Origin of the sequence: Commensalibacter sp. M0133 (assembly GCF_016101485.1) — a bacterium.
GTDB lineage: Bacteria > Pseudomonadota > Alphaproteobacteria > Acetobacterales > Acetobacteraceae > Commensalibacter > Commensalibacter melissae.
Genome location: NZ_JACFQI010000001.1, coordinates 530499 through 991871, shown reverse-complemented (window position 1 = coordinate 991871; position 461373 = coordinate 530499). Strand labels below are relative to the sequence as shown.

Here is a 461373-nt window from a genome sequence, read left to right as displayed (position 1 = left end):
CTTCTCCCTGATCAAAATTGTTGAATCCTGATCGTTTCAGAAGAATTTTGATAAAGCGCTGGCGCTCCCCGTTATCAAGTGCCTGCCATAAGGCAATAGTGCGGGTCGCTAAATATCGGGGGGAAAAAGAAAAGATTATTCTGCCTCGGGGTTTTAATATCCGATAGCATTCCTCAAGAATAGCGAAAGGATTTCGCAAATATTCAATGACTGAGCACAGACAAATATAATCGACACTGTTATCTTGTAAAGGAAGGGATAAATTTTGGTTAATGTCCTGAAGAATTTTTTTTGTTAATTGATGATTTTGTTGTAAGGCATTGTTATCGATATCAATACCGATTAAATTTTGGTATGGAACATTCGCGGGAATATGACTGTTTGATCCACACATTAGGTCGAGGATGGTATCGCCTTTTTGTATGAGAGTATGATATAAGGCTTCAATAGTTTTATATCCCCCTTGGTCGATAAGAGGTACAGGTTTATGGTGCGTATAATATTCAAGATCATTTTTTGTACCAGCAATATCAAAAGAATGGGGATGGAAATCGTTTAATTCGGTCATGGGCATAAAAAATTGGCGTTTTTTGTGTTACATTGATAAATTAAGTCAAGTTAAGTACCAATAGTTACGTTAGAATAATAATGGATATTTCTTTTAGTAAAATGCATGGTATCGGTAATGATTTTGTCATTATCGATAATTCTGTCAACAGAATTCAGCTAAATAATAATCGTATTGCCGAACTATGTGATCGTCGTTATGGGATTGGCTGTGACCAGTTGATTATATTATCTGCTCCAAGAGATAAAAAAGCCGATGTTTATGTTCGTTTTTTCAATCCTGGCGGAGATGAGGCAGGTGCCTGTGGAAACGGTTCACGCTGTGTCACGGCATGGTTGCATGATAAATTTCAACGTAAGAATTTTACCTTACAAACCAGCGCTGGGTTACTGCCAACCGAGGTCATTGATGCTTTTACAGTAAAAGTAAATATGGGACAGCCAAAAATGAATTGGCGTGATATTCCACTACAACGTGATGTTGATAGTTTATATTTGCCATTATCCGGGGAACCGGCAGCGGTTTCTATGGGAAATCCCCATGTAACATTTTTCGTTGAGGATTTATCTACGGTCGATCCTGTATTTTGCGGTCAGGTTCTGGAAAAAGACCCCTTGTTTCCGGAAGGGGCAAATATAGGGTTTGTACAGATGCTGGATCGTCAAAACATGCGGGTTCGTGTTTGGGAACGCGGGGCAGGGTTAACACTGGCTTGTGGTTCCGGTGCATGTGCATCTGTTGTGAATGCGGTTCGGCGAGGTTTGGCTGATCGTTATTGCGAGGTAAGAATGGATGGTGGGAATTTGATTGTTGAATGGGATGAAGCCTCTAATGATGTATTGATGACAGGTCCTGTTCATTTTTCTTTTACCGGTCAATTTAATTTGGATCATTACCCTTTATGACATCAAAGACCCAAAGGGAAAAACCGCAGATCATTACCTTTGGATGCAGGCTTAACCGTTATGAAAGTGAGGTAATGAGCCAGCATGCCGAGCAACTTGACAATGTCGTTATTGTCAATACCTGTGCCGTGACAGCTGAGGCAGAACGGCAGGCAAAACAGGCAATTCGTCGGCTACACCGAAAAGATGGCGAAAAACGTATTATCGTCACGGGTTGTGCCGCACAAATCAATCCTGAACAATGGTCGTCATTACCGGGTGTGAAGCAAATATTGGGAAATGAAGACAAGTTAAAGGGAGAAAATTGGACAGAGGCAGCTTTATCTCAAGGAAATCAGGTTTCCGATATCATGACGGTGAAAAATACCGTGGGACGGATTGTAACTGATTTTACCGGTCGGACTAGGGCTTTTGTTCAAATTCAGCAGGGATGCGATCACCGTTGTACTTTTTGTGTTATTCCTTTTGGGCGGGGACCTTCCCGGTCTGTTTCTGTTAAGGGAGTGGTTGATCAGGTAAAAGCTTTGACCCAACAGCAATATAATGAGATTGTTCTTACAGGAGTTGATATCGCTTCATGGGGAAGGGATCTGAAACATAAAGGAAGGTTGGGGGATCTGTGTAAGGCTATTCTAAAAGATGTTCCGGAATTAAAAAGGTTAAGATTATCATCAATTGATCCAATTGGTATGGATCCGGTTTTGTGGGATTTAATGGCCAGCGAATCTCGTTTTATGCCCCATCTTCATTTGTCGCTTCAGGCAGGTTCCGACATGATATTAAAACGGATGAAGAGACGTCATCAAACCAAAGATGTTGGATCATTGGTTGAACAACTTCGTTCAATACGCCCTGATATCGGACTAAGTGCCGATATTATTGCAGGTTTTCCGACGGAGGATGAATTGTATTTTCAGGAGACATACAATTTTCTAAAGACAGTTGCCATTCCCTATCTTCATGTTTTTCCCTATAGTGAAAGAAAGGGCACGCCTGCGGCCCAGATGCCAGCCGTTGCAGTTTCCGTAAGGAAAGAGCGTGCGGCCCGGTTGCGAAATTTGGGTGCGGAAATAGCCAGTTCATATCATGAATATTTTGTTAATAAAACGGTTTCCATCTTGATGGAAACGGTTGATCGTGGTCACAGTGAACAATTTTCCCCAGCAACCTTAACAGGTAAGGAGGCAACTCCCGGTGAAATTATTTCAGCCCGTGTAATTTCGGGTAATTCTGATGGTATTATAGTAGAAAGAATATAAATGGCGCTTGGTTTTTTTTCTCGTCTTAAACAGGGGCTTTCCCGTTCAACGCAAAAATTGGGAAACAACTTAACATCTGTTTTTACAAAACGACGATTGGATGATGAATCACTTGAACAATTGGAGGATATTCTAATTTCTGCTGATTTCGGGCCAGAAGTAGCGGAAAATGTTATTGAATCCTTTCGTAAGACCCGGTTCGGTTCGGAAGTTACGGATCAGGAAATAAAACAGGCCCTTGCAGAAGAAATTTCCAAGATTTTAAAACCAGTTGCCGTACCATTTCAGCCTAATCCTGATTTGAAACCCCATGTTGTTTTGATGGTTGGCGTAAACGGGACAGGAAAAACGACAACGATTGGAAAAATGGGACAGTTTTTTACTGATCAGGGGCTTAAGGTGATGATGGTTGCCGGGGATACTTTTCGTGCGGCAGCAGTGGAACAATTGCAAGTGTGGGGTGATCGGGTTGGTGTATCGGTTATTTCAGGAAAACCGCAGGCAGATGCAGCGGGTCTAGCTTTTGAAGCCCTGAAACGAGCAAAAAATGAGAAAACAGATTTGCTGTTGATTGATACGGCAGGTCGTTTGCATAATAAAAGTGCCCTGATGGAGGAGCTTGCCAAAATCATTCGTGTCATGCGTAAATTTGATGAAACTGCGCCGCATTCTGTTTTATTGGTTTTGGATGCCACAACAGGTCAAAATGCAATTGAACAGGTTCGTATCTTTAAGGAGATGGTTGATGTTAGTGGATTAATCATTACCAAATTGGATGGTACGGCACGAGGAGGTATTGTCATTGCCTTGGCTGAAAAATTTAAGTTGCCAATCCATGCAGTAGGAGTTGGTGAAAAGACGGAAGATCTTCGCGATTTTTCTGCAGAAGAATTCGCCAAGGGATTGGTGGGAGATACAGTTCAACTTTCCACTACAGAAGTTAATATTGATAGCTGAGCTATTATTTTGATTATTGCTATAATAAATGGTTTTATAGGGATATCGTTGATGGCTCTATAATGTTTGAAAACAAAATTGTGAATTTATAGTTTATATTTGTAAAAGCCACTTAAATATATCTAGAGAAATTGATACAAACAGTCAAACATTATTGAATTTTCTGTCAGATTTTGAGATTATTTTAGTAAGTTAGTATTAGTATAGTTTGATGAAGCGATCTTGATAGTAGGTCGTTTTTTTTGTTTTTTATCAATAGAATTTTTTCAATAGATGCCAAGACAATAGCATCAATATTCCAATTAATTTCCAAAACAAAAAATTTAAGAAAGCATTAATTCTATGAGTAAAAAGGATAATAAACATGTCAAAGTCATGGTTGTTGCTCCCAAAGATGGAGAATTTCCAGAGTTATACACTTTAAGTTATAAAGAAATGTATAATTTGGTAGGAAAATTCATAAAAAAAGCTATCCCTATTAAAGGAACTGAATTAACGATTATACAAGGTCGCGGTAATCGAGTTTCAACCCCCAAAGCACCCTATATACTCATGAATATCGTTGATGAGAACCGTCTTTCAAGTAATGAAAGCTATTATCGGGGGCGTCATAAGATTTTCAGGTCAAGATCGCAGATTACAATGACCCTGATGTTCGTCGGAAACGAATATGTTCCAGCACTGCAAATGGCCAAGTCTTTTATAGTCAGATTTAATGATTCCTGGGCAAGTGATCAGTTTGAGCAATATAAAGTGCCATTTTTTCCTCTTTATAGCGATGAAGTAACCATAGAAAGTTCATTTGTCAATGCGGAAGATCAATATGAGGATGTTTGCTCGGTTGATGTTTATTTTGAATATCATCCAGAATTTGGAGTTTGTGAAGGCAGCGCCAAAGAAGTCATTATGAATGTCAATGGATTCAATGAGTAATTAAAATGCGTAACATTCGTCATTCGGTTGGGCGTAATGCTGTAAATAACCGTCAAGATGTTATAATTGTACAGTCGTTACTCAAACGGCATGGGGCATCATATGTCGATGTTGATGGAATATGTGGTCCGCTTACAAAAAAGGCAATCATTGAGTTTCAGAGTAAATTTTATACACATCCTGATGATGTTATAACACCCGGTAAAAAACTTCAATATACTTGAATAATTTTACGGGTTTGCTGCCCCAAGATTCTTCAACCTCGCTTGCAATAAATCATGTTGAAAGGAAACCGTCATCTATTCAACCCTGGCAAAAAGAAGGAGAAAAGCAAAAGGGCTCCGCAAGTGAGGCAACAAAAAATGCCGTTTATCCTCAAATTATAACGATTGGTATGCTGGATGCTGTAAATCCATCAGGTAAAGGAAAGAATGGAGTTAACGCTACAGCATTGCCTTACCTTAATAGAAATGCCAATCATTTTAATATGACAGATAAGCGGGAAATTGCTTATTTCCTATCTCAGATATCTGCTGAAAGTGGACTTCAACCAATAGCGGAAAATTTAAATTACCGTTGATATTAAAAAATTCATCGGGAATATGATTGTCATATTTCAAGTAGAAAAACAAAAAAGACTGAAAAATCAGCCTTTTTTGTTTCAAAAGTTTTTTTAAAAAACCTATAAAGGCATTGTTTCTTGAGCTAATGTTGTTAGGGCAACAATACCTGGAAGAGCTTTACCTTCCAGCCATTCAAGAAATGCGCCACCAGCGGTTGAAACATAAGACATTTCATTGATAACGCCAGCATGTTTTAAGGCAGAAACCGTATCACCGCCGCCAGCAATACTTTTAAGCTTGCCAGCCTTGGTTAATTTGGCAGCTTCTTGAGCCACTTCATTGGTTGCCTTATCAAAAGGTGTGAATTCAAAAGCACCCAAAGGCCCGTTCCATACCAAGGTCTTGAGCTCAGCTAGATACTTGTTCAGTAATTTCACCGTTTTTGGCCCAACATCCAAAATCATTTGGTTATCGGGAACGGCATGGACATCAACAGTTTGTGTCGCTGGATTATTTTTTAATTCAGCGGCCACAACAACATCTACAGGTAATAGAATTTTACAATTTTGTTCTTTTGCCTTTTCCATGATGTCACGAGCTGTTTCATGCATGTCGGCTTCCTGCAGGGATTTACCAGTCTTGACGCCTTGAGCGGCAAGAAAGGTATTGGCCATAGCCCCACCAATAATCAATACATCAACCTTATTGATCATATTGGAAAGCAAATCAAGCTTTGTGGAAATCTTTGACCCGCCGATAATGGCACCAACTGGACGGTCAGGATGTTCCAGGGCGGCATTCAATGCATTTAATTCAGCCTCCATTAGACGACCTGCAAATGAAGGCAGGAATTTGGTAACACCCTCGGTTGATGCATGGGCACGATGGGAGGCTGAAAAAGCATCATCAACATAAACGTCTGCCAAAGAAGCAAGCTCTCTAGAAAGCGTTGGATCATTCTTTTCTTCACCAGCATGAAAGCGGGTGTTTTCAAGTAAGAGAATATCACCGTCTTTCATTGACGTGACAGCTTTCTGGGCATCAGGGCCAACACAATTATCAGCAAAAGCCACAGACTGTTTTAAGATATTGGATAAAGCTTCACCGACTGGTTTTAAAGACATTTCTGGAACCACCTTGCCTTTTGGACGGGCAAAATGGCTGCACAGAATAACCTTTGCACCTTTTTTAACCAGTTCCTTGATGGTGGGGACCAAACGATCCAGACGCGTTGTATCGGTAATTCTGCCATCATGCATGGGGACATTCAGATCCCCGCGCAAGAGAACTTTCTTACCTTTGCAATCAAGATCATCAAGGGTTTTGAAAGTTTTCTGTTCAACCATTATTTTGCATTCCCAAGGGCAACAGCTGTATCAGTCATACGGGTTGAGAAACCCCATTCATTATCATACCAGCCAGCAACACGGATCAATTTACCATTGTCAATAAATCCGGTTTGTGTTGCATCAAAGGTTGAGGAGTTAAAGCAATGGTTGAAATCGGAACTTACGAGTGGTTCATCATTATAGCCAAGAATACCCTTTAGCTCACCCTCGGCCGCTTTTTTGAAATAGGCATTTAACTCTTCAACAGAAGCGGGTGTTTTGGTGGGAACAAAGTCCAAAGCAACATAAGAAACATTAGGGGTTGGAACGCGAATGGCAATTCCATCCAGTTTTCCTTTTAATTCGGGAATAACCAATGCAACGGCTTTTGCGGCACCAGTTGTTGTCGGAATGATGTTTTGTGCAGCGGCACGGGCACGATGGAGATCTTTATGTAATGTGTCAACCGTGCGTTGATCACCTGTGTAAGAGTGGATGGTCAACATGCTGCCCCGTTCAATTCCGACTGTATCCTGAAGAACCTTTGCGATAGGAGCAAGACAGTTTGTGGTACATGATGCATTGGAAATGACAGTCATGTTGCCATTGATAATTTTGTGGTTAACACCGTAAACAATGGTTGCATCAACATTTTTTGCGGGGGCGGAAACAAGAACCTTACGGGCACCAGCCTGAAGCAATGCACTTGCGGCCTCCTTGCTTGTGAAACGTCCTGTGCATTCCATTGCAACATCAACACCTTGTAATGGAAGTTTTGTTGGATCTGCTTCGGCTGTAATTTTGATTGGGCCAATTTTACGTCCATTATGTGTTGTAATGGTCATTGTATTATTTTCGACTTTAACATCTGCAGGAAGACGACCGTGAACCGTATCATAACGGAGAAGGTGAGCATTGGCCTCTGGGCTGCCAAGGTCGTTAATCAATACGACTTCCGCATCAGTACGTTCGGTTTCAATGATGCTGCGTAGTACCAAGCGACCAATACGTCCAAAACCGTTAATTGCAAGTTTAATAGCCATGATAGTTAAATCTCCCTTTAAGGTTAAAAAGATTTTCCAAGGCGAATCGTCTTGTGAAAATTAATATAAAAACTTTTCTTCGTCTTTAACTCTATTTAATCACGTTTTTTTGATAACGTGAATATTAATCTTAATAATTTACCACAAATTTGATCTTTTGTTAGCTTTTTTAACAATATGCTAAATGAGGTTGTGATTGCACAGGATTATCAATTTTTTATATGAATCAAGTGTAGGATCAAATTTTTTAATGAAACTTTCATGTCAATAGCAGTCTTAGTTTACGGTTTATTTCGGGTAATTGAATAAATTCGATTATTGAATAATAGAAATATAAGGGTAAAGGATTTCTTTATATTGTAAAATCAATTATTAAGGTTTAATTGAGATTGTTAGCGTTCTTTTCCAACTTTGCACTTTAAGTCAATTTTATGATCAGTCATTTGCGTTATGTTTCCTTGTTATTAAGTGGTTTTTTTTTATTAAGTTCTTGTAAGCTGGTTGATCAAAGGACTTTTAACCCGAGTGCAGGACGTAGGCCCGCTCCTTATATTCCCCCGCCTCCTCCACCTCCTCCGCCTCCGCCCGCACCACCGATCGAGATTGTAGAGGGAACGCCCCAGGATCAATGGGAAAAACCTTTGACAAATTTGGTAAAGGATGCGTTGTCAAGAAAAGCGGATGCCTTGTTTGTTATTACTTCTGTCACCCCAATTTCATCTGATCCTGTAATGCAGCAGGAACAAATGACTAATATTGCAGCGCAAGAAGGCAGGGCAATTGCAAATGAAATAATCCGAGCGGGTGCAAAGGCGGAGCAAATTCAAATGAATGCCAAGGCAGATGGTGGGGTCAAGAAAAATGTTGTCCAAGTCACTATACAATAAGGTTATTGGATGATTTCTTATTTGTTCTATATGAGGACGTAATGGATTGGTTATTCAGACAATGTTTTGTCATGTTGAATCATTTAAATCCCGAGGGATTTAAAATAGGAGAATAGATTGTGTCAGAACCCATAATATTTTCACATCCTTTTTATGCCTATTGCAAAGAGGCGCTTGAAGATATCGAGAAACAGGGACGGTATCGACGTTTTACCCCATTAAGTCGTCAGTCAATGCATTATCCTGTTTATGATAGAAAGATTAATGCAAAAGAGGAAACCCCGATTATAGCCTGGTCAGCCAATGATTATCTGGGTATGGGAATTGAACCTGAAGTCATGAATGCCGCCATTATGGCTATTCAAAAATATGGTGCAGGTGCAGGTGGGACAAGAAATATTGCCGGAACCCATCCCTTGCATGAAGCGCTTGAGGCTGAGCTTGCAGACTTGCATGGTAAAGAGGCTGGCTTGTTATTTGTATCAGGTTATGTATCAAACCAGGCGAGTTTGCAAACTATCCTAACGAGTATGTCCGGGAACTGGATGACCTTTTCCGATCAGCAAAATCATAATTCTATGATTGCTGGTATAAAAGGAGCTAAAAATGCTGATTGTGTGGTTTTCAAACATAATGATTTGCAGGATCTTGAACATAAACTTGCAAATGCTCCAAAAAATGTTGCCAAACTGATTGCTTTCGAAAGTGTCTATTCTATGGATGGCGATATTGCGGATATCGGGGCCATCTGTGCATTGGCACACAAATATAATGCCTTGACTTATTTAGATGAGGTACATGCTGTCGGTTTGTATGGAAAAGAGGGTGGAGGTGTTTCTCAAAGGGATGGCGTAGCGAATCAGGTTGATATCATTGAAGGAACCCTTGCAAAGGGCTTTGGTGTACATGGGGGATATGTAACGGCGAAACGTGAAATTATTGAATATTTACGATTGGCTGCGGCTGGATTTATTTTTACGACTTCCCTACCCCCATCTGTTGTGGCAGCGGCATTAAAAAGTGTTCGTTTGGTTCGTCAGCAGAATTGGCGTCGTGAAAAATTGTTTGAACGTATTCATACGTTTCAGGAAAAATTGAGACAGGCCAATATTCCTTTTATCGAGACAAAAAGCCAGATTGTACCCGTAATTATTGGAGAGGCTGAGTTATGCAAAAAAATAAGTCAACGTTTACTGGATGAATACAAAATTTATGCACCACCAATAAATTATCCAACCGTGCCCAAAGGAACGGAACGATTGCGATTGACCCCCAATCCTTATCATACGGATAAAATGATGGATGATATGGTAGATGCCTTGAAAGCTTTATTACCTAAAAAATGAATTTTAAAGGCGATTTGCGGGTCGCCTTTAGTTTGGCTATGATATTATTTATTAAATTTATCAATAACTTGTTCAAGATTGTCATAGCTTATTGCACCTTGAATGATATGTTCACCATTAATGATCAAGGCTGGAGTACCTTCAATACCAAGATCATGAGTTAATTGAAGGTTGTCGTTTAAAGCGTTGGTGACGGAATCCGCTTTCATATCGATTACCAATTGATCGGCGTTCAGTTTAAGTTTCTGTGCAATAGATTTGATTGTATTAAGGTTGATATCTTCCTGACTGGTCATCAAGGAGCGCATCATTGCAACATAATTGTTTTGTCTAGTTGCCGCAATTATGGCCTGAGACTGCAATTTGCTGTTTTCAGAAAGGATGGGAATGACTTTTAGGATTATCTTGACATCCTTATGTTTTTTGACCAGATCGATTAAAATAGGCAGCATTTTTTTACAGTATCCACAATTTGGATCGTAAAATTCAGTAATGGTTGTAGCTGCGTTTGGATCGCCCATCAGTCCGTCAGTGGGTAGCTGACGTAACAGTAATCCTTTTTTCTCTTTTATTGTCTGGGTAGAAAGTGAAGCGCGTTGTTGCTCTTTCTTTTTCATCAGGGTTTGAATTCCAGTTTCTAATAGGGTTGGATCATCTTTTAGAGCCTGTCTGACAATGGAAATGATTTCTTGACGTTGTTGGGATGAGAAAGTTGCTGCTGGATCTTCACTATGACCAATGACAGGGAAAGAGATAAGACAGGAGAGTAATGAACCTGTCATCAAAGGACGAAAGGATAATTTTTTCATAAAGCGTTTTCCGATTGGTAAAATTGGGATTTTATCATATGGATGGATAATATTATACAGAATTGTAATTGTTGTGATATAAAATGAATCTCGATAGAGTATGGCTTGATAATTTGAGTTAAATATAACTTTCGAACCCTATTATGGTATTATTGATTTTTTAAGTGGAGCGCTGCCACGTGTCAAAACGTTATCAAATTTCAAAAGGTCGTGTTGAGGCAAAGACAACAAAATTTACTCAAAAATTCAGGGACGGATCAAGGCAAAAGATAGTTTTGTTTAAGAAGGCTGTTTGTGGTTTCGCCTTGGCATTTTCAATAACGGCATGTGGTGGGGATCATCACGAGAAAAAACTATCAAAATCTGCAAATTTGAATCATCGTGTAACAGGATATGTGGGGAGCGTTGCTGCAGATGAACCACAAGCCGCCATGTTGGCGCGGGATATCCTGATTCGTGGGGGAAATGCGGCTGATGCAGCTACGGCCCTAGGTATGGCATTGACAGTAACTTTGCCTTCCCGTGCCTCGCTGGGAGGAGGTGGAGCATGTCTGGCGTATCATCCCGGACAACCGGCACAGTCAATTATTTTCCTTCCTCAGGCAGGAAGAAAACCTTCCAGTAATAGTGATCGTCCAGCTGCGATTCCAATGATGGCAAGAGGATTATATTTATTACAGGCAAGTTACGGCAAGTCAGATATTAATGATATTTTACGGTTGGTTGGTAATTTGGCAGGAAATGGTGCTCCCGTTTCTGACACGTTGGCGAGTGATCTGGCAGCTGTTCAGCAGCCCTTATTTGAGGATTCTGCCATGCAGAGAGCATTTACAAACGCAAATGGACTTCCTCTTAAGGCTGGGGATATTCTATATCAGCCTCGTTTAAAGATTATTTATGACCGATTGATTAGTGCAGGTATTGCAGATCTTTATATTGGTTCTCTTGCAAGAAGTTATGCATTGGGATCCCAGATTGCGGGGGGTGGTCTGTATAACGAGGACTTTAGAAATGCCCTGCCTGTTCAAACCTCAGCTTTGTCTTTGACACAAGGGCAAAATATTACATATTTTTTATCTCCTCCTGCAGATGGAGGTCTGGGTATGGCAATGGCGTTGCATAATGGTCAAAATAGGGATGATGTTGCCCAGGGTACAGTAGCAAAATGGCGTGCAGAAAACAGTTCTACTTATTTGAAGTCATCCATTGAGGGAATGACAAAAAAAGCTCAAGACTGGCTTGATAATGGGAAGGCGGGCAGCGGCAGTTTGCCAGCATTGCCAGCATCTACATCTTTTGTAGTTGTTGATCGTGATGGGGGAGCCGTTTCTTGTGCCTTAACCATGAATAATTTATTTGGTACAGGACGTATTTCTGGAACAACCGGTATCGTCATGGCTGCGTCTCCTCGCCAGTTGCCGCCACCTTTGTTAACAGGATCGATTTCAACGTATAAACAGCGTTTTATTGCAGGAGTTTCTGCCTCTGGACAGAATGATGCGGCGCAAGAGGCTGCCGTGACCATGAATTCTTTTTTGAACAAACAAGGAAATAAACGGGAAAAGGGTGTTTCATTACCGAATTCGAGCGGCTCAAAAGGACGGGTAAATGCCGTTTATTGTTCTGATGGGTTGCCAGGAAATGACAGGCAATGTCATGCTTATACAGATCCAAACGGTATGGGATTGGCAATTAGCCGTTAAGAATAATTATTGCTGTTATGGATCATTGATATTTTGATAAAAACACCAATATTGTAAATGTAAATATTGTATTTTTATCTTTTAAAATCTTCAAAAGCAGCAATAAATGTTTAACTGGGGTTAATCTGAGAATTTACGGTCCCCACGTTATTTATTTATAAGGAAATTCTAAAAATAATGGACAAGAATAAAGCATTAGAAGGAGCTTTGTCTCAGATTGAACGTGCCTTTGGTAAAGGTTCAATCATGAAGATGGGAGAGCAGTCTGTCGTTCAAGTGGAAGCAATTTCAACAGGCTCGATTGGTCTGGATATTGCTTTAGGAATTGGTGGTGTCCCTCGTGGACGTATAGTTGAAATCTATGGTCCAGAAAGTTCCGGGAAAACAACAATGGCGTTGCATATTATAGCCGAGGCTCAAAAAAAGGGTGGTACATGTGCATTTTTGGATGCCGAACATGCCCTTGATCCCATTTATGCGCGTAAGCTCGGCGTTGATATTGATAATTTGCTCATCTCTCAACCTGATGCCGGGGAACAGGCATTGGAAATTGCGGATACTTTGGTTCGTTCTGGCGCTATTGATGTCTTGGTAGTGGACAGTGTGGCGGCATTGGTTCCCCGTGCAGAGTTGGAAGGGGATATGGGGGACAATCATGTTGGATTACATGCCCGTTTGATGAGCCAGGCCTTAAGAAAATTGACCGGATCTGTTTCTCGTTCCAATACCTGTCTGATTTTCCTCAATCAAATTCGTCAAAAGATTGGTGTTATGTTTGGATCGCCAGAAACAACTACAGGCGGAAATGCATTGAAGTTCTATTCTTCTGTACGTATGGATATTCGTCGTATCGGTCAGGTGAAGGAAAAGGACGAAATCACAGGAAACCAGACGCGGATTAAGGTGGTTAAAAATAAAATGGCTCCTCCTTTCAAGCAGGTTGAATTCGACATTATGTATGGAGAAGGAATTAGTAAGATGGGAGAATTGATAGATCTGGGTGTAAAAGCAGGGATTATTGAAAAAGCGGGTTCATGGTTTTCTTATGACAGTCAGCGTATTGGTCAGGGACGGGAAAATGTAAAGCAGTTCTTGCGAGAGCATCCGGAGATAAGTCAGGTTATTGAGCAACGTATTCGTGAGCATTCTGGTATTATTGGTGAAGGCTCGATGGATGATATGGCTATCGGCACTGATGATTTGTGAGATAGCTAGTTATAGTTGTTAATTTTCTTCATTTATCAATTTGTTGTATAGAAATTGATAAATTTAATAGTTTATGATTATTAAATGTTGCATTCAAATGATCTAAATGGAGAAAATTAAAAATGGAATGTGAATAAAATTAAGTGGCGGGGTTTATTAACGCAGACAGAAGAACTCGCTAAAAACTTTTTTATCCTTCCCTTTGCCCAGATGATTCTGGAGCATGACGTATTCAGTCATCTTGGGGTTATGCAGGAATATAATTGCAGATACGGTGTTAAAATGGACGAAAAGATGGATTTTGCGATCTTAAAAGATAAAAAAATCAAATTTTAATTGTATGTAAAACATTGGCGATGATCTTAATATAAATACAGGCCTCACAAATTCACGGTATTTTTCAGTAACGGAAGCTCGTATAGTCAATTCTTGCAAATGGCAGGGTATATAGATTTTTTACAAATTTAGATGCACCTGATAAAATGAATAATTAATTGTTTCGATATTAAAAAGGTAGTCTCTCAGCAAGTTGTAGATCTAAAACAGTTGTATGTCGAGATATAAAAAGTTATTTTGACATTGTTATTAGATAATAATCATAAATCGGTATGCTGATTGCATTTTAAATGCATACCAGATATATATACAGAGTATCATTAACTATTATACTCGTGTAGATCAACTGGCAGAATAGATTTATTTCAATTCAAACCAAGCTTCAACCTCAACACAGGCATCCATTGGTAAACATGCTACACCAAAGGCAGAACGTGCATGTCGTCCTTTGTCTCCAAAAATTTCTACAGCTAGATCTGATGCTCCATTCATGACAACAGCCTGCTGGGTAAATTCCGGTATACTGGCAATGAACCCCCCCAGGCGGATTAATTTGCTGATTTCATTTAACTGTCCAATAGCGGCCTTGGCCTGTGCCAAAATATTGATCATGCAATAGCGGGCTGCTTGTTGCCCAGTTTTAAGGTCAATGGTCGCGCCCAATTTCCCGGTTGCAAAAAGTTTCCCGTCTATAAAAGGAAGTTGACCAGAAATAATCAGGGAATTATTGGTTTTGATTGCAGGAAGATAATTTGCAACAGGGGCTGTCGGGGTAGGAAGTTGAATTCCAAGTTTGGCAATGCGTTCCTCAATAGATGACATGTCTTGATCCTTTCTCAGCTTACAAGTTTGAATTTTGAATGTTTCCGTGGGGAAGAGTGAGATTGATTCATTTCTTCCTCTGGTAGATCCAAAGGCAGCATGGGGAGTTTTTCCTCATCAGACTGTAAATTATTAGGTGCGTCAGGTAAAGGCTGGTTTAAATAAACATCTGATAATAGCCGGAAGCTATAATCCAGAAACGAGGTCGCGTAAATCGCTCCCGGATCCCCTTCAACGGTTCCGGCAATGCCGAAGCGGCTATAGGCAAATGCGGAAACGAATTCCTTTAAAGGAACCCCATATTGCAGACCAATACTGACAGCCTGGCCAAGGCTGTCTAATAAACCTTTAACCATGGCATTTTCTTTTAAAGGCGTAATCGATATCTCACCAAGCTTGCCATCTTCGTATTCACCTGTACGCAAAAACAATCCACGTCCAGCAATGCTCGCTTTTTGTGTAATTCCTTTGTGACGTGGTGGAAGAGGTTCTCGAATTCCCCGGGGTAATATGGTTTTTGAAGCGAGGGGATATTCCATTGGATGGGGACGGGGGGGCATTGAAGTTGTAAAACCGATCAATGCCTGATGCATTGCGCAATGCGCCTGATGAGAAGGGGGTTGAAGTATCAAATTTCCCGATAGGGTTGCAGCCAGTGCACTTTCAGGAGTTAGTTTTTGTTTTGCCATTCGCGCAATAGTACTTATTGCCAGATGTCCGTCTTCGGTAACAGGGGAAAATATGGGGGCAAGTCCACATGCTTCTGATCCTAGAAATAGATCTTCAGGTCCGGGAATTGAGAAACTGGTTTCTATCCTGGGCAGAGGCAAAGTTTTTTCCTCAGAGGCAAGACTCCATATTTCTTTGGCAAGGGTAGTTAATTCTGGTAATGCATTCCAGTCTGGTGACAAGGGAAGATAATCAGATCCACAACCCGCAGTTGAGAGTAAGGTTGCAAAACAGGTAAGGCAACAAGCCACATCCCGTCCTTGGATACTGTCATATTCCAGACCGAGTTGTGCAAGACAGGCATCTAAATTGGTAAGATAAACTGTCCCGGCAATATTGTGATATGATTCTGCATTTTCAGAATCTACAGGCTTTTGCTTTGGGGAAATCTGCAAATCTGGAAAGGGGAGCTCACTGTTAATGAAATTGAACTGTTGCTTATAGAGAATACGGATACTATCGATAACAATTTGCAGAACTTTCCGATAAGAATGCGCGTCAAACCCTGTTTCAGTTGACGCAAAGGCAGCCAAATTTATGGTAAAGGCGGGTTTTTGACTGTTGTCATTTTGCCAAATACGTTGATTGGGACAGGCCTGTTGGTTTAGCAGAATTGTTTCCCAGTCATAAACTGTCCAATTTTTGATCCCTGCATTTGCCGCATGATCACAAAGAGGCAATAACCAGTTGGCAGTGATCTGATCTGTTTTAACAGAGGAGGATTCCAGTTGATAGGATGAGCATAACTGTAGGATCGCTGTTGCAGTTTGATCCTCCCATCGAGCGGGCATGGTTACTGAATAAAGAGATGCGTCGGGATCAATCGCGGCTTGCAGATTACGCATCCTGACGCCATTCCAAATATGTCTTGTGTTCATAATAATCAAGTTTACATTTTTTTTGGAATGTCGATAAGCTGAATAAATAGGTAAAAAGTTATACAGGTATCTGTATTCAGTGGATATTGTGGATAAAATTCCGGTTTAGTTTGTTTTCAATTTTTTATTTATCTTAGGATGTAATCTTTTGATTATTCGCTTTAATTAGAATCCAATTTAATTTTTTTTGTGATTTTTATGGAAAAAAGGTATATGGTTGTTAGAAGTTATTTGATAAAGATACTACATAATTATTTTGTTTGAATTATATTATGACAACACTTGGAACGCGTTTACACACACTTTTAAAAGGACGTTTGGTCGGGAAAGATTCTGATGGACGTTCCTATTATGAATCTCGCAAACTAAACCGTCTTGGCGGAGGTGAACGTCGTCGTGAGCGGTGGGTTATTTATAAAAAAGGTGATGATCCCTCCGCGGTTCCCCCAGAGTGGTGGGTCTGGCTACATTATGAGGCGGATGCACCAGTTCCGGTATCAAAGCGTCATCCCTGGCAAATTCCCTATCATTCCAATTTAACCGGAACAGCCAAGGCTTATCATCCACAAGGGAGCGATTATGTCGGTGGTCAACGAGCCAAGGCTACGGGTGATTATGAAAGCTGGGTTCCTGAGGCTTAGTTGAAAAGATAGTTCATGGTATTAATGCCCTCTCAAAAAACACAGCAAATAATTGAACTTGTCACAGGTTTGATAGTGTTGGTTGTTTTTGTTGTTGCTGTTATCATGGCCATTATTGGACATGGGCAGAAAAATGTTGGGGGGTATCCGTTATGCGCATCGTTTAGCCAGATTGACGGACTGGAAGTCGGTTCAGACGTAAAATTGGCAGGGGTGAGCGTAGGTCAGGTTATTCAGGAAAAGGTTGACCCAAAGAGATTTAATGCGGTTGTAACTTTTACGGTTCGGCCAGATGTAAAATTACCAGTTGATACGGCGGCAATTATTACAAGTGATAGTCTGCTAGGTGGAAAATATATTGATCTTTCTCCAGGTGGTGATGAAACGGTTCTTAAACCTGGTCAGTTTCTGACCCATACCCAAGGGGCTATCAGTTTGCAGCAGCTTTTAAGCAAATTTATTTTCTCTGTTACAGATAATATGAGTAAAAATGAAAAGAAAAAGGCGGACAATTCTGCTGATCAATTCCATAATAATGAATTACATTGACTAGTTTAAGAATTTAAGGGTTGGTTAAGATGAAAACAGAAGTTCAAACATCTTCATTAAACTGGCCTCAATCTGATGGAAAATCTGTAACCTGCAAAGAAAAATTAAAAATTCTGGAAGAAAACAAAACCGAGTTAAAACAATTTATGCAGGATGTATTTGAGGACGCATTGCTGATTGGAGTGGATGAGGAATTCATGCGGGATTTTCTAAAAGATATGGTTGATCAATTACGGAGTCCGGTAAAATGAAAAAATATTTTTGCTGTTTAGCTGTTGTCATACTGGGAATAGGTAATATTTCAAGCAGTTTGGCTGAAACCAGTAAATCAGCAAAACAAAATCCCAATGTTGCTGAACAGTGGATAAGACAATCCGAAGCTGTTGTTCGAATTTTGAATAAACTTGAAGCCCATACTGAAATTTTAAATATACCGGTTGGACAATCAGTGCGATACCAGACCCTGACAATCGAGGCTCTTAATTGTGTAATACGTCCTCCCTCAACACCTTTTGATAGTGCCGCCTTTCTTCAAGTAACAGACACAAAATTAACATCTATTCATTTTGCCTCATGGATGTTTTTAACTGAACCTGGAATAGCTGTTTTTGAGCATCCTCTATATAATATAAGTGTTGTTGGCTGTGCGGGTAATTCAATGAATGATCCCAAAAAGGTTGAAAAAAAAGAGGAAAAAAATATACAGCACCCTGTTGAGCAATCTTCAGAATCAATTGAAAATTCGTTAGAGAAGTCTTTGCAATCGCAACATTAAAAAAAATATGGTAAACTCGCTTTTTTATAAAGTCTATTTCATATTTAACCGTTCATCATTCATGTGTAAACCAGTCTAGGTATCAGTCGTGACCAATTATAATAAATATTATATGAAAACGATTACCGCAATTTTCTTTATATTGGCAGGCGCATTTGCTATTGGTGCAGCGTGGTTTTTACAGCATGTTTTGCATATGGTTCCCTGTGGTTTGTGTTTATTGGAAAGATGGCCATATCGTTTTCTGATTATTTTGGGTATTTTGGGTATTTTTATTCCAACACGATATTTGACCTTGATTTTATGGGTTGGATTTATGGTTTTGTTGATGAGTATTGGCATTTCCTGTTTACATATTGGGGTGGAACAGGGATGGTGGGTCAGTCCGTTACCTGAGTGTAACGCCAATCTTGTCGCAACGGACAATCTTGCCGATCGGCTTGGTGCTATGCCGGATCGTCCAGGCAAACCCTGTGATGTCGCTTCTTATCCTTTTTCTTGGCTGCCAGTTTCATTGACAATGCTAAATGGATTATATTCTCTCTTCTTATTTGCTATATTGATTTGGCGGTTGGTTGAAGAAAGACATAATCGTAGAATATATTTCTAGATCATTAAATTAAATTTAGTATGTGAGATTCTTCTTGAAAAATTTTTACTCGTTGTATGAACATAACCTTGCCCGGGTGGGATTATGCAATTTTACAGTCTGTTTGGCAGATCCTTATTCGAACAGCGAGAAAATAATTCAACTGGCTTTAAAGGCCCATCAGGAATGCGTTGCACTTTGTGTTTTTCCTGAATTGTCTCTGACGGGATATTCAATTGAGGATCTCAGGTTACAGGACAGCCTGTCAAGTACTGTTAAGGAAACTATTGAACTGATATGTGATGCAAGCCAATCCCTTATGCCTGTTCTCATATTTGGAGCTCCTGTTGTTTTTAAGGGTGCTTTGTATAATTGTGCGGTTGTTATTCATAAAGGTAAGATTCTGGGAGTTGTTCCCAAATCCTATTTACCTAGTTACCGGGAATTTTATGAGGCCAGACAATTTGCTGATGGGCAATTGATTGTCAATGAGTCCATAGTTTTTAACAAACAGAACGTTCCTTTTGGTGTTGATCTGCTTTTTAAAGCAGAGGATTATCCCGATTTGCTTATAGGGACGGAGATTTGCGAAGATTTGTGGGTACCAATTCCTCCAAGTAGTTATGCCTGTATGGCTGGTGCCACCGTGATTGCCAATCTTTCGGCAAGTAACATAACTGTAGGTAAAGCGGATCAGCGTTCTTTGTTGTGTCAAACGCAATCTTCACGTGGAATTTGCGCTTATCTATATACTGCTGCAGGAAATGGTGAATCTACAACGGATCTTGCCTGGGACGGACAATTGTCAATTTTTGAAAATGGTGAACTTCTGGCGCAAACAGAACGTTTTCCAAAAGGCGATAATTTTCTATATGCAGATATTGATCTTGATTTGATACGTCAGGAACGGTTGCAACGCGGAACATTTCATCAGTACTATGCAAAACACCCACCTTATCGTTTGATTGCATTCAAATTGCAACCTTCAAATGACACCATAGGGCTTCAACGTCCCTTGGAACGTTTTCCCTTTGTCCCTTCGGAAGTCCATCGGTTGGAACAGGACTGTTATGAAGCCTACATGATTCAGGTTTCAGCATTGAAACAACGTATTCAAGCCAGCAAAGCCCAGCGAATGATCATTGGTGTTTCTGGAGGACTTGATTCGACACAGGCTTTGCTGGTTGCTGTACAGGCTGCTGACGATCTCGAAATGGATCGACAGTCTATTTATGGGTATACAATGCCGGCATTCGGAACAGGCAAAGAGACGAAAAATAATGCCGAATCATTGATGAAAAGCCTTGGTATTCATTGGGAATGCTTGGATATTTCTGATACAGCCAGACAAATGTTAAAAGATATAGGACATCCTTATGCAGAAAATAAGCCTGTATACGATATCACCTTTGAAAATGTCCAGGCGGGATTAAGAACAGATTATCTGTTTCGTTTGGCCAATCTGCATAATGGTATTGTTGTTGGGACCGGGGATCTATCAGAACTGGCTCTGGGATGGTGTACTTATGGCGTAGGGGATCAAATGTCCCATTATCATGTCAATGCTGGGTTACCCAAAACATTAATTCAACATTTGATACGATGGGTTGTTCAATCCAGATTTTTTTCAGAGGAAACTGGCAGGGTTTTGCAGGAAATCTTGAATACTGAAATCTCGCCAGAACTCATTCCTGCAAAAGATGCAAAATCCATTCAAAGTACTGAATCGATAATTGGACCATACGCATTGCAAGATTTTAATTTATATTATTTTCTAAGATATGGTCTAAAACCTTCAAAAATTGCTTTTTTGGCCTATCATATATGGTCAAATTCATGTAAGGGGAGCTGGCCTGCAGGTTATCCTGATACAAAAAAAACCGATTATAATTTATGTGAAATTAGGCATTGGCTGGAAATATTCATTAAACGGTTTTTTGCTTTTAGCCAATTCAAACGATCAGCCATGCCAAATGGTCCCAAGATTCTTGCGGGAGGAAGTCTTTCTCCACGGGGAGATTGGCGTGCCCCTTCAGATGGAAATGCGAATATATGGTTAAGAGAACTTGAAAATGTTCCTTTCGATTGATTTTGTTCAAAAGGTTTAAAAAGTAAAAAAACTAGTATTTTTGGAAATACTAGTTTTTTGGTTATTTTTTAAAGATAAGCGATATTGTTATTTAGTGATTATAATTATGATGCTCATTATCAGTAGTTTGATTTTCTAGTTTTCTGCAAACGGTTCTTTGCCCCAATAATCCACAAGCGGTACTAACCAGTGCACCAACTAGCAAGGCGATAAAAGACCAGAATGAAAGACGTGCGATGGCTTTGACAGTCATATCCGCTTTTTCTTTAGCCTGTTCTTTCCATGTGTTTAATTGTTCTTTTGCTTCCTGAAGATTGTTTTGCAAATCATTCAATTTATTGTTTGCTTCTTGTACTGCCTGGTTATGCATGGCAATAATATTGTCAACCGAACGTTCTGCCTCTTTAGGGGTTAAATTAGTATTATTGGCAATAGCTTTTTCTACATCATTACGATCAATGGACTGATAGATGTTTTCGGTACGGGTTTTGAGGTGGCTTATTAAATCAGAAAGAATCTTGTCGGAATTATTTGGGTTGATGCTAATTTCCTTGATAGCATTTTTGGCTTCTTTTTTTACTTCCTTAAATTGTGAGGATAGATAGTCTGGATGTAAAGCTGGAATATCACTTTTTTTCAAAGCCTCTATCACATTTTGATTAAGTTGTTGATTATTCGCATTTGATTTGAAATCAAAATTTTTCAGAGTGTTTTTGCTAAGATCAAAAATTCCTGAAATACCATTTTGGGATGCAGAACCAATGCCGCTTAATAGGGAACCTGTAGATGAGGTCACTGTTCCGATTGTTCCCCCGATCATGGTAAGGATGGAACTTAAAATCATGCATCCAATAATAATGGATAAAATAAGCGAAGTGGCCCAAACAAGGAATCCATGAATGAGGCCATTTACGCCAGCCAAGCGTCCAGTCACAAAAGCGCCACATGCAAGGCTGAGGATAATTGAAACTACAGTCCAGATTAAAACTGTTGTTCCTGCACCATTAATAATATCATCGGATTTAGGAGACAGCATTGAAACACCCAGGCTGCTTCCCAAAATAAAAAGAAGAAAAAATACTGCCATAACTGTAAAAATACCAGCAATAATACTTCCCCAGCATATTCTTTTTTTATTTATATTATTATTTTGATAATCCATTATTACGCTCCTTAATAGTTATTTATTAAAAACAATATTAGCGTAAATAAAAATCTTATCTATTCAATAATTTTATTTTTTTTATTTGTTGTTTTAAAATCACTAAAATGTAATATTTTATTTTAGTGATTTTATATTAAAATATTATAAAGTAATTTAATGTAGTTACTAACTATTTATTAATAATATTAAATGAGTTTAAGAAATTATTGTTTTTTATTCCAGGGTGAAATTTCGGGATAAACCAGGTCAAGCCAAGGATGTCTATTTTCAAGATGAGAAACAACCTTGGGTTTGTGGGTATTTTGTTCAGTGAGTACATTGGTCATTGATGCAAAATGTGCCCTATATTCAGCAATAGTATTGGTTACCTGTTTTCCGCTGATACCCATTTCAGCAAGGGAGCACCACATATCAAAATCCTCCCACCCCATTGCATCCCGTTTTACATAAAATCCACCAGCTGCAGCCCAGGCCCATTTGGCAATAAGAACCATTGCGTCAATATAGTTTCCAACGGTGAGGCGTAGGGGATTAAAGGGAACGTGCCCTCCAATGGCCTCTCCTGCGCCAAAATGCTGTATTTCTGGATAGGCATAACCAATATTCGTATTCTGTATGGCCTGTAATAATTTTTCACATGTGTCAGGCATTAAACGGTTATCTGCATCCAATTGCATGGAATACAGTGTTTCACTGGCTGCAATACCAATATTTCGTGCGCCTCCCAAACCGACATTATTTACTGATTGATGGATTTGCAATCGATTGAATCGATGCTTGTGATTTATTGACCATTCAAGAATTAGGGTGATTGATTCGTCAGACGAACCATCATCAACAATAATCAAATCAATATCCTTTAATGTCTGAATAAAAACGGACTCGAGTGCCTCCAGTATATATTGCTGATAGTTATAGGAAGTAATGACAACCGTTACCTCAGATTCCCGCAAGTTATCATGTTCAAAAAGAATGTTGCTGTGTGGAATGACGGGCAAATTGCGAAGGTTATAGTTTTTGCGTGAAATAATAGTTTCCGCTGCCTGTGCTGCGCCTTTTTCATTAACCAAACTTAAAAGCATTGTATCGCAAAGTTTGGATTGACGTTGCAAACTGAAATTCCATAAAACGGCATGATATGCATTTTGCGCCATTTCTTTTCTAAGTGTTTTATTGTCAATAAGCGATAGTAAATATTCTTCCCATTCTTTCGCGGTAGATGCCAGATATCCAGTAACACCGTGTTGAATGCATCGTTTCAAGGGTTGGGTTGGTGAAACGATTGAACAGACATTTGCCAATGCAGCTTCAAAATATTTAAGCTCACTTTTTGCATTGCAGAAAACATTGTCAATTTCCAATGGGGCAATTGAGATATCAAATCTTGCCAACTCTTGGGGAAGTTTTTCTAAAGGTACGGTATCGCGCCACTCGATGAAATTTTCATAATTTTTCAGTTCCGGAAATTCATTCATATGCAAAATGGGACGGTGGTTTACGGGTTCCCTGAATAAAACAAGGCGTACATTGGAACGTTGTTGAAAAATTGAAATGAGTGCAGGTATGACAAGGGCAAAATCACGCTGATGTGTTCGGGTGCCGCTTGCATAGCCAATCCGGATGTAATCATCATTTTTTGTTGCTTGAACAATACGGGCGGCAAATCGTGATAATTTTACGCATTCATCATCAAAAATATTGGGTAGGGTATATACTAATGGGCCGGCATGTCTAGGAATAAGTTCCTGCGCCATATGTTCACGCATTTCCTTTGTAGTTGCAATCGCAAAGTCTGAACGCATGAGGGTTTGACGCATGTTGTGAAATGTATGGGCCGTTTTTGCCTCGGTTGTACCAATGGTACGTATACCATCTATGATCTCAATATGGGCAAAATGGGGTTTAAAGACAATATCGTCGACATCAAAGGCGGTTAATTTATTATATTCCTTGCTTAGTTTCAGAATTCCATCAATGTGACCGCTAAACTCAACACGCCATAAAATGATGATATCAGCCCATTGTATATCGTTAACGCTAACATCAGCTGCGTTTGAAACCTTAGCTTCATGACCGGCCATAATGCAAGCTTTGGCATTACGATAACAACGATAAATTACACCCGGTGTATCGGGTTCTCCAGCAACAAAAAGAATTTTTCTTATGGGATTATAGGAATTGTAATCAGGCCTGGCAAAGTAATTCAGGCTATCCATTGAATGTAAAGAATTAGAACTTTGAGGGGAATTTCCGATAATGTTATCTTCTTTATAAAATTTTCTTTTAATTACATTTATAAAATTAGGAGTATCTATATACATTTTTATTTTGTTTTTGATATATTTTTTGACGAATACAGGAGTTTTTCTTTTTAATTGTCTATAGATTATTTCCGATATACTTTTTGGATATAAATTTTTAATAGATATTAATTTTTTATTACATCCATTTTTGGCAACCTGATTGGTTAAATCTTTTAATATCTTGTTTTTTTCCCTGATTTTTTGGGTTTGATTTGCAATTTCCTTTTCAGAATATTGAAGTTTTCTGCCCAATAAATTTTGTTCAATTTTTGATTCCAGAAATAGAGATGGCGTTGATGCTTCGTTTTTTTTATCCAGTGAGTTATACATCGACCAATATTGGTCAAAAAAAGCACATTTTTTTTGGAATCGTTGTGCCAGAACAGGTGAGTAACTGAGGTCAAAGAGATTTTTTAACGAAAAAGGAACCGCTGTACCAGTGTAGAGAATGGTCAGTCCAGAATAATGATAAAAATCAAAATGGGGATATTGTGTCTGCCATGCTGTTATGATCGAGGAGTTTTCCTTGGCAATTGAATGATCGCTAAAGATATTATCAATAACAATCGTGGTATTCTCAGGAAGTTTTTCATATAGCGAATTTATAATGGGTGCTTTTTTAAGGGATTGGTTCAGACTGTTGATGAAAATACAATCGTAATCGGAAATATCAGGTTTGATGGGTAGCAAGGTATTCGGATATGAATAGGGGCTTTCTTTCTTTTGTTTTTCACTGAAACATTGACTGGATAGTTCAAAACTATCAATAATTTCGCATATATTCTTATGAATGATTCTTTCAATATCATTATCAAATATTGCAATTTTTTTTGGTTTTAGGTTTGTTATCAACCATACGAGAATAGAATAATGGTGATGAATTTCATTTTTTAGAAAGGGAATATGAAAAAACAGATTCTCATTATCGTTTTTTAAGAGATCTTTTAATGAACTCGTCTCTTTTTCTTGTAAAGGTTGATTTTTTATCATGATATATAAGCCTGGAATTGATTAACTATATGAATTATGTTATAATAATATTGTATATTTGAAGTATACAAAGTATGATTTTAAGGTCATAATCCTATCATAAAATTGAATAAACGATTTGTTTTTAAGTTTGATTTAACATTAGTGTTTTGTTACAACATACAATGTTGCAAGTAAAAAATAAATTTGACAATTTTTAAGTAATATTTTACTTTTTTAACAAAGTAGAATTAATTTTGATAAATTATAATAATTTGGATATTTTAGAGTAAAGTAGAGATGGCAATTATAACGGTTCCAGGTGGTTCAGATTCTTCTATAGCTGTGACTGTAGATGGTTCTCAGGCCTTAGCACTGGCTAATCAAATCAGAGATGATATTGTAAGTCATTATTATAAAACTGACAGAGATATTGATGTTACTAATTTTTATAACGGGGATGATATTTCTCCATTAGCATCACGATCAAATCTTTTATTTGACGGCGTTATCAGGAATGGAGGTGTTTATAACGTTAAGGATGGCGTTAATTTCATTACCGTTGGAACGCTAATCAAGGACGGACAGAAACTTGATGCCAATGATAAATTTGATGCAAATAACTTTAGATTCCTAAATGAACCCGTAACGGTAAATTCAGCAATGAGCGCCAATCAGTACGTTCGTGTATTGGCGGGGATTGATGGTCAAGTCACTTATAAGGCGGGCAAGGAAAGTGGGCAATTTGCTGGCGGATCCAAGGATCATCCAATCAATTTTATCGGTAACGATCAAGAGGGTGGTAGATGGCAAATAGCAACTGGTGACGGAGATGATACCATTGCCTCCGGTTCAGGAAATAATGTCATAAATGCGGGTGCCGGCAAGAATAAGATAACCTTGGGAACAGGTAATAACCAGGTTACTTCGGATGGACAGGATACAATCACCGCGCCTAATGGTGGTTTTAATTCTATTACCATTCGTGGCGGTCATTCATTGATCAATATTGGTGACAATAGTCTTATCAATGATGTAAGTAGCAATAACGTTATCACTGTTGGGGGTGGCAGTACTGTTATTGGTGGTAACGCAGGTAATGTTACATTCAATGCCGCTTCTAATGATGGTCATAATAACAATCATAACCGTAACGAATTTTTGGGTGGTCAAAACAACACGATTACAGCTTCTACGGATAATTTTGATGTAATTCATGGTGTTAACAACACATTCAATATCAATGGTAGTTTCAAGTTCTTCAATGGTACAGGCAATACGAATGTTACCCTAACTGGTGGGCAGAATATAACTACACAAACTCAAATATTTGGTGCGGATGGGTTAAACTTCCACCTGACAGCAAAAGATGTTAATGATCCAAATAATCCAGTTCTACTTGTCGCTGGTGGTGGTGGAAACCAGACATTGGATGGTTCGACATCTTCTTCGAATCTCTTGATTTACTCTGATTCAACCAAGGGTGCTACAACGCAACTACTTGGTGTTGGTGGTGCTGGTAATGATACTCTGGTTGGTGGTGTTGGCTCAAATACATTGACCGGTGGTGAAGGTAACAACTTGTTTATCTTTACTAAAGATACAGATCAGGGTGGTAAGACATTAATTACCGACTTCTCCAAATCCAAAAATAATATGGTTGAATTCCTCAACTACGGATTTAATAGAAGTGATGTTGATCGTATTCTTCAGAATGCACATCAGGATGATAAAGGAAATGCTGTTCTTGATCTTGGTAACCATCAATTGATTCTGCAAGGTGTTTCAGTTAAGGATCTTAAAGGAACACAGTTTACTTATATCAATGATCCAGTAAAAAAATAAAAGATTAAATCTATATTTGGTCTTTTCGAAAAGCTTGCTATTTTATAAATAGTAAGCTTTTCTGTTATTATGATCATTATTTTCACTAGCCAGTTGTAATTTATGTATAAAAAAGAAAATGATATTGAATATCTAAAGGCTGAAATTAAAAAAAAAAACCGGCTTATTGATGAATATCATTTAACCTTCAGAATATTGAATTTACAAATTGCTCAATTACAGCATTATAAAAATCGTATTTCAAATTTACATGCTCGTATAGAATATTATAGGAAAGTCATAGATCGGCTGGAAAATATTATTCCTGTAAAAAAGTTTATAAAGATCGTCTATTTTGGAATAGATCGTTGTGTAAATATACTTGAAAAAATTTTTAAAAAAATTAATTGTAGACAATTTATAATAAATGAAAAAAATAATTTTATTATTCATTACAAATTTTTTGAAAACCAACAGTTTAATCAATCACATCTAATTTTAATTGTTGCGGAAGTTACGTTATCACAATGTTATAAATATCGTGTACAGCAAAAAAAAGAATATTTTGAAAAATTGGGATGGCAATGCAGAATTGTTGACTGGAGAAATCAAAGTGAGGTTTTGTCAGTCTTACAAATTTGTAAAGAAGTGATTTTTTACAGGGTTCCTGCTTTTCAAAATGTTTTGGATCAGATTTCTGAGGCTAAACGATTGGGTTTAAAAACCTGGTGGGAAGTTGATGATTTAATATTTGATAAAAAATTATATTTACAATGCGGGTTTATGAAGTATTTACCCAAAGAGGAGTTGGATTTATTACTTTTTGGATCAGGATTATTCCGTAAAGCGTTATTGGCTTGTGATCATGCAATTGCCTCTACATCCTCTTTGGCACAAAATATACGACAGGTTGGAGTTCATGAAGTTAAGGTTATAGAAAATGCCCTGGATCAAAATACTTTACGAATTGCTTCAGACCTTTATCCACGTAAATTGGAAATAGATGGTGATCTTAAGAAAAAAGATGAAATAATTGTTCTTTATGGATCCGGGACTAAAACTCATAATGCTGATTTTCTGATTGCGGCCGATGGAATTATTTCGGCACTTATTCATGAAAAAAAATTAAGATTATGGATAATAGGGGAACTTGAATTACCAAATCAATTTGAGGATTTCAAAAACCAGATCTGTTATTTTTCTTTTCGGTCCTATGATCAATACATGAAATTATTGGCACATGCTGATATAGCCATAGCACCGTTGGAAGATATTGCCTTTAATGATGCTAAAAGCAATATTAAATTTTTAGAGGCATCCATTTTAGGTATTGTCTCTGTTTGTTCTCCCCGAAAGAATTTCAAAGAAATAATTCGGGATGGTGAAAATGGCTTTATTGCTAATTCGACATCTGAATGGAAGGAAAAAATATGTTTACTGGCTGGGAACTCCCAGTTACGTCAACGTTTAGGACGACAGGCTTATTATGATGTCTTAAAGGATTATTCTCCCGATACAATTTTAAAAAAACAGGTTGAACCTATTTTTGGAATACCGAATAAACAAGTCAGGGATAAATTAAAGATTTTGGTGGTTAATCTTTATTATGCACCATATTCTTACGGTGGTGCCACCATGGTTGCAGAGGAAATGTCCCGTCGGATACAAAAAAAAGAGAATACTGAAATAGCAATTTTTACCTCCCGACCTTTTTCACAACATAAAGGATTAAGGCGTTATTGTGATAATGGATCCTTGGTCTATTCAGTAGAGATTTCACCGCAATCATATCCATCTGAAGAATTCAATAATACAGAAATTGTGGATCCATTTGAAATGGTTTTACAGGCTGTTCAACCAGATATTGTACATTTTCATGCAATTCAAAATCTTGGACTGCATTTGATTGCTTCATGTCAACTGAAAGATATTCCTTATATTATTACTCTTCATGACACGTGGTGGCTTTGTGACCGTACATTTATGGTTAAAAATAATTATAAATATTGTTTTCAGGAAAAAATAGACCTGAATATTTGTCAGGCATGTGAACCCCAGGTTTTCTATTTAAGAGAACGAATGAAAATGATGAAAAAATCACTTGAAGGAGCCTCGTTGTTATTAAGTCCAAGTGAAACACATCGTCAGCTTTATATAGTGAATGATGTTGATCCCGATAAAATTATAGTAAATCGTAACGGAGTTTCCCGTCCAAGAAAATTGCGTAAAAAGCGTATGGCGGGTTCTGTCTTGAGGTTTGGTTTTGTTGCCGGAAATGAGATAATAAAAGGCTATAATCTCATTTTTGACGTATTTACATCATTAAAACATGAAAACTGGAAATTGACGATTGTAGATAGCAAAAACAATCTTGGATATTCATCATTTGATATAGATTCCTGGAAGGGGCAGGATAAGGTTATCATTATTCCACCCTATGATGAAAATTCAAAAGATGATTTCTTTAATGAAATAGATATATTGCTTTTTCCTTCCCAATGGAAAGAAAGCTATGGGCTGACAGTCAGGGAAGCTTTGCTACGAGATGTTTGGGTTGTGTGTACCCATCCTGGTGGCCAGTCAGAGGATGTTATGGACGGTATAAATGGTACCTATATTTCATTATATGATGGTTCGGAAGAATTAAAAAAGGTTATTGAAGGATTTCTGGAACAACCATCCTTTTTGGATGCCTATCTTAATCCATATAAGGATCATATTATGACTTATGAACAACAGGCTGATGAATTATTTGAAATCTATAACAGTGTTAAAGTGGCGGAGAACAAGAAACACCCTGTTTTATGAAATATGTCCAGGCAAGTTTTGTATCATAAGTTATGGCAAGATATTTCAGCCGTTTCCACCATACGGTATGGGGGATCATCGGTCGGTTAGTATGGTTGTTTAAATAGGTGTCAATATAGTTTAATTTGAAAAATTGATTGTTTTTCAGAAGTGTACGGTAATAGTTTAGCCAGAAAATTCCAAAGTGATTATCACGGATGAGTTCTTTTTTAATAAAAGGGACGTTATCAGAATGCAGGATAGTATACCAATCCAGGTGCATGGGATTGACGTTTTTTTTATTTCTAAAAAGTCTTGTTTTTGTTGGTGACCAGGCTGCCTTGCATTTAATTTCCGGAATTGATTGCAGAATGCGTCCCAGCTTTAATTCAGCTTGCTGGATAATGGCCTGTCTGTCCATTTGTTTGAATGGTTGCATAAACAAGTCTTGAATTGCTGGATTAAAAAATGTGGTATGGTTAAAACACAGAAACCATGATTGGAAATGCCAGTTCATTTCAAAACTATCAACCATCCCCCATATATCCAAGTTTTTGGTAAACATTTTTTTAAAAACAGGCTGCAGGGGATATATGGGGCCAAAAATGCTGTCATTAGTTAGTAGGATATAATCAGCATGATCGGTGACTTTTTTTATTATTAAATCTTGCCATGCTCCAAAATCCAGTCCTTGATTAGGACGAGAATGGGGTGTTATTGAATGTTTTTGGCAAAAATCGTGTATATCCTCTGAAATTTTTTCTTTCCCGGAAAGGGCTAAATGTGTTTTCCATCCGCATAAGTAGAGTTGTCTTAAAAAATGTTTTGTGTCGGGAAGAAGTTCATCCGTTGAATTATAAGAGGCAAAAAGACATATTCTGTTTGACATATTTAGTGATGATATTTGACTTATAGTGAAAATTTATCGTTAGAATTCATAAATTTAAAATATTTATTATTAAATTCTAAATATAAAATGTGAAAAAAACAAGAATTAATATTAAACTAGCTGTAAATAAAATACATTGATTTAAAATTAAAATACATATCAAGTATTTTATATTGAAAAATAATATTTATTTATTGTTAAATGTAATAAAAAAATAAATAAATTATGGGAAAACATGAAAGAAATATGTAATAAAGATATTTTATTATCAAAAATATTTAAATTATTATGTTTTTCTTTAATTGTTATTGTTATACAATTAGAAAATAATAATTTAATTGTTCATGCTCAAAATTCACAAACAGATTCTTTGGAAAAAAATCGAAAATATGATGATGAGTTAACGGATTGGCACATGATTCCGGCTGGTAGTAGTGGTGGATGGAGAACAGCTGTCAGTCGTGCAGAAAGTAACCGTATTGATATCCAAAGAATGCAGAAAGAGAGAACAAATCCCTATTTGCCCCAACCGGAACATTTGCTTGGAAATTGGTGGGGATTGCATTCATGGTTGTATAACCGGGGCATTAATATCAATTTTGACAACCAAAATGAATTTGCAGGAAATATTTCAGGATATCATCAAAAGAAATCAACCAATACAGGTGCAGTGGATGCAAATATAGATATTGATTGGGAAGTATTGATTGGGGATAACTGGATCACGAATGGTCTGGTTGGACATATGACAGTTATTGGTCGTTATGGAAGCAATCTGAGTGCAGGGCTTGGGGAAAATATAACACAGGTGCAGGAATTATATGGTGCTGGTGGGAATGTTGTTGCAAAACTAGTAAATCTGTATCTGGATAAACATCTTTTGGAAGATCGCATGATCATGTCCTTTGGAAGGATGGATGTCGGGGCAAGCTTTGCAACCAGCCCCATTCAGTGTTATTTCATGAATAATGGAATTTGCGGTAATCCAAAACCCTTAAGTGGACAGGCGGCAGGTTTTTCAGCATGGCCGGATTCAGAATGGGGAATTAATATTCTGTTTCAGGCCACTCCTCAATATTTTATACGTGTAGGTATGTATCAGGTAAGTCGGGCGGCTTATAGCAATAGGGCCGGCCATCGGGCAGGCTGGGCCGCTGTGGTTAGAACAGGTGAAGATGCCGGTGGGGAATTTCCTATAGAAATGATCTATCAACCAAAATGGGGAAAGCATGAATTAACGGGACATTATAAAATTGGATTTGCCTATGATACGTCACCTTATCCTGTTTGGGGCCGTTCCATTTACGGGGGGCATATCACTTCGGCTAATGGAATAGAACAGAAATGGAAACGGGGACGGGATGAGGAATGGGTTTTACTGGATCAGATGATTCAGCGAAATGGACCGGGTGATTTGGACGGGTTGATAGGATATCTTGGTTTTGTTCACAGTAATCCAAAAACATTTCAAAGACAAAATCAATTTCTGGCGGCCATTATCAATACCGGATTTTGGAAATCACGGCCTATGGATGGAATAGGTGTTCTATTTGTTCATCAAATTATGAGTCGGGAAGCACGCAAGGCACAACGATATAACATAATGTCAGGTTTTCCCATCGGGGATATTGTTTCAGGAGCATCTGGAATACAATCAGCAGAAACAACGGTAGAGCTTACTTATTTAATTCATATTTATGATGGAGTTATGTTTCAACCTGATTTTCAATACGAGATTCATCCAAATGCACAAAAAAATATTCCTAACGCAGCCTTTCTCGGATTCAAAAGTCGTGTAGACTTTTAAATATCTTTCAGTAATTTACATTAGATAGATGATAAAAAAAGGATATGGTTATCCATATCCTTTTTTTTAAGTTATGAATTTATTAATTACATTGCTGATTTAAAGATTGCCGCAACTTCTTCAGCATTTCCCTGACGGGGATTGGTCAGGGCGCAAGCATCCTTAAGCGCATTGGCGGTCAAGGTGGGAATATCTTTTTCCTGAACCTTGAGTTCTGTCAGATTGGCAGGAATGTTAATATCTTTTGAGAGGCTGCGGATAGCCGCGATACAGGCTTTGGCACCTTCCTCATCATTCATGCTACTGACACCAATATTCATTGCCTTTGCAATATCTTTTAAACGAGCGGCACATTTGGGGAGGTTGTATTCCTGAACGTGAGGCAACAGTACTGCATTACAAACCCCATGTGGCAAACCATAAAAACCGCCAAGCTGATGTGCCATTGCGTGGACATATCCCAAGGATGCGTTATTGAATGCCATTCCTGCGAGCAGTTCTGCATAGGCCATATTCTCACGAGCTTGCATGTCCTGGCCATTTTTAACTGCATTGCGCAGATTTTCTTCGATTAGGGTTACGGCCTTCAAGGCACACGCATCTGTGATGGGTGTGGCGGCAGTGGAAACATAGGCTTCAACTGCATGAGTCAGAGCATCCATACCTGTCGCAGCAGTCAGTCCGGGAGGCATACCCGCCATTAAAGCGGGATCATTGACAGACAAAATAGGTGTTACATGAGGTGTAATGATAGCCATTTTAACATGGCGTGTTTCATCCGTGATAATGCAAAAACGGGTTATTTCACTGGCTGTTCCAGCAGTTGTGTTGATTGCGATTAATGGAAGTTGAGGTTTATCGGATTTGTCAATTCCCTCATAATTTTTTATTTCACCACCATTGGTGGCAAGCAGGGCAATCCCTTTGGCACAATCATGCGGAGAACCACCCCCAAGGGAAATAACGAAATCACAATTATTTTCTTTGAGTATTTTTAATCCGTCATTAACATTTGTTACGGTAGGATTGGGATGGGTGCCATCAAAAACATTTGTTTTAATTCCTTGCTGATCAAGCATATCAGCAATTTTTTTGACTACTCCGTTTTTGCTTAGAAATGAATCTGTAACGATAAGGCCATGCTTAAGACCATGTCCCTGAATGTGGGAAATAGCGTCTTGTAAGGCGTTTTTACCAATAATATTTACAGGTGGAAGAAAGAATGTAGTACTCATAATATTGTATATCCTTTATCACCATTATAGTTTCTTAGAGATATATAAGAGTAATTTAATAAAATTAAAGTCTTTACTCTAAGTAAATAAGGGGAAGAGTCGCGCTCTTTTTATTAAGTATGTTTGTAAATTTTACAAAATTATAATCCCCCGATTATGGGTTTTAATCAAGGGATTACTTTAAAAAACCAAATATTAATTTCTATATTTGAAAAATCGGATGATTACTTTGTCATTTTAGACCCGTCGCTACTTTTTGTTCCAGTTCCGGGTCAATTTTCTGGAAGTGTTCCAACACGCGTTTTTGAATATCCTTTCGAACCATTTGCAGGGATTCAACAAAATTATTGATCAACAGACTCTTTTGTTCTGGTTTCATCAAATGAAACAAGGCCCTTGGATAACTGTAATAGTCGTGGTCAACGCGGTTGTCGTACCTTCCCCCTTCACCGGATGTATAATCCGGGAAATAGTTTTCAGGAGTGTTCGTTTGTTTTGGTGCATCTGGATCGCTGTTTGGCTCATAGTTTGTCATTCCGCCTCCATTATCATCAAAACGCATATATCCATCTCTTTGGTAATTGTTTACAGGGCTTTTTGCGGCATTGATGGGCAGCAGCTGATGATTTGTTCCAACCCGGTACCGTGCGGCATCAGCATAGGCAAATATACGTCCTTGCAACATTTTGTCCGGGGAAACGCCTATGCCGGGAACAACGTTGCCAGGGGAAAAGGCCGCCTGTTCTACCTCGGCAAAATAATTCCCTGGATTACGATTCAATTCAAAATATCCAACTTCATGCAATGGGAATTCTTTTTGTGACCAAACTTTGGTAACGTCGAAAGGATTATCCTTGTGATTCTTTGCCTGTTCAATTGACATAACCTGTATATAGGCTTTCCATCTTGGGAAATGGCCCTCCTTGATTGCATTGAATAAATCCTCGGTAAGGTAATCCGGATTGGAACCAGCTAATTCTCCAGCTTTTTTAGGATCAAGATTTTTAACACCCTGTTCTGTTCTGAAATGCCATTTTACCCAAGTGCGGACATTATTCTTATTGATTAGACTGAAAGTGTGGCTTCCATAACCATGCATGCATCGATAGCTGGCGGGAATACCCCGGTCAGAGAAAAGGATCATGACCTGATGCAGGGCCTCGGGAGATAAAGACCAAAAGTCCCATTGAAAATTGGGATCTTTTAGATTGGATTGAGGATCCCTTTTCTGGGTACGAATGAAATCGGGGAATTTCAGGGGGTCACGAATAAAAAACACGGGAGTGTTGTTTCCGACAAGATCCCAGTTTCCATCTTCAGTGTAGAATTTCAAGGCAAAACCGCGTGGATCCCTTACCGTATCGGCTGATCCCCTTTCGCCTGCAACTTGTGAGAAGCGTGCAAACATCGGGGTTTCTTTACCTATTTCGCTAAATATTTTGGCACAGCTATATCTGGTTATATCTTGGGTAACTATAAATTTTCCGTGAGCGGCCGCCCCTTTGGCATGAACACGTCGTTCGGGTATAACTTCACGGTTAAAATGAGCAAGTTTCTCAACCAGATGGAAATCATCCAATAGAATTGGACCACGAGGTCCAGAGGTTCTGGAATTCTGGTTATCGGGAACAGGAATACCTTCAGCTGTAGTAAAAACCTTTTTACTCATTTGTAGCTCCTTATTTTGATTCATAACCCAATTGTTATTTTCTTGACCTAACAATTGTATCATACAATCAATAATTCAAAAGTAACTATTTAAGTTTTAAATATATTATTGGATTATTACTTTCCTTTTTTATGTTTTTATTGAGGATAATTAATAATTATTTATTTATTTGTTAATATTTTATATTGATATTGGCAAATAACGTAATCTTCTGTAAAAGGTTGGTAAGATCAGTATGTTTTGTAATTATTGTCTCGGTTATTTATATGAAGATATATTATATTGTAAGCAGTTTTGATGGAGGTGGTGCTGAGTTCGTAATTCCTGATCTGATAAATTTATTCAAGAAACTGGGGCATTCCGTTGAATTGTTTGGCTGTATACCGAGAAATATGGAAACAGTTGATTTATTAAAAAAAAGTAATATTTCTTATCGTTTATTATCAGGAAATAATGAATATAGATATAAATCCACTTTTCATTTCAACCAAATTGTAAAACGTTCCCCTCCCGATGTTATATGGACGTCATTGACACGTGCGACGGTGGATGGTCAATTGGTGGGATTATGGAACCGGATTCCGGTTGTAAGTTGGAAACATAGTGCAAACAGCTATTCTTTGAGATTAATCAAAACAATTTTGATGCAGCGATTAAGTCGACTTTGGATTGCTGACTCAACAGGAGTTGCCAATTTTTTGAAATCGAAAATGAAAGTTCCTGAAAATCGTATAAAAATCTGGTCTTTATTTAAAATTCCCCACAATCTACCTATAGGTTCAGTATGGAATGGCAAAGGGGTATTTCATATTGGTTCAGTTGGGCGTTTACATACCGTAAAAAATTTTCCCTTAATGATCAGGGCTATGGCTTACATTAACCATCATTATCCCGAGGTTGGAAAACGGATAAAATTATCCATTGCTGGATCGGGAAAGGAGGAACGGCATTTGAAAAACCTTATTCATTTATTAAAAGTGGATAATGTCGAATTGATCGGTTTTTCAGATGATGTCATGAATTTTTTATCAAAACTTCATTTATATTTGCAAACTTCTGTTTATGAAGGCTTATGTATTGCCGTTCATGAAGCTTTGGCAGTCGGTATTCCGGTTATTTCAACAAATGTTGGGGAGATGCGGAGTGCTTTCAGGAATAATCCAATTGGAACATTAATTGATAAAAATTCTCCAGAACTTTTAGCTAAACAAATTCTGGAATATTATCATAATCCAAGCAAAACACAGTATTATGCTGCTAATGCACGTCAATATATGCAACAGCATTACAGTGAGGAAAGTTTCGAAGCTTCCGGCAGGTTTATTTTAAATCATATTGAAGAGAATATTTTACCAAGATATTTGAAATAAATCTTGTTTGATTATTATGTTTTTTCAGATCCAATCAATTCATTCCATTCTTGTTCATCGAGACATTGCAAACCAAGTTCTTTTGCTTTTCGTGCTTTACTGCCACCATCTGTGCCCTCGATCACGAAATCGGTTTTTTGTGAAACGGAACTTGTTACTTTTGCCCCAAGCCGTTCAGCAATATTTTTAGCTTCGGAACGTGTCATGGAAGATAGGGTTCCTGTAAAAACAATTGTTTTACCAGCAAGTTTTCCCATTTGCTGATACTGCACATCTTGAATGGTCAGTTCCTTTTCAAGATCCTGCAGGGTTGTCAAATTATGCGTTTCGGTAAAGAACGCAACAATTTCATCCGCGATTGCAGGACCAATTCCCTCAATGGAACCCAATACCAATCTTTCTTCAGAGCCAGTTTGCCGGGCGGCCAGCATTTGTTCTTTCCAGTTGGTATATGAAGTATAGTATCTGGCCAGAATTTTGGCTGTTGTAAGCCCTATCCTTCGAATTCCAAGGGAATAAATAAAATGGTCCAGTGAAATCCTTCTATGCTGGTCAATGGCGGTTAAAAGGTTTTTTAAAGAAAGCTCTCCCCAGCCTTCAAGTTTTAGTATAGTTTGTTGATGTTGATATAAACGAAAGATGTCTGCAGGTTGTTCGATTAAATCCATACGGAAAAAATCGAGAACGGTTTTTTCCCCCATACCTTCGATATTGAAAGCATCCTTAGAGCAAAAATGAATTAATCGTTCCTCAATCTGGGCTTTACAGGACAATCCACCTGTGCAACGACTTACAGCTTCGTTTTTTGGTTTTTCAGCAATAGCTCCACAAACAGGGCAATGTGTGGGGAATATAAAAGGCGCTGCACGATTTTGAGAATTGCAGGATATATCAACTCGCAAAATTTGGGGAATTACATCACCGGCACGTTGTATAATGACCTGGTCATGTTCCCTGATATCCTTACGGATTATTTCATCTTCATTATGAAGGGTGGCTCTTGTTACGATAACGCCACCAACATTTACGGGTTCAAGGAGGGCCACAGGCGTTAAAGCGCCTGTACGTCCAACCTGAATCTCGATTTTTTTTATGCGGGTTATTGCCTGTTCCGCCGGGAATTTCCATGCAGTTGCCCAGCGTGGGGATCGTCCGATAAATCCCAATCGGTTTTGTAAGGTGACAGAATTGATTTTATAAACCACTCCATCAATATCGTAGGGCAATCCGGAACGCTGATGGATAATGGACTGTTGAAATTCTTCCGCTTCCCGGGCATTTTTAACAACCTTAAATAAGGGATTAACGGTGAAGCCCCATTGCTGTAAGAGTTCTAAAAAATGTTCATGTGTATCCGCGATTGATTTATCTGTATAACCCTGTGCATACACAAATAGGGAAAGGGGTCTTGAGCGTGTAATTTCAGGGTCAAGTTGTCTGAGAGAGCCGGCTGCGGCATTTCTTGGATTGGCAAAAAGACGTTTGTTATTTTTTTCCTGTTCTTCATTTAAATTGAAAAAATCTTGCTTGGAGATGTAAACCTCCCCCCGAATTTCAATTGTGTCTGGATAATTTTCTGGAAGTGTCAAGGGTAGGTTCCGCAATGTTTTGACATTTTCGGTAACATCCTCTCCCGTTGTTCCATCACCACGTGTGCTGGCTTGGATTAGTTTGCCATGTTTATAGGTAAGGTTAATGGATAATCCATCAATTTTTGGTTCTGCAACAAAATGAAGATCATCAAGTTCCTTGGGTTTGAGATCAAGATAACGCTGGATTCGTTTTATGAAATCTTCGAATTCTCTAATATCAAATACATTATCAAGGGAAAGCATGGGTATTAGATGTTTACATTTCTGTAATCCTCCCGTCGGTTTGATTCCAACCTTTTGGCTAATACTGTCTTTTTGTCTGAATTGTGGGAAAAGGAGTTCGATCTTGTTATATCTTTGGCGTAATTTATCATAGGTAGCATCTTCCACCAAAGGTTCGTCTTGATTGTAATATGCGTGATCCAATGATTTTAATAAATTGGCAAGTTGTGACAGTTCTTTTTGAGCCTGTTCGGAAGATAGTTCAGATATGGGAATCTGGTGAAAATCAGTTTGAAATTTTTGCATAATTTTGAGTACTTAATTTTTTATTATTATTTATTTAGTAAGCTATCTGCGGCGGAACGGGCAGCGTCAGTAATCTGGTTCCCAGCAAGCATACGGGCGATTTCCTCTTTACGCTCGTTTGAATTTAGATATTTTGTTGTGGTATAGGTTACGCCATTTTTAATTAATTTGCTAATTTGAAATTGCGTATCTCCACTGGCAGCAACCTGAGGGCTGTGTGTGACTGCAAATACCTGCATAGTTTGAGCGACATGATGTAATTTTTCACCGATTGCCGAAGCGGTCGCCCCGCCAACACCGGAATCAATTTCATCAAAAATCAGCGCTGATAAGGTAGACTTTTGGCTTAAAACAACTTTTAAAGCCAATAAAAGTCTGGATAGTTCCCCGCCGGAAGCGGCCTTGTTCAAAGGGGCAGGAGGGACACCGGGATTGGCTGCAATCAAAAACTCGATTTGTTCCTTACCGTTTTGATTCCATGCGTCTCTGTTAAGTGGCTTTAAAGATACGAGGAATTTTGCGCGTTCCAGTTTTAAGGGTTTTAATTCGGCAGTAACAGCTTGTTCCAACTTTTTGGCAATTTTCTGTCTATGTTGTGATAGTGCTTCGGCGGCTTTCTCAAATTTTTGGCGGTGTTGATTAACTTCTATTTCGAGGGTCTTGATTTGTGTTGTTCCAATATCTAGTTGATTGAGTTTTATTTCAAATTCTTGAAGCAGATGGGACAATTCATCAATAGTCACGCCATATTTTCGGCTTGCGCCGCGTAGGGAGAATAATCGTTCCTCTATTTCATCAATTTGTTGAGGATCAATTTCAATCGTGTTTACAAGTTGTGAAAGTGTTGTTTCTGCTTCCGCTAAAGATTCTTCTGCTTGAGTGATCGCTTCCAATACTGCTTGAATGGATTTATTAGATTCGGAAAATGAAGTGTTTTCAGAATTGGATAAGAGACGTTGAAGAGTTTTGCTTGCATTTAGCAAGACTTGGGAAGGCTGGTTATTTTTACGGTCCTGGGGAGCAAGCTGATTAAGAGCAGAAACCAGTAATTCCAGATGTCTTTCATTTTGTTGTAATGATCGTCTTTTATGAACAAGCTCTTGTTCCTCTTCAGCTTGTGGAGAAAGATTTTTTAATTCCTCAACTGATTCTCGTAACCATTTTTCTTCATGTAATGTTTTTTCAAGATTTTTTTTAAGAGCGGCAAGTTTTGCTGTTGTTTCAGTCCATTGATAATAGGTTTTGCGAGTTTCATTCAATAAGTTTAGTGGAGTGCCAAAATTATCGAGAAGAGAAAGATGATTTCGCATATCCATTAGACCAATCTGCGAGTGCTGTCCCTGTATTTCGATAAGTAGTTGACCAATTTCTCGTAAAAAATTAAGACTGATAAGCTGATCATTAACATAGGCGCGTGAACGTCCATCCTGTGAAATAGTACGACGAATGACCAATGGTTGATCGGTTATTTCCGGAATTTCATAACCTTGTAATTGTAGTTGCTGATAGACAGGATGTGTTTTCTCGATTTCAAAACAAGCTGTGACCGAAGCCTGATTTGATCCAGTCCTGATCAAGGAAGAGCTTGCTCTTTCACCTAATGTTAAGGCAAGGCTATCTAGTAAAATAGATTTGCCTGCCCCTGTTTCTCCAGTAAAAACCGTAAGTCCCTGATCGAAGGTTAAATCCAGCTTTTCAATTAAAACAACATTACGTATAGAGAGTTGTATTAACATTGGGGCTTCAGTATATAAAACAGGGATGTTTTATTAAAAAATAGAAGTGAGCGAATACCACATTCGTTTGAAGAATCCAGGTTTTTTACTGGTTGGTTTGGCTGTTTGTTCTGAAACAAGGTGATATTTTCTTAAATCATTATATGTATAGCGATACCAGTGACTGTTGGGATAGTTATATCCCAATACAGATGCTGTCTTACGGGCTTGATCTGTAAGTCCCAATTTTAAGGAGACTTCAACGAGACGATGTAATGCTTCTGCTACATGGTTGGTCGTTTGATAGTCTAAAATAACCCGTTGATAACGGGTAACAGCGGCCTCATAGTTTTTTTGCTGTTCATAAAAGCGTCCGATGAGCATTTCTTTACCGGCGAGATGGTCACGGCATAAGTCAATCTTGAGCTGTGCATCACGGGCATAGGAGGTTCCGGGGAAACGGCTTACTACATCATTCAAGGCACTAAGCGCTTCCATTGTGCCTTGCTGATCTCTTGTGACATCTGAAATGCGTTCGTAATAACATAAGGCGCGAAGATAAAAGGCATAGGGTGCATCTGGGCTATTTGGATGAAGCTGTAAATAGGTTTCCAATTGTTTTACCGCTTCTGGATACTTATTTTGCAGATAATAAGCATATCCTTCCATTAGTTGGGCATTAGGGGTATAGCCTGAATAAGGGAAATTCTCCTGTAATAGCTCGAATTGTTTAGTGGCTAATTTGTATTTCCTAATCTTGATGCCATCTATACCGTTGTTGTACAGTTGTTCAGGTGTATTTTCCTGATATGTTGCTGCTGAATTATCATTCAACTTTTTTTGATCTTTATGACCGCCACCACATGCAACGAGACTCGTCGCAAGTAATAATGGGAAAAAATGTCGTATTGGATAAAAATAACGTTTTTGATTCACTGTATCCACAGTTTTAACGACTTTCTATTCTATAAAATGGCACAAAATAAAAATAATGTTTCTTTTATAACATGGAAGAAAGAAAGAGGAAGATTTTAATTTAGTAAAATTAAATTTTGTTTTGCAGGTGAGGTTTTTATGTTTCTTGTCTGAGAGGATATCTGTCTAGAGAAATGACCTGGGAATCATGGTAAATCCTGCCTGATAATTGATGGGAAAATTGAAAGCGCCATGTATCTGTTTGTTTCATCAAGGCGTGAAGTAACATATTGTTTAGTTTATGTCCTGATTTAAATCCAATAAATTTTCCATACAGTCGGTGGCCTGCTAAAGATAAATCGCCTATGGCATCAAGCATTTTATGTTTGACAAACTCATTTGGACAATATAATCCTTCCGGATTTAGAATTTTTTTGTCATCAACAACAATGGCATTTTGTAGGCTACCCCCTTTTGCCAAACCCATTTTATGAAGTGTATCTATTTCTTTTTTAAAGGTGAATGTTCTGCAGAAGGCTATTTCTCTTTGAAAATTCTGGGGGGTTAGGTCCATGTCAAAGGTTTGTTTCCCAATTAGAGAATTTGGAAAATCAATCGTTAATGACAATGATAGTTGATTTTTGGATGATGGATGAAATTCAGCAAAAGCGTCGTTATACTCTACCCGAACAGGTTTCATAATTTGTATGGCGGGTTTGTCTGCATAAAGAGATTGTCGGCCAGCCTTATGTAGAAGCGTGGTGAATTTGGCGGCAGATCCATCCAAAACGGGTATTTCAGGCCCATTGCATTCGATAAAAAGATTGTTAATTTGATAGCCTGCCAGCGCAGACATAATATGTTCAACCGTTCCTATTCTGATATTTGGGTTATTCGGAGAAGCAATAACCGTGCTAAGACTTGTATCAATAACGTTATTATAATGGGCTGGAATTGGTGTGTCATCAAGATCTGTTCTAAAAAATACAATTCCTGTTCCTACTGGGGCTGGAATCAATTTTACATGAACCAACTTGCCTGTGTGCAATCCCATTCCTGAGAAATTAACAGGAGAGGCAAGGGTATATTGCAAGGATAAGTTTATATCATTTGTAAATTTGGAGGATAGCAATGAATTATATGCGATGTTTACCTTTTTTGAAGCGGGTAGAACCTGCGGATAATTCATAGTTTTCTCCTCTAAATAATTACCAAGATTTAATAACTCACATGAATTTCATTATAATTTTTAGTAAGGGAATACTAGTCAAAGATTATTGCATAGTGTTACGCATTTAATATTTTATTAGAGGCTTCAAAACTTTTGAAGCCTCTAATAAATAATATTATCTTGATTTTCTACGAAGAAAAGCTGGTATATCCAAACTTGCTTCTTCAGCTGAAGATTGACTTTTCTGGTCATTTTTGTTGGAATTCTCACTATTGGAGACAGAGGGTTCATTCTTTTTTTGATGATAGGAAGGTGAACCATTATTGCTTCTTCCTCGTAAGGCACCGGTAACAATACCAAAAAGACTGCGTGAGGGAGCAGTGTTAGTTTCGGGTTCCTGATGACGTGAATCTGAAAATAAACCTGAACGTGGTGATGTTTTTGACACACGTTCTGGGACAGAATCAGGGGAGGGAGGGGTTGGATCATCAGAAAAATTTGTTTGATTCTTTTCTTTCGATTGATCAAATGATGCTTTGGCCTCAGATGATACATTTAGAGAAGATTCATCCGATTTTTTTTCTGTATCAAACTGTGTCTGATTATTTTCAGAAGGTGTATCTGTTTGTGCGTTATCTGAATCTTTTGATTGTGCGGTATCGTTTGAAGATATCTGCTGCTCTTGTTGTACAGTTTGAGATTGCTTTTCATATTGCACTGGGCTGTCTATGCCGGTTGCTACCACTGATACACGAATTTTTCCTGTCAGGTTCTCATCAATGGCGGACCCAAAAATAATATTGGCATCTTCGGCAACTTCTTCACGAATACGGTTGGCTGCCTGATCGACTTCAAACAGAGTCAGATCATCACCGCCCGTAATGTTAATCAACAATCCTTTTGCCCCAGCCATAGACGTATCTTCAAGCAATGGATTGGAAATGGCTTCCTCTGCTGCACGGATAGCCCGATTTTCACCTTCCACCTCTCCTGTTCCCATCATAGCCTTACCCATTTCAGCCATGACTGTTCTGATATCGGCAAAATCAAGATTGACAAGTCCAGGCGACATCATAAGATCTGTCACCCCTTTAACCCCCATATACAACACTTCATCCGCCATTTTGAAAGCATCTTTCCATGTTGTATTTTCAGTTGCTGTACGGAAGAGGTTTTGGTTTGGGATTACGATCAGCGTATCAACAAATTGTTGAAGTTCGGCAATGCCAGCTTCCGCCAATCGAGCCCTGCGAATTCCTTCAAAGGTAAAGGGTTTAGTGACAACTCCGACGGTCAGAATTCCACGTTCACGTGCCATTCTTGCAATGACTGGTGCGGCACCGGTTCCTGTTCCACCACCCATCCCAGCAGTGATAAAAACCATGTGAATATTGTCAAGATGCCGGGCTATTTCATCAGCGGCTTCCTCTGCAGCTGCGCGACCAATATCCGGTTTCGCACCAGCTCCCAGCCCTTGGGTTAGATGGGGACCTAATTGAATACGATTATCAGCATGACTGTTCATCAATTGTTGCGCATCGGTATTGGCAACAACAAATTCTACGCCTTTCAAATGCAATAAAATCATGTTATCCACAGCGTTGGTTCCCCCTCCACCAACACCAATAACAGTAATACGAGGGGTGAAATCTTCATAAGCGGGCTGTGGAATCGTTAAATTGAGTGTCATGAATGTCCTCGAACCGATATTTCGTAAACTATGTGTAAGGTTACAATGGAAAGTTACTATTATACAAAGAAAATATTTATATGTGTATCCTTATAAACTCAATTATTTTTTTAAGGAAACCATTGTTTTTTTTATTCGAGAAATCGAGATCCGCAAGGGTTCTTCCCTCGCCAGCCGCCCAGCAGAGTAAACCGGCAGCAGTAGAAAAGGCAGCCGAGGTTGTACTATCATTGGGTAATCCTATAATATTGTTGGGTTTTCCCAAGCGGATTTGACGGTTCAGGATACGGGCTGCTAAGGGACCGAGTCCTTCAAGTAATGAACCTCCTCCCGTTAATACAACCCTGCCATTTGCTGCTTTGCCAATATTTGAATTATCCAGGCGGTCTCGAATCAATTCAAGTGTTTCTTCTATCCGTGGCCTGATAATAGAAATAACTCTTGATAGCGGAACTTTTGTCATGATTTCGTAATCATCGTCACCGATCATTTGAATGGGCAATTGCTGATATTCGTCGTTATAGGAATATTCAGCACTGCCATATTTAGTTTTAAGCCATTCTGCTGTATCAATTGAGGTTGAAAGAATACCTGCTATATCCCTGGTAATATGTGATCCACCAATCGGAATTTGTGAAGTGTAGAGAAGTTGATTGTCGCCGAAAATGCCAATAGAGGTTGTTCCGCCACCCATGTCCACAATAGTGGCGCCTAAATCCCTTTCGTCTGGTGCCATTACTGCCAGTCCAGCAGCTAGAGGGGTGGATATGATGCTTTCAATTTCCAATTCAGAACGCATTAAGACAGTTGCCAGATTTTTAAGGGATGTGGCGGAAGTGCTGATGATATGTAATGTTGTACTCAGTATTTCACATTGATGTCCTCTGGGATCTTCAACCCCAGCGGTCTCATCAACATTAAAACTTAGAGGCAAGGCATGAATAATTTCACGACCTTCAACTTGGGCTCTCAAAATTCCTTCGTTAACCAGTCGGTATATGTCATGATTGGTGATTTCTCTTCCGCCAATTGGCCATTCGATATTGTAAAGCTGGCTGTCAGGTTTACCGCCAGAAAGATTTACATAAATTTTATTTAACCGACGCTCGGCTGCCTCTTCTGCCTGTCCAACGGCTGAACGGATTGCACGTTCAGCACTTTTAAGATTAATGATACCACCTTGTTTTACGCCATGAGAGCGTCTCCATCCATATCCAAGAACTTTAAGTTTTCCGTTGGATTTACCCTGTCCAATTAGACAGGTGATTTTTGTACTGCCAATATCCAATACACCGAAAACACCGGGTAAAAATTGTTTTTGCGCGGGTAAGTCATCAGGGGGAAATATATTACTTTTTACTAATTGCCTGGATCGGGCAATAGCTATGGTTTGCTTTGCATGATTGGGGGAATTTCCTTGACTTGTTTTATAATTCAGTTGTTTCATGCACTTAACCATTTCCTCAAGAATTACATTATACCAGAAAAGATTTGATCAAGGTGTTTTTTCGTCATTGTCATTAGAGGGTTCCGGATTATCATTTTCAGGATTGGATGGTGTCGGTTCTTTATCTTTTAGTATGATTAAGCGGTCGGGAAGACGCAAATCAATATGTTTCAGGGGACGATCCAGTAACTGGAACTGTTTTTCATATTGAATCAGTCGTTGAATGGCAGCAATTTCCTGATTTTCAGGAAGTAAAATGATTGTACCATTCTTCAAATTCAGGTTCCAGCGTCTATTCCCGATTCTTACGGCTGCCACCATACGATTTTTGATATCTGGATAAACGGATAAAATGTCGATCAAATCGGAAGCTGCTGTATTTGCACCAATACCGACAACCAAGGGAAGTTTTAAAAAAGCCTGTCCATCTTTTCCATTCATTCCCTGATCGTTGACAATGTTTCCTTTTTTATCAATAAGTTTGAATTTTCCTTGGTTTTGCCAAACGGCAAAGGGACTGCGTTCAATAATGTGGACAATTAAAGTATCCGGTAATTGACGTTTGATAACGGCATAATTGACAAAAGTTAGGCCATTTAGGCGTTTTTGCGCATCTTTGATGGAAAAATTAAGGATCGGATCACCAATGTTGATACCAAGGGCCTGTTTTATTTCATATTCAGTGGTCAGTTTACAGCCATCAATAATGATATGAGCCAGTTTCATCGGAACAAGTTTGGCTGTTTTTGTTCTGAAAAGTGAAAATTCCTGTTCCGATGCGAACTTATAAATGGCCCATCCACCCCCGATAAAAAGCCCAAGGATGATAAGAAGAAAGAAAAAGGGTCGAAGCATCCGTTTCAAACGGCGATAGGCTATTTTTTGTTTTGAGGGACGATCATCCTGATGATTCGGTCGCCTTTTCAAGTACGACATTTTGCTTTTTCCACAAGATGTGAACATAGTTCGGGATAGGTTATCCCACAAAAAGCGGCTTGTTCTGGCAGCAGAGAAGTTTTGGTCATGCCGGGTTGTGTATTTACTTCCAGAATATACAAATCACCAGGTTGGTCTTGTGTTTCATTGTGATTATCGTAACGAAAATCAGTACGGGAAACAGAATCACATCCTAGAATCTTATGAGCTTTTTGCGCATAGTCTAACGCTGTCTGAAAAGCTTGCGGATGTATAACCGCGGGGACAGTATGGGTTGATTGTCCAGCTTGATATTTTGCGTTATAATCGTAAAAAATATGTGTTCCAGATGATATATCGGTTACGGTAAGGGCTTTGTCATCAAGCACGCAGACTGTTAGTTCTTTTCCTGGAATAAATTGTTCAATCAGGGCTTCTTGACCAAAGATCCATTCCTTTACGATTTTTTCACGTTGTTTCTGTCGGATACTGGCATCGTTTGATTGGATGATATGAACACCTACAGATGATCCTTCTTGAATGGGTTTTACCACATATGGAACAGGTAAGGGATCCCCTGAATCCAACAGCGTGATAGGAACAGATTTACCTTTAGCCACCGGAAGACCGGCTTCAAGAAGTAAAATACGGGTAATCTTTTTATTCATCGCGATTGCTGAGGAACATATATTTCCATGGGTGTAGGGTATATTCAACCATTCCAAAACACCCTGAATGGCTCCATCTTCGCCAAAGTTTCCATGCAGAGCATTAAAAACAACATCGGGACGGTTTTTGGTCAGTGAATTGACAATTTCATTTAAATTATCGTTGGCGATTAAATCCGTTACTTCATAGCCTGCCGTATTCAATGCCTCGATTATATTCTCACCACTGGCCAGACTGACTTCTCGTTCAGATGATAATCCTCCCCGCAGAACGGTTACTCGTTTAGCTGACATACTTATTTTCCCTTTGAGCATAAGGTATTCCGATACGTTTTATTTCCCATTCAAGTTCAATACCAAAATCGTTGAAAACCCGTTTTCTTAATTCCTCGCCTAAATTTTCAAGATCGCCAGCTGTCGCTTCCCCTGTATTGATTAAGAAATTACAATGTTTTTCACTGACTTTTGCCCCTCCCATGGTAAGCCCTCTGCCTTTAACCATATCGATAAGTTCCCAGGCCTTGTAAGAGGAAATATTCGGTAAGGGGTTGCGAAAAGTGGAACCACCTGTTCTTGAATGAATTGGCTGTGAATTTTCGCGTTGAGCTTTTATTTCGTCCATTGTTTTGTGTATGGTATCTTTGTTGCCGGGTTTACCCCGCAATCTTACACGAGTGACAATACCATCGGGTGGTAAAACAGAATGACGATAGCTTAATTTTAGGTCAGATGAGGAAAGACGGAATAAATCTCCGTTTCGAGTAAGTATTTCTGCCCAGTCCATAATTGTTGCAATATCGGAACCATGGGCTCCTGCATTCATTTTGACTGCCCCTCCAATACTACCGGGAATACCACTCAAGAATTCCATACCTGTTAAACCAAGCTGGGCGGCATATTCCGCGATTGTCATATCCAAACAAGCTGCACCTGCAACAAGTCCTTCACGGTCGGGAATAATTTCATGAAATCCCTTGCGCAATTGAAAACTTATTCCTTGAAGCCCACCGTCACGAATAAGAAGATTGGAGGTGGCCCCTATGGTAAAATAAGGCCACTCCAAGGGCATTGTTTTAAGAATATAGGCAAGATCTTCCGTGTCTGCGGGGTTGATAAGGATTTCGGCATTACCTCCTACACGAAACCAGCTTCTGTTTTTCAACGGGGCATTGTAGGTTACGCGTCCCCTCAGTTCGGGTAATAAATCGGAAATTGCTTCTTTGGTGAAAAGCCCCGTAGACATTAATTTTATCCTTTATTTCATTTTTTTTGTAAGGCTTTTAATTGTTCGGGCAAAGCATGGGCCCAATTTGTAATGGAACCTGCTCCCAAACAGATAACGAAATCTCCAGGTTCGGCAATTGCATTAATCATTTCTGCCAATTGATCGTGTTGGGGCAATGCAACGACAGATTGATGTCCATGCGCTCGCAACCCTTCAACAAGCGCTTCTTTATTGATACCTGGAATAGGAGTTTCTCCTGCTGGATAGACATCAGAAACAATGACAGTGCTGGCATCATTCATGCAGGAGCAGAATTCGGGAAATAAATTTTGTAATCTTGAATAACGGTGTGGTTGAATGACTGCAATGACATTATGAGTGGTTGCCTGTCTGGCAGCTTTCAAAACCGCTGCAATTTCGACGGGATGATGTCCGTAATCGTCAATAATGGTAATTTTGTTGACTTCCCCGACACGAGTAAAACGACGTTGCACTCCCTTGAAACCGGCAAAGGCAGAACGAATGTTGTCTTCACTGATATCCATTTCCAAGGCTACGGCAATAGCGGCAAGGGCATTTTGTACATTATGCTGCCCGAGCATTGGAATACGGAATGGACCCAGATGTCGATTGATCTGTTTTTGCCGATCTGTAAAGACAACGTTAAATGTTGTTCCTAACTTATCCATAATAACCTTTTCCGCCCGCACATCAGCTTGTGGGGAAAAACCATAAGTAATGAGACGACGGTCTGAAAGTCGGGGTAACATTTTTTGGACGCTGGGATGATCAATACATAAGACAGCAAAACCGTAAAAGGGGATATGGGAAACAAATTGCTGATAGGCATCTTCCATGGCCTCGACTGTTCCCCAATGATCCATATGTTCTGGATCCATGTTGGTAACAACTGCTATAACAACGGGGAGGCGAAGAAAGGAGCCATCACTTTCATCTGCCTCAACAACCATCCAGTCTCCAGATCCCATTCTTGTATTGGTACCGTATGCTTCAATTATTCCGCCATTGATAACTGTTGGATCAAGTTTGGCATATTCGAGCAATGTTGCGATAAGGCTTGTAGTTGTTGTTTTTCCATGAGTTCCGCCCACAGCAATTGACCAGCGTAACCGCATAAGTTCCGCAAGCATTTCCGCTCTTTGTACAACAGGTATAAAATGAGCCCTGGCTTCTATAACCTCTGGATTGTCTTTATTAATGGCAGAAGAGACAACGACAACTTGAGCTTTTCCAAGGTTTTCCGCCCTATGACCAATTTTGATCGGAATGCCTAATTTACGCAGTCTTTCCACATTAGCGTTTTCCGCAATATCAGAACCCTGAATATGATAGCCTAGATAATGTAGAGTTTCAGCAATACCGGACATGCCAATACCACCAATACCGACAAAATGAATGATACCAATTGAAAGAGGAAGGGATCTCATGAAAATGCTCTTGTTAAATGAAGTTAGGATGATAGATCTGCAACAGATCGCTCTATTAAATCAGCCAGATTTTTTGCCGCATTGGGATAGGCAGTTTTATGGGATAAGGCAGCTTTTTGCAATTTTTCTGGATGGCTGAACAAATCATTAATTAATTGCGTTAGGTTTGCAACAGTAAAATCAGGTTGATTAATCAACCATGCCGCTCCTTCTTTCTCAAGAATTTGGGCATTATAATACTGTTCTTTGTTGGCGGCATGGGGATAGGGAACTAAAATAGCCGGACGGTTAGTCAGGGCAAGTTCTGCCGTGGATGATCCTCCTGATCGGCCAATTACCAGGTGGGCTTTTTGCAAAAGATCTCCAATGTTCGTTAAAAAAGGTGATAGCTCTGCTTTTATTTCGTTTTTCTGATAATATCGGGTTATTGTTTCAATATCTTCTTGACGTACCTGTTGCGTGATGCGCAGTTTTTTACGTAAGGATAGAGAAAGATTTCCCAAAGCGCAAGGAACAATTTCACCAAAAATTCTTGCTCCTAAAGATCCTCCCCAGATTAATAGATGAATTGTTTCTTTAGGAGGTTCATAAACGGATGGATAAAGGGAGGTGATATCAGGTCGCACGGGAAGACCGGTTACTACTATTTTATCAGAATTGGAAAGCCCTTTCGTGACAGGAAAAGATGTCGCTATTTTGGTGGCGAAAGGTGCAAGAAAGGCATTGGCCTTGCCAATAATTGCGTTACCTTCATGAAGAATGATGATGGGTCTATTTTTTTTGGACAATAATCGTGTGGCAAAAAGAGGCGGAATGGAAGGATATCCACCAAATCCGACAATTGCAGAAACGTGATTCTGAACCAGGATCTTTCTTGCCTCGATAATCCCCTTCATCAAGGAAAAGGTATTACCTATTTTTTTCATTATTGTTTTTTTGTTGATGCCAGCACTATCAATAACGAATTGACGAATGTCATGCCATGAAGCCAATTCTCGATCTTCAATCCTTTTATCCGTCATAAAAAACACAGGATAATCTCGTCTGGTGAGCTGTAGGGCAAGGGATTTGGCTGGGAAGAAATGACCACCTGTTCCCCCTGCGGCAATGGCTATAGCAGGTTTGTTCATTGAACTAAATTTCTCTTACTGAATGGCTGGAAACCATTTTTTGAAAATTTGGGGGGCTCTATCCTGTGTCTTGTCAAAGCAAGCACCATACCAATGGCCAATGCAACAGACATGGCGGATGAACCACCGTATGAGATGAAAGGTAAGGTCATGCCTTTTGTTGGAATAAGGTGAAGGGTAGAGGCCATGTTGATAAAAGCTTGTAATCCAAAACCGGTAATGATGCCTGTTGTTGCCAAAATGATGAAAGGATTGTCTTCCTTGATCATTTTTAACAAAGAACGTACAACAATGAAACAGAATATTAAAATAATAATCATGCAAACAATCATTCCGTATTCTTCACCCGCAACAGCAAACACAAAATCAGCATGTGCATCGGGCAAGAGATCTTTCACGCGTCCTTCACCCGGTCCACGTCCCATCATTCCACCATTTCCAAACGCACGCATAGCGGTGTCAATCTGATAATGATCACCAACATTGGGATGAAGAAAGCGTTCAACACGAGAACGTACATGTGGAAAAACGGTATAGGCACCGATAAAAGCGGCAATCATGGCCCCAAAAGCAGAAAATACCCAAAACAGGTTGAGACCATTTACGAAAAGCTGGGTTAGCAAAACAGCGGTAATTACGACAAGCATGCCGATATCGGGTTGAGATTTTAAAAGGAAAAGGATAATACCATAAAAAATAAAAGTTATGAGAAGATTAGGAATATAAAATCGCTTGTTCCATCGAGTTAAAAACCAAGCCGTTAAAACCGCAAAGCAGGGTTTTAAAAATTCAGAAGGCTGGACAGACATCATTGGTAAGGCAATCCATCTACGGGCCCCCTTGATTTCCATACCATGAACAAGGGTATAGGCGGTTGCCAGTATGGCGATAAAACTTCCAATAATTCCAAGTCTTTTTATCCCCTCCACAGACAGCATTGAGGTAACCATGATAATCAGGGCTGCAATGCTCAGGAACATGATCTGTTTAAAGATAAACATGTCTCGTGATGCTCCAATTCTCTGTGCAACGGCAGGGCTGGCGGCCAGCATTAAAATATAGCCAAACCCGATCAACAAACCGACACTTCCCAACATCCAATGATCGATATTTCGCCACCATCGTGCCAGTAATGAATTATCGAGACGGGAAACATTGGACATGATAAATTTCCTAATCGTTCAGGGTTTGACGGAATGATGTTTCTAGTTGATTGACAAGTTGAATAAACACATTCCCTCTTTCCTCAAAGCTATCAAACTGGTCAAAGCTGGCACAGGCAGGAGAGAGCATTACAGTATGAATATGATGTTGTTTGGCAAATGAAAAAGCGAGAGGGACTGCTTGATCAAGTGTGTGAACAATCTGGTAATGGACGTGATATCTATCCAGGGTTTTTGCTAGCAGTGGTGCATCTTTACCAATTAATAAAGCGAATTTTATTTTAGAAAAATAGGGTGCAAGATCGTCTATTCCTTTAGCCTTGGCCAATCCACCAGCAATCCATACGATTTTATTATAGCAGGTAAGTGCCTTCGAGGTCGCATCTGCATTGGTGGCTTTACTATCATTGATAAAAGTCACTGAATCAATGGTTGCGACAGGTCGCTGTCGATGGGCAAGTCCATTAAAAGAATTAAGACTTTCCGCTATCTGTTGCCGTGCAACGCCCAAAGCGAGGGCCATTGCCGTTGCAGCCGCAGCATTCTGTGCATTGTGTTGCCCTGGAAGAAGCCTTGCTTGATTTAAATCAGCAATAATGCCTTTCTTGTCTTGCAGAAGATGCTGATCAATCCAAAAATCGGCATTGATAACTTTTTTCCCAGATATTTTTTTAACGGGAATATCATTTTGGACAAGCCGTTTTGCAATAGATTTACAGTAATCATCCTCAATTCCAATAACTGCCATATCCTGTTGATTTTGATGATCAAAAATATGATATTTGGCTTGAACATATCCTTTCATGTCTCCATGCCGTTCAATATGATCTGGCGTAATATTTAACAAGCATGCGATATCTGCTTTGAAACTGGATAAGCGCTCAAGCATATAGGAGGACATTTCAAGAATGTAAACACCATCGTCCTCCAAATATGGAAGGGATAGGGATGCCGGTCCCAGATTACCTCCTGCTACAGATGGTATTTTAGCTTCTGTTAGAATATGGTTTAGTAAAACTGTGGTCGTTGATTTACCATTTGTTCCAGTTATAGCCACGAAACGTGCTCGGGACCCCGATTTTTTGATAGCTTGATATAAAATCTCTGCATCTGAAAGAATTGGAATTGCATTCATCCGGGCAAGTTCTGCAACAGGGTGGGGTTTTGGTAAAAAATGCGGAATACCAGGAGATAAAATTAAGGCATTGAAATTTTCCAGGTTTTTAAAAGGTGCAAGATGGGGCTTTAACTTTTCAGGGATTTGCTGACGAGCTTTGGGTTGATCATCCCAGACCTGTATTGTTGCTCCCATTTGCAAGAGACGTTGGGAAGCGGCAATGCCATTTTTACCTAACCCTAAAATGGCGTAATGATTATTTTTGAATAAATCTTTTGGGAAATCCATTTTAACGCAGTTTCAATGTTGCTAAACCAATAATGCCTAAAATAATGGAAATAATCCAGAAACGAATAACAATTTTTGATTCGGCCCATCCTTTTTTTTCAAAATGGTGATGTAAAGGTGCCATGAGAAAGATTCTTGTTTTAGTTTTTTTATACCATGCGACTTGAATAATGACGGATAGCGTTTCAATTACAAATAAACCGCCGACGATACACAAGACCAGCTCATGTTTTACGGCAACGGCAACAGATCCAATGGCGCCACCCAATGAAAGAGAGCCTGTGTCCCCCATAAAAACAGAAGCCGGAGGGGCGTTAAACCATAAAAATCCTAGTCCTGCCCCTATGACAGCAGCACAGAATATGGCCAACTCCCCAGTTTTAGGAATAAAATGCAATTGTAGATAATCGGCAAAAACACTATTTCCGACAATATAGGCAATCAGTGCAAAAACAAAAAAGGAGATAACAACTGGAACAATGGCAAGCCCGTCAAGTCCATCCGTGAAATTAACCGCATTACCAAAACCACTTATGACAATCATCCCAAAAAGAGGGAAAAAATAGCCCAATGGAATAAGGACATTTTTAAGAAAAGGAAGCGCTAGATCATTGGCCATTCCTGAAGGGGTCAGTTGTTGTAAAAAATAAGTTGCAACCAGTGAGATTAAAAATTCCCCGCCCAAACGTGTGCGTTTACTTAATCCATCACTGTTATGTTTTGCCAGTTTTTTATAATCATCAAAAAAACCTATCAGGCCAAATCCAAAGGTGACAAATAGTACGATCCAGATAAATCCGTTGGTCAGGTCAGCCCATAAAAGCGTTGAAATTAATAAAGTGGATAAAATTAAAATTCCTCCCATAGTAGGAGTTCCTGCTTTTTCTTTCAAATGCCGTTCCGGGCCAAGGGCACGAATGGGCTGACCTTCACGCTGAATCTGGTGAAGTTTGGCTATTATATAGGGACCCAACCAAATGCTAAGGAAAAAAGCCGTGAAACAGGCGGCAACAGCACGAAATGTTATATAACGAAAAAGATTAAGTAAAAAGGCATAGGCCAGCCTATGATGCATAATCAGATCATATAGCATTAATTTTTCCTTTGATTCATTTTTTGAGTTAACGCCCTAACAATTTTTTCCATATGCATTCCATGACTTCCTTTCACCAGAACAGTGTCTCGATCTTGCAATTGCTGATGAATGAAAGGGATTAGCTGTTCTGCATTTTTACACCATTTCCCTTGTATAGGTCGGGGAAGTTGATCAAATACAATTTTCATTGAGGAGCCGCAAGTAAAAACAAGATCAGAATTCTGTATAATACTGGGAATCAAGGAGAGATGCTCCTTTTCGCTATATTCACCCAGTTCGAATATATCCCCTAAAACTGCGATACGTCGTTTGGGACTCAATAATGTCAGGGTTTTTAATGCGGCCTGAATTGAAAGGGTTGATGCATTATAGCTTTCATCTAGAAGAATTCCTGTTTTATCTATCAAAGGTAAGATTTCTCCTCGTCCTGACCCAGCTGTAAATTGATGCAGGGCGGTAATTGCCTGTTGCAAATCGAGTTTCAAGGAGAATACTGCACCGAGTACAAGGGAGGCATCATGAATGAGATGTTGTCCGGGAGACGCAAGAGAGACGGAAAAGGTTTCATTAACTGTTTTAAATTTGAAGATTGAATAATCTGCATCAAGATTTATGGATCGGATTTGAAAATCAGCCTTTTCTGATAAACCTGTTCTGTAAAGATAAACATGATATTGTATTGCTCGTTTTTCAAATAAAGTGAAATCATAAACTGTTTCAGGCAGAATAAGGATGCCGTTTTTTGACAGAGCGGTGATAATCTGGCTTTTTTCCTCGGCAATTGCATCCAGGGTTTTCATCAATCCAAGATGGGAGGATGATACCGTAGTAATAATTGCTATGTCAGGTTTCACCATGGCAGCAAGGGGCGCTATTTCGCCACTGTGGTTCATGCCAATTTCACTGATACAATAGTCGGCATCAGAGGGAAGCCTTGCCAAAGTGAGGGGAACGCCCAGATGGTTATTATATGAACCTTCGGCAGCATGAATTTTTCCAAAAGGCTGCAAAGCGTTTTTAAGCATTTCCTTTGTTGTGGTTTTACCGACACTTCCAGTGATCGCTATGGTTTTTCCATGAAAACGCTGTCTGGCATAAATCCCCATTTTTGTAAGGGCATGTAACGTATCCGAGACAATTAAAAAGGGTAATTGACTGTTAAATTGGGAAGGAATATGCGTGACAATGACACAAGATGCTCCATTGGCAAGAGCCTGTTGAATATAGTCGTGACCATCGCTATTTTCACCTTGAATGGCAATAAAGATATCCCCGGGTCGTAAGGTTCTGGTATCAATGGAGACACCCGTTCCATGTATGGCCTGATGAATGGATAAGGCACCTCCAGTGGCCTGGATAAGATCAGTTTCGTTCCAAAGGAATGTCATAAATATCTCATATATTTCTGTACTATTTTTACATCATCAAAACGATGGATAGTATTCCCGATAATCTGGCCTTGTTCATGCCCCTTACCAGCAATAACTAAAATATCGCCAGGTTGAAGTTTTTTTACTGTTTGTGCAATGGCCTCTTCTCTGCCAGCGATTTCAACGGCCCGTGGAAAACCTTTTTTAATTTCATTACGGATCAGTGCGGGATTTTCATGCCGGGGATTATCATCCGTAATAATGACATGGTCTGCATATTTCCCCGCCTCAAGAGCCATCAGAGGGCGTTTGCCTTTGTCACGGTTTCCACCTGCCCCAAATATAATATATAACTCATGATGAACATGTGGACGCAAAGATTGTAAAAGATGGGTCAATGCATCAGGTGTATGGGCATAGTCAACATAAACAGTTGCCCCATTTGGTAAGATGGCAGCCTGTTCCATGCGTCCTTTCACGCCTTTTAGTTTGGGAAGTAGAGGAACAAGGGATTCAAGATGTTCAGAATCTTTTGCGATAAGTGCCATAGAAAGTAGAATATTATCTATCTGGTAACGGCCAAGTAAAGAAAGGGTTGTTGTAACACGGTTTCCTGAAGCTGTTTTATAGGTTATTTCCTGACCATGGGGTAAGGGTTTAACATGATTTAGACGCAAAAAATTTCCTTTGATGCCAACTAGTCTCAATTGTTGTTTTCTTTTTTTTATTATATTTAATAATGTTTCAAGAACGGATGCATTCATATCACTGTTCAATGCGGCAATGGCATTTGATGGTAATATATCTGTAAATAATCTTTGTTTTGCCTGAAAATATGCTTCAAAACTGTGATGGTAATCCAGATGATCCCGGGTTAGATTTGTAAAAGCTGCCGCTTCTAATTCAATATTGTCAAGCCGATATTGAGCCAATCCATGTGAAGATGCTTCCATGGCAACATGTGTTACATGTTTTTTGGAAAGATTTTGCATAATTTCATGTAAAATAATAGTGTCAGGTGTGGTTAATACCGGTCCTGTATAATGATAGCCAGCATTATTGAGAACGCCCAAAGTGCCAATTGAAGCGGATTTCAGATTTTCCAGTTCCCATAACTGTCTGGCAAAATTGACGGTGCTTGTTTTACCATTTGTACCTGTAACCGCTATTTTATGATGGGGTAACTTCGGATAAAATAAGGAAGTTATTTTTGCTATCACTTGACGGGGATTATCACAGTAAATGGGAACGCACTGGCTCGGCAAATCCATGTTTGACCCATTGGTCAAGAGAATCGTATTGGCTCCATTTTCAATGGCCTGTTGAATGAATGCTTGTCCATCAAGCTGATTTCCAGGCAAAGCGGCAAAAAGAAAATCTTTTTGCACTTTCCGGCTGTCCAGTGCAATTCCCCTTATTTCATGATTGGGGAAATAATCGGGAATATTGATATAGGATCGTAATGTATCAAGTGAAATCATGGTAAAATGAAACTGATTATTCTGAAGGGGAAGAGGATGATATATTTTTGTGTCTAGATTTTGTTTTTAATGCGGATTTTGTTTGTCGATTAAGGCGAGGATCGCCCGGATCATTTCCTGGACCGAGAGCTTTTACTCCTCTAGGAACCGCAGGACGTAGAGGAATGGATAACTCATTATCTATCCTTCCGGCGTTCTTTATATCTGGAAATAATCCAAGCATGGGTCCAATACGTGCAATGATTTTGGATACAGTTGGTGCCGCATTCCATCCGGCTGTTGTCCAGCCATGGGTAAATTTGGTTGGCTTTGGACTATCCAGCATGACATAGACAGCATATCGGGGATTGTTCATCGGAAAAACAGCAGTGAAGGCTGATACATTGACATGTTTTAAATAACCCCCACCTTTTCCCACTTTTTCACTGGTACCAGTTTTCCCTCCTACAAAATAACCTGGAACCTCTGCGTTTTTGCCCGTTCCCTGTGTAACATCTAAACGAAGTATTTTCCTTAGAATAAGGGAATTTTTATCGGAAATAACTTTTTCTCCATCAGGTATGTCAGTTCTAGATGAGGTTGGATCAATAATTACCGGAGGCATTGTCTCATCCTGTCTTGATAATAGAGTGGGCCTGATCAGGTAACCGTCATTCACTGTTGCCGCGGTTCCTCGAACAATGGCTAAAGGGGATTGTGCGATACCGTGACCAAAGGCGACAGTCATGATGGTGGATATTCCCCAATTTCTGGCAGAAGGCACCAAAGGACGACCTGCTTCGGGTAGTTCAATTGGAACGCGTGCTAAAAAACCCATTCTTTGTAACCAGGCACGCTGTTTTTCTCCCCCAACATCAAGGGCGATGTGTGCAGATGCAGGGTTTGAGGAATAGGCCAATACTTCAGGTAAGGAAAGATAGGGAGCAAAATGATCTGTTTTCAAGTCGTGAATGGTAAAGCGACCCACTCTGACTGGTGCTGTTGCAAAACGGTCCCAAATATGTATACCGCCAACTTCCAAAGCCATAGCTGCGTTTTGAAGCTTAAAGGTTGATCCAGGTTCGTACATCCCGTTTGTGGCGCGATTGAATCTTTGATTTGGGGGGGCTTTATTGAAAAAATTTGCATCATAATCGGGTAAACTCACCATTGCCAGAATTTCCCCGGTATGAACATCCATGATAATACCGCATGCAGCTTCTGCCTGAAAAGTTTGCATCGCTGCCTCCACTTCTTCCTGTACCGCGGTTTGAACATGCGTATCAATGGATAATCTTAAAGAGGAATGATCATTCATCAAGCGCTGGTCAAGATATTTTTCAATACCTGCAATACCGTGATCATCAATATCCACGCTGCCGAGAATATGGGCTGCCAATCGTCCTAGTGGATAATGTCTGCGTTCGCCACTTTCAAAATAAATTCCTGGAATGCCAAGGTTATTGATATCAATTTCCTGTTTTGGAGAGATATCGCGAGCTATATAAACAAACTGTTTTTTAGACGAGAGTCTTTGAGTGGTTTTTTCAAGATTTAGATTGGGGAGAATGGATTTCAGTTTTTGAGCAACATTGTCAGGGTCAATAATTTCGACAGGATTTGCATATAACTGTGCCACGGGGAGAGAGATGGCCAAAATCTGTCCATTTCTGTCAATAATAGAGGCTCTGTGGATTTGAGGTAACGAAAAATCTCCAGCAATGGTTCCTTTTGGATCGCTAATTGGAATTGGGGGAACCTGGGGAGCGATTTGCTGTTTTTGAGGGGGCAAAGGTGCTATGATGGTTGCGAAAATTAATTTTAGCATAACCGCGCCATAAATGACGCAGAAGCCGCATGCTGTGATAAATAAGCGAAGTCTGGTTTTATCTATTTGATAGGTATTAATTTTTTTTTTTTGATTTTTTTTTCTTTTTTCAAAGGATTGTCTATAAGGTTGACCCTTTTGTGAACCTTTTCCATAATTTATCATTTATTTTAACTTTATAGAATTCATTGAGAAAAAGGAACAGGTGCGGGTAGGGAATCATCAGCGTCGTCCCCAAAGGCTGATTCAGAATGATAATGCTGTTTTTGTTTGCTGTTTTGGGCGATTTTTACCGGCGTCGCATGTTTTGGTTTTGCTTTGGTTGATACGATGGTGTGTATTTCTTTTTTACCGATGGTGCTATTGTTATTCTTTTCTTTTACAATTGACATCGGCTCGGAACTGTCAGCAATTGAAAATGCTGGTCGAACTGCAGGTTTATGAGCGGATTTTTTGATTAAGGCTGTTGTTTTGATATTTTTTTTATCAATTCGTGGGATATCAGGGAAATCATTGGTTGCTAGATTTTCGTCATCATCCCTAACATTTTGAACAGGTTTGGTTCTGATAGGAGATTTTTTAATGTTTTTGTTTGAAATATCATCAGAGGAATCAATTGTATTGTTCGTTTTTTTAGCAGTGTAGATTTCGGGTTTTCTGGAAGGGGAATTGAAGGATGAAGATTGGTTTTCTTCATCCGAAGTGCTCGGTTTTGTTGGGGAGCCATTATGTTGCCTGGTCGTATTACTTGAATGTTGCCTGGTCGTATTACTTGAAACAATAGCAGGTTTGGGCTTGTCATCAGGGTTGTTCAAGGTTTGTCCATGATTATTAGCGACTGCAAGGAGCAGCTGTTTGCGTGTTTTATCTTCAATCTGTTCCTCTTGGATGGGAGGAAGCACATTGAGCAAGGATGACATTTGTACAAATTGAGTGGGAGCCAGAGGGTGCAATTTTGGCAGAAAGTTGTTGGCCAGAGTTTTTAAACGGTCAGGCTGATTAAGTAAAGTCCATTCTGTCCGTAACATTGCCGTCCGGGCTTTTAGCCGTTTCGTATCATGCACAATTTTGGCGATTTGATGATCCAGTACGGTGGTTTTATGTTTTTGAGTGTACAGGATCATTCCAGATAGGCCGGCAAGTACTGAGCAAAATAACGTTAATGGACGGATTATCATCAGGATATACTCCTTGTTTTCTGCCCTGCAAGACGTTTAATGGCTCGTAATTTCGCACTTCGTGAACGGGGATTTAAAAGGGCTTCATGTTTTGAAGGGCGAAGAGGCTTATGGGTTAGGGCTTCAAACTTAATCAGTTCGGATTTTTGATGTAGGGATTGAGGATGATGTCTTGAAGGACTTGCAATATTGCCAGTTGCCTGATTCATGATTTCTTTGACAATACGGTCTTCCAGGGAATGAAATGAGACAACAATCAGTTTTCCATCTGGTTTAAGAAGGGAAAGTGCACTTGTTAAGACTTGCCTGATTTGTGTCAATTCATCATTGACGGCAATTCTTAGCGCCTGAAAAGATCGAGTTGCGGGATTAATTTCATTTTTTTTGGACGGAACAATCCTTTTAATCAGGTTTGCCAGTTGTTGTGTTGTTTCAAAAGGTTTTTCAAGTCTATCCTGAATGATGGCTCGAGCGATACGACGTGAGAAACGTTCCTCACCATAATACCATAGAATATCTGCCAATTCGGTTTCGGACAACTGGTTAACAAGATCAGCCGCAGTTTTTCCAGATTTACTCATTCTCATATCCAGCGGTCCATCAAACCGGAATGAAAAACCTCTTTCTGCCTCGTCCAACTGAAAAGAGGAAACTCCCAGATCAAGAACAATACCATCCAGAGATTGGATGTTATTTTCATGAGCAAGCGTTTCAAGTTGAGCAAAATCCCCCTGTAAAAGACGAAGCGTGGGATAGTCGTCAACAATTTTTTGTCCTCGCCTGATGGCATCGGGATCACGATCAATTCCCCATATATTGCAATTGGCTGCGGAAAGAATGGCCTTGCTGTACCCACCTCCACCAAATGTTGCGTCAATATAAACCGCTTCGGATTTTGGTTGTAAAAGGTCAATTACTTCGTTAAGCATGACGGGGAAATGACCATTGATATCAATTGCTGAATAATTGTCGGCCATGATTATTGGTCCGCTTGCTCAGTTTTAGCCTTGGCGGCGTGTGGTAGAATGACCATTTTTGTTCGTTTAAGCACGGATTCATAATGTTTTTGTGCGGCTACAGGTTCCCAAATTTGGAAAATTGTCCCAAGTCCCATAAAAGTGACCTTATTGGTCAAGTTGGCATGTTGTTTTAGAATGTCAGGAAGGATAATCCTTCCCTCACGATCAACTTCAATAGGCCAGGCCTGAGCGTAAATAAGGGTTGCGAGGTCATTATGTTCTGTTGAAAGAATGTTGACATCATCCAATACGGCGGTCAGTTTGTTGAAAATTGCAAATGGCCATCCTTCGATACAGGGTAAAGTATGAGAGGGGCGAAGAATAAAGGAAAGTTCTTCCTTGGTGGTTTTTTCTTTGCGTAAATTTAAGCGGAAATTTGCTGGAATAGATACTCTTCCTTTGGCATCCAGTCGATTTTGATGTGATCCAAGGAACAAATTCATTACAGGCTATCCCAGATTTAATTTGAATTGATATTGATCTTTGCTTTTGTTTTACATTATAGCCTTTGGGATATCATGGGTAAATATGGGAGGTCAAATAATTACGTTGGAAATCACTTTTATTTCATGAAATCATGATTGAGATGTATATGAAGTATCGTTAAAATGCCGTAAAAATTATAGTTTTGCATCTTGATGGAAATTTATGGATAAAATTAAAATCAGATAGCGTGTAAGCCGGGTTCTGTTTTTATGAAACATAAATGATGATCATTCATCTTGAATACGATTCGCACCGTATTTCATGCAACCAACCCAGGTAACAGGGCGGAAAAACCCTGATTTAACTGTAAATCTGTTACCTCTATTAGGTTTTGCTCCCGGTGGGGTTTACCATGCCATTCCTGTTGCCAGTCATGCGGTGTGCTTTTACCACGCCTTTTCACCCTTACTTGCATTTATAAATAAATTGGCAAGCGGTTTGTTTTCTGCGGCACTTTCCCTAAGGTCACCCTCGCCAGTCGTTAACTGGCACCGTTTTTCCGTGGAGCCCGGACTTTCCTCTATTTACGATGCAGATCATGTAAATAGCGATCATCTGGCTATCTGATGGTGTTAAGATGTCGCTATTTCGTGCAAAAAGCAAGATGATTTTATAAAATATCCAACAGGTGAATGATTTTAAAGCTGCATTATGGATGTGAAATTAAAATTTTCCCCTTCTGGGTTTTCACCAATACGAAGAATTCCGGGTTTTAAAATTTTATAGGGGGGAACGGGAAGGTTATAAGGTGCTGGCACATTGTTATATACTCTTCCCGCCAAATCAAATTTAGATCCATGACACGCACAATTGTAATATCCGCCCAGTGAATTTCCCAAATTAAGGCTCGGAATACATCCGAGATGCGTGCATACACCAATCAAAACCGCAATTTCTGGCTGAATTGATCGGTGCCAGTTTCTTGTATAGGGAGGTTGTTGCAACTCTTTACTGCTTGGATCACGTAAACGGATCAAAAGTTCTTTGTCTTGTAAAAGTGCAAGTGTTTTGGCTGGACGATGAAGAATAAATACAGCATGTCCCTGCCACATAACGGTAATTTGCTGACCCTCTTTAAGCGAGGAAATATCAACATCCGTGTAATTATGAGTGATGGTGGTATTTTGAGTGTTTAAACTGTTTATAAAAGGCCATGTGCAAACCACACCTCCTACCGTTACTGAACTTGCGGTAAGCAGGGTTAGGAAACTACGACGTGGTACAGTAGGGGGAGAGGAAGATTGATTCATTATGAAAGTTGATATAATGATTATTTAATGAAGCGGATAAAAATGATTGGGTGTATTTTTATCAATTTGTATACTACCATTTTGCCTATTAACACGAAAGGTAAAAATTGTCGGGAAATTCTTTCTTGTATTCAGACATTCCTGATTGTGTTTTTCATGAATTTCAACATTTAAAATTGTTGATCCATCATCATTGTTGATCACGGGAATTAAGCATCTAAGAGGGATTTCTGTTAGATTTTTATCTGTGATGGTCTGTTTTAGATATTTTATTACAGATTGATTATTAGACCAGTCGATTTTCTGTCTTACAAACTGATCGGTCAATTGATCCAACCAACCCATTTCTTGGCAAAAAATAATACCGCCAGATAAGAGTAGCGCAACAATCACGCGTTGTATTATTCTTTTCTTTAAAGAGTTTCTTGATGGAGGAAATGCAGGTCTATCGGATTTTGTCATCAGTTTTTCAGATTGATCAAATAATGGGATTATATAATTAAGTTAAAAAATGAAACTGGATAATCAATATTGAGACTTTATTTAATTCAAAATGAAGTCGTTGCAAAGATCATTAAATAGAATGGAAAAGATAAAAACAAAAACCATGAATTCATTCTATAAATAATTTTTAGGTAGTTATTAATAAGTAAAAATTCATTAACATCTATCCATCTTATGGATTAAGTTTTTTATCTTTAAATGCAGTTTTTTAACCACCATGACTTGAATTGATAAAATCATGGTGATCAACAATCACTATTCTGTCATATTTTCGTGCCAAACATGATTTGCCCGATCTAATAGGTCAAGAGCTTCTTGTGGTCCCCAGCTACCAGCCTTATAATATGTTAATGGGGTTAGATTTTTTGCCCAACCATCAAGAATGGGTTCTATCCAGCGCCATGAAGCTTCGACTTCATCACGACGGATGAAAAGAATGGGGTCCCCTTTGACGACATCCATCAAAAGCCCTTCATAGGAATCGGGGTAGCGGATATGAAAGGCTGTAGGAAATTCGATATTGATTGAGGTGCTGCGTAAATTCGTATAGGTTTTTTGTGGATCCTTGATTTGCAGGGATAATGAAACACCTTCGTCTGGTTGAATACGAATCACAAGGCGGTTCGCTTTTGGTGGCGTGGCAAAAAGATTCCAGGCAGAGGGTTTGAACTGAATAATGATTTCACTGACCTTTTTTGCAAGCCTCTTTCCTGTTCTCAGGTAAAATGGTACACCTCCCCAACGGGCTGTATTGATTTCGGCTTTTAAAGTAATGAAAGTTTCTGTATTGCTTTGATCCTTACCAAGATCCTCAAGATATCCGGGTATTTTTTCATTTTTGTAAATGCATGATGTATATTGGCCGCGAACAGTATTATTCTTGATATCCTGTTCCGTCATGGGTTTTAAAGAACGAAGGACTTTTAACTTTTCATTTCTCAGGTCATCGGCATTTAATGAAATGGGAGGATCCATGGCCACCATACATAAAACCTGTAAAAGATGGTTTTGAACCATATCTCTTAATGCGCCAGCTCCATCATAATATCCACCCCGTTTACCCACCCCTACGGTTTCAGCAGCGGTGATCTGGACGTAGTCAATGGCATCCGAATTCCAAAGCCGTTCAAAAACTGGATTGGCGAAACGAAGAGCAATAACATTCTGAACAGTTTCCTTGCCAAGATAATGATCAATACGGTAGATATTATTTTCAGGGAAATGCTTGCCAACACGCTGGTTGATCTCTTCGGCAGTTTTTAACGAGGTTCCAATGGGTTTTTCAAGGATTATACGGGTTGTCGGAGTGATCAGTTTTTTCAATGCAAGATTGTCACAAATATCACCATACAATCTTGGTGCAGTCGCGAAATAAAAAATGCGAATATCATTAGCCTTGTTATGTTCGAATTTCGCTTGCAGTTCTGGCCAGTTGCTATCAGCTTCTGCACCATTTAAGCTGACGTAGGAAATAAGATTTAAAAAATTTCTAATATTTTCTGGGTCTTGATAGGATTCTTGAACAAATTCAACCAATCCGTCACGAATACGTTTTTTAAAATCATCGTCTGTCAAAGGTGATCTTGCTGTACCGATAATACGAGTTTGGGGTGGAATTTGTTTGTCCAGATAACGATAATACAATGCGGGTAATAATTTCCTTGCAGTTAGGTCGCCTGTTGCCCCAAAAATGATAATATCAAAAGGCGCATAGGCTTGTGTCTGTTCCATAAATTTGGTCTCTCTACATTCTATAAAGTTTAATTTTTGAATATTATTTTGAATCGTATATATTTTGTGAATCTACTCTGTAATATTTTTTTTGATAGTAACATGGTTTTCAAAACAGGAAAAAATATTCTTTAAATTTTCAAAGGATTAAAATTTTCATATTCTGAGGCTATTGGCGATTGACCTGGCATGCAGGGTTACGTAATGAATAGAAACAGCTTTAAATATATTTTAAAAAAATCAAAATAGGAAAAGTGGATGAATGAATTTGATAATAAACCCGAAGTCGGAGGGATCGCCGTTGATCGTCTTCGGACAATTGTTGAACGTATTGAGCGTTTGGAAGAGGAGCGAAAAGGGTTGGCAAATGATATCAAAGATATTTATGCTGAGGCAAAATCGGCGGGATTTGACGTTCCTGTAATCAGAAGGATAATTCGGGCACGTAAACAGGAGCCTGCTGAAGTGGAAGAACAGGAAACCCTTTTTGATGTTTATCGTCGTGCATTGGGTATGTAGTAGAATATAGATTTAATAAAATTGTTGAAATAATATCATGAATTTAACTTTTCCAGAGTGGATCCCTTCTTGGGCGCAGTTTGTTATCCTAATATTGACTGTTACTTTTGGAATTTGTTTTTTGTTTATGCCTTTTGCTGTTTTTGGGCTAAAAGGACGTTTAAATTATTTAAGTCAACAAATGGAGGATATTCAGGCCCAATTACGTATCTTGTTAAAGCGCACGGCTGATTTGCGGCCTCGTTCGGAAACTAAAATACAAGTGGTTGCCAATCATCGAGATGATACAGAAAAAGCAGGTAAAATAGAAAATTCAGAAAAAAAATTGTATGAGCCTGAAAATTATGTTTATCCCTTACCTGCCTTGAAAAAGCGTTTTGCAGCTTCTGATATTTCAAATCAGAATTCATGTGATGTATCGTGGTCATCCCTGAATAAATCCGGTGAGAATATTGGTAAGGTAGAGGTTAAGAAACCGGAAAATAACTTTGATAAGCAGGCTCAGAAAATTTATGTAGAAAATGGGGAGGGGGGATTATATGACCCTCCCTCTTCTCATGATGAAAAAAAGGAGATTATTAATTTAAAAAAACGTAAAGAACCTATTTTACGCTGGCCGCCGCTGTAAGTGGGGGAATAATCACCATATCATCATGATGGATAACCTCATTGGGGCCGTCCCAGCCCAGTTGGGAATTAATTTTATCAGTTTGAAGACCTATAATTTGAGTGATTTCTGAAGAATCATAAGCAGAAATACCATTTCCGACAATTTTTCCATTCTTGTTGGCAATTTTAATGATATCTCCCCGTTGGAAATGGCCTTCAACTTTGATAATACCGGCAGGCAATAAAGATTTTCCGTTTTTCAATGCTTTTTCCGCGCCATTATCAATAAAAATAGTGCCTTTGGTCGAGATGCTTCCAGCAATCCAGCGTTTACGGGCAGGATAGGGTTTGCGATTGGGAAGAAACCATGAACATCTTGCTCCTTCTTGAAGAGCCTTGAGAGGATGAAGCAGTTTTCCATAAGCGATTGCCATGGCACATCCTGCAGTTGTGGCTATTTTTGCGGCTGCCAGTTTTGTTGCCATGCCACCTGATGAATATCCAATTGGCGCCTTGCCTCCCATGGCGTAAATTTGTGGAGTAAGTTCAGGAATTGAGGCAAGATGTTTGGCTGATGGATTGGTTTTGGGATCTGCGGTATATAACCCGTCAATATCCGAGAAAAGGATAAGCCGGTCAGCTTTGACCATTTCTGCAACTCTTGCTGCCAACCGGTCATTATCTCCAAAACGAATTTCGGAAGTGGCAACGGTATCATTTTCGTTAATGATGGGAATGCAGTTTAATTTCAAAAGTGTTTCAATGGCTGAACGGGCATTGCTATATTGTAACCGCGTTTCCGTATCATCCAGAGTCAATAAAATTTGTGCAGTTGTGATTTTATGGGCAGCGAAAGCCTCATGCCAGGTCTGAGCCAGTTTGATTTGACCTATTGCGGCTGCTGCCTGTTTTTCATCGAGGCGAAGCTTATATCGATTTAATTTTAACTTGTAACGTGCCAAAGCGATCGCACCTGAAGATACAATTAAAATCTGGCAATTTTGCTGACGTAAATGGATTATATCTTCTATCAGGCTTTCTAGCCATGATTGACGAACGCAAGCATTTTTTCCGTCAATTAATAAGGCGCTGCCAATTTTTATGACAATTCTGCGGGCTTGGTTAAGATGTAGATTTTTCATTATATAGGACTGAAATGTTTTGATTTTAAAATTATATCCTGTTTATATTTTGTTATGTAGTTCTGTAAATAAAATAAAATTTCTTTCACCCCATTATGGGTAGCCCCTGAAAGAAGGAAAACCTTATGTCCACTTGCTTGTTCCAGCTCTTTTTGTTTTTGCAGAATTTCTTCAGGGGTAAGCAGATCAGTTTTATTAAGTCCAATCACTTCCCGTTTATTGGCAAGTTCCGTTTGATAGGATTCCAATTCATTGCGAATAATTTTCCAGTTGTTGACAACATCATCAGCTGTTGCATCGATAAGGTGCAATAGCATACTGCATCGTTCAACATGCCCTAGGAAACGATCACCTAATCCATTGCCTTCATGGGCTCCCTCAATGAGACCGGGTATATCTGTTAGGACAAATTCCTCAGTTGGTGACAATCTTACCATTCCCAGTTGTGGATGCAGGGTTGTAAACGGATAATCGGCAATTTTTGGCCGGGCAGCAGATGCAACAGAAAGAAAGGTTGATTTTCCTGCGTTGGGTAAGCCGACTAATCCTACATCGGCAATAAGCTTTAATCGCAACCAGACCCAACGTTCTTCTCCAGGCCAACCTTTATCAGCATGACGGGGTGCCCGGTTTGTGCTGGATTTGAAACGTGTATTGCCAAATCCTCCATCTCCTCCCCGACAAAGAACTATCTTTTTCCCTTTTTTATTTAGGTCTGCAAGCAAGGTTTCCTTATCTTCGGCAAATATTTGTGTGCCTATGGGAACTTTAATACAGATATTTTCTGCATTTGCACCAGTTTTATTGGCACCGGATCCATTTTGACCCTTTTTGGCACGGAAATGTTGGGTATAGCGAAAATCAATCAAAGTATTTAAATTGTCAACTGCCTCAAAAATGATATCGCCACCACGTCCGCCATCGCCTCCGTCCGGACCACCAAATTCAATATATTTCTCTCTTCTAAAGGCGACCGCACCATCGCCTCCATTTCCTGATTTAACATAGATCTTAGCTTGATCCAGAAATTTCATGTTTTAAAACCTTTAAAATAAAAGGGCCGATTCTTATTGAATCGACCCTTCGTATAATAGTCAATACTTAAAATTGTTTAAGTATATTTTGATCTATTCTGCAGCGTTGCTGATTGCATCCACAGAAACATGTACGTTACCTTTTGAACGGCTTTCAAATCGTACATTTCCATCAATAAGGGCAAAAATGGTATGATCACGACCTAAACCGACATTTTGACCTGGTTTGATTTTTGTACCGCGTTGTCTAACGATAATGTTTCCAGCAACAACATGCTGTCCACCAAATTTCTTAACGCCAAGACGACGTCCAATGGTATCGCGTCCGTTTCTGGATGAACCTCCGGCTTTTTTATGGGCCATTTTTTTCTCCTATTCTAAAAATATCAATATGGTCTGTTTAGGCTAGAACTAAGCAGCGTTGATTTCAGTGATTCGTAAAACTGTTACAGGTTGACGGTGTCCGTTTTTACGACGGCTGTTTTGACGGCGACGTTTTTTGAAAATAATGACTTTTTTAAGACGATCTTGCGCAACAACTGTTGCCTTAACGCTGGCACCTTCAACAAGAGGTGTTCCGATTGTGCAGTTTCCTTCATTACCGACACTTAAAACTTCGGTGAATGTGACTGTATTACCTGCCTCGGTATCCAGTTTTTCAACTTTTAGAACCATATTAGGTGTAACGCGATATTGTTTTCCACCTGTGCGGATGATTGCGAACATAATAAACCCTTTAATTTTTCAAACTCTTGTTAGAAAATCTAACTTAGTTTCTTTTTATCAATATCCCACAAAACAGGAATATATTTATTGTGAAGTCTTGTTTATATTGATTTTTAAAGTAAAAAGTCAATAAGCTATTTAAATAAATACAAATTGTTTAATAAATTTCTTTTCATAATTTCGTTAAGTTTGAATATTTTGTCTGGTTTTCTTTGAAGGAATAGATTATATATTCGTTGGTTTTATAAAAAATCATGGTTGTTTCTGTTTGTGGAGAGATGCCAGAGCGGTCGAATGGGGCGGTCTCGAAAACCGTTGTGCAATTCTGTTGTACCGTGGGTTCGAATCCCACTTTCTCCGCCATGTTTGAATAAATAAATGAATATCAAAAATGATATTTTCCTGTTATCGTGGTTAAATATTTATAATTCGTAATATTATAGATTTTATTATTATGGTTGAACCCCATTATTGATCCCTATATAGGGACCAGTAGAATTGTGAGGTGTATTATTTTTACAATTTGTTGTGCATAACAATATTGTTATCAAAGATAAAATTAAAATTCTTTTAATTCCGAAGTTACTCATTGTTTTTGCAAATAGTGTTATTCAATATATTGTACAGCAATATCATAATTATTGATCATAAGTAAGTTACTATTAACATTTGTGCATATTTTATTAATTATCTTCTTTAATTTTCAAAAAATAATGCTAAGTATTATTCGATATTAAATTATTTTAACATGAAGTATTTGATATACTTTATTTATTTTAGAATTTAAAAAATTATTTGGTGAATAAAATGGAATTAGAAGACAAGAAAATATCATTATTACAATTGACGTCCAAGATTGTGTCATCACACATATCCAATAATTCAGTGGAGGCCGAACAATTGCCTGAACTTATTCGTCAGGTATATCAAACGCTTTCCTCAATTGAAAAAAATGGTCATGAGGCAGAAAAATTACAGCCTGTTGTTCCTGTAAAACGGTCTGTATTTCCGGATTACATCATTTGTCTCGAAGATGGTAAAAAATTGAAAATGTTGAAACGGCATATTCAGAGTGCCTATGGTTTAACCCCTGAACAATACCGTGAACGTTGGAATTTGCCTCCTGATTATCCAATGGTTGCCCCCAACTATGCTGAACGTCGTTCCAGTCTGGCTCGAGAAATTGGTCTTGGTCGTAAAAATACCATCAGTGATATTCGCAGTGTAAGGAGAGGGAGAAGAGAGGCCTCTTAAGACAAAATAGAACCCTATTAAGTAATCTTTATATAATGTTTTGACTGTTTGCTTCGTGATCGTTATAAATTTTAGATTGATAGATTTGATGCTTTTATTAAAAAGTGGAGAATGAATTTACGTGGATAGTGATTTATTAATGGAACGGCAAAAGATGAAACGCAAATTGGTTTTATGGCGTTTATTTGCTGTCTGTCTGTTTGTTTTATCGATAATGGCAGGTTCTGCCAAATTAATAACGAAGAGGCTTGGTAATCATGACGCGCATTTGGTGAAATTGAAAATTGAGGGTGTTATTGGAAATGATGTTTCCAAACAGGTAACCCTGATCAATACTGCTTTAAAGGATAAATCTGTTAAGGGAATGATCCTTTATGTAAACAGTCCTGGTGGGGCGGTTACCGGTGGGGAACAGTTACATGATGCGCTGGTAAAATTCTCAAAAACCAAACCTGTTGTTGTTTCAATGGGAGGTGTGGCAGCTTCAGCAGGCTATATGATTTCAGTACCTGCAAAACGTATTTTTGCATTTAATTCTACCTTAACCGGATCAATTGGCGTCATTATGGAATCTCCTGATTTTTCTGGGTTGTTAGAGAAGGTCGGTATTTCATTTGATCAGCTTGTTTCAGGTCCTTTAAAGGGTCAGCCGTCAATGGTCAAACCCTTGTCTCCAGCCGGTCAAAAAATGCTGCAGGGATTGATTGGCAATTTTTATGATCAGTTTACGAATATGGTTGCTGAAGGGCGACATATGGATATTGCCCGTGTCAAGGAATTGGGGGATGGGCGACCTTATAGTGGTCAGCAAGCCGTTAGATTGGGATTGGTCGATCAGATCGGTAATGAAGAGGATGCGAAACAATGGATGATCAAAACATATCATCTTCCAACAGACATTGAAGTTGTTACATTAAAAAAAGATAAAAGTGAAAATTGGTTTGGGCTTGGCGGCAAATCAATCATGAATTTTTCGTTAAAAACAATTGCCAATCAAATTTTTTATAAGGAAAATGAAAATTTTGGTGGTATTTTAGCGATTTGGCACCCATAAAAGAATCATTATAAGCTATAATAACATTTGAGTGAGTTAATGACTAAATCTGAACTAATATTAGAAATTGCATCCGAACATCCTAATTTAATGTTGAAATATATTGAGGAAATTGTTTCAATAGTTTTTGATGAAATAGAGACAACGCTGGCGAGGGGTAATCGGGTTGAGCTTCGTGGTTTTGGTGCCTTTTTTGTAAAAAATCGTAAAGCCCGTACGGGAAGAAATCCTCGGACAGGGGAAACTGTAACTGTGGAGGAAAAATATGTTCCCTTTTTTAAAACGGGGAAGGAATTAAGGGAAAGGATAAATCAGCAATAATTTTTAAAACATTATAAAGGGAAACAGCAATGCAGGATATATCCATAATGAAAATTGTTCCTGTTATTTTGTCAGGTGGCACGGGTAGTCGGTTATGGCCCCTGTCTCGTGCCAGTTTCCCTAAACAGTTATGGCCCCTTATTACTGAAAAATCCATGTTTCAAGACACGGTTTTACGCGGTAAAGGGGATATTTTTTTAGAGCCAATCGTTATTTGCAATCAGGATCATCGTTTCTTGATTGCAGAGCAATTGAGAGAAATTGGCGTTGAAAATGCCCGTATTGTTTTGGAACCAGTTGGACGAAATTCAGCACCAGCCATAGCAACTGCAAGTTTGTTGGCGAATGAACTGGATGCTCAGACAATTTTATGGGTAATGGCGGCAGACGCATATATTCAAGATGTTCCAAAACTGGTGAAATTGGTAGAAGAGGCAGCCGCTTTTGCACAAAACGGGAAAATTGTAACTTTCGGCATTCAACCTACACGTTTAGAAACAGGATATGGATATATTGAGAAAGGTTCAGTTATTGATAAGATCAAGAATATTTATGCCGTAAAGGCTTTTACTGAAAAACCTGATATTCGACAGGCTCAGCTAATGGTTGAGACGGGAGGATATTTATGGAATTCGGGCATGTTCATGTTTTCTACACAAACGATGTTGCAGGAAATGAAACGTTATACCCCAACATTATTATCTTTGGTTAAAAAGGCTGTTGACAATAGACAGTCAGATTTATATTTCGAGCGTATATTATATGATGATTTCATAAAGGTCCCTGATCTTTCAATTGATTATGCCATTGCCGAAAAAACAAAAGCCATGGTCGTAGTATCTGCCGATCTTGTCTGGTCAGACATCGGAAGCTGGAATGGATTATGGAATGTAAGCCAGAAGGATCGGTCAGGGAATGTGGTTATAGGAAATGTATTCTTAGAAAACACGCATAATAGCTATATTCGTTCTGAAGAAATGGTGGCGGCTGTTAATGATATAGATAATGTTGTTGTGATTGTGACAAAAGATGCCGTTTTGGTTTCTGATCGAAACAAATCGCAAAATGTTAAGAAAATTGTTCAAAAATTGAATGCTGTAAAACAACAGGAGGCTGTTTGGCATAACCAATGTTATCGACCCTGGGGGCATTATGAAACGTTGGCACATGGAGAACGGTTTCTTGTCAAACAGCTTATTGTAAAAACTGGAGCGCAACTTTCTCTGCAAAAACATCATCATCGTTCAGAACATTGGGTTATTGTTTCCGGTATTGCTGAGGTAACCCGTGGAGATGAAGTTATATTTCTGCATGAAAACGAAAGTGTTTACATTCCTCTGGGAATGGTGCACCGATTGAAAAATGCGGGTGACATACCTCTAATTGTCATTGAAGTACAATCTGGTTCTTATCTTGATGAAAGTGATATTGTAAGACTGGATGATCAGTATCATCGTATTGTATGAATACACTACGACTATTCAGAAAATCCAGATATTTGAACCCTATTTTTCGATATTCATCCTTCCGAGGCGGAAAGGAAACGTTCAGCTTCAAGTGCAGCCATGCATCCTGAACCCGCTGCGGTGATCGCTTGACGGTAGATTTTGTCTTGAACATCTCCAGCGGCAAATATGCCAGGAACAGATGTTTTTGTCGTTCCCGGTGTTGTTTGTATATAGCCTTCCTCATCAAGATCAATTTGATTTTTGAAAAGTTCTGTATTTGGTGTGTGACCGATTGCTATAAAAACACCATCAACAGGTAATTGGCTTATTTCTTTTGTAAGTGTATTTTTTAATTTAAGTCCTGTAACAGAAGGAGGATTACTTTCCGCCAAAATATCCTCTACAACGCTATTCCAGATAATCGTAACTTTTGGATTTTTCATGAGGCGTGTTTGTTGGATTTTTTCCGCCCGTAAACTGTTGCGACGATGAATGAGGAAAACATGAGCTGCATGATGGGTTAAATATAGTGCTTCTTCAACAGCGGTATTTCCTCCACCTATTACCGCAACTTGTTTACCACGATAAAAAAATCCATCACAGGTTGCACAGGCGGAAACACCAAATCCCTGCAGTTTTTCTTCAGCCTCAAGACCTAGCCAACGGGCTTGGGCACCTGTAGCAATGATGACGGTTTTTGCTTTGTAGGTATTTCCCATATCTGTTTGCAATATGAAATAATTATTTTCTTTTTGTTTCTGTTGAAGGGAGCACCTTGTTACGCTGTCATTGATAATATTGGCGCCAACATTTATGGCTTGTTGAGCCATCTGTTCCATCAACCAGGGGCCTTGTATGGGATCAGCAAAACCAGGGAAATTCTCGATTTCATTGGTAATGGTCAACTGACCACCGGGCTGTAATCCAGTTAGGAGAGTTGGACTTAGATTTGCTCTGGCTCCATAGATTGCCGCTGTGTATCCTGCCGGGCCTGCCCCGATAATTAATAAATCCGTAAGAAATGTCTCACCCATATTATTCGTCCTATTATTACAAAGATTTTTTATATATAAGTCATCTATAGTATAATAAGAAACTATTGTTTAAAGAATAAATTGTTAAATTATACAAAGTGAAAGTTTTGGTAGGATAATCGATTTATGAATCAGGCAGCGGATCTTGATAAAATTGACTGGCTCATTTTAGATGAGCTTCAAAAAGATGGGCGAATAACAAATATTGAATTGGCACAAAGAGTTGGCATTTCTGCTCCTCCTTGTTTAAGGCGGGTAAGACGTCTGGAAACGATGGGGGTTATTCAAAGTTATCATGCGGATATCGATATGAAATCTGTAGGATGGTGCCTATCAGTATTTGTGCTGGTTGGTCTTGATAGCCAGAAAGAGGCCATATTAAAAGAATTTGAAAAGGAAATGGCGGATATTCCCGAGGTAAGGGAATGTCATATGGTGCGTGGTGGCGTTGATTTCTTAATTCGTTTTATTGCGCGAAATACCGAAGATGAAAATAGAATAACGCATGAATTGATAACGCATCCTCACATTGCCAGGGTTCAGACATTACAAGTTATTCATACCAGCTTTAATCGACATGGCGTTCCATTGGAATACGATCATCCAGATATATCCAAATAAATACTGGATGATCAAATGTAAACTTTTATTGAAAAATGAAATATTTATCCGCTTCAGAAAAAGCGATAGGCGCGGAAGTTAGTATTATTGTTCCGTGTTATAATGAAAAAAATAATGTCCTTCCTCTTTTTAGAGCTTTAGAAACGGCTTTGGTAGGGTGGCGATGGGAGGCTATTTATGTCGATGATAATTCTCCGGATGGTACAATTGAAGAGATTAGAAAACTTGCCAGACAAGATATAAGGGCACGTGGAATACTTAGAGTTAACAAAAGAGGCTTGTCGTCTGCAGTGATTGATGGTGTCTTATCCTCTTCTGCTGATTATATAGCGGTAATTGATGGAGATATGCAGCATGATGAGACACGACTGCCAGATATGCTTGAGGCTGTAATTCATAGAAATTTTGATTTTGCAGTTGGCAGCCGTCATGTATCGGGTGGCAGTAATCAGGGATTGGCAAATTACTGGAGGAGATTTTTATCGGATCGTGGCATTGCATTATCACAAAAAATTTTACCTGTTCCATTAAAGGATCCAATGAGCGGTTTTTTTGTATTGAAAAGAAAGCTGTTTTTAAATCTTATGCCGACATTAACAGGAACCGGTTTTAAAATATTACTTGATTTGATATTATCCTGTCCCTCTACAATACGTGTTATCGAAATTCCTTTTCAGTTTCGAAAACGTTTTTCAGGACAAAGTAAACTTGGTTTAAAAATAATGATGCAATTTATTGTAATGCTGCTTCAAAAAAAATTAAAAAGATATCCTAGATAATTCAAATTTAATGATGACAATCTGATAAATCCATTTTGCTGCTTTGAGGAATTTATCAAAAAAACTGACGAAAATTAAAATATTTATATACTGGGCCATCCAATCATTCTTGATAACGAATTATAATTTAAAATATGTAAAACAGATGATTTCATGAATTTTGGTTATTGATATGTGTTCTGTAAAAGCTGATTTTGAATGGGTAAAAAAGTTAACGGTAAAACCTTGTTTATTATGGTTTTGGTTTGGTTTATCTATCGTGACACTCATTCGTTTATGGGTTGCTGCCGCCAGCCCGCTTTCGCCAGATGAAGCATATTATTGGTTATGGTCAAATCATTTAGATTACAGTTTTTATGATCATCCACCAATGGTGGCGTTGTGGATAAAATTGGGATGCTGGATTGGTAATAAAACCGCTCTGGGTGTCCGTTTTCTTGCCCCTTTTGCCGGTTTGATAGGAAGTGTTTTTATATATTTTAGTGTTATGGATTTTTGTCATACCAGTCATGATAAAGAAAAAAATGCGATTACTGCGGTTTTGATATTAAATACAACCCTCGCTATTAGCGTCGGTAGTGTAACAATAACTCCCGATACTCCATTACTTTTCTTTATTTGTATTTTTATATGGGGATGTGGACGTTTACTTGCCACTCAAAAATTGGGATGGTGGCTGGTTATTGGTATAGCTGCAGGATGCGCATTGCTCAGCAAGTATACTGCGTTGTTAATGATTGCGGGATTAGGAGTTTGGTGCATTCTGACAGTTTTGGGTCGATTTTCTTTAAAATCCTGGAAATTATGGGGAGGGCTGTTTTTAACGATACTTATTTTCCTACCCGTGATTATTTGGAATTCAAAACATCAATGGATCAGTTTTTTAAAACAGGGTGGAAGAACAGCGGATTGGCATCCCAGTCGTGCGGTTCAGTTTTTGTCTGAATTAATGATCGGCCAGATCGGATTGGCCACTCCCATCCTTTTTATTTGTTTTTGTTGGGCCATGATTAAACTGACAAAAATTGTTTGGCAGAGTAAAGCGGAGAATGATTTTTTATTGTGGTTATGGGTTATTATTCCAGTTTGTGTATTTGTTCAGCATGCCTTTGGGGATCGTGTACAGGCCAACTGGGTGGGAATATTATATCCAGTCCTGTCTGTCATAACGGCAATTTATTTTCATCGTTTTATCAAGTCAGCCTGTATCCTCGGGAATATAATGGTTGGTTTGATTTACATTCAATCGGTTTTTGCATATTTTCCAATTCCGGCCAAATATGATCTCATATTAAAACGATTGGGGGGGTGGGCTGAATTAGCTAAAGTGGTTTCATGTCAAATTCCTGATTCAGTTCCAATCATTGTCGATGAATATGGCATAGCTGCAGAATTGGCATTTTATGAGGTGCATCATCCAATTATTCTGGTTGATAGACGCTGGAAATATTTTGCTTTAGCTGATTACCATGGGAAAAATGGCTATTTAATTCGTACACAGCGTCGCAAAGATATGCCACCTTCTGTTTATTTTTTAAATTCAGAAAAACAGGGGATTGTCGTAAGAAAAATCAAACAGAGAATTGCGGAAACCTATAATATCTATAAAGTAGAGTTAAATTATTCAAATGCTAACGAGCATGAAATCGTTTATCTGCCCTAATGAAAATTTCAATTAGGAAGCGAGTTCTATCAATTCATCTGATAAAGGATTGGAAACGGTTTCTTCCACTTTTTTAATTAAATTCTTTATCCTGAATGGTTTTTCAATACGTGGAAATGGTAAATCATTAATACGCTGGTTGATTTGAAAATTTCCACTCATCAAAAGTACCCTGCATTTTTTTTGCAACATTTTAAGAATCAGCGGATATGGATCTCCGTCAGGTAAATAAACATCGACAATCATGAGGGTAAATGAAGTTTCTTTGATTAGTTCAGCAGCTTCAGCAAGAGAATGTGCCAGTTGAATTGTTGGAATTCGATTGGCAAAGCTTAACTTAATAAGATCGCATATCTCAGGCTGATCTTCTATAATAAGAAGAGACGTATTAGAAAGCATTTAGAAATCTATCAAAAAAATTACTTTTTTATCTTTATACCAAAAAAAAACGTAGAAATAAAGTATAATTTAATATGTATAAAGGAATAGTTAAATAATATTAATAAAGCTTATTTTAACTTTTTAATCAGGTTTTCAATCTAGGTATGAAATTGACCTCTAATTTAAGTGGCGCACCCGACAGGAATCGAACCCATAACCCCCAGATTCGTAGTCTGGTGCTCTATCCAGTTGAGCTACGGGTGCGTCTTGCCCTAGGCTTTTAACCGATCTTTTTCCGCTCTGCAAGTATTTTTTTAACTTTTTGTGATTTTAATGCGCAATAGCGTTTGATAATCCGTAATGATGTGGACGATAAAAGGTAATTGTCGCCCGACAGTCAGGAGTTCCATAGGTTCCAATTATATTTTTATCCTTGGCTTTCCCTTCAAAAATGAGATCGTATGGTTTATGATTCATATCCGTACGGTGGAGGACAGCGACAAGATGCCTTGGATGTTCCTTTTTATGATAGATACCTGTCAAGACCAATGCCCCATTATCAGGTGAAAACAATATTTTCTTTTTATCGATTCTCAGGGCGGCCATACGATCATGTGGACAAATTCCCTGTTGTGTTTCCATTTTGCCTAACCATATTCCTGTGGGGTGGTCTTCGGCTAAATGACTGCAGGCAGCAGTCAACACTAATATAAAAACAGGGATAATCCGTATTTTTCGATGGATTAATTTCAGGCGATACTTGTTCACGGAATGCTCCAGAGTGAAAAAATATGAAAAGGAATTTATTTCTATATAAAGGAGAAATAGTTTTTTTTCAGATAAATTGTTTAATTTACATTTTTTTTATCTATTTGTGATATGAAAACGTATTTTACTGAAAGAGGAAGTGATTGATAAAAATGACCCAGGTAAGCGAATTGGAACAATCTTTACATCAAGAAAAGATTCTTATTCTTGATTTTGGCAGTCAGGTAACCCAGTTGATTGCACGCAGAATAAGAGAAAGTGGCGTTTATTGCGAAATATGGCCTTATACGAGTGATGATGAAAAGATTCGTTCATTTGCACCAAAAGGGATTATTTTATCTGGCGGCCCTTCCAGTGTCACTCAAATGGATGCCCCAAGGATTCCGAATGAAGTTTTTACATTAAAGGTTCCCGTATTGGGAATTTGTTATGGTGAACAGGCAATGTGTCATCAATTGGGTGGACAGGTGGAATCCGGTGACCACCGTGAATTTGGCCGTGCGTATGTTAAAATTCTTGAGGATAGTGCCTTATGTCAGGGTGTATGGTCAAAGGGGAACCGTGAACAAGTATGGATGAGTCATGGTGATCGAGTTACAAAAATCCCACCCGGATTCAAGGTGGTAGGGGTTAGTGAGGGTGCACCCTATGCCATGATTGCTGATGAGGATCGTCACTATTATGGTGTTCAGTTTCATCCCGAAGTTGTTCATACACCTCATGGTGCCGCATTATTAAAGAATTTCACGCATAATATTGCCGGGTGTCAGGGTAATTGGACCATGGCCGGTTTTCGTAATTTGGAAATTGAACGTATTCGTCAAAAGGTTGGTGACAAAAAAGTCATCTGCGGTTTATCAGGTGGGGTTGATTCCGCAGTGGCAGCTGTATTGATTCAAGAAGCTATTGGAGATCAGCTAACCTGTATTTTTGTCGATCACGGCATGCTGCGTCAAAATGAAGCGGATGAGGTTGTTAAAACATTCAAAGAGAAATTTAATATTCATTTGATTGCTAAAAACGCGTCTGACTTGTTTCTGAAAGAATTGACTGGAGTAACCGATCCAGAGGTTAAACGTAAAACCATTGGCCATTTGTTTATCGAGGTATTTGAACAGGAAGCGCAAAAACTGGGTGGGGCTGATTTTCTGGCTCAGGGTACCCTTTATCCGGATGTTATTGAAAGCGTCAGTGTCACGGGAAAATCAGCAACTATTAAGTCTCATCATAATGTGGGTGGATTGCCTGAACGGATGAATATGAAGCTTGTCGAACCTTTACGTGAACTTTTCAAGGATGAAGTCAGGGATTTGGGTCGGGAATTGGGTATTCCAGAAAATATTGTTGGTCGTCATCCATTCCCAGGACCAGGCCTTGCCATACGAATTTTAGGGGACATTACGCGTGAACGGCTTGATTTGTTGCGTCGTGTTGATGCCGTGTATTTGGATGAAATTCGCAAGGCTGGGTTATATGACAAAATTTGGCAAGCGTTTGCTGTTTTGTTGCCTATTCGTACGGTTGGCGTTATGGGGGATGGCCGAACATATGATCAGGCTTGTGCATTGCGGGCTGTTACAAGTGTGGATGGCATGACTGCCGATGTTTATTCTTTTGATATGGAATTCCTTACCAGAGTGGCGGGGCGGATTGTTAATGAAGTCAAAGGCATTAATCGTGTAACTTATGATATTACATCAAAACCACCCGGAACCATTGAATGGGAATAAGATTGCAAGATAATCAATATCTTGAGAAAGTGTCACCCCAATTATTTCATAGGTTTGATTGGGGTGCTATCTATTGTTTAGGTTACGCATTGACAAGTTACAGACTTGTTTTTTTATATAAGGAATTTATGACAATATAATTGTATAGTCATTCTATTTTTTAAACCGGATAAATATACAGAGGTTTCTGGCTAATATATTTAAAAAAAAATTTAAAATTAAATATATTGTTAAATCAATAAAGTCTGACCTATACTATCTTGTTATCATTTCTGATCTTTTTCGATTGTAAAATTAAAGTTTTTGTTTTTATCAAAATCTTGCATGTCAAGCCTAATGTTATGTTGATTTTATATCATCATATAGGTATGTATGTTTTTTTAATATACTATATATAGAAATTTATCATTACATTTAAAATTTTATAATGGTATAGTAAGGATGTAAAATCCTTAAAGGTTTGTTGTTTTGCGAGGATATGGTTGTGACCCCAGTTGATCTGCTTGAAAAAAAGCCTGTTGCCAATGCTGGAAAAGGTAAAACAGATAATGGTTTTCTTTTTACAGATGCCTTGGCAGGAAAAATACAGTTGTATGGGCGTTATCAGGTTAAGTTAGATCATTCTCGTGATGCTTTATTGACAGATTTTGGTAAAGCGACGCTTGATGACCGTTATCTTATTGAGGGTGAAAGCTACCAAGAGCTGTTTGCAAGGGTGGCCTCTTACTATGGGGATGATGCGGAACATGCCCAGCGTTTATATGACTATATGTCTCAGCATTGGTTTATGCCGGCCACTCCAGTACTGTCAAATGGTGGGACGGCCAGAGGGTTGCCTATTTCCTGTTTTTTGAATGAAGCGGAAGACAGCCTGAAGGGAATTGTTGAACTGTGGAATGAAAATGTCTGGCTTGCCTCTCGTGGCGGGGGAATTGGATCCTATTGGGGAAATTTGCGTTCTATTGGTGAAAATGTTAGTCGGAATGGCAAAACTTCAGGTGTCATTCCATTCATAAGGGTGATGGACAGCCTGACCCTGGCAATTAGTCAGGGATCTTTGAGACGGGGTTCAGCAGCTGTTTATTTGCCTATCTGGCATCCTGAAATTGAGGAATTTATTGAATTACGCAGACCAACGGGTGGAGATCCCAATCGTAAAGCCTTGAATCTACATCATGGTGTTCTAATTTCTGACGCTTTTATGCGTGCAGTTGAAAATAATGAGGAATGGGCGCTTGTCTCCCCAAAAGATCAGTCAGTCATTAGGAAAATTTCTGCCCGTTCTTTGTGGATCAGACTGCTGACGACACGAATTGAACAGGGTGAGCCTTATATTGTCTTTTCCGATACGGTGAATAATGCCCGTCCTGAACATCATAAACTGGCTGGACTGGAAGTAAAAACCTCTAATCTTTGTGCTGAAATTACGTTACCTACAGGAATAGATCATAAAGGAAAGGAACGGACGGCTGTTTGTTGCCTTTCCTCTTTAAATCTTGAATATTGGGATCAATGGTCAAGAAACCCACAATTTATCCAGGATGTCATGTTGTTTCTTGATAATGTTTTGCAGGATTTCATTGATCATGCTCCTGACGAAATGGAACGTGCAAGATATGCCGCTGCACGTGAACGTTCCGTTGGTATGGGTGTAATGGGTTTTCATTCTTTTCTTCAAGCTCATAAAATTCCGTTTGAAAGCGTTATGGCAAAAGTATGGAACAAGAAAATGTTTCAGCATATACGTCAGGAAGCAGACAAGGCATCCATTACCCTGGCGAATTTACGTGGACCTTGTCCGGATGCCGCCGATTATGGCATTAATGAGCGCTTTTCAAACAAGATTGCGATTGCGCCAACGGCTTCCATTTCGATTATTGCGGGAAATGCAAGTCCCGGTATTGAACCAATTACGGCCAATGTATTTTTGCAGAAAACCTTATCAGGCTCCTTTACCGTAAGAAATAGGCATTTACGTAAGGTATTGCAGGAAAAAGGCCAGGATACTGATGCAGTCTGGTCTTCTATCACTTTAAACAAAGGGAGTGTTCAACATCTTGATTTTCTGACTCAGGATGAAAAGGATATTTACAAAACAGCATTTGAATTGGATCAACGTTGGATCATTGAACATGCTGCTGACCGTTCACCTTTTATCTGTCAGTCTCAATCAGTTAATTTATTTGTTCCAGCCAATGTTCACAAGCGTGATTTACATATGATGCATTATCAGGCATGGAAAAAAGGAATGAAATCCCTGTATTATTGCCGTTCTCTTTCTATCCAGCGTGCAGACACTGTTAGTAATTTGGCAGTTAAAGAGGATATTCTAAATAAAGGTGATCAGATACAGGCTGATACCTCGACAAGTTATGAAGAATGTCTATCTTGTCAATAATATTGGTTTGAAGGCCTTTTTAGAAGAAAAGGTCTTTTTTGTTAACTGGGCAAAAGTCTGATCTAAACGGATTTTATTCTTTCTATATCCTTAATATTTTAAGATTTAGGAAGATTTTTGGCCGATATAGGTGATATTCATTTATAAACAAGATGATATTGCTTTTTAAACAGACATCTATTTATGATATCAATCGAAATATTGATTTTGTCTTTAATATTTTTTGTAAAAAGGACACATATTGAATGTCATCTATTCCTCAAATTAAATTAAATGATGGGACGAATATTCCTGCTGTTGGATTTGGCACTTACAAACTTAACGGTAGGGAAGGGGTAAAATCTATCATCAGTGCCATTCATAATGGTTACCGTTTGTTGGATTCAGCTTTTAATTATGAAAATGAAGGTGCTGTTGGTGAAGCGGTCCGACAATGTGGAATTTCCCGTGATCAGTTGCGAATCACTTCCAAATTACCAGGACGTCGTCATCAATATGATCAGGCATTGTTAACGATTGAGGAATCTTTATATCGTGCACAGCTTGATTATTATGATATATATTTGATTCATTGGCCCAACCCGATAACAGGAAAATATCTTGAAGCCTGGGAAGCTCTGGTCGAGGCGAAAAAAAGAGGGATGATTAAATCCATAGGCGTTTCAAATTTCCTGCCTGAGCATCTTGATCGTATTATTAAGGAAACAGGGGTGACACCAAGTATTAATCAAGTGGAATTGCATCCATATTTCTCCCAGGCAAAACAGCGTGCCTATGATAAAAAATTGGGAATTGTTACAGAGGCCTGGAGTCCACTGGGCCGTGCCAATGATCTGTTGACACACCCGATCCTGAAAGAAATTGCCAAAAATTATCATAAGTCGGTAGGACAACTAATTTTGCGCTGGCACATCCAGCTTGGTGTTGTTCCCATTCCAAAAGCAACATCAGATCAAAGGCAAAAGGAAAATCTTGACATATTTGATTTTGATATTACGACAGAAGATATGCAAAAAATTGATGCGTTATCAAAACCAGATGGTCGTTTAAAAGGACAGGATCCCTCAAAATATGAAGAATTTTAATTCTTAATATTATTCCCTCAGGATTAATATCTATTTGACCCTGAGGAATAACAGGGAATTCCTAAACTGTCATGCTTTCAAAAGCTTCTTCCCAGGTTCCTTCTGTGGCGGCTCGGCTATATTCAGTGGCACGATTTTCAAAGAAATTGGTATGTTCAACAGCATTGAGCATTTCATCCATCCAGGGTAACGGATTTTTATCAATATCGTAAATTGTATCCAGACCTAACTGTGTTAAGCGGCGATTGGCAATGAAACAAATATAATTTTTGACATCCTGTGCGGTTAGTCCTTCGACAGAACCCATTTCGAAAGCTAGGTCAATAAAGGCAAATTCATGTTCAACGATAGTTTTACATATATGGATCAGCTCTTGTTGAAAGTTTTCCGTCCACAAATGGGGATTTTCTTGAATGAACGTACGGAAAAGCTTGATAATGGATAGGCAATGTAATGTTTCATCTCTTACTGACCACGAGATAATCTGCCCCATTCCTTTTAATTTATTAAAACGTGGAAAGTTCATAAGGATGGCAAAGGATGAGAATAATTGTAATCCTTCAGTGAATGCTCCGAAAACCGCCATTGTTTTGGCAATTTCGAGTGGATTATCAATTGAAAAATTCTGCATGTAGTCATATTTGTCTTTCATTTCCTTATATTTGAGGAAAGCAGAATATTCGACTTCCGGCATACCAATAGTATCAAGAAGATAACTATATGCCGCGATATGAATCGTCTCGATATTGGAGAATGCTGATAGCATCATAAGAACCTCAATAGGTTTGAATACCTGGCTGTAATATTTCATATAGGCATTATTTACCTCGACATCTGATTGCGTAAAGAATCGAAAGATTTGGGTGATCAAATTCCGTTCGGGTTCGGTCAATTTTTTATGCCAGTCCTTGACATCTTCCGCCAATGGAACCTCTTCAGGTAACCAATGTAGTCTCTGTTGGGTCAGCCATACATCATAGGCCCAAGGATAATGAAAGGGTTTGTAAACTGGGTTATACGTCATCAGATTATGTGTTTGTGCTGGTTTTGAATCTTGCTTTTCCACAGTTTTAACTCCTTGGGTGATTTATGATTTAATTATGCTCTTTTATCAATATATAGTCATATAAATAAATTTAATATCGATATATAGTGTTTTATAAAAATAAACTTCTTGACTTAGATTCATCCCATATAAACGCTTATATCAAGATAACAAGGTTAGTTTTTTTCCCTGACGCAAGATTCGATTTGTTTCATTGGTAAATTCTCCATTGTCATTATGTAGTATCAGGCCTGGTGCAATCTGACTCCCTCCGGTCGATCCCATTCGTCCTTGTAAAAGTATAATTCGGGGTGGTCGGTTTAGTTTTGGCCATAAAGGAAATAGAATAACCGATCCCAGTTTATATTGATACATAAGGGCACTTGCTTCACTATACAGGCTGGCTGAAAGGGCCAGAGTTAATGTTCCTCCTTGTCGTAATGGACGGCTTAAAGCATAAATCCATTCAGCAAGCAAGCCTCGGGGAAGTTTTTTTGCCAGATTTTTTTCTGGGTCTGGTGAAGGACAGCTATTATGTTGATGCCAGGGAGGGTTGGCGAAGACATGATCAACATGTTCCTGACCATTAGGTAAAAATGTAAAAGGACGTTTTGGAAGTTTCGGTAATGTAACCTGCATTGCCTTTAGATTGGACATCGCATTAAGTTGAAAATTTTCATTTGCCAGTTCAACCATCTCTGGATGTTGTTCAAAACCTATTCCAGTAATCAAAGGAATACGATAGGCAAGACACATCAATCCTGCACCGGCTCCACATCCACCCTCAATAATTATCTGTTTTTTTTTGGCTGGAATACTGGCTGCCATCAATATGGGCTCGAGGGCTGTCCTGTATCCTTTTTGGAATTGTTTATAAAATATCTTTCCTTCTAATAACGTTCCATTGGATGTATTTTTTGATTTATGGTGTATATAAGGTGACGTAAAAGAAAGCGACTGCATAAATCATTAACCAAATAAATATGTTAGACAAATAAAATGTATTCTAGCGTAACCGATAATGAAATGTTAATGATAATGATCAATTCTGTTTTTATTTTTACAACTTGAATAAATTTTTATAAGTTTTATATAGGGTCGGTTGGATCAACATATGCCAATGAGACAGAAGGTAGAAAGTAAAATGCCTGTTCTGATGGGGAAAGAAGAACCTTTACAAGCATTAGTGGATTATTTAGCTGTTGACATGCAAGCTTGTAATCATGTCATTATGGATCGGATGCAAAGCTCCGTACCGTTAGTTTCACAACTGGCAGCACATCTAATTGTGGCAGGAGGAAAGCGTTTAAGACCTTTACTAACCTTGGCCTCAGCACGATTATGTGGATACGAAAAAGATTCTGCAGATCACATTACACGTCATGTCCGGTTGGCTGCCTGTATTGAATTCCTTCATACCGCGACCCTGTTGCATGATGATGTGGTTGATGAAAGTATGTTGCGACGGGGGACGGAAAGTGCAAATGCTGTTTTTGGTAATTCAGCGTCTGTATTGGTGGGAGATTTTCTTTTTTCCCGTGCATTTCAGATCATGACAGAAGATGGTTCCTTAGAAGTTATGCGAATCATTTCAAAGGCTTCGGCAACCATTGCTGAAGGTGAAATTTTGCAAATGACCGTACAGAATGATTTGTCAACTTCAATATCACGCTATTTTGAAGTTATTCATGGAAAGACTGCGGCATTATTTGCAGCTTCTTGTCGAGTTGGGGCTATTGTAGCCAATCAATCAAGACAGCATGAATTGGCGCTGGAATCTTTTGGTACAAATTTGGGAATGGCTTTTCAGCTAGTTGATGATGCATTGGATTATTCAGCGAAACAGGAAGAATTGGGTAAAACGATTGGCGATGATTTTCGTGAGGGTAAAATAACCTATCCAATTTTGATTGCCTATGAAAAGTCCACTCCAGTGGAAAAGGAATTTTGGCAACGGGTAATACAGGATGGCAAGCAGGAAAAAGGCGATTTAAAACAGGCCCTAATCCTTATTCGAAAGTACAATGTAATTGAAGAAACCCTTAAAGAAGCTATGGTTTTTGCAAATAAAGCCAGTTCAGCGCTCAATGTTTTTCCAGAGAGTGAATTACATACCATCTTAAAAAATATTGCTAATTACACCGTGCATAGACATTTTTAAAATTGGTTTATTGCAATATAAATGTTTTGATTTGTGTAAATTTCATCAGGGCAAGCCGACTTAAAAGAGGTTTGTCCTTAGTTAATGGTGCAGTAGAATAAAAACAGTTATTTACGTTATTATCAGTATGTGAAAATTTCTCTTGCCGTAAAATGTCAATAGTGTGCTTGGCTACAGCAGCTGCTGGATCCAGCCATTGAATGGATGGGGATGTGTTCTGACGTAAAAGATCAAGAATAAAGCTGTAATGGGTACATCCTATACATATTGCATCCATTTGATCAGAATATGGATGATTAAACATATTATCAAGTTCTTGCTGGATTAGATGTATATCGCAAGACTTTGTCCGGAAATAATTCTCTGCCAGTTTTGCAAGTACAGGAGAACCATAAGCGATAAGTTTGCAATCCGAGGCAAATTGTTCTTTTAAATGACATAAATAGGGTCGTGCAATGGTCGCACGTGTTGCCAATAATCCAATTATTTTGCTTTGACTCACACGGGCGGCCCATCGAACAGGTGGAACACAGCCAACAAATGGAATGAAAGGATATATTTTCCTCAGCCTGTCGAGTGCAATAGTACTGGCGGTATTACAGGCAATGATAACAAGGTTTGGTTTAATTGACTGAATCGCCTGTCCGATAAGATTGATAATTCGTTCAACCAGAAAATTATCTTCTTGCTCACCATAAGGGAAAACAAGGTTGTCGGCAAAATAGTCAATTGAAACCTGTAAATCAGTTGTTTTCAATTGTGTTTGGAGGTTTTGAACGATGCCTAAACCTCCAATACCAGAATCGAATGCTAAAACACGATAAGGCATAGGGTATAAAAGATTATAAACGGGATTGTTTATAAGCTAGAGCCTCCTGTTCATTGCTGACTCCGCCATGCTTGGCAGACCATGCGCAAGGATCTTCAAGGAAACGTCTGATTTCTGAGGTATCTCCATTTGAAAAGGCTGGGTATTCTGAACTGACTTCTAAAATATCCCACCAAGTGCAAAGGGAATGCAGACTGATACCAATATCATTTAGTGTCTGATAAGCGCTTGAAAAAACTCCATAAAAGAAAACAACAAAAGCATGATCAACAATTGCACCAGCCTTGCGTAAAGCTTTGGCAAACCCAACCTTGGAAATACCATCTGTAGTTAAGTCTTCCACCAAAAGAGTACGCATATTTTCAGGTACATCCCCTTCGATCTGTGCATTTTTACCAAATCCTTTAGGTTTTTTGCGGACATAGGCCATTGGAGTCATCATTCGGTCTGCGAACCATGCAGCAAATGGAATTCCAGCTGTTTCACCACCCACGACGGCATCAAAAGATTCATATCCAACGTGACGATAAATTTTTTCAACCCCTAATTCAATAATCTTTGCCCGGGCACGAGGATAAAAAATAATTTTACGACAATCAATATAAACAGGGGATTTCCAACCGGCGGTAAGTAGATACGGATCATCAGGACGAAAATTTACAGCCTGGATTTCCAAAAGAAGCCGAGCGGTAATAAGAGCGGCGTCACGATCCCATTCAGTTACACGAGGTGAACGTGGTTGTTTTTTATTAAAAAGTGAAGTATGAGTTTGTGACATAGAGTGATTGCCTTATTCGTAAAGTAGAGAAAGCAGGTAAATAAGGTTTTCTTATATACTTTTTAGAAAAAAAGTGCAGTAATTAAATTTTTTTATAAAAAAATTGATAAAAACTAAATTAATAATATATTTCTATCAATAGATACTGATTTTGGGATATACTATCAAAGTCAAAGTAAATCGTTGGTATTAAGTAGAAAAAGTATGGCTATTCAATTAGACCACATTCATCGTCGGTGTGAAAAATCGGTTATTACTGCCTATCAAGAGTTAAAAGCTGTTGGTATAGGGGAAATGCAAATTTTTCAAAGCTGCGTTCTTTTATATCAAATTTATCATCCGGAATCTTCAGTAAATGAGGCTCGTCTTCTCGTGTCTGAATGGATTGACTATCATATTTATGATAAAAAACAGAATGGCAAAACCACTGGATGCGATTGCAATTAGAGGAAAAACCAGGTAAGGAAATTGTTATTTGAATTTCCTTACCTGAAAAGTTTTCTTATCTAAAATTAGTTTATTTATTTAAATCTCTACGCTGATGGCCTGTATATAGCTGACGAGGACGATAAATTCTTCGTAATGGGTCATTAAAGGCCTCTTTCCATTGACTTACCCATCCTACGGTGCGTGCAACAGCAAAAAACGCGGTAAACATTGATTTAGGTATTCCCATTGCCTTGAAAATGATTCCAGAGTAGAAATCTACATTTGGATAAAGTTTACGTTGAACGAAATAATCGTCATTCAGTGCATATTTTTCTAGTTCAATAGCGAGTTCCAGTAATGGATCGTGTTTAATACCCAATTCCTCAAGGACTTCATAACAGGTCTGTTGCATGATTTTTGCCCGTGGATCGAAATTTTTGTAAACGCGATGTCCAAATCCCATTAACCTGACATTACTGTTTTTATCTTTCACCTTTGCAATAAAATCAGGGATATTTTCTTTTGAGCCTATTTTTCCGAGCATTTGTAAAACCGCTTCATTTGCACCACCATGTGCGGGTCCCCAAAGAGCGGCAATACCTGCGGCAACACAGGCAAACGGATGTGATCCTGTTGATCCTGTCAATCGTACTGTGGATGTTGAGGCATTTTGTTCATGATCAGCATGTAAAATCAAAATACGGTCCAATGCATTGCTGAGGATTGGATTGACCTTATAGGGTCTATCCGCACGGGCAAACAGCATGTTAATAAAATTTTCTGAATATGAATAATCTGCTCTTGGATAGACAAAAGGTTCCCCTCGGGAATATTTGTAGGCCCATGCCGCAAGAGTGGGCATTTTTGCAATCAGACGAACAGCGGAAAGATCACGACTTTCTTCGTTAGATATGTCAATGCCTTCGGGATAGAAAGCTGATAATCCACCAACTGTTCCACATAACATGGCCATTGGATGTGCATCGCGACGATAGCCGTTAAAGAAATTTCGAATTTGCTCATGAAGAAGAGAATGATTAAGTAACCGTTCTTTAAAATCCTCGTGCTCTTTTTTGGATGGAAGTTCTCCGTACAAAAGAAGATATGCCACCTCTGCGAAACTTGATTTTGCAGCAAGCTGTTCGATTGGATACCCGCGATATAAAAGGATACCTTTTTCACCATCAATGAATGTGATCTTGCTTTCACAAGCGGCAGTACTGCCCAATCCAGGATCAAAGGTAAATAAGCCCAATTCTTTGGTCAAACTGCGAATATCAACGACACTATTTCCACTTGCCCCTGATAGAACTGGTAATGTAGCTGTTTTCCCCTGAAAAGTAATGGTAACGGTTCCGTCATCTTGAGGAGGTGAGAAAGACATAGCTTCCGTGTCTGACTGTTTCATACTATATTCAACCTTATTGTGATTTAACAATGTCTTTAAATTTAATGCATAAAAATGCTCAATCTTCACCATACCAGAATACACAGAGAAGTTTTTTCACGTCTCTGAGAGCTTGGCATTTAAATAAATTATATTTAAAATTGTTTTGCTGAGTCTTAATATAAAGAATTGCATGCACAACCAAAAATAAAAAATAAGAGATGATTTAATTTTTCTTATCAATTTTTTGTTTGGCAATTGCTTTATGATGTTGAATAACTTCCGTAATGATGAAATGAAGAAATTTTTCAGCGAAATTGGGATCCAGATGGGCGGATTTGGCCATTTCTCTCAATCGTGTAATTTGTTCAGATTCTCTTTGAGGATCAGAAGGGGGTAACTGATAAGTTGCTTTCAATTCACCCACTTTTTGGGTCAAACAAAATCGTTCAGCCAGAATATGAATTAACGCATTATCAATATTATCAATGCTTTGGCGTAACTTTAATAATTCTTGTTTAGCTTTTTCTGTGGAAAGTGGTGGTTGTTTAATCATACAATCTACCTTTTTACATAAATTTTGGATAATAATTTTTAATTTGAATTAAATTGGAATATCGATCCACGATAAATGACCGCCTTTACCCGCTCCAGTATCCATAAAAACGGCTGTCCCTCCGGCATATCCTTTGCGGATCCAGGGACGTCCGTCCGTGGATCTGCAATCATGTCCGCAATATAGGGTATAACCTGATGGAATATGATTAACCCAGTTTAGTCTGCGGACCGGATAACCATTTGCAAGGGTTTTATTGGTTGTTTCCCCATACAATGTGCGGGATAACAAGGCATTTATCGGTGTCAATGGATTGGCTGGCGGGGGTTCAACCAGCATTCTGGTATGAAATCCGCCATGAACAAAAATAAAATTCTTAAAAATTAACCAGGCAGGAGCTTTTTCCAAAGCTTGCAAGATTTTATCGGTTAGTTTTTTATCAGGATGTTGGTTGATTTGATCAAGGGTTCTGGTCAGGATATTATCTTTTCTTACCCTGAATCCCTTGAGAAACAATCCCAGTTTTCGGTCATGATTGCCAATCAAGAAAATTCCTCTTTTTTCATCCTGAACCTGTAACATTAACGCCATTACAGCACCACTATCCGGTCCGTAATCGACCAAGTCCCCCAGTTGAATGATGAAGTGATCTGTTTCAACAGCATGTCGAAAACCGTTAATATCACCATGGACATCCCCGATAATTCTGAAATTTTTGAAACGAGTGGATAATGTGGCAAACATTGCTATAGTATAAACCATAAAGTTTTTTATTTTGCATCTATATATTGCAAAAATGTTTTTTTTATTGAATATCTCACTTTTTTTTGTTGGGAGAATTGAACTTTATGATCTTAATTAAAAGAAAAAAAAATATATAGTTTTATTTAAGTTAAGATTTTTAAAGGATTAGTCATGTCTCAAAATAATCGTATTCAACATCAGGGATTAAAACGAAAAGTCTGCTCGGCTGAAGAGGCCGCGCAATTTATTCATGCGGGTGATTTGATAGGTACAAGTGGATTTACGGGGTCAGGATATCCGAAGGCAGTTCCTCAGGCTTTGGCTAATAGAATTAAGGAAGCTCATGCGTTAGGTAAGGAATTTAAAGTCAAACTGATAACTGGAGCGTCAACAGGGCCAGAACTTGATGGTGCATTGGCGGAGGTTAACGGAGTTTCTTACCGTTCCGCGTTTAATACTGATCCAATTATGCGTAAACGGATCAATAGTGGGGATACTGATTATCTTGATATGCATTTGGGACAGGTTGCCCCCTTATATCGTACAGGTGTTTTGGGTGAAATGGATGTCGCCATTATCGAGGTCGTACGTATTTGCGAAAATGGTCGGTTGGTTGCCTCTTCGGCTCTGGCCAACAATCAGCTTTGGTTGAATAGTGCAAAAAAAATTATCCTTGAAGTCAATCAATGGCAAAGTGCAGGTCTGGAAGGTATGCATGATGCATGGGAAGTTTCAACTTCCTTTCCTCATCAAATTATTCCATTGTCCTCTCCTTGTGATCGTATAGGTCAACCATATATGACTGTTGATCTGAATAAAGTGGTGGCTGTTGTGGAAACGAACGCTCCAGATCGAAATGCCCCTTTTAGTCCCAGTGATGAAAATGCAAAATTGATTGCTGGACATTTAATGGAATTTTTCAGGTATGAAGTGAAAAGAGGTAAAGTGCCGCCTCAACTTTTTCCGTTACAATCCGGGGTTGGCAATGTTGCCAATGCGGTTATGGAGGCTTTGGGCGAAGGGGATTTTGACAATCTGACCGCATTTACGGAGGTGATTCAGGACGGTATGTTGAATATGCTTGAAACTGGGAAAATGAAGGTTGCTTCGGCGACATCCTTTTCTCTAAGTCCTGAAAAAGCGGAGTACTTTAACGATAACACTGATTTTTTCCGTGACAAAATCATTTTAAGGCCTTCTGAAATCAGTAATCATGTTGGTGTTATTCGCCGGTTAGGATGCATTTCCATGAACGGCGCCATCGAAGCGGATATTTTCGGCAATGTCAATTCCACCCATATTATGGGTTCAAGAATGATGAATGGAATTGGTGGTTCTGGGGATTATGCAAGAAACGCCTATGTATCGATTTTCATGACTCCATCCTTGGCTAAAGGAGGAAAGATTTCCTCAATTGTTCCGATGGTGTCTCATGTGGATCATATTTATCAGGATGTTCAGGTTATTGTAACCGAGCAGGGATTGGCAGATTTACGGGGACTGTCACCGCGTCAAAGAGCAAAACTTGTTATTGAAAATTGTACGCATCCCACTTTTAGACCTCTATTGAGGGAATATTATCAAATGGCCCTAAAAAATAATATGGCTCATACTCCTATTTTGCTTAAGGAAGCCCTGTCATGGCATGAACGGTACATCGATACAGGTACAATGATCCCCTGATTTTTCATGCAATTGTTAATTTGCTTAAATTAGATTTTTTAAGCAAATTATAATGGATAGTTTAATAGGAATTATATTGAACAGATCCAAAATGGTGACGATTATATTCAAGCTGGTTTGGAGATAGTTGAAAGCCAACAGTAAGTTCATATCCATCAGGGGTACGGGCAGTTGTGGCGGGAACTTTGAACATCAATTTTTTGGATTCAAGCTTCACTTGATCAATATTATTGGGGAAACTAATTTTCGCAATCATTTCCTGTTTATCAACGACTTTTCCATTATGAATGGTTGCAATGAAATATGGGATTTTGAAAGAATGAGTCTGGGCTGCTGGTCCTCGCTGAATCTGAAGGGTCACACTCAGTTGTGTATCAATGTAGTCTTGATAGCTTAAATTTCTCTTTCTTCGTTCTTTATTTTTTTCGTTCTTTGGATCATCAGTACAATTGCCTGATATTTCTATGATGCTGGCTTTAGTTATAAGATGAGGGAGACTATCCTGATTATTTTCAAAAACAAAATAATCTGATGCTGCAGGAAGAATACTAACTTTGGGACAGGCAGGAGGAAAATCATATGTTACTTTTTCTGCACATCCCCACAGAAAAAATGTGAAGGGTAAAAAGGCGAGGGGTGTTTTTATCGTCTTTTTTGTCAAAACACTTGAAAGGATCATCGCTTTCCTGCCATTTATAGAGAAGAGGTTGTTAATAAATAATAAAATATATACCATAAAACAAATTGTTTTAATGTGAAATATATTCTTTATAATTAATTTTAAGTTCTGATGTTTAATAACAGCTTGTTTACCTGATAAAATCCAAATATAAAGTTTATAGATTTTTAATAACTTGGAAAAATTATGTCTGACCAACATTTAAAGAATTCAGAAAATCAAACTCGTGCGTTAAAAGTATTATTGGCTGGCCCTCGTGGGTTTTGTGCCGGGGTTGATCGAGCTATTCGTGTTGTAGAAGAAGCTTTGCGACGGTACGGGGCACCGGTATACGTTCGTCACGAAATCGTTCATAATCGGACAGTTGTTGAAAATTTAGAAAAAAAGGGGGCTATTTTTGTGGAGGAACTGGATGAGGTTCCAGCAGATGCACATGTGGTTTTTTCAGCGCATGGTGTTCCCAAAACTGTGCCCCTAGAAGCCCAAAGACGTAACCTGTTATATCTTGATGCTACATGTCCCTTGGTTTCCAAGGTTCACAGAGAGGCGGAACGGCATTTTGCCAATGGCGGTGAAGAAAGCCGTCATATCTTGATGATTGGTCATGCAGGTCATCCCGAAGTTGTTGGAACGATGGGGCAATTGCCACCAGGTGCGGTAACCCTTATTAAGGATGCAGAGGAAGCCCGTACTGTACAACCTGAAAATCCAGACCGTTTGGCATTTATAACACAAACTACGCTTTCTGTGGATGATACCGCAGAAATTGTTGCCATTTTAAGGCAACGATTTCCCAAGATCGAGGGGCCAAAGCGTGAGGATATATGTTATGCAACTACAAATAGACAGGAAGCCGTAAAAAGAATTGCGGCAGAGTGTGATTTGATGTTCGTGATCGGTTCCCCAAACTCTTCCAATTCACAACGGTTGCGTGAGGTTGCTGAACGTTCGGGAGCGCCACGGGCAATTTTGATACCGAAACTGGAAAACATGGATTGGAAAGATCTGGAAGGCGTGAATGTATTGGGGATCACGGCAGGAGCCTCTGCACCTGAATCCCTTGTGCAAGAAATACTTGAAGCCTTGTCCAAACATTTTACGCTCGATATCGAAGAACGTATTGTCAAAGAGGAACATGTTACATTCAGTCTGCCAGCTCCCCTAGGATAAAATAGAGAAACATAGAGTTAATACATGGCTGTTTATACAAATGTTACTGAACAACAAGTATCATCTTGTCTTCAAAATTATCCTGTCGGTCAACTTGTTCGGTTAAAGGGTATTGCCCAGGGGGTCGAGAATAGCAATTTTCTTCTTGATACCACCCAGGGGAAATATATTCTTACCCTTTATGAAAAACGTATAAAAAGAGAAGAACTTCCATGGTATATGGATTTGATGCAGTTTTTTGCGCAACATCATATCCGTTGCCCCTTACCTGTCAGAACAAAAGAGGGTGAATGCCTGATTGAGCTGAATGAACGTCCGGCAGCAATTTTTACTTTTTTGGATGGAAAAGAAGTTTCGGAAATTTTTCCGGAACACTGTTTTTCCTTGGGAGTCTCGATGGCTCGGATGCATCAGGTTGGTCTGGAATTCAAGCGGAATAAAAAAAATCATGTGGGGCCGGACAGCTGGAATGCGTTACTTGAAAAATCGGTTAATCACGGGCATGATGATTTAATAAGGGAAATCGATCCTGTCCTAAGAAAAATCATTCAATCCTGGCCCACCCGACAAGAGGGTTTGCCAGTGGGTCAGATACATGCAGATTTATTTCCTGATAATGTTTTTTTTCAAGATAATCATTTAAGTGGATTTATAGATTTTTATTTTGCCTGTACTGATTTTCTTGCTTATGATCTTGCAATTGCTTTAAATGCATGGTGTTTTAATGAAACGGGTGAGTATCTTGTCAAACGGGCAAGGGCTTTGGTCGCAGGTTATCAGTCTGTTCGTATTCTGACTGAAAAAGAAAGATTGTTGTTACCCATTTTTAAAATGGGGGCGGCATTGCGCTTTTTACTGACGCGCCTACATGATCTGGTTTATACCCCTTCAACAGCTTTGGTTACTCCTAAAGATCCGCAACCTTATTTATACAGGCTCAGATATTATCAACTTAACAAAGTTGAAACATATGAATTTTGATCGAAGCAATTTTCAAAAAGGTTTTGTTGAAATCTGGACAGATGGAGGGTGCAGTCCCAATCCGGGTCCTGGCGGATGGGGAGTGTTATTACGCTTCAAGGGAATTGAACGTGAGTTAAGTGGCGGGGAAATGGAAACAACGAATAATCGTATGGAACTGACTGCCGCTGCTGTGGCTTTGGAGACATTGACCCGTTCTTGTCATGTGGATTTGTATACGGATAGTCAATATGTTCGCCGTGGAATTACTGAATGGTTTGAAGGCTGGAAAAAAAATGGCTGGAAAACAGCGGGGAAAAAACCGGTTGCGAATATTGATTTATGGCAGCGATTGGAAAGTGCCGCTGCCAGGCATCAAATTCAATGGCATTGGGTAAAAGGACATAATGGATGTCCTGAAAATGAACGGGTTGATCAGTTGGCCACGTCAGCCAGAAAAAAAATAACAGAAACAGGTTAACTAGCTAGCGCACTTTGTTTTGTTGTAAAATTGCACTGCGATTGCCTCCTGGTTGCCCGGCAAATGTATCATAGGATGCACTTGCATTATAGGGAGGTTGTACAGGTGCGTTAAAATACGCCCGAATTCCTGTCCCGGGAATATTGACTGAAGGACCGTTATAGGGTCTGACAGGCGATTGGCTTGGTGTGGACCCTGGCAATCCCTCACCTTTTTGAGAAGTTATGGAATCCGACTGTGTGGTTGTCATTGAATTATCATAGCTGACAGGTTTATATTCTGACATGCCAGGTCTTGAAGGGGGTGGAGGTAATGGATTTGGAGCCTGGTTTTTCGTATTATTTGAAACCGCACCAGAAATTTGAGCCTGAACAACCATAGGAATGATGCCTGTCAATAAACCAATGGTTAAAATCAGACCGGTTCGAAAATGAGAAACAGATTTCATTTTGTTATATGCCATTATTTTTAATCTTACTTACATATATAAAAATAATCTATTTTTAAAAGTAATCAATTGGCAACTTTTTCTTTTCTAAAAAAGATGACTTTTTTGTCATATTATTTCCCTTAAAAGGGATTATGGTTAATGATATCAAATTATAACCAATTTATCATCATTGGAATAGGTATTGACAAATGAATACAGAAAATAATCAGACGATTGTTCCTTATTCTTTAAATGACCAAGAGGTTCAGGATCTTACAGTTGCGCTGGAACAGCTGGAAGCAGGACGCGGCGTGTTATTGCGATTGGCCGATATTATGGGAGGAGCTGTTGGACAAGCCATAAAATTAGGTGAAAGAGGACTGAGTCTTTCACCAAGGATACAGAAAAAAATAGAGAAATTCACCAATGTTTCCATTCAGCGCGCTTTTGAAATTGCCATTTTAGGATTGAACAGAAAAACAGAGAAAACGGATTCAAATTTATCAAAAGCTGTCTGGCGTGATCGAATGATGAAAGCCATGGTTGTTACGTCAGGTGCAGTTGGAGGGTTCACTGGATTGGGTGGTATGTTGCCTGATATCAGTCTGACTACCCTTGCCCTTATGCGTGAAATTGCTCATGTTGCGCAAGAGGAAGGGGAAAACCTTCAAAATGAAGATACTAAACGCGCCTGTCTAGAAGTATTTGCATTACGGTCTTTTGCTAATTTGGGTATAGATAAAGATAATCAGCTGGGTTTTTTTTCAGCCAGATTAATGTTGCGTGGCCGTCCGATGATTTTGCTCATGGCTGACGTTTCTTACCAATATGGATTGAGCCTTTCCCAAAAACTGAGTATGCAGATGATGCCTGTTGTTAGCGCATTATGTGGTGCCTCATTAAATATGGCCTTTTTAAATCATTATCGTTCTTTGGCAAGACTACATTTTGTTATACGTCGATTGGAACGTGAACATGGAATGTTAGCTCGGGAAACAATTGAGTATATTTGTAAAAATCATATAAATTCCGATAATTTTTTTTAATGACATGATCAGATCATGTTCATGTTATCATGATTTAATCATTACAATAGAATTGGACGTGCAAAGTTTATTCAAGATTAAGGCATTATAGATTTTTAGTTAACGAGATATCAATTAAGTTTAGTTTAAGGGGGGATTGAAACGGAATTGATTCCGTCTATAATTCGGTATTTGTAAAGTCAATATATTAAGGATAAAGTGATGTTGTATAATTTTAGGGCGCTATGCTCTTCTTTTTATAAAAAAAAGGGTTATACGGGATCAATTCTTATTGGTACCACTTTTTTTGCCGCCCTATCGGCCTATGCCCAAGAAAAGCATCCTTTATTTATGCCGAAACGAGATGTAACGGTTGTTTATGCCGTGCAGCCGGAAAATTCATTATTGGCCCAAAAACGCAAGATATATTTTTCTGGAAATGGAACTCTATTTCGAATTGATGGTCCCAACAATATTGGGTTCACCCTTATTGATTCAGCTAAGCAAACGGCAACGGTTGTTTCCAATAAGTCGCGAGTTTATACGGTGATACCAAGTAAATCGGGCAAGGGTGGTCTTTTTTTGGATGAAAGTCTACATTTCAGAAAAAAGGGAACAGATCGTATATTGGGTATTTTGTGTCATCATTGGTCAGTTCAAGGAACAAAAGGACATTCGGATGTTTGTGTAACTGATGAAGGCATATTATTACGGCAGGAAGGAATGGATATTGATGGTATTGATGGTAAAACAGAAGCCCTTTCAGTGCAATTTGATGCTTTGTCTCCCTCCATATTTCAAGTTCCGGTAGGATATCAGCAGGTTAGACTTCCCCAGCAAAAGGGGGAAAGTCCCACTTTGGTTTCACCCAATGCCAACGCTCAGCCTCTTTCACCTATCCAGGCTAAAAAATCGGAAAATGGGAATAAGGTGGATGCCAGACAAAATCCTTTTATTACTCCTCAAAGGGATGTTGATGTGGTTTATGCAATCGCTGGTCCCATGCCTGGTTTACCTCCATTTCATCAGAGAATGCGCTGGTCCGTGGAACAATGGAAACAAAGAATTGATTCCCAGGGGATTGATACATACATGATAACTGATTATCGCACGCAGCGATTAACCGTTTTAAACCCCCAGTTAAAGAAAAAAACCGAACTTGTCGCGCCGGGTGCATCTATTCAGGGCGCGGGAAAAAGGGCAGGGGGAGATTATGTCAAGGTTGGTGAGGCCACGGTTGCTGGACAATTTTGTAATGAATGGGAGGTAGCAGATACAGAGGGCAATATTAATGATGTATGTTATACAAATGATGGAGTTATGTTACGCGTTGTACGTAATAATATTCCATTAGTTGTGGCCTTAAAAGTTGTTTACGCACATCAAGATGCCAGTTTGTATCGAATACCTACGGATCTGAAGATGTTGGCACCGGCACATCCGTAAGGTTCACAGAAGATTATCGATCAGGTGCATCGAGAGTTTTCAAAATTTCGTTTACATGGTTGGTAACTTTGACTTTATGCCAGATTTTAAGGATTTTACCCTTTTCATCTATTAAAAAGGTCGATCGTTCAATACCCATGTATTTTCGGCCATACATTGATTTTTCTACCCAAACGCCATAGGCTTCTGTCATTTCACCTTTTTCGTCGGATGCCAATGGAAAGGTGAGGTTGTGTTTTTGGGCAAAATCCTTCAGTTTTTTAACTGGATCACGGGATACACCAATAACAGGGATATCGAGCTTTTTGAAAGCGGTCAGGTTTTCTTCAAAAGCACAGGCCTCTTTCGTGCATCCAGATGTATTGGCTTTTGGATAAAAATAAAGAACAAATTTTTTTCCTTTTAATGCCGTCAGTGAAATTGAACTTTCAAGTTGGGTGGGGAGATCAAAATTGGGTGCCTGGGAACCTTCGTTTAGTTGGGTCATGTAACTTACTTTTCTAGATGGATATAATGAAAATTGAATATTTTTTCCAAGTTAATAATATAGTTATTAGGTGACAGGACCAAGAAGTTTTATAAAGAGACCACGAACCTGTTCACTGGTTTGATGTATTTTCTCCATAATCAGAGAAAAGGAATCTTTGGTGTGAAAAATCTTTCCCAGAAGTTTTTCGGTCATGATTTCAATAATGATTGGAGTTGCATCCATTTCCAAATGTTCGGGAGGATATTTACCGAAGAATAATCTTAAAAGACTTTGCAAATTTCGCCAGAAATAATCAGCTTGAATCAAATATCTTGCCTCTTCAATAGAAAGATAGCCATTTTGAGCCAATTTTCTGAATGCTATTCTTGTGCAAGGATGTCTTACTTTATTATTATGCGAGATTAATTGCAGAGTTTGAGCAATAAATTCCACTTCTATAAGTCCACCTTTAAGATATTTGACATCCCATTGTGTGGTGGGGGGCATATCATTTTCAAGCCTTTTACGCATGTGAATGGCGTCTTGTAAAATGATTTTATTGGTCACGCCAGAGGGGGAAAAATCCAAGGCCTTGCTAATGGCATTATTGATCCGGTCCTGCAAGATTTTAGGTCCACCTATAACCCTGGCCCGCGTTAAAGCCATCCGTTCCCATGTCCAGGCTCCTTTTTCATGATATCGCTGGAATGAGTTCAGGGATACGGCAACGGGCCCTTTGCTGCCAGATGGACGCAAACGCATGTCAATTTCATATAATGGACCTGTATAGCTTGTATTGGTCAAGGCAGTGATAAAACTTTGTGTTAATCGTATATAATAAGGATTGATGGCTAACGAACGGAATGCTTTATTGGCCAATCCTGTTTCTGCGACACTGGCAGTAATTCCAGGTGGATGGTCATAGACCAGCATCATATCAAGATCGGAACCCACCGTCATTTCCCATGATCCGGCTTTCCCCAAGATAATGATGCATATGCCTCCATCCGGAATAATCCCATATTTTTGTTCATGATCTTTGATTACTCTTGCCAGAAGTTCGTTTAAAATGATATCTGCCATTCGTGTACGCTGGATTTGACTTTTATTTAGAGAAAGGCGGTTTTCCATATAGGAAACGGAAAGCCTGAATTCCTCGCTTTGAATAATGTTATGAAGAATGGGCAGAATTTCTTCCAGAGACTGGGTGCTGTTTAGATGCTCATGGATCGTTTTTTGCAGTAGATTTGTTTTTGTTTTTAATATATCGACATGAATTAACGCATCAAGTGCTGCAGGATTATTGGTAATATAATCAGCCATGAATTGTGAGGAACCCAATATTGACGCCAATTTTTCGATTAAAATGGGATTACGTTCGAAAAGGGACAAAAGCTGTATCCCCGCATGATGTCGTGCCAGCAAACTGTCAAAACGCTGTAGGATCAAAAGAGGGTTTTTCTGTTCTGCAAAAGCCTGTAAAATATTAGGTAAAATATTTTTTAGAATCATTCTGGCCCGTGCGGTTCTTAAAGTACGGGGGCCGCTATTGCTCCATGATTGTAAAATAGATGCGGCTTCATCGGGGAAACCTTTTTCATTCAGATAATTGATTAATTCATTTTTAGGTAAATCAAGAATAAAATTTTCTTCATTATCCGGAGACGTAAAAAATCCCTCGAATATATGTCGGACCTTTTGCATAAGCGGGAATAAATCTTCAACAAATTTGTCTGTTGATTCATATCCCATGAAAATGCAAAATGCATCAAAAGCCTGTTGTGTGTTGGGAAGGGAATGGGTCTGATAATCGGATTGCATTTGCAGGCGGTGTTCTATTTTACGAAGGAAATAGTAGGTTTTAATTAGGATTGTTGCGGATTCATCGGAAATTAACTCTTTTCTGGTCAATTGCTGTATGGCTTTGATTGTTTGGGGTGTACGCAGTTTTGGAAAACGTCCTCCCCAGATCAATTGCAAGGTTTGGGGTAAAAATTCGATTTCACGAATACCACCATAACCTAACTTCACATTTTGACCGATTAACCAGTGCAGGGCATCTTGTTCAATTTTTTTTTCAGAGAGTCTTGGCGGGTTGGGTTTGCCTGAATTTTTATGACAATCAATCCTGTTTTTCATGGCATAAATGTCCTCGACAATAGCAAAATCCAGATGCCTGCGCCATATAAAAGGTTGAATAGCCTCCAGGAAAGAATATCCTCCTGCAAGATCTCCCGCGACAGGTCGCGCCTTACTCATGGCACTTCGTTCCCAGGTTTGTCCCAAGCTTTCATAATATGAAATGGCGGCAGGTAACGAAACGGCGAGTGGGGAAGAAGAGGGATCAGGCCGTAATCTCAGATCAACACGAAAAACATATCCATTTTCATCTCGATCCTCCATGAGGGATACGAGTTGTCGTGTGATCCGGATAAAAAGTGTGGCAAGATCGGGATGATTCGGATATTTGTCTGGATCATAAAGAATAATAAGATCAATGTCAGAAGAGTAATTAAGCTCCCTACCACCAAGTTTGCCCATTCCCAAAACAATAAATCCTGAGTTTTCCTGAGGATTTTCTGGGTGGGAAAGTGTAATTTTTTTATTTTGATGTGCTTGTAATAAAAGATAATTGATTGCAAAATGAAGGGTGATTTCTGCAAGATAACTGAGCGTGTGGGTTATTTTTTTTAAAGTCCATACATTTCCAATATCTGCAATTGCACAGGCAATGGCAATTTTTTGTTTGGTAATCCGTAATATTTTGGCGATACTGGACCTGGATTCTTGTATTGATGAATTTTGCAGGCAAGTAAAGGCTTTATTGCAGGCCTTATCAGGTCCATTTAATATAAGGTATTCAAAGAAATGAATGTTTTTTATAATCAAATCAGCAAGAAAGGGGCTGTTCCCACCAATGGCATGGATAAGGCGGACAATACCGGGTTGCTGAATTAATACTGGATCCTTGTTATTTTTAACCCATGCTTCTTTAACTGCATTTGAAAAAAGGTCTGCTGAACGTTGATCCGCCGCTTTTGGCCAATTCTGATCAAACCAAGGGATAGAAGACAGGTTTTTGTGAGACATGATACATGATTTCTGTTATTTGGTTTTTTTCAGTTTACAAATATTAAGATGAAAATGCCCATAAAGAAAGAGCAAGAATTTCATAAAGATTCAAAAATAAAACACAGACGAAACTGGTTGCGTAAATTTTTACTGGCAGGCTGTTCGGTAATTGTATTGCTGGTCGTGATGGTGTCAGCTTTTATATTATTCATATTAAGCGCACCTGCCAACCTTACCTTTATCGCCCGATATTGGCTTCCTTTAACGGTTATAGAAGGTATGGAGAAGGATAAACCTGCTGGAAGACTGACGTTTGACAAGTTGGTCATGAAATGGCCTGTTCTAAAGAAAGGCTTTAATACACCAGTCACTTTCGAACTGGAAGGATTAAAGTTACTGGATGTCTATAACCAGGTAAGGGATCATTTGGACTTTGCAAAATTAACGCTGGATACATCATCATTACGACATAAAAAAATTGTTCCTTTGTATATCAAGTTGTCAGGTGCACAATTACATTTAAGAAGATATAAAGACAATCATGTTAATCTGGATTTGTCAGGATTGGGTTTGTCGAGACAATCCAGGCTGGATATCGACTTTCATCGTTTGTATCATGTCAAAATTGAGAAAACCGTTTTATCTTTTAAAGATGACATTGATCATAATTTGATTCAATCAAGACAGATTGATGTTGATGTGCATCCTTTTTATGCTGACAAAACATTGACCATTATTGGAAAAGTCTATTTCAATTTTGATATTAATGGTCATAAGGTTCAAATTAAAGGTCAAAGCTCTGTTCAGTCCATAACTTCATCAGATATTGTTAATTTGCAAAAAACGGGAAAGCTCCAATGGCATATGGAGATCGATCAGGTCAATCCCGCCAATATTGCAGAAATGATACCGGAATTGCGTTATTTGCAATCTGTTAATATGCCTATTTCAGCTGAGGCGAATATAGGTTTTTCTATCCAGAATAAAGCTTTCATGCAACCTTATATGGCAGATATTAAAATAAATTCTGCTCAGGGGAATGTAAGGATTGGAAATATGGAATATTTCCCATCTTTTTTCAATGCTCGTATAAGCGCTTTTTTTGGTGAAGATGCCAAATATCCTGCAAAGATTGATTTTTCCGACATTTGTCTGCAATTGAGATCACCGTCGGATTTGGAAAATGCAAAAAGCGGGCCTTTTTTTCATTTCAAGGGTTGGTTGAAATTATCCTCACTGTTAAATCCAAAAGTGGTTGATGCAGATTTTTCCGCAGATAGTCCGTTGCTAGACTTTTCAACATTAAAAGAATATTGGCCTCGTCATATAGCCAAAGGGGCCAATGAATGGGTTACAGGCAATATTACAAGAGGGCAAGCGCGAGATTTTTCAATTCATGCAAGACTTACGGGGCATGAGGGCTGGCATCATTTGAGACTGGTTAACTTGGAGGGTGGAATTGGTCAGGCAACGGGTTTGGAGGTTCACTGGTTAAGGCCCATCCCACCTTTACAGAAAATGAATGCACAAATGATATTTGTAGATCCTGATCGGATATTGATTAAATATCGAGGAGGTTATCAAATTGTCAGGTCAGGAAATGGAACCACCTCGAAATTACGCAAGTTGAATATACCTTCTGGTAATATGTGGATTACAGGATTAAGCAATCATCGGGATTTGGGTATTATAACGCTTTTGATAAAAGGTAAGTTGCAAGATTTATTAACTTTATTATCTGAACAACGATTACATTTGCTATCTCGTCATCCTGTCCCTTTTAAAAATCCTTCCGGGGATTTGTCTACGCATTTACATTTGGAAATCCCCCTCAAGAAAAAGGTGAAAATCGAACAGATTGATATTCAGGGACATAATGAGATTAAAAATGTCTATCTAAAAGATATAGCGTTAGGACAGGATTTGAGACAGGGGAATTTAGTGGTGGACGTGAATGCCCGTCAACTTGATTTACATGGGTATGGTCTTTTATCTTATTTTCCTGCACGTATTGAGTATAGACAAAATTTTACACATCAACATCTTGGGTCGCTTGTTGAAAAAGCAAAAGTTGGCTTGACCATTACGTCAGAGACCTTGAAACAAACAGGTTTTGATATGGCTAAGGATATAGGGGGCCAAGCCTATCTAGATTTAAACTATTCAAAATTTTACGACAAAAAAGCGATAATCAATTTAAATTTGGACCTATCAAGAACTGAATTGAAACTCCCGATTTGGCACAAGCTAATTGCAAAACCCGCGAAGGCTTCGGGAACGATAATATTGAATGACAACAAACTGGTCGGTATTCAAGACTTGCATGCTCAGGGAAGTGACTTGTTGGTGCATGCCAATATGAATATCGAAAATAGAATTCCAACCCAATTAAATATTCAATATTTTAAAACTGGACGGTCAGAAGGAAAAGCGACCATTAATTTTCCAATGACGGATGAAGCGTTTCATAACCCTTTAAAAGGTGATGTACGTATTTCTGTCAAGGCAGATACATTGGATCTTTCCCCATTTATTCAGGATTATCTCGGATCATCCAGGAAAAAACATGCCGTTTCCAAGAAATCACAGAATTATAATATTCCTGTTGCAGCTACAGGAAAGTACAAAGGACTTAAGGGAAGACGTTGGATCTTTAACCTTCAGGCCAAGAAAATCTTTTATGATAAGAATAAGAATCTGGGCGAAGTGACAGCCTATATTGAATATAATGGATTACGGTTGATGCGTCTTTCTTATGGAATGCGCCAACCAACTTTGGTAACTGCGTCATTATTTCCCAAGGATTCAAATCGACAATTTTATCTGGATGCTCAGAATCTTGGCAATTTATTGGATATTGTTGGAATATCAAATAGAATTTCAGGAGGGCATTGTGTTCTGAGTGGTAATTTTGATGACAATGATCCTGAGGCCCCGTTTACCGGCAAGATACAAATCGAGCCTTTTGTTGTTGATCATGTTCCCACCGCCTTAAAACGGATCAGTAATCTTTCTGTTTATGGTTGGTTCAAAAGGCAAAAGGCGGATGCGTTGAATATTGATGCTCTCAAAGGAAATATCTTTTTGAATAAGGGGATTCTGAAAATAAAAAATGGTCGTGTTTTCAATGATGAACTTGGAGCGACTTTGAAGGGCGATATCAATCTTGATAAAGCGGTTTTGGATTTGCAGGGAACAATAGTGCCGATTTATGCGGTGAATAAACTATTCAGTCATGTCCCGGGGGTGGGAAAATTATTTGTTCCAGAAAAAGGGGGGGGGTTTATTGCCGTTCCCTTTGTCATTAACGGAAAATTCAAAGACCCTCATATGGAGGCATATCCTTCAATGTTGCTAACTCCGGGCTTTTTACGAAATCTATTTTAATAATTGTATAGACAATTGAAGTTGAGACGATAGATCAATGATAAGTAATTATACGGAATATTTTTTTATTTTCATTATTGTATTGATTGGCTTTGGTTTGGCTGCTGTTTTTATATTGAAACAATCAATAAAAAAAAATGATCGGCAGGAGGATATTTTAAAAAGAATAACATTTTTAATCGAGAAGGAATCTTCCGCACGAATACAGGATCAAGACCGTCAGCAGCAGCATCTTGATAAAATCGAGAAGGAATTGTTCGACCGTTTACAGAATGGTCAAAACCAACTGGCTGAGCGATTGCATGTCATGAACGAAAGTTTGATGAAGGAACAATCCACGTTACGGTTGGATCAGGCAAGGGCGATGCAGCTTTTAACAGAGCAAAGTTCACAGAATTTAACAGAGTTGCGCCAATCTGTAACGGAAAGACTGAACAAGGCTGTTGAAACTCAAATGCAGTCATCTTTTCAGCGTGTGGTTGAACAGTTTTCCGAGATTCAAAAATTGATGGGTGAGGTTAACTCTGTAACAGCGCAGATGAGCGATTTAAAGCGATTGTTTACAAATGTTAAGACGCGTGGCGGCTGGGGTGAGGCGCAGCTACAATCAATATTAGATGATATTTTACCAACTGGAACTTATGAACGGAATGTGCGTTTAAAGGATAACAGCATGGAAATTGTCGAATTCGCCGTTCATATGCCTGCACAAGGTTCCCATAAACCTTTAATGGCCATTGATTCCAAATTCCCAACGGAGGCTTATGAACGATTAATACAAGCTATTGAAGAAGGAAATAGTGGCGCGGAACAGGCTGCCCGTAAAGCTCTGGAAAGTTGTGTCAAGCAGGAGGCGAAAAAGATCGCTTCAAAATATATTGTACCGCCAAAAACGGTTGAATTCGCTGTTTTATATGTTCCAACTGATGGACTTTATACGGAAATCGCTCGAATTCCCGGTCTTATCGACGAAATCGGCAGAGTTTATCATATTTTAATTATGTCCCCCGCCTTAATGCCGCCTTTATTACGGACTATTCATCTCGGTTATGTTTCATTGGCATTGAGTGAGAAAACGGAATTTGTTTCAAGTTTATTGGGCAAGACCAGACAAGAAATGATAAAAATTGACATGATTTTTGAAAAATTGACCCGTTATATAGAAAATACGGCCACTTCCGTCACTGATGCCCGTCGTAAAACCCAAAAACTTATTCAATCGCTGGAAAAAATTGGGGAAAAGGAAACTGAATAACCAGAATGGATAAGATTATTTTAACGAGAGATGGGTATGTTTTAAAATAGTTTAACAGCATTTTATCAAGGAACGAGCAAATCATATGGTTAATTAAAGAAAGACGGATGGGATCTTAATAAGGTGAATGCAATTGTAATTACGGCATTAAAGCGTCCATATACATTTGTTGTTCTGGCTATTTTAATTCTTGTTTTTGGGGTGTTGGCTATATTCCGGACACCAACGGATATATTTCCTGATATTAAAATTCCAGTGGTAGCTGTTGTCTGGAATTATACAGGTTTGATGCCAGAGGATATGTCGGGGCGGATTGTTTACTATTATGAACGAGCCTTGACATCCACGGTTGATAATATTGAGCATATTGAAAGCAATTCTTACTATGGGCGTGGAATTGTGAAGATTTTTTTTCAACCTGGTACTGATATTGCAGAAGCTCAGACACAAATTACCTCGGTTTCCCAAACTGTTTTAAAACAGATGCCCAAAGGTACGACGCCCCCCCTGGTCATTAAATACAGTGCTTCATCCATCCCTGTCATGATGTTAAAGGTCTCATCCAAAACTATTACCGGGTCCCAGCTTTATGATATGGCATCTAATCTAATACGACCGGCCTTGATTTCTGTTGCGGGGGCGGCATTACCCTCACCTTATGGAGGTGTTTCCAATTATGTTCAAGTTGATTTGAATCAGGCTCGCTTACTGGCTTACGGGTTAACGGCAACGGATGTAGGTAATGCCCTTGGCAGGCAAAATATTGTCTTGCCAGCTGGAGACCAGAAAGTCGGTTCCATTGATTTTATGGTTCAAACCAATGCCAGTCCCAGAGCTGTTGACGAATTTAACAATATTCCAATTAAAAAAGTCGGCAATGCAACGGTTTTTTTAAGGGACGTTGCCTGGGTACATCGAGGTGGCCCGCCGCAAACCAATCTTGTCTTGGTGAAGGGGCACAAGGCAATTTTGATGGTCGTTATGAAAACAGGGGATATTTCCACCCTTCAGGTAGTGGCTGGTATCAAAAGGTTATTGCCACAAGTGCAAAAGACACTGCCACCAGGGGTTGATGTTAGCATTCTATCAGATGCCTCAGTTTTTGTTAAGGATTCCGTTCATGATGTTGTAAGGGAAATGGTCACGGCTGCATTTCTGACCAGTATTGTGGTAATTCTATTTCTGGGTTCATGGCGATCAACCCTGATTATAGCAACCTCCATCCCCTTGGCGATTTTATCCGCCCTGATTGGTTTAGAGGCAATGCATCAGACAATCAATGTCATGACATTGGGAGGTCTGGCTCTGGCTGTCGGGATTTTGGTGGATGACGCCACCGTCATGATTGAGAATATTGACACGCATCTTGAAATGGGTAAACCCTTGTATGATGCAATTGTGGATGCGGCCAATCAAATTGTGATTCCAACTTTTGTTTCAACGCTCTGTATTTGTGTAGTCTGGTTTCCGTTGTTCCAACTGACCGGGGTGGGAGGATGGTTATTCATGCCCATGGCTGAAGCGATCATTTTTGCAATGATAGCATCCTTTATTTTATCCAGAACTTTTGTTCCCACCATGGCTTATTATCTGTTGCGTGGACAAGTAGAAAATCATGGCGTCAATAAAAAAAAAGAAACTTTTTTCGCACGATTCCAACATAATTTTGATCAGGGATTTGAGAAATTCAGAAGATACTATCGGATGTTTTTGCAAAAAATTCTTTTTGTTAAGAAAAAATTTATCCTAATTTTTTTAAGTTTTTCTTTTTTGTCTGTAGGTTTATTATTTTTTGTCGGACAGGATTTCTTTCCAGAAATTAAATCTGGTGAACTAGATTTACACATGCGTGCTCCTCTGGGTTCAAGAATTGAGGAAACAGGTAAAATTTCTTATCTAGTCAATTCAGAAATCAGTGATTTGTTACCTGGGCAAGTTTATGAAATTGTCAATAATTGTGGTTTGCCCTTTAGCAGTATCAACCAAGCTTATGTTGCAACTCCGACAATAGGGTCACAAGATTGTGACATGACAATCTCATTAAGGAATTCTGAATCTCCTGTTGCAGTATATCGCCAGATTCTCAGACATGGATTAAGAAAAAAATTTCCAGGAACAGACTTTGCCTTCACGCCGGGTGATATCACCGCCAAAATTTTAAATTTTGGTTTACCTGCTCCGATCAATGTGCAGATCATAGGTCGAAACTTGGCAGGTAACTATGAGTATGCAAAACATATTGCCGCAAAATTAAAGCGTATTCCTGGTATTGCGGATGTAAGGATTCAACAAACGGTTTCTACACCAACCCTGATGATTAATACCCGTCGTGATTTTGCTCTTAGTACAGGATTAACTGAGGCGGATATTGCAAATAATGCTCTTGCAACCTTATCGGGAAGCGGACAGGTCGCACCCACTTATTGGCTGGATATCAAGACAGGGGTGTCTCATTTGGTGAATATTCAAACCCCACAATCTGATTTACAGAATATGAATGATCTGGAAACCATTCCTGTCAATGGTTCCGAAAGAGGGGAAAAGAAAAACAAGTCGCAGATTTTGGGATCCTTGAGCCGTATTGATCATACAGGATCAGGTGGTGAAATATCCCATTACAATATCATGCCCGTATTTGAGATTTATGCCAGTAATGAAGGACGAGATCTGGGGGCTGTCAGCAGGGATATCAAAAAAGTTATCAAAAGGGAAAAGGCGACAATACCCCGTGGCTCTACAATAGCCATTCGGGGGCAGGCTACAACGATGTATAATGCTTATATGCAATTACTGGGGGGATTGGCATTATCTATATTGTTTGTCTATCTGATTATCGTTGTCAATTTTCAATCCTGGCTAGATCCATTTATTATCATCACTGCATTGCCGGGTGCCCTGGCAGGGATTTCTTGGAGTTTGTTTATCAGTCATAATGCATTGTCTGTTCCCGCGTTGACAGGGGCAATTATGTGCATGGGAACGGCCACTGCTAATTCCATTCTTGTTGTTTCTTTCGCTCGGGAACGGCTTGCTGAGCATGGAGATGCGGTAAAAGCCGCAGTTGAGGCCGGATATGGTCGTATCAGACCTGTTTTAATGACGGCTTCGGCAATGATAATTGGCATGATACCGATGTCATTCAGTAACACACAAAATGCCCCTTTAGGTAAAGCCGTTATGGGGGGGCTAACTCTGGCTACATTTGCAACCTTGTTGTTTGTTCCATGTGTGTTTGCATTGGTTTATAACCGTCATGGCCGGATAAAGGAATAGTGGATGTCCAACTTTTCAAAAAAAACCAAGGCTATTTTTTTAATGATTGGAATTTGCGCTTGTATTTACGCAATTTTTGGAATTGTTGAGCGACAGCACGATGTTATTAAACTGACAGAACAGGCCAGGAAAGATTCATTTCCCATTGTTCAATGTATCCAGCCACAAAAAGGTCCAGCGATAAGAAGTCTTACTTTGCCTGGAGATGTATCGGCATGGTATCAGGCGCCAATCTATGCACAGGTATCAGGATATGTCCAACATTGGTATAAGGATTATGGTGCGACTGTAAAAGCGGGTGAATTACTGGCAACAATTGACACTCCTAGTCTGGACGCGCAATATGAGGCTGCAAAAGCAAATTTGAAAGTTGCCCAGACACGCTACCAATTGGCGGCAGTTACGGCAAAACGTTGGCGGGCCTTGTCAGGAACCAGAGCGGTATCTCAGCAGGAAGTTGATGTTCAGGTCGCCAATGCTAAAGTTCAAAAGGCTGAAGTGGATGCAGCGGGCCATGAAGTGGCCCGGTATGAGGCTTTACAGGCATTCAAAAAAATCAGGTCTCCCTTTAGTGGCGTTGTTACATCGCGATTAACGGATGTAGGGGATTTTGTGAATAATAATGGAGATTTAAGCCGTCAAGGTAAGGCAACCGAGTTGTTTACGGTTTCTGATATTCATAAACTCCGTATTTTTGTAGATGTGCCGCAGGATTATGCATCAATCCTGAAAAAAGGGTTAAAGGCTGAATTGACAACAATTCAATATCCAGGAAAAACCTTTCAGGCGGATTTTTTGACATCTGCAAGGGCGTTTAATATGGCCAGCCGTACAGTGACAACTGAATTGACCGTTGAAAACGCCTCTCATATATTATGGCCCGGAACTTTTGTACAGGTTCATTTTATAACCCCAGCAGATCCAGATATTTTGATCATTCCAGAACAGGCTTTGATTTTTCGTAGTGAGGGTATGCAAGTTGCCGTTGTCGGGAATGATCATCGGGTTCGGATGCAGAAGGTAAAATTAGGAAATAATCTTGGTAAATCAATTCAGGTATTGGCAGGGATAAAAAAAACGGATTGGATTGTGAATAATCCATCAGCTGGGTTATTAAATGGGCAACAGGTTAAAATTGTAGATAGCACATCAGGATATAACGATAATTTTCAAAATAGCGAATCTGTAACAAAAAAATATGATAATGATTCGTTCAAGAAAAATGCGGCTGAATCCAATGTGGAATAAGAAGGCAGATAAAGCCAATATACCATATGGTTATTTGTTAATGGCATGTCTTGTTTTTCTGAATGGATGTGATTTAGCCCCGCATTACAAACCTGTTCATTATGTTCTGCCTGAAAATTGGCATGGAACAGCCCCTTTTCATATTGCTCAACCTGAGGATCAGATTCCTAAAGGTGCATGGTGGGAGATATTCCATGATCCTGTGTTAAATCAACTGGAAAGCAATCTGGAAAAAAATAATCCTGATTTGCAAGCGGCAGCAGAAACCTATATGCAAAGTCGCGCTGTTCTTGGAGAGGTTAGATCGAATTTGTACCCACAATTAAATCTTGAAGCTGGTGGTGGAAGATATAAACAATCCCATCACCGGTTATTCCGAAGTAAAACCAGTCATGCTCCAATTGAAGAAACAAATATTCAATATCAGGCTTCTGTTTTATGGGAAGCAGACTTATGGGGTAAAATTAGAAATGAAATAAGGATGCAAAGAAACCTGGTTCAAGCGAAAGCTGCTGATTATGAATCTGCAAAACTATCTCTGGAAGGGGATCTGGCAGGCAGTTATATGCTTTTACGTGGGTATGATGCTCAGAATGAGGTTTTAAGCCAATCCATACAATATTATGAAGCTGCGGTTGATATCACGCGTATGCGTCAGGCAGGTGCCATTTCGGCTGGGATAGACGTTTCACGTGCCGAAAATCAATTGGCAATTACAAAGGCACAACAAACAGAGATACAGGCCAGACGGGATTTGACTGAACATGCGATCGCTGTTTTGGTTAATCAATTCCCCGCAGATTTTCATATAAAATCGGTAAAAACAAATCTAAATGATTATATACCGAATATACCGGTGGAATTTCCATCATCTCTATTACAACGTCGATCTGATATAGCCAGTGCTGAGCGACAGATGGCTGCTGCCAATCGCCATATAGGCATATCAAAAGCTGCATTTTATCCTGATATCACGATTAACGCGGCAAGTGGTTTTCAGGACAAGGGATTTGGCTTGGCAAATATGGCCAACAGCATGTGGTCTGCGGCAATTCAGGGGGCTTTACCCTTGTTTCAGGGTGGATTACGTCGGGCAAGTTTACAAAAGGGCTGGTCAGTCTACCGACAAACACGGGATCAATATCGCTCCACTGTTTTGAATGCGTTTCGCGAGGTTGAGGATAATCTTACCTTAACGCAAAAGATGCGGCTGGAATTAGAACAAAATAAGGAGGCCTCTGAAGCGGCCTTACGGACACAGGGAATGGCAATGTCATTATATACAGGAGGATTAACCACTTATCTAGACGTTGTTACAGCCCAGAATGCCGCATTAGCCGCCCAATTGGATGAAGTTCGAAGCAAGACAAAATTGATGCAGGCATCTGTAAAACTAATTATTGCATTGGGAGGAGGATGGGATATGAAGTGGCTTCCCGAAAAAAATTTAACATCATTCGGTGTTTTTCAATATGAACATTTGAATTTAAAATAAAACAAAAAATTAATTGTTATTAATAATTTTCATATTTATATAATGTTTATTACAATTTTTTAATTAAAGGTACATAATGAATTTTGAGAAAAAAATATTTTACTTTTGTAGAGCTGATGGGGTTATTATTGCAAATAATGTAATATTACAAAATGATCATACAATAAAAGGTATTAATTGTATTAATGAAAGTCGGTGGGAGATAAGAGAAAATAATTTAGTTTTTTTAAATTTGAATGGTCAGGTAACAACAAAATTTCATATTAAAATCAATTTAGAAGGAAAATTAATTTTTTTAGGCAGTTATTGTGATAAGCCGACACGCGAAGTCCATCATTTATTACTAGAAAAAAATATTACAGAAACAATTGGTTTACATTCTGCATTAAGAAAAATAGAACAAAAAATAAATCTAAAATCTACAGACCTTGATAATAATATATTTTCTTTATCAAGGCAAGTTGCCCGTTTGGAAAGAACCAATCGTAAAATTAAGGTTGTTTTTTTAGTTCATAATATTGCGACCTGGGATAGTTTGGCAAGTGTTTATGAAATGATGTGTGAGGAAAGCAGAATTGAAGTTATTATTATTACCATTCCAAGACGTTTTCCTGGCGAGAATTCATTTGCACATGAAGATGAAAACCATAATTTTTTTGAATTTAAAAAAATTCCTCATATACGGTTTTCAAAGTCAAATATTAATAATTTGCAACTTTTAAAATACATTAATCCAGATGCAGTATTCAGACAGGCTCCATGGGATAATGATATACCTGAAGAATATTCTACAAAATCTTTAAGTTTTACTAATTTATTTTATGTTCCTTATTATGGATTTAATATTTTAAAAAAATTTAATATTCAAAATAATTATACTAATTTTTATTCTAATTTGGATTTTCATAAAGTATGTGCTCAGATTTTTTGTGAATCCGATATGACAAAAAAAGAGATGTCTACGAATAATGATAGAGGTGGTGATAATTTAATAGTAACCGGTCATCCAAAATTAGAAAAGTTATTGGAAGCTCAAAATAACCCACAATGGCCATTGTCAAATAGTCAACGAAATAAAGTTTTTAAAATTATTTGGGCTCCACATCATAGTTTTACTGGATCCCAGTGGTTATCTTTTGGTTTGTTTACGGAAGTATATAAGGATATGATAAGATGGGTGAGGTTAAATGAAGAAATAGAAATGGTTTTAAAACCTCATCCAGCTTTATTTTCTACCTTGATAGATAATAAGCTTGTGTTAAAAGAAGAATTAGATTCTTTTATCAAAGAATGGATGTTGTTGCCTAATGCTACAATTATTGAAGGTGGGGACTATGGAGCACTTATGGCAGCTTCAGATATGATGATTACGGATGGAGTTAGTTTTTTAGCAGAGTATTCAATCTTTTGGCAAAAACCCTTGGTTTTTCTTGAAAATAAGAAGCATGCTCCTTTTAATGAAATGGGAGAATTAATTAAAAATGCTTCCTATGTAGTTCATTCAGTTGAAGAAATTCAAGACCTTGTCAGAAAAATCTGTTGTAATAAGAAAAACGATGTACGTCTCAAAAAACGAGAAAAGCTTTTTCATAAATTAATGCCGTTTAAAAAAGGAGCTGCTAAAAATATTGTTGATAGTGTAAAACTTTATTTTAATTTAATAGATGTTAAAAATTGAAAAAAGAATTTTAAGAATATTTTTTAAATTTTTGTTTGATTAAAGTCGTAGAAATATTTTTTGTTCTTGGTAGGTATTTTACTTGACAATATTTATTATATTGGTCAAACCTACCAACCCAATCATCACCCATGACAAGTAAAGAAGCTTTTAGTCGAAGGATATCTTCTTTTTTTTGATCCCATGATTGTTCTGCAAAGACATCGTCCACATATTTAATAGCTTTGACAATTTCAGCTCTTTGTGTGTAAGGAAAAATACTCTGTTTTTTTTTAAGGGTATTAAATTCATCTGAAGATATGCCTACGTAAAGTTTGTTGCCTAATTGTTTTGCTCTTTGAAGTATACGTAAATGACCTATGTGGAAAAGATCAAATGTTCCATAGGTGATAACAATAGTCATAAATATTCCTTAAATATTGGTTTTTTTAAAAAAATAAAATAATTAACAAATCATTAAAAAAAATACAATTAAATTTAATTTTATTTGAATATAATTCTTGACAATTTTTTAAAAAAGACTATGAAATAAGCTTCATATCGGAACGCGGGAGATTACTTTAGCAACAAGGAGAAAATAATTTTTCTTTAAGTTTTCGTGTGAACCGCGGTCTGGGTAGGTTAATGTTAAGGAGACCCGGATATGGCCAAAAAGATTGTTGGCTACATTAAATTGCAAATTCCAGCTGGAAAGGCGAATCCATCCCCACCTGTTGGACCTGCCTTAGGTCAGCGTGGCTTAAATATTATGCAATTTTGTAAAGAATTTAATGCTGCAACACAAAGCCTGGAACCAGGAATGCCTATTCCTGTCGTGATTACAGCTTATGCAGATCGTACATTTAGCTTCATCACTAAAACACCCCCTAATACTTATTTTTTATTGAAAGCTGCAAAAATTTCCAAAGGTGCCTCTGTTATTGGTAAGGGTGCAACTGTTGGTACAGTAAAAATCAGTCAATTGCGTGAAATTGCTGAGCAAAAGATGAAAGATATGAATGCGAATGACGTTGATGGTGCCGTTCGTATGTTGATAGGATCTGCACGTTCCATGGGCTTGAAGGTTGAGGAGGCTTAAGAGATGGCAAAAAATAAACGTATTGCTGCAGCTTATGCTTCTATTGAAAGAAATAAGCTTTACGCATTAAAAGATGCTGTTGCATTGATTCGTGATAATGCGAAGGCTAAATTTGACGAAACAGTTGAAATTGCCATTAATCTAGGTGTTGATCCTCGTTATGCGGATCAGATGGTTCGAGGTTTAATGTCACTGCCACATGGAACGGGAAAAACTTTGCGTGTTGCTGTTTTTGCACGGGGTGAAAGAGCCGAAGAGGCTAAAGCGGCTGGCGCAGATATTGTTGGTGATGAAGATCTTGCGGAAAAAGTGCAGGCGGGTCAGGTTGATTTTGACCGTTGTATTGCAACCCCTGACATGATGGCGCTGGTTGGGCGTCTTGGTAAGATTCTTGGTCCACGTGGTTTGATGCCTAATCCCAAATTGGGAACGGTTACAATGGACGTTAAGTCTGCTGTAACAGCTGCAAAATCAGGTCAGGTTGAATACCGTGCCGAAAAGGGTGGTGTCATTCATGCTGGTGTGGGTAAGGCATCATTTAGTGCTGAAAATCTTCTTGAAAATATCCGAGCTTTTGTTGATACTGTGCAAAAAGCACGCCCAACAGGGGTTAAAGGTACCTATATGAAAAAGATTTATCTTTCTTCAACAATGGGTCCTGGCATTGAAGTGGATATTGCTAGCGTTAACGCTGGTTAATAAAAAGTTTTATTATCCCTTTTTGGTAAGGGGATAGTATTGTCGAGACATTTTAAAATGTCTCAAACCTGTCCAAGACCGTACGTAATTTAAGATTTTAAAGGTTTAGAACCGCGCATGGAAGACGGGGCTGGTATTATAGATTGAAAAATTATTTATATGCTAGTGATTCCGTTAAGGACAGGCGAACCGGATCAATAAAATTCATTTTATTGATCTAAATGGTAACCTGAACAGTTATAAATTTAACTGATCAAAATGGAGACGGGATTTGGACCGCACGGAAAAACAAGCTTTTGTTGCTTCCATGGCATCTGTTTTCGCAAACACTTCAATGGTCGTTGTTACGCGCAATGCGGGATTAACGGTTGCTGATGTTACGGATTTGCGTCGTCGTATGCGTGCTGCTGGGGCAAATTATAAAGTTGGGAAAAACCGCTTGGTCACCCTCGCCGCAAAAGGTACCCCATTCGAAGGCATTACGCCAATGCTAACTGGGCCTACAGCTCTTGCTTGGGCAGAGGATCCAGTTGCTGTTGCGAAAGTAGCCGTCGAGTTCGCCAAAACCAATGAGAAACTTGTTGTGCTTGGTGGAGCGTTAAGTGGCCAATTGCTTGATTTGAATCAGGTTAAGGCCCTTGCAGAGCTTCCATCCTTGGATGCGCTTCGTGCACAACTGGTTGGGCTTATTTCTACACCTGCCACACGTATTGCTGGTGTATTACAAGCTCCTGCTGGTCAATTGGCACGGGTTTTTGGTGCTTATGCGGACAAAGGTGATGTACAAGCGGCTTAATAAAATAATTAAGTCTTTAAAAAGTTACTGAATAATCAGTAGACTTATCTCAAATCACTTATTAGTATATGAATAGGAAGAATATAAATGGCTGATCTAGCTAAACTTGTTGATGAATTATCTGCTTTAACCGTACTAGAAGCTGCTGAGCTTTCTAAAATGTTGGAAGAAAAATGGGGCGTTTCTGCTGCTGCTCCTGTTGCTGTTGCCGCTGTTCCAGCTGCTGGTGGTGCTGCTCCAGCTGAAGAAAAAACTGAATTCGATGTAATTCTTGCTAAATCTGGTGATAAGAAGATCAATGTTATTAAAGAAGTGCGCACCATCACAGGTCTTGGTTTGAAAGAAGCTAAAGATTTGGTTGAGGGGGCTCCTAAAACGCTTAAAGAAGGCGTAAGTAAGGATGAAGCTGAAAAAATTAAAAAGACCCTTGAAGAACAAGGCGCTTCAGTCGAAATTAAATAAGGCTATGAAGCAAACGGTAGAAAATTTTCTTTCTGCTGTTAGACTTTAAAATAAGGTAAGGCGGAACTCGTGAGTAGGGGTTTCCGCCTGCTTGGTCGTTAAAAGGAAAAATATTTAACGATTGTAAAATAGTATTCCCTTTATATATTAGGGATTAGTGAGAGTGTGATCCCTTATTGGGATCATGAGTTTATAATTATCCAGATGGTTTGTGTGACAAATTTATCCGGAAGCAGGCGATAGGGCACAATACACGATGAACGCGGTAAGCAAATCGTTCACTGGGCGCAAGCGCATTCGTAAAAATTTTGGGCGGATTCCTGAAATTGCTCCGATGCCAAATTTAATTGATGTGCAACGGGCAAGTTATGAGGCTTTTCTACAACGAGATGTAAAGCCGGAAAACCGTTCATTAACTGGTTTGGAAGAGGTTTTTCGATCTATTTTTCCAATCAGCGATTTTGCAGGTAATGGTCGTCTTGAATTTATAAATTATGAATTTGAAGAACCTAAATATGATGTTGAGGAATGTCTTCAGCGGGGATTGACTTATGCGGCACCATTAAAGGTCGTTCTTCGTTTGATCGTTTGGGATATTGACGAAGATACGGGGTCTCGTTCTATTCGTGATATTAAAGAACAACCTGTCTATATGGGTGATATGCCTTTGATGACAGAAAATGGCACCTTTATTATTAATGGTACCGAACGTGTTATCGTATCTCAAATGCATCGCAGTCCAGGGGTGTTTTTTGATCATGATGGCGGGAAAACCCATTCATCAGGCAAATTTTTGTTTACGGCAAGAATAATTCCCTATCGTGGTTCCTGGCTAGATTTTGAATTTGATAGTAAAGATTTAATTTACGTCCGAATAGATCGAAAGAGAAAAATTCCTGTCACAACCTTTTTGTATGCTCTTGAGGGTGAAAATTCGATTGCTTTGCGAGAGGCGAAAATTAAAGAGGGTGGGGATGTGGATTCCGTTCTTGTTCATGGAATGGATGATGATGAAATCCTTTCATATTTTTATAATACAGTAGTTTTCAAAAAAGTTGCTGATGGTTGGTCTCGCACCTTTGAGCAGGATGCTTTTCGCAATTTAAAATTACTGTCCCCTTTGGTTGATGCGGATACTGGTGAGATTGTAGCTGAAGCAAATGTCAAGTTGACTGCAAGGCTTATTCGCAAGATTGCTGAAAAAACGAAAAACGTGCTTGTTAAACGGGAAGATTTGCTTGGACGTTATTTTGCTCATGATCTGGTCAATGAAGAAACCGGTGAAATTTATGCCGAGGCTGGTGTAGAGATTACCGAAGCTATACTGGATACGCTGGAAGAGCTTGGTTTAAAAGAAATACCGACGCTGGCGATTGACAATAATGTCGGTCCCTGGATCAGAAATACATTGATTGTTGATAAAAATACGTCCAGAGATGATGCGCTGGTTGATATTTATCGTGTCATGCGTCCTGGTGAACCTCCAACGGCTGAAACGGCAGAGGCGTTGTTCCACGGGTTATTCTTTGATGCTGATCGTTATGATCTTTCTGCTGTTGGACGTGTAAAAATGAATATGCGTCTTGGTGTGGAAGGGGATGACACTATTCGTACACTTCGTAAAATTGATATTTTGCGGACGATCAAAATCATGTGCGAATTAAAAGATGGACAAGGAAGTGTCGATGATATCGATAATCTTGGAAATCGTCGTGTACGTTCTGTGGGTGAATTGATGGAAAATCAATATCGTCTTGGTTTGTTAAGAATGGAACGTGCCATTCGTGAAAGAATGAGTTCTGTTGATATTGATACAGTCATGCCGCATGACCTTATTAATGCAAAACCGGCTGTTGCCGCCGTTCGTGAATTTTTTGGTTCATCACAGTTATCGCAATTTATGGATCAAACGAACCCATTGTCAGAAGTTACACATAAACGTCGTTTATCCGCTTTGGGACCGGGCGGGCTGACCCGTGAACGTGCCGGATTTGAAGTTCGGGACGTTCATCCGACACATTATGGACGTATTTGTCCGATTGAAACGCCCGAAGGTCCAAATATTGGTTTGATCAATTCTTTGGCAACGTATGCAAAAGTAAACAAATACGGGTTTATTGAAACACCTTATCGTTTGGTCAAGGATGGTCAATTGCAAGATGGGTGGAAATATCTTACCGCCATGGAAGAGGAAAAGCTTATCGTCGCACAGGCAGATGCCAAACAGGATAGTCATGGACATTTGACAGGAGATCTTGTTTCTGTAAGACAAAATGGCGATTTTCAACTGGTAAAACCAGAAGAGGTTACTGCTTGTGATGTTTCGCCAAAGCAATTGGTTTCTGTTGCTGCTGCCTTGATTCCGTTCCTTGAAAACGATGATGCAAACCGTGCCTTGATGGGATCAAACATGCAGCGTCAAGCCGTTCCATTAATTCGGTCAGATGCGCCATTAGTTGGAACAGGAATGGAAGCCGCAGTTGCAAGAGATTCTGGAGCAACGATTGTGGCTCGTCGCGGTGGTATTGTTGATCAGATTGATGGAGCTCGTATTGTTGTCCGTGCAACGGATGAAAATGGTGCAACGCAAGGTGTTGATATTTACCGTTTACGGAAATACACGCGTTCTAATCAGTCAACTTGTATCAATCAGCGACCATTGGTTTATGTTGGTGATTATATTAAGGCTGGCGATATTATCGCTGATGGCCCTTCAACAGAGCTTGGTGAATTGGCACTTGGCCGTAACGTTCTTGTTGCCTTCATGCCGTGGAACGGTTACAATTTCGAAGATTCAATACTGATTTCAGAACGTATTGCGCGGGATGATGTGTTTACTTCTATTCATATTGAAGAATTTGAGGTGATGGCACGTGACACAAAATTGGGCCAAGAGGAAATAACTCGGGATATCCCCAATGTCGGGGAGGAAGCGCTGCGTAACTTGGATGAAGCTGGTATCGTATATATTGGTGCTGAAGTAAATCCTGGTGATATCTTGGTGGGTAAAATCACTCCCAAGGGTGAAAGCCCGATGACGCCTGAAGAAAAGCTTTTACGTTCTATTTTTGGTGAAAAGGCTTCTGATGTTCGTGATACATCATTGAAATTACCGCCTGGAACAAGTGGGACCGTTGTTGACGTTCGTGTTTTCTCTCGTCGTGGTATTGATAAAGATGAACGTGCAATGGCTATTGAACGTGCTGAAATTGAACGGTTAAGCAAGGATCGTGATGATGAGTTGGCCATTCAAGAACGTGCGTTCTATAACAGGTTGAAAGAGAATCTTCTCAATCAGAAAGCTGGGGCAGGATTCAAGGGAATTAGATCAGGAACGGATTTAACGGAAGAAGTGTTGGCCGAACATCCCCGTGGAACATGGCGTCATATCATTGTTGCCGATGATGATGTAATGGCTAATATTGAACAGATTAAACGTGACTTTGATCGTGAGGTTTCCAATATTCAGGCGCGTTTCAACAACAAGGTTGATAAGATCCAGCGTGGTGACGAGCTTCCTCCTGGTGTTATGAAAATGGTTAAGGTTTTCATTGCCGTTAAAAGAAAATTACAGCCTGGGGATAAAATGGCCGGTCGTCATGGAAATAAGGGTGTTGTTTCCCGTGTTGTGCCAGTTGAGGACATGCCATTTCTTGAGGATGGAACCTCTGTTGATATCGTGTTGAATCCGTTGGGTGTGCCTTCCCGTATGAATGTCGGTCAGATCCTTGAAACCCATTTGGGATGGGCCTGTGCAAATCTGGGTAGACAAGTCAGCCAAGTTGTTGATCAGTATATGAAGACTGGTGAAAAGAAACAGGAACTTTTGGATCGCCTTAGATTGATTTATGGCGAAAAAACGTTTAATGAAAAAATAGCCAATCTTTCAGAGGCTGAACTGCTTAATTTCTGTAATGATCTTCATAAGGGTGTCTCGATTATGACTCCGGTGTTTGATGGAGCAAGCATTCCTGATATCGAAAACATGTTGAAAGAGGCGGGGCTTAATCCTTCGGCGCAAAGTACATTGATTGATGGACGTACGGGAGATCCTTTTGAGCGCCAAGTGACGGTTGGTTATATTTACATGCTTAAGTTGCATCACCTGGTTGATGACAAAATCCATGCGCGTTCTATTGGTCCTTACTCATTGGTGACGCAACAACCATTGGGTGGTAAAGCCCAATTTGGTGGCCAGCGTTTCGGAGAAATGGAGGTATGGGCCTTGGAGGCTTATGGGGCTGCCTATACCTTGCAGGAAATGCTTACGGTTAAATCAGATGACGTTTCAGGCCGTACTAAGGTTTATGAAGCGATCGTTAAAGATCAGGACGATTTTGAGGCTGGTATACCTGAAAGCTTTAATGTGCTAGTGAAGGAATTAAAATCCCTTGGCTTAAATGTTGAACTTGAACAAAGTGCTGAATAAAGTAGATTGTTAGGTTTTTTAAATATTATCAATGAGGTATTCAGTTTATGAATACCTCAACCCCCCAAAAGGTTTTTGGCGAATGAATGAACTTATGAAAATTCTTGGTCAGACTGGCCAAGCAATGACGTTTGATCAGATTAAAATTCAATTGGCCTCGTCTGAACAGATACGGTCTTGGTCTTATGGTGAAGTGAAAAAGCCAGAGACAATCAATTATCGTACTTTTAAACCAGAACGGGATGGATTGTTTTGTGCGCGCATTTTCGGTCCGATCAAGGATTATGAATGTCTTTGTGGTAAATATAAACGGATGAAATTCCGTGGCATAGTATGTGAAAAATGCGGTGTTGAAGTTACGCTTGCCAAAGTGCGTCGTGAACGTATGGGGCATATTGAGCTTGCAAGCCCGGTTGCACATATTTGGTTTTTGAAATCTCTTCCAAGTCGTATCGGATTAATGATCGATATGACTTTGAAAGATCTCGAGAGGGTTTTGTATTTTGAAAATTATGTTGTTTTAGAACCCGGGACATCGCCATTAAAACAATATAGCCTGCTGACTGAGGATCAATATCTTGATGCCATGGAAGAATATGGGCATGAAGGTATTGAAATAGGGATTGGTGCGGAAGCGATTAAGAAAATTCTGGTCAATATCGATTGTGATGTTGAAAAAGTCGAATTACGCGCCGAATTAAAAGAAACGACTTCTGAAGTCAAACGTAAGAAACTTGTAAAACGTTTAAAACTGGTGGAAGCTTTTGCAGAAAGTGGTTGTCGTCCTGAATGGATGATCATGAGTGTTGTACCAGTCATTCCACCTGAATTAAGACCGCTTGTCCCATTGGACGGGGGGCGTTTTGCTACATCAGATCTCAATGATTTGTACCGTCGTGTCATCAACCGTAATAACCGGTTGAAACGGTTAATGGAATTGCGTGCACCAGATATTATCATTCGTAATGAAAAACGTATGTTGCAGGAATCTGTTGATGCGTTGTTTGATAATGGACGTAGAGGACGGGCAATTACAGGGGCGAATAAACGACCATTAAAATCCTTGGCAGATATGCTTAAAGGAAAACAGGGACGTTTCCGTCAGAACCTGCTTGGGAAACGTGTGGATTATTCTGGACGTTCAGTGATTGTGGTTGGTCCTGAACTGAAATTGCATCAATGCGGTTTGCCTAAAAAAATGGCATTGGAATTGTTCAAGCCATTTATATATTCCAAGCTTGAAAAATATGGGCATGCAACGACCATTAAGGCAGCTAAGCGTATGGTTGAGAAAGAACGCCCAGAAGTTTGGGATATTATTGAAGAGGTTATTCGTGAACATCCTGTCATGCTTAACCGTGCACCAACTTTACACCGTTTGGGTATTCAAGCTTTCGAACCTGTTTTGATTGAGGGTAAAGCGATTCAGTTGCATCCATTGGTATGTACTGCCTTCAATGCAGATTTTGACGGTGATCAGATGGCGGTTCATGTGCCATTGAGTTTGGAAGCGCAGCTCGAAGCACGTGTTTTGATGATGTCCACAAATAATATTCTTAGTCCTGCTAGTGGTAAGCCTATTATTGTTCCATCTCAGGATATTGTATTGGGGCTGTATTATCTAAGTCTGGAAATTCCTGAATTTAAATTAACTCCAGATCAATCCGAATATGATTCTGAAGGTCATCTTATTAAAAAGGGTGCACCTCTTTTTGCGAATATTGGTGAGATTGAACATGCATTGTCATCCAGAACCTTGAAGCTTCACGATAAAATTCGTTGTCGTTTTCAAACAAAGAATGCAGATGGTGAGCTAGTTTATCAAAAGGTAGTGACAACCGCAGGTAGAATGCTGATTTCACAGATTCTTCCAAAACACCCAGCAATCAATTTTTCATTGATCAATCAACAATTAACGAAAAAGACAATTTCAGATATTATCGATATTGTCTATCGTCATTGTGGTCAGAAGGAATGTGTGATTTTTGCGGATCGTATGATGGGACTAGGATTCTCTTACGCTGCTAAAGCTGGTATTTCCTTTGGTAAGGATGATATGATCATTCCTGATGCGAAAAAGGAACTGGTTGCCAAGACAACCGAAGAAGTTAAGGAGTTTGAACAGCAATATCAGGACGGTTTGATTACTGCAGGAGAGCGTTATAACAAGGTTGTTGATGCCTGGTCACGTTGTACGGATGAGGTTCAGGCAGCGATGATGAAAAAGATTTCACATGTAGAGCCTGGCCAACCCATCAATTCTGTCTGGATGATGAGTCATTCTGGAGCTCGTGGGTCCCCAGCCCAGATGAAGCAGTTGGCCGGTATGCGTGGTCTGATGGCGAAACCGTCAGGTGAAATTATTGAACAACCTATTATTGCCAACTTCAAGGAAGGTCTTTCTGTTCTTGATTATTTTACGTCGACTCATGGTGCACGTAAAGGATTGGCTGATACGGCTCTGAAAACTGCAAACTCTGGATATCTTACTCGTCGTCTGGTTGACGTTGCTCAGGATTGCATTATAGTTGAGCCAGATTGTGGAACAGAACGCGGATTGGTTGTTCGTGCGGTAATGGATGGTGGTGAGGTTATTTCTTCACTTGCAGAACGTATTCTTGGACGTACATTGGCGGCAGATGTAACTGATCCAGCAACTGGTAAAATCCTTTATCCTCGTAACACGCTTCTGGAGGAGGCCGAAGTTGAGGCGATCGAAAAGGCCAATGTTGAAAGTGTGATGATTCGTTCTGTTTTAACCTGTGACAGTCAGGTTGGCGTATGCGCTCATTGTTATGGTCGTGATCTTGCTCGCGGAACTCCCGTTAATATAGGAGAGGCTGTCGGTGTTATTGCTGCTCAGTCAATTGGTGAGCCCGGGACTCAGCTGACAATGCGTACATTCCATATTGGCGGTGCAGCACAAAAAGGTGCAGAACAATCTATGGTTGAATCCTCCCGCGATGGCAAGATCAAGATTGTAAATCTGAATGTTGTTCAAAACAGTCAGGGATTTGACATTGTCATGTCCAGAAACTGTGAAATTATCCTGTTGGATGATAATGGAATTGAACGCGCTCATTACCGTATTCCCTATGGTGCACGTTTGCTTGTTAAAAATGGATCGAATGTCAAGCGCCATCAGAAAATGGCAGAATGGGATCCATATACTTTACCTATTATTACTGAAAAATCAGGTACAATTGAGTATCAGGATCTGATTGAAGGTATTACACTGGTTGAACGGATGGATGAAGTCACGGGGCTTTCTTCAAAAGTTGTTGTTGACTATAAGCAAACAAGTAAATCTCGTGATTTGAGACCACGCTTGCAGTTAAAGGATTCAAATGGGGAAGTTATGAAGTTGGGGAACGGTAATGACGCACGTTACTTCTTGTCTCCAGATTCCCTGCTTTCTGTGGAAAATGGGGCGCAGGTTAATGCCGGTGATGTCTTGGCACGTATTCCAAGAGAAGGTTCCAAGACACGTGACATTACCGGGGGACTTCCTCGAGTAGCTGAACTTTTCGAGGCTCGTCGTCCGAAAGATCATGCGATTATTGCCGAAAATGATGGTGTGGTTGAATTCGGAAAAGATTATAAGGCAAAACGTCGGATCGTTGTACGTAATGAGGATGCTGGTGAAGAAACAGAATATTTGATTCCTAAAGGAAAACATATTTCTGTACAGGAAGGTGACTTTGTCCGTAAGGGCGATCCTCTTGTTGATGGACCACGTGTTCCTCATGATATTTTAAAGGTTCTTGGAATTGAAGCCTTGTCGGATTATCTGATTGATGAAATTCAAAGTGTTTATCGTCTTCAGGGTGTGAAGATCAATGATAAACATATTGAAGTGATTGTTCGTCAAATGCTGCAGAAAATTGAAGTGACGGATCCAGGTGATACGACTTATTTAATTGGTGAAACTGTAGATCGCTTGGAATTTGAACAAGAAAATATCAAACGGATGAACGCCAACGAGCGTCCAGCAACTGGTTCACCAGTTTTACAGGGTATCACCAAAGCTGCGTTACAAACCAAATCCTTTATTTCAGCGGCTTCCTTCCAGGAAACAACTCGTGTATTGACAGAGGCCGCATCTGCGGGGAAGGTTGATACCTTGATGGGATTAAAGGAGAATGTAATCGTCGGACGTCTTGTTCCTGCAGGAACGGGTAGTGTTATGAACAGATTCCGTGCCATGGCCTATTCAAGAGATAGACAACGAATTCTGGATGCAAATAAGATGAATGATGAAGCGGAAATTGAATTTTCTTCTGTTACATCAGAAAATAATGAAATAAAGGACGTGACTCAGGTCACTGAATAAGGTATAGGTATATAACTTTATTCGTTTTCAGTTTTATTAAATGGGTATTACTACCCATTTAATAAGTTAAAATACGGGTCATTTTTGTCTTTTGGCAAAAATAAAATGTTTTTTTACAAGGATACCTAGTTCAATTTTAAGCTGTTTTAAAAATAGCTTGCAATTTAACAAGGGTCTTGTTAAAAGCATCGTTATCTGTTGAATAAATTTATGGCACATTAGATAAAACATTGTTTATAAGGTATATGGTTTTATTTTTATGCCAACTTTAGTGGCATTTATTTAATTAAATGTTAATTGTTGTAATGACCGTCGAGTAACGATATTGCGTTGCTTGACCTAGAAATAGTAAGGATCGGGAAAGGCGAATGCCGACCATTAACCAATTAATCGCTAAAGGCCGCGAACCTGCTGCCAAGCGCAATAAGGTTCCTGCTTTGCAGGGATGCCCGCAAAAACGAGGGGTATGTACTCGTGTTTATACAACAACACCTAAAAAGCCAAACTCAGCATTGCGTAAAGTTGCAAAGGTACGTCTGACGAACGGTTATGAAGTGGTGAGTTATATTCCTGGTGAAGGTCATAACTTGCAAGAACATAGTGTGGTCTTAATACGTGGTGGACGTGTTAAGGATTTGCCAGGCGTGCGTTATCATATTTTACGTGGTGTTCTGGATACACAAGGAATTGCAAAGCGACGTCAACGTCGTTCTTTGTATGGTGCTAAACGTCCAAAATAAGAGGAATTAAAAGGCATGAGTCGCCGACACCGCGCAGTAAAGCGTGAGATACTTCCCGATCCTAAGTTTGGTGATGTGGTCATCACGCGTTTCATGAATGCGTTGATGTATGATGGTAAAAAATCTATTGCTGAAAAAATCGTTTATGGTGCATTGGAATCTCTACGTGCCCGTGGCGGTGAATCAGCGGACCCTGTAAACCTGTTTCACGAAGCTTTGGATAATGTTAAGCCAGCCGTTGAAGTTCGTTCACGCCGTGTAGGCGGTGCAACGTATCAGGTGCCTGTAGAAGTTCGTGCTGACCGTCGTCAGGCATTAGCAATTCGCTGGTTAATTGACGCTTCCCGCAAACGTGGCGAAAATACTATGCAGGAAAGATTGTCAAACGAATTGCATGACGCTATCAATAATCGTGGAGCGGCTGTTAAAAAGCGCGAGGATACTCACCGTATGGCTGAAGCAAATAAAGCATTCAGTCATTATCGCTGGTAAGTATAAGTTTGAACTTAATTTATTTTAACCGAATTTCTTGGTAAAAACCGAGTTAACGGAGAGAGACAATGGCAAAGGCTAAATTTGAGCGGAATAAACCGCACTGTAACATTGGAACTATTGGTCACGTTGATCATGGTAAAACAACATTAACAGCTGCTATAACAAAAGTTTTGGCAGAAAAAGGTGGTGCGGATTTTACTGCCTATGACATGATCGATAAGGCACCTGAAGAACGTGCTCGTGGTATTACCATTTCAACAGCACACGTTGAGTATGAAACAGACAAACGTCACTATGCTCATGTTGACTGTCCTGGTCACGCTGACTATGTTAAAAACATGATCACAGGTGCAGCACAGATGGATGGTGCTATCCTGGTTGTTTCAGCTGCTGACGGTCCTATGCCACAGACTCGTGAACATATTCTTTTGGCTCGTCAGGTTGGCGTTCCAGCACTGGTCGTATTCATGAATAAATGTGACCAAGTTGATGATCCTGAACTTCTTGAGCTTGTTGAAATGGAAATTCGTGAATTACTTTCTTCGTATGAATTTCCTGGAGATGATATTCCCATTATCAAAGGATCAGCTTTGGTTGCCCTTGAAGACGGTGATCCAGAATTGGGTAAAAACCGTATTCTTGACCTGATGAATGCTGTTGATGAATATATCCCGCAGCCAGAACGTCCAATTGATCGTCCATTCTTGATGCCAATTGAGGATGTTTTCTCTATTTCTGGACGTGGTACGGTTGTCACCGGACGTGTGGAACGTGGTGAAATCACTGTTGGTGAAGAAGTTGAAATTGTTGGTATTCATCCAACAACAAAAACAACGGTTACCGGTGTTGAAATGTTCCGCAAGTTGCTTGACCGTGGTGAAGCGGGTGACAATATCGGTGCGCTTCTTCGTGGAACAAAACGTGAAGATGTTGAACGTGGTCAAGTTCTGGCTAAACCAGGAACCATCAAGCCACATAACAAATTCAAGGCGGAAGCTTATATTCTTACAAAAGAAGAAGGTGGGCGTCATACTCCATTCTTTACCAATTACCGTCCACAATTCTATTTCCGTACAACTGACGTAACTGGTGTTGTACATCTTCCAGAAGGTGTGGAAATGGTGATGCCTGGTGATAATGCGGCAATGGATGTTGAATTGATTGCTCCTATTGCCATGGATGAAGGTCTGCGATTCGCTATTCGCGAAGGTGGACGTACTGTTGGGGCTGGTGTAGTTTCCAAAATTACCGAATAGTCTCGGCTAATTAGTTTGGATTCCCAGCTGTTTTTGCGGCTGGGAATCTTGTTGTTCTTGGATCCGAAAAGGATTCGTTTTTGTAGGCAGAAATAAATGGAAAGCCAAAACATCCGTATTCGCCTTAAAGCTTACGATTATCGTGTGTTGGATAATAGCACTCGTGAAATCGTAAATACAGCGAAGCGTACGGGGGCACAGGTAAGGGGACCAATCCCGTTGCCAACGCACATTGAGCGGTTTACAGTTAACCGCTCACCCCATATTGATAAGAAGAGTCGTGAGCAGTTCGAAATCAGAACGCACCGGCGTTTGTTAGATATTGTTGAGCCCAACCCGCAGACCGTGGACGCTCTCATGAAACTTGACCTCGCCGCTGGCGTTGATGTCGAGATTAAGCTATAAGGTCCAGACGATGCGTACAGGATTGATCGCAAAAAAGTTGGGAATGACCCGACTATTTAAAGAGGACGGCACTCATGTGCCAGTCACTGTATTGTACTTGGATGAAGTACAAGTAGTTGATGCTCGTACAAATGAACGTGATGGATACACAGCCCTTCAATTGGGGTATGGTAAAGCTAAGGTAAAAAATGTTAGCAAGCCTAATCGTGGTCATTTTGCACGGGTAAAAGTTGAACCAAAACAGAAACTTGTAGAATTTCGTGTTACGGAAGACGCTGTTGTTGAGGCGGGGGCAAGATTGACTGCCGCTCATTTTGTTGTAGGACAAAAGGTGGACGTAACTGGGACCAGTAAAGGTAAGGGATTTGCAGGTGGAATGAAACGTTGGAACTTCAAGGGGTTGGAAGCAACTCATGGTGTTTCAATTAGTCATCGTTCGCATGGTTCCACAGGGAATAGACAAGACCCTGGCAAAACATTTAAAAATAAGAAGATGGCAGGCCATTTAGGTAGTGAGCGTGTAACGACGCAGAATCTTGAGGTTGCTGCTGTAGATGTAGAGAAAAATTTGATCATGATTAAAGGTGCAGTGCCTGGTGCGAAAAACGGGTTTGTTCTCTTGCGTGATGCGATCAAAAAGCCTCGTCATGCTGATGCACCATTTCCGGCAGCATTAGCAGCGGTTGCTGAGGAAGGTTGAACACTATGGATGTAGAAATCAAAACCTTCGATAATGGAAGTGCTGGCAATATTACGCTTCCAGATGAAATTTTCGGTATTGAACCCCGTCAAGATATTATGGCAAGAGTTGTGCATTGGCAGCTTGCCAAACGTCGTTCTGGCAATCATAAGATTAAGGGGCGTGGTGAAGTTTCTGGAACAACAAAAAAACCTTATCGGCAAAAAGGTACAGGTAATGCGCGTCAAGGTTCGTTACGTGGACCGCAGTTTCGTACCGGTGGCATTGTTCATGGTCCAGTAGTGCGTGATCATGGGTATGATTTGCCAAAGAAAGTAAGGCGTCTTGGTCTTATTTCTGCTTTATCACAGAAATTGGCAGAAGGTAAGTTGGTCGTTATTGACGAAGCCAATAATACTGCAAAAACATCTGAATTAGCTGCAAAATTAAAAGTGTTGGGCTGGAATTCAACTTTAATTATTGATGCAAATATTGATGAGAATTTTGGACGTGCAGTAAGAAATATCGCTTCAGTAGATATTCTTCCAACAATTGGTGCAAATGTTTATGACATTTTGAATCATGACATTTTGGCTATTACGCGCGCAGCAGTTGATGGGTTAAAGGAGCGCCTGGTATGACGAATATTCTTTCAATTCGCCAAAAGGCGGAAAAAATGTCTCGTGAAGCGATGTTTAACATTATTCGCGCGCCCTTGATTACTGAAAAGGCAACCTTTTTGTCTGAAAAAAATCAAATTGCGTTTAAAGTTGCATCAAACGCTACTAAGCTTCAAATCAAAGTTGCGATTGAAACTTTGTTCGGTGTGAAAGTGTTGGGTGTTAATACGCTGATTTTAAAAGGTAAGACAAAAAGATTTCGAGGTCGGTTAGGGCGTCGTTCTGATGTTAAAAAAGCTTTTGTTCAACTTGCTGAAGGTCAGTCAATTGATTTGACAACCAAGTTGTCATAAGTGTGAGGTAGGAATTAATGGCACTTAAGCACTTTAAACCAGTTACTCCAAGTCTTCGTGGCACGGTTCTAATTGACCGTAAGGAGCTTTGGAAAGGTAAACCTGTCAAGACGCTTACCGAAGGTAAGAACAAGACGGGTGGACGTAATAATAATGGTCGAATTACCTCTCGTTTTATTGGGGGTGGGCATAAACAGTCATATCGTTATGTTGATTTTAAAAGACGTAAATATGATATGCCTGCAACTGTTGAACGGTTAGAATATGATCCCAATCGAACCGCTTTTATCGCGTTGATCAAATATGAAGACGGTGAGTTATCTTATATTCTGGCACCTCAAAGATTAAAAGTTGGAGATGTTGTAATCGCAGGTCAGCGTGTTGATGTTAAGCCTGGAAATGCAATGCCTTTAGCAGCTATCCCTGTAGGAACCATTATTCACAATATTGAATTAAAAGAAGGAGCCGGTGGAAAACTGGTTCGTTCAGCTGGAACTTACGCTCAGTTGGTTGGTAAGGATGCTGGATATGCACAAATCAAACTGCAGTCGAATGAATTGCGTTTGGTACGTGGTGAATGTATGGCAACAGTTGGTGCCGTATCCAATCCAGATAACATGAACCAGCATTTTGGTAAGGCGGGACGTAGCCGTTGGTTAGGCCGTCGTCCACACAACCGTGGTGTTGTCATGAACCCGGTTGACCATCCTCATGGTGGTGGTGAAGGTCGTACTTCTGGTGGTCGTCATCCTGTGACACCATGGGGTAAACCAACTAAAGGTTATAAAACAAGAGTCAATAAGCGTACGGACAGCTTGATTATCCGTCGCCGTAAGACAGGCAAATAAAAGGGGCAAATAGAGATGGCAAGATCCGTCTGGAAAGGCCCGTTTGTAGACGGGTATTTACTTAAGAAAGCTGAAACCGCACGCGCTTCAGGTCGTAACGATGTGATTAAAATTTGGTCACGCCGTTCCACCATTTTGCCGCAGTTTGTTGGTTTGGTTTTTGGTGTTTACAACGGCCATAAATTTTTACCAGTGCAGGTCAGTGAAAATATGGTGGGTCATAAATTCGGTGAATTTTCTCCAACCCGTACATTCAATGGTCATGCAGCAGACAAAAAAGTAAAGCGGGGCTAGGATATGAGTAAACCAAAACATGATCGTGCACTCGCTGAAACCGAAGCTCAGGCAATTGGACGTAATATTCGTGTAAGTCCACGAAAACTAAATCTTGTTGCTGGATTGATTCGTAATCAACCTGCATCCACTGCTTTGGCAAAATTAACCTTTTCTAAAAGAAGAATTGCTAAAGAAGTTAAAACAGTTCTGGAAAGCGCGATTGCAAATGCGGAAAACAATCATCAACTTGATGTAGACCGTTTGGTTGTATCCAAGGCAGAGGTAGGTAAAGCGATGGTTATGCGTCGTTTTCATGCCAGGGGTCGTGGACGTTCAGCGCAAATTCAGAAATTCTTTAGTCATTTGAAGATTGTCGTTGCTGAGCGTGACGAAAACGATTCTTCTGAAGGAAAGGCAGCATAATATGGGTCAAAAAGTTAATCCAATTGGGTTGCGTTTGGGTATCAATCGTACTTGGGATAGTCGTTGGTATGCAGATAATGATTATACCAAATTATTATTTGAAGATTTCAAACTTCGTGACCATTTACGCAAGAAACTTGCAGGTGCGGGTGTTTCTAGGGTTGTTATTGAACGACCAGCTAAAAAGCCTCGTGTAACAATTTATGCAGCGCGCCCCGGAATCGTTATTGGTAAAAAAGGTCAGGATATTGATAGCTTACGTAAAGAATTAACATCAATGGCCGGTGCAGAGGTTGCATTGAATATTGTTGAAATACGTAAACCAGAAATTGATGCGACACTTGTTGCTGAAAATATTGCCCAGCAGCTGGAAAGACGTGTGGCGTTTCGTCGTGCTATGAAAAGAGCAGTGCAGTCAGCAATGCGTTTAGGTGCGCAAGGAATTCGTATCAATTGCAGTGGTCGTCTTGGCGGTGCTGAAATTGCACGCATCGAATGGTATCGTGAAGGACGCGTTCCCTTGCATACTTTAAGAGCAGATATTGATTATGGTGTTGCCGCAGCTCATACAACCTATGGGAAATGTGGTGTAAAGGTTTGGATTTTTAAGGGCGAAATCATGGCCCATGATCCATTGGCCCAGGATCGCCGTGCTGCTGATCAGGCACCACAAAGGTAATTGATTAATTGGAGCATAATAGTTATTAATAAAGCTATTACAACGCATGAGGATTTTAAATAATGCTATCTCCGCGGCGGACTAAATTCCGCAAAGCTCATAAAGGCCGTATTCACGGAATGGCTAAAGGTGGGACAGAGCTTAATTTTGGAACCTATGGTTTGAAAGCACTGCAGCCAGAACGTATTACAGCCCGTCAAATTGAAGCGTCTCGTCGTGCGATTACACGTGCGATGAAACGTATGGGACGTGTGTGGATTAGAGTTTTTCCAGACCTTCCTGTCTCTAGTAAACCAGCAGAAGTTCGTATGGGATCTGGAAAAGGGTCTCCTGAATATTGGGTTGCTCGTATCAAACCAGGTCGTATCCTATTTGAGATTGAAGGTGTAAGTCCCGAAATTGCAAAAGAGGCATTAACGCTCGGTGCTGCGAAGCTTCCAATTAAAACGAAATTTGTAACCCGTATAGGAGAGGCCTAGAATGGCAAAGGCAAAAAAGCCAGCTGATCTGCGCGCTAAAACGGTGGACGAATTAAAGACGTTGTTAATTGATTTGCGACGTGAACAGTTTAATTTACGTTTCCAACGTGCGACTGGTCAAAATGAGGGTGTAGGTCGAATTGGGGTAATCCGTCGAGATATTGCACGGATTAAGACTATTATGACTGAAGTTAACAAAAACGCCGCAGGTGCTGCTGCATCTGCCGGCAAGTCCTGAGGAGTTAATGGGCGATGCCAAGGCGCGTTCTAACCGGTCGGGTGACAAGCGATAAAATGGACAAAACAGTTTCTGTTTTGGTTGTTCGTCGCGTTATGCACCCGCTTTATAAAAAATTCATTCGTCGTTCGAAAAAATATGCGGCGCATGATGAATTAAATGAGTGTCAAATTGGAGATATGGTTCGTATCATTGAATCTCCTCCGATTTCAAAAAGGAAAACATGGACTGTGATTTCTCGCAACGGTGCACCTCTTGGTGCGGCTGAGCAAGTATCCAGCATAGAAGCTTAAGGGAGGCTTAACTATGATCCATCCCGAGACCAACCTAACTGTGGCTGATAATTCAGGTGCAAGAGAGGTGCAGTGCATTAAGGTGCTGGGCGGTTCAAAGCGGAAAACCGCTTCGGTCGGCGACGTGATCGTCGTTTCTGTCAAAGAGGCTATTCCTCGTGGCAAAGTAAAAAAAGGTGATGTTCATCAAGCTGTGATTGTCAGAACAAGCTATCCTGTTCGTCGTCCTGATGGAACCTCAATACGTTTTGATAAAAATGCTGCTGTATTGATAAATAAACAAAACGAACCAATTGGCACACGTATTTTCGGCCCAGTAGTAAGGGAATTGCGTGCACGTCAATTCATGAAAATTATCTCCTTAGCTCCGGAGGTTTTATAATGGCCGCACGTATTAAAAAAGGCGATCAAGTAATCGTTATTACAGGGCCTCAGAAAGGTGTGCAAGGTGAAGTCTTGTCAATTTGCACTGTTGAAAATAAGGCAGTGGTTCGTGGTGTGGCGGTTGCCAAACATCATAAGAAACCAACCCGTATGGGTGATGCTGGTGGTATTATTGAGCGTGAAAAGGCTATTCACTTGTCAAATCTTAAATTGGTAGATCCAAAATCAGGGAAACCTACTCGTGTTGGATTTAGAGTTTTGGAAGACGGTCGTAAGGTTCGTGTTGCCAAAACCACCGGTGAAGTGATCGAAGGTTAAGAGAGGTGGATATGTCAGAAAATAGTCAAGTTCGCTCTGAAGCACGCCTTTACACGCTTTACAAAAATGAATTGCGTCAAAAGTTACGTGAACAATTCAATTACAAAAACGAGATGCAGATCCCGCGTCTTGAAAAAATTGTTTTAAACATGGGTGTTGGAGAAGCAGCGGGCGATCAAAAGAAACTGGATGCTGCCACGGAAGAAATGACCTTGATTGCCGGTCAAAAAGCCGTTAAAACACTTACTAAGAAAGCGATTGCTGGATTTAAAATTCGTGCTGGTTTACCCATTGGATGTAAAGTTACATTACGTAAAAACCGTATGTATGAATTTCTGGATCGTTTGGTTACAATCGCTTTACCGCGTGTTCGAGATTTTAGAGGATTGCCAGCAAACAAAGGATTTGATGGTCGTGGAAATTTTGCAATGGGTTTGAAAGAACAGATTGTATTTCCTGAAATCGTTTACGATAAAGTAGACGAAGTACGTGGTATGGATATTGTGTTTGTAACAACAGCCAAGACCAATGACGAAGCCAAGGCTTTGTTAAAAGCATTTTCTCTTCCATTTATTGGATAGGAAATTGTTCTTTCGCTGCAAGGTGATACACTACCTTGCAAATTTGTTTTTTTTGGAAAACGGTCGATATAGTCGACAGGTTCCGGAGGGTAAAATTAAACATGGCAAAAACTTCAGCCATTTATCGTAATGCGAAGCGTGCACGTATGTCCGCACGTGATAAAGCAAAACGCATTGCGTTAAAGAATATTGTAATGGATAGAAGTTTACCAGTTGAAGATCGTTTTGATGCATCTTTAAAGCTGGCTAAACTTCCTCGTAATGGTTCACGAGTAAGAGTGCGTTTGCGTTGTAAACTAACTGGTCGCTCTCGTGGGAATTACCGTAAATTTGAACTTTGCCGTATCGCATTGCGTGAATTGGCATCTACCGGGCAAATCCCTGGTATGGTTAAATCAAGCTGGTAAGGGATATATAGATGTCATTATCTGATCCATTGGGTGATATGCTCACCCGTATACGTAATGCACAATCAGCTCGTCATTCATTTTGTGTGGTTCCCGCTTCTAATTTGAGAGTTAATGTTTTGGAAGCATTAAAGCGTGAAGGTTATATTCGCGGATATAAAAAAGAAGAGCTTCGCAAGGGAATAAGTCAGCTTCGCATTGAATTGAAGTATTCTGAAGGTGCTCCTGTTATTAAAGAAATTCAGAGAGTATCTAAACCAGGTCGTCGCGTTTATTCTAAAATTAAAGAATTGCCCCGTGTTTATGGCGGCCTTGGAGTATCCATTTTGTCAACACCTCAGGGTGTTTTATCTGATATTGAAGCACGTGCCGCCAATGTTGGTGGTGAAGTGCTCTGTCGTGTATTCTAAGAGGAGGGATCAATGTCACGTGTAGGCAAAAATCCCGTGCAGATTCCGCAAGGGGTACAAGTTTCTCTGAAAGACGGTAAAATTGTTGTCAAAGGTAAAAGAGGCGAATTGTCTCTGCCTGTATCTGAACATATAGAAACTGTTATTGAAGATAATCAGGTTACTGTTAAGCCAAAAGATGATGGTGTTGCCGCAAGAACAATGTGGGGCACTACCAGAGCATTAATTGCGAATATGGTCAAAGGTGTTTCCGAAGGTTATACCAAGGCCTTGGAAATCACGGGAACTGGGTTTCGTGCCGCTGTTCAAGGTTCAAATCTTGTTATGAATCTTGGTTATTCACACGATGTTGTTTATCCAATTCCATCTGATATTAAAATTACAACGCCACGTCCAACGGCAATTGTTGTTGAAGGTAATGATAAACAACGTGTTGGTCAAATCGCACTGGATATACGTAATTTTAGAAAACCTGAACCTTATAAAGGTAAAGGTGTTCGTTATGAAGATGAGATTATACGTCGCAAAGAAGGCAAGAAAAAATAATGGGTATGCAACGTGAATTACAAACGCGCCGTCGCAGACGGTTGCGTTATCAGCTTCGTCAGAAAGGAAACGGGCGTCCACGTCTTTCGGTTTTCCGTTCAAGCAAAAATATTTATGCTCAAGTTATTGACGATATGGCTGGTAAGACTTTAGTTGCTGCTTCAACTTTGGATGCAGCGGCTAAAGAACAAATTAAAACTGGAGCTGATATTAATGCTGCTCGTGTCGTAGGCAAGTTGATTGCTGAGCGTGCAAAGGCAGCAGGATTGGAACAGGTCGTATTTGATCGTGGCTCCTATATTTATCATGGGCGTGTAAAAGCGCTTGCTGAGGCTGCCCGTGAGGGCGGGCTCTCGTTCTAAAAGGAGTCGCGAATGGCACGTGAAGTGAAAGAAGGCGGTCGCGGTGGACGTGAACGTGAAAATGAAGATTTGATCGACAAATTGGTATCGATTAATCGTGTTGCTAAAGTTGTAAAAGGTGGTCGACGCTTTGCCTTTGCTGCATTGGTCGTCGTTGGTGATCAGCGTGGACGTGTAGGATATGGTGCCGGTAAAGCCAGAGAGGTGCCTGAAGCAATCCGCAAGGCAACTGAGCAGGCTAAAAAATCAATGATACGTGTTCCCATGAAAGAAGGCAGAACATTGCATCATGATGTGCAAGGTTTTTATGGCGCCGGTAAGGTCGTGTTAAGATCTGCCGATTCGGGAACTGGTATTATTGCTGGCGGTCCAATGCGTGCGGTTTTTGAAAGCCTTGGAATTAATGATGTTGTTGCGAAATCAACAGGTTCACGTAATCCACATAATATGGTAAAGGCAACTTTTGATGCATTGCGTAGATGTGCAAGTCCAAGAGTTGTTGCAGCGAGACGTGGAAAGAAGGTGTCTGAAATTCTTGGTCGCCGTGATTCTGGTCATGCGTCTCAAAATGCGGAGGCTGTAAATGGCTAGTAATACGGTAAAAGTAACTCAGATAGCATCTGCAATTGGTCGTAAGAAAGATCAAAAGCAAACATTGACTGGTCTTGGCTTGAATCGTGTTGGTGCAACCCGTGAGTTGGTAAACACACCAGCTGTCCAGGGAATGATCAATAAGATTCGCCACCTCGTTAAGGTGGAGGGATAAATGAATCTAAATGAACTTCGTGATAATGCCGGAGCGAGATACCGTAAAAAACGTCTTGGACGAGGTATTGGTTCTGGTAAAGGCAAAACATCAGGTAAAGGCGTGAAAGGTCAGTTGGCACGTTCAGGTGTGGCAATCAATGGCTTTGAAGGTGGACAGCTTCCACTTTACCGTCGTATGCCCAAAAGAGGATTCAAGAATATTTTTCGCAAAAATTATGTGGAAATTAATCTTCGGACCCTTTCATCCGCTATTGAGCAGGGCAAATTGAATGCATCATCTTTAATCGACGAAAAAGCTTTGCGTGAAGCCGGTTTATTTAAGGGAAAAAAATACTCTGGCGTTTGTTTGCTTGCTAATGGAAATCTAAATCAGGCCATCAACTTGGAAGTGTCAAGAGCATCAGCGGCAGCTGTTGAAGCGGTTAAAAAAGCTGGTGGTTCTCTAAAGCTTTTATCGTCATCTGGGGATGTTTCTGCAGATGCCTAGGAAATGAAGAGGTAATATAATTTAAGTTTGATCAATTTTTAGATCAAAACATTATGTTACATTCTAATTTTAAGGTAAAATTACAGCGTCCCGTTTTGTTACGGTGACGCTGTTTTTTTTGAAAGGATAAAATTATGGCCTCTATGGCCGAACAACTAGCGGCGAATATTAATGTCAGTGCGTTTTCTAAAGCAACTGAATTAAAAAAGCGTATTTGGTTTACATTGGGTGCGTTAATTATTTACCGTCTAGGTACCTATATCCCAGTTCCGGGAGTGGATGCTACGGTAATGGCACAATTGCTGGCTAAACACCAGGGTGGTATTCTTGGTATGTTTGACATGTTCAGTGGTGGCGCCTTGGGTCGTATGACCATTTTTGCCCTGAACATCATGCCCTATATTAGTGCATCTATTATCATTCAGTTGATGTCCTCTGCGATGCCATCTCTTGAAGCCTTGAAAAAGGAAGGGGAGCAAGGACGTAAAAAGCTTAATCAATATACACGTTACCTGACGGTTTTCATTGCTTTATTCCAGGCTTATGGAATTGCCATTGGGTTGGAAAGTATGAAAAGTCCCGCAGGTTCTGCCGTTACCAATCCGGGAATGCTTTTCTTGTTAACCTGCGTCATCACGCTGGTTGGGGGAACGATGTTTTTGATGTGGTTGGGGGAACAAATCACGGCACGCGGGGTCGGTAATGGAATATCATTGATTATTTTTGCCGGTATTGTCGCCAATTTACCAACGGCTTTGGCAAGTTTATTTCAACTGGGTTACACTGGCGCTTTGTCTCCATTTTTTGTCGTTGCATTTCTTGTATTGGCAGCGGTTACAATCGCCTTTATCGTGTTTATGGAACAGGCGCAAAGAAGAGTTGTCATACAATATCCCAAACGGCAGGTTGGGCAACGCATGTATGGTGGTGATTCAACACATATGCCATTAAAAGTTAATACCGCTGGGGTTATACCGCCTATTTTTGCGTCTTCAGTTTTATTGATACCTGTAACAATAGCTGGATTTCTATCAAATGAATCGACACCTGGATGGTTGGCATATCTAGGACAGGAATTCGGTCAGGGTCATATTTTATATATGGTCTTTTATGCTGCCATGATTATTTTCTTCTCATATTTTTATGCAGCTGTATCCTTTAACCCCAAAGAAACGGCAGATAATTTACGAAAACAGGGTGGATTTATTCCCGGTATTCGTCCAGGTGTAAATACAGCAACCTATTTTGATAATATCCTGACACGGTTAACAACGATTGGAGCGCTATATCTTGTTGTTGTCTGTTTATTGCCACAATTTTTAATCAATCATTACAATGTTCCCTTCTATTTTGGTGGAACCAGTTTGATAATCATAGTTTCCGTGACAATAGATACGGTAACGCAGGTTCAATCCCATTTGGTTGCGCACCAATATCAGGGTCTATTACGCAAATCCAGGTTTGGAAAAGGAAAAAAACGGTGAAGCTAATATTTTTGGGCCCACCAGGGGCAGGTAAAGGGACGCAGGCTCAACGTTTGTCAGAAAAATATCATATCGCGCAAATCTCCACAGGAGATATGCTGAGGGCTGAGGTGAGGTCAGGGTCAGAAATCGGGAAAAAAGCCAAGGATATTATGGATAAGGGGTTATTGTTTCCTGATGATCTGATGGTTGAAATGATTGCAAAAAGAATTAAAAAGGATGATTGTAAAAACGGTTTCATTCTTGATGGTTTCCCTCGCAATGTGGATCAAGCAAAAGCGTTGGATAAAATGTTTGTCTCTGAACATCTGAAACTTGATGCTGTATTATTATTAAAAGTGGATGAAGAAATACTTGCGGAGCGAATTTCTAACCGGTTTAGTTGTGCAAAATGTGGTGCCAGTTATAATAAACTTTCTAAAAAACCAAAAAAAGACGGAGTCTGTGATGCATGCGGTTCAACGGAATTTGTTTCAAGAGCTGATGATAATAAAGATACCGTTCTGGAACGTTTAAAAGTCTATCGCGAACAGACCGCTCCCTTATTGCCATATTATAAAGAAAAAAAATGTTTGTATCCCATTGATGGTATGAAAAATGTGGATGAGGTGACAAAAGATATTGATTTAATTTTAAAAAAAAATAAAATGTAAGTTTATATTTTTGTGAAAAATTTATCATACTATATTGACTCTGTTAGTATGAAAGTTATATTGATGCTTTTAAAAGTATTTCAAACACGTTAGTTATTAATGAAACAGTTATTGATCTCGTAACTGTTGCTTTTTTAGTGGCTAGCTGTTAAGAATAGACCTAAATTATTAAGGCTAATTAAGGAGTATTGGGCGTGGCGCGTATTGCCGGCGTAAACATCCCGACGAATAAGCGGGTAACCATTGGTCTGCGTTATATATACGGCATTGGGCCGACAAAAGCGCAGGAAATTTGTAATAAATTGTCAATTCCTGACGAACGTAGGGTGAACGAACTTTCAGATGATGAGGTTCTGAAAATCCGTGAGTTAATTGATAGCGAGTATCAGGTTGAGGGTGATCTTCGTCGTGAAGTTTCGATGAATATCAAGCGTTTGATGGACTTGGGATGTTACCGTGGATTGCGTCATCGTCGTGGTTTGCCTGTAAGAGGCCAGAGAACTCACACAAATGCTCGTACACGTAAGGGTAAGGCGATTGCTATTGCTGGTAAGAAAAAAGTAACACGTTAACCCTTGGTTTGTTTTAATTTTTTATAACTAAACGGACAGGATAATAAAAGCCATGGCGAAACCCGCCACACCGCGTCTCAGAAAAAAAGAACGCAAAAACATTACTTCTGGCGTAGCGCATGTTTTGTCTACGTTTAATAATACGATGATCACTATCTCTGATGTTCAAGGAAACGCAATTTCATGGTCTTCAGCGGGTGCTCAGGGATTTAAAGGTTCACGCAAATCTACACCTTATGCAGCACAGGTTGCTGCTGAGGATGCAGGACGTAAAGCTCGTGAACATGGTATGGAAACTCTTGAAATTGAAGTGTCTGGCCCGGGATCTGGACGTGAAAGCGCACTGCGTGCTTTACAGGCGGTAGGTTTTACGGTTACTTCAATCCGGGATACCACACCAGTGCCACATAACGGATGTCGTCCACGTAAACGTCGTCGCGTTTAATCGTTCGTATATTATTTTCAATCAATAATGAATGGAAATAATATTCAAGTAACAAAAGCTGACTTCGAGGTTAAGATTTTGTTACTTTTTTGGTAATAATTTGAATTGAAAGGCCACCACCTTGGTCCTCCAGAAAAACTGGCAATCTCTTATTAAGCCGGAGAAGCTGGAAGTCGAACCGGGCTCGGCGTCACAAAATGTGGCGACCGTGGTGGCGGAGCCGCTTGAACGTGGCTTCGGCATGACGCTCGGTAATGCGCTTCGGCGAGTACTTTTATCTTCTCTTCAAGGGGCTGCTGTTACAGCTGTTCGTATTGATGGCGTTCTTCACGAATTTTCATCAGTCAATGGTGTGCGGGAAGATGTCACGGATATTGTCCTGAATGTTAAGCAACTGGCCATACGTATGCATAGTGATGGTCCAAAACGGATGATTTTGTCCGCGGTAGGTCCAGGCCAAGTTACGGCTGGACAGATTCAGACAGATCATGATATTGAAATCATGAACCCTGATCTTGTGATTTGTACACTTGATGATGGAATAAAGTTGGGTATGGAATTTACCGTAGAAATGGGTAAAGGTTATGTACCTGCCTCTACTAACCGTCAAGAGGATGCTCCAATTGGGATGATTCCAATTGACGCGATATATTCCCCTGTTCGTCGTGTTTCCTATAGAGTTGAACCAACCCGTGTTGGTCAGGTAACAGATTATGACAAGCTGTTATTGACTTTGGAAACAGATGGTTCTGTAACGCCTGAAAATGCCGTAGCTTTGGCTGCGCGTATTCTGCAAGATCAGTTCCAGCTTTTTATCAATTTCGATGAGCCTAAACCAGTCGTAACGGAAGAGCCTAAGGAAGAGCTTCCATTCAATCGTAATTTATTGCGCAAAGTTGATGAGCTTGAATTGTCAGTTCGTAGCGCCAACTGTCTCAAGAATGATAACATTGTGTATATTGGCGATTTGGTGCAGCGGACAGAGCAAGAAATGTTACGCACTCCTAATTTTGGTCGCAAGTCATTGAATGAAATCAAGGAAGTTCTTTCTTCAATGGGATTGTCATTGGGAATGAATGTGCCTGCTTGGCCACCAGAAAATATTGAAGAGTTAGCTAAACGGCTGGATGAGCTGTTTTAAGCATAGTATGATAGAAGAGGATTGAAATTATGCGTCACGGTATATCCGGCCGTAAATTGGGTGTGACTTCATCGCATCGCCTTGCAATGTTCAGAAATATGGCCGTTGCATTAATTAAGCATGAACAGATTACAACGACTTTGCCAAAAGCTAAGGAATTACGTCCAATTGTCGAGAAACTTGTGACATTGGGAAAACGTGGTGATTTGCATGCACGTAGACAGGCTTATGCCATGTTGCGTGACGAGACTATTGTTGCCAAGTTATTTTCTGTTATTGCTGATCGTTACAAATCGCGTCAAGGTGGATATTTGCGTGTGTTGAAAGCGGGTGTCCGTTATGGTGATGCTGCTGATATGGCAGTTATCGAATTTATTGAACGTGATGTAAATGCAAAAGGACTTGACAGTGGACCAAAGCCCAATGATGAAGATTCAGAAGAGTTAGCTGCATAATATTAAAATACCCTTTTGATTTTTAAAAAGAGATAGGTTTCTATCTCTTTTTTTTGTTTGTAATGAACAAAATTGGGATTATAATTAAGTTGTAAAAAAAATATATGTTAACGCGTTAGGCTTTTGGAAGAATCTTGGGATAGATTGAAAAGGAGAGCCGGGATATGCTTAAAATTGCATTTACTTGTCTTTTAATTGCTTTATTGGCTTGGCTTCTTGGTTTTACAAGCGTGGCAATTATAGCAGCAGGAATTGCTAAGATTATATTTTTTATTGCACTGTTATTTGCTTTTTTATTTTTTATCCTTGCGTTTTTGGTTGGAAGAAAATTACTTAATAATTAATTTCTTGAAATGTTGGGTTATAAATTATTTTTAGTGATATGTTAAAATAATTTATTTGTTTGTCATTTTTTAGGGACTTGAAACAAAGACAGGGAATAAGTTCGCAGTATTAAGCTTAAAATATCATCGATTTAAAAATTTCTTAAATATTGGCTTTTTTTAAGAAACCAATTTTATTATGTAAATTTTTTTATGATAGTTTAATATAATTTACATGTTTGATTTTAAATTAAATATTTTAGGATTTTGGATATTGTTCAAAATTAAAAAACCTTCTTCCTGAAAAAATGAAATCACTAACAAATTATTATTTATTAAAATGATTTCATTTTTTGTATAATAGAACTAGTTTTTGTTTTGCTGTAATACAGGAGGTATAAAAGGTATATTGGAGGTTAAAGAAGATTTGCTTGGCAATCGATCATCTTTCCAGCCACCTCCAAGGTTTTCGATCAACAAGACACTATCCACCATTTGCTGTTGCCGTATTCCAAGAGCTGTCTGCTGATTATTTAACAAAGCGACTTGTTGAGTTACAACAGTGGTATAATCGTGAGTGCCGCTCATATATTGCGCCAGGGCTACTTTAAGGGCTTTGTCAGCGTATTCAACGGCTGCTTGTTGCTGGATTTTTTGATCGGTCAGGATATTAAGGTTAGATAGTTGATCCTCGACGGATTGCAAGGCCGCAAGAATGGTTTGCCTATATTGAGCCACAGAAGCGTCATATTGTGCCTCTGCCTGTTTGACCATTGAACTTCTTACCCCGCCATCAAACAAGTTTTCTGAAGCGGATGCCCCCAAAGACCAGATGCGGTTGGCAACTTGAACAAGGCTGCCCACCGGATTGCCACTATAGGATAAATTGGCTGATAAGGTTACATCGGGGAAAAACGCTGCAATAGCAGCTCCTATCTGGGCATTTTTTTCTTGCATATGGCGTTCGGCTGAAGCTATATCAGGCCTTCTTTGTAATAAAATGGATGGAACACCTACTGGAATTTGAGGTATGTTGTCATTTAAAATACCGTGAGGAATTGATAAATTTGCCGGGGGCTTTCCAATTAGAGTGGCAATAGCATGTTCGTATTGGGCTCGTGAAATACCTGCAGCAGTCAATTGTGCCCTGGTTTGCTCAAGCTGTGTCTGTGCCTGTAATAACGCCGTGGGCTCAATAACACCGGCATTATGTTGATCCTGGGTTACTTTTAAGGATTGCTTATAGGCTTTAACGGTTTTTTGCAATAAATCGATTAATGAATCTTGATATCGCAAGTTAAAATAGGTCTGGGCCAACTGGCTTTGATAAGATAGTCTTGCATTGGCAAGATCTGCGGCACTGGCTTGTGCAGCAGCAACCTGACTTTCCGTGTTACGTCGTATTTTTCCCCACAGATCGAGATCCCAGCTCGCAGAGGTTTGTAATGCATAAGTATTTCTGGTCATCCCGGTCGAATAATTAATATTTCCGCCCCCATTACCAATACTTCTTGCACCACCGCCGTTACCTTGACGATCAAAATTCGTGCCAAGATTTAATGTTGGGTATAGAGCTGCCTTAGTTTGGTCAATCAAGGCACGCGCATAACGATAATTTGCTTCTGCCTGTTTTAAATTCTGGTTAGAAATATCAACCTGTTCTTCCAGCTGATTAAGAACAGGATCATTATAGATAGTCCACCATTCACCTTTAGGAAAGGCGGCGGCACTGGGATTGGCTGTCTGCCATCCGTTAACTGGTTTTAATTCCTTGAACCGTTGTGAAATGATTGGAGCGGGGCGATGATAATTTGGTCCAACCATACAGCCGCTTAGCAAAAAAAAGAAAGTGGTTCCCACATATCGTAAGGAGAGCAGGTTGATGCCCCTATTATGCACGTTGTTGTCCCCCATGAAAAAATAGTCTCTTTAACAGACGGTTATGTCGTAATCGATCCATATAGATATAAATTACTGGGGTTGTATACAAGGTCAGAGCCTGACTGACCACTAAACCCCCTACAATCGCGATTCCAAGTGGACGTCTGATCTCGCAACCATATCCATTGGAAAGAATAAGGGGAACTGCACCAAATGCAGCTGCAACGGTAGTCATGAGAATGGGACGAAAGCGTAATTTACATGCTAGTAAAATTGCTGATTTTGTATCCATGTTTTCTGACTCTTCTGCCTTGATAGCGAAATCAACCAAAAGAATGGCATTTTTTTTGACAATCCCAATAAGTAGGATAATGCCAATCATGGTTATAATAGTAAATTCTTCCCCGAACAGATCAAGCGCCAGTAATGCGCCAACACCTGCCGAGGGAAGGGTGGATAGAATTGTTAAAGGATGGATGTAGCTTTCATATAATATACCCAGTGTAATGTAAACGGCGGCAATTGCGGCAAATATGATAATGATATTATTTTTGATGCTGCTCTGGAACTGGGCTGCATTGCCAGAAAAACTTCCTGCTATATTTTTTGGTAAATGAATTTTGACGGTTTCCGTTTTGATGAGCTGAATGGCATCGCTCAGTGATTTTCCTTTTGCCAAGTTAAATGATAAAGTCGCGGCAACGAACATACCCTGATGATTGACTGATAATGAGGTCAATGCTTTGTTCTGGTTAGTGACAAAAGATAATGGGATCATGGTTTCATGATTGGTGGAGACAGCTGAACCATTGGATGCACCATTACCCCCGGCAAGTCTATTCGCGATCTGGTTTCTAAAGTTTTCCTGCTCGATTTTATCCTCTTGACTTAAAAATGCATTCGATTTGACACGGATTGTATTTGATACGGTTCCGCCACCGGGTGATCCTCCTGCAACACTGACCCATACCTGATTCAAGGCACCGGTATGAGGGGCGTAACGCGGATCCGTTTCCATAATGACCCGATATTGGTTTAACGGATTATAAATAATTGAAGCGGCACGCTGTCCAAAAGAATCAAACAACGTATTTGAAATAAGTTGTGGTGTTAAGTTAACTCGTGCGGCTGTATCCCGAAGAATATCAATATTGATTGCCTCACCTCCCTGTTGGACATCGGAAGAGACATCTGTGATGATACCGGGATGCTTTTTTAGTGCTTCAACAAGTTTGGGCATCCATTTATATAATTCGCTAGAGGAATCTGATTGTAAAGTATATTGATAGTTTGCGTTACTTGAACGCCCGCCTACATGTAATATATTGGGAGGGAAAATATAGAATTTCGCGCCAACCATATTTTGTAATTTTTTAGAAAGTCGCGCTTGAGTTTCAAAAATATTATTTTTTCGTAACTTTTTATCTTTTAAGGAAATAAAGATATTTCCCTGATTGACCGCTTTGCCTCCGGTAAAGGAGGAAATGGATGCAATATCCGGATCATTTATAAGTATTTTCTGAACAAACTGGATTTTTTCTTTCATGTTTTGAAAGGAAATGGATTGATCGCCCTGAAGATGGCATAATAAAACCCCGATATCCTCATTAGGCATGAAACCTTTAGGCATGGTTATAAAAAGAAAAATCATCAGGATAATCGTTGCAGGAATTGATAGGACAACAAGAAAGGGATATTTAAGGATGTGCGAAAGAGTGCTTTGATAGAGTTGATCACAATAATCAAATAATTTTATAAAATAATGATTAATTTTATATCCCCGTTTATTATTGTTTCCTTGGTGTCGCATAAGAATAAAGGCACACATCATGGGAGTTAGGGTCAGGGAAAGGATCATCGAAATAATCAGGGTTATGGAAAGGGTCATGGCAAATTCATGAAACAATTTTCCTATCAAACCACCCATCAGCAATATCGGCAGGAACACGGCAATCAAAGATATAGTGATCGAGATTACCGTAAACGAGACTTCCTTTGCGCCATATAAAGCGGCAGCTTTGGGAGATATACCATTTTCCAAATGCCGGTTTATATTTTCCAGCACAACAATGGCATCATCCACGACAAAGCCGGTTGCGATGGTTAGCGCCATTAAGGAAAACGTATCAAGTGAATAACCCAATAATTTAAGAATGGCAAATGTGGAGATAATGGAGGCTGGCAAAACAACGGCAGGAATAATAATGGCTCGAATGTTTCTTAGAAAAACCAGAACAACCGTTATGACTAGAACAATGGATATGACCAATGTCATTTGGGTATCAAACAGGGTTGCCCTGATTGTGGTTGAACGATCAATGGCAATGTGCAGATTCACATCGGTAGGTAAGGCTGCCTTTATCAATGATAACTTTTTATGAATCAAACTGGTTGTCTTGATGACATTACTACCGGCTTGAGGGAAAATAACCAGAATGATGGAGCGTTTATCGTTATAATATCCCGCATGATGTAAGTCTTCAACGTCGTCTTTTACTGTTGAAATGTTCTCTAACATGACAGGGGCATGATTTCTGTATGCAATTACGAGGTTTCGATAGGCTTCAGCCTTTGTTGCCTGGTCATTGGTTGCTAATTGATAGCGTTTGTCACCTTCCTCAATAAAACCTTTGGGTGTATGAGCGTTGGTTGATGCCAGTGCCGCCCTGACATCTTCAAATCCAATACCGTATTTGTAAAGGGCATGCGGGTTTAGTTCAATTCTGACTGCCGGTAGTGAACTTCCCCCCAGTTCAACTTGCCCGACCCCTTTGATACTTGAGAGCTGGTGTTGCAAAACAGTTGTCGCATAATCATAAAGCTGTGGCAAGGTTTTGGTCTTGGATGTCATGGCCAAGATCATGATGGGAGAGGTGGAGGGATTCATCTTGAAATAGGATGGATTGGAACGCATCGAAGAGGGAAGGTCGGCACGTGCGGCTTGTAAGGCGGCTTCTACATCCCTTGCCGCATTATTGATATCTTTGGAAAGATCGAATTGTAAAATGATCCTGACCTGGTTTTGGGTTGATTGTGAGGTCATTTCATTGGTGCCGGGTATCTGTCCCAGCCTTCTCTCCAATGGTGCAGCAATCGAGCTGGCAATTTCCTCTGGGGTGCCGCCCGCTTGTTGGGCACGTATCATGATTACAGGAAAATCCACGTTGGGGAGATCAGAAACCGGTAATAGTTCGTAACCCAGTATACCTGTTAGAAATAATGTAACTGTGAGTAAAATTGTTGCAACAGGCCGTTGTATAAAGGGTTTTGCTATATTCATGATTCAGGTTTTTCATCAATTGGTTGGTGATTGGATAATGATGAAAAAAAATGATGCCCCCAGTTTTTAAATCTTTCCATATATAGATAAATAATGGGAGTTGTAAAAAGAGTGAGCAATTGGCTGGCAAGAAGCCCCCAAAAAATGCTGATACCCAAAGGATGCCTTAGTTCAGATCCGGTTCCTGTTCCCAGCATCATGGGAATAGCCGCCAACATGGCCGCCAGGGTTGTCATCAGAATGGGCCTGAACCGTAGAAGTGCTGCCTGATGAATTGCCTCCAGTGAGGATTTCTTGTCTTTCCTTTCAGCCTCCAGCGCAAAATCAATCATCATAATGGCATTTTTTTTGACAATTCCAATTAATAGAATGATGCCAATAATTCCCATAATATCTAAATTGCATCCATCAATCCATAGTGCAAATAGTGCACCAATCGTGGCCGAGGGAAGGGTTGACAAAATAGTTATGGGATGAATGAAGCTTTCATAAAGAATGCCAAGGATAATATAAACAGCAATAATGGCAGCCATAACAAGAAACAATTCATTTTTAAGGCTCTTTTCAAATGCAGCCGCTATTCCTTGAAAACTGACCTGGAAGCTTGAGGGAAGATTCAGTTCCTTGTGGATGGAATTGATGATTTGTGTTGCCTCCCCCAAGGAATGACCCTTGTTGATGTTAAAGAAGATCGATATGGCTGGAAACTGACCGAAGTGGGTGACTAGAAGGGGTGCGGTGTCATGAGTGATTTTTGTCACTTGGGATAAAGGAACCAGACCAGAGGTTGGATTTCTTGTTGGACCAGAAGTTGAAGCGGAATTGTTGCCATTTATTCCGGGAAGATAAAGCTGGTTCAAAGAGGTCAAATGTTTTTGAAATTTTGGATCGGCTTCCAGAATGATCCTGTATTGGTTTGATTCTGTAAAAATAGTGGAAATTTGGCGTTGGCCAAAAGAGTCATATAAAACATTATCAATTGTTTGAGGTGTGATGGAATAACGAGCACCTGTGGCACGGTCAAGGGTGATATTGGCAACCAATCCCTGTGATTGTAGGTTTGAGGAGACATCGGAAAGGGCAGGTTCTTTTTGCAGACGGTTAACAATTTTAGGTACCCAGAGTTCAAGTTGCCTGTAATCCGGATTTTCGATCAAAATTTGATATTGGGTGGCTGAAAAAGTTGTTTCTAGCGAGAGATCTTGTATGGGTCGAAGATAAAGTTGTGTTCCAACAACCTGTCTTGATGCCCGGGTTATTCTTTTGATTGTTTTTTCAATAGATGTTTTACGTTCCTTTCGGTTTTTCAAATTGATCAAGAAACGTCCCTGATTAAGGGTCATATTCTGTCCGTCAATGCCGATAAATGATGAAAGGTTATCCACGTCTGGATCGTTTAAAATTGTGTTTGCCAGAGCTTTTTGCTTGTTTGCGACCGCTTTCAGCGAGGCATTTTGAGGCATGATGGATATGCCTTGTGCCATACCGTTATCTTGAACGGGAAAGAAACCCTTGGGGATGTAGTAAGCCATTATGAGGGTTATGACAAAAGTGCAACAGGTGATAAATAAGGTTAGAGGCTGGTGTTTGAAGACAAATTGTAGTCCGGTATTGTAACATTCTATTATTCTGTCTATCACACGATCAAAAAAATAGTTGTTCTGTTTTTTTTCGGTTTCGGTCAGAATATGCGCACACAACATTGGAACCAGGGTTAGGGAAACAATGGCGGATATGATGATTGTAATAGACAGGGTAACTGCAAATTCGTAAAATAAGCGACCGATAATATCCCCCATGAATAATAGAGGGATAAGGACAGCGATTAAAGAAATCGTAAGCGATATGATTGTAAACCCTATTTCTTCTGACCCTTTTAAAGCGGCTTGAATCCGGTTTTCGCCCATTTCGATATATCGTGTAATGTTCTCTATCATAACAATTGCATCATCCACAACGAAACCGGTCGCTATTGTCAATGCCATCAAGGATAAATTATCTAGTGAGAAATTAAAAAGATACATTACCGCCAAGGTTCCGATCAAGGATAGGGGAACGGAAAGACTGGGAATAATTGTTGCAGAAATATTTCTTAAAAAGATAAAGATGACCAAAATAACCAAGATAATTGACAGAATGAGCTCAAATTTTACATCATGAATTGAAGCGCGAATGGATGTCGTGCGATCGGTCAATGGCGTTAATGTTATACCAGAAGGCAATGATTTTTTTAATTGTGGTAATATTTCATTGATATTGTTAACAACCGAGATGATATTGGCCTTGGGTTGTCGTTGTACATTTAAAATCAAGGCTGGTGTTTTATTTGCCCATGCCATCAATTGACTATTTTCTGGCCCGTTTATGACAGTGGCCACATCACGTAATCGAACGGGTCCATTATTGTTATAGGCGATAATTTGGTTAAGTAACTGTTCCGGATTTTTTATTTGTCCATTGGTCTGGATGGTGACGGCGCGTTTTGGGCCATCCAAATTTCCGGTGGGGGAATTGACATTAACGTTACCGATTGTTGTTCTGATACTGTCCAGATCAATTCCATATGAAGTTATTTTAGGAATATTGATTTGTACACGGATTGCCTTACGTTGTCCTCCTGATAGGGTAACCAGTCCTACCCCATTAATCTGGCTTATTTTTGTGGCCAACCTGTTATTAACGTAATCCTCAACCTCGGTCAGGGATAGAGATTTTGAAGTAATGCCAAGCGTAAGGATAGGTGTATCAGCAGGATTTACTTTTGCATAAACAGGAGGTGCAGGCAAATCAGTGGGCAAAAGGGAGTTGGCCTGATTGATAGCTTCTTGCACTTCCTGGGCCGCGACATCCATGGAGACTGAAAGATTGAATTGTAACGTGATGACTGAAGCCCCTCCAGAGGATTGGGAAATCATTTGATTTAATCCAGGGATGGATCCCAATTCACTTTCCAATGGTGCTGTGACCGAGGTCATCATGACATCCGGACTTGCGCCCGGATAAAATGTTGAAACGGTTATTGTTGGATAGTCAACATCAGGTAACGCGGACAGGGGTAAGAAACGATAGCCTAATATTCCGCAGATCATGATGGCAATCATAAGCAGTGTTGTTGCCACGGGGCGCAAAATAAAAAGGCGTGATGGATTCATAAAAATCTCGATTTATTTATAAACTTGACAAAATTAGGAAACTGTTATGATTTTCAAGTTAATTATTATTCAGAAGATTGCGTATTTTCGGGAATGATGACTTTTGAACCTTCATGTAAAGTATCAATTCCGTCAGTAACTATTTTTTCATTCTCAACTAAACCAGCGGTTATAACCGTATGTTCACCATCATTATATCCTGTTTTGATTGTCTGTATTTTAACCGTTGAATCTTTTTGAATAACATACACAAAGGAACCATTTGGGCCTGTTTGAATGGCATTATTTGGTAAAATCAAAGCATCTTTAATAATTTTAACTAGTAAATGGGCATTTACAAATTGGTTTGGAAAAAGCTCCCAGTTTTTATTTTCAAAAATGGCTCTCAACCGAACGGTTCCTGTTGATGTGTCAATCTGACTGTCTATCACGCTTGTTTTTCCTGTGGCAAGTTTGGTCGTATTATCGGTGTTCCAAGCCTCAACGGTTAGTTCTTTTTTATTTTTCAAAGCTTCCAAGACAATGCCCAATTGATTTTCAGGTAGGGTAAAAATAACCGACATGGGGGTCATCTGGGTTAAAGTGGCCAATCCTCCGCTTTGGCCTTCGGTAATATAATTTCCCGCATCAACCTGTCTGATCCCGATGCGACCGTCAACAGGTGCACGGATGTGACAGTAGATAAGATTTAATTCTTGCTGTTTGATTAGGGCCTGATCTGTTTTGACCTGTCCTTCAAGCTGGGCAACCTTATATTGCTGATCTTGAGCCGTCATGGGGGCGATACTGTTTTGTTTTAGAAGGGTTTGATAGCGCTTATTATCCAATTTTGCCTGTTGCAGTAAGGCCGTGTCGGCTTTTAAATTGCCTTCATATTGTGCCTTCAAAGCTTCTGAGGGACGTGGGTCAATAAGGGCAAGTAAATCATTTTTCTTAACCAATTGCCCTTCCGTGAAAAATACTTGTTGTAAATAGCCGGAAATTCGTGTTTGTACGGTAACATTGGAAATGGGAACGACTGTTCCAAGTTCAGTTAGAATAACAGGTAGATGGCTTTTCTTTACAATTGTTGCTGCAACGGGTTGTTCAACAACATAATGGGAATGCTCGGAAGTTGATGAAAATACACCATAAAAACGATATGCCACCCCAATAATGACAGCTATTAGACCGATATATAAAAATATTTTTAACCATGGATGCAAACGTGAGTGAGATTTATCAGAATTTGTTGTATTTTGGGGTAAAGTCATATGCAAGAAACTTATTTTTAATGGCCATATCTAAATTTATATAATTAAAAATCAAAATAACAAAACTAATTGTGACAAAATAAATCATTGCAGAATTTAATCAATATTAAAGTTGATTACTTCATTTTTTAATATTCCTTAACCCTGGAGATTTTATATCTCTAAAAAGCGGTATTGTAATCTAAGTAATTGATAATTTTATAGACTTTTTGGTTTGGAGTTGTCATAATTACCAATAGTCTATGAATTGTTGTTATAATAAGGTGCATAATATGAGTAATGTAAAAGATTTTATTAAAAATACTGCTGAAAAAATTGAAAATACATTAACGGATGGAAAGGCGAAATTAAAGGACGCGGTTGACCATGCCAAACAAAATTATGAATCGGTGAAAAACGAAGCAAAAGATACACTTAAAAACATAAAAAAATGATAAGATTGCAATCCTTTTTTAAAGGAGGGAACAATGTCAAAGAATATGGAAGATACTTTAAGGGAAGTTGGTGCAAAAATTGGCAGCTCGATTGATGATGCCAAAGATAAAGCACAGGATGCCTTTTCTCGTGCCCAGGATAAAAAACAGGATACTATTGATCAATTAAAAGACAAGGTTCAAAACGTCGCGGATCAGGCCAGAGAAAAAGGTCAGGATTTAAGAAATAAAGCATCTGATCAAAAAGGAAAACGTTTTGAGGATTTTGCGGGTGTTGCCGATAATGAATTTTCGCGTTTATATGGTTCTGAGGGAAAAATGGAATGCTTGATGAATTTCATTCGGAACCGTCCTGTTGCAGCATTGGTTATAGCTTTGATTGCCGGAACATTTTTATCAAGGATGTTTAAATGTTGTTGTAAACATCGTAAATGTAAATAAGCTAATAATTAAATTTAAAATTTAGGCTTAAAAAAGCTGTTAATCAGAAGTTATTAACAGCTTTTTTTATTTTTTTCATTTTAGGGCTATTCATTTGCGACTCGTTGAGTATATTAGGTTATTGGTTTAGAAACGAATTATTTGAGTAGAATGCATCATAAAGTATCAATTGCAGGCGTGGATGAAGTGGGAATGGGTTGTCTTGCTGGTCCTGTTGTTGCTGCCGCTGTAATGTTTCAGGAAAATATTCCTGAGGATATTTCAGAATTGCTTGATGATTCAAAGAAAATCAAATCTGCATTGAGACAAGAAATTTATGCGGTTTTAAATCAAATGCCGCATGTCAAGATTGGTGTGGCCGCGGCATCAGTTGATGAAATTTTCCATTTAAATATCAGGAAATCTGCCAGCTTGGCAATGCAAAGGGCTGTATCAAAACTAAATATTCTTCCTGATCTTGTATTGGTTGATGGAACGATCGCTCCTGATTTTGGATGTGCCACGCAAACCATTATCAAGGGGGATGGATTTTCATATTCAATTGCTGCGGCATCAATTATCGCAAAGGTTTTGCGCGATAAGCTGATGGTTGGTCTGGCACGGAAATGGGATCGGTATGGATGGGAGCATAATGTGGGGTACCCAACGGTTATGCATCGTGAGGCCTTGAGGAAATATGGTTGTTCTCCACATCATCGCCAAGGATATATCACCGTAAGACAATTTTCGTTTTCAATGGATGTAGAGCAAAAAGAGCAAGTAAAAGGTCAAGGATTTTATGAGTGAAGCAGTAAAATTAAATATACCTTTGGATCAGATTTTGAATGGTGAATGTATTCAGGTCATGAAAACCATACCTTCTGCGTCAATTGACTGTATTTTTGCCGATCCCCCATATAATTTGCAATTACAGGGAGAATTGCGTCGTCCAGATGATACAATTGTGGATGGGGTTAATGAAGATTGGGATAAATTTAAGAGTTTCCAACTATATGATCAATTTTGTCGAAGCTGGTTGAAGGAATGTCATCGTTTATTGAGAAAAAATGGAACAATTTGGGTTATTGGTTCCTATCATAATATTTTCAGAATTGGAGCAATTTTACAGGATCTTGGTTTCTGGATCTTGAATGATATTGTTTGGCGGAAATCCAATCCCATGCCAAATTTTAAGGGAAGACGATTTACCAATGCGCATGAGACATTAATATGGGCAGCCAAAGATGCTGATAGTAAATATTGTTTCAATTATCAGGCCATGAAAACCTTAAATGATGATATTCAGATGCGTTCTGATTGGTTTCTGCCTTTATGTACTGGACATGAAAGACTTCGAAATGAACATGGACTAAAATTACATCCGACCCAAAAACCAGAAAGCTTGCTATATCGCGTTATCTTGTCCTCTACAAATATTGAAGATGTTGTATTGGATCCTTTTGCTGGAACTGGAACAACCCTTGCCGTGGCAAAAAAACTTCAGCGACGTTATATCGGGATTGAGCGTCATCCAGACTATATGAAAGCCGCCCTTCGACGTGTGAACAATGAAAAGCCGTTATCGATTGAAGATATTAAAGTCACCCCTTCCAAACGAGAGATTCCTCGTGTTCCTTTTGGAAACCTGATTGAACAGGGATTTATTCAGCCAGGAACAATCTTGATGGATCGAAATAAACGCGTTTTTGCTACAGTAACATCCGATAGCACTGTTATCAGTGGAAACAAAAGAGGTTCCATTCATAAAATTGGGGCCCTTGTAACAAATTCACCTTCTTGTAATGGATGGACCTTTTGGCATTTCGAAAGAAATGGAGGATTATATGCTCTTGATATATTGCGTAATGAATATAATGCAATGACTAAATTGGCCAAATCTTAAATTCAAATGTAAAACCTAGCTTTTGTTAAAACCGAGAAAGCCGATTTCAGGTTTGGAAATATTGTTATAATGTGAATATGTGTTTGATTGGTTGAGATTTGAAACAGTTTTATGTTGATTTTGACCTTTAATGGATAAATATCCTTTTTCACTTTTAACCGAAACCGTTGATATTTCTCTATCACCATTTAGTTTTTGAGGTGAGTTATTATAGCCACGCATTGACAAAAGCAAAAAGGTGATGCGATCGCGATTAAGATCAATGGACATTTCCAGAGGTGTTTGACCCAAGACGTTGGTTGCATGTAAATCGGCACCACGGTTTAAAGCATCTTGTGCAGCGTAAAGGTTTCCGACATTGATCGCTTCAAAGAGGGATTGTGTTGGATTTTTGCTATCATCATCATTTGAATCATCATCAGTTGGATCATCATCGTCATCATTTGTTGATGTTTTGTTTGTTTGACTATTTTGCTTGTTGTTTTTGGATGAAGAAGTTACTTTTGATGTTTTTTGTTTAGGGTTGTTTTTTGCTGTCTGGGCAACGCCAGACAGGACAGGTAATGTAAAATATCCGCTGAACGCAAGGCAGAATAGCAAAGATAATAAACGAGATTGATAATTCATGTGATTATTCTCTTGATAGAAACCAAAATCCTAAAGCTAATATTTCTTTTATCAAATCAATCATGAATAAGAAACACTTTCTTTATATCATATTTTAAAAGATATTTTGCATATTAAGTTCATGGATATGCATTTACAGTTTATTTGTTATGACATAATGATAAAATTCAGAATAGGAATGATGTGGACATGATAGATTTATAACATAACCATTATTCATCAAGAAAGAATTGAAATGGGAATGATATAAATTTTCAAGAAAATAATTTTAATTTTGTATTGTTTACTGACGGGTTTGCAAAGCCGCAAAGAATTATTGATGGGTCTGTTGTTGAATTAATCTCTAAGGAATAGGATGGGTCGTTTCAATAGAATGATTATAAAAGTGACTGTTTCATGAATATTTTGGATAAATTACCTGATCAATCCAAAAAGGATTTAAAAAAATTATGGGATATTTTTCCTGATGCACGTTTAGTTGGCGGTGTGGTTCGGGATTTGCTTGTTCAGAAACCAATTTCTGATATTGATATCGCAGCCATGGATCTCCCTGACCGTATAATTGAAAAATTAAGTCGGGCAGGGATAAAGGGGATACCTACAGGTATTGAACATGGAACAGTTACGGCAATAATAAATCATCATTCATATGAGATAACGACATTACGTAAGGATATTAAGACTGATGGGCGACATGCCAAGGTTGTTTGGACACAGGACTGGCGAGAGGATGCTGCCAGACGTGATTTTACAATTAATGCTTTATATTGTGATAAAAACGGAAAATTATGGGATTATTTCCATGGACAGGAAGATCTTTCATTAGGTCATGTTCGTTTTGTAGGAACGGCACATGAACGTATTGCAGAAGACTTTTTAAGGATTTTAAGATATTTTCGTTTTTATGCGCGCTATGGAAAAACTCAACCGGATTTAGATGCTGTGAATGCCATTCAGTTTTATGCGACACAGCTTGATACTTTGTCGGCAGAGCGAGTTTGGTCAGAATTAAGAAAGATTATCACGGGTCCAAGAGCTGGGGATGTATTAAATTTGATGGATAGATATGGGGTTTTAACCGTTCTAATGCCTTTTGGGTATCGTCTTGATCCGTTTGTTAAACTTATCGCGGCAGGCGTGCCTGATAATGCAATTATCCGTCTGTCTGCCTTAATTAAGGGGTCTGCCATATTAGTTGCAAAAAAGTTTAAATTGTCCAGTAAAGATGCTAAATTCCTATCAAGATTGGAAAAACCGTTATCCTTAAAAGCCGATGCATCGGATAAGCGGCTTGTTCAATTAAAGGCATTATATTCTCTTGACGTTCTTATCGGCCAAAGCTGGCTAGAACAGATTAAACACCGGGATGATGATTTCATTCTATGGGATAAATGGCGTAAACGGGTTATTGATATATCGACACCAGTTTTCCCCGTAAAAGGTAGGGATTTAATTGAACTGGGAGTTGAAAAAGGTCCAATAATGGGGAAAATTCTTGAATCGGTTAAAATATGGTGGATTGATGGTGGATGTTATGCTTCCGCCTTGGATTGTATAGAGTGGTTAAAAAGACACAGTTTGAAAAATACAGATTAAATATTCGATTTAATATTTTAATTTGGGTTAAAAGGCTTTCATATCATTTGCTCCATGTAAAAGTATCAAAGTGTGAATCAAGAACAGAAAAACAATAAGAAACAAACTAAAAGAAAGATGATTTTATCCCTGATACTGGGGGAAGATAAAAGTTGGCCTTTTCTTCAACGTTTATGGAGAGAGCAAATACGTTTTTATCCGAAACGTATTTTATTGATTGTTATCTCGACAATTTTTATGGCCGGATTGACAGCTTTATACCCTTTGGTGATAAAGCGCGCATTGGATATGTTTAAGGATAATGATCCTCGAATTTTGTATCAGATCCCCGCTCTGGTTGTTATGGTGACGGCCGCAAAGGCCGCGTCACAATATATTCAGACGCTTTCCGTACAAGATTTGGTTTTACAGATAATACGGGGGCTGCAGAAAAAAATGTTCTTGCATCTGGTTCATGCAGATATCTCGTTAGTTGAAAAGGAAGCCCCCGCACAGCTTTCCGCCCGTTTTACCACTGATGCATTATCCATACGTGAAGCCATGATAAGAATGGTTAATGCGTTTGGAGATGCAATTACGGTTATTAGTTTGATTGTTTCGATGTTCTATATGGATTGGGAGTTGAGTTTAATCGCGGCTCTATTATATCCAATCGCTGCTGTACCTATTCAAAAATTGGGAAAGCGAGTGCGCAAAGCATCCGGAAATATGCAGGAACAGGTTGGAAAAACCGCAGCGTTATTGAATGAGACTTTTTCACAGGCCAGAACCGTTCGTGTCTATGGAATGGAAAAGCGTGAAATCAGACGGTTGGGTCAATCATTTGATCAATTATATGATGCCACTCTAAAAATTATTCGAGGTCGTGCGAAAGTTGATCCAATTATGGAGGTTTTGGGAGGAAGTGCCGTTGCGGCGGTTTTAGGATTTGCTGGCTGGCGTGCCGCGATGGGCGGTGCAACCTTAGGGGATTTTTCAGGCTTTGTAGCGGCTTTGCTTTTGGCGGCAAGACCATTGCGAGCCCTGGGATCTTTAAATGCGGCAATGCAGGAAGGTATATCTGGTCTAAACCGTATTTTTAATATTATTGATCAACCTATCAAAATAAAAGATAAAATGAATGCACTGCCTTTACCTAATGGAAAAGGGAAAATTCAATTTCAAAATGTGCATTTTATTTATCCAGATCGTGAAGTCGGATTGCATGGTTTGAATTTTGAAATTGAACCGGGCCAGACTGTTGCCCTGGTTGGACCTTCGGGCGCGGGAAAATCAACGGCGTTGACTTTGATCCCTCGTCTACACGATATACAGCAGGGACAGATCATTTTTGACGGAGTTGACTTGCGGAACATCAAAATTCATGAATTGCGTTCAGCAATCGCCTATGTTCCACAAGATCCGTTGTTATTTGATATGTCTATTATCGATAACATTCGGATCGGTAATCCGTATGCAAGCAAAGAGGAGATCGAAAAAGTCTTGGAAGGGGCAGCTATCAATCGTTTTCTTGGAGATTTACCAAAAGGCCTGGATACAAATGTTGGTCATGGTGGACAATGTCTTTCAGGAGGTCAGCGTCAGAGAATTGCCCTTGCACGTGCGTTAATAAGAAACCCTCGTTTATTGTTATTGGATGAAGCGACAAGTGCATTGGATACGGAAAGTGAACATGTCATACAAAAAGCCTTGGCTAAACTGCGAAAGGATTGCACGACTTTAATTGTGGCCCACCGTTTGTCTACTATACGAACAGCCCATGTCATTATCGTTGTTTCGGATGGAAAAGTTGTAGAACAGGGAAATCATGATTATTTAATGAAACAGCAGGGCATGTATGCCAGATTGATACAGACTCAGAATCTGGATTATTAATAATTTTATCATTGTGGATGGACATTTATGACAGCGGATAAAACTGACTCGAAACAGGATCTTGATTCATCTGAAGAAAAAAAATCCACCAATCCCAAAAATAAAAAAAAGGCAATTCGATATCTAATGTTTTTCATTATGATCATTGTTGTCATTTTAATTGGTTTATATTGGTGGTTTACACGTAATGATGTTAGTACGGATGATGCATTTACCGCCGGGCGTGCCATTACGATCGCACCGCATGTCAATGGTTACGTGACTGAATTATTGGTCAATGATAATCAGTTTGTCCATAAGGGTCAGGTTTTGTTGAGGATTGATTCAAGGGATTATAAAGCATCTCTTTTAAAGGCGCAAGGTAATTTGGAAAGGGCAAAAGCCCAGTATCTTGCCTCACAATATTTATTGGAAGTTGCAAAAAAGAATTATCCAGGTCAGCTAAAAGTTGCCGAGGGACAACTGGAAGCCGCGAAAGCGCAATTATTCAAGGCCAAAACGGATTATGTTCGTCAACATAATATTGCGCGTCCTGCTACAACCCAGCAGGCGATTGATTACGCTACTTCCGCTTTTAACCAGGCAAAAGCGGAAATGGACAGAGCTGAAGGTAATTATTTAATTGCCACTCCAGTCGAAGCCAATATTGGCAATGTCAAAAGTAAGGTTTCTGATCAGGGTGGGGCTGTTAAGGCAGCGGAAGCACAATTGGAAACGGCCGCTTTAAATGTTGGATGGACTGAAATCAGGGCACCGCATGATGGATGGATTTCCAAACGTAACGTTGAGCAGGGCAGTTATGTAACCGTTGGTCAATCCCTTTTATCCATAGTTGAACCAGAGGTTTGGGTAATTGGAAACTACAAGGAAACACAGATTACCAATGTTCGTCCGGGTCAAAAGGTTAAAATTGAGGTGGATGCATATCCATTTATGAAATTAAAGGGGCATGTTGATTCAATCCAGGCAGGAACAGGATCTGTCTTTAGTGCTTTTCCACCAGAAAATGCTACGGGTAACTATGTCAAGATTGTACAGCGTGTTCCTGTTAAAATATTGATTGATGAAGGACTGGATCCCAAGGTTCCCTTGGCCATAGGTCTTTCAGTCGTGCCAACGGTTTACACGAAATGAGTCAATCCGCTACCTTAAATACCGTAAAAGAGGAATGGAAGCCAAAACATAATCCATGGTTAATTGCCATTGTCGTAACTCTTGCCGCTTTTATGGAAATTCTGGACACGACAATTGTCAATGTATCTTTGCCCCATATCGCCGGCAGTTTATCAACAACCTATGATAATGCGACTTGGTCATTGACCTCCTATCTGGCGGCTAACGGAATTGTTTTAACAATTTCGGGATGGTTAGGAAGGATCCTTGGACGAAAACGTTATTTTCTTATTTGTATATTCATGTTTGCCGTATCTTCTTTTTTATGTGGTATCGCGAATAGCTTGGCGCAGCTCGTTTTATTCCGTCTAATGCAAGGATTTTTTGGAGGGGGGCTTCAACCAAACCAGCAATCGATAATTCTCGATACCTTCCCACCAGATAAACGGGGGGCAGCTTTCGGGCTAACGGCAATTGCCACTGTGGTTGCACCTGTATTGGGTCCATCCTTGGGCGGATGGATCACGGATAGTTATTCCTGGCGATGGATTTTCTTTCTTAACGTTCCTGTCGGAATCATAACAGTGTTTGCGGTGGCCATGCTTGTTGATGATCCGCCTTGGGCCAGAAAGCGTAGTGAACGAATTGATTATATTGGAGTCAGCTTAATAACGCTGGGACTTGGTTGCCTGGAAATCATGGTGGATCGTGGGGAAAATGCTGACTGGTTTGGTTCGGGTTTCATCTGTTGGTTGGGTTTTTTTTCCGTAATTGGTATCATAGGCGCAATAATATGGCTTCTTTATACTGAAAATCCTGTTGTTGATCTAAAAGTATTCAAAGATCGTAATTTTGCAATAAGCTCAATTTTAATGGCTGGATTGGGTGGATGTCTATATGCATCAGCTGTAATTGTTCCACAATTTACGCAGCAGATTATTGGATACACGGCTTTTCTTTCGGGATTGGTTCTGACACCAGGTGGGATTGCCATCATCATTTTAATTCCTGTTATTGGCAAAGTGATCAATGTTGTTCAAATACGTTATGTAATAGCGATGGGTTTTTTCCTATTCGGCTGCGCGTTGTTTTATTCAGCCAACTTGGTGCCAAATTCGGATTTTTTGCATTTGGTCATGTACAGGATATCACAATCGGTTTGTCTCGCTTTCCTATTTGTTCCTCTCTCAACCATTGCCTTTATGACAATTGAAGAAAAATATAATGCAGATGCTTCGGCATTGTTTAGTATGACAAGAAACGTGTTGGGGGCCTTATGTATTTCTGGAGCAACAGCTTTAATCACTGAAAGAAGGCAGGTAAATCAGGCACACATGGTACATTGGATGTCTCCTTTCCATCAGCCTTTTAATGATTATTTGGCACATATGCGTGCAGTGGCTCAGCAATTAGGATATGCAACACAGGATCAGGCAGAAACAGCCATGAAGTATCTTTATCAGGATTTCATTAAACAGGTGGCAATTTTGGCCTTTAACGATGTATTTATGATTTTAGGTTGTTTGGCTTTTCTTCTCGTACCATTTTGTTTTTTTCTGGATGGCTATACAGCAAAGAAAAAAAAGGCAGATAGCTAATTACATGTATTTATGAAAATATTCGGCTATTTTTTGATAAAGATCATGTTTGAACCCGGTGTTGATTTTCGCCAATTCGGAAGATGAAATCCATTTCCATTCATTGAACTCTTTTTCATTATGGGTATTTAGATCAATATCGCTATCTTTCCCCAGAAATCTAACAGCAAACCATTTTTGGGTTTGTCCTTTATACTTACGTTTAAGAGGATTGCCAATCATATTGGATGGGAAATCATAGGATAACCATTCGGGATATTCCTCCAGAATTTCTATGTTACTTGTACCAATCTCTTCCAACAATTCACGTTTAAGCGCTTCTTGCGGGGTCTCATTTTTGTCGATCCCACCTTGGGGAAAGGCCCATATCTTATCTTTTGCCAGATCATGGCGTAATGCAATGAAAATTTCCCCTTTTTTGTTAAGGATAAAAGCTGCAACATTACGACGATAAGGTAGGGCTTTCATGATAAAATCCTTATTTGGAATGGATAGCAGGATGATCAGGAACAGACTTGTCCTGATGATTGGGCTGCTTTTGTTCTTGTTTTGAAGAATTGGTTTTGTTATCGTTGGAAGGTTTTTGCTGAACGGTGTTTTTACCTTTACTGTCCAAAGAGGCCGATTTTTTTAATGGGATAGGAAAAGGTTTATCATTGGATAATCCGGCCATGGATCTTACAACTTTTAGACCCTGTTGTAACTGGAAATCAGTTGAGGGGTTCGTATAATCAAATTTTGCCCAATCTTTAGGAGGCTGGGCCGGTATTGATTTCGCAATTGCAGGTAGATCATTTCTGATGGGAGCTTTGGTTTGGTTTCCGCCTTCATTTTTGATAATATGATTTAGGTCAGCTTCACGAATGCTAAATTCTGGTGTATCGTAACTATCTTGCACCTTGATATCGGGGCTGATACCCAATCCCTGGATTGAACGTCCAGATGGTGTGTAATATCGCGCTATCGTTAGGCGGATTGCACCATTTCCAGGAATAGGCATGACAGATTGAACAGATCCCTTACCAAAGGTTTTTTCCCCTACGAGGACAGCACGATGATGATCTTGCAGGGCTCCAGACACGATTTCACTTGCCGATGCTGAACCTCCATTAATAAGAACGACAATAGGCAATCCATTGGTAATATCCTTCCCCTTGGCATTCCATCTTTGATTATCCTTAGGATTGCGTGCTTTGGTTGAAACAATGGCACCTTCCTTTATGAAATCCCGGCTGACAGAAATAGCCTGATCAAGTAGTCCGCCTGGATCATTACGAAGGTCAATGACCAGACCTGCAAGTTTGTGGTTGCTTTCTTTTTGTAGTTTATCAAAGGCCTGACGCATATTTTTCTCTGTTTCTTCGTTAAACTGAGAAATTCGAATATAGCCTATACGATCATAAAGAGCTGACTTTATTACTTGAATGTGAATGATTTCACGGATCAGGGTTACTTTAATAGGTTTCGGTTCTTTCAGACGGATCAAAGTCAGGGTGATTTGTGTTTTAGGTTTGCCACGCATTTTATCGACGGCTGCATTTAGGGTCATTCCGTCAATATTTTTGCCATCAATCGCAATGATATAATCCCCGGGTTTTATACCGGCCCGTGCGGCAGGTGTTCCATCAATTGGTGAAACTACCTTAATATGCCCCTCATCTTCTTGTACCTCCAAGCCAAGGCCACCAAATTCACCTTTGGTTTGAATCTGCATGTTGGCAAATTGTTTTTCCGTCATATATGAACTGTGGGGATCAAGTCCTGTCAACATTCCATTCAACGCATTGGTGATCAAGTCCTTGTCCGCAACAGGCTCAACATAGCCGGCTCTAACGCGTTCAAACACATCTCCAAATAAGGTGAGTAAGCGATAGGTTTCAGCACTGTTATTTTGTACCTGATCTTTTTTTACATCTTCGGCCAATGCTTGAATGGTCAGTTGGTTATCCGACCGTATCCAATTTTGAATCTGTGGTCCCAATCCAATGCCAGCGATAAAAAGTGTCGTACCTAGCAATAATCCTGTACGGAACTTCATGCTGATTTTCTCCTAATACTTGATCCTAAAGTGGAAATGTTAACCTGTCTTTTATAATTAAAATCATGTTATATGTTAAGAAATATCTTTACCATTATAAAATTAAACGAAATTATCTTATAAAAAAGGAGATGGATTGATTACTCTCTCGCCCCTTCGTAATTGCACAAAAAGGGTGGGACGTCCGGTTTTTCCGCCTAACCAGGCCGGCATTTGACCGATCATAATCCCTTTTTGGATCGATTGTCCAATGGCTACGGATAAACTATCCATACCAGCCAACACGAACCGGTAGCTTTTTCCACAATTCAGAATGATCATGTGCCCATACCCTCTAAAAGGTCCAGCGAACTCGATTAATCCGCTGCAAGGGGAACGGACTGTTGCTTGAGATTGGGGGGCATAGGTAATTCCCTGCGCGGGGCCAGTTTCTGTTTTACTTCCCCATAATGAGACAATGGGTCCGATGACGGGTGCATTGGCCTTGGATGTGGTTCTTGAATTGAGACCAGGACCGTTGTTGGCTGATGAGATCATGGCTGACTCTTTCCGTGCTTTCTGCAATCGTGCCATATTATGTGCTCTTTGCGCGCGGATAATTTCAGCTTTTAAAGCGCGTTGTGCCCTAATTTTTGTTAGATTGATCTGTCGAATTGCATCATTAAGACTTTGCGCCTTCTGAGCTGCATTAGCGGCATTCTGGGAAATCTTAAAAACCGTTTTGGCAGATTCCTGTTGAGTGATGCGGGCCTGCTTTAAAGCCTTGGTTAATTGATTTTGTTCATTTTCCTGTTTTTTGTGAAGTTGGGCAAGATTCGTGATCTGGATTGTAAATTGATTTTGTAGCTGATTGATTTCCTCTTTATGTTGCTTAAGAACTTTTGCCTGATTTTCCAGCTGCTTGGATAGGTTCTGTATGATGGACAAACCTATTGTTGTATGGGAGGATGGCGAAGGCGCCGCGAGTAATGTATCTGAGGGATATAGGGATAACCGTTCAATTAAGGGGAGGAATTTGGAAAAATTTTTTGATTCGTTTTGCAACTGTATATTCAAGGTTGCAATCTTAGATTTCAGATTTGTTATTTCCTTGTTAATTTCCTGAATTCGGGTTTCGGTTGTCTGTAGTTTTTCAGTTGCCTGAACCATATTGTTATTGATTTGATGCGTTCGCTTTTTATCTTGCCGGGCTTTTAAAATTGCACGTTGTTTTTCTTTTTGAATAGTTTCCAAATTTGAATTTATTTTTTCTTTTTCTTTCAAAAGCTTTTTTTGTGTTTGTTCGCTTTTATTCAGAATTTGCTGTAATCTCGTTTGCTTTTGCTCTTGAGCACAGGCATGATGGGGTAATCCGGTAAGGAAAATACTTATCTGGATTATAAATATAAAAACATGAAATTTAAAAAATGAAGATAAATGACAGAGTTTCAGAACGGCCTCGATAAATTCAATTTATGTAAAAATATTCAATCATTGATATATTAAAATTTTACAGTGATAAAATGAAGATCATAAAAAACCTTTAGAATGAATTATTCTAAAGGTTCGTTAATGACATGCAAAACTCGGTTGATAAATATTTTATTCTTTGATCAGCACTTTACCTGTCATTTCCTTGGGCTGTGGTAAATTCATCAATTTTAAAATCGTTGGTGCCAGATCTGCCAAACGACCGTCATGCAGTTGAACATTTTCAACACCGTCAAGGATAACGGGAACTCTATCAAGCGTATGTTGAGTATGAGGTTCACCAGTTTTTTCATCAACCATCATTTCACAGTTTCCATGGTCAGCTGTAATAATTAGGGCTCCATGTTGTTTCCTGATGGCTGGAACAATTTTTCCAATAGCTTTGTCAACCGCTTCAACCGCTTTAATGGCAGCTTCAATCTTACCTGTATGACCCACCATGTCAGGATTTGCGAAATTGACAACGATCAGGTCATATTTTTCACTGTTGATGGCATTTACAACTTTTTCAGTTAATTCGGGTGCCGACATTTCAGGTTGAAGGTCATAAGTTGCAACTTTTGGAGAGTTGACCAGAATACGATCCTCGCCAGGGAAGGGGTCTTCACGACCACCATTCAAGAAATAAGTGACATGAGGATATTTTTCCGTTTCCGCAGCCCTGAGCTGTTTCAATCCAGCGTTGGAAACGATTTCACCCAGAACATTGGTTAATGTTTCTGGTGGGAATAGCACGCCCATTTTCTTGATTAATGTATCGCTATATTGTGTCATCCCCAACACTTTAGAAAATTGGATGGTTTTGGTACGTTTAAAACCTGTAAAATCAGGTTCCAATAACGCATCCATTAACTGACGGATACGATCAGCTCTGAAATTAAAGGATAAAACGGCATCTTGATCCTCCATTCCCTTATAATCACTAATAACTGTTGGCACGATGAATTCATCGGTAACTTTTTGATTATATGATTCAGAGATTGTAGCTAACGCATCTGTTTTGTGAGGACCCTTGCCCTCTACAATAACATCATAGGCTTTTTCAACACGATCCCAACGTTTATCACGATCCATTGCATAATAACGTCCTGAAACAGTGGCAATCTTTACATCCTTTGGTAGTTCATTTAAAGCGGTCTCAATATAGCCCCTCGCAGATTCAGGAGGAGTGTCACGTCCATCAGTAAAGATGTGTAGTGCAACTTTAATGCCATAATCGTGTAAGGCCTTGGCCAGACCAATGGCATGTTCCTGATGGGCGTGCACGCCTCCTGGTGAGAAAAGTCCGAGTAAATGGCAAGTCTTGCCATTTTTCTTCAGGGTTTCAACAAAATCCTTAAACAATGGTTTTTTCAGAATGTCTCCAGTTTTAATGGCATGGGTAATTTTTGGAAGTTCTTGCATAATGACACGGCCAGCGCCGATATTCATATGTCCGACTTCAGAATTTCCCATTTGTCCATGAGGCAATCCAACATCTTCATTACTTGCATCAAGAAGAGCATGTGGAGAATTTTTAAAAAGTGCATCAATATTGGGAATACTGGCATTGGCAATAGCATTATCTTTTTTATTTGGGTTATACCCAAATCCGTCAAGGATTGTCAGCATAACGGGGCGATATTTTTTTTGAGTCATTTTTATGTCCTGTTTATTTGTTCATGGATCGTTTTGATTTTTGTTTTTGATGAACGTTATATAGTTAAAAGTTAGTTAAGTAGATAAATGAATGCAACCAGAATTTAAATTTTATCAATGATTGACTATGATCTTATAAACTAACCATATTTTGGAAAATCATAGTATTATGATTCATAATCTGATTTCATGGGGAAATTTATTTAATGCTTGAAATAATATCAGTAATTTTAACGAAATTATATAAAAATAATTAATAAATATAAGTATAATTGTTTAGATAAATTAAAATTATTTATTATTATTGAAATAATTTGCAAATAATAGATTTTTTTTATAAAAAATTAAAAATATAAAGGTTTTAAAAATGAAAAAAGAGAATTCATGGATGATGAATCTAACTCCAGAGCAATTACACGTTATCAGAGATCATGGTACTGAAGCACCCGGCAGCAGTCCTTTGAATTATGAATGGAGAGAAGGGGTGTATCAATGTATTGCCTGTCATGCACCCCTGTTCAAGGCAAATATGAAATTTGAAAGTGGTTGTGGCTGGCCATCTTTTTTTTCTGTAATAAATGGTGCGGTCGAAACGGAAGTAGATACAAGTCATCATATGAAAAGGATTGAGGTTCATTGTGCCAGATGTAAGGCACATTTGGGTCATTTGTTTCAGGATGGACCTGCGCCAAATGGGGAAAGGTATTGTATCAACGGGATCGCACTCAATTTTGAAAGACAAATAAAATAGTTCATTTAGCCAAAAGATACGTCTTTAGTAAAAACCAGCCAGAAAAGCAGGGCACAAAGGGCAATCAGTGAAAGCGTGAGAAAAGCCTGATCATAACCATGGTATTTTGCTATTGTTCCTGCAAGATAATGACTGCATGATGCGCATAATCCCTGACACGTGAAGATGATGCCTAGTCCCGTATTAAATCGTCCTGATCCTTGCATTATCTTGGCAACGATTCCAGGGATGGCAACACCGATCAGACCAGCACCAACACCGTCAAGAATTTCGGCAGGAAGCAAAACTAGGGGATGTTGAATTGTTCCAATCAGTAATCCTCTTGCAGGTAGTACAACAAGGGCTAAAACAAGCAGAATTCTATATTCATGCCGTTTTGCAAAAAACGCGGCAAAAATGGCCATTGGGATCATTGTTGTCTGAGCAATTATGATCGTCATGGCGGTATAGGATCCTGGTTTATTGATAATATTTTTTGCGACCATTGATTGACTTAAAAGTGGAAGCATCGCTGCATTGGCAAGATGGAACAAACCGATCGTAACAGCAAGAATAAAAAGTTTTTTATTTTTTAAGAGTTTGAAAAAGGGTTGGGGACTGGTTTGGTTGACATTTAATCCCCGTGCAATTTTATTGTCAATTTGTCTGGATGGGATTAATGCAAGGGCTGTAATAGCCAGGAATGCTGAACAGCTCATTAAAATAAAAATAGCCTTTAATCCAAAATAATAACTTGCTATTCCGGCTATAAGGGCTGCACAAGCATTTCCTGCATGATTAAATGATTCATTATACCCAATTTGTTTATCAAAGAGATCGGGTCCCACCAATCCCATTGTTATGCTGACTGTTGCTGAAATAAGGGTTGCTCCGGCAATGGCAATTAACATTTGAGAAATGATTGTCATTGGCAAATTGGGATAATGATAGATAAAATAGCAGCCGATAATGATACTGATTGTGGCAATAATACCTATATTTTTTTTGTAACGAATATGATCAATCAGCATACTTACGGGTGTGGTGATGATTATGCTGGTTAACCCAGCCAATGTCATGACAAAACCGATTTTATTAACTTGCCAATGATTTTGCTGCAGAAACACACCTAGGAAAGGTCCTAAACCGTCCCGAACATCGGCTACAAGAAAATTAAACAGATTAAGAAAATAAAGTGGCATAAAATGTTGAAATTGTCATTGTTATGAAGAATTGATTATATATGATTTATTTTCTTTAAAAAGCAGCTTAAAAGAAATAATTAAGTTTAAAATTACTTTATTTGGTGAATACTCAATATTTTATAAATAATTTGATGAATAATAAAAGTAATTTAAAAGTGTTATAATTAATTGTATTAATTTTTATACAAAAGTTTAAGTATGACTATGAATTTATCAAAAAATATTTTTGAATGTTTAATTCAATAGCTTTAAATAAATTTAAAAATAAATGTTTATACAGGATTTAAAATCATTGAATTAATTAAGGTGATTGAATACGAATTGGTTGAAATATATCCGTATTCAATCAATTCAGACTAAATTCTTTCGACAGTATATTTTTCTCGAAGGCTTTGTATAATTTCCTCTGCATGTTCTGCACTGCGTGCTTCCGCCATAATTTCGAGAATGGCCGATTGAACGCTTGAGGTCGAGAATAACCGTTGATGTGATACCTCTATGATATTTCCACCCTTTTCAGTTCCAATAATGTGGGAAATGTCAGCCAATACACCTGGACGATCAGGAATTGAGAATCTTAGACGTAATAGTCTTCCTTCCCGTAGGAGGGTTCGAAGTAGGGTGTTGGCCAATATACGTGTATCAATATTTCCCCCGCTGATGGGAAAGGCAATATTTTTACCCTTAAACCGTTCTGGATAGGTTAGAATGGCAGCCAGACCACTTGCCCCCGCTCCTTCGGTAATTTGCTTGGCATGTTCCGCCACAAGGGTTATAGAATCCTCAATGGCCTCCTCTGGGACGGAAACGATATCTTCCACATATTTTTCTATGACTTCAAAAGGATAAAAACCTAGTTTGCGAACGGCTATACCTTCCGCAATGGTTGCACCGCCAGGTGGTTTTAACGCTTTATGGGTGGCAAAGGAATATGAAAAATAACGATCGCTTTGAACACCAATTATTTTTGTGTAGGGTCTTAAAGCGGCAGCTACAACAGCACATCCTGAAATCAGTCCACCCCCGCCAACGGGAACAATCAGGTAATCAAGATCTGATTTTGTATCCTCGAAAATTTCCAGTGCCAATGTTCCCTGTCCAGCCATGACTGCGGGATCATCATAAGGATGAATGAAAACACGTCCATCTTCCTTGGCGAGTTGATTGGCATATTGGGTGGCCTCGGTAAAATCTTCACCTTCCAAAACAATCTTGACACCCCAGGCCGCAGTTCGGTTGATTTTTGTTACAGGTGTGAATTTCGGCATGACAATAATCGCATCAATGCCTAGTAATTGTGCATGGCGTGCAACGCCTTGGGCATGGTTGCCGGCTGAAACGGTGATAACCCCCCGTTTTTTTTCCTCTTCAGTCAGCAGGGCAAGTCGGTTGGCAGCGCCACGTTCCTTGAAAGAGCCAACGGCTTGAAGATTTTCAAGTTTCAAGGTGATATCTGCATTTACTCTTTTTGACAGGGACTGACAAAATAGGGTGGGAGTGCGGATAATATTTTTATTTATCCGTTGCGCCGCATCATGGACGTCGTTAATTGAAATCATAATAGTATAAATCAGGGGTTAAGCGTAGATAACATCAAGGATTTCATAAGATCGATCTCCCCCAGGTGCAGGGACAGAGATCGTTGCTCCTTTTTCCTTACCGATCAGAGCCTTGGCTAAAGGGGATGAAATTGACAATAGACCTAATTTGATATCGGCTTCATGAAGTCCAACAATTTGAAAGGTGGACTCTTTTTCTGTTTCTTCATCAATCAAAACAACTTTTGCACCAAATTTAACAGTGTTTCCTGATAGGCTTGATGGATCGATAACCTGAGCCGATGAAATTATCTGTTCAAGTTCCAGTATGCGTCCTTCAGTAAAAGACTGGCGTTCACGCGCCGCTTCATATTCTGCATTTTCAGAAAGGTCGCCATGACTGCGTGCCTCAGCTATCGCACGTATAATTTCTGGCCTTTCTTTATCTTTAAGTCTGCGTAGCTCTTCTTCCAGACGTCGTAGCCCTTGAGCCGTCATTGGAAATTTTTGCAAAGTTGAATGTCCTTTAAGAAACAAATTAAGAATATTATATAAATACAATTGTTATTATAAACATATTTTTCTATAAAGAAAATTTTTGTAGCATATTACATTATTTTATTTCTAAATCAATTCTCAATCTCTATATTTGATTTCATGTATCATAAAAAGTTATGCTGGGCGGATCATTCCCGATGGAAATCCCGTCTTTCAACCCATGAAGATGAATGGCTGTTCAATTCGGAATCTTTGACAAAACGGTTAATTCGTTTAAGTCGAAATCAATTTTCATTAAAGCGTCTGTCTGAACAAAAACAAAAAATTAGGGAAGATGAATGCGGGATATTAGAGGTTGGTTATCCAAGTCTGAAACAGGTCAGGCAGGTTGTTTTGGAGGGACAAGGTCAAGCCTGGATATATGCCCGTAGCATTATCCTGTCCAAAGGGGAGGATCTCAGGGGAAACCTTTTTCAGGCAATTGGCAATAAACCGCTCGGGTCTGTATTATTTCAAAAAGATGTTTTTGAAAGGTCAAAAATTGAAATAACAAAATATCCTAGAGAACTTCTGCCAATAGATTATCGCCATGTTGATTTATGGGCAAGAAGATCGGTATTCATTTGTTCCAGTCAATCAGTACTTGTGCAAGAAGTATTTTTACCGGATTTATGGAAACATATAGTTAATAAAAAAAAGCAGGTTTATAATAATTACCTGCTTTAGTTAAGAAAATAACCTTAGAATTTTAATGATTAAAATAAGATTGCAGCGGGGCCACGTCCAGTTTGCCTTCACGCAAAGCCGCAATGGCATGGACGGCGGCGGCGGCACCTGCCATAGTTGTATAGTGGGGTATATTATGGGTCAGCGCGGAATGGCGTATGTCGAAACTATCGGCGGTTGCCTGTGCACCCTGAACAGTATTGATAATTAGCTGGACTTCTCCGGAAAGGATCGCGTCGACACAGTGTGGACGACCCTCCAATACCTTATTAACCACCTTGGCTTCAATACCAGCATTCTTTAAGGTTTCGGCTGTTCCACGTGTGGCCAGAATTTTAAATCCCATTTCTATCAGTTTTCTGCCCAGAGGCAATAGAGAGGGGCGATCACTATGACGTACCGAAAGGAAAACATTGCCTGTTAAGGGTAAGGTTACACCGGCACCTAATTGAGATTTTGCAAAGGCACGTTCAAATGACGTGTCAATACCCATGACTTCACCTGTAGATCGCATTTCAGGGCCGAGAATGATATCTATATTGGGAAACCGTGCAAAGGGGAACACCGCTTCTTTAACGGCGACATGACCACTAACAGAACGCTGTTTTAACGAAAAGGATCTCAATTTTTCCCCAGCCATGATTCTTGCCCCAATCTTGGCAATGGGTACCCCGGTTGCCTTTGCAACAAATGGAACAGTTCTTGAGGCGCGTGGATTGACTTCCAATATGAATATTTCATTATTCTTGATTGCATATTGTACATTCATCAATCCAACAATCCCCAAAGCTTTTGCCAGGGTCGTGGTTTGTGCCTGCAATTCTGTTACCAGGGCGGGTGAAAGGGTGTAAGGTGGAATAGAGCAGGCACTGTCACCAGAATGAATGCCGGCTTGCTCGATATGTTCCATTACACCGGCGACATAGACATCCTCTCCATCGGCCAGACAGTCTACATCGGTTTCAATGGCATCATTAAGATATTGGTCAATCAATAATGGGCCGGAAGATACATCGACACCAGCAGAGGAAAGAACCTCATTCAGATAACGATGCAGACTATTTCTATCATGGACAATTTCCATGGCTCGTCCGCCCAGCACATATGAGGGGCGAATAACCACTGGATAACCGATTTTTTCCGCAATTATTTCGGCATCTTCGGTATTATGAGCAATTCCATTTGACGGTTGCCGTAAACCAAGTTTTTGTAACAGGGCCTGAAAACGTTCCCGATCTTCTGCAAGATCAATAGCATCCGCTGGAGTACCCAATAGGGGGATGTTAGCTTCTTCCAGTGCTTTGGAAAGTTTAAGTGGCGTTTGTCCACCATATTGCACGATACATCCCTTTAAGACCCCTTTTTCCTGTTCGCGACGAATAAGCGCAATGACATCTTCTGCCGTTAGAGGTTCAAAATAAAGACGGTCAGACGTGTCATAATCGGTTGAGACAGTTTCAGGGTTGCAATTGACCATAATGGTTTCATATCCCGCTTCCCTTAAAGCATATGAAGCATGAACACAGCAATAATCAAACTCAATGCCCTGTCCAATACGGTTGGGGCCACCCCCCAAAATGACGATTTTTTCACGATCAGTTGGATGGCTCTCGCAAATTGGTGTATTAAAACCACCCTCATAGGTTGAGTACATATAAGAAGTGGAAGAGGCAAATTCACCCGCGCAGGTGTCAATTCGTCTGTAAATTGGATTAACGTTGAGTTTTTGACGATATTGCGCGATTTCCTTTTCTGACTTTTGTGTCAATTCTGCAAGCTGTTTGTCAGAAAATCCCATAGCCTTGATATTTCTTAGTTCAAATGGGTCAGAGGGCAATCCGTTTTTCTCGATCTGATTTTCAACAAGAATAATCTGTTGAAGTTGTTGTAAAAACCATGGATCAAAATGGCAGGCTTCATGGATATTTTCCAGTGAGATTCCCGCACGGATGGCTTGAGCGGCCACTAGAATTCGATTGGGTCTTGGTTGGGAAAGAGCTGCACGGAAAGAATCTTCGTCACCATCTCCGGGAATGGTTACCGGATTAAGTCCCGTCAAACCGATTTCCATTGAACGCAGACCTTTTTGAAGTGCTTCCGGGAAGCTACGTCCGATAGCCATCGCCTCACCAACAGATTTCATGCTTGTATTGAGCAGGGCAGGGGTACCAGGAAATTTTTCAAAGGTAAAGCGGGGAATCTTAACTACAATATAATCAATGGTTGGCTCAAAAGAAGCAGGTGTTGTTTTGGTAATATCGTTTTTGAGTTCGTCAAGGGTGTAACCTACCGCCAATTTGGCCGCAATTTTGGCGATGGGAAAACCGGTGGCCTTTGAAGCCAGAGCGGATGAACGCGAAACCCGGGGATTCATTTCAATAATGACCATACGTCCATTTTTTGGATTCAGACCGAACTGAACATTTGATCCACCTGTATCAACCCCAATCGCTCTCAGGCATGCAATCGAGGCATCCCGCATGCGTTGATATTCTTTATCGGTGAGAGTCAGTGCCGGTGCGACGGTGATTGAATCCCCGGTATGAATTCCCATGGGGTCAATATTTTCGATGGAACAGATGATGATACAGTTATCCGCCTTATCACGGACCACCTCCATTTCATATTCTTTCCATCCAACAATACTTTCCTCAATCAGGACTTCTGATGTTGGAGAGGCATCCAAACCTGCACTGATGATATTTTCAAATTCATCCGTGTTGTATGCAATACCGCCCCCAGAACCACCCAGAGTAAAAGATGGACGGATGACCACAGGTAATCCAATTTCCTTTAAGGATTCTCTTGCCTCTTCCATAGAATGAGCAATGGCGCTGCGAGGGCTTTCAATGCCAATGGCATCCATGGTCTCACGAAATTTCAAACGATCTTCCGCCCGGTCAATAACATCGGCTTTTGCGCCAATCAGCTCAACATTATTTTTTTCTAGAAAACCTGATTTTGCAAGGGAAATGGCGGTATTTAAAGCTGTCTGTCCCCCCATGGTTGGTAAAATTGCATCGGGTTTTTCTTTCAGAATAATGCGTTCTACCGTTTCAGGAGTAATTGGCTCGATATAGGTTGCATCAGCCATATCAGGATCTGTCATGATTGTCGCGGGATTCGAATTCAATAAAATTACGCGATACCCCTCTTCCTTCAGGGCCTTACAGGCTTGGGCACCTGAATAGTCGAATTCGCAGGCCTGGCCAATAACAATTGGACCAGCACCAATAATCATGATTGAAGATATATCTGTTCTTTTAGGCATATTGGTTACTCTATGATCTTTTATGGGAAGAGGAATGCTGATCCATCAATTCAACAAAGCGTTTGAAAAGATAATGGCTATCGGTTGGGCCGGGGCTTGCTTCTGGATGATATTGTACGGAAAAGGCCGGATAAATCTTTGAGGCAATCCCTTCGTTGGAATGGTCGAACAAATTGATATGCGTTTCGTGTACGGTATCGGGTAAGCTTTTGGGATCAACAGCAAAACCGTGATTTTGGCTGGTAATTTCAACTTTGCCCGTCTTTAAATCTTTAACAGGTTGATTTGCCCCGCGATGTCCCTGATCCAGTTTGTAAGTTTTACCGCCCAAGGCATGAGCCAAAAGCTGATGACCAAGACAAATTCCGAAAATTGGAATATTTCTTTTTAGCAACTCCCTTAAAACTGGAACTGTATAATGAGCTGTTGCCGCTGGGTCTGCAGGCCCATTCGAAAGGAAAACACCATCAGGTCTATAGCTCAATATTTCCTCAGTTGATACTGTAGCGGGAACAACGACAAGGTCACATCCGACATTGACAAGATTACGAAAAATATTATATTTTGCACCGTAATCAATGGCCACGACTTTATAGGCAGGCTTGTTTTGATTTTTTTTATCGCTTTTCCAGCACCAGACATCTTTTTTCCAGGAATGGGATTTTGGACAAGTAACCTCTTTTGCGAGATCCATTCCCTTTAATCCAGGCCATCTTTTAATTTGTTTCCGTAAAAATTCCAGATCAAAATTTTTGTCTTCAGGCCAGAAGATCAAAGCATTTTGTGGGCCTTTTTCACGGATAAGGAGGGTAAGGGCACGAGTGTCAATCCCATAAATTCCTGTCACATTTTGCTTTTTAAGCCAGCTGTTTAAATGACTGGTCGATCTCCAGTTGGAAGGTTCAGTAATTTTTTCTTTGATGATCAGTCCTTTTGCAACAATTGTATCTGCCTCGTTATCATCGTCGTTAGTACCTACATTTCCAATGTGTGGAAAGGTAAAGGTAATAAGCTGGCCAGCAAAAGATGGATCTGTGAGGGTTTCTTGATATCCCGTCATTCCGGTAGAAAAGCAGATTTCTCCAAGGGCAAGGTTGTTTTTTGAAGAATGGGCACCAAATCCCATTCCCCACAAGACGGTTCCATCCTCCAGTAAAAGGATGGCATTTGCTTTTGATGGGCGTTGGGTCTTTAAGCTGATAGAATTATCGTCATAATTATTTTTTTCAGGTTGCAAATCTTTTAAAGTTAATCCTGTTGCTTGTATTATTGTAGCCCAGTGTTTAGAAGGAATGGCATGAGCCTGCTTCCATTTGCGAATTGCTTCGGTAGAGACTCTGGCAATCTTGGCCGCCTTTTCAATACCGCCGAGCTTGGAAATAACTGTGTCAATATCTGTCATGTCCCTAGACCTTATGTTGGACGAATATAATTATTAATATATGTATATAGGATTGGGAAAAAAAATCCCAGCACTGAATGTAAATAAATATGATAGGAATTTTTTTCCTTATCAAAAAATGCTATACTTTAAAAATGGAGAAAGAAATGAATTTGCGTGAACTTTTTAAAGAAGAATTGAAAACCGCCATGAAGGCTAAAGAGGCAGGCAAAGTCGCCACGTTACGGATGATTGGAGCTAAATTGAAGGATCTGGATATTAATGCTCGTCCAAAGGGCATTGATCAGGTTGGCGAAGATGAAATTATCGCGATGCTTAAAAGTATGGTAAAGTCCCGTCGTGAATCTGTGGAAATGTACCAAAAGGCAAATCGTCAGGATTTGGTTGAAAAGGAACAGGGGGAAATCAGGATTATTGAAACGTTTTTGCCTGCGCAACTAAATGAAGATCAAATGCAGGACGTTGTAGATGAGGCAGTGGAAAAGACAGGAGCCTCGTCTATTAAGGAAATGGGCAAGGTTATGGGTTACCTAAAGGAAAATTATGGTTCTGTTCTTGATTTTTCTAAGGTAAACGGATTGGTGAAGGCTAAACTCTCTTAATTTATTTAGGGTGATTTGTGGCGTTTGATCAAAGATTTCTGGAAGAATTGCGGCAACGTATCCCGATTCATACCGTTATCGGACGGAAAGTAAAACTTACTCGTTCAGGGCGTTTCTGGAAAGCGTGTTGTCCTTTTCATGGGGAGAAAACACCTTCGTTTTATATTTATGAGGATCATTTTCATTGTTATGGATGTGGTGTCCATGGTGATGTTATTTCCTTTGTTATGCAAAGTGAGGGAAGAACCTTTGGTGAGGCAATTAAAGAGCTTGCCGCGCTGGCGGGATTGGATATTCCTGAACAGACATATCTGGACAGGCAAAGGATTGAAAAGCAGCATAGTTTATACGATGTTATGCTTGCCGCACAGGATTATTATCGTTTGGCACTAGATACACCTTTGGCTAAGGCAGGTAAGCAATATTTACTTGAACGCGGAATTCTGAAAGAAACTTTTGAAACGTTTAAACTGGGATGGTCTGGAGATGGTCGTGGAGGTCTTATCCATTTCTTAAAGGAAAAAGGATATGATCTTGAACTTATTGGAGAGGCTGGACTTCTACGAAAAAAATCTGAGACTGAATGGGGTGGGGAGCTATTTTTTAATCGAGTAATTTATCCCATTCATGATCGTAAGGGTCGACCTATCGCTTTTGGCGGAAGAATTATTGGCGATGGACAGCCGAAATATTTGAATAGTCCGGAAACCCCTTTATTTTCAAAGCGTCGTACCTTATTTGGGCTAAATCATTTATCATCACTTTTTGTGAGAAAGGAGGTGGATCCATTATATAATACAGTTCTCGTTGTTGAAGGGTACATGGATGTCATTGCGTTATATCAGGCAGGATTTCATGGAGCGGTTGCACCATTGGGTACGGCTTTGACAAAAGATCAGATGGGTTTGTTATGGCGTGTAACCCCCGAACCCGTTCTCTGTTTTGATGGGGATAGGGCTGGGCACAAGGCCATGTTGCATGCAGCTGAAGAATCTTTACCGATTTTAACTTCTGAACATACATTGAATTTTTTGACACTTCCCGAAGGTGAGGATCCTGACAGTTTTGTTAAGAATCAGGGTGGAGAGGCATTTTTAAAGCTTATTCCTAAAAAACAATCCTTATGTGATGCCATATACGGGATTGTATCGGCTCATGTGGATATAAAATCCCCTGAACAACGGGCTGCGTTGAAAACGCGGCTAATTTCAATTGCTCAGCATATTGATGACAAGATTCTGTCAAAGGAATATCGCCGTATTTTATTGGATCGCTTTTATCAGCAATTCTATCCAAAAGCCGACCGATATGGAACATTTGCAAAAAAAACTGATGTAAATTTGTCAAATCGGATTCAAAAAATTGATAAGGAACAGATTGATTATAAAAGGATTTGCATTTTATTCGCTATCTTGCTGCATTATCCAGAACTTCTTTTTTCTGTGGAGTCCGCTTTTTGCCAGCTAGACTTGCCTGCAAAATTTATTAAGTTGAGAGAATTTTTTGTTGGAATTCCTTTTGAAGGAACGACCTTAGATGATAGAATAAATTTCCTTGAAAAAGAGGGTTTTTCTGATTTAATTAATGCAATTAATGATGAATTTTCTATTTCTTCTTCAGATCAATTATCGCAAAAATTTGATTTACATTTAATTGAAAAACAATGGTGGCATTTTTATGGGTTATTGAATATTCAGGAACTTGAAAACCAGGTTGAGCTGGCTCGCAAAGCATGGGTTAAATCTCCAGATGAACAGCATCAGAATATTTTTGTCGCACGTGTAAAAGCCCTTGAAATTGCCAGGACAGGTTCAAACAATGAACAGGAGGATGATTTCTTATAATAATTGTTAGCTAGGGATATGATAAAGACTTGATTTATCTTTCCGTAGATATCATGTCTAATATATGTTGCTTTAGATTTGGCTGTAAATGTTGTTTAGTAATTCTTTATAGTATTCATCGTGCGAAAGTCAGTTTTGTGAGCCAATGTTAATATTAGCAAGCATATAAATTTTATAAATAATTTAAAGCATACCTTAAAGGTAAGTTTGAAGTTAAGGTTTAGGTAGAATTAGGAAGCTTTTTTGAGGCAAAAATGGCAGTCACAACAACATCTAAAATTGAAGAAAATTCAAGTGATAACGATACAAATGTTTTGGATACACAATCCGCTGTTGTAAAACGTTTGATAAGTAAAGGGAAAGAGCGCGGTTACGTAACTTTAGATGAATTGAATGCTATCTTGCCCCAAGATAAAATGTCTTCTGAACAGATTGAAGATGTTATGGCTATTTTTTCAGAAATGAACATCCAGATTATAGAGAATGAAGAAGAGGATGCGGATGGTGAAGAATCCGAAAATGGGTCAGATAAAGATGATTCGGAAGAAACGGTTGCAACTGAAACGAATACAGGTCGAACCGATGATCCCGTTAGGATGTATTTGCGTGAAATGGGGGCGGTAGAACTTCTTTCGCGTGAGGGGGAAATTGCTATTGCCAAGCGGATTGAGGCTGGACGGAACCAGATGATTGGAGGATTATGTGAAAGCCCCCTGACTTTTAGGGCAATTATTGGGTGGTATGAACAGTTAAAAACCGAAGAGGTGCTGTTAAGGGATATTGTTGATCTGGAAGCAACTGAGAATGAATATGACCAGGTTGAATTGTCAAATATGGATGATTCTTTGTCCGCTTCGCTTGATCATGATACTTCTGACGACAGTGAGGAGGAAAATGAGGATGGTGAGGAAACGGAGAGTGGCGCGGATGAAGAAAATAATCTTTCTCTTGCTGCTCTAGAGGAAAAGCACAAGGACGAGATCCTCAAACATTTCAGTGAAATTGAAAAGAACTATCCCAAGTTATATGAGTTACAGGCTCAGCGCTTGGAAACGATTCAGGCTGGTGAAAAACTTACCAGTAAATTTGAGACAAAATATGAGGCTTTAAGGGATAAGCTTATTGAAGAGGTTCAGCAAATTCATTTGCAAAGTAATAAAATCGAATTTCTTGTTGAACAGTTGAAAACGGTTTCCAAAAAGCTTGCCAGCCTAGAGGGAAGTATGTTGCGTGCAGCGGAAAAATGCAAAATTTCCCGTGATGACTTTTTATCAAAATATCATGGTCATGAATTGAATCCTGACTGGCTTGAAGCGGTTGGAAATTTACCTGGCAAATACTGGAAACTTTACGTTGAAAAATACGGTAAAGAAATTGGTCAATATCGTGATCAAATTGCCGAGCTTTCTCAAAAGGTGGGATTGCCGGTAACAGAATTTAGACGGGTTTTTTCTACAGTTTCGTATGGTGAGCGAGATGCGTCTCGTGCCAAGAAAGAAATGATCGAAGCGAATTTGCGCTTGGTCATTTCAATTGCAAAGAAATATACGAATTGTGGATTGCAATTTTTGGATTTGATTCAAGAAGGCAATATTGGTTTAATGAAAGCGGTTGATAAATTCGAATATCGTCGGGGATATAAATTTTCAACCTATGCAACCTGGTGGATTCGTCAGGCAATTACCCGTTCAATTGCCGATCAGGCTCGAACAATCCGTATTCCTGTTCATATGATTGAAACAATAAATAAATTAGTGCGTACTTCACGACAGATGCTGCATGAAATTGGCAGGGAACCAATGCCGGAAGAGTTGGCGGAAAAACTCGGGATGCCTCTGGAAAAGGTAAGAAAAGTATTAAAAATCGCTAAGGAACCTATTTCACTGGAAATTCCAGTGGGTGATGAAGAGGATAGCCATTTAGGGGACTTCATTGAGGATAAAAGTGCTGTTATTCCATTGGATGCGGCAATCCAGACAAATTTGCGAGAAGCGACGACACGTGTTCTGGCTTCCTTGACCCCAAGGGAAGAACGCGTTTTGAGAATGCGTTTTGGTATTGGGATGAATACAGATCATACGCTGGAGGAGGTTGGACAGCAGTTTAATGTCACACGTGAACGTATTCGCCAGATTGAGGCAAAAGCCTTGCGTAAATTAAAACATCCAAGTCGCAGTCGCAAATTACGGTCATTTTTGGATGACAACTAAGAACCAATAAGATTTTTTCAATTTGATACAACTCTTAAAATTGTAGTCTTCATATATAGATATTTTCTAATAAACAATAAGGAAACTAATTATTTATGGAAGATTATAGTTTATAGGACTTGCATTTTTTTATTTTTTATGGTTTTTAGAAATCTTCTTTCCTGCCAAGGTTTAACGGCTATGCCTTGGCTATACCCGCTAGATGAAAGAATATATGCCAATAATTTTTTGGTAATTGGGTTGAAGTCAGCCGAAGGGAGATATTATGCCATTATATGAATGCGTGTTTATTGCACGTAATGATGTGACTCAACAACAAGTTGAAGACATTGCTAATGGAATTGCTTCTTTGATTGAAAATGAAGAAGGTTCCGTTAAAAAACGCGAATATTGGGGATTGCGCAACCTTGCTTATAGAGTCAAGAAAAACCGTAAAGGTCACTATATGCTCTTGGGCATTGATGCTAAACCAGAAACCATCAAGGAAATTGAACGTCAATTTAATCTGAATGAAGATGTTTTACGTTTCCTGACCCTAAGGGTGGAAGAAATTGATGATACACCTTCTCCAACACTTTCACGTAAAGGGGATGAAAAGGAACGTACTTCAAATCGTTCTGTATCAAAAGCATCCGGTCGCTTTGACAGTGGTCGTAAACATGCTTCAGAAGATGAAGATGCTTCCGATCTGGTTGACGAAGAAGTGGTTGTTTCTTCAATCGAAGTTGAAGAGGATAGGGAGGCTTAATTCATGTCAGAAGAAATTCAGGTAAATATAGCTGCACGTCGTATTGCTGTTGGTGCTCGTCGTCCTTTTCATCGCAGACGCAAAACATGTCCTTTTTCATCAGCAAATGCACCAAAGATCGACTATAAGGATATTCGTTTGTTATCTCGTTTTCTATCAGAAAGCGGTAAAATCGTTCCAAGCCGTATTACAGCCGTATCCGCAAAAAAACAGCGTGAATTGGCACAGGCAATTAAACGTGCCCGTTTCCTCGCTTTATTGCCATTTGTTCAGGATTGAGGAGGAACATTAATATGTCTGCAACTGAAGTTATCCTACTTCAAAGAATAGCAAAATTGGGGCAAATGGGGGATGTTGTTAAAGTTAAGCCTGGTTATGCCCGTAACTATTTGCTTCCTCAAGGTAAGGCCATTCGTGCAACAGCGATAAATCGTGAACGTTTTGAGAGGGAACGTAGCCAGCTTGAAGCACAAAACATTAAACATCGTGAAGAAGCTGAACGCCTCTTGGAACGTTTGGAGGGACTTTCTGTAACGATTATTCGTCAGGCAGGTGAAAGCGGAAACCTTTATGGATCTGTTTCCGCACGGGATATTAGCGAAGGTGTTTCCAAGGAAGGGTTAACGATTTTACGTCAACAGGTTGAAATTCACCATCCAATTAAGATGTTGGGATTATATCAGGTGAGAGTTCAACTTCATCCTGAGATCCATTTGGATGTTAAAGTTAATGTTGCCCGTTCCGTCGAAGAGGCTGAGCGTCAGGCACAAGGTGAAGCAACGGCTGTGGAAGTTTTTGAAAATACACCACAGGATGAGCCAACTGAAGCGGTTTCAGAGGAAAAAGCTGTTTCTGAATAAAACATTTTGAATATATTCTGTTTTCATGGAATTTTGATAAAATGAGAGGTTTATCCTCTCGTTTTTTTTATCTGTTAATGAATAATTTTTTGCGATATCATTGATTTACAAATGGAAATAATTTTTCTCATATGATTATTCTATTTTTTCAAAATGATAAGAAATAAGCAAGATATGATGAAATTAATGGATTCAATTTTTAAGCATTTGATAAAAAAAGGATATTTGGAGGTTATTTATCCTGATAAGCATAGTAAATTTTATGGACATGCACAAAGTAAGCATTATGCTTGTGTTGAATTGCTAACACTTGAAATATGCAAACGATTACTCATAAATCCTGGGTTGGCTTTTGGTGAGGGTTATATGAGTGGCGAAATCCGTCCTGTCAATTGTTCAATTTACGATGTTCTGAATATTTTAATGAGTAATGATTTATCTCATGATCATATCGGTGAAAAAATTGCTTCCATATGGCGATATAGCAAACGGTTCTGGTCACAACTAAATCGTATTCAGCAATCTCAGAAAAACGTTGCACATCATTACGATTTAAGAAAAAATTTATATGAGCTTTTTCTGGATCAAGATTTGCAGTATTCATGTGCTTATTTTAAAAATGGAAATGAAAATCTGGCGGAGGCTCAGAAAGCAAAGAAAATACATATTGCCAATAAGCTTTTGTTAAATAAACCCAATCTAAAAATTTTGGATATCGGTTGTGGTTGGGGCGGCATGGCTTTATTCCTTGCCAGAGAATATGATGTGGAAGTAACAGGGATAACACTTTCCCAGGAACAATTGCAAGTTGCCAGAAATCGAGCCAAAGAGGAAAAGCTACAAGATAAAGTTCAATTTTATTTAACGGATTATCGGCTGGTCAAGGGATCTTTCGATCGAATTGTATCAATTGGTATGTTTGAACATGTGGGTATACATTACTATACGGATTTTTTTAAGGAAATTAAAAATATATTGATGCCTGACGGAGTTATGCTTCTTCATTCCATAGGTCGATCAGATGGTCCAGGCTCGACAAATGCATGGATTAATAAATATATATTTCCTGGCGGTTATTCTCCTTCGTTAAGTGAGACATTTGCTGCTATTGAAAAAAACGGATTATGGGTAACTGATTGTGAAATCCTGCGTTTACATTATGCAAAAACCATTCATTTTTGGTTAGGGAATTTTAAAAACCATCAACAGGATATAATTGCTATATATGATGAAAAATTCTATAGAATGTTTGAATTTTATTTATCAGCGGCAGAATTGTCTTTTTATTACCATAATCATATGAATTTTCAGTTGCAAATTTCCCCTTCCTTAACCGCCGTACCTTTGACACGAAATTATATGTTTGAAAAATAAGTGTCCAAGTTGAATTTTATGAATGTTGCTTATCAAGATAAAGACGGGCTAGCAGGTCGAATTCATTAATACTCAAAGTTTCCGCTCTTCTTGTTTCATCAATACTGGCTTTTGCAAGTAGGGTTTTTCCGTTAATTGATTTAAGAGAACTTCGTAACATCTTTCGACGTTGGCCAAAGGCGGCGGCAGTAATGGTCTCCATTGCTTTAAATAAGGCAAGGGAAGGTTGTTTTTTATATGGAATAATTTGTATCACGGATGAATAAACTTTTGGTGGAGGAAAAAAAGCACCCGGTGGAATTTGCTTAAGAATGGTACAGGACGCAATCCATTGAGAAATAACGGATAACCGACCATAAAATTCAGTATTCGGTGCCGCACAAATTCGATAGGCAACCTCTTGCTGAAACATCAAGGTAAAGCGTTCCCAGTGATTTGCCTGTTTTAACCAATTTAGTAAAAGAGCGGTTCCAACATTATAAGGTAAATTTGAGATAATTTGTCTTGGTGCTTGACATAAAGTGCTTAAATCAAACTCCAAAGCATTTCGTTCAACAATTTTAAATCGTTGCGGGTAATATTTTTTTAATTCTTGTAATAGGATAACGGCACGATTATCAATTTCTACACCTATGACCGTTTCGGCATTACTTGATAAAATAGCACGTGTGAGTCCCCCTGGGCCTGGGCCAACCTCGATAATGTTCTTATTTTCAAGATCTCCAGCAAGATCAATAATCTGTTCGTTGATTTTTGGATCAAGCAGAAAATGTTGTCCCAGTGATTTTTTAGCCAAGAGATTATGTTTATGAATTGTTTCCTTTAGAGGGGGAAGAATGTTGTTTTGTTTGTTTTTTGTCGGAGTCATTATTTTGTACAGGGGTGTGATATTCGATAATAGCTTGTCTATGTAAATCGCGATCTAATTGTTGAGAGGCTTGTTCAACACGTTGATTCAATAACTGATTGGCAATTTCACTTGCAGAAATGTCGGAAAGATTTTTGCGTTCCTTTGAACAGACCATAAGTAATGAGATACCGTCAAGGGAAACTAAAGGTTTGCTGATTTGACCCGGTTGCAAATCTTTAAGTATGTTAGCCATTTCAGGATTTAAGCGTTCAAGTTGAAGTTCTCCAGGATCGGAAGGTCTTATGTTTCCAGCCTTTTTATTGGCATCTTCCATTTGTTGGCATGAATGTAAGGTGCTTTTATATTTTGTTGTTTGGTTTAATGTGGCAACCTGTTGCGGGGTTGGTTGTTGAGGGTTCAGTTTGGAACTAAAAGGTAGGAAAATCTGTCGTATTTTCATCAGGGTTCCCATCTCATTACCAATGGTTCTGCGTCCGCTAAGCATTGCGATAATATAGCCACCTGCTACCTTAATAGGATTTGAGATTGCACCAATAGGCATTTTTCTTGCAATAGCTACCACTTCTGGATCCAGATTGTCTTCTTGAACCCATCCCAATGCACCACCCTGTAAAGCACTCTGGGATTGTGAAAATTGGGCCGCTACAATTGGAAAAGCAGCACCATTACGTAATTGCTGAATAATGGTTTCAGTAAATTGCAATTCTTGTTCAGGGTGACGAGCATTTTCAACCGGTACGAAGATTTCGTTGATAAGATATTCAGGTTGTCCCACTTCTTGTTTAAGGGCTTTTTCACGTTGTTCAACTTCTTTCGCAGTAATTCGCGATTGGGTGCCCAATTCTTGTTGTACCACTTTTCCCCAACCAATTTGCAATCTGATTTGATCAATTAAAGTGGTTAAAGAAACTCCATCCTCAGCCAATTTATCCCTTAAGGCGTGTTCAGGCATATTATTTTGTTTTTCAATTCCTGAAATTGCCTTGGCAATCTGTTCAGGGGAAATGTTGACGCTGCGTCTTAGCATTTCTTGAATATGCAGGCGCTCGGTAATCATCTGTTTAATCAGTTGTGGACGCATATGTTGCATCACTTCAGGACTTAAATGAATTCCGGCTGTTAATTCAAAGAGTTTCTCACGATTTGCTATATCGCGCTGTGTCAATAGTTGACCATTAATAATGGCGATAATTTTGTTTTCGTCATCAGATGAGGTTGCTGTAGATGAGAGATCTTCACCATCATGCAAAGTTGTTGGAGGTATTGGGGAATTGGAAATGGCGTGATGTTTTATATTTGCCATGGTATGTGCAATACCGTGACCTGTAAAAACGTAACCAGCCAATAGGAATGACATGATATATTTTTTATATTTTAATACAGTTTCTGAAAGCATAAACATAATAATTGTCATCATCCGTTAATTCCAAATACGCCAATTGTCTTGAAGTTTAGCATAAATAGGACCATGTCACTATTTTCTTCACCGTTAATCATTGTTTTTTGTTTGAAATAAATTACATCGGCACTAAAACAGTCGTTTCGATAACCAACAGTACCTCCATAGGCAACTGTTTCCTTTCGTGAAATGCTTCTTCTTCCAAAGGCGGAGGCATGCCAATGATCCCAATCGGTTGAAACACCCAATGTCAATTCGTTTGTTTTCTGCCAATATAATTTGGAGGCGCCCTCATGATCATATGGATTTCTATAGAAGTAATAATAAGGGGTTACAGGTTCATATATATATCCACCATTAATGCCAAAATGAGAGAATCCAAAATTGAATAAAGCGTCTGCAAAATTGACTTTACCGTCATAAGGGTCAACTCGAGTTCTTCCTGTTGCGGTTAACCATTGGACAGGGGATATACGCAGGCGAGAGACTACATCAGACATATGATGATCGAGACCTGAACGTGCTGGCATGTGTCCTTGAATATGTTCCTGATAGCTTTGCCCGACAAGAAAATCGACTTGATGGCCATTCCAGGTCCAATTCCCATGTACACCAACATTGGCACGGGCGCCGCCATCCAAACGATCAGTGCCTTGAAAACGGTTTAAGGCAAAAAGGGTTGTATCTGTGAATTCATAATTCCAGCTGTCTTCATTAGGCATATAGAAATTGCGGCCACCTTTTGAATGAGGAGCGGCAATTAATTGAACAATAGGTTCTATGATTTGAGTTCCTGTTGAGTCACCTATGTGAAACTCTCTCAGGAAGGGCCAATTCATTTTAACGGCAAATGTAGGAAGTGCTTGTCCTGTAAATTGGCTTTTTCTGGTTCTGTAAAACCCGGGCTGTTCATTGAGATGCGTTCCTCGATATATATTTGAATCAACATGTAGTGTAATAAGCCATTTTCTACCTGCACTATCATCAAAAGGTCTATCCCAATTCAAGGCAACTTCACCGCGTTGGTCATTAACACCACGTGGACGATAAAGAACAAAATCAGTGGTGTTTAATGAAAATCTTCCGCCTAGTGCATCAGGTTGTCCAAAATAGCTATAAGTATATCGAGGTAAAGAAAAAGGAAGATCAGAATTGTTGATAACCCCGCGATTTAATCCTTGAAAGGCTTGTACGCTAACTTTTGAATAGGATCCTTCACCAAACCCTTCAAGATACAAATCAGATTCTAAAGTATCTTGTCCATAACCGTTAATACGGTAATCACGCATGTAATTTGCAGAACTTGCGACATTGATATTTCCACCATAACGCCAGTGATCATTCAATGCCCATTCTGTTTTTAGGAATAAATAGCCTTGTGCACCTTTTTTAAATTTATCTACAGATCGGTCGGCATAGGAATTATACCAGGCATGTTGACCAACAGTATCATCGGCAATGCCACCTTCCACTCTTAACATTCCCTTGTTGAAACGGGCGCGATAGACTGTGGAAAGCTGTGGTCCTGTTTTGGTCGCAAAAAGAGGAATAAAGGTTAGGTCAGACCATTTATTTATAGCCCAATAATAGGGAATGGTTGTGTAGGCCCCGATATATTTACTGCTCCAATTGATACTGGGAATTAGGAAACCACTACGCCGTTTTACAGATGGATCCGTAATTGAAAAGAAAGGCATGTAAAATACCGGAATTCCCCAGAAATCAATGAAAGTATCTGAGAAATCAATGCGTTGATTTTCCATATCACGGATAGCCTGATAGGATCGAAACTGCCAAAAAGGTGATTTTTTGGGGTTTTTCGCGCAAATGGGGCAGGCGGTATAAACTGATCGACTAAAATCATGGACTTTACCTCCTGTCCGACGTGCCCCGTTGGCAGCAAGTTTACCTCCATCAGCAAGCAGGGCATAGACCTGATCCATAATTCCCTCCTGCATGTTATTTCCCAGTTGCGTATGCTGGGCAAACAAGATTTCACCATCGGGTTCGACCATGGCGACATTACCTGATGCAGTAGCGATGTTTGTTGTTTTGTTAAAAGTAACCTTATCAGCCCTCAAGGTGTGATCATTTTGCCAAATATGCACGTCACCTTCCCAAACAACCTCACCAGCCTTGGAATCATAGGAAACTTTGTCAGCCTGAAATGTGATGGGGTCTTTTCCACTGAAAGGTGCCGCATTGGTTTTTCCAATATTACTATGAGCCATTTGCATTTGTTGTTGGGCATTGGTGACAGAACAAAAAATCCATAAATTAGCGATAAAAGAACTGCTTAAAATACTGAATGCAAGAAAAGAGTAATATTGATTTTGAAGGATTCTTGCTTTCATAATTTTTTGAACAAGTAAGGAGGATAAGGATCTAGACATTAGCCGTCTTCCAGATGAATAAGTAGGGATATTGCGAGACACAAGCCGGCTACGGTCGGAGCCCATGCCGCGATAAAAGTTGGCAAGGCACCTGATTCTCCAAAACGTTCAGCTATTTTGGAGATAGTGAATAAGGCAAATCCCGCTGCAATACCAGAGCCTATCATTCTTGCAACACCTCCGCGTCGAGTTGATCGAGTGGCAAACCCCGCCGCAACCAACGCCATTGTACTTGCAAGTAAAGGTTGGGCTAAAAGCGCTTGAAAATGAAGCCTGTGGCTAATGGATGAAAAACCTGATTTGTCTAGCAATTTAATAAATCCTGGTAACGCCCAAAATGATAAGGTCTCTGGAGATGAAAAACTATCTTCGATATTATGTAAAGTTAAATCAGTTGGTATTTTAATAGTTCCTAATTTAATCGGGAACTTATTCGGTTTTATAGAATAAGCATTGTATAATACCCAGTAAAGATTATGTTGCAAATACCCTGATGGCGATTCAATACGATCCAGTAAATGATTCGCTTCATCTAATCTTAGAACACTAACATCGCTTAAATGCAAATTGCGGTTGATAACATGAACTTGTTGGGCATGCAAAATTGCCACACCTCGAGAGGTTAATTCTTTATCAGATTGTCTTATCCATAAAGAGCCACCTGACATATTCGTGAGTTTTCCTCCACCGGTTGTTAAATAGGTTTGATCCAGAATTTCTGCCTGCCTGTAAAGTGTGGAAGAAATTGGGGATATGATTAGTGTGGAAAATAACCCAATTATAAAGGCACAGGCAGTAGGTGCCATTAGGAACTGCCATACGGAAATTCCTGCTGCTCTGGTAACAATAAGTTCAGAAGATCGTGTAAGCTTCCAAAAACAGATTATTCCCCCCAAAAGAATTCCAAAAGGAAGGATCTGCATGCAGAAGTTGGGAATATGATCCAGGGCAATATACGCAACAATACTTGTTGAAACTCCTGGTCTTGTGGCAATGCGACGTAACAGGTCAATAAAGTCGAATAATGATACCAATCCTGTCAAGGCTAGAATCATGGAAATGGAAGCCGAAAAAAATTGTCGAGCGATATAGATCGAGATTGTATAAGCGGTGAGCATAATCTATAACTTTCGGCCGTATGAGGAAGGATGGAATGATGCATTATGATGTAATTTAGCCATCATTTCAGATCCGAACAAAGTTACGCCAGCGATTATTCCTGGAAGTATGGCAATAATCCACATTAAAAAAATCAGGTTGGTATTGCGACTGGCCAAATTTTGCATAATCAGCGAGGCGGCGAGCAAACCCACAATCGTAAAAATTGCTGCCAGAGGTCTTAGAATATTGCCAAACCGAGCAAAACTTCCTTTTAAAACACTGACAAGAGCAATCAGTGTAAAAGATATAATTGTCAGAGGTGAGGTTAATCGTCGGTGAGCCTCTACGGCAAGTTTCCCGTAATCTTTATTGGCAACCTCTTCTGGATCGGGATGTAATAACTCGTAAATTGACATTTCTGTTGCATCACGGGATCGTGCGGCATCGTTACGATTGGAGGACAAATCAATGGTATTACGTTCGAAATTTAGAATATTCAAACGGCCGGTTTTGTGATCAATGACCTCTCTGGATCCGTTAAATAACACAACTTGAGGTTGATCATTTAGAATGACCAGATTTCCTCTTTCTGCCAGAATGGTTGCCTTATTATTGGGTTGGCGATCATCTTCAATTAGTATTCCTTGTAGATTTCCGTTACTGTCTTTGGATTTAATATAAACGGTTAAATTATCAGAAGCGTTAGTGAATACTCCTTCCTCCAGCATGAATGCCGCCATTTTATTGCGAATTTTGTATTCAAATTTCCGGAAAGTGTGATAGGAGGTTGGAACAATCCAAACATTTAATAAATAACAGAAAATCATTGAAATAATTGAGCATATCAAACCTGGTCTCGCCAGGGAAAAAGAGGATATGCCAGCCGCGCGCATAACAATGATTTCACGATCACCATCCAGTCGCTGATAAATGAATTGGACAACGACAAATGTTGTTATCGGTAAAATAACGGCGACAAAAGATGGGATTAACAAGCCGGTTAATTGCAGGAAAACTTTAAGAGACAGTCCTCTTTCAACAACCAAAGAGACAAAACGTAAAGACTGGGTTAGCCAGATTAGAGCCGCCAATCCACCCGTGGTGGCAATCAGGGCAATTAGTAATTGCCGTAAAATATAACGGTCAATCATAGGTAGACGCAAGAATGTAAAAAATTGCATTAGTTAATATCCTGCTTTATACCTAAAAGGCTTTCTCTAATTAAATACAAAAGTAAAATTAATTATAATAACGAATGATAATAGCAATATTTTATTCTAGGCAGATATTGCAAGAATAAAATATTACTAATTTATTTTTTTCTGAATAAGTTGCAGATGATTTTATTAGTGATCTTTAAGATTTGGGGAATATTTTTCCAGGATTTAAAAGATTATCGGGGTCAAGTGCCTTTTTGATTTTTTTCATCAAATCAAGTTCAGTTTCGCTTTTCCACTCGGACATCATATAATTTTTAAGTTGTCCCACACCGTGTTCTGCTGAAAAAGAACCGTGTAGATCAAACACGATTTTGGATACAATATTCATTAAATTGTGACTTTTTTGCATAAATTTATCAGGATCTTCATGTTCAGGCTGAACAAGGTTAAAATGGATATTTCCATCCCCCAAATGACCAAATGGTGCGACGCGGATACCTGGATACCTTTCCTGGCAAGCTTGGGTGGCACGAACAATAAATTCAGGAATGGCTGAAATTGGAACGGAAACGTCATTTTTGATATTTGCACCAGCCCTTTTTTGGGATTCGGCTTGTTCCTCTCTCAATTTCCATAGGTTTTGCCGTTGAGTTTCACTTTCGGCCAGAACTGCATCCAATACAATTCCCTTTTCAAAAGCCTCTTCAAGAACGGTTTCCAGTAATGCTTTTAATTTATCTCCTTTTTCAGGCAGAGCCAGTTCAACCAAAATATAAGTTGATGTTTCTGTTTCAAGGGGAAAATAGATGTCCTCGATATTAGAACGAACTAATTGCATTCCTGTTGATGAAATATATTCAAAAGCTTGTAGTGCAGCAGGATTATAATTGTGAAAAAGTCTTAAAAGTTTCAAGGCTTGATGGATGTCTGCAAGGGCGCATAACGCAACTTCAGTTGATTTTGGTTTCGCATGCAGCTGGATAGCTGCCGCCGTTATAATGCCAAGCGTTCCCTCTGATCCTACAAATAATTGTTTAAGATCATAACCCGTATTGTCTTTTCTCAAATGCCGCAAAATATTTAAAATTTCGCCTTTTGCTGTAACTACTTCCAATCCTAGAATGAATTCACGTGTATTACCGTAACGTAAGGTGTTGTTACCACCTGCATTGGTGGCGATAATTCCGCCTATTTGGGCTGATCCTTGTGATGATATCATGATTGGGAGATATAAATCAGATTTGAGAGCAATATTTTGCGCCTCTTCAAGAACAAGACCCGCTTCGACGGTCATAGTGTAGTCAATTGTATTGATATCCCTGATTTTATTCATACGATTGAGGCTAAGCACGATTTGCTTTTTATCTGGAGTGGGGGAGGCTCCTCCCACCAGACTTGTATTTCCGCCCTGAGGTACAATTGCAATTTGGTAATCATTGCATAATTTTACAATTTCAGCAACCTGCTCTGTTGTTTTTGGACGGACAACGGCAAGACTGTTAGCGTGAAAAATTTCGCGCCAATCCGTATCATAGGAAATTTTTTCCTTAGGATCTGTAATTATTCCTTGTGTGTCAAGAATAGAGGTCAGGTTATTGATAAAATCAGAATTATCCATAAAAACTCACATTAATTTAAATAAATTGAATTATTTGGAGGGGGTGTTGAAGAAACAGAGTGATAAATAGCGGTAGTGGCAATGCCAATTAATAAACCACAAATGAAAAAAATGATGCCAAGAATTTTTTTAAAGGGTTCTTTGGCCTGATTACTATAAAGTACTGATTGGATTTCTGCCCGTGATTGTTGCGTCAACAATAATTCGGAACGTAATGATTCGTTTTGAACCCGTAAGCTGCGAATGACAGTATCCAATCGATTAATATCTTGAGTAAGACTGGTAATCTGTGATCGTGCTTTGATAAGATCAGCATTGTTAGTAGTGCTTTTACGACTGCGGGATGATGATTTTGTTTCAGGTTTTGGTGGGTTTTCTGCAATGGAATAAAAAATGTTTTTTATTGCTCCACCAGTAACCATATTCTTTTTTGCCCTTTTTTTCAGGGTTTCAAGGGCATTTGCTGATTGACCTGGTTCATTTTCAAGAACCAAAGCCAAGATATCGGCCAGTATTTTCAGCTCTTTTTTATCAATGTTTTCGGTCATGATTCCAACTATGGTCTAGGTGCGGCAGCACGTTGAAGTCTATCACAAATAGCCCGACCGATGCCATAATCGGGAATAGGCATAACGGCAATTTTTTGCAATCCGAGTTTTTTCCCTTCTGTATCAAGAAACCTTAAATTTGCAAATAAATTCCTCGCAGCTTCTTCAAGATTTGAAGTCGGACTTAGGTTAACCGAAAGAGGGGCCTGTAAGGTGGTTTTACCGAAGGCAAGCAATGCTTCATTTGCCAAAACATGTGTGCAATTCAGACGAACCGTTAAAGAAGGTGCATAATGCGAACTTAATTGCCCGGGTGCGGTGATTTTTGTTTCTACAGAATCTTTAAAAGATAGCGGTCCGCAAATGGAACGCAGAGATTCAGCAGAAATTCCGCCAGGTCGAAGTAATTTGGGATAATCATCGCTTACATCCAAAATTGTACTTTCGACACCAATTTGACACGGACCAGAATCAAAGACAGCATCGATTTTTCCATTAAGTTCCTGATAGACATGTTGAGCTGTTGTAGGACTGACGTGGCCCGAAACATTGGCGGAAGGTGCGGCAATCGGCTTTTGACTGTATTCAATAAGCTGACGGGCTGTTAACGAATTTGGAATACGGACGGCCATTGTTGACAGATGAGCTGTTGCAGCTTGGCTGATTTGTGTGTTTTTTTGCTTGTTTAAAATAAGAGTTAATGGACCAGGCCAAAATTTAAGACCCAATTCATATGCCAGATCATTCTTTTCAACAAATTGGAAAACATGCTCAAGTTGTGCAAAATGGATAATGAGCGGATTAAAATTTGGACGTCCTTTTGCCTGATAAATTTTTGCGATAGCCTGGTTATTGGTGGCATCGGCGCCCAATCCGTAAACTGTTTCAGTTCCAAAGGAAACCAATCCGCCATCATGTAAAATCGAGGCGGCTTTGTGGATATTGAATGGCGTGTTGGTAAGTAAAAGTGTCATTGAAATTAAAAGTCTGTATTTTTTAAATAAGAATCAATCGGTATGCTTGAACAGTAGAAATTATGATTTCTCCAATTTTTTTTACCATATTGCAATGGCTGATTATTGAAATCGTGAATAATTCCACCTGCAGCCTCGAGAATGGCCTGAGGTGCAGCGGTGTCCCATTCCATGGTTGGACTGAAACGAGGGTGTAAATCTGCCTTTCCCTCTGCAATGCGCAGGATTTTTAAGGTTGAACCAAAACGTTCAACAGATGAAGTGTTAAATAATTTCAAAAATTTTTCAAAGGATGGATTTTTTATGCATCGAGGTGAAAAAAGAACACGAAACTGTTGATTGGGTGGGGAAAGAACATGAATGGGTATAATTCGGCCAGTTTTATCAATTTTCCAAGCTCCTTTATTCACAACACCAAAAAAATATTCGTGATAAGCAGGACAGGCCACAACACCAAGAACAGGTTTATGATCCCTTATCAGACCTATATTAATCGTGAAATTGTCACTATGTTGAATGAAGCCTTTTGTTCCATCCAAGGGATCAACCAACCAGAATTCGGATTTTACCGGAATTGGTATCCCTGAAGCTATTTCCTCTTCAGCAATAACGGGAATAGAGGGAGTATATTTTTTCAGCCCCTGAATAATTATTACTTCTGAAGCTTTATCAGCCTCGGTAACAGGGCTTGAATCATCTTTGATTTTTATGTCAAAATTCGTTTTACGAATAGAATTGATCTCGTCAGCAGCCTGTTGAGCAATGGAGATAACTCTCGATACAAGTTCTGTATCAGAAAAATGGGTCATTAAATAAAATCCAACACTAGGGTCAATTGATCTGATAAGATAGGCAGAAAGCTGAGAAAAATACTTTAAAATCAGTGACAGATTGATTTCCGGTATCTTTTTTTCAAAAAATGGACGTAATTTATAGTCATAAATACTACGATCAATGATAAATTTGAATAGAATATAGTAACTTTATTTTAGGGGAGATAATTTCGTGACACTCGATATTCAGTTTACGAACCTGCATAAACCAGAAAAAGGTAATATTGTGTTATTCTCGTTTGAGAATGATGAGGGTGGTGATTCTGTAAAGGTTATTAATAAGATTATTCATAATGCCCTGGATCGGGCGATGAAGGCAGATAATTATACGGGTAAGTTTGGACAGGTTTGCAAACTTGTTTCTCCTGATGAAAATCATGATTATATCCTGGTCGTTGGTCTGGGAATGAAGGATAAGTTTTCCGTCAGTAAAGCCAAAGAAGCAGGTGGAATTGCGGTTCAGGCCTTGCAAAGGAAAGTGGAATCTTTTCATATTATGGCGGACTGGGATTTCACGGAATATGCGGGGTATCTTGTTTTAGGCGCCGTTTTGAAAAATTATGAATTTAAAAAATATTGCGTTGATAAAAGTAAAAAAGATGAATTCAGGCAATTAAAAGCGATAAAAATTATGGCTTCTGACTATGAAGGGGCGCAAAAACAATGGTTCAACTTGTCTGCGGTGGCTGACGGGGTCTATTTGACCAGGGATCTTGTTAATGAACCCGCTAATCAGTTAAATCCTGCCGAATTTGTAAATCGTATCAAAAAGCTTGAATCATTGGGCCTTATGGTTGAAGTTATCAATAAAGAGAAAATGCAAGAATTAGGTTTTGGTGCCCTTCTGGGTGTGGCTCAAGGTAGTAATAACGAACCTTATACGGTTGTAATGCAATGGAATGGAAATCCTGATGATAAAGATCCGCCTCTCGCCTTTCTTGGAAAGGGTGTCACTTTCGATTCCGGAGGGATTTCCTTAAAACCAGCGAATGGCATGGAAGACATGAAAATGGATATGGCTGGCGCCGCGACTGTAACAGGATTGATGTCTGTTCTGGCCAAACGTAAAGCCAAGGTGAATGTCATTGGTGTTGTAGGTTTGGTTGAAAACATGGTATCTGGTCATGCGCAACGCCCCGGAGATATAGTTCGCAGTGCCTCTGGACAGACAATCGAGGTTTTGAACACGGATGCAGAGGGACGATTGGTACTGGCAGATTTACTTTGGTATACGCAGGATCGTTTCAAACCGCGTTTCATGGTCAATCTTGCAACATTAACCGGAGCCATGGTTGTTGCACTTGGATATGAATATGCCGGTCTTTTTTCAAATGATGATGAACTGGCAGGTAAATTGTCGACAACCGGTCATGATTCCGGAGAAAAATTATGGCGTATGCCAATGGGCGATGCTTATGATAAAGCGATCAATTCTGACCTTGCGGATATGAAAAATATTGGTGGGCGTGATGGAGGATCCATTACCGCCGCACAATTTTTAAAACGATTCGTTAATGATACTCCATGGGCTCATTTGGATATCGCCGGAACAGCCTACACGGCAAAACCCAATTATTGCGGTCCAAAAGGGGCGACAGCTTTCGGTGTAAATCTGTTAAACCATTTTGTTGAAACTTATTATGAAAAATAAGGGAATTCGATGACCTCTGTTGGTTTTTATCATTTGACCCGAACAAGTATGGAGCAGGCGCTTCCCTCTTTGCTGATACGCACAAGACAACAAAAACAAAAAGGGATTGTTCTATGCAAGGATGATGAACAGTTGAAAAAACTGACAGAGATTTTATGGAATATTATAGACCCTATTTGGTTACCACATGGTTGTCATGCAAAAGACTATCGGGATGAATATCCTGAATGGCAACCAATTTGGTTGACGACCTTTGAGGAAAATCCAAACCGGGCAGCCTATCTGTTTGTTGTTCATGGTCAATCAGTCAATGATATCAGTCAATTTGAACGGGTGTTCGATTTATTTGACGGAAAAGAGGAACAGTTTGTATTGGCGGCTCGTGAACGGTGGCGTAAACTTAAAAAGGCTGGACATGATTTGACTTATTGGAAACAAACAGAAAAAGGGTGGGAAAAAGGTTGATACAGTTGATCAAGCGATTATGAAATATTATTCGTAAAATCATATTATTTGAAATTACTATGAGTCTTGAGGGGGTAAAATTCTGTCAACGTTAATTTTGTGTTTGATCATATTAGGAATCATTTTATTGCTTTATCAAACAAGTATACTCTATCTTGTTAACGTTGGGTTTATAAAATCTGAAAAATATTACTTTCCTAAGTTATTTTTTAGTTTTCCACTTTATGGATCTATCACTGGGGCTTTTCTTGCCTTTCTTGCACTGGTATTTCATTCCGATCCATTATCATTTTATCCTTTTATTCTAAGTGACGTATATAAAATCAGTTTCTATTTAGATGGGCTATCTTGTTTTTTCCTTTTGTTGTTGTTTACGACTGCCTTTTTATTCTTATATTATCAACCGTTGTTGTCTAAAAATTGTTATTTCCTCTTTTTAAATATTATCGCCATATCCTTTTTTGTTGCAGGAAATTTCTTTTTTCTGATTTTTCTTTTATCATTGGTTTTATTGATTATTTATCAGGCAGATCAGAAGAAAAATTTGGTTTATTGGATTGCTTTTGCATGTTTGTTGGGGGTCATGAGCTTTTTACCTGTTATGAGTGATAACCAGTTTAGTCCAAGAGATATTGATTTTTCTAGGATTATGCAATCCAATAATATAGATTGTCTGTTTTTTTTATCACTTTTGCCTATATGTTTTCTGCTTGGATTATTTGATTTTTTTCATAACGAAAAATCTGATGAGAAACTTAATAGAATTGGTGATATTTCTTTCTATTTGATTTGTTTAAAAAGCTTGATTGGATTTTATGCATTATTAAGATTTATCATCAGTGTTAATGATTGCAAATTTTCCCTTATCTTGATTTTATTTACTGGATTTCTAGGCTTAACATCTGCATTGCGTTTGGGTTGGTCCAGTTTAAAAAGTGTAACTGTATACGATCGGTTACGATATTTATATTCTTTGAACAATGCATTATGGCTTGAGCTTGTTTGTATCCTTTTATTTTCAATTCATTTTCAAAAATTAGCCATACTGTCTTTGACGTATGATTTTCTTTTCTTTGGATTACTAATTCAGAATTTAGGATTTGCACTGGCTTTTCTATTAACTTTTTTTTTGAAAAGACATATCAATCAGGCACTTTCAATTTGTACCTTTTTTTGCCTAGCACTGTTGTTGTCTGGTTTTCCTCCATTTCCCGGGTTTACGCTGTTATGGGGGAATTTGCAACTAGGCATGAATGTCATATTCAGTCATTATTTATTCAATATGATATTTGCATTATTTTTTATAGGATGTAATTCTATTATTTTTCTTTTTTTAGTTCTGGGATGGATCAACTTACTTTTAAATCTTTATAAAAAAAATCGGCATCAATTTAATCTATCGTCAAAACTATCATTTAATTTTTTACAAAAAAACGGAAAAGGTATCAGGATTTATTTATCCGGTCTATTTCTTTTGTCCTTTTGCCCGGGAATAATATCGTTTCTAATCTATCCAATAAAAAAAAATCTAATTCACACGGAAAAATTATACTGGTTTGCATTCAAAAATGATGAATTGCAATTTTCGTTTTCCCCTGTTTTTCCAATGATATATTTATTAATCTTGGCGGGTTTATTTTATCTTGTGAAAGAGAAAATTAAATTTAAAGCGTTGATAAATCAAACAAAAAAATATGTTGTTTCAGAACAGGGTGTCTATGAGGGTCATGTTGATAAAACCAGTTTCAGTTTTGGTGAAAAAACATTCATCTATACATTGGCTGATATTTTACTTTTTAAAAAATATTTGGTTATAAAACGTAAAGGATATGTAGAAAGTGTAAAATATTATCGTTGCTTTTCTAATTATAGAAATTATTTTAATTTATTGATTTGGGAAAATGAGCAGAAAGTCTTTATATCTATAATTATTATCTCTTTGTTATTAATAGGATTTTTTGTTAGATGATATTTCTGTATTGGTTGATGTCCCTATTAATGATCCTATTTCATGTATTATTGATTTTAGGTATGGCACCTTTAATTATGGTGTTTATGGAAAGGTTGAATGGAAAAATTCAGGGAAAACCTTTGGAATCATCCCAATATGTATTACAAAATATCAAAATTATATATTCACGAATTTTAAATTTTCTTTTTAAAAAAATATTGTCTGTCAATACCCTGATTTATTTAATAACTATTGGATTATTAGTAACTGTGGCAATATCTATTCCGATATTTTCAACAAATATCCTGGTTAACAATAATTCCGATTTTATCTTTGTTACGATATTGTTAATATTTGTACCTTTTTTGATATTTTTTCTTGTTTTTCAAGATTGCTCACTGTTATGTTTCAAAAATTCGCAGCGGATTATGTTCCAAACCTTCATGTATATTCCTGCAATTTTACTGATCGCTATGGTTTGCCGTTTAAATACAAAAAGTACAGAGCTTTCGCATATTGTCCTTTTTTTTCATAATTCCACAAGTTTGATAAATTTGGCCCTATGCCCTCTTTTTATATGTGCATGTTCTCTATTTTTTCTTGTTCTAGATATACCGGATTTTTTGAATTTTATTGAGAAAGATGGGTTTGATGGAGACGAGAAGGCAATCTTGTTTTATATTTCTAGTCTCCAGTTTCTGATCTGGCTATCCCTGATTGCGTTTTTAATATGGCCCCAGAGTATTGCTATCTTTGATTTACAGACAAAATCCTTGATGTATTGGTTGTTAACCGCTTTTTTTGGATTATTGGCATGGAGTGGTAAAATTGTCATAGAATGTATTGTAATTTCTATAATGAGAAATTTCTTATTTTTGTCCAAGGGTTATTACAAAATTGGTATCGCAACAGTATTGAATTTTGTGGCCGTTGTCATTTATTTTGCAGGTTTGGGCGGAATATAGAATGGTATTTGCCTTTTTTATGAGTCTGCTATTACTGATTACGATAAGCGGCATTTCCTCGTCTTCGTTACAGGCAGTTATTCATTCTATACTGACGGGATGCTGTCTTTTATCTGGTTGGCAGAATGCACTTAACAGTAAAATTACGTTATTGAGTTTTTTTATGCTTTTCACTGTGGAAATTTTTTTTACGGTCATTTTGAAAGGACAATATTTCCAGTATACTTTGAAAACCTTATTTACAGGATTATTCTTGACCATTCTTGCTGTTTCCCTTGTTGTCCATGTATTGCCCCCTTCATTGTTCCGCTTGGAATATGGAATAGTTTTATCTATAATTCTGGTTGGGGTATTTTATAGCATGAGCAGTCAAGCAATCGGAGGACAAATTGCTGGTATGCTATGTGTATTGAATGCTTTAACCCTTGTCGTTGGATTGAATAGTCAATTCTATGCATTTTTTACTCTTTTTGCTTTTTATGTTGTGTTTTTGCTAGCTTCTATTTTTATCATGCAACGTTTTGGACAGGTTGACTGTGTTCGGAAATGGTGATTTAGCAAAAATTTTGTATTGGAGTTGTGTTCTCTGGCCCGTGGCAGGAATCATAGGAATTTATGCCTGTCATCATCAGCGTGCAAAAATCCGATGTCATTTTATTGTAACAATAATCCTTTTTTTTATTACGGTTGCATCGGCATTTATTCATGATGATTTTTATCTTTCCGTTATTTGGAAACATGACGAGTTAACAAGTTTTTTAAGGGTTATGATCGCTATAGGTAGCATTATTGCATCAATAGTTTTGAAATTCATGGTTCCTGGCCAATTAAGTTCATCTGGAAAGCAAAAAAAATTATCCTATAGTCTCGGCCTCTATCAATTAATTATCTGTACCGCCATGATGGCTGTAGCTATTAATAATTTTTTTATAGCGCAGATTTGTTTGCATAGCATGATTTTCCTGTCCTTTTTGGCTTGTTTTATTCATGGTGGGGGAGAACAGATACAGGCGGCCTGGGAATACTTCCGCTATATGCTTTTTTTTATGATAATGGCTTTGATGGGTGTTTTCATTCTTGAGTTATCTGTTGGACAAACCTATCCCTTGTTACCCCGTTTTGGCAGTTTTATCCTGGCGTTTAGTATTGTTCAAATGATCGGGTTGTTTCCCGTATTCATCATTTTTCTACGTTTTGTCAATCATTTGCCCACTTTAATTGGCAGTATTATCTTTTTTATCATCCCAGTTGCTTTTCTCTCCTTATTCATAAGATTATTTCAAATCTCATCTTATCAAAACCCTCAATCATTTCTCATGATATTAGGGTTGATCAGTTTCATTATCATTATTATAAAGGAGAATGATGATCCTTTTTTGTATTCCCCGTTTTTGATCACTATTTTGGCAGCTTTGGCTGGTATTTTTTCCAATGGATTTCAGGGTTTATACAGTTTTTGCCTTTTCATAACCGTTCTGGTTATTTATGCACCGTTAGGGTATATTCTTCGAAAAAGTCCTTTTGCTGTGGATTCTAGAGGTTGGTTTGTCATTGCCATATCTGCATTTCCGCCATTTGGCATATTTTTTGCATGTGCAATTTTGATTGCGAGTTTGTTTGCACAGTTTCCCTGGTTGGGATCATGCTTGTTTTTATTGTTTTTTGTAAGAGGCTTTTTTCTGTTTAAAAAAAATAATATTCAATTATTTTCTCGAAATATTTTTACAAAAGAGGGTGGATGTTTATTGAGCCTGATTTTTTTACCCTCTTTGGTTATTCCTATCATTGCCAAATATTGGTTATTTCAAATTGCAATGCAGTTTATACAAAAGTGATTGTTTCTGAAAAATGGTTGATAAAAAAACATTTGTTCAGCGTTCCCTAAAATTAATAGATTGTCTTAAAAGCCATCAAACAGATAGTAGGTTTTTCATTTCTCTTGATGAACAAGAATGGACGGAGATGCTTGCAGCATTAAAAACTGATCGGCTTATGTTTCTTACGATGTGGTGTAAGGAGGATACCGTTTTTGTTTTATTTCTTGAGAATGGATACAAGCCCATTGGCGTTCGTATTTCCGCATCAATGAACCGTTATCTGGCCTTGTCTTCTGTAAGACCCGCTGCCATTATATATGAAAGAATGATCTGGGAGTTATGGGGTAAGGAAGCAATGAATGCTGTTGATTTACGCCCATGGTTGGATCGGGGTTTATGGAATAATTGCTGGCCATTGTCAGAAAAACCAGGGCCTGTCTTATGGCCTCCAGAAAGACAAGAAAATCCATCTGTCTCTCATTTACTGAATAATGGAGGGGAGATAACGGTTATTGATCCCTCCAATGCGACAGAAAAATTGCCTGTGCTGTGGCGTTTTCTTAATATGGGTGAGCGGATTATCCGAGCTGAATCAGTGTATGGATATACACATAGAGGAATTCTATCCAATCTGTATAATAGAAATAGTTTGGAAATATTACCTTTAATAAGTCGTATTAACGCACTTGATTCCGTTGCGCATCAGATTGCCTTTTCTCATGCGATTGAAGATATTGCAAATTTTGTCCCTTCCTTGCCTGTTTTGAGAAAACGTATCTTATATTCTGAATTATCCAGAGTTGCAGCCTATCTATTTTATTTAACACGCTTATTTCGCGTATTAGAAGTAGAGTTGGTTGCCAGCCGGTGTGATCTGGCGCGTGAACTTCTTATGCGTTGGAATATACATTATTTTGGGCATCGCTGGTTAATGGATTGTGTTTTTCCTGGTGCCGTTTTTTTAGGGCAAGAAAATGATAAAAAAAGACATTTTCCTAAAAAAATTAAATATTTGATTGATCAGGCATTTAATTTGGCTATAACCTTGCCTGGTCTGGGTGACTATCTTCAAAATATGGGAATTTTATCTCTAAAAAAAGCGATTGATTTCAATATAGGTGGAATTGTTGGGCGGGCTTCCGGACGGGATGTGGATTTGCGTCGGTACATGTCTGAATACCGGTTGGAATGGCTGCCACCTCCGAATTTTACAAAAGGGGACGTTGATGCACGTATGCAGTCATGGTTTGTTGAGATAAAAACATCGTTAAATATAATCGATATACTTCTAAAGGAAGAAAATAGCGAGGAAGCGTTCAAATCCTCTCAAGAAATTATTATCGAAAAATTAAATGGGGAAGGGATTGGTGTTTGTGAAGGGGTGCAAGGAGATTTATGGTATTATGTGAGACTAGAATCGGGAGTTATAAAAGACGTATTTATACGTGATCCTGGTGCCAATCAGGCCTATGTCTTGCAAGATGTATTAAAAAATGAACATTTTGATAATCATGTCTTGATAAAGGCGTCATTTGGTCATTTGGTAACAGGCGTAGATCTATAAAAGGAAAACTAGTGGTTTTTATTAAATCCTTGATCGATTCATTAACTGGAAAAATAAAACCTGTTCAAAAATTTGCCGGTCAAAAAAAACAGGATATACATGTATTTCATATTGGATGTGGAGACTGCAATGGATGCACGTTTGAATTGCAGGCCTTAAAAGGGACCGCATATGATATAAAAGATGCGGGGATAAAATTTGTTGGACATCCTGCTGATGCAGACTTGTTGTTAATATCAGGGCTGATTACTCGTGCTATGCTTCCTTATATTGAAAAAAGCTGGAAATTGATTGCTAAATCAAAAGCGATTGTAACAATTGGATCATGTGCAATTAACCGACATATTTTTGCAAGTAATTATGCGATCTTGGGTGAAAATGTTGGTGACGAGGAATGTATTTTGCAAATTGAAGGATGTCCGCCTTTACCTTCCACAATTATGGATTGTTTAATGAAATTGAAACGGAATACGTCTTCTAATTTTTATTCAAAAAGTCCTCCCCCTTTTTCGTCTTCACAAGAATTGTCTGGGCATCAGCTTTTAGACGATGGTAACTGCGATAACTCAGCGGAATTAGACCCAGATATAAAATCCCGCTTAAAGCCAATGTTCCCCAAGGATCTGCTACCAGAATAGTTGCGAAGATGCAGGTGCTTAAAAATATAGGCATGACGTAAGAAGTGGGAATTTTAAAATTTTTGAATGACCAGATCGGTAAGGTAGAAATCAGCAAAAAAGATGTTATGACTAAAATTGTAATTGTCAGGATTTCGGAATGGGCGATGGAATTAAGAAAATCAATTTGATAATGCTTGCTTTCCAAGCCAAGAAAAACAGGAAATAAAACTATTCCAGCACCTGCCGGGGCAGGGACACCCGTAAAAAAATTGCTGGCATATTGAGGTTTGTTATCATCAAGTGCGGCATTAAATCGTGCCAGGCGTAAAGCCATGCATACCGTAAATATTGCACAGGGAATAAAAGAATAATCCCCTCCATTTTTAAGGGACCATAAGTATAAGACAAGACTTGGAGCAACCCCGAAGGACAAAAAATCGACAAGACTGTCCAATTCTGCACCAAATCGACTTGTACCACGTAATAAACGGGCAATTCGTCCATCCAACCCGTCAAAACAGGCAGCAATTAATATGGCGATAACAGCCTCATTGAACCTTCCATGAATTGCACTGCGAATACTGATCAGACCGGCACACAATCCAAGAATTGTCAATAAGTTTGGAATAATCCGGTTAAAGGAAATTCCCTTGACTCGGGGACGAATTTTTTGTCGTAACATTAATTTATGTTCTGGGTTAAAAGAGCGTTTATAATTTTGCAACAATCGTTTCGCCGCTGATCATTGTTTGCCCAACCTCAATGCAGGGTTGACACCCATCGGGCAGGTAAAGATCCACTCTGGAGCCAAATCGGATCAACCCATAAATATCACCCATATTAAATTGTTGATTTATATCGGCATTACATACAATTCTTCTGGCAATCAATCCGGCAATCTGAACAACAACCACCTTTTTTCCATCTGGTAAAGTTATGCAAATTGCGTTGCGTTCATTATGTTCTGATGCTTTATCCAGTGAAGCGTTAAAAAATTTTCCCTTGATATATGATCGTGCGGTAATTTTTCCAGTGACAGGGATGCGTTGTAAGTGGACGTTGAAAATGGAAAGAAAAATAGAAATGCGCCAGACCGGTTTGTCACCCAAACCTAAATCAACAGGAGGGGGAATATAGTTTATGGCTGAAACGGTTCCATCTGCTGGGGAAATAAGAATATCATTTTTATGGGGGATAATTCGCTTGGGATTACGAAAAAAATACCAGCAAAACCCAAAAAATAAGCTTCCTATAAGACCAATTAAATATCCGATCCGAGCATGAATGCGATAGCCAATAAAACTTATCAAAGCAGAGATGCAGAGAAAAGGGTATCCAGCTTTGTGCGGTTTACTAATATTTGTTCGGATTGAATGTAAAATAGACATCAGGGAATTCCTTAGGGGATGGTCGTTTGTTATTTTTACAATTTTCTTTTGCGATTCCAGTTGGGTTTCGGTAATTTTTGTTTTAAAATTCTTTTTTTTGAAGCGGAAAAGATTGTAATCGGGGCATAGAGATTTTTTCGGATTTCAATCAGATGGTATTCTCCTCCAAAGGGAATGAAAAAATGACCTAAAAATTCTAACAGCTTATTTCCATATAGGGAAAAGGAATTCATTATTTTAGATGGAAAATAAATAATTTTTTCATAATAAACAAGTTGAAACATATGGTCTTTTAATATTTTTTTTAATTGATAAATGTAAAAACTTTTTTTTTGATACTCAAAAAAATTAGATAAATTAAATATTCCCCACCATTTTAATTTATTAGGAAGTAAAAGCAAAATTTTGCCATCATCTTTTAAAATTTCCCAACAAGACCTTAAAGTTTTATGAATGTTATAGATGCCGATCGGAAAGAATGGATAAAAAATGATTCGGTCAAAACTGCATTTTGCGAAAGGAAAACGATTGTATGTAAAACAACATGTTTTTACTGATGGAAAATTTTCTAAATTGGATAATTCATTTAAGTTCTCTGCAAGATTACCCTGAATATGATTATGGGGTGAAGATTGCAGAATGAAATCTTGAGGAATGGCACCAAGGGTGAGTAAAGAAAGCCCTCGTAGATCTGGCCACAGGTGCAGAAACTTATCAGTAAGATAGATTACTGATCCTGGTTGAGTATTATTTGGTATAATACTAGAATTAGCCTTAGGATTCATTATTGATTTCCAGAAGAATCGTTTTGTTATACAAGAATAAAATATTGAAATAAAGAAAGAGAATGTCTGTTCTTATTAAGCCTATTCCTTTTTATGAAACCAATTATGCGTGGCTATTATATGATAAAAAAACCAGAAATGCAGCTATTGTCGATCCTGGTAATTTTACTCCCGTTTTTAATACTATAAAAGATAAAAAGCTGAATTTGCAATCGGTACTTGTCACGCATCATCATCCAGATCATACAGGGGGCATTCGCCAATTGAAAGACAAATTTAATTGTCAGATATATGCGCCTGATAAAGAAAGAAACAGTATTGTGGATGCTACGGATTATGTACAGGATCATGAACATATCGACCTGGGTTTCGGTTTTTTTGAAGTTATAAATACGCCAGGTCATACTCTGGGATCTGTTTGTTATTATTCATATGATTTAGGTATAATTTTTACAGGAGATACTCTATTTAGCCTTGGTTGCGGTCGTTTATTCGAAGGTAGTCCAGAACAGATGTTTCAAAGTTTCAAACGGATAAAGTCCCTGCCTGATGAAATTATGGTCTATGCCGCTCATGAATATACTGAAGATAATGGTCGTTTTGCCCTGACAGTGGATTCAAACAATGAAGATTTGTTAAATCGTTTGAAGCAAGTGCAGCAATTGCGTTCGGAAAATAAATCATCCTTGCCTGTCATGCTGGCAATTGAAAAGAGAACCAATCCTTTTTTGATGGCCTTGACCGTTGAGGAGTTTGCACGCTTACGTAAGGCAAAAGATCAATTTTGATAGGTTTAAAAAGGAATGATTTCAATTTTTAATGTGTGGATATTAAGTAAGCAAGCATGATTTAGCAAGATTTAATTTTGCGATAATAATTATGGAGAATTATTAATTATCGGTAAATTATCCACATTTTGTCAAAGCATGTGTTAAATCGAAAAGGAATCGTAAAGAATGGCTTGTAGGCGCAAATTATTATCTTTTCGTTGTGTTCTTTTTTTTAAAGTCATTTTATTTTCAATAAATAGATCCACCAACTTATCCACAATTCATAAAAAATGTTACATGATATTATTATCCCAGCTTTTTTCTATGGCAAATAACACTTTCTTGCGATTTGACAGGTCTGTAATGACTGGATGCAAATTAATATAAATTGTTCCAGGTTTTTTTATGAAAGAGTGGCGCCCCCAATGTAACCCTGAATTGGTGCTAACTGGAACAATTTTAAGGTCAAGTTGACTTGCAATAGCTGCAACACCGGCTTGCAGTTTAACTTTTTTACCATATTGTGAACGTGTACCCTCAGGAAAGATAATAATTTGTCGTTGATCTTTTATAGCGTTTTTACAATTTATGACAAGATTTTTCAAAGCCCTTGCACCTCCTTGACGGTCAAGGGGAATCATTCCGGATAAGAGAAGCATTGGCCCGACAAGTGGAAGATATATCAACTCTTTTTTCATTATATAGGCAGGACGCGGTAAAAGATTCATCCATATCAGGGTATCAAAGGCGGATTGATGCTGAGACGCTATTATAAAAGATGAGTCATTGGGTAAGAATTCCTTGCCTTTTATATCAATCTCTATTTTACAGATTTTTGTAAGACCCTTGATTGAAAGCTCAGTCCATAATTGTGCATAGGCCAAGGCATGTTTTTTTGCAAAATAACGGATATAAAAAGCAAAAAGACCCATGAACAGGGTTAGGGTAAAAAAATATATTGAGAAAAGTAGTGATCGAATAAAAGTCATAAAGGTCATGAAATCCGTTAATGTTTAATATTGATTAAATCATGCTTTGGTTTTGTCGTGTGAATTAATCCTGTATAGGCCATAAGTAGTTTATTGTATTCGATAAATAATAATCGAATAGAAGATATTTTTAAAACATTATCCTTATTGATGGTGTTGATCGAGAAGGGATAAAGAGGAATATCGTATAGAAGGTTTCTAAGTTCAAGAATGGCTCGACGCATATGATAATTTGAAGTTATTACCGTCAGGGATTGCAAACGGTAATAATGAACCCATGCCGCTGTTTCAATGGCATTACCCATGGTGGACGTTGCATTATGTCCCAGTAAAATATGGTCTTGACATGAAATTGCAGGAAAATTCGTAATTGAATTCTTTAAATCTTGCAGGGTTGTTGTTGCTCCAACTCCAGATATAAGCAGATATTGAGAACAATCTTTTTCAAGAAATCTAATGGCTGTATGGATTCTTCCGGTTCCACCGGTCAATACGACGATACCGTCCGTTAAAGGGGGGATAGATGAGAAACTTAACAAATCATATATAAAAACAACAAAACCACTTAACCATAAAAAAATGATGATTCCAATAATCTTGATCAAAAAATTCTGAGAGATTTTTTTTTTCATTTTATGTCAAATGTCTTAACCAATAATATACAATGAATGTTGTTGAAATCCAGCCTATAAAATAATTGCACAAAGGTAAAATAATAATTAAAATCAATAGATTAAATGGTAACAAGGTTAAAATGCTAAACCACCCCTGATAAACTGTTTCCCAGTTTGGATTACTGCTGAAGGGCAGACTAAGATAGGTTAAAAAAAACAATAAGGGAATTGAGAAAATTAAGCCGATGCCACCTCCGATAAGGGAAAGAAATGCATTCCTTCGTGCAAAACGTATGGATATATAGTGATCTGACGCGCCTAGATTATGAAGTATTTCGATTGTTTGTTTGCATTGTATCAAACCAGTTCGGGTGGCGATAGCTATTACAATGGCTGCGACAAAAATCACGGTAAGAAAAGCAAGGAATGCACAGGTTTGCAAACTATTTGCAAGAACATTTAAGCGTTGACCCCAGAAGTTACTTTGTTCAATAACGATATTGGGTTCGATTTTGCGTAAGGAAGTTTCAAGCTGGCCTGAAATTTTTGTATTATTTTTTAAATGTAATTCGATGACTGCGGGAATGGCAAGGGCAAGATTGTCAAAATCTTCATGCAGCCATGGGGCTAATAATTCATCTATTTCATTATCATCAAGTTTGTGAAAAGAGACAAGTTCCCTGGAGGTCGAGAGAAGGGTGATAATTTGCTGGATTGATGCATTATTGTCGGAATTCTCTTGTTTTGTATTTTGAGATGAAACCTGGAGGTTATTTTGGGGAATTTGTAGAATTACTGTGGACGCTGCCCCTGTATTCCAACGATTTGCTAGATTTTGACCAGCATAGGTTCCCGCAATCATCAGGGTGGCCAAAAAGGTCATTGCAGCAACAAGGGGAATTAAAAATTGTCCGGGTAAAGCCAGATTGACTTTCAATCCATCAGTGGTTTTATGTTTTAACAGCATCATCAATTCGTATTTGTCCATTATTTAATTTTAGTCTAGGGGCAGGGAATTGATGGATGAGATTATCATTATGGGTGGCGATAATGATTGTGCACCCCAAATCATTAAGATCAAAAAAAAGATCCATTAAACGTAATACCTGTTCCTCATCCAGCGCATTGGTGGGTTCATCAGCCAACAAAATATCAGGTCTGTGAATGACAGCTCGGGCAATTGCAACGCGTTGTTGCTCCCCTCCAGAAAGGGTTCGAGGGTATAGTTCAGCCTTATTTTGCAAATTCATCCATTGGAGAATTCGATTTGTCCAACGACTTACTATGGATTCATCCGTATTCTGCAGTCGAAGGGGTAGAGCGATGTTATTATAAATGCTTAAATTGGGAATAAGTTTAAAATCTTGATAAATGATGCCTATTCTTTGTTTTAAGTGGCAAATAGTTGAACGACGGTTTTTATGTATGTTTGTTTCCAAAATTTGTAATTGCCCAGCATTAGGCATTATTTCAAGATGGAACATCTGGAGCAAGGTTGATTTTCCAATTCCTGATGGTCCTGTTAACCAGCAAAAACTACCTTGGGGAATATGGAGTGTGACATTTGATAAAATCGGACAGTCTTGTCTGTAATAAAGGCTTACCTTGTCAAGTTGAATCATTGCAGAAAGGTTTCATGGCAGATAAGGAAATGGATTATAATTTACGTCCCAAATAAACAGTTACGGTCGCACATAATGCGGTTAACATAATAAGTAAAACGCCATCGAAAATTAATTTTCCTGCAGTTAAACTATGTCCTGCAATCATAATTGAATGGGGAATCAGGTTGCCTCCATGTTTCACAAGCTCACCTGTTTGAGGATCTGATGAGGAGATAACGGCTATTAATGAAGAAGTGATGGCAGGCAATAATTTCCATATGATACCAATAACCAAGAATAACGGGGCAAAAATTTCGGCGACTTGCTGGATCAAGTAAAAGCAGAAATGACAAGCGAACCAGAGAATATTTAAAAATGGATTGGACACTTTGGATGAATTTCTTGAATCGGTATATTCTTGGCTGATGTGGCCTAGCCGTTCTTCTGATCGTGTATTATTAGAGAAAAATTTATTCACGAAACTATCCTTAAACTGAATAAAAAGAAGATACACTGTAGCATATTGATATAAATCTTATAATAAAACTCTTTATATAAATCTTTAATTTTTTGAATTAAAATAATTAATTAACCGAAACATATTAATTTTCAGTGAATTTACTTGCCATATCAGATATTCTGAGAAAAATAAGTGGAATGGTATTTTTGTAGATCCTGTTTAATTATTGATCTAGGCAAACCATATATATCAATAAATACTTTTTAGAGAATTGGGTATGGGTAACAATACGCAGCCTTCGATATTAATCATTGATAATGATTCCAGGATTTTAAAGGAATTCAAACAAATTCTGGGTCAGGATTACTCTTTATATCTTACAGAATCTTCCTATCATGCCTTGGATATGATTAAAAAGGGGGCTCATTTTTCCACCATTATCTATAATAATTTCATGCCCTGCATGTTCGGAAATATTTTTTTTGCCCGTGTTCGTAATCTTATTGTTGCTACACGTATTCTTTTGGGACCAAAAAGCCGAACGGATATTCTGATCAAGGCGTTGAACGAAGGGGGAATATCGTTTTTTATTCCAAAACCGCTGGATCCTTTCATGGTAAAGGAAATTGTAAAACGGGCCGTTAAAAGATCAGAATTTCAAAGAAAACTAATGCATGAACGTTTATTATTAAAAGGGTTGTTGGATAATCTGCCCTATGGCCTTGCTTTCAAAGATGAGGAGGGTCGTTTCACCCGTATGAACCAGTTGGCGGCCAATCGGCGTGGATTGACCATTGCCGAATGCCTTGGAAAAACAGAAGAGGAAACTGAACCGTCCTTTACGTCGCAAGAATTGTCAAGATTTAATCAGCGTTTGAAAAAAGAGGAGCGCTTTGTGGAGATATTGGAGGTTCCCTCGAATAATTCCAAACAATCGTCACAATGGTTTATGATTACCCGTTTATTGTTGGATAGAGCAAAGGGTGAAATTACGCATCCTTCTGTACTGATGGAGCTGGATATCACTAAACAAAAAGAATTGGAAATGCAGTTGCGGCAGTCGGAAAAATTGAAGGCCCTTGGTACAATGGCTGGGGGAATTGCTCATGATTTCAACAACCTGTTGACAACAATGATCGGCTCGTTGGAATTATCCGAAGAGCTGTTGGAGGTTTCGGGTAATTCTGAAATCATGGATACAATTAAGCAGTTACAGAACAATGCCTTGGAGGCGGCAAAAAAGGGTAGCACATTGACAGAGCGACTCTTGAGTTTCAGCAGAAGAAAGAAATTATCTTTGCAGGAAGTGGACCTCACCAAGATTATTCGTAAAAACTTTGATCTATTGTCCCAAACTCTTCAGATGCGTTATGAAAGAAGGTTCAAAGAACAGATTGAAGCCAACCAATCAAATAGAATTCATCTTGAATTTAAAAATAATGTATCGGGTATTTTGACGGTTAAGACAGATCCATCACAATTTGAATTGGCTGTCATGAATTTGTGTATCAATTCAGTAGACGCCATGAAAAATGGAGGTGTAATAACTATCATTTTGGATAAGAAAGATGTTGGTTCGGATGAAGGCAAACGGCTTCATTTAAATCCGGGTCCTTATGCAGTCACCATCATTCAGGATGAAGGCGAGGGAATGAGTGCTGAAACCATTGCTCATATTTTTGAACCTTTTTTCACAACAAAAAAAATGGGGTTGGGAACAGGACTGGGAATGGCGATGGTTTATGGATTTGCACAACAGTCGGGGGGACAGGTTAATGTGCAAAGTCAATTGGGAGCAGGAACAAATATAAGTATATATTTACCCATATATAGTGAAATGGAAAGATAGATATTTAATAAATTTCCATCAACATATTTGAATATTAATATAAATTAATTAAATAGAAATCAAAAATTAATATTATATTATGTCACCAATCTAATATGATTTTTATATAAAACGTAGATGCATATTTTTATTCTTTAATTGCTTTTTAATATTTTTTTTAAATGATAATATAGATAACGAAGTGAATATATAGTTTTAAAATGATTATAGAGTCTGAACACTATATTTTTCCTTTTGACGTAAAGGCATAAGGAAATGTTGATTGAAGCACAAAAACAAAAAACAAAAAAAATAATTTTGGTTGCTGAGGATGACTCCATTTTACGCCCATTATTGGTTGAATTGCTGGATGAAATGCAGTTTGAGGTAATTGCCGCTGAAGATGGTACAAAGGCAATGGCATTGTTACAAGATTTGGATTGTAATCATATGCATGTCGATTTACTATTAACCGACATCGGGTTGCCAGGAGTAAATGGAAACAAACTTGCTGAATTTGCGCGTAAGATCTGGCCGAATTTATCGATATTATTTATTACTGGTTATGCACATGGTATCAATACCATGACTCTTGACAATAAAATACAATTGTTAACCAAACCTTTTTCCCTTGGGGTATTGACAAAGCGTATAGAAGAATTGATTTCTTAACCAGTTCGGATAATTATTATCATATAATTTTATGTAAGGTTAACCCTAGATATGCAAAATAACACTTTATCTACGTATGATCCTATTCAGTGGCATGGTACGACTATTTTATGTGTCCGTTACGGAAAGCAGGTGACAATAGCAGGTGATGGCCAGGTAACACTGGGTAATACAGTTGTAAAAGGTAATGCGAGGAAAGTCAGGAGAATAGGACAAAACGGTTCTATATTGGCTGGTTTTGCAGGGGCGACAGCGGATGCTTTTACCTTGCTGGAACGTTTGGAAAAGAAATTGGAGCGTTATCCCAATCAGTTGGAAAGGGCTTGTGTCGAGTTGGCTCAGGATTGGCGAACGGATCGTTACTTAAGAAGACTTGAGGCAATGCTGCTTGTGGCTGATCATGTTCATTCATACACATTAACAGGTAATGGTGATGTACTGGAACCAGAAGACGGGGTGGTAGCCATTGGTTCCGGTGGTAATTATGCTCTGGCGGCCGCAAGGGCGCTTTTGACTGTTGATGGACTAACATCGGAAGAAATCGCACGTCGAGCAATGAAAATTGCTGGGGATATTTGTATTTATACCAATCACTCCCTTGTTGTAGAGACCTTGAACGCAGAAAGTAAATAATATATGCAAATCCCGACCTATACCCCGAAAAAAATTGTTGCAGAACTTGATCGTTATATTGTTGGTCAACAAGAAGCAAAAAAGGCTGTATCTATCGCTTTGCGCAATCGATGGAGAAGAGCTCAGTTACCTGACCGGATGCGGGAAGAAATCGTTCCTAAGAATATTTTGATGATTGGACCAACGGGTTGTGGTAAGACGGAAATTGCTCGTCGATTAGCCCGTTTGTCACAAGCTCCATTTTTAAAAGTTGAGGCAACTAAGTTTACCGAAGTCGGTTATGTCGGTCGTGATGTAGAAAGCATTATTCGCGATTTGGTTGAAGCATCTTTGGTCATGTTGCGTGATGTAAAACGTCGCAATGTCGTTGAAAAGGCAAAAGATGCCGCAAATCAAAGAATAGTAACGGCGTTGGTGGGAGATGGAGCGACAGCAGAAACACGTAATAAATTCCTGCAGATGCTGGTTAATGGAGATTTAGAGGACAAGGAAATAGATATCAAAGTGGCGGATATATCCTCTCCTGTTAATCAAATGGATATACCGGGGATGCCATCGGCCCAGATTATCAATTTTACCGATATGATGAAAGGGTTCATGAACCGTTCTGAAAAATCACGCCGTATGACGGTTGCAAAAGCCCGGGAGGCATTAATTCGTGAAGAATCTGATAAGCTTCTGGATAATGATGCGCTTGTGCAAGAAGCTATACAGCGTGCACAAAATCATGGAATTGTCTTTCTGGATGAAATTGACAAGGTTTGTGCCCGTTCTTATGAAGGAAGTGGTGGGCGTGGTGGTGCCGATATTTCCCGTGAAGGGGTACAGCGTGACTTACTGCCATTAATAGAGGGAACGACTGTCTCAACAAAATATGGTCTGGTTAAAACCGATCATATACTTTTTATTGCCTCTGGTGCTTTTCATTTGGCTAAACCTTCTGACTTATTGCCGGAACTACAGGGGCGCCTACCGATTCGTGTTGAATTATCGGCTTTAACCTGTGAAGATATGCGTCGGATTTTAACAGAACCCGAACAGTCACTTTTAAAACAGTATATCGCTTTGATGGAAACGGAAAAAGTCAAGTTACAGTTTACGGATGATGCAATTGATTCAATTGCTCAATTGGCAACGGATATTAATGAAAGAGTTGAGAATATCGGTGCGCGTCGTCTGGCAACCGTTATGGAAAAACTCCTCGAAGAAGTTTCTTTTACAGCTTCTGAACGTTCAGGTGAGGAGATTCAGATAACGGCAAAGGATGTAACGGAAAAAGTTGCTTCCTTGGCGAGTAAAAGTGATTTAAGTCGTTTTATTCTTTAATTTGTAATTTGTCTGGCTATACGAGATTTATATATGTCAATTTCAGGTTCTTTTATTTTACCCGAAGAACAAAGCGCGGTAGAGGCAATTGATGCCATTAGGGATGAGTTTGATCTTTTTGATGATTGGACGCAGCGATATCGTTATTTGATTGAACTTGGAAATAATTTGCCTGCTTTTCCTGTTGAATGGCAAAATGATAAATTTCGTGTGGTTGGTTGTCAAAGTCAGGTTTGGTTAAATTACTCCCGGGAAGGAAATAAATATTATTTTGCTGGATCGTCTGATGCCGTGATAGTTAAAGGACTGATCGCTTTGTTATTAAGAATTTATTCTGGAAGAACAGCAGAGGAAATTTTGAAAATCGATCCTGGATTTGTCAAGGATCTGGGACTTGCAGGGGCGTTGTCAGCAAATCGAAGTAATGGGGTTATGTCGATGGTTAAAGCCATACAGCATATTGCCTCACAATAGTGTTAATTTTTTTTGAAATATTTATTTCGTATAATTTGAGATTCTTCAATTGAGATAACAGTCTGTAAATTAAAGATTATTTTAAGAAACACATTGTAAAGTTAGGGGATAATATATGAAAAAAACAATTGGGGATTTCTTACTGGATAGATTATCTCAAATTGGGATCAACACAATTTTTGGTGTACCTGGGGATTATAATCTTCAATTTTTGATGCAGGCAGAAAAAAGAAAAGATATAAAATTTGTTGGAAATCGTAATGAGTTGAACGCGGCCTATACTGCGGATGGTTATGCACGTTTAAATGGAATTTCTGCAATACTAACAACATATGGTGTTGGTGACCTGAGTGCCCTTAATGGTATTGCAGGAGCATATGCCGAATACGTGCCAATGATTTGTCTTTCTGGAGCGCCACCTTTACACAGTATAAATCAAAGATCCTTTTTGCATCATACCACGGCGGAGGGTAATTATGAAGATGTCATGAATTGTTACCGCTCCTATACCGTCGCTCAGGCGCGCCTTACGCCACAAAATGCAGTGGGGGAAATTGATCGTGTATTGAAAGTTTGCAAACGGGAAAAAAGACCTGTTTATATTCAAATCCCATCGGATATAACGTTTTTCGAGATTGATGTCCCTGATGACAAACTGGTCTGTTCATTACAAATGAGTGATTCCTTACAACTTTCAAATCTTTTGCATGGCATTAAAGAACGTCTGCGACATGCTAAACGCCCGGCTATGTTGCTGGGTAATGCCATAGATCGATTTGGACTTAGAGAACTTACGCAAGAACTTATTGAAAAATTGAATATTCCATTTGCCACCCAATCAGCGGCACAGGCAATTTTGGATCAGGGTTTATTGCAATGGGTTGGTGAATATAATGGCGGGGCTTCTGTCAGATCCGTTTTAGATATCATTGAAAATTCTGATTGCTTAATAGGAATTAACGTAAAATTTACAGACAGTAATTCTGGGTATTTTACGCAGAATATTCCAGAAAATATGATCAATATCATGCCCTTCAGCACTATCGTTGGTAAAAAAGTGTTTGAGGATGTCTGTGCTGTAGACCTTTTGAAAAGCCTGATAAAAAATGACTTGTCCCGACAGTCAAATTTATTCTCTTCCATTCATAAAAATAAAAAACATTCATGGACAGTTGAAAAGGGCAAGGCATTAATCCTCAATCGTTTTTGGACAAAAATGGATCATTTCATTCAGGAAAACGATGTCATTGTTACGGATGCAGGCACCTCGATGAGAGGTGTCAGGGGATTGGCTCTTCCTGCCGGAATTACCATCATTAATCAGCCTTTGTGGTTATCAATCGGGTATTCATTGCCTGCCTTGTTTGGTTCATTAATGGCAGCACCTAAACGGCGCCAAATATTATTTATCGGGGATGGGTCATTCCAATTAACAGCGCAGGAAGTATCAGCTTTTTTTGCGCATGATCTCAATCCAATCATTTTTTTGGTGAATAATAAAGGTTATACAATCGAACGCAGCATTATGGGGTTATATTCCTCGTTTAATGATATTCCTGAATGGAACTATCATAAACTATTTGATGCTTTGAGTGATAATAAACCCTATTCATACCATCAAGTCAGAACTGAGGATGAATTGGAAACAAGCCTAGAAGAACTGGAAAATGATACTTTAGTACCGCGTATTGTTGAAATTATGATCGATCCTTTTGACATACCCAAAAAAGTTCAGGATTCAGCAGATCGTATTGCATCCTTCAATTACGGGAAAAGAGGTTTGAAAGAGCTTGATAAAAAAGTTCATTTCTAAATAAATGTTGAGGAGTTTTATTCTAGATCAATAACAAGCTCCTCAAATACAAAAAAAAGTCTATCGATATTATCAGGTTTAAATCAAAATTTTTTTTGACGTTGTTGGGGAACCTCAATATCAATAGCCAATGTTGAACAGGCAGATCCTTGATCAATTTTGACCTGAATTTTTTCTTGATCAATGGAGATATGTTTTTGGATAACCGCCATAATTTCTTTTTGTAATTTTTGCAATAAATCTGAATCATTTTGATTGCTGGAAGAAGAACGTTCATGAGCCAGCAGGATCTGTAAACGATCCTTGGCAACGGGCGCTGAACTTTTTTTATTAAAGAAATTTGAAAATAAAAAACTCATCATCTATTCCTCTTTAACAACCAGTCAAAAAACCCTTTTTTGTCAGTCGGAATGGTAATGTCTATTTTTTCTCCTTGCAAGCGTTTAACTGCATCTACATAGGCACGGGCAGGAGCAGAGTTGGGTGCAGAAAGTGTTATCGGAGTACCTATATTTGAAGCCTTGAGAATTTCCTCACTTTCAGGAATGATACCAATCAAGGGAATGGAAAGGATATCAAGTATATCATCTGTGTTAAGCATGTCGCCATGGGCTGCCCTGTTTGTTGCATAACGTGTAATTAACAGGTGTTTGTTAATTTTTTCACCTTTTTGGGCTTTATCAGTTGTACTGTCAAGGATGCCTATGATACGATCACTGTCACGAACCGAGGATACTTCGGGATTGGTAATGACAATGGCCTCATCAGCAAAATGCATGGCCATTTTAGCACCGCGTTCAATTCCGGCCGGACTGTCACAAATTATCCAGTCAAACTTCTCTTTTAATTCCTCAATAACCTTTTTGACACCCTCTTCAGTCAAGGCGTCTTTGTCCCGTGTTTGGGAGGCGGCCAGAATGAAAAGGGTTTCGATACGTTTATCTTTAATCAATGCTTGAGAAAGCGTGGCTTCACCTTGTATTACATTGATAAAATCAAACACCACACGTCTTTCTGATCCCATTACAAGGTCAAGATTTCTTAAACCGACATCAAAATCAATGACGACAACCTTTTGTCCTGTCTGGGCGAGGGCCGCTCCAATCGCTGCGGTTGTTGTCGTTTTACCAACCCCGCCTTTACCTGAGGTAATAACGATTACCTTCGACATACTTGTTCCTTTATGATAATCCATTTTCAATATGTTAAAAATATCATTTTACGGCAAATAAAACACTAAAAATATCAGAATATAATTTTATTTACCTTGTTTTTGTTAGATTAGTTACAGTAATAATATTCTCTTTTAAAAAAACCTGTGCAGATTTATTGTTAAAAGCCTCTGGAATTTCTTCTGCTGTCATGTAATATCCATCAATAGCCAATAGTTCTGCTGCCATATGACTGGTGAATATTCTGGCATTGGGTTGTCCACTTATACCGGCAATAGCGCGTCCCCGCAGGGCGCCGTAAACATGAATGGATCCACCGGCGCTAATTTCCGCTCCCGATGCAACAGAATTAACAACAATTATATCCCCTTCCGGAAAAAAAATGCTTTGTCCTGATCGAACGGGATCATCAGTAATATAGCAAGGAACGGATTGATTTTTAGCTGGAGAATCGATCGGGGGATTTAAATTGTCGATATTCTTTCCTCCTGTAAGAATGAAATTTCTAGGCCAATCCTTTAATGCAGAAGGATTGGATGGCAATCCTTCCATACTGATAATCTGAATATTTCTGCCTAAAAGTTCATGATAAAGTTTTTCCAATCCTTCTTCATCGCCTGTCAAGAGTTCAAGATTGAGAATAACAGGTTTGCCATAGAAAAATTGTGAAGAACGTTTAATTTGTTCGTCCAGGCTTTGTAACCAATTTACAAGAGGGGCTTTTGGTGAAAGAACCAGTGCCAAAAACGAACGGCCTCGGATCCGTAAGGGGGGCAGTGAATGCGAAGAATGATGCACCACGAGTGTATTTCCTGTTTGACAGATCAAATAAATTAATGACGTCTAAATTATTACGTTTTGATAAAGTTGAAAAATAAAATAATAATATACGAAAAAATAAATATCTTGTAATTTTTTAAAAGATGAATTTAAGCCTTTATAATTGATTAAAAGTTAAGCTATATGATTAAACTGTAGTGATAAACTGATTTTAAAATATTTTCAGTAAAAAAACATATTATGTTACACTAAAGAGATTTTGTGGAATAATGGCAAGGCTTTATGCGAATATTGTATCATCTTCCCCTTTGTCCTTTCAGTCGTAAAATTCGGCTGATAATGGCAGAAAAACGATTATCTTTTGAATTGATGACCGAAGCTGTATGGAAAAAACGGGATGAATTCCTGTCGATGAATCCTGCTGGTACCGTTCCTGTCCTGGTAGAAGAAACGGGTCTGGCTATTTGTGATTCCTATGCGATCAGCGAATATTTGGAAGAAGCCTATCCTGACACGTTATTAATGGGTCGCACTTTGGCGGAAAGAGTGGAGGTGCGACGATTGGTTGCCTGGTTTGATGACAAATTCAATCGAGAAATCACTCGAAATTTACTGTTTGAGAAAATGTTCAAACGTCTTTTTGGAAATAGCAATCCCAATGCTCAGGCATTGAGAGAAGGCTACCAGAATATAAAATTTCATCTTGATTATATTGCCTATCTAGCTGAAAACAGAGTTTGGCTGGCAGGAAATAATTTGTCAATTGCTGATTTTGCCGCTGCAGCCCATCTTTCCAGCTTGGATTATATTGGTGATATTAACTGGGATAAATATCCAATGGTAAAGGATTGGTATGTTCGGATAAAATCCCGCCCCAGTTTTCGTGCCTTGTTAAATGATCGGGTAAGTGGTGTAGTCCCTCCCAAATATTATGCCGATTTAGATTTTTAATGAAATTTTAGTCGGAATGGAAAATAAACCGGTCATATTGCAAGTTCTACCAGCATTGGGTACAGGTGGGGTAGAGCGGGGGACTGTTGATATGGCAAAGGCAATCATACAGGCGGGTGGCATTGCAATTGTAGCCAGTGAAGATGGAATATGGCAGCATTATCTCGAAAAAATTGGAGCAATTTACATTCATTTACCGCTAAGCTCAAAAAATCCGTGGATAATCTGGAAAAATCATTATGCGTTAATTAAGATTATCCAGTATTATAAAGTGGATATTGTTCATGCACGTTCAAGAGCGCCGGCATGGTCCGCATGGTTGGCAGCAAGAAAATGTCATATCCGTTTTGTTACAACCTGGCACGGAGTTTTTCAGGCCAAATGGTTCGGAAAACGTTGGTACAACCAGGTAATGACCAAAGGGGAAAAGGTGATAGCGATCAGTCATTATATTGCTAATCATTTACAACAAGAATATCATGTTAACCAGCAAAAATTATGTATCATTCCACGTGGGGTTGATCTAACTATTTTTGATCCGAGTTTGCCGTTAGGTAACCGAATAAGTTCATTGGCACAGAGTTGGGGAATTTCTGAAGAGCAAAAGATCCTGTTATTGCCGGGAAGAATTACGGAGTGGAAGGGACATAAATTATTATTGCAGGCTTTTGCTGAATTAAAATTCGATCATCCGAACTGGATCTGCATTTTTGTCGGTCCCGCCAAAGAAAAAGATCATTTTTTAAAAGAGTTGCTTGATTTAGCCGATTATTTAAAAATAAAAAATTCGATTTATTTTGTGGGAAATAGCCAGGATATGCCTGCGGTCTATGCACTGGCAAATATCGTTGTAGTACCTTCCCTTAAACCTGAACCTTTTGGACGTGTCGTAATTGAGGCCCAGGCTATGGAGAAACCTGTGGTTGTTGCCAATCATGGTGGGGCGGCAGAAACAGTTGAAGAAAATGTTACAGGTTACCTTTTTAAACCCGGCAGTGTTAATAATTTGGTATTTGTTTTGGATCAGTTGATGGAAAAAACAGATGCGGATTTAAATTGGATCGGTCGGCTTGCCCGGGAAGCGGTTCAAAAAAAATATACTTTGCAACAGATGCAATGCAAAACCCTTTCTGTTTATAACGAGATATTACCTGCTGAAAACAAATTAAAGATCAATGATGTCAGTTAAAAGAATCTTGATTATACGTTTGGGTGCTTTGGGGGATTTTATCCAAAGTTTTTACCCGTTTGCGGCTATTCGTCAGTATTATCCCAATGCAGAGATCACCTTGTTAACATCTGCACCATTTGTTGATCTGGCCAAAAGGTCACCTTGGTTTGATCGTGTTATTGTTGATGACAAACCTTCCTGGTTCAATATTGCGGGATTGATTAGGCTAGTGAAAAAACTACGGGGATATGATTATATCTTTGATTTACAAACTTCTCGTCGATCAACACGTTACTTTAGGTTCGCAGGGCAGAGACAAGGCTCGGCGATTGCAAAAACAGCATCGCATAGACATGACAATGAGGAGCGTAATCGCTTGCATACATTTGATCGCCAGAAAGATCAGTTAAGCAAGGTTGGTATAACCGATTATCCCGAGCTTGATTTATCCTGGTTTTTATCCGAAATGATTGATTTTTCCATTGATCGACCCTATGTTGTGTTAGTTCCTAGTTGCTCTGCACGACGTATGGAGAAAAGATGGCCTATTCAGTATTATGGTGAGATTGCGAATATGTGTCTTGAAAAAGGGCTGGTCCCCATAATTGCTGGAGGAAAAGAAGAAAAAGAGATTTCCCGACAGATTTTGCAGTTATGTCCGAAGGCGATGAACTTGATTGGTAAAACAAGTTTGTTTCAGTTGGGTCACTTAATGAAAAATGCACAATTTTCGCTCGGAAATGATACAGGGCCAATGCATATTGCCGCATTGGTGGGGGGGTATTCTGTTGTTTTGTTTTCATCATCAAGTAATCCTGCGCTGACCGCACCACGTGGAAAACATGTCAAAATATTGTATGAGGCGGATTTAAGAAATCTTTCCGTAAAAAAGGTTGCACAAGAATTGAACTGGGTTCATTAAAGTTTATTATTAGGTTTATTATATCGTTCTGGAGTTTTAAGTATGCCATCTATTACCTTGCCTGATGGATCTGTTCGTGAATATGAAGGATCGGTTACGGGTTTAAGTATTGCACAATCTATTGGGGCAGGTTTGGCCCGTGCAGCTTTAGCAATGGAGCTGAATGGCAAATTAGTCGATCTATTAACTGAAATATATGAAGATTCGTCAGTAAAATTCATTACAAAAAAAGATGCGGCGGCGTTAGAGTTAATCCGTCATGATGCTGCCCATGTACTTGCCCAGGCAGTACAGGAACTATATCCGGGAACCCAGGTTACTATTGGTCCAGCTATTGAGAACGGTTTTTATTATGATTTCGCCCGTGAAGAACCTTTCAAGCCAGAAGATCTTGGTAAAATTGAACAGAAAATGCATGAGATTATTGCGCGTAATGAACCTTTTGTCAGAGAGGTTCTGCCTCGGCAGAAAGCAATCGAATATTTTGAAACCAATGGGGAACATTATAAAGCCCAGCTCATTCGGGATTTGCCAGAAACAGAAACGATCACAGTCTATAGACAGGGGGAATGGCTTGACCTTTGCCGTGGACCGCATTTAAGAACAACCGGGGATGTCGGTAAAGCTTTTAAACTGATGAAGGTTGCTGGCGCATATTGGCGTGGGGATTCAAAAAATGCCATGCTGTCACGTATATATGGAACGGCATGGCGTGATCAAAAAGAGCTTGATGCCTATCTGACGCAATTGGAAGAGGCAACAAAACGCGATCACAGACGGATCGGAAAAGAGATGGATCTTTTCCATCTGCAGGATGAAGCCGTAGGTTCCGTATTCTGGCATCCCAAAGGATGGCAAATTTATACCGAATTACAGGCTTATATGCAGCGTGTCCAACGTCGTTATGGATATGAGGAGGTGCGAACCCCCCAACTTGTTGACCGTTCTTTATGGGAGGCATCAGGGCATTGGGACAAATTCAAGGAAAATATGTTTATTGCTTCCGTTGAAGATGAAGATCGCATTTACGCTTTGAAACCCATGAACTGTCCATGTCATATCCAAATATTCAATCATACATTGCGTTCCTATCGTGAGCTTCCCCTTCGGATGGCGGAATTTGGAGCCTGTCACCGTTACGAACCTTCTGGAGCACTACATGGGATTATGCGTGTTCGGTCATTTGTTCAGGATGATGCACATATTTTTTGTACAGAAGATCAAATTACTTCTGAAACAGCCTTGTTTGTCCAAATGTTGTCAGAAGTATACAAAGATCTTGGTTTCGAGAGTTTCCGCATCAAATTTTCTGATCGTCCAGAAAAAAGAGCGGGAGATGATGCGATTTGGGATCGTGCGGAAAATAGCTTGAAGGAAGCCTGTAAACAGGTTGGTGTCGAATTTGAGCTTAATAAAGGGGAAGGCGCTTTTTATGGTCCCAAACTGGAATTTGTTTTACGTGATGCAATAGGAAGAGATTGGCAATGTGGCACGTTGCAAGTTGACTATGTTCTGCCAGAACGGCTTAAGACGGCTTATATTGGAGAAGATAGCGCAAGACATCGCCCAGTTATGCTTCATCGGGCAATTTTAGGATCATTTGAACGGTTTATTGGTATTTTGATAGAGCAATATGCAGGTCATTTCCCTTTGTGGCTGGCACCTGTCCAAGTAGTTGTGGCAACGATTGTAAATGATGTGGAGAATTATGCCCGAGAAGTCGTTGCCCTGCTGAAAGCCCAGGGAATTCGTGTGGAATTGGATGATAGAAACGAAAAGATCAATGCAAAGATTCGTGAACATAGTCTGCAACATGTTCCTGTCATTTTGGTTATTGGGCGCAAGGAGGCGGAAGAACGTCATTTGGCGGTACGTCGATTGGGTGGAAAATCACAAGAGATCATGGCTTTGAATGAAGCCATGGATCAACTGTCTCGAGAGGCATCACCGCCAGATAAAGGACGTGTTCCCTCTGCGCAGCGAAAGGCTAAATTTTATTGTGAAGACTAGATAGTTTTTTTAAAATCTATTATAGTATTTTAAGAAGTTGTTTATTATTAAATTTAGGAAATGGGTTATTTACAAGATTGATTTTTTTGATAAGTTCAATTTTCTAATTTTTGAGTAAGTAATCCCCTTTCAATGATTTATTTATAGAAGGAGCTTAACCATAGTAAAAACATCGATAACCCCTGCGACTAATCGTGAAGGGCCCTTGGTTGATGATGAGATTCGTGCTGCACAGGTTCGCCTGGTTGGTGCTGATGGTGAAATGTTAGGTATTGTGCCAACACGTGAAGCTTTGAAAATGGCTTATGCTGTTGGACTGAATTTATTGGAAGTCAGTCCAAATGCTGATCCGCCAGTAGCGAAAATTGTTGATTACGGTAAATTCAAATATGAACAGCAGAAAAAAAAGAATGAGGCACGTAAAAAACAAAAAGTCATTGATATTAAGGAAATCAAGGTAAGACCCAATATTGATGAAAATGACTATCAGGTAAAACTAAACGCGGCAAAGCGTTTTATTGCTGGTGGTGACAAGGTTAAAATCACGTTACGTTTCCGTGGACGTGAAATGGCCCATCAAGAACTGGGTGTTCAACTGTTGGATCGATTCCGTGTTGATATGGAAGAGGTTGCAAAGCCAGAACAAACTTCCAAGATCGAAAATCGTCAAATGATTATGGTTTTAGTAGCCCGTTGATGTGATAAAATATTAAATGAAGTTCAATAAAGGTATGTAAATTTTACATACCTTTTTTTATAATGATATTTATTTTTGAAAAATTATAATTTTATTCAAGAAATAGTAAAGTTAAGTTAACTAAAAGGATGGGGTTCATGAATGCTCAATCTCGCTGTACGGGTTTCTGTCAAAGAATTGAAGAGGGGGTATTTGTGGGATGGGCAATTAATGTCGTTAAACCTGAAAAACCTACAATTGTTTCTGCTTTTATCGATGATGTAAAGATTGCTGAAATTAAATGCGATATTGAAAATAAAACTATTCAGCAAAAGCTGAATTTCTTTCGCGGCGATATCGGTTTTCAATTTTCCATACCAGAAAGATACAGGGATAATAAGAACCATAAGTTGTCATTTCAATTTATTGATGAAACACCTTTTATAGTCTCTGATTCAAAACAGAATAATAAGCAAGTATCCTATGTATATTTTCAATTATTAAGAAATAATGATTCTGTCGAATATGAATCTTTTATTGATGGATGGAAGAACGGTTCAATTGTTGGATGGGTTTTGAAAAAGGATTTGAAAACAGGAGAATATACAGGAAACTGTTCAATTCTTGTTGTCATGAATGGGATTGAATTACAAACGGTTCAGGCCAATAGATATCGTCCTGATGTGGCAAGTGCTTATAATGGTGAGCCAAGATGCGGTTTTGCGGTTGTTGTACCCAAAGTGCTTCGAAAATGTTTTAAGGCGGAATTTCGCGTGTATGTAATGCCTGATTATATAGAAGTGAAAAACAGCCCTTATCAAACAAGCCTTGTTGATGATTTGTTGGAACAAAAACTATTAATAATGAATCAGCATATAGATAGTCTATATAATGAAATTAATTCCCTAAAAAGTGAAATTAAAAATTTAATCGCTTATCCGGAATATATAATTGATGAATATCATCTATGGGCACAAAAATATTTCTCGAGTTTACCAAAATTACTTGATAAAAAAAGACAAAATTTGAAAGATTTAAAGATAAAACTTAAATCTCCCAAAATTTCAATTATATGTCCTGTTTACAAACCTGATTTATCTCATTTTAGGGAGGCTGTTGATTCTGTTTTATGTCAAACTTATAAAAATTGGGAATTGATTTTGATTGATGATGGAGGAAAATCAGCATCAATTCAGAGAGAAATCAAAAAATATGTTTTGTTTGATAACAGGATCAAGGCAATTACACTGACATGTAATAGGGGTATTTCCGAAGCGACTAACGAAGGATTGAAACAGGTAAAAGGTCAATGGATCGCCTTTTTTGATCATGATGACATGCTGGTTCCTGAAGCATTGGAAATGATGATAATGGAAGCGCAGTGTCATCATGCCTATTTTGTTTATTCAGATGAGGATAAGCTTGATAACAATGGTGAATTTACCGAACCCAATTTAAAACCTGATTTTAATTACCGTTATTTGTTAGGGTGTAATTATATTTGTCATTTTGTCATGATTCATGTTGATTATGTTAGAAAAGTCGGTTTTCTGTCATCGCAATATAATGGTGCACAGGATCATGATTTTATTTTGCGATTGACAGAATATTTAAAATCATCGCAAATTCATCATGTTCAGGAGATTTTGTATCACTGGCGTATTACTCCGAATTCAACAGCGGAAACAATTGCCAATAAACAATATGCGGTAAAAGCGGGTGTAGACTGTGTAAGTGATCATTTGAAACGTACGGGGCACGAAACTATGGTAAGCTCAATAGAGAATGCTACGATGTATAAGGTTGCATGGAATAAGATACCGCAATCAACTGTTACAATTATTATCCCTTTCAAAGATCAGATTGAAATTACCAAACAATGCGTTGACCGTATTTTGGACCGAACCAATTATAGCCACTATAATATTTTATTGGTTGATAACGGATCAAAAAAAACAGAAACTCTAGAGTTTATAAAAAACTATTCGCGAAAAAAGATTGTAAATTTTTTAACAGTACAAGAAGAATTTAATTTTTCACGTTTGAATAACCTGGCCGCTCAAAAAATAAAATCCGATTTTTATTTATTCTTAAATAATGATGTATTTATCGAAAATGAGGATTGGCTGGAAATCATGTTGAATGAGGCGGAATTTGCTGATGATATTGCAATTGTGGGAGCCAAACTGTTATATCCGAATGGAAGAATACAACATGGAGGCATTATTGTCGGTCCCGGGGAAGTTGCCCAACATATGAATAGGGGGATGATCAAGAATGATTTTGGTTATGTCGGACGTTCTGTATTATCACAGGAATTGACTGCAGTAACAGCGGCCATGATGTTGGTAAAGGCATCAGTTTTTAATGAGGTGGATGGATTTGATGAAATTAATTTAAAAATTGCATATAACGATGTCGATCTATGTTTGAAAGTAAGAGAGGCAGGTTATCGAATTATTATGTGCATGGATGTGATTGCCATTCATCATGAAAGCTATTCAAGAGGTAGTGATGATAGACCTGAACACCAAGAACGCTTCACATATGAAATGGAATTTATGGAAAAAAAATGGGGTGAAAAGACGGTTTATAAAAATGATTCAGCCTATTCACCTCATTTTAAAGTCAAGCCCCAGCTGTTTTATGAATTAACAGACCCAGTTAAAATCTAATATAACTATTTTTCAATTTGGCTAAAATCAGCAATAAGGTTAGCTACATTATCAATTTGATTGAGAAGTTTAAGTCGATTATGACGAATGATTTCATTTGGATCATTAATAATAGTCTTATCAAAAAAGATGTCCAGTTCAGAGCGTAAGGAAGCTATAGTATTCATTGCAAATTCAAACTTCTTATGATCAAGCGCTGATTCAATCATTTGTGTAGCTTGCTTTAAATGACTGTACAGATTTGTTTCTTCATCAGTATGGAAAAGAGACGGATCGGGTTCACCTTGATGAGGGCCGTCTTTCTTGTTTTCAATTCTGAGAATGTTGCTTGCTCTTTTGACAGCGGCCAGAAGATCTTTTCCTTCGGATGATTCAAGAATTTGATTTATGGCATTAACTTTTTTGAGAAGTTCGGAAATATCAGTTAAATGATTTTTTTGTGAAACTGCTGATAAAATATCATGTCGTAAACCCTCACTTCGTAACTGAATAATAAGTCGTTCATTCATGAAATTTGCCAAAAATTTCAGATCTGAAGCTTGTTGTAAATCTTTCGGAAGTGTTGAAATGGAGAATTCAAATACTTTTTCTAAATCAAGAGAGAGATTGTTTTCACGGATGATTCTGATAATCCCCAAGGCAGCCCGTCTTAATGCAAAAGGATCACCAGATCCTTTGGGTTTTTCACCTATGGCAAAAAATGCGGTTAGTAAATCGATTTTATCCGCGAGTGCAACAATAACAGAGCATGGTTCAGAGGGTGTCTGGTCTTTTGGACCACAAGGTTTGTAATGTTCCTTGATTGCAAGCGCTACGGCAGGATTTTCATTATCATGTTGAGCATAATATCCCCCCATAATACCTTGGAGTTCCGGGAATTCATCAACCATTCCTGTTGCAAGATCAGCCTTGCAAAGTAAAGCGGCACGTTGTGCATGAACCACATCGGCGCAAAGCTCGTTTGCAAGAAAGCCTGCAACTTTGACAATACGTTGCACACGTTCGTATTGGCTGCCGAGTCTGGCATGAAAAATAACATCATTTAATGAGTTGTTATATGATACAAGTTGTGTTTTACGGTCCTGTTCCCAAAAATAACGGGCATCGGCAAAACGTGCCCGCAAAACACGCTCATTTCCGGCAATGATTAAGGAACCATCATCGTCTGGTCTAATATTCGCTATAAAAATAAAACGTGCTGCTGGTGAGCCATCTTGATTTTTCAGTGCGAAATAACGTTGATTCACTCGCATTGAAACTTGCATTACTTCTTGTGGCAAATCCATGAAAATGGAATCAATTTTACCCATATACGCGACGGGCCATTCAACAAGTCCCGTAACTTCGTTCAAAAGTCCTTCATCAGAAACGAGTTGAAGTTTATTATTTTCTGCAAGCTTGGATATGTCTGCAAGAATTTTATCACGACGCTGTTCAGAGTCGGCAATAACATAATGGAAAAACAGTGTTTCCTGCCATTGTTTTGTATTGCGGATGGTAAAGGGGGAAGGAGAAAGAAAACGATGGCCTTCAGTGATTTGATCGCTGGATAATCCATGCGCATCATCATTTTCTTTTGCCAAGGTAAAAGGAACAACCTCACCATCCAGAATACAGGTGATGCGATGCAATGGGCGAACCCATGTAAATTGGCTGCCATTTCCCCAACGCTGTGATTTAGGCCAGGGGAATTGCCATAAAAGTTGCGGAATTTTTTCCTGAATAAATTGGCTGGCTGATTGCTCAGGCTTAATTTTTTTCAAAACCCAAAAACCGTTCTCTTCAATCAAATCATTTTTTTGAGCCGCATGTTTGCGTAAAAAACCCTCTAACGCTTTTTCAGGGGCTGTGGTTCGTGGTCCTCTTTCCTCCAGCTCTTGTGCCGGAATGGTAGCGTCAATCTGCATAGAAACAGCGATACGTCTTGGTGTGGAGAATGTTTTAGCATCAGTGGGATTAAGATTGATCAGCGCATTATTCAGTAAACGGTTAAGATTTTCCATGGCTTGCTTTTGCATGCGTGCGGGAATTTCTTCCGATAATAGTTCAATAAACAATTCCGACATATTATTTTTCCTCTGCCAGCCAAGTTTCACAACATTGTTTTGCCAAATTACGAATGCGACCAATATAGGAAGCGCGTTCATTCACGCTGATGACTCCACGGGCATCAAGCAGGTTGAATAAGTGGCTTGCTTTCAAACACTGATCGTAGGCTGGCTGAGCAAGTTTCTGTTGGACCAACGCATTGGATTCTTTTTCTGCATCCTTGAAATGATTGAATAAAAGGGTCGTGTCTGCACATTCAAAATTGTAACGGGAATAATCCTTTTCAGCCCTGAGAAAAACCTCTCCATAGGTCAGACCGTGATCATTGAAGGCCAAATCATAGACATTCTCAACGCCCTGAATATACATGGCCAATCGTTCCAGACCGTATGTAAGTTCAGTTGAAGGAATAGAGGTTGTTATCCCGCCAACCTGCTGGAAATAGGTGAATTGAGTGACCTCCATACCGTCACACCAAACCTCCCATCCAAGTCCCCACGCGCCAATTGTGGGATTTTCCCAGTCATCTTCAACAAAACGAATATCGTGCTCTTTTGGATTGATACCGATGGCTTTATAACTTTCAAGCAATAGTTCCTGACTATTCTCAGGGGATGGCTTCAGTAGAACCTGATATTGATAATAATGTTGTAAACGGTTGGGGTTTTCACCATATCGTCCATCTGTTGGACGCCGACAGGGTTGAACATAGGCCGCTTTCCAAGGTTTGTCGCCCAACGCTCGTAATGTCGTGTGTGGTGATAATGTTCCCGCGCCGATTTCAAGATCATAAGGTTGTAATAATGCACAACCTTGAGAATTCCAGAATTCATGTAACTTTAAGATCAGTCCCTGGAATGATAACGTTTTTTTTGTTGAAGCTGGTTGAAAGGGTGTATGCGATGGCATGAATTATATAATTCCAAAAGAATGCAAAAATAACGAATAATAAGTGTTAATTATTTTTTAGTCTATCGATGGTTACGAATAAGATTAAATAAATAATACGATCTTGATGATATGACAAGAAAAGTGAATCATCTTCAAAAATTTGTCTTATAATTAAAATATAAAGAGAAATCCAAAGATAATTTTAAAGGTTAATCAAAGATGAATAATGACGAACAGCAATTGATCAATCAATTTTTTGAACGTGTCAGTGGAAAAAAAACAGCTTCTCCAAATACGGTTGGAACAGCCAGTCCGTTACCCCCTATTGATTCTGAAGCCAATCAACTGATTAACAGTAATTTGCAGAAATATCCTGAAGCGGGCTATCGTATGACACAAATGGCCATCGTTCAGGAAGCCGCCTTGGTTGAATCTCAGAATCGTATTCGTCAGCTGGAATGGCAATTACAGCAGATGCAACAACAGATTCAACAGCTGAAACAGGCTCAGGCCCAATCAAGCCAACCTCGTTCAGGAGGATTTCTGGGAGGGCTTTTTGGTGGCGGAAACCGGTCGCAAACTCAAATGTCGCCTCAATCCCAACAAATGCCGCCAGGATGGGGAGGAAATCCTAATCGGCCACAACCACAAACAAATCAGTCTATGAATACACCTTATGGACAGCAACAACCTCCGGCTGTGAATTATCCCCCAGGTTATCAACGAGGAATGTTTAATCGGGGTGGAAATGGATTTTTAGGCAGTGCATTGTCGACGGCAGCTGGTGTTGCCGGAGGTATGATGGCTTATAATGCATTGAGTGGATTGTTTGGTGGCCATCATGCAGTTAATGGTGCTGCACCAATGTCTGCTGCAGATCCGAATGATCCGTTTGCAGGAACAGCAGGTGGCAGTGATCCCTTTACGGGTGAGGGTACCGCAGTTGATCCGAATTTTGATGCTGGTAACAATTCTGGTGCCGGATTTGATAATTATGCTGATGATGGTTTCAGTAACAGCGGAAATGATACAGATTGGGGTAATTCTGGAGATTCTGCTGATTGGGGCTCTGATGATGGTGGTGACTGGGGTGGTGATGATGGAGGCTGGGGAGACGATAGTTTCTAATATTAACTGATTTCATTGTCTAAATCATAAAAGGGTTAACCTTTCTGGCGAGATTGATCCTTTTAAAAATTAGGTGATAAAAGGCTTTTATTATTGAGGAAATTTAAAAAATCTTAGGTGAAAAAAGAACAAATCATTTTTTGTTATAAAGACAAATTTAAAGAGACAGGACAATGATCTGACAGATCAGCATGCATCATATATTGTTTTTCTTTGTATACCAATACTTTTAACGTATTAGGAATAATGGATTCACTTAAGATGGGATCCAAAATAAATCCATCAAGAAAATAATTGCCTCCCCAGCATGGTGAAGCAAGTTGAGATGTTGGAATTGATAAACTAGATTCTGTTGAAAAGGATTGAAAAAATTCATCATTAAATGACACTATACGGTTAAAATCTCCTAAAATAATGAAAGCCTGTTTGTCTTTTATTCTGTCTGCAATCCATTTTTGGATAATTATTTTCTGTTGATTCAAGATATTACATGCTTTTTGTTGGGAATAAAGAGATCTTTCAGGGCAATGAGCCTTTAAATGTACAACCAGAATTCGAATATTTATGCGATGATCGTATAGGGTAAGATCAAGACCACTTCGTAAAATATGGGTTTTGTCATTCTTACTCAAAGCGGTAAGATCAGGGTTTTTTATAATATTGTAAGAAAGTTTTTTTCGAATGGCCAGGACAGGATGTTGGGCGATATTATCCTGAGTTATATAAAAATCATATTGGTCTTCAGGAAGGATTCGTCTTGCGGTTTCGACTGATCCCACTTCCTGCAAGGCAATTATATCGCTGTTCAATTTTCTTGCATATAAAGACAATCTTGTGAAATTCTTGGAGTGTCTTGCTTGAATATCATTTGGTATTTCATATTTATCAAGATCTGATTTTGATAATAACCACTCTGTGTTCCAGGTGGTTATCTTGATTGTTCTGGCATGCAGTGTAAAAGATGCAAAAAAAGCAAACCAGCAGCTCAATACAGCAATAGTTTTCTTAAGCTTTGGTATTTTGGTTGATACGATTCTGCAGCATGGAAATAGCTTCATCGACGGTCATATCATTTCTTGTTTCTTCATCTAACACATAAATCTTACCTTTTGGAATATCATAATACCATCCTTGAAGAATAATTTCTTTTTTTGCCAAGGCACCAGCAACTGAAGGATGAGTTCTTAAATGTGCGAGTTGAAGCAGGACATTGTGTTCCGTTAAACTTTGGATGCTTTCGGGGCCGACATCAGTGGCAGAAAGTGCGTCTGTAATGGCATGGGCTGTTTCGGCATATTGTAACCATTTTCTTACGGCTGGCATTGAATTCAATTTTTCAGGATGTATAAGGGCACTCATCGCGCCACAATCAGAATGTCCACAAATAATAATCGTAGAAACCTTTAGGGCGGAAACTGCATATTCAACTGCGGATGTTACTCCTCCGAAGCTGTTACCATAAGCAGGTACAATATTACCAATATTACGCAAGACAAATAAATTTCCGGGAGGTTGCTGGGTCAGGGATTCAGGACTTATTCGACTGTCTGCACAAGTTATGAAAAGTGTTTTAGGGGATTGTCCATTGGCAAGTTGACAATATAATTCTTTACGTTCCGGATAAATATCCGTTCGAAATTTCTTTACACCTTTTAAAATATCAAGGAGGGTTAGTTGAGGGTTGTTTTCCGACATATTGTGATCTTTCATTTCGGAATGAATTGAACAGCTAACTGTATGATATTATGTACAATTTTACGGCGAAAGTATGATCATGCAGGATAAATAACCAATAATTATGATGAAAAAGCAGACCATGATGAGCCTGCCTTGAATGCAGTATCATAAAGAATTGATATGGCTTTTTATTTTCTCAAAAATATCATTTGCCTTATTAATATCAGGCCCTCCAGCTTGCGCCATATCTGGTCTTCCACCACCACCTTTACCGCCCGCAATCGAACTCGCCATTCTAACCAAATCAATTGCACTTACAATTTTGCTTAATTCAGCAGTTACGGCAACAACGATGGATGCTTTTTCACCAAAGGATGACAATACGACAGCTATTCCATTTTGAAGCTGTTTAACAAGACTTTCAGCCAAAGGTTTTAATTCTTTTGGCGGGATTTCACCAACATCACGGAAAATAAGTTCAATGCCATTGATTGTCTCAATGACATTTTGCATATCTTTGCCGATTGTCAATTGGTGCTGCAATTTGGATATTTGCTGTTTTAGCTCTTTTCTTTCGTTTAATAACAACTGCACTCTATCGGTAAGTTGTACAGAGGCAGTATTAAGAAGAGAGGCTATTTCATTTAATATATTTAAATTCTGTTTGAAATAATTTTCCGCGGCCAAACCAGCAACGGCTTCAATACGTCTTATTCCGGCAGCCACCCCGCTTTCAGAAATTATATGAAATAAACCTATATCTCCGGTGCGATTGACATGGGTTCCACCGCAAAGTTCAATGGACCATGCGGTTTGTGGATTGGCAATATCATCTCCATTTCCCATTGAAACCACACGGACTTCCTCACCATATTTTTCATTGAACAATGCCATTGCACCAAGTCTATTAGCTTGTTCCGGCGTCATGATTTGCGTTCTGACCGGTAAATTTTTCCGGATTTGTGCATTAACCTTTGCTTCGACAATATCCAGTTCATTGCGTGTAATCGGTTTGGAGAGACTGAAATCAAATCTTAAGCGTTCTGCTGTATTCAGACTTCCTTTTTGGGTGACATGTGTCCCGAATTGTTCTCTCAATGCACGATGTAACAGATGGGTGGCAGAATGATGTGCCTGAATTGTCTGTCTGTAAGCAGTATCAATTTCAGCCGTGACCGTATCATTGATCTTAATCTGGCCTTTTTTTACAATTCCATGATGAAGGATCAGTTCGCCAAGTTTCTTCTGCGTATCTTTAATCTCGATAATACTGCTTTTATTGAAAATGATTCCCTGATCCCCAGCCTGACCACCACTTTCACCATAAAAGGGGGTCTGGTTTAACAAGATACTGATTTCTTTACCTTTTTCTGCTTGGTTTACCAATTGACCATCAATGATAATTGCCTGAATTTCAGCATCAGCCCTATTATTCTTGTATCCAAGAAATTCAGATGATCCAAATTTATCCTTGAGTTCAAACCATATTGTTTCAGTTGCATTATCACCGGAACCAACCCATGCGGCTCTGGCTCGGTTACGTTGTTCGGCCATGGCTTTATCAAAACCTTCGTGATCAACGGTCAATCCTTTTTCACGAAGCGCGTCAGCTGTTAAATCCAGAGGGAAACCATAAGTATCATACAGTTTGAAAGCAATATCACCAGGCAATTTACCATGTGACGGTAACTTGCCGCTTTCCTCATTCAAAAGGGAAAGACCCCGATCCAGCATTGATTTGAAACGTTGTTCTTCATTGTATAAGGTTTCAGAAATCAAAGTTTCATAATGTATCAGTTCAGGATAGGCGCTTCCCATTTCCTCGATTAATGCAGGTAAAAGCTTGTAAAATACCGGTTGTTGAGTGCCGATCATGTGTAAATGACGCATGGCTCTGCGCATAATACGACGTAATACATAACCACGTCCGTCTTTGGACGGTAAGACACCATCAGCAATAAGGAAAGCCGAAGAGCGAAGATGATCTGCAACGACACGATGACTGACTTTATGGGGACCAAATGGAGCTGTATCAGTAACTTCAGCAGATGCCCTGATCAAGACCTGAAAAGTATCAATATCAAAATTGTCTCTTTTCCCTTGCATAATTGCGGCAAATCGCTCCAATCCCATTCCTGTATCAATTGATGGACGGGGTAAGGGATTTCGTGTACCTGGTGGATTTTCAAAATATTGCATGAAAACCAAATTCCATATTTCTACGAAACGGTCTCCATCCTCGTCCTTGGATCCCGGGGGGCCTCCAAATACATCTTCGCCATGGTCATAGAAAATTTCTGAACATGGTCCACATGGGCCTGTATCTCCCATACGCCAGAAGTTATCTGAACTGTTAATACGGATAATTCGGTCATCGGAAAAGCCAGCTATTTTTTTCCATAAATCAGCTGCTTCATTATCATCCGAATAGACGGTGACAAGGAGTTTTTCCCTAGGTAATCTAAATTCGCCAGTGATTAGGTTCCATGCCAGATAGATTGCTTTTTCCTTAAAATAATCTCCGAAAGAGAAATTTCCGAGCATTTCAAAAAAAGTATGATGACGAGCGGTATATCCAACATTATCAAGATCATTGTGCTTGCCACCAGCCCGAACAACCTTTTGTGCAGTTGTGGCACGTGAATAGGGACGTTGTTCCTGTCCGGTAAACACATTTTTGAATTGTACCATTCCTGCATTTGTAAAAAGCAGAGTAGGGTCATTCTGGGGAACCAAAGATGAGGATGGTACAATTTGATGATCATTTTTAGAAAAATAATTCAAAAAGTGCGACCGTATTTCATTTGTGCTTGGCATTGTGGTGGACATGGTAGAATGAACAATCCTGATATGTTAAAATAATATTTTAAACGAACTGGATAAGAGTAATATGGAAATTAATCTAACCGTATATATTATTATTCAAAATGTTTTTTACAGTACAGCTATTTAAGCTTTTGTCATGAAAGTCAAGATTTAATGTTTGATAATGATAAAAATACGTATTCTTTATTTTCTGAAGGATTATTTGGTCGGTTACGACAGGATTGTCAGAAGGAATGGCAACAATTTATCCATCATCCCTTTGTCAAGGCGCTGGGTAAGGGAAGCTTGCCGGCAGAGGAATTTAGAAAATATCTAGTTCAGGATTATTTATATCTTCTTGACTACAGTCGTGTTGAGGCCCTAGCGATTTATAAAAGTAATTCATTATGGGAAATGCAATATTTTTTATCATTATTGAAAGGGCTTATCGAAATAGAGCTTCCATTGCATTTATCATATTGCAAGCAATGGGGAATAGAAATTGACTTTATTGAAAATGAAAGGAAATCAATCGAACTTATTGCATACAGCCAATATTTGCTTACAAAAAGTATGCAGGGTGATTTGTTAGATATCGTAATTCTAATATTACCATGTTTGATAGGGTACGGTGAAATCGGTTTGAATTTATTAAATGATCAAGAATTTGATAAAAGGGACCATCCGTATTTATCTTGGTTGGAAACGTACGGAAGTGATAGCTATTACAATCTTGTAAAGAAAAGTATTATGTTTCTGGATCAAATTGCTTTTCAGTATGGAGCGGAACAACGTTATCCAATGATTCTACGTAAGTTTAAGGAGGTTGTTCAATTGGAAACTGCCTTTTGGAACGTTGGAAAAAAATAATTTACCTTTTTGATATGGAATCATTATAAACCAATTTGCGCGATAAATGGAAATTCGCTAGCATTCCAGTCATTGCACCAATAATTAAAGGTATAAAAGCATAGTACCTAAAAAACGAATTTAGGAAAAATAAAAAGAAAACAATTCCTCTATTGCAACAAAAACCAAGAATGTTGGTCATAATAAATCGTATCCATTGTGCAAAGATAGAATGACGATGATTAATATTTCCAAATGTCCAGAGTCTGTTTATGAACCAGTTAGAACTTGCGGCTATAAAATAAGCGGCAAGGGTTGCCGAGGTTAATCCAATTAAGGGCCGTAACAAGTATACAGCTAGAATATCAATTCCCAGACCGGATGATCCAACAATACCAAATTTAATAAATTGAAAAAGTTGTTGTTTATGACCGATTGATATCAAAAAGAACCTTTAAAAATAAATTGGCCTGATTGTTTTTTAAAAATAAAAAGAGATACTTAATTTTAAGTATCTCTTTTACATTACTCAGATAATTTCTTGAAAATTATTTAAGAATAATTTCCACGCGACGGTTTTGTGGTTCACGTGTATTTGGTCCTGTTGGAACCAATGGATGAGATTCACCATAACCATGAATATCAATTGCTGTTGCTGGAACACCGTCACGGATTAATTCAGCTTTCACGCTTTTGGCACGTCTGATTGAAAGACCCATGTTATAGCGTTGACCACGAGGACCTGGATGTGCAGAAGAGTTATCTGTATATCCGTTAACTTCGATACGTGTTGTTTGAACACGTGTTGAAGCCTGAGCAGCTTCTCTTACGATTTCACGTGCACGAGGTGTCAATGCTGATTTGTCGAAATCGAAGAATACTAGGTAGGTGCGAGCTACAGATGGTTGTGGTGGAGCAACTACAGTTGGTGGAGCTGGAGGAGGTGCTGGTGGTGCGGTGTCAAATGCATAACGCAGACCCAAGATAAACTGATGATTGAAGCGGTGATCCATTTTAACGCCTCTGTGGCTGTTATAATGGTTTCCGCCAACCCAGGCACTTGAATTGTATGAACGATGGTCATCCAATTGACCCATCATACGGTACTCAGTTGTAACTGCCAATCCTGGAACACCTGGGATATCATAGGCAGCACCGACGATACCTTGATAGGCAAAGCTTCCACCTGTTCCACCGATACGGTTTTTATTACCATTACGGTAAACTGTATCTAATGGAGCCATATTTTGCCAGAGATAACCGGCACCAATACCCACGAATGGGGTGACAGGGACGTCAATGCCGAATTGACGCAAGTCAATATCATAAAGAACATTGATCAATCCGCCATAACCTTGGTCATGTCCTTTGGTTTTGTATGCGGAAACAGGGGTTCCATGACGTCCGCTGATGTTGGAGTAGTTATAAACACCTTCAACTTCCACGCGGAGACCGTTACCAAATCCCCAACCAAAAGAACCCATGGTTGTGAAACCGGTATTATGGCGCAGTTTTGATGAGGTTCCCTTACCGTTATCAAGCCTACCACCGGCATTGGTACCATTTTTGAAATGGGCATGTTGTGTTTGAACAAGGTTATAACCGCCACCTAAGCTAACATAAGGGCCAGTAATTGTGCTAGCCATCGCTGCGGCGGGAGTAGCAACCGCGAAAGTCGTTGCAAGCAATGCAGTGCGAAGACGCATCTTGACACATCCTTCTTTTATAAGTTTCGAGCGATAGACCGCCAATTAAGGCGGAAGCTCTTTAAATTTATACTCTATAATTTACTATAATCTATATCTTTGAAAAATTAGAAGGATTTTAATGCGGTGATTATAGTTATTAATGTAATGTAACTAAAAAAACACAGAAAAGGGCTTTACCTTCTAATTTCTATAAAGATTTTCAGATATTCGGCAATTTATAAAAGATTTTATTGAATGACAATCTTTCATATATACTTTATTGATTAGAATTAATTCATGTGTTTTATATGCAACAATTTTAGTCCTGTATACAACCGTCCTCGATTAGGAGACTGTACAGCTGTTTTTCACTAACATCTTGTGATGTGAAAGCTTTTCCTATCCCATTGACAAGTATAAACGTTATTTTATTGTTTTGGCTTTTTTTATCATGTTTCAAATGATTAAGAAGATTTGAGGCCCGTATGGGTTGAGAAAGCCTTTTTATTGTAACAGGTAGGTTTACAGATTCGAAATGATGAATGACACGTTGTGTGTCTTTCTCCGGACATATGCCCATTTGGGTGCATAATTTGAAGATCAGGCAGCAACCCAGTGCAACGGCTTCTCCGTGCAGTAAACGACCATCATAACCCAGTTCCGCTTCCAGCGTATGTCCCAAACTGTGACCGAGATTCAGGAGGTTTCTGCCTGTCGATTGCTGTTCATATTCATCATTTTGAATAATCCTTGCTTTAAATTGACAAGCCATTTCGATGGCCTTGGCCAGACAAGCATGTTCTTTACTTATGACTTTTTTACCGTTTTTTTCACACCATTTGAATAATTCTGGATCATTGATCAAACCAGCTTTAACAATTTCTGCATAACCGGCCTGTAATTCTCTTTGGGGGAGTGTGTCCAAAATCTTTGTATCTGCGAGAACGACTTCTGGTTGGTAAAAGGCCCCAAGCAGATTTTTACCCACCGATGTATTGATACCGGTTTTTCCGCCTACGGAAGAATCGACTTGAGAAAGCAGGGTGGTGGGGATTTGAATGAATGGCACTCCACGTAACACGGTGGCAGCTGAAAATCCTGCCAAATCTCCTGTAACGCCACCACCGAATGCCAAAATCGTTGAATTTCGCTCAACCCCTTTTTCTAACAATGTGTGCGTGACTTTTTCATAATATCGAAAGGATTTTGTTTTTTCCCCAGGAGGAAGCAGGATAACTTCATAATTTACGTGTACTAAATCAAGACTATGGATAAGTTTGTCCAGATGAAGGTCGGCAACTGTCTGATCCGCCAGAATAAAAACTTTCTTTTGCTTTAATAAAGGTAAAATCAATGTTCCACATTGCTGTAATATATCAGAACCAATAATTACGTCGTAATGATTTTTTGACAGGGTTATGGGTAAAATATGCATTTTACTTGAATTTTCTAGAGCTGAGATAACAAGATTAATTGTTGTATCAATGTCTTTATCCTTACATTCAACGACAATATCTGCCTCGGCATAGACAGGGTAACGTTTTTTCATAAGGGAGGAGAGTATCTCTTTTTTATTATCGACATTCAATAAGGGGCGGTTGGTATTTTTGGAAACGCGCTTGAAAAGTGTTTCCAGATCACAATGTAGCCAAAGGGTGGTTGCTTTTTCCTTTAAGGTTTTTCTTGTCTCCGGATGCATGTAGGCTCCACCACCTGTTGCGAGAATCAAGGGGGCTTGATCCAATAAACGTTGGATAACCTGGTTTTCCACACGACGGAATTCCTCTTCTCCATATTGTTCGAAAATATCAGCGATACTGCATCCAGCCGTAGTTTCTATTTCTTTATCCGAATCGATGAAGGGTATGGAAAGCAAGTCTGCAATTTTTTTACCAATCGTTGTTTTTCCAGCCCCCATCAGACCGATTAAAACAAGTGGTCGATTTAATAATTTGCTAGGTATATCAGTCATGTGGTCGATCAAATACAGGAATAAAAATTGATAAATTGAGATTTTATTTAATTTTTGAGAGAATTTATAAAATCCAGACTATTAAAAATTAATTGTAGTATGGTATGAAATCAAGCTGTTATTATTAAAACATCAACGAGTAATTTTACATCAGGAAGCCATAATGCGTCGATTATTTGTTATTCTCTTTGGATTAATAGTTATATTGCTTGTGGCAGGGGTAGTGTTTTTTTGCTTGCAAACACCCGAAATGCCGATCAGAGAAGTTCACAAGGTTATTTCCATTCCCAAAGCCCAGCAACATACAACTTTGCCATCTGTACCTGTTGTCCCTGGCGCTCCCCCCATTATCGTTCCCTACAACAATGCAAACGCTCATAATGCTTCAGCGCCTGCTCCGATAAACACTCCAACAATTCCCCAGCCTGGAAAAGTTCCTGGAAATGCGTTGAATACAATGCCCAATCAATAGATTTTGAATAAATCATGAACAGAGATCTGATTGATTTTTTTTTGGAAATGCTGGTGGCAGAGAGAGGGGTTACCGCAAATACATATCAGGCGTATCAAACTGATTTAAAAGATTTTATGGATTATTTGCAAGCCAGAGATCTAGAAATAGACAGGGTTTCTAAATGTGATATTCATCAATATTTTGAATTTTTGGGTCAAGAGGGAAAAACAGCGCGAACAGCAATAAGAAGGTTGTCATGTCTGCGTCAGTTTTATGGTTTTTTGGTTCAGGAGAATATTCGCTCCGATGATCCCACTTATTTAGTGCAATCCCCCTGTTTGCCACAATCATTACCCAAATATCTGAGCGAACAGGAAGTTTTTAACCTGTTATCAGCAAGTGAATTCCTTGACGATTACAGACGGTCACTTGTTGCCAAGGCAGCTTTGGAAATTCTGTATAGTTCGGGATTACGCATATCTGAGTTGTTATCTCTGCGCAAGGACCAGATTCAGCAAGCAACAAAAATTTTGCGAATATACGGAAAAGGCAGACGTGAAAGGTTAATACCTGTTTCAGATGCAGCGGTAAAAGCGGCATTGGTGCTTAAAAAAAACGATGCGAGTTTAAAGAGTGTCTTTCTGTTTCCTGGACGAAACCCGCAAAATCATTTAACGCGGCAGGGATTTGATAAAATATTGTTCGAAGTTGCATTAAGGGCCAATCTTGATCCTTGCAGGCTGTCTCCCCATGTTTTACGTCATTCATTTGCCAGTCATATGTTGGCACATGGGGCAGATTTGCGTTCATTGCAGATGATGTTGGGGCATGCTGATATTTCGACGACACAAATTTATACCCATTTACAGACTGAACACCTAAAAAAAATAGTGCAGGATTTTCATCCCCTGAGTATGAAAAAATAATTTTATTAAAAAAATATTGTAATTTATACAATTAAAAATTTATTTGATTGATAATATACATTACACTGATCTGTTATTAACGTTTAATTGGTAATCTTTTATAATCATGCGTCAATTTTTGGACTTTGAAAAATCCGTTGCAGAACTCGAAAATAAAATTTATGAATTGCAACGTGTTGAAACCGCCACAGAAATTAATATTGCCGAAGAATTGCAAACGCTTACGGAAAAGGCTGAAAAACAGCTGCGAGTTATATATAACAAACTAACACCCTGGCAAAAAGTTCAGGTGTCACGACATGCGCAACGTCCGCATGCTTTGGATTATATTAAAGGTATGATTGACAACTTCATGCCATTGGCAGGGGATCGTCTTTATGCAGAAGATCATGCCATTATCGGTGGATTGGGAAGATTCAAAGGGCAATCTGTTGTTGTGATCGGGATAGAGCGAGGTTCCGATCTTGATACAAGACTAAAGCATAATTTTGGGATGGCCAGGCCTGAAGGATATAGAAAAGCTCAACGTTTAATTAAACTGGCAGGACAATTTAATTTACCGATTATCATGTTGATTGACACGCCAGGAGCATGGCCTGGGATTGATGCGGAACAACATGGTCAGGCTGAGGCCATTGCAAAATCAATTGAGACATGCCTTAGGGCAACAACTCCCATTGTCTCCGTTATCATTGGTGAAGGTGGATCGGGAGGGGCAATCGCTCTGGCAACGGCTGACAAAATTCTGATGCTTGAACATGCGATTTATTCAGTTATTTCTCCTGAGGCTTGTTCCTCCATATTATGGCGGGATGCATCACAAGCGGCTCAGGCGGCAGGCGCATTACGTTTGACGGCTCAGGATTTGTTGAAATTCAAATTAATTGATCAAATTATCGAGGAACCGGTTGGTGGAGCGCAACGAGATCCAGAGACTGCGATCAGTAATGTTCAAAAGGCGATTGAAGCTGCATTTGGCGAACTCGCCTTAGTTCCAGAACAGGTTCTTCAGGCTAAACGTAGAAATAAGTTCCTTGCCATGGGGCGTGAGGAAATAAACTAGTTAAAACCAGGGTTCAAATGGGCTCACCTTCGTGTGGGTCGTATCCCATCCGGATAAACAACTGATGGATTTGTTGAGCGGCACGCTGAACGGCATCTTGGTCCTGACCTTTGACAACCAATGCTATTCCATTTTGATCTTCATTTTTGTAAAATGGATAGGATCCAATATCAAGGTTATGAAACTGATCCTGTATATGTGCTAGATCATGCGCAATTTTGCCTTCAGAGGCATGAAAAGCGTACCAGCTTTTTGAAACAATTGGCTTGCCATGGTGTAAGGTGGGCAATATTTGATCAAACATTGCACGCATGATTTGGGGAACGCCAGCCATAACATATACATTGTTGATTCCATATCCCGGCGCTAAGGATACAGGATTGGGAATGGGCGTAGCCCCTAGTGGGAAACGAGCCATTTTTCTATGGGCGTCATTATATTTTTCCTTGCCAATATGTTCTTCCAATAATCGGGATATTTCTGGATGAATTGGATTGGGTACACCAAACGCCTCTGCTATAGCCTCGGAAGTTATATCATCATGGGTAGGACCGATTCCCCCTGTAGAAAACACATAATCATATGCAGCACGTAATTCATTAACTGTTTTGATGATTATTTTTTGATCATCAGGAATGATACGGGTTTCTATGAGTTTAATTCCGGAACAGGTTAATCCTTTCGCAATATAATTTATATTCACGTCTTGGGTACGGCCTGAAAGAATTTCATTTCCGATAACCATAATTGAAGCAGTTGGATTTAGAGTCATTTTACAAAAGTCCAATTGTTAAAACAGTTACAATATTTAAGTACTGAAAAATTACAGAGAATTATATTTAAAATTAAGAATTGTTTAAGAAAATTCCAAAGTAAATGTTTAGTATAAACAGTTTTATGTTAAAATAATTATTATTGCAAATATTGAATTTCTTTTTGTTTAATTTAAAAAGCCTTTCAAAAAGGGGTTTATAATGATTACAATTAATTCGTCATGTCCATCCGCCATTTGGGAAACCCAATCAGAGTTGGGGGAGGGGGTTATGTGGAATGCCTCTGAAAAAGCGGTTTATTTTGTTGATATTGAGGGCAAAAAAATTCATCAATACCGCTTAAATGACAATCAGAAGAAAAGCTGGAATACTCACAAGAAACCTACATTTTTTTTTCCAACCAATCGATCTGTTTATTTATGCGGTATGGAAGACGGTTTATATTGGTTTAGCCTATTTAATGGCAGTGTGACGTTATTTTATCCCTTAGAGGAAAAATTTCCAAATAATCGAATTAATGATGGATATATTGATGCCAAAGGTCAACTTTGGTTTGGATCAATGGATGAAAAAGAAAAAAAATTAACAGGATCCCTCTATTTGTTAAAATGGGATCAGGCTAAACCTTATGTAATAAGGCAGGATAGGGAATATGCGGTACTTAATGGGCCTGTAATTGATGAAGACAAACAGATCCTATATTGCAGTCATTCCAATGCACATGAAATTTTTTCGTTTGATATTGAAGATGGGCAAAAACTTGCAAACAAACGACTTTTTTTAAAAGAAATGGAAGGATATCCTGATGGCATGGCGCTTGATTGCGAGAACAATCTGTGGGTTTGTCTTTATCAAGGACATAAAATAAATGTCTATTCCTCTGATGGACAAAAATTGAAATCAATAGATTTTCCTTGTCCGAATTTAACCAAAATAGCTTTTGGTGGTAATGATTTAAAAACGGCTTTTGTTACATCGGCACGTGCCAAAATATCAAAAAAAGATCTTGAAAAATATCCAAAAGCTGGTGCCTTATTCACTTTTGACAATAATATTGCTGGAAAAAGGCAGAATATTTTTCATATTCCTGACGAGGTAAGATTAGAAGAGTAAATCCTTCAAGAGTGGAATAAATGGTTTGTCAGCCTCCAAGACAAGATAACGGTCAAGCTCATTGGCGGTAACCCATGCAAGTTGCTGTTTTTCTCTTGGTATGGGGTCATTTTTCCAACGATGACATACATATAATGGCATCAATAAATGAAAATCCTGATATTCATGGGATGCGAATGTGAATGGGGCGAGACAGCTTTTAGAAATATCGACATTTATTTCTTCTTTCAATTCTCGAATCAATGCTGTTTCAGGTGTTTCCCTAGGTTCAACTTTTCCGCCTGGAAATTCCCACATTCCTGCCATTGATTTTCCCTCCGGACGACGGGCGAGTAAAAGCCTCCCTTCAATATCAATAAGTGCGGCGGCTACAACTAACAATATTTTTTTTTCTTTTGATGTATAAATACTTTGATTGGGTTTGAGATTGTTGGGACAAATATCTTCCCGTTGTAAAAGGAAATATGAGACGGGTTGTTCAACAGCACGAGCTAAAAATTTCTCCTTGCCCTGACCATAGGGTTGAAAATCACATTTTTTCAAAACCGCTATAGAGGCAATATTGTCATCAGCGGCAGTGGCATGAATGTAATTGATATTTAGATTGGCTAACGCCCAATTTGTTAAGCGTTTCAAGGCTCGGGTAGCGATATTATTGCCCCAGTATCTCTGAGCAACCCAATATCCTATTTTGGCAGATTGTTCTGCCATATTCAGGGTTAAACCTATACAACCTACAACTGTGTCCGGATTGGTTTGTGTATCGATAATTGAAAAGTGATAGGATTGTCCTGCCTTGATTTGCTGAAGGGTGGCTTCAAACCATTTTTCCAATAATTCTTGTGAGTAAGGAAATGGCACGTCACTCAGCATTTTTGCAATATTCCAATCATTAATATGATTATGTATGCTTTTGATATCCTTTTTTTGGATCAATCGTAAAAGATATTGATCAATTTGTAAGGTTGGAATGGATAAATGCTGATGTATAACCATTTATAAACACTTTGATTCAAAAAATTAACTTTAAATAATATAAGGGAAAAGTTGTTTTATGATTTACGGGGATTCTTTACGTGCGGCTATTAGAAATTCCTTATTGCCTTCAGGGCCGGTAATGGGACTAGTCTCAATTCCCAATACTTGCCAGTTGGGCAGATTTTGCCACCAATTATTAATGTCCTGGCAAATTTTTGTATGAATCTCAGAATCGCGGACAACCCCTTTTGATCCAATATGTTCGCGTCCAGCTTCAAATTGTGGTTTGATCAACGCCATTGCCCATCCGCCAGTTTGACACAGGGATAATGCGGCAGGTAAAATTGTTTTTAGACTAATAAAGCTTGCATCACAGACGATGACTTGAACGGGATCCGGAATTATTTCCGATGTAAGATAGCGGGCATTACATTTTTCTTTCACGATCACTCGTGTATTCTGACGTATTTTCCATGCCAATTGTCCGTGCCCAACATCGACTGCGTATACCTTATTCGCTTCATTCGTTAATAAAACATCGGTAAACCCTCCTGTGGAGGCACCGATATCAAGGCAATTTAATCCCCTGGGGGATAAATTGAAAGATTTCAATCCATGATCCAGTTTTAAACCACCACGCGATACCCAAGGATGTTCTTGATTTTTAATGATAAGTTCAATGGTTTCAGATACGATATCCCCTGCCTTTTGAATTCGACGATCTTTCGTAAAAACCAGCCCCGCCATAATCAAGGCCTGCGCTTTTGTACGACTTTCAACCATGCCTCTTTCAAAGAGAAGTATATCGACGCGTTTTTTAGTGTTAGCCATTATTGAATGGGTATTTGTTTATTGTAAATCAATTTCTTCTGGTAATAACATAATTTGCCAAAGCGCGTAAATTATCGGCGGCGGATCCGAAAGGTTCTAAATGACGGATAGCTTTACTGATAAGTCTGTTTGCTTCCTTTTTTGCATCTTCAATTCCAAGCAAAGAAACGAATGTTGATTTTCCAGAGGCATTATCCTTACCGGCTGTTTTACCAAGTTCCTCTGCACTTGCCGTGGCATCAAGAATGTCATCAGCGATCTGGAAAGCTGTTCCCAAATCTCGACCATAGCTGATGATATGATTGCGCAAGTCGGCATTTGCCTGGCCTAAAATGGCTCCAGCTTCAGCGGAATAACAAATTAGGCGGCCTGTTTTCATGGCATGCAAGTTGATTACCTCAGGAAGGGTCAGATGACGGTTTTCACCTTCCATATCAATAACTTGTCCACCGACCATACCATTGGATCCACTTGCTTCAGCAAGGGACTTAAGCAGTTCAATACGAATATTCGGGTTTTCGCTTACATCTTCCCACGTTAAAATTTCGAAGGCTTTGGTTTGTAAAGCATCACCGGCAAGAATGGCAATTGCCTCACCGAATTTTATATGGGTGGAGGGTTTTCCCCGACGCAGATCATCATCATCCATTGCCGGTAAATCATCATGAATTAATGAATAGGCATGAAGCATTTCAACAGAAGCGCCCACATAAAGCGCGCTTTTCATTGGGATATTGAAGAGAGAAGCGACTTCTGTAACAAGATAACCCCTTAATCTTTTTCCTCCCCCAAGTACAGCGTAGCGCATTGCCTCAATCAGATTTGCCTCGCCCCCCTTCATTCTGGGAAGGAATTTATCAAGTGTTGTTTCAAGGCTTTGGGCACGTGATGAAAGCGATTGATTAAGAGACTGATTTTGTGCTTCAACAGAAGTCATGGTAATTAACCCTAAATTTATTCAATAGTTTCAGTATCAAGGCTTTGGTTATCTTTTTCGACAATCATTTTTACCCGAGCCTCGGCTTCATTTAATTTTTTTTCACAATAACGTCGAAGTAAGGCACCGCGTTCATAAGATACGATGGCTTCTTCAAGTTTTTGTTGTCCAGTTTCCAAATTATGAACGATTTTTTCCAATTCATTCAGTGCATCCTCAAATGAAAGGGAAGAGAGATCATCTGTCATGTTGAGCTTCCAACAAGTTTATATCTGATAAATAATATTTCTTTATACCTCTTTTGAAAAAAGAAACCAATTTATAGATTTAAAAATTGTTTTGTGCAATTTTACTTTTTTTTAATCAGAAAAGATAAATTATTTCCCTGTTCTGAAAAAGCAATCAGTGAATGACCAGTTTTACGACAGAATTCATGAAAATCCTTGATTGTATGACGATCTGTCGCCAAGACACGTAAACAATCCCCAGGTTCAAGAGTTTGTAAAACCCGATTAGCCTTCAAAATAGGTAAGGGGCATCGCAATTCTTTGAGATCTAAAATAATTTCACCCATATCAAACCCTGTAACTATAAATTAAAAAACATTATCAGAATTATAAATATGAGCAAATTGATGAATTTTAAACCACAGATTTGATTTTATTGTATCGACACATAATGATTCGACAGATACTTATCAAAATTAAGGTAAGGCAGCTGAGTGTAATTTGATTTCGACTGTCATGATTAAAAAACATGGCAAGAATCACCATGGCAAACGACATGATTGTAAACCAGGATAGATAAGGGAAAAACCACATCTTAAATGTTAGTTTTTGTTTGGTTTGTTCCAATTTTGAGCGAATTATGATTTCAGATAAACCGATTGCAATATAGACAAATAGGATAATGGATCCAGCGCAGCTTAAAATATAAGTGAAAAAAACTTTTGGCGAAATTACCGAGAAAATCGAAATTATTATACCGATGATGGAGGCGGTAATAATTGCTCTTTTGGGAACGCCATTTTTATTGGTATGAATTAGCCATCTGGGTGCATCATTAAATTCTGCCAGTTCAAAGAGTGTACGGGAGGTTGCGTAAATAGATGAGTTTAAGCAAGAGAGAATAGCAATCAGGATGGTCATTGCCATAATATCCGAGGCATATGGAATTTCAAGCTTTTGCAAAACCATTAGAAAAGGTGATATCCCCGGGATTACGTAATTCCAGGGCAGGATAGAGACAATAATTCCAATTGAAATAACGTAAAAGGTGATAACTCGAAAAATAATTGTTTTACTGGCATAAGCGACATTCTCTGCAGGTTTATCGGATTCAGCTGCCGCTATGGTAGCCACTTCGGATCCAGTAACTGTAAATAGAATGGTTGGAATGATTGTGAAAACGGCAAGAATGCCTTTTGGAAAAAAGCTTTGGAAATGCCATATATTATTAATTTTTGTTGTGTAATATCCACCCAAATGGCTTATTGCTATACCGCCAAGAATAATAAAGGCCGTAATGGCTAGGATTTTAAGCAGGGCAAACCAGAATTCAAATTCACCATATCCTTTGACAGAAAATAGATTGGTTATCATCATGATAATAACCAATAAAGGTCCCAGAACCATAGTTGCCAGAAATGTGTATTGTTCGGGAATATGCATGTAATGTAGTAAAATAATTCCACCGGCTATGGCTTCGGCAGCAATGGCAGAAATCCAGAAAAGCCAATACCCCCATCCCAATATAAATGTAACATGATCGCCAAGTCCACGGCGGATATGATTGAGAAAGGAACCTGCCTCTGGTTTTTCAATAACTAATTCGCCAAGCATTCGCATAACAAAAAAAATGAGAAATCCAGTAATGACATAGGACAAAAGAACAGCAGGTCCCGTTTGCTTAATTGAGGCAGAGGCACCTACAAAAAGGCCGGCCCCAATAATACCACCAATAGAGATCATGATAATATGGCGGCGTTGGAGGGTGTGTGCTAATTGCCCATCGGAATATGAAAGGGCTGTTTTTTCTTGAGATTTTTTTTCTTGCAATGCCATTTTCCCATATTAAAATTTGTAGATTGATTTTGTAATAATAAAAGTTATGTAATATTTAATCCTGAAATAGGAGGTATAAAGGAATTTTAATTATCTTTAAAGATAGATAATTGTTATTATATTTCGCGATTTGAGTTTTTAAAGGTTGAGTATTATAAAGAATTAATCACGATAATGTTACTTATGTAATTTTGTTATAGATAAATTTCATTATTGATACCTAAATTTAGAACGTCTGAAATTTTTCAATAAAGTATCATTTCGAAATTTTCAACAATTTAATTGTTTCTAGCCACTCTATAAAATATATTGGAGCGGCTGAAATTGTCATTTATTTTTTATCTTTTTCAACAGTTTCATTAGATTTTTTTACTGCCACTTTTGGTACACTGATTGCCAAGGACAATTCTTTTAATCGTTCTGCAGAAATCGGGGCAGGCGCTTCCATCATTAAATCCTCACCTTGTTGATTTAATGGGAATAGAATGACCTCACGAATATTGGGTTCATCCATCAGAAGCATGACCATGCGATCAATACCAGGTGCGGCACCTCCATGAGGCGGAGCTCCATAACGGAATGCGTTTAGCATACCACCAAAACGCTTTTCGACTTCTTCCTCTGGATATCCGGCAATTTCAAAGGCTTTGATCATGATGTCAGGTCGATGATTTCGAATTGCACCTGAAGAAAGTTCAATACCATTGCAGACGATATCATATTGATATGCATTAATTTCCAAAGGATTCTTGTTTATCAGTGCTTCAAGTCCACCCTGAGGCATGGAGAAGGGATTGTGAGAGAAATCAATCAATCCGGTTTCTTCATTGATTTCATACATAGGGAAATCAACAATCCAACAGAAACGGAAGGCATTTTTCTCAATTAGATCAAGTTCTGTTGCAATTTTTGTTCGAACAGAACCGGAAAATTTAACCATATCAGGGCCTTGTCCAGCTACAAAGAAAACAGCATCGCCACTTTTTAAATGACAGGCCTGGCGGATCATTTCACAACGTTCTTCATCCAAATTTTTGGCAATTGGTCCTTTTGCCCCATTGTCTTCAAAGATGATGTATCCCAAACCACCCGCTTTTTCTTCTCTGGCCCATTTATTCAACTTATCGAAAAAAGAGCGGGGAAATGATCCTGCACCAGGAGCGGGAACAGCACGAACTTCTCCTCCTGCCTCAACAATTTTTGCAAAGAGACCAAAACTAGAATTTTTGAACGCTTCGGAAACATCAACAAGTTTTAAGGGGTTTCTTAAATCTGGTTTATCACTGCCATATTCTTTCATGGCTTGTTTATAGGGAATACGTTCAAAGGGTGCTGAACTTACAGTATGTGTAGGTGCAAATTCCTTGAAAATGCCCTCCATAACAGGTTCCAGCGTTTCAAAAACATCTTCTTGAGTGACAAAAGACATTTCAAAATCAAGTTGATAAAATTCTCCCGGAGAACGATCCGCACGTGCAGCCTCGTCACGGAAACAGGGGGCTATTTGGAAATAGCGGTCAAAACCAGCCACCATTGCAAGCTGTTTGAATTGTTGCGGTGCCTGTGGCAATGCATAAAATTTTCCAGGATGTAGACGGGCAGGAACCAGAAAATCCCTGGCACCTTCAGGTGAAGAAGCTGTCAGGATAGGAGTTTGAAATTCAGTGAAACCCTGTTCAATCATTCTATGGCGAAGGCTTGCAATAATGTTTGACCTTAACATCAGATTGCGATGAACCCGTTCTCGACGCAGATCGATATAACGATATTTTAAACGTAAATCTTCTGGATAGTTTTCGTTGCCAGTCACTTGAAAAGGCAATACCGTAGCTTCGGAAATAATTTCAAGATTTTCAGCCTGAATTTCAATTTGTCCTGTTGGCAGTTTTGGATTAACGGTTTCTCCTTCACGAGCGACAACCTTACCTGTAATGCAAATAACGCTTTCCACTCTCAACCTTTCCGCAGTGTTCAGCAAAGGTGAATTGGCGGGAATAACAATCTGGGTAATACCAAAATGGTCGCGCAAATCGATAAAAAGTAAACCCCCATGATCTCTTTTACTATGAATCCATCCAGAAAGCTTGACAGTTGATCCAACATCCTGGGATCTTAGAGCGGCACAATTATGAGTGCGGTAGCGATGCATTGATATATCCTGTTTAAATTAAAATAATTAATTTTTTGATTATAAAGTGATTAATCAATTGCTTTACACGTTTTTAAAAAATTATAAAAGGACATCATATAATTCTGTTGATTAATATGATAAAAAAAGTGAGTATTTTGAGCTTTAGGTTTTCAGACTAGTTCAATATATTTCAAAATTGCTTCAAGTTGTTTTGGATTTTTAAAAAGATCGTTTAAAGAATATTGATTGAGTGTTTTATAAAAATTATTCATTGCCTCGATTAAAAATGCAGGTAGGTTGCAAGTGCATTGAATAAGGCATTGATCGCATTTGACATAGGTTTCATCTTCTTCTGTATTGCGAATAATGTCCCCAAGTTTGATACTGCCAGCATCTTTGTTTAAAGTTAATCCTCCATTTCTTCCACGCAATGTTTTGATAAACCCTTGTTTACCCAATCTATGGACAATTTTCATTAGATGATTTTGTGAAATCGAATAACAAGTCGCAATTTCATGGATAGAACAAAGCCGATCATGATGAACATGTAAATAGATCAGGGTTCTTAACGCATAATCTGTATATCGGGAAAGTTGCATAATATGTTGATAACTTTTATTGTTTCGAATATGTATATTATATATACATTTACAAAAAGTTTGAATGAATTTTTGTTTTGGCATAATAATAAAGGCTTAAAAGTAATTCTTTTAAGCCTTTATAAAAAACGAAAATTACCGTTTCCACCAGCCGGAACGTGGCGTTTTGGTCGGTGTGTCATCTATGACAATGGGCTGAATTAAGGGTTGTTCGTTATTTTCATCAGCTTCCTTGGTTTTTTTGGGTTTTCGAACCGTTGTTTTTTTGGCTGTAGTTGTACGTGCTCTGGTAGTTTTTTTGATCTTCGTTTCCTTTTCCTCTTTATTATCCGAATTATCCGATTTTTCTTCGGTTTCGTTTTCTTTTGACTCTTTTTTGCTTGATGCTCTTTTACGTGTCGTTTTGGTGGTGCCTGTGGATTTGGTGGTTTTAGTAGCTCGTCGACGTTTTGGAGCGGGTTTTTCCTCTTTTATTTCCAGATTATCTGAAGTTTCATCCTCTTTATTTACAGCGTCAGAATTATCAATAACTTGATTTATCAAAGATTCAGTTTCTTCATGCTGATTCTGGCTTTTGTCGGCATCAATTTCAATTGAAACAAAGGTTGGAGTCACAGTTATTTCTTCAGGTTTTTCATTGATGACAGGTTCTGGTATAGGTTCAGCCTCAAGAATGGGAGTAAAGTCATTATTTTTTTGAGCCTTACCTTGTCCTCTTTTATAACGGTTACGACGGGAATGATGGGGTTGTTTTTTGTCCCTGGAATTACTGTATGTTTTTTTGTTTTCTTTATATTGTTCCGAATAAGAATCGAGATTTGTATCGTCTTGTTTAAGTTCTATGGAGACAGAATTTTGACGTAATGCTTTTGATTCAGGTTTTAGATCAATAACTTTATCCTCTATCTCATCTTGTCTATAATCTGTTTTTGAATTTGTCTGATATTCAAGATAGGATTGGATTGGTATTTCCCTGACAAAAAGATTCTCCTGAACTACATTTGGTGTAGATTGAAGCATTTCATCATCAGGTTCCATATCAAGTGAGGAATCAGTTTTGCTTGAAAAACGGACATTATGAGAGGAAAGGGTTGAATCAATTGCAAATTCAATCTTGATTTTATATTTCCTTTCAATATCCGCCAGCCATTTCCGTTTTTGGTTGAGAATATTCAAGGCAATTTCACCGGATGAAATGGAAACGGTTAAAATTCCTGGTTTGATTTTACGAGCTTCTTCATCAATCTGTCTGATGATTTGTAAAGAAATATTGGCGTCACTTCGAATAATACCTGTTCCATTACAAGCGGAACATGGAGTGAAGGCAAATTCAGCAATAGAGGGACGTAACCTTTGACGGGTCATTTCCAGTAAGCCAAAGGAGGAGATGGAACCGATCTGAATTCGTGCACGGTCTTTGTGAAGTAGAGATTTCAAACGACGTTCAACAATATAATTATGCTTCTTGTTCTCCATATCAATGAAATCGATAACGATTAATCCAGCCAGATCTCTCAACCTTAACTGGCGTGCAATTTCGTTGGCGGCTTCCTGATTGGTTCTCAATGCAGTTTCTTCAAGATCTTTTTCCTTGATTGAACGGCCTGAATTTACATCAATAGCAACCAAAGCCTCTGTTTGATTAATGACTAAATATCCCCCTGATTTTAGTTGGACAATCGGGGAAAGCATTTGATCAATTAAATTTTCAACCTTGTAATAAGAAAAAAGAGATTGTTTTTGATCTCTCCACAGATGAAGCTTATGTACATTTTGCGGCATCAATGCACGCATATAATCTCTCGCTTGAGACCAAGCATCCTCGCCATCTATCAAAATTTCATTAATATCTTGTGTATAATTATCACGTAATGTCAATTTCAATAAGTTGGAATCTTCATAAATAAGAGCTGGCGCAATCGACTTCATGGTTAGATTGCGTATTTCATCCCATAAGTGAAGCAGATATTCCCCATCTTTTAGGGTATCTGCTTTTGGGCATTGGGCTCCTGCAGTACGGATAATCATTCCCATATGTGATGGGATATTCAGTTCAGTGATAATATCCTTCAACCGTTTTCTTTCAGATGGTGAAGTGATTTTTCTAGAAATTCCGCCATTCCGTAAGGAATTTGGCATTAAAACACAATAGCGTCCTGCCAAAGATAGATAGGTTGTTAATGCCGCGCCTTTATTTCCACGTTCTTCTTTTACCACTTGAACGAGGATAATTTGTCTTTTATGAATAACTTCCTGAATTTTATAGTTCTTGATTATGCTATTATGGGAATGAACCATGTCTTCATAATAGGAAGGCTGATCTGGATCCAATTCTTGATTCGGATTTGGTTCTTCCTCCATTTTATTTAATTCTTGGATTTCCAGCAGTTTTTTTCGGTCTGCAACGGGAATTTGATAATAATCAGGGTGAATTTCATTAAAAGCTAAAAAACCATGGCGATTTCCACCATAATCAACAAAAGCAGCCTGTAGACTGGGTTCAATTCTGATTACTTTGGCTAGGTAGATATTACCTTTTATTTGTTTCTTTGCGGAATTTTCAATATCATATCCCTCGATGTAATTGCCATCAAGGATCACGACGCGTGTTTCTTCTTTATAGCTGGCATCAATCAGCATTTTTTTATTCATGTTTTACTAATACTCCGGTGATTGTAGTCACAATCCATAGTTTTTTGAAGAAATGCTTTTTGTTGGAAACATGTTTTTAATTATCGTCTTAAGGGAAATGTAACCATGAAGCATTTTTAATTAGGAATTTCGATCATTTTTTGTTTATTTCTGAATTGTTATAAGATTTAAAATAATTTTAAATTCTAGATTGCTTTCATTAAATTTTCGTAAATATTAAATGGACATATTTTCGCTATCAAAAATAAACAATAATTTATAGGACTTTATAGGTTATTGATTTGTTATTAAAAATAAAGACCTATAATCATTTTAATATCTCAAAACGCGCTATGAAAGCAAAGGTTTTTTGTTGCTAAAAACGTGATTTATGGCTTTTGATCAAAAAAAATGTAGAATTATTGCAATAATGTCGAATTATACACTGAATCCTATTTCGGGTATACAGATTTTTAGACATGAATTAACATTATTAATATACATTTTGATAAGGTAATATAGATTGAAATGGCTTTAAATTTTTCCAGACGAAATACGTTATTAATGTCAATAGGAGTTTTGTTTCCTTCCTTTTCATTTGCCATGAAACAAAAAAGGCAAAAAAGAATTGGAACAACTGGAAAAGGTCGTAATCAAGTTAAATCCACTTCCAAGGTGAGGACATTCAAAGGTAAAACCAAGACGCCAGCTATCATTGGCAAAGCCAGACCTGCTTTACCATTAATTGTGCTGGATCCTGGTCATGGTGGAAAGGATCCTGGAGCCATAGGATATTCTGGAACCTATGAAAAACATGTTGCATACGCTACGGCTGTGGAACTTGCCAATCAGTTGAGACGCTCCGGACGATATCAAGTTTATCTGACAAGAAGCTCAGATCATTTTATTCCCTTGAATGGACGTGTAGATTTTGCCCAGAAAAAAGGGGCGAACCTTTTCATATCGATGCATGCGGATGCCTTGCGGAATTCATCTGTGCGAGGTGCAAGTGTCTATACTTTATCCAATCATGCATCTGATGCACAATCTGCTGCATTGGCTTCAGTTGAAAATCAAGCTGATCGTTATGGTGGCCCCAATATTCATGTAACTTCTCCAGCGGTGGAAAAGATATTGGCCAGTCTGGTTAAAATGGAAACAAAAAAAGAATCAGCAGCAATGGCGCAAAATGTTGTCTTATCGTTTAATTCCCGTGTTGGTTTATTGCCTAATCCCAAAAGACATGCCGCTTTTGTGGTTTTGAAATCGGTAAACATTCCATCAATTCTTGTTGAAATGGGGTTTATGTCTAATCGTAAAGATGAGGCCGCTTTACGTCAGTCTTCATATAGACAGTTAATAGCCATGTCCATGAAAAATGCTGTTGATCGGTATTTTACAATTGGCGGAAGTGTAACACATTTAACGGGCTAGAAAATAGGACTTGCTTTTTTTGGGGAAAAGTGATGTCATATCAGCATGAAATTTATGGTATTCTCTCTTATGGAAAAAATTTTTTTCTATTTTAAAAATAGAGAACGGATATCTGTGTTTTGTTTGATCTTTCAACTTAGCAGCCCCTAGGTAAGATAATCTTGTAAAATAGATTATCTTATTTAGGGGTTTTTTTTGTAATTTCCTTTAAAAATTTATTTTTTCATAGGCAAACTGAGGGCGTGAGTTACGTCCAGAATATGCCTGTAAACGATTATGAAGGTTCATCGGATATGAATATAAATCATCCATCATTTGGAAAAATTGACAAAAATAGAGTTATTTTTTTTGATACAACGTTACGTGATGGTGAACAGTCCCCTGGTTTTTCAATGAATTTGGATGAAAAACTGAGAATGGCTAGAATATTGACTGAATTAGGAGTTGATGTAATCGAGGCAGGATTTCCCGTAGCGTCAACAGGAGATTTTGAAAGCGTTTACAGAATTGCTGAGCTAATCAAAGATTCAGTTATTTGTAGCTTGGCACGTTCAGGTGGTAAAAATGATATTGAAAAGGCAGGGGAAGCTTTAAAACCGGCCAAGCGTAAACGTATTCATAATTTCATTTCGACTTCTCCACTGCATATGAAATATAAATTGCGTATGAAACCTGAAACCGTTTTGGAAATTATTGCCGATGGAAATAAAAAGGCCAGACAATTTACAGATGACGTTCAATGGTCAGCGGAGGATGGATCACGCACAGACCCAGACTTTTTATGTCGCTGTGTTGAAGTGGCCATTAAAAATGGAGCGACAACAATTAACATTCCTGATACGGTTGGTTATTCAACTCCTGAAGATATGCGTCGTATATTTAAAGATTTGTTGGAACGGGTTCCAGGTGCTGATCAGGTCATTTTTTCTTGTCATAACCATAATGATTTGGGATTAGGGGTGGCTAATACTATCGCATCACTGCAAGGTGGAGCAAGGCAAGTTGAGTGTACGATCAATGGAATTGGTGAACGAGCCGGGAATGCTGCCCTGGAAGAAATAACAATGATTTTACGGACACGTCATGATGAATTTCCTTATGATAACAGGATAATTTCTAAGAAATTATTAAATGCCTCACGGACTTTATCAACGATTACCGGGTTCGATGTGCAACCGAATAAGGCAATTGTAGGTAGAAACGCATTTGCACATGAAAGTGGTATCCATCAAGATGGAATGTTGAAAAATGCAGAAACCTACGAGATCATGACACCTGAAAGTGTAGGCTGGAACCGTTCCTCTTTTGTTTTGGGTAAACATTCGGGTCGAGCTGCTTTTAGGGACAAATTAAAATCATTGGGATATGATGAATTTTCTGATGAGAAATTAAACGAGGCGTTTCAGCGATTCAAGACGTTGGCTGATCAAAAGAAGACGGTTTACGATGATGATATTTCGGCTTTGGTTGATGATGAAGTCAGAGATCATGAATTTATCCGGTTTATTGATATGTCAATTAAAAGTGGGATAAGAGCTTCTGAGGTTTTATTGACTCTTGAAGTTAACAAACAAAATAAAAAAATCGAATTTACGGGAAATAGCGGGTCGGTTGACGCAGCTTTCAATGCGATTAGGAAAATTTTCCCTCATCCTGAAGCAACATTATCCCTATTTTCGATCGGGGCTGTTACGCAGGGAACGGATGCACAGGCAAAAACAACTGTAAGGTTGGAAGAAAATGGCAAAACAGTTGATGGTCAAGGAACAGATGTTGATACCGTGGTTTCTGCTGTTAAGGCCTATGTCCATGCTTTAAATAAATTGTTAACAAAGCGTCAGCGACAGAAACCAGAAAACGTTTCTTAAAAATGGAACGGCGTTTTGACGCCGTTTTTGATTAACGACGGGATGAATTGTAATTATTAACTGGTTGCTGACGATATTGTTGGTTTTGATAGTACTGATTATTATAATTGGGTCCTGGACGATTAGGTGTTGTCAAAGCGCCAACACCTGCCCCTAACGCTCCACCAGATAAAGCTCCAATAGCGGCTCCTCTTCCCCCTCCTGCAAGGGCCCCGATGGCTGCTCCGGTTCCGCCACCAATAAGTGCACCAGTTCCTGCCCTTCCACCAGCACTATAGCCATTATCACAGGCAGTTAAAAAAGAAACAGATAATATAACGGTTGAAAACCCCAAAAAAGTTTGTTTGCTAACTCTAAACATTTATAAATTCTCCTTGTTATTTATTTATATAAAACATGTTTTTTGTCATTTTTATGAAAATTTGATTTTTGATTATTAAAATAAATTTTTAAAAAGACATAAAAAAGTCAGAATAAAACGTATAAACAGTGAAACATAAATAATATGCTAAGGGGGTTTAAATAATTATATTTTCGATTCGTTTTTATTTTTAAAATGATTTTTTATTTAAATGAGAAAAATATTAGTCAAAATAGGTAATTACATTGTAGGAAATGATTTTTTTACATTTTTTTTTAGTGAACGATACTTTAAAGTAAAAATAATATATAAGGCTATATAGCATTTGCCAGATAACGCTTGCTCCATTGGTTGTAAATGAGTAAGTCGAAAGGAAATACTGTGAAAAGTAGGGGTTGGTAATTTCTATCAAATTGTGATGATAGAAATTTAAGACAAATTTTTGTTAGAATTATAAGTTTGTTGTCGGGAGTTTTGGATGTTTTCTCGTCTGTTTGGTTTTATGTCTGCAGACATGGCAATTGATCTTGGAACGGCTAATACACTAGTCTATGTCAAAGGTCGTGGAATAGTATTGAATGAACCATCAGTTGTTGCCATTGCTGATGTTCGTGGGAAAAAGCAGGTTTTGGCCGTTGGGGAAGAGGCCAAAAATATGGTGGGAAGAACGCCTGGTAATATAACTGCTATACGGCCAATGCGGGATGGTGTCATTGCGGATTTTGAAGTTGCGGAAGAGATGATTAAGCATTTCATACATAAAGTGCATAATCGTCGTATGTTTGCCAGCCCGCAAATCGTAATTTGTGTTCCATCGGGATCAACGGCCGTTGAAAGGCGAGCTATTCAGGAAAGCGCAGAAAGTGCAGGTGCTCGACGGGTTCAGCTGATTGAAGAACCTATGGCTGCTGCAATTGGGGCCGGTTTGCCAGTTACGGAACCCTCTGGCAGCATGATTGTTGATATCGGAGGAGGTACGACCGAGGTTGCAGTAATTTCCCTAGGGGGAATTGTTTATGCGCGTTCCGTTCGAGTTGGTGGTGACCGAATGGATGATGCCATCATTGCCTATATACGTCGTAATCATAATCTTTTAATTGGAGAGAGTTCAGCGGAAAAATTGAAAATGGAACTGGGAGCCGCTATTCCCGATTCCTCCAAGGAGGATGGCGGGCCTTGGCGTGAAGTAAAAGGCCGAGATTTGATGAATGGAGTGCCAAGGGAAGTTTTGGTTTCCCAGGAGCAAATTGCCGATAGTTTGGCTGAACCGGTTTCTCAAATTGTCGAGGCAGTATCCGTTGCTTTAGAAAATACCCCTCCGGAACTGGCTGCAGATATTGTTGATAAAGGTATTATGTTGACAGGTGGGGGCAGTCAATTGCTTCGACTGGATGATGTTTTGCGACAGGCGACAGGGTTACCTATTATTGTTGCAGAAAATCCATTGGACTGTGTGGCTTTGGGAACAGGACGTGCATTGGAGGAAATGAAAAAGCTTAGGAATGTTTTAACAACTATGTATTAGTTGTTACGTCAACATAATTGAGAAAATATAAAAAATAGCGTTAATATTAATAAGCAATATACAGTTTGGTATATTGCTCATCTTATATATTAAGTAGCTGGTTTAAAATGAAAAATAACGTAAAAATATTACGATAATGATTCCTATATCCATTCAAATCAAGCAAGCGTTGGCAAAATTAATCTTACCATTCTTATTTGTAATGGCGAGTTTAATCATGTTGCTTGGTCAGGCAAAACCCAAATTAATAGAAGATATACGGTTAAAAGTTATTGATTTTCTTTTGCCTGCCTATGTTTTGGTGGAGAGACCGTTTGATATTGTTCATGGTTTTTTTCTGAATGTTAATACAGTTAAAAATATTTCTCAGGAAAAAAAGAAACTTGAAGAGGAAAATGCGCAACTTAAGGGATGGTATCATGTTGCAATAGGATTGGCAGAGGAAAATGTTGAATTGAAAAATCAATTGCATTGGATACCCGATCCGACAATATCCTATATTACCGCACATGTTGCCGCAGATGGAAGCGGAATTTATCATAAGGCAGTTTTGGTGATGCTACAACCGGGGCATGGCGTGCACGCCGGTGAAATTGCCTTGAGTGGTTTCGGTTTGATAGGTAGAGTGACAGAAATTGGTGATCGTTCTGCCAGGATACTCTTAATCAATGATCTTGCCAGTCGAATTCCTGTTAATTTAATGAGTTCACATGTACAGGCGATTATGGCTGGTGATAACAGTCTTTATCCCAAATTGATTTTTTACCCGGAAGATAAACCTCCAACTGAAGGGGAGAAAGTTTTGACTGACAATAAAGGAAATGCTTTTCCGACTGGAATTCCTGTTGGTTTCGTACATTATCTTGAACCTGGACATCCCGTTGTTGTGCCTTACACTTCATTGGAAAGTCTGAGAATTGTTCGAATTTTTGATTTTAAAAATTATGATATCATTCCACCTGATGCACCGGGACGTGTAAATCTGGCTAAAAAGAAGATGAAAACTAGGCCCGTCGCCAATCCTGAATTACTAGGCCATGATTAGGAATGATTAAAAAAGAAAAATCATCTGAAAGTAAAACACATAAAAGGCATCCAGGGATACGTCCTTCTTTAACGAGGTGTCAAAAAATTGATGCTGTCATTCGTTGGATGGTTCCTATGGGATTTAATCTGTTTGTAATTTTAATCTTTTCAGTTCCCTTGAATATTCCTGGCCGTAATGAACTTTTATTGGCTATTGTGATATCATCGGTTTATTTTTGGTCAATTTATCGTCCAACTTCCATGCCGGCAATTGGTGTTTTTTTTCTGGGGTTTCTTATTGATCTCCTAAACTTTTCCTCACCTGGTGTTGTGATTTTCATTTTACTTATTGTTTATGGAATGGCAATCACGCAGCGTTTTCGTCTGGCAAGATATAATTTTTTAATAGTCTGGTTAATTTTTTCAATAATTGCATTGAGTGTTTTTTTTATACAATGGCTGTTGATTTCTTTGTTAAGTTTAAAGCTGGTTTCAGTTTCATACTTTATATTTGAGATGGTTTTTGCTATAGGATTTTATCCGCTCTTATCAATCATGTTTACCTGGGCCCATCGTACCATAGCTGATCCCGAACAGGTGTAGAACAACTTGTAAAATGAAGAAAAGATTACCCTATCGTATCAGAAATGTATTGTCAGATACGAATTCGCGACGTGTATTTACGCGGCGGGCAATTTTGATTCTAGCGGCTCAAACAGGGATCTTGTCTTTATTGGCTAATCGTCTTTATAAATTGCAGGTTGTAAATGGCGATCGATATATAAAAATGGCCAAGAAAAACCTTATAAGCAAAAGGTTATTGTCTCCACCTCGTGGACGTATCCTTGATCGTTTCGGGGCTATTCTTGCCAATAACAAGATAAATTGGAGGGCCATGCTTATACCTGAAGAAACAGACAATGTTTCTGATGTGATAGAACGGTTTGCTGATTTAATTTCCTTGGATGAGCATGATTATGCCCGTATACAATGGAATTTGGATCATCAACGTCGTTTTATACCCATTATGTTGAAAGATTTTCTGTCTCGTGACGAAATGACGATTATCGAGGTGAATTCGCCTTCCCTACCAGGTATTGTCATTGATGTGGGTACTAAAAGACTTTATCCATTGGAAGGTTTGTTGGCTCATATTGTCGGTTATGTAGCGCCCCCAAATGATAAAGACATTGCACAGAATACCATTTTGGCTTTGCCAGGTATGCGAGTGGGTCGGTCCGGGATCGAGCAGACTCAGGAAAATGATCTATGTGGAAAGGCCGGTGAGGTTCAGGTTGAAGTAGATTCCGTGGGACATATCATTACAGAATTAGGCCATGTTGATAGTATCCAGGGCCAGGATGTGGCTTTGACCATTGATGTTGAATTGCAAAAGGAAATTTCCTCAATCGTCGCGGACCAATCCGCCAGCGCAGTTGTTTTAGATTGTCGGAATGGGGAAGTGATGGCAATGGTCAGTAATCCATCTTTTGATCCTTCCTTATTTGACAGTGGTGTCAGTCATGCACAATGGAAGACCTGGATTCAAGATGAAAGGAGTCCCTTAACAAACAAGGCAGTGGCAGGTTCTTATCCTCCCGGTTCAACCTTTAAACCTGCTGTTGCCCTAGCTGCGCTTGAAGCTTCAACGATTACGGAAAATACGCGTATTCATTGCCCGGGTTATTATGATTATGGGGGAAGCCGGTTTCATTGCTGGAATAAATATGGACATGGGTCACTTGATTTGCATGGTGCCCTAAAATATTCTTGTGATGTATATTTTTACGAGGTTGCCCGCAGGACGGGAATGGAAGCAATTCATGCCACATGTGATAAGCTCGGTTTGGGAGTGGAGTTGCCGATTGAGTTGACTCATGTGCGTTCCGGGTTAATTCCCACTCCTAAATGGCGTGAGTCCCGAGGACATCACTGGAATGTAGGTGATACAATCGTCAGCGGTATTGGACAGGGATTTGTTCATGTAACCCCATTACAGCTTGCCACTTATGTGGCGAGAATTGCCACGGGTAAAAAAATTGATCCGCATCTTATTAGGAAACGTAATAATATTTTGGTTCCGCAAGCAGATCCAAATTATTGGCAAAAACTGGATATCAAGCCTGATTTTCTAAAAATGATCAGATTTGGAATGTATGCTGTAGTCAATGAAAACAAAGGTTCGGGTGCAAAAGCAAAAATGGATTATCATGGTATGTTATTGGCTGGAAAAACGGGTACGGCACAGGTAAAGAGTGTTTCCCGTGCATTGAGAGAAAGTGGCCATTTCAATTCTGCTAATTTGCCATGGAAATATCGTCCTCATGCGTTGTTTATTTGTTTTGCCCCTTATGATGATCCACAATATGCGATTTCTTTAATTGTTGAACATGGTAATGCTGCGGCTTCTGTTGCGGCGCCTTTGGCACGTGAGATGATGGTTGCAACATTAAAGTGTGATCCTGCAAAAAATTGGGAAAAAGATCAGTCTAAAAATACAAGAACGGAAACAGGTGATTCAAAACCATCTGAAGTTGAATGAAGTATAGACATAATGGTTTTTGAGAAACGTTTATTAAGAGCAGAACCAAATTTTAGAATTCTGGGCAAGCTTTGGCGAGTTAACTGGTTGTTTGTTGGAATGATTTGCCTTCTTGCAATGGTTGGTTATTTTGCCCAATATTCCGCTGGGGGAGGATCTTCCCATCCTTATGCTCATTCACAATTTGTTAAATTTTGCGTGGGTTTTATAATCATGATAGGGTTGGCGTTAACTCCTCCGCAAATATTGGTAAAACTGGCTTGGCCTCTTTATGGACTGGCTGTAATGTTATTGGTTGCAGTATTGCATATGGGGCATGTGGGTAAAGGAGCAGAGCGCTGGATTATAATTGGTGGTATTGCCTTGCAACCTTCTGAATTAATGAAAATTGCCTTGGTTCTTTTATTGTCCAGCTGGTTTTACAAAATTAGCTGGAAGCAGATGGCAAATCCATTACGCCTGATTATTCCTGCAATCCTTGTATTATTACCTGTTGTTCTTGTATTAAAAGAACCGAACTTGGGCACAGCGGTTATTATAGGTTGTATAGGGGCTGTTATTTTTTTTGCGGCAGGTATGCGCTGGTATTTGATTCTTTTGTTACTAACACCGATCCCGTTTGTCATGAAGTTGGTTTATAATCATTTGCATGATTATCAGAAAGCGAGGATTACCACTTTTATGCACCCTGAAAATGATCCATTAGGAGCGGGATATAATATCATCCAGTCAAAAATAGCATTGGGATCTGGTGGAATGTGGGGACAGGGATATTTGCATGGTACACAGGGGCAATTGAATTTCTTACCAGAAAAACAAACTGATTTCATCTTTACGATGATTGCAGAGGAATGGGGTTTTGTGGGGGGAATCTGTGTTATAGGGTTATTACTGTTAATTATTGTGGGGGGCATGGTTATCGCCATGCGGTCACGTAATCAGTTTGGTCGCTTGCTTGCATTGGGGATCACGATGAATTTCTTTTTTTATTGTGCAGTTAATCTTTCAATGGTTATGGGTGCCATACCCGTGGGGGGTGTGCCGTTACCAATGGTATCCTATGGAGGGTCAGCCCTGCTGACGGTAATGTTTGGATTTGGTCTTTTATTATCTGTACAAGTTCATAAAAATTCAACATTTGGTGAAGATCAATCTTATAAAAAGATATAACAATGACTGGAATATTACCTGCGACAAATAAAATTAGATCTAACTATATTAAAAGTATATATCAGGCTGGAACTGTTAAAATCAGAATAGGGCACTATCCTTTAAATTTACCCAAACGCTATAAAAGTAAGAAACTGGTTATGATGAGTGCCTGTAACCCGGGAGGAAGAATAAAGGCCAAGGGATGGAACAAGCGCATGATGCAAAAACTTTCCTTGTATTTGTCAGGCTATGATTACAGAAAAGGGACAGGAACTTTAAGAAATTTTTCAGAGCCATTATTTATGGTTACCATGGATCCCAGCAAGGCGATCGTATTGGCGAGAAAGTTTCGTCAAAACGCGATTGTTGTTATACAAGATCAACGATTATCGCGTTTGGTATTTCTGAATTGATGGAACTAGAAAACAAAGTTCACCGCCATTTGAGGCTGAACAAAATTATTTGCATTATGCCCATCCACGGTTAAAGCCGTTCCAACAATAATACCTATGCGGGTGGAGGGGTTGTATTCGATTGCTGGTGCAACCTGAATGTCATGGGAGGCACCATTTACTTTATGTTGATAGGAATTGGGTTTATCAAGGTAACTCCCTTTTATTCGAGTGCCCTTTGCCCAATCATAAACAAGGTCAAAAGCCATTAACCATTTTTTGTCCAGACCATACTCCAGGGAAAAACCTGTATTGCCAAAAAGTTTTGATCTTGCATTTCCACGAAATCCAGTATCAGTGCCGTAACTGCTAATATTGCGGAGATTAACGGAATTCAGAGGTTCCCTGCCCATACCCCAAACACGAACTCGAATGGCTTTATCAAATACCTGATATGCGGCTTGGGACTGCAATCCAAATCTCAGCGTATAATTGCCTGTTCCTGCACCGTCCAAATGACGACCAAGATTGTTATAATTGCCTGTTGGAAAGATCATGCCAAGGACAGTAGTTAGGCTAGGTTGGTAATGGGCATCTTCTTGATCAATCCAACGATATTGAATCTCAAAAGGTAAATCTGAGAAATGAACTGTACTAGCTGTTGTGTGACCGTTCCAGGTATAGCGGATCTGGGGCACAATCTGAACTGACAGGCGATCGGTTGCTGCATATTTAACTAATGTATAATTCAGGGTATTGTCAGTTCTATGTTTGGAATTTTTGGTTTTTCCATTTGCCTGATAGGCACCACGGCTTATTGTGTTTTGCATATACGGTTCGATAACAAAAGTCCCGGCATTGACCAATGCCCCGGATGGTGCCAACAAGGAACCCGTATATCTTTGTTCCTGTAAAATTTTGGAACCTGTATCTTCCTTGTTTTCCTCTTGTGTAGCTTCAAGCGCAATGTCGTTCGGGACAGCGTATATGTTAACAGAAGGGGTGAGTAAACCGAGAAAACCAAAACAAAAATAACTAATTTTAATTCTGTTTTTAAGCATACGAAATAGAATACAGGAATTGCTGAAAATTTGAGTCATAAAATGGCTCCTAGTCAGGGATAATTCATAATGCTTCTATAAAATGACCTTATAATTGTTATAAATTATAAGGTTATCAGATAGTTGCTTATTCTATATAGTTCAATCGCTTACGGTTGCAATATTGATGAAAAGTTAAATTTTATCAGATTAAAAAACGATGTTCACGGCACATTGAGGTTGAATGAAATCATTGGTATTATGGCCGTCAACGGTCAATGCCGCACCAGCGATAAGTCCAACGGCCGGTGTAAAGTTATATTCTATACCAGGAGCGATTTGAAAATCATGAGAGGCACCAGTGATATGGCGTAAATAACGCTGGTGATTATAATTTCCCTTAATATGTGTCCCCTGAGCCCAATCATACTGAAAGTCAAAGGCTAATACCCATGCTTTGGTTATTCCAAATTCAAATGAAAATCCGGCGTTGCCAAATAAGCCACCTCTGACTGTGCCTGCAAAACCCTGATCTGTACCATAGTTGCTTATCCCCTTGATATTTCGGTGATTAATAGGTTTTCGACCTACACCCCACCAGCGGAAGCGTATGGCGCGATGAAATATTTCATAGGCAGCTTGGGAATGAAGACCAAAACGTAGGGTATATTGTCCACTTCCAAAAGCATCAAGGGAACGGTTCAACTGATCAAAATTGCCGGTAGGAAAATTCATGCCCAGGAAAGTCGTGAAACTGGGTCGATAATGTGCGTTATCCTGGTCAATCCAGCGATATTGAAATTCTACAGGCAAGTCAGAAATATGTACACTGCTGGATGTGGTTTTACCGTTCCAGGCATAATTAACCTGTGGGGTTGCCTGAATGGTCAGATTATCGGTAATGGCGTATTTGATCAAAAGGAAACTATCCGCTGAATCTGTCCTGTGTTTGCTATTTTTGACACTGCCATCAGATTGATAGGCCCCACGGCTGATTGTAGATTGGAGATACGGTTCCAAAGCAAGGATACCTGCCTTGGTAATGGCACCTGAAGGGGAAAGAAGGGAACCCGTATATCGTTGTTCATCCAATACATTGACACTGTCGGATATATTATTGATTGATGAATTGTTTATATCGGATTTAGACGCATTGCTTGCATATGTGTAATGTGAAGTAAATATCACTGAGATGCAAATTAACGAAAAATTTATTTTAGTATTATTGCAAAACAATAAAAATTGAGATACAGGGGTTTGTATGAAACGACGATGCATCAAAAAATTCCTCAATCAAAGTTATGGGGAAAACATAAATTATAAAGATTTTTTATGATTAAATAATTTCAAGTGATCAATTAATAGTATTTATAACCATTTGTAATTAGTAAAGATTAAATATTATATTTGTTAAAATGGATTAAAATATTCATTTAATTGTTATCTTAAGATAAAATTGATCAGCAATGTAATAAAATTATTTGTATTCATGTTATCAATCTATAAAAAAATTTTATTTTAGCAAGAGATAAAAAAATTTTGTTATTCTACATCATCTTTTGGTCGATGACCAACCGTAACATCAAGTTTGATGGTTTTCTTGTTGCGCCTTATTGTCAGTTGTAAATTTGATCCAGGGTGTGCAATGGCCACTGTTTTAATAAAAGTACGAATTGTGTCTACATGCTGATCGTCAATTAATTCAACACGGTCATTAATTTTGATTTTTGCCTTGTAGGCCGGGCCATCCAGATCCAGATCAATAATTTTCACTCCATTGTGTCCAGAATCCTCTTCAAGGGTAACACCAAGCCATCCGCGGTCAATAAATCCTGTTTTACATAGTTGAGTAACAATGGGGGCAGCGATTTCAGAGGGGATACCAAAACCAATTCCAACAGAACTGCCGGTAGGGGAAACAATTGCGGTATTCAAGGCGACAACTTGTCCGGCAAGGTTAAAGGATGGTCCACCAGAATTTCCCGGATTCATTGGAGCATCCAATTGCAAAAAATCATCAAAAGGGCTGGAACCAATATCGCGACCACGAGCTGATACAATTCCGGCAGTGACGGAAGAACCAAGGCCGAAAGGGTTTCCTGCAGCAAGAATCCAGTCACCAACCTCCACTTTGCGACTGTCACCCCATTGTACATAGGGAAGGGGATGATCGCTATCAATTTTGATGACTGCTATGTCTGTGAGAGAATCATTACCGATAACTTTTGCTGTGAAACGTTTTCCATTCGTAAGATAAACTGTTATGTTGTTGGAAGTCCCGATTACATGCGTATTGGTTACTATGATCCCATGGGGATCAATGATAAAACCAGACCCAGCTTCTGTAACCCTACGGTTGCGGGTATGTTGACGTTGCCTGAATTCTTTTTCAAATGGTGTTCCCTTTAAGGAGGGTGGTATATGAATGTTTCTGGATTGTTTTGTATATATATTTTGGGAAACCGAAATGTTAACAACGGCTGGTACAACTTTTTTCACTAGCGGGGAAAAGGTCAGAGGCCCATTTTCTACAAGTGGTGTTGCGGAGGCCGTAAATGTGTCGGATGGAATGACTGTTTTTGATGGTTCGATATCTTTTTTATTTATATCCTGGGCATAGACGGGAAAATTGAATAAAACAATAATGAGATAAGTCTTGAGATTGAGACCTAGCTTTTTTTTTATCTGGTTTGAATATTCAATTGGTACAAACATTATTAATCTATTCAAAAAATTTAAGTTATTAAATAAACTATTATTCGTCATTCATGGGATTTTCTGGCCAGTGATGTTTGGGATAACGCCCCTTCATATCTTTTCTCATATCTTTCCAACCCTCTTTCCAAAAATTATTCAAATCACTGGTTACTGCTTGAGGTCTATTGGCTGGGGACAGGAGACAGCATTGTAATCGAATTTGTCCTTTTGCAATAGAAGGAGTATCTTTTATACCATAAAATTTTTGTGCATGTGCCGAAATAATGGGTGCAGGTTGTGTATAATCAATATAAAATTTATTATGATTCAATATAATAAATTCAGGAAATAACCGATTTAGTTTTTGGCAAATATCATAACCAAGATAGGCTTCGAGAATATTTTTTAAGTCTATTTTTTTTAGATCTTTCAAATTATTGATTTGTGTGATCCAGGGGGATAACCATTTTTCAATATGCACTTCAAGCTTGTCATCAGTTAAATCCGGAATTTTTTCTTCTGTTAAATATTGTCTTGCCCATGAAGCACGTGACTGTAATTGTTTTGTAGCCTCGTTCCAGTTCAAAGCCTTATAAAAATTGTTTTTAACATAGCTAAGCAAGACCGGATAAGCCTTTTCAGCTGGGGCTATATCGTTTCTGTCTTGTAAAATAAGCCGCCCAAATTTTACTTGTTTTCGGGCAATGACTTTTCCAGTGGTTGGGTCAATAGAAATATTTTCTACCTGACGGGACCGATTAAGGATAAAATCGGGAAGAATATCGGAATTCATGCGTGCTGCCAGACAGATTCTGGCTTTTTTCTGAGTATGGATATTTGCAACAATTAATAGTTTTTCCTTTGCCAATATATCTTGTTGAGAAAGATATGCACTGCCACCGCCTGCCAATCGGAATGATCCAATTTCATCACGTTTTTGTGCCAATCGGTCGGGAAAAGCGGCGCATAATAATTTGGCAGGATTTCCAAGAGATTTTTGGGTGAGTGGTATTTTTAATCTTTTGCGATATTCCTGGCCTATATGGTGGATACGGTGCCATAATTCCTTATCATGTTGATTATGAGGTAGGGTTTGTAGCCAGTTCAGACGAGTTTGGATATCGCAGGATTGGTCATGATTTTTACGAAAAGGATCACGCTCTTCCAGTAATGCAGCCAGATCGGCCGCCAATGCCTTTTCTTCATTTGAGTTTGCTCTTAGCATCATTGACGCCAAACGTGGATGCGCACCGAATTGAATAATTTTTTTACCAAAATCAGTGATGAGCCCTTTTTCATTTAACGCACCTAATAAAGTCAGTAAATTGCTGGCCGCCTCAAGAAGGCCATTGGAAGGAAAATCAGGAAAGACCAATTCCTTTATTGAGGTTCCCATAAGGTCTGTCCATGTTTTGCAAATCAATAAAAATTCACTTAATTCACAGGATAATATTTCAGGAGAATCATGCGGGATAAAACTTCGTTCCATCGCTTGGGTCCATAGACGATAGACAATTCCCTCAGCTTCACGTCCAGCCCTTCCGGCCCTTTGATCAGCTGCTGCCCTGGATATTCTTCGTGTTAAAAGTCGTGTTAGTCCAGTGTCTCCGTCTAATTGAGGAGCACGACGAAAACCTCCATCAATGACAATCCTTACGCCAGGAACGGTTAGGGAAGTTTCAGCAATGGAAGTGGTCAAAACTATCCGCCTTTTATCTTTGGCACTGACAGATCGCAAGGCCTTGTCCTGTTCTGTGGAATGTAATTCGCCATACAGAGGAAGAACTTCAGCATCTGGTAATGCAAGCATATTCATTGTGCGATGAATTTCGGTAACGCCTGGTAAAAATACCAGTATATTACCCTGATTTTTGTAATAAACATTCTCTATTTCCGCAGCGGTTATTTTGGGCAAATCTTTTATTGCATGAATATCTCTTTGTCGATGATGTATTGTTACAGGATGTATTCTTGATTTATTTTCAATAATCTGACAGTTTAATATTTTTTGTAGTTGAGACAAGGATGGTGTAGCCGACATTGCGATGAGCCTTAAATCCGGTCTCAGGTTTTTTTGAAGATCACGACACAAGGCAAGACAGAGGTCAGACTCAAGGGAACGTTCATGAATTTCGTCAAAAATAATGGCGGCAACTTGGTCAAGAAATGGATTGTTCAAAAGATGTCTTAAGAACAGTCCATGTGTAACAACCTCTATACGGGTTTTTGAACTGGCCACTTTTTCCATGCGGGTTCTGTAACCTATCGTTTGGCCAATGGTTTCATGATATAGACAGGCCATCTGTTTTGCTGCGGCTCGGGCGGCAATGCGTCGTGGTTCCAGCATGATAATCCTATGTCCGTTTCGCCATGGAGCCTGTAATAATGACAAGGGTACAAGGCTTGTTTTTCCTGACCCTGGTGAAGCTACAAGAATACAGTTCTGATGGGTAAGTAGATGATCATGGAGTTCTGGTAAGGTATTCTGTATTGGTAGGGAAATGGGATCAGGTTTAAACATAGGTTGAGACTAGTCGATAAAATGCCTTGGTGACATGAATGATTATTAATTTTGTTTATCTCATCTTTAAGATAAAAATGGAATATTATTGACAGGGACAGGATTAAATCAAGTGCGATTCTGGATTACTATATTATTGATTGTAATAGGGTTTAACACGCATGTTATTTGGGGTAAAGAAAGCGATAAAATCTTTAAAACGCATGTTGAGGCAAGTATCATCAGTGCAAGCGATTTCAATGATGATGTTGATCGGTCTTTACTAGCCCTTAAAATCAAACTGGAGCAAGGGTGGCACACTTATTGGCTGAATCCGGGAGATGCGGGAGAGCATGCTTCGTTACAAGTTTCAATCAACCATGATAGAAAAATTATATTTCCAAAAATAGAATGGCCTGTTCCCAAGCGGTTGCTTGAAAAAGGTTTATTGTCTTACATATATGATGGGGAAGTTATTTTACCTTTTTATCTTCATATTCCAGAATCCTATCGTGCCAAAGATCTGCATCTTCATATCAAGGCGACGTGGTTGATTTGTGCCAATATCTGTGTTCCCGTGCAGGCCGAATTTACAATTGATCTACCAAAAGGAAAAATCAATCAGGCAAATGAAGCGATCTTAATTCAAAAAGCACTGAATAATAAACCCAGGCATTTGCAACATAATTTATTCATTACACCAAATGGAAAATTGTGGGGCAATAAAACAGATCCTCTGTTTGATCAAGTGCAGGATGCTTGGTTTATGCCAGAAAGATCAGGATTAATTGATCAAGATCAAAAACAGCATTTTAAAATCAATCCAGAATATTTTGAATTGAAATTGCCCCTATTATCAAAAAAACGACTTGATCACTCCTTAGCTGGTATCTTGGCATTGAAGAATTACAATGGCAAGATTCATTACTGGTCAATTCATCCCATAATTAAAAAGAAACCTGTCTCACATATTCTGAATCTATTTTTATTGATCAGCAGTGCCTTTCTTGGTGGGTGCCTGTTAAATTTCATGCCTTGCGTTTTTCCTGTCATTGCCATGAAATTATTATCCTTAAGTCGTTTGGGAAATAAAAACCGTGCCTATCAATACCGATCATGTCTGTCATACACGGCAGGGATCTTAAGCAGTTTTACGGGTATATCGCTCATATTTATAAGTCTGCGCTGGATGGGAAAACAGATAACATGGGGTTTCCAGTTTCAATCGGTTTCATTTTTGATAATTCTATGCTGGTTATTATTTATCATTGCCTTAAATCTTCTGGATGTCTTCACGATAAATTTTTCATTTTATTCAAGAACAAATTCATCCTCTTACCTTTCTGATTTTTTTACAGGTATTCTTGCTGTCTTGGTTGCAACACCTTGCACCGCACCATTTATGGGTATAGCTGTAGCAGCCGCCTTAAATAGTTCAGCCGAAAAAACTTTTTTTATATTTATAGGAATGGGATTGGGTCTATCCTTTCCCTATTTGCTATTGGTTTTTATTCCAAAATTGACCCGTTTTTTACCGAGACCAGGAATATGGATGGAAATATTGAAGCAATTTTTGGCATTTCCCCTATTACTTAGCTGTGTGTGGCTGGTATGGGTAATTTATCAGCATGATCAGTCTATATCTTTATTAACTGTTTTGTTAGGCTGTGTTTTAATTGGATTTGGAGCATGGTTATTGGGTAAAAATCAGTTATTGCGATATAAAACTGCTACACGTGTATTTCAAAGGGTTTCCAGTATCACGCTTATTCTGATTTTCATTTTGTTAGGGGGTATGATCACGGAAATGAATCTTGTGCAATCCTCTAATGAAACAGTGGAAAATAGGGAATATATGGTATTTTCATTAAAGAATGTTCAGCAATTGCAGATTGATCATAAAGCTGTATTTGTTAACATGACGGCAAGTTGGTGTCTAACATGTCTCGTTAATGATAAGGTTGCCTTATCCAACCGAAAAGTAAGAGACTATTTCCATCGTCATCATATTCAATATGTGATTGGTGATTGGACACATCACAATAATGAAATCAGTCGTTTTCTAAAACAGTTTGGACGGGAAGGGGTTCCACTTTATATCTATTATCCTGCCTATGGAAACCCCAGGGTGTTGCCCCAGATCCTGACCCCGGATTTGGTGATAAAAAATATTGAAAATGTTAAAAATTAAAAATCGAAATAATAATTACAAGTAGTGAAACAACTCATAAAGTGATAAATTGCCATTGAAAATATAATAATTATAAATGGATATCAAGGTTTGCACAAATGAAGGTAGGGTTATTCATTCCATGTTATATGGATGCATTGGAACCTGAAGTTGGTATTTCAACTTTAAAGTTATTGGAACGTTTTGATCTGGATATTACATATCCTTTTGATCAAACCTGTTGTGGTCAACCCATGACTAATACGGGGTGTCATAAAGAGGCTGCCGCGACTGAAACCCTGTTTGTGAGGAATTTCTCGCAATTTGATTATATTGTCATGCCATCGGGAAGCTGTACGCATCAGGTTCGTTCCAATTTTGATGCCATCGAACAGACTGATGAGGTAAAACATGTCAGAACGCATACTTATGATCTGGTTGAGTTTCTGCATGATATTCTCAAGATTGATTCTTTTCCCTGGGCGTTTTTTCCCTACAAGGTTGCCATTCATAATAATTGCAATGCATTGAGAGGACTAAGACATGCGAGCATGTCAGAATTAAGGGAACCATATTTCTCAAAACCCAGGGATTTGCTTGAAAAGGTAAGAGGAATTGAATTTGTTGAATTGACACGTCCTGATGAGTGTTGTGGTTTTGGGGGAACCTTTTCAGTTTTTGAGGAGGGTGTTTCAGCAAAAATGGGTCAGGATAAGGTTATGGACCAATATAATAGCGGTGCAGAATACGTAATTTCCGTAGACAGCTCTTGTCTCATGCATCAGCAGGGATGCGCGCAACGGATGAAAATTCCCGTGAAATATGCCCATATTGCACGCGTTCTGAATGGAGATCTACAATGAATGTCAATATTAATTCAGACGTGAATGATGTGGCGCTTCAACATGAAGTTGGTGCAAGGGGTGCGGTTGTCAAAGGTAATAAACCCATAGATCAGCTTGAAGCCGCCAATCGCTTTATCGCTGCGCAGGCCCACGAGAAAATGCATGATAACCGTTTATGGGATTTACGTAAAAAGCGTGATGCGCAAATGCATCTTATCCCAGAATGGGAGGAACTTAGACAGTTGGCTTCGGATATCAAGGAGCACACGCTTGATCATCTTGCTCATTATCTCGAAATGTTTGAAAAAAATGCCAAAGATAATGGTATTCATGTTCATTGGGCACAAAATGCTGAAGAGTGTAATTCGATTGCCATCGAGTTGATGAAAAAACGACAGACCAAAATTTTAGTGAAAAGCAAATCCATGCTTGGGGAAGAATGTGGTTTGCGAAAGGCTGTGGAAAAGGAGGGGATCAACGTAATTGAAACGGATCTGGGTGAACGGATCCAGCAATTGGACAATGAGGATCCAAGTCATGTTGTTGTTCCGGCTGTTCACAAATCCCGTACGGATGTTTCCAGGGTTTTTACCAGAACTCTCGGGGCACAGGCGGGCAATAATGATATACATTATCTTGCCGAAACCCAGCGCGAAACAAATCGCCCCTTGATCCTGAAGGCAGAAGCTGGCATGACAGGAGGAAATTTTTTGGTTGCTGAAACGGGTGCGGTGGTTGTTTGCACGAATGAAGGGAATGCCGATCTTTCTGCCAATACACCCGGGTTGCATATTGTAACGGTCGGAATTGAAAAAATAGTTCCAGGGCTTGAACATCTGGCAGTATTCATTCGTTTATTGTCACGTAGTGCGCTAGGTTCCCCAATAACACAATATACATCTTATTTCCGGGGGCCCAGACATCATGGCGGGGAAATGCATGTCATACTGGTCGATAATACGCGTTCCACCCGTTTAGCTGACAAGAAATTCAAGGCAGGCTTGAAATGTATACGATGTGGTGCCTGTATGAACACATGTCCCGTGTTTCGTCGTAGTGGTGGATTAAGTTATGGAAGTACCTATGCAGGGCCAATTGGTTTGATACTTAGTCCGGGATACAATGCCCATAAATTTCGCAACCTTCCCTTTGCCTCAACCTTGAATGGCAGTTGTTCCAATGTCTGTCCTGTTAAAATCAATATTCATGAACAAATTTTTGAGTGGCGAGAGACATTGGCAGAAAAGGGTGAATTGTCCCTTGCAAAAAGAATATTGATGCAGGCCGCCGGGAAAATTTTGGGCAATCCGGTCCTGTATAGGGCCGCGATAAAAAATGCCGATCGGGCATTGAAATATCTCCCACATTTTATTGTTTACAATAATCTCAATAAATGGGGAAAACAGAGGGACTTGCCACCTGCACCCAAGGAGACCTTTCATGGCTGGTATGAAAAGAATTATCTGAAAAAGGAAAGCGTTAATGAATAGTCGTGATATCATTTTGGGCAAAATTCGCAAGGCCTGTGTTGATGAATATGTTAAGCCTCCTTCTGTTCCCTTGTTTCACCAGAATGATCTTGATTTGATAAAAAAATTTAAGAAAGTTTTTGAGCGGATGGGGGGTGAATTACTGGAAAATCATGCCGATAATCCTTTTGAGTCGATTTATGAAAAACTTTCAAACGCAAAGAATATCTGTTCTGTTGTTAAGGAAATAAAGGGTGATTATAATATAACGGATCAAACGCCTCCGAATAGTTTGCATGATATTGACTATGCAGTTGTCAGGGCAAGTTTTGGTGTGGCTGAAACAGGATCTGTTTGTCTTACCGAAAAAGATCTGGTTGTAAATACTTTGGGTTATTTGCCGCAACATCTGGTCGTTTTATTGAACAGCTCCGAAATCGTGGAAAACCTGCATGATGCGTATGCACGTCCGGAATGGAGGCGAAATCATTATGCAGCACTACATACAGGTCCCTCGGCCACCGCAGATATTGAAGGGGTATTGATCCATGGCGCCCAGGGTGTACGTTCACTTTCCTTGTTATTGCTTTAGAATCTAGTATTTTTTGGAAATGGCTGATTGAGGCAGTGTTCCCAATACCCCAACAGGATATTTACCTTTAGTTGAAGAAACAGGTTGTGTATCATGGACTGGGGGTGCGGCAGATTCATTGTTGGGAATGCCATCAGGGAAAACAGCATTTAAATCTGCGTTTGAAGCAGGAGGTTTGTTGGTGGCAGGTGCTATATTCCTGTGATCGGGAGGGGACATATCATGTTTTACAGCGGTTGAAGATGCCTTATCATTCAAATCCTGTGTTTTAATTGAGTCTGAAATTGGTGTGCCTGTGGCATCAACAATCCAGGGCTCCAAATGATTGCGAATTTGATATTCTAGTTCCACATTGACATCTTGCATCATTTTTTGGGTAATATCATATAAATTTGCTCGGCTATCTAAGTCTCCCTTATTATGATCAGTCTGGTATGTATGATTTGTACTGACCTGAATTGAGCCAACTTTTCTATTATTGTTGTTATAAATATCGAGACGAATATCAATTTGCCCGTATACGGCATCATCACTGTTTTCTTGCAAAGAAGCTCGGCTGATTGTAAATATAGCCTTTCCGGATGTGCCTCTTGCTTTAAGACGATTATTAACCATGTTATTCAAGGCCATGGCGGGAGGGGTCGGGCTTAAATTGGAAATATCCCTTGGATATTGATTTGCGTTAGAATGATCCTGTATGCTTATTTGTCCAACATTCAGGAATATAGGGGTTAGGTAATCATATGTTAGTGGTGCATATTGAGTGGTATCTTTATGTGCACAAGCTGATAATATCACGACCGGACTAATCCATAAAAATGCAGATAAATAAAATTTAAATCGATATGATAACGATTTGCGTAATTCGAATGACATGACAACCCCCTGATATTTATAAATTCATTAATGCTGGTTACGTTAAAACAGGTTAATTGTACGTATATATTTAACCTGTTTATCATGATATAATCCTATTCCAAAATTTAGTCATGATAACAAATCTTTTGAAAAAATTATATCATATTACTATTCCAATTTTATGAATGATATAATTTGTTTAGAATAAAATATGACAATGATTATGATAAGAGAGTTAAAAGCTTATTTGTTTGAAACAATACGAAGAAATCATAATTTTATTAGGTGTTATTTATTAAAACAGTTTTTTATCTGTTTTTTGGTCATTTAAAAATTAAAAAGTGAATATTATAATTAGTAAAAATTCTATAGAATTCACATTTGTTTTTATTCAACAAATAGAAAATTTTAACATTATTTTGAATTTGCTTATTAATCGATATTATTTTTATTAGATTTCTTTACGAGAAAAAATAAAATCGTAACAGCAAAATTCGCATGTCATGATAATTTTTCCATTTTCTGCCATGCTATCAAGTTCATCTTTGGAAAAATTGTTCAAGACCTCTTGTAACCTTGATCGGGAACAACGACAACCATAAGCGACACTTTTCGGCTTGCCAACAGAAAATTCCAAACTGTTGAAAAGACGATAAAGTAATTTTTCTGAAGCCAGATTTTTATCAAATAACTCTGAAGCTTTTAAAGTGTTGGCTAAAATACATATTGTTTCCCATTCTTTTTCATCATTTTCAGTGGTTGGTTTCAAAACGATTGAATTTTCATGGGCAATTTTTTCAAGAATTAGGCCGCCAGCTTGCCATTTATTTTGATAGCATTCGCAATATAATTGAATTGAATAGGGAAACTGCTCACTATTTTCAAAATAGTGACTGGCCATTTCTGCAAGCGTTTCTCCTGTCAGTTCAACCATTCCCTGATAATTGTCTTTTTTGTCATGTTGGTCTATGGTCAGAACGAATAATCCTTTTTTCAAAAGAATTTTAGCTGATGCATTTTCGGTAAAATCATTTATTTTGTCTTTGTCATAACGAATATAGAAGCGTAGCTCGCCTTTATGGGTACAATCAGCAACCAACATTGACACGACTCCCTCTCCCTTGATTTGCAAAGAAAAGGATCCCTCAAATTTTAATGATGAAGCCAGGCCAGCAACTAATGACAAAGCTTCACCTCCCAGTTTGGTGATACAGTCTGGGTAGTTGTGGCGTTCAAGAATGGAATGAGCTACAGGTCCCAAACGAATGAGCCTTCCTCTTGCCGAAGGGAAGAAAAAAGGCGTAATTCCCTTGCCGTAGGTAATATCTGGAACATTGGGTCGATCATTATTGGAATGGTGAAGGTTTTTCATGGTTATCTTCTCAAGAAAAAAACGAATAGCCGAGAAATCTTTTTTGAAAAGATAGGCTAAATATTGTCTATTTCAAGAATGGAATTAACGGGAGCCGTAATCACGCCAATTATCACCCATCAAAGCCCAAATCAGAATGGCTTTATGTGCGTGAAGACGATTTTCAGCTTCATCGAAAATAACTGATTGTTTACTTTCAAAAACCTCAGCGGTTACCTCTTCACCGATATGGGCAGGCAAGCAATGCATGAAAATGGCATCATGTGCGGCTAGTTTCATTAAATCGAGATTAACTTGATAAGGATGCAATAATTTCAAGCGTTGTTGTTTTTCAGAATCATTATCAGACATGCTAACCCAGGTATCGGTAACAATACAATCCGCATCTTTAACTGCCTCTTTTGGATCTGTGGTCAGCTGAATGTCTGCCCCCATTTCTTTGGCCCATGACAGTATGGTTTTTGAGGGCAATAAATCGGGTGGGGTGGCTAATTTAAGAGTAAAATCAAATTGTGCGGCAGCTTCAATGAAAGAATTTGCAACATTGTTACCATCGCCAACCCAGGCAATTACACGTCCCTTGATAGGACCTTTATGTTCTTCAAAGGTCATGACATCAGCCATGACTTGTCCCGGATGCGAGGCGGGAGTCAGTCCGTTAATAACGGGAACTGAACTTAATTGTGCCAATTCGGTCAAATGTTCGGTACAGCCTGTTCGAAGAACTATGCCATCCACAAATCTTGAAAGAACGCGGGCAGTGTCGGCAATGGTTTCGCCCCGGTCAATCTGCATTGTACTGGTTGATAAAACAATCGGATTACCGCCCAGTTGATGAATTCCAACCTCAAAAGATACGCGCGTACGGGTTGAAGGTTTGGAAAAGATAAGTGCGATTGAACGTCCTTTCAGAGGTTGGGCAGGATGTGAGGGATATTTTCTATCTTCCTGCATTCCTTTGATTTGAGAGGCGAGGGTGATAATATCTCTTAAATTTTGTTTACTAATATCTTTGAGTTCTAAAAAGTGTTTTATTTTTTTTGATTGAGAAATAATTGGGTTATTCATAGAAATTACTCATTGAACAGATTTCAGGTTTTTACGTAATTGCTCTGCAGCATTTCTTAACCGGTGAATACCATTCAGGCATTCCTCCTTGGTTATAATTAGGGGAGGAATTATGCGAATGACATTATTTCCTGCCAATACGGTCAGTAGATTTTGCTCTAGGGCCGCATTTTGTATCTCGTTTGCAGGAATGGCTCCCTTTAATCCCAATAAAAGACCCTTTCCGCGAACTTCAGCGTAAATATCTGGATAAATCTCGGTTAATTGTTGCAGTTGTTCCTTTAGATACAGTCCTGTTTCCCGTATATTTTTCAGGAATCCAGGTTTCAATATGATATCCATAACTGCATTTCCAGCCGCACATGCAAGAGGGTTTCCTCCAAAGGTTGATCCATGCGTTCCAAAGGTCATGTGTTTGGCGATTTTTTCCTTGGCAAGAAAAGCGCCCATGGGTACGCCTCCGGCGATACCCTTTGCCAATGAAAGAATATCAGGTTCAATATCTGTCCATTGATAGGCAAAAAATTTACCTGTTCTGCCAACTCCGCACTGAACTTCGTCAAATCCTAGGAAAAGATCATTCTCATCACAGATTTGTCGCAATGCTTTTAGAAAATCAGGAGAAATAACAGTGATTCCACTTTCGCCTTGTATGGGTTCGATCAGAAATCCTGCCGTATTCTGGTCAATGGCTTCTTTCACCAGGTCAATATCATGTATTGGAATATGTTTGATTCCAGGTATTTTAGGCCCGAAACCTTCCAGATATTTTTGATTGCCTGTCGCATTCAAAGTTGCAATAGTTCTTCCATGAAAAGCGTGATTAAAACAGATGATATCTGTTCTTTCTGGATGGTTGTTTTTATATTGGGCGCGACGAATAGCCTTTATGACTCCTTCGTTTGCCTCTGCCCCAGAGTTGCAAAAAAACACACTGTCGGCAAAACTTATTGCTATTAATCTTTCGGCTAATTTTATTGCCTGAGGAATTTGGTATAAATTGGAAACATGAATGACTTTTTTTGCCTGTTCCGAAATAGCTTTACACAAAAGGGGATGATTATGACCTAGAGATGATGTTGCAATTCCAGCCCCGAAGTCCAGAAATCGTCGTCCATCAACCGTAAAAAGCCACACGCCGTTTCCATGGTCAAAGGCAAGGTCTGCACGATTATAGGTGGGCATCAAAGCGGAAATCATAATCTCTCTTGTCGATTTTATTGAAGGAAACAGACATAATTAATGATTGAGAAAAAAAAGTCAATTTATTCCTAATATAATCAAGGGTAATTGATTGGATAATGTTTAAAGGGAAGTGATGCAAATCATGTCAAACAGGATACAGCTTCCTGACTTAAAAGAGTATGCACTGAATTATCTTGCCCGTTATAATAATACCGAGGCGGGATTGGTTAAACTTTTAAGACAGAAAGTCAATCGTTGGATTAAGCAAATTCAAAAGGAGGACGATCAAGATTACGATGAAATTCTCAAGAAGGCATACGATAAGATTGATCAGATTGTCAATGAATTGAAGCAAAATGGCGGTATTAATGATGACAGATTTATTTTTTCCAAAATGCCATCCTTGATCCGTGCGGGTTGTTCCAAAAAACAAATTCAGGGACGTTTTATACAAAAGGGAATCAATCCCTCCTTAATTCAGTCCTCCTTGCAAGAATATCATGATGATCATCTTGAGCTGCTATCCGCTTTGGCCTATGCACGGAAAAGGAAGATTGGACCATTTCGTCAGCGTTTGTTAAAAAAAACAGCTGAACTGAAGGATCGTGAACAAATGATCCTTGCAAGGCGTGGATTTTCGTTTACAATCTCAAAAGAAGTTTTATCGATGACCCATGCAGAGGCAGAAGAATGTATCAATAAAATACGTTCTTTATAGGGGAAAATGAAATCAGGATTTTTTGTTCGCGTCTTAATTATGTTTTTTGGAATTCTACCTTTGCTAGCTGCCTGTGGAGGGGGAAGAAGCTATCATGGCTCCTTGCAATGTGCACCCTATGCTCGCAAGATCACTGGTGTTGAACTTCAGGGGGCAGCCTATAGTTGGTGGTATCAGTCAAGAGGGAAATATTATAGAACCAAAAGGCCAGAACCGGGGGCAATATTGGTTTTTCGTAAAACTTCCAGATTGCCTTATGGGCATGTTTCTGTCGTAAAAAAACTTCAGGATTCACGCACGATTATTGTTGATCATGCCAATTGGGAAGCGCAGAGAATTGATCACAAGGCGCCAATTATAGATGTTTCATCACGTAATGACTGGTCTTTGGTAAGGGTTTGGTGGGCTCCTACGGGAAAAATCGGGGTCAAGCGATATGCGACTTATGGTTTTATTATTCCCAACAAGTCGTGATCAAGGCAACAAAAAACCGCGTGATTTGCAATTTGGTGTTAAAAGTAAAATATAGTATGATAATTTTAATTAAATTATGATATTTCCTGTGTTTAAGTTAGAAAAAGTCGATTGAATTTTCCGAAAATTGTCTGCATGTGTAAGTTGTGTAAGGAATAAATATATTATGGGCAGTATGAGTATTTGGCATTGGCTGATTGTATTGATTGTGGTTTTGCTGGTTTTTGGATCAGGAAAGATTTCAACATTAATGGGGGATCTGGCCAAGGGTATCAAGATTTTCAAGAAAAATATTGCCGAAGATGAAACCCCTTCCTCACAAAGCAAGACAATTTTGCCAGATGTCGACAATAAAGGAGATACCTCTGTTTCCTTTAACGATAATAAGGAAAAAACCCCTGTATCATCCGAAACACAGAAATAAGGTTTTGTTGTTTCAGAAGAGGTTTTAGATTAATAACGAAAGAAAATTTGCCGTTTATGACGACTATCTATACAAACGGACAGGCAATTCCGCTATCAGCCCGGGGTTCTGTAACAGCTTTGGGCAATTTTGACGGTGTGCATCGTGGGCACGCTTATTTATTGGAGACTTTAAAAAAACAGTTCCCAGACCGTTCTTTATCTGTAGTAACTTTTGAACCTCATCCAAGACAGCTTTTCGAAGGCAGGGAAATTTCATTTCGATTGACGAATGCAGAAGAACGAAATGCAGCCTTGTCCGCTCTGGGTGTTGAAAATATTTTTCAGATAACATTTGATCAAGAATTTGCTGCGCTAGATGCAAAGAATTTTATTCATCAAATTCTTTATAAATCATTCGGGATTTTTCATGTAGCTTGCGGTGAGGGTTTTGTATTCGGGCACAATCGTCAAGGAAATACCGATTTTTTGATTTCTGAAGCGGATAAACTGGGTATTGGCGTTACGATTGTAAAACCTTTGCAGGAAGAGGGAACTGTAATTTCTTCCAGCCTTATCCGTTCCTGTCTGAAAAATGGAAATCCTGAAAAGGCTGCCCATTATTTGGGTAGGATCTGGTGCATTCAGAATATAGTGGAGCATGGGGATAAAAGGGGCAGGACAATTGGTTTTCCAACTGCGAATTTACAGTTGGGTGAACAGGTAGAGCCCAAATGCGGGGTTTATGCGATTAAAATTCGGCTGGCTAATGGGAGAATGCATGAAGGAGTGGCCAATCTCGGATACCGTCCAACAATTGGAAAACAGACCAGAGCCTGTCTGGAAGCCCATTTGTTTGATTTTAACCAGGATATTTATGGTCAAAAGATTACTGTTTATTTGTATCATTTTATTCGTGATGAAAAACGTTTTAGTGATTTGAATGAATTGAAAAAACAAATAACCCGGGATGCAAATAATGCGAAAGAATTTTTTAAAATAAAAAATGACTCTGTTAATTCCTTGTAAAAAAGAATTATTAATAATGATAAATTTTATTTTTTAGAAATTGGTTTTATTTTATAAAATCAAATATTGTCTTAATCTACTTTAATTTTACAGTTAGAACGAAATCATGGCTGAATCCAAATCTACCGACCTGTATAGAGATACAGTTTTTTTACCTTCAACCTCATTCCCAATGCGTGGGCGGTTACCTCAACGGGAACCTGAAATTTTGGAACGTTGGAAAAAAATAGGATTGGATGAGGCCATTATCCGGCAATCGGATCAACGGATTTTGGAAGGGAAAAAGGTCTTTACCCTGCACGATGGCCCTCCCTATGCCAATGGACATCTGCATATCGGACATGCACTTAACAAGATTATCAAGGATGTGATTAATCGTTCCCACCGTATGAATGGAGAGGTTGTTCGATATATTCCCGGTTGGGATTGTCATGGTTTGCCCATTGAGTGGAAGGTAGAAGAGAAATATCGCAAGGCAGGTAAAAACAAGGATGATATCCCGGTATTGCAATTTCGGGCAGAATGTCGCAGCTATGCCCAAAACTGGTTGTCAATTCAATCATCCGAATTTCAGAGACTTGGGGTTCAGGCAGAGTGGGATCACCGATATGCAACAATGGATTTCAGTTCAGAGGCAGCCATTGTTGAAGAAATTGGTCGTTTTCTATTAAATGGCGGTTTATATCGTGGCCTGCGTCCTGTTATGTGGAGCCCGGTTGAAAAAACAGCTCTGGCTGAGGCCGAGATTGAATATCACGATCATACATCGACAACTATATTTGTAGCTTTTCCTTTTGTCAAAGATCCAACCCCCCAGCATTTATTGGAAAATGTCTCGGCTGTTATCTGGACAACGACTCCATGGACAATTCCTGCTAACCGAGCCATAGCTTATAATAACGATATAACCTATCAGATTATCAGTGTTAAAGCTGTTGACGCTGATTCCCACGTGTCCATTGGAGCTAATTTTCTTATTGCACAGGATTTGCTGGCCTCATTTTGTGAACAGGCAGGTATTACGGAATTCAAGGAAGAGGCATCGCTTGAAGGAAACGCGTTGGCAGGTGCAGTTGCAGCGCATCCCTTGAGGGGAAAAGGCTATGATTTTGATGTCCCTTTATTAGCAGGCGAGTTCGTCACGACTGAAGCGGGAACAGGATTGGTTCATTGTGCTCCCGCACATGGTGAAGATGATTTTTATTTATGTCAGCAACATCAAATTGGTGTAACGGAACATGTTGAAGATGATGGGCGTTACGCTTCGGATGTCCCTCTATTTGCCGGTATCCATGTTTTCAAGGCGGCTGAACCTGTCTGTGAAGAGTTAAACTTATCCAGAGATGAGGCAAGGAATGCAAACAAACCATTTACTGGTCTTGTTGCCCAATCCTCCATCGTGCATTCTTATCCTCATTCCTGGCGATCACGGGCCCCGATTATTTACCGTGCTACCCCGCAATGGTTTATAGCAATGGATGATAATAGAAAAATTCGTGAGAATGCATTGTCAGTTCTAGAGGATGTTACATTTGTTCCCGCACAAATCCGTAACCGTTTGACCAGCATGATTGCCTCGCGTCCCGACTGGTGTATTAGCCGGCAACGTGCCTGGGGTGTGCCAATCGCCGTTTTTGTCAATAAGGCAACCCGTGAGGTTTTAAGGGATGCTGAAGTTATGCAACGGATTATAGAAGCTTTCAAAAAAGAAGGTGCAGATGCATGGTATGATTCTTCTCCATCGCGTTTTCTTGGTGAAAATTACAATAGTGAAGAATATGAACAGGTGTTTGATATTGTGGATGTTTGGTTTGAAAGTGGTTCAACGCATGCTTTTGTCCTGGGTAGGGACAAACTTGATTTTCCTGCGGATTTGTATTTGGAAGGTTCCGATCAGCATCGTGGTTGGTTTCAGTCATCGTTGCTCGAATGTGTGGGAACACGTGGAGTTGCACCTTACAAGGCCATTGTCACTAATGGATTTGTAATGGATGAACAGGGACGTAAAATGTCAAAATCCCTCGGTAATGTTATTGCACCCCAGAATGTCAATGATGAACTTGGCGCAGACATTTTGCGTTTATGGGTAATGAACTCTGATACGAATGAAGATCTTCGAATTGGAAAAGAGATTTTAAAACAGCAAGGTGAATTATATCGACGTTTAAGAAATACGTTACGTTGGGTTCTTGGAGGTTTGGAAGGGTTTTCAGATAAGGAAAAACTTGATTATGAAGATCTTCCTGAACTTGAGCAATGGGTTCTGCATCGTATTTATGAAATGAATCAGGTTATTCAAAAAGCTATTCATACTCATGAATGGGTTGGGGTTTATCCTGCTTTACACTATTTTTGTACAAGTGATTTGTCGGCTTTCTATTTCGATATCCGCAAGGATTCACTTTATTGTGATAAAAAAGAGAATATACGTCGTAGGGCGGTTCGAACCGTATTGGATGTTTTGCATAGATGTTTATGCACTTGGTTGGCACCGGTGTTATGCTTTACTGCAGAGGATGCATGGGCTGCTCGCTTTGGTGAGAATGCGACTGTTCATTTGGAAGAATTTCCTCTCATACCTGTGAAATGGTCGAATGATAATCTGGCAAAACGTTGGATTCAATTACGCTCCATTCGTCGTATCATTACAACGGAAATTGAAAATATGCGTCGGGAAGGGATTATCAAGTCTTCGCTCCAAGCTGCTGTAGAATTGAATTTTTCAGAGGAAGAAGCTGCCTTGTTTGGCCATTATGACTGGGCTGAACTGGTTATTGTGTCCCGGGTTGATATCAATATTATACCGGGTTCGGCATCTTTGTATTCAGTGGAAACCAAACAGGGTGGAGAGGGTCATGCCGCACCTCGTATTCGGGTAGCTACAGGACATAAATGTGCACGTTGCTGGAAAGTACTCGATGAAGTGGGAGACAATTCAAGTTATCCAGAATTGTGCTTGCGTTGTATCGATGTTGTTTCGTAATATTTGGTTTAGGGATTTTCATGAATAAAAATTCCGTTGTCGTGCAAGTTAATCATTTGAAAAAATGGTATTGGGGATTGGGAATGCTGTTTCTGATATTCTTGCTGGACCAGATCAGCAAATACTGTATTCTCAATATAGTAAATTTGCCCCAAAAAGGTTCTGTTCCCGTGATTCCATTTTTCAACTTCACTATGGTATGGAACAGGGCAATTACTTTTGGCATGTTGGACCAGTTTGGTTCATGGGGATCCGTTATTTTTTCTGTTTCCGCTTTTGTGATTGCGGCAAGTTTATTCATATGGATGATTCGTGCCCGTAAAATCTGGGTTATCATGAGTCTGGGTGCCATTGTTGGCGGAGCGTTGGGAAATATCTTAGACCGTTTGCGCTTTGGCGCAGTGGTTGATTTTATTCACTTTCATGTTGCAGGGTGGTCATGGTATGTTTTCAATGTTGCAGATAGCGCAATTGTTTGTGGTGTGATTATCTTGTTAATGGATGCTTTTTTTGGTTGGGAAGAATAGTTTAATATGATACGAAATAGATTCATATTATTAACTATTATTGCTTTTACGGATTTTGTTAAGGAATAAGACGGATGATAATGCGTAAATCAGGTTTGAAATTTTTATTGCCCATGGGATCCCTAATCGGTATTGTTGTCTTGCTTTCTGCCTGTTCCGGTCAGGATGTTTCCCGTGCATTTGGTATCAAAAGATCAATGCCTGATGAATATACCGTTACGACTCGCGCGCCTTTATCAATGCCACCTAATGATAGTTTGATGAAGCCTGATGAAAATGGAGTCAGACCTCAAGAACAGTCCATACGTCAGCAGGCACTGGAAATTCTTTCTCCCGATGTTGCCTTGGAAGGCATGAAAGATGTTCCAAGCCAAGGTCAAACCCGGTTGATTCAGGATGCCAATCAATCAGCTGATCAGGAGCGTCATAATGAGTTGGTCACGCAGAATGGTTTTGTTGATCAGGTCATGTTCTGGAAAAATGGCAAGCCTTCAGATTTGGCTGTTGACAGTGTGGCTGAAAATAAACGATTGCATAATAACTTGAGTTTGGGTTTACGTCCTGATGACGGGGCAACACCAACGACGACACAAAAATAGGTTTTTTGACAAAAGAGGGTTATAAAAAAGATTTGCAATTCTCCAAGTCATTATTAGAATAATGATTATTCGCCCTTTATCCGAACATACAGTTAATTTAATTGCTGCAGGAGAAGTTATTGAGCGTCCTGCCGCCGTTGTTAAAGAACTTGTGGAAAACGCGCTTGATGCAGGGGCAGGCAGAATTGAGATCAATCTTGACAATGGTGGTATTGATCATATTCAGGTCATTGACAATGGTTGTGGAATAGAGGCTGATGACCTGCCTCTTGCGGTTTCAAGACATTGTACTTCAAAATTGTTTGAAGATGATCTTGTAAATATTAAAACATTGGGATTTAGGGGAGAAGCACTGCCTTCCATTGGGGCCGCCGCCCGATTGAAAATTATTTCGCGTGTCAAATCGGCGGAAAGTGCGTGGCAGATCTCGGTTGAAGGTGGTAAGATTGTAAACCCCAGTCCGTCCGCTGGTCAAATGGGAACACAAGTTGTTGTAGAAGATTTATTTTATGCGCTTCCTGCACGACGTAAATTCTTGAAAACCGCTCGAGTTGAATATAATCGGTGTGAAATGATTATACAGCGTTTGGCCATCTCTCACCCCGATGTTTCATTCACTGTTATAAAAGATGGTAAGACCGTTTTGAATCTACCGATTCAATCGCAAAAAGACCGTATTTTGGCAGTGTTTTCTGATATTCATGATGAAGAACTGATTATGTTGAATTTCGATCGGGGGGATTTGAAATTATCCGGTTTCATCAGTGCTCCATCTGTAAATCGGGCAACAACAAATGGTCAAATTATGGTTGTTAATGATCGGCCTGTTGCTGATCCAATAATGCAAATGGCTATTCGTGTTGGTTATCGTCAAGTTCTTGAAAAAGGACGTTATCCTGTTGCCGTACTTTTTCTGCAGCTACCCTTGGATCAGGTAGATGTGAATGTACACCCTGCCAAAACTGAATTGCGTTTTGCTGATGAAGCTGCAGTTCGAGCCTTGATAATTGGTAGCATTCAAAAGAGTCTGGCTATTGGTGCGGGAGTTGCAAATGTTAATCCTGAATCTTTGCATGTTTTTCCCACCACACAATATCATCCCAAAAAAGCTTCTATTCAATATCCCGCGTATCAGCAAAGAATGGGTAAGAACAATAAAGAATTTTTTCAAGAAGAAGATGCATGTGCCGGGGACAGTTTTGAATTGGGAGCAGGATTATCTTTCAAGGATGTTGGCGATACGTTATCAACATTACCTGATAAAAAATATCAAAAAACTACTGCAACCTTGCCTTTGGGATATGCCGTGGCACAAATTTTCAAAACGTATATTGTTGCGGTAACAGAACATGAAGAATTTGTCATTGTTGATCAGCATGCAGCTCATGAACGTTTAACTCATGAGGCATTACGTCAACAGTATTTAGAGGCTGGAATACAAACACAGCCTTTACTCATACCGGAAGCAATTGAATTTTCTGCTGTTCATTATCGTTGTCTTATGGGTTTTAAGGACAGTTTGGCCGATTTGGGAATAGAAATAGAATCTTTTGGTGAAAAAACGATTCTGGTCAGGGCTTTGCCACAACTTTTGGGAAGCATTTCCGCACAGTCGCTTTTGATTGATCTTGCTGAAGAATTGCAGGATAAAGAACAGATGTCGGTGAATGATATTGAATCTGTCCATACCCAACTTGATGCTATTCTTGCCAGAATGGCATGTCATAACAGTGTAAGGGCAGGCCGCTCTTTGAATGAGGAAGAGATGAATGCCCTTTTACGTCAGATGGAGGCCACTCCAAGGGCAGGAACCTGTTCACATGGAAGACCGACATGGCTGAAATGGAGCAAAAAAGATATGGAAAAATTATTTCATCGCTCTTAATAAATTGATATTAAGGAAAAATTAATTTTAAGTAATATTGACAAAAATAAAAACTTTCTGGGCAATATGGTCAGAAAGTTGTATATAATCGAACAATTGTTACGTTTAAATAGATTAAAAAAGAGAATACCGTGCATTCAGTACTGCTTACATTAGTAACGTATTTGCCTTTGCTTGGGGCTTTGGTCATCTTTCTTATGCGTGGATCCTTTGAAGAGGTTGCACGTACTTCCCGTTGGATTGCTTTATGGACAAGTATCATAACATTTGGTCTGTCAATTGTTATGTGGAGTGAATTTCATCCTCGACACGATGGATATCAATTTGAAATTCAAAATTCATGGATTTCGGGATTTGGTGTTTCCTATCATGTTGGCGTGGATGGGATCAGTTTATTTTTTATTATCCTATCAACTTTATTGACCCTGATTGGAATAATGGCCGCATGGCAGATGATCACGGATCGTATCCGTGATTATATGGTTGCTATTCTGGTGTTGGAAACGACATTGGTTGGCCTGTTTTCCGCCCTAGATATGGTTGTATTTTACTGTTTTTATGAAGCGACCCTGCTGCCAAGCAGCATGTTAATTGGAATCTGGGGAGGTCCGAAACGGATTTTTGCCTCTTTGCAATTCTTTCTATTCACGTTTGCTGGTTCTTTATTTATGATGATTGGGATTTTGTGGATATGGGTGAATACAGGTACCACGGATATTCCCGTTTTAATGCACGCATCTTTCTCACCTGCTGTCCAGGGGTGGTTATTGCTGGGTTTTATCCTCGCGTTTGGAGTCAAATTGCCTCTCTTTCCTCTGCATGCCTGGTTACCAGCCGCATATGTTGAGGGTCCGGCGTCGACCACCTTGCTGGTTTCTGGCGTCATGTCTAAGGCAGGCGCCTATGGATTATTAAGATTTTGTGTTTTAATGTTGCCTGAGGCATCTCACCGTTATGCAATGCTGATTATGGGATTGGGTATATGTGCGATTATTTATGGTGCAATAATCGCTTATAAACAAACAGATATTAAACGGATTATAGCCTATTCATCATTTTCTCATATGGGTCTTATTGCCATAGGATTTTTCTCTCTGACACCAGAGGGAATTGATGGCGCCTTATTACAGGTTCTTACTCATGGGGTAACTATTGCTGCACTTTTTTTATGTGTTGCCGCTGTCACCTATCGTATTGGTACAAGAGATATCGAGGCGTTTGGAGGTATCGCTAGTAAAATGCCCAAACTGGCCTTGCTTGGAATGATCTTTATCATGGCCAATGTTGGATTGCCTGGTACGGGTTCGTTTGTGGGTGAATTGCTGGTCATGATTGGAGTTTTACATATATCATTCTGGGTTGCTTTCCTGGGAGGATCAAGCATGATATTAGGTGCTGTTTATATGCTGGTCATGTATCGCAATGTCATATTTGGAAAAATTGTTAATCCGGTTATCAATTCAATTCGGGATCTAAACGCAAGAGAAATGACAATCTTGGTACCATTAGCCGTAATTATCCTGTGGATGGGGATTTATCCAAACAGTTTCTTATCGGTTTTTAATCCGGTAGTGACTGCCTTTACAAATTCAGACCGTATAGAAGAATTGATGAATCATGGTCATATTGTGGCCGATAATATTAATAATATGCACAGTATTTTTGTTCGCTAAGATTTGATAGTCTAAGCGAATATATTTGATTAATACCCACGTTGCCTCTCTTGGCTTATGCGTGGGTTTTTTTTATGATTTATAGTGATTATTTTAATAATTTTTTTAAAAGGTAAATTATGATCAAATCTGTTTCTGGCGAAGTGGCAATTGGAATTGATAAAAAAGGATTGCGTCAAGAAAGTGATTCAATGGGAAAAATAGAGGTCCCTGCGGATCGTTATTGGGGAGCACAGACAGAACGTTCCTTGCATCATTTCAATATTGGTGGGGATGTCATGCCGCGTGAGGTCTATCATGCCTACGGTATTGTTAAACATGCCGCCGCAGAGGTGAATTGTGAAGCGGGCCGTTTGGATGAAACGAAGGCAAAAGCAATCATTCAGGCTGCTGAAGAGGCAGCCGAGGGTGCGCTTGATGATCATTTCCCTCTTTGTGTCTGGCAAACGGGTTCAGGTACACAAACCAATATGAATGTAAATGAGGTGCTTGCCAATCGGGCCATTCAGCTTTTAGGGGGGGAGATCGGTTCCAAAAAACCTGTTCATCCCAATGATCATGTGAATATGGGACAGTCTTCCAATGATAGTTTCCCGACAGCTATGCATGTCGCTATGGTAATGGAATTGGAAAGGCATCTTTTTCCAGAATTACAAAAATTACATAATGCCATTGAGCATAAAGCTAAGGAATGGATGGATGTTGTAAAGATCGGTCGTACCCATTTACAGGATGCAGTTCCTTTAACCGTTGGTCAAGAATGGTCTGGTTGGGCTGCTCAATTAAAGGAAAGTTTACATCGTTTAAAATCAGTAGAGAAAGAATTGTTTGAACTGGCTGCAGGTGGAACAGCTGTTGGAACAGGATTGAATGCGCCAAAAGGTTTCTCCAAGGCGATTGCTAAAAAAATCGCTCAAATCACCAGCTATCCTTTTGTAACAGCGCCCAACAAGTTTGCCTCCTTGGGTGGACTTGACGCTATGGTGGCCACGATGTCTGCGTTACGTGGCGTTGCGGTTGTTCTATTTAAAATAGCAAATGATACTCGTTGGCTCGCTTCAGGACCACGATGTGGACTTGGAGAAATTCATTTGCCTGAAAATGAACCGGGGTCGTCAATTATGCCTGGAAAGGTCAATCCGACTCAATGTGAGGCAATGATCATGGTTTGCATGCAGGTCATGGGTCTTGATGCTGCCGTTGCCTTTGCTGGCTCACAGGGTAATTTGCAGTTAAATGTAACGCGTCCGCTGGTTATCATGAATACGCTACACGCCAGCCGATTGTTAAGGGATGCAGCTAAAGCCTTTCGTGAATTTTCAGTCGAAGGGACAACATTAAATAATGCGCGTATTCAAAAATATATTGATAATTCATTAATGCTTGTTACAGCTCTGGCACCTGTCGTTGGATATGATGGGGCGGCTAGAATTGCACATATGGGGGATGTTGAAGGATTAAGTCTTAAAGAGGCGGCTTTAAAATCGGGATTGATTGATGAAAAGCAGTTTGACGAGCATGTAAAACCTCGGTTGATGGCTGGACATGGTGTTGAAGGTGCCTAAATAAAAAGATTTAATTTTCTAGGCATCGATAAAATGTTTTAACAACGAATAGAAAGGAATTTAATAATTCCTTTCCATGGCAGATAAAACGAATATTTATAATATAATTGAATTAAATATCCAGTAAATCAACAGAACCGGCATGTTCCTGTATAAATTGGAAGCGCATTTCTGATTTTCTTCCCATTAAATCAGAAACACGTGTTTCCGTGACTTCTTTTTCATCATGAGGAATGATGACTTTCAATAGGATACGGTGTTTGGGATCCATTGTCGTTTCCTTTAAATCCTTGGGTGGCATTTCACCTAAACCTTTAAAACGAGAAACTTCAATTTTACCTTTTTTTTGGTTCAACCTTGATAAATTATGGTCTTTATCCTTATCATCCATGGCATAAATAATTTTATCTCCTTGGCTAAGACGGTATAAGGGTGGTTGAGCCAGATAAATTTTTTCTTGAAGAATAAGTTCTGGAAGTTCTTGATAGAAAAAAGTCATCAATAAAGAAGCAATATGCGCACCATCAACATCCGCATCTGTCATGATAATGATGCGACCATAGCGTAGTTTATCGATATCAAATGCGGAACCTATGCCACAACCCAAGGCTTCTATTAAATCTTTTAATTCCTGATTATTATTTAATTTTTGATTGGAAGCACTTGCAACATTGAGAATTTTACCTCTCAAAGGTAAAATTGCCTGAGTTTCGCGATTACGGGCTTGTTTGGCCGACCCTCCAGCAGAATCTCCCTCTACGATAAAGATTTCTGTTTGATTGGTATTAGAACTTGTGCAATCGGTCAGCTTACCTGGTAATCTTAAACGTTTTGTTGCGCTTTTTCTTACTGTTTCCCGGTTTTCTTTACGTTGTAAACGTTCTTCAGCTTTATCAAGAAGGAAAGAGAAAAGTTGATCTGCCTGATTTGGATCGGCTGCCAACCAGTGATCAAAACGATCCCGTAGTGCGGTTTCAACAAGTTTGGTTGTATTTTTTGAGCTTAGTTTCTCTTTTGTTTGTCCCTGGAACTCTGGATCCCGAATAAAGATGGACAATTTTGCCGCAAGAGATCCCAGCATATCATCAGAAGTGATGATTGAGGATCTTCTATTGGACCGGTTTTCCCCCCATGTCCGAATTCCTTTTAACAGGGCATTTTTGAAGCCCTGTTCATGGGTTCCACCCAATGGCGTCGGTATGGTATTACAAAACGATGCCAAACCGCTTTCACCTTTTTCCAGCCATGCCAAAGACCATTCAATTTTGCCTGTATTTTCACCTTTTGAATCATTGGGTAAATTGACGTCACCGGACCATATAGGACAGATCAACTGGTCCGAGTCGGTTTCTTCTTTCAAACTGTCTTCAAGTCCATTAGCAAAATGCAGGATTGTTTCCCTTGGAATATCAGTGTTATTCACTAATTCAGGATCACACGACCAGTTTAGGGTGACACCTTTATAAAGAAACGCCTTGGAGCGACACAGTTTATACAACTGTTTCGGTGAAAATTGCAGTTTGCCAAATATCTCGATGTCAGGAATAAAACTGATTTGGGTTCCTCTGCGATTTTGTATATAACCACATTCAATTAATGGAGTAATCGGTAATCCGCGTTCATAGGTTTGTTTCCACAGTATCTTATCACGGGCAATTTCGATTTCCATCCAAGAAGATAGGGCATTGACAACAGAAGATCCAACTCCATGAAGACCCCCAGCAGTATTATAGACTTTATTGGAAAATTTCCCTCCTGCATGAAGCGTGGTTAGAATTACTTCCAGGGCGGATTTATTTTTAAATTTTGGATGAGGGTCAACAGGAATTCCGCGTCCATTATCGCGAATGGTCAATTTGTTATCCTGTTCAAGTTTTATGTGAATGGTGTTTGCAAAACCGCCAACGACCTCATCCATGGCATTATCCAATATTTCAGCTGCCATGTGGTGCAGGGCGTTTTCATCCGTACCACCAATATACATACCAGGTCGCTTTCTGACAGGCTCCAAACCTTCAAGAACCTCTATGTCTTTGGCGTTATAATCGCTGGTAACAGATTTTATCCCTTTTACATTTTTCTTGTCTGCAAAATGGGTTTTAGAAGAATTGTTTGAAGAAAATAAATCGCTCATATAAGTGTATTTCGCATAAAAACACGTTTTTACAAAATGTTTTCTTCATGACTCTTAAATTTTGAAATTATTTCTTGTGAACTGCCGCTTTGCGTGTGATTCGTCTTTTTCTAACGACTTTGCCTTTTTTATGTGTTGCAGGTGCCTGACAGATTTCATAAGATGCTGGTTGGAGAATATCTTTTGCCTCTGCATATTGAGACAATTCACTTGCCGTTTTCAATGGTTTGATTTCATCAAACATGGACATTCTTTGAATGCAGAAAATTGTTCCCGCTTTAAGTCCCTGAGAGGATTGTACGTTGGCTAGCTGTGTGATGTAATCATCATATGCTTTTTGATATGCCTTTCCTGAGCGTTTTCCGTAACTTGACCGGAAATAACCCTTCAATTTAACTTCCTCACTGCTAACAATCGGGCGGAATTGATTGATAAAGGCGTTATATTGATTTTGAGCCTGACATGAAAGGGCTGTCACCATTAATTCGCTTTTCAAGCCTTCTATGTTAAAAGCTTCGTGAGAAGGGGAATTATTGCAAGTGGCCGTTGAAGCCCATGATGGATTCGAAAACATTCCCGCAGCGATTAATCCAGAAAAGAGAAAGCGTTTAACTAATAGAGACATTGAGTGCTCCAAATCGGATATGAACTAAAAAGATTGGTTGGGTAGTTAAAAGAATATTGGATTTATTCTATAAAAGTTTATTGCAGTTGTATATGACATTATTAAATCGGATATAACAGGAATTGTACATAATGCAATAGTTTATATTCACATTTTGCAATAATAAACGAAAATAAAAAAGTTAAAATTCATCTAAAATATCATAAAGTTATTGGTGATTTTGTTTTTATCTGGTAGTGATCTTTGTAAGTGGATGTGTAATTGATACAAAAGGTAGGAATAAATTCTTACATCTTTTTTACCAATCCGGGTTTAAACTGATATTCTCATCAAGTTTGTAATTGTAAACTGCCAAGTTATAGGTAGGATTTAATAAATGGAGGCTAGTTTCGTGCGTTTGCGTTCATCTTTTATTTTGGCTTCATTGGGAATTGCTTTGGCAGCTTGTCAACATAATCAGCAACCAGTGGCCCAACCCGATAGGGAGGCTGCCAATCCTTTTAAATATTCAAAAAAATCATCTGTTTGTCAAATAACACCTATAGTCAAAGAAGCGGATGGAAGTTGGAAAACGACGATGACAGTCCGCAGCGATGATGGTCAATGTGAATTCAATGTTGTGCAACCTGACTCCAAAAACAACTTCATCTCTTTTGGTATTGCAACTGTTCCTGAACATGGCAAGACATTTGTTTATAATTATGATAAAAGAACCTATATAAGATACACGCCATCTTTGGCATATGCAGGAACAGATAGATTCATTGTCAATCTTTTACATCAGGATGGGGGCAATAAAACGGTTTTGTCAGTAGATGTAACAGTAGACAATACAGGTGTTCAGATTCCTAAACCCGCTATAGAACCCGCGAACAAAAATACGACCTCTCGAAAAAAGGTAACACGTCATAGAGCTGTCTCCCATCATCGAAAAACCGTAGGAAAAGCTAAATGATGATTTGAATTTGCCATTACGTTAAATAGTAAAATTAATAGCTGTGGGACGAGGACGCTTCATTCCTTTTTCCTCGGCTTTTCTGATGAGATCTTGCATCGTTATTGAAGCTATTTCCTTCATGATTTTTTGATCAATAGATTGCCATAATGGTTTGATAACTTGTTGAAAAAGTGGAAACGTAAATTCTTCATATTTTTCTTTTTCATCAACCGAAATGGCCTTAATGATATCAGCGATTGAAAGTAGTCTTTTTGGTTTAGCCAGATGATACCCACCTCGTGGTCCACGAGTGCTTTCCAAGATTGAAGCTCTGGATAAAAGTTGTAAAATCGGTTCAATACTTCTTTTGGGTAGTTTTGTCCTTGAAGAAATGTCAGAAGCACTTACGGTATTATTGTGACTTGAGTAAAAGGCGATATCTGTTACAATAAGAATAGCGATAATGGCACGATCTTGTCTTAAGAGCATTAAATATTTTTCCTAAGGTTTTAAAGAAATATTTAGTTAATTTAAAATTTATATCCTAATATTAATAGTATATAATAATTATTTAAGATGAAAAATAGTATTTTTTATAAATAAAATCTGTGATGTGGAAATATTTTGCATAAATAGGTTATTTATAGCGATTATTATCCTTAATCAACGAGTAATGGGAATTGTTATGACAAAAAATAATCGTTTTGGGTTGGCACAACCTAGAGGTAAAATTTATAATTCTTTGATTGATACAATTGGTGGGACACCGCTTGTAAGGCCAGGAAATCTAATAAAGCAGGATAATATCGAAGCTGATATTTTATTAAAGCTAGAATTTTTTAACCCTTTATCTTCAGTCAAGGATCGAATTGCCGCCGCGATGGTATATCAGGCGGAAGAAGAAGGGATTATTAGTCCTCATAAAAGTGTATTAGTTGAACCAACATCAGGCAATACAGGAATTGGCTTGGCATTTATAGCCGCAGCGAAAGGTTATCGGCTGATCGTTACAATGCCTGAAAAGGCATCGATTGAGCGTCGAAAAATGATGCGTTTTCTTGATGCGCAGGTTGAACTGACCCCAGGTCATCTGGGAATGGCTGGGGCAATTGCTCGAGCAAAAGAAATTGTAGAAAATACACCTCATGCCTGGATGCCAAAACAATTTGAAAATCCCGTGAATCCACTTGTCCATGAGTATACCACTGCGGAAGAAATCTGGCAGGATACGCAAGGAAAAGTCGATATTGTTGTTGCCGGTATCGGAACAGGTGGAACCATTACAGGAATTGCCAGAGGATTGAAGAAACATAATCCAAAGGTGGAGATATTTGGTGTTGAACCTGCAGAAAGTGCTGTTCTTAACGGAGAAGAGCCTGGTCCTCATGGTATTCAGGGAATAGGGGCAGGATTTAAACCAGGTATTTTGGATACCGATTTACTTAAACAGGTTCTGATGGTTTCAGAAAGTGACGCTCTTGCCACGTCAAGACGCGTTGCTCGATTGGATGGTATTCCTGTGGGTATTTCTTCAGGTGCAGCTCTGTTTGCGAGTATTCAGTTGGCAGCCCGTAAAGAAAACAAAGGTAAAGTCATTGTAACGATTGTTCCTTCATTTGCGGAACGTTATCTATCAACACCTTTGTTCAATGGATTGGTTTAAATCCTTATTTAAAACCGTATCGTAAGGGAAATCCGGAATATGTGATATTCCCTCCACGATGAAACTATTTAGCGTAAAATTATTTCCACACGTCTGTTACGTGCCTCCCTTACATTGGGTCCTGTTTGTACTCGCAAATTTTGTGATCCATATCCATGTATATCAATATTGCCGGCCGGAACACCATTTCGTATCAATTCGGATCTGATTTCCTTGGCTCTTTTTAGGGAAAGTTCGATATTGTATTTTTTTCCCTTAATGTCAGGACTAGCAGATGTATCTGTATAACCATTCGCTTCAATACGGGTGTTTTCCACGTTATTGTATGCTTGGGCAGCCTCTCGGACAATAAGTCGCGCTCGATTACTCAGGCTGTAACTATTCCAGTTAAAAAACACAAGATATAATCTTGATTTTCTAGCCTTAGGAACTACAGGGGTTTCATCAACAGGTGCTGCTGGAGGAGGGGCAGGGTTAAATTCATAACGTAACCCGAGTAAAATGGAATGGTTAAAATAGGTGGTTGTATCCCGATTGCCTTTAGTATGACCATAAGGATGGGTAATGTTTCTTCCTCCTTGGGTACCCCATACATCGGCGGTATGACTTTGGGGTGCCAGCATTGTCCAGAATCGATATTCTGTAATGAAGGACAATCCAACAATCCAAGGGGTTGGAAATGATAGCCCTCCAATTCCCTGGTAAGCGAATTGTCCGAATGTACCTCCCATGTGTTCAGTAAGACGATGATCCGAGGTGCGAAGTTTTACTCCATTCATTGTAGACCATCCATAACCAATCCCCGCACCGAAATATGGAAATATATAAGGGCTTCCCACATCCATATCAAAAAGGGCGTTAACCATAAATCCATAAGTTTGCTGGCGTCCCTCACCACGGGCTTTATAGGAACCGAGATTTTGATATTTCAAGGGATTGTTGCGATAATTTCCCTCCACTTCAACTCGAAAACCGTTTCCAAGACCATATCCTAGACTCGTTACTGCAGTGGCCCCTGGTGTATATTTATCGCGACCATCAGGCATAATGGGATTTTGACGCACAACTTGATCTTGATTGATACTAAGCCCGCCAGCACCCGTTACATACAAACCTTTAACCGGTTGTGCTTTTATCGTGATTGAGGGTATGAGAAAAGTGGTTAAACATAAAAGGGTAGAAATATTAAATATAGATGCAGCAAATAGAGGGAATTTCAAACTCATCTTAATTTTTCACTCCTTAAATCTAGCTATCAGCTGCAAATTGTTTTAGTAAAATATTCTTCGAACTGAAATACCCTTTTTTTAGTGAAGAAAGAAGTAAAAAAAATTTTTTGTTCGAAAAATATATCAAATGTCATTGAAACATCACATGGTTTAAATTTACTTGAATAGAAGCAATATACTATTTTCAAACTTAAATAAATACAAGAGAGCAATTTTTAATTGTTATCATTTAGCAATGTAATAATCAAAAAAAATATCAATACCGTGAAAAATCCAATTTGGTTGTCTATACAACTTAATCATTATCATTCGGGATCATATCAAGTGCTTTTTGGTAAAGCTTTGGGTTAAGAAGCAAATCATCGGCAATCTCAAGATCAATATCTGAACCGATGGCAGGGGGACAGGCATTTCTAATTTGAAGAATGTCCTTTGCTTCAACCGGAAAACGTGATTGTCTAGAAAAGATAACATCACGTGCATAGGAAGATTGATCATTAATTAATTCATTCATTTGTTTTTGAGTGAATTTAACTCCACGACTTGTGCATATTTGCGGAATGATGCCCAAGCCCTGGATTGGCCATCCCAAGGGGGCAATAACCCTGCTCCATGTAACGAAGAGCTCTCCTCCATCAGGTAATTGTGCAATGGTTTGTACAAGACCTTTACCCAAAGTTGTGCTGCCGATTACGACGGCTCTCTTATGATCGGATAACGCAGCGGTTAAAATTTCGGCAGCACTTGCAGTTCTGCCATCAACCAAAATAACAATGGGAACATTATTGGTTATGTCTCCTCCCTGTACTGCCCATACGTGATTGGACTCTTGATCTCGTCCTTGTGTCGTTGCTGCAATACCATGATCCAGCAATAATGCAGAGCTTGTTATGGCCTGTTGCAAAACACCTCCTCTATTTCCTCTGAGATCAAGAATCAGGCCCTTTAATTTCATATCTTGAACAGCTTGATCAAGATACTGATTGATTTCTTCCGCAGTGAAAGTTGAAAAGGAGGTTATTTTCAAAATAATTATGTTATCATTTGTAAATGCAAATACGGTCGCTGGTGGAACAATTTCTCTTTTCAAATGTACGATTCTTGTTTTTTTTCTACCGTGTGAGCCCAAGACAAGAGTCAAAGATGAATTGTTGCTGCCCTTTAGCCAGTTATTAATTGTATCAACAGATTGTTTATAGGTACGTTTGCTATCTATTTTATAGATACGTTCACTTACGTTAAGTCCTGCTGACCAAGCGGGACCATTGGTATTGATAGAGCTGATAACGATATAGTTTTTATCTTTGGAGATGGTAATTCCGATATTTGCCTCACCATCTCCTCGTTGATTACGATCCGTGGATGCAAAATTGGGAGCGACATATCTTGAATAGGGATCCATATGATCAAATAATTCATCAAAAAAAGCTTGGGTAAGACCTTGATTGTTTGCCAATTGAATTAAATTGGAATTTTCCCATCCCTTGGTAGAAATATCCGTTATGGTCTTTGCCCATTGGGGTATATCGTTATCTGCCGGCAAGGGATAGTTAGCTAGAATTTTTTGAGACTGTTGAAGAACAAGCTTATCTTCGATTTCATGAATTGATAAAGAGGGGTCAACGGCATTTAAGCCATTCAGTCCCCATAAAGACAATTCTTTTATCGTATGTTCTTCCAGTATTCTGGGTTGTAGAAAAGTCAATGCGGTGGCGATGACATTTTCGTAGCTATGTTGATTAAACGGGGCGATATCTTTTGGTTTTGTGGATGTAGTGGATTGTGCGTATATAGGGGTATAGGTATTAAATGCAAGAATTATATACAGACAATAAAATAAAGGTTTGTATTTTTGCAAAATGAAATATAGAAAACATATCGCATTTTGCGTCAGTCTAAAGGAACAGAAATGTCGTATTAGGAGGAAAATGATTGTTCTCCAAAGACAATAAAATATTTTAAATATAAGGTTAGCCAATATTAAAAAAGCTATAGCAACTTTAAGATTATTAAAACCTAAATATAAAAATAACAAAATCTGTCACGTAAAAAACACAATAATCTAGTTAAAAATCATATTATTTTTTTGTTTTTTTTACTGTTTTTTTCTTTTTTGTTGGCGTTTTCTTTAACTCTTTTCCTTTTTCTTCGAGAAGTTTCAATGCGTCCTCTAGGGTTGTATTATCTCCGTTATCACCTTTTGGTAGGGATGCAACAGATTTTTTATGCTGTATATAAAATCCGAAACGTCCTTTTCTTAATAAAACAGGTTCCTTATCTTTTGGATGAAGCCCCAGATTACGGATAGAAGCCATTTTTTTTGCAAGAACCTCCAAGGCTCGATTCAATCCTACTGATAAAATATCTTCATTTTTATCCAAGGCGGCAAAAATATTTCCCATTTTGATATAAGGGCCAAAACGTCCCAATCCGATTTCGATTTTTTCACCTGTCTCAGGATATTCTCCAAGTAATTTTGGAAAAGATAACAGAGCAATGGCCTGATCCAGGGTAAGTGTGTTTCCATCAATATTATTTGGAATAGCGGCACGTTTGGGTTTGATCTTTTTATTTTCAGGATCAGCCTCACCAGATTGTATATATAATCCGTAAGGTCCTTTACGAAGTGAGATTACTTCATTATTTTCTGGATTATTTCCAAGGATTTTGCTGCCTTCTTTTAAAATCTCATTATCTTCTTGATCAGCATTATCCAGACTTAACTTTCTAGTATATTGACATTCAGGATAGTTGGTACATCCTATAAACGCCCCATAGCGACCCAGTTTTAGATGAAGTTTGCCATTTTCACAGGCAGGACATTTTCTGGGGTCGGACCCGTCCGTTGTTTCGGAAAAGAAGTGAGAGCCAAGATCATGATCAAGCGCATCAATAACATCAGAGATTTTCAGTTCTTTTGTTTGCTCGATGGCATTGGAAAAATCGTTCCAAAAATCCTGTAAAACTTTTTTCCAATCTATTTTACTATCGGAAATTTCATCAAGTTGTCCCTCTAACGTGGCGGTAAAATCGACATCAACATAACGTTTAAAGAAAGATGTTAGAAAAGCAGTAACCAAACGTCCACGATCCTGAGGAATAAAATAACGATTTTCAAGAGTAACATAACCTCTGTCACGTAAAACCCCGAGAATGGATGCATAAGTGGATGGACGACCAATACCCAGTTCCTCCATCTTTTTAACAAGTGAGGCTTCACTATAGCGTGGAGGAGGTTGAGTAAAATGCTGACTAGGCAAAATTTCTTTGGTTTGAAGAGTCTCTTTTTCTCTTAAGGGGGGTAGGAGTGACCCTTTGTTGTTTTTATTTTCCGCCTCATCTTTATCTGTATCATCAAAACTTTCTGTATAAACTTTTAAGAAACCCTCAAATGTTATTGTTGATCCCGTTGTTTTAAAGCAATTTTCCTGCTTTTCATCTGTTATTGTTATGGAAATTTGATCAAGTTCTGCGGATTCCATCTGACTGGCAAGAGCTCTTTTCCAGATAAGATCGTAAAGCTGTTTCTGATCAGCTGTTAAATAAGAACTGATTTGTTCAGGAGTGAAATTGATATGTGTAGGTCGTATGGCTTCGTGTGCCTCTTGGGCGTTTTTTGCCTTACTTGTGTATTTGCGTGGTGATTTTGGTACAAATTTTTCGCCATATTCGGTATTGATATGATTACGAATGGCCTGAATTGCTTCATTTGCCATTTGTACTCCATCGGTTCTCATATAGGTAATCAAACCAACGGTTTCCCCCTTGACTTCAATTCCCTCATAAAGTTGTTGTGCGGTACGCATCGTGTTTTGTGCGCTCATTCTTAATTTTCTTGATGCTTCCTGCTGTAATGTCGAGGTGGTAAAGGGGGGGGATGGATTCCTTCTTGTTTTTTTTCGCTCTATGGTACGAACGCTAAACTGTTGATTATTTAAATATGTACAAGCCTCTTTTGCCAGATTTTTCGTGTTTAGATCAAATTGTTCAAGTTTTTTGTTTTTTAAATGGGTAAGTTTTGCCGTGAAATCCTTATTGGATGAAGAGATAAAAGTGCCATGAATGGTCCAATATTCTTTGGATTGAAAAATCTCGATTTCAGCTTCACGTTCGCATACAAGACGCAAGGCAACAGATTGGACTCGTCCTGCACTTCGGGATCCAGGTAATTTTCGCCATAAAATTGGTGATAATGTAAAGCCTACCAGATAATCAAGTGCACGTCGTGCAAGATATGCTTCAATCAAAGGTTGGTCCAGTTTCCGGGGATGTTGAATAGCGTATTGAACTGCCTGTTTGGTAATTTCATTAAAGGTAATACGCTCGACATTAATATTTTTAAGTAATTTCTTTTCATTCAGGATGGATTGGACATGCCAAGAAATTGCTTCCCCCTCACGATCGGGGTCAGTGGCAAGATAAAGTGTTTTGGCATTTTTTAAGGCCTGGGCAATCGCCTTGATCTGCTTGTTTCCACGTTCATCCGTTTCCCAATCCATGGCAAAATTTTCAGTCGGCCTAACACTTCCATCCTTCGGAGAAAGATCTCGGACATGCCCGAAAGAGGCGAGAACAGTGTATTTGTTTCCAAGATATTTATTTATGGTTTTGGCCTTGGCAGGCGATTCAACAACGATGACGTCTGTCATTTTCTCTCCAGACGGATTAGTAAAAATGAGTTCTTCAATTAGAAACAGAATACTATCTTTTCTTTAGTAAGAAGCAACTGCTATTTTGGTTTTTAATTAATTTTTTAAATGGATGTGATTTACATATTAAAACGAAAATGGAAAAAAAATTCAAGAATTCGTTTGATTTCCTCATTTTAAAATATAGCCATTATGGCAAAGAAAAATTTTTTGCTGGATTTCAAGCAAGGTAAGAGCACTCTGAATTTCATTGGTAGGGTAATGAACATTTCTCAAGATTAGATCGATATGTGTAGGAGTGGCAGAAAGCAGGAAGAGAATATCATCTTCAATTGTTCTTGAATTGTTTTTATCAGGTATATTGACCTGTGGAGGATTCTTGTTCTGGAGGGATATGTTTTCAGCTGCGGGAGAATAGGTGAAAAGATCTGTATTGGAAGGGGTGTTTTCTTGGATAAGGGGATGGGGGAGTTCGGATATTATATCCATGGCATTTTCTGTTAATATAGCCCCCATTCTAATCAAGTTATTGCTTCCTTTACAACGTGGGTCAATGGGAGATCCTGGTACTGCAAAAACGGGACGGTTATAATCAAGCGCTTGTTTAGCCGTGATAAGACTGCCGGAATGCTGGGCAGCCTCAATGACAATACATCCCCAGCTCAATCCGGCAATAATACGGTTTCTGCGTGGAAAATGCATGGCTTGAGGTTGGGTTCCAATAGAAAATTCAGTTAAAACAACTCCTTTTTCTGCTATTGATTTTTGAAGGTCTTTATGTTCTGTTGGATAAAATATATCGATTCCACAACCAATTACGGCAATGGTGAAACCTGTGTATAAGGCTCCTTTGTGAGCTGCTTTGTCAATACCTCTGGCTAGACCAGAGGTTATGCCAATTTGATGTGCGGACAGATCAGCCGCAAGATTTTCTGCCATTTTAATGCCATGTATAGAAGCATTACGTGCTCCGACAATAGCAACATTTCTCTTTTTTAATAACTCGATATTGCCCATGGCAATCAAAATAGGAGGGGCATCTTCAAGCATATCAAGCAAGGGTGGATATTCCAGAGTTCCACGAAGAACGAATTGTCCCCCCAATTCAAGTGTTTGATCAATTTCTCTATGAAGTATTTTATTATCAGGAACTTGAAATTTTTTTGTTGAATCTTTTGAACGTTTTAATTTTGGTAAAATTTCCAAAACAGCTTCAGGGGTTTGATAATGGTCAAGTAATTGTCGATAACGAATTCCACCGATCCCTTCCGTTCTGGCAATTTTTAAATATGGAAGTAATTGTTTTACAGATAGGGTGGAAGATAATGGTTTCTTGGACATTTAACTTAATTTTTTTGGTTTTTTTTACCAATCCGAGGTTCTGTACCGTTGCTGAGACGGTATATGTTGGTTCTATGACGAAAAAATATGAGTAAACTTATAAGAAGGGCGGGAAATAAAAGAGGGGTTTTAAGATCAAGATGATTGAAAATCATAATGAATAAAGGCCATGCAACAAATGCGGACAACCCTCCTATAGAGGAAATTCGGGACAGTCTGGCGGCAAGTAACCATACAATACATGATAATAGGCCAGCAATAGGTGTTAAGGCAAGGCTGACACCTAACCCCGTAGCAACACCTTTTCCACCTTTGAAATTTATCCAAACGGGAAAACAATGGCCGACTACTACAAAAATTGCGGCAAGTGATTCGGCTTGAACTGTATAGTTAATGGCAAAAATATAGGCACACCATATTGCAAAAGAACCTTTCCCCATATCGAGTAAAAGAGTTAAAACCGCTAGTTTTTTTTTGCCTGTACGTAAAACATTTGTGGCGCCAATATTGCCTGAACCGATTTGGCGAATATCTCCCATTCCACCAATATAGCTAACCAACATTCCAAAAGGAATGCTGCCAATCAGATAGGACAAAAAGATAATGCCTGCCATTAATGTCCATGCATATTGGGGTATATGCCAAATCATAGGGTCTCTCTTTTGTAAATACAGCGTCCCATTTTCCAGGTTCCAAGGACGACACCTGGAAGGACACGATTGTCAAATGGGGTGTTTTGAGCCCGTCCTGGTAATTTTCCCGCTTCAACCTGCCAGGTTTGATCCGGATCAAACAAGCATAAATCTGCAACATTTCCTCTGGCAAGCGTTCCGATAGGTTGACGCAGGATTTTCGCAGGATTGTTACTTAAAAGTGAAATAGCCTTTGCGAGGGGCAGATTGCCATTTTTGACTTGAATAAGGGTAACACTTAAAAGGGTAACTAGCCCTGTTCCGCCCGGAGCCGCCTCTGCAAAGGGTAAACGTTTGTCATCCACATCTCTTGGAAGATGATCCGAGGCGATTGCATCAATGGTTCCATCTGCCAATCCCTGACAGATTGCAAGACGATCCGCTTCGGAACGGAGTGGTGGGGAAAGTTTGGCATAGGTTCTAAAATCACCAATGGCCTCTTCATTCAAGTCAAAATAGACCGGGGCGGTATCACAGCTGATATTCAATCCCTTTGATTTTGCCTGTCGAATTAGATTAAGTCCCTCCGCGGTGGAAATATGTCCAAAATGTAATCGACAATTTGTTTGTTCCGCCAATCGTAAATCACGGGCAATCATAATTGCTTCAGCCGCAGTTGGAACAGAAGGCAAACCAAGTCTTGTTGCCAGCTCTCCCTGGGTAGCACTGCTATTTTTGGCCAGACTGGGATCTTCGGGATGCTGAATGATCAATCCGTCAAATCCACTTGCATAGGCCATGGTCTGCATCATCAAGCGGGTATCTGCAAGCGCCTTGTCTCCGTCCGTGAAACCAATGGCGCCAGCCTCTTGAAGCAAGCCTATCTCTGCAAGTTCCTTTCCCTCACAACCAACAGTTAATGCACCATAAGGAAGAATGGACACCGATTTTGTTATTTCACCCTTGGCCTTTAGCAGGGTTACCAACGCGGGATTGTCGATGGCGGGGTTACTATTAGGTAGAATCGCCATGGTGGTTATCCCACCTGCAGAAGCCGCTTCTGCTGCGGTAGCAATGGTTTCCCGATATTCAAATCCAGGCTCTCCCACGGTTACCCGCATATCAACAAGACCAGGACAAAGAATGGATCCTTTTCCATCAATGACGTCGCAATCTGATGGTTGCCCTTCTGTTTCCAGAAGATCTATTCCGGCAATTTTATCATTTTTGACAAGAAGTTTTCCCGGTTGATTCAATCCTGATTGAGGGTCAATTAAATGGACATTGGTGAAAAGAATTGGTTTCATGGCTGCGCCTTTATGTGAGAGAATTTTTCAAGAACTGCCATTCTTACGGCAACACCCATTTCGACTTGTTCCTGTATGACGCTTTGATGTGGATCATCGGCAACATGACTGTCAATCTCTATTCCCCGGTTTAATGGTCCGGGATGCATGACCAATGCATTTGACTTTGCAAGGTTTAACCGTCTTCGATCCAGTCCAAAGAAACGAAAATATTCACGGGTACTTGGAATTAATCCAGCACTCATTCTTTCTCTTTGAAGACGCAACATCATGATAACATCAACATTTTTAACCCCTTCATCCATTGAGTAATAAGGGGTAGCACCCATTTTAGCGATTGTTGAAGGCAATAAGGTCCTTGGACCAATAACCCTTACATTGCAACCCATTGTGTTAAGAAGGATTATGTTTGAACGGGCAACTCGGCTATGAGCTATATCTCCACATATTGCAACAGTCAAACCTGTCAATTTTCCAAAGTGGCGACGAATTGTTAATGCATCAAGCAAAGCTTGAGTGGGATGTTCATGAGTTCCATCGCCGGCATTGATGACACTTGCATCGACTTTTTGGGCAAGAAGCGCAGGAGCACCAGATTGTGCATGTCGAATGACAAGCAAATCAGCTCGCATAGCGTTTAAGGTATAGGCCGTATCCAGTAATGTTTCCCCCTTGCTGACCGAAGAAGTGGAAACGGACATGTTAATGACATCAGCACCCAGACGTTTCCCCGCTAGTTCGAAAGATGTACGAGTGCGGGTACTATTTTCAAAAAACAGGGTGATTAACGTACGTTCTCTCAACAGATTGCGAGGGGTCTTGCGAGAACGGTTTAGTAAGGCATAGTTTTCTGCCCGGTCCAGTAATATTTCAATTTGGTCTTCGGGAAGTCCTTCTATACCAAGAAAATGCTGTCCAAAGGAATTAACCATTAATTACGGCTCCTAATCTAGCCAAAACCTCATTTTTGCCTAATGCGAGAAGTGTGTCATCAATTCCTGGCGACATGGTGCTTCCCGTTACAGCCGCCCGTAAAGGCTGGGCAACTTTACCCAATTTCAGGTTTTCCTTTTCAGCAAATGCATGTAAACAGATATTGATAGACTCTTTTGTGAATTCAGGTAGTTTATTCAGTTCCACGACAAGTTTACTTAACAAGGCACAGTTATTTTCATTCAATAATTTTTGTGCCTTGTCCGTAAAATTTAATGGAATTGACATACAAAGGAAAGAAGCATTTTCAGCCAATTCATTCAGATTTTTGGCGCGTTCTTTCAATCCAGGCATTAACAGTTTGATTTTCTGTTCATTATTCTGGCTTAAATCAAGGTCTTTCCGTCCCTTCAAACGAGACAATACATCTTTGGTTAGTCTTACATCATCTGCCTGTCTTAACCAGTATCCATTAACATGTGTTAATTTGGCATAATCCATTCGAGATGGAGAACGGCCAACACCATCCAGATCAAATAACCTAATTTGATCTTTCCGACTGAGTATTTCCTCATCTCCATGACCCCAGCCTAATCTAAGCAGGTAGTTACATAAAGCCTCAGGCAAATATCCTTCATCACGAAATTCAACAACCGAACTTGCACCATGTCGTTTGGACAATTTCGCACCATCGGGACCATGAATAAGGGGAAGGTGGGCAAATTGGGGAATATTCCATTCCATCGCGCGATAGATCATTAATTGTCTAAAACTATTGGTTAAATGGTCATCGCCACGAATGACATGGGTGATATTCATGTCATGATCATCGCAGACAACAGCGTGTTGATATGTTGGGGTTCCATCAGCGCGTAGGATAATCATGTCATCCAGTTCGATATTGGCGACGGTGACCTCTCCTTGAACAAGGTCTTGAATAACGGTTTCACCTTCTTTGGGGGCCTTGATGCGAACGGTATAAGGTGCATTGGAGGGTGCCTCGGATGGATCACGGTCACGCCAGTATCCGTTATAACGGGGAGGTTTTCCCTCAGCCAGTGCCTTGGCACGCATTTGAGCCAAATCCTCTGGTGTGCAGAAACATTTATAGGCTTTTCCTGTCTCGAGAAGATGAAGGGCGATTTCCTGGTGTCTTTTAATTCTTGTCGATTGAAAAACAGGCGGTTCGTCAGGTGTTAACCCCATCCATGCCAGTCCATCAAGAATAACATCAACAGCTTCTTGAGTGGAACGCTCTCTGTCAGTATCCTCAATCCGTAATAAGAATTCGCCATGATGATGTTTGGCATAAAGATAGTTGAATAGTGCAGCGCGAGCATTGCCAATATGAAGCAATCCCGTTGGACTTGGAGCAAAACGTGTACGAACGGTCATGGGTATCTTTCTTGCACGTAGAATGAAAAGTGAATTGAAATAATGTTTATATTAATTATTAAAAATAAAGATATGAAGTCTAGAAAAAAAATATTTTTATGGAGTTTTTGAACTATCTTAGACAGCATAAAAAATGTCATTGCTCTGTTGGCAAGGGAAACTGACCATTCGAAATTATGGATGCCTGTGTTATTGGGTCTTGGAAGTCTGATTTATTTCACTCTTACGAGCGAACCAGATTTATCATATGGTTTTATATTTTCAATATTCGGTTTGATAGGAATGGCAGTCATTCGATGGCGTTATCCCCTTCAACTGAATCTCTATATTTTTCACTGTGTTGTTTTTTTATTGGGATCAGGGTTTTGTCTTGCATGGTTACAAACACATCGACAGGAACCTTTTTACCGTTTGCCAACGCATGCGGCCACAATGAAAGGAAAAATTCGTCGAATAGAGATTTTATCAAGTGGAAAAACCCGCATTTTAGTACATCATGTTCATTTTTTATCATATCCAGAATCTGAACAGAAAGAATGGCATCGATATATTCAAATTACATTATTCCGTACCGATCATTCCCAATTTAATGTCGGAGATTGGATAGAGGTTAAAGCGATGCTGAAGCATCCATTTCCTCCAGTTAGAATGGCGAGTTATGATTTGCAATTTCATGATTGGTTTAAAAATATTGGTGCTTATGGATATGCTATCGCTCCTATTAACGTAATTAGAAAAAGCGATAAAACCTCAATACAATTGATACGTGAAAAAATAGCCTGTCGTATCAGGATTTTATTGCCTGGTGAGACTGGTGCAATTGCGCAAATTCTATTAACCGGAATTGATGCGAATTTATCTCAAGAAAACAGACATGTTTTTGCTGTGGCCGGACTGGCCCATTTATTGGCCATTGCTGGTCTGCATCTGGGAACGGTGATGTTGATTGTTGGCGGTACAGTACGCTGGCTTTTATTGCGAAGTGAATATATTGCCTTGCATTGGCCAGTGAAAATGATTGCGTTATCAATTGGATGGATTGCAGGTTGTATCTATCTTCTTCTTACAGGATTTCATTTGCCGGCAATTCGTAGTCTGATAATGGCAAGTTTGATCGTTTTCGCCCTGTCTATGGATCGTCGAAGTTTATCAATGCATAATTTGATGCTGGCAGCATTGATGATTTTGATTTTTTCACCCTCATCGATCATGAACGTATCCTTTCAAATGTCTATGGCAGCTGTGATGGCTATAATTGCAGGATATGGTTGGGGATATGACCGTTTTTTAAAAAAATCCAAGAACACTTGTGGTTTAAAAAAATTTTTTTTCTATATTTTGGAGGCTGCATGGATCAGTTTCCTGGCTGGCTTGGCAGTATGTCCAATTGTTATGGCTCATTTTCATGAACTGAATTTATATTTTATTTTGGCAAATTTGATTGCGGTTCCTGTAACAATGTTTTTGATCATGCCAACTGGATTACTATCCCTGGTAACTATCGGGACAGGAATTGATTATTATTTTTTACATTTGATGGCGTATGGAATTAATTTGGTAATTAATACAGCCCGAATTGTTAATGATTTCCCTTATGCGGTTATATGGGTTAAGGATATGCCTGGATGGGGGTTGACATGCTATTTTATTGGATTATGCATTATCTGTTTATGCGTGACTCGATTAAAAAGTACCGGCATTCTTCTGATTACGATAGGGATTATATCCTGTTTATGGGGTAAAAATCCTGATCTGGTAACATCTGCGGATGGACAAATGATTGCCATTCGACGAACTGGGTTTATTTGGGTAATTTGTCAGCATGGATGCAACAAATATACGATTGAGGGATGGAAACAATACTTGGGTGTATCAAAAGTGAGAATTCAATTTTCTCACAATCATGACAGAAATATTCTTTGCAAGGATTTTTATTGCAAATTGCTGGATGAACATGTTTTGATCATATTAAAAAAACCTGAGAATCTCTTTTTCCAAGCTGAAATATGTCATGCTATGCGGTTGGAAATTTCTTTATTATGGGAACAGCGTTTATGTCCTGATATATCATTTGTTGATAAAGAAAAAAACTGGGTATATGGATCACATAGCATATGGTTGAATTCAAACAAGATCAAAAATGATTTGTCATTAAGAGGCAATCGTCCATGGGTTATGGAACCAATTCAACGTGGTATTCCGAATTTACCCGAAGCTTTGAGTGAATAAATCAAAACGGACTTATGTTTTTATCTTGGTAATGGCATATTTGCACAACAGGACAGTGCCAGCATTCAGGTTTTTTAGCCTTACAGCAATAGCGTCCATGTAAAATCAACCAATGATGTGATTTCGCAATCAATTCTCGGGGAATATTTGTTACTAGATTTTTTTCAACATCGAGGGGTGTCTTGCCGGAAGCTAGACCTGTGCGATTGCCTATTCGAAATATATGCGTATCAACTGCCATGGCAGGTTGATCAAAAGCAACACTTAATACTACATTTGCTGTTTTTCTTCCAACACCGGGTAAAGCTTCCAAAGCCTCTCTTGTTTGCGGGACTTGCCCATTATAATTTTCGATCAATTGTTTGGAAAGCGCTATAACATTTCGGGACTTGGCACGCCATAAACCGATGGAATTGATAAAGGGAACTAATTTTTCCTCACCAAGAGCAACCATTGCTTCAGGTGTAGATGCAATCTTGAACAATTTATTTGTGGCTTTATTAACAGATATGTCAGTTGCCTGAGCCGACAAAACAACGGATACTAAAAGCGTGTAGGGTGAAGAATAATTCAGTTCAGTTTTAGCGTCCGGACGTGCCTTGGCAAGAAGACGAATGAATTCCTTGATTTCTTTCTTATTCATTGCCTTTGCTAAAGGTGTTTCTTTATCTGCTTTAATAATCATGGAAAAATTTTAATTAAGCAAATGGTAACTTTTTCCCACCAAGAATATGAAAGTGAAAATGGAAAACTTCTTGGCCGGAATTCCTGCCAATATTGCTGATAATGCGATAACCATCTTTGTCAAGACCCAATAAATTGGCTACATGTGCAACAGCCTTGGTAAAAGCCACAATTTCCTCGGGGGCTGCACGTTGAGAAAAATCAGCATAGGAGGTATAAGGGTTTTTGGGAATGACCAAGGCATGAATTGGTGCCTTGGGGGCTACATCGTGAAACGCCAACACATATTCATTTTCATAAATTGTTTTTGCTGGAATTTCTTTTTTCAAAATTTTAGCAAATATATTTTGAGAATCGTAACGAACTGAAGTTGAAGCCATTGTTTCACCTGTTATTTTGAAGATTTTAAATTACGAGAAGCCTTTTCCTCGATCCCGCTTATTTTCTCTCTTTTATGAAGTTCCGCCCAAACATCTTCAGGCGATATATCTGTTATAACCCACATGGCCAACAAATGATACAAAACATCGGCACTTTCACTGATCAGGTTTTGTGGATTTTTTGTGGCACATTCAATCAGGCATTCAACAGCTTCTTCACCGAATTTCTGTGCAACCTTGTGTGACCCTTTTTTCAGTAATTTGGCGGAATAGCTTTTTTGAGGGTCATTATTTTTTCTTTCTTCAATCTTTTTATATAGACGATCAAGAATTTCACCATTTAGATTGGATTTCATACCTTGTTTCCTTTATTAAATACAGATCAGGAAAGGCGGACGGGAATGTTGTTTCCTGCCAGAGACTTTTTTACCTGCTCAATCGTAAATTGGCCAAAATGAAAAACGCTGGCTGCAAGTAATCCTGTTGCTCCTGTTTGTGCGCCTTCGGTAAAATGTTGTAATTGACCCACACCCCCCGAAGCAATCACAGGGACATTAACATTACTGTTAATTGCTTTCAGAAGATCAAGATCAAAACCTTTTCCCGTACCATCACGATCCATGCTGGTAATTAAAAGCTCACCAGCACCACGTCTGGTCATTTCCTTTGCCCATTGAATGACATTAATACCCGTTGGATTACGACCACCATGACTGTAGACCTCCCATGAACCTTTATTATCAGATCGTGCGTCAATAGCAACAACGATACATTGACTGCCAAATTTATTAGCTCCATCATTAACAAGATCCGGATTTTTAATGGCTGCGGAATTAATGGTGCATTTATCCGCTCCTGCTAAAAGAAGCGCACGTATATTGTCCGGTGTACGAATACCCCCGCCAACAGTCAAAGGAAGAAAAATTTTTTCCGCTGTACGATTCACCACATCAATGATGGTGTTTCTGTTTTCATTGCTTGCGGTTATATCCAGAAATGTCAATTCATCGGCACCTGCCTTATCATAAACCAATGCCTGTTCAACGGGATCACCGGCATCACGTAGGGAGACAAAATTGACTCCCTTGACCACACGTCCGTTCTTAACATCAAGACAGGGAATGACACGGGTTTTCAACATGTTTCCAACACCTTTAAAGCGTCATTGATCCGAATGCGTCCATCATAGAGGGCTCGACCAACAATTACCCCCTCTATTCCTGGCTCCTGATTGGCAACGTTTCGTAATGCCTCAATATGTGCAAGGTTACCAATGCCTCCACTGGCGATAATCGGTATCTGGAGATGATGGGCAAGATTGGCAGTTTGTTCAAGATCAAGTCCGGATAACATGCCATCTCGTTCAATTTCAGTAAAGATAATGGCAGAAGCACCGCTGTCCTGTAAACGTAAGGCGAGGTCTAGGGCTTTCATTTCAGAGGTTTCCGCCCAACCTTCGGTGGATACATATCCTTTTTTGGCATCAATACCAATCACGATTTGACCAGGAAAGGATTTGCAGGCCTGATAAACTAGTCTGGAATTTTTAACGGCGACACTACCGAGAATAACTCTTTTTATGCCCTTATAAAGCCAATATTCGATAGCATTTAGGTCCCGTATTCCACCTCCAAGTTGAACAGGCACCTGAGAATTGGCAAGAATGCTTAAAATAGCTTCTGTATTAACAGATTTTTTTGCAAAGGCACCATCAAGATCAACAACATGTAACCATTTACAACCCTGATTATTCCAGTTTCGAGCTTGTTCACCGGGATTGTCAGAATATATTGTTGCCTGATCCATTTCACCCTGACGTAATCGAACACATTGACCATTTTTCAAATCAATCGCGGGATATAATGTTAGGGGATGGACTGCTGAAGAAAAGCTGGACATAAATAAGTTACACTTCATGAAGTTAAAATTATGGTAGGTTCAAAAAGGATTTATATAAAAAATATCCCCTGAAAATTTGCCCGTTGATTTTTCGATAATAAGGGTGGGTTGCCCAATGATGATATCCATTTTTCAAATAAAACTGAAATAATTTTTTCTGACTTTCATCAATTTGCACATTAATGATCGGGAAACCTAGTTGGGCAATGGTCTGTTCGATTTTTAGAAGTAAACGTTTACTGACGCCGACATTTATGGCATAGGGTGCAACTGCAAAAATGGTGATTTTTGCAGCAATATAGGGAGATTCCTCTTCTTTTAGTGGTGTTTCAACCTCGCAAAATGCGACAATATGTCCATCCATTCGACCTGTGAAAAGAGTTTTTTCGGGAACAAGTAACGATCCCTTTATATAGCTTTCCAACAATTGTCTTGGTGGTGCCTTAACCCAGCGACAATGATAACCAGCCAGTATTGCGGCTTCCAGAGATTCACAGATTGCATGCAAATCATCATCATTATCAAGGGTGGTAATTTGTTCTAATTCGATTTTTGGAAGTAGGTTTGAGTTGATGTTATCCATTGTAATTAATAAATACTTGCTAAGCGGGGGTAGGATTCCATCTTAGGAAATTTGCCAAAATATGTAATCCAACCTGTTGACTCTTTTCGACATGAAACTGCGTGCCAATCGCATTCTTTTTGGCGATGATGGCCGGAATGGATATGCCATAATCGGTTGTAGCGATAATATCCTTGTTATCTTCAGCGGACAAAGCATATGAATGGACAAAATATGCATGATCACCTGGATTTATTCCATTCATAACAGGATGTGCATTTACTTTAAAATTTAGTTCATTCCATCCCATATGGGGTAAAGGTAAATCTGTTGTATCGATAGGTTTTATTTTACCCTGGATCCATCCCAAACCTTTGGTTGTTTTATGTTCCAATCCCTGTTCAGCCATTATTTGCATGCCAACACAAATTCCTAGGAAAGGGGTCCCTTGCTGAACTTTGGCATTTAACGATTCAAGCAAACCGGGAATGGATTGCAATCCACTCATGCAATCTGCAAACGCTCCCTGCCCAGGTAATATAAGACGGTCCGCATTTTGAATATGTTCTGGTTTGTTGCTGATTTCAACATCAACAGGCAGATTGATCATGTGGGCCGCCGCAATCAGGGCGCGTTGAGCGGAGGCAAGGTTTCCGCCGTTATAATCAATAACAATAATGTTGTCGGGTTTATGTTTCATGAATTGATATAGTTTGTTAAACGGGGTTTTTTATCAAGTAAACGAAGAAGGGCAAATTTCTTATTGGGTGCGGCAATTACGGTTTGAAGATTCCATCCTGCCCATTGCAATTCGGTTCTTTGAAAGTGGAAGGCAAAGCAACCTACTATAAAATGTACCAAAGCCATCAAGAAGAAAGATGGATGTATCCAGATAATCAGTGAAAAACAGACACTTAAAAGAATTAATCCATGAATCCAGCTTTTTTGGACAAAAAGACCAACAGGTCCAAGTATAAATACGAGCCAGGAAAAACCCTCAGGCACTAGTTTTAATTCGGAAGGTTGGTTTTGGTTTGCATAGACAGTAAAATATTTCACAACACACCTTTGGTTGATGGAATGGAATGCAAAGCACGTGAATCGAATTCACAAGCCATTCGCAAAGCACGTGCAGTTGCTTTAAATGTTGCCTCGGCAATATGATGGGAATTACGACCCGCATGCAATATTGCATGCAAGTTCAAATGGGCGCTCATCACAAACCCACGAAAAAATTCTTCAAATAATTCGGTATCCATCTTTCCTATCTTTTCTGTTGGAAAAGACACGTTCCATGCCAGGTATGGGCGACCAGAAATATCGATAACGACTTCGCTCAAGGCCTCATCCAGAGGAACAGAGGCTTGTCCAAACCGACAGATTCCTTTTTTCTCTCCAATCGCGTTCTGGAATGCTTGACCCAAAGTTATGCCGACATCTTCCACTGTATGATGAAAATCAATATGTAGATCGCCTTTGACCATTATGTCCAAGTTAAACAAGCCATGTTTGGTAAGAGCTGTCAGCATGTGGTCAAAAAAACCGATTCCCGTTTCGATATTGGACTGACCTGCTCCATCAAGATTTAGGGTGAGCTGGATATCTGTTTCCGAGGTTTTGCGATGTACGGATACCTGTCTTTGCGTATTCATAAAAGATAACTTTAAAATATAAATTATATTTGACATTCAATTAATAACTTGCTTTTGCCGGAATGCCAAGATTAAAGAGTAAGAAATGAAATTATGAAATCATGAATTTCTTATGAATAAAACTTAAATTCATAATACTTTTTACGTATTTTTGTCTCGGGGAAATTACAGTAAGTTTAGATTTGATATGAAACTTACATTATAAATGGTAAAATTATAAATAACTTTATTGTAATGGATAATTTTATGTCAAATATTGATTTTCTGCTTTCTCGTTTTTCATGTGGTTCATTAACTCAACCTGCGCCAAATGACGATGAATTGCATCAAATTTTATCAACAGCGATGCGGGCTCCTGATCATGGGCGCTTACGTCCCTGGCGTTTTGTGATTATTGGTAAAGAGTATCGAGAAAAATGGGTAAGATCATTGGAAAAGATCCTTACAAAACCGGATTCTTGTTATCCCCCCGCTTATATAACCAAAATAGTGCAAAATTTTTCGAATGCCCCTTTGATCTTGGCACTTGGATTTCGTCAATTTCATGATGACAAGACGTCTATCTCCCTTGATGAACAGTTGATGGCAGCATCAGCGGCAACCATGAATATATTGAATGCTGTCCATGTTCTGGGATTTGGTGCAAAATGGATTACAGGCCCCATTGATGTCCCTGAAATTACGGAATTATTGGGACTGAAAAAACCGTATAGAATGATCGGGTTTATGTTTATCGGAACACCTGTGGAAGGATCTGAGGCACCTCCACGGGTTTCAGTGGATGATTATGTCGCTAACTGGCAGGGAAGTGCAGTAAATTTCAAAATTGATTCATAAATAGTTAAAGAGATGAAACGATGTTAAAAATTAAAGATATGATGGATGTTGTTGTGATTGGCGGGGGTCCTGCAGGATTAAGTGCGGCATTGTCCCTGGAAGGGATTGGACTGAAAGTCACTGTTATTGATCCAGCCCCAATGACAGCTTTGCAAGAACCTTCTTTTGATGGTCGTGAAATAGCTTTGACCCATCATTCCGTTTCATTGATGAAATCAATGGGGATATGGGATCGTATTCCTCAAGATGAAATTTCTTCGCTCAGGGAGGCCAGGGTTGAGAATGGGGAAGAAAACAATCCTTTGATTTTTGACACGCAGGGAAAGGGCGAAGAGGCTCTTGGTTATCTTGTCCCAAATCATCTGATCCGAAAGGCAACATTTGAAGAGGTTCAATCTCGTGAAGGGATTACTGTTTTATCCAATACACGCTGTAATAAATTAAATTGCTTTGTTGATTATGCCCGGGTTGAATATTCCAATGCAGATCAGGACGATGCAGTTTTTTCTACAAAACTGGCTGTTGTAAGTGACGGACGTTTCTCCAAAATAAGGGACAGTCTTAAAATTGGATATTTGCTGCATGATTTTCATCGTCATATGATGGTATGTCGTATGAAGCATGAGTTGCCTCATCATCAAGTTGCCTTGCAATGGTTTGACAAAGGACAGACTGTTGCCTTACTGCCATTGAATAATAATGTCACTTCTGTTGTATTGTCTCTTCCTCCTGATGAAATGAATCGGGTCAGATCGTTGGAAGCCGAACAATTCAATCTGGAAATAATGAAACGCATACATGGACGGCTTGGAAAAATGGAGCTTGTTTCCACCCGGCATGTTTATCCTTTGAAAACTGTATTTGCCAACCGGTTTGAAACAAGACATGCTGCCTTGGTCGGCGATACGGCTATTGGAATGCATCCTATCACAGCCCATGGTTACAATTTTGCCCTGATTGCCCAGGAAATCCTGGCAGATGAAGTTTTGGCAGGTTTAAAAAGGGGAGAGGAAATCGGCACATCGAAACAATTACGTCATTTCGAAAAACGGTTAAGAATCAAAACCATGCCGATGTTTACCCTGACAAACACTATTGCAACGCTTTATACACGTGAAGAAAAGGGATTGTGGAAATTAAGGAGGTTAGGCATTAAAACAGCCAATTTACTAAAGCCTGTTAAGAATAAAGTCGTGGATACCCTAATTGATAAAACCACAACATTGCCTTCTCCAAAATCGATTTTATCGAAAAAATTTTGATTAATTCACTTTTAAAATAAACAAGATGAAATAGTAATAATTTATTGTATCATCTTGTTACATTAAAGAATTTGTAAAAACCAACAATTTACAATTCAATTTTCCTGCGTTTTTGGCGAAGGACTGATTCAATCCATTCATTTAATTTCTTCGTATTTTTCTCGGCATTTTCCAGATCTGGGTAAAAATCGGGAAAACGCAAGGATAGCCAGCGCCAACTTACCAGGCGTTTATGCATTTTTTCAGCGCGTTCAAGTTCGCGTCGGGATGCCTGGACTGGATTCGGTAGTTTTCCAGATCCAGGGGCGGATATGGTTTTGCCGGCAGCATGATCCGCTGCCCAATGGGTAAGCCGTTGAATGCCATTGTCACGGTCATCGACCGGACATGTTGAATATGTCCAGCGATCTTTAAGGGAAAGACCATCCACTCCCTCCAGTGAGGATGCAATCGCGAATGTTTCCTCCATTTTTGCCAATCTATAATTAGGATCATCAGGACGTAAAACAGCCCGTTTCAAGCGTGTCAATACACCGAATAAACTCGTTGAATTGATTTCATTGGCAATTGCTTGAACAATATCACTGTCAGGTTGCACCAAGGGCCGCAAATCATCTTCCTGGATTGGAGGGGCCTCTAGATTACGATGGATGAAGGCAGGATCGCCCGCACCAGCCATAATACCTACAATTCCGTTTTCATGCTTGCCATATCGACCTGCACGTCCGCCTATTTGCTTGATTTCCTGGGATGTGAGAGGGCGCCTGTTTTGACCATCGAATTTGAAGATCGTGCTGAATATAACACGTTTGATGGCTAAATTTAATCCCATACCGATAGCGTCTGTTGCGATTAAAATATCTGCCTCGCCATTATTGAAGCGTTTTGCTTCCGCCCGCCTGACTTCCGGACTCAAGGCCCCATATATTACAGCAACGCGGTGACCTTTCTGCATTAGAAGGGAACGTAGATCCAAAACCTCTTTTCTTGAAAAGGCGATAAGTGCATCACCCGTTCTCAATTTTGATAACCTGATTGGCGAACTGGCAGTGATAAGGGGACTTTTTCTTTGTAGAATAATCTCGTCACAGGGATCATCACATAAATTGGCAATGCGTTTGACAATAGGGATACATTCTGGTGAACCCAGAACAAAAACATGGCGTGCCGGAACGCCCATAATTGCAGCCGTCCATGCTGCGCCACGATCAGGATCTGTCAGCATTTGCGCCTCATCAATCAACGCCACATCAACAGGATTGTCCATCGGGCACATTTCTACAGTAGCTGCCAGAAAACGGCTTCTAGGGATAATATTGCGCTCCTCACCCGTTTTCAAGGATGCCTCAATATCACGTTCCGCCAGGGCTTCCTTGAATTCATGCGCCAATAAACGTAGTGGTGCAAGGGCAATTCCACTCTCACTTTTAGCCATTGTTTCCAAGGCAGTATAAGATTTTCCACTGTTGGTTGGTCCAGTCACAATGGTGATATGTCTTTTCAGGGAGCGGGCTGTTATAAAATGCCCTGCATATCGATCCATTGCCGCTACATTGGCCAATACCTTGTTTTTGATATTGAGATCACCAAGGTTTATATATTTACCCTTTTTTCCCTTAGGGACTTCTTCGATCCAACTTGAAATTTGATTGCGTAATTTTCTCAATTCAACAGGATCAAATTTCCAAATATCTTTTCCGCGTTTCTTTATTTTCTGGGCAATTGGAATTCTGTTCTGTCCAATCCATTTTAGGGCATCCCTGGACGAGCAATGCAATATTGTGGGTATATCCTTGAAGCTTACAAGGCTATTTTCCCATTCTCTTTGTCGTTTTATCTCCTGTTTCTTACGGGCCTTGGCTGTTTGTAGTAACTGTTCATCTTTTTCTTTATTGATCTTATAATCTGTCAAAATCTGATCAATAAAACTATCTTTATCCTGTATTTCAAAAGCCATGGCAACGGTATCTGCCATAATTGTCAATTGTTCATTATCAAATGTTCTAGCTGAGACATTATTGGTTTCAAGCTGTAAATTCTGAATTGCCTCATGGGCATTGCCGCTTGATTGTTTCAAACGGTTTCCTAGAGCAATTTGCAATACATTTTCAAAATTAGTTTCATTGGGTTCAGGTGTGTGAATAAACGAAACCGCCCATGCAATATCTTCGGGTTGTACCCAAACATATTTTTTTTGTTGGACAAGCTGGGTTAATTTTTTGGTCCATTCCTTTCTACGAATAATACAGAGAAGTTTTATAAAATTTGCTGGTGCAATCGTGTCAGAATCAGTTTCAAGTTGGCGTTCAATGAGTTTTTTTAGACGATTTTCCTCTTGAGGCGTAATATCTAGCCGGGTTTCTTGTAAGACTTTGTAAAGGGCAAGTTCAGCAGGGGATGAGTTCATATGATTTAACAGATTAAAAAATTGAATTTTATTATTTAGTACATATCTAGAATACAAGATAAAAGATGATATAGGTTTTTCGCAACATATTGTACTTATAATATAAGTTTTTTTATTTTAATGCCTTATATTTATGTATAATTTGAAAAAATTGATTAAATAAGATTGAATCAAAAAATTTTATCAGTATTTTCTTATTAGAGATAATTTTAAACACAGTAATTTTTTAAAAATGACGAATTGGGTTTCAATATATAAGATAAATTTCATATAAATTGACCAATATTGCAGGAGATTAGTAAATAATGACAGAATCAGTGATGATTGATGATTCTTTTCGTCTTTCCCCGCCCTCTAAAGAATATAGTCACTTAAATGCTGAAAAGGTTTTATCTGTTCATCATTGGACGGACCGTCTTTTTTCTTTCACTTGTACGCGCACCTCAAGTTTAAGATTTGAAAATGGTCAATTTTGCATGATCGGAATCGAGGTAAATGGCAAACCTTTATTGCGAGCTTATAGTGTTGCAAGCGCTAATTATGAAGAACATCTTGAATTTCTGTCAATCAAGGTTCCTGATGGCCCCTTGACTTCACGTTTATGTCATATGAAGGTCGGCGATACGGTTCTTATTGGACGTAAACCAACGGGAACCCTAGTGCTTCCTAATTTGAAACCCGGTCGAAACTTATATTTCTTTTCAACGGGAACCGGATTGGCACCTTTCATGAGCCTTATTCGTGATCCAGAGGTATACGAGAATTTTGAAAAAGTGGTTTTGACCCATACTGTACGCATCAAAGGGGAACTGGCTTATCATAATTATATTTTAAATGATTTGCCAAATAATGAATTTCTGGGAGAATATGTGAAAGAAAAACTGGTTTATTATCCTACAGTTACTCGTGAGGAATTTCCTGTAAGAGATCGTATCACGACCCTGATTGAAAATGAGAAGCTGTTTTCTGATATTAATTTACCTGTTATGGATCCCGAACATGATCGTGCTATGATTTGCGGTTCTCCAGAAATGTTGGCGGAAACCAAGTCAATTCTTGAAAAAAGAGGTTTTGTAGAAGGCAACGGTTCATCACCTGGTTCCTTTGTAATTGAAAAAGCATTTGCGGAGCAATAATTCATGAAATACGACTTTGACCTTATTGTTATAGGAGCAGGTTCAGGCGGTGTTCGCTGTGCCCGTATTGCAGCTTCCCATGGTGCCCGTGTTGCGGTTGTTGAGAAACAATATTGGGGTGGTACCTGCGTAAATATTGGCTGTGTACCAAAAAAGCTTATGGTTTATGCAAGCAATTTCAACAATCAGGTCAAAGATAGTCACGGATATGGATGGGATACGGTTCACGGACACCATCATTGGCCTGAATTTATTGAGGCAAAAAACAAGGAAATAAAACGGTTAAATAATATTTATATTTCCATGTTGGAAAGGGCGGGAGTGACTCTATTTACAGGTCATGCCTCTTTCAAAGATGACCATACTCTTAAAATCTCATCTTCTGTATTATCTGATGAAAATGCAGAAGATAAATTTATTACAGGCAAGCATATTGTTATTGCAACAGGCTCATCACCCACGAAACTTGATATTGAAGGAAATGAATACGCCATTACTTCAGATGAAGCTTTTTATTTGTCAAAACGTCCTGAAAATATTGCCATCATTGGATCTGGATATATTGCACTTGAGTTTGCCGGCATATTTGCCGGACTGGGTTCAAATGTGGATTTAATTTATCGTCAACCTGTCCCCCTCAGAGGATTTGATCAGGATATACGTCAGGCTGTCTATGATGCGATTGAACAGCGTAAGGATATTATCCAACATGTCAAAGCCCATCCAAAAAAGATTATTAAACAAGGTGAGCAATATCATCTTTATCTTGATAACGGAGAAGTGGTGCAAACAGATTGTGTATTTTTTGCCACTGGTCGGCATCCCAATTTGTCAGGATTAAATCTTGAAAAAATTGGGATTGAAAAGGGGAAAAAAGGGGAAATCATTGTTAATGAAGATTTTGAAACTCGAATTCCCCATATTTATGCCATCGGTGATGTGATAGATTTTGTTAATCTTACTCCTGTAGCCATTGCTCAAGGACATGCCCTGGCTGATCGTTTATTCGGAAATAAAATTCGTAAAAGTAACTATGACTACATTCCAAAGGCTGTATTTTTTAATCCACCAATTGGAAGCATTGGTTTAACTGAAGAAGAGGCTGCGCTAAAAGGAGCAGTTGATATCTATATCTCCAATTTTACGTCAATGCGCTATAGTTTAACGGAACGTAAGGTTAAAACCTTTATTAAAATGATCGTTGATCAATCATCGCAAAAGGTTGTTGGACTTCATATTGTCGGAGATGACGCACCAGAAATGCTGCAAGGATTTTCAGTTGCAGTTGCGGCAGGTTTAACCAAGGCAGTTTTTGATGAAACAATCGGTATTCATCCAACCTCTGCGGAGGAAATTGTAACCCTTCGTCAGGTTGCAAGGGTTACAGATAAACAAAATTAAAAGTTTGATTATCGGGGGGTTAACCATCCATTTCCTGTTGAATCTCCTAATTTCCCCTGTCCCATTGGGCCACTTTCCTGATACGCGGTACCATATTTTGAAAGATTGGCACCACTTACCTTGTCTTTCGATTCAGCCAAAGCTTGTTGATGCTCGGGATCTGGTCCATTTTGCATGTTCATGGAAGGCGCATAGGTATAACCGGGAGGTGGTTCACGGTGTCCTCGAACGGTAATATGTTCTCCCCCTTTTTCAGCTTCCTGGGATTTCATTTGAACGGATTGTTTGGATAAGCCTGGTAAAGTTCCGCTTTCTTCTTGATTGATTGGCGTAACTTGTGCATAAGTTTTGACAGATAGTAAAGTCGTAGAAAGTAAAACTGTATACAATCCAGTTTTAAACCAATTCATTATAATTTATCCTTTATGGCTCTAAAAAATAGCTGATATAGATTTATAATTTACGTTCTTGATATAATATACCAAATTTGAAAAGTTAAGCCCGTGATGAAATGGATGGGTTTATTCTTCAATCTATAACATAAAATGAAATAAAAACATATTTGATGATTTCAGAAACATCAGTAATTTTAATTTTATCTAAGGGCTAACGGTGATTATATTTCCCTGCAAGATAATCTCCAAACCATTGAATTCCTGAAATCATGAGCACCAATATAACGATTACAATTCCCATAATATCCGATCTGAATTGTTGATATCCATATTGTATAGCATAATGACCCAATCCACCTGCCCCAATGGTCCCAGCCATGGCGGATATTCCAATAATCAGGATTAGAGTCACGGTAAAACCGGAAATGAGTCCCGGTAAAGCTTCAGGCAATAGAACCTCTTTAATAATTGTAAAATTGCTTCCTCCCATCGCTTTAACTGCCTCAATAAGATTACGGTCGACTTCCTTAAGGGAAACTTCCGCTATTCTGGTAAAATAGGGAATAGTTGCAATAGTTAACGGAACAATTGCTGCAGTCGTGCCAATAGCGGTTCCAACAAGAAATCGCGTTACGGGAATTAGGGCCACCAGCAATATTATAAAAGGAATGGATCGGAATATATTAATAATGAATCCAATCGTTCGATTACATATCGGTGCGGGCCTTAAACCGTCAGGTGCGGTGATAACCAGGAAAAGGGCGAGAGGTAATCCACCTGTCAAGGTTAGCAAACCACAAGCTAGAGTCATTTCCAATGTCTGGCCAATAGCAATATATAACTGTTCAAGTTGATATGTTGAAATATGAGAGTACTGACTTATGAGATTATTCATTTGATCAAGATTAAAGACGGACATAACCAACCTTTTCAACTGTCTCAACACCCATGCTTGTAAGAGCTGTTATTGTTTGTTGCCATTGATCCGCAGGAACGGCAAGAAATGTCGTGCCAATTGGTGTTTCACGTATATGGGTTATGTTTCCTTCCAACAGTACTGCGGAAATTTGATAATCTTTTTGGAGATTAGCTATTAAGGGATCTCTTACAACCCTGCCCATCATGACGACATGTAGAATGGCATGGTCATTCCTGTCAGGGTTGGGATGAATATTTTGCGATATACTTTGGGGAAGGGAAGGCTGTTCCTCTTGCAATAATTGTTGGGTTGTTTCCGATTGCGGATGAGCAAAAACTTTACCGACTGCTCCCTCCTCGATGATTTTACCTTTTTGCAGAACAAAAACTCGATCTGCTAAAAGGCGGATAACACTCATTTCATGAGTGATCAAAACAATTGTAAGTTTTAGTTTCTGATTAATTCGTAATAAAAGTTCAATTATTGAACGTGTCGTTTCTGGGTCAAGGGCAGAGGTTGCCTCATCACATAACAAAAGGGCGGGATTGGCTGCCAGGGCTCTTGCTATTCCAACACGTTGTTTTTGCCCCCCCGATAACTGGGCTGGATAATTGAGGGCCTTGTCAGGAATGCCGACCAGTTCGAGCAATTCTTTTGCTTTCTCAATTCGCTTGGCTTTAGGAATCCCTGCAATTTTCAAGGGAAGGGCAATATTATTTAAAACATTTTTAGAATTAAGTAGATTAAAATGCTGAAAAACCAGCCCAATTCGCTGTCTCAATGGAATAAGAGCCTTTTCAGGCAAATGGGCTATATCTTTTCCTTCAATCTTGACCTTGCCACTTGTTGGTTTTTCCAGCCCCGCCAAACATCGTAGCAGAGTTGTTTTTCCTGCTCCAGAGTGTCCGATAATTCCAACTATTTCTCCTTTTTGAATCGAGAAAGTAAGGTTGGATAATGCGGCATGATTGCCAAAATTTCTGCATACATTGTCAAATTCAATAACGGGTAAATCTGAAGTCATAAATTTTTATCAATTAAACTGCATTGAGGAAAAGAATGTGTCACCATGCAGGCAATATAGCGCCATGAAATTTATCTTCCATTGCCTTTTTCACGGCATCGGATTGAAAACTCTCCAGCAACAATTTCATTTCAGGGCGGTTTTCATCCCCTTTACGTACAACCAAGATATTGTCATAAGGACTGTCTTTAATATCCTCTCTAAGTAAAGCAGATTTTGGATTGATCCCGGCCGGTATGACGAAATTCGTATTGACCGCGGCCATTGTGACATCATCTAGGGCACGGGATAATTGGGCGGCGTCAAGATCAATAAGTTGAAAATGATGTGGATTACTGATGACATCCCCAAGTCTAGGTAATGCCGGAGCATTCTGCCGTAGTTGGATGAGATTGGCTTTCACTAGAAGATTAAGAGCCCTGCCTTGATTGGAAGGATCATTGGGAATGGCGATTTTTGCTTGGTCAGGAAGGTCACGGATGGATCTGATTTTATGTGAGTAAAAACCCAGTGGTTCCGCCCATGTTTTTCCAAGAACGGCCAATTTATAATTTCTTGCCTGAATTTGCGCATCCATGAAGGGAACTGTTTGGAAAGCGTTGGCATCAATATCTTTACCAACAAGCGCTTCATTTGGAATATTGTAATCGTCAAAATTGACCAGTTGAATATCAATGTTTTTTGTTTTTGCAACTTCCTTGGCGGTAAGGGCCAGTTCCTCTTCAGGACCACTAATGATACCGACACGAATAGTTTGAACGGTGGAGGCAGCTTTAGTTTCATGCGGAATACCCGAATAAAGGATAAATGCGGTTAAGCTGGCAAGAAAAGCCCGGCGAGAGAAAATCATCATTAACTGTTGTCCCCATTCGTTCAAGGTCAAAGATATTTAAGGAAAGTTTTATATAAAAATCGTGTATCTGTATAGAGTATATTATATGAAACACCATACAATATTAAAGCTGCTGGTTAATTATTTTATAAATATGGTTAATTTTTTATATTAAAAGATAAATAATATGTTTTTTTAGGAAAATGTTATTGTATGTTTGAATGTAAAATATTAGATAAAATATTTGTAATTTAAGCTTTTATTGAAACAGGATTTACAATGGATAGTAAGATATTGTCTGATGCTAATGTAAATAAGAACTGGACACCAGATTCTTGGCGTTCATTTCCAATTAAACAGGTGCCAGAATATCCAGATCAATCCGTATTGAAATTAATCGAAGATAAATTATTCCAATATCCTCCTTTGGTTTTTGCAGGTGAGACGCGTAAACTGAAACAGCAATTGGCAGCAGCAGCGGAAGGTAAGGCATTTGTATTACAGGGTGGGCCTTGCGCTGAAAATTTTGAGGAATTTACGGCTGATATCATTCGGGATATGTTCAGGGTTATTCTTCAAATGGCTGTCGTCCTGACGTTTGGAGCAAAAGTTCCTGTTGTAAAAATTGGTCGCATTGCAGGTCAATTTGCCAAACCACGCTCTTCATCACATGAAAATAAGAACGGTATGAGTCTTTTATCATACCGTGGTGAAATTATCAATGGAGCTGAATTTACGAAAGAGGCCCGTACTCCAGACCCGAGAAGAATGGAAATTGCCTATTTCCAGTCAGCTGGGACCTTGAATTTGATCCGTGCATTTGCAAATGGTGGCTATGCTAATCTAAATGAAGTCCATCGCTGGAATCTGGATTTTGTCAAGCGCCTGCCTCTGGCAAAACAATACAATAAATTGGCCAATCGAATAGATGAAACTCTAGCGTTTATGAAAGCTTGTGGCTTGACATCACAAAATACGCCGCAAATTCATGAAACAGAATTTTACACATCTCATGAAGCCTTATTATTGCCCTATGAACAGGCTTTGACACGAATTGATTCAACATCTGATGACTGGTATAATTGTTCGGCGCATTTTTTATGGATAGGTGATAGAACACGTCAACCTGATGGTGCGCACGTTGAATTTTTGCGAGGTGTTAAAAATCCGGTTGGTATCAAGGTTGGTCCATCTGCCGATTTGGAGGATTTATTAAAATTGTTGGATATTTTGAATCCAAACAATGAACCGGGACGTATTTCTCTGATCAGTCGCATGGGGGCTGCAAAAGTTAGGGATTATTTGCCCAAGATAGTTCAGGGGATTAAAGATTCTGGTCATATTGTTACATGGCTTTGCGATCCAATGCATGGGAACACGATTTCAACAAGTAACGGGGTCAAGACACGTTCATTTGATTCAATACTTGCTGAAGTTATAGGTTTTTTTGATGTAATGACTTCTTCAAACGCTATTCCGGGTGGTATTCATGTTGAAATGACCGGAACAAATGTTACGGAATGTATCGGTGGAGCCCATCATCTAAAGGAGTCTGATCTTGCAAAACGATACCAGACATTTTGTGATCCTCGTTTAAATGCTGAACAGTCTTTGGAAATCGCTTTTCTGCTTGCTGATGAGTTGACCAAAAGAAATTTTGCGGCTCATTAACAGGAATATTGTTTTGTAATATTATTGAAAGTCAAATGGATGACTGATGGATTAGAGAAAAAGAACGTGGATAAAATTCTGTCATCTACCTTGGCTGTGACAGTACCTGGTAATAATGAGGAAATATTAGATCGTACGGATATGTATTTTGTTCGTACACAGAAAATAATCGAGCAATATGGGGATACAGAAGTTGTTTATGCCGTTTTTTTACGACGTCCTGTAATTTCTGCACCTCGTATTGCTCTTGAATGGCTAGAGCATATTATCGCCAGGGAAAAAATTAATGCCAGTTATAAACTGGCATTTCCAGAAGGGGAATGGGTTGGAGCAGGGTTGCCGATACTATACTTAAAGGGATCCTTTAAACAGCTTGTCACACTGGAAACCATATTATTGCAAAAACTCGGCGCCTGTTGTGTTGCCGCCTGCAATGCGTTTCAGATGACCCAACTTTTGCCAGATACAAGCTTCATCGCGATGGATGCGCGACATTGTGCCGGTTATGAAATGCAGGAGTTGGTGGAGTATGCTGCATGGGTTGGTAGCAAGGCGGCGCAAAAAAAGAACGGAGCGAAAGGATTTATCGGGACTGCGAGTACGATAACCTCAAAATTTTATGGATTACATCATGGACTTGGAACAATGCCGCACGCCTTGATCGGTTATGCCGGTTCAACCCTTAAAGCTGCTGAAATGTTTCATGAGCAGTTTCCAGATCAGGAACTTGGTGTATTGGTTGATTACTTTGGTCAAGAAATTACCGATGGATTGGCGGTTTGCAAGGCTTTTCCAGAATTGGCGGCCCAGGGTAAAGTTTTGCTGCGCTTGGATACTCATGGTGGACGATACATTGAAGGACTGAATAGACAGTCATCATATGAACTGTTAATGCGATATGCTCCTGAAACAATTCAACGCTATTGTTCCGAAAAAGAATTGACATATCTGGCAGGAACAGGTGTCTCTGCGGCTGCAATATGGTATATGCGTAAAAAACTTGATGAGGCCGGATTTGATAGGGTTAAGATCATTGCCTCTTCAGGGTTTGATATCGAGAAATGTCGTATCATTTCTGAAGCAAGAGCCCCGGTTGATATTGTCGGGACCGGTTCATTCATTCCTGTTTTATGGAATGAAACATATGCAACTGCCGATATTATTGCCTATAATGGCAAACCTTTGGTTAAAAAAGGTCGGGAATTTTTGATTAATCTTGCCCGACAGTATATGCCTAACTTGGGAATATGATAATTTATAATATATGAATGGGGTAAATAATTTGCAAAATCAAGAAGATCAGAACAAAGATGACAAGAGAGAATATAATGTACAGATCTTTGATCTTTCGAGTGAGCAAAAAAATAAGGTCACTGAAGTGGTTGCCGGTTTTTACAGTTTGGAACATGCCAATGCATTCGCCAAAACTTATGTTCGGGACAGTGTTGAAAGATGCCGTATTCCGGGAGCATCACGACAGGAAATTTTTGATGCTTGGTCAGCTTTTGGAGAAGATGCGAAAGTTGTTGATTCACAAGAAAAAGAGAATTGGGATTCTTCGGATTCCATTATGATGTTTATTGAAAATGTTGCTACGCCAATGGAAAGGGACTGGCGTGCGCTTGATCCACGTCGTTTGGTGGAAGAGGATGATTTTCCTGAAGACGACAAATAATATAAGTTTTCTTTGTTAATTAAAATACAAGTACAGATTATGAAATTACGTTTTGCCCCAAGTCCTACTGGTTTAATGCATGTAGGAAATGCCCGTCTAGCAGTTGCTAATGCACTTTATGCCCGTCATCATGGTGGAACCTTTATGTTGCGTATTGATGATACGGATGTTGAACGTTCCAAGGAGGAATATGTTCGGGAAATATATCAGGCATTAAAATGGTTTGGGATTAGCTGGGATGAATTCATGCGTCAATCTGAACGTATGGATCGTTATCAATTAGCAATAGAAAAATTAAAACAGTCCGGGCGTCTGTATCCATGCTTTGAAACCAAAGAGGAGCTTGATTTTAAGAGAGAGTTGCGTCGTCGGCAAAATAAGCCTCCTATTTATGATCGGGCAATGCTTAAGCTTACGTCTGAACAACGAAAAGAGGCAGAGGCAAACGGAAAAAAACCTCATTGGCGCTTCATGCTTTCTGGGCGTGAAATGAAATGGAAAGACTTGGTTATGGGTGACTGTCACGTCAAATTATCCTCCATTTCCGATCCAGTCATGATCAAGGCAGATGGTACTGTTTTATATACTTTGGCATCAGTTGTCGATGATCTTGAAAGTGGCATTACGCATATTATCCGGGGTGAGGATCATGTGACAAATACAGGTGTTCAACTGGATTTGATTGAAGCATTGTCTGATCATCCAAATACCATCCAGTTTGCCCATCTACCGTTACTGCTTGACGAGGATGGGGGTAAGCTTTCAAAACGATTGGGAAGTATCTCCTTGCGCCGATTACGCGAGGATGGATTGGAGGCAAAAGCTGTGGTTTCCTATCTGGCAAGATTGGGGACATCAAGAGATCCACAATTGTTGTCTGTTGACGAATTGGCAAAGGATTATGATTTATCCTCATATTCGCGTTCACCAGCAAGGTTCGATATTCAACAAATGTTGGCATTGAATAAAAAGTGTTTGCATACAATGGAATTTTCAGAAGTCAGAGATCGATTGCCTGAAGCTGTTACAGAAGAATTCTGGAATATTGTCCGACCCAATATCGATATACTGTCTGAAACGCGATATTGGTGGGATTTGGTTCATGAGGATATTATTCCTGAAGTTGCGGATGAAGATAAATCATATCTTCATCTGGCCTTGGAATGTTTGCCAACTGAACCTTGGGGGCAAGAGACCTGGAGCCAATGGACCAATATTTTGAAAGAGGTTAGTGGTCGAAAGGGACAATCTCTTTTTCATCCATTGCGTCTGGCATTAACACGAGAGGATAAAGGGCCGGAGATGAGAGGGCTTTTACCGCTGATTGGGCGAGAAAGAGTGGTCAGACGGTTAACGGAGGCATGTTCTCTTGCCTAGATAAATTAAATTATGAAGATAAATAATTTTATCTGCATATAGCTTTTTTAAAAGGTTGAAAAATTTCTTGGCCTTGTTAAAAAGGCTTTTTTATTTCATTAAAGTTTTACCTTGTTATGTGTCAATCTTTGAAAACAGAACTTTTAAGTCCAGCTGGCACGTTAAAGGCCATGCGATATGCATTCGCATACGGTGCAGACGCGGTCTATGCAGGACAGCCACGTTACAGTTTGCGAGTTCGCAATAATGAATTCAATCACCAAAATCTTAAAATCGGTATTGATGAGGCACATGCTCAAGGAAAATCTTTCTATGTGGTGGTTAATATTGCACCTCACAATGCAAAGTTAAAGACATTTATCAAAGATTTGGAGCCTGTTGTCACCATGGGACCTGATGCTTTGATCATGTCTGACCCTGGACTAATTATGATGGTGAGGCAACATTTTCCTCAAATGCCCATACATTTATCCGTCCAGGCCAATGCTGTTAATTGGGCCACGGTTAAATTTTGGAAAGAGATGGGATTAACACGGGTTATCTTGTCACGTGAGCTTTCCCTCAAGGAAATTGAAGAAATTCATCAACATGTTCCAGATATTGAATTGGAGGTATTTGTGCATGGGGCCCTTTGCATGGCTTATTCAGGTCGGTGTCTATTGTCGGGATATATTAATCACCGTGATGCCAATCAGGGAACATGTACAAACTCTTGTCGCTGGAAATATGATGTTGAAGAGGCAACTGAAAATGAATTGGGAGAAATTGTCAATAAAAACCAATCTGAAACATGTTGTAAATCTGATGATGTTCCACCAACCTTGGGTGAAGGGGAGACAACGGATAAAGTTTTCATTCTGCGCGAAGAAAAACGCCCTGATGAGGAGATGACAGCCTTTGAGGATGAACATGGCACTTATATCATGAATTCAAAGGATTTGAGAGCAATCCAGCATGTTGAAAAGTTGGTTAATATTGGTGTTTATTCCCTTAAAATTGAAGGGAGAACAAAATCTCATTATTATTGTGCCCGTACTGCTCAAATATATCGCAAGGCAATTGACGATGCCTTGGCAGGTCGGCCATTTGATATGAACTTGATGACAAGTTTGGAATCTCTGGCTCATCGTGGATATACTGAAGGTTTTTTACGTCGACATAAACATAATGAATATCAAAATTATGAAACAGGTTCATCAATTTCGGTGAAACAGCAATTTGCTGGTGAATTCACTGGTAATTTCAGGGATGGTCTTGCCGAAATCGCGGTTAAAAACCGTTTTGAAATTGGTGATCAACTAGAAATAATGACTCCTGGCGGAAATGTTAGCTTTACTTTAGAAAAAATGGAAAACACGAAAGGGGAAGCCATTAAAATCGCCCCAGGAAATAGTCATATTGTCTACATTCCTGTCCAGAAAAATCTTTCTCTCGAATATGCGTTGCTTATGCGATATTTGAAAACTGAATCATAATTGAGAATATTGGGTTTATTAATCATTGGGGGGATTTATTAAACTGCGGAAAAGATTTTTCCTAAAGGGTGAACTGTTAAAATATTATAATATTTTTTAATTTACCTTATCTTGATTTTTGTTTGTTAATATTGCATTTAATGATCAGATGAAGGAATTCTAATTTATCAATTGATTTATCGCACTGGATAAATCATTTTCTGTTAAAGGTTGATCACTTAAATTTATGCAACCATAACGTTGCTTTTTAACTGCGGTAAGAAGATAGAAACAATTACGCAGATGATTTTGGTTATCCAGTTTTCTATTTAACTCCAATAGAGCTGTATCTTTTTTTGCAAAGACCATATTTGCTAAAGCTGCACCATGAGGGGCGATAATCAGATCAGCCTGACGAAAAAGATTGACTTGTGCAGCAAAATCCATGTTTTCAAGAAACACTTTTTCAATTGATTTCTCATTCAAAACTTTATCAATAATACGTTGTTCATCAAAACTAATTCGAGGATTTGGATGATGTTCCCTTGAAATGTAAAAACGTTTGGGTAATGAAGTATTGACAGGGGGCTGGATTGTATCGAATAAGGTATAAATTTCATCAAATGTTAGATATAATTCCGGCATCAGGGGTTTATGCCAGAAGAAATGTAGATTTTTTACAGGGTAAATACCATAATTCATAAAAGTGGCACGATTAATCAATCCACTATATTCAAGGCTTTGAACATAAGTTGTTGGGGAGAAAGCACATTGCCGATTGTTGAATAGGCTATGTTCAGATGGTAAGGCAAGAATTGTATCAGGTGGCAATATGGAATTGGCTAATTGTGTTTTGGAGATTCCATACAATAACCAATGATAATAATTAAAGCAAGCAGCGTCAAAACCCACAAAAACATTATCTAAACTGGACTTTTGTTCAATGTCTGGAAATAAAAAGCCAGAATGATTTTCACTGGGTGGCAATTGTTGTTTTATTAAAAAACAAGAAGGTTCATCAACGATATATCCTTCGGATGTTACGATTACTCCGTCCAGTCCCGGGAAAACGATAAAATATGCGTTTTTAAGGGTAAATAGAGTCAAATACGTAAGAGGTAAAGTTATTTGATCATTTTTTTTAGGATTTGATCTTACGTTATAATAAGACAACCCTCGCATGAAATCCCTTTTACCTGTTATAGTATTAAAATTTTTGGGAAGAGATAAAATGGCAGGAGATGAAATACAAATTTTTTTTTGCTTTGATATTTTTTCAAATGAACGGAAATCTTGTTTTAAAATTAAATTATTTGAAATCATTATATGAAACTTTAATTTTTTTGAAATAAATGAAAATATAAAAAAGAGAAAGGAAATATTTGTCAATATGTTATAACATTATTGATTTGTAGCAAATTAAATATGAAATTATTTCAATAATTGAAGAATAAATTTATGTTAATTTAATTATCTTAAAATGACGTTTCTTCAGATTTTTTGAATTACAAATTATAATTTATTGAAAATTGTTTTGTTGTATTACTGTGATGCTATTCTGGAAATCATCCTGCTTTGATAAGGTTTTGAATATTATTTTTTTCAAATAACATGAGTAAAACTTGTATTGACGTTTTTTCATCAATAGAGGCTTGAGTTTCTTTGTTATACCAGTATTCAGCAGCTTTCCAGGCTGTATTAATCCAATGATCCAACATGATTTCATTGACCATTTTAAAATTGGGTAAACCGGATTGTCTACGACCTGTTACCTCTCCGCCGCCCCGTATCCTGAAATCCTCATCAGCTATCAGGAAGCCATTCTCTGTGTCGCGTATGAGGGATAATCTTTTTTTCGCTATATAACTAATTTTATCATCATGTAAAAGAAGACAGTATGACTGTTTTTCTCCTCTTCCAACACGCCCACGTAATTGATGCAATTGTGCAAGACCAAAACGTTCTGCATGTTCAATAACCATGATATTAGCATTGGGAATATTGACGCCAACCTCGATGACTGTGGTGGCAACTAGTATTTTGGTTTTATTCTGTGCAAATTTATCAAGTTCAGCTTGTCTTTCGCCGGTATCTTGTTGGCCATGCGCTAGGCCTACATTCTCGATACCAAAATAATGCTGTAGGCTCATGTAACGATCTTTGACTGCAGCCAGATCCATAACCTCGCTTTCTTCAACTAGAGGACAGACCCAGAATATTTGACAACCTTTTTGAATGGCTCTTTTGATACCCTCCAAGATTTTATCAATTTTGCTTAATGCATGCAGCGTGGTATGGATAGGTTTACGATTTGCAGGTTTTTCTGTAAGACGACTGACCTGCAATTCTCCCCATCTTGTCAGTAAAAGGGTTCTTGGAATAGGGGTTGCTGTCATTACAAGTGTATCTGTATTTTCCCCCTTTTCTCCCAGTCTAATGCGTTGTTCAACACCGAAACGATGTTGTTCGTCAATAATGACAAGCGCCAGGTTATGAAAAACAACTTGTTCCTGAAACAAGGCATGTGTACCTATAGCAATTTTTGTTTTTCCGGTTTTAATTTTATCGAGGGTTTCCTTGCGAGCTATTCCTTTTATGGAACTGCTTAAAAATGAAATTTCAACAGGAGCAAGTTTTATAAAGGTTTCATAATGTTGTCTGGCAAGAATTTCAGTGGGTGCCATAATAACACTTTGGAATCCCGCTTCAACAGCCTGTAAGGCGGCCATTATAGCAATAATGGTTTTACCGGAACCGACATCTCCCTGTAATAATCTTAGCATGCGATAAGGGCGTTCCATATCTGTCTGAATTTCCCTGAATGCCTGTCTTTGGGAAAATGTCAGTGAATATCCGAATTTTTGTAAAGCGTGGCAAATAAGATGATTATCACCAATCAGGGATTTTCCTGTGGTTAACTGATTTGTATGTTTTATTTTTGTAATGGCTAATTGTTCCGCGAATAACTCATCAAATGCCAAACGGGAACGTGCCCGACTTTCAACAGCTTCATAGGTTTGATTTTCAAAAAAAGTGGGGAAATCTCCTGGAAGATGTAGTAAGTGAAGCGCTTCTTTAAAACTTGGCCAATGGTGTTTATGTAAAAGGGAAGGATTGATCCATTCGGGCAATTCGGGACATAGGTTTAATGCCAGGCGTAAAGCTTTTGAAAGATTTTTTGGGAAAAGGCCTGCTGTTAAGGGCCATACAGGTTCAATTAATGGAATGGCCTGTTGGTTATATATAGGTTCAATATAATGTGGATTGGTTATAATCAGTTTGTTATTTTTATTTTCTAAAAGACCTGAAACAACAAATATTGTATTAAGGGTCAGTTTTTTTGCTTGCCACGATGAAAAAAATATCATTTCTGCTATGGCACTGCCATCGTTAACAAATATACGCCAGGGTTGTTTATGATGACGGGGTTTTTCAATATGGGTAATTTCTATTTGAAGTGTAACTATTTTTCCAGGGATTGCATTTTGCAATTTGGGGCGATATCGTCGGTCAATTATTGAAGTGGGCAAATGAAAGAGTAGATCAATAATTCGCTCACCACCAATTGCATGGGTCATTAACTTGCTCAATTTCGGACCTATACCTTTAAGACTGGATAAGGGGGACAATATAGGTTTTATGGAAAGATAAAGGGAAGGTGGAATAGAGGGGGGACTCATGATTATTTTGGTTATGAGAGTGTAGAATTGTTTAAATTTAGATATCAGTATAGGATATGTTAAATGGTAGAGCAAAAAGAAAATATAAGTTCACTTGAGGCACGAAAACGCAGACTGATTTATCGTGCAACTCATAGAGGGACCTTCGAGGCTGACTTAATCATCGGTCAGTTTGCGATAATGAATGTACCAGCAATGACAATTATTGAAATTGAGGATTTTGAAAAAATAATGGAATTGGCTGATACAGATCTGATGTTATGGTTGACAGGTTTCGAGCCTTACCCAAAAAAAATTGAGAGTCCTGTTTTTCTTTCGCTATATCATTTTGCTCAACAAAATAAACCGAATAAACATTAAGGAGAAATCGCATGGGGGGAGCCTCAAAAAAGCAATTTAAAAATTTTTTGCCGATATGGGGAGCTCCCGAGGGATATGATGCCTTTTTATTAAGTAAAATTGCTCAGGAATGTTATCAAAAAGATAACCATGTTCTGGTTCATGTCGCACGGAATGATATAGATATGAACCGGTTGGCTGATTTACTCTATTATATCGCACCTCAATTAAATGTTTTGAATTTTCCTGCCTGGGATTGTTTGCCTTATGACCGTGTATCCCCGAACAAGGCAATAACCTCGGAACAGGTAGCAACATTGACGCAATTACTTGAACCCTTGACCGGGCCAAGGATCATATTGACGACAATACCCGCACTGTTACAAAAAATAGCACCCAGATCAGTCTTTGCAGGACGTGCTCTGACCCTTAAACAGGGTGAAAGTCTGGATCAGGAATTTTTAGTCGAACTTCTTGTTGCGCAGGGATACAATCGTACGGATACAGTTATGGAACCGGGTGAATTTGCCTTGAGGGGTAGTTTATTTGATATTTTCCTGGCTGGGGAAGAAGAGCCTGTCCGCTTGGATTTATTCGGAGATGAGATAGATTCAATTCGCTGTTTTGATCCGATTACGCAACGTTCAACTCGGAAAGTTACGGAACTTGTTTTAAGACCTACCGCAGCTTATTCTCTGGATGAGGAAAGCATATCAAGGTTTCGTACGAAATGGCGAGAACTGTTTGGTCAGGGATCAATGAGTGATCCAATTTATGAAGCCGTTTCGGAAGGCCGAATGGTTCAAGGACTTGAACATTGGTTACCTCTTTTTCATGATAAGATGGAAACGTTTTTTGATTATGTTTCTGATGTTAAACTGTCTTTTTCATATCAGGCCGAGGAGGCATTGCAACCAAGACTGGAAATGATTGTTGATCATTATGAAGCCCGCAAACAGCCAGTAAGAAATGACGAAGTTGTATATCGTCCCTTACCACCTGATTTGCTATATCTTACTCAATCTGAGTGGAATCATATAGTCACGCGATATAAAGGGGTGTATTTTTATCCTTTTGCAATGCCTGAAGGATCCAGTGGAATGGATGCAGGGGGAAGGCCAGGTATAGTTTTTGCTAAAAGTAATCTGACAGTCGAAGCCGATAATGTTTTTGATATGTTCAAGTCAAGATTCAGGGAATGGTATTCATCTGGACGGAAAACATTGGTTGCCGGCTGGACAAACGGATCAAGAGAGCGCATCGCTACATTATTGAAAGAACACAAAATCGCCGTTCAGAAACTGGAAGGGTGGCAAGAAGTTAAAAATTTCGGGGAAGCTTCTGTTGGATTATTGACTTTTGGTTTGGATCGCGGATTTGTTGCCGATGATTTCATTCTTGTTTCTGAAGCCGACTTGTTAGGGGAAAGAATTTCACGTCCACATAGAAAACGGAAAAAAGCCGAGCAGTTCATTTCAGAAGCTTCTGAAATTAGCGAGGGAGATCTTATTGTACATCAGGAATATGGAATTGGTCGTTATCAAGGACTGGTTAATCTGGAAATCGGTGCTGCGCCACACGATTGTCTGGCACTTGTTTATCATGGTGATGAAAAATTATTCTTACCTATCGAAAATATTGAGTTATTGAGCCGTTATGGATCTGATCAAACGGGTGTGGCTCTGGATAAACTGGGAAGTCCTGCATGGCAAAAACGTAAAGCCACAATGAAGGCTCGTATTCGGGACATGGCTGGTGAGTTATTGAAAACAGCTGCGGCCCGCTTGATGCAGGAAGCGACGATCGAGACCCCTCCTGAAGGATTGTGGGAGGAGTTCTGTGCACGGTTTCCCTTTATTGAAACGGATGATCAGGCAAGGGCTGTTGCTGATATTATTCAGGATCTTGCTTCCGGACGTCCCATGGATCGTTTGATTTGTGGTGATGTTGGTTTTGGTAAGACAGAAGTGGCATTACGTGCCACTTTTATTGTGGCCATGAATGGAGGCCAGGTGGCGGTTGTGGTACCGACAACCCTATTGGCACGTCAACATTATCAAACCTTTGTGAAACGTTTTGAGGGATTTCCGGTAAAAATTGCCCAACTTTCCAGAATGGTGACATCAAAAAATGCGGCACAGATCAAAAAGGAATTGGCAGATGGCAATGTCAATATAGTGATTGGTACACATGCTTTACTAGCCAAGACGATCAAGTTTGCAAATTTGGGTATGCTTATTATAGATGAAGAACAGCATTTTGGTGTTGCGCACAAAGAGAAATTGAAAACCTTGCGTGAAGATATTCATGTATTGACATTATCTGCCACCCCATTACCAAGGACGTTGCAATTATCATTGACTGGAATGCGAGAGATAAGTCTAATCGCAACGCCTCCAATTGATCGTTTGGCTGTTAGAACTTTTATTATGCCCTTTGATCGTATCGTTATTCGAGAGGCTATTCAAAGGGAGCGATTCAGAGGGGGGCAAATATTCTGTGTTGCACCGCGTGTTCAGGATCTGCAAAACCTGCAAGATCAACTTTTGGATATAGTTCCCGATTTACGGTTGGTACAAGCTCATGGGCGGTTATCCCCTACAGAACTTGAACGGGTGATGACTGAATTCAATGAAGGTAAATATGATGTATTGCTTTCGACCAATATTGTTGAAAGTGGACTGGACATGCCAACTGTCAATACACTGATAATCTATAAGGCTGATCATTTTGGATTAGGTCAGTTATATCAATTGAGAGGTCGTGTGGGACGGGGAAAACAGCGTGGATATGCGTATTTGACATGGCCACAGCATCATTTTCTTTCCAAGAATTCTGAAAAGCGACTGGAAATAATGCAGTCACTGGATAATCTTGGGGCAGGATTCACTTTGGCATCTCACGATCTGGATTTGAGAGGGGCGGGTAATCTGCTGGGAGAAGAACAGTCTGGTCATATTCGGGAAGTTGGCGTTGAGCTATACCAGAAGATGCTTGAAGAAACAGTGGCAAGCCTCCGTGCAGAAAAAAATAATCAGTTATTGGAAAATCAGGATTGGACACCCAATATCACTTTGGGATTACCTGTTCTGATCCCGGAAACCTATGTGACGGATCTATCAGTAAGATTGGGTTTATATCGACGAATAGGCAATCTGGAAAATCATGATGATATTGAAGCCATGCAAGTTGAATTGATAGATCGTTTTGGGACCTTGCCTGAAGAAGTAAGCAATCTGCTTCATGTAATGAAACTGAAAAAACTTTGTAAAAAAGTTGGTGTTAATCGCATTGAGGCTGGACCGAAAGGGGTTGTTGTTCAGTTTTTTAACAATCAATTCAAAAATCCTGAAAGATTAGTACAATGGATAGCCGGTATTAAAGATCAGTCTGTGAGATTGCGTCCTGATGGTAAATTGATATATTTGCGAGAAACCCCGTTTGCAAAACGGATTCAGCGTTGTCAATTCTTATTAAGCAAGCTTGTTGAAATTTACCGATAATAAAACGTCATTTCCTAAATTAGGCAGACTGAATTTAGCTAGAAATGACATTTTGAAGCATTCATGAATTTATTTATTAATAAGACATAATTTATTAAAATCATTGAATATTTTTTAATCCAATGATAATGTTACGTAATTTAAATGTTTTTTTAAGAAATAAATAAAGTTAAGTAGAGAAATTAGATTATGTTGCAAAAAAATGTCAATGATCTTTTGGTTTTTTTAACAATTGCTAAAGAAAGAAGTTTTACAAAGGCAGCATCAAAATTAGGTGTATCCCAATCCGCATTAAGTCATACCATGCGAAATCTTGAAAAAAATCTGGATGTGCAATTATTATCCCGTACTACACGAAGTGTAGAGCCAACCAAGCTTGGTGAGATTTTATTGAAAAATATTGCGCCGAGATTAGAGGAAATTGTTGAAGAGCTTGGCAAGATTATTGATTTGAAAAAAAGGCCTTTTGGAAATATCAATCTTTTAACAGATGAACATGCTGCAAACTTTGTTGTATGGCCTCATTTGCGAAATTTTTTGCGACATTATCCTGATATAAAATTTAATGTAGAGGTTTCCTCCAATCTTCAAAAAGAAATTCATGGAAAATATGATGCAAAAATAAGCCTTGGCGAAGTTGTAGACAAAGATTTCTTATCAATAAAAATTAGCGCACCTGTCCAAATAGCGGTTGTCGCGTCACCATTATATTTACAAGATAAAAAAATTCCAAAAACGCCGCATGATTTGCTCAAACATCAATCTATAAACTACTTTCTTTCTTTTATGCAAAATCAGTATGATTGGGAATTTGTTGTAAAGGGTAATACACAAGTAATTCATATGGAAGGTCAATTTTCTTGTAATACCCTAACCCAGGTCATACAGGCCACACTGGATGGTTTTGGTTTTGCCTATATTCCCTTGAAAGAGGTTTATCACGCCATTCAGCAAAAACATCTTGTACATGTTTTATCTGAATACTGTCCCTCTTTTTCAGGATATTATCTGAGATATCCCAATCGAAACAATTTTACACAGGCATTTTCTTTGCTATTGCAAAGTTTTGAACATTAAATTTCACTATTTATATTATTACCTTGCAAATTATAATTGCACTTTTATTTTTTTCAAATTAAATTGATGTAAAAAATATACATATTAATTAATTCAAGAGAAACAAGATGTCAGATTTAATTTTGGCGCGGGCTTTACATGTATTGGCAATTGTAATTTGGATAGGTGGAGTATGTATGGTGACAACGGTTCTTCTACCAACCATTCGTAAAAATTTTTCATCCAGCGAACGATTGTCTATATTTCATCGTATTGAAAGCCGTTTTGCTACACAGGCTCGTTTTACAACTTTGATAGCCGGATTATCCGGGTTTTACATGGTATGGCGAATGCAAATATGGAATCGGTTTGAGCATATAGAATTTTGGTGGATGCATGCCATGTTTTTGGTGTGGTTAATCTTTACAACCATGTTATTTGTAATTGAACCCTTTATACTCAATAAAAAATTAGGGAATAGTGGCCAGCAACAACCCGATAAGGTATATGTTAAGGTTCAGAGATTACACTGGTTTTTATTAACCATCAGTTTCATTGCAATCATTGGTGCAGTCATGGGAAGCCATGGTTTCGCTTTTTTTTGAGAAATAAATAAAATAATGAAAATGCATAATATTCGATTGGGTCGGGTGATTTCAATTTTTATATCGAATTGGTGGGATGCTATACTTCATTATTTTTATTTCAGTGGCAGGACAAGCAGATCAGGTTTTTGGTGTTTTGCAATTCTAAATAGTCTGATTCTATATTTTTTATTTTGTATAGATGAATATTTTCATTTGATTTACAGAGTGACTTTTCATTATTATTATTATGATATCCATCTATTTTTTTTAATATATTTTTTATTAACGATCTTTCCATCATTTGTACTGTTCATACGTCGCCTGCATGATCTTAATTTGTCAGGTTGGTGGGTTTTGTTGATGATTATTCCCTTACCCTATCTATACCTCAATTTTTTAATTCAGATTATTTTTCTTGTTATGGCAAGTTTTCCCGGTTCAGAAAATAATCGGTATGGTATCAAGCCCATTAATCAGGTTACTGTTTAATTCATATTCTTTGTTTAAATTACCATACGGGAATGGGAACATTATTAACCTTGAACAGATTTCCCTGCCAGTTTATATCCCATTCAAGATTATTGTTTCCGACAGAACGTCCAGCAAATTTAGCCAAAATCAATGCTGTCTTTAGATTATTTATACGGGTAGAACCACTATTTGCAATCAATTTTTCCATATTGCTTACAGTGATTTTACCTTTTGCCGATTGAAAGTTGAGCTCTCGGTCAAGTAAAGCGTTTCCATACGCAGTAATATGGGTTAAATCGTTCTGCATCATTAAGTTATTGATTTTTAATGGTAATGACAGGTCATAAAATTTATCCTCATTATTGCCACTCGCGGCGGCTAAAATTAGGGGATAATATTTTGAAGGGGTATTCAGATTCAAAATGCCTTCTCTTGGAAGGAAAATGTTTGATTTTTGAGAGGGATTTATTTCATTCAGACCTGAAAAAAACAGTTTCAAATTTACATTGTCAGCGATATTTTGAACTTGCAACCGTATTTCATCAGCTTTGTAGGCATTGTTTAAATTTTTTATTAAAATGTTTCGCCATATAATGGTAAGTTGTTCGTTTTGTTTAAGTTGTTTTAATATAGGTGTAATAGAATCAGTATAGTAATTTTTGTTACAGGAATTGATTTGATATTTCAGAAATACGGTCAACAATCCGGTCGATGTGATATTGGTAACTCTTTGCAACTGATCTTTGGACAAGGTTTTACCGCTCTGGTTTACCATTAACTGTTTGCTATTCAGGAAAACATTGGAATTATCCGGAATTTTGACAGTATAATTAGTAACTTGTAAAGAATTGATATGATGATCAACAGTGTCTGATGATATATTTGAACAGTATGAATGCCAAGTTACAGAAGCGAAAGCTACTGCATTATTAAATAGTGAATAAATAAGCATCAGCACGAAAAAAGGCAAAGACTTTAAAAATATACTCATAACCATAGAAACATTTTTCATTTTCAAAAAAGAATTAAACTATATCGATATTAAGAAAGATATTAAAGGGTTATTTACAAAAGATTGAAAATTATAATAGTTGAATAATGATTTGGATCAAAACTAAAAGATTAAGGATTTTCAATGCCGAAATATCTGGACCCGTTTTTAATTTTACTATTAATGACCGTTGCAATAGCAAGCTTTTTTCCATGTCACGGTTCGGGTGTTCTTTTTTTTAACAATCTGGCTGTAATAGCCATTGCTCTTATGTTTTTTTTGCAAGGTGCAAGGTTATCTCGTCAAGCAGTGATTGAGGGTATTTTTCACTGGAGATTACATTTACTTATTTTTGCATGTACGTTTGTCATTTTTCCTATACTGGGATTAGGCTTGCATTATTTATTCCCAAAAATGTTATTGCCTGACTTATGGATGGGCATTCTTTTTTTATGCTGTTTACCATCTACAGTACAATCGTCAATTGCATTTACATCAATCGCAAAAGGAAATGTGCCGGCTGCAATATGTTCAGCTACTGCCTCAAATATTCTGGGAATTTTCATAACTCCTTTTTTGGTTGGATCAATATTTTCAAATAATCATCAGGCTATTTTTTCAAGAGATAATCTTAACATAGTTTACCAATTGTTATTACCCTTTATCATGGGACAGATCCTGCAGCCGTGGATAAGGGAATGGGCATTAAAAAATTCTCATCTTTTATCCTGTTCTGATCGTGGGTCAATCCTGATTGTTGTTTATACAGCTTTTAGTCAGGCAGTGAATATGGGTTTATGGTACAAATTATCCTTGTATCAGCTTATGAAGCTGATTTTAATTGACATGGTTTTACTAGATTCAATTTTAATAATTTCTTTTTTGCTATCGAAACTTTTTAAATTTTGTTGGCAGGACCAAATCAGCATTGTATTTTGTGGATCAAAAAAATCTCTAGCTTCCGGGGTTCCAATTGCAAACGTGTTATTGCCTCCCTCAATGGTGGGAATGATAATATTGCCTTTAATGATTTTTCATCAAATTCAGCTATTTGTAATTGCGATCATTGCCCAATATTGTAATAAAATATCCGATAAAAAAAAGGTTTATAAGACATAATCAAGAAATACCTGATATGTTTGTCACTCTATCAAAGATTTTTGGCGATTTAATGTTTTATTTTATTATTAATCTAAACAAATTAATCTTATAATGATATTTCATTTTTAAAATCAGTTTTATTAATAAAAGTAAAAAAAATGCTTGCCAAATCCACGTTAAATCATATATGAAGTTTTCATAAGTCGGAGAGGTGGCCGAGTGGTTTAAGGCAGCGGTCTTGAAAACCGCCGTGCGTGAATAGCGTACCGTGGGTTCGAATCCCACCTTCTCCGCCATTCAATAAATTTTTATCCTGTATAGTTGCATATCTTTAGAATAATTATTCAATTGAATTATATTTAAAATTAAAATCTTTCAATGCGATTTGCATTGGAATAAATGGTATATTTTTTTTAATGAATTTTTCTCCAGACAAATAAAAATCAAATTTTTTATAAAATTCAACCGCGGTTATTCTTGCATTCAGCGTCACAAATTCAATTTTCTTTTGTTTCAGATCATTAAGAACAGTTGTGAAAAGTTTTGTCCCAATACCTTTTCTTTGAAAAGAGGGGGAAGTTGCAAATTTACGTATTTGATAATTGTTTTGCAATTTTGGATAAATGGAAAAACAGCTGACAACCTGGTTATCAAGAATATATCCAACATGTTTTGAATATTGATCTTCTGGGTCAATACATTCCTCCACTGTTAATGAAGGCCATAAGACTTTCTGTCTGAGAGGAAGACAATCTTCAAGAGAAATGGGTTTAATATTTTTCATGATCAAATTTTCTTAAAAATTCAAATTGGATGATTCATAGGAAAATAAAGTTGTTACTGAATAAGAGGCAAGTATTAATTTAGTGTGAACAAGTATTTTCGAATTATAAATAACTAATTTTACTATTGATTATCTTCGTTTTCAGAATTATTTTGGATCTAAACATTCAATTTGAATCGATAGGGTTCATATGATTTTTTTTATAATTATTCTTTTATGTACAGGTTTCATTGCATTATTTTATATAATCAATAAATCCAATAATAAAAAAAATCATCGGATACAAACTGAAACTTCACCTGCAATACGAAACAATCCTGTTGATATAGGTTTAATGTATTTTAACGGGGATGGTGTTTCACAAAATTACAAACAAGCCTTGGAATATTTTGAAAAAGCTGCTGCATCGGGATATGCGCAAGGTATTTTGTATAAGGCTATAATTTATTACGAGGGCTTAGGTGTTAAAGCTGACGTTGAAAAAGCTTTTGAATTGTTTGAAAATGCGGCCCAAAAAGGTAATACAAAGGCAATGATGATACTGGGGCAGATTTATATGGATGCCCAAATTGTCGAGCAAAATTATCAAAAGGCCAATGAATATTTTTTAATGGCCGCTCGTCAGGGTGAGGGTGAGGCTTTATTCAATCTAGGTTTAATCTATCTTGATGGTAAGGGTGTTGATAAGGATTATAGTAAAGCAAGAGTTTATTTCGAACAGGCCGCCCAAAAAGGTAATATGGAGGCAAAAACTAATCTGGCGTTCATCTATATGAATGGTCAAGGTGTTTCGAGGGATCTTGAAAAAGCACGTGAATATTTTGAACTGTCTGCTAATCAGGGAGATCGTAAAGCGGAATATAATCTAGCTTTGATGTATTGGAATGGTGAAGGTGGAGAAAAAAATACTAATAAAGCCAGAGGATATTTTGAGAAAGCCGCCTATCAGGATGACGTTGAGGCACAATATTTTGTAGCCAATCTGTACTTTACTGGAAATACGGTCGAATTAGATTATAAGAGGGCTTTCAGCTTTTATAACAAGGCCGCGATGCAGGGTTACGTCAAGGCGCAATTCATGCTTGGACAAATGTATGAGGAGGGTAAGGGTGTCCTTCAGAATATTGACAAAGCCGTGTATTGGTATGAACAGGCAGCCGATCAAAATGATATGAATGCTCAATATAATTTGGGATATCTTTATTTAACTGGAAAGACATCAAGAATAAATCTTCAAAAGGCCTATGATTATTTTAAAAAAGCTGCGGAACAAGGTTATGTTTTGGCTCAATTTAATTTGGGGGTCATGTATTATAAGGGAGATGGTGTTATCCAGGATAATCATAAGGCTGCGGCATGGTTTCAAAAAGCTGCCGATCAAAATCATAAAAAATCACAGTTAATCCTTGGAAAAATGTATCTAGAGGGAAGAGGAATACCTCACGATCATCAAAAAGGGATGGAGCTAATTCGATTAAGCGAAACATGATATCTGTAACTGGTATATTTCATTATCAGGTTTCAAGATGAGATAAAGCGGAATCCGAGCCTTTAATAAATTGATTTGTTAAGTTTATTTTATCGATTAAATTCTTTATAATTCAGCCTTAATTCATTTTTTTTTGTTATTGTTGGGTTTATGTCCAGATCTAAGATTGCCTTTATCGGTAAAAGTGCAGCAGTAATTTGCATAATTTTTGTGTTTTTGTGCATCTGTTTCTATAAAACGATTCGTCAGGGATTTATTGAGGCACAATTTAATCGTGCAAATCTTTATATGCAGGGTGAGGGTACGTCTCAGAACTATAAAAAAGCACGTGAATATTTTGAGCAATCAGCTGAGGCGGGAAATGTCGAGGCTCAATATATGCTGGGTGTGATGTATGAATATGGCGAAAACACCGAGCAGAATTATCAAAAAGCTATTCAGTTATATCGCAAGGCAGCCCGTCACGGATATGTAAAGGCCCAATATGTACTTGGCAATATGTACAAGAATGGCAAGGGGGTAAAAAAAGATCTTTCACGTGCAATTCGCTGGTATCAAACCGCTGCAGACAAGGGGGAGACAAATGCGCAGTATCAATTGGGTATCATTTATCTTGAGGGAAATGATAGAAATGTAACTAAAGGTATAGAACTGATCAAAAAATCTGCTGATCAGGGAAATATTCATGCCTTGTATTTTCTTGGAAATCTTTATCTGGAAGGGAAATATATTACAAAAAGTCCGAAATTGGCTCAACGATGTTTTGAACAGGCCGCCTATAAAGGTTATGCTGACGCCCAATATAAACTTGGCAATATGTATGAAAACGGGACTGGGGTTGATAAAGAATATTCCAAGGCTCTTTATTGGTATGAAAAAGCCTCGAAAAAGAATGTGACAGCTCAATACAATCTCGCAATGATGTATATGGTGGGTAAAGGGGTTAATCCAAATTCGCAATTGGCATTATCTTTATTGCAGCAGGCTGCTGAAAAAGGATATTCGGAAGCACAATATAAATTGGCGATTTTGTATGAAGAGGGAAAAATTGTTTCCCAGGATTATTCCAAGGCACTGAACTGGTTCAACATGGCGGTCAATTCCGGAAATAATGACGCAATTTATGCTTTGGGGGAATTATATCTGGAAGGAAGAGGGGTTAACAAGGATTTTCAGAAAGCCTTTGACCTTTTTAAAAAAGCGGCACAGGCAGGAGATAGTAAGGCACAATTTCAATTGGCCACTATGTATGAAAAAGGCAGCGGAATTCCGAAAGACCCGTCAGCAGCTGTTGATTGGTATAAAAAATCTGCAATACAGGGGAACGCTCAGGCGCAATTCTATCTGGGTAAATTATATGAACAGGGATTTTTCATAGAAAAAAATTATGATCAAGCCAAATTCTGGTTTGAAAAGGCTGAAGCGCAAAATAATATTCATGCGATCTATACTCTAGGTTTGATGTATGAAACAGGTCAAGGGGTGAAAAGGGATATCAATAAGGCCATTCAATACTATCAAAAGGGTGCAAATCAGGGAGATGCACAAACCCAGTTTGTTTTGGCAGAATTATATAAAAATAATGATCAGATTGACAAGAACTACTCCAAGGCCATTTATTGGTTTAAGGAGGCGGCTGAACAGGGAAAAGTAAAGGCTTATTATAATCTGGGTCAACTTTATGAAAATGGATTGGGGGTTCAAAAAGATGACAGTCAGGCTTTCCAATATTATATGCAAGGCACTGCGGCAGGAGATCTGGATTCCCAATTCATTCTTGCCAAGATGTATTATAAGGGGGTTGGTACAAAAAAAGACGTATCTGAGGCAATTAAACTATTTGATATCTTGGCTAGTAATGGAAATTCCGAAGCGGCCCGTCTTTTGGGACAGATATATCTGACTGGACAGGATGTTAAGAAGGATATTGGCAAGGCAGAATATTATTTGCAAAATTCTGTTAAGGAAGGGAATGCCCAGGCCATGTATAATCTTGGAATGGCTTTTCTGTCTGGTAAGGATTTTCCAAAGAATAAGGGAAAGGCTAAAAAACTTTTGAATGAAAGTTGCAATAAAGGATTTTCAAATTCCTGCGTCACGCTTGGAACAGTCAAATAAGTGATATTATTTTTGTATTATATTTCATTATAAAGGATGGTTATGTATATCGGGATTGACCTTGGAACATCAGGTATTAAAGGTATTTTATTGAATGATAACCATCAGATTGTCGCCAGCCATACTGAAAAACTGAAAGTTTATCGTCCCCATCCCCTTTGGTCAGAACAAAATCCAATTGATTGGTGGGAGGCGACAGACAAGGTTTTTTTGTCACTATCGAGTCAATATTCCTTGAAAGATGTAAAAGCGATAGGGTTGACGGGTCAAATGCATGGGGCAGTTTTGCTGGATAAAAATGGTAAAATATTGCGACCTGCTATTTTATGGAATGATGGGCGTAGTTATCGGGAGTGTAATGAAATTGAGGAGAATATACAAAATTCAAGAGAGATAACAGGCAATATACTGATGCCTGGTTTTACCGCACCCAAGATAGCTTGGGTTCGCAAACATGAGCCGGAAGTATATCAACAAATTGATAAAGTCCTATTACCCAAGGATTATCTTCGCTGGTTGATAACGGGAATTTATGCATCTGATATGTCTGATGCATCTGGAACTATGTGGCTTGATGTCAAAAATCGTCAATGGAATGATGATTTATTAAAGGCATGTGGGTTGACGCGAAAAAATATGCCTCAATTGTTTGAAGGCAATCAGGCAACCGGAACGGTTAAACCTGAATTAGCGCAACGATGGGGAATGACTTCAAAAGCTTCGGTTATTGCCGGTGGTGGTGATAATGCCGTTGGAGCAATTGGGGTTGGTATCTGGCGAAAAGGTCAGGCTATGCTTTCTTTGGGAACATCCGGGGTATATTTTGTCGCGAGTGATGGGTTTTTGAATAATTGTAAACAGGCTGTTCACAGTTTCTGTCATGCATTGCCGAACACCTGGCATCTAATGTCTGTTATGCTGAGTGCTTCTTCCTGTTTGGATTGGGCTGCTCGGATTATGGGAATTCAGACAGTGCCTAAATTGTTGGAAATGGCAGGACAGGCCTCTTCAATTCCATCATCCGTTATTTTTCTTCCTTATCTTTCGGGTGAGCGAACGCCTCATAATAATCCCAAGGCAAATGGAATGTTGTTTGGCTTAACTCATCAACATGATCGGAAGGATATAGCCAAGGCAGTAATAGAGGGGGTAAGTTTTGGATTGGCGGAGGGTATGGAAGTTTTACATGCCACGGGTTTAAGGCCAGACCATATCAGTTTGATTGGCGGAGGGGCAAGAAGCTCTTTTTGGCGTCAATTGCTGGCTGATATTACAGGAGAAACGTTGCAATATCGTGAAGGTGGAGATGTGGGGCCAGCATTGGGTGCCGCAAGATTGGCAATGTTGAGTTGTCATCCAAATGTAGCATTTGGAGATTTATTGCCAGAATCTTCCATACAGGCAACCTATGTTCCCAATCAATCTGTCAGTGCGCAATATCAAGAAAAATATCAAAAATTCAAAAAATTATATCAGGCAGTTAAAGGTTTGTATTAAATCTTTTAACTGCCTGATATCTACAGTAATCTAGCAAATTCTCCATACTAAATCACTGTAGCTGTTATTTTATTCCAAAGGGGGAGGAACACGGGCCAATTCTATTGCCTTTTCCTGTTCCTGATCCAGTTTGTCAACATCAAAATCTGCAATGATTTCCTGAAATAATTGATGCCAGTTTAGTTTTGCATTTAATCTTGTAAATAAACTTCCAAGTCCTATTGCAGAACGATCAACCAGAACAAATTCCCGTGGTGGTGTCACTCCCCCAGCCTGTTGAAGCCCTTTATGTACTTTATTGGCCAATTTACGTCCCAAATCCGGATCTGTATCATCTTGTATATAACGGTCTTTATCCTGGGTAAGGGGGGCATAGAGAAAACTTGCCCATTCATTTAGAACAGTCATTGTCTCTTTCGAAATATTTTTAAATCCCCATGAGGTATAGGCCTGATAGGCTAATTCCTCATTGTTAGTTTCTACGGCACGGCAAAGATCAATAACACCCTTAACAAATTTACCCTGAAAAATTCGTATCGAACCGAAATCAAGAAGACACAGTTGATTTTGATGATTGATAAGAAAATTTCCCATATGCGGGTCACCATGAATGACACCATATTGATAAAAAGGAATATACCAGGCTTTAAAGAGTGCGCGGGCAATATTGTTCCGATGAGCCTGATCTAATTCAGGTGTGATCAGGGATCTTAGATTCTTGCCCTCTATCCAATCCATGGTTATAAGACGTTCAGTGGAAAGATTTTCAATTACATTTGGTATAACTGTTGTGTCATTATTTTTGAGCATATAGGAGAAGAGTCTTAAATTGGCCGCTTCTCTTTTATAATCCAGTTCTTCCTGTAAACGTGTAACAAGCTCTTTGTAAACCTCGTCCTGTTTAATTGCATTGTCCAATCGATGGTATAAAGCAATCAATAGACGAAGTTGTTTAAGGTCTGATTCAACAGTGCTAACCATGTCAGGGTATTGTAATTTACAGGCAACTTCCCTTCCATCGTGCAATTTTGCCTTGTGGACTTGACCAAGACTGGCTGCGGCGACAGCTTCATGTGAAAATTCGTCAAAAGCGGTTTCCCAGTTCGGACCCAATTCTCCCCTCATGCGACGACGGACGAAAGACCATCCCATCGGAGGGGCATTTGATTGTAACTGCGCCAATTCATCGGCATATTCATCAGGCAGGACATTGGGAATGGTACTGATTAATTGCGCCACTTTCATCATGGGGCCTTTGAGATTCCCAAGAATGTTTTTCAACTCTTCTGCATGGGAAGCTTTGTTAATCGGTATTCCCATTTTTTCACCAGCCAACCGTGCGGCAATTCCCCCCACCGCCCGGGTAGAATTGACCATACGTTTCATTCCACTGAATAAACTGGTTTTATCAAGATTATCGTTATTATGTCCCATCTAAATTTGTTCCAGTTCATCTATGAAATCATTGATTACATTTAATCCTTTTTGCCAGAAGGCTGGATCAGAGGCATCCAATCCAAAAGGCGCCAAAAGTTCTTTATGACTTTTTGTTCCACCCGCCTTCAGCATTTCAATATAAAGGTCCTGGAAGTCGGGAAACCCTTCCTGATAGACATTATAGAGTGCATTTACCAAACAATCACCAAACGCATAGGCATAAACATAAAAAGGTGTATGGATGAAATGCGGTATATATGTCCAATATGTATTATAGTCTGGTGTAAATTCAAAAGCTGGGCCAAGGCTTTTTTGTTGCGTTTCAAGCCAGAGCTGACCAATTTGTTCAGGTAAAAGCTCGTTCTCATGTCTGGCTTCGTGAACCTTGCGTTCAAATTGATAAAATGCAATTTGTCTTACTACTGTGTTTAACATATCCTCAACCTTACGGCTTAAGAGAATATGACGATGTCTGGGATCTGTTTGGTTTTTTAAAAGGCTCTGGAAAGTCAGCATTTCTCCGAATACACTGGCTGTTTCAGCAAGGGTCAGCGGTGTATCAGATAGAATATATCCCTGTTTTGCAGCAAGAATCTGGTGAATCCCGTGCCCCAGCTCATGGGCCAATGTCATGACATCTCGGCTGCGACCATGGTAATTAAGAAGAATATAGGGATGAACCGATGGAACAGTGGGATGGGCAAAGGCACCAGAGGATTTCCCGGTACGTAGTGTGGCATCAATCCATGGACTATGTAAAAACTGATCAATCATTTTGCCCAGCCGAGGATCAAATTCATGATACGCTTGATAAACGATTGTCTTCGCGTCTCTCCAGCGTATAGGTTGATCATGATCTTCCGGTAAGGGAGCATTACGATCCCAATGATGTAATTTGTTCACACCCAGCCATTTTGCTTTTAAAAGATAGTAGCGGTGTGACAGATTTTGATAATTATTGGTAACAGCGGTAACCAGCGCATCAACGACACTGTTTTCAATCTGGTTATCACAATTTCGTTGTGAGTCTGGACGGGAAAAACCACGCCATTGGTCAGAGATTTGCTTATCCTTTGCCAACGTATTTGTAATAATCGAGAAAAGTCTCAGATTTTTCGAAAATACCGAACTCAATCCCTGGGCTGCATCTTTTCTTTCTTTTGCCTGTGAAGATGATAATTTATTCAAAGCCTCACCTAAAGAAACGGTTTTATCTTTTAAGGGGATTTCCAGGGTCGCCAATGTTTCGTCATATAATCTTGACCATGCATTGGCTCCCGTAACTGCTTTTTCATGGAAAAGCTTTTCGATTTCATTACTTAACTGATAAGGGCGCAATATACGGATTTTATCAAGAAACGGTTTCCACTGCAGTAATTCGTTGTCTTGCATTTTATTCTTGACATTTTCCTCGCTAAGCTGGTTCAATTCCAAGGTAAAGAAAAGAAACTGCGTGCTTAATCCAGTTATTTTTTCATGGATATCCTGATAAAATTTGGTATTTTGAAGATTGGTCGAATCAGTTGCGAAAATCAGTTGAGCATAAGATCCAATTCTTCCCAATATTTCATTGATTATTTCATAACTTTTAAGAGCCTGGTTTAATTCCTGACTTGATGTCTGGGATAAATTTCCCTTCCATTTTTCAGAAAATTGTGTGATGAGGGTTTGAGCTTTTTGCAGATCATTCTTTAATTCTTGACAATCGGGTGATGGGTACAAATCTGTCAGGTCCCAAGAAGGAAGTTGATCCGATTTTTTCTTTTCGGATTTTAGTGTATCATGATTCGGTTGATTGGTGTGACAAGATGAATTAGACATTGTATCTCTGTTTGATTTAAATGAATGATCTTTTATATAAATGGATTTTATCGAATATTTCAGGCGATGAAAACAGACATTTGTTTTTTTGATCTATGAACTGGGATTGTTCATTTTAGTAGCCCATTTATTATGCTATATAATATAGCAAATACAAAGTCTTAATCTTAAATCAAATATAGAAATCATAACAAAATCAGATAATTTCCATGAAAAAACCAAAAAGAAGCGGAACTGTCATTTTTCATCCAGAAAAGATTCCGGCAAAGCCGAAAATGAACAGGTTGGAAATTGTATCGCAATTTCAGCCCTCAGGAGATCAGCCAAACGCCATCAAACAACTTACTGATGGAATTGAGGCTGGAGATCGTGACCAGGTCTTATTGGGTGTAACAGGTTCAGGCAAAACTTTTACCATGGCCAAGGTTATTGAGGCCGTGCAAAAACCAACCTTGATTTTAGCACCCAATAAAACGCTTGCAGCGCAGCTTTATGGAGAAATGAAAGAATTTTTTCCAAATAATGCGGTTGAATATTTTGTCAGTTATTATGATTATTATCAACCGGAAGCCTATGTGCCTCGATCTGACACTTATATAGAAAAAGATAGTCAGATCAATGAACAGATTGACCGTATGCGACATGCGGCCACACAGGCTTTACTAGAACGTAATGATGTTATTATAGTTGGCTCTGTTTCCTGTATTTACGGTATTGGATCTCCAGAAACCTATTCTCATATGGTTGTGCGGGTTGAGGAAGGCGGAGTGGTAAATCGTGAGGATTTGCTAAAAGCTTTGGTAGAACAGCAATATCGTAGAAATGATATGGCCTTTCAGCGGGGAACGTTTCGTGTAAGAGGCGAAACAATAGATATTTTTCCCGTTCAAAACGCTGATCGTGCCTGGAGAATTCAGCTCTTTGGGGATGAAGTTGAATCAATTAACGAATTTGATCCTTTGACCGGGGTTAATACAGCAAATTTAAAGTCAATAACTATTTATGCCAATAGTCATTTTGTTACGCCAAGACCAACCTTGAATCAGGCAATTAAAAATATCAAGGTTGAGTTGAAGGAAAGAATTGATCAATTTGTAGCTGAAGGCAAATTGTTGGAGGCCGAACGTATTCAACAGCGTACAACTTTTGATCTTGAAATGATCGAAACAACAGGATTGTGTAAGGGTATTGAGAATTATTCCCGTTATCTTTCAGGACGCAATCCCGGTGAACCTCCACCTACTCTTTTTGAATATCTGCCAGAAGATGCCTTGCTTATCGTGGATGAAAGTCATGTAAGCGTACCTCAGATAGGAGGAATGGAACGGGGGGATTATGCACGTAAAAAAACGCTTTCGGATTTTGGTTTTCGACTCCCTTCTTGTATGGACAATAGGCCACTTAATTTTGCGGAATGGGATTGTTATCGTCCCCAGAGCATTTTTGTCAGTGCGACACCAGGTCCCTGGGAGTTAGAGAAAACAGGAGGCGTGTTTATTGAACAGGTCATACGTCCAACCGGTTTGACTGATCCTGTTACTGATATAAGACCAATTGAATTGCAAGTGGATGATTTATTATCCGAGGCAAATAAGGTCATCAAGAAGGGTGGGCGTGTTCTTGTTACAACTCTAACCAAAAAATGGGCTGAAAAATTAACTGATTATATGAGTGAAGCTGGTATAAAGGTTCGTTATCTTCATTCAGATATCGATACTTTGGAGCGTATAGAGATTATAAGGGATTTGCGTTTGGGTGTGATAGATGTCCTGGTAGGGATCAATCTTCTAAGGGAGGGTCTGGATATACCAGAGTGTCAATTGGTGGCCATTCTTGATGCTGACAAAGAAGGATTTTTAAGGTCAAGAACCTCTTTGATACAGACGATTGGACGGGCAGCAAGAAATGTTGATGGGCGTGTTTTATTATATGCGGATAAAATGACGGACAGTTTAAAATATGCGATCGAAGAAACTGCAAGACGTCGTGAAAAACAGACACAATGGAATGAAGATCATAATATTACGCCAGCAACGGTAAAAAAGAAAATTGGAGAGATCATTGCTTCTGTTTATGAACAGGATTATGTAACGGTTTCCCCAACAGAATTTTCTGATATTCATTCTCTGGTAGGGAAGGACCTGAAAGGAACCATAGCAGAATTGGAAAAGGAAATGCGTAACGCTGCCACCAATCTTGAGTTTGAAGATGCTGCTCGTATACGAGATGAAATAAAGAGATTGGAAGATTTAGATATGGGATTAATTTCTGATATTGAACCGACAATCTGTACCAGAGAAGAGGGGAGAATCCTAAAAAGGAATTTTAAACCAAGACCTCTTGGACCTGGTGGGGGAGGCTATGGTCCATCGAGGCGTCAAAGATCAAAGAAACATTAAATAGGGATGCGGGATGCTGGAAATTAAGGCGGGAAATAATAGAATCGGCATATATCCTTCTTTGGGTGGAGCCATAGCATATTGGTTGAGAAAAGATTTATTGATTTTTTATCCAGTCGAGCGTTCGCCCTTGACGAGACATTCTGACCAGATTATTGCAGCCTATCCAATGTTGCCTTATTCTAATCGTATTGCAAACGGTAAATTTAAATTCAATAACAGTGTTTATCAATTAACCCCCAATGCGTCGAACGGAAAGGATTCCATTCATGGTAATGCATGGCAAAAGTCTTGGGATCTTGAATCATTTACGGAAAATAGTGTTGTTTTAACTTTGAATTATAATCCGGATAAGGGATCTCAAAAGGAATGGCCCTATGCATATTTTGCTAGGTTGAGATATTGTGTTTATGAAAGTGGATTGTTTATACAAATGTCATGTAAAAATACTGATATTTGCAAACAACCCATTGGGATGGGCTTTCATCCCTATTTGCCAAGAAGAAATCTTGTTGAAATTGGTTTTTCGGCACCGTCTGTATGGAATAATGGTCCGTATGGATTGCCAGAGGGTCGCATGTTGAACGAAGATCAATGGAACTTTGATCAAATGCGTATTTTGAAACAAGACGATTTTCTGGATAATTGTTATGTGAACTGGGATCGCGAAGCGTTTATCCGCTGGAAATATAATAATAGTTTCTTAACGGTTTCTGCCAGCGTTATTTTTCGGCATTTTGTTGTATATACCCCGCCAGACCAATCTTTTTTTACTATGGAACCGGCAACTAACATGAATAATGCAATCAATATGCCAGAAATTTCGGATCGCGGCTTGTTTATCTTAAAACCGGGGCAAATTTTAAAAGGCAGGATATTTTATTCCTTTATGGGAATATAGGGATTATTTTATAATTTAGGTTTGTTTATATGTCTTTACCTTATATCACCCCTTGGGGTTATACACGTTTGAAAAAGGAATTATTGCAACTATTGCATGAAGAGCGTCCAAAAATAGTGGAGATTGTTTCATGGGCAGCCGGTAATGGAGATCGATCTGAAAATGGAGATTATCTTTATGGAAAAAAAAGATTGCGTGAGATTGATCGTCGGGTTCGATTTTTATCCAAACGGTTAGAGAACGCACAAATTGTAAACCCCATTGATCAACAGGGAAAAGATCGGGTTTTTTTTGGTGCTACAGTGCGCTATTTAACCGAGGATGATTGTGAGCATAGGGTTACTATTGTTGGAACAGATGAAGCAATCACGGAAAAAGGGCAAATAAGTCTAGTATCCCCTGTAGCTAGGGCATTAATGCGTGCTAGAGTAGGGGATGAAATAAGGTTGCAAACCCCTGTTGGTGAAAAATACCTTGAAATTTTAGAAATCACTTATGATGCAGAGTCAGAATAGAATGGATATTTAAAAATGTTAAAAATCGCGGTACAAATGGATCCTTTGGAAAAGATAAATATTCATGGAGATTCAACATTTGCATTGATGCTCGAGGCACAGGCTCGTGGTTATTCACTTTTTGTTTATTCTGTAAATAGCTTAAGTTTGTTCAATAATGAAAAAAGTAAGTATGTAACAGCACGAGGTCGAAAAGTTAATATTCAAAAGGTTACAGGTGATCATGTAAAATTTGGAGAAGTGGAAACCGTGAATCTGGCAGATTTTGACGTGCTGTTGATGCGCCAGGATCCACCTTTTGATATGGGATATATTACTGCCACACATATTCTGGAACGTATTCATGGTGTGGGCAAGGACAAGGTATTTGTTGTAAATAATCCAAAATCCGTTCGAAATTCACCGGAAAAATTAATGGCTACATTTTGGCCTGAATTAATGCCTCCCACGCTTGTTTCCCGTGATGTCGAAACAATTCGGATGTTTAGGGAGGAATACAAAGATATTGTTGTTAAACCGTTGTTCGGGAATGGGGGTGTAGGCGTTTTCCGCATTCAGGATGAGGATGAAAATTTTAATGCATTGTTAGAAATGCAGTTTTCAATATCCAATGAACCCCTGATGGTGCAACGTTACGAGCCTTCCGTTAAAAGGGGAGACAAAAGGATCATTTTAGTTGATGGGGAACCTATCGGTGCAATCAATAGAGTTCCGCAAAAAGGAGATATGCGATCCAATATGCATGTTGGGGGAGTGGCGGAGAAAACTCAATTAACTGAACGGGATCTTTATATTTGCTCTAAAATAGGTAAAACCCTGAAAGAGCAGGGGTTGATTTTTGTTGGGATAGATGTATTGGGGGATTACCTTACTGAAATTAATGTCACCTCACCAACAGGGTTACAAGAGCTGGACCGTTTTAATCAAATGAATTCTGCCGCTTGTATCTGGAATGTTATTGAATCCTATCTATAATGAAAAAGAATTAAAGATTATTTTTCTTTGTTATCACTGGATTGATCAGAATTCGATTTTGAAGGCATTGGCGGTATCGGGTCATCCTTGCCAAATTTGTTATCAAACCACTCGTATATTTCACGATGTTTTAGGTAAGTAAAATTATAGCTCCATAGTATGATTGATCCAATCGCGAGGATCCATACCACAATTGTCATTAACATTTTAACGCTTAAGTCCTAATTATATTTTATTTAATTTGTTAACAAAATGGAGTATAGACATAATTCGGGAAACAATAAAGAGAGTTCGATGAATTTTGATTATCCAAAGAAAAATTATAAAAAATAATACTTTAATTTTAAGGTAAATAAAAAAAATTTCTATTTTTATGAAATTGGATTATAAGGTGTTATTTTTGTATTATTTTGTTATTTCACCAAATTTGGAGCAATAGCGTGTCTCCTTTACCTCATACTGCCTTAAATGCAGATGCAGTTAAGCTTGCCTATCGTCGCTGGGCCAAGGTTTATGATACTGTTTTTGGTACAGTTTCTTCATTTGGCCGACGATGTGCCGTTGAAAAGGTTAATTCTTTACCGGGGAAAAAAATATTAGAGGTGGGTGTCGGAACTGGCCTGGCTTTACCCTCTTATCATAATGATAAAAGAGTGACGGGTATTGACCTTTCAACCGATATGCTGGAAAAGGCCAAACAGCGTGTGAAAAAAGAAAAAATCGATAATGTTGATGCATTGTTGGAAATGGATGCTGAGGCAACGACTTTTGAAACGGATTCTTTTGACATTGCGGTCGGCATGTTTGTTGCCTCGGTTGTGCCTCATCCAGACCGATTGTTTAAGGAATTACAACGTGTAGTGAAGCCTGGTGGGCATATTCTTTTTGTGAATCATTTTATAGCTCAAAAAGGACTCCGGTCATATATTGAACGAATTATGGCTCCTGCATCCAAGGCATTGGGTTGGCATCCCGATTTTGCCATTCAGTCCTTGTTACCACCAGAAGTGTTAAAAAGGGCTGAAGTAAATTCGGTTCCGCCTTTAGGATTATTTACTTTGGTTAGTTTTGAAAGATAGATATACTCTAAAAAAAGTATATTTGTGGAAAATTATTAATGAAAATCAATTATAAAGTAGGAATGAGTGCCATTATTTTGGCTATCTTGGCAGGATTAAGTGGAGGGATCACCGCTTTATATTACCAACTGAATGAATTTCTACCTTTATTATTTCAAATTCATGACAAAACTGCCGCCATCAACATTTTCCAGACTCATGCCAGAATGATGGTTTTTTTTGTCTTACAGCCAGCATTAATGGTAGCCTTCGGTTCATGGTTCTTTCCTGTTTTAATTGGAAGCAGAAATTTTGCGTTTCCATTAGTCAATATCCTTTCTATCATTTTATTATGGACGGGATTTTTCTTTAATTTTTTTTCCTTTTTTAATTCAGAAACTGGATTGATGAGCTTGATAAGCCTGGTATTTTGGTCAATTGGTGCGGTTTTATTTTCAATTAATGTCCTTGTTACTTTTATTAATAATCGTGGGCAGGATATTAAGTTTTACTCAATTCCCCTATTTGCCTGGATGCATGTTATAAGTGCGAGTTTTTTATTGGGAGTGGGATCAATATTATTGGGAATATTAACACGAGATTATTTCAATTATAATATGCAGTTGGATTGGGCGATTTCACAAACTGTAAAAAATTTCGTTTTCCCCATGGTTGTAGTTTTAATCTTGCCATCATTTGGTATCTTATTTCATATTTTTCAGACAATCTCGGAAAAGAAAATCAAATCGGATAAAATTTTATTAATTGGCATTACAACAGCATTCTCTCTTCTATTATTTTTATTTTGGAATAAATCCATATTTACAGAAGTCTACTTTCAGACAGATTCATTTGTGAACATCGAAACTATATTTGCCGTTGGTTTATATGGATTGATATGTGTTTTAAGTATTTTTGCATTGAACTTGTTTAAAACAGGCTTAAAAAACATATCAACGCCTATGCTATGGTCGTTGGGCTGCTTGTTCCTTTTACTTTTTGCCTGGCCATATAAAGGATTAATTCAAGGAATAAATCAGATTCATTCAACTCTAACTTATGCAATTATATTATCAATTTTTGCAGGGTTTTATTTTTGGATGGGTAAAATTTTTGGAAAACAATATTCAGAATCATTGGGAATTTCACATTTTGTGATTACAATGATTGGAATTGTTCTGACATTGAAAATAATCCCATTAGGTAGAAACACAGTTTTTTGGGGTGACATATTTATGGGACTATCCATATTTGTTTTTCAGGGTGTGATTATCAATGCCATATTTTATAACATGGTTAAACCTGTAGCCAATTATTGGGGTAAAGGTGCAATCACGAATGAATGGAAATTGCCTTCTCCCATGTTTACTGCAAACAAGCAAAACAGATGAGTAAAATTCAGATTGAGAATAATGCTGTCAACCAGCGTATACGCTTCGACCCACTAATTGTTGGAAGCAATGTCAGGGATTGGTTCCTTCTGTTAAAACCGAGGGTTATTTCTTTGGTTGTTTTTACAGGAATTGTCGGCATTATTTTGGCACCTGGATATGCAAACCCTTTTATTTCTTTGATAAGTATTATTTGTATTTGTCTTGCGTCAGGAGGTGCTGGTGCCATTAACATGTGGTACGATCAGGATATTGATCGTGTTATGAACAGGACTATAACCCGTCCTTTGCCCTCGGGGAGGGTTCAATCTTCAGATGCTTTGATTTATGGGGTAACTGTATCCATTATCTCTGTCATCCTTATGTTTCTGGCCACAAATTTTTTTGCAAGTTTTATACTGGCGTTTTCAATATTTTATTATAGTGTGATTTATACAGTTTGGTTAAAAAGATCAACCCCGCAAAATATTGTTATTGGTGGGGCATCGGGTGCTTTTCCTCCCTTGATAGGTTGGATAAGTGTAACTGGACAGATCCAATTATTCCCAATAATACTATTTTTGATTGTTTTTTTCTGGACACCTCCCCATTTTTGGTCTTTATCCCTATATGCTTGCAAGGATTATGGACGGGCTGGTATTCCCATGCTTCCAGTTGTAAAAGGGGCCAGACATACACGGTGGCAGATTTTCATATATACTATTTTGTTGGCCATTGTCAGTTTATTGCCTGTGTATTTTCATTTCACGCATAGCGTCTATATGGTGGCAGCGTTGATATTGAATGTCGGATTTATGTTTATGGCCATTTGTGTTTTACTTGAAAAACAGGATCATTCAGGAAAAAGTTTAAGAAGTGATAAAGCGGCAAGATGGTCTTTTCGTTTTTCTTTGATTTATCTCTTCTTTTTATTTTTAGCCTTGATTATAGATCATTATATTTATGATTTATGGGGTGTCTAATATCAATCATGATATATTTTGAAAAAAAAATATCCCTTGAAGAAAGGCAGGAAAAAAAACGCCGTAACATTCAAAGGAATAAAATTTTATTTTATGCATTTTTGGGATTAAGTGGAATTTTATATATTATCACCTTAATCAAAGTTTAAGTTATTTCTGTTGTTGGATGGCAGACAACAACCACCAATTATGATCAACCGATCGTACGAAAGTCCAAAGTTCTGTCACCGTTACAGGTTGATTCGGATTACCTTCTACAACGTTTCCGTTATTGTCGGTCGTTATATCGATTAGCGAATAACGCATAGCCACGGTAGCATATTCACGTGTACCTTCAGTCCAAACTTCGGAAAGATCCCCTTGTTCAAATTGTACATTTGAAGTGCTGTTATGCAGACCTTTACTAGCCAAATCGGTAAGTTGCTCATTGAAATAAGACACCATCTCGGGAGTGGCAATTTTTTGCATACTTCCCAAATCCTGATGATTCCAGGCTTCCTGTATTTCGATGAGTCGTTGTTGGAAAACAGTATAATCGTTTTGATTAAGTTGAATATTTGATTCCTTGATATATTCCTTAATCGGATTTATTGAATTATTGTTTCCTTGCCCTTTATTAATGGCAGAATTTTTGCGAAAATAACGGATACCAAACCATACCAGAAGCCCAAGAACTATAATCCATACAAGAGATCCTGATGAATTATGCTTTTTGGGTGTCTGTTGAGACATTGGTGTCGGATGAGGTTGCATTGTATTGGGATCTGATGGATTCATGTTCTGATCAGTATTTTGATTGGCATTAGCAGCGGGAGTTTGGGCGTTGGTTTGATGATGACCTATCAACATATCATAGGCAGCCGCTCCGGCAACTCCTCCGGCAACTCCTTTAAGAAAATTTCCTCTTTGCGAAGCTGTTGCGTTATTGGGAGATATCTGTCGCGTAGTTGGAGCTGACGGTGCTACAGGGCGCGCATTAAAACCTGAATTATTAGTTACTGGAGGTCTCGTCATGGTACGTTGAAAAGATTGTCCTCCATTAGGTGTTATTCTAGTATAGGAAGGTGAGCTGAAGGTTCTGCTTCCCCTGCTACCCATGGAAAACCCTCGTCCTGCTCTTGCTTCAGCTTGATGAGAGGAAGAAATGAGGAGCGGGGGGCTAATCAAAGCAGCACTTAATAAAAATAACAGTGTACGGCTGTGTAAGGTCGCACGTTTCATTTTATTGATCCATCTCTTAAGGTTATGAAATTATTGTCCAGCAATACTGATTTCATCAATCCGTAGAGTTGGACTATTGGTAGTATATCTGAAATCAAGATCGTTTGCGACGTGAAGTTTTGAAAACATGTCCATTAGATTGCCAGCAAGTGTGAATTCCATAATTGGTTCAGCAATTTTTCCATTTCTGATCATAAACCCACTGGCGCCACGACTATAGTCACCTGTGACAATATTGACCGATGAACCTAATAGTTCTGTTATGTAAATACCTTCTGAAATATCTTTCATCAATTCTTCGGGGGTTTGTTCGCCAGGCTGAATATACAGATTGGTTGTCGTTGGTGTGGGTGGAGATGATGGACCTCTGGTTGCATGACCGTTGCTTTGCAGACCGAGTTGTTTTGCTGTACGATTGTCTAACAACCAATTGGCTATTTTACCAGAATCAACCAGTTTCAATTCTTCAGGAAACAATCCTTCAGCATCAAAAGGACGAGATGCCAACCCTCTTATTTTGTATGGATTATCAATAATGGTTATATTTTCGGGAAAAACAAATTGTCCCATTTTCTCTTTCAAAAAAGAAGTTCCTTTTGCAATTGCATGACCATTTAATGCACTTGCCAGATGAGAAACAATGCTGTTGGCAACCCGAGGATGAAAAACGACAGATAATATACCTGTTTTGGGTTTGGAAGGATTTAATTTGGCCAACGTTTTACGGGCGGCATTTTCACCGATGATTTTGGGGGACTGTAAATCCTGAAGATGAACAGAGGAATGAAAGTCATAATCTCTTTGCATTTCTGTACCGGTTCCTGCCAGAACACAAACAGCCAGCGAATGAGAGGTACGTTGATAAGATCCAAAAAACCCCTTACTGTTTGCCAGGGTCATAGCTGTCTTGCCATAACTGCAGCTTCCTCCCATACTATTTGTTATTCCTTTTATGGTTATTGCGGCAGTTTCCACGGCTTTGGCTTGCTCAATCATCTGTTTGGTTGATTGTTCTGTAGGGTCATACAGATCTAGCTTTTGCGGTTCAATATAATTTTTTTCTGAGGGTGCGGGTAATTCGGCATAGGGATCCTCTGGCAATATTTTTGCCATTGAAATAGCATGCTCTACCAGCTTTTCCATATTCTGTTGTTGCAAATCAGTTGTTGAGACTGTTGAAACGCGTTTGTTAACTAAAACTCTTAATCCAATTGTTTTTGATTCGGAACGTTCAAGCTCTTCCACCTGACCATTTCTGACCTGCACACCAACGGATGTAGATTCAAGATAGATTGCATCCGCATCGGTTGCCCCTGCCTTTTCAGCCTTTAAAATCAGGTTTTTGATAAAATCTTTATGATCTGTCATTGTGCAAGACTTTCGGTAATACTTGATAGAAATGGAACGTTTTCAATAGGACCCAGTGCTGTTAGCGTGGGAACACGGGTAAAAATGTGTTTTGCAGCTTGGCATATGTCATCAAGGGTGACAGCATCAATGCGTTTGGAAATTTCCTGGGAAGTAATGATCCGGCCATAAATCTGTAAATGACGTGCAAGTTGTTCACAACGGCTGTTAGTGCTTTCCATTGACATTAACAGGGAAGACTTTAATTGAGCCTTGGTGCGTTGTAATTCCTCGGGCTTGATGTATTTTTGAATATTTTTCAATTCTTGTACAAGAACAGGCATTAATTCCTTGACCTGTTCTTTACCAGTACCTGTATAAATACTGAATATTCCATCATCCTGATGGGTGAGGTTATAAGCGTAGATTGTGTAAACAAGCCCTCTTTTTTCTCGTATTTCCTGAAAAAGACGAGAGGACATTCCGCCACCGAGAATAATAGATAAAAGAATGGAGGCATAATAACATGGATGTTTGAATGTAAATGATGGAAAGCCCAGAATAATATGTGCCTGATCCAAGTGTTTTAATTTTCTGAATTCCCCACCTTTATATAGGGCGGCAACGGGAGAGACTGATTTTTTTTTGGATAAGTCTTTGAAATATTTGTTTACATACGCAACAATTTTATTGTGTTCAATGTTACCAGCTGCAGAGAAAATAATATTTTCCGCATTATAATGTGAATTCATATAGTGTTGCAGATGTTCTTTTTGCAAAGATCTGATAATACTGCTTGTCCCAAGAGTGGGACGTCCCATTGGTTGATCGGGATAAGCGGTTTCCTGGAAATAATCGAAAATGATTTCATCAGGTGTATCATTAACTTGACCGATTTCCTGAAGAATAACACTTCTCTCTTTTTCAAATTCTTCGGCATCAAAAATACTATGGGTCAAGATATCGCCCAGAATATCTGTCCCCAGTTCCACATCATCCTTTAAAAGTTTAAGATAATAGGCTGTAAGTTCGCGGGCGGTAAAGGCATTGATATGTCCACCAACATTTTCAACCGTTTCCGCAATAACGGATGCAGAGCGAGAGTGTGTACCCTTGAAAGCCATATGTTCCAGAAAATGGGATATTCCGTTTTCTTCAGCCTTTTCATATCTTGTCCCGACTGAAACATAAGCTCCCATGGAAACGGTTTCTACATGTTTCATCTGTTCAGTCACGACCAACATGCCGGAAGGAAGACGTGTGATATTTATGGCTTGATTCATAACTATCCTAAAATTAAAAATTATTTTGATAGGCTACAGTGCGGACTGAATTTTCAATCGCTTGTAAATCTGCAGGAAGAATTTGATAGTTTTCTTTTCTTTCATATAAATCCGCCATTGCAAGTGGCAGTGGAGGAAGAATTCCTGTTGCCTGTTTAATCGCATCAGGGAATTTGGCCGGGTGAGCTGTTGCAACAGTTACCATAGGGACATCTTTTTCAAGATATTTTTGTGCGGTTATTATTCCGATTGCAGTATGTGGGTCTGCAAGATACAGTGAATCTTTGAAAATTTTTGTAATGGCTTTTTTCGTTTCTTCATTATTCAGTGACATTCCCTTAAAATTCTGCGTCGCTTTTGTCCAGGATTGTTCAGGAATATTCATTTTTCCATCCTTGCGGAAATTTTGCATGATTTGACAGCATTGCGCTGCATCACGATCAAGTAACTCAAAAAGCAACCGTTCAAAATTCGAAGAAATCTGGATATCCATTGAGGGAGATAAACTCGGTTTTACCTCTTGTATACTCATGTCATTATTTAATAAAAAGCGTGTTAGGATATCATTATGATTGGAGGCGACTCCTAAAAATCTAATGGGGAGTCCCATTTTCTTTGCCGTCCATGCAGCAAGTATATTGCCGAAATTTCCTGTTGGGACAGTAAAGGAAATCTCACGGTCAGGAGCGCCTAAACATAGTGCCGCATAAATATAATAGGGAATTTGTGCGGCGATACGCCCCCAATTAATGGAATTTATGGCAGATAAATGCATTTCTTTACGGAATGGCATGTCAGCAAACATGGACTTGACTAAATCCTGGCAATCATCAAAGGAACCTTTAATGGCAATATTATTGATATTGGGTGAAAGGACGGTTGTCATTTGACGACGCTGGACTTCTGATGTGCGTCCATAGGGATGTAAGATAGTGACCGTAAGATATTTACTGTCCTTAAAAGCCTCTATTGCGGCAGAGCCTGTATCGCCTGAGGTCGCACCTACAATTGTGATATGCTCTTCTCGTTGGCTGAGAACATAATCAAACAGGCGTCCCAAAAGCTGCATCGCCATATCTTTAAAAGCCAGGGTGGGACCATGAAAGAGTTCCTGAACAAAAAGGTTGTGTTCGAGCTGAACCAAGGGGACAATTGCTTTATGGTTAAAGCTTGCGTAGGATTGTTTGCATAAATCCAAAAGGATGGGAGCAGGTATATCATCTCCTGTAAATAAACCAATAATTTTTGCGGCAAGTTCTGAATAATCAAGCTTTCTCAATTCCCTAAGATCATTAGGGGAAAGGTGTGGCCAGGTTTCAGGAATATATAAGCCTCCATCTTCTGCAAGACCCGTAAGGAGCGTATGAGAAAAATTTAAAATTGGGGCTTGTCCCCGTGTGGATATGTAACGCATGGTAACCTGTTTTTAGATAGAATTTATTTTAAGGGTGGAAGGTCAATTTTGTAAATCGTCAAAGGCCATTTAATCGTTGAATGATTATTATGATCCAGTGCCGAATGATGGATAAACTGATTTACAGGAGTATATAGGGTTTTATCCTGTAGAACAAAAGGATGAGCGGGCCATTGTAGGCGGGGATCCGTAACAATTTTATTTAAAATGCGTCCCTGGGTAAAACGATAGATACTATTTGTGGATATGTCAGTAAAATAAAGATTGCCTTCATTATCACATGTGATCCCACCTGAAGAGGGAGTTTCAAGCCATAAAATCATCGCTTCATTTAATTCGGATTCCGAATATGTAGGATCATTGAGATACATGGTGTCGATACGATAAAGTGGACCACTGACAGCCTGATAATAAAGTCTTTTTCCGTCGGGGGTGATTGCGATTTGGTTAACGTTGAAAAAAGAATTCTGATCGCTACTTGGACGTATAAGATTATGATTGACGATAATGGGTTGTCGAGAATATAGGCTGGATGAATTGCTTAAGACACGTCTGGCTTGATTATTGTTTAAATCCATAATAATCAAGGCGGGAGCACCTTTATCTGCAAAATAAGCATGATGATCGTGGACAGCCAACGCATTAAAAACCGATTTAGGCAAAATGACAGAGGAAGGAATGGGATAGGTATCAACAACCTTATTGGTTTTTGTATCTATCTTAATTATTTTAATGCCTTTTTTATTTGGCTTGTTCCCGAATTTATCGATACCATTATCAATGATCCATAGATAACCATCAGGTGTTAAGGTCATTCCAGACAATCCAACAAATGCGTTTGAGGGATCAAGGTTGGATGTCTTGTTCCAGTCATTCCATTGACCTCCCGGATATGGAGTAACTGAATTATCAGCGTTTATAGTTGCCAGAGAAGGGCCTGAATCTCTATTGTAATTGAAAAATTGAACAAAAATTCTTTTTTCCGTATCAACCGCAATATAATTTGGAATATATTGATTAACAGTTGCAACGCTTTGTAACGCATTGGATGGTAATAGAGAGGGTTGATCTAATTTTTGCTTTGCCATACCCTTGTCAAAAGAGACAAACACAACCATCAGGATCATGGACAGGGCAATGAAACAATATTTTAAAATGCTCATGATGAATATTCTATTACCAGTTAATTTTTGTTTATTTATAAGTTAAAATCAAAGATTATGATAGAGACTAACCTTATTTAATACTGTTATTCTCATAATAGAATAAAAAAAATGTATAACGCACGAAATTTTAAACTAAAAAAAATTGTATTAATTAATTTTTGACCATTCTTCTGTTTATAAAGTGACATTTGTTTATGACAAATTATAAGCTGTTGATAAAATTGGGTATGGATTACATATCCGAGGGAAAATTTCAAGAAGCGGATCAAGCTTTCTTTGAAATTTTAGAAAGCAATCCTGATGAACCAGATGCATTATATGGGCGCGCACTTGTTTTTTATATGGCCAAAAGGTTTGATCTATCTATAGGTTTCGCAGGTAGGGCCGTCCAACTTTTGTCCAAACCTGAATATTATGTAATTCTTGGGAAAGCGCTGCATTGTCAGGGTCATTTAAATGAGGCTAAATCAGCTTTAAAAAGTGCAATTATTTTACAACCATCCGATGATCGGGCATTAAACGCTATAGCAAGAGTTTATAACGATTTAGATGATTATACACGTGCCGAACAGGCATTTAAGCAGGCGGTTGAATTACAACAGAAGACATTCAATTATTGGAATGATTTGATCGATTTTTATTGGGATCGGCATTTTTATGAAACAGCTTTGTCGGTTGCACAGGAATCTGTCAGGAATAATCCAGGAGAAATAGATTTTCTATTCAAACTTGCATTGGTTTTGCAGGCGTTAAATTTGTTGGATGAAGCTGTTATTGTTTATAAGAAAATTATTCATTTAAAACATGATGATTACGGTGCCTATGCTAATTTAGGGGGGATATTATTTCAATTAAATCAAATTGATGAAGCCAAACATTATTTGGAAAAAGCATTTGATAAGCAGAATGACAATTCAGAATGTCAGGTTAATTTGTCCCTTGTTTATATGGCAGAGGGATCATTGCTGAAATCTCTAAAGTTACTGAAGAAGGTTTATGACAAATTTCCGGCAGATCTGAAAATAGGCTTGAATTTAGGTACGTTATTTTTTGAATTAGGAATGATTGACGAGGCTGAAAAACTGTATATTAGATTGTTTCATGATGATGATTTACATTTTTTGTCAGAGGAAGATCAGAACAGAATAAAATATAATTTGTCATCGATATTATTGGCTAAGTGTCAATTTAAAAAAGGCTGGAGACTTATGGAATCTCGTCATCCTCTACTTGAAATTGCTCCAGAATATTCTGATATACCTTTTTGGGACGGGAAAGCGCTAAAAGGCACATTGCTGATAAGATCAGAACAGGGATTGGGGGATATTCTTCAGTTTATCCGGTATCTACCATATTTAGATAAAAACCTTTATATAATTTTGGAAGTTCCTTTACCAGTATATCGATTGGTTGGATTGGTTATTGTTCAACAAGAATTAAATAATATTTGTAAAGTTATTGTAAAAGGGGAGGAAATTAATCAGCCAATTGATTTCCAGGCAAGATTAATGAGTTTGCCCTATTTGTTAGATATCAATTTCATTCCAATTATGCCTACAGTTATTCTTGATAAAACAAATGAAATAGTTTTGCATGAAAACAAATTTCATGTTGGAATTTGTTGGGCAGGTAGTCCGGATTATCGATTTGACCGGATAAGGTCTATATCTTTTAAATTATTATCAACGTTATTTTCAATTCAACATGTGATTTTTCAATCTTTACAAATGAATTTTTCTCAGAAATTACTTGATAAATATAAAATATTGACTTTACCACAGGGTGATTTACTTGATACAGCCATAATTATGCAGAAAATGGACTTGATCATAACAGTTGATACTGTAATAGCGCATCTTGCCGGTATTTTAGGTAAAGAGACCTGGCTTTTAAACCGTTATGGTGGGGACTGGCGATGGTACAATCAAAGTCCCGATATACCAAAAAAAAATTTGTGGTATCCAACTTTGACATTATTTAAACAAGAAAAAGCGGGGAATGGGGAAGAGAGCTGGCAAGCTGTCATTGATAAGGTAAAACTTGCATTGGAAAAAAAAGTAAGTAAATTTATAAATTGATATTCTCTGACTGAGGTTGATGTTGTGTTACCTTAGATTTTTCAGATTGTTGACCAGTAATTTTTTCTTCAGCTTGGTATAGTTTTTGAAGAATAGCGTCTCTTATGAGAGACAATTTGGTTTTATCTTGAATTTTTAGACCAAACGCGTCTTTAACATAGAAAACATCCACGGCTCTAATACCATAAGTTGTAATATGAGCGGAACTTATCTGTAGATTTTGTTCCTTAATAGTCTTTGTCACATCATAAAGTAAACCAATCCGGTCACGTCCATTGATTTCAATGACGGTAAAACTGTTAGAAGCCTGATTATCTATAACTACACGGGGAGGGACATGAATTGCCCGCATACGTCTTCCATATAACAGGTGATGGGAATAATTATATATGCATTGTTCTATGTCTGTTTTCTGTTCGAGAGTTGAATGTATTAATTCCTCAACTCTTTTCAGACGGTGGGGTTCATCAAAAACATCTTTGGAGGCGTTTTGTATCCAGAATGTATCAAGAATCATGCCATTTGTGAGGGTGTGAATTCGTGCATCCACAATGGATGCCCCAGCAATCGATAGGGCACCTGCGATTTTTGAAAATAAACCGGAGTGATCCTGTGTATAGATGGTGACTTCTGTGACACCACGGTCATGAATGGGATGGGTATGGACCGTTAGGGGAGAGCTTGCTTGATTCGCTTTTGTAATTATTTCCGCGTGGCGCAAATATGTGTCTTGATCAAAAGATAGCCAATAACTGGCATATCCCAGCTTGATAAAATCATCAATTTCCCATGAATTGAATTCTTTGCTATTCAACAGGTTGGTGATACTATCTTTACTCTGGTGGACTCGGGTATCTTGTTCAGCAGTTGCAAGACTTCCTTCTAAAACCTCGGATATTCGATTGTAAAGTTCGACTAAAAGGGTGGCTTTCCATGCATTCCAAACTTTATCGTTAACGGCACGAATATCAGAAACGGTTAGTAAAAATAATAAACGAAGACGTTCTGGAGATTGAATGGTATCAACCAGATCCAAAATTGTTTTTGGATCATCGATATCGCGTTGAAATGCAGTACTGCTTAAAAGCAGGTGATGAAGGATAAGCCAGGAAACGGTATCTGATTCATCGGCTGACATATGCAATCTTGCACAAATATTAACCGCCATTTGAGAACCAAGTTCAGAATGATCTGAACCTTTGCCTTTGCCTGAATCATGAAGAAGGGTGGCAAGATATAATGCCCGTCGTGACTGTAATCCCTGAATGAGTTTGTAGGCAAAATGCAAATCCTCGGGATAATATCCTGCTTCGAGTAGCGCCAAAAGTTTGACAGCTTCAATACTATGTTGATCAACGGTAAATACATGATAGGTATCAAATTGCATCTGTCCCACCATATGACGCCATTCAGGAATGAACTGACCCAATACACCTGTTGTATTAAGGATTTGCAGCCAATGAAAATTATATTGTTCGTCCGAGACTGGGTCAAACGGAACAGCTATCTGACGTTCATTTTTATTCTGGCTTAGACGTTTATAGCGTGCCTTTGAAGTAAGTACTTTCGGTATATCGCATAACAGATCAAGGAAAATATGGGAAGCCTCTTTGTCCCCACGTAATAGGTTGGTCTGTCGTTCCGCTCTGATCATTTGATGAATTGCCAGAGGATGAATGGCACGTTTTTGGGTCTGGGCAATCTTAAGCATCCGCATCATGTAAATGGGCTGATTGTCAAATGAAATTTTTGGCGTTGGAAAAAGCTGGTTTTCTAAAAGGGCAAAACCGGTATGTTCAAGAAATTTATTGTTTTGGTAATCGGTTATTTTGAGCCGTTGGGCATGAAGATATAAAGCCGCCTCGATAACATAGGTTAAACGCGTTATTTCGCGGGCCGTAAGAAAATAATGTCGCATAAATCGTTCAACACCGACTTGTTGTCCATGTCGTGTGTATCCCATCCTCCCCCCAATGATGGGCTGCATATCAAAAGTCAATCGGTCTTCAGCTCGTCCTGCGATATAGTGCAACTGAAAACGAACCGTCCATAAAAAATTATGCGCTCTCCTTAAACGTCGAACCTCTTGTTCATTCAGTACATTCAAGGATCCAATATATGGATTGATGAAAATATTGTCCTGCTGATTTAACCCGAGGATATAGCGGCATTCCCAATGAATTGTCTGTAAGTCTCTTAGTCCTCCCAAACCTTCTTTGATATTAGGTTCAACTAGATACGGAGTTTCTCCAAATTTTTTGTACCTGTTTTTTTTCTCTTTACGCTTTTCCTGAATATAACGAACATCACCCACGGTTTCATGGGTCCTTTTGAATTCAATACTAAATTGGTTGAAAAGTTTCTGATCTCCGCTTACAAAACGTGAATCAAGTAAAGTGGTCAAAATGGTTATGTCTTTTTGTGCTGTTGAAAGACATTCCGAAATGGAACGTGTGGCATGACCAACTTTTAACCCTAAATCCCAAAGAAAATATAAAAATTGTTCAATCGTATTGAGCAGATTGCTTGAGGGACGCTCAGACGTTAAAAAAAGAAGGTCAATATCACTGAACGGGGCAAGGGCCTTTCTTCCATATCCACCTGTCGCGACCAATGCTATGGAATGTGTGGCGATATCTGTGGAGGGTAAGGTTTTATAGATAAAATCAAATATAACGGTAATTAAACCGTCAATATATTCGGCCAATTCCGTGGCGGCTTTCAGTCCTGGAATTTTGGATATCTCAAATTCGGATTGAATTTGTGTCTGGATGCGCCCGAGATGACGTCTGAAAATCTGAAGCAATTCCTCTCTGGATAAATCTGGATTATTATTTAAAATCTTTTGAACGTAATTGCGAAGAGATTCTGTCGCTTTTTCAGGGTTAGAGGAGAAATTAAGTAAAGATTGCTTCAATTTATTTAACCAATTTCATAATAGAATAAAGGGCATTTACAGATAATAATTAAAAAAAAATCATCATCTATCAATAACTTTTTTTAGTTTATAAAGAATATTTATGGCATCCATTGGAGTGATTTGATCAGGATTGATTTCCATAAAGGCAGTTTCTATTTCATTAAGCATTTTTCGTTTTTCAGTATCAAAATTTACTTGGGAATGATCCTGATTTCCAACCGTTGCATCAGTGTCTGATAGAGGAAGTGAGATTTGGGAACCATACTGTTGCGTTTCAAGAGTTTGTAAAACCGATTTTGCCCTGTTTAACGTTGTTGTTGGAACTCCTGCTAACTGTGCGACATGAATACCCCAACTATGTTCGGCTGCGCCAGGCACTACCTCATATTGGAAAATTATGGAACCTTTCCATTCTTTAATTTTCATGGTAAAATTTTGTATAAATGGCAAATGATGGGTCAATTGTGATAATTCATGAAAATGTGTGGCAAAAATTGTACGACATTGTATAGTATTATGCAAGGTTTCTAATATAGCCCAAGCGATGGCCAATCCATCCAGAGTTGAAGTTCCTCTTCCTATTTCATCAATTACAACAAGAGAACGGGGACCAGCCTGATTTAGAATTGAAGCTGCCTCGGTCATTTCAACCATAAAGGTTGATCGGCCATTGGCAAGGTCATCAGAGGCACCCACCCTTGAGAACAGGCGATCGACAATTCCAATTTCGGCATTTGTTGCAGGTAAGGGCAAACCACTTTGTGCAAGAATGACGTTTAGGGCGACTTGTCTTAGGAATGTTGATTTTCCGGCCATGTTAGGACCTGTAAGCAGCATAACCCTTTTATTGTTGGATAAATTGCAGGAATTGGGTGTAAACTTATCAGGTTTTTGTAACGCGGCCTCAACAACTGGATGGCGTGCGTTTTTAAGTGTGAAGCGTGTATCATTGGTTAAAGTTGGTACACACCATTCTTGCGAGGAATAAAGCGTCGCACATGCCTGTAAAACATCAATGACAGCAATGGCGTTTGCCAGAAGCGGCAAATCCCTTTCTCGTAACGCTTCCTCAATCAGCTTATCAAAAAGCATCTTTTCATATTCTGCAGAAATGGAGGAAGCTTCAAGGATCTTTGTATTTAAGATATTTAATTCGTCGGTTGTATAACGTGCAAGATTAACTGTTCCCTGTCTTAAAATCAGTTCTGGACAATCTTTTAATTTTGCGGCTGCAGTACGACTGAGCTCAATGATATATCCCAATTGGTTGCTAAATCGAATCTTTAATGTGGGGATATCATATTTTTTGCAGTATTTTTGTTGCAAATCAATAATTATTTGCCGGCTTTGCTGATGAAGATGACGGTAAGTGTCAAGCTTTTCATCATAACCCTCTTTGATAATTGAACCCTCTTCCAGTTTAAGGGGAGGATTTTCCATCAAGGCTTTGGTTAAATTTTCAAGAAGGATGTTTCCTGATAAAAGACAATGCTTGATTTTATGGATATAAGGTGGAGTTCGATCAGTTTTTTTTTCGTATTTCGACAAGATTTGTGCTATTTTTCTGGCAACATGCAAACCGTTTCGTATGGATGCCAGATCACGGGGAGAACCTCTGCCGACCGAAATTCGACCCAGAGAACGAGCAATGTCTGGCGAACCTTTCAGGGTCTGGCGTAGAAGGGTTAGAAGCTGTGTATTTTGATATAGATAAATCCATCCTTTTTGTCGGGCTTCAATTTTATCGATTTCAGTCAGGGGTGACGACAGCCAATTTGCCAACATTCTTGAACCTGGTGCCGTAATGGCACGGTTAATGCTGGAAAATAGGGTAAATTGGTTGTTGCCGGCATTATTTTCAAGAATTTCAAGACTGTTTCTCGTTGCTTGATCAATAGCTAGGATTGATTCGTATTTTTGTGATTGAGGACGTGATAATTGTGGAATTCTACCATTTTGTGTTTGGCCAATATAGGTGATCAGTTCATATCCAGCAATAATTTCTTCATTTTTGAAATCACCTAGTGCGGATAAGGAGTTGATATTGAATAAAGTCGCAAGTTGTTTTTGAGCAATCTTGATATTACTGATTTCATTCAATATTGTTTGACGATTTTCATACGAATTTAGATATAATTGATTGGGTGCCAAGATTTCAGAGGGATTGATACGGGCTAAAAAATCATCTAATTGAAAGGATTTGAAATAGCTAGTTTCAAAAATTCCTGTTGAGATATCAATCCATGCCGCTCCCAGATTGGAGGAATTTTTTTTAAGGTCAGGGATGATACAAAGGATATAATTTGGTTGAGAAGCGTTTAATAATTCATCTTCGGTCAGGGTTCCTGGAGTGATTAAACGTATAACAGCTCTTGAAAGCGGGCCTTTTTGATTTTTTCCTCTGTTTTTTGGACTTTCTGTTTGTTCAGCAACAGCAACCTTGAATCCTTTTTTAATGAGACGAGCAAGATAGGTTGCAGCAGTACCAACGGGAACACCACACATGGGAATTGGCTGTCCGGCATGGGTACCACGAGCAGTCAGGGCAATATCGAGTGCATTTGCCGCCGCTTCTGCATCATGAAAGAACAGTTCAAAAAAATCACCCATTCTAAAGAAAAGAAGGGCATCAGGATGTTCTTTTTTAAGAGAAAACCATTGTGCCATTACGGGTGTGGCACCTTTTGCAGAAGGAAGTGTCATATATACCTGTTTAAACTGCTTTTTAATTTATCGTTTCAAAATTCTTTGTTTGACTTTTAGGCAAGTCGAATTCAAATCAATGATATTAAGAATGTGAAGAATTCCTCCATAAACAAGTCCGCCTGTTAATACTAAAATAGAAAGATCTATTATACGAAATAAAATTGGGTTTTTAATTATATTTTGAAAGAAAATCATTTCTGTCAAAAATATGCTCAAACTCATGATGAATGCGGCAACAATCATATAAATGATACGTTTTATTATAGAAACTGGTAGGTAAAACGCATCTTTCTTCCATAAAATGAAAGCAAGGGCCCCGACATTAGCAATGGCCGCAATACTGCTTGCCAGAGGGGGGCCCATATGGGCAAGAGGATACATGAATATAAGATTCAGGATGAAATTCAACAAAAGGGTGAATATACCGATTTTTACAGGAGTAGATGTATCACCACGGGCAAAAAAACCAGGAGATAAAACCTTGACAAGGATAAAGGCTGGAAGGCCAACTGTATAGGTCCGTAAGGATTGAGCTGATTTACAGACAGCGTCAAGATTAAAAGCACCATGACCAAATAAAGTTGAAATTATAAGAGGGGCCAAGGTAAATAAACCAAAAGCTGCAGGAAGTGTCAAAAGCAAACAATAATCAAGAGTTTTATTTTGAATGGATAAGGCAGCTTCTTTATTTCCGGTATTAAGCTCTTTTGTCAATAGGGGTAATAGGGTTGTTCCTGCAGCAGCCCCCAGAACACCAAGGGGTAGCTGATTAATTCGGTCAGCAAAATACATGACTGAAACGCTACCGGTCGGTAACAAGGTGGCGATGATTGTATCAATGGTTAAATTGATCTGTGTGATGCCACTTCCAATAATACCGGGGGTCATCTTCCTAAAGAGTTTTTTGATACTTGGACTTAATTTTGGTCGATGGAAAAGGATAGTGATCCCAGCTTTTCTTGCCGCTAACCATAAAATGCCAAACTGGGCCACTCCTGAAATTGTAACTCCCCATGCTGCAGCCCATGCTGCGTTTGGCATAAAAGGGGTTAGCCAGAGCAGCGCTGCAATTCCAAATATATTAAAACTGACATAAGCAGCAGCGGCAATGCTGAAATGATGTAAACTGTTCAAAACACCAGCCAATAAAGCTGCCCCACAGATTAAGATCATGTAGGGAAAGGTGATACGGCTTAAAATAATGGCTTCATGATAACGATTTTTATCGGTGGTAAAACCTGGAGCTATGATGTGAAGCAGCTGGGGCATAAAAATTTCACCCAGTAAGGTAAAAATCAACAAGATGAATATAAGAATATTGAACGATTCATTTGCAAATTTCTTAGCCTCGTTGATATTTTTCTTATCAAGAGTTAGGGTGAATAAGGGGACAAAAGCGGCGTTAAAAGCGCCTTCACCAAATAAACGGCGAAACATGTTTGGTAACCTAAAGGCAACCTGATAGGCATCCTGTAAAGAACCGGCCCCAAGAAAGGCGGCAAGCAGTTGATCCCGAACCAGTCCCAGAAGACGGCTTAACATGGTCCATCCACTGACTGTTAAAAGATTTTTAAACATTGAAACCTTTACCAAGGTGAAGGTGTTTTATAAAACAATATTATTTAGTTATTATCAGATTTATAAATCATAGGCTACACGTTCAACCGCATTAATAAATCTCTTGGATGAAGGACGTGTTAAACATGAATACCAAGATGACAACTTACCCTGACGGCTTATAATATATTTATAGAAATTCCATCTTGGTTTTGATATATACCCTCCTGCCTTATTTAGCCATTGAAAAAGTGGAATGGCCTGTTTTCCCTTTACATGGCTTTTTTGGGCCAGAATAAAATCAATACGATAACGCTTAAGACAAAAATTCCTGATTTCTTCATTTGTTTCAAACTCTTGATTGCCGAAATCACCGGAAGGAATGGCGATAATATTCAAATCCCAATTTCTAAAATAAAGCCATAAATCCTGCAAATCTTCATATTGAGGCGTAAATTTACAATGAGACGCGGTATTGATAATTAATAAAGGCTTACCCTGAAATTTACCAAGGTTAATACTTTCTCCTGTAGAAGAGGATATAGTTAAATCATAGAGTGATGTGGTCATTATATATGTTATGGATTCAGTTTCGTTGACAAGATTTTTAAAATTTTTTTTATTATATTAAATATTATTTCAAATATAAATGTTTATTTATTCGAAAGGAATGGGACGGGACATCAATCTTTCCTTTGCTTGATGAATGGTGATTTTATCACTTAATATGGCGGCGACTGTTTCAATAATTGGAACGTCAATATGATGGTTTTGCGCTCTTTTAAGTAAGGCGGGAGTGGTTGTAACGCCTTCTGTCACGACAGTTCTTTCTTTTAGGATGGCGTCAAGTTTTTTTCCATTACCTAACTCGATTCCTAATGAATAGTTTCTAGATGACGTTCCCGTGCATGTCAAAATCATGTCACCCAATCCAGCCAATCCTGATAATGTTCTTGGAGATCCTCCCAATCCGAGACTGAGTCTCGAGAGTTCGCTAATACCACGGGTTATTAGCGAAGCACGGGCATTTTCCCCCAAACCGGCCCCAATTGCCGCTCCTGCGGCAATTGCAAATATGTTTTTTGCAGCACCGCCAATTTGAACACCAATGGGATCATCGTTTTTATAAAAACGAAAATTAAAAGTTGAAATTTTATCTGAAATTACCTGAGCCATTTGTATGTTTTCAGACGCGATAACACTGGCTGTTGGTAAATTTGCTGCTACTTCGTGAGCAAAATTTGGGCCTGACAAAATGGCAATATTCTGTTTTGGCACAAATTCTTCAATTATTTCTGATGGAAATTTAAGGGTTTGCTGTTCTACACCTTTGCAACAAACAATAATCGGACATTGTAAACTACTGATATTCGGTAGAATGGAGCGGATAAATTGAAGGGGTACTGCCAAAAAAATAAGATCGGCCCTCTTTGGAAATGAATTATGGACCTGAATACTATCTGGTAAAGGGAATTTTTTTAATCTTGAAAGTGTTTTTGTACTTGGATCGGGAAGCTCTTTTCTACTCCATAAATATACGTTGGCATTTGTACGAGCAACATGAATGGCAAGGGCTATTCCCCAAGCGCCGGCACCAATGACAGCAATTGATTTCTTCATGTTTCATAATCCTTCAAATAATAAAAGACTTAGTGTTCAAAACGAGACTTCATTTCAGACAAAGGCCAACGTGGACGAGGTATCAAATCAATGTCGTTTGGAATAAAATTATTTGTAATGGTCTTTTTTAAAATTTCAATTGCTGCCCATCCAATCATAACTGCGTTATCCGTACAATAACGAATTGGAGGTGCTATAAATTCCATATTATATTGACTGGCAAGTCTCATTAGATGAAACTTTAAATATTGGTTGGCCGCAACCCCACCAGCTGTCGCAAGAATTTTGGTTTTAGGGGCCATTTGAATGGCATTCTCTAATCTGTTGATAATGGTATCCGTTATAGTTTTCTGGAAACTCGCCGCAATGTCAGCTGCCAAAGAGCGTGGCAAGCAAGATAAGTCCTTATAGGGTTCTAGTAAATTAGCCACTGCCGTTTTAAGTCCGGAAAATGAGAAGTCACATCCGTCACGGCCATATAAAGGATGAGGCATGATGAATGCATTTTCATTTCCCTCTTTTGCCAAGGTTTCAAGGGCTGGACCACCAGGCCAGGGAAGTCCAAGCATTTTTGCAACTTTATCAAAAGCCTCGCCAGCCGCATCATCAATAGTACCTCCCAAATGCTGATATTTACCGACATCGCCAACATAGATACATTGACAATGGCCACCTGATGTTAAAAATAATAGATAGGGAAATTCTATTTTCTTGCTTGAAATATCCGGTAAACGGACGGTAAGGGCATGAGCCTCGATGTGATTGATACCAATAAAGGGAATTTTTTTTGAAAGTGCCAGACCTTTTGCAAAACTGCTGCCAACAATCACCCCACCAATTAAACCGGGTCCGCAGGTTGCGGCAATGGCATCAATTTGACACCAAGAAACTTTTGCCTCATCCAACAATGAATTTACCAAAGAAGGAAGATGGTGCATATGAGCACGGGCAGCTATTTCTGGTACCACACCACCAAAATGAACATGTTCCTTTTGTGAATGAACCTTTTCTCCCAAAACCATTCCGTCCGAACGAATGATTGCGCATGCTGTATCATCACAAGAAGATTCAATAGCCAGAATTTTAAAGCAGTTATTTGTTTTTATACGTGTTTGGTGTATGGATATCATAATGAATATTTTTCTTTTAAAGAGAATATGAGCATAAATATAGATAAAGTATATTTTTATGGATATCAAAAACATAGTACATATTGCTTCAAATCCTAATTTACAACGGGTTGCCGCCAAGGCTGCGGAATTACAGAAAGCAAACTATATTAAAGCCCATGGAAAAAGAGGACTGCCCCTGCGAGTAGGAACCAGGGGTTCTCCTTTGGCTTTGGTCCAGACTCGTAATTTTCTCACATTATTGACACAATTCTGCCCTTTATTACGTCAGATTGGGGCGTTTCAGGAATTTCAAATTCATACTTCAGGAGATCGCATACAGGATCGACGTTTGGCTGAAATCGGTGGCAAGGGATTATTTGCCAAGGAAATTCATGAACAGCTGTTGGAAGGGAATATTGATTTTGCTGTCCATAGCCTTAAAGATCTAGAAACAGACCTGCCCAAAGGTCTTGTTTTGGCATGTACGCTAAAAAGACAAGATGCGAGGGATGCTTTAATTGTTAGAAGTGAATATCAACCCATTGATTCTAAAAATCCATTTGATGTTTTACCAAAAGGCGCGTTGATCGGGTCTTCTTCCGTACGACGTCAGGCTCAATTGCTGCATTATAGACCTGATTTGAAATTTGGATTGTTGAGGGGTAATATTCAGACACGTTTGGATAAAATTACCTCAAAACAATTTGATGCAACTTTTCTTGCTGCTGCAGGATTGCAAAGACTGGATATGGAGCATCGAATTGATGTTTTGATTGATCCCTCAATTATGGTTCCAGCGGCGGGTCAAGGTATTGTTGGAATCACAGTTAGAGAAAAGGACACAGAATTGCTTGAAATGCTTTCGGCAATTGAAAATAGGGAGGCAAAGGCGGTATCCAGCGCTGAACGTGCCTTGCTGGCTGAGCTTGATGGATCTTGTCGAACACCAATTGGCGGGTATGCAAGGGTTGTTTCTTTTCCGGGTCAGGAAGAACGGTTGCATTTAACGGGATTGGTTGCAAGAGAAGACGGTTCTTTTTTAATCAAAAAAGATGTTATAGGAACCCTGGAAGAAGCTGAATTGATCGGTCATGAGTTAGGTAAACAATTGCGTAAAGATAGTCCGAATGATATTTTTGAGTCTTGAAATTGGGTGACAAGCAAAAAAATTATGTTGTAATAACTCGGCCAGAACCAGGGTTGAGTGAAACGATTTTAAAGGTTCAGAAATTGGGATGGAAAACATTAGCCTTACCCTTGATGAATGTTAATCAATTGTCTGTTGAATTTACCAATATTGATCAAATTCAGGCTATTTTGTTTACAAGCCGCCAAGCCATCATTTCTACGGTAAGATTATTTATTCGGCAAGATATAAGATATAGGGATATCCCTGTTTTTGCTGTTGGCGATATAACTGCGCATGATGCTAAAATTGCTGGTTTTGAAAAGGTTCAAAGTGCGCATAAAGATTCGAACGCTTTGAATGATTTAATTCAAAGGGAATTGTTTCCCAAACAAGGCGGTTTATTGTTTCCTGTAGGAAAAGGGCAGGGAAAAAAATTGATTTCCAATTTACAAAATTCTGGTTTCAAAATGATTGTGGAAGAAGTGTACGAAACCAGACGAAAAGATTTTATACCTTTTTCTTTTATTGAGAAACTCAAACAGGGGGAAATTAATACAATTCTATTTTTCTCTTCGGAAACAGCCCTGTTTTTTAAGGATCTTCTATATGAAGAGTATAGATATTTGCTTAACCAGATTTATGCTATTGCAATAAGTGAAAAAGTGAAAAAGGTATTGGAGAATTTTCAGTGGAAAGGGATTGTCGTTGCGGATCATCCCTCTACTGAATCCATGCTTTATCTTATAAAGTGATAGCATGCTCAAAATTATGCATGACCTGCCTCGGTATGTGTTTGGGCTGCCTGTTGTTGTTTATTTTGCCATAAAGAAACAAAATCTATGGGTTGTAGAACAACGGGTGGAAACCCTCCATCTCGTGTAACTTCACTTATAATATTTCGTGCATAAGGGAAAATCAAACGAGGAACTTCGACAAGAAGAATGGGTTCAATCAATTCTTCTGGCGGATTATTCAGGGTTACAACAGCACAGTAGATAAGTTCCGCAATAAAAATTGTGCGACTGGTACCTTCATTTTGTTTTTGTGCCTCTACAGCGTCAATTTTAATTTTTAAACTGACCTCATAAACTCCGTTTTCATTTAATCGGTTGGCATTTGTGTCAATTGAAACCGATATTTGGGGAGCCTCTTGCAAACTTGCGAAAATGGCAGCTCCGTGAGGGACTTCAAATGAAAGATCTTTTGTAAACTGGATATTAAGGGTTAATGGAAGGGAAGGGGGTGTTCCTTCTGTTTGATTGCTCGATACCGTATTTGTTGAGTCAGTCATTATATTCTCTATATATTCTTTATTCTTAATTTAAAAATTTTTAAATTTTCATATAACATAAATTTTATCATTAAATAAAACGATTTATACTAATTAAACTTATAATAAAAAAACAAGAGGCAGTTTAAAAATTGAAATAATTAAATAAAATAATTTGTTTTTAATGTTTTAAATGATCATAAAAGAATATAGTAAATAACTTCAATATAGGTTCAAGTTAACAGGTTAAAAGATGGATTTTTCTGTAGGTGATATTCCCGTAGATATTATAATATTTTCCTTGATAGCGATTTTTCTGATTCTCCGTTTGCGAAGCGTATTAGGGAAAAAAACTGGATTTGAGAAACATGAAGCCATTTCCTTGACAGTTAAAGCACCAGCTTTTTTATCAAATACAAAAAATAAACCCGTACAGCCAGCAGTAGCACCTGTACCCAAGGTTAATTATGAAATACCGGCTGCCAATAGTGAATTAGGACAGACTTTACAAAAAATTAGCGCGCTCGATTCAACTTTTGTTCCACAAAAATTTGTGGCAGGCACTGAAATAGTATTTCGTAAAATTCTAACTGCATTCGCTAATGCAGACTTAAATAGTCTTGGGTCAATGTTGACATCAGATGCCTATTCTTCATTTGAAAGGGCCATTAAAAAACGTCAAGAGGCACACGAAATTCAAAAAATTGAAATCAAAGCAATTTGTTCGATCGCTATAACAAAAGCTGAGATTAAATCTGAAGTTGATCCTAAAAAAGCATTGATTGAGGTTAAGATCATTTCCGATCAACTGAATTGTATATTTGATAAAAAGAAAGAACCTGTAGTTGGTACGGAATCTGTGACGGAATTTATTGATTTCTGGTTATTTGAACGTGTATTAGGAATGAATGGTCAGGATATTTCCTGGCGTTTAAAATCAACTCGTACAGGAACTTGAATTTAATAGGCTTGTTATGAAACGTTTTGTTCGTGCAATATCGATATCCCTTGGGATATGTCTGACCGCTTGTGTACAGGAAGGTCAGGAAAAACTGTCAGAATTCTATCCCGTTTCCTATCAGGTATTACAAGGATGGAATCAGGAAAACCACTCACAAATTTTGACAGTTTTTCGTCAAACCTGTAGGCAGATAAGAAAATTGCCAGCTACCACTTATCTTGGAGGAGTCAGCGGTTTGCCAGGAAGTCAGACTAAGGATTGGATTCCAGTTTGTATTGCTGCGGAACAGATTGATATCAAACAACCTCTACAAGTGAAAAATTTTTTTGAACAATGGCTGCAACCCTATCAATATTCCTATAGAATTCAAAAAGGAAAGGTGACAGGATATTATGAACCAGAAATTGAAGGGTCAACTGTAAAAACAGGCAATTATCAAGTACCTGTATATACACGTCCCAACGATCTGAAAGCGCGTAAAACTGTTGATGGTCAAATTCAGTATGGTCACATGCAGAATAATCAATTCATTCCCTACTACACACGTGCTGAAATTGACAGAGGGGCATTAAACGGTAAAAATCTTGAAATTGTATGGTTAAAAAATTCGGCAGATCTGTTTTTTATGCAAATTCAAGGATCAGGCCGGATTTTGTTACCGGACGGTAAAATTTTACGTCTGGCTTATGCCGGCAAGAATGGACAACCCTATACACCATTAGGAAAAATCCTTATTGACAAAGGATATATGAATTCTGATGCAATCAATATTTATTCATTGAGGACGTGGTTATTCAACCATCCTGATCAAGCACTCTCCCTGATGGAAGAAAATAAAAATTACGTTTTCTTTAAAATTTTAAATAATCAAATTCTTGATGAAGGACCAAAAGGTGCTTTTAATGTTAGTTTAAGTGCAGGTCGATCTGCTGCTGTTGATAAAAAATGGATACCGTTGGGTAGTCCTTTATGGATTGAAACCCTAATGCCTGAACCTGGACATCAGGATAAAAGGTCATGGAAACATATGGTCTTTGCCCATGACTTGGGCGGGGATATTCATGGAATGAACCGGCTGGACCTATTCACCGGATGGGGTAAGACCGCTGAATGGTATGCGGGGCTGATGAATGAAAAAGGAAAGATATATCTTTTGTTGCCCCGTCAGTTTTCCCATTCCAATCAGTCAGTTCCTGCATCAGTGAAGCGATAATCAAGTGAGATTTTAGGTGTCTTTACGTAAAAAGACCAAAGTTCAAATAAAACAGGAACTTTTATTACGTCCATATAGCTTCAGGGTTGATAGGCATACTATTATTAGGGGGGATTGTTTAACGGTTTTGCAAAAAATGAAAGACCGTTCCGTAGATGTTTTTATTACCTCTCCTCCATATAACCTTGGTATAGTCTATAGCGCTTATCAGGATAAAAAGGGAGAGGCAGAATATCTCGATTGGCTTGAAAAAATCTGTTTTGAAATTAAAAGAGTCATGAAGGATGATGCTTCGTTTTTTTTGAATATTGCCGGATCATCATCAAATCCTTGGTTGCCATTTGAACTGATTGTCCGATTGAGAAAAATTTTCATATTGCAAAATCACATAGAATGGGTGAAGTCTATTTCAATAGGTGAGGAAAGTTACGGTCATTTCAAACCTGTAGTCAGCAAACGATTTCTGCATCGCAATCATGAATATATATTCCATTTGACGAAAACTGGAATCGTGCAGTTAAATCGTCTCAATGTAGGGGTTCCATATAAGGATAAGTCCAATATTGCTAGACGATCTCATACGTATGATTTACGTTGTCGAGGTGATGTATGGTTTATTCCCTATGACACGATTAGAAAAAAATCGGAAAAATTCAATCATCCTGGAACTTTTCCAATTGCGTTGCCCCAAATGTGTCTAAGGTTGCATGGAAGAAAAAATCCAGTTGTAGTGGATCCGTTTATGGGTACAGGAACTACTTTATTGGCAGCCCATTATGAAGGGGGAAGGGCCATAGGAATGGATATTGATAAAAATTATGTAAAAATTGCCAAAGAAAGGTTGGAAAAAGCCGTATTGACCAAATAAAAGATAAATTCTGATTTATTATTAATTCAAAACTTGATATTTTTTTTGAAATTCTAAAGATTTATAAAAATTCTAGGTTATGTATTGTTTGGAAAACAGTGGATGAAAAAACTTATTTTAATGCTTCTGGTGGTTTTTGCCATCGTTTATGGAGGGGTTGTTACGTATTTAACCCGTTATGATCATTCTACAGCCCCTAGTTTGTCAGATAGTTCACCATTGCGTCACGATAAAATGGCGATGGATGCTTTTAATGTTTTAAGGGAAGCCCGTTGTGATTACTGTCATACGCAAAAAGTGGATATGCCTTTCTATTTCAAGATACCTGTGGCAAATCAGTTGATGCAAAGTGATCGCACAAAGGGACTGGAAAATTTTCATCTTGAACCCGTTCTTGATGCGATGAATAAAGGCGAGCCAGTTGATAATGTTTCCCTGTCTCGTATAGAATTCGTAATGCAACGAAATCTAATGCCGCCATCACTGTATTTGTTAATGCACTGGCATGCACGACTTTCAGCTGAGCAACGGGATACCGTGATTAAATGGATCAAGCGTGAACGTAGACAAAGTTACGCAACATCAGGTGTTGCAGAACAATTTGCTGATGAACCCATTCAACCTATTCCTGAATCTTTAGAGGTCGATGCCAAAAAGGTTGCCCTGGGAGAAAAACTGTTTTTCGAAAAACGTTTGTCTGGTGACAATACCCTTACCTGTGCTTCATGCCATGATCTGAAAAAGGGCGGGGTGGATAATCTTGTAACAGCAACCGGGATTAATGGTCAAAAAGGTCCTATCAATGTACCCACCGTATATAATTCTGTATTCAATCACACCCAGTTTTGGGACGGAAGAGCCAGCGATCTGATGGCACAGGCTGCAGGGCCCGTAATGAACCCGATTGAAATGGGATCAAAAAAATGGGAGGAAGTTGCTGACAAATTACGTAAAGACCCTTCATATGAAAAAGATTTCATGAATGTCTATAACAGCCCCGTAATTGACCAGAAAACAATAACAGAAGCGATTGCAGAATATGAAAAAACCTTGATTACGCCAGACAGTCCCTTCGATATGTATTTGAAGGGTATAGATAGTGCGATTAGTGAACGGGCTAAACATGGATATCAAGTTTTTAAGAATATCGGTTGCGCAAGTTGCCATAATGGAGTCGGTGTTGGTGGAGCATCTTTTGCCAAAATGGGATTGCAACGTGATTTTTTCCAGGATCGTCTAAACAAAGCCTTGACAAATGCGGATTTTGGCCGATTTAACTTTACACATGATCAAAATGATCGTTTCTTCTTTAAGATTCCCTTATTACGCAATATTGCCTTGACCGCGCCTTATTTTCACGATGGCAGTGCGAAAACCCTAAAAGAGGCTGTTATTGAAATGGTTAAATATCAAACTCCTGATCATCAAATTCCAGATCAGGATGTTGATGATATTGTAGAATTCCTGAAATCATTAACAGGAAAATATCAAGGTCAATCCATTGATAAAATGAATCCATAATTTCAAGCTAGTTTATTTGTTTAACCTTTCACCTGTTAAAACGGGTGAAAGGTTTTTTGTTGTGATAAGATAAGGGTAAATGAAAGAGGATTATTTTGAAAAAAAGACAGCTTAGTAAAGAGGAACGAATATTATGGGATAATTTTACATATTCAATTAAAAAATCTGCAAAACGGGATAGATTAATATATATAAAAAATGATCTTGCTTCATTTTTCATGTCTCAAAAACAAACGAATGAAAATAATTTCAAACAGACGAACAATATTAAGAAAATAGTGCTGAATGAAAATTCCTTGTTCATACAGCATTATAAACTTTTTAAAGCTCATAAGAATCAATTAGATAATAAAAATGATTCTTTCATGGCAATTGGACAGAAACAACCCGGACTGGATAAAAATACCTGGAAGAAGTTTCAGAATGGCGAGTTAAAATCCCAATGGAGATTAGATTTACACGGTTTTACAGCACATCATGCATTTTTAGCCTTGGAAAATTTTATTTTAAATGCCTATAGACAACAAATAAGATGTATCGAAATTATAACAGGTGTTGGAAATCTATCCCAAGGTGGTGGTATACTCAAAAGAGAATTACCTCATTGGTTAAATCGTCCTTATATACATTCAATGATACTTGCAACTTCCTATGTGTCTGCCACGAATAATGGAGCGGTTAGAATTCTATTGAAAAAAAGGCGTTAGATTTTTTTTCAATTTTCCCATTGGGAAATCTTCAAGGATAACCAGCGTCTCAATGCCAAAGTTGCTGTAGCAGAGGGAATCAATTTTGAAAAATTATCAATTGTTTTTAAACTATTTTGAGTGACAATATTGTTGGCATGTACAATTGATTGAAAATAAGGATTATCAGTGATTTTTTCGAAATTCAAACGCCATTTTGTAACAAGCGCTGAAGGGGTCAGCATGGGCAAGAAAACGGCAAAATTAATTCTGGCTGCAAGGGCAAGGGTTTGCCATATTTCAAATAATGTGTTGCCTGTGCGATAATGGGGCAATTTCGTGTATAGACTTGAAAAAGAAGGGCTATACGAGGATTCCTGATCAAATGAAAAAAAGATATGAAATCCCTCGGCCAACAATTTTGGCAGTTCTGCAAACCCCTCAGGGGAATCTATCTGTAATATATCTATTGTTCGGTTACGTAACGCTTCTATTCCAGTTGATAACGTTGTAATTCCGATTACGGGTTTAGTACTGATTTGTAAAAGTTCAATTCCCAATAATGTTGGAAGTTCTTTTCCAATAAGGGTGGAGACTCCAACTTTCATTGTTCTATTCTTTAAAAGATCAGGAATAGAGTTGTGAAAAGGTTGTCTCGATATGACAATAATTGGAGTGATGGTTGAAAATACAGGTATCCAATGTTGATAATCAAAATGAACACGCGGATCAGCGGCCAAGGCTGCGATAATTGCAGATCCAGAAGTTATCAATGCGATCGAGCCGTCTTGGGTTAATCTTGTATCGAATAAATTTGATGCTGTTACACTATCATAACCAGTTGTGAATTGCAGAGATAACAAAGGGTTACTCTCGATATTCTGTTTAAATAAATCTGCTAGTGTGCTGGAAAATTGACCTATTCGACTTTCTTTTGTACCACCCACGATAAGTGAATAGTCATCTTTACCATCTTTAGTAGGGTCAACCGTTGATAAAACTTCATTAGCCTTAATAGGCAATGAGGGTAGAGCTGTTGTCATACCTGTCAGAGATAAAAATTTAAGTAGATGTCGTCTGGATATCGATAAAGACATGAAGGATTGCTTTATAGAATATTATTTTTTTAAGAGGAAAAAACAAGTAAATCATTAATAAAAAACATGACTGGTTTTATTTTACATGGAATTGTAGCAATATAAAGGCGAAATTGTTATTTATTATACTATTTATAATTTTTTTGAATTTGTATGCTTTTTATTGAGTAAGTTAATGGCATGGGTGATCTGAATTTATCCCAGAATGGGCAAAGAAAAAAAACTGTTAGGAACAAACAGTCTTTTAAATTATGGCTGGACAAACGTTTTCCCTTTTTTTCGGTGATTCAGAAAGAATACATTCAGTTTCCAATGCCTAAGAATTTGAATATTTGGTGGACATTTGGTGCTGTCTTAACTGTTATTTTATTCTTGATGTTGCTGACGGGGATTTTTTTAACTTTATATTATACAGCTTTGCCTTATCATGCTTTTCTATCAATAGAGATGATTGAAAGAAGGGTGCCAAGCGGCTGGTTAATTAGATCCATTCATATGGCAGGATCAAATTTGTTTCTGGCTTTTCTATATTTGCATTTGTTTAGGGGATTATATTACGGTTCTTATAAATCACCAAGAGAGCTGGTCTGGTGTTCGGGGATGATTTTGACAGTTTCTGTAATGATAACGGCTTTTGCTGGATATATATTGCCATGGGGGCAAATGTCTTACTGGGCTGCTAATGTAGTTATTCAAGCGATTTCATCCATTCCAATCATAGGACAAAATTTGTCCGGTTGGTTGATGGGTGGGGAAATACCAAACGCACTGACATTACATCGTTACTATACAATTCATTTTGTTATGGCGTTTGTAATCTGTTTTATCGTTTTTCTTCATGTTATTTGCATGCATCATGTAAAATCCAATAATCCTGAAGGAATCGATATTACATCAAAAAAGAATGTTCTTCCTTTCTTTCCTTATTTTGTGGCAAAAGATGGGCTGGTTCTAGGCGTTTCCGGATTAATAATGGTTATTTTGATTTTTTTTGAATCAGGGTTGTTGACGAATAGTGAAAATTATATTCCAGCCAATCCACTGGAAACCCCAGCGTCCATTGCTCCAGAATGGTATTTCCTACCTTTTTACGGAATTTTACAAATAATACCATATAAATTTGGGGGAATGGCTTTATCAGCAGGAACGATTTTTCTTCTATTCTTGGTTCCGTGGCTGGACTCATCACCTGTTAAATCGGCACGATACAGACCTATTTACCGTATATCATTGATTATTTTGGTTATTGCTTTCGTAATGTTGGGTATTGTAGGAAAATTTCATACATTTAACTCACTTATATGGTTGGGACGCCTTTCATTATTGTATTATTATTGCCATTTTTTAGTGATTTTACCCTTATCGGCCCATTTTGAAATTCGATGTAAATTACATGATTCTTCATTATGTGATAATAAATAGGACGCGATTTATGGGCATGGTTAAGAAGATTGTTCTAGGTTTTTTCTTAAATATCCTGATTTTTATAACGGCAATGATGACAATCTGGGCAGCGGATAAAAATCAATTAATTAAAAATCATGAAATTACTATACCGCATTATGAGTGGAGCTTTAAAGGTTCATTAGGATATTTTGACAATGCGAGTGTGCAAAGGGGTTATCAGGTTTATAGACAAAAATGTGCTTCATGTCACTCCATCAATGTGATGCGTTATGCTGATTTGCAGCAAATGGGATTGACTCTTGAGCATATTGATAAAATTGCCCATAGGGATCAGGTCATGGATGGCAAGGATAATCAAGGGCAGGATTATTACCGTCCAGCCAATGTAACTGATTATTTAAAAAAACCGTACTTTAATGATAATATTGCGAAAACAGCCAATAACGGTAAAATACCGCCGGATTTTTCACGTTACATGATGATCAGAAAAAACGGGGCCGATTATGTGATGGCTCTATTATTGGGTTATGAAACTGCACCATCAGGTTTTCATTTTGACAATAAAGCCTCATATTATAATCTTTATGCACCGCATCACCAGATAGGGATGAAACCTCCTTTGACTGATGGAGGTATTCATTATGAAGATGGCACGTCAGCAACTGTTGAACAACAAGCAAGAGATGTTGTCATTTTTCTGAATTGGGCTGCACATCCCCATTTGACAGAACGTCATCGTATGGGAATAATGCTTTTCCTTTATATGATTTTTATCGTTATTCTTGTATTTCTTATTAATCGTAAAGTGTGGTCAAATGTCAATAAATAGTCATACTCATGATAAGCCAGTTATTGGGGTTATCGGTGGTTCGGGATTATATAATATTTCAGGTTTGAGTGATCAACAGTGGGTGGAAGTTGATACGCCCTGGGGCAAGCCATCCGATCAGTTATTAAAAGGTAAACTTGATGGTGTTTCCTGTGTATTCTTACCGAGACATGGTCGGGGCCATGTATATTCCCCAACAGATGTGAATTATCGGGCGAATATTGCAGCGATGAAAAAACTAGGTGTTACGGATCTTGTTTCTGTTTCTGCTGTCGGTTCCCTGAAAGAGGAATTGTCCCCAGGTACATTTGTTGTGGTGGATCAATTAATTGACCGTTCACGTTTACGAACCAAAAGTTTTTTTGAAAAGGGATTGGTTGCCCATGTATCTCTGGCTGATCCATTTTGTCCTAAATTGAGTCAGATGCTGTATGAACAGGCAAAACAATTAGAAATCAAAGTTGTCAAGGGGGGAACCTATCTTGTTATGGAAGGCCCTCAGTTTTCAACACGGGCGGAAAGTCAGCTTTATCGTTCATGGGGTGCGTCTGTTATTGGTATGACCAATATGCCAGAGGCAGCTTTGGCGCGAGAGGCAGAAATCTGTTATGCGACAATTGCTATGGTTACCGATTATGATTGTTGGCATGAGGAACATGATGCGGTTAGCGTTGAAGCTGTTGTCGGAATACTGAAGCAAAATGCCAGACATGCTAGCTCTTTGGTTGAGAAATTTATTCCAGCTTTAGGGAAAAGACCTCAGGGAAACAGTGAATGTCAATGTAAACATGCTCTGGATTATGCATTGATAACGGCACTGGAAAAACGTGATCCTGTTTTGGTTGAACGTTTAAAAACGATTGCTGGTCGGGTTTTATAATTTCATTTTTGAATCTACTCTGATCAATTTTTATAAACCAGAGTAGAGCTTGGATTATTTTGCAACGGGATAATCCGTATAACCTTCTTTTCCCTGACTGAACCAGGTTTTGCTATCAGATGGTTTTAGGGGGATATCATTTTTAATTTTGTGAACAAGGTCGGGATTGGAAATAAATGGTCGGCCGAATGAAACGGCATCCGCCTCATTGTTCTTGATAATTTTTTGAGCAGAGTGCCCATTATAGGAGCCATTAATGACAAAATTTCCCTTAAAATTTTTCCTCATTGCGGGAGCGATGGGGGGGTAGAAATCCTGATCTGTAAGTGTTGACATGACAAAATTGTCTTCACCTGGTCGTGGTTCCCTCACTTCCAAAAAATTAATATTTTCTTTACTTAAAGCCTTTGAGGCGGCGATAAATAATGGTTCGGGATTACTGTCATGAACGCCTTGAATTTCCTCATTTGGTGAAAGTCTAACTGATGTTCTGTCTGATCCCACTGTTTTGCAGACATTATGTGTTATTTCAATTAGTAGCCTGATTCTATTTTCAATACTTCCGCCGTACTCATCCGTTCTAAAATTGCAATTGTCTCTTAAAAATTCATCAATCAAATATCCATTGGCGGCATGAATTTGTACACCGTCAAATCCCGCTTCCATGGCATGATTTGCAGCTTTTATATAATCATTGATTAATCGGGGAATTTCCTCTTTGGGTAATGCACGTACTTTTTCATACGGCTTTTTTCCTTCATATGTGTGTGCATATCTTGGAGCTGTGGTTGCTGATGCGGAAATAGGAGAAGGGTAAAATGATGGATGTACGGTTCGACCCATATGCCATAACTGACAAATAATATGACCCCCCTCATCATGAACAGCCTGGGTTACAGGTTTCCATGCCTCAACTTGCTGTTTATTCCATATGCCTGGAGCATATGCCCATCCCAATCCCTCTTGTGAAATTCCTGTTCCTTCTGAAATGATCAGACCTGCAGAGGCTCTTTGGCGATAATATTCTATCATTAAAGAAGTGGGAATATGATCCTTTGTGGCCCGTCCCCGGGTTAAGGGTGCCATGATGATACGGTTAGATGCTTTTATTGCGCCCAATTGAATAGAGTCAAATAAAGTAACCATTTAATTTTTCCAATGTTATTATCTTGTTAAGTCAGTTTTATCTATTGACGTAAGCAAATGAACATAATGATATTATCATTAAAGATACGGGAAGGCTATTCATTCATTATTTTACTTGAAGTCAATATAGCCTTTTTCATCCTGAGTATACCAAATGGACGAATCATGTGGGACAAAGGGTTTGCCCGTTTTAATTTTTTCGACCAAATCCGGATTGGAAATAAAAGGACGACCAAATGAAACTGCATCGGCTTGTCCCGTTTTAACAATTTTTTGGGCCAGTTGACCATTATACGTTCCATTAATAACGAAATTACCCTTGAAATTTTCCCGCATAGAAGGAAAAATCGGTGGATGATAGTCAGCATCTGTCAAATCTTTCTCCACATAATTATCTTTATTGCCGATTTGTGGTTCCCTGACTTCCAGGAAATTAATTTTTTCTCTACTCAATGCTTGGCTGGCAGCGATAAAAAGGCTTTTGGCATTGCTGTCAAATACACCCTGTACACGTTCATTTGGAGAAAGACGCACAGATGTTCGATCTGAACCCACCTCATGGCAAACCCTTTGCGTAATCTCGATTAGTAGACGTAGGCGATTTTCAATTGAACCGCCATATTCATCTTGACGGAAATTACTGCTGTCACGTAAAAATTCATCAATCAGGTAGCCATTTGCGGCATGAATCTGGACACCATCAAAACCAGAGTCCATAGCATTTTGTGCCGCTTTGGCATAATCATTGAGTATTCTTGGAATTTCATCAACAGGTAAAGCCCTTGCCTGGACATAGGGTTTCTTCCCATCATAAGTATGTGCATGACCTGGCGCTGTGGTTGCTGATGCAGAAATGGGAGATGGATAAAATGAAGAATGAACTGTGCGTCCCATATGCCACAATTGGCAAATAATTTTACCGCCTTCATCATGAACAGCCTGGGTTATGGGTTTCCAAGCTTCAACCTGTTCCTTATTCCATATACCAGGAGCATAGGGAAATCCCATTCCCTCTTGTGAAATTCCTGTACCCTCGGAAATGATCAAGCCAGCTGTTGCCCTTTGACGATAATATTCAATCATCATAGGGGTGGGGATGTGATCTTTTGTCGCTCTTGAACGTGACATAGGAGCCATGATGATACGGTTGGAAGCTTTTATTGCGCCCAATTGAATGGGATCAAATAGAATAGGCATAGTGGTAAACCTCACTAATAATTATATTATTAAAATAATAGTAGACCGGTCGTCTATTAATCTATGAAAAATTAAATATTATTGTCAAGAAGAAAGTTTGTGAAATGGAGAGCGATAGTAAATGCTGTAGACCGTTTTTGTATTTTCACCATTAAACTTGCCCCCAACCATTGTTGATATAATTGTTGAGCTATAAAAAAATTGTCAGCCTGATTGTGAATGGAATTATCTTTTTGGCCTATGGCAATAATTTGTGCGATAAGGGATAATATCCGGTCGGTTCCTCTACAGAATGCCTTACGCATCGGTTCGGAATAATCCGTCACCTCAGAACTTAATTTAACGATAAGACAATGTCCCTCAAAATTATTGTCGCATTGTGAAAATTGCCATTTTTCCCAATATTTAAGTAGACGATCTTTTCCTGAAAGTGAAGAAGACTTAAGTAAGGACTGAAGAGCCATTATATAATTGTCAATATAGTGATCAATGACCTGAACGCCGTAATCTTCCTTGGAATTGAAATAATAATAGAATGAGCCTTTGGGAATATTTGCTTGTTTGAGAATTTCAGCTAAACCAACATTTGTAAAACCTTGGCTTGCAAAAAATTCCTGACCAATTTTCAAAAGAAGATTTTTTTTATTTTTAGCATTCATAAGACGATATGAGGTTACGGAAAAAGAGATTTAAGTCTGAAAGCACGTTATGTTATGTGATAAAATCTTTTGTAAGCAACTTACTTAATAAGTATTATTTTTTAAAATATATTGTAATTATACACAATAAATCAATCGATAAAATTTAAGTAACATATATCTGTGCATAGGAATTAAATTTAGTTGACATTGTACATGATTATGGTTACCTTAAAACCAAATATAAGTGGCAATAATGCCACTGTAATATTTGGAGTAACGCGGCAAAAACGCGCGTAGTTAAAACCCATAATGCTGCTTTGATTAAGGGCATTATATAGAAATTATGGAGCGATCCAAATGACGAATTTTCGTCCATTACATGACCGTGTAGTCGTTCGTCGGCTAAACAGTGAAGAAAAAACTGTCGGTGGAATTATCATTCCAGATACAGCAAAAGAAAAACCTCAAGAAGGCGAAGTCATTGCCGTAGGTCCGGGAGCTCGTAATGAGCAGGGACAAATTGTTCCTCTGGATGTTAAAAAAGGTGATAAAGTTTTATTCGGTAAATGGTCTGGGACCGAAGTCAAATTAAATGGCGAAGAGCTTTTGATTATGAAAGAAAGCGATATTATGGGAATTGTAGGTTAATCCGCAATTTTTTCATTAGCTTTTGAATTTGACTTTTTTTTAAGAATTTCTTGTAGGAGATTAAGATTATGGCAGCCAAAGATGTAAGATTTGGTGCTGATGCACGTCAACGTATGTTACGTGGCGTTGATATTCTGGCAGATGCAGTTAAGGTAACCTTGGGTCCAAAAGGACGTAACGTTGTTCTTGATAAAAGCTTTGGTGCACCCCGTATTACCAAGGACGGTGTATCTGTTGCAAAAGAAATCGAGCTTGCTGACAAGTTTGAGAATATGGGCGCCCAAATGGTTCGCGAGGTTGCTTCAAAAACCAATGATGTTGCCGGTGACGGAACAACAACCGCCACAGTTTTAGCTCAAGCGATTGTTCGTGAGGGGTTAAAATCGGTTGCTGCCGGTATGAATCCTATGGATCTGAAACGCGGAATTGATAAGGCGGTTTCAATCGTTGTTGAAGAATTGAAGGCAAAAACAAAGAAAATTTCTACCCAATCCGAAATTGCTCAGGTTGGAACCATTTCTGCAAATGGTGAAAAAGAAATTGGTGATATGATCAGCAAAGCCATGGAAAAAGTTGGCAAAGAGGGCGTTATCACTGTTGAGGAGGCTAAAGGGTTGCAAACAGAACTCGACGTTGTTGAGGGAATGCAATTTGATCGTGGTTATATTTCTCCATATTTCGTTACAAATGCAGAAAAAATGACCGCTGATCTTGATAATCCTTTAATCTTGATCCATGAAAAGAAGCTTTCATCTTTACAGCCAATGTTGCCTTTGTTGGAAAGTGTTGTTCAAAGCGGTCGTCCGTTGTTGATTATTGCTGAAGATGTTGATGGTGAGGCATTGGCAACCTTGGTTGTTAACAAGTTGCGTGGTGGCTTGAAAATTGCTGCTGTGAAAGCGCCTGGTTTTGGTGATCGTCGTAAGGCAATGCTTGAAGATATTGCCATTTTAACCGGTGGTCAGGTTGTAAGTGAAGATATCGGCATTAAACTTGAAAACGTTACAATTAAAATGCTTGGTAACGCTAAAAAAGTTCATATCGATAAGGAAAATACAACAATCGTTGAAGGTACTGGTGACGTTGATCAAATCAAGGGACGTTGTAACCAAATTCGTGCTCAGATTGAAGAGACAACCTCAGATTATGATCGTGAGAAATTACAGGAACGTCTTGCTAAATTAGCAGGTGGTGTTGCTGTTATCCGCGTTGGTGGATCTACAGAGGTGGAAGTTAAGGAACGTCGTGATCGTGTGGATGATGCTCTTCATGCAACTCGTGCGGCAGTTGAGGAAGGTATTGTTCCAGGTGGTGGTACCGCATTGGCACGTGCATCTTTAAGACTTTCCAATCATACTCACGAAAATGATGATCAACGTGTTGGTGTTGATATTGTTCGCAAGGCATTGCAAACCCCATTACGCCAAATTGTTGAAAATGCTGGTGAAGACGGTGCGGTTATCGCTGGTAAAGTTCTTGAAAATGACTCATATAATTTCGGTTTTGATGCTCAGGTTGGAGAATATAAGGATCTCGTTCAGGCCGGTATTATTGATCCGACAAAGGTTGTTCGTAGCGCTTTACAAGATGCGGCTTCTGTAGCCGGTCTGTTGATTACAACTGAAGCGATGGTTGCAGAACGTCCAGAGAAAAAAGCTCCTGAAATGCCTGCAGGTATGGGTGGCATGGGCGGTATGGGTGGAATGGATTTCTAATTTCTCCCTTATTGCACAAAAGATAATAACTAAATAATTATCTTATTCTGAAAGGTTACTGTCAATAATGGCAGTAACCTTTTTATATATGTGAATATTTGATCACAATTATGAAGTAGTAATTGTTAAATTAACCATATTAAATAGTCTTGAATAATATTGTAAATGAAATGTTACGATATATTTTTTAAGTGTTTTATTCTAAATAATAAATAAATATTTTAAAATTTTAATAAATACTAAAAATTTATTTATATTTTATATTAAATTTACAATATATATGTTTTTTTTATTTAATAAATAATAATTATATTGACAGTTTATTTATTTTATGTGTCAAATAGTCCCATGAAAGTTTTCTTTCTGAATAGGTAAACGATTTATTCGTTTTGATTTTAACTCTATATCAGGTCTATGTTTCAAGGCTTGATATTCTATATATGATAAGGATGCGCGGTTATAATGTATACTGGAACCGTGAAATGGTTTAATCCTACAAAAGGATTTGGTTTTATTGTCCCTGAAGAAGGTGGCAAGGACGTTTTTGTGCATATTACAGCTGTTCAGGCTGCTGGACTTCGTGATTTGAAGGAAAATCAGCGTGTAAGCTATGATATTGTAACAGAAAGAGGTAAAGCTGCTGCAGCTAATCTCAAGCCTTTGTAAGATCGAAGCATACGATTACTGGTATTAGAGTTATCTATTTACCGTAAGCAAGCCAGCTCTTTTGATAAAGAGCTGGTTTTGTTGTTTATGATGATTTATTTTTCATAAAAAAGGGTCGTCTGATTGATTACCTCTTGTAGGCTCAGTTTTCGTATCGGAACATTTTTTGGGAAAGCGGACAATACACGAGTTGGTGTACGACGGTCCAAAATAATAAAAATTCCCTTGTCTGATTGATTACGTATCAATCTGCCAAAAGCCTGTCTTAAGCGCAAGCGAACAATTTGCTCATCATAAAGATTGGGTTTGTCCTTATAAAAATACTTTCTTCTTTCTCTATAAAGAATATCAGGGCGAGGCCAGGGTATTCTTTCAAATACAACAAGGCGTAAAGAATTACCTGGAATATTGATTCCATCCCGCATGGCATCAGTACCCAATAGACAGGAGCGCATATCATTTTTAAACAATTCAACCAGACTATTATTACTCAATGGATCGATATGTTGCGCAAAAAGAGAAATATTATCTTTTTCCAAAGATTCATTAATCTGGTGATAAATTGCACGTAACCGATGAATTGCTGTAAACAATCCCAATGCGCCACCTCGGGAGGCCTTGAATAAATGCAGGTAGGCATGGGCCACTTCATTGATGGAATGAATATTAATGTCATTAACTACAAAAACGCGGGCTTGCTTGTCATAATTGAAGGGACAACTTAATGCAGCTCTAAGAGGTTGAACGGGAAGATGTTCTGTCCCAACTCTTTGTTCGGCTGCTTGCCAGGATGCTTCTGTGTCATTGTTACTTTCATCGCGTAAGGTTGCAGAGGTGAAAAGCATACCTTGTATTGAAGATGCCAGCATTTTCATCAATGGAATGGTTGGGTCAAGCCAATGATGAAATAAACCTACGTCTGTTATATTTTTATTCTTATGTTCAGATTTCAGAAATGAAACATGAGTTTTAGGTTGGCTATTGGAATGTTCTGGTTTATTCAATGAGGTCAAAAGATCCAACCATAGAGTTAAGGGAGTAACCGCTTTCCGGGTTAATGTTGCGTGAGTTGTCTCAAGTCTCTCAAGGGACATTTTGTCCAGAGAGTCTTTTTCATTATTTAATTTGGTTTCTATATTGCGTGTAAATTTTAAAAGACAGTTAAGCAATTTTTGAAAGGATTGAATTAAATTTGGTACTAGTGCAACTAATTCCGGTAATAGCGGATAGAGATCGCATTCATATTGTCTTGTTTCCGCGTAGGACTGATTGATAATTTTGTTACGGGAAGAGCGGGCTTGAATTTGCTGATATATGAGGTAAAAGAAACGCTCAGATATATTGGTTGGGTTTTCATCCTTATTGTCATGAAATGATGCAAGATGACTTGACCAATTTAAGGGAGGTAAAATACAGGCGGAATCAATAATTTCTTCCAAATCCTTTTCAAGCGCTTTATTGCCAATAATTACGTCATGAATACGCTTTTTCAATCCTTTTGAACGTGTATTGTTCCCTTCATTTCCTAATAGCCATCGTCTCAGTTCGCTGGTTTCAGTAGCCGAGAAAGCGGTTGAAAAAGCTGAATCGGCTGCATCCGATATATGATGGGCCTCGTCAAAAATCAAGCGGGACGGTAGATTACTTTCCCATTCAGGAGAGGCATTATCTAAAGACCAGGCAAAGTGGTTAATGACCAGGGCGTGATTTGCAATAACAATTTCTGCATTTTGGGCTCTGCGAATGGAATGTTCAACAAAACAAGTCTGGTAATGTGGGCAACTTGCATGAATGCATTCACCCCGTCTTTCAGCAAGAATAGATAATATTCTGTTGTCAAAAAGATCATGGAACCAGTTGGGCAGGTCACCTCCAAAAAGATCACCATCATTGCTTTGTTCAGCCCAGTTGCATAATAAAATAATGGCGATATTATTACCGTTACCATCATTTTTATTGAAATGAAGCGTAATATATTCATCTAAATTTAATAAACATAAATAATTCTCTCTACCTTTTCGGACAACAATTTTTTTCTTGCGGGTGGCAGGATCTGGATAAAGATGATCGAATTCATGTTCGATTTGCCTTTGTAAATGGCGCGTGTAGGTATTTATCCAAACTGTTCCTTTATTGTGTTCAGCCCATAAACTTGCTGGAGCAATATAGGCAGAGGTCTTTCCTGTACCTGTTCCTGCCTCGGCTAATACAATATTGGGTTTTCCCTGTTCCACACAAGGTTCAAATGCATAACGGGCAACATCTGTAAAATCAATTTGTCCAGCTCGATCTTCAGCGCCAGGTCCCAGAATTTCGGCCAAACGATTAAAGGTTTCCTGGCGTTTGACAGGAAATTGGCTGGGTTGGGGACGTGGGGAAAGTTCTTGCCATTTTGGTAATCGTTGCCATATTCTGAGCGCGTCGGAAGCTTGCAGTTGTTGCGCTGGTAACGGTAGAGAAATATCAAGTGCAGATAATAATATTGGAGCCCATAACCATTGTGCATGATAGAGGGCCGCTAGCCGAGCGGCAATCAGGTCTTTGTTGCCATGATTATATTCTTCCTTGAATTTTAGGATAAGATAATCGCAGATAATTATTAAAAAATCAGCTTCAGGATTTAAAGGCATGGGGATTTTTAATGCATTGGCAAAATTTGTGACTGTATAGCCAAATGATTGAACGGGAAATACAAATGCGGCAAGTTCAAGCAAATCAAGCCACCGGTCAGTATGAATGGTTTTTGGGGATTTTAGTTTACGGTAGGTATAAGATTTGTGTATGATCAGCAATTCAGTTGTTTGTTCAAGTTCAGCGACCAATGTCTGTAATGGTAAATTAAGAATTTCTCCATCCGTATTAAATAATGAAAACTGATTATCATGAATAATTAATGCGGAATAATCTTTTAAAACCATTTATTTTCTAACAATTCATACGTATATGATAATATATTGATTTTTATCCTGTTAATCTAACAGATAATAGTTTTTTAAATCCATATTTAATCAGAGGGCAGGCATTTTTATAGTGGCTGTAAAATAATGACAATAAACGATTTTTCTTCTTTTACTTCAATACCCAAAATATGGCCTTTCGAGGAAGCCGTAAAATTGGCTGAACATGTTCGGAATAAAAAAGATAAATCGGATAAACCCGCCTTGCTTGAAACAGGATATGGCCCTTCTGGTTTACCGCATATCGGAACGTTTGGCGAAGTGGCTCGCACTTCTTGGGTCAGCCAGGCATATCAGGTCCTGACAGGGAAAAAAGCGGTCATTCTTGCATTTTCAGATGATATGGATGGCTTACGTAAAGTTCCAGAAAATGTACCTAATCAGGAAATGTTAAAAGAACATTTGGGAAAACCTTTGTCAAGTATACCTGATCCATTTGGAACACATGAATCTTTTGGTGCACATAATAATGCCCAACTTTGTTCCTTTCTTGATCATTTTGGATTTGAATATGAATTTGCCTCCTCAACAGAATATTATCAATCAGGAAAATTCGATTCCGCTTTGAAAAGAATATTGGAAGTTCACGACAAGATAGTTGCTGTAATTGCACCGACACTGAGAGAAGAAAGACGGGCCACCTATTCCCCTGTGTTACCTGTCCATCCTGAAACGGGAATTGTTATGCAAGTTCCTATGGAAAAAATTGATCCGGTATCTGGAACTATTCAATGGCGTGATGGGAATGGCAAGCTTTTTGAAACCCCTGTTACAGGTGGATATGCAAAATTACAATGGAAAGCTGATTGGGCAATGCGCTGGTATGCCCTGGGGGTAGATTATGAAATGTCAGGAAAGGATCTGATTGACAGTGTTCGACTTTCAAGCAAGATTTGTAAAATTCTTGGTGGCACTCCACCAGCCAATCTAACATATGAATTATTTCTTGATGATCAGGGGCAAAAAATCTCAAAATCGAAAGGAAATGGACTGTCGATTGAAGAATGGTTGCGATATGGTCCCTCGGAAAGTCTTGCGCAATATATGTTTAATGCACCTAGACGGGCGAAAAGATTATTTTTTGATGTTATACCCAAGACTACAGATGAATATCTTAAACATGTTGAAAATTGGCAGAAATCAGAGCGGGGAGATGATAGTGTCGGACCCGCTGAAAAAGAAAAGAAATATGCTAATCCTGCCTGGTTCATACATGGAGGTGTTTTACCAAAAAAAGCGGGAAGTCCGATTTCATTCGCAATGTTATTAAATCTTGCCAGTGTTGCGAACGCGGAAAGAGCCGAGATATTATGGGGATTTCTTAAACGATATGATGAATCTGTATCGCCAGATAATAACCCCATGTTGGCTCAGCTAGTAGAGAATGCCCTGGCATATTATGCTGATTTCATTCGTCCCCATAAGGTTTATCGTACACCGGATGAACGAGAGGCAAGGGCTTTGATTGAGTTATCTGTTGAATTGAAGAAATTACCAGCGGAAGAGCATAAACCAGATATTTTACAAAATTTGGTGTTTGCAATCGGTAAAAAATACGAATTTGAACCGTTAAGGGATTGGTTTGGTTGTCTTTATGAAGTGTTACTCGGACAAAAAGATGGGCCGCGTTTCGGAATGTTTATCGCCGTATATGGAATAAAAGAAACAATAGAGTTGATTAACAAGGCGGTAAAAAGATAAATATAAGAAGATCGAAAGATTTTGCTTTATCAATTATAACATAGAAGATTCATGCAGCCATCGGATTTCGAAAAACTCAATAACACCCAGAATGATGGGAAACATTATAAAAACACGGGTTGGAAGATTTATTTAAAATATTGTTCTCGTATTCTTGGTGTTTTGTTATTCATGGCTGCAATTTATGTTGTGCAAAAGGAATTCAAACATCTCAGCCTGAAAGAGATTAAGCTATCTTTTGAACAAATTCCCACTTTTTCCTTGTTAATGGCTGGAGCGTGCACCTTATTGTCATTTTTTGTTCTGTCGTTTTATGATAAAATGGCTGTTAGACAAATTGGATATCGCTTGTCTTTTTTGAAAACTGCCTTTGCATCTTTTTGTTCCTATGTGCTTTCACATAATATTGGTTTGTCGGCAGTTTCTGGAGCAATGGTTCGTTTCCGGTTATATGGGAGTTGGGGGCTTAAGCCTTTAGAAATCCTTCAGGTTATCGCCTTTTGTTCCATTACCTATTTTATAGGTGTTGCGGTGCTAGTAGGCGCGTTATTAATATTTAAATCGAATTCATTACCAATCATTGGGCAGGCATTGCCAGGCTGGATATTTATTTTTATCGGAATTGTCGCGTGGTTAGGGGTCTTTGGTTATATTTTTCTTTCATTCCGATGCAATACGTTAAAAGTCTGGAAATATACTTTATCGTTTCCTCGACCATCCATGGCTATTTCACAAATTGTTGTCGCAACTGCTGAAGTTATAATAACGGCTGCAATCCCTTATTGTGTCGTACCGTCTCATTCGATCATGATTGGTTATCCTGCACTTGATTTTATGTCTTTTATGGCGATTTATATTGCTTCTTATATTGCCGGGTTAATATCAAGTGTACCTGGAGGTGCAGGGGTGTTTGAGGGCAGCATGATATTGGCTTTAAAAAATTATATGCCAATGGCCAATATTATGTGTGTTATATTTGTTTTCCGGTTTTTGTATTATTTAATACCATTGTTTATTGCAGGCAGTATGTTTGCAGTGCATGAAATTTTAATTAGAAGCAAATCCATATTTGATAAGCCCAGAAAAAAGAATCTGTTACGATTTAATCCATCTCTATTCATTGATGAAAATCTGCGGGAGAGTGATGCGGCTTTTTCTGTAGCTATTGCAGCAGCGGCAGTTTTTATTTGCGCTTTGATTGATCTGGCTGTGCCTTTGTTTGATTCCGGATTGATTCTTCATGATGCAGGAACTTTTTCATTATTTATTGAACTTACAGGCGATTATATTTTATCGTTTTTAGGTCTCATCCTATTAACTCTTACGGTGTCATTAGTCCGTAGAATTACACTCGCATGGGGATTAAGTTTTTGTATTTTAATTGCATCAGCAGTAATTACGTTGATTATGGGAACTTATCTCATTATTCCGGCCATACTGACTTTGGTTGCGTTTTTTATTGCTCCGTTTAGAAAATGTTATTATCGATCAGCCAGTTTAACGGATGCACCGTTTTCCAGCAAAATTATTGTAGAGGTTATTTTATTTTTAACCACTGTATTGATAATAAACTGGTTAATCCCGCAATCAATTGCACAATATGGAGTTGTTCAGGTTTTTTTCTCTGGCAATATTTCAATCGCAACAAAAGTAATTATTGCAGTGGTGGGAATAAGCGGAATTTTAATATTGTTTAAGCTTATGCTTCCAGCAAAAATAGTTTCATGGCCCTGGTCAGGGGAAACTAAAGAATTATATCGGGTTATGTCTGATACAGACAATAAATTACTGGATGATATTAAACCGAATGGTATCTTGATCTGCTCAAAGGAGGGAACGGCTATACCTTTTATTCGTAAGGATAATTTTTTAGTCGGAATAGGAGATCCCGTGGGTAATGAACGTGAAATTGTCAATACTATCTGGCGTCTAAGGGATTTGGCGTTACAGGAAAATCGGTCTATTGGTTTTTGGGGTGCGGGAAAAAAATACCTGACCATTTATCACGATTTTGGATTGGCGAGTTTGAAACTGGATAAAACGGACCATTTTGTTTGTTGTGAAGTCCAGTATGCTAGTTTTATGATTAATCTGATTGGTAAATTCAAAAAATCTTAAGTTTGAAAAGATAATGGATAATTTTTCTCAATTATGTAATTGGGCTGCTCCTTACCAGGATACGAGCTGAACAATGAGAAGTGGGTTATTTCAATATCGGGAATTTTTAACAGGTTATAATGATTCAACCATTGTTTGATATGTTCTTGAGGAAGGTAAGAACCTTTCCCCAGTGTAATATGGGGAACAAATTTTTGTTTTTGAGTTTTGATTTCTAATTGTCTTAAGATTTGTTCCACTTTTTTACGTAAATGAACCAGACTCTCAGAAGGCTGGATCCCCGCCCATAATATTTGGGTATTGGATGCTGTTTGAAATAGATTAACCTTATCAATTGTCAAATTGAATGAAGGAGGCGATATTTTTTCAAGTGTCAAATCAAGATCATTCAACAGATCATAGTCATTAATTTCACCTATAAAATTTAGTGTGAGGTGGTAAGTCCCAGGGTCATACCATCTTACATAGGTCAAACTACCTCTTAATTGACTTAAATGGCGAGTTACATAATCTGGGAAATCAATACCTATAAATAAGCGCATATGATCAATTCTGTTTTTATAATTCAACTCTTTGCGTATTAATTATGAATATAACATATTTTTTTTCAATGCTTGATATTTGGGCTGTAAATGAAATATATTATATAAGTCTATGAAAATTTTAATGAGTAAAGTAAATGGTATTTCGTCCTGATTCTTATAACAATATGACCAATGTCAATGCCAAAGTCGCATATGATGCAGGTCTTAGAAATTATATGCTTCGTATCTATAATTGGATGGCATCAGGGTTGTTGCTAACTGCATTAGTTTCATATTTGGTTGTTAACACATCTTTAGGTGATATATTTTATCATCCGGTAGTGATGGGGTACAGAACCATTGGAATCACTCCAACATTATTGGGTTATATCGCTATTTTTTCACCATTGGCATTTGTATTGGTAATGTCCTTTGGGGTCAATCGTCTTTCAACGCAAGCTGCACAAACGCTTTTCTGGGTATTTTGTGGTGTCATGGGCGTTAGTATGGCAAATATCTTCTATGTATATACAGGTGAATCCATCGTAAGGACGTTTGTAGTCACAGCAGGTATGTTTGCAGGAATGTCTTTGTGGGGATACTCAACTCACAAAGATTTGACAGGTATTGGTTCTTTTTTAGGAATGGGTCTGTTTGGTCTTGTTTTAGCCATGGTTGCGAATATTTTTTTCAAAAGCGGACAACTAGGATTAATCATTAATATAGTTGGAGTGATCATTTTTACAGGTCTTGCCGCTACGGATACTCAACGTATTAAGCTTTCCTATCAAAATCTCTATCAATATGAAGGGTCTGATATCGTGCTTAAAGCCAGCGTTTATGATGCCTTAAGTATGTATTTGAATTTTATCAACCTGTTTCAGTTTATGCTGCAATTCATGGGTGTTCGTCAAAACGATAACTAGGCTTAAAATGACAGTTTTATGAATGTTGAAAATAGTGCTGTTTTTTTTCAGCACTATTTTTTTTGACTATAGGTATAATCCATAATCAATACTTAAATAAGTGCTTGCTTATAAAGTGAGTTGTAATGGGATGTTATTTATAGTAAACAATTAGATATAAAATAACATTATACTAAGATCATGATTATATGTCTAAATTTAGAAAAAATTGTGGTCTTTTTATGAAGAATGAATTTTATGTAAAAATTTAATAATATAAAACTGTTTTTTTATATGATTTCTCAATTAAAAAGAAGTTTTATAAAATAAACACGCTGATGAGTTGAGCGATGTCAGAATCAACGAGGCATAGAATGAAAAAATTATTACCGAAAATTACATTATCGGTAGTGGGTTTAACATCTACTCTTATGTTGGGTGGATGTAACTTGGTTTTATTTGATCCAAAAGGACCGATAGGACAAAGTGAGAAAGAATTGATTATGATGACGGTAGGGGCAATGCTTTGCGTTGTTATTCCCGTTATTATTGCAACCTTAATTATTGCAAGACGTTATCGTGCATCAAATACCAGTGCGACATATTCACCAAAATGGGATTTCTCACTTCCGATTGAAATATGTATGTGGGGAATTCCAATGTGTTTGATTGCTTTTCTTGCATATAAAACATTTGTTTCATCTCATGAATTGGATCCTTATAAACCAATCGCTGCACCTGCTGATAATCCACAAGTCAAGCCAATTGATGTTCAGGTTGTTGCGTTAAACTGGAAATGGTTATTTATTTATCCTGAATATGGTATAGCCACAGTTAATCAATTGGTAGTACCTGTTAATACACCAGTTTCCTTCCGATTAACATCCGATGCGACAATGAACTCTTTTTGGATTCCGCAGCTAGGGTCACAAGTCTATGTAATGGCTGGTATGCAAACTCAATTGCATTTATTGGCTTCTACAGAAGGTGATTATTTTGGGGAATCCAATAATTACAGTGGTGCTGGATATTCAGATATGAAATTCCGTACATTGGTTAAAGATGAAAAGGGATTTCAGGACTGGATTGAAAAAGTTCGTGCGTCTTCTCAAGACTTGAACAATGAAACATATGCTAAACTGCATGAAGATAGTATTAAAAATCCAGTTGAATACTATGCTCATGTGGAACCGGTTTTATTCGATACAATCATAGCAAAATATAACAATGGTATGGTTATGGATAAAGCTACTGGGCAAATGATTCATATGAGTTCAAGTCAATCTGGTGAAATGAAGCACGCAGAGGAATAGATAAATGTTAGGTAAATTAAGTCTTTCGGCTATTCCATATCATGTACCTATATTGGTAGGGACATTTATTGGGGTAGTTATTGTTGGATTGGCTGTTTTAGGAGCGATCACATACTATGGTAAATGGGGTGTATTGTTCAGAAACTGGCTTTTCTCGGTTGATCACAAGCGTATCGGTATAATGTACATCGTGCTTGCACTTGTTATGTTATTCCGTGGATTTGCGGATGCTATCATGATGCGTCTGCAACAGGCCATGGCTTATAATAGTCCTGGTTACCTGCCTCCATCGCATTATGACCAAATTTTCACTGCTCATGGTACAATCATGATTTTCTTCATGGCCATGGCATTTATGCAGGGTCTATTTAACCTTATCGTTCCTTTGCAGATTGGTGCCCGTGACGTCGCTTTTCCATTTATCAACTCATTAAGTTTTTGGTTAACGACTGCTGGTGCTATACTAGTTAACATCTCTTTGTTTATTGGTGATTTCTCGACTGCTGGTTGGTTGGCCTATCCACCTGTTTCTGAATTGCAGTTCAGTCCTGGCGTAGGGGTAGACTATTATATCTGGGCTGTTCAGATTTCCGGTGTTGGAACGCTTTTGACTGCTGTTAACTTTATAACTACAGTTGTCAAAATGCGTGCCCCAGGAATGACATGGATGCGTATTCCTGTTTTCACATGGACTGTTATTGCATCTTGTATCATGATTTTTACGACATTCCCTGCCTTGACAGTAGCTGTGGCTGAATTGGCACTGGATCGTTATTGTGGAATGCATTTCTTTACCAATGATGGTGGTGGAAATGTAATGTTGTATTTGAATCTGATCTGGGCATGGGGACATCCTGAAGTTTACATTCTTGTAATTCCTGCCTTTGGTGTTTTCTCGGAAGTTGTTCCTGTATTTTGCAAAAAACCATTATTCGGTTATGCAACAATGGTTTATGCAAGTTTGGCGATTACGACCTTGTCCTTGCTAGTTTGGGTTCATCACTTCTTTACAATGGGTGCCGGAGCAAATGTTAATACCTTTTTTGGTATCATGACGATGATCATTGCCATCCCAACAGGAGTTAAGGTCTTTAACTGGCTCTTTACCATGTTTAGAGGACGTATCGAATTTACTGCACCAATGTATTGGACAATCGGATTTATGATTGTTTTCGTTATTGGTGGTATGACCGGGGTTATGCTGGCAATTCCAGCCAGTGACTTCGTTTTGCATAATAGTGAATTCTTGATTGCTCACTTCCATAATACTATTATTGGTGGTGTTTATTTTGGTTATGTCGCGGGGATGAATTTTTGGGCTCCAAAAGTAACCGGTTTCAAGATGAGTCAGAAACTTGGTAAGGCTGCATTCTTTTTCTGGTTCTTTGGATTTTTCCTTTCATTTGTTCCATTATACATTACCGGATTTGATGGAATGGTTCGTCGTTTGAATCATTATGACAATCCCAATTGGCATTTCTGGTTACAGATTGCCTGTGTTGGTGTATTTTGTATCCTTTGTGGTGTTGTTTGCCAATTATTACAGATTTTCCTTGGTATTATTAACGCGAAAAAACCTGAAAATATTGATGTAACGGGTGATCCATGGGATGGTCGTAGTCTTGAATGGTCAACTTCTTCTCCAGCTCCTGTTTATAACTTTGCTCATATTCCAGTTGTTCAATCACGTGATGCTTATGCATATAATAAAGAGCATGGAATTGATACACGTCGTACGTCTGAAACCTATAAGGATATTCTTATGCCCAAAAACACGTCTGCAGGTTTTTGGCATGGCATGTTTGCATTGGTTCTGGGATTTGCGGCAGTTTGGCATATCTGGTGGCTTGTGATTGTTACCGTAATTCTTAATTTTGTATTAGCTATTGGCTATAGCTTTAAAGATGATAAAGAATATGTCATTCCTGCTTCAGAAGTTGAACGTATTGAAAAAGAACATTCTCGTAAACTTATGACACAGGTGGCTGAATAATGGCTGAGAATATTAGTACAACGATGTCAAATACTTCACAAAATGTTCATGAACACGAACATGAGCATGAAAATCATTCATTCTTTGGCTTTTGGATGTATTTGATGTCGGACTGCATTGTCTTTGGGTGTTTATTTACCAGTTATGCGGTTTTAAGAAATCAGTTTGCTGGTGGTCCAACCAGTAAAGAAATGTTTGAACTGGGACGAGTGGCTATTGAAACTGCCTTGCTGTTGACAAGTTCACTTACCTTCGGTTTCGCGATGATTCAGGCGCGTCGTAACAGTAACAATGGAACACTTTTATGGATGGTGGTCTCAGCCATTCTTGGTTTAGGGTTTCTTGTTTTGGAAGTTCAAGAGTTTATCGCTTTTGTTCAACATGGTGCCTCACCAACCGTCAGCGCTTATTGGTCGGCATTCTTTACACTTGTTGGAACGCATGGCTTACATGTTACTTTGGGTCTGATTTGGATGACGGTTCTGATGATTCAATTGGTAACAAAAGGTCTAAACAAAACAATGATGCCAAGATTGGCTTGTATGAGTTTATTTTGGCATTTCTTGGATATTGTTTGGATTTGCGTATTTAGTTTCGTTTACCTGTTGAGTATGGCATAATGACAGAAAATCACACTACAGCCTCAGAAGAGGCAGGACACGGCTCTGTAGCATCCTATATAGTCGGGTATGTATTATCGATCATCCTTACGGTAATTGCTTTTTATATCGTTATGGAACATATGTTTTCAACGATGGCTACTGCAACTACGCTTGGGGTATTGGCAGCATTACAAATTATTGTTCAGTCAGTATTCTTCTTGCATGTCAGTGTGTCTCCAGAAAAACGTGTTGATTTGGTAAGTTATGCATTTTCGCTTTTCGTAGCAATCGTTATTGTATTTGGAACGTTATTCGTAATGCATAATGCAAGTTATAACATGATGTCTCGATAAATTATATTTACGTTTTGTCCTGTAAATCATTATGGGGCAAAATGAAATCAAGTTATAAAAAAACCCTTTATCAAATGATAAAGGGTTTTTTATTGATTAAGGACTGATATACATTAGCTTTTATGCGGTTCCCGGGAAAGCATATCCTTTTTATCAGGCTTCCCGTTCCATTCATCAGCATCCGAAGGTGTATTTTCTTTTCTTGTAATGTTTGGCCATGTTTTGGACAGTTCAGCATTGATCTCAATCCAGTCGGTAGAACGATCATCACTGTCAGGGAATATAGCTTCTGCAGGGCATTCAGGTTCACATACTCCACAATCGATACATTCTTCTGGGCTTATAACTAGAAAATTTTCACCCGCATAGAAGCAGTCGACGGGACATACTTCTACACAATCCATATATTTGCAGCGGATACAGTTTTCTGTGACCACATAGGCCATTGTTTTCTCCGATTCATACTAGTTAAATAAGGGTTTTTCCCTAAATAATTGTTTTTCTTAATTATATAAAATAGCTTACTTATATAAGTTAGGTATCATCTTGATGACTAACAAGAAAATTATTCATTTTCTTTATTACATCAAAATTTATTTTTCAAGAATTTCTTTGTATAAAGAGTGACATAATTTTGCTGAAACTCTTCGGGTTGAAAAACCCAAGACCTGTATTACCCTGCTACTGTTATTCCAGGGAATGGTAATGATATCGTCTTTTTTTATTAAAGTTGCAGGTTTGATAACTGATTTTGAATTTATTTTTATAATTTCGTTTTTAATCGAGAAATGACTGATCAATCGGGATTTATATATTCTAGCATGCCAAAGCCAGATATCAATACGTTGGCAGGTTAGCTCAGTTTGATAGTTCATGTACGATTCAAAAGTAGGTTTTTAAGAATGTTAAATGGATTATCTTGGGTAAGATGTGTCATATGTTTAATTTTGCGCTGTTTTTTTATTTTAATTTTTTTAATTAATAAGGGTGCTGGAGGACCAAATTTTTCATATGATAATTTTTCTGGTTTTTTGGGTTGCAATTTTAGCGATTTAAGTAGTGGAATAATATTATCATTATAATATGGAACAGGGGCTATCCATTTTTTATGAAAACAAACAGGATGTTTTTTTGACGCTTTCTTAAGCTTGAACGTCAATTTTTCTGCAATATCCAATCTGATGATCTGTTTATTGGCAACAAGCCATCCCATCTTGGCAACAAGATTTTTGTTCATTTTCGTAGAAGTTGAATAAGCAACTTGTTTAGGTGAAAGTAAAACAGGATTAGCAATCTGTTCATTGAGTGTGAGGAGCGTATGTCGTAAATAATATTGTTTTTCTTTAAAAAGGTTTTCGATATAAATTGCGTGATTTCCATAATGAATCTTGTAATGTTTCAATTGTTTAATTGTGTCTTTTGACAAACTGAAATATTGTTCAGTCCATAAAATGCCACCATTTTCATAAAGTTGATGCAGAATTCCACGTAGTTCTGGTGTGTTATTATCATTATCCAAGGCATTAAAAAAATTTGGAAATAATCTTCGGTTATAATTTTCTAAAAATTCTTTCAATCTTCTCAAGATTAAATTTTGAAAAACTTGTTGAATTAAATCCTTATTTAAAAGGCAGATATCTGGATGAAAAAAATCCTTGCCTTTTTTTAATTGAGCGATTGGTGATTTTTGCCATGATATAATTTTTTTATCATGATCTATCGTAAATTCTTTATCATTATCGTGAATTAATCGATTAACCTGTTGAGGGATAAATTTTTCAATCGATTTATTAATTTTTTTTAAAATAAAAGAGCGTTCCTCTTTTTGGATTGAATCTGGAAGTTGAAAACAAAATCCCCGAATTTTACCAATAAACTCGCCATCAATTGAAATATTCCCTTCATTTGTTATAGAGGTAAAGGCATTTATTTGTTTAGAGTAAGATAAATGATGGATAAGGTTTGTGACCCTTTGATTAACGAACTTTGATACCAAACTGTCATGTAGCGCGTCGGAAAGTTTTTCTTCTATCTCTTTTGTTTGGGCGTGCCAATAAGATGATGATTCTACCCAATTATTTTTTGTTGTTAAAAATGAATAGATACGAATACTGGCAAGTCTCTGCATTAAGGTATCGATGTCCCCCTGCAAATGATTTAGCTGTTGAATTTGCTGATCAATCCAATTTTCAGGTATATGACCTTGTTTGATCAAAAAAAGGAAAATTTGTTTACATATCCGTGCATGATATTCACTGCCAATTTTTTTAAAGTCGGGTATTTGACAACATTCCCATAACAATTCAGTTTTAAATTGTGACGTACATATTGAACGTACTTCATGGTCTTGGATAAGATAAGATAGGTTTTTAAGATCAGAGGAATATTGACCAGTTATAAGCTGTGGAAACTGTGAGGGTGTGGTTAAGGTGGAAAAAAGTGTCAGGGGATTTTGAAAATCGAGATCATGATTACGCCAATAAATTTGTTTTATGGGATCGAAAGCATGATTTTCTATGGAATTAACAATTTTATCAGAAATTATTGGACAATTCGCGGTTATGCCAAATGTTCCATCCCTTGAGCCTCTCCCAGCCCTACCTGCAATTTGAGCAATTTCACTTGGATAGAGATTACGCATCTGTCGTCCATCATATTTTGATAAATTCACAAAAGCGATATGATTGACATCCATATTCAAACCCATGCCAATTGCATCGGTGGCAATCAAATAGTCAACCTCTTTATTTTGATAAAGTTCCATTTGTGCATTACGGGTACGGGGAGAAAGTCTTCCCATGATAATTGCACATCCACCTTTTTGACGCTTGACCAATTCTGCAATGGCATAAACTTCATGGGCTGAAAAGGCAACAATTGCACAACGTGGTGGTAATTTTGTTAATTTGGTAAATCCATTATATACTAATGATGAAAGTCTTGGCCGTGTTTGTATTTCGATAGATGGAACAAGTTTTTTCAAAATAGGGATGATTGTATCAGCCCCGAGAAAAATTGTTTCATATGTTCCGCGGCAATGAAGAAGCCGGTGGGTAAAAATGTGTCCACGATCTGGATCTGAACAAAGCTGAATTTCATCAATGATGACAATATCAACGGGTATATGAACGGGCATTGCCTCAACAGTGCAGGAAAACCATTTTGCCTGGGGTGGGACATTTTTTTCCTCACCTGTTATAAGCCCGACATTTTTTTTTCCTTTGATTTTAACCATTCGGTCATAGTTTTCCTTGGCAAGAAGCCTTAGGGGAAATCCAATGATTCCGGAAGGATAAGCAAGCAAGCGTTCAAGGGCTGTATAGGTCTTGCCAGTATTTGTTGGTCCAAGTATTGCTTTGATTTGTGTCATTATTAGGTAATTTATATCAGCTGTTTTTGATAAGCGTACAGGATAATAGATAAATTAATTAGATAATCATTCAATGATAATTATAAATTACAATTGTTTTGAGATTTTATTTTAATTAATAATTAAATGATTAATTTATTGCTTGCAAAAAATTAATCATTTTCAAACACGTTTGAAAAATCAATGTAATAAAGGTTTTTTATGGGTCAGGGTATAGATACAGAATTAAAAAGAAATTTGAGTAACCGACATATGCAGTTAATTGCAATTGGAGGGTGTATAGGCACTGGTCTTTTTATGGGAGCGGCTAATACGATTTCACTTGCTGGTCCCTCTATTATTTTTATTTACTGTATTATTGGTATTATTGTATTCCTTGTAATGCGTGCCTTGGGCGAAATTCTTTTATCTGATTTACGATACAGATCATTTGTAGATTTTGTTACAGAATTGCTTGGACCTTGTTGCGGCTTTGTTTTGGGTTGGTCTTACTGGTTGTGCTGGATTGTCATTGGTATTGCAGATCTAATTGCCATTTCAGGATATACGCAAATATTTTATCCCAATTTGTATTCTTGGATACCGGCTCTATGCTGTATCGCAATATTTTATATTTTAAACCGTTTGACTGTTCGAATATTTGGTGAAATGGAATTTAGTTTTGCCATTATCAAAATTCTAGCCATTATTGTTTTAATTCTTGTTGGTATCTTTTTTATCGTTACGGGTTTTCGTTCTCCATCAGGAGACGTGACCTCTGTAAAAAACATATGGAATCATGGTAATTTGTTTCCTAATGGATTTGAGGGGTTTTTGGCTGGATTTCAAAGTGCCACTTTTGCCTTTATTGGAGTTGAACTTATTGGTACTGTTGCGGCTGAATCTAAAGATCCGGAAAAAAATTTATCCAAGGCCATTAATAATATCCCTTTAAGAATTTTGATGTTTTACGTATTTTCTGTAATGGTTATTATGGCGGTTATTCCTTGGCAAAGTATCAATCCATCCAAAAGTCCATTTATCATGTTGTTTTTGTTTGCTGGTCTCCCTGCAGCTGCTGCAATAGTCTATATTGTTGTGATTACGTCAGCTGCATCATCCACAAACAGCGGGGTATTTTCCAGTAGCCGTATGTTATATGGTTTGGCAAGACTTAATAAAGCGCCTGCTTTTTTTGGGAAATTATCCAAACATTCTATACCGATAAATGGTCTGAGATTTTCTTGCTTATGTCTATTAACTTCAGTTATCTTATTACTTTTTAATAATAAAAGTATTATTGAAATTTTTACTTTGGTGGCTTCCGTTGCGACAATTATTTCATTATTTACTTGGTTGCTAATATTACTGTCCTATATCCAGTATAGAAAAAAACATCTTCATAAACACATGAGTTCTTTCTTCAAATTACCTGGTGGATATATCTCCTGTATTCTTTGCATAATTTTTATTTTTTTCACGTTATTGACGCTAATGATACAGTTTGACACGCGTATGGCATTATATATCGGAAGCGCTTGGTTTATTTTTATTACTTTTTGTTATTATATAGTTACAAAATCAAAAAAAAGAGTAAAATAATTTTACAATCAAAATAAAAAGGAGGTGAATAAAGCTTAAATCTTAATAAACTAATTTTTCAATGAGAAATTTTATTGCTTTTCCTATGTTTTTTTGGTGTGTCAAATTAATTGTAATTAATTTGTTATAATTTTTTGTAGAGAAGGTTGATATTTTAAGTCATAATACTCATTTGTTTAACTGACACAACGTTATATGTAAGTAATTATTCAAAGGTTATAAAATGACTTCTAAAAAAATCCCTTTTGAACAACAGATTGTTATTCTCCAGAATACAATCACGACAATGGTACGTCAGGATAAACCTGACTTGTCAGCACGTCAATTGGCTGTTTTCTTGATTTGTTATTTGAATGAAACAGTTCAGACTGTTCGTGGATTGGCAGCGGCTCTAAGAGTTTCAAAACCGGCTATCACAAGAGCTCTGGATCGATTGGAAGAACTCAATTTGCTAGGTAGAAAAACAGATCCTATGGATCGTCGCTCTGTATTAGTGCAGCGTACAGAAGAAGGTTATGAATATTTGCAGAATATTCAATCCATTATGAGCGAAGCTGTGAAGCAATAATAATGGTTATATAACAATTACTATATATGTTGTAAGAGCAGTTATTAATTCAATAACTGCTTTTTTATTTAATACCCAAAATGAGAATGTAGTTTAATATATTTATTTATTTCCAGGTAAGTGTTATTATAGTACAGAAACTATTTGGGGAAATCATAATGAAAAATAATAACTTACTCTTTGCCGCTACTCTGATTGGATCGTCTTTTTTGATTAATCCAATATTTGCGGCCAATCATCACAAACGTGTTCACCAAGCTGCTGCATCTTCTGAAAAATCCGTAGGCACGGTGACTATGACCTTTCATTCAGCAGATTTAGGCGTTGGTTATACTTGGGGAGATGGTGTTCTTCATTATAGGGGACATGTTTACAAGTTCAAGATAAAGGGTGGTGATGTTGTTGCATTAGGTTTTTCAAAATCTCAAGCAACAGGACGTGTTTTTCAGTTGAAAAATATATATGATTTTGCTGGAAAATATGCTGCCGCTACGGGTGAAGCCACAGCTGGTGTTGGTGTAGGGGCTGGAAATCTAAAAAATGCAAAGAATGTTATCATTAAAATGGATACAAACACTGTTGGCGGAAGATTGGCCGGTGCACCTGCAGGTTTTGAAATTAAATTTGTTGATAAACATTTGCAAAAAGCAGCTGAAGCTGACAAGCAGAAAGAAAAAAACATTAAAAAATCTGCAAATAAAAGTCATATGACTGCAGATGAATTAAATGGTGAACAACTAGATAAAATGAAAAAATAGTTATTTGAATTTTTGGAAATGGTAACTAGATATCATACAGTTACCATTTTTTTATATTTAAAGACTGTGTTTTGTAAAGAATGAATAAAGTCCAGATAAGTTGAGGCAAAATCAGTAGCGAGCACGCGAGTTCAATGTTTTGCAATGAAGTAAGGGGGAATATATAGAATAAAAAACCACCCCAAATGCAAAATAAACATTCTATAAACGTGATTAAAATCGGAGAAATATGACTGCGATGTGCCATTTGATATAAATGGCTGCGATGTGCTTGTAAAAAAGGTTCCTTGTTAATTATTCTACGTATTAATGTAAAAGTCACATCAAAAATGAAACCAAACAAAAGAAAAAATATTATTATATTTTGAGAAATTAAGGTGACAAAGTTTGGGTTGATCGCTGTGCCTAAGGGGATAATGGCAAAAGAGGCCAATATCAAACCGCAAGCTTGACTGCCGACATCTCCCATAAAAATTTCAGCTTTTGGGAAATTAAAAGGAAGAAAACCGAGCAATCCAGTCAACAGGGATAATGCAAAAATTTTATTTTCCAGATTTGTGCTATAAAAATAAAGAAACAGGCAGCAGATTGTGGCAACTCCAGCAGCCAAACCGTTTAAACCATCCATAAAATTATAAGTATTAGTTATATAAACAAGCCAGATTATAAAAAAAGGAAGCAAATATAAATGGCTTTCTAAGAAAGAGGCTGGAAAGACAAAAATACAAACACTTACGGATGCAATAAACTGAATTGCCAGTTTGGATAAGGCTGACCATTGTTTGATATCGTCCAGCCACGAAAATAATGATATGAATGTAATGGTTGATAATAAACCTATGATTGATAAAGAATAATGCTGGTTAAATAAGTAAATAAAACTTATATTGGCAGTTAAAAAGGCGGAAATGATACCTATCCCACCGCCTTTTGGTATTGGAAATGTATGAGAACTCCGTTGGTTTGGATTATCCATAATACCAACTGAGGCAACATATTTCACAATTGTTGCGGATAATAGTGTATTGGAGATAAGCCAGATAAGTAACAAATATTTATAGTTTACAGAGTTCATTGTTTTTTAAATGTAATGTAATTAAATAAAGTTATTCTACATTATTTAAATGGAAAAGTGATTTTGCAACAGCCTAGTGTAACTATTTCTAGCCAACAAAAAAAGATATTTAATCGTATTGCTATCAATATTTTTATGGATGGTCTGTTGGCAGCCATTGCCGCTCCATTGGCACGTTGGCTTTCTGATCCACAGGGCGGGTTTATCCATCCATTATGGTTTTTAACGGGTGGTGTATTGACCTTGCTGGTTAGTGGAATACCATTTCATATTCCACAACAATATTGGCGTTTTTCCGGGATAGCGGATTTGTTAAATATAGCCGCTGCATCTGTAGGCAGTGCGATATTATTCACCTGTTTATTGTATGTAACCGGATATCCATTACCTTCCGTGACATTTCCGTTTATTTATGCAATGGTTCTTTTGCTATTAATGGGCGGTGGTAGAATAGGTTACCGGATTTTATCTGCAGAAGCATTTAGGAATTATTTCAATAAAAAAAGAAAAATTATCATTGTTGGAAATGATGCAGATATTGATCTGTTTATGCGGGCTATACGGCTTGATCATTCAAACGCATTATCGGTTATGGGACTGATCTCTTTTCGTCAGAATAGAAAAGGGCATCGTATTCATAATATTCCCATTTTAGGAAGTTTGGATGATTTTTCTGTCATACTTACACAGCTTGATGCACAAAAAAAATTACCTTCTTTATTCGTGATTATTGGTCAAGAATTAAGAGGGGAGCAATTGCGGGATTTTTTAGCAATTGCGGGTAAATGGAATATTGATGTTCAGAGAACACCAGTAATTACCCATTTATCACCTGCCGCCAATTTAGAATTGAAACCGATTGCTCTTGATGAATTATTGAACAGGCCACAGATTGTCTTGGATCGTGCTGGCATGGCTGAAATGATAAAGGGCAAAGTCGTGGCCATTACAGGTGCGGGAGGAAGTATAGGATCAGAATTGGTTCGGCAAGTTGCTGATTTATCCCCTAAATTATTATTGTTGCTTGATCAAAGCGAATATGCACTATGGAAGATAAATATTGAATTATCGGAAAGTAATTTTGCAGGTTTAAGGGAAACGATCTTAATCAATATACGAGAAAAGAAAAGAGTAGATTCCCTCTTTCAAAAATATAAACCAGATTTGGTCTTTCATGCTGCAGCTTTGAAACATGTATTTACAATCGAGAATAATCCAATCGAGGGATTTTTAACAAATATTATTGGCACGCGTGTTGTGGCTGATGCTGCTGTTAAATGCGGGACACAGGCATTTATCATGATATCAACTGATAAAGCGGTTAATCCCTCAAGCTTTATGGGCGTTTCAAAACGAATTGCAGAAATGTATTGTCAGTCTCTCGATAAAACCATTCGTGACCATGATCCTGAAAAGAAAAATCAGGGTTTTGAATGGTTGGGTATGAGCAAAATGCGATTCATTACGGTAAGGTTTGGAAATGTTCTTGGCTCAACAGGATCTGTTGTTCCCCTGTTCAAACGTCAGTTGAGTCATGGAGGACCTTTGACGGTTACCGATCCAAATATGCAACGCTATTTTATGACTATTCCAGAAGCGGTAGGGTTGGTTTTACAGGCTAGCGTAAGAGCAACAATAAGATTTGGGAATGGAGACAAAACGGATGAGATGTTGCATCAGGGGGGCATTTTTGTACTTGATATGGGAAAACCCATAAAAATTCTGGATTTAGCACGTCAGATGATTCGCCTTGCCGGGTTAAAACCGGATGAGGACATAGTCATAGAATTTACCGGAGCAAAACCTGGTGAAAAATTATTTGAGGAATTATTTTATGGTCGTGAAGCCCCAGTTCCAACTGATCATGACGGTTTATTGATGGCAACGCCCAAAGGTATGGATATCAAGGTGGTTACGGAATATATCGATCGGATTAGATATGCATGTGATAATAATGATGTTGTTGAGGCAATAACATATGTGCAGAAATTAGTACCTGAATTTAAACATTTGTCGAATTAAATGAACGAAATCAAAAAATCGAATAAGATAATTTAAAAAATTATACTAGAGGTGAATATGAATGATCCGATATTATTTTTAGATTTGAACAAACAACAGGCACGTATAGGAAAGATTTTAAAAGATCGTATAGACAAGGTTTTTTCACATGGAAAGTTTATTTTAGGACCTGAAGTTCAGGAACTTGAAGATCGTTTGGCGGAATATGTCGGTGTTTCATATTGTATAGGGGTTTCATCTGGAACAGATGCAATCCAGATTGCGTTAATGGGTGAAAATGTTGGAAGAGGGGATGCTGTTTTTTTACCTGCATTTACCTATACAGCAACAGCTGAGGTTCCATTATTACTGGGTGCAACTCCCATTTTTGTTGATATTAATCCTGAAACTTTTCAAATTGATCCAATTAATCTCAAAAGTGCAATTGATAAGGTTAAAAAAGAAAATAAATTAAAACCTAAAGCCATTATTGGGGTAGATCTTTTTGGACAGCCTGCGCCATGGAATGAATTATGCCAGATTGCTAAAGATGAAAATTTATTTTTGTTGGATGATTGTGCTCAGTCCTTTGGTGGTCAATATCATGGAAAGAAACTGGGTAGTCAGGCAGATGCCACGATCACCTCATTTTTTCCATCCAAACCTTTTGGAGCCTATGGGGATGGTGGTGCAATTTTTACAAACAGTTTAGAAAAGTTTGAACTTTATCGCTCGTTGCGTTCGCATGGCGAAGGACAAACACGTTATCAGGTTTTGCGAACGGGAATAAATGGACGTTTGGATACGATACAGGCAGCAATATTGTTGGCCAAATTCGGTTATCTTGAAGAGGAGCTTGTAAGAAGAGAAGAAATTGCAACTTTATACGATGCCGCGCTTTTGTCTTGTGTAAAAATACCCGCTCGGGTATTAAATAGTAAAAGTGCCTGGGCAATTTATTCAATTCTATTAAGTGATGAAGCAGAACGCAAATTTGTACAAGATACGTTAAAGGCTGAAAATATTCCCTCGGCCATTTATTATCCCTTACCTTTGCATTTACAACCTGCCTATCACTCCTATCATGATGGAACATATTTGTCAGTATCAGAGGAAGTTTCCAAACGGATTTTGGCATTACCTATTCATCCAGAACTTTCGAATGCTCAGGTTAACCGTGTTATTCAAGCAGTTTTAAAAGTAAAAAAATAAAAGAATGAGAAAGCAAAATATAATTTTAACCCTTGTATTAATCGTTTGTCTTACCATTGTGATGATTATATGGCTTTCGGTCAGGGATAAAATTCAACCTGTTACTTTTCCACCGATAGTCAATGCAGAACTTGTTGTTGGGCCCTTGCACAAAAAACGTATTTTAACACCTTCAGAGCTTGAATCGGTTAAGAAATGGATAAAATCCAATCTAAAAGGTTGGGGACCATTACATCAGAACCCGCCATCCACCGGAGATGTTGAAATTCAGTTTAATCGTGATCTGGACAAAAACTATTATATTAACAAACCTGAACATGAAAAACCCCATCCTTTCACTTTGGTATTGTGGCTTGGAATCAGCCAGGCGGATTGGAATAACAAGATATTTTATGAAGTCATCAATGAGAATGAAAGCAAGATATTTGTAAAAGATTGTAATGATAGTGCTTTTGATCCATTAAGAAAGCTTGTTGATCAATATGATTATGAAAGGACAGATTTTCCTTAAAATGTTTAAATCTTGTTAAAATCAAAAAAAATTAAAAATTTAAAAAATAAAAAAAATTGATTTATGAAGATAAATTATACTTTTGAAGGAAATATTAATGAGGCAAGCAAAAAAAATATATAAACCAATGAATATTAATGACATCACCATTATCGATGATGACAAATTAAAAAAAGCCATAACTGCAGCCGCACTTGGAAATGCAATGGAATGGTTCGATTTTGGGGTTTATGGATTTTTGGCCTTTGTATTGGGTAAGGTTTTTTTTCCTGATGCTTCACCAAGTGTTCAAATGATTGCCTCATTGGGGACTTTTTCTGTTCCTTTTCTTGTTCGTCCATTGGGGGGAATAGTTTGTGGTATTTTGGGGGATCGATACGGAAGACAAAAAATCCTGGCGATAACTATAATCATAATGTCCTTGGGTACTTGTAGTATTGGATTAATCCCAAGTTATCAATCCATTGGTATTATGTCCCCGGTCTTATTATTGATTGCAAAGCTTGTACAGGGGTTTTCAGTAGGTGGAGAATATTCCGGTGCCGCAATTTTTGTCGCGGAATATTCTCCTGATCGTAAACGTGGATTAATGGGAAGTTGGCTTGATTTTGGATCTATCGCAGGGTTTGTAATTGGGGCTGGTGTTGTTGTTTTGATATCCAGCATGATTTCTGATGTGCAGTTTGAAAGCTGGGGATGGCGTATTCCTTTTTTTTTAGCCCTTCCTTTGGGAGCAATAGGATTATATTTGCGTCATGAATTGGAGGAAACACCAGCCTTTCAAAAGCATGTCGAGGATATGGAGGCTGAAAGTAAGGTAAACCTCAAAAATTCACCCAAGCTATCATATCGGGAAGTGGCAGGTAAATATTGGAAAAGTTTAATGATATGTGTTGGAATAGTAATTGTTACCAACGTGACGTATTATGTTCTTTTGACTTATATGCCAAGTTATCTTTCACATAATTTGCATTATTCAGAAAATCACGGCGTACTGATTATTATTGCCGTAATGGTTGGTATGTTATTTGTTCAGCCTATAATTGGAATGACAAGTGATAAAATTGGACGACGTCCTTTTATATTGGGGGGTAGCACTGGACTTTTTTTATTATCTTATCCTGCCTTTTTGATGATTCAAACCAATTCAGTCGGTTTTATATTTATTGGTTTATTAATTCTTGCCATATTATTGAATTGTTTTATTGGTGTAATGGCTTCAATCCTGCCAGCTATTTTTCCAACTCAAATTCGTTATAGCGCATTAGCAATTGCTTTTAATATTTCGATTTTAATCGCAGGCATGACACCAACAATTGTGGCATGGATGGTTGAAGCAACGCATAATTTAAATATGCCTGCATTTTATTTGATGGGTATTTCATTAATAGGACTGTGGACAGGAATACGAATGCCTGAAACGGCCAATAAACCCTTAAGAGGTGAAACACCAACAGCTTCCGATCGTAATGAGGCCAAAGAAATTTTATCAGAACATTTTGATACGATAGAGCAAAAAGTTGAGGAAATTGATGAAAAAATCGCAGATTTGGAACGACGTAGACAGATACTGATTGATCAACATCCTAAACTGGACTGATTCAATATTTTATTAACAGGCAATGATGAAATCATATTCATTGCCTGTTAGTATACTATAAATTATTTACAATTCTTTTTCGGTATTTTCCAGTTTATCTTGTAAAATAAGCCAATCTTCTTCGGCTTGATTTTTTCGTTTTTGATATTCAGCCAATTCGATTTGTAATTTTGTTATTTCTTCAGCTGATACATTTGAATAAAACTCTGGTTCAGCCATTTTTTGTTCAATTTTGAGATAGGCTTCACTATTTTTCTGAATAAGTAATTCAAGAGCCTTTATTTTATTTTTTAACGGTTGAAGTATTTTCCGTTTTTCCGCTCTTTCCTTGCGTGCTAATTTTTGAGATGAGCCAGTTTCTGTATTTTTTACGGATGAATCAAGAATACGTTTATTATCCGTTAGCCATTGACGGTAATCATTGATATCACCATCAAAAGATTCAACTGTACCATTATTAACCAACCAAAGCCGGTCAGCTATCAGTTCTATCAGACGTGGATCATGGGAAATAAGTATGACAGCTCCTTCAAAGGAGGATAATGCATGAATTAGGGATTCTTTGGCATCAAGATCCAAATGATTGGTAGGTTCATCAAGCAATAGGATATTGGGTTTATGACGTGTGATAAGAGCCAGAACAAGTCGAGCTTTTTCTCCACCAGACAAGGATTGAACAGAGGTATCAGTTTGCTCGGTATTTAATCCAAATCGGGCAAGTTGCGCTCTCAATTCAGTGGGTGTGGCTTTTGGTAAAACCTTTTCAAGATGACTGAATGGGGTTTGACCAGGAATAAGTTCTTCTAACTGATGTTGAGCAAAATAACCAACAGAAAGTTTGGTGTGATTATGAATGCTACCTTCCATTGGTTTCAGGCAACCTGCGATAAGTTTGATAAAGGTTGATTTACCGTTACCATTTGCACCCAAAAGGGCAATACGGTCATCTGGATCAATTCTTAATGTTAAATTGGAAAGTACAACATGATCGCCGTATCCAACTTTGACTTGATTAAGGGTAATTAATGGAGGCGGTAATTGTACAGGTTGGGGAAATTCGAAATGTATTGCCCTTTCCTCAACAATTTCTTCCAAAACAGGCAGTTTTTCAAGTGCTTTTAAGCGTGCTTGCGCTTGTCTGGCCTTGGTCGCCTTGGCACGAAAGCGATCGACAAAAGCTTGCATATGAGCACGTTTCGCGGCTATTTTTTCAGTTTCCCGATTTTGTTGAAGTATTTTTTCGTTATGTATTCTGATAAATTCATCATATCCTCCAACTGTCATGGACAATTTCTGATGATGAAGATGGGCAATGGCATCAACACATTCATTCAAAAGATTGCGATCATGGCTGACAATTATTGCACTGCCGGAAAAATTGTTGATCCAGGATTGCAACCACAAAGTCGCTTCTAAATCAAGATGATTGGTGGGTTCATCAAGGAGCAGTAAATCGGGATTTAAAAACAATGTGCTCGCTAGAGCAACTCGCATTCTCCATCCACCAGAAAAATCCGAAATAGGACGTTGTTGGTTTTCTGCACTGAAACCCAAACCTGCAAGAATGGTTGCTGCGCGAGCCGGAGCGCTGTCAGCTTGTATGGCTATTAGTCTTTCATGAATTTCAGCAAGCCGATACCCATCCCGTGTTGATTCAGCCTCATTTATGAGATACGTACGTTCTTTATCCGCAGAAAGCACTGTTTCAATTAATGATAAATTACCAGATGGTGTTTCCTGTTTAACTCGTGCCATTTTTATACGGTTTGATAAAAGAATCTCACCTCCATCAATTGATATATCTCCAGAAATTGCGGCTAGCAATGTTGATTTTCCTGTTCCATTTCGGCCAACCAGTCCAACTTTTTGCCCATTCTCAATGGTAAGGGAAGCATCTTCCAAGAGGGGGCGACCTAAAATTCGAAGGGTAAGGTGATTTATAACCAGCGTACTCACAAATCTGCCTGCAAAATATGATAAAAAAACTATCGACAAGATAAGAGAAATACTTCTATTTACCAATAGAGTATTTTTTCTCTGCAATATATTTACAGATTAAAGGAAATTTCAATATGACTTTACAAAGAACGCTGTCAATTTTAAAACCAGATGCAACACGTCGTAATTTGACTGGTAAAATTAACGCTTTAATTGAAGGGACGGGATTAAAAATCGTTGGACAAAAACGTATTCAGCTAAGCAAGCAGCAAGCTGAAGCTTTTTATTCAGTTCATAAAGAACGTCCTTTTTTCAATGATTTGGTTGAATTTATGATAAGTGGTCCTGTCGTGGTTCAGGTTTTGGAGGGCGAAAACGCTGTTCAAAAAAATCGTGATATCATGGGTGCAACAGATCCTAAAAAAGCTCAGGCACACACGATTCGTGCGCAATTTGCTGAATCAATTGAGGCCAATTCAGTTCATGGATCTGATTCTGCCGAAAATGCAGCTATTGAAATTCGCTTCTTTTTTTCAGACATTGAAATCTGCGTATAAAACCAAAGGTTGGAGATCTTTATCTCCAACCTTTTTAAATTTATCCATTAATCAGGGTATCAGAAGTCGAATCAGCTTCAAATCCCAATAGAAAATTCTTTAAAACTCTTGGATAAAGAAGATGTTCTTGGTCCAATACACGTTTTGCCAAGGTGTTTTCTGTATCATCGGGAAGAACAGGAATTGCTGCCTGACCTAGAATAGGACCATCATCCATTTTTTCTGTTACGATATGAATGGTGCAACCATGTATCTTAACCCCTTTTTTAAGGGCTTTTTTATGGGTATCTAAACCAGGAAAAGCTGGTAAGAGACTTGGATGAATATTTAGGATTTTACCTTTCCATTCATTGATCAAAAACGGGCTTAAAAGTCGCATATAACCTGCAAGACAGATTGTTGTAACATGATGGGCTTGAAGGGCCGCATTAATTTGGCGTTCATGAGCTTGTCTGTTATTGCCAAAATCATAGTCATCAATGACTTGAGTGGAAATACCCGATTTGCGGGCGATTTCCAATCCTTCTGCATCTGGGTTATTACTAATGATCAACTCAATTGATGCTGGGAAAGAGGGTTTGGCACATGCATCAATAAGGGAACGCATATTTGAACCACGTCCGCTTATCATGATCGCTATACGTTTTTTCTTCGACATTTAAAGGGTTCTCACCTTGTTAATCAATTTCAGGAATAAAGGTAAAATCGGGTAGGTCGCTGAAGAATACCTGTTGATCATTATCGAGTTCGGTTTTTGGTTCAATCTGGCCAATGATATAAGCTTGGACATCGGTATCATTAAGTAGTTTATTCACGGCTTCAAAATCTGATGTGATCAATATCATGCCAATACCGCAATTAAATACTTTCAGCATTTCCTCTGGTTGAACGTTGCCAGCGTGGGCCAGCCATGAAAATACTGGTGGCATGGGCCAGCTTTGTCCGTCAACAACAGCCACAAGATTGTCTGGCAAAATACGTGGAAGATTGCCGACAATTCCACCGCCTGTAATATGGGCGGCCCCGTTCAGTAGACCAGCCTCATGAAGTTTTAGTACAGGTTTTACATAAAGCTGTGTCGGGGCGAGTAATGCCTCTCCGAGAAACTGGTTGGGATCGAAAGGTGCCACATCTTCCCATGACAGGTTTTGGGCTTTTACGATTGAGCGTACCAAGGAAAATCCGTTGGAATGAACACCATTTGATGTCAAAGCGATAATTTTATCACCGCTAGTGATATTTTTGGGTAGAATCTGATCTCTTTCAACTGCTCCAACGGCGAATCCGGCTAGATCATAATGCTTTTCCTTGTACATCCCCGGCATTTCCGCTGTTTCGCCACCAATCAAGGCACAGCCACTTGCTTCACAGGCCTTACTGATACTTTGTATGATACGTTGTGCCTGATCAAGCTCCAATTTTCCGGTAGCAAAATAATCGAGAAAAAACAAAGGTCTTGCACCTTGCACAACGATATCATTTACACACATTCCAACTAGATCAAATCCGATATTGTCGCACAGCCCTGTTTCGATTGCGGGCAAAAGCTTTGTTCCAACCCCGTCGGTTCCTGAAACAAGAATTGGATCTTGATAGCCGGTTGCTTTTAAGTCAAATAACGCACCAAATCCGCCCAGATTACCCATAACACCATTATTATGAGTTTGGGAGACAACCGGTTTTATAGCTTCGATCAATGCATCCCCTGTGGCAATACTGACACCAGCATTTTCATAGGTGATTTCATCCTGCTGGTTATTTAGTTCTGTATTCTCAGAAAAATCTGACTTCATTATTAAGCAGCCTTTATTCTTGCTTTATAGGTTTATCTTGAAATGGTTATAGGATAGTTTTACACCATAATAGGGTTTATAGGATAGATTGAATTTTGGTAAAGTAGTAATGCAGGAAAAAAATAAACAAAATTGTTTTTTTAATACGTCAAGGCAGCTCGCTTTACCCTTTACCTATCAGCCTCGTTTTATTTCTTCAGATTTTATAAATTCACCTTCAAATTTTGCTGCACGGACCTGGCTTGGGATTAGTAAAACAACCTACAATGTACCAGATTGGCCAGATCTTCGTTTGGCAATATGGGGAGATTCAGGAACAGGTAAAACGCATTTATTGCAAATATGGGCGGAAAGGGAACAGGCCCTATATATTCCAGCTTCTGCTTTACAACAAATCTCTTCTGTATATTGGTCCGAAAAATTACAAAATAAAGAAATAAAAGCCATTGTTATAGATGATGCCGATCTAGTCACTGATTTTCATTCATTGTTGCATATTTTAAACATGACCAAAGAGTTGCGGATCGTAACCGTTCTAGGAGGTCGTTCTCCACCAGCTCGATGGGAAGTTGAGTTGCCTGATTTGGCTAGCCGATTACGGTCGATCATAGCGATTAAAATTGAACAACCTGAAGAGGAATTATTACGGCTTTTATTTCTTCGGTTAGTAGCTGACAGGCAATTGGTTATTCCAACGTCCATTATGGATATTATTCAGTTACGATTACCAAGAACAGCTTTTGCAGTACGTCAGTTTATTGAACGATTAGATGAAATAACCCTTGTTGAACAGGGGGGGATGACCAGAAATCTTGTCATGAAAATTCTTGATGAATTGTCAATTTTATAATGATATAGAAATAATATGTTATAATTAGACGTGATTTTGAATTATTTAAAAAAATTAGAGGAAATTGTGTTAAAATTGATAAATTAATAAAATAATTTTTAATGCAAATAATTCAGTATAAAGTAATATTACATGATCCAAAAAAATCGAAAAAATATATCGAATATCAATCATTTGACACAAAATCAAATTGCTGTGAAACAGTCGGGTCGCAAAATTAAGCAGCGAAACAGTATTCAGATATCTAATAATATCAAAATGGATTATGAGCGTTTTATTAATCGGGAATTATCATGGCTTGATTTTAACCAAAGGGTCGTAGAGGAAGCCGAAAATAAACATAATCCACTTTTGGAAAGAGTACGTTTTTTATCCATTAGTGCAAGCAATCTTGATGAATTTTATTCCGTACGTGTTGCGGGACTGACCGGTCAAGTGAGAGAGGGGTTGATAGCACTTTCTCCTGATGGTTTAACACCTGCAGAACAATTAGTTGCCATTCAGGAAAGGGTTAAGGGACTATTTAGTGACCAGCAACGGATCTATCATGAACTTATAAAATTATTGAGTGACTCAGGTATTATTGTTTGTAAGGCAGAAGAGTTGAACAAGGAAGATCTGGCCTGGTTACATCAATTTTTTATGGAGCGTATTTTTCCAATCCTGACCCCTATTGCCTTGGATCCTGCTCATCCCATTCCATTTATACCGAATTTAAATCTCGCAATTGCTTTAAGATTGATTAGCCAAAATAGCAGCCGCAAATATGTGATGATTTTATTGCCGTCGCAGCTGTTGCGTTTTATACCTTTGCCTTTATCGTTATGTAGCAATAAAATTCAAAGATTTGTTTTATTAGAGGATTTGGTTAGGATATTTATTTCATCGATCTTTCCTGGATACAAAATTGCGAATTATGGCTTGTTACGCGTTATTCGTGATACAGATGTCGAATTTGAAGAAGAAGCGGAGGATCTGGTGAGATCCTATGAAACAGCCTTGAAAAGAAGAAGACGCGGGGTTGTGATTCATTTGGATATCGATGAACATTTCCCTCCAAAACTTGGTGAAATAGTTGCCCATGCTCTGGAAGTGCCTCCAGAAGAGGTGACGGTTCATAAGGGAATACTGGGATTGGTGGATGTTAAGCAACTCATTGTTGATAACAGGCCAGATCTTCTTTTTCCATATTATTCACCTCATCTTCCCGCGCGTATTCGGGAAAGTGCCGGGGACTGTTTTGCCCTGTTACGCTCAAAAGATTTGTTGGCATACCATCCTTTCGAGAGTTTTGATGTTGTGATTCAGTTTTTGCGTCAGGCGGCTCAAGACCCTCAGGTTTTAGCCATTAAACAAACTTTATATCGAACATCCCGGGACAGTCCCATTGTCAAAGCTTTAATTGAGGCGGCAGAAAATGGAATTTCCGTAACAGCCATTGTTGAATTAAGGGCCCGTTTTGATGAAGAAGCCAATATTCGTCTTTCACGGGATTTGGAGGCAGCCGGTGTGCAGGTTGTTTTCGGTTTTGCCGATTGGAAGACCCATGCAAAATTGAGTCTTGTTGTTAGAAGAGAGGGGGGAAACATACGCTCTTATGCCCATTTTGGCACTGGCAATTATCATCCGATTACAGCAAAAATTTATACTGATTTATCCTATTTTACCTGTAATGCCGAATTAACGCGTGATGCGGCCAAATTATTTAATTATGTCACGGGATATGCACGTCCTGACAAAATGGAAAAAATTGCGTTTTCACCTCTAACCATCCGTAAAACCTTAAATGAATTGATTGATGATGAAATTGCTTTTGTAAATGCAGGCAAACCGGGTGCGATGTGGCTTAAAATGAATTCTCTTGTGGATCCACAATTAATTGACAAATTATATGAGGCGTCTTGTGCAGGTGTAAAAATAAATATAATTGTTCGAGGAATTTGCTGTCTTCGTCCGGGTATCAAAAATCTTTCTGAAAATATATTTGTCAAATCAATTGTTGGCCGTTTTCTTGAACATGCCAGAGTCTTTGTATTTGGAAACGGGTACGAGCTTCCTTCAAGATCGGCTAAAGTCTATATGTCTTCTGCAGATTGGATGGAAAGAAATATGGATCGTCGGATCGAGGAAATGATACCTATTTTGCCAGAAGATATTCATTATAAAATTTTAAATCAGTTAATGGTTGCAAATTTGAAAGACAATATGCAGTCTTGGCAATTGGGGAGGGATAAAAAATGGAAACGTCTTGAATCTTCGGAACCTCCTTTTTCCGCACATAACTATTTTATGGAGAATCCCTCGTTGGATACAAGACCTTTGGATTAGACTATAATCTGCTATAATTTTTTTGCCTCAAAGGAAATAATAATGATCCATTCCTCTTCCTCAATACGATCAGCAATTGTTGATTTGGGCTCGAATTCCGTTCGTTTAGTTGTTTTTGAAGGAAGGGAGCGTAATCCCGTAATTATCTTTAATGAAAAAGCCACACTTAGATTGGGAAGCGGGTTGGAAAAAACAGGTAAACTCAATCCGCAAGGTGTCTTGTTAGCCGAAGATGTTTTTAAAAGGTTTTATGCAATTGCCACGACAATGAAGGCGGATCCATTTGTTGTCCTAGCGACTGCAGCGGTTAGAGATGCAGATGATGGACATGAATTTTTAAAAAAATTGCATAAATGGATGCCTTGTGTACCTGTTCAAATATTGACTGGCGAACAGGAAGCAGATTATGCCGCTGCAGGTGTAATATGCAGTATTCCGAATGCGGACGGTGTTGTTGCGGATATTGGTGGTGGCTCTATGGAGCTGGTGCAAATTTCAAATCAGCAGCGATATAATGCACAAACCTTGTCTTTGGGTGTTATTCGCCTGATGGATCGTGCAGGCAAGAAAATTCCAAAAGCGAATGTTATTGCGGGTAGGGATATAAAATCGGTTAAATGGTTGCATGAATCCAAAAAGAAAAAATTATATTTGGTCGGTGGCGCTTTTCGAGCAATGGCACAATTATATATGGAATACACTTCTTATCCGATTTGTATCGTTCATTATTACACGCTTTCTTATAGTGAAGCAAAAATTCTTGTGGATTGGATTTTACTTAAGCTAAAAGATGGAAATTTAAATACACAGGCCTTAATTCATAAAAGGTTAAACGATTTACCATATGCCGCCACGGTGTTGAAACAGTTATTAATGATTTTGAAACCGTCAAAAATTATTTTTTGCGCAGAGGGGGTTCGGGAAGGTTGGTATATGCGAAATGTTATTGCCGAACATAATCGTAATCAAAACCCACAAGAAGCTGCAGCTTTAGATATTTGTAAACGATTGGGTCGTGTACAGGAATTTCCTTCCGCCCTGATCAAGTGGACAGATTCACTTTTTAATAATGAAGATCAGGATATGCAGCAAAAACGCTGGGTAGCCTGTATGATTTCTGATTGTGGTTGTCATGACCATCCAGCCTATCGTAAAGAGCAGGCTTATTATCGTATTTTACGGATGGCCGGCATGGCGTTTGACCATCAGTTGCGAGCCTTCTTGGCCTTGACAATTGCGATACGTTATGATGCCACCATGAATGATAAATTCCTGTCTGCTTCCAAGAAAATTCTTTCTCCTAAACATTATGAACAGGCCGTGATATTGGGACTGGCATTTCGATTGGCATATACATTATCAGGAAATCTTCCCAACCTTTTGTTGAGAACACGATTAAAAGTTGGGAAAAAGAAACTTACATTATATTATTATCATCATCTGGATGCTGTTATCAGTGAGACAGTCTCACGTCGTTTGTCCCGATTAGGTCAATTGATGGGTCTTGATACGAAATTACTGCCTGACCATAAATGAATAAATTTATATAGATGCTTGCCTGACTATGAAGCAAATATAGAATGAAATTTATCATTCCATTTTAAAAAAAATTGAGGAAAGTAACTTATCACGATAGTGACTGCAAGCGCATTGATGGAGGTCAGGTTGACCCCAATTATCCAGCCTATCTTCCGCCAACATAAATGACAAAGTATAAAGCTGCAAAATATAAGCAACATACTGATAATTTTACAATAATATTTTACTTGTTTGTTTGAATACTGGTTTGGTAGTTTATCTTGAAATTTCTTCAGACTGCCAGCAAAAACGAATATGCCAAGAATATTTAACGTTATTATAAGTATGATCATGATAGATAAGATTTTTTATTTAAATAAGAGCAAAACAATAATGAAACAATACCTAAAATAAAAACTGTGCCATCCATTTTTATAAAAAGGAAATTTCCATTCAGCAACGAGGCTTTTATCAGGGTATTATTGAATAACAGATCCACAATAGGAAGAAGTAGACAGAGATAGCTGAATATTGTCATTAATTTTTTTAAGGCATTATTTGTATAGTTAAAATATGCTGATAAAAAACCGTAAATGCAGACAAGAAGACATATTGTGAAAAATAAAAAAATTTCATTATGGATTCTGTTTGGAAAATCAAAGGGAATAAATCGATTAATCCATAAAAGGGATATGAATCCTATAAGAGTTCCCATAATGACGCTAGTATTAATTCCTTCAATGGTTTTATATCCAATATAGGTTATTTTGTTTGTAAAAAGTTTATTTTTATGGCGATTAGAATAATATAAAAGACCAAAAGCTACACAAAACGCACTGCCCAATCCTAATATAAAATTGATAGTTCTGAATATGGCTCCACCTGCCCTGGCCATATGAATGCCAAAAATAACTTTTTCAGGATAACCAAACATGGGGGATAAGGAAGAATGTGATGTTAATTTTCCTGTAGTTTTATCAAAGCCGACTAGATTTTTAAAGCTGGTTAGATGACTATTGTTCGCTTCACTTATTTTTATTTCTTTAGGAGTAAAAAAAATGAATCCTGCGGGATTATTAAAATAACGTTCAGTTTCATTAACTAAATTGAGTAAATTTTGTTTAGATAATGTGTTCAGATTGTCTTTATATATATTTTCAGGTTTTGATTGAGGATGAGGAGAAGGTAGATAATGAGGAATGATGAATAAAAAACCGCTTAATGCTATTATAAAAAGAAATGGCAAGAAAATTACTCCAATGGACGTATGATAATTAAGTTGTTGTCGAAGGGGGGCAGCCTTGACCTGAAGGTTAAAAAGCATTTTGATAAAGGGTTTATAATGTAAAATCACACCAGTAATGATTGAAAGAATAAAGAAAAAAGCGACAATAAGTAAAATAAATTGTCCATATCTAGGATTCATATATAGTTTTTTATGAATGGAAACGATAAATGAAGCGCCTGCTGTATTTCGGACTGGAATAATATTCCCTTCATGAGGGTCAAGAACAATATTGCGTTTTATATTGCCCTTTAAATAGGAAACATATAGATAGGGATCGCGAGAAGAGGGAAGTTTAATTAAATTTTTGGGCATATTTTGGCTATATGTCCAAATTTTGTAGGCATTATCCAGTGCCTTGGAGGAAAGGGGGGCCGGTTTGACCCGTGCAAGTTCTGGCCGCATCCATTGATTGATTTCACTATCAAATAAGGTTAGGCTGCCTGAAATAATAATTATAAAAAGAAACCATCCACCTGCCATCCCTATCCAGCGATGAATGGATTTTATCAAGAATAAAGTTTTTTGATGCATAATATGATTTGTAACGCTTAATGATAATAATTATTATTATCAGAAATAATATAAAAGCAATAGTCTTGACATCATTATAGAGGAATTTAAATTTTTTATATATAAATAATAATTATAATAATAATGAAACATTTATATATAAAAAAGAATTCAGATGGTTGATAAGTAATAAGTTAGGTATTTTCAACAATTGTGATGGAAGCCTCGGGAACTCTTTGCAATTGGATAATATCCTTGTCTATATTTTCAAGAGATGTTGTGTCTGTATTATTGATTTGTCTTATGGCATGAAAATTGATGCATGAATTTTTAAAGGAATATCTTATTTTTATGACCTTCCATAGTTGATCAAGATAAAAAATGATATTTCCACAATTAATGTTTTGTACGGGGATATCTCTTACATTTATTTTAGAAGGCATAGTATTTCCTATTATAGTGTAAGTATAAGATTTGTGTTTTGTTTTATAAAGGTTGTTTGTAGTTTTAATTTAGTTATATTTGTTTTCTTTTAATAAAGGTATTTATTTAATAAAATTAAAGAGTATATTTGAATATTTTAAATAAAATGAGTAGATAAAAATATCAGCAAAATCTATTGCAATTTTTAGAAACAAAATTTTTTATTTTAATTGAAATGGGTTATTTTATTTAGAAAATATTATAACTTGTAAAAACTGTAGAATTTAAGTTATGACAGTAGAGATGGCTCTTGGAATATTCCCGTTATTTGTTTATGGATTATTAGTTGTAATAATGATCTTGATAATTATTTTTCAATTTTTTTTAAAAAAGAGAAAGTAACCCTAATCAAGTTTGACGTGAATAGATTCTATCAAATTTTCAAACATTTCCGTTGTTAATAATCTGGTACTTGTATTGTATTTTGATACATGATAGCTGTCGACTAGCGATATTTTTTTATTTAGTTGAATATATTGTCCATGCTTGAATTTCACTTTAGAATTCGAAATGTTAAAACATGACAAAATATTTTTATGTGCAATTACACCCAATGCCAAAATAATTTTTAAATTCATCATATTTTCAATTGCTGATTTCAAATAAGGGCGACAGTTTTTTTCCTCTTGCGTTGTTGGTTTATTTTGAGGTGGCACGCAACGAACGGCATTCAAGATTTTACAATTGATCAGGGTCAAACCATCATTGGGATCAGCCTGATAGGTTCCAGAGGCAAATTTGTATTTGATAAGAGTATTGTAGAGTAAAATGCCTGCATAATCTCCCGTGAAAGGACGCCCGGTCAAGTTTGCCCCTTTTAATCCCGGAGCTAGACCAACAACAAGTAATTCTGAATTAATATTCCCCCAGGTTGGAACAGGTGCATTCCAGCCTGTGGGAAATTTTTCTTTATTTTCTTCTCTAAAATTTTTAAGACGAGGACAAATGCTACAATTTATGTCAGGTGTTAAATTTATCATGAAATCAAATATTTTTTGAAAAAATAGACTGTAATAAAATTGGATATAAAGATTATGTATAGTTATTGTTGGGCTTCATTTGGCCGTCGAGTGAACTCGGGTGCAATGCTTGTTAATTCAATAAATTGATCGGCTTGTCTTCTTAATTCATCACCAATCATGGGTGGGTTGGTTTTGATAGAAGATACGACAGAAACACGTACCCCCTGTCGTTGAACGGATTCAACAAGGCGTCGTAAATCGGCATCACCACTGAATAATATGGCATGATCAATTTTTGGAGCAATTTCCATCATATCGACAGCCAATTCAATATCCATGCTTCCTTTTACCCTTCGCCGACCATTTTGGTCTGTAAATTCACGGGCATTCTTGGTAACCAGAAGAAACCCATTATAGGCTAACCAGTCAGTCAGGGGTTTTAATGGAGAATATTCTTCTGTATCCAGAACAGCAGAATAATAATAGGCACGAATGACGTTACATTGTTTTTTAAAAAAATTGAGTAAATTTCTGTAATCGACATCAAAATTCAGATTACGTGATGCGGAATAAAGGTTTGCTCCATCGATAAATAAGCAGACCTTTTCATTATTTTTAAGAAACATTTATAAGCACCTTAAAATTTTTGAAAGCAGGAGTTAAATAAGAATAAAAATCGTTATACATAATTTGTTTTATCAGTTATATCAACATTTTATAGGTTATATCAATTTTACATTAAAAGGCGAGATATTTTGTATCCTTGTGATGTAAATTTATTATTTAGGTAATTATTACAAAACTATGATTATTATTTCAATCGGAAGCAACCTTCCAGGAGCATGGGGAGACAACCCTTATGAAATGTGTCAAAAAGCATTTTATTATTTGGGTAAAAAACTTAATGATACCTCCATGATCGTTTCTCCAATGTACCAAACTACACCAATTCCGCCGTCATCTCAACCTTTATATATAAATGGTGTCATATTATTTGATAGTCAAATTCCATGCGAAGATTTACTGTCAATTTTAAATGATTTGGAGGACAAAGCAGGTAGAATACGTCAAAAGATAAATGAATCTCGCCCGCTTGACCTCGATATAATCGCATATCATGACAAAATCATCAAAGATTCATCACGATTGATCGTGCCGCATCCCCGGGCACATTTAAGGGCTTTTGTTTTATATCCCTTAAGAGATGTATTGCCAAATTGGGTTCATCCCGAAAGCAAGAAATCACTTGATGAATTAATATCAGAACTACCACCTGATCAGGGTATTGAACCTTACATTTGATTTCTTGATAAAAATATGATATTGGTTAAATCCTTTTGAATCTGGAGATTAATTTGAATGGCACGCGTTACTGTAGAAGATTGTGTTGAAAAAATTCCTAATCGTTTTGAATTGGTGCTTTATGCTTCACAACGAGCACGTAACATTTCAAGAGGTGAGGCGTTAACTATAGATCGTGACAATGATAAAAATCCAGTGGTTGCCCTAAGAGAAATTGCAGATGAAAAAATTGATCTTGCAACAATTAAAAATGATATTATCCGTACCCTGACTCGTGCTCCTGAACCTGAACCAGTGGAGGAAGAGGTTGCAGATCTGATCCCGGCGGAAAAAAATATCTTTGGCCTTCAAGATGTTTCAATCGAGGAAGAACAGGCCAAACCGACAAATTCCTTTGAGAACATTAATCAGATCATGCATGAATTGGATCGTCGTCGTATGGCTTCTGAAAATAAAGAGGAATAATTTAATTTTATTTTTCAGTTTTATAATCTATAAAATTAAATAAGAGTGTCATTTAATTTTTGGATTATAAGTGGAAAATATCAGCTTTCCCATAGCCTTGAGTGAAAGCAATCAAATTGATTGCGCTGGATTAATTGATCGTATTCGGAAATATGAGCCGGAGGCGAATGTTGCTTGTGTAGAGAAAGCTTTTAGAATTTCTGTTCAAGCACACGAGAAACAGTATCGTGACAATGGGGCTCCATATATTACACATCCTTTGGCTGTGGCAAATATTTTGGCTCATATGAAAGTTGACATTGCCTCTATCGTAACAGGTCTTTTGCATGATACGATAGAAGATACAGAAATTACCCGAGAATTTATAGAAAAAGAATTCAGCAAGGTTGTTGCAGATTTGGTGGATGGCGTTACCAAACTGACAAGGCTTGAATTACAATCTGATAAGACAAAACAAGCTGAAAATTTTCGTAAACTTGTCTTGGCGATGTCCAAGGATATACGTGTATTGATTGTCAAGCTTGCTGATCGTCTGCATAACATGCGTACTTTACACTATGTTCAAAGACTGGATCGTAGGCAGCGTATTGCTCGTGAAACAATGGATATTTACGCGCCATTGGCTGAACGTATCGGAATGGATAATGTGAAAAGGGAATTGCAAAATATTGCATTTTCTGTTTTGGAACCTGAGGCAGATGCTTCTATTAAAGCGCGTTTAAATTTCTTGCGTGGACAGGGTGCAGATATTATTGAGGAAGTCTGTGCCGAGCTTAAGGCAATCTGCCAAAAGGGTGGGTTGAAGCAGGTCGAGGTAACGGGAAGGGAAAAATCTTGTTACTCTATTTGGGAAAAAATGCAGCGAAGGCAGGTTACCTTTGAACAGCTTTCCGATATAATGGCATTTCGAATTGTGGTTGAAACCAAAGAGGATTGTTATACAGCCCTTGGAATAGTGCATAGTCATTACCCTGTTGTAGCCGGACGTTTTAAAGACTATATTTCAGCGCCCAAGGCCAATGGTTATCAGAGTATTCATACGGGGGTAACCTTGCGTTTTCCCCGCAATCAGAAAATTGAAATTCAAATCCGTACAAGAGAGATGCATGATATTGCTGAAAATGGTGTTGCGTCTCATTGGATATATAAGCAGCTGCCGATTATTAACAAAAACAGTAAAAATAATGACCAGGTTATTGGCATTGCTGCCAAGATGAAAAAATTACGCTGGGTTCAGGATCTTCTTGAAATTCTTGAAGATTCAACAGCCCCAGATGAATTTTTGGAAAATACGAAGCTGGAATTATATCAGGATCTCGTTTTTTGTTTCACACCGAAAGGGGAATTGATCCAGCTACCAAGAGGAGCGACACCTGTCGACTTTGCCTATGCGGTTCATAGTCAGGTTGGGGATCGTTGTGTTGGTGCAAAAGTGAATGGACGACTTATCCCCTTGCGCCAAAAATTAAAAAATGGCGATCAAGTGGAAATTATGACTGCACGGGAAGGTAACCCTTCTCCATCCTGGGAAAGATTTGTAGTTACTGGAAAAGCAAGAGCTCGAATTCGTCATTTTGTCAGTAATCAACAAAAAGAATTGAAAATGGAAGCTGGACGCGTTGCGTTGGCTAAGGCTTTTCGGCAGGAAGGTGTTGATGGATCACAAAAAATTCTTGAAACTGTTTTAAAGAATTTTAAACAAACCTCTCTTGATGAATTATATATAGCGGTGGGTAGCGATAATATTTCTGCCAAAGATATAGTATATGTTGCTTACCCAGAATTAAAACCTATTAAACGTGCCCCTCGTTTTGTGCCCGGGTTAAGCGATAAAGGTCGTATTAGCCAAAATAAAAATAAAGACGATCATAAATTCTCTTCCCCATTGAAAGGTATGGATAAGGGAATTGTGGTTCATTTTGCGGGTTGCTGTCATCCAATTCCTGATGATGCCATTGTTGGTATTGTTGCAACAGGTAAGGGGATCACTATTCATCGCAAGGAATGTTCAACATTAAACAGTTTTTCTGCTACCCCAGAACGTTTTATGAGTTTGGATTGGGACTATGATATATTAAACCAGGTGAATAGACAGAAAAATTATACAGCGCGTATTAAAATTGTGGCGGAAAACGACAACGTCATTCTGGCAACTATTGCCAATCGTATTGTTCAGTATGATGGTTCTTTGATAAATTTGAAAATTGTTAACCGACATATGGATTTCATCGAAATTCTTTTGGATGTGGAAGTTAAAGATCTTACACATTTAAATCAGGTTATCAATGGTTTGCAAATGGTCAAGGGGATTGTCCATGTTGAACGATCATGTTCATGATTAATGGAGAAATAAAGTGATTATTGGTATTGGGTCAGATTTATGTGACATTCGTCGTATCGAAAAAGTCATTACACACCATAAGGAACGTTTTCTTCATCGTATATTTACTGATAAAGAGATAAAAAAGGCTGAAATGCGATCAGACAAACTTAAGTCTGGAACTTATGCCAAGCGGTGGGCAGCAAAGGAGGCCTGTGCCAAGGCATTGGGTACGGGATTTACAGAAGAGGTTTTTTACAAGGATATTGAAATTGTCAATAACGAAAAAGGTAAACCGACATTAAGATTATATAATGGCGCTTTCAGATCTTTACAAAAATTAATTGATAAAAATAAAAAAACGAATATTTTATTGACTATGAGTGACGAATATCCTTATGCATTTGCGCAAGTTATTATTGAAATGCTTCCAATGAATACCGTAAATGAACAGTGATCGTGAAACTTTGAAATACCGCATCTAAATCGGGCACCTATTAGGAATTTAACAAGATAGATTGTTTATATGGAAAATAATCAGGATAAGATAAATAAACCTGTAAAAGATACAGGAAATAATGAAAAACATGATTCAATATGGCATCAGATCAAGGAATTGATTTCTACTATCTTTTGGGGTGGTCTTATTATTCTTGTTATACGCATTTTACTATTCGAGCCCTGCAATATCCCATCTGGTTCAATGATCCCGACCCTTTTGGTTGGGGATTATATTTTTGTTAGTAAATACAGTTATGGGTATTCTCGCTATTCCTTACCTTTCTATCATCCGGATCTTAAAGGCAGGCTATGGTATAAAGCTCCGAAAAGAGGAGATGTAGCTGTTTTCAGAAGTACTAAGCCTCCCTACGATTACTACGTAAAAAGAATTATCGGTTTGCCGGGAGACACTGTTCAGGTAAAAAATAGTGTTTTATACGTAAATGGCAAGGCCGTTGAACGTCAATTTAGAGGAGAATATCACTATAAAGAGAATTCTTCTGTTCCTGTTGAAGTGGATCATCGATTTACTGAATTCCTACCAGCCAATAGTAAAATTGTTAAACACGATATTCTGCAAAAAGATTTTGATGAATATGAACAATCTCCCTATTTATGGAATGGGGAATTAAACGTAAATAATACTGTTATCTACAAGGTGCCTCAGGGACATTTTTTCGCTATGGGTGATAATCGTGAACATAGTGCGGACAGTCGATTCACAGATCCTAATTCGCCAGATTATCTTGGATATGTCCCAATTGATCACTTAATCGGGAAAGTGCAGTTTATTTTTTATTCTTATGATAGTCAGCATCCAGTTTGGCAATTTTGGTATTGGCCAGTTGAAATACGTTGGGATAGATTGTTTAAAGCGGTAAAATGACAAAAATAACTATTAACTCCCTGAATTCTTCTGAAAAAGAACTTGAAAATAAACTGGGATATGAATTTGTAAAAAAGTCATTGTTCCGAAAGGCTTTAACCCATCGTTCCGCAGTGTATGAACAAAAATATGCACATAAAAAAAGGAAAAGAGCCCGGTCAAATGAACGGTTGGAGTTTATTGGTGATCGTGTTTTAGGATTGGTGATGGCGGAATGGTTATTGGAACGTTTTCCGGATGAGCAGGAAGGTGATCTTGGACCTCGTCATGCCAATCTTGTGTCCAAAACAGTTTTGGCAAAAATAGCATCAAAACTTGAAATTCATAACAGTATTCATGTTGCGTCACATGAAGAAAAAGCCGGGGTCAATTATACCGAAAGTGTTCTGGCTGATGCTGTAGAGGCTATTTTGGGGGCAATGTATCTTGATGGAGGACTTGAACCTGTTAGAAAATTCGTCCGTAAATTATGGGTTGATATTATGAAAGCGCAGGCGCTGCCTCCCAAAGATTCAAAAACAGCATTGCAAGAATGGCTGTTGACAAGAGGATTGCCTTTACCAGTATATGAATTGGTTTCCCAGGAGGGTCCGTCCCATACGCCTGTATTTATTATAAACGTCAAGGCACAAAATATGGAGGGACAAGGTAAAGGGGGAAGCAAAAGAAGTGCACAGAGTGCGGCAGCCAAGGATTTGCTAGGCAAACTAAATAAGGTTAATAAAATCAAGAGACAGGGTAATAAGTGATGCGTTGCGGTTTTGTTGCATTAATAGGCGCACCAAATGCTGGTAAATCAACTTTGTTAAATCAAATGGTAGGGGCGAAATTGTCAATTGTCAGCCCCAAGGCACAAACAACAAGAATGAGGATATTGGGAATTGTTATGCATCAGCAATCTCAAATTCTTTTGGTCGATACACCAGGTATATTTAAGCCTAAAAGACGTCTGGACGAATTGATGGTTTCAAATGCCTGGACCGGTGCGGTGGATTCAGATATAACCCTTTTTATTCTGGATGCACATAATGGATTAAATGAAGAGATTAACCTTATAATTCAAAAATTGAAGGAAACTAGCCACCGTATTTGGTTGGTATTAAATAAAATTGATAAAATTATCCCCCAGAAACTGTTACCTCTTGCAGATCAGGTTAATAGTTTACTTTCAATAGAACGTAGTTTTATGGTGAGTGCGAAAAAGGGGAATGGTGTAAATGATTTAATGGAAGCACTGGCAAAAGAGGTTCCTGAAGGGCCATGGTTGTATCCAGATGATGATTTGACCAATTTGCCAGACCGGTTGCTTGCTGCCGAGTTGGTGCGTGAACAAATTTTTATGAAGACTCATGAAGAAATTCCTTATGCAATAACCGTTGAAACAGAAAGTTTCAAAGAAAAATCTGATTATTCAATACGGGTTGATTTGGTAATATATGTCTCTAAACCCAATCACAAAGCGATTATAATTGGGCATCAAGGACAAAAAATACGAATGATCGGTGAACGGGCCCGAAAAGAACTTTCTCGTTTATTGGAACGGCCATGTCACGTTTTTTTAACAGTTAAGGAAAGAAAGAATTGGGATAGTGAAAATAATCGATTAAAAGCCATAGGGCTTGATCTTTCATAGGATAAGCATTGTTTGTTAATCAATTAAAATTTATTTTCATTCTTTCAAAATTTTAATGGCTGATATAATATCTTTAACCACTTAAAAACTTTATTTACAATGTGAATTTATAATGGTTTCTTCAGAAAAAATTGTTCCTAAACGAGTTTTATTGAAAATTTCAGGTGAGGCTTTACTGGGTGAAGGTAGTTATGGTATCGATCCCAAAGTTGCAAACGCTATTGTAAGCGATATCGCCAATGTTGTTAAGTCTGGTGTGGAAGTTTGTTTGGTAATCGGTGGTGGCAATATTTTTCGTGGCATGACTGCAGCCTCCAAGGGAATAGATCGTGTTCATGGTGATTATGCTGGAATGCTGGCTACAGTGATTAACGCAATTGTTTTGCATAATGTTTTGGAACAGCATCATATTGAAAGCTGTATCATGTCGGCGATTGATATTCCTCAGATTGCAGAAAATTATGTAAGAAACAAGGCCATTTCACATATAAAACAGGGACGGGTGGTTATTTTTGCGGCGGGTACGGGAAATCCCTATTTTACTACGGATACAGCTGCAGCGTTGCGAGCCATTGAGATGGGATGTGATATTATGCTGAAAGGGACACAGGTTGACGGTGTCTATGATAGCGACCCCAAGAACAATCCTGATGCCAAAAGATATGATACAATCACCTATTCTGAGGCTCTCATCAAGGAATTAAATATCATGGATGCGACGGCTTTTAGTCTGGCTCAGGATAATAAGTTGCCAATAATAGTGTTTAATGTACACAAAGAGGGCAATTTTGAAAATGTGTTATTGGGGAATGGTGTTTGTACCAGAGTGGTTGCTTCTTCTTCAAATCATAAGTAAAAGATAAATTAAATAATCTTAATAATTTTAAAAGGTGTTGATGTGGTTGATGATATTAATAGTTTAAAGCAGGATCTGACACGACGTATGCAGAGTGCTATTGAATCTTTTAAGCATGATCTGGCAGGGTTGCGTTCGGGACGTGCAACTCCGGCCTTGCTGGAGCCTATTCGCGTTGATGCTTATGGAAGCATTACACCAATTACTCAGGTCGCTTCCATTACAGCGCCAGAATCACGAATGTTATCTGTTCAAGTATGGGACAAGACGCTAGCATCCGCTGTAGACAAGGCGATAAGGGAAAGTGGGTTGGGATTGAATCCTATTCCTGACGGGCAATTAATTAGAGTGCCTATTCCACAGTTGACTGAAGAGCGACGTAATGAAATGGTTAAGGCTGCAAGCCGGTATGCTGAAAATGCAAAAATTGCGGTGAGGGGTGTTCGTCGTGATGGAATGGACAAAACCAAAGCTGCTGAAAAAAAAGGTGAAATCAGCCAAGATGATGTAAAAGATTGGTCTGATGAAATTCAGAAAATAACAGATCAGTATGTCAATAAAATTGATGAGGTTTTTGCTGAAAAAGAACGTGACATTAAACAGGTATAGATCATAAACATCAGGTTGATAATTAATGGTTTTACCTACTGTTCATGATAATGTCAAAATATCATCAACAATGGATGATTGTGAAATACCCCAACATGTTGCGATCATTATGGATGGCAACAGTCGTTGGGCGGCTGCAAGAGGATTGCCGAGAATTGCCGGACATCGTGCAGGTGCACAGGCGGTTAAACGAAGTATAGAATTTGCTATTGAAAAAAAGATAAGATGGTTGACTCTTTATGCGTTTTCTTCTGAAAATTGGCAAAGAACTCCAGAGGAAGTATCAGATTTAACCGGCCTTTTGAAATTTTACCTTAAAAGTGAAGTTAAAAAGCTTCATAAGCAGAATATTCGTATTCGTATAATTGGTGATATTACACGTTTTGACCAAAATCTTCAAAACGATTTGCATGCAGTGGAATATTTGACAAAGAATAATGATGCGCTTGTCCTGACTTTGGCTCTTTCCTATGGAGGGAGAGGAGAGGTTATTCAGGCAGTTAAAAGAATTTGTCAGGATCGGGTTGACAAGTTGCTTGATTTACGGGACATAACAGAAGATTTATTTGCATCATATCTTTTTACGGCAGATATACCAGATCCAGATCTTATTTTACGAACAAGTGGTGAAAGCAGATTATCAAATTTTCTTTTATGGCAGGCCGCTTATGCTGAATTAATTTTCATTGATACGCTTTGGCCAGATTTTGACAAAAAGGATTTTGATAGGGTTATAGATATTTATATTCGTCGGGAACGACGTTTTGGTGCCAGACCGGGATTAGAAGATAGTGAATAGTAATCAGCAAGCTTCCTGGCAGGATTTGCCTGTACGAATTGTTTCTGCAGTGATTATTGTTCCTGTTGCTTTGATTTGTATCGTATGGGGTGAATGGTATTACATCGGTATGATTTCCATTATAAGTATCGTAATGGTATATGAATGGGAAAATCTTTTTAAAATTAGTTATAAAAATTTTAAGGGGTGCCTGTTTTTATTTTGGCCTGTTATAGCCTATTGCGCCGCCCTTGAAGGGATGTGGACACAATCGCTTTATATCATATTGGGATTTGCCTTTATCTTTGGACCACAATTATGGTTGGGATCAGTGATTATCGGTGGCGCTGGTTTATCTTTATTATGGCTACGATTTATGACAGGCTTTCAAACCTGGATGATCATCTGGATTGTTTCGGTTGTTATTGCAAGTGACAGTTGTGCCTATCTTGTTGGAAAGCTTGTTGGTGGACCCAAACTCATTCCTTCTGTCTCTCCTGGCAAAACCTGGTCGGGGGCTATAGGCGGATTGATTGGTGCTGGGTGCATAGGCGCCTGTATCATTGGATATTTGAATCAAGGAATAGGACATTCCTATCTTATCGGATGTATTTTGAGTGTTCTTATCGGTATTATGGCGCAAATTGGTGATTTGCTTGAAAGTAAACTTAAACGTATTTTAGGTGTTAAAGATTCAGGCAAAATTATTCCGGGACATGGGGGGGTTCTGGATCGTTGCGATGCTTTGTTGACAGTATCAATTTTGGTTGCTCTTCTTACTTTCTTTCTGCCATCTGAAATAGAGGGTGTCAAATGGAATGGTGGATCGCTAGCTAATAATCAATTAATATTTAATATAAAACCTAATATACCTTTATATTTGTTTAAATAATAAAGGGAGCATTCTGGTTTTGGACATGATGAGGATTTTCAGGAAATGAAGACGGTTTCAATATTGGGTTGTACAGGAAGTATTGGGTGTTCGACAGTTGATCTCTTGTTGCAAGATCCTCAGGCGTTCAAAACAGTTGCCTTGATTGGGGGCAAGAATTTTAAAAGACTTGCTGAACAGGCAATTAGGCTTAATGCTGAATATGCTGTTATTGCAGATGATCAATTTTTACCAGAATTGAAAGAATTGCTGAATTCTTTCCCTGTAAAGGTAATGGGGGGGCGTCAGGCTGTCTTGGAGGCGGCAGCTATTCCTGTTGATTGGACAATGGCGGCTATTACTGGTGCCATTGGTTTGGAACCAACTTTGGCCGCCGTTAAAAACGGTCGTTATGTTGCCTTGGCTAACAAAGAGGCCTTGGTTTCAGCTGGAGATGTGATGTTAAAGGCCGTGAAAGAGGCTGGCGCGACATTACTTCCTGTTGATTCCGAGCATAATGCTGTTTTTCAGTCAATGGCGGACAAACAATATAATGCAATTGAAAAAATCATTCTAACCGCTTCTGGTGGGCCATTTCGAAAATTTTCCCTTGAAGAGATGAAAAATGTTTCACTAGATCAGGCTTTAAAACATCCGACATGGACGATGGGTGCCAAGATTACCATTGATTCAGCAACAATGTTTAATAAAGGCTTGGAAATTATTGAGGCGGCCAGGTTGTTTTCCGTAAGCGAGAATAAAATTGATGTTTTAATCCACCCCCAATCCATTGTACACAGTATGGTACAATATGAGGATGGAAGTATCTTGGCACAACTTGGTTCTCCAGATATGAGAATTCCAATTGCTCATACTCTGGCGTGGCCAAAGAGAATGTATTCAAATGTTGAACGATTGAATCTTGCCAAGGCAGGAAAGTTGGATTTTGAAGCACCTGACGAAACAAGATTTCCAGCTTTAAGATTGGCACGTGAATCCTTGAAAGCTGGTAAATGTGCGCCAACTATTCTATCAGCAGCCAATGAAGTGGCAGTTGATGCATTTCTTCATGAAAAAATTCGTTTTCTCCATATAGCGGTTCTAGTTGAAACCGTCATGCAAAAACTTGGTGCACCGACGGCGAATTCACTAGAAGATGTGTTGCATTGGGATATGGAAGCTCGTCGTTGCGCAAAAGAGTGGCTGAACAATTACAATAACTAATCTAAGAAATATAGGGTAAGACTGGATGCATGCGTTTATAGTAACAATTATCTCTTTCATATTTGTATTAGGAGTGCTTGTATTCATTCATGAACTTGGTCATTATTTGGCTGCACGTTGGCGTGGGGTTCATGTCGACGTATTTTCAATTGGTTTTGGCAAACCGCTATATAAATGGCGTGATAAGGTTGGAACCGAATGGCGATTATGTCCTATTCCGTTGGGTGGTTACGTAAAACCGCATGGATTTGAAGATCCGGAAGATGCCACGGATGAACAAAAAGCAAATTGGATTCCGGGGAAGACATTTCATGCAAAACCTGTAATGGATCGTTCAATCGTTATTTTTGCAGGACCTTTTTTTAATTTTGTTTTAGCCGTGATCCTGTTTGCCGGTGTATTCGCAATTTCAGGTAAACCTTTTATTAAACCAGTGGTGGAAAATATTGTTCCCAATAGTGCTGCCAGCCAAGCTGGTATGAAGCCCAATGATATTATTATTCAAATTGACAGATATAAAAATCCTGATGCTCAATCCCTGGCTTTATTTGCGAAAAAGCATCCGGGAATGATGACAACGGTGATTGTGAAGAGAGAAGGTAAGGAAGTTTCATTACCGATCACAATTAGTTCAAAATTAATTGACCATAAATCAGTAGGGCAGTTGGGGATTGTCATGGGCAGGATTTTTGTTGAAAAACATCGATTGTCAATCGAAGATTCTGTAGTGTATGCATTCCGAGAAACATGGAATATAACCGCTGACACTGTTATTGGACTGGGGCAGATGGTTACCAGACAACGTTCCTTGAGTGAACTGGGCGGACCAATAAAAATAGCCCAGATTTCTGGTCAAGTTGCTGAAAAAGGTTTTGATCAATTAATCTTAATGATGGCAGTCTTATCCATTAATTTAGGCCTTATAAATTTGTTTCCGATTCCAATGTTGGATGGAGGACGGTTATTATTTTATGTTATTGAAGCTGTATGTCGTAAACCTGTGCATAAAAAAATTCAGGCATGGGCATTTCAAATCGGTTTCGGATTGATTTTGTTGCTTTTTTTATTTTCAACATATAACGATATATCACAATTGGGTTTGATAAGCTGGTTTACAAGCCACAGTAAATAAATTCTATTCAATTTCTGTAATCAAAAACTTGTAAAAAGGATTAAAAATCGTTACCCCTTTAGTTTAAGAAATAAAATTTGATTTAATTGTTGTATTTCTTGTGATATTGAATTGAATGGATTTGTTTTGGTAATAAAGGGTGGCTGATTTGTCCGGTAAACGTTCGGCGTTGTTTGCTTCTGTATGCATATTTCCTTTTATGTGCGTATCGTTACATGCTCAAACAACAAGTAAAACTTCCTATGCATCTCATCATAAAAAAACGGATTATCGTCGAAGTTCTATAAAAAAATCCCGTAATAAAAAGCGTTCTGTTGATAATCAAGTAACGAAACAGGGCGGTATTATCCAATCAATTGAAGTATATGGAAATGATCGAGTTGAAACCCCGACAGTTCTTTCTTATATGCTGGCCCAACCAGGTGATCCATTTAATAAGGATTTATTGGATCGTTCTTTAAAAACACTTTATGCCACAGGTTTATTCAAAGATATAAGCCTGCATCGTTCCGGCAGTACGTTACAGATCAAGGTTATAGAGAATCCGATTATCAATCGTGTTGCTTATGAGGGTAATTCCAAACTCAAGGATACGGATATTCAGAAATACACTTCCTTGAGGGCGCGTTCTGTTTATTCCCCTTCACTGATTGCTTCTGATCGTCAGCGTATCCTTGCCATGTATGGAGCAAAAGGACGTTATTCAGTAACTGTTACGCCACAAATTATCAACCTGTCTCATAATCGTATTGATGTTGTTTTTAGAATTGATGAGGGTCCTAAAACTTTAATTAAAAAACTTACTTTTGTTGGTAACCATGCATTCAGTGAGGCACGTTTAAGTCAGGTAACCTCTTCAAAAGAAGCTGCGTGGTATCGATTCTTTTCCTCTTCCGATCAGTATAATCCGGAACGTGTCCGTTATGATGCGGAATTGATTCGAAGATTTTATTTACGTAACGGTTATGTCGATTTCAAAATGATCAATGCTACGGGTGAATTATCACCTGACCATAAATCTTTTTACATCACCTATACAATGGAAGAGGGTCCTCAATATCGCCTGGGTAAGGTTGATGCCCGATCAAATGTTGAAAATGTGACAGCTGAAAAAGTTCAACGTATGATTCCAATACGTAAAGGGCAAATCTATGATGGTAAGGAAATTGATGATTTAGCTAAAGATATTCAGGAAACATTGCAGTCACAGGGACATCCCTTTGCCGTGGTAAGACCCGAAATTGCGCGTAATCCGGAAAAAAAGATTGTTGATCTGCTTTTTGATGTTATGGAAGGGCCGAGGGTTTATGTTGAGAGAATAGACATTAACGGTAATACGGTGACTCAGGATAAGGTTATCCGTCGTGAGTTGCCTATAGCTGAAAATGATCCTTTTACTGATACAACCGAGAAATATATAAAGCAATCAGTTGAGGATTTGGGATATTTCAAAACTGTCAAAGTAGAAAAAAGTAAAGGTTCCGCTCCTGATAAACGAATGGTTTCTGTAAATGTTCAGGAAAAACCAACAGGTGAATTCTCACTAGGGGGAGGATATTCTACGGATTCCGGTGTATTGGGAAATATAGGGTTAAGGCAGCGTAATTTCCTTGGAACAGGGGTTGATGCGGGAATTAACGGTACGATGGCCTATTATGCTCGACAAGCTGATTTTTCGATAACAGATCCATATTTTCTGGGTAAAAATATGGTTGCGGGAATTGATATATTCTATCTTGAAAATAATTATCAGACTTATCAGAACTATGCCGAAAACAGGTATGGCGCAACTTTCCGTATCGGATACGCGTTTAATAACGTTCTGTCACAGCAATGGACATATTCGATTATGGAAAGAAGGGTTCATGATATTTGGAGCCACTCATCTTTCTATATTCTTGATCAAAAAGGCTATTCATTCTTGTCGCAAATTGGTACGACGATTACTTATGACACGAGAGATTCGAGAATGAATCCTCACAGTGGAACCTTGGTTCGCCTGGGTGGTGATTTTGCTGGTGTCGGTGGTGACACGAAATATGTTCGCGGTAAAATTGATGCCGCCCAGTATTTCCCCCTGGATGATTTTACCGGTAATCGTGATTGGACATTGAGTATCAGTGGTGGTGCAGGGTATATAAGCGATATTTCAGGACATAGTCATAGAAGCGTTATTGATAACTTTTATCTTGGTGGTAACAATCTGCGTGGTTTCTATGATGGTGGAGTTGGACCAAGAACCCATCCAATCAGTCATGTGGTTGAGGGTAAATCCCATGGTGAGGAAGATTTCCTGGGAGGTCGTTTCATGTACACGGCTTCAGCACAAATTAATTTTCCCATGCCCGCTTCACGTGATCTGGGTTTAATGGGTCGTTATTTTGTGGATATGGGTGCTTTGGGAGGAATGCGTGTCAAACGCCGTTATACCAATAAAGCGACTGATGGAGATCGTTATACACCGATTTGGGGAAATTCAATGACACCGCGTGTAAGTACTGGTGCTGGTATCTCATGGAAAAGTCCTTTCGGTATGTTGAATGTTGATGTTGGTATACCTATTGTCAAACAGAGACGTGACCGGGTACAACTATTAAGATTTGGTTTTGGACAACAGTTTTAAGGATTTATAATGGCAAAAAATTTAAAGCTTTTTTTGGCGGTGACAGGGTTAATGATTATTCCTTCATTTTCTGGATTTAATAATTCTGTCCATGCCGCAGACGAGAATAATGGATGGTTCATTCCTAAAGGGAGCCAGACAAAACCTGTTATTAATACGCCAAAAACAGTAAAGCATTCCACTGCTAATGTTAGTAAAGCTGTACCGGTTGCTTCTGTTCCTGACACGGATGATTCCGATGAAACCGACATGCAGAATCAAAATCAGCCTGTTTTGCCATTACCGCCAATTCCAACACCAGCTCCTATTGCAAAATCCAACCCACCACCACAGGCTGTAATTGGGGTAATCAGTGTTCCGGATGTTATGCGTCAATCAACCGCTTATCTTGAAGCCTCAAAATTATTGGAAGCCCGTAGGGACAATCTGCAACAGGATGTTCAAAAAGAACAAAAAGTTTGGCGTTCGGAACAACAGCAAATTCAGGCAAAAGCTAGAACAATGACTTCTGAACAAATTCAATCGCGTGCACGTCAGTTACAGGCACGTGTTTTAAAGGCACAAAAGGATTTTCGCAATCGAAGCAGGATTATTCAAGAGGCGGCACAAGTTTCTTTTGGACAGATTGAACGTGAATTGATTCAGATTATTCAGAATGTGGCTTCCAGTCATAATATGAATTTGGTACTACATCGTGAGCAAGTCGCATTAAGCGTTAATGAGCTCGATATTACAAATGATGTTTTAAAAGAGCTTAATAAAAATCTACCATCTGTTTTTGTGCCTGCGGCAAATGTCGATCCTGAAGAATTGGCAAAAAGTGGAACAATGCCAACAACAGCGAATCCTGAACCTCAAAAATCTCAGACCAAAGCGGTTGAACCAAAGAAAACAACTAAATAATTAATAAAATCAGGTGTTATTATAAAGTGAATCTGAATACGATTAATAATTGTCCTGGTGATTCTCGTTTTTTTAAAAAATCTGCGCCTATTGCCTTGGAACAGATTATTGGGACTTCTGAAGCCAAATTTGTTCCGGCATACAATGGTCGAGATAAATCTTTTGATTTAATGGGAATTGCACCTTTGCAATCAGCCACGCAAAATGAGGTTAGTTTTCTTGATAATAAACGATATATTGACTTGCTATCTCAAACAAAAGCCGGATTAATAATTGTTTCACCTGCTTTTGTAGATAAAATACCCCATCATTCTCATGCATTGGTAACAAAAAACCCGTATTTGGAATGGGCGAGAATAGCATCTTTGTTTTATCCTAAAAGTTCGGTTCAAGCCGGTATTCATTCTTCTGCCTGTATTGACTCAACTGCCCAGATTGATGATGAAGTTGAAATCCAGGAATTTGTAGTGATAAAGGCAAACGTGAAAATTGGAAAGGGTTCAATTATTGGGTCACATACTGTCATTGAACAGGGTGTGGAAATTGGTGAAAACTGTCGAATTGGAAGTCATGTTTCTTTGAGCTGTGCAATTTTGGGGAATAGAATTACGTTATATCCAGGAGTTAGGATAGGACAGGATGGATTTGGTTTTGCCATTAGTGAACATGGTTTTTTAAGTGTGCCTCAAATAGGTAAAGTTATCCTGAAAGATGATGTTGAAATTGGTTCTAACTCAACAATTGATCGGGGATCGGTAAGAGATACGGTTATTGGTGAGGGATCGAGAATAGATAATCTAGTTCAAATCGGGCATAATGTCCAAATGGGAAAATGCTGCATTGTGGTAGCCCAGGCTGGAATATCCGGCTCGACCCGATTGGAGGATTTCGTTACAATTGCTGCACAGGCAGGTTTGATTGGACATATCCATATTGGGGAACATGCCCGAATAGGTGCACAATGTGGTGTAATGTCGGATATTGATGCTAAATCCGATGTAATTGGTAGTCCGGCAATGCCTTTTCGAGAGTTTTTCAGAAATGTTGCTTTTTTAAGGCGTCTTGTTAAGTCGTCTTCAAAAGAAAAAGAATGAACATTCTTGTTTTGCAATAATAATTAATTTTTTCGTTCTTATAATGGTTTGAAAACGTGAATAAAAATCTAGAAAATTCTACAGTTCAATCAGATACAATAAATAGTGAAATCGATATACTTGTTATTGATATCGAGGGAATAATGAAGGCTATTCCGCATCGATATCCATTTTTGCTTATTGATCGTGTAGTCGATGTAAAATTGGGAAGCTCTGCAACAGGAATTAAGAATGTTACGGTAAATGATCAGTTTTTTATTGGGCATTTTCCGGGACATCCTGTTATGCCTGGTGTTTTAATAATTGAAGCTATGGCTCAGACGGCAGCGGTTTTGGTCGTAAAAACACTTGGAAGTGAATTCGAAGGTAAACTTGTATATTTTATGACTGTGGATAGCGCGAAATTCAGAAAGCCCGTTGTTCCAGGGGATCAATTGCATATTCATGTGGAAAAAGAACGTAACCGTGCAAATGTCTGGAAATTTCGTGGTATAGCAAAAGTTAATGGAGTTTCAGTGGCTGAGGCAATTTTCAGTGCCATGATTGTTGGCTAAAAATTCATTTATGGAAATATTTAAAATATAAACTTAATTTTATCATAATTATAAGTATTGAGTTGTTTTAAAGTTTTTTAAGGGGATGGAGGAAACTCTGACAAAAAATATACAAATAAATCGTTCCTCTCGTGATTGTTATATCCATCCATCGGCAATTGTGTCTGAAAAAGCTAAGTTGGGACAGGGAATACATATTGGTCCATGGTGTATTGTTGGTGATGATGTTGTTGTTGAAGATGGTGCAAAACTTATAGCAAATGTCATTGTCGAGGGAAAAACTGTTTTGGGAAAAGATTCAGTCTATTATCCATTCTCTACAATTGGTCTGGCCCCGCAAGATTTGAAATATAAAGGTGAGTTGACAAGCTGTATCATTGGTGCCCGTACCATTGTTCGGGAACAAGTGACAATTCATCGCGGAACAGCTATCGGAAATGGGGTGACCCGCGTAGGTTCCGATTGTCTGATAATGGTTAACTCTCATATTGCACATGATTGCTATTTAGGAGATAGAGTGATCATTGTGAACAATGTTGTTCTAGGGGGGCATGTTCACATAGATGATGATGCACGAATTATGGGATGTGCAGCTATTCATCAATTCGTAAGAATTGGTAGAGGGGCCCTGGTAGGGGGTGTAACAGGAGTTGAATCTGATGTCATACCCTATGGTAGTGTAATAGGTAATCGGGCCCGTTTGGTGGGAATGCATTGGATTTGGCTGAAACGAAATGGGGTTAAAAATCAGGAGTTGCATGCTTTAAGAGGCGTTTATCGAATTCTTTTCCCGAAAGAAAATGAACAAGAAATGGTTTTTGATGAACGGTTGAAATTAGTGCGTGAAAAATATGGACATATTGAGCGTGTAAAGGAAATACTGGATTTTATTCAGAATCCGAGCCGACGTGGATTGGTTAAAGTTGGACGCATGATTTCCTCTTCTGAAAATGATGATTAAATATTAGATGGATAAAAACCGACAACAGCCTGTTTTAGGTATCTTGGCAGGAGGAGGACCTTTGCCAGGAAAGGTTGCAGAAGCTGCAAAGAAAAAAGGGTATTCTATTTTTATTGTGGCTTTTAAGGATTTTGCAGAACCTCATATTGTCAGCTCTTGGCCACATGAATATGTAAGATTAGCCGCTGCAGGACATATTCTAAATACTTTACGTCAGAATAATTGTAAAGAACTTGTCTTGATTGGACCAGTGAAACGACCATCGTTTTTTGATCTTCGTCCAGACCCGGAAGGGGTAAGAATATTAGGAAAAATAGGTAAGGCCCTTTTTGCTGGAGATGATGGATTGCTTGCCTCCCTTGTTCGTGTGCTAAATGAGGAAGGGTTTACAGTACGAGGAGCTCATGAATTTTTACAGCCTGTATATGAGGGAATTTTAGGAGATGTTATTCCAGATAAATTGGCTTTACAGGATATTGCTAAAGGAATTAAAATTAATAAAGTTATAGGAGAGCTTGATATTGGACAGGCATGTATTGTTCAAAATGAATTGGTTATTGCTGTAGAAGCCATGGAAGGAACTGATGCCATGTTAAAACGGGCGAAAGACTGTCAGCAACCAGGTTTGGGCGGCATTTTGATCAAACAGGTCAAACCGAATCAGGAACGAAAAGCCGATATGCCAACCATTGGTCCAAAAACGGTATATAATGCCCATTATTCCGGATTAAGAGGTATCGCCTTCGAGGCAGAGGGAACATTATTAATCCACAAAGACGAAATGGTTGCAATTGCAAATCAAAAAGGCCTGTTTCTGTTAAGCTATAATCCTGTGACATTTGAACAAAAATATTTGCGTAAGGAAAATTGAATGTCAATGTTTTTACATACAATGCTTCGGGTTTTCGATCTTGACAAGTCCATTTCATTTTATAAAACGCTGGGGCTTCATGAAGTGCGTCGTAAGGATGTGCCAGAGGGTAAGTATACATTGGTTTATATGGCCTATCAAGGTAATGACAAAGGTGGGGCAGAACTCGAACTGACCTATAATTGGGGATGTGAAACGCCCTATAATGTGGGAACAGGATTTGGTCATCTTGCTTTTGGTGTTGATGATGTTACCCTATTGGTTGAGAAAATTAGACAATCGGGTGGCAAAATTACTCGTGAACCAGGACCCGTTAAATTTGGGAAAACATTCATAGCTTTTGTGGAGGATCCAGACGGTTACAAAATTGAACTCATTCAAAATGATTAGAATAAATTATCAATCTTTTTTGTGGAATTTAGATAATCAGAAGTTTTTTCAATAGAACTGGCGATTGATTCTGCTGATTGAATAATTATTTTATCAGCAGACTTATTTAGGATGATGCGATCGGCCTGTAATAAGGCTGGTGATAACAAGCCCTTAACATCATGTCTTAAAAGTGAAAGTTGTCGATAATGATTGTTTTTAACTTTATATATTTGCGATTGAAACAAGAAATTCATTAGAAAAAGAGTTGCACAAAAAATCAAGCAACCAGATAGCAAAATTAGCTTTATATCTAAATTGTATTCATAGAGTAACATTAAAATTAAATAAACAAAAACGCCTTCAAGCAAATAGACAACATAATTTAATAAATTTTTGCATAAATGGAATTGATTTTTATGAAATGTCATTTTCAAGCATTATATATATTGATTAATTCTCTTAAAATATCATAAAAAACATTTTATGGCTATTGAGTTTGATTGACGATTTCCCATAATCAGATTATAAACAGCTTTTTAAGAGTTATTATTCTGTTGACCTTTGATGGCTTATTCTGGAATAAATACAATTTGCAATATTTTTAAGGAGAAATTTCGTGAAGCGTACCTATCAACCTTCCAAAATTGTTCGTAAACATCGCCACGGTTTTCGTGCACGTATGGCTACTGTTGGCGGTCGTAAGGTTATTTCAAGTCGTAGGGCCAAAGGTCGTAAACGTCTTTCTGCGTAAGATCTGCTTTGTCAGAACGACTTTTTAGAAAGATAAGGTTACAAAGGGTTCAGTCAATTCAATCCGACTTTAAGCTTTTACACTTGAAAAAAAGAGTGCACTTTTTGAAAGTGGCTGCTCAAGGGCAAAAAATCCCTACATCCAGTTTGGTATTACAATTCTTGAACAGGCATGATAATCAACCGGGAAGGGTAGGGTTTACCGTAACAAAAAAAGTAGGAAACGCGGTTGTACGAAATCGTATAAAACGTCGATTGCGAGCCGTGATTTATCAAGCTGGAAAAGAAATACGTCTATGTGGGGTTGATTTGGTTCTAATAGGGCGTAACAAAACTTTTTCAAAACCTTATCCCCATATCGTTCACGATTTTTACCAGGCTTTAAAGAAGGCTGGCATGAAATTTGATGCGTAAATGAAAAAATTGCTTATTCATTCAATTGATTTTTATCGGTTGTGTATAAGCCCATTTTTGGGACATAATTGTCGTTTTAATCCAAGTTGTAGTGAATACATGAAGATAGCCATAGAACAACATGGTGTTGTAAAGGGCATTTTATTTGGTGGATGGCGCATTTTGCGATGTAACCCTTGGAATGCGGGTGGAAATGACCCTGTTCCTCCAAAAAAAACAAGTTATTAGTTTTCTAAAACAAAGAATGATTGGCTGGCTTTGAATGGATAATAAGCGCTTTTTTCTGGCGACTTTACTTTCTGTTTTAATTCTTTTTGCATTTGAATATTTTACGCCTCAAACGTCTTCAGTGCATGAAAATGAAAAACAGGTGACTCAACAAACTGGAACCGGACAGTCCCAGTCCAATATTCCTCATGAAATTAAAACAATAGCAAAAGTGACTGGTCCTGAAGTGAGAATTCCTTTTGAGGCAAACGCTGTAAAAGGATCAATCAATCTTCGGGGTGCTGTTTTTGATGATTTGGTTTTAAAAAACTATCATGAAACGGTTAAAGCTGATTCACTATTGGTTAGAGTCCTTGACAAGGCAGATAGTAAAGAACCCAATTATATTGAAACAGGTTGGTTTAATACAGATAATACGTCTGTTAAATTTCCTGATTCAACTTCTGTATGGAAGGCGGATGAAGAAAAATTAACTCCTGGCCACCCTTTAACCCTGACTTGGGATAATGGTGCAGGAATTGAATTCCAGAAAATTATTTCACTTGATAAGGAATATCTTTTTCATATTGAGCAAAAGGTTAAAAATAAATCAAGTCAACCTGTTCATTTTGTTTTTTACGGACGTGTTAATCGTGGATATGCACCAAAAGAGGTTGGTGGCTATTTAATGCATGAAGGGCCATTAGGAATTATAAATGATCGTCTGGAACAAAATTCCTATAAATATCTGCGGGAAAATTCCAAAGGGCAATATCATATTGCCTGGAGTCAGAACAGTAAAGGGGGCTGGGCGGGTATAACCGATAAATACTGGTTAAATGCCATTGTTCCACAACAGGATAAGAATGTGACAGTTCATTATGGATTTGTTCCAGAAGATCATGCGAATAATTCAGGAGATTCAGAAAATCAAAAAGGGACATACCAGGTTGGTTTCACTTCACAACAGCCAATTTCTGTAGGACCTGGTGAGGTTGTCGTAACGGATGGAAATGTATTTTCTGGTGCGAAGGAACTTCACCTTCTTAACCGTTATGAAAAAGAATATCATATTCCCAATTTCTGGAAATCTGTTGATTTCGGGTGGTTTTCATTTCTTACCTATCCAATTTTTATCGTTCTGGATTGGTTAAATGGTTTATGGGGTAATTTCGGTCTTGCTTTATTAACATTTA

409 protein-coding genes, 3 tRNA genes, 1 other RNA gene and 1 pseudogene (2 of these 414 running past the window's edge) are annotated in these 461373 nt (G+C 38.5%); 236 read left to right on the top strand and 178 right to left on the bottom strand.

Features of this window, described 5'->3' with window-relative positions; translation table 11 throughout:
* Nucleotides 1-568, bottom strand: partial view of a class I SAM-dependent methyltransferase gene (locus H3T46_RS04470; RefSeq protein ID WP_198197530.1) — the 5' portion only. The gene continues 68 nt to the left of window position 1, outside the view; the window shows 568 of its 636 coding nt (coding positions 1-568); its start codon is at nt 566-568; its stop codon lies off the left edge, out of view.
* An 80-nt stretch (nt 569-648) separates the two neighbouring features.
* On the opposite strand from H3T46_RS04470, the gene dapF reads away from it, so the two are divergent.
* From dapF to H3T46_RS04440, 6 genes are all read left to right on the top strand, one after another.
* Nucleotides 649-1473, top strand: a complete 825-nt coding sequence (dapF, locus tag H3T46_RS04465) for a diaminopimelate epimerase (RefSeq protein WP_155567257.1) — start codon at nt 649-651, stop codon at nt 1471-1473.
* A complete protein-coding gene (mtaB, locus tag H3T46_RS04460; protein WP_198197528.1) occupies nt 1470-2732 on the top strand; it encodes a tRNA (N(6)-L-threonylcarbamoyladenosine(37)-C(2))-methylthiotransferase MtaB in 1263 nt (420 codons plus the stop codon). Before dapF ends, mtaB begins: the two co-directional genes overlap by 4 nt.
* Nucleotides 2733-3689, top strand: a complete 957-nt coding sequence (gene ftsY, locus H3T46_RS04455; RefSeq protein ID WP_198197526.1) for a signal recognition particle-docking protein FtsY — start codon at nt 2733-2735, stop codon at nt 3687-3689.
* Nucleotides 3690-4031: 342 nt separating this feature from the next.
* On the top strand, nt 4032-4622 hold the full coding sequence (locus H3T46_RS04450) for an LIC_12616 family protein (RefSeq protein ID WP_155580809.1): 591 nt from the start codon (nt 4032-4034) through the stop codon (nt 4620-4622).
* Nucleotides 4623-4627: 5 nt separating this feature from the next.
* Nucleotides 4628-4846 (top strand): peptidoglycan-binding protein, encoded by a 219-nt coding sequence (locus tag H3T46_RS04445; RefSeq protein WP_198197524.1) that lies wholly within the window; start codon nt 4628-4630, stop codon nt 4844-4846.
* Entirely contained in the window at nt 4843-5202 is a 360-nt protein-coding gene (locus H3T46_RS04440; RefSeq protein WP_155580807.1) for a hypothetical protein, read from the top strand. The genes H3T46_RS04445 and H3T46_RS04440 overlap by 4 nt, the downstream gene beginning before the upstream one ends.
* A 102-nt stretch (nt 5203-5304) precedes the next feature.
* Here the strand turns inward: H3T46_RS04440 and H3T46_RS04435 are convergent, their stop codons facing one another.
* Entirely contained in the window at nt 5305-6531 is a 1227-nt protein-coding gene (locus tag H3T46_RS04435) for a phosphoglycerate kinase (RefSeq protein ID WP_198197522.1), read from the bottom strand.
* Nucleotides 6531-7556: a type I glyceraldehyde-3-phosphate dehydrogenase gene (gap, locus tag H3T46_RS04430; protein WP_155568432.1), complete on the bottom strand. Its 1026-nt coding sequence runs from the start codon at nt 7554-7556 to the stop codon at nt 6531-6533. Before gap ends, H3T46_RS04435 begins: the two co-directional genes overlap by 1 nt.
* A 431-nt stretch (nt 7557-7987) precedes the next feature.
* Between gap and H3T46_RS04425 the strand changes: the two genes are divergently transcribed.
* Both H3T46_RS04425 and hemA read left to right on the top strand, forming a co-directional pair.
* Nucleotides 7988-8443, top strand: coding sequence for a hypothetical protein (locus tag H3T46_RS04425; RefSeq protein ID WP_155569564.1), 456 nt, complete (start codon nt 7988-7990; stop codon nt 8441-8443).
* Nucleotides 8444-8562: 119 nt separating this feature from the next.
* A complete protein-coding gene (hemA, locus tag H3T46_RS04420; RefSeq protein WP_347400990.1) occupies nt 8563-9789 on the top strand; it encodes a 5-aminolevulinate synthase in 1227 nt (408 codons plus the stop codon).
* 44 nt (nt 9790-9833) lie between these two features.
* Here the strand turns inward: hemA and H3T46_RS04415 are convergent, their stop codons facing one another.
* Nucleotides 9834-10598, bottom strand: a complete 765-nt coding sequence (locus H3T46_RS04415) for a DsbA family protein (protein WP_198197520.1) — start codon at nt 10596-10598, stop codon at nt 9834-9836.
* A 179-nt stretch (nt 10599-10777) separates the two neighbouring features.
* On the opposite strand from H3T46_RS04415, the gene H3T46_RS04410 reads away from it, so the two are divergent.
* The 3 genes from H3T46_RS04410 to H3T46_RS04400 all read left to right on the top strand — a co-directional run bounded on the left by H3T46_RS04410 (nt 10778) and on the right by H3T46_RS04400 (nt 13843).
* The gene (locus H3T46_RS04410) at nt 10778-12301 is read left to right on the top strand and encodes a gamma-glutamyltransferase (RefSeq protein WP_347400991.1); all 1524 of its coding nucleotides are present in this window, start codon (nt 10778-10780) and stop codon (nt 12299-12301) included.
* Nucleotides 12302-12478: 177 nt separating this feature from the next.
* Entirely contained in the window at nt 12479-13507 is a 1029-nt protein-coding gene (recA, locus tag H3T46_RS04405; protein WP_110438496.1) for a recombinase RecA, read from the top strand.
* 129 nt (nt 13508-13636) lie between these two features.
* The gene (locus H3T46_RS04400) at nt 13637-13843 is read left to right on the top strand and encodes a hypothetical protein (protein WP_198197518.1); all 207 of its coding nucleotides are present in this window, start codon (nt 13637-13639) and stop codon (nt 13841-13843) included.
* Between the two features lie 360 nt (nt 13844-14203).
* Here the strand turns inward: H3T46_RS04400 and H3T46_RS04395 are convergent, their stop codons facing one another.
* Together H3T46_RS04395 and H3T46_RS04390 are read right to left on the bottom strand one after the other, a co-directional pair.
* Nucleotides 14204-14665: a RidA family protein gene (locus tag H3T46_RS04395; protein WP_110438494.1), complete on the bottom strand. Its 462-nt coding sequence runs from the start codon at nt 14663-14665 to the stop codon at nt 14204-14206.
* Nucleotides 14666-14679: 14 nt separating this feature from the next.
* Entirely contained in the window at nt 14680-16239 is a 1560-nt protein-coding gene (locus H3T46_RS04390; protein WP_198197516.1) for a vitamin B12-dependent ribonucleotide reductase, read from the bottom strand.
* A gap of 305 nt (nt 16240-16544) precedes the next feature.
* Between H3T46_RS04390 and H3T46_RS04385 the strand changes: the two genes are divergently transcribed.
* The 6 genes from H3T46_RS04385 (at nt 16545) to H3T46_RS04360 (ending at nt 20915) form a co-directional block, all read left to right on the top strand.
* Entirely contained in the window at nt 16545-16913 is a 369-nt protein-coding gene (locus tag H3T46_RS04385) for an NADH-ubiquinone oxidoreductase subunit NDUFA12 family protein (protein ID WP_198197514.1), read from the top strand.
* Nucleotides 16914-16937: 24 nt separating this feature from the next.
* Nucleotides 16938-17462: an outer membrane lipid asymmetry maintenance protein MlaD gene (gene mlaD / locus H3T46_RS04380; protein WP_230873089.1), complete on the top strand. Its 525-nt coding sequence runs from the start codon at nt 16938-16940 to the stop codon at nt 17460-17462.
* Nucleotides 17463-17491: 29 nt separating this feature from the next.
* The gene (locus H3T46_RS04375) at nt 17492-17713 is read left to right on the top strand and encodes a hypothetical protein (RefSeq protein WP_198197512.1); all 222 of its coding nucleotides are present in this window, start codon (nt 17492-17494) and stop codon (nt 17711-17713) included.
* Nucleotides 17710-18237: a DUF2155 domain-containing protein gene (locus H3T46_RS04370; protein WP_198197510.1), complete on the top strand. Its 528-nt coding sequence runs from the start codon at nt 17710-17712 to the stop codon at nt 18235-18237. The genes H3T46_RS04375 and H3T46_RS04370 overlap by 4 nt, the downstream gene beginning before the upstream one ends.
* 88 nt (nt 18238-18325) lie before the next feature.
* Nucleotides 18326-18847, top strand: a complete 522-nt coding sequence (locus H3T46_RS04365) for a disulfide bond formation protein B (protein ID WP_347400992.1) — start codon at nt 18326-18328, stop codon at nt 18845-18847.
* Between the two features lie 34 nt (nt 18848-18881).
* Nucleotides 18882-20915 carry an NAD(+) synthase gene (locus tag H3T46_RS04360; RefSeq protein WP_198197508.1) on the top strand — a complete coding sequence of 678 codons (2034 nt, stop codon included), beginning with the start codon at nt 18882-18884 and terminating at the stop codon, nt 20913-20915.
* A 91-nt stretch (nt 20916-21006) separates the two neighbouring features.
* Here H3T46_RS04360 and H3T46_RS04355 read toward each other — a convergent pair whose 3' ends face one another.
* Nucleotides 21007-22077, bottom strand: coding sequence for a TIGR04086 family membrane protein (locus H3T46_RS04355; RefSeq protein ID WP_110438487.1), 1071 nt, complete (start codon nt 22075-22077; stop codon nt 21007-21009).
* Nucleotides 22078-22283: 206 nt separating this feature from the next.
* Nucleotides 22284-25373, bottom strand: a complete 3090-nt coding sequence (locus tag H3T46_RS04350) for a glycosyltransferase (RefSeq protein WP_198197506.1) — start codon at nt 25371-25373, stop codon at nt 22284-22286.
* Between the two features lie 279 nt (nt 25374-25652).
* Here H3T46_RS04350 and H3T46_RS04345 point away from each other — a divergent pair, with 279 nt between their 5' ends.
* Nucleotides 25653-27197: a hypothetical protein gene (locus tag H3T46_RS04345; RefSeq protein ID WP_155565846.1), complete on the top strand. Its 1545-nt coding sequence runs from the start codon at nt 25653-25655 to the stop codon at nt 27195-27197.
* A 102-nt stretch (nt 27198-27299) separates the two neighbouring features.
* Nucleotides 27300-29984, top strand: coding sequence for a glycosyltransferase (locus H3T46_RS04340; protein WP_198197504.1), 2685 nt, complete (start codon nt 27300-27302; stop codon nt 29982-29984).
* Here the strand turns inward: H3T46_RS04340 and H3T46_RS04335 are convergent.
* A complete protein-coding gene (locus H3T46_RS04335; RefSeq protein WP_198196000.1) occupies nt 29947-30852 on the bottom strand; it encodes a rhamnan synthesis F family protein in 906 nt (301 codons plus the stop codon). The genes H3T46_RS04340 and H3T46_RS04335 overlap by 38 nt on opposite strands.
* Before the next feature lie 235 nt (nt 30853-31087).
* Between H3T46_RS04335 and H3T46_RS04330 the strand changes: the two genes are divergently transcribed.
* A complete protein-coding gene (locus H3T46_RS04330) occupies nt 31088-32659 on the top strand; it encodes a carbohydrate porin (protein ID WP_198204689.1) in 1572 nt (523 codons plus the stop codon).
* An 86-nt stretch (nt 32660-32745) separates the two neighbouring features.
* Here H3T46_RS04330 and yiaY read toward each other — a convergent pair whose 3' ends face one another.
* Together yiaY and H3T46_RS04320 are read right to left on the bottom strand one after the other, a co-directional pair.
* The gene (gene yiaY / locus H3T46_RS04325; RefSeq protein WP_232349932.1) at nt 32746-33894 is read right to left on the bottom strand and encodes an L-threonine dehydrogenase; all 1149 of its coding nucleotides are present in this window, start codon (nt 33892-33894) and stop codon (nt 32746-32748) included.
* Between the two features lie 232 nt (nt 33895-34126).
* Nucleotides 34127-35563: a catalase gene (locus tag H3T46_RS04320; RefSeq protein WP_198197501.1), complete on the bottom strand. Its 1437-nt coding sequence runs from the start codon at nt 35561-35563 to the stop codon at nt 34127-34129.
* A gap of 266 nt (nt 35564-35829) precedes the next feature.
* Here H3T46_RS04320 and H3T46_RS04315 point away from each other — a divergent pair, with 266 nt between their 5' ends.
* A complete protein-coding gene (locus H3T46_RS04315; protein ID WP_198197499.1) occupies nt 35830-36933 on the top strand; it encodes a glycosyltransferase family 4 protein in 1104 nt (367 codons plus the stop codon).
* A gap of 14 nt (nt 36934-36947) precedes the next feature.
* Here the strand turns inward: H3T46_RS04315 and ligA are convergent, their stop codons facing one another.
* The 24 genes from ligA to zwf all read right to left on the bottom strand — a co-directional run bounded on the left by ligA (nt 36948) and on the right by zwf (nt 65867).
* Nucleotides 36948-39053 carry an NAD-dependent DNA ligase LigA gene (ligA, locus tag H3T46_RS04310; RefSeq protein WP_198197497.1) on the bottom strand — a complete coding sequence of 702 codons (2106 nt, stop codon included), beginning with the start codon at nt 39051-39053 and terminating at the stop codon, nt 36948-36950.
* A gap of 26 nt (nt 39054-39079) precedes the next feature.
* Complete coding sequence (gene recN, locus H3T46_RS04305; RefSeq protein WP_198197495.1) at nt 39080-40789, bottom strand: DNA repair protein RecN; 1710 nt, start codon at nt 40787-40789, stop codon at nt 39080-39082.
* A 33-nt stretch (nt 40790-40822) separates the two neighbouring features.
* Nucleotides 40823-41713 carry an outer membrane protein assembly factor BamD gene (locus tag H3T46_RS04300; RefSeq protein ID WP_110438476.1) on the bottom strand — a complete coding sequence of 297 codons (891 nt, stop codon included), beginning with the start codon at nt 41711-41713 and terminating at the stop codon, nt 40823-40825.
* Between the two features lie 127 nt (nt 41714-41840).
* Nucleotides 41841-42872, bottom strand: coding sequence for a UDP-3-O-acyl-N-acetylglucosamine deacetylase (lpxC, locus tag H3T46_RS04295; RefSeq protein WP_198197493.1), 1032 nt, complete (start codon nt 42870-42872; stop codon nt 41841-41843).
* A 157-nt stretch (nt 42873-43029) separates the two neighbouring features.
* Nucleotides 43030-44544: a cell division protein FtsZ gene (ftsZ, locus tag H3T46_RS04290; protein ID WP_155567233.1), complete on the bottom strand. Its 1515-nt coding sequence runs from the start codon at nt 44542-44544 to the stop codon at nt 43030-43032.
* 76 nt (nt 44545-44620) lie between these two features.
* Complete coding sequence (gene ftsA / locus H3T46_RS04285; RefSeq protein ID WP_196424164.1) at nt 44621-45991, bottom strand: cell division protein FtsA; 1371 nt, start codon at nt 45989-45991, stop codon at nt 44621-44623.
* A 48-nt stretch (nt 45992-46039) separates the two neighbouring features.
* Nucleotides 46040-46927 (bottom strand): cell division protein FtsQ/DivIB, encoded by an 888-nt coding sequence (locus H3T46_RS04280; RefSeq protein WP_196424961.1) that lies wholly within the window; start codon nt 46925-46927, stop codon nt 46040-46042.
* Entirely contained in the window at nt 46915-47868 is a 954-nt protein-coding gene (locus H3T46_RS04275; RefSeq protein WP_198197491.1) for a D-alanine--D-alanine ligase, read from the bottom strand. The genes H3T46_RS04280 and H3T46_RS04275 overlap by 13 nt, the downstream gene beginning before the upstream one ends.
* On the bottom strand, nt 47858-48817 hold the full coding sequence (murB, locus tag H3T46_RS04270; RefSeq protein WP_198197489.1) for a UDP-N-acetylmuramate dehydrogenase: 960 nt from the start codon (nt 48815-48817) through the stop codon (nt 47858-47860). Before murB ends, H3T46_RS04275 begins: the two co-directional genes overlap by 11 nt.
* 17 nt (nt 48818-48834) lie before the next feature.
* The gene (murC, locus tag H3T46_RS04265; RefSeq protein WP_155567229.1) at nt 48835-50247 is read right to left on the bottom strand and encodes a UDP-N-acetylmuramate--L-alanine ligase; all 1413 of its coding nucleotides are present in this window, start codon (nt 50245-50247) and stop codon (nt 48835-48837) included.
* 23 nt (nt 50248-50270) lie between these two features.
* Nucleotides 50271-51377 (bottom strand): undecaprenyldiphospho-muramoylpentapeptide beta-N-acetylglucosaminyltransferase, encoded by a 1107-nt coding sequence (murG, locus tag H3T46_RS04260; protein ID WP_198197487.1) that lies wholly within the window; start codon nt 51375-51377, stop codon nt 50271-50273.
* Nucleotides 51374-52540 (bottom strand): FtsW/RodA/SpoVE family cell cycle protein, encoded by a 1167-nt coding sequence (locus H3T46_RS04255; RefSeq protein WP_198197485.1) that lies wholly within the window; start codon nt 52538-52540, stop codon nt 51374-51376. Before H3T46_RS04255 ends, murG begins: the two co-directional genes overlap by 4 nt.
* Nucleotides 52541-52550: 10 nt before the next feature.
* A complete protein-coding gene (murD, locus tag H3T46_RS04250; RefSeq protein WP_198197483.1) occupies nt 52551-53945 on the bottom strand; it encodes a UDP-N-acetylmuramoyl-L-alanine--D-glutamate ligase in 1395 nt (464 codons plus the stop codon).
* A 1-nt stretch (nt 53946) separates the two neighbouring features.
* Complete coding sequence (mraY, locus tag H3T46_RS04245; protein WP_198197481.1) at nt 53947-55038, bottom strand: phospho-N-acetylmuramoyl-pentapeptide-transferase; 1092 nt, start codon at nt 55036-55038, stop codon at nt 53947-53949.
* Nucleotides 55038-56429, bottom strand: coding sequence for a UDP-N-acetylmuramoyl-tripeptide--D-alanyl-D-alanine ligase (gene murF, locus H3T46_RS04240; protein WP_198197479.1), 1392 nt, complete (start codon nt 56427-56429; stop codon nt 55038-55040). Before murF ends, mraY begins: the two co-directional genes overlap by 1 nt.
* Entirely contained in the window at nt 56426-57892 is a 1467-nt protein-coding gene (locus H3T46_RS04235) for a UDP-N-acetylmuramoyl-L-alanyl-D-glutamate--2,6-diaminopimelate ligase (RefSeq protein ID WP_198197477.1), read from the bottom strand. Before H3T46_RS04235 ends, murF begins: the two co-directional genes overlap by 4 nt.
* Before the next feature lie 16 nt (nt 57893-57908).
* Entirely contained in the window at nt 57909-59864 is a 1956-nt protein-coding gene (locus tag H3T46_RS04230) for a penicillin-binding protein 2 (protein ID WP_122123951.1), read from the bottom strand.
* Nucleotides 59865-59884: 20 nt separating this feature from the next.
* Entirely contained in the window at nt 59885-60877 is a 993-nt protein-coding gene (locus tag H3T46_RS04225) for a hypothetical protein (RefSeq protein ID WP_198197476.1), read from the bottom strand.
* Complete coding sequence (rsmH, locus tag H3T46_RS04220) at nt 60877-61854, bottom strand: 16S rRNA (cytosine(1402)-N(4))-methyltransferase RsmH (protein WP_198197473.1); 978 nt, start codon at nt 61852-61854, stop codon at nt 60877-60879. The genes H3T46_RS04225 and rsmH overlap by 1 nt, the downstream gene beginning before the upstream one ends.
* A gap of 2 nt (nt 61855-61856) precedes the next feature.
* Complete coding sequence (gene mraZ / locus H3T46_RS04215; protein ID WP_122123948.1) at nt 61857-62339, bottom strand: division/cell wall cluster transcriptional repressor MraZ; 483 nt, start codon at nt 62337-62339, stop codon at nt 61857-61859.
* A gap of 217 nt (nt 62340-62556) precedes the next feature.
* Nucleotides 62557-62949, bottom strand: an RNA gene (gene rnpB, locus H3T46_RS04210) — RNase P RNA component class A.
* Between the two features lie 71 nt (nt 62950-63020).
* Nucleotides 63021-63632 (bottom strand): ubiquinol-cytochrome c reductase iron-sulfur subunit, encoded by a 612-nt coding sequence (petA, locus tag H3T46_RS04205; protein ID WP_198197471.1) that lies wholly within the window; start codon nt 63630-63632, stop codon nt 63021-63023.
* 24 nt (nt 63633-63656) lie between these two features.
* On the bottom strand, nt 63657-64094 hold the full coding sequence (locus tag H3T46_RS04200; protein WP_198197469.1) for a hypothetical protein: 438 nt from the start codon (nt 64092-64094) through the stop codon (nt 63657-63659).
* Nucleotides 64095-64391: 297 nt separating this feature from the next.
* On the bottom strand, nt 64392-65867 hold the full coding sequence (gene zwf / locus H3T46_RS04195) for a glucose-6-phosphate dehydrogenase (RefSeq protein ID WP_155567217.1): 1476 nt from the start codon (nt 65865-65867) through the stop codon (nt 64392-64394).
* A 258-nt stretch (nt 65868-66125) separates the two neighbouring features.
* Here zwf and H3T46_RS04190 point away from each other — a divergent pair, with 258 nt between their 5' ends.
* Both H3T46_RS04190 and H3T46_RS04185 read left to right on the top strand, forming a co-directional pair.
* A complete protein-coding gene (locus H3T46_RS04190; RefSeq protein ID WP_110438455.1) occupies nt 66126-66386 on the top strand; it encodes a DUF2312 domain-containing protein in 261 nt (86 codons plus the stop codon).
* Nucleotides 66387-66423: 37 nt separating this feature from the next.
* Nucleotides 66424-67014 (top strand): hypothetical protein, encoded by a 591-nt coding sequence (locus tag H3T46_RS04185; RefSeq protein ID WP_155580772.1) that lies wholly within the window; start codon nt 66424-66426, stop codon nt 67012-67014.
* On the opposite strand, the gene proB is transcribed toward H3T46_RS04185, so the two are convergent.
* The 4 genes from proB to rplU form a co-directional block, all read right to left on the bottom strand.
* On the bottom strand, nt 66989-68137 hold the full coding sequence (gene proB / locus H3T46_RS04180; protein ID WP_198197467.1) for a glutamate 5-kinase: 1149 nt from the start codon (nt 68135-68137) through the stop codon (nt 66989-66991). The genes H3T46_RS04185 and proB overlap by 26 nt on opposite strands.
* Complete coding sequence (gene obgE / locus H3T46_RS04175; protein ID WP_155569533.1) at nt 68137-69171, bottom strand: GTPase ObgE; 1035 nt, start codon at nt 69169-69171, stop codon at nt 68137-68139. The genes proB and obgE overlap by 1 nt, the downstream gene beginning before the upstream one ends.
* A 93-nt stretch (nt 69172-69264) precedes the next feature.
* A complete protein-coding gene (gene rpmA, locus H3T46_RS04170; RefSeq protein WP_110438451.1) occupies nt 69265-69534 on the bottom strand; it encodes a 50S ribosomal protein L27 in 270 nt (89 codons plus the stop codon).
* A 48-nt stretch (nt 69535-69582) separates the two neighbouring features.
* A complete protein-coding gene (gene rplU, locus H3T46_RS04165; protein ID WP_198197465.1) occupies nt 69583-69897 on the bottom strand; it encodes a 50S ribosomal protein L21 in 315 nt (104 codons plus the stop codon).
* 272 nt (nt 69898-70169) lie between these two features.
* Here rplU and H3T46_RS04160 point away from each other — a divergent pair.
* The 5 genes from H3T46_RS04160 to H3T46_RS04140 all read left to right on the top strand — a co-directional run bounded on the left by H3T46_RS04160 (nt 70170) and on the right by H3T46_RS04140 (nt 73992).
* A tRNA-Ser gene (locus H3T46_RS04160) sits at nt 70170-70260 on the top strand.
* A 444-nt stretch (nt 70261-70704) separates the two neighbouring features.
* On the top strand, nt 70705-71151 hold the full coding sequence (locus tag H3T46_RS04155) for a MucR family transcriptional regulator (RefSeq protein WP_155565820.1): 447 nt from the start codon (nt 70705-70707) through the stop codon (nt 71149-71151).
* Nucleotides 71152-71272: 121 nt separating this feature from the next.
* Nucleotides 71273-72205, top strand: a complete 933-nt coding sequence (gene sppA / locus H3T46_RS04150) for a signal peptide peptidase SppA (RefSeq protein ID WP_347400994.1) — start codon at nt 71273-71275, stop codon at nt 72203-72205.
* Between the two features lie 39 nt (nt 72206-72244).
* Complete coding sequence (locus H3T46_RS04145; protein WP_155580770.1) at nt 72245-72526, top strand: integration host factor subunit beta; 282 nt, start codon at nt 72245-72247, stop codon at nt 72524-72526.
* Between the two features lie 29 nt (nt 72527-72555).
* Nucleotides 72556-73992 carry a mannose-1-phosphate guanylyltransferase/mannose-6-phosphate isomerase gene (locus H3T46_RS04140; protein ID WP_198197463.1) on the top strand — a complete coding sequence of 479 codons (1437 nt, stop codon included), beginning with the start codon at nt 72556-72558 and terminating at the stop codon, nt 73990-73992.
* A 53-nt stretch (nt 73993-74045) separates the two neighbouring features.
* Here the strand turns inward: H3T46_RS04140 and trxB are convergent, their stop codons facing one another.
* A complete protein-coding gene (gene trxB / locus H3T46_RS04135; RefSeq protein ID WP_155569530.1) occupies nt 74046-75008 on the bottom strand; it encodes a thioredoxin-disulfide reductase in 963 nt (320 codons plus the stop codon).
* 126 nt (nt 75009-75134) lie between these two features.
* Here trxB and H3T46_RS04130 point away from each other — a divergent pair, with 126 nt between their 5' ends.
* From H3T46_RS04130 to H3T46_RS04120, 3 genes are all read left to right on the top strand, one after another.
* Entirely contained in the window at nt 75135-75629 is a 495-nt protein-coding gene (locus tag H3T46_RS04130) for an Lrp/AsnC family transcriptional regulator (protein WP_110438445.1), read from the top strand.
* Nucleotides 75630-75664: 35 nt separating this feature from the next.
* On the top strand, nt 75665-76408 hold the full coding sequence (locus H3T46_RS04125) for a polyprenol monophosphomannose synthase (protein WP_110438444.1): 744 nt from the start codon (nt 75665-75667) through the stop codon (nt 76406-76408).
* 172 nt (nt 76409-76580) lie between these two features.
* On the top strand, nt 76581-78071 hold the full coding sequence (locus tag H3T46_RS04120; RefSeq protein ID WP_198197462.1) for a glycosyltransferase family 39 protein: 1491 nt from the start codon (nt 76581-76583) through the stop codon (nt 78069-78071).
* A 12-nt stretch (nt 78072-78083) separates the two neighbouring features.
* On the opposite strand, the gene H3T46_RS04115 is transcribed toward H3T46_RS04120, so the two are convergent.
* The 3 genes from H3T46_RS04115 to H3T46_RS04105 all read right to left on the bottom strand — a co-directional run bounded on the left by H3T46_RS04115 (nt 78084) and on the right by H3T46_RS04105 (nt 79220).
* Complete coding sequence (locus H3T46_RS04115; protein WP_110438442.1) at nt 78084-78470, bottom strand: response regulator; 387 nt, start codon at nt 78468-78470, stop codon at nt 78084-78086.
* A 169-nt stretch (nt 78471-78639) separates the two neighbouring features.
* A tRNA-Arg gene (locus tag H3T46_RS04110) sits at nt 78640-78716 on the bottom strand.
* 66 nt (nt 78717-78782) lie between these two features.
* Nucleotides 78783-79220 (bottom strand): hypothetical protein, encoded by a 438-nt coding sequence (locus H3T46_RS04105; RefSeq protein WP_198197460.1) that lies wholly within the window; start codon nt 79218-79220, stop codon nt 78783-78785.
* Between the two features lie 152 nt (nt 79221-79372).
* On the opposite strand from H3T46_RS04105, the gene guaA reads away from it, so the two are divergent.
* From guaA to H3T46_RS04090, 3 genes are all read left to right on the top strand, one after another.
* Complete coding sequence (gene guaA, locus H3T46_RS04100) at nt 79373-80950, top strand: glutamine-hydrolyzing GMP synthase (RefSeq protein WP_198197458.1); 1578 nt, start codon at nt 79373-79375, stop codon at nt 80948-80950.
* 478 nt (nt 80951-81428) lie between these two features.
* Nucleotides 81429-83348: a ribonucleoside-diphosphate reductase subunit alpha gene (locus H3T46_RS04095; protein ID WP_198197455.1), complete on the top strand. Its 1920-nt coding sequence runs from the start codon at nt 81429-81431 to the stop codon at nt 83346-83348.
* A gap of 245 nt (nt 83349-83593) precedes the next feature.
* Complete coding sequence (locus H3T46_RS04090; RefSeq protein WP_198197453.1) at nt 83594-84433, top strand: aldo/keto reductase; 840 nt, start codon at nt 83594-83596, stop codon at nt 84431-84433.
* Between the two features lie 61 nt (nt 84434-84494).
* Here the strand turns inward: H3T46_RS04090 and H3T46_RS04085 are convergent, their stop codons facing one another.
* Both H3T46_RS04085 and H3T46_RS04080 read right to left on the bottom strand, forming a co-directional pair.
* Complete coding sequence (locus tag H3T46_RS04085) at nt 84495-85457, bottom strand: ribonucleotide-diphosphate reductase subunit beta (RefSeq protein WP_122124296.1); 963 nt, start codon at nt 85455-85457, stop codon at nt 84495-84497.
* A 183-nt stretch (nt 85458-85640) separates the two neighbouring features.
* Nucleotides 85641-86441, bottom strand: coding sequence for a tRNA1(Val) (adenine(37)-N6)-methyltransferase (locus tag H3T46_RS04080; RefSeq protein WP_122123931.1), 801 nt, complete (start codon nt 86439-86441; stop codon nt 85641-85643).
* Nucleotides 86442-86598: 157 nt separating this feature from the next.
* Between H3T46_RS04080 and H3T46_RS04075 the strand changes: the two genes are divergently transcribed.
* Nucleotides 86599-87639 carry a polyprenyl synthetase family protein gene (locus tag H3T46_RS04075; protein WP_230880516.1) on the top strand — a complete coding sequence of 347 codons (1041 nt, stop codon included), beginning with the start codon at nt 86599-86601 and terminating at the stop codon, nt 87637-87639.
* A 7-nt stretch (nt 87640-87646) separates the two neighbouring features.
* Here H3T46_RS04075 and murI read toward each other — a convergent pair whose 3' ends face one another.
* Together murI and H3T46_RS04065 are read right to left on the bottom strand one after the other, a co-directional pair.
* Complete coding sequence (murI, locus tag H3T46_RS04070; protein ID WP_198197451.1) at nt 87647-88468, bottom strand: glutamate racemase; 822 nt, start codon at nt 88466-88468, stop codon at nt 87647-87649.
* 13 nt (nt 88469-88481) lie between these two features.
* On the bottom strand, nt 88482-89246 hold the full coding sequence (locus H3T46_RS04065) for an orotate phosphoribosyltransferase (RefSeq protein WP_110438435.1): 765 nt from the start codon (nt 89244-89246) through the stop codon (nt 88482-88484).
* Nucleotides 89247-89450: 204 nt separating this feature from the next.
* Between H3T46_RS04065 and H3T46_RS04060 the strand changes: the two genes are divergently transcribed.
* Entirely contained in the window at nt 89451-89693 is a 243-nt protein-coding gene (locus H3T46_RS04060) for a hypothetical protein (RefSeq protein WP_155569526.1), read from the top strand.
* A 70-nt stretch (nt 89694-89763) separates the two neighbouring features.
* Here the strand turns inward: H3T46_RS04060 and gltA are convergent, their stop codons facing one another.
* From gltA to H3T46_RS04045, 3 genes are all read right to left on the bottom strand, one after another.
* Nucleotides 89764-91083, bottom strand: a complete 1320-nt coding sequence (gltA, locus tag H3T46_RS04055) for a citrate synthase (RefSeq protein WP_230873087.1) — start codon at nt 91081-91083, stop codon at nt 89764-89766.
* Between the two features lie 205 nt (nt 91084-91288).
* A complete protein-coding gene (locus H3T46_RS04050) occupies nt 91289-91618 on the bottom strand; it encodes a chorismate mutase (protein ID WP_155565806.1) in 330 nt (109 codons plus the stop codon).
* Between the two features lie 48 nt (nt 91619-91666).
* The gene (locus H3T46_RS04045; protein ID WP_196424162.1) at nt 91667-92380 is read right to left on the bottom strand and encodes a metallophosphoesterase; all 714 of its coding nucleotides are present in this window, start codon (nt 92378-92380) and stop codon (nt 91667-91669) included.
* Between the two features lie 153 nt (nt 92381-92533).
* Here H3T46_RS04045 and H3T46_RS04040 point away from each other — a divergent pair, with 153 nt between their 5' ends.
* On the top strand, nt 92534-94045 hold the full coding sequence (locus tag H3T46_RS04040; RefSeq protein ID WP_198197449.1) for an acetyl-CoA hydrolase/transferase family protein: 1512 nt from the start codon (nt 92534-92536) through the stop codon (nt 94043-94045).
* 61 nt (nt 94046-94106) lie between these two features.
* On the opposite strand, the gene H3T46_RS04035 is transcribed toward H3T46_RS04040, so the two are convergent.
* Entirely contained in the window at nt 94107-94724 is a 618-nt protein-coding gene (locus H3T46_RS04035) for a hypothetical protein (RefSeq protein WP_198197447.1), read from the bottom strand.
* 186 nt (nt 94725-94910) lie between these two features.
* Between H3T46_RS04035 and ispH the strand changes: the two genes are divergently transcribed.
* Genes ispH through rnhA form a run of 3 tightly spaced genes read left to right on the top strand, consistent with a single transcriptional unit; the run spans nt 94911 to nt 97335 of the window.
* Nucleotides 94911-95894: a 4-hydroxy-3-methylbut-2-enyl diphosphate reductase gene (ispH, locus tag H3T46_RS04030; RefSeq protein WP_110438429.1), complete on the top strand. Its 984-nt coding sequence runs from the start codon at nt 94911-94913 to the stop codon at nt 95892-95894.
* Nucleotides 95895-95918: 24 nt separating this feature from the next.
* Nucleotides 95919-96875 (top strand): homoserine kinase, encoded by a 957-nt coding sequence (locus H3T46_RS04025; protein WP_198197445.1) that lies wholly within the window; start codon nt 95919-95921, stop codon nt 96873-96875.
* Nucleotides 96865-97335: a ribonuclease HI gene (gene rnhA, locus H3T46_RS04020; RefSeq protein ID WP_198197443.1), complete on the top strand. Its 471-nt coding sequence runs from the start codon at nt 96865-96867 to the stop codon at nt 97333-97335. Before H3T46_RS04025 ends, rnhA begins: the two co-directional genes overlap by 11 nt.
* A gap of 4 nt (nt 97336-97339) precedes the next feature.
* Here the strand turns inward: rnhA and H3T46_RS04015 are convergent, their stop codons facing one another.
* Nucleotides 97340-97783 carry a hypothetical protein gene (locus H3T46_RS04015; RefSeq protein ID WP_155565801.1) on the bottom strand — a complete coding sequence of 148 codons (444 nt, stop codon included), beginning with the start codon at nt 97781-97783 and terminating at the stop codon, nt 97340-97342.
* A gap of 191 nt (nt 97784-97974) precedes the next feature.
* Here H3T46_RS04015 and H3T46_RS04010 point away from each other — a divergent pair, with 191 nt between their 5' ends.
* Together H3T46_RS04010 and H3T46_RS04005 are read left to right on the top strand one after the other, a co-directional pair.
* Nucleotides 97975-98811 carry an EcsC family protein gene (locus tag H3T46_RS04010; RefSeq protein WP_198197441.1) on the top strand — a complete coding sequence of 279 codons (837 nt, stop codon included), beginning with the start codon at nt 97975-97977 and terminating at the stop codon, nt 98809-98811.
* A gap of 201 nt (nt 98812-99012) precedes the next feature.
* Nucleotides 99013-100236, top strand: a complete 1224-nt coding sequence (locus H3T46_RS04005; RefSeq protein ID WP_198197439.1) for a DUF4412 domain-containing protein — start codon at nt 99013-99015, stop codon at nt 100234-100236.
* A 13-nt stretch (nt 100237-100249) separates the two neighbouring features.
* Here H3T46_RS04005 and bcp read toward each other — a convergent pair whose 3' ends face one another.
* Complete coding sequence (gene bcp / locus H3T46_RS04000; protein WP_155567198.1) at nt 100250-100723, bottom strand: thioredoxin-dependent thiol peroxidase; 474 nt, start codon at nt 100721-100723, stop codon at nt 100250-100252.
* 66 nt (nt 100724-100789) lie between these two features.
* Nucleotides 100790-103795 (bottom strand): bifunctional [glutamine synthetase] adenylyltransferase/[glutamine synthetase]-adenylyl-L-tyrosine phosphorylase, encoded by a 3006-nt coding sequence (locus H3T46_RS03995; protein WP_198197438.1) that lies wholly within the window; start codon nt 103793-103795, stop codon nt 100790-100792.
* Between the two features lie 54 nt (nt 103796-103849).
* Here H3T46_RS03995 and H3T46_RS03990 point away from each other — a divergent pair, with 54 nt between their 5' ends.
* The 6 genes from H3T46_RS03990 (at nt 103850) to H3T46_RS03965 (ending at nt 116113) form a co-directional block, all read left to right on the top strand.
* Complete coding sequence (locus H3T46_RS03990; protein ID WP_198192658.1) at nt 103850-107164, top strand: AsmA-like C-terminal region-containing protein; 3315 nt, start codon at nt 103850-103852, stop codon at nt 107162-107164.
* 37 nt (nt 107165-107201) lie between these two features.
* Nucleotides 107202-108419, top strand: a complete 1218-nt coding sequence (locus H3T46_RS03985; protein WP_155568377.1) for a DNA recombination protein RmuC — start codon at nt 107202-107204, stop codon at nt 108417-108419.
* A 123-nt stretch (nt 108420-108542) separates the two neighbouring features.
* Entirely contained in the window at nt 108543-111692 is a 3150-nt protein-coding gene (locus H3T46_RS03980; RefSeq protein WP_198197437.1) for an efflux RND transporter permease subunit, read from the top strand.
* 3 nt (nt 111693-111695) lie between these two features.
* A complete protein-coding gene (locus H3T46_RS03975) occupies nt 111696-112940 on the top strand; it encodes an efflux RND transporter periplasmic adaptor subunit (RefSeq protein ID WP_198197436.1) in 1245 nt (414 codons plus the stop codon).
* Nucleotides 112915-114435, top strand: coding sequence for an efflux transporter outer membrane subunit (locus H3T46_RS03970; protein WP_232349934.1), 1521 nt, complete (start codon nt 112915-112917; stop codon nt 114433-114435). The genes H3T46_RS03975 and H3T46_RS03970 overlap by 26 nt, the downstream gene beginning before the upstream one ends.
* 76 nt (nt 114436-114511) lie before the next feature.
* The gene (locus H3T46_RS03965) at nt 114512-116113 is read left to right on the top strand and encodes a hypothetical protein (protein WP_198197434.1); all 1602 of its coding nucleotides are present in this window, start codon (nt 114512-114514) and stop codon (nt 116111-116113) included.
* Nucleotides 116114-116123: 10 nt separating this feature from the next.
* Here the strand turns inward: H3T46_RS03965 and H3T46_RS03960 are convergent, their stop codons facing one another.
* A complete protein-coding gene (locus H3T46_RS03960) occupies nt 116124-116516 on the bottom strand; it encodes an adenylyltransferase/cytidyltransferase family protein (RefSeq protein ID WP_155580751.1) in 393 nt (130 codons plus the stop codon).
* A 240-nt stretch (nt 116517-116756) separates the two neighbouring features.
* Between H3T46_RS03960 and rplK the strand changes: the two genes are divergently transcribed.
* The 37 genes from rplK to H3T46_RS03775 all read left to right on the top strand — a co-directional run bounded on the left by rplK (nt 116757) and on the right by H3T46_RS03775 (nt 145051).
* Nucleotides 116757-117191: a 50S ribosomal protein L11 gene (gene rplK / locus H3T46_RS03955; protein ID WP_110438415.1), complete on the top strand. Its 435-nt coding sequence runs from the start codon at nt 116757-116759 to the stop codon at nt 117189-117191.
* A 3-nt stretch (nt 117192-117194) separates the two neighbouring features.
* A complete protein-coding gene (gene rplA / locus H3T46_RS03950; protein WP_110438414.1) occupies nt 117195-117890 on the top strand; it encodes a 50S ribosomal protein L1 in 696 nt (231 codons plus the stop codon).
* Between the two features lie 271 nt (nt 117891-118161).
* Nucleotides 118162-118686, top strand: coding sequence for a 50S ribosomal protein L10 (gene rplJ / locus H3T46_RS03945; protein WP_155580750.1), 525 nt, complete (start codon nt 118162-118164; stop codon nt 118684-118686).
* An 87-nt stretch (nt 118687-118773) separates the two neighbouring features.
* Nucleotides 118774-119148, top strand: a complete 375-nt coding sequence (gene rplL / locus H3T46_RS03940; protein WP_198197433.1) for a 50S ribosomal protein L7/L12 — start codon at nt 118774-118776, stop codon at nt 119146-119148.
* Nucleotides 119149-119404: 256 nt separating this feature from the next.
* Nucleotides 119405-123577, top strand: coding sequence for a DNA-directed RNA polymerase subunit beta (gene rpoB, locus H3T46_RS03935; RefSeq protein WP_198197432.1), 4173 nt, complete (start codon nt 119405-119407; stop codon nt 123575-123577).
* A gap of 82 nt (nt 123578-123659) precedes the next feature.
* Entirely contained in the window at nt 123660-127910 is a 4251-nt protein-coding gene (rpoC, locus tag H3T46_RS03930; RefSeq protein ID WP_232349935.1) for a DNA-directed RNA polymerase subunit beta', read from the top strand.
* Nucleotides 127911-128278: 368 nt separating this feature from the next.
* The gene (gene rpsL / locus H3T46_RS03925; RefSeq protein WP_003621118.1) at nt 128279-128650 is read left to right on the top strand and encodes a 30S ribosomal protein S12; all 372 of its coding nucleotides are present in this window, start codon (nt 128279-128281) and stop codon (nt 128648-128650) included.
* A gap of 15 nt (nt 128651-128665) precedes the next feature.
* Nucleotides 128666-129142: a 30S ribosomal protein S7 gene (gene rpsG / locus H3T46_RS03920; RefSeq protein ID WP_122123905.1), complete on the top strand. Its 477-nt coding sequence runs from the start codon at nt 128666-128668 to the stop codon at nt 129140-129142.
* Nucleotides 129143-129210: 68 nt separating this feature from the next.
* The gene (tuf, locus tag H3T46_RS03915) at nt 129211-130401 is read left to right on the top strand and encodes an elongation factor Tu (RefSeq protein ID WP_110438408.1); all 1191 of its coding nucleotides are present in this window, start codon (nt 129211-129213) and stop codon (nt 130399-130401) included.
* 96 nt (nt 130402-130497) lie between these two features.
* The gene (gene rpsJ, locus H3T46_RS03910) at nt 130498-130806 is read left to right on the top strand and encodes a 30S ribosomal protein S10 (RefSeq protein ID WP_110438407.1); all 309 of its coding nucleotides are present in this window, start codon (nt 130498-130500) and stop codon (nt 130804-130806) included.
* A 10-nt stretch (nt 130807-130816) separates the two neighbouring features.
* Nucleotides 130817-131506, top strand: a complete 690-nt coding sequence (rplC, locus tag H3T46_RS03905) for a 50S ribosomal protein L3 (RefSeq protein WP_155567191.1) — start codon at nt 130817-130819, stop codon at nt 131504-131506.
* Nucleotides 131507-131511: 5 nt separating this feature from the next.
* On the top strand, nt 131512-132126 hold the full coding sequence (gene rplD / locus H3T46_RS03900) for a 50S ribosomal protein L4 (RefSeq protein WP_110438405.1): 615 nt from the start codon (nt 131512-131514) through the stop codon (nt 132124-132126).
* A gap of 35 nt (nt 132127-132161) precedes the next feature.
* The gene (locus H3T46_RS03895; protein ID WP_197037492.1) at nt 132162-132458 is read left to right on the top strand and encodes a 50S ribosomal protein L23; all 297 of its coding nucleotides are present in this window, start codon (nt 132162-132164) and stop codon (nt 132456-132458) included.
* Nucleotides 132459-132475: 17 nt separating this feature from the next.
* Nucleotides 132476-133306, top strand: coding sequence for a 50S ribosomal protein L2 (rplB, locus tag H3T46_RS03890; protein WP_155568372.1), 831 nt, complete (start codon nt 132476-132478; stop codon nt 133304-133306).
* Between the two features lie 15 nt (nt 133307-133321).
* Nucleotides 133322-133600 (top strand): 30S ribosomal protein S19, encoded by a 279-nt coding sequence (gene rpsS / locus H3T46_RS03885; RefSeq protein WP_110438402.1) that lies wholly within the window; start codon nt 133322-133324, stop codon nt 133598-133600.
* A 3-nt stretch (nt 133601-133603) separates the two neighbouring features.
* Entirely contained in the window at nt 133604-134005 is a 402-nt protein-coding gene (gene rplV, locus H3T46_RS03880; RefSeq protein ID WP_155565784.1) for a 50S ribosomal protein L22, read from the top strand.
* A gap of 1 nt (nt 134006) precedes the next feature.
* Nucleotides 134007-134684, top strand: coding sequence for a 30S ribosomal protein S3 (gene rpsC / locus H3T46_RS03875; RefSeq protein ID WP_155565783.1), 678 nt, complete (start codon nt 134007-134009; stop codon nt 134682-134684).
* Nucleotides 134685-134746: 62 nt separating this feature from the next.
* The gene (gene rplP / locus H3T46_RS03870) at nt 134747-135163 is read left to right on the top strand and encodes a 50S ribosomal protein L16 (RefSeq protein WP_110438399.1); all 417 of its coding nucleotides are present in this window, start codon (nt 134747-134749) and stop codon (nt 135161-135163) included.
* A 1-nt stretch (nt 135164) separates the two neighbouring features.
* Nucleotides 135165-135401 (top strand): 50S ribosomal protein L29, encoded by a 237-nt coding sequence (gene rpmC, locus H3T46_RS03865; RefSeq protein WP_155569514.1) that lies wholly within the window; start codon nt 135165-135167, stop codon nt 135399-135401.
* 14 nt (nt 135402-135415) lie between these two features.
* Nucleotides 135416-135694, top strand: coding sequence for a 30S ribosomal protein S17 (gene rpsQ, locus H3T46_RS03860; RefSeq protein WP_110438397.1), 279 nt, complete (start codon nt 135416-135418; stop codon nt 135692-135694).
* Between the two features lie 13 nt (nt 135695-135707).
* Entirely contained in the window at nt 135708-136076 is a 369-nt protein-coding gene (gene rplN, locus H3T46_RS03855; protein ID WP_110438396.1) for a 50S ribosomal protein L14, read from the top strand.
* Nucleotides 136076-136396, top strand: a complete 321-nt coding sequence (gene rplX, locus H3T46_RS03850; protein WP_198197431.1) for a 50S ribosomal protein L24 — start codon at nt 136076-136078, stop codon at nt 136394-136396. Before rplN ends, rplX begins: the two co-directional genes overlap by 1 nt.
* Before the next feature lie 11 nt (nt 136397-136407).
* Complete coding sequence (rplE, locus tag H3T46_RS03845) at nt 136408-136977, top strand: 50S ribosomal protein L5 (protein ID WP_122123902.1); 570 nt, start codon at nt 136408-136410, stop codon at nt 136975-136977.
* Nucleotides 136978-137078: 101 nt separating this feature from the next.
* Entirely contained in the window at nt 137079-137384 is a 306-nt protein-coding gene (gene rpsN / locus H3T46_RS03840) for a 30S ribosomal protein S14 (RefSeq protein ID WP_110438393.1), read from the top strand.
* 11 nt (nt 137385-137395) lie between these two features.
* On the top strand, nt 137396-137794 hold the full coding sequence (rpsH, locus tag H3T46_RS03835) for a 30S ribosomal protein S8 (protein WP_110438392.1): 399 nt from the start codon (nt 137396-137398) through the stop codon (nt 137792-137794).
* Between the two features lie 12 nt (nt 137795-137806).
* Nucleotides 137807-138340 (top strand): 50S ribosomal protein L6, encoded by a 534-nt coding sequence (gene rplF / locus H3T46_RS03830; protein ID WP_110438391.1) that lies wholly within the window; start codon nt 137807-137809, stop codon nt 138338-138340.
* Complete coding sequence (rplR, locus tag H3T46_RS03825) at nt 138340-138702, top strand: 50S ribosomal protein L18 (RefSeq protein WP_110438390.1); 363 nt, start codon at nt 138340-138342, stop codon at nt 138700-138702. The genes rplF and rplR overlap by 1 nt, the downstream gene beginning before the upstream one ends.
* Nucleotides 138703-138714: 12 nt before the next feature.
* Nucleotides 138715-139293: a 30S ribosomal protein S5 gene (rpsE, locus tag H3T46_RS03820; RefSeq protein WP_110438389.1), complete on the top strand. Its 579-nt coding sequence runs from the start codon at nt 138715-138717 to the stop codon at nt 139291-139293.
* Nucleotides 139286-139468, top strand: coding sequence for a 50S ribosomal protein L30 (gene rpmD / locus H3T46_RS03815; RefSeq protein ID WP_155580744.1), 183 nt, complete (start codon nt 139286-139288; stop codon nt 139466-139468). Before rpsE ends, rpmD begins: the two co-directional genes overlap by 8 nt.
* A complete protein-coding gene (rplO, locus tag H3T46_RS03810) occupies nt 139469-139957 on the top strand; it encodes a 50S ribosomal protein L15 (protein ID WP_110438387.1) in 489 nt (162 codons plus the stop codon).
* Between the two features lie 134 nt (nt 139958-140091).
* Nucleotides 140092-141441, top strand: a complete 1350-nt coding sequence (secY, locus tag H3T46_RS03805) for a preprotein translocase subunit SecY (RefSeq protein WP_198197430.1) — start codon at nt 140092-140094, stop codon at nt 141439-141441.
* Nucleotides 141438-142094 (top strand): adenylate kinase, encoded by a 657-nt coding sequence (locus tag H3T46_RS03800; RefSeq protein ID WP_198197429.1) that lies wholly within the window; start codon nt 141438-141440, stop codon nt 142092-142094. Before secY ends, H3T46_RS03800 begins: the two co-directional genes overlap by 4 nt.
* 194 nt (nt 142095-142288) lie before the next feature.
* A complete protein-coding gene (rpsM, locus tag H3T46_RS03795; protein ID WP_198197428.1) occupies nt 142289-142666 on the top strand; it encodes a 30S ribosomal protein S13 in 378 nt (125 codons plus the stop codon).
* Between the two features lie 52 nt (nt 142667-142718).
* Nucleotides 142719-143111, top strand: coding sequence for a 30S ribosomal protein S11 (gene rpsK, locus H3T46_RS03790; RefSeq protein WP_110438383.1), 393 nt, complete (start codon nt 142719-142721; stop codon nt 143109-143111).
* Between the two features lie 121 nt (nt 143112-143232).
* Nucleotides 143233-144252 (top strand): DNA-directed RNA polymerase subunit alpha, encoded by a 1020-nt coding sequence (locus tag H3T46_RS03785; RefSeq protein ID WP_155580739.1) that lies wholly within the window; start codon nt 143233-143235, stop codon nt 144250-144252.
* Nucleotides 144253-144281: 29 nt separating this feature from the next.
* Entirely contained in the window at nt 144282-144707 is a 426-nt protein-coding gene (gene rplQ, locus H3T46_RS03780) for a 50S ribosomal protein L17 (protein WP_155580738.1), read from the top strand.
* A 164-nt stretch (nt 144708-144871) separates the two neighbouring features.
* Nucleotides 144872-145051, top strand: a complete 180-nt coding sequence (locus H3T46_RS03775) for a DUF1328 family protein (protein ID WP_155567182.1) — start codon at nt 144872-144874, stop codon at nt 145049-145051.
* Nucleotides 145052-145396: 345 nt separating this feature from the next.
* Here H3T46_RS03775 and H3T46_RS03770 read toward each other — a convergent pair whose 3' ends face one another.
* The 4 genes from H3T46_RS03770 to H3T46_RS03755 all read right to left on the bottom strand — a co-directional run bounded on the left by H3T46_RS03770 (nt 145397) and on the right by H3T46_RS03755 (nt 154596).
* A complete protein-coding gene (locus tag H3T46_RS03770; protein ID WP_155580737.1) occupies nt 145397-146944 on the bottom strand; it encodes an efflux transporter outer membrane subunit in 1548 nt (515 codons plus the stop codon).
* Nucleotides 146922-150191: an efflux RND transporter permease subunit gene (locus H3T46_RS03765; protein WP_155580736.1), complete on the bottom strand. Its 3270-nt coding sequence runs from the start codon at nt 150189-150191 to the stop codon at nt 146922-146924. Before H3T46_RS03765 ends, H3T46_RS03770 begins: the two co-directional genes overlap by 23 nt.
* A complete protein-coding gene (locus H3T46_RS03760; RefSeq protein ID WP_198197427.1) occupies nt 150188-153343 on the bottom strand; it encodes an efflux RND transporter permease subunit in 3156 nt (1051 codons plus the stop codon). Before H3T46_RS03760 ends, H3T46_RS03765 begins: the two co-directional genes overlap by 4 nt.
* A gap of 65 nt (nt 153344-153408) precedes the next feature.
* The gene (locus H3T46_RS03755) at nt 153409-154596 is read right to left on the bottom strand and encodes an efflux RND transporter periplasmic adaptor subunit (protein WP_155580734.1); all 1188 of its coding nucleotides are present in this window, start codon (nt 154594-154596) and stop codon (nt 153409-153411) included.
* A 272-nt stretch (nt 154597-154868) separates the two neighbouring features.
* Here H3T46_RS03755 and H3T46_RS03750 point away from each other — a divergent pair, with 272 nt between their 5' ends.
* From H3T46_RS03750 to H3T46_RS03735, 4 genes are all read left to right on the top strand, one after another.
* Nucleotides 154869-155030, top strand: a complete 162-nt coding sequence (locus tag H3T46_RS03750; protein ID WP_155565769.1) for a hypothetical protein — start codon at nt 154869-154871, stop codon at nt 155028-155030.
* A gap of 33 nt (nt 155031-155063) precedes the next feature.
* Nucleotides 155064-155471: a hypothetical protein gene (locus tag H3T46_RS03745; protein WP_110438375.1), complete on the top strand. Its 408-nt coding sequence runs from the start codon at nt 155064-155066 to the stop codon at nt 155469-155471.
* Between the two features lie 150 nt (nt 155472-155621).
* Nucleotides 155622-156257: a ribonuclease HII gene (locus H3T46_RS03740; RefSeq protein WP_110438374.1), complete on the top strand. Its 636-nt coding sequence runs from the start codon at nt 155622-155624 to the stop codon at nt 156255-156257.
* Entirely contained in the window at nt 156250-157353 is a 1104-nt protein-coding gene (locus H3T46_RS03735) for a site-specific DNA-methyltransferase (RefSeq protein ID WP_110438373.1), read from the top strand. The genes H3T46_RS03740 and H3T46_RS03735 overlap by 8 nt, the downstream gene beginning before the upstream one ends.
* A gap of 15 nt (nt 157354-157368) precedes the next feature.
* Here the strand turns inward: H3T46_RS03735 and H3T46_RS03730 are convergent, their stop codons facing one another.
* Nucleotides 157369-157980 carry a hypothetical protein gene (locus H3T46_RS03730; RefSeq protein ID WP_196424524.1) on the bottom strand — a complete coding sequence of 204 codons (612 nt, stop codon included), beginning with the start codon at nt 157978-157980 and terminating at the stop codon, nt 157369-157371.
* Nucleotides 157981-158376: 396 nt separating this feature from the next.
* Here H3T46_RS03730 and H3T46_RS03725 point away from each other — a divergent pair, with 396 nt between their 5' ends.
* From H3T46_RS03725 to H3T46_RS03710, 4 genes are all read left to right on the top strand, one after another.
* Nucleotides 158377-159576 carry a CCA tRNA nucleotidyltransferase gene (locus H3T46_RS03725; protein ID WP_155569508.1) on the top strand — a complete coding sequence of 400 codons (1200 nt, stop codon included), beginning with the start codon at nt 158377-158379 and terminating at the stop codon, nt 159574-159576.
* Between the two features lie 117 nt (nt 159577-159693).
* Nucleotides 159694-161451 carry an ABC transporter ATP-binding protein gene (locus H3T46_RS03720; RefSeq protein WP_155569622.1) on the top strand — a complete coding sequence of 586 codons (1758 nt, stop codon included), beginning with the start codon at nt 159694-159696 and terminating at the stop codon, nt 161449-161451.
* 27 nt (nt 161452-161478) lie between these two features.
* Nucleotides 161479-162585, top strand: coding sequence for an HlyD family secretion protein (locus H3T46_RS03715; RefSeq protein ID WP_198197426.1), 1107 nt, complete (start codon nt 161479-161481; stop codon nt 162583-162585).
* Nucleotides 162582-164162, top strand: coding sequence for a DHA2 family efflux MFS transporter permease subunit (locus tag H3T46_RS03710; RefSeq protein WP_110438370.1), 1581 nt, complete (start codon nt 162582-162584; stop codon nt 164160-164162). Before H3T46_RS03715 ends, H3T46_RS03710 begins: the two co-directional genes overlap by 4 nt.
* Here the strand turns inward: H3T46_RS03710 and H3T46_RS03705 are convergent, their stop codons facing one another.
* The 4 genes from H3T46_RS03705 to gpmI form a co-directional block, all read right to left on the bottom strand.
* Nucleotides 164163-164630 (bottom strand): RNA pyrophosphohydrolase, encoded by a 468-nt coding sequence (locus tag H3T46_RS03705; RefSeq protein ID WP_198197425.1) that lies wholly within the window; start codon nt 164628-164630, stop codon nt 164163-164165. It abuts the gene before it with no gap.
* A 10-nt stretch (nt 164631-164640) separates the two neighbouring features.
* Nucleotides 164641-166200 carry a S41 family peptidase gene (locus H3T46_RS03700; RefSeq protein WP_198197424.1) on the bottom strand — a complete coding sequence of 520 codons (1560 nt, stop codon included), beginning with the start codon at nt 166198-166200 and terminating at the stop codon, nt 164641-164643.
* Nucleotides 166201-166317: 117 nt separating this feature from the next.
* Nucleotides 166318-167433: a murein hydrolase activator EnvC gene (locus tag H3T46_RS03695; RefSeq protein ID WP_232350051.1), complete on the bottom strand. Its 1116-nt coding sequence runs from the start codon at nt 167431-167433 to the stop codon at nt 166318-166320.
* 348 nt (nt 167434-167781) lie between these two features.
* Nucleotides 167782-169308 (bottom strand): 2,3-bisphosphoglycerate-independent phosphoglycerate mutase, encoded by a 1527-nt coding sequence (gpmI, locus tag H3T46_RS03690; RefSeq protein WP_198197422.1) that lies wholly within the window; start codon nt 169306-169308, stop codon nt 167782-167784.
* A 367-nt stretch (nt 169309-169675) separates the two neighbouring features.
* Here gpmI and msrB point away from each other — a divergent pair, with 367 nt between their 5' ends.
* Nucleotides 169676-170059 carry a peptide-methionine (R)-S-oxide reductase MsrB gene (gene msrB, locus H3T46_RS03685; RefSeq protein ID WP_198197421.1) on the top strand — a complete coding sequence of 128 codons (384 nt, stop codon included), beginning with the start codon at nt 169676-169678 and terminating at the stop codon, nt 170057-170059.
* 5 nt (nt 170060-170064) lie between these two features.
* Here the strand turns inward: msrB and H3T46_RS03680 are convergent, their stop codons facing one another.
* From H3T46_RS03680 to greA, 3 genes are all read right to left on the bottom strand, one after another.
* Nucleotides 170065-171240 carry an MFS transporter gene (locus H3T46_RS03680; RefSeq protein ID WP_198197420.1) on the bottom strand — a complete coding sequence of 392 codons (1176 nt, stop codon included), beginning with the start codon at nt 171238-171240 and terminating at the stop codon, nt 170065-170067.
* 359 nt (nt 171241-171599) lie between these two features.
* Complete coding sequence (locus H3T46_RS03675; RefSeq protein ID WP_155580724.1) at nt 171600-172802, bottom strand: threonine ammonia-lyase; 1203 nt, start codon at nt 172800-172802, stop codon at nt 171600-171602.
* Nucleotides 172803-172820: 18 nt separating this feature from the next.
* On the bottom strand, nt 172821-173294 hold the full coding sequence (gene greA / locus H3T46_RS03670) for a transcription elongation factor GreA (RefSeq protein ID WP_110438619.1): 474 nt from the start codon (nt 173292-173294) through the stop codon (nt 172821-172823).
* Nucleotides 173295-173438: 144 nt separating this feature from the next.
* On the opposite strand from greA, the gene H3T46_RS03665 reads away from it, so the two are divergent.
* Nucleotides 173439-174005 carry a chorismate lyase gene (locus H3T46_RS03665; protein ID WP_196424159.1) on the top strand — a complete coding sequence of 189 codons (567 nt, stop codon included), beginning with the start codon at nt 173439-173441 and terminating at the stop codon, nt 174003-174005.
* 22 nt (nt 174006-174027) lie between these two features.
* Here H3T46_RS03665 and carB read toward each other — a convergent pair whose 3' ends face one another.
* Both carB and carA read right to left on the bottom strand, forming a co-directional pair.
* Complete coding sequence (gene carB, locus H3T46_RS03660; protein ID WP_198197419.1) at nt 174028-177276, bottom strand: carbamoyl-phosphate synthase large subunit; 3249 nt, start codon at nt 177274-177276, stop codon at nt 174028-174030.
* A 10-nt stretch (nt 177277-177286) separates the two neighbouring features.
* Nucleotides 177287-178678 carry a glutamine-hydrolyzing carbamoyl-phosphate synthase small subunit gene (gene carA, locus H3T46_RS03655; RefSeq protein ID WP_198197418.1) on the bottom strand — a complete coding sequence of 464 codons (1392 nt, stop codon included), beginning with the start codon at nt 178676-178678 and terminating at the stop codon, nt 177287-177289.
* Nucleotides 178679-178824: 146 nt separating this feature from the next.
* Here carA and H3T46_RS03650 point away from each other — a divergent pair, with 146 nt between their 5' ends.
* The 7 genes from H3T46_RS03650 (at nt 178825) to H3T46_RS03620 (ending at nt 186316) form a co-directional block, all read left to right on the top strand.
* Nucleotides 178825-179280: a GatB/YqeY domain-containing protein gene (locus H3T46_RS03650; RefSeq protein WP_155580720.1), complete on the top strand. Its 456-nt coding sequence runs from the start codon at nt 178825-178827 to the stop codon at nt 179278-179280.
* Nucleotides 179281-179297: 17 nt separating this feature from the next.
* The gene (gene dnaG, locus H3T46_RS03645) at nt 179298-181124 is read left to right on the top strand and encodes a DNA primase (protein WP_198197417.1); all 1827 of its coding nucleotides are present in this window, start codon (nt 179298-179300) and stop codon (nt 181122-181124) included.
* 254 nt (nt 181125-181378) lie between these two features.
* Nucleotides 181379-183334 carry an RNA polymerase sigma factor RpoD gene (gene rpoD / locus H3T46_RS03640; protein ID WP_198197416.1) on the top strand — a complete coding sequence of 652 codons (1956 nt, stop codon included), beginning with the start codon at nt 181379-181381 and terminating at the stop codon, nt 183332-183334.
* A 265-nt stretch (nt 183335-183599) separates the two neighbouring features.
* Nucleotides 183600-184082: a 30S ribosomal protein S6 gene (gene rpsF / locus H3T46_RS03635; RefSeq protein WP_122123875.1), complete on the top strand. Its 483-nt coding sequence runs from the start codon at nt 183600-183602 to the stop codon at nt 184080-184082.
* A gap of 3 nt (nt 184083-184085) precedes the next feature.
* Nucleotides 184086-184361: a 30S ribosomal protein S18 gene (gene rpsR, locus H3T46_RS03630; protein WP_110438356.1), complete on the top strand. Its 276-nt coding sequence runs from the start codon at nt 184086-184088 to the stop codon at nt 184359-184361.
* 14 nt (nt 184362-184375) lie between these two features.
* Nucleotides 184376-184942 (top strand): 50S ribosomal protein L9, encoded by a 567-nt coding sequence (gene rplI, locus H3T46_RS03625; protein WP_198197415.1) that lies wholly within the window; start codon nt 184376-184378, stop codon nt 184940-184942.
* A 174-nt stretch (nt 184943-185116) separates the two neighbouring features.
* Nucleotides 185117-186316 (top strand): cyclopropane-fatty-acyl-phospholipid synthase family protein, encoded by a 1200-nt coding sequence (locus tag H3T46_RS03620; protein ID WP_198197414.1) that lies wholly within the window; start codon nt 185117-185119, stop codon nt 186314-186316.
* Nucleotides 186317-186332: 16 nt separating this feature from the next.
* Here H3T46_RS03620 and rsmA read toward each other — a convergent pair whose 3' ends face one another.
* The 9 genes from rsmA to cysQ all read right to left on the bottom strand — a co-directional run bounded on the left by rsmA (nt 186333) and on the right by cysQ (nt 197189).
* Nucleotides 186333-187184 (bottom strand): 16S rRNA (adenine(1518)-N(6)/adenine(1519)-N(6))-dimethyltransferase RsmA, encoded by an 852-nt coding sequence (gene rsmA, locus H3T46_RS03615; RefSeq protein WP_198197413.1) that lies wholly within the window; start codon nt 187182-187184, stop codon nt 186333-186335.
* Nucleotides 187123-188604 (bottom strand): peptidylprolyl isomerase, encoded by a 1482-nt coding sequence (locus H3T46_RS03610; protein WP_232349936.1) that lies wholly within the window; start codon nt 188602-188604, stop codon nt 187123-187125. The genes rsmA and H3T46_RS03610 overlap by 62 nt, the downstream gene beginning before the upstream one ends.
* Nucleotides 188601-190979 (bottom strand): LPS-assembly protein LptD, encoded by a 2379-nt coding sequence (locus tag H3T46_RS03605; RefSeq protein ID WP_232349937.1) that lies wholly within the window; start codon nt 190977-190979, stop codon nt 188601-188603. Before H3T46_RS03605 ends, H3T46_RS03610 begins: the two co-directional genes overlap by 4 nt.
* Nucleotides 190979-192097, bottom strand: a complete 1119-nt coding sequence (gene lptG / locus H3T46_RS03600) for an LPS export ABC transporter permease LptG (protein WP_110438351.1) — start codon at nt 192095-192097, stop codon at nt 190979-190981. The genes H3T46_RS03605 and lptG overlap by 1 nt, the downstream gene beginning before the upstream one ends.
* A gap of 3 nt (nt 192098-192100) precedes the next feature.
* Nucleotides 192101-193261 carry an LPS export ABC transporter permease LptF gene (gene lptF / locus H3T46_RS03595; protein ID WP_122123869.1) on the bottom strand — a complete coding sequence of 387 codons (1161 nt, stop codon included), beginning with the start codon at nt 193259-193261 and terminating at the stop codon, nt 192101-192103.
* Between the two features lie 175 nt (nt 193262-193436).
* Nucleotides 193437-194858 carry an FAD-binding oxidoreductase gene (locus H3T46_RS03590; RefSeq protein WP_198197412.1) on the bottom strand — a complete coding sequence of 474 codons (1422 nt, stop codon included), beginning with the start codon at nt 194856-194858 and terminating at the stop codon, nt 193437-193439.
* An 11-nt stretch (nt 194859-194869) separates the two neighbouring features.
* Nucleotides 194870-195406, bottom strand: a complete 537-nt coding sequence (locus H3T46_RS03585; RefSeq protein WP_155567156.1) for a hypothetical protein — start codon at nt 195404-195406, stop codon at nt 194870-194872.
* 8 nt (nt 195407-195414) lie between these two features.
* Nucleotides 195415-196380: an L-threonylcarbamoyladenylate synthase gene (locus H3T46_RS03580; protein ID WP_198197411.1), complete on the bottom strand. Its 966-nt coding sequence runs from the start codon at nt 196378-196380 to the stop codon at nt 195415-195417.
* A 5-nt stretch (nt 196381-196385) separates the two neighbouring features.
* Nucleotides 196386-197189, bottom strand: a complete 804-nt coding sequence (gene cysQ, locus H3T46_RS03575; RefSeq protein ID WP_198197410.1) for a 3'(2'),5'-bisphosphate nucleotidase CysQ — start codon at nt 197187-197189, stop codon at nt 196386-196388.
* A gap of 196 nt (nt 197190-197385) precedes the next feature.
* Between cysQ and H3T46_RS03570 the strand changes: the two genes are divergently transcribed.
* From H3T46_RS03570 to H3T46_RS08975, 8 genes and pseudogenes are all read left to right on the top strand, one after another.
* Nucleotides 197386-198864: a leucyl aminopeptidase gene (locus H3T46_RS03570; protein WP_198197409.1), complete on the top strand. Its 1479-nt coding sequence runs from the start codon at nt 197386-197388 to the stop codon at nt 198862-198864.
* 9 nt (nt 198865-198873) lie between these two features.
* Nucleotides 198874-199329: a DNA polymerase III subunit chi gene (locus H3T46_RS03565; protein WP_198194931.1), complete on the top strand. Its 456-nt coding sequence runs from the start codon at nt 198874-198876 to the stop codon at nt 199327-199329.
* A 583-nt stretch (nt 199330-199912) separates the two neighbouring features.
* Entirely contained in the window at nt 199913-201298 is a 1386-nt protein-coding gene (locus H3T46_RS03560; protein WP_198197408.1) for a hypothetical protein, read from the top strand.
* A gap of 410 nt (nt 201299-201708) precedes the next feature.
* Nucleotides 201709-202245, top strand: coding sequence for a hypothetical protein (locus H3T46_RS03555; protein WP_155580710.1), 537 nt, complete (start codon nt 201709-201711; stop codon nt 202243-202245).
* A gap of 19 nt (nt 202246-202264) precedes the next feature.
* Nucleotides 202265-202798, top strand: coding sequence for a hypothetical protein (locus H3T46_RS03550; RefSeq protein ID WP_198197407.1), 534 nt, complete (start codon nt 202265-202267; stop codon nt 202796-202798).
* On the top strand, nt 202782-204080 hold the full coding sequence (locus tag H3T46_RS03545) for a hypothetical protein (RefSeq protein ID WP_155568339.1): 1299 nt from the start codon (nt 202782-202784) through the stop codon (nt 204078-204080). The genes H3T46_RS03550 and H3T46_RS03545 overlap by 17 nt, the downstream gene beginning before the upstream one ends.
* Nucleotides 204081-204093: 13 nt before the next feature.
* Nucleotides 204094-205626 carry a hypothetical protein gene (locus H3T46_RS03540; protein ID WP_198197406.1) on the top strand — a complete coding sequence of 511 codons (1533 nt, stop codon included), beginning with the start codon at nt 204094-204096 and terminating at the stop codon, nt 205624-205626.
* 11 nt (nt 205627-205637) lie between these two features.
* A pseudogene (locus H3T46_RS08975) lies at nt 205638-206075 on the top strand (NADH-quinone oxidoreductase subunit B); the annotation flags it as partial.
* Nucleotides 206076-206103: 28 nt separating this feature from the next.
* Here the strand turns inward: H3T46_RS08975 and pssA are convergent.
* The 3 genes from pssA to H3T46_RS03520 are packed head-to-tail and all read right to left on the bottom strand — an operon-like array spanning nt 206104 to nt 208419.
* Nucleotides 206104-206928, bottom strand: coding sequence for a CDP-diacylglycerol--serine O-phosphatidyltransferase (gene pssA / locus H3T46_RS03530; protein ID WP_155565739.1), 825 nt, complete (start codon nt 206926-206928; stop codon nt 206104-206106).
* A 28-nt stretch (nt 206929-206956) separates the two neighbouring features.
* Nucleotides 206957-207634 carry a phosphatidylserine decarboxylase gene (locus H3T46_RS03525; RefSeq protein ID WP_198197405.1) on the bottom strand — a complete coding sequence of 226 codons (678 nt, stop codon included), beginning with the start codon at nt 207632-207634 and terminating at the stop codon, nt 206957-206959.
* 35 nt (nt 207635-207669) lie between these two features.
* A complete protein-coding gene (locus H3T46_RS03520) occupies nt 207670-208419 on the bottom strand; it encodes a hypothetical protein (RefSeq protein ID WP_198184581.1) in 750 nt (249 codons plus the stop codon).
* Nucleotides 208420-208481: 62 nt separating this feature from the next.
* On the opposite strand from H3T46_RS03520, the gene gloB reads away from it, so the two are divergent.
* Entirely contained in the window at nt 208482-209207 is a 726-nt protein-coding gene (gloB, locus tag H3T46_RS03515) for a hydroxyacylglutathione hydrolase (protein WP_198197404.1), read from the top strand.
* Nucleotides 209208-209482: 275 nt separating this feature from the next.
* Here gloB and H3T46_RS03510 read toward each other — a convergent pair whose 3' ends face one another.
* From H3T46_RS03510 to H3T46_RS03490, 5 genes are read right to left on the bottom strand one after another with little or no spacing between them, the layout of a single operon-like run.
* Complete coding sequence (locus H3T46_RS03510) at nt 209483-210178, bottom strand: 1-acyl-sn-glycerol-3-phosphate acyltransferase (RefSeq protein WP_232349938.1); 696 nt, start codon at nt 210176-210178, stop codon at nt 209483-209485.
* Between the two features lie 17 nt (nt 210179-210195).
* Nucleotides 210196-210810 carry a YdcF family protein gene (locus tag H3T46_RS03505; protein WP_155568333.1) on the bottom strand — a complete coding sequence of 205 codons (615 nt, stop codon included), beginning with the start codon at nt 210808-210810 and terminating at the stop codon, nt 210196-210198.
* Between the two features lies 1 nt (nt 210811).
* Nucleotides 210812-211762: an ABC transporter permease gene (locus H3T46_RS03500; RefSeq protein WP_198197403.1), complete on the bottom strand. Its 951-nt coding sequence runs from the start codon at nt 211760-211762 to the stop codon at nt 210812-210814.
* Nucleotides 211743-212414: a cell division ATP-binding protein FtsE gene (locus H3T46_RS03495; RefSeq protein ID WP_122123853.1), complete on the bottom strand. Its 672-nt coding sequence runs from the start codon at nt 212412-212414 to the stop codon at nt 211743-211745. The genes H3T46_RS03500 and H3T46_RS03495 overlap by 20 nt, the downstream gene beginning before the upstream one ends.
* Nucleotides 212415-212448: 34 nt before the next feature.
* Nucleotides 212449-212874: a hypothetical protein gene (locus H3T46_RS03490; protein WP_155569478.1), complete on the bottom strand. Its 426-nt coding sequence runs from the start codon at nt 212872-212874 to the stop codon at nt 212449-212451.
* 259 nt (nt 212875-213133) lie between these two features.
* On the opposite strand from H3T46_RS03490, the gene H3T46_RS03485 reads away from it, so the two are divergent.
* The 6 genes from H3T46_RS03485 (at nt 213134) to H3T46_RS03460 (ending at nt 219602) form a co-directional block, all read left to right on the top strand.
* Nucleotides 213134-214705, top strand: a complete 1572-nt coding sequence (locus tag H3T46_RS03485; RefSeq protein WP_155568331.1) for an ATP-binding protein — start codon at nt 213134-213136, stop codon at nt 214703-214705.
* Between the two features lie 255 nt (nt 214706-214960).
* Nucleotides 214961-215356 carry a response regulator gene (locus tag H3T46_RS03480; protein WP_122123850.1) on the top strand — a complete coding sequence of 132 codons (396 nt, stop codon included), beginning with the start codon at nt 214961-214963 and terminating at the stop codon, nt 215354-215356.
* A 51-nt stretch (nt 215357-215407) separates the two neighbouring features.
* Complete coding sequence (gene hslV / locus H3T46_RS03475; RefSeq protein ID WP_155565730.1) at nt 215408-215989, top strand: ATP-dependent protease subunit HslV; 582 nt, start codon at nt 215408-215410, stop codon at nt 215987-215989.
* A gap of 3 nt (nt 215990-215992) precedes the next feature.
* Nucleotides 215993-217315: an ATP-dependent protease ATPase subunit HslU gene (hslU, locus tag H3T46_RS03470; protein ID WP_198197402.1), complete on the top strand. Its 1323-nt coding sequence runs from the start codon at nt 215993-215995 to the stop codon at nt 217313-217315.
* A 39-nt stretch (nt 217316-217354) separates the two neighbouring features.
* Nucleotides 217355-217789: a SufE family protein gene (locus H3T46_RS03465; RefSeq protein WP_198197686.1), complete on the top strand. Its 435-nt coding sequence runs from the start codon at nt 217355-217357 to the stop codon at nt 217787-217789.
* A 115-nt stretch (nt 217790-217904) separates the two neighbouring features.
* Nucleotides 217905-219602, top strand: coding sequence for an alpha-keto acid decarboxylase family protein (locus H3T46_RS03460; RefSeq protein ID WP_198197401.1), 1698 nt, complete (start codon nt 217905-217907; stop codon nt 219600-219602).
* Nucleotides 219603-219685: 83 nt separating this feature from the next.
* On the opposite strand, the gene minE is transcribed toward H3T46_RS03460, so the two are convergent.
* From minE to minC, 3 genes are all read right to left on the bottom strand, one after another.
* Nucleotides 219686-219961, bottom strand: a complete 276-nt coding sequence (minE, locus tag H3T46_RS03455; RefSeq protein WP_155567319.1) for a cell division topological specificity factor MinE — start codon at nt 219959-219961, stop codon at nt 219686-219688.
* Nucleotides 219961-220773, bottom strand: coding sequence for a septum site-determining protein MinD (gene minD, locus H3T46_RS03450; protein ID WP_110438326.1), 813 nt, complete (start codon nt 220771-220773; stop codon nt 219961-219963). Before minD ends, minE begins: the two co-directional genes overlap by 1 nt.
* A gap of 91 nt (nt 220774-220864) precedes the next feature.
* Nucleotides 220865-221572, bottom strand: coding sequence for a septum site-determining protein MinC (minC, locus tag H3T46_RS03445; RefSeq protein ID WP_198197400.1), 708 nt, complete (start codon nt 221570-221572; stop codon nt 220865-220867).
* Between the two features lie 264 nt (nt 221573-221836).
* Between minC and H3T46_RS03440 the strand changes: the two genes are divergently transcribed.
* The 6 genes from H3T46_RS03440 to H3T46_RS03415 all read left to right on the top strand — a co-directional run bounded on the left by H3T46_RS03440 (nt 221837) and on the right by H3T46_RS03415 (nt 229959).
* Nucleotides 221837-222505 carry a glutathione S-transferase family protein gene (locus H3T46_RS03440; RefSeq protein ID WP_110438325.1) on the top strand — a complete coding sequence of 223 codons (669 nt, stop codon included), beginning with the start codon at nt 221837-221839 and terminating at the stop codon, nt 222503-222505.
* A gap of 16 nt (nt 222506-222521) precedes the next feature.
* On the top strand, nt 222522-223694 hold the full coding sequence (locus H3T46_RS03435; protein WP_198197399.1) for a glycosyltransferase family 4 protein: 1173 nt from the start codon (nt 222522-222524) through the stop codon (nt 223692-223694).
* Entirely contained in the window at nt 223684-224598 is a 915-nt protein-coding gene (locus H3T46_RS03430) for a glycosyltransferase family 9 protein (RefSeq protein ID WP_232349939.1), read from the top strand. The genes H3T46_RS03435 and H3T46_RS03430 overlap by 11 nt, the downstream gene beginning before the upstream one ends.
* A 42-nt stretch (nt 224599-224640) precedes the next feature.
* The gene (gene thrS / locus H3T46_RS03425) at nt 224641-226608 is read left to right on the top strand and encodes a threonine--tRNA ligase (protein ID WP_198197397.1); all 1968 of its coding nucleotides are present in this window, start codon (nt 224641-224643) and stop codon (nt 226606-226608) included.
* Nucleotides 226609-226783: 175 nt separating this feature from the next.
* Entirely contained in the window at nt 226784-227305 is a 522-nt protein-coding gene (gene infC, locus H3T46_RS03420; RefSeq protein ID WP_198193459.1) for a translation initiation factor IF-3, read from the top strand.
* Nucleotides 227306-227442: 137 nt separating this feature from the next.
* On the top strand, nt 227443-229959 hold the full coding sequence (locus H3T46_RS03415) for a glycosyltransferase (protein WP_198197396.1): 2517 nt from the start codon (nt 227443-227445) through the stop codon (nt 229957-229959).
* Between the two features lie 5 nt (nt 229960-229964).
* On the opposite strand, the gene glyS is transcribed toward H3T46_RS03415, so the two are convergent.
* Together glyS and H3T46_RS03405 are read right to left on the bottom strand one after the other, a co-directional pair.
* The gene (gene glyS, locus H3T46_RS03410; protein ID WP_198197395.1) at nt 229965-232025 is read right to left on the bottom strand and encodes a glycine--tRNA ligase subunit beta; all 2061 of its coding nucleotides are present in this window, start codon (nt 232023-232025) and stop codon (nt 229965-229967) included.
* Between the two features lies 1 nt (nt 232026).
* The gene (locus tag H3T46_RS03405) at nt 232027-232917 is read right to left on the bottom strand and encodes a glycine--tRNA ligase subunit alpha (RefSeq protein ID WP_110438318.1); all 891 of its coding nucleotides are present in this window, start codon (nt 232915-232917) and stop codon (nt 232027-232029) included.
* Between the two features lie 201 nt (nt 232918-233118).
* On the opposite strand from H3T46_RS03405, the gene H3T46_RS03400 reads away from it, so the two are divergent.
* Complete coding sequence (locus H3T46_RS03400; RefSeq protein ID WP_198197394.1) at nt 233119-234027, top strand: DUF2076 domain-containing protein; 909 nt, start codon at nt 233119-233121, stop codon at nt 234025-234027.
* A 143-nt stretch (nt 234028-234170) separates the two neighbouring features.
* On the opposite strand, the gene H3T46_RS03395 is transcribed toward H3T46_RS03400, so the two are convergent.
* The 3 genes from H3T46_RS03395 to alaS all read right to left on the bottom strand — a co-directional run bounded on the left by H3T46_RS03395 (nt 234171) and on the right by alaS (nt 238521).
* Entirely contained in the window at nt 234171-235085 is a 915-nt protein-coding gene (locus H3T46_RS03395) for an endonuclease/exonuclease/phosphatase family protein (protein WP_198197393.1), read from the bottom strand.
* Complete coding sequence (locus H3T46_RS03390; protein ID WP_122123839.1) at nt 235033-235722, bottom strand: carbonic anhydrase; 690 nt, start codon at nt 235720-235722, stop codon at nt 235033-235035. The genes H3T46_RS03395 and H3T46_RS03390 overlap by 53 nt, the downstream gene beginning before the upstream one ends.
* Before the next feature lie 147 nt (nt 235723-235869).
* Nucleotides 235870-238521 (bottom strand): alanine--tRNA ligase, encoded by a 2652-nt coding sequence (gene alaS / locus H3T46_RS03385; protein ID WP_198197684.1) that lies wholly within the window; start codon nt 238519-238521, stop codon nt 235870-235872.
* A gap of 162 nt (nt 238522-238683) precedes the next feature.
* Here alaS and tenA point away from each other — a divergent pair, with 162 nt between their 5' ends.
* Nucleotides 238684-239379: a thiaminase II gene (tenA, locus tag H3T46_RS03380; protein ID WP_155580694.1), complete on the top strand. Its 696-nt coding sequence runs from the start codon at nt 238684-238686 to the stop codon at nt 239377-239379.
* 1 nt (nt 239380) lies between these two features.
* Here tenA and H3T46_RS03375 read toward each other — a convergent pair whose 3' ends face one another.
* The 3 genes from H3T46_RS03375 to aroB form a co-directional block, all read right to left on the bottom strand.
* Nucleotides 239381-239803 (bottom strand): GtrA family protein, encoded by a 423-nt coding sequence (locus tag H3T46_RS03375; RefSeq protein WP_155569465.1) that lies wholly within the window; start codon nt 239801-239803, stop codon nt 239381-239383.
* A 103-nt stretch (nt 239804-239906) separates the two neighbouring features.
* Nucleotides 239907-241064: an OmpA family protein gene (locus H3T46_RS03370; RefSeq protein WP_110438312.1), complete on the bottom strand. Its 1158-nt coding sequence runs from the start codon at nt 241062-241064 to the stop codon at nt 239907-239909.
* A gap of 301 nt (nt 241065-241365) precedes the next feature.
* A complete protein-coding gene (aroB, locus tag H3T46_RS03365; RefSeq protein ID WP_198197392.1) occupies nt 241366-243018 on the bottom strand; it encodes a 3-dehydroquinate synthase in 1653 nt (550 codons plus the stop codon).
* Nucleotides 243019-243181: 163 nt separating this feature from the next.
* Between aroB and H3T46_RS03360 the strand changes: the two genes are divergently transcribed.
* From H3T46_RS03360 to H3T46_RS03350, 3 genes are all read left to right on the top strand, one after another.
* Complete coding sequence (locus tag H3T46_RS03360; RefSeq protein ID WP_155567127.1) at nt 243182-243490, top strand: hypothetical protein; 309 nt, start codon at nt 243182-243184, stop codon at nt 243488-243490.
* A gap of 14 nt (nt 243491-243504) precedes the next feature.
* Nucleotides 243505-244398: a tyrosine recombinase gene (locus H3T46_RS03355; protein WP_198197391.1), complete on the top strand. Its 894-nt coding sequence runs from the start codon at nt 243505-243507 to the stop codon at nt 244396-244398.
* Between the two features lie 106 nt (nt 244399-244504).
* Entirely contained in the window at nt 244505-245461 is a 957-nt protein-coding gene (locus tag H3T46_RS03350) for an acetyl-CoA carboxylase carboxyltransferase subunit alpha (RefSeq protein ID WP_198197390.1), read from the top strand.
* 13 nt (nt 245462-245474) lie between these two features.
* Here H3T46_RS03350 and H3T46_RS03345 read toward each other — a convergent pair whose 3' ends face one another.
* Nucleotides 245475-246233 (bottom strand): molybdopterin-binding protein, encoded by a 759-nt coding sequence (locus tag H3T46_RS03345; RefSeq protein ID WP_198197389.1) that lies wholly within the window; start codon nt 246231-246233, stop codon nt 245475-245477.
* A gap of 202 nt (nt 246234-246435) precedes the next feature.
* Here H3T46_RS03345 and H3T46_RS03340 point away from each other — a divergent pair, with 202 nt between their 5' ends.
* Nucleotides 246436-247347: an SMP-30/gluconolactonase/LRE family protein gene (locus H3T46_RS03340; RefSeq protein WP_155567124.1), complete on the top strand. Its 912-nt coding sequence runs from the start codon at nt 246436-246438 to the stop codon at nt 247345-247347.
* On the opposite strand, the gene H3T46_RS03335 is transcribed toward H3T46_RS03340, so the two are convergent.
* The 9 genes from H3T46_RS03335 to H3T46_RS03295 all read right to left on the bottom strand — a co-directional run bounded on the left by H3T46_RS03335 (nt 247336) and on the right by H3T46_RS03295 (nt 257538).
* On the bottom strand, nt 247336-248343 hold the full coding sequence (locus H3T46_RS03335) for a bifunctional GNAT family N-acetyltransferase/(deoxy)nucleoside triphosphate pyrophosphohydrolase (protein ID WP_198197388.1): 1008 nt from the start codon (nt 248341-248343) through the stop codon (nt 247336-247338). The two genes, H3T46_RS03340 and H3T46_RS03335, sit on opposite strands and share 12 nt — an antisense overlap.
* A 63-nt stretch (nt 248344-248406) precedes the next feature.
* Nucleotides 248407-249156 (bottom strand): TlyA family RNA methyltransferase, encoded by a 750-nt coding sequence (locus tag H3T46_RS03330; protein WP_198197387.1) that lies wholly within the window; start codon nt 249154-249156, stop codon nt 248407-248409.
* A gap of 28 nt (nt 249157-249184) precedes the next feature.
* Nucleotides 249185-250093, bottom strand: coding sequence for a polyprenyl synthetase family protein (locus H3T46_RS03325; protein ID WP_155565707.1), 909 nt, complete (start codon nt 250091-250093; stop codon nt 249185-249187).
* Nucleotides 250094-250110: 17 nt separating this feature from the next.
* Nucleotides 250111-250341 carry an exodeoxyribonuclease VII small subunit gene (locus H3T46_RS03320; protein WP_110438302.1) on the bottom strand — a complete coding sequence of 77 codons (231 nt, stop codon included), beginning with the start codon at nt 250339-250341 and terminating at the stop codon, nt 250111-250113.
* A gap of 101 nt (nt 250342-250442) precedes the next feature.
* Nucleotides 250443-250667 (bottom strand): sulfurtransferase TusA family protein, encoded by a 225-nt coding sequence (locus H3T46_RS03315; protein ID WP_155565706.1) that lies wholly within the window; start codon nt 250665-250667, stop codon nt 250443-250445.
* A 67-nt stretch (nt 250668-250734) separates the two neighbouring features.
* The gene (locus H3T46_RS03310; protein ID WP_155580684.1) at nt 250735-252156 is read right to left on the bottom strand and encodes an amino acid permease; all 1422 of its coding nucleotides are present in this window, start codon (nt 252154-252156) and stop codon (nt 250735-250737) included.
* Nucleotides 252157-252487: 331 nt separating this feature from the next.
* Nucleotides 252488-254305, bottom strand: coding sequence for an aspartate--tRNA ligase (gene aspS, locus H3T46_RS03305; protein WP_198197386.1), 1818 nt, complete (start codon nt 254303-254305; stop codon nt 252488-252490).
* A 152-nt stretch (nt 254306-254457) separates the two neighbouring features.
* Nucleotides 254458-254886 carry an Rrf2 family transcriptional regulator gene (locus tag H3T46_RS03300; protein WP_110438610.1) on the bottom strand — a complete coding sequence of 143 codons (429 nt, stop codon included), beginning with the start codon at nt 254884-254886 and terminating at the stop codon, nt 254458-254460.
* Nucleotides 254887-255021: 135 nt separating this feature from the next.
* Entirely contained in the window at nt 255022-257538 is a 2517-nt protein-coding gene (locus H3T46_RS03295) for a ribonuclease E/G (RefSeq protein ID WP_198197385.1), read from the bottom strand.
* A gap of 507 nt (nt 257539-258045) precedes the next feature.
* Between H3T46_RS03295 and H3T46_RS03290 the strand changes: the two genes are divergently transcribed.
* A complete protein-coding gene (locus H3T46_RS03290; RefSeq protein WP_198197384.1) occupies nt 258046-258951 on the top strand; it encodes an N-acetylmuramoyl-L-alanine amidase in 906 nt (301 codons plus the stop codon).
* A 293-nt stretch (nt 258952-259244) separates the two neighbouring features.
* The gene (locus H3T46_RS03285; protein ID WP_198197682.1) at nt 259245-260819 is read left to right on the top strand and encodes a 2-isopropylmalate synthase; all 1575 of its coding nucleotides are present in this window, start codon (nt 259245-259247) and stop codon (nt 260817-260819) included.
* A 31-nt stretch (nt 260820-260850) separates the two neighbouring features.
* On the opposite strand, the gene H3T46_RS03280 is transcribed toward H3T46_RS03285, so the two are convergent.
* Complete coding sequence (locus H3T46_RS03280) at nt 260851-261180, bottom strand: hypothetical protein (protein WP_196424861.1); 330 nt, start codon at nt 261178-261180, stop codon at nt 260851-260853.
* A 478-nt stretch (nt 261181-261658) separates the two neighbouring features.
* Here H3T46_RS03280 and H3T46_RS03275 point away from each other — a divergent pair, with 478 nt between their 5' ends.
* The 6 genes from H3T46_RS03275 (at nt 261659) to H3T46_RS03250 (ending at nt 267838) form a co-directional block, all read left to right on the top strand.
* A complete protein-coding gene (locus tag H3T46_RS03275; protein WP_110438296.1) occupies nt 261659-262705 on the top strand; it encodes a rod shape-determining protein in 1047 nt (348 codons plus the stop codon).
* Between the two features lie 136 nt (nt 262706-262841).
* Nucleotides 262842-263750 carry a rod shape-determining protein MreC gene (gene mreC, locus H3T46_RS03270; RefSeq protein ID WP_110438295.1) on the top strand — a complete coding sequence of 303 codons (909 nt, stop codon included), beginning with the start codon at nt 262842-262844 and terminating at the stop codon, nt 263748-263750.
* Nucleotides 263751-263752: 2 nt separating this feature from the next.
* A complete protein-coding gene (locus H3T46_RS03265) occupies nt 263753-264334 on the top strand; it encodes a hypothetical protein (protein WP_230873081.1) in 582 nt (193 codons plus the stop codon).
* Between the two features lie 13 nt (nt 264335-264347).
* Nucleotides 264348-266273 carry a penicillin-binding protein 2 gene (mrdA, locus tag H3T46_RS03260; protein ID WP_122123821.1) on the top strand — a complete coding sequence of 642 codons (1926 nt, stop codon included), beginning with the start codon at nt 264348-264350 and terminating at the stop codon, nt 266271-266273.
* Between the two features lie 12 nt (nt 266274-266285).
* Nucleotides 266286-267443: a rod shape-determining protein RodA gene (gene rodA / locus H3T46_RS03255; protein ID WP_155580679.1), complete on the top strand. Its 1158-nt coding sequence runs from the start codon at nt 266286-266288 to the stop codon at nt 267441-267443.
* Between the two features lie 2 nt (nt 267444-267445).
* On the top strand, nt 267446-267838 hold the full coding sequence (locus H3T46_RS03250) for a DUF3293 domain-containing protein (RefSeq protein ID WP_155565698.1): 393 nt from the start codon (nt 267446-267448) through the stop codon (nt 267836-267838).
* A gap of 5 nt (nt 267839-267843) precedes the next feature.
* Here H3T46_RS03250 and H3T46_RS03245 read toward each other — a convergent pair whose 3' ends face one another.
* The 4 genes from H3T46_RS03245 to hrpB form a co-directional block, all read right to left on the bottom strand.
* Nucleotides 267844-268917: a hypothetical protein gene (locus tag H3T46_RS03245; RefSeq protein WP_198197383.1), complete on the bottom strand. Its 1074-nt coding sequence runs from the start codon at nt 268915-268917 to the stop codon at nt 267844-267846.
* 150 nt (nt 268918-269067) lie between these two features.
* The gene (locus H3T46_RS03240; protein WP_198197382.1) at nt 269068-270135 is read right to left on the bottom strand and encodes a hypothetical protein; all 1068 of its coding nucleotides are present in this window, start codon (nt 270133-270135) and stop codon (nt 269068-269070) included.
* A gap of 264 nt (nt 270136-270399) precedes the next feature.
* A complete protein-coding gene (locus H3T46_RS03235; RefSeq protein ID WP_155580677.1) occupies nt 270400-271572 on the bottom strand; it encodes a S1C family serine protease in 1173 nt (390 codons plus the stop codon).
* A 40-nt stretch (nt 271573-271612) separates the two neighbouring features.
* Nucleotides 271613-274075: an ATP-dependent helicase HrpB gene (hrpB, locus tag H3T46_RS03230; RefSeq protein WP_198197381.1), complete on the bottom strand. Its 2463-nt coding sequence runs from the start codon at nt 274073-274075 to the stop codon at nt 271613-271615.
* Nucleotides 274076-274163: 88 nt separating this feature from the next.
* Here hrpB and H3T46_RS03225 point away from each other — a divergent pair, with 88 nt between their 5' ends.
* The 4 genes from H3T46_RS03225 to H3T46_RS03210 all read left to right on the top strand — a co-directional run bounded on the left by H3T46_RS03225 (nt 274164) and on the right by H3T46_RS03210 (nt 279130).
* The gene (locus tag H3T46_RS03225; RefSeq protein WP_198197380.1) at nt 274164-276245 is read left to right on the top strand and encodes a protein-disulfide reductase DsbD; all 2082 of its coding nucleotides are present in this window, start codon (nt 274164-274166) and stop codon (nt 276243-276245) included.
* A gap of 98 nt (nt 276246-276343) precedes the next feature.
* Nucleotides 276344-277087, top strand: coding sequence for a (Fe-S)-binding protein (locus H3T46_RS03220; RefSeq protein ID WP_198197379.1), 744 nt, complete (start codon nt 276344-276346; stop codon nt 277085-277087).
* Nucleotides 277084-278559, top strand: a complete 1476-nt coding sequence (locus H3T46_RS03215; RefSeq protein ID WP_198197378.1) for a lactate utilization protein B — start codon at nt 277084-277086, stop codon at nt 278557-278559. The genes H3T46_RS03220 and H3T46_RS03215 overlap by 4 nt, the downstream gene beginning before the upstream one ends.
* A complete protein-coding gene (locus H3T46_RS03210; RefSeq protein WP_198197377.1) occupies nt 278552-279130 on the top strand; it encodes an LUD domain-containing protein in 579 nt (192 codons plus the stop codon). The genes H3T46_RS03215 and H3T46_RS03210 overlap by 8 nt, the downstream gene beginning before the upstream one ends.
* 3 nt (nt 279131-279133) lie before the next feature.
* Here H3T46_RS03210 and H3T46_RS03205 read toward each other — a convergent pair whose 3' ends face one another.
* The 4 genes from H3T46_RS03205 to H3T46_RS03190 all read right to left on the bottom strand — a co-directional run bounded on the left by H3T46_RS03205 (nt 279134) and on the right by H3T46_RS03190 (nt 283628).
* Nucleotides 279134-280006: a hypothetical protein gene (locus tag H3T46_RS03205; RefSeq protein ID WP_198197376.1), complete on the bottom strand. Its 873-nt coding sequence runs from the start codon at nt 280004-280006 to the stop codon at nt 279134-279136.
* 433 nt (nt 280007-280439) lie between these two features.
* Nucleotides 280440-281360, bottom strand: coding sequence for an Hsp33 family molecular chaperone HslO (locus H3T46_RS03200; protein ID WP_198197375.1), 921 nt, complete (start codon nt 281358-281360; stop codon nt 280440-280442).
* A gap of 84 nt (nt 281361-281444) precedes the next feature.
* Complete coding sequence (gene argF / locus H3T46_RS03195) at nt 281445-282428, bottom strand: ornithine carbamoyltransferase (RefSeq protein ID WP_198197374.1); 984 nt, start codon at nt 282426-282428, stop codon at nt 281445-281447.
* 9 nt (nt 282429-282437) lie between these two features.
* Complete coding sequence (locus H3T46_RS03190; RefSeq protein ID WP_198197373.1) at nt 282438-283628, bottom strand: aspartate aminotransferase family protein; 1191 nt, start codon at nt 283626-283628, stop codon at nt 282438-282440.
* A gap of 118 nt (nt 283629-283746) precedes the next feature.
* Here H3T46_RS03190 and H3T46_RS03185 point away from each other — a divergent pair, with 118 nt between their 5' ends.
* The 10 genes from H3T46_RS03185 to fumC all read left to right on the top strand — a co-directional run bounded on the left by H3T46_RS03185 (nt 283747) and on the right by fumC (nt 295468).
* Entirely contained in the window at nt 283747-284331 is a 585-nt protein-coding gene (locus tag H3T46_RS03185) for a regulatory protein RecX (RefSeq protein WP_155567105.1), read from the top strand.
* Nucleotides 284332-284337: 6 nt separating this feature from the next.
* A complete protein-coding gene (locus H3T46_RS03180; protein ID WP_230873080.1) occupies nt 284338-284805 on the top strand; it encodes a CHAP domain-containing protein in 468 nt (155 codons plus the stop codon).
* Between the two features lie 166 nt (nt 284806-284971).
* Entirely contained in the window at nt 284972-285229 is a 258-nt protein-coding gene (locus H3T46_RS03175; protein WP_155568297.1) for a twin-arginine translocase TatA/TatE family subunit, read from the top strand.
* Nucleotides 285230-285285: 56 nt separating this feature from the next.
* The gene (locus H3T46_RS03170) at nt 285286-286236 is read left to right on the top strand and encodes a bifunctional riboflavin kinase/FAD synthetase (protein ID WP_198197372.1); all 951 of its coding nucleotides are present in this window, start codon (nt 285286-285288) and stop codon (nt 286234-286236) included.
* A 106-nt stretch (nt 286237-286342) separates the two neighbouring features.
* Nucleotides 286343-289219, top strand: a complete 2877-nt coding sequence (ileS, locus tag H3T46_RS03165; RefSeq protein ID WP_198197371.1) for an isoleucine--tRNA ligase — start codon at nt 286343-286345, stop codon at nt 289217-289219.
* A gap of 20 nt (nt 289220-289239) precedes the next feature.
* Nucleotides 289240-289746 (top strand): signal peptidase II, encoded by a 507-nt coding sequence (gene lspA / locus H3T46_RS03160; RefSeq protein WP_198197370.1) that lies wholly within the window; start codon nt 289240-289242, stop codon nt 289744-289746.
* 80 nt (nt 289747-289826) lie between these two features.
* Nucleotides 289827-290345: a DUF3035 domain-containing protein gene (locus H3T46_RS03155; protein ID WP_232347480.1), complete on the top strand. Its 519-nt coding sequence runs from the start codon at nt 289827-289829 to the stop codon at nt 290343-290345.
* Between the two features lie 61 nt (nt 290346-290406).
* Entirely contained in the window at nt 290407-292230 is a 1824-nt protein-coding gene (gene mutL / locus H3T46_RS03150; protein ID WP_198197369.1) for a DNA mismatch repair endonuclease MutL, read from the top strand.
* 131 nt (nt 292231-292361) lie between these two features.
* Nucleotides 292362-293903, top strand: a complete 1542-nt coding sequence (locus tag H3T46_RS03145) for an NADH-quinone oxidoreductase subunit M (protein WP_198184618.1) — start codon at nt 292362-292364, stop codon at nt 293901-293903.
* Between the two features lie 119 nt (nt 293904-294022).
* Nucleotides 294023-295468, top strand: a complete 1446-nt coding sequence (gene fumC / locus H3T46_RS03140) for a class II fumarate hydratase (protein ID WP_198184619.1) — start codon at nt 294023-294025, stop codon at nt 295466-295468.
* A 112-nt stretch (nt 295469-295580) separates the two neighbouring features.
* Here the strand turns inward: fumC and parE are convergent, their stop codons facing one another.
* Complete coding sequence (parE, locus tag H3T46_RS03135) at nt 295581-297602, bottom strand: DNA topoisomerase IV subunit B (RefSeq protein ID WP_198197368.1); 2022 nt, start codon at nt 297600-297602, stop codon at nt 295581-295583.
* 67 nt (nt 297603-297669) lie between these two features.
* Nucleotides 297670-298227, bottom strand: coding sequence for a hypothetical protein (locus H3T46_RS03130; RefSeq protein WP_110438271.1), 558 nt, complete (start codon nt 298225-298227; stop codon nt 297670-297672).
* Nucleotides 298228-298603: 376 nt separating this feature from the next.
* On the opposite strand from H3T46_RS03130, the gene H3T46_RS03125 reads away from it, so the two are divergent.
* Nucleotides 298604-299182 carry a hypothetical protein gene (locus H3T46_RS03125; protein ID WP_122123799.1) on the top strand — a complete coding sequence of 193 codons (579 nt, stop codon included), beginning with the start codon at nt 298604-298606 and terminating at the stop codon, nt 299180-299182.
* Between the two features lie 21 nt (nt 299183-299203).
* Here H3T46_RS03125 and H3T46_RS03120 read toward each other — a convergent pair whose 3' ends face one another.
* Nucleotides 299204-299653: an Rrf2 family transcriptional regulator gene (locus H3T46_RS03120; protein WP_110438269.1), complete on the bottom strand. Its 450-nt coding sequence runs from the start codon at nt 299651-299653 to the stop codon at nt 299204-299206.
* 196 nt (nt 299654-299849) lie between these two features.
* Here H3T46_RS03120 and cysK point away from each other — a divergent pair, with 196 nt between their 5' ends.
* On the top strand, nt 299850-300827 hold the full coding sequence (gene cysK, locus H3T46_RS03115) for a cysteine synthase A (protein WP_110438268.1): 978 nt from the start codon (nt 299850-299852) through the stop codon (nt 300825-300827).
* Nucleotides 300828-300895: 68 nt separating this feature from the next.
* On the opposite strand, the gene H3T46_RS03110 is transcribed toward cysK, so the two are convergent.
* The 8 genes from H3T46_RS03110 to gltX (H3T46_RS03075) form a co-directional block, all read right to left on the bottom strand.
* Nucleotides 300896-302053 (bottom strand): OmpA family protein, encoded by a 1158-nt coding sequence (locus H3T46_RS03110; protein WP_198197367.1) that lies wholly within the window; start codon nt 302051-302053, stop codon nt 300896-300898.
* Between the two features lie 298 nt (nt 302054-302351).
* Nucleotides 302352-303914 carry a S41 family peptidase gene (locus H3T46_RS03105; protein WP_232349940.1) on the bottom strand — a complete coding sequence of 521 codons (1563 nt, stop codon included), beginning with the start codon at nt 303912-303914 and terminating at the stop codon, nt 302352-302354.
* Between the two features lie 220 nt (nt 303915-304134).
* The gene (gene topA, locus H3T46_RS03100) at nt 304135-306705 is read right to left on the bottom strand and encodes a type I DNA topoisomerase (RefSeq protein ID WP_198197366.1); all 2571 of its coding nucleotides are present in this window, start codon (nt 306703-306705) and stop codon (nt 304135-304137) included.
* 171 nt (nt 306706-306876) lie between these two features.
* Nucleotides 306877-308046 carry a DNA-processing protein DprA gene (gene dprA / locus H3T46_RS03095; RefSeq protein ID WP_155580658.1) on the bottom strand — a complete coding sequence of 390 codons (1170 nt, stop codon included), beginning with the start codon at nt 308044-308046 and terminating at the stop codon, nt 306877-306879.
* 5 nt (nt 308047-308051) lie between these two features.
* Complete coding sequence (gene plsY / locus H3T46_RS03090) at nt 308052-308696, bottom strand: glycerol-3-phosphate 1-O-acyltransferase PlsY (protein ID WP_198197365.1); 645 nt, start codon at nt 308694-308696, stop codon at nt 308052-308054.
* Nucleotides 308693-309985 carry a dihydroorotase family protein gene (locus H3T46_RS03085; RefSeq protein WP_198197364.1) on the bottom strand — a complete coding sequence of 431 codons (1293 nt, stop codon included), beginning with the start codon at nt 309983-309985 and terminating at the stop codon, nt 308693-308695. Before H3T46_RS03085 ends, plsY begins: the two co-directional genes overlap by 4 nt.
* A complete protein-coding gene (locus H3T46_RS03080) occupies nt 309982-310917 on the bottom strand; it encodes an aspartate carbamoyltransferase catalytic subunit (protein ID WP_155565670.1) in 936 nt (311 codons plus the stop codon). Before H3T46_RS03080 ends, H3T46_RS03085 begins: the two co-directional genes overlap by 4 nt.
* A complete protein-coding gene (gltX, locus tag H3T46_RS03075) occupies nt 310910-312313 on the bottom strand; it encodes a glutamate--tRNA ligase (RefSeq protein WP_198197363.1) in 1404 nt (467 codons plus the stop codon). Before gltX (H3T46_RS03075) ends, H3T46_RS03080 begins: the two co-directional genes overlap by 8 nt.
* Before the next feature lie 180 nt (nt 312314-312493).
* On the opposite strand from gltX (H3T46_RS03075), the gene H3T46_RS03070 reads away from it, so the two are divergent.
* Entirely contained in the window at nt 312494-314542 is a 2049-nt protein-coding gene (locus H3T46_RS03070) for a ComEC/Rec2 family competence protein (RefSeq protein ID WP_198197362.1), read from the top strand.
* Between the two features lies 1 nt (nt 314543).
* On the opposite strand, the gene nth is transcribed toward H3T46_RS03070, so the two are convergent.
* The 9 genes from nth to hisB are packed head-to-tail and all read right to left on the bottom strand — an operon-like array spanning nt 314544 to nt 319719.
* Entirely contained in the window at nt 314544-315227 is a 684-nt protein-coding gene (gene nth / locus H3T46_RS03065) for an endonuclease III (protein ID WP_232349941.1), read from the bottom strand.
* Between the two features lie 13 nt (nt 315228-315240).
* Entirely contained in the window at nt 315241-315606 is a 366-nt protein-coding gene (locus tag H3T46_RS03060) for a histidine triad nucleotide-binding protein (RefSeq protein WP_110438259.1), read from the bottom strand.
* 11 nt (nt 315607-315617) lie between these two features.
* Nucleotides 315618-315962: a phosphoribosyl-ATP diphosphatase gene (locus tag H3T46_RS03055; RefSeq protein ID WP_110438258.1), complete on the bottom strand. Its 345-nt coding sequence runs from the start codon at nt 315960-315962 to the stop codon at nt 315618-315620.
* 26 nt (nt 315963-315988) lie between these two features.
* Nucleotides 315989-316747, bottom strand: a complete 759-nt coding sequence (hisF, locus tag H3T46_RS03050; RefSeq protein WP_155580653.1) for an imidazole glycerol phosphate synthase subunit HisF — start codon at nt 316745-316747, stop codon at nt 315989-315991.
* Complete coding sequence (gene hisA / locus H3T46_RS09020) at nt 316741-317505, bottom strand: 1-(5-phosphoribosyl)-5-[(5-phosphoribosylamino)methylideneamino]imidazole-4-carboxamide isomerase (RefSeq protein ID WP_347400748.1); 765 nt, start codon at nt 317503-317505, stop codon at nt 316741-316743. The genes hisF and hisA overlap by 7 nt, the downstream gene beginning before the upstream one ends.
* Nucleotides 317506-317533: 28 nt before the next feature.
* Nucleotides 317534-318088, bottom strand: coding sequence for a GNAT family N-acetyltransferase (locus H3T46_RS09015; RefSeq protein ID WP_347375187.1), 555 nt, complete (start codon nt 318086-318088; stop codon nt 317534-317536).
* A gap of 19 nt (nt 318089-318107) precedes the next feature.
* Nucleotides 318108-318767: an imidazole glycerol phosphate synthase subunit HisH gene (hisH, locus tag H3T46_RS03040; RefSeq protein ID WP_155580652.1), complete on the bottom strand. Its 660-nt coding sequence runs from the start codon at nt 318765-318767 to the stop codon at nt 318108-318110.
* Nucleotides 318764-319126, bottom strand: a complete 363-nt coding sequence (locus H3T46_RS03035; protein WP_122123787.1) for a hypothetical protein — start codon at nt 319124-319126, stop codon at nt 318764-318766. The genes hisH and H3T46_RS03035 overlap by 4 nt, the downstream gene beginning before the upstream one ends.
* Entirely contained in the window at nt 319123-319719 is a 597-nt protein-coding gene (gene hisB, locus H3T46_RS03030; RefSeq protein WP_155568280.1) for an imidazoleglycerol-phosphate dehydratase HisB, read from the bottom strand. The genes H3T46_RS03035 and hisB overlap by 4 nt, the downstream gene beginning before the upstream one ends.
* Before the next feature lie 246 nt (nt 319720-319965).
* On the opposite strand from hisB, the gene H3T46_RS03025 reads away from it, so the two are divergent.
* Together H3T46_RS03025 and ubiM are read left to right on the top strand one after the other, a co-directional pair.
* Nucleotides 319966-320556 (top strand): nitroreductase, encoded by a 591-nt coding sequence (locus H3T46_RS03025; RefSeq protein ID WP_162988599.1) that lies wholly within the window; start codon nt 319966-319968, stop codon nt 320554-320556.
* Between the two features lie 20 nt (nt 320557-320576).
* Nucleotides 320577-321818, top strand: a complete 1242-nt coding sequence (gene ubiM / locus H3T46_RS03020; RefSeq protein WP_196424517.1) for a 5-demethoxyubiquinol-8 5-hydroxylase UbiM — start codon at nt 320577-320579, stop codon at nt 321816-321818.
* Nucleotides 321819-321906: 88 nt separating this feature from the next.
* Here the strand turns inward: ubiM and H3T46_RS03015 are convergent, their stop codons facing one another.
* Nucleotides 321907-324225, bottom strand: a complete 2319-nt coding sequence (locus H3T46_RS03015; protein ID WP_198197361.1) for a helicase-related protein — start codon at nt 324223-324225, stop codon at nt 321907-321909.
* Nucleotides 324226-324530: 305 nt separating this feature from the next.
* Between H3T46_RS03015 and H3T46_RS03010 the strand changes: the two genes are divergently transcribed.
* Together H3T46_RS03010 and gorA are read left to right on the top strand one after the other, a co-directional pair.
* Complete coding sequence (locus tag H3T46_RS03010) at nt 324531-325361, top strand: ferredoxin--NADP reductase (protein ID WP_110438251.1); 831 nt, start codon at nt 324531-324533, stop codon at nt 325359-325361.
* Between the two features lie 3 nt (nt 325362-325364).
* Nucleotides 325365-326762, top strand: a complete 1398-nt coding sequence (gene gorA, locus H3T46_RS03005; RefSeq protein WP_198197360.1) for a glutathione-disulfide reductase — start codon at nt 325365-325367, stop codon at nt 326760-326762.
* 8 nt (nt 326763-326770) lie between these two features.
* Here the strand turns inward: gorA and H3T46_RS03000 are convergent, their stop codons facing one another.
* From H3T46_RS03000 to H3T46_RS02985, 4 genes are all read right to left on the bottom strand, one after another.
* Nucleotides 326771-327172: a hypothetical protein gene (locus H3T46_RS03000; RefSeq protein ID WP_110438249.1), complete on the bottom strand. Its 402-nt coding sequence runs from the start codon at nt 327170-327172 to the stop codon at nt 326771-326773.
* Between the two features lie 196 nt (nt 327173-327368).
* Nucleotides 327369-328022, bottom strand: a complete 654-nt coding sequence (locus H3T46_RS02995) for a methionine ABC transporter permease (protein ID WP_198197676.1) — start codon at nt 328020-328022, stop codon at nt 327369-327371.
* A gap of 40 nt (nt 328023-328062) precedes the next feature.
* Nucleotides 328063-329100, bottom strand: a complete 1038-nt coding sequence (locus H3T46_RS02990; RefSeq protein WP_198197359.1) for a methionine ABC transporter ATP-binding protein — start codon at nt 329098-329100, stop codon at nt 328063-328065.
* A 40-nt stretch (nt 329101-329140) separates the two neighbouring features.
* Entirely contained in the window at nt 329141-329953 is an 813-nt protein-coding gene (locus H3T46_RS02985) for a MetQ/NlpA family ABC transporter substrate-binding protein (RefSeq protein ID WP_232349943.1), read from the bottom strand.
* A gap of 258 nt (nt 329954-330211) precedes the next feature.
* On the opposite strand from H3T46_RS02985, the gene H3T46_RS02980 reads away from it, so the two are divergent.
* The 5 genes from H3T46_RS02980 (at nt 330212) to yegQ (ending at nt 336130) form a co-directional block, all read left to right on the top strand.
* Nucleotides 330212-331603, top strand: a complete 1392-nt coding sequence (locus tag H3T46_RS02980) for a class II 3-deoxy-7-phosphoheptulonate synthase (RefSeq protein ID WP_122123782.1) — start codon at nt 330212-330214, stop codon at nt 331601-331603.
* A 39-nt stretch (nt 331604-331642) separates the two neighbouring features.
* Nucleotides 331643-332854 (top strand): nicotinate phosphoribosyltransferase, encoded by a 1212-nt coding sequence (locus tag H3T46_RS02975; protein ID WP_198197358.1) that lies wholly within the window; start codon nt 331643-331645, stop codon nt 332852-332854.
* Nucleotides 332855-332885: 31 nt separating this feature from the next.
* Nucleotides 332886-333278, top strand: a complete 393-nt coding sequence (locus tag H3T46_RS02970) for a hypothetical protein (RefSeq protein ID WP_232349944.1) — start codon at nt 332886-332888, stop codon at nt 333276-333278.
* A 39-nt stretch (nt 333279-333317) separates the two neighbouring features.
* A complete protein-coding gene (gene gltX / locus H3T46_RS02965) occupies nt 333318-334655 on the top strand; it encodes a glutamate--tRNA ligase (protein ID WP_198197356.1) in 1338 nt (445 codons plus the stop codon).
* 116 nt (nt 334656-334771) lie between these two features.
* Nucleotides 334772-336130, top strand: a complete 1359-nt coding sequence (gene yegQ / locus H3T46_RS02960; RefSeq protein WP_198197355.1) for a tRNA 5-hydroxyuridine modification protein YegQ — start codon at nt 334772-334774, stop codon at nt 336128-336130.
* A gap of 159 nt (nt 336131-336289) precedes the next feature.
* Here the strand turns inward: yegQ and H3T46_RS02955 are convergent, their stop codons facing one another.
* Nucleotides 336290-337291 carry a DUF563 domain-containing protein gene (locus H3T46_RS02955; RefSeq protein WP_196424148.1) on the bottom strand — a complete coding sequence of 334 codons (1002 nt, stop codon included), beginning with the start codon at nt 337289-337291 and terminating at the stop codon, nt 336290-336292.
* Nucleotides 337292-337674: 383 nt separating this feature from the next.
* On the bottom strand, nt 337675-339789 hold the full coding sequence (recG, locus tag H3T46_RS02950) for an ATP-dependent DNA helicase RecG (RefSeq protein WP_198197354.1): 2115 nt from the start codon (nt 339787-339789) through the stop codon (nt 337675-337677).
* 63 nt (nt 339790-339852) lie between these two features.
* Here recG and H3T46_RS02945 point away from each other — a divergent pair, with 63 nt between their 5' ends.
* From H3T46_RS02945 to H3T46_RS02925, 5 genes are all read left to right on the top strand, one after another.
* Complete coding sequence (locus H3T46_RS02945) at nt 339853-340149, top strand: succinate dehydrogenase assembly factor 2 (protein WP_198197353.1); 297 nt, start codon at nt 339853-339855, stop codon at nt 340147-340149.
* A gap of 11 nt (nt 340150-340160) precedes the next feature.
* Nucleotides 340161-343631, top strand: a complete 3471-nt coding sequence (gene mfd, locus H3T46_RS02940; protein ID WP_198197352.1) for a transcription-repair coupling factor — start codon at nt 340161-340163, stop codon at nt 343629-343631.
* Nucleotides 343632-343820: 189 nt separating this feature from the next.
* Nucleotides 343821-344708 carry a LysR family transcriptional regulator gene (locus H3T46_RS02935; protein ID WP_155565652.1) on the top strand — a complete coding sequence of 296 codons (888 nt, stop codon included), beginning with the start codon at nt 343821-343823 and terminating at the stop codon, nt 344706-344708.
* Between the two features lie 107 nt (nt 344709-344815).
* A complete protein-coding gene (locus tag H3T46_RS02930; protein ID WP_155565651.1) occupies nt 344816-345292 on the top strand; it encodes a hypothetical protein in 477 nt (158 codons plus the stop codon).
* Nucleotides 345293-345307: 15 nt separating this feature from the next.
* On the top strand, nt 345308-345763 hold the full coding sequence (locus tag H3T46_RS02925) for a DUF805 domain-containing protein (RefSeq protein ID WP_155569426.1): 456 nt from the start codon (nt 345308-345310) through the stop codon (nt 345761-345763).
* A gap of 19 nt (nt 345764-345782) precedes the next feature.
* On the opposite strand, the gene H3T46_RS02920 is transcribed toward H3T46_RS02925, so the two are convergent.
* Nucleotides 345783-346757, bottom strand: coding sequence for a hypothetical protein (locus H3T46_RS02920; protein ID WP_232350050.1), 975 nt, complete (start codon nt 346755-346757; stop codon nt 345783-345785).
* A gap of 123 nt (nt 346758-346880) precedes the next feature.
* Between H3T46_RS02920 and H3T46_RS02915 the strand changes: the two genes are divergently transcribed.
* Both H3T46_RS02915 and H3T46_RS02910 read left to right on the top strand, forming a co-directional pair.
* Nucleotides 346881-347855 carry a bile acid:sodium symporter family protein gene (locus H3T46_RS02915; protein WP_198197350.1) on the top strand — a complete coding sequence of 325 codons (975 nt, stop codon included), beginning with the start codon at nt 346881-346883 and terminating at the stop codon, nt 347853-347855.
* Between the two features lie 187 nt (nt 347856-348042).
* Nucleotides 348043-348133, top strand: a tRNA-Ser gene (locus H3T46_RS02910).
* Nucleotides 348134-348177: 44 nt separating this feature from the next.
* On the opposite strand, the gene H3T46_RS02905 is transcribed toward H3T46_RS02910, so the two are convergent.
* Nucleotides 348178-348621, bottom strand: coding sequence for a GNAT family N-acetyltransferase (locus H3T46_RS02905; RefSeq protein WP_155569389.1), 444 nt, complete (start codon nt 348619-348621; stop codon nt 348178-348180).
* Nucleotides 348622-348811: 190 nt separating this feature from the next.
* Between H3T46_RS02905 and H3T46_RS02900 the strand changes: the two genes are divergently transcribed.
* The 3 genes from H3T46_RS02900 (at nt 348812) to xylB (ending at nt 353725) form a co-directional block, all read left to right on the top strand.
* A complete protein-coding gene (locus H3T46_RS02900) occupies nt 348812-350110 on the top strand; it encodes an SEL1-like repeat protein (RefSeq protein ID WP_155566981.1) in 1299 nt (432 codons plus the stop codon).
* A 150-nt stretch (nt 350111-350260) separates the two neighbouring features.
* Nucleotides 350261-352228 (top strand): tetratricopeptide repeat protein, encoded by a 1968-nt coding sequence (locus tag H3T46_RS02895; protein ID WP_122123772.1) that lies wholly within the window; start codon nt 350261-350263, stop codon nt 352226-352228.
* 42 nt (nt 352229-352270) lie between these two features.
* On the top strand, nt 352271-353725 hold the full coding sequence (xylB, locus tag H3T46_RS02890) for a xylulokinase (RefSeq protein WP_198197349.1): 1455 nt from the start codon (nt 352271-352273) through the stop codon (nt 353723-353725).
* Between the two features lie 69 nt (nt 353726-353794).
* On the opposite strand, the gene H3T46_RS02885 is transcribed toward xylB, so the two are convergent.
* Nucleotides 353795-355159 (bottom strand): AarF/ABC1/UbiB kinase family protein, encoded by a 1365-nt coding sequence (locus H3T46_RS02885; protein WP_198197348.1) that lies wholly within the window; start codon nt 355157-355159, stop codon nt 353795-353797.
* Nucleotides 355160-356983: a M3 family oligoendopeptidase gene (locus H3T46_RS02880; RefSeq protein ID WP_198197347.1), complete on the bottom strand. Its 1824-nt coding sequence runs from the start codon at nt 356981-356983 to the stop codon at nt 355160-355162. It abuts the gene before it with no gap.
* A gap of 209 nt (nt 356984-357192) precedes the next feature.
* On the opposite strand from H3T46_RS02880, the gene uvrB reads away from it, so the two are divergent.
* The 4 genes from uvrB to gshB are packed head-to-tail and all read left to right on the top strand — an operon-like array spanning nt 357193 to nt 361773.
* On the top strand, nt 357193-359382 hold the full coding sequence (uvrB, locus tag H3T46_RS02875; protein WP_283949370.1) for an excinuclease ABC subunit UvrB: 2190 nt from the start codon (nt 357193-357195) through the stop codon (nt 359380-359382).
* A 13-nt stretch (nt 359383-359395) separates the two neighbouring features.
* Nucleotides 359396-360283: an aldose 1-epimerase gene (locus tag H3T46_RS02870; RefSeq protein WP_198197346.1), complete on the top strand. Its 888-nt coding sequence runs from the start codon at nt 359396-359398 to the stop codon at nt 360281-360283.
* A 29-nt stretch (nt 360284-360312) separates the two neighbouring features.
* On the top strand, nt 360313-360798 hold the full coding sequence (greB, locus tag H3T46_RS02865) for a transcription elongation factor GreB (RefSeq protein ID WP_110438227.1): 486 nt from the start codon (nt 360313-360315) through the stop codon (nt 360796-360798).
* Between the two features lie 15 nt (nt 360799-360813).
* Entirely contained in the window at nt 360814-361773 is a 960-nt protein-coding gene (gene gshB, locus H3T46_RS02860) for a glutathione synthase (RefSeq protein WP_110438226.1), read from the top strand.
* A 17-nt stretch (nt 361774-361790) separates the two neighbouring features.
* Here gshB and H3T46_RS02855 read toward each other — a convergent pair whose 3' ends face one another.
* Nucleotides 361791-361979 (bottom strand): hypothetical protein, encoded by a 189-nt coding sequence (locus tag H3T46_RS02855; RefSeq protein ID WP_122123764.1) that lies wholly within the window; start codon nt 361977-361979, stop codon nt 361791-361793.
* 198 nt (nt 361980-362177) lie between these two features.
* Here H3T46_RS02855 and H3T46_RS02850 point away from each other — a divergent pair, with 198 nt between their 5' ends.
* Genes H3T46_RS02850 through H3T46_RS02840 form a run of 3 tightly spaced genes read left to right on the top strand, consistent with a single transcriptional unit; the run spans nt 362178 to nt 365184 of the window.
* Nucleotides 362178-362852: a class I SAM-dependent methyltransferase gene (locus H3T46_RS02850; RefSeq protein ID WP_370552771.1), complete on the top strand. Its 675-nt coding sequence runs from the start codon at nt 362178-362180 to the stop codon at nt 362850-362852.
* Between the two features lie 38 nt (nt 362853-362890).
* On the top strand, nt 362891-364222 hold the full coding sequence (locus H3T46_RS02845; protein ID WP_155580562.1) for a cbb3-type cytochrome c oxidase subunit I: 1332 nt from the start codon (nt 362891-362893) through the stop codon (nt 364220-364222).
* Nucleotides 364219-365184 (top strand): heme o synthase, encoded by a 966-nt coding sequence (locus tag H3T46_RS02840; protein ID WP_198197344.1) that lies wholly within the window; start codon nt 364219-364221, stop codon nt 365182-365184. Before H3T46_RS02845 ends, H3T46_RS02840 begins: the two co-directional genes overlap by 4 nt.
* Nucleotides 365185-365334: 150 nt before the next feature.
* Here H3T46_RS02840 and H3T46_RS02835 read toward each other — a convergent pair whose 3' ends face one another.
* From H3T46_RS02835 to H3T46_RS02815, 5 genes are read right to left on the bottom strand one after another with little or no spacing between them, the layout of a single operon-like run.
* Nucleotides 365335-366405: a TIM44-like domain-containing protein gene (locus tag H3T46_RS02835; RefSeq protein WP_232349946.1), complete on the bottom strand. Its 1071-nt coding sequence runs from the start codon at nt 366403-366405 to the stop codon at nt 365335-365337.
* Nucleotides 366406-366435: 30 nt separating this feature from the next.
* Nucleotides 366436-367773 (bottom strand): TldD/PmbA family protein, encoded by a 1338-nt coding sequence (locus H3T46_RS02830; protein WP_198197343.1) that lies wholly within the window; start codon nt 367771-367773, stop codon nt 366436-366438.
* Complete coding sequence (locus H3T46_RS02825; RefSeq protein ID WP_198197342.1) at nt 367770-369035, bottom strand: pitrilysin family protein; 1266 nt, start codon at nt 369033-369035, stop codon at nt 367770-367772. Before H3T46_RS02825 ends, H3T46_RS02830 begins: the two co-directional genes overlap by 4 nt.
* Before the next feature lie 13 nt (nt 369036-369048).
* Nucleotides 369049-370449 carry a threonine synthase gene (gene thrC / locus H3T46_RS02820; protein WP_155569378.1) on the bottom strand — a complete coding sequence of 467 codons (1401 nt, stop codon included), beginning with the start codon at nt 370447-370449 and terminating at the stop codon, nt 369049-369051.
* Nucleotides 370450-370472: 23 nt separating this feature from the next.
* Nucleotides 370473-371612: an L-dopachrome tautomerase-related protein gene (locus H3T46_RS02815; RefSeq protein ID WP_110438219.1), complete on the bottom strand. Its 1140-nt coding sequence runs from the start codon at nt 371610-371612 to the stop codon at nt 370473-370475.
* A 197-nt stretch (nt 371613-371809) separates the two neighbouring features.
* Here H3T46_RS02815 and H3T46_RS02810 point away from each other — a divergent pair, with 197 nt between their 5' ends.
* Nucleotides 371810-373693 carry a lipopolysaccharide assembly protein LapB gene (locus H3T46_RS02810; protein ID WP_198197341.1) on the top strand — a complete coding sequence of 628 codons (1884 nt, stop codon included), beginning with the start codon at nt 371810-371812 and terminating at the stop codon, nt 373691-373693.
* Here H3T46_RS02810 and H3T46_RS02805 read toward each other — a convergent pair.
* From H3T46_RS02805 to tsaD, 6 genes are all read right to left on the bottom strand, one after another.
* Nucleotides 373683-376610 carry a [protein-PII] uridylyltransferase gene (locus H3T46_RS02805; RefSeq protein ID WP_198185197.1) on the bottom strand — a complete coding sequence of 976 codons (2928 nt, stop codon included), beginning with the start codon at nt 376608-376610 and terminating at the stop codon, nt 373683-373685. The genes H3T46_RS02810 and H3T46_RS02805 overlap by 11 nt on opposite strands.
* Before the next feature lie 63 nt (nt 376611-376673).
* Entirely contained in the window at nt 376674-379316 is a 2643-nt protein-coding gene (mutS, locus tag H3T46_RS02800) for a DNA mismatch repair protein MutS (RefSeq protein WP_198197340.1), read from the bottom strand.
* A 27-nt stretch (nt 379317-379343) separates the two neighbouring features.
* Nucleotides 379344-380897 carry a murein biosynthesis integral membrane protein MurJ gene (gene murJ, locus H3T46_RS02795; protein WP_198197339.1) on the bottom strand — a complete coding sequence of 518 codons (1554 nt, stop codon included), beginning with the start codon at nt 380895-380897 and terminating at the stop codon, nt 379344-379346.
* A gap of 60 nt (nt 380898-380957) precedes the next feature.
* Nucleotides 380958-381446 carry a glutathione peroxidase gene (locus H3T46_RS02790; RefSeq protein ID WP_122123753.1) on the bottom strand — a complete coding sequence of 163 codons (489 nt, stop codon included), beginning with the start codon at nt 381444-381446 and terminating at the stop codon, nt 380958-380960.
* A gap of 87 nt (nt 381447-381533) precedes the next feature.
* Nucleotides 381534-382496, bottom strand: coding sequence for an NAD(P)H-dependent glycerol-3-phosphate dehydrogenase (locus H3T46_RS02785; RefSeq protein WP_155580553.1), 963 nt, complete (start codon nt 382494-382496; stop codon nt 381534-381536).
* A gap of 29 nt (nt 382497-382525) precedes the next feature.
* Nucleotides 382526-383626, bottom strand: coding sequence for a tRNA (adenosine(37)-N6)-threonylcarbamoyltransferase complex transferase subunit TsaD (gene tsaD, locus H3T46_RS02780; RefSeq protein ID WP_155580552.1), 1101 nt, complete (start codon nt 383624-383626; stop codon nt 382526-382528).
* A 58-nt stretch (nt 383627-383684) separates the two neighbouring features.
* Between tsaD and hemC the strand changes: the two genes are divergently transcribed.
* Entirely contained in the window at nt 383685-384755 is a 1071-nt protein-coding gene (gene hemC, locus H3T46_RS02775; RefSeq protein ID WP_122123750.1) for a hydroxymethylbilane synthase, read from the top strand.
* A gap of 2 nt (nt 384756-384757) precedes the next feature.
* Nucleotides 384758-385489 (top strand): uroporphyrinogen-III synthase, encoded by a 732-nt coding sequence (locus tag H3T46_RS02770; RefSeq protein ID WP_155580550.1) that lies wholly within the window; start codon nt 384758-384760, stop codon nt 385487-385489.
* Nucleotides 385490-385503: 14 nt separating this feature from the next.
* On the opposite strand, the gene secB is transcribed toward H3T46_RS02770, so the two are convergent.
* Nucleotides 385504-386028, bottom strand: coding sequence for a protein-export chaperone SecB (secB, locus tag H3T46_RS02765; RefSeq protein ID WP_122123748.1), 525 nt, complete (start codon nt 386026-386028; stop codon nt 385504-385506).
* 232 nt (nt 386029-386260) lie between these two features.
* Between secB and H3T46_RS02760 the strand changes: the two genes are divergently transcribed.
* The 5 genes from H3T46_RS02760 (at nt 386261) to H3T46_RS02740 (ending at nt 391277) form a co-directional block, all read left to right on the top strand.
* Nucleotides 386261-386965, top strand: a complete 705-nt coding sequence (locus H3T46_RS02760; RefSeq protein ID WP_155580549.1) for a Tim44/TimA family putative adaptor protein — start codon at nt 386261-386263, stop codon at nt 386963-386965.
* 16 nt (nt 386966-386981) lie between these two features.
* Nucleotides 386982-388181: a murein transglycosylase A gene (locus H3T46_RS02755; RefSeq protein ID WP_198185202.1), complete on the top strand. Its 1200-nt coding sequence runs from the start codon at nt 386982-386984 to the stop codon at nt 388179-388181.
* 46 nt (nt 388182-388227) lie between these two features.
* Nucleotides 388228-389049 (top strand): site-specific DNA-methyltransferase, encoded by an 822-nt coding sequence (locus tag H3T46_RS02750; protein ID WP_347400635.1) that lies wholly within the window; start codon nt 388228-388230, stop codon nt 389047-389049.
* A 102-nt stretch (nt 389050-389151) separates the two neighbouring features.
* The gene (locus H3T46_RS02745; RefSeq protein WP_198197338.1) at nt 389152-390570 is read left to right on the top strand and encodes a cytochrome-c peroxidase; all 1419 of its coding nucleotides are present in this window, start codon (nt 389152-389154) and stop codon (nt 390568-390570) included.
* Between the two features lie 218 nt (nt 390571-390788).
* Nucleotides 390789-391277, top strand: coding sequence for a Smr/MutS family protein (locus H3T46_RS02740; RefSeq protein ID WP_155566956.1), 489 nt, complete (start codon nt 390789-390791; stop codon nt 391275-391277).
* An 8-nt stretch (nt 391278-391285) separates the two neighbouring features.
* On the opposite strand, the gene H3T46_RS02735 is transcribed toward H3T46_RS02740, so the two are convergent.
* On the bottom strand, nt 391286-392353 hold the full coding sequence (locus tag H3T46_RS02735; protein ID WP_110438204.1) for a hypothetical protein: 1068 nt from the start codon (nt 392351-392353) through the stop codon (nt 391286-391288).
* A 180-nt stretch (nt 392354-392533) separates the two neighbouring features.
* Here H3T46_RS02735 and H3T46_RS02730 point away from each other — a divergent pair, with 180 nt between their 5' ends.
* The 3 genes from H3T46_RS02730 to H3T46_RS02720 are packed head-to-tail and all read left to right on the top strand — an operon-like array spanning nt 392534 to nt 395469.
* Nucleotides 392534-393775 (top strand): cytochrome b N-terminal domain-containing protein, encoded by a 1242-nt coding sequence (locus H3T46_RS02730; RefSeq protein WP_198197337.1) that lies wholly within the window; start codon nt 392534-392536, stop codon nt 393773-393775.
* A 16-nt stretch (nt 393776-393791) separates the two neighbouring features.
* Nucleotides 393792-394589, top strand: a complete 798-nt coding sequence (locus tag H3T46_RS02725) for a cytochrome c1 (RefSeq protein ID WP_198197336.1) — start codon at nt 393792-393794, stop codon at nt 394587-394589.
* The gene (locus tag H3T46_RS02720; protein ID WP_198197335.1) at nt 394576-395469 is read left to right on the top strand and encodes an S-methyl-5'-thioadenosine phosphorylase; all 894 of its coding nucleotides are present in this window, start codon (nt 394576-394578) and stop codon (nt 395467-395469) included. The genes H3T46_RS02725 and H3T46_RS02720 overlap by 14 nt, the downstream gene beginning before the upstream one ends.
* 54 nt (nt 395470-395523) lie before the next feature.
* On the opposite strand, the gene H3T46_RS02715 is transcribed toward H3T46_RS02720, so the two are convergent.
* From H3T46_RS02715 to H3T46_RS02705, 3 genes are all read right to left on the bottom strand, one after another.
* Entirely contained in the window at nt 395524-396615 is a 1092-nt protein-coding gene (locus H3T46_RS02715) for an alkene reductase (protein WP_198197334.1), read from the bottom strand.
* Between the two features lie 111 nt (nt 396616-396726).
* Nucleotides 396727-397812: an alkene reductase gene (locus H3T46_RS02710; protein WP_198197333.1), complete on the bottom strand. Its 1086-nt coding sequence runs from the start codon at nt 397810-397812 to the stop codon at nt 396727-396729.
* A 71-nt stretch (nt 397813-397883) separates the two neighbouring features.
* The gene (locus H3T46_RS02705; RefSeq protein ID WP_122123737.1) at nt 397884-398471 is read right to left on the bottom strand and encodes a TetR/AcrR family transcriptional regulator; all 588 of its coding nucleotides are present in this window, start codon (nt 398469-398471) and stop codon (nt 397884-397886) included.
* 339 nt (nt 398472-398810) lie between these two features.
* On the opposite strand from H3T46_RS02705, the gene groES reads away from it, so the two are divergent.
* The 3 genes from groES (at nt 398811) to H3T46_RS02690 (ending at nt 401482) form a co-directional block, all read left to right on the top strand.
* On the top strand, nt 398811-399101 hold the full coding sequence (groES, locus tag H3T46_RS02700; protein ID WP_110438197.1) for a co-chaperone GroES: 291 nt from the start codon (nt 398811-398813) through the stop codon (nt 399099-399101).
* 68 nt (nt 399102-399169) lie between these two features.
* Nucleotides 399170-400816, top strand: coding sequence for a chaperonin GroEL (gene groL, locus H3T46_RS02695; protein WP_110438196.1), 1647 nt, complete (start codon nt 399170-399172; stop codon nt 400814-400816).
* Between the two features lie 462 nt (nt 400817-401278).
* Nucleotides 401279-401482 (top strand): cold-shock protein, encoded by a 204-nt coding sequence (locus H3T46_RS02690; RefSeq protein ID WP_110438195.1) that lies wholly within the window; start codon nt 401279-401281, stop codon nt 401480-401482.
* Between the two features lie 95 nt (nt 401483-401577).
* Here H3T46_RS02690 and H3T46_RS02685 read toward each other — a convergent pair whose 3' ends face one another.
* Nucleotides 401578-404400: an ATP-dependent DNA helicase gene (locus H3T46_RS02685; RefSeq protein WP_198197332.1), complete on the bottom strand. Its 2823-nt coding sequence runs from the start codon at nt 404398-404400 to the stop codon at nt 401578-401580.
* Nucleotides 404401-404526: 126 nt separating this feature from the next.
* On the opposite strand from H3T46_RS02685, the gene H3T46_RS02680 reads away from it, so the two are divergent.
* The gene (locus tag H3T46_RS02680; RefSeq protein WP_198197331.1) at nt 404527-406140 is read left to right on the top strand and encodes a lysine--tRNA ligase; all 1614 of its coding nucleotides are present in this window, start codon (nt 404527-404529) and stop codon (nt 406138-406140) included.
* Between the two features lie 51 nt (nt 406141-406191).
* Nucleotides 406192-408258, top strand: a complete 2067-nt coding sequence (locus H3T46_RS02675) for a lysylphosphatidylglycerol synthase domain-containing protein (RefSeq protein ID WP_198197330.1) — start codon at nt 406192-406194, stop codon at nt 408256-408258.
* Here the strand turns inward: H3T46_RS02675 and thpR are convergent.
* The gene (gene thpR, locus H3T46_RS02670) at nt 408255-408800 is read right to left on the bottom strand and encodes an RNA 2',3'-cyclic phosphodiesterase (protein WP_155565610.1); all 546 of its coding nucleotides are present in this window, start codon (nt 408798-408800) and stop codon (nt 408255-408257) included. The genes H3T46_RS02675 and thpR overlap by 4 nt on opposite strands.
* Before the next feature lie 137 nt (nt 408801-408937).
* On the opposite strand from thpR, the gene H3T46_RS02665 reads away from it, so the two are divergent.
* From H3T46_RS02665 to cyoD, 5 genes are all read left to right on the top strand, one after another.
* Nucleotides 408938-409708, top strand: coding sequence for a Bax inhibitor-1/YccA family protein (locus tag H3T46_RS02665; RefSeq protein ID WP_122123732.1), 771 nt, complete (start codon nt 408938-408940; stop codon nt 409706-409708).
* A gap of 329 nt (nt 409709-410037) precedes the next feature.
* Nucleotides 410038-411000, top strand: coding sequence for a ubiquinol oxidase subunit II (cyoA, locus tag H3T46_RS02660; protein WP_370533598.1), 963 nt, complete (start codon nt 410038-410040; stop codon nt 410998-411000).
* A 4-nt stretch (nt 411001-411004) separates the two neighbouring features.
* The gene (gene cyoB, locus H3T46_RS02655; RefSeq protein WP_110438188.1) at nt 411005-412993 is read left to right on the top strand and encodes a cytochrome o ubiquinol oxidase subunit I; all 1989 of its coding nucleotides are present in this window, start codon (nt 411005-411007) and stop codon (nt 412991-412993) included.
* Nucleotides 412993-413613, top strand: a complete 621-nt coding sequence (cyoC, locus tag H3T46_RS02650) for a cytochrome o ubiquinol oxidase subunit III (protein ID WP_198197329.1) — start codon at nt 412993-412995, stop codon at nt 413611-413613. Before cyoB ends, cyoC begins: the two co-directional genes overlap by 1 nt.
* Nucleotides 413613-413948 carry a cytochrome o ubiquinol oxidase subunit IV gene (cyoD, locus tag H3T46_RS02645; RefSeq protein WP_110438187.1) on the top strand — a complete coding sequence of 112 codons (336 nt, stop codon included), beginning with the start codon at nt 413613-413615 and terminating at the stop codon, nt 413946-413948. The genes cyoC and cyoD overlap by 1 nt, the downstream gene beginning before the upstream one ends.
* A 113-nt stretch (nt 413949-414061) precedes the next feature.
* On the opposite strand, the gene fdxA is transcribed toward cyoD, so the two are convergent.
* The 3 genes from fdxA to H3T46_RS02630 form a co-directional block, all read right to left on the bottom strand.
* A complete protein-coding gene (gene fdxA / locus H3T46_RS02640; RefSeq protein WP_155565608.1) occupies nt 414062-414394 on the bottom strand; it encodes a ferredoxin FdxA in 333 nt (110 codons plus the stop codon).
* Nucleotides 414395-414541: 147 nt separating this feature from the next.
* A complete protein-coding gene (locus H3T46_RS02635; protein WP_198197328.1) occupies nt 414542-414823 on the bottom strand; it encodes an RNA-binding S4 domain-containing protein in 282 nt (93 codons plus the stop codon).
* Nucleotides 414820-417318: a helicase-related protein gene (locus H3T46_RS02630; RefSeq protein ID WP_198197327.1), complete on the bottom strand. Its 2499-nt coding sequence runs from the start codon at nt 417316-417318 to the stop codon at nt 414820-414822. Before H3T46_RS02630 ends, H3T46_RS02635 begins: the two co-directional genes overlap by 4 nt.
* A 201-nt stretch (nt 417319-417519) precedes the next feature.
* Here H3T46_RS02630 and H3T46_RS02625 point away from each other — a divergent pair, with 201 nt between their 5' ends.
* The 3 genes from H3T46_RS02625 to H3T46_RS02615 all read left to right on the top strand — a co-directional run bounded on the left by H3T46_RS02625 (nt 417520) and on the right by H3T46_RS02615 (nt 420225).
* Nucleotides 417520-418899: an amino acid permease gene (locus H3T46_RS02625; protein ID WP_198197326.1), complete on the top strand. Its 1380-nt coding sequence runs from the start codon at nt 417520-417522 to the stop codon at nt 418897-418899.
* 223 nt (nt 418900-419122) lie between these two features.
* Nucleotides 419123-419467, top strand: a complete 345-nt coding sequence (locus H3T46_RS02620) for a MarR family transcriptional regulator (protein ID WP_110438182.1) — start codon at nt 419123-419125, stop codon at nt 419465-419467.
* 158 nt (nt 419468-419625) lie between these two features.
* Nucleotides 419626-420225, top strand: coding sequence for a hypothetical protein (locus tag H3T46_RS02615; protein ID WP_155568232.1), 600 nt, complete (start codon nt 419626-419628; stop codon nt 420223-420225).
* A 40-nt stretch (nt 420226-420265) separates the two neighbouring features.
* Here the strand turns inward: H3T46_RS02615 and H3T46_RS02610 are convergent, their stop codons facing one another.
* Nucleotides 420266-421201, bottom strand: a complete 936-nt coding sequence (locus H3T46_RS02610; protein WP_198225986.1) for a UDP-phosphate alpha N-acetylglucosaminyltransferase — start codon at nt 421199-421201, stop codon at nt 420266-420268.
* Nucleotides 421202-421363: 162 nt separating this feature from the next.
* On the opposite strand from H3T46_RS02610, the gene H3T46_RS02605 reads away from it, so the two are divergent.
* The 4 genes from H3T46_RS02605 (at nt 421364) to proP (ending at nt 426624) form a co-directional block, all read left to right on the top strand.
* The gene (locus H3T46_RS02605) at nt 421364-423322 is read left to right on the top strand and encodes a nucleoside-diphosphate sugar epimerase/dehydratase (RefSeq protein ID WP_232349947.1); all 1959 of its coding nucleotides are present in this window, start codon (nt 421364-421366) and stop codon (nt 423320-423322) included.
* Nucleotides 423323-423379: 57 nt separating this feature from the next.
* The gene (locus tag H3T46_RS02600) at nt 423380-424513 is read left to right on the top strand and encodes a DegT/DnrJ/EryC1/StrS aminotransferase family protein (RefSeq protein WP_155566938.1); all 1134 of its coding nucleotides are present in this window, start codon (nt 423380-423382) and stop codon (nt 424511-424513) included.
* Nucleotides 424514-424517: 4 nt separating this feature from the next.
* Nucleotides 424518-425024: a hypothetical protein gene (locus tag H3T46_RS02595; RefSeq protein ID WP_198197324.1), complete on the top strand. Its 507-nt coding sequence runs from the start codon at nt 424518-424520 to the stop codon at nt 425022-425024.
* Nucleotides 425025-425121: 97 nt separating this feature from the next.
* On the top strand, nt 425122-426624 hold the full coding sequence (gene proP, locus H3T46_RS02590; RefSeq protein WP_198197323.1) for a glycine betaine/L-proline transporter ProP: 1503 nt from the start codon (nt 425122-425124) through the stop codon (nt 426622-426624).
* A gap of 66 nt (nt 426625-426690) precedes the next feature.
* Here the strand turns inward: proP and H3T46_RS02585 are convergent, their stop codons facing one another.
* A complete protein-coding gene (locus tag H3T46_RS02585; RefSeq protein ID WP_198197322.1) occupies nt 426691-428580 on the bottom strand; it encodes an ABC-F family ATP-binding cassette domain-containing protein in 1890 nt (629 codons plus the stop codon).
* Nucleotides 428581-428696: 116 nt separating this feature from the next.
* Here H3T46_RS02585 and ndk point away from each other — a divergent pair, with 116 nt between their 5' ends.
* Nucleotides 428697-429119 carry a nucleoside-diphosphate kinase gene (ndk, locus tag H3T46_RS02580; protein ID WP_110438175.1) on the top strand — a complete coding sequence of 141 codons (423 nt, stop codon included), beginning with the start codon at nt 428697-428699 and terminating at the stop codon, nt 429117-429119.
* A gap of 40 nt (nt 429120-429159) precedes the next feature.
* Here the strand turns inward: ndk and purN are convergent, their stop codons facing one another.
* Nucleotides 429160-429777 (bottom strand): phosphoribosylglycinamide formyltransferase, encoded by a 618-nt coding sequence (gene purN / locus H3T46_RS02575; protein WP_110438174.1) that lies wholly within the window; start codon nt 429775-429777, stop codon nt 429160-429162.
* 19 nt (nt 429778-429796) lie between these two features.
* A complete protein-coding gene (gene purM, locus H3T46_RS02570) occupies nt 429797-430912 on the bottom strand; it encodes a phosphoribosylformylglycinamidine cyclo-ligase (protein ID WP_198197321.1) in 1116 nt (371 codons plus the stop codon).
* Nucleotides 430913-431021: 109 nt separating this feature from the next.
* Between purM and H3T46_RS02565 the strand changes: the two genes are divergently transcribed.
* The 3 genes from H3T46_RS02565 to H3T46_RS02555 all read left to right on the top strand — a co-directional run bounded on the left by H3T46_RS02565 (nt 431022) and on the right by H3T46_RS02555 (nt 435626).
* Nucleotides 431022-431762 carry a DnaA ATPase domain-containing protein gene (locus H3T46_RS02565; protein WP_155580535.1) on the top strand — a complete coding sequence of 247 codons (741 nt, stop codon included), beginning with the start codon at nt 431022-431024 and terminating at the stop codon, nt 431760-431762.
* A gap of 132 nt (nt 431763-431894) precedes the next feature.
* The gene (locus H3T46_RS02560; RefSeq protein ID WP_198197320.1) at nt 431895-434090 is read left to right on the top strand and encodes an RNA degradosome polyphosphate kinase; all 2196 of its coding nucleotides are present in this window, start codon (nt 431895-431897) and stop codon (nt 434088-434090) included.
* 42 nt (nt 434091-434132) lie between these two features.
* Complete coding sequence (locus tag H3T46_RS02555; protein WP_198197319.1) at nt 434133-435626, top strand: Ppx/GppA family phosphatase; 1494 nt, start codon at nt 434133-434135, stop codon at nt 435624-435626.
* 331 nt (nt 435627-435957) lie between these two features.
* Here H3T46_RS02555 and H3T46_RS02550 read toward each other — a convergent pair whose 3' ends face one another.
* The 4 genes from H3T46_RS02550 to H3T46_RS02535 all read right to left on the bottom strand — a co-directional run bounded on the left by H3T46_RS02550 (nt 435958) and on the right by H3T46_RS02535 (nt 439477).
* On the bottom strand, nt 435958-437427 hold the full coding sequence (locus tag H3T46_RS02550) for a PepSY domain-containing protein (protein ID WP_198197318.1): 1470 nt from the start codon (nt 437425-437427) through the stop codon (nt 435958-435960).
* Nucleotides 437428-437600: 173 nt separating this feature from the next.
* The gene (locus H3T46_RS02545) at nt 437601-437849 is read right to left on the bottom strand and encodes a hypothetical protein (RefSeq protein ID WP_155565591.1); all 249 of its coding nucleotides are present in this window, start codon (nt 437847-437849) and stop codon (nt 437601-437603) included.
* 384 nt (nt 437850-438233) lie between these two features.
* Nucleotides 438234-438869 (bottom strand): uracil-DNA glycosylase, encoded by a 636-nt coding sequence (locus tag H3T46_RS02540; protein WP_198197317.1) that lies wholly within the window; start codon nt 438867-438869, stop codon nt 438234-438236.
* A gap of 62 nt (nt 438870-438931) precedes the next feature.
* Nucleotides 438932-439477 carry an NYN domain-containing protein gene (locus H3T46_RS02535; RefSeq protein WP_110438165.1) on the bottom strand — a complete coding sequence of 182 codons (546 nt, stop codon included), beginning with the start codon at nt 439475-439477 and terminating at the stop codon, nt 438932-438934.
* 178 nt (nt 439478-439655) lie between these two features.
* Here H3T46_RS02535 and folK point away from each other — a divergent pair, with 178 nt between their 5' ends.
* The 20 genes from folK (at nt 439656) to gloA (ending at nt 458824) form a co-directional block, all read left to right on the top strand.
* Nucleotides 439656-440153 carry a 2-amino-4-hydroxy-6-hydroxymethyldihydropteridine diphosphokinase gene (gene folK / locus H3T46_RS02530; RefSeq protein WP_155565589.1) on the top strand — a complete coding sequence of 166 codons (498 nt, stop codon included), beginning with the start codon at nt 439656-439658 and terminating at the stop codon, nt 440151-440153.
* Between the two features lie 57 nt (nt 440154-440210).
* The gene (rpoZ, locus tag H3T46_RS02525; protein WP_110438163.1) at nt 440211-440618 is read left to right on the top strand and encodes a DNA-directed RNA polymerase subunit omega; all 408 of its coding nucleotides are present in this window, start codon (nt 440211-440213) and stop codon (nt 440616-440618) included.
* A 70-nt stretch (nt 440619-440688) separates the two neighbouring features.
* Nucleotides 440689-442956: a bifunctional (p)ppGpp synthetase/guanosine-3',5'-bis(diphosphate) 3'-pyrophosphohydrolase gene (locus tag H3T46_RS02520; protein WP_110438162.1), complete on the top strand. Its 2268-nt coding sequence runs from the start codon at nt 440689-440691 to the stop codon at nt 442954-442956.
* A gap of 16 nt (nt 442957-442972) precedes the next feature.
* Nucleotides 442973-443395 (top strand): holo-ACP synthase, encoded by a 423-nt coding sequence (gene acpS / locus H3T46_RS02515; RefSeq protein ID WP_122123716.1) that lies wholly within the window; start codon nt 442973-442975, stop codon nt 443393-443395.
* A 69-nt stretch (nt 443396-443464) separates the two neighbouring features.
* Complete coding sequence (gene lepB, locus H3T46_RS02510; RefSeq protein WP_155565588.1) at nt 443465-444325, top strand: signal peptidase I; 861 nt, start codon at nt 443465-443467, stop codon at nt 444323-444325.
* Nucleotides 444322-445074, top strand: coding sequence for a ribonuclease III (gene rnc, locus H3T46_RS02505; protein WP_110438159.1), 753 nt, complete (start codon nt 444322-444324; stop codon nt 445072-445074). The genes lepB and rnc overlap by 4 nt, the downstream gene beginning before the upstream one ends.
* Nucleotides 445074-445958 (top strand): GTPase Era, encoded by an 885-nt coding sequence (gene era / locus H3T46_RS02500; RefSeq protein ID WP_198197316.1) that lies wholly within the window; start codon nt 445074-445076, stop codon nt 445956-445958. Before rnc ends, era begins: the two co-directional genes overlap by 1 nt.
* 112 nt (nt 445959-446070) lie before the next feature.
* Nucleotides 446071-446814, top strand: a complete 744-nt coding sequence (gene pyrH, locus H3T46_RS02495) for a UMP kinase (RefSeq protein WP_198194876.1) — start codon at nt 446071-446073, stop codon at nt 446812-446814.
* A gap of 87 nt (nt 446815-446901) precedes the next feature.
* The gene (gene frr / locus H3T46_RS02490; RefSeq protein ID WP_155565942.1) at nt 446902-447423 is read left to right on the top strand and encodes a ribosome recycling factor; all 522 of its coding nucleotides are present in this window, start codon (nt 446902-446904) and stop codon (nt 447421-447423) included.
* 25 nt (nt 447424-447448) lie between these two features.
* Nucleotides 447449-448222, top strand: coding sequence for an isoprenyl transferase (locus H3T46_RS02485; protein WP_232349948.1), 774 nt, complete (start codon nt 447449-447451; stop codon nt 448220-448222).
* On the top strand, nt 448215-449093 hold the full coding sequence (locus H3T46_RS02480; RefSeq protein ID WP_198197315.1) for a phosphatidate cytidylyltransferase: 879 nt from the start codon (nt 448215-448217) through the stop codon (nt 449091-449093). The genes H3T46_RS02485 and H3T46_RS02480 overlap by 8 nt, the downstream gene beginning before the upstream one ends.
* A gap of 45 nt (nt 449094-449138) precedes the next feature.
* Nucleotides 449139-450296, top strand: a complete 1158-nt coding sequence (gene dxr, locus H3T46_RS02475; protein WP_155568219.1) for a 1-deoxy-D-xylulose-5-phosphate reductoisomerase — start codon at nt 449139-449141, stop codon at nt 450294-450296.
* Between the two features lie 25 nt (nt 450297-450321).
* The gene (gene rseP / locus H3T46_RS02470) at nt 450322-451428 is read left to right on the top strand and encodes an RIP metalloprotease RseP (protein WP_155569348.1); all 1107 of its coding nucleotides are present in this window, start codon (nt 450322-450324) and stop codon (nt 451426-451428) included.
* Between the two features lie 199 nt (nt 451429-451627).
* Nucleotides 451628-454051 (top strand): outer membrane protein assembly factor BamA, encoded by a 2424-nt coding sequence (gene bamA, locus H3T46_RS02465; RefSeq protein WP_198197665.1) that lies wholly within the window; start codon nt 451628-451630, stop codon nt 454049-454051.
* A 9-nt stretch (nt 454052-454060) separates the two neighbouring features.
* Nucleotides 454061-454954: an OmpH family outer membrane protein gene (locus tag H3T46_RS02460; RefSeq protein WP_230873065.1), complete on the top strand. Its 894-nt coding sequence runs from the start codon at nt 454061-454063 to the stop codon at nt 454952-454954.
* 26 nt (nt 454955-454980) lie between these two features.
* Nucleotides 454981-456048 (top strand): UDP-3-O-(3-hydroxymyristoyl)glucosamine N-acyltransferase, encoded by a 1068-nt coding sequence (lpxD, locus tag H3T46_RS02455; protein WP_198197314.1) that lies wholly within the window; start codon nt 454981-454983, stop codon nt 456046-456048.
* Nucleotides 456049-456146: 98 nt separating this feature from the next.
* Entirely contained in the window at nt 456147-456602 is a 456-nt protein-coding gene (gene fabZ, locus H3T46_RS02450; protein WP_255412353.1) for a 3-hydroxyacyl-ACP dehydratase FabZ, read from the top strand.
* 85 nt (nt 456603-456687) lie between these two features.
* The gene (gene lpxA, locus H3T46_RS02445; protein WP_155580524.1) at nt 456688-457563 is read left to right on the top strand and encodes an acyl-ACP--UDP-N-acetylglucosamine O-acyltransferase; all 876 of its coding nucleotides are present in this window, start codon (nt 456688-456690) and stop codon (nt 457561-457563) included.
* 7 nt (nt 457564-457570) lie between these two features.
* Entirely contained in the window at nt 457571-458434 is an 864-nt protein-coding gene (locus tag H3T46_RS02440; protein ID WP_198197313.1) for an LpxI family protein, read from the top strand.
* The gene (gene gloA, locus H3T46_RS02435) at nt 458435-458824 is read left to right on the top strand and encodes a lactoylglutathione lyase (protein ID WP_155580522.1); all 390 of its coding nucleotides are present in this window, start codon (nt 458435-458437) and stop codon (nt 458822-458824) included.
* On the opposite strand, the gene H3T46_RS02430 is transcribed toward gloA, so the two are convergent.
* On the bottom strand, nt 458821-459234 hold the full coding sequence (locus tag H3T46_RS02430) for a hypothetical protein (RefSeq protein ID WP_198197312.1): 414 nt from the start codon (nt 459232-459234) through the stop codon (nt 458821-458823). The genes gloA and H3T46_RS02430 overlap by 4 nt on opposite strands.
* Nucleotides 459235-459422: 188 nt before the next feature.
* On the opposite strand from H3T46_RS02430, the gene rpmH reads away from it, so the two are divergent.
* The 4 genes in view from rpmH to yidC are tightly spaced (at most 56 nt apart) and all read left to right on the top strand, a layout consistent with a single transcriptional unit that may run on beyond the window.
* Complete coding sequence (gene rpmH, locus H3T46_RS02425; protein WP_110438144.1) at nt 459423-459557, top strand: 50S ribosomal protein L34; 135 nt, start codon at nt 459423-459425, stop codon at nt 459555-459557.
* Between the two features lie 56 nt (nt 459558-459613).
* Nucleotides 459614-459970 carry a ribonuclease P protein component gene (gene rnpA, locus H3T46_RS02420; RefSeq protein WP_198197663.1) on the top strand — a complete coding sequence of 119 codons (357 nt, stop codon included), beginning with the start codon at nt 459614-459616 and terminating at the stop codon, nt 459968-459970.
* A complete protein-coding gene (yidD, locus tag H3T46_RS02415; protein WP_155565576.1) occupies nt 459971-460198 on the top strand; it encodes a membrane protein insertion efficiency factor YidD in 228 nt (75 codons plus the stop codon). It abuts the gene before it with no gap.
* Between the two features lie 34 nt (nt 460199-460232).
* Nucleotides 460233-461373, top strand: partial view of a membrane protein insertase YidC gene (gene yidC, locus H3T46_RS02410; protein ID WP_198197311.1) — the 5' portion only. 629 nt of this gene lie beyond the right edge of the window; only the first 1141 of its 1770 coding nucleotides appear in the window; the start codon lies at nt 460233-460235; its stop codon lies off the right edge, out of view.

What these genes read in the sequence shown, in the direction of transcription:
- H3T46_RS04045 (WP_196424162.1), bottom strand. Translation starts at nt 92,380, where the DNA reads ATGGTTTATACTATAGCAATGTTTGCCACATTATCCACTCGTTTCAAA.
- H3T46_RS02835 (WP_232349946.1), bottom strand. Translation starts at nt 366,405, where the DNA reads ATGAAACGTGCGACCTTACACAGCCGTACACTGTTATTTTTATTAAGT.
- H3T46_RS03565 (WP_198194931.1), top strand. Translation starts at nt 198,874, where the DNA reads ATGACCTCTGTTGGTTTTTATCATTTGACCCGAACAAGTATGGAGCAG.
- H3T46_RS02755 (WP_198185202.1), top strand. Translation starts at nt 386,982, where the DNA reads ATGAAACGTTTTGTTCGTGCAATATCGATATCCCTTGGGATATGTCTG.
- H3T46_RS03430 (WP_232349939.1), top strand. Translation starts at nt 223,684, where the DNA reads ATGTCAGTTAAAAGAATCTTGATTATACGTTTGGGTGCTTTGGGGGAT.
- H3T46_RS04340 (WP_198197504.1), top strand. Translation starts at nt 27,300, where the DNA reads ATGTATAAAAAAGAAAATGATATTGAATATCTAAAGGCTGAAATTAAA.
- H3T46_RS04385 (WP_198197514.1), top strand. Translation starts at nt 16,545, where the DNA reads ATGACAACACTTGGAACGCGTTTACACACACTTTTAAAAGGACGTTTG.
- H3T46_RS02990 (WP_198197359.1), bottom strand. Translation starts at nt 329,100, where the DNA reads ATGACTTCAGATTTACCCGTTATTGAATTTGACAATGTATGCAGAAAT.
- tsaD (WP_155580552.1), bottom strand. Translation starts at nt 383,626, where the DNA reads ATGATATCCATACACCAAACACGTATAAAAACAAATAACTGCTTTAAA.
- H3T46_RS03025 (WP_162988599.1), top strand. Translation starts at nt 319,966, where the DNA reads ATGTCAAATATTGATTTTCTGCTTTCTCGTTTTTCATGTGGTTCATTA.
- H3T46_RS03650 (WP_155580720.1), top strand. Translation starts at nt 178,825, where the DNA reads ATGAATTTGCGTGAACTTTTTAAAGAAGAATTGAAAACCGCCATGAAG.
- recG (WP_198197354.1), bottom strand. Translation starts at nt 339,789, where the DNA reads ATGAGTCCCCCCTCTATTCCACCTTCCCTTTATCTTTCCATAAAACCT.
- H3T46_RS03060 (WP_110438259.1), bottom strand. Translation starts at nt 315,606, where the DNA reads ATGGCTTCAACTTCAGTTCGTTACGATTCTCAAAATATATTTGCTAAA.
- hisA (WP_347400748.1), bottom strand. Translation starts at nt 317,505, where the DNA reads ATGTCCAGCTTTTCTTCAGCAGTCCATCCCCTAACATTATATCCCGCG.
- rplV (WP_155565784.1), top strand. Translation starts at nt 133,604, where the DNA reads ATGAGTAAACCAAAACATGATCGTGCACTCGCTGAAACCGAAGCTCAG.
- rpoZ (WP_110438163.1), top strand. Translation starts at nt 440,211, where the DNA reads ATGGCACGCGTTACTGTAGAAGATTGTGTTGAAAAAATTCCTAATCGT.
- H3T46_RS04115 (WP_110438442.1), bottom strand. Translation starts at nt 78,470, where the DNA reads ATGCTTTCTAATACGTCTCTTCTTATTATAGAAGATCAGCCTGAGATA.
- fdxA (WP_155565608.1), bottom strand. Translation starts at nt 414,394, where the DNA reads ATGGCCTATGTGGTCACAGAAAACTGTATCCGCTGCAAATATATGGAT.
- gltX (WP_198197363.1), bottom strand. Translation starts at nt 312,313, where the DNA reads ATGACCGTTCGTACACGTTTTGCTCCAAGTCCAACGGGATTGCTTCAT.
- H3T46_RS04200 (WP_198197469.1), bottom strand. Translation starts at nt 64,094, where the DNA reads ATGACAAAATCCGATAGACCTGCATTTCCTCCATCAAGAAACTCTTTA.
- H3T46_RS03560 (WP_198197408.1), top strand. Translation starts at nt 199,913, where the DNA reads ATGAGCTTTTTACCTGTTATGAGTGATAACCAGTTTAGTCCAAGAGAT.
- ubiM (WP_196424517.1), top strand. Translation starts at nt 320,577, where the DNA reads ATGTTAAAAATTAAAGATATGATGGATGTTGTTGTGATTGGCGGGGGT.
- H3T46_RS02730 (WP_198197337.1), top strand. Translation starts at nt 392,534, where the DNA reads ATGGGTGATCTGAATTTATCCCAGAATGGGCAAAGAAAAAAAACTGTT.
- gorA (WP_198197360.1), top strand. Translation starts at nt 325,365, where the DNA reads ATGAAATACGACTTTGACCTTATTGTTATAGGAGCAGGTTCAGGCGGT.
- H3T46_RS04225 (WP_198197476.1), bottom strand. Translation starts at nt 60,877, where the DNA reads ATGATAATCCGTCCATTAACGTTATTTTGCTCAGTACTTGCCGGCCTA.
- rpsR (WP_110438356.1), top strand. Translation starts at nt 184,086, where the DNA reads ATGTCAGAAGAAATTCAGGTAAATATAGCTGCACGTCGTATTGCTGTT.
- murB (WP_198197489.1), bottom strand. Translation starts at nt 48,817, where the DNA reads ATGTCTACGGGGCTTTTCACCAAAGAAGCAATTTCCGATTTATTACCC.
- proB (WP_198197467.1), bottom strand. Translation starts at nt 68,137, where the DNA reads ATGAAAAATCTACATCTTAACCAAGCCCGCAGAATTGTCATAAAAATT.
- H3T46_RS03000 (WP_110438249.1), bottom strand. Translation starts at nt 327,172, where the DNA reads ATGAATTGGTTTAAAACTGGATTGTATACAGTTTTACTTTCTACGACT.
- H3T46_RS03675 (WP_155580724.1), bottom strand. Translation starts at nt 172,802, where the DNA reads ATGATTTCAATTAACGACGTCCATGATGCGGCGCAACGGATAAATAAA.
- rplQ (WP_155580738.1), top strand. Translation starts at nt 144,282, where the DNA reads ATGCGTCACGGTATATCCGGCCGTAAATTGGGTGTGACTTCATCGCAT.
- H3T46_RS04330 (WP_198204689.1), top strand. Translation starts at nt 31,088, where the DNA reads ATGAAAGAAATATGTAATAAAGATATTTTATTATCAAAAATATTTAAA.
- H3T46_RS03525 (WP_198197405.1), bottom strand. Translation starts at nt 207,634, where the DNA reads ATGTCTATTTTACATTCAATCCGAACAAATATTAGTAAACCGCACAAA.
- H3T46_RS03990 (WP_198192658.1), top strand. Translation starts at nt 103,850, where the DNA reads ATGCCCATAAAGAAAGAGCAAGAATTTCATAAAGATTCAAAAATAAAA.
- H3T46_RS03120 (WP_110438269.1), bottom strand. Translation starts at nt 299,653, where the DNA reads ATGCTCTTAAGACAAGATCGTGCCATTATCGCTATTCTTATTGTAACA.
- H3T46_RS03540 (WP_198197406.1), top strand. Translation starts at nt 204,094, where the DNA reads ATGGTTGATAAAAAAACATTTGTTCAGCGTTCCCTAAAATTAATAGAT.
- H3T46_RS03520 (WP_198184581.1), bottom strand. Translation starts at nt 208,419, where the DNA reads ATGAATCCTAAGGCTAATTCTAGTATTATACCAAATAATACTCAACCA.
- H3T46_RS03330 (WP_198197387.1), bottom strand. Translation starts at nt 249,156, where the DNA reads ATGGCTAACACTAAAAAACGCGTCGATATACTTCTCTTTGAAAGAGGC.
- H3T46_RS02740 (WP_155566956.1), top strand. Translation starts at nt 390,789, where the DNA reads ATGTCTCAAAAACAAACGAATGAAAATAATTTCAAACAGACGAACAAT.
- H3T46_RS03215 (WP_198197378.1), top strand. Translation starts at nt 277,084, where the DNA reads ATGAATGTCAATATTAATTCAGACGTGAATGATGTGGCGCTTCAACAT.
- H3T46_RS04275 (WP_198197491.1), bottom strand. Translation starts at nt 47,868, where the DNA reads ATGTCAGCTAAACGAGTAACCGTTCTGCGGGGAGGATTATCATCTGAA.
- H3T46_RS03275 (WP_110438296.1), top strand. Translation starts at nt 261,659, where the DNA reads ATGTTTTCTCGTCTGTTTGGTTTTATGTCTGCAGACATGGCAATTGAT.
- H3T46_RS04140 (WP_198197463.1), top strand. Translation starts at nt 72,556, where the DNA reads ATGCAGGATATATCCATAATGAAAATTGTTCCTGTTATTTTGTCAGGT.
- secB (WP_122123748.1), bottom strand. Translation starts at nt 386,028, where the DNA reads ATGACTGACTCAACAAATACGGTATCGAGCAATCAAACAGAAGGAACA.
- mutL (WP_198197369.1), top strand. Translation starts at nt 290,407, where the DNA reads ATGATTATTCGCCCTTTATCCGAACATACAGTTAATTTAATTGCTGCA.
- H3T46_RS04230 (WP_122123951.1), bottom strand. Translation starts at nt 59,864, where the DNA reads ATGATAAATTATGGAAAAGGTTCACAAAAGGGTCAACCTTATAGACAA.
- H3T46_RS04060 (WP_155569526.1), top strand. Translation starts at nt 89,451, where the DNA reads ATGGCTATTCAATTAGACCACATTCATCGTCGGTGTGAAAAATCGGTT.
- rpsH (WP_110438392.1), top strand. Translation starts at nt 137,396, where the DNA reads ATGTCATTATCTGATCCATTGGGTGATATGCTCACCCGTATACGTAAT.
- H3T46_RS04025 (WP_198197445.1), top strand. Translation starts at nt 95,919, where the DNA reads ATGGCTGTTTATACAAATGTTACTGAACAACAAGTATCATCTTGTCTT.
- H3T46_RS02555 (WP_198197319.1), top strand. Translation starts at nt 434,133, where the DNA reads ATGATCCATTCCTCTTCCTCAATACGATCAGCAATTGTTGATTTGGGC.
- rplC (WP_155567191.1), top strand. Translation starts at nt 130,817, where the DNA reads ATGCGTACAGGATTGATCGCAAAAAAGTTGGGAATGACCCGACTATTT.
- lpxA (WP_155580524.1), top strand. Translation starts at nt 456,688, where the DNA reads ATGGAGGAAACTCTGACAAAAAATATACAAATAAATCGTTCCTCTCGT.
- H3T46_RS02735 (WP_110438204.1), bottom strand. Translation starts at nt 392,353, where the DNA reads ATGTCTTTATCGATATCCAGACGACATCTACTTAAATTTTTATCTCTG.
- murC (WP_155567229.1), bottom strand. Translation starts at nt 50,247, where the DNA reads ATGAGATCCCTTCCTCTTTCAATTGGTATCATTCATTTTGTCGGTATT.
- rpsF (WP_122123875.1), top strand. Translation starts at nt 183,600, where the DNA reads ATGCCATTATATGAATGCGTGTTTATTGCACGTAATGATGTGACTCAA.
- H3T46_RS02895 (WP_122123772.1), top strand. Translation starts at nt 350,261, where the DNA reads ATGTCCAGATCTAAGATTGCCTTTATCGGTAAAAGTGCAGCAGTAATT.
- H3T46_RS02710 (WP_198197333.1), bottom strand. Translation starts at nt 397,812, where the DNA reads ATGCCTATTCTATTTGATCCCATTCAATTGGGCGCAATAAAAGCTTCC.
- H3T46_RS02945 (WP_198197353.1), top strand. Translation starts at nt 339,853, where the DNA reads ATGGTAGAGCAAAAAGAAAATATAAGTTCACTTGAGGCACGAAAACGC.
- mlaD (WP_230873089.1), top strand. Translation starts at nt 16,938, where the DNA reads ATGCCCTCTCAAAAAACACAGCAAATAATTGAACTTGTCACAGGTTTG.
- H3T46_RS03320 (WP_110438302.1), bottom strand. Translation starts at nt 250,341, where the DNA reads ATGACAGATGATCTCTCTTCCCTTTCATTTGAGGATGCACTGAATGAA.
- rsmA (WP_198197413.1), bottom strand. Translation starts at nt 187,184, where the DNA reads ATGACTCCGACAAAAAACAAACAAAACAACATTCTTCCCCCTCTAAAG.
- H3T46_RS02610 (WP_198225986.1), bottom strand. Translation starts at nt 421,201, where the DNA reads ATGGATAATCCAAACCAACGGAGTTCTCATACATTTCCAATACCAAAA.
- rplE (WP_122123902.1), top strand. Translation starts at nt 136,408, where the DNA reads ATGTCAGAAAATAGTCAAGTTCGCTCTGAAGCACGCCTTTACACGCTT.
- rpsK (WP_110438383.1), top strand. Translation starts at nt 142,719, where the DNA reads ATGGCGAAACCCGCCACACCGCGTCTCAGAAAAAAAGAACGCAAAAAC.
- H3T46_RS03300 (WP_110438610.1), bottom strand. Translation starts at nt 254,886, where the DNA reads ATGCAACTTTCCCGATATACAGATTATGCGTTAAGAACCCTGATCTAT.
- mreC (WP_110438295.1), top strand. Translation starts at nt 262,842, where the DNA reads ATGATTCCTATATCCATTCAAATCAAGCAAGCGTTGGCAAAATTAATC.
- pssA (WP_155565739.1), bottom strand. Translation starts at nt 206,928, where the DNA reads ATGTTACGACAAAAAATTCGTCCCCGAGTCAAGGGAATTTCCTTTAAC.
- H3T46_RS03975 (WP_198197436.1), top strand. Translation starts at nt 111,696, where the DNA reads ATGTCCAACTTTTCAAAAAAAACCAAGGCTATTTTTTTAATGATTGGA.
- gshB (WP_110438226.1), top strand. Translation starts at nt 360,814, where the DNA reads ATGTTAAAAATCGCGGTACAAATGGATCCTTTGGAAAAGATAAATATT.
- hisF (WP_155580653.1), bottom strand. Translation starts at nt 316,747, where the DNA reads ATGTTGAAAACCCGTGTCATTCCCTGTCTTGATGTTAAGAACGGACGT.
- H3T46_RS03355 (WP_198197391.1), top strand. Translation starts at nt 243,505, where the DNA reads ATGAACAGAGATCTGATTGATTTTTTTTTGGAAATGCTGGTGGCAGAG.
- thrS (WP_198197397.1), top strand. Translation starts at nt 224,641, where the DNA reads ATGCCATCTATTACCTTGCCTGATGGATCTGTTCGTGAATATGAAGGA.
- H3T46_RS04235 (WP_198197477.1), bottom strand. Translation starts at nt 57,892, where the DNA reads ATGATTTCACTTGATACATTACGATCCTATATCAATATTCCCGATTAT.
- rpmD (WP_155580744.1), top strand. Translation starts at nt 139,286, where the DNA reads ATGGCTAGTAATACGGTAAAAGTAACTCAGATAGCATCTGCAATTGGT.
- H3T46_RS04395 (WP_110438494.1), bottom strand. Translation starts at nt 14,665, where the DNA reads ATGTCATCTATTGAGGAACGCATTGCCAAACTTGGAATTCAACTTCCT.
- H3T46_RS04375 (WP_198197512.1), top strand. Translation starts at nt 17,492, where the DNA reads ATGAAAACAGAAGTTCAAACATCTTCATTAAACTGGCCTCAATCTGAT.
- H3T46_RS02545 (WP_155565591.1), bottom strand. Translation starts at nt 437,849, where the DNA reads ATGCCTTCTAAAATAAATGTAAGAGATATCCCCGTACAAAACATTAAT.
- H3T46_RS04010 (WP_198197441.1), top strand. Translation starts at nt 97,975, where the DNA reads ATGAATACAGAAAATAATCAGACGATTGTTCCTTATTCTTTAAATGAC.
- H3T46_RS04315 (WP_198197499.1), top strand. Translation starts at nt 35,830, where the DNA reads ATGAAGATATATTATATTGTAAGCAGTTTTGATGGAGGTGGTGCTGAG.
- H3T46_RS04415 (WP_198197520.1), bottom strand. Translation starts at nt 10,598, where the DNA reads ATGAAAAAATTATCCTTTCGTCCTTTGATGACAGGTTCATTACTCTCC.
- dprA (WP_155580658.1), bottom strand. Translation starts at nt 308,046, where the DNA reads ATGTCCAAGAAACCATTATCTTCCACCCTATCTGTAAAACAATTACTT.
- H3T46_RS03335 (WP_198197388.1), bottom strand. Translation starts at nt 248,343, where the DNA reads ATGGTTATACATCAGCATTTATCCATTCCAACCTTACAAATTGATCAA.
- H3T46_RS03345 (WP_198197389.1), bottom strand. Translation starts at nt 246,233, where the DNA reads ATGACTCTAAATCCAACTGCTTCAATTATGGTTATCGGAAATGAAATT.
- rplN (WP_110438396.1), top strand. Translation starts at nt 135,708, where the DNA reads ATGATCCATCCCGAGACCAACCTAACTGTGGCTGATAATTCAGGTGCA.
- H3T46_RS02915 (WP_198197350.1), top strand. Translation starts at nt 346,881, where the DNA reads ATGCCGAAATATCTGGACCCGTTTTTAATTTTACTATTAATGACCGTT.
- H3T46_RS03080 (WP_155565670.1), bottom strand. Translation starts at nt 310,917, where the DNA reads ATGGTTAATTCCTTTGGACAGCATTTTCTTGGTATAGAAGGACTTCCC.
- rpmC (WP_155569514.1), top strand. Translation starts at nt 135,165, where the DNA reads ATGGCAAAGGCAAAAAAGCCAGCTGATCTGCGCGCTAAAACGGTGGAC.
- H3T46_RS03235 (WP_155580677.1), bottom strand. Translation starts at nt 271,572, where the DNA reads ATGTTTGTACCAATTGAATATTCAAACCAGATAAAAAAAAAGCTAGGT.
- gltX (WP_198197356.1), top strand. Translation starts at nt 333,318, where the DNA reads ATGAAATTACGTTTTGCCCCAAGTCCTACTGGTTTAATGCATGTAGGA.
- H3T46_RS02725 (WP_198197336.1), top strand. Translation starts at nt 393,792, where the DNA reads ATGGTTAAGAAGATTGTTCTAGGTTTTTTCTTAAATATCCTGATTTTT.
- rpsJ (WP_110438407.1), top strand. Translation starts at nt 130,498, where the DNA reads ATGGAAAGCCAAAACATCCGTATTCGCCTTAAAGCTTACGATTATCGT.
- H3T46_RS03185 (WP_155567105.1), top strand. Translation starts at nt 283,747, where the DNA reads ATGCAAATCATGTCAAACAGGATACAGCTTCCTGACTTAAAAGAGTAT.
- H3T46_RS04080 (WP_122123931.1), bottom strand. Translation starts at nt 86,441, where the DNA reads ATGCAGTCGCTTTCTTTTACGTCACCTTATATACACCATAAATCAAAA.
- H3T46_RS03505 (WP_155568333.1), bottom strand. Translation starts at nt 210,810, where the DNA reads ATGAAAAAAAAAATCTCTCAGAATTTTTTGATCAAGATTATTGGAATC.
- H3T46_RS02830 (WP_198197343.1), bottom strand. Translation starts at nt 367,773, where the DNA reads ATGACAGATCATAAAGATTTTATCAAAAACCTGATTTTAAAGGCTGAA.
- rpsG (WP_122123905.1), top strand. Translation starts at nt 128,666, where the DNA reads ATGAGTCGCCGACACCGCGCAGTAAAGCGTGAGATACTTCCCGATCCT.
- H3T46_RS03680 (WP_198197420.1), bottom strand. Translation starts at nt 171,240, where the DNA reads ATGCCACTTTATTTTCTTAATCTGTTTAATTTTCTTGTAGCCGATGTT.
- rpoD (WP_198197416.1), top strand. Translation starts at nt 181,379, where the DNA reads ATGGCAGTCACAACAACATCTAAAATTGAAGAAAATTCAAGTGATAAC.
- thrC (WP_155569378.1), bottom strand. Translation starts at nt 370,449, where the DNA reads ATGCGTTACATATCCACACGGGGACAAGCCCCAATTTTAAATTTTTCT.
- H3T46_RS03350 (WP_198197390.1), top strand. Translation starts at nt 244,505, where the DNA reads ATGCGTCAATTTTTGGACTTTGAAAAATCCGTTGCAGAACTCGAAAAT.
- H3T46_RS04040 (WP_198197449.1), top strand. Translation starts at nt 92,534, where the DNA reads ATGTCTCAAAATAATCGTATTCAACATCAGGGATTAAAACGAAAAGTC.
- rnc (WP_110438159.1), top strand. Translation starts at nt 444,322, where the DNA reads ATGACAAAAATAACTATTAACTCCCTGAATTCTTCTGAAAAAGAACTT.
- H3T46_RS02840 (WP_198197344.1), top strand. Translation starts at nt 364,219, where the DNA reads ATGAGTAAAATTCAGATTGAGAATAATGCTGTCAACCAGCGTATACGC.
- H3T46_RS03170 (WP_198197372.1), top strand. Translation starts at nt 285,286, where the DNA reads ATGACGACTATCTATACAAACGGACAGGCAATTCCGCTATCAGCCCGG.
- ndk (WP_110438175.1), top strand. Translation starts at nt 428,697, where the DNA reads ATGACTTTACAAAGAACGCTGTCAATTTTAAAACCAGATGCAACACGT.
- H3T46_RS02550 (WP_198197318.1), bottom strand. Translation starts at nt 437,427, where the DNA reads ATGCATCAAAAAACTTTATTCTTGATAAAATCCATTCATCGCTGGATA.
- H3T46_RS02460 (WP_230873065.1), top strand. Translation starts at nt 454,061, where the DNA reads ATGGCAAAAAATTTAAAGCTTTTTTTGGCGGTGACAGGGTTAATGATT.
- rplU (WP_198197465.1), bottom strand. Translation starts at nt 69,897, where the DNA reads ATGTTCGCAATCATCCGCACAGGTGGAAAACAATATCGCGTTACACCT.
- H3T46_RS02625 (WP_198197326.1), top strand. Translation starts at nt 417,520, where the DNA reads ATGGGTCAGGGTATAGATACAGAATTAAAAAGAAATTTGAGTAACCGA.
- tenA (WP_155580694.1), top strand. Translation starts at nt 238,684, where the DNA reads ATGTTTGATAATGATAAAAATACGTATTCTTTATTTTCTGAAGGATTA.
- H3T46_RS02810 (WP_198197341.1), top strand. Translation starts at nt 371,810, where the DNA reads ATGACAAATTATAAGCTGTTGATAAAATTGGGTATGGATTACATATCC.
- H3T46_RS02785 (WP_155580553.1), bottom strand. Translation starts at nt 382,496, where the DNA reads ATGAAGAAATCAATTGCTGTCATTGGTGCCGGCGCTTGGGGAATAGCC.
- H3T46_RS02880 (WP_198197347.1), bottom strand. Translation starts at nt 356,983, where the DNA reads ATGTCTAATTCATCTTGTCACACCAATCAACCGAATCATGATACACTA.
- H3T46_RS03295 (WP_198197385.1), bottom strand. Translation starts at nt 257,538, where the DNA reads ATGAATAAAAAAATGCTGATTGATGCCAGCTATAAAGAAGAAACACGC.
- H3T46_RS03315 (WP_155565706.1), bottom strand. Translation starts at nt 250,667, where the DNA reads ATGGGTGAAATTATTTTAGATCTCAAAGAATTGCGATGCCCCTTACCT.
- proP (WP_198197323.1), top strand. Translation starts at nt 425,122, where the DNA reads ATGAGGCAAGCAAAAAAAATATATAAACCAATGAATATTAATGACATC.
- H3T46_RS02635 (WP_198197328.1), bottom strand. Translation starts at nt 414,823, where the DNA reads ATGAACTATCAAACTGAGCTAACCTGCCAACGTATTGATATCTGGCTT.
- H3T46_RS02630 (WP_198197327.1), bottom strand. Translation starts at nt 417,318, where the DNA reads ATGACACAAATCAAAGCAATACTTGGACCAACAAATACTGGCAAGACC.
- murI (WP_198197451.1), bottom strand. Translation starts at nt 88,468, where the DNA reads ATGCCTTATCGTGTTTTAGCATTCGATTCTGGTATTGGAGGTTTAGGC.
- lptF (WP_122123869.1), bottom strand. Translation starts at nt 193,261, where the DNA reads ATGCAATTTTTTACATTCTTGCGTCTACCTATGATTGACCGTTATATT.
- rseP (WP_155569348.1), top strand. Translation starts at nt 450,322, where the DNA reads ATGCATGCGTTTATAGTAACAATTATCTCTTTCATATTTGTATTAGGA.
- murJ (WP_198197339.1), bottom strand. Translation starts at nt 380,897, where the DNA reads ATGTTTAAAAATCTTTTAACAGTCAGTGGATGGACCATGTTAAGCCGT.
- H3T46_RS03715 (WP_198197426.1), top strand. Translation starts at nt 161,479, where the DNA reads ATGACAGCGGATAAAACTGACTCGAAACAGGATCTTGATTCATCTGAA.
- obgE (WP_155569533.1), bottom strand. Translation starts at nt 69,171, where the DNA reads ATGAAATTTCTGGATCAAGCTAAGATCTATGTTAAATCAGGAAATGGA.
- groL (WP_110438196.1), top strand. Translation starts at nt 399,170, where the DNA reads ATGGCAGCCAAAGATGTAAGATTTGGTGCTGATGCACGTCAACGTATG.
- rplR (WP_110438390.1), top strand. Translation starts at nt 138,340, where the DNA reads ATGGGTATGCAACGTGAATTACAAACGCGCCGTCGCAGACGGTTGCGT.
- H3T46_RS03360 (WP_155567127.1), top strand. Translation starts at nt 243,182, where the DNA reads ATGCGTCGATTATTTGTTATTCTCTTTGGATTAATAGTTATATTGCTT.
- cysQ (WP_198197410.1), bottom strand. Translation starts at nt 197,189, where the DNA reads ATGACCCATTTTTCTGATACAGAACTTGTATCGAGAGTTATCTCCATT.
- H3T46_RS04145 (WP_155580770.1), top strand. Translation starts at nt 72,245, where the DNA reads ATGACTAAATCTGAACTAATATTAGAAATTGCATCCGAACATCCTAAT.
- H3T46_RS02685 (WP_198197332.1), bottom strand. Translation starts at nt 404,400, where the DNA reads ATGGTTTTAAAAGATTATTCCGCATTAATTATTCATGATAATCAGTTT.
- aspS (WP_198197386.1), bottom strand. Translation starts at nt 254,305, where the DNA reads ATGCATCGCTACCGCACTCATAATTGTGCCGCTCTAAGATCCCAGGAT.
- H3T46_RS04335 (WP_198196000.1), bottom strand. Translation starts at nt 30,852, where the DNA reads ATGTCAAACAGAATATGTCTTTTTGCCTCTTATAATTCAACGGATGAA.
- H3T46_RS03395 (WP_198197393.1), bottom strand. Translation starts at nt 235,085, where the DNA reads ATGAAGCTATTTCCATGCTGCAGAATCGTATCAACCAAAATACCAAAG.
- ftsY (WP_198197526.1), top strand. Translation starts at nt 2,733, where the DNA reads ATGGCGCTTGGTTTTTTTTCTCGTCTTAAACAGGGGCTTTCCCGTTCA.
- H3T46_RS04125 (WP_110438444.1), top strand. Translation starts at nt 75,665, where the DNA reads ATGAAATATTTATCCGCTTCAGAAAAAGCGATAGGCGCGGAAGTTAGT.
- H3T46_RS03960 (WP_155580751.1), bottom strand. Translation starts at nt 116,516, where the DNA reads ATGACTATTGTTATCACCTATGGAACATTTGATCTTTTCCACATAGGT.
- H3T46_RS03015 (WP_198197361.1), bottom strand. Translation starts at nt 324,225, where the DNA reads ATGAACTCATCCCCTGCTGAACTTGCCCTTTACAAAGTCTTACAAGAA.
- cyoB (WP_110438188.1), top strand. Translation starts at nt 411,005, where the DNA reads ATGTTAGGTAAATTAAGTCTTTCGGCTATTCCATATCATGTACCTATA.
- H3T46_RS04085 (WP_122124296.1), bottom strand. Translation starts at nt 85,457, where the DNA reads ATGACGTATAACCCAGTTTACAAACCCTTTCATTATCCTTGGGCCTAT.
- frr (WP_155565942.1), top strand. Translation starts at nt 446,902, where the DNA reads ATGCAGAGTGCTATTGAATCTTTTAAGCATGATCTGGCAGGGTTGCGT.
- rplB (WP_155568372.1), top strand. Translation starts at nt 132,476, where the DNA reads ATGGCACTTAAGCACTTTAAACCAGTTACTCCAAGTCTTCGTGGCACG.
- gloA (WP_155580522.1), top strand. Translation starts at nt 458,435, where the DNA reads ATGTCAATGTTTTTACATACAATGCTTCGGGTTTTCGATCTTGACAAG.
- mrdA (WP_122123821.1), top strand. Translation starts at nt 264,348, where the DNA reads ATGAAGAAAAGATTACCCTATCGTATCAGAAATGTATTGTCAGATACG.
- yegQ (WP_198197355.1), top strand. Translation starts at nt 334,772, where the DNA reads ATGTGTCAATCTTTGAAAACAGAACTTTTAAGTCCAGCTGGCACGTTA.
- H3T46_RS02955 (WP_196424148.1), bottom strand. Translation starts at nt 337,291, where the DNA reads ATGCGAGGGTTGTCTTATTATAACGTAAGATCAAATCCTAAAAAAAAT.
- msrB (WP_198197421.1), top strand. Translation starts at nt 169,676, where the DNA reads ATGAAAAAAGAGAATTCATGGATGATGAATCTAACTCCAGAGCAATTA.
- H3T46_RS03390 (WP_122123839.1), bottom strand. Translation starts at nt 235,722, where the DNA reads ATGTCGGAAAACAACCCTCAACTAACCCTCCTTGATATTTTAAAAGGT.
- zwf (WP_155567217.1), bottom strand. Translation starts at nt 65,867, where the DNA reads ATGGAACAGACACAAGCCTATGCGCCTTTTGATATTATCATTTTTGGG.
- H3T46_RS03500 (WP_198197403.1), bottom strand. Translation starts at nt 211,762, where the DNA reads ATGATGCTGTTAAAACATAAAACCACTGATGGATTGAAAGTCAATCTG.
- rplP (WP_110438399.1), top strand. Translation starts at nt 134,747, where the DNA reads ATGCTATCTCCGCGGCGGACTAAATTCCGCAAAGCTCATAAAGGCCGT.
- carB (WP_198197419.1), bottom strand. Translation starts at nt 177,276, where the DNA reads ATGCCTAAAAGAACAGATATATCTTCAATCATGATTATTGGTGCTGGT.
- H3T46_RS02665 (WP_122123732.1), top strand. Translation starts at nt 408,938, where the DNA reads ATGGTATTTCGTCCTGATTCTTATAACAATATGACCAATGTCAATGCC.
- H3T46_RS03405 (WP_110438318.1), bottom strand. Translation starts at nt 232,917, where the DNA reads ATGCCATCGCATACACCCTTTCAACCAGCTTCAACAAAAAAAACGTTA.
- purN (WP_110438174.1), bottom strand. Translation starts at nt 429,777, where the DNA reads ATGTCGAAGAAAAAACGTATAGCGATCATGATAAGCGGACGTGGTTCA.
- H3T46_RS03210 (WP_198197377.1), top strand. Translation starts at nt 278,552, where the DNA reads ATGAATAGTCGTGATATCATTTTGGGCAAAATTCGCAAGGCCTGTGTT.
- H3T46_RS02930 (WP_155565651.1), top strand. Translation starts at nt 344,816, where the DNA reads ATGTCAGATTTAATTTTGGCGCGGGCTTTACATGTATTGGCAATTGTA.
- H3T46_RS04190 (WP_110438455.1), top strand. Translation starts at nt 66,126, where the DNA reads ATGAATGAATTTGATAATAAACCCGAAGTCGGAGGGATCGCCGTTGAT.
- H3T46_RS03010 (WP_110438251.1), top strand. Translation starts at nt 324,531, where the DNA reads ATGACAGAATCAGTGATGATTGATGATTCTTTTCGTCTTTCCCCGCCC.
- rpoB (WP_198197432.1), top strand. Translation starts at nt 119,405, where the DNA reads ATGAACGCGGTAAGCAAATCGTTCACTGGGCGCAAGCGCATTCGTAAA.
- H3T46_RS04005 (WP_198197439.1), top strand. Translation starts at nt 99,013, where the DNA reads ATGTTGTATAATTTTAGGGCGCTATGCTCTTCTTTTTATAAAAAAAAG.
- lepB (WP_155565588.1), top strand. Translation starts at nt 443,465, where the DNA reads ATGGAAAATAATCAGGATAAGATAAATAAACCTGTAAAAGATACAGGA.
- H3T46_RS03130 (WP_110438271.1), bottom strand. Translation starts at nt 298,227, where the DNA reads ATGTCTCTATTAGTTAAACGCTTTCTCTTTTCTGGATTAATCGCTGCG.
- H3T46_RS02845 (WP_155580562.1), top strand. Translation starts at nt 362,891, where the DNA reads ATGAAAATCAATTATAAAGTAGGAATGAGTGCCATTATTTTGGCTATC.
- H3T46_RS03765 (WP_155580736.1), bottom strand. Translation starts at nt 150,191, where the DNA reads ATGAATATAGCAAAACCCTTTATACAACGGCCTGTTGCAACAATTTTA.
- H3T46_RS03460 (WP_198197401.1), top strand. Translation starts at nt 217,905, where the DNA reads ATGAAAAAAACAATTGGGGATTTCTTACTGGATAGATTATCTCAAATT.
- H3T46_RS03495 (WP_122123853.1), bottom strand. Translation starts at nt 212,414, where the DNA reads ATGATTCAACTTGACAAGGTAAGCCTTTATTACAGACAAGACTGTCCG.
- ligA (WP_198197497.1), bottom strand. Translation starts at nt 39,053, where the DNA reads ATGCAAAAATTTCAAACTGATTTTCACCAGATTCCCATATCTGAACTA.
- H3T46_RS02680 (WP_198197331.1), top strand. Translation starts at nt 404,527, where the DNA reads ATGACAATAAACGATTTTTCTTCTTTTACTTCAATACCCAAAATATGG.
- H3T46_RS03705 (WP_198197425.1), bottom strand. Translation starts at nt 164,630, where the DNA reads ATGAAAGCCCTACCTTATCGTCGTAATGTTGCAGCTTTTATCCTTAAC.
- H3T46_RS03965 (WP_198197434.1), top strand. Translation starts at nt 114,512, where the DNA reads ATGAATTTTGAGAAAAAAATATTTTACTTTTGTAGAGCTGATGGGGTT.
- mfd (WP_198197352.1), top strand. Translation starts at nt 340,161, where the DNA reads ATGGGGGGAGCCTCAAAAAAGCAATTTAAAAATTTTTTGCCGATATGG.
- H3T46_RS02705 (WP_122123737.1), bottom strand. Translation starts at nt 398,471, where the DNA reads ATGAATGCTAAAAATAAAAAAAATCTTCTTTTGAAAATTGGTCAGGAA.
- ileS (WP_198197371.1), top strand. Translation starts at nt 286,343, where the DNA reads ATGGCTGAATCCAAATCTACCGACCTGTATAGAGATACAGTTTTTTTA.
- H3T46_RS09015 (WP_347375187.1), bottom strand. Translation starts at nt 318,088, where the DNA reads ATGGATAACATCAACTCAAACCTACTTCCAAAAATCGAATTAGAACAA.
- H3T46_RS02980 (WP_122123782.1), top strand. Translation starts at nt 330,212, where the DNA reads ATGGATAGTAAGATATTGTCTGATGCTAATGTAAATAAGAACTGGACA.
- murF (WP_198197479.1), bottom strand. Translation starts at nt 56,429, where the DNA reads ATGACATTCCTTTGGAACGAAACTGATCTTATCCAGGCCACTGGAGGT.
- H3T46_RS03110 (WP_198197367.1), bottom strand. Translation starts at nt 302,053, where the DNA reads ATGAGTTTGAAATTCCCTCTATTTGCTGCATCTATATTTAATATTTCT.
- H3T46_RS02690 (WP_110438195.1), top strand. Translation starts at nt 401,279, where the DNA reads ATGTATACTGGAACCGTGAAATGGTTTAATCCTACAAAAGGATTTGGT.
- rplX (WP_198197431.1), top strand. Translation starts at nt 136,076, where the DNA reads ATGGCCGCACGTATTAAAAAAGGCGATCAAGTAATCGTTATTACAGGG.
- cysK (WP_110438268.1), top strand. Translation starts at nt 299,850, where the DNA reads ATGACAAAAAATAATCGTTTTGGGTTGGCACAACCTAGAGGTAAAATT.
- H3T46_RS04345 (WP_155565846.1), top strand. Translation starts at nt 25,653, where the DNA reads ATGGCAATTATAACGGTTCCAGGTGGTTCAGATTCTTCTATAGCTGTG.
- H3T46_RS03745 (WP_110438375.1), top strand. Translation starts at nt 155,064, where the DNA reads ATGTCAAAGAATATGGAAGATACTTTAAGGGAAGTTGGTGCAAAAATT.
- H3T46_RS03220 (WP_198197379.1), top strand. Translation starts at nt 276,344, where the DNA reads ATGAAGGTAGGGTTATTCATTCCATGTTATATGGATGCATTGGAACCT.
- tuf (WP_110438408.1), top strand. Translation starts at nt 129,211, where the DNA reads ATGGCAAAGGCTAAATTTGAGCGGAATAAACCGCACTGTAACATTGGA.
- rplK (WP_110438415.1), top strand. Translation starts at nt 116,757, where the DNA reads ATGGCCAAAAAGATTGTTGGCTACATTAAATTGCAAATTCCAGCTGGA.
- rpsS (WP_110438402.1), top strand. Translation starts at nt 133,322, where the DNA reads ATGGCAAGATCCGTCTGGAAAGGCCCGTTTGTAGACGGGTATTTACTT.
- plsY (WP_198197365.1), bottom strand. Translation starts at nt 308,696, where the DNA reads ATGATTTGGCATATACCCCAATATGCATGGACATTAATGGCAGGCATT.
- H3T46_RS02760 (WP_155580549.1), top strand. Translation starts at nt 386,261, where the DNA reads ATGGATTTTTCTGTAGGTGATATTCCCGTAGATATTATAATATTTTCC.
- H3T46_RS03070 (WP_198197362.1), top strand. Translation starts at nt 312,494, where the DNA reads ATGCCTGTGTTATTGGGTCTTGGAAGTCTGATTTATTTCACTCTTACG.
- folK (WP_155565589.1), top strand. Translation starts at nt 439,656, where the DNA reads ATGATTATTATTTCAATCGGAAGCAACCTTCCAGGAGCATGGGGAGAC.
- gpmI (WP_198197422.1), bottom strand. Translation starts at nt 169,308, where the DNA reads ATGACTCAAAAAAAATATCGCCCCGTTATGCTGACAATCCTTGACGGA.
- rpsC (WP_155565783.1), top strand. Translation starts at nt 134,007, where the DNA reads ATGGGTCAAAAAGTTAATCCAATTGGGTTGCGTTTGGGTATCAATCGT.
- murD (WP_198197483.1), bottom strand. Translation starts at nt 53,945, where the DNA reads ATGGATTTCCCAAAAGATTTATTCAAAAATAATCATTACGCCATTTTA.
- H3T46_RS03265 (WP_230873081.1), top strand. Translation starts at nt 263,753, where the DNA reads ATGATTAAAAAAGAAAAATCATCTGAAAGTAAAACACATAAAAGGCAT.
- dapF (WP_155567257.1), top strand. Translation starts at nt 649, where the DNA reads ATGGATATTTCTTTTAGTAAAATGCATGGTATCGGTAATGATTTTGTC.
- petA (WP_198197471.1), bottom strand. Translation starts at nt 63,632, where the DNA reads ATGAATCAATCTTCCTCTCCCCCTACTGTACCACGTCGTAGTTTCCTA.
- xylB (WP_198197349.1), top strand. Translation starts at nt 352,271, where the DNA reads ATGTATATCGGGATTGACCTTGGAACATCAGGTATTAAAGGTATTTTA.
- trxB (WP_155569530.1), bottom strand. Translation starts at nt 75,008, where the DNA reads ATGGGTGAGACATTTCTTACGGATTTATTAATTATCGGGGCAGGCCCG.
- rplO (WP_110438387.1), top strand. Translation starts at nt 139,469, where the DNA reads ATGAATCTAAATGAACTTCGTGATAATGCCGGAGCGAGATACCGTAAA.
- H3T46_RS03710 (WP_110438370.1), top strand. Translation starts at nt 162,582, where the DNA reads ATGAGTCAATCCGCTACCTTAAATACCGTAAAAGAGGAATGGAAGCCA.
- rplD (WP_110438405.1), top strand. Translation starts at nt 131,512, where the DNA reads ATGGATGTAGAAATCAAAACCTTCGATAATGGAAGTGCTGGCAATATT.
- H3T46_RS03435 (WP_198197399.1), top strand. Translation starts at nt 222,522, where the DNA reads ATGGAAAATAAACCGGTCATATTGCAAGTTCTACCAGCATTGGGTACA.
- hslU (WP_198197402.1), top strand. Translation starts at nt 215,993, where the DNA reads ATGCAAATCCCGACCTATACCCCGAAAAAAATTGTTGCAGAACTTGAT.
- cyoD (WP_110438187.1), top strand. Translation starts at nt 413,613, where the DNA reads ATGACAGAAAATCACACTACAGCCTCAGAAGAGGCAGGACACGGCTCT.
- H3T46_RS03605 (WP_232349937.1), bottom strand. Translation starts at nt 190,979, where the DNA reads ATGTCTAGATCCTTATCCTCCTTACTTGTTCAAAAAATTATGAAAGCA.
- H3T46_RS03985 (WP_155568377.1), top strand. Translation starts at nt 107,202, where the DNA reads ATGATAAGTAATTATACGGAATATTTTTTTATTTTCATTATTGTATTG.
- gap (WP_155568432.1), bottom strand. Translation starts at nt 7,556, where the DNA reads ATGGCTATTAAACTTGCAATTAACGGTTTTGGACGTATTGGTCGCTTG.
- secY (WP_198197430.1), top strand. Translation starts at nt 140,092, where the DNA reads ATGGCCTCTATGGCCGAACAACTAGCGGCGAATATTAATGTCAGTGCG.
- hisH (WP_155580652.1), bottom strand. Translation starts at nt 318,767, where the DNA reads ATGAAACATAAACCCGACAACATTATTGTTATTGATTATAACGGCGGA.
- H3T46_RS04425 (WP_155569564.1), top strand. Translation starts at nt 7,988, where the DNA reads ATGATCAGTCATTTGCGTTATGTTTCCTTGTTATTAAGTGGTTTTTTT.
- greB (WP_110438227.1), top strand. Translation starts at nt 360,313, where the DNA reads ATGTCTTTACCTTATATCACCCCTTGGGGTTATACACGTTTGAAAAAG.
- H3T46_RS03730 (WP_196424524.1), bottom strand. Translation starts at nt 157,980, where the DNA reads ATGAATTATCAATCTCGTTTATTATCTTTGCTATTCTGCCTTGCGTTC.
- guaA (WP_198197458.1), top strand. Translation starts at nt 79,373, where the DNA reads ATGACCCAGGTAAGCGAATTGGAACAATCTTTACATCAAGAAAAGATT.
- topA (WP_198197366.1), bottom strand. Translation starts at nt 306,705, where the DNA reads ATGACAGACGTCATCGTTGTTGAATCGCCTGCCAAGGCCAAAACCATA.
- H3T46_RS04255 (WP_198197485.1), bottom strand. Translation starts at nt 52,540, where the DNA reads ATGTCCAATGTTTCCCGTCTCGATAATTCATTACTGGCACGATGGTGG.
- minE (WP_155567319.1), bottom strand. Translation starts at nt 219,961, where the DNA reads ATGAGTTTTTTATTTTCAAATTTCTTTAATAAAAAAAGTTCAGCGCCC.
- H3T46_RS02540 (WP_198197317.1), bottom strand. Translation starts at nt 438,869, where the DNA reads ATGATAAATTTAACACCTGACATAAATTGTAGCATTTGTCCTCGTCTT.
- H3T46_RS04120 (WP_198197462.1), top strand. Translation starts at nt 76,581, where the DNA reads ATGTGTTCTGTAAAAGCTGATTTTGAATGGGTAAAAAAGTTAACGGTA.
- H3T46_RS03740 (WP_110438374.1), top strand. Translation starts at nt 155,622, where the DNA reads ATGCATCATAAAGTATCAATTGCAGGCGTGGATGAAGTGGGAATGGGT.
- H3T46_RS03665 (WP_196424159.1), top strand. Translation starts at nt 173,439, where the DNA reads ATGTATCATAAAAAGTTATGCTGGGCGGATCATTCCCGATGGAAATCC.
- ispH (WP_110438429.1), top strand. Translation starts at nt 94,911, where the DNA reads ATGTCTGACCAACATTTAAAGAATTCAGAAAATCAAACTCGTGCGTTA.
- H3T46_RS02600 (WP_155566938.1), top strand. Translation starts at nt 423,380, where the DNA reads ATGAATGATCCGATATTATTTTTAGATTTGAACAAACAACAGGCACGT.
- fumC (WP_198184619.1), top strand. Translation starts at nt 294,023, where the DNA reads ATGATCAAATCTGTTTCTGGCGAAGTGGCAATTGGAATTGATAAAAAA.
- H3T46_RS03340 (WP_155567124.1), top strand. Translation starts at nt 246,436, where the DNA reads ATGATTACAATTAATTCGTCATGTCCATCCGCCATTTGGGAAACCCAA.
- H3T46_RS03285 (WP_198197682.1), top strand. Translation starts at nt 259,245, where the DNA reads ATGAATATAAATCATCCATCATTTGGAAAAATTGACAAAAATAGAGTT.
- gloB (WP_198197404.1), top strand. Translation starts at nt 208,482, where the DNA reads ATGTCTGTTCTTATTAAGCCTATTCCTTTTTATGAAACCAATTATGCG.
- rplI (WP_198197415.1), top strand. Translation starts at nt 184,376, where the DNA reads ATGTCTGCAACTGAAGTTATCCTACTTCAAAGAATAGCAAAATTGGGG.
- rpmA (WP_110438451.1), bottom strand. Translation starts at nt 69,534, where the DNA reads ATGGCCCATAAAAAAGCCGGAGGTTCATCCAGAAACGGACGCGATACC.
- H3T46_RS03290 (WP_198197384.1), top strand. Translation starts at nt 258,046, where the DNA reads ATGGCTTTAAATTTTTCCAGACGAAATACGTTATTAATGTCAATAGGA.
- H3T46_RS04350 (WP_198197506.1), bottom strand. Translation starts at nt 25,373, where the DNA reads ATGATAAAAAATCAACCTTTACAAGAAAAAGAGACGAGTTCATTAAAA.
- bamA (WP_198197665.1), top strand. Translation starts at nt 451,628, where the DNA reads ATGTGCGTATCGTTACATGCTCAAACAACAAGTAAAACTTCCTATGCA.
- lptG (WP_110438351.1), bottom strand. Translation starts at nt 192,097, where the DNA reads ATGCTCACCGCTTATACAATCTCGATCTATATCGCTCGACAATTTTTT.
- parE (WP_198197368.1), bottom strand. Translation starts at nt 297,602, where the DNA reads ATGAGCGATTTATTTTCTTCAAACAATTCTTCTAAAACCCATTTTGCA.
- H3T46_RS03550 (WP_198197407.1), top strand. Translation starts at nt 202,265, where the DNA reads ATGAGTCTGCTATTACTGATTACGATAAGCGGCATTTCCTCGTCTTCG.
- H3T46_RS02560 (WP_198197320.1), top strand. Translation starts at nt 431,895, where the DNA reads ATGATCCAAAAAAATCGAAAAAATATATCGAATATCAATCATTTGACA.
- H3T46_RS04090 (WP_198197453.1), top strand. Translation starts at nt 83,594, where the DNA reads ATGTCATCTATTCCTCAAATTAAATTAAATGATGGGACGAATATTCCT.
- H3T46_RS03775 (WP_155567182.1), top strand. Translation starts at nt 144,872, where the DNA reads ATGCTTAAAATTGCATTTACTTGTCTTTTAATTGCTTTATTGGCTTGG.
- H3T46_RS03440 (WP_110438325.1), top strand. Translation starts at nt 221,837, where the DNA reads ATGCGAATATTGTATCATCTTCCCCTTTGTCCTTTCAGTCGTAAAATT.
- H3T46_RS03155 (WP_232347480.1), top strand. Translation starts at nt 289,827, where the DNA reads ATGCGTAAATCAGGTTTGAAATTTTTATTGCCCATGGGATCCCTAATC.
- rpsL (WP_003621118.1), top strand. Translation starts at nt 128,279, where the DNA reads ATGCCGACCATTAACCAATTAATCGCTAAAGGCCGCGAACCTGCTGCC.
- H3T46_RS03610 (WP_232349936.1), bottom strand. Translation starts at nt 188,604, where the DNA reads ATGATGACAATTATTATGTTTATGCTTTCAGAAACTGTATTAAAATAT.
- H3T46_RS04065 (WP_110438435.1), bottom strand. Translation starts at nt 89,246, where the DNA reads ATGTCACAAACTCATACTTCACTTTTTAATAAAAAACAACCACGTTCA.
- argF (WP_198197374.1), bottom strand. Translation starts at nt 282,428, where the DNA reads ATGAATAACCCAATTATTTCTCAATCAAAAAAAATAAAACACTTTTTA.
- bcp (WP_155567198.1), bottom strand. Translation starts at nt 100,723, where the DNA reads ATGACCCAACTAAACGAAGGTTCCCAGGCACCCAATTTTGATCTCCCC.
- H3T46_RS04035 (WP_198197447.1), bottom strand. Translation starts at nt 94,724, where the DNA reads ATGATCCTTTCAAGTGTTTTGACAAAAAAGACGATAAAAACACCCCTC.
- H3T46_RS02720 (WP_198197335.1), top strand. Translation starts at nt 394,576, where the DNA reads ATGTCAATAAATAGTCATACTCATGATAAGCCAGTTATTGGGGTTATC.
- H3T46_RS02675 (WP_198197330.1), top strand. Translation starts at nt 406,192, where the DNA reads ATGCAGCCATCGGATTTCGAAAAACTCAATAACACCCAGAATGATGGG.
- H3T46_RS02620 (WP_110438182.1), top strand. Translation starts at nt 419,123, where the DNA reads ATGACTTCTAAAAAAATCCCTTTTGAACAACAGATTGTTATTCTCCAG.
- H3T46_RS03580 (WP_198197411.1), bottom strand. Translation starts at nt 196,380, where the DNA reads ATGACACTTTTACTTACCAACACGCCATTCAATATCCACAAAGCCGCC.
- rodA (WP_155580679.1), top strand. Translation starts at nt 266,286, where the DNA reads ATGGTTTTTGAGAAACGTTTATTAAGAGCAGAACCAAATTTTAGAATT.
- H3T46_RS03325 (WP_155565707.1), bottom strand. Translation starts at nt 250,093, where the DNA reads ATGACTTCTGTTGAAGCACAAAATCAGTCTCTTAATCAATCGCTTTCA.
- minD (WP_110438326.1), bottom strand. Translation starts at nt 220,773, where the DNA reads ATGTCGAAGGTAATCGTTATTACCTCAGGTAAAGGCGGGGTTGGTAAA.
- H3T46_RS04155 (WP_155565820.1), top strand. Translation starts at nt 70,705, where the DNA reads ATGGAATTAGAAGACAAGAAAATATCATTATTACAATTGACGTCCAAG.
- H3T46_RS04095 (WP_198197455.1), top strand. Translation starts at nt 81,429, where the DNA reads ATGGTTGTGACCCCAGTTGATCTGCTTGAAAAAAAGCCTGTTGCCAAT.
- H3T46_RS04390 (WP_198197516.1), bottom strand. Translation starts at nt 16,239, where the DNA reads ATGCGTAATCTGCAAGCCGCGATTGATCCCGACGCATCTCTTTATTCA.
- H3T46_RS02535 (WP_110438165.1), bottom strand. Translation starts at nt 439,477, where the DNA reads ATGTTTCTTAAAAATAATGAAAAGGTCTGCTTATTTATCGATGGAGCA.
- purM (WP_198197321.1), bottom strand. Translation starts at nt 430,912, where the DNA reads ATGAAGTCAGATTTTTCTGAGAATACAGAACTAAATAACCAGCAGGAT.
- H3T46_RS04320 (WP_198197501.1), bottom strand. Translation starts at nt 35,563, where the DNA reads ATGAGTAAAAAGGTTTTTACTACAGCTGAAGGTATTCCTGTTCCCGAT.
- H3T46_RS04130 (WP_110438445.1), top strand. Translation starts at nt 75,135, where the DNA reads ATGAATCAGGCAGCGGATCTTGATAAAATTGACTGGCTCATTTTAGAT.
- H3T46_RS03760 (WP_198197427.1), bottom strand. Translation starts at nt 153,343, where the DNA reads ATGAATCCATCACGCCTTTTTATTTTGCGCCCCGTGGCAACAACACTG.
- H3T46_RS03175 (WP_155568297.1), top strand. Translation starts at nt 284,972, where the DNA reads ATGGGCAGTATGAGTATTTGGCATTGGCTGATTGTATTGATTGTGGTT.
- alaS (WP_198197684.1), bottom strand. Translation starts at nt 238,521, where the DNA reads ATGCCAAGCACAAATGAAATACGGTCGCACTTTTTGAATTATTTTTCT.
- H3T46_RS03205 (WP_198197376.1), bottom strand. Translation starts at nt 280,006, where the DNA reads ATGTCATTCGAATTACGCAAATCGTTATCATATCGATTTAAATTTTAT.
- H3T46_RS02615 (WP_155568232.1), top strand. Translation starts at nt 419,626, where the DNA reads ATGAAAAATAATAACTTACTCTTTGCCGCTACTCTGATTGGATCGTCT.
- H3T46_RS04355 (WP_110438487.1), bottom strand. Translation starts at nt 22,077, where the DNA reads ATGGATTATCAAAATAATAATATAAATAAAAAAAGAATATGCTGGGGA.
- H3T46_RS03280 (WP_196424861.1), bottom strand. Translation starts at nt 261,180, where the DNA reads ATGTTTAGAGTTAGCAAACAAACTTTTTTGGGGTTTTCAACCGTTATA.
- H3T46_RS03995 (WP_198197438.1), bottom strand. Translation starts at nt 103,795, where the DNA reads ATGTCTCACAAAAACCTGTCTTCTATCCCTTGGTTTGATCAGAATTGG.
- gltA (WP_230873087.1), bottom strand. Translation starts at nt 91,083, where the DNA reads ATGAAACAGTCAGACACGGAAGCTATGTCTTTCTCACCTCCTCAAGAT.
- H3T46_RS04280 (WP_196424961.1), bottom strand. Translation starts at nt 46,927, where the DNA reads ATGTCGTACTTGAAAAGGCGACCGAATCATCAGGATGATCGTCCCTCA.
- H3T46_RS03700 (WP_198197424.1), bottom strand. Translation starts at nt 166,200, where the DNA reads ATGAAGTTCCGTACAGGATTATTGCTAGGTACGACACTTTTTATCGCT.
- rpsN (WP_110438393.1), top strand. Translation starts at nt 137,079, where the DNA reads ATGGCAAAAACTTCAGCCATTTATCGTAATGCGAAGCGTGCACGTATG.
- murG (WP_198197487.1), bottom strand. Translation starts at nt 51,377, where the DNA reads ATGAACAAACCTGCTATAGCCATTGCCGCAGGGGGAACAGGTGGTCAT.
- aroB (WP_198197392.1), bottom strand. Translation starts at nt 243,018, where the DNA reads ATGACTGATATACCTAGCAAATTATTAAATCGACCACTTGTTTTAATC.
- rpoC (WP_232349935.1), top strand. Translation starts at nt 123,660, where the DNA reads ATGAATGAACTTATGAAAATTCTTGGTCAGACTGGCCAAGCAATGACG.
- lpxC (WP_198197493.1), bottom strand. Translation starts at nt 42,872, where the DNA reads ATGAATTATCCGCAGGTTCTACCCGCTTCAAAAAAGGTAAACATCGCA.
- H3T46_RS03245 (WP_198197383.1), bottom strand. Translation starts at nt 268,917, where the DNA reads ATGACTCAAATTTTCAGCAATTCCTGTATTCTATTTCGTATGCTTAAA.
- yiaY (WP_232349932.1), bottom strand. Translation starts at nt 33,894, where the DNA reads ATGAGTACTACATTCTTTCTTCCACCTGTAAATATTATTGGTAAAAAC.
- rplL (WP_198197433.1), top strand. Translation starts at nt 118,774, where the DNA reads ATGGCTGATCTAGCTAAACTTGTTGATGAATTATCTGCTTTAACCGTA.
- H3T46_RS02885 (WP_198197348.1), bottom strand. Translation starts at nt 355,159, where the DNA reads ATGGGACATAATAACGATAATCTTGATAAAACCAGTTTATTCAGTGGA.
- H3T46_RS04015 (WP_155565801.1), bottom strand. Translation starts at nt 97,783, where the DNA reads ATGAAATCTGTTTCTCATTTTCGAACCGGTCTGATTTTAACCATTGGT.
- H3T46_RS02900 (WP_155566981.1), top strand. Translation starts at nt 348,812, where the DNA reads ATGATTTTTTTTATAATTATTCTTTTATGTACAGGTTTCATTGCATTA.
- H3T46_RS04185 (WP_155580772.1), top strand. Translation starts at nt 66,424, where the DNA reads ATGAATTTAACTTTTCCAGAGTGGATCCCTTCTTGGGCGCAGTTTGTT.
- rplA (WP_110438414.1), top strand. Translation starts at nt 117,195, where the DNA reads ATGGCAAAAAATAAACGTATTGCTGCAGCTTATGCTTCTATTGAAAGA.
- dxr (WP_155568219.1), top strand. Translation starts at nt 449,139, where the DNA reads ATGAAGACGGTTTCAATATTGGGTTGTACAGGAAGTATTGGGTGTTCG.
- H3T46_RS04370 (WP_198197510.1), top strand. Translation starts at nt 17,710, where the DNA reads ATGAAAAAATATTTTTGCTGTTTAGCTGTTGTCATACTGGGAATAGGT.
- hrpB (WP_198197381.1), bottom strand. Translation starts at nt 274,075, where the DNA reads ATGTTTAAACCTGATCCCATTTCCCTACCAATACAGAATACCTTACCA.
- H3T46_RS03555 (WP_155580710.1), top strand. Translation starts at nt 201,709, where the DNA reads ATGTTCCAAACCTTCATGTATATTCCTGCAATTTTACTGATCGCTATG.
- H3T46_RS04445 (WP_198197524.1), top strand. Translation starts at nt 4,628, where the DNA reads ATGCGTAACATTCGTCATTCGGTTGGGCGTAATGCTGTAAATAACCGT.
- mraZ (WP_122123948.1), bottom strand. Translation starts at nt 62,339, where the DNA reads ATGAATTTGTTCCTTGGATCACATCAAAATCGACTGGATGCCAAAGGA.
- H3T46_RS04075 (WP_230880516.1), top strand. Translation starts at nt 86,599, where the DNA reads ATGAGACAGAAGGTAGAAAGTAAAATGCCTGTTCTGATGGGGAAAGAA.
- H3T46_RS03725 (WP_155569508.1), top strand. Translation starts at nt 158,377, where the DNA reads ATGAATATTTTGGATAAATTACCTGATCAATCCAAAAAGGATTTAAAA.
- H3T46_RS02715 (WP_198197334.1), bottom strand. Translation starts at nt 396,615, where the DNA reads ATGGTTACTTTATTTGACTCTATTCAATTGGGCGCAATAAAAGCATCT.
- H3T46_RS04050 (WP_155565806.1), bottom strand. Translation starts at nt 91,618, where the DNA reads ATGATTAAACAACCACCACTTTCCACAGAAAAAGCTAAACAAGAATTA.
- H3T46_RS03055 (WP_110438258.1), bottom strand. Translation starts at nt 315,962, where the DNA reads ATGAAATCCAATCTAAATGGTGAAATTCTTGATCGTCTATATAAAAAG.
- mutS (WP_198197340.1), bottom strand. Translation starts at nt 379,316, where the DNA reads ATGACACTTCCTTCTGCAAAAGGTGCCACACCCGTAATGGCACAATGG.
- H3T46_RS03400 (WP_198197394.1), top strand. Translation starts at nt 233,119, where the DNA reads ATGAATAATGACGAACAGCAATTGATCAATCAATTTTTTGAACGTGTC.
- H3T46_RS02975 (WP_198197358.1), top strand. Translation starts at nt 331,643, where the DNA reads ATGACTGATGGATTAGAGAAAAAGAACGTGGATAAAATTCTGTCATCT.
- uvrB (WP_283949370.1), top strand. Translation starts at nt 357,193, where the DNA reads ATGAAAAAACCAAAAAGAAGCGGAACTGTCATTTTTCATCCAGAAAAG.
- H3T46_RS02430 (WP_198197312.1), bottom strand. Translation starts at nt 459,234, where the DNA reads ATGACATTTCATAAAAATCAATTCCATTTATGCAAAAATTTATTAAAT.
- H3T46_RS02440 (WP_198197313.1), top strand. Translation starts at nt 457,571, where the DNA reads ATGGATAAAAACCGACAACAGCCTGTTTTAGGTATCTTGGCAGGAGGA.
- hslV (WP_155565730.1), top strand. Translation starts at nt 215,408, where the DNA reads ATGCAAAATAACACTTTATCTACGTATGATCCTATTCAGTGGCATGGT.
- H3T46_RS03180 (WP_230873080.1), top strand. Translation starts at nt 284,338, where the DNA reads ATGAAATCAGGATTTTTTGTTCGCGTCTTAATTATGTTTTTTGGAATT.
- H3T46_RS03770 (WP_155580737.1), bottom strand. Translation starts at nt 146,944, where the DNA reads ATGGGGGACAACAACGTGCATAATAGGGGCATCAACCTGCTCTCCTTA.
- thpR (WP_155565610.1), bottom strand. Translation starts at nt 408,800, where the DNA reads ATGCGCTTATTTATAGGTATTGATTTCCCAGATTATGTAACTCGCCAT.
- hisB (WP_155568280.1), bottom strand. Translation starts at nt 319,719, where the DNA reads ATGAATACGCAAAGACAGGTATCCGTACATCGCAAAACCTCGGAAACA.
- yidD (WP_155565576.1), top strand. Translation starts at nt 459,971, where the DNA reads ATGAAAAAATTGCTTATTCATTCAATTGATTTTTATCGGTTGTGTATA.
- H3T46_RS02985 (WP_232349943.1), bottom strand. Translation starts at nt 329,953, where the DNA reads ATGATGATTTTCTCTCGCCGGGCTTTTCTTGCCAGCTTAACCGCATTT.
- H3T46_RS02815 (WP_110438219.1), bottom strand. Translation starts at nt 371,612, where the DNA reads ATGAGCATTTTAAAATATTGTTTCATTGCCCTGTCCATGATCCTGATG.
- mraY (WP_198197481.1), bottom strand. Translation starts at nt 55,038, where the DNA reads ATGCTATATGATCTGATTATGCATCATAGGCTGGCCTATGCCTTTTTA.
- H3T46_RS03755 (WP_155580734.1), bottom strand. Translation starts at nt 154,596, where the DNA reads ATGACTTTACCCCAAAATACAACAAATTCTGATAAATCTCACTCACGT.
- H3T46_RS03970 (WP_232349934.1), top strand. Translation starts at nt 112,915, where the DNA reads ATGCGGCTGAATCCAATGTGGAATAAGAAGGCAGATAAAGCCAATATA.
- rpsQ (WP_110438397.1), top strand. Translation starts at nt 135,416, where the DNA reads ATGCCAAGGCGCGTTCTAACCGGTCGGGTGACAAGCGATAAAATGGAC.
- recN (WP_198197495.1), bottom strand. Translation starts at nt 40,789, where the DNA reads ATGTTAATACAACTCTCTATACGTAATGTTGTTTTAATTGAAAAGCTG.
- H3T46_RS03240 (WP_198197382.1), bottom strand. Translation starts at nt 270,135, where the DNA reads ATGCATCGTCGTTTCATACAAACCCCTGTATCTCAATTTTTATTGTTT.
- H3T46_RS03200 (WP_198197375.1), bottom strand. Translation starts at nt 281,360, where the DNA reads ATGAAAAACCTTCACCATTCCAATAATGATCGACCCAATGTTCCAGAT.
- H3T46_RS02790 (WP_122123753.1), bottom strand. Translation starts at nt 381,446, where the DNA reads ATGACCACATCACTCTATGATTTAACTATATCCTCTTCTACAGGAGAA.
- lspA (WP_198197370.1), top strand. Translation starts at nt 289,240, where the DNA reads ATGAATAAAAATTCCGTTGTCGTGCAAGTTAATCATTTGAAAAAATGG.
- ftsA (WP_196424164.1), bottom strand. Translation starts at nt 45,991, where the DNA reads ATGAAACAACTGAATTATAAAACAAGTCAAGGAAATTCCCCCAATCAT.
- H3T46_RS03190 (WP_198197373.1), bottom strand. Translation starts at nt 283,628, where the DNA reads ATGATTTCCGCTTTGATGCCCACCTATAATCGTGCAGACCTTGCCTTT.
- H3T46_RS03085 (WP_198197364.1), bottom strand. Translation starts at nt 309,985, where the DNA reads ATGAAACCAATTCTTTTCACCAATGTCCATTTAATTGACCCTCAATCA.
- groES (WP_110438197.1), top strand. Translation starts at nt 398,811, where the DNA reads ATGACGAATTTTCGTCCATTACATGACCGTGTAGTCGTTCGTCGGCTA.
- H3T46_RS03620 (WP_198197414.1), top strand. Translation starts at nt 185,117, where the DNA reads ATGATGAAATTAATGGATTCAATTTTTAAGCATTTGATAAAAAAAGGA.
- H3T46_RS02565 (WP_155580535.1), top strand. Translation starts at nt 431,022, where the DNA reads ATGCAGGAAAAAAATAAACAAAATTGTTTTTTTAATACGTCAAGGCAG.
- H3T46_RS03510 (WP_232349938.1), bottom strand. Translation starts at nt 210,178, where the DNA reads ATGACTTTTATTCGATCACTACTTTTCTCAATATATTTTTTTACCCTA.
- H3T46_RS02935 (WP_155565652.1), top strand. Translation starts at nt 343,821, where the DNA reads ATGTTGCAAAAAAATGTCAATGATCTTTTGGTTTTTTTAACAATTGCT.
- cyoC (WP_198197329.1), top strand. Translation starts at nt 412,993, where the DNA reads ATGGCTGAGAATATTAGTACAACGATGTCAAATACTTCACAAAATGTT.
- H3T46_RS03415 (WP_198197396.1), top strand. Translation starts at nt 227,443, where the DNA reads ATGAATGCTCAATCTCGCTGTACGGGTTTCTGTCAAAGAATTGAAGAG.
- H3T46_RS03895 (WP_197037492.1), top strand. Translation starts at nt 132,162, where the DNA reads ATGTCTCGTGAAGCGATGTTTAACATTATTCGCGCGCCCTTGATTACT.
- recA (WP_110438496.1), top strand. Translation starts at nt 12,479, where the DNA reads ATGGACAAGAATAAAGCATTAGAAGGAGCTTTGTCTCAGATTGAACGT.
- rplF (WP_110438391.1), top strand. Translation starts at nt 137,807, where the DNA reads ATGTCACGTGTAGGCAAAAATCCCGTGCAGATTCCGCAAGGGGTACAA.
- H3T46_RS03750 (WP_155565769.1), top strand. Translation starts at nt 154,869, where the DNA reads ATGAGTAATGTAAAAGATTTTATTAAAAATACTGCTGAAAAAATTGAA.
- H3T46_RS04435 (WP_198197522.1), bottom strand. Translation starts at nt 6,531, where the DNA reads ATGGTTGAACAGAAAACTTTCAAAACCCTTGATGATCTTGATTGCAAA.
- era (WP_198197316.1), top strand. Translation starts at nt 445,074, where the DNA reads ATGCGTTGCGGTTTTGTTGCATTAATAGGCGCACCAAATGCTGGTAAA.
- H3T46_RS02920 (WP_232350050.1), bottom strand. Translation starts at nt 346,757, where the DNA reads ATGAAAAATGTTTCTATGGTTATGAGTATATTTTTAAAGTCTTTGCCT.
- H3T46_RS02825 (WP_198197342.1), bottom strand. Translation starts at nt 369,035, where the DNA reads ATGAATCAAGCCATAAATATCACACGTCTTCCTTCCGGCATGTTGGTC.
- H3T46_RS02905 (WP_155569389.1), bottom strand. Translation starts at nt 348,621, where the DNA reads ATGAAAAATATTAAACCCATTTCTCTTGAAGATTGTCTTCCTCTCAGA.
- pyrH (WP_198194876.1), top strand. Translation starts at nt 446,071, where the DNA reads ATGGTTTCTTCAGAAAAAATTGTTCCTAAACGAGTTTTATTGAAAATT.
- H3T46_RS03585 (WP_155567156.1), bottom strand. Translation starts at nt 195,406, where the DNA reads ATGACCGAAAACATTGATAAAAAAGAGCTGAAAATACTGGCCGATATC.
- ftsZ (WP_155567233.1), bottom strand. Translation starts at nt 44,544, where the DNA reads ATGACACTCAATTTAACGATTCCACAGCCCGCTTATGAAGATTTCACC.
- H3T46_RS02925 (WP_155569426.1), top strand. Translation starts at nt 345,308, where the DNA reads ATGAAAATGCATAATATTCGATTGGGTCGGGTGATTTCAATTTTTATA.
- rnhA (WP_198197443.1), top strand. Translation starts at nt 96,865, where the DNA reads ATGAATTTTGATCGAAGCAATTTTCAAAAAGGTTTTGTTGAAATCTGG.
- H3T46_RS03370 (WP_110438312.1), bottom strand. Translation starts at nt 241,064, where the DNA reads ATGCGTCTTCGCACTGCATTGCTTGCAACGACTTTCGCGGTTGCTACT.
- H3T46_RS04450 (WP_155580809.1), top strand. Translation starts at nt 4,032, where the DNA reads ATGAGTAAAAAGGATAATAAACATGTCAAAGTCATGGTTGTTGCTCCC.
- cyoA (WP_370533598.1), top strand. Translation starts at nt 410,038, where the DNA reads ATGTCAGAATCAACGAGGCATAGAATGAAAAAATTATTACCGAAAATT.
- H3T46_RS02870 (WP_198197346.1), top strand. Translation starts at nt 359,396, where the DNA reads ATGCTGGAAATTAAGGCGGGAAATAATAGAATCGGCATATATCCTTCT.
- rsmH (WP_198197473.1), bottom strand. Translation starts at nt 61,854, where the DNA reads ATGGCCGACAATTATTCAGCAATTGATATCAATGGTCATTTCCCCGTC.
- H3T46_RS02595 (WP_198197324.1), top strand. Translation starts at nt 424,518, where the DNA reads ATGAGAAAGCAAAATATAATTTTAACCCTTGTATTAATCGTTTGTCTT.
- hemC (WP_122123750.1), top strand. Translation starts at nt 383,685, where the DNA reads ATGGATATCAAAAACATAGTACATATTGCTTCAAATCCTAATTTACAA.
- H3T46_RS03720 (WP_155569622.1), top strand. Translation starts at nt 159,694, where the DNA reads ATGATTTTATCCCTGATACTGGGGGAAGATAAAAGTTGGCCTTTTCTT.
- H3T46_RS03250 (WP_155565698.1), top strand. Translation starts at nt 267,446, where the DNA reads ATGACTGGAATATTACCTGCGACAAATAAAATTAGATCTAACTATATT.
- nth (WP_232349941.1), bottom strand. Translation starts at nt 315,227, where the DNA reads ATGATTATTAAAGCAGATAAAGAAACACCTTTAGCAAAGGCAATGAAT.
- H3T46_RS02485 (WP_232349948.1), top strand. Translation starts at nt 447,449, where the DNA reads ATGGTTTTACCTACTGTTCATGATAATGTCAAAATATCATCAACAATG.
- carA (WP_198197418.1), bottom strand. Translation starts at nt 178,678, where the DNA reads ATGACAGATATTGACACAGTTATTTCCAAGCTCGGCGGTATTGAAAAG.
- H3T46_RS02745 (WP_198197338.1), top strand. Translation starts at nt 389,152, where the DNA reads ATGAAAAAACTTATTTTAATGCTTCTGGTGGTTTTTGCCATCGTTTAT.
- mtaB (WP_198197528.1), top strand. Translation starts at nt 1,470, where the DNA reads ATGACATCAAAGACCCAAAGGGAAAAACCGCAGATCATTACCTTTGGA.
- H3T46_RS03480 (WP_122123850.1), top strand. Translation starts at nt 214,961, where the DNA reads ATGTTGATTGAAGCACAAAAACAAAAAACAAAAAAAATAATTTTGGTT.
- H3T46_RS03125 (WP_122123799.1), top strand. Translation starts at nt 298,604, where the DNA reads ATGGAGGCTAGTTTCGTGCGTTTGCGTTCATCTTTTATTTTGGCTTCA.
- glyS (WP_198197395.1), bottom strand. Translation starts at nt 232,025, where the DNA reads ATGTCGGAATTGTTTATTGAACTATTATCGGAAGAAATTCCCGCACGC.
- H3T46_RS03735 (WP_110438373.1), top strand. Translation starts at nt 156,250, where the DNA reads ATGAGTGAAGCAGTAAAATTAAATATACCTTTGGATCAGATTTTGAAT.
- H3T46_RS02855 (WP_122123764.1), bottom strand. Translation starts at nt 361,979, where the DNA reads ATGTTAATGACAATTGTGGTATGGATCCTCGCGATTGGATCAATCATA.
- H3T46_RS03590 (WP_198197412.1), bottom strand. Translation starts at nt 194,858, where the DNA reads ATGGATAATTCTGATTTTATCAATAACCTGACCTCTATTCTTGACACA.
- H3T46_RS03310 (WP_155580684.1), bottom strand. Translation starts at nt 252,156, where the DNA reads ATGGCATTGCAAGAAAAAAAATCTCAAGAAAAAACAGCCCTTTCATAT.
- rpsE (WP_110438389.1), top strand. Translation starts at nt 138,715, where the DNA reads ATGGCACGTGAAGTGAAAGAAGGCGGTCGCGGTGGACGTGAACGTGAA.
- H3T46_RS03485 (WP_155568331.1), top strand. Translation starts at nt 213,134, where the DNA reads ATGGGTAACAATACGCAGCCTTCGATATTAATCATTGATAATGATTCC.